Genomic DNA, 409067 nt, shown 5'->3' with positions numbered 1-409067 from the left:
GCTGTTCCTGCCGACGATCATGGACCCGGTCTACGGCTACCAGGTCGCCAACGTCGAGGCCTCCATGAGCAGCCCCTCCAGCCTGCTCCACTGGACCCGGCGCATGATCGAGATCCGCAAGCAGAACAAGGCGTTCGGCCTCGGCTCCTACACCGAACTGCCCTCCACCAACCCCGCCGTCATCGCGTTCCTGCGGGAGTACAAGGACGACCTCGTCCTGTGCGTCCACAACTTCTCCCGCTTCGCCCAGCCGACCGAGCTGGACCTGCGGGAATTCGACGGACGGCACCCGGTGGAGCTGATCGGCGGAGTGCGCTTCCCGGCCATCGGCGAGCTGCCGTACCTGCTGACGCTGGCCGGTCACGGCTTCTACTGGTTCCGGCTCCGTGCCCTCTCCTCCCGCGTCATCCGGCGTTCTTGACCGTGTACATCTGAAAGGACGCGTCGCCATGCCGAAGATCGCACTGCAAAGACCGAGCAGCCTCGATCGCGCCCCGCTGCTCAGCTCGCTCGCCGAGCTGCTGCACGCATGGCTGCCGCGGCAGCGCTGGTTCGCGGGGAAGGGCCGGACCATCACGGACCTGACGCTGTTGTCGGTGACGGAGCTGCACCCGGGCTGTCTGCATCTTCTGGTACGGGCCGAGCACGAGGCCCCGCCGGCCGGACGCGGGCCCGTCACCACTCCCCCGCCCGACGACTGCTACCAGCTGCTGCTGGGTGTGCGGGAGTTCCTGCCGCCCAGACTGGCGCCCGCCGTCATCGGCCGTGCCGACGAGGGCCCGCTGGCCGGCCTCATGGTGTACGACGCCCTTCAGGACTCCGAGGCGGCGGGGCTGCTGCTGGAGCGGCTGCGCCACCCGGGAACCGCCGGGCCGCTGCGGTTCGAGCGCGACACCCGGGTTCCGCTGCCCGCCGGGCTCGCCCCGCGCCTGCTCGACACCGAACAGTCCAACTCCTCGCTGGTGTACGGCGACTCCTTCATCCTGAAGGTCTTCCGCCGTATCCAGCCCGGCGTCAATCCGGATCTCGAGGTACCCGCGTCGCTGGCCCGGCAGGGCTGCACGCGGGTACCCGCGCCGGCCGCCTGGTTCCACACCTCGCACCCCGAGCGGGCGACCCTCGGCGTGCTCCAGCCGTACCTGCGCGACGCCACCGACGGCTGGGCGCTGGCGCTCGACACGCTCACCTCGGAGCGGGACTTCACCGAGGAGGCGTACGCGCTGGGCGGGGCCACCGCCGAGGTGCACCTGGCCCTCGCCGAGGCCTTCCCCCTCGACACCCCGAGCCGGCGTCACAACAGGCGGCTGGCGGAGGCGATGACCGAGCGTCTCCACACCACCGCCCGGTCCGTCCCCGCGCTGCTGCCGTACGTGACCGGGCTGCAGAGCGCCTACGACGCGCTCGCGCGGCTCGACAAGGTCCGTCCCGCCCAGCGGATCCACGGCGACCTGCACCTCGGTCAGGTGCTGCGCGCGGGCCGGCGCTGGTTCGTCATCGACTTCGAGGGTGAACCGGCCCGCCCGCTGACCGAGCGCCGACGCGCCCAGTCCCCCGCCCGCGACGTCGCCGGCATGCTGCGGTCCTTCGACTACGCGGCCCGCTCCCGTCACCCGTGGCGCCCGGAGTGGGCGCAGCGCAGCCGCGAGGCCTACTGCGCCGGCTACGCCGCCGAAGCGCGGTGGGACCCCCGGGAGGAGCCGGAGGTGCTGCGCGCGTACGAGACGGACCGAGCCGTCTACGAGGTGCTGTACGAGGCCCGGCACCGGCCCGACTGGCTGCCCGTGCCAATGGCGGCGATCACCCGGCTCGCCGAGACGGCGTTGAATCCGCGCCGGCAGTAGCCCGCCGGCCCACCCCGTCCTTCTCCCTTTCCCTGCCCAAGGAGGCTCCAGAGCCGTGGCACCCCACACCACAGTCGTTCCCGATCCGTCGGCCCCCGCCCCGCCGTCCGGCACGCCGGAACCCGCCCCCATGACCTCCCGGGCGGGACCGCCGCAGTCCGTCCGGGACGCCCGCGGCGTACGGCAGGCCGCCGCGATGGACGCGACGGACCGCGCGCGTCTGCTGTCGGGTGCCCACCACGACCCGCATTCCCTGCTCGGCGCCCACCCGGTCCCGGGCGGTGTCCGGTTCCGCGTCCTGCGGCCCTACGCGCGGACCGTGAGCGTCCGGGTCGACGGGAAGCGAACACCGCTGCACGACGAGGGCGACGGGCTGTTCTCCGGCGTCCTGCCGCTCGACGCCGTCCCCGCCTACACGCTGCTCGTGGCGTACGACGGCGACGAGTCCGAGGTGGCGGATCCGTACCGCTTCCTGCCCGCCCTCGGCGACCTCGACCTGCATCTGATCGCCGAGGGGCGGCACGAGGAGCTGTGGCGGGCGCTCGGCGCCCGGCCGATGGTCCACGACGGCGTCACCGGAACCCGTTTCACGGTGTGGGCGCCCAACGCCCGCGGCGTCAGGGTCTGCGGCGACTTCTGCCACTGGGACGGCACCGCCTACCCGATGCGCTCGCTCGGCTCCACAGGTGTGTGGGAGCTGTTCCTCCCCGGCCTCGGCGCGGGCGCGACGTACAAGTTCGACATCACCCGTCCGGACGGGACGCACACCCTGCGCGCCGACCCGATGGCCCGGCGTGCCGAGGTGCCGCCGGCGACCGCCTCGATCGTGACGGAGTCGTCCTACGAGTGGGGCGACGCGGACTGGATGGCGCACCGGGCGGACGTGCCGCTGCACGAGGCTCCGTTCTCGGTGTACGAGGTCCACCTGGCGTCCTGGCGGCCCGGCCTGACGTACCGCGAGCTGGCCGAGCAGCTGCCCGCCTACGTCGCCGGGCTCGGCTTCACCCACGTCGAGCTGATGCCGGTGGCCGAGCACCCCTTCGGCGGCTCCTGGGGCTACCAGATCACCGGCTTCTACGCGCCGACGTCCCGGCTGGGTGCCCCGGACGACTTCAGGTACCTGGTCGACGCCCTGCACCGGGCCGGGATCGGTGTGCTCATGGACTGGGTGCCGGCGCACTTCCCGCGCGACGACTGGGCGCTGGCCCAGTTCGACGGGACCCCGCTGTACGAGCACGGAGACCCGCACCGCGCCGCCCACCCCGACTGGGGAACGCTGGAGTTCGACTACGGGCGCCGCGAGGTGCGCAACTTCCTGGTCGCCAACGCCGTGTACTGGTGCGAGGAGTTCCACATCGACGGCCTGCGCGTGGACGCCGTCGCCTCCATGCTCTACCTCGACTACTCCCGCGAGCCCGGCCAGTGGACACCCAACGTGTACGGGGGCAACGAGGATCTCCACGCCGTCTCCTTCCTCCAGGAGATGAACGCCACCGTGTACCGGCGCAACCCGGGCGTCGTCACCATCGCCGAGGAGTCGACCGCCTGGAACGGCGTCACCCGCCCGACCTCCGACGGCGGCCTGGGCTTCGGGCTGAAGTGGAACATGGGCTGGATGCACGACTCGCTGGTCTACATCTCCAAGGACCCGGTGCACCGCAAGTACCACCACAACGAGATGACCTTCTCGATGGTGTACGCGTACAGCGAGAACTACGTGCTGCCCGTCTCCCACGACGAAGTCGTCCACGGCAAGCAGGCGCTGGTGGCCAAGATGCCCGGCGACTGGTGGCAGCAGCGCGCCAACGAACGCGCCTATCTGGGTTACATGTGGGCCCACCCCGGCAAGCAACTCCTGTTCATGGGCCAGGAGTTCGCGCAGGGCGGCGAATGGTCCGAGGCGAACGGGCCCGACTGGTGGCTGCTCGACCCCGGCTACGCCGCCGAGCCGGACCATCGCGGTGTCCGGGACCTGGTCCGCGATCTCAACGCCGTCTACCGGGACGCGCCCGCCCTGTGGCAGCGCGACACGGACCCCGCGGGCTTCTCCTGGGTGGTGGGCGACGCGGCCGAGGACAACGTGTTCGCATTCCTCCGCCACGCCGCCGACGGCACGCCGTTGCTCGCCGTCAGCAACTTCTCCCCGGTCGTCCGGCACGACTACCGGCTCGGGGTCCCGGACGCCGTGCCCGCCTGGCACGAGGTCCTCAACACCGACCTCGCCCGCTACGGCGGCAGCGACATCGCGAACCCCGGTCCGCTGAAGCCCGAACCGGAGCCGAGCCACGGCCGTCCCGCCTCGCTGCGCCTGACCCTGCCGCCGCTGACGACGCTCTGGCTGCGGCCGGCCTGACGGGACGGCTCCGGTCACTCGGCGCGCGTCACGCCGCGGGCGGTTTGCCCGCGGTGCCGATCCAGGTGTGGAACAGCGCGCCGAGGTCCTTGCCGGACAGCCGCTCCGCGAGACGGACGAACTGCGCCGTGGTGCCGTGGCCGCCGCGGTGGCCGGTGGCCCAGGCGCGCAGGACGCGGAAGAAGACCGGGTCGCCGACGGCGGTGCGCAGCTTGTGCAGGGCCATGGCCCCGCGGGCGTACACGGGGGTCGCGAAGATGTGCGCGCCGTCGCCGGGGTCGGCGGGCGCGAACTCCCACAGGTCGTCGCCGGCCGGGCGCGCGTACAGGCCGTCGAAGGTCTTCTGCGCGCTGTCGCCGCCGTGCTGCTCGGCGTAGAGCCACTCGGCGTAGGTCGCGAAGCCCTCGTTGAGCCAGATGTCCTTCCAGCTGGTCAGGGAGACGGAGTCGCCGAACCACTGGTGGGCGCTCTCGTGCACGAGGGTGCTCAGGTCCGGCGCGCGGTCGTAGACGGGGCGGGTCTGGGTCTCCAGTGCGTAGCCGACCCGCGGGGCGTGGTCGACGATCGAGCCGGCGGCCCGGAAGGGGTACGGGCCGAACAGCCCGCTCTCCCAGGCGAGCACCGAGGGCAGCTTCTTGAGGACGGGGGCAGCCTCGGCCGCCTCGCGCGGATCCACCGCGTTGTACACCTCGAGCCCGTCCGGGGTGGTGTACCGCTCGACCTCGAACGTGCCCACCGTCGCCGTGGCGAGGTACGCGGCCATCGGCTCGGACTGCCGCCAGCGGAAGGTGGTGCGGCCGTGTGCGGTCCGCTGCCCGAGCAGGACGCCGTTGGACACCGCGGTGCGTCCCTCGGGGACGGTGAGGGTGATGTCGAAGGTGGCCTTGTCCGTGGGGTGGTTGTCGGCCGGGAACCAGGTCATGGCGCCCTGCGGTTCACCGGCCACGAACGCGCCGTCGTCCGTGGGGATCCAGCCGTCGGGGGAGCCGTCCGGATCGGTGACCGGTCCGGGTGTGCCCCCGTAGGTGACGGTGACGCGGAACTCCCGGTGCTTGCGCAGGGGGTGCCGGGGCGTGACCACGAGTTCCTGGCCGTCCCTGCGGAAGGACGCCTTCTCGTGGCCGACCGTGACGCCGGTGACCTTCAGGCCCTTGAGGTCGAGGTCGAAGCGGGTGAGCCGCTGGGTGGCCCGGGCGGTGACGACCGCCTTGCCGTCGAGGTGGCGGCCGGCCGGGTCGTAGCCGAGGGTCAGGGCGTAGTGGCGGACGTCGTAGCCGCCGTTGCCGGCGAGGGGGAAGTACGGGTCCCCCACGCCGGGGGTTCCGCCCGCCCCGGCCGCCGCGGGTGAGGCGGCCGCCAGCAGGGCGGCGACGGCGACGGGGACGACCGCGGCGACGGCTTCCCGGCGAAGGACGGCCGGGCGCCCGGAGGCCTGCTGACGGGGCAGAGTCACGTTCGCTCCAGGGGAGGTGGCGGTGATCAACGCCGCACAGCCTAGGCTCAGGACCGGCCGGAGAAACCCTCGATCAGGTCAAGTTCCTCCGGCGGGGCGCGGGTCCGTCGTGTCCCGCCGGCCTGCGGCCGCTCACATCCAGGGCGGCGGACCTTCGGGGATGAGCTGATGGACGTCGAAGAGGACCGCGGCCTCGACGCCGAGCGCCCGCCCCGCCATGCGGCCCACCCAGGTCAGGAACGGGCCCGGCTCGAAACCCTGGTCGCCCAGTCCCCTGGTGTACTCGGCGTGCGCCGCCAGTGAGGCGATGCCCCGCTCCAGCGGCTCTCCCGTCACGTCCACGCCGTGGGTGGGCTGTTCGGCGCCGGCGACGCACACCATGCGGACGCCGTTCCAGGGCCGCAGTCCCTCGTTCTCCAGCTCCGGGAAGATCCAGCGGTTGCCGGCGTCCCGGGCCGCGTCGAGGGCGGCCAGGCCGACGGCGCGGTGGTCCGCCTGGTTCGTCATGCCGCCGATCATGCGTACGGTGAACGCGCCGGTGACCACGACCTCGGGGCGGTGGCGCCGCAGCGCCCGCACGATGTCCCGTCGCAGGTCCGGTCCGTACTCGACGACACCGTCGCGGTGGTCGAGGAACTCGACCGTGTCGACGCCGACTTCGAGGGCCCCGGCCCGCTCCTCGGCCTCGCGCAACGGCTTCGCCCGGTCCGGGTGCACACCGTCGATGCCGGCTTCGCCGCGCGTCGCGAGGAGATACGCGACCTGTTTGCCCTGGGCCGTCCAGCGGGCGACCGCGCAGGCGGGACCGTACTCCAGGTCGTCGGGGTGCGCCGCCACCGCGAGACACCGCTGCCAGTCCTCGGGCAGTGCGGGCAGGGAAGGGCCGTCCGCGATGCCGTCATCGTCGTGTGTGGGATCCATGACCGAATGATGGCGCTGCGCACCGGTTGTACGGCAGAGGCGCGAGGCGCGGATCCCCGGCGTGCGCGGTCCCGGGGACGGACACCGCTTCGGACCTGGTCAGGACCCACCCGTTCGTGATGGAGTTCCGGCATCCCGGGCGTCCACGGCGCCCGGCAGACGACAGACGACAGAACGGACTTCCGTGAACGGCACTCCGTCGGCCTGGTCCTCTCCCCCGGTCGAAGTCGGGCTCGTCGGTGCGGGTCCCTGGGCGCGGGCCGTACACGCGCGCGTGCTCGCCGCCGGTCCCGAGACGCGGCTGACGGCCGTATGGGCGCGGCGCGCCGAGGCGGCGCGGGAGACCGCCGCGCCGTACGGAGCCGGCGTCGCCGCGAGCTTCGAGGAACTGCTCGACCGCTGCGAGGCGGTGGCCTTCGCCGTGCCCCCGGCCGTGCAGGCGGACCTGGCACCCCGGGCGGCGCGGGCGGGCCGCGCGCTGCTGCTGGAGAAGCCGCTCGGCGACGATCTGCCGTCGGCGCGGCGGCTCGCGGACGCCGTCGAGGAGGCCGGGGTCGTCTCCCAGATCGTGCTGAGCAACCGGTATCACCCGGTGGTGCGGACGTTCCTCGACACCGCTCGCCGGCTCGACGTCCTCGGGGCCCGCTCCTGTCTGGTGCACGGCGCCTTCCTGGGCGGCGACTTCGCGACCTCCTGGCGACTCGAACACGGCGCGCTGCTGGACCTGGGGCCCCACCTGCTGGACCTGCTGGACGCGGCCGTCGGGCCCGTCGTGGACATCCGGGGCACCGGCGACCCGCGCCGCTGGATCGAGCTGACCTGCGAGCACGCGAACGGCGCCGTCAGCCAGGCCTCCCTCTCCGGCTCCGTCAACGTCCCGCAGGGCCTCACCCGCGTCGAACTGTTCAGCGCCCGGCCCCCGCTCGTGTTCGACAGCACCGGGCTCGACGGCGAGCAGGGCTGGCCCGTGCTGCGCCGGGAGTTCGCCACCGCCGTACGCACCGGGGTGCCGGGCGAGCTGGACGTCCGCCGCGGTCTGCGCCTGCAGACCCTGATGGCGCAGGCGCTGGAGCGCTGACCGGCGGCCCCGTTCAGGGGAAAACCGGTGCGGGGCGAGTGGAGTCGGCCCTGACCGGTCGACAACTGAGTTGTGACACTCCCGCGCATCGCCCCCATGCTCGCCACGCCCGGTGTGCTGCCCCCCACCGCACAGGACCCGCGGTGGGCCTACGAGACCAAACAGGACGGCCAGCGCGTGGTGGTCTATCTGCCCGGCGACGGCAGCGTGGTGCTGCGCGCCCGCTCCGGGGAGGACATCACGGCCGCGTACCCCGAACTGCTGCCCCTGGCTGAGGCGCTCGGGAGCACACCGGCGGTCCTGGACGGGGAGATCCTGGTTCTCGACGAGCTGGGGCGGGGCGACTTCCAGCGGCTTCAGGCGCGGATGGGCCTCGCGCACGCCCCGGCCAGGGCGGCTCGCCGGGCGGCCGAGGAGCCCGCCCACCTGATGCTGTTCGACGTGATGCATCTGCGGGAGGACCTGACGAAGCTCACCTACGCGCGCCGGCGCGCCGAGCTGGAGGCGCTCGGTCTCGACGGGCCCGCCTGGTCCACGCCGTCGGCGATCGTCGGGCACGGCGAGGCGGCGCTCCAGCTCACCCGCGACAACGGCCTGGAGGGTCTGGTCTGCAAGCGGCTGGACTCCTTGTACGAGCCCGGAGTGCGCTCCCGCGCCTGGATCAAGATCCGGAACATGCGGATCGCGGACGTCGTCATCGGCGGCTGGTCGCCCGGCCGGGGACGGCTCACCGGGCTGCCCGGCGCCGTGCTCGTGGGACAGCGCGAGGCGGGACGGCTGCGCTACGTCGGCAGCGTGGGCACCGGCTGGAGCGAGGACGAACGACTGGCGCTCGCCAGGCTCCTGGACGCCGCCGGGAGCGCCGGCTGCCCCTTCGACCCGGCGCCGCCCGTGCCGGGAGCGCACTGGGTGCTGCCGATCCTGGTCGGCGAGGTGCGCTACAGCACCCGGACGCGCGCCGGGATGCTGAGGCAGCCTTCGTGGCACCGGCTGCGTCCGGATCTGGCGCCGGAGGACTCCGCGGCCGATCTGCCCTGACGGGGCTGTCCCCGTACGGCCGCCCCTCGGACCTCGCCAAGGCGCAAGGCCGGTGCCGGCTTCGGCTCCTGATGGCCTCAGACCTCGTAGCGGCGCAAGGCCGGTGTCGCGAGGGCCAGGACCAGCGTGCCGGCCACCACCAGCAGCCCGCCGGCCACGACGGCCGTACGCGCACCGAACAGCGAGCCGGCCGTCCCGTGCAGGACGTCGGCCAGACGGGGGCCGCCCGCGACCACCACCGTGAAGACGCCCTGCATGCGTCCGCGCATCTCGTCCGTGGCGGCCGAGAGCAGGATGGCGCCGCGGAAGACCATGGAGACCATGTCGGCGACGCCCGCGGCGGCGAGGAACGCCACGGCCACCCACAGGCCCGTGCTCAGGCCGAAGCCCGTGATCGCCGCTCCCCAGGCCATGACGGCGACGAGGACCATGAGGCCGTGCCGGCGGGCCCGGGAGAACGTGCCGGACAGCAGGCCGCCGGCCATCGCGCCGACGGGGATCGCCGCGAACAGCAGTCCGAGCGCCAGCCCTTCCCCGTAGGGTCCGTACGTCTGGGAGGCGAGCTGCGGGAACAGGGCCCTGGGCATGCCGAAGACCATGGCGATGATGTCGGCGAGGAAGGAGAGCAGCAGCACCTTGTGCAGCGAGATGTAGCGGAAACCCGCGACGACCTCGCGCAGTCCCGCTCGCCGGGACGCCGCGGCGGTCAGGGGCGGCAGCGCGGGGAGCCGGTGGACGGCCCACACGGTGACGCACAGGGCGAGTCGGCCAGACCGATCACCGGGATCAGGGCGCCGGCGAGCAGCGGACCGGCGATGAGTCCCGTCTGCATGACGGTCGAGCCGAGGGCGTTCGCGGCTGCCAGTTCCTCCGTGGGGACCAGCCGGGCGATGGACGCGGTGCGGGCCGGGGCGTTGAGGCCGAAGAACGCCTGCTGGAGGGCGAGCAGCACCATCAGTACGAGCACCGAACCGAGTCCGGTGACGGCCTGTATCCAGAACAGCAGCGAGGTGACGGCGACCCCGGTGTTGGTGACGAGGAGCAGTTTGCGGCGGTCCACGCTGTCGGCGACGGCGCCGCCCCACAGGGCGAAGACCACGAGCGGCAGGAGGTTGGCGAGGCTCGCGTAGCCGACCCAGGCCGAGGAGCCGGTGATGTCGTAGATCTGCTTGGGCACCGCGACGGCGGTGAGCTGACTGCCCACGGCGGTGACGACGGTCGACGACCAGAGCCGGCGGTAGGCGGGCCGGCGCAGCGGCCGGGTGTCCATGCCCCAGCGGCGCCAGCCGCTGCGGGGCATGGTCGCCTCCGCGGGCTCCGGCGTCGCGTCGTGGGGCTCCGCGTCGTTGTCGGTGGTGTTGCTGGTGGTGTCCACGGCCGTCCTGGATGCTCGATACATATTTCGGTGACAGCATTCACTGTCGTCGACCCGGGCAACCACCCGCATCGGTGTCTCGTCTCCGGCCGGCGTCCGGGGACCGGCCCGCCGCGTACCGGCGGGTCCCACCCCTGCGGAGGACCGGACTCACACGGGTGCCGCACCCAGGTGGCGAGGTGGTTGGCGGCCCCATAGAAGTGGTCAGCATCAGCTTGCGTATCGCTTCGGGGAGCGATGGCAGCCGCACCCTCTTCATGGAGCCGACCATGACCACCCGCTCTTTCTCCTTCTCTCCCAGCCCGGACCAGCCGGAGATACCTGCGGACAGCGCGGCCCGTCCGCCGGCACCGACCCTGCCCCCCATGCCGCCCGCCGGCGCGGAACCGGCCGCTGAGGCGCCGACCGTGCGCCCGGCACAGGAGGGGCCCGTGCGGGCCGGGCCCGCGACTCAGGACCAGTACGCCGATCCTGTGCGCGGACTGGTGCACGCCGCCGTCGCCGACCGGCCGCTGGAAGAGGTGGTGCAGCTCATCACGCTCCTGGAGCAGTCACCGGAGTACGCACGGGCCACCGTCGACGCGCTGCGGGCCGTCGGTGTGGACCGGTCCGTCGAGGACGTCACGCGGCTCGTCGCGCTGCTGACTCGCCCGCCCCGGAGTCCCGACTGCGCCGACGAGGCGATCCGCGCCGCAGTGGAGTCCCGTCCCGTGGAGGACGTCACCCGGCTGATGGCACTGCTGAACCGCTCGCCACTGGAGCAGCACTGCGGCGAGGAGGCCGTACGGGCCGCCGCGGGCCGGCCCGTCGAGGAACTCGTGCAGCTGATCGGCCGACTGGTCCAGGAGCGGGAGCGCGAGCGGGACCTGCCCACGCACGGGACGGGTCTGCCGGCGGGACTCTCCATCGTCCCTTCGTCGACGTCCGCGGCAGACCTGCCGCCGGACGACCGCTGGGCGCCGGAGGGTCACGGCCCTGCGCCGCTTCAGCGGCGCCCCCGTCCGCCGCGCAGAAAAGGCGCTTCCCCGGCCTGGCCGAGCCGGCTGGCTGCCGCGGCCCTCCTGTTGTGCGCGCTGGCCTACTTCCCGTTGCACCGGGGCAACGCGTCCTCGAACGCCCACGGCTTCGCCCTGGGCGCCTCGGCGCTGTGTCTGCTGATGGCGCTGGTGCTGGTCCTGAAGAACGCCCTGCCGGTCCTCGCGACCGCCGTGGTGGTGCCGACGGCACTGGCCGTCATGCAGCTGTTCGAAGGCAGGCTCCGGTCGCCGGGCCTGTCCCAGGCCCTGGAGATCACTGTCGCGCCGCCGTGGGCCGCCGGTCTCGTGTCGGTGATCGCCGCGCTCGCGGCCGTCACGGCCCTACTGGCGCTCCTCGCGTCCGAGAGGCTCGGCGGGCGTCCCGGATTCCGGCCGCTGGCGGAGGCCCAGCGCACACCGGAGTGACAGCGGTGGCCGCCGCGAGCCGGCCACCCCTTCCGCGTCGACTGCGCGGGCCTGCGATCCGCAGGCCCGCGCACGTCTGTCCGGCCCTGCCCTCAGCCCGGAGTGGACGACCTGCCCTCGACGTGAGGGGCGACCGGGCGCGCCGTCACCGAAGGCGCGTCCCGGCTCCGTGTCCCGCCAGGGCGGTCCGTACCCGGTCCGGGGTCAGGGGCAGTTCGCGCAGGCGGACGCCGGTCGCGTGGTGGACGGCGTTGCCGATGGCGGCCGCCGTCCCGACGATGCCGATCTCGCCGATCCCCTTGCTGCCCATGGGGTTGAGGTGGGGGTCGTCCTCGTCGATCCAGTGGGCCTCGACGGCGGGAACGTCCGCGTGGGCGGGCACGTGGTACGACGCCAGGTCGGACTCCGCGAAGTCACCGAACGCGGCGTCCATCGTGCTTCCCTCGGTCAGTGCCATGCCGAGCCCCATCGTCATGCCGCCGATGAACTGGGAACGTGCCGTACGAGGGTTGAGAATGCGTCCGGCGGCGTACACACCCAGCAGGCGGCGCACCCGCACCTCGCCGGTGACGGTGTCGACGGTGACCTCCGCGAAGTGGGCGCCGAAGGCGTGCCGGGCGTAGTCGCTCTCGGCGTCCGCGCTGCCGGTGGTGTCCGCACGCGCCTCGATCCCGGCGTCCGGCAGCGGTCCCGCGTGTCCGGCCAGGCGGGCCTTGAGGCGGGTGCACGCCTCGTGCACGGCCCAGCCCCAGGACGCGGTGCCCGACGAACCGCCGGCCAGCGGAGCGGAGGGCAGGTCACTGCTTCCCACCTCGGTGCGGACGCGTCCGAGCGGCACGTCGAGGGCGTCGGCGGCGACCTGGGCGAGGACCGTGCGGGCCCCGGTGCCGATGTCCGTGGCGTTGATGCGCACCAGGAAGTCACCGTCGGGCAGGGCGCGGGCGGCCGCGGTGGAGGGCGACACCATGACCGGGTAGGTCGCGGCCGCAACGCCCGACCCCACCAGCAGGGGGCCCTCGGACCGTGACCGCGGACGGGGATCGCGGCGGGCCCAGTCGAACCGCCGTGCCCCCTCCCGCAGACACTCCACCAGGTGCCGGCTGCTGAAGGGCTTGCGGCTGTCGGGTTCGGTGTCCGGCTCGTTGGCGATGCGCAGGTCCACGGGGTCCATGCCGAGTTCGACGGCCAGTTCGTCCATGGCCGACTCGAGCGCGTACATGCCCGGGGCCTCGCCCGGCGCCCGCATCCAGGACGGGCTGGGGACGTCCAGCGGCACCACCCGGTGGGTGGTGAGACTGTGCGGCGAGGCGTACATGACCCGGGTGGGCACCGCGGCCTGCTCCACGAACTCCTTGATGCGCGACGTGTACGTGGTGACCTCGTGGATGACCGAGGTGAGGGTGCCGTCCGCGGCGGCGCCGAGCCGGACGCGCTGGAGCGTGGGCGCGCGGTGCCCGACTACGGCGGGCAGGTGGCGCCGGGGCAGGTTGACCGTGACGGGGCGGCCCGTCACCCGCGCCGCCATCGCCGCGAGCACCACGTGCGGGCGGGGTGTGCCCTTGGAGCCGAAGCCGCCGCCGACGTGTTCGGACACGACGGTGACCCGCTCCTCCGGGATCTCGAACATCTGGGCCAGCACGGTGCGTACCGTGGTGGCGCCCTGACTGGAGTCGTGCACCACGAGCCGGTCGCCCTCCCAGCGCGCGGTCGCGGCGTGCGGCTCCATGGGGTGGTTGTGCAGCGGTGGCACCCGGTAGTCGGTGTCGACACGGACCGCCGCCGAGTCATAAGCGCCCTCGGGGTCGCCGAGTTCGCGGTGGGCGGGGTAGCCGCCGTTGGCCTTTTCGGGGACGTACGCCGCGGGATGGCCCTCGGTGAGCGTCACGTCGTGGTCCCGGACGGCGTAGTCCACACGCACGGCGGCGGCGCCGGCCCGGGCCGCCTCCAGCGTCTCGGCGACGACCAGCGCCACGAACCAGCCCCGGTGGGGGACCCGGTCGTTCTGCAGGACGGCGAGCGTGGCGTCGTCGGGTTCGGCGATCCGGGGCGCGTTCTCGTGCGTGAGCACCGACAGCACGCCGGGCACCTCGAGCGCGGCCGCGGTGTCGATCGCGCGGACGGATCCGGCGGCGACCGACGCGGGCACGGGCCACGCGTGCGCCCGGCCCGGCAGGGGGCGTTCGGCGGCGTAGCGGGCGGCGCCGGTGACCTTGTCCCGGCCCTCCCGGCGCTCGGCGGGCGCGCCCAGCGCGGTACCGGTGTCGGCCATGGGGTCCTCCTGGTGCGTGCGGGGTTCCGGTCGTGCCGGGTGCCGGTCCGGGTGCTGGGTTCAGGTGACGGCGGGCGGCGCGAGCCGGCTCAGGACGTCGACGGCGAGATCGCGGGCCAGGCCCACCTTGTAGGCGTTGTCGCGCGACGGCCGGGCCTCTTCGAGTTCGAGGCCGACGGCGTGCTCGAAGGCGGCGGTGGTGGGGGCCGCCCCCAGCAGTGCCGCTTCGGCGCGACGGGCCCGCCAGGGCCGGTGCGCCAGCCCGCCGAAGGCGATCCCGGCGTACCGGACCACGCCGTCGCCCACCTGGAGCACGGCTGCCACCGAGGCGAGGGCGAAGGCGTACGACGCGCGGTCGCGGGCCTTGCGGTAGGCGCAGGGCAGGCCGGACGTGGCGGCGGGGAGCACCACTCCGGTGATGAGTTCCCCGGGTGCGATCTCGGTGTCCACGTCCGGGCGGTCCCCCGGCAGCCGGTGGAACTCGGCCACCGGAACGGTGCGTTCGCCGTCAACGCCGTACAACTCGACGTGTGCGTCGAGCGCGGCGAGCGCGACGGCCATGTCGGAGGGGTGCGTGGCGATGCACTGCTCGGAGTGGCCGAGCACCGCGTGGTCGCGGTGGACGCCGTCCCGGGCGCCGCAACCCGAGCCCGGTTCGCGCTTGTTGCAGGGCTTGGTGACGTCCTGGAAGTAGGAGCAGCGGGTGCGCTGGAGGAGGTTGCCGCCGGTGGTGGCGACGTTGCGCAGCTGCCCCGAGGCGCCCGCGAGGATCGCCTGGGAGAGCACCGGGTAGCGGTCCCGGACCGTCGGGTGGGCGGCGAGGTCGCTGTTGCGGACGGTCGCCCCGACCCGTACGGAACCGTCGGGCAGTTCCTCCACGGTGTCCAGGGGCAGCCGGCTGACGTCGACGAGGGCGGCGGGCCGTTCCACGCCGAGCTTCATCAGGTCCATGAGGTTGGTGCCGCCGCCGAGGTAGCGGGCGCCGGGTCGCGCGGCGTGCGCGGCGGCCGCCTCCTCGACGCTGCCGGCCCGGACGTACGCGAAGGGCTTCACCGGACCACGTCCTCGACGGCCTCGACGATGTGCGGGTAGGCGCCGCAGCGGCAGAGGTTGCCGCTGAGCCGCTCGCGGATCTCGTCCGCGTCCAGCGGCACGGGCCTGCCGGAGGGGGTGGCCGGATCGGTCACGTGCGAGGGGTGGCCCGCCGCCGCCTCGGCCACCGCGCCGACGGCGCTGCAGATCTGTCCCGGCGTGCAGTAGCCGCACTGGAACGCGTCGCGGTCCAGGAACGCCTGCTGCATCGGATGGAGGGCCTCGCCGTCGCCGCCGGCGAGGCCCTCGACGGTCGTGATGTCGCTGCCGTCGAGGGCGACCGCCGGCAGGAGACAGCTGTTGACGCGCCGGCCGCCCACCAGGACGGTGCAGGCACCGCACTGGCCGTGGTCACAGCCCTTCTTGGCGCCCGTGAGGCCGAGGTCCTCGCGCAGCACGTCCAGCAGGACGGAGCGGTGGTCGACGGTCAGGGTGTGCGGCTTGCCGTTCACCCCGAGGGTCACCTCGGAGTGGTGACGGTCGGGTGCGGCGGTGCCGTGCGCGGAGTCGGGATCCACGGATGACCTCCAGGTGGGGGTGGGCCGGCGCGGGGTCGGTGGCTGCGGGCCGCCGGGGCCTGTCCGGCACTTCCCGTCGCCGCCCGGGAGGCGGCCTCGCACATGTCAGTGCGTGGCGTCGCGGGGCGGACGGGAATTGGTGGACAGGTCCTAGAGGGAGTCGGTCTCGTCGTCCGGGATGAGGTGGACGGCCGCCTCCTCGGCGGAGGCGGTGCCCCCGTCGATGCCCATGTCCTCGGCAAGCATGTCCTTCTCGGCCGCCTCGTGGGCGCCCTCGTCGGGAGCGACCAGGCGTCCGGCGCTGTCCTGCCCGACCTCGTCGTCCACGGGTTCCCCCTCGCCGCCGGGGAGGTCACCCACTCCGTCACCGGCGTCGGGCTCCGCGAGGGCGGGGTCCGGACGCTCCTCGGACAGCCGCTGGTCGAGGCTCTCGCCCTCCCGCTGCTCCCGCGCGGTCGTCCCCTCGTGCTCCACCGCCAGTGGGCGCTCGGGCGGCGACCAGCCCTCCTCGTAGGGGTCGGACTCGCGGTCGTTCAGGGTGTCCTCCGGATCGAGGATGCCGTCGTCCCCGCGGCCCTCGGCGCCGTCGGGCTGGTAGACCTCGTCGCCCATGACTTCTTCGTTGTCCTGACTGCTCATGGTGTCTGTGTCCTCCGGACGGACGGAATTGTTGTCTTGCAGCCCGCGTATCCAGGCTGCGGCAGACCACACGTTCCGGCACTCCAGGGACAGGTGATGAACACGGTGAGTGACGGCGGCCGGGGCGCCGGTGGTGTGGGGGATCGGAGTGGACGCGGAGCCACTCGGATGAACCCATGCCTGATGAGGAATCGATGAATTCGGAAAGGGAACTTATGAGCTGACACAGGCGATCAAGGGATTGAGATGGCACTTGCTGTCACGTTCAAAAGCACGGAAACAATTGCTGGCACGACGGCATACAAGGTTTGGTCCTATCAGACCTCGGGCACTGCGGGAGAACTCCAGGTAGGGCAGCGGATCGCCCTCGGGCTGCCCGCTGATATCGACGTGCGGGATCCTAGCGAATACCCGGGCGCCAGCCAGTTGGCGGGAACGTTCATCGAGCGAGAGGACGGTTCCACGCGCAAGTATGTGGGGCGGACCGTCACCACTGCAGGTTCCGCAGTCATCTCGTTCGTTGCCCCGGCTGCGGGAGCCACCTGCGAGGCACTCCTGGTGAAGGCTCAGGCGGGTCCGAATCAGGCTTGGGTGTCTGTGCCGTTCACTACTGCCGGCGCCTCGCCAAGCCATGTGCAGACCCTGCCGGCACCGCGGAAGGGTTCAGTCGCGTACGTTGGCCGTCCTCTGTCCGACTTCAGGGGCACGCTGCCGTATGCCAGCGAAGTGGTGGGCGTCTATCAACCGCTCAAGGGTTGGCTGGGCGCGCTGAGTACCATGCGGGCCCTGGAGAATTCGGGTGAGACCACGCGGCTGAGTTTGAAGACGTTCTCGGAAGATGACGCGCGCGAGCTCGACGACGAGACCCTGGCGGAAGTGGCCGAGCGTGCCGACGGTACACCAGGAGCCGTGACGCCGGTAGGAATGGTGAATCTCTTCCGACAGTACTTCTTTGAATTCGACAGCTTCCTTGGGCCCCCTACTGGGCATCTCTGGCTCAGCCCGGGCGGCACAGTGGAATTGGTTGAGACCAACACGCGCCGCACCCTCGTTGAGAAGACTGCTGAGCAGTCGGAGGAGACTTCACGCAAGGTCGAGGAAAGCCTGAGTGAGCAGGAAGACGTCGCCGATGCGGTCAAGGAGTCCAACGCCAACGACACCAAGCTGGGAGTTAGTGCAACCGGTGGCGTGAATACCCCGGTCTATCATGCCGAGGCGAGTGCCAACTTCAGTACACAGAACACGGTCAACAAGTCCTCCGAGACGACACACAAGCGCTCCCGCACGCAGAGCGCGAAGGTCACCAGCGAGATCAAGCGGAACTTCAAGACCACGTTCAAAACAGTGACCGAAACCACTGACACCTCCAGCCGCCGCTACGTGGTGCAGAACAACACCCTGGAGCTCGTCAACTACGAATTGCGGCGCAAGATGCGCAGGGTTGGTGTCCAGATGCAGCACATCGGCACGCGGCTGTGTTGGCAGGTCTATCTTCCCAGGGAAGATCTCCACCTCGGCATGGGGGACCTGGTTCACACCGTGGAAGCCCCTGACCTCACCTCGGTCAAAAAACCGGTGCCGCCAGAAAAGCTGCAGCCCAAGACGACGGAGTTCACCGGTCCGTTCCCTGTGTTCAAATACCCTGGCACGGTAGATCCTCCTGACGAGAAAAATGCCGACTTCGTCTTCTTCGAGCCCCCGCCAGGTCCAGACCCGGCAGGCGCCGGACGGCCGGGCCTCATGTCGTACGACGGAGCGCATCACATCATCGCGGACGCCCCGTTCATTGCGGATCCGCCGGCGGCGGGATACAAGTTGGTCAGCGCGTCGGTGAAGTCCGCTAAATCGGGGGAGAAGCCTAGTAAGTTCATCGCAAAGGAAGTTCGCATCGAAGACGCCGCTACCGGGCGTTTCCGGGTGGACGCTGCTTACTTGAACGCCGGTGACTTCAATACGATTCAGGTGACCTTCTCTCTCACTTGGGAACCGCCGAAACCCGACCCCAACGACCCGAATGCACCGGATTACAATCCTGCCCAAACCCAGTACTTGGCCGACCTGGCCGCCTACGAGAAGCAAGTCTCAGCCGTCCAGCGCAGTGCGTATACCAAAGCCGTGCGCGAGCGGCTGAAGCTGGTCAGTGCCATGCGCCCACGGCCGTCGGACGACCTGAGGAGCGAGGAACGCCACAGCGTCTACGGTGGCTTGATCAACCTGCTCAGCCCGATCTTCCCGGACCCGTATTTCAACGCGGAAATGCTTCGGCAGACGTTCGAAGTGGACGAGATGCTCTACTTCGTGGCCCCGAACTACTGGCGCCCGAGTGAAACTGGGACGACGGTCAGCCGGAACACAGTGGGAAGGTATCCGGTGCCCAGGCCCCCGTGGTCACCGGCCGCGCCCGCGGTCGACGACTGCTGGGTGAACCAGCTTCCCGGCCAGACTGTGGCGGGCTGGTACACCCACACCGAAAAGGTCCCCGATCCCGAGAGGCTTCCGGTACCGAACCCCGCCCACGGCGCGAGCGCGGAGCCCTCTCCCGAGCCGTGCACTGTCGAACACGAGTGGTGGGCGAACTACCTCATCACAGAAGAAACCCAGCCCGCACCCATGGGCAGCTCGTTGGGCTGGCGCATTCAGATCGACGGCGACGAGCGGCGCAACGAGTTCCTCAACGCGGCATGGGTCAAGGCAGTGCTTCCGGTGCGGCCAGGTCACGAAGTAGAGGCAGTCGCATGGTTGGAGAAGACCGTCGAAGGCCATGCGGCGCTGGGTCGGCCCTACCCTTACGACCCGAACATCGACCCGATCGAGTACAAGACCATGAAGGTCGGACAGGTCCTGAACGAAGTCGCAAAAGCGCTGCAAGCATCGAACACTGATATCTCGAAGGCTGTTGCTGCGGAGAAAGTCTTCGAGACGGGATTCGACCCGCTTGCCGGCGGCTTCCGCCCAGCCGAGCCCTATCAGGTGTTCGACCAGTGGATCGAAGTACTTCCCACGGACCAGATCGCAGCCGTGCCGGTCAGTTACGACCCCAAGACTGGCCAGCAGCTGTGACGGTAGGAGCCGGGTCCCTGGCAGCTTCCCAGACTGCCCGCGTGGTCCCTGGCACCGCGTCCGGGTCACCCCACGGCAACGGTCGCGTCCTTGAAGGACGGACCGGTGCAAGTCCAGGAGCCTGCCGTGGGTGACCCTGCACGACCAGCGATCGCACCTCCTGCACGCCCAGCACCGCCTGCGCGCCCGGCACCTCCTGCACCCGCAGCGCCGCCCGCGCCTGTAGTCCTCCCCACGCGAGTTTTCGCCACATGCACCAGCGACGACGAAGCGATGGTGCGAGTGCCTGCTCGCAGCGCCCCGTATTCGGGTGTATATCCGGGTGTTCGGAAGCCCACCGATTGGTTTCCCAGGAACAGCCGTCCAAGCGTCGGGAACAAGGTGGTCGGGTACCACTACGGCTCCTGCGCCTTCAGCGATATGGCTGACGCGATTCAAACAGCTTCCGACCCCGAACACCGTATCTACATCGCGGGATGGTCAACCAACAAGGACGTGGTACTCAAGACGGGTGTCAGCACGACCTTGGAGGGGTACCTGAAGCAAACAAAGGCACAGGTCCGTGGACTCTTCTATGAGCCTGCCCCCGTAATCAAGCAGGCGACCGGCGTCGAGAACAGATGGATCGTCGACGCCATCAATGCCCTACCCCACGGCGCGGCCGTGCTCGACGGCAAGCTCCCCCCGCTTGGGATCCATCACCAGAAGCTCCTCGTAGTGCAGGGCCAGTCCGGGCTCATCGCGTTCCTCGGAGGTATGGACTTTGACTTTTCACGTATCGACGTGAACCCGGCCGCCGGCCTCCCCTATCACGACACGCAATTACGGATTACCGGACCTGCCGCTCTCGAGTGCCGGAAGGTTTTCGAGGACCGCTGGCTCGACAATCACAGCACTCCCGTCTTGGACCAGAAGCTCGGCGCCACAGCGACTGCGACCACTGAGCAGCGCCGCGCCCTGGCCTTCCCGACTCCTGTAACACTGCCCCCTCACGGCATTCCCAGCAGTACGTATGTCAACGGAAGTAAACGTGCGAAACAGCTCGGACTGCGCGTAGCGGTGGGGCGTACCTTCGCAAGCAGCAAGAAAATGGGTGGTACCGCCGGATACGGCTTCGCTCCCTCTGGTGACTACTCAGCCTGGGCGCTGATCGAACAAGGGATCATCCAAGCCGCCAAATGGATCTATCTTGAGGACCAGTACATGGTCAGCAGGATGGCTAGAAAGTCGTTGCTCGCAAAGCTCGCGCAGCCAGGATTTGAATTTCTCCTGATTCTCATGAACGAATCCAATACTGCGGCACGCGATTTCAGGTTCCTTCGCACCGCTCGCAACGAGTTCCGCCGGGACCTGATGGCGGTCGATCCCAAGAAGACCCGGTGGGGCATGTACGCGCTCCGGAACCCGACAGACCCGGAGCGGCAACAGTGGTGTGGAGCGTACGTCCACAGCAAGACGTGGATCTTCGACGACGGATATGCCGTAATCGGTTCCGCCAACTCTGACAACCGTGGGTACACGTATGACTCCGAGGTCGTCGCCGGGATCGCCGAAGAGACCACTCTTCCAGTGCACCTGGGCGAAAGCTTCGCCACGGATCTACGGACAAGACTGTGGCACAAGCACCTCGGCCTTCCCCACGCGCAGCTTCGAGATTGGGAAAAGGCCATCAAATTCTGGAAGCGACCGCCTCCGACGGCCATGGTCTCAGACGCCAGTGCCTTCGAACCCGACAGTGACCTCGTCCCACCATCGAACTTCCCCTCGCCGGCGGACGCCGCCAACGTCGAATTTCTGTGGACGACACTCATCGATCCAGACGCTAGGTGATCCGCGGCAACCGCCTCCCAAGAGCGTGGCGTCGCGCGCATGCAGGCGTGTCGGCGTTTGAATCCTAGCTCTGGATCAGCCTCAACTCAGGTGAGCACCACCGCGCCGATCTCGCACCTCACCCACCAGCTCGGTGCAGGCTGCTCGGCGGCCAGGTCGTGGGCCGCGCGCTCACCCTCACCCTGCGCTACGCCGACCACACCAATTCGGGTGGGAATTCCTCCCGTATTACCCCTCGCCGAAGCCATGGATGGTCAGGGCACGGGGGTGTAGTCACCGTCCTCGTCCATCTCAAAGCTGCCCGTGGTGTGCCCGTCGATAGCGGTGTGCTTGAGCCACTTGCGGGACAGGCGGTGCAGATGCGCGGCCGCCGGCTCCTCCCACTGGAGCTGGTGGCCGGAGCAAGCCACCTTGAACATGAGCTTCCGCATGCCCGGAACGGCCTTGTAGAGCTCCGGGACCGAAAGGAACGGCACAGTTCCCGGTGCGCTGTTCACCGTCTTGTCGTGCTCCCCGTACATGATGAGCACCGGCACCTTGTCTCCGAGGATATTTTTCACCTTCACTCCGGTCTTGTTCCAGCCCCACCAGAAGGCGTTCCGGAAGCGGAGCACTCCCTGGGGCACCCCGTATTTCTTGACTCCCCAGTTGCTGCCGAACATGTCGCTGTCCATGATCGCTTCCCAGACGGTGTCGACCATGCCCTCCTCCCGTTGCTCCGGGCAGCCCAGCTCCCTGTTCCAGGCCCTCTCGAAGCCTTCCCGGCTGGTGAGATTCATGGGAAAGCCCCACCTGGGGTCCGTGCTGGCCGACAGAGGTAGCGGGAAGGGCGGGTCCCAGTCGGTGCCCGGGGCGCTGGCCTGGTAGTTGGCGCCGAAGACCGGCGCCAGTAGGAACAGGCTGCTCACGTTCCCCGGGTGCTCGATGGCGTACGGACCGAGTGCGAGGGCCGCTGCGGACCAGCCCATGAGCGCGACCTTCGAGACGCCGTGCCGCTTCTTGATGAACTTGACGACGGTGTCCACCTCGGACCAGTCGCTGCGGGAATCACCGAGCTGACTGTCGTGGTCTGGGGCACAGATTGACGTCAGCGGGTTGCCACCCAACAGCACCTGCTGCTGGGGCTGAGAGGTGTTGCAGGGCTGCCGCATCACATCCGGCCGGGACGAGCGGCCGTTGCCCTGAAGGTCCATGGCGAACACGTCGAAGCCCGCTCTGGCCAGCGACTGCATCCAGTTGTACTTTCCCGTGCCCAGGTCGGCGCTGGGCAGCACCGGGATGCTGCGGCCGTGCAGCATGAGCACGGCCGTCCGGTCGCCGTCCGGACGGGTGCCGTCGCGCTCACGCACGAAGAGGTCAACGGTCTGGCCACTGTTGAGGGGGAGCTGGGAGACGTGGGGTACCGCGTGGTCAGTGGTGGTGATCGGCATGCGTCGATGTCCGCTCGGTAGGCCGGCCCGGGCGGGGACGCCCGGGACCCGGACAGCATGGGCGAGCGGCCACCCGGGGCTCGTGAAGCGCGGCCGCCGTACGTCCGCACCGCCCCCATCGGGTGCTCGCGACACGCCCGATCAGCCCGCATGCTGCGTTTGGAGCGCCGTGCAGTACGCGCTTCCGGCACTCCCGTCACAGGACCCGTTTCATTACTCGTGGAGTCCGTCGACTCCGCTCTCGGCGAGTGGCTGCCGGACCAGTTCTGCACCTCGGTCCTGTGCCGGCTCGATCCGGCCGGCGGACTGCTGCGGTGGATCAACTGTGGTCATCCGCCCCCGCTGCTCATCCGTGACGAGCGGGTCATCGACGGTGCGATGGACCGCGACGCGGAGCCGCCGACGGGTTTGCCCTCGCTCCTCTCCCCGATGGCCAGGCACGTGCACGAGATCACCCTCGAACCGGGTGACCGGGTGCTGATGTACACCGACGGGGTCACCGAGGCGCGGACCCCGGAGGGCGGCCTGTTCGGTCCGGAGCGGTTCACCGACTCCGTCATCCGTGCCACAGAAGGCGGTGAACTGGCCCCGGAGACTGCGGCGTCTGATCCATTTCCTCCTGGAGTCCCAGAGCGAGCGTCTGCAGGACGACGCCGTGATCATCCTGTTCGAGTGGCGTCCGCCGCCCGGGTGACCTGGCGCGTCACCCGGTGCGGACGGGGGTCTTCCGGGGCCGACGGAAGCGCTGCACTCGGTCATGTCCGCTTCACCCACGCCGGCCGGCCCGCTGTCGGACGACGGAACGGGAGGCCGTGACCGAGGACGGAAACCGGAGGTCATGACCAGGGAGCCGATCGCACGTCTAGGCTCACCGCATGGAACAGACGGAGATCATCCTGCGAGCCATCGGCGTCCTCACCGAGACCAACGCGATGGTCCGCAGGATCGCTCAGGACGAGGACGCCGAGGTCGACTCGACCGAGAGCCAGCTCGGCGCACTCGTGACGGAGGTGTTCCCGAGTGTCGAGGTGCCCGCGGACGCCGGTCCCGCCGAGGCCGGACAGGCCGTCGCGGACGCCTACCTCCCCGCCACCATCTCGCTCGTGGGCGCCTTCGCGTTCCTCTTCTCCGAGCTCGCCGACGTGCACGACTCCGGGCGGACCGACGTCACGTCGGCCGATCTCCTGCAGGAACTGGCGCTGCGCATGTCGCGGGCGGGTGAGCAGAGCTGACGGCGGGAATTGTCTGACTGGCCCTAGAAGTCGTCCGCTCCGTCGCGGAGTTCGGGGGTCCAGTAGCCGGTCAGGGCCTTGGCGGGGTCGACGGCGATGCCACCGCTGCCGGGCGCGGTGACGGCGATGACAGTGGAGTCGCCCTCCAGGGTGAGGGAGAACGCCGACACGGGCTCGTTGTCCTCGTCGACCCCGCCGTCGGACAGCTTCACCAAGGCATAGGCCGGAGCCCCCGCCGCGAGCACGACCGGCGTGGCCGGCTTGCTCTTGGCGACCGCAGGGACGTCCTGCTTGTGGCTCTCCAGGAACTGCACGTGCGGATGGCCCGTCAGCCGGCACGAGTGGCGGGAGGTGTTCTTCGCCGTAAGGACGAGGTGGGTGTAGGGCGGGCCGCCCTGCGTGTCGGCGGTGACGGCCACGTCCCGCGCGGTGCAGACCGGGGCGGAGGCCGTCACCTGCTCGCCGGTCGAACCGGTCGAACCCGCGGCGCCGGGGGCGTCGGAACCGACGGTCCCCGCCGAACCCTTCGGCCCCGCCGAGCCCTTGGAGGATGACGAGTCCGTCGCGCCGGACGTGCCAGTGCCCTTGCCGTCCGCCGCCTCTCCGGTGGAAGAAGAGGCTGCGGCGGGCGCCGAGTCGGTGTCCGCGTCGCTCTGGCAGCCGGTGAGCGACAGAGCGAGGGCGGTGCCCACGGCGACGAGCAGCAGGGAGCGGTGACGATGAGTTTTCATGGAGAGTTCCCCCGTGAGTGGTGCGGGGCCGCGGCTCGGTGCCGTCGGCCTGGGCCGTCGTGCTGTCGTCGTGCTGGTGTTCCGCGGTCTCAGTTGCTCTTGCCGGGCCGGTAGTCGGACGGCAGGGTGTACACGAACTCGCGGGGATCCGCGTGCGCGGCCTCCAGCAGGTCGGGGACGCTGTGATAGCCGAGCGCGTACAGGTTCCGGCTCGGGTCCCAGGTGTTGTAGGCGTACATCGCGTTGCGCTTGGTCTTCATGTGGGCGCCGGGAATGTTCAGCACGTACGCCGCGCCGTCCGCGCGCTGCTCGCGCGGGCGCCCGTAGGCGTAGACGTAGTTGAACCTCGCGTCGGAGATGGTGCCGTCGTCCATCAGGCGGTAGGCGACGTCGCTGCACGCCTTGTGCGTCTCGGTGCCCTCCAGCCAGCCGGCGGTGAACTTGTGCGAGGCGCCGGGGTACTGCGCGGCCAGCGCCCTGACCTTCGCCTCGATGCGGCCGACGAGTCTGTTGTACGCGGACGTGCTGTCGAACCCGTCGTCCACGATCTTGAAGTTGATGACCTTGTCGACGCCCAGCGCCTTCGCGGAGGCCTGGAACTCCGCGGTCCGGGCGGCGACGATCTTGTCGGTCCCGTCGGTCGGCCAGGACAGGCCGTGCCTGCCGCCCGCAGCGCAGGGGTGCGGGCTGGACCACGTGGTCAGGGGGCAGGGGTCGGCGTTCATGAGCCGGGCCAGATCCGGGTTCCTGCCATTGCTCACGAGTACGAGGTAGACGGGCCGGCCCGCCGCCTTGTGCTCAAGGATCGACCCGGCCAGGCCGATCGCGTCGTCGTCCTGGTGGGGGGCGTAGAAGATGGCGGGCTTGGCGGCGGCGGACGCCGCGGGTGCCCGGCCCGACTGGTAGGCCACGGCAGCGGCGCTCAGCGCGCCGGCTGCCAGAACGCTCCGCCGGGACACCCCGGCGGTTCGGCCCTTGCTGCTGTTCATTGTGGGATCTCCCCGTTCAATGCCCAATGGCATGTGTGCGACGGACGTTGGACGGCGGGTGGTCCGCGCCGCTCCCGGGCCCGCCCGGGCTTCGGCCCCGGCGGATTCGTTCACCGGGGTACGTCGTCCGGACCGCGCGTGCCTGGGAGGGCGTCCCGCGTCTGACCTCAGTCGATCAGTTCCGGGCGCTCACTCCCAGGCGGTTCTCCCGGCGGAAGTACCGTCCGCCTACTTCTGCCGGGGGCTCGCGTCCGCACGCGCCGGACGATCGGGGACATCGACGGTGCGCGGTGGCTCGCCTCCCACAGAGGACTTCGGGCAGCGGTTGCGCCGCTGCGGGCCGGTGCCGGACTGAGCCAGGAGGCTCTTTCCCGCCGCCGCCGCGCTCGCGGCGGCCCGCGTCTGTGGGGACGGGCTTCAGGAAGGGTGGGCACTCGGGTGCGGCGCGGGCGCACTCCACCGCTCGGGCCGGACGGAGGAGGCCCACGACCGTCTGCGCGAGGCGGCCCGTTGCCTCGCCTCGCAGGACTCCCCGCAGGCACGGCGGCCGAGCTGACGATTCCCAACAGCCTGGGCACCCTGCTGCGCCAGACCGGCCGGGCGGCGGAGGCTCTGGACATCCACCGCCGCGCCGAGCGGATCTGCGAGCGGGAACTCCGGGCCGGACGGACGAACAGACCGCGTTGTACGAGGCGGCCATCCGGCAGCAGATCGGCAACGACCTGGCGGCCCTGGACCGCCCTGCCGAGCGGAACCCCGCTGCGGCAGGCGCTCGCGCCTTCGAAGCCGCGCAGATGCCGGCATGGGCCGCGCCGGGCTCAGCTCGACGTGGGACAGGTGGGCCCGCACTCCCCCGGCGGCGGACCGACGACGGCACCGGACGGAAGGGAACACAGCCGCGAAAGGGGCCCTGCCGCCTGCGGCCACGCACACCGGTCCGGCAGGCACCCTTGACACATGCGTACTGTTTCGCGACGTTTGAGCCCCGCCGAACGGTTCGGATCTCGGTCGTCGACCGCGGGACGAGGGCGCACCGGCGTGGATCGGGGAACACCGAGGACATGACCGACCGGAGAAGGTGTCACGACGCGGCCGGCGCGTGGTGGGGGGAGCAGTCGTCCGTGCGGTCCATGAGCAGTGACCCACCTGCCGTACCGGCCCGTGCGGTGGGCGGGGCATCCGTCGCGGAGCCCGTGGAAGGGCGGTTGATCTGAGGTGGGCATCACGGTCCACAGGCTCGACGGGCTGAGCGCCTCGCTCGGCCGGGCCTGGCATCAGGCGATGGACGAGTCGCCCGAGTACGCCAACCCCTTCCTGTCACCGGAGTTCGCGACGGGCGTCGCCCGGTACCGGGGCGGGGCCCTGGTGGCGGTCCTGCACGAGGACGGGGAACCGGTCGGCTTCCTCCCGTACGAACGCAACTCCTTCGGCGTCGGCCGGGCCATCGGTCTGGGCCTGTCCGACTGCCAGGCCCTGGTGCACCGCCCCGGGGTCACCTGGGACACCGGGCAACTGCTGCGGACGTGCGGTCTCTCCGTCTTCGAGTTCGACCATCTCGTCGAGGAACAGAAGCCGTTCGGCAGGCACGTGACGGGGAGGTTCGCCTCCCCGGTGATCGACCTGGACCACGGTGGTGACAGCTACGCGGAGTGGCTGCGTGGTGCCTACCCCAAGCTGGCCAAGACGACGCTGAAGAAGGAACGCCGGCTGGGGCGCGACCTGGGTGAGCTGAGGTTCGTCTACGACGAGCGCGACCCGGGGGCGCTGCGCACGCTCATGGAGTGGAAGTCCGCCCAGTACCGCAGGACGGGACGGATGGACCGCTTCGCGCGGCCGTGGATCGTCGGCCTGGTGAACCATCTCTTCCGGGTCCGCGAGGAGCACTTCACCGGCGTGCTGTCCGTGGTGTACGCCGGGGACCGGCCGGTGGCCGCGCACTTCGGGCCGACGTCGCGCTCGGTGTTCGCGGCCTGGTTCACCGCGTACGACCCGGAGCTGCGCTACTACTCGCCCGGGCTGATCATGCATCTGAGGATGGCCGAGGCCGCGGGGCGTGACGGCGTGCGGCTCATGGACATGGGGCGCGGCGACAAGGAGTACAAGGACTGGCTGAAGACCCGCGAGCTGCGGGTGGGCGAGGGGTTCGCGACCCGCCCGCATCCGGTGGCGGCGGCGCACCGGCTGTGGCGCCGGCCGGTGCGCGGCCTGCGGAACACGGTCCTGGCCCATCCCACGCTGCGGGACCCCGCCGACCGGCTGCTGAAGACGGTCGGCACCCTGCGGGCGTCGGGCCGGCCGGACTCCGCCAGGGCGGGCACCCGCGCCCGCTGACGCGCTCCCCCGCTCCCGTTCCGGGACGGTGACGTGTCGCCGGCCCCTGCCCCGCCGGCCGTGCGGTGACGACGACGGTGGCCAGCGCAGGCGGAGGCCCGCTCGACTCCGACCGGCGACGTCTGCGAGCACGCGCACCTCCCGGCCTGTGACGTCCGGGAGGGCGCTCCGAGTCCCTTCGACGAAAGAGGTGACGATGCCGTACGGATCGCGGCTCGCCGCGGTGATGGCCAGGCGGCTCGGGCGCGAATGCGTCTACACGCCGTCGGCGCGGCTGGCCCTCTACCTCGCACTGCGGCACTGGTGCCGGCCGGGGGCCCGGGTCCTGATGTCGCCGGTGACCGACGACGTGATCCTCTTCGTGGTCCTCGCGGCCGGACTGCGCCCGGTGCAGGCGCCGGTGTCCGTGTGGGACGGCAACATCGATCCGGCCGCCGTCCCGGAGTCGGCCTGGCGAAACGTGGACGCCGTCCTGACCTCGAATCTGTACGGGGTGCCGGACCGGGTGGTGGAACTGCGGCGCCGCTGCGCGGAGTTGGGCATCCCGCTGTTCGAGGACGCGGCGCACGCGATCGGCACGCACGTGGACGGACGGCCGGTCGGCACGTTCGGGACGGCGGCGGTCTTCAGCCTGTCCAAGCACGTGGCGGGCATGGCCGGTGGCTTCCTCGCCGTCGACGACGCGCGCACGCGCCGGGAGGTGGAACGGCTGCGCGACGAACTCCTGGTGCCGGGCCGCCTCAGCGGGGACCTGGCCACGACCCTGCGGCCCCTGGCGCGTTCGTCCGTGCGCGGCCTCAACCTGGTGCGTCCCGTGTGGCGCACGATGGAGCGCCTCGGGATGCTCGAACGCGACGCGTTCCGCATGGCGTTGGAGGGACCGCGCCTTGCCGACTGTGCCCGCCGGGCACCGAGTCTGGAGGCCTACGAACCCTGGGTCCGCGTCGATCTGCACGGCTTCAGGTCCCGTCACGGGGCACTGGTGAGAGGGCAGTTGGCGCTGCGGATGGCCCGGCTGGACGCCGACCTGGACCGGCGCCGGATCGGTGTCTCGCTGCTGTCCGGGACCAGCTGGGCCGCGCCGGCCCTCCGCGTCCGGCCCGCGGACGGTGTCCCTCTTCCCCTCTTCCGGGTCCCCCTCCTGGTCGAGGACCGCGACGCCCTGCTGCACCGCCTGGTCGGACACGGGCTGGTCTGCGGATACGTCTACGATCCCCCGCTCGACGACTACGCGGGCGCGGAGTTCGTCGAACCGTCACCCGACCCGTCGGCCGCCCGCTGGTTCGCCTCCCACACGCTTCCGGCCGATCCCCTCCTGGCCCGGAAGGTGATCAACGCGCTGACGAAGGAGCAGGCGACCGCCGCCCGTCCCGCGCTCCCCGAGCCCCGCCCGGACAGCGCACCGCGGCCCCCCGGCAGGTGAGCCGGGCCGGCGACCCGCGGTCCGGCCACCGGTCCGCTCAGTGGAGTGCTCCCGGCCCGGCCGTGTCGCGCCGGCGCCGGGCGAGGGTGCGGGCGAGGTCGCGGGTCGCCGGACACAGGCCGGTGACGTCGAGACGGTCCCGGCCTCGTCGACCAGTACGCCCTTGCTGCTGGAGCTCCCGATGTCGACCCCGGGCACGGTCATGCGGCGGAGCGCAGGCGGTCGCGCCGGTGTTGTCCATGCGGACGGACACCGGCCGCGGGACGGTCCGCCTGTCCTGCGGTCGCAGGCCGGGGCTCGTGCGGCCGCCCCTCCCCCGCCGCAGCGGGTCAGGACAGGGCCGCGAGGGCGGCGGCACCGCGCTCGAACAGCCTGCCGACCACAGGGCGTCGGCATGCCACGCGCCGCCAGGGGCAGGCGGCGCTGCTGCGTCATCGCCACCTTCGTGCGCGGCAGGACATGTCCGTCGTCGGCACGTGTCCGCACCGGCGGCGGGCGGCCGAGCGGCCGGCCGCCGGTCTTCTCAGTTCGGGGCCGAGGTGATGAAGGACCGGATCGCGGTGGCCGCGGCTCCGCGTGCCCACTCCTCGAAGGGCAGGGGGCGCGTCCGCACGTCGCACCGTGCGGCCGAGCCGAAGGCGGCGGCGGCGAAGGCGACCCGGATCTGCTCGGCGAAGAGGGCGTAGGCGGCCAGGCCCTCGCCGGAGATGATCACGCGTTCGGGGCCCAGCAGGTTGGCGACCGTGGCGATGCCCCGGCCGATCGCCTCGCCCGCCCGCGCGTACACCGCACGGGCGTCGGGGTGACCGTCGTGGGCCGGGTGCAGGGCCTCGGCGGCGTCGGCGACGTGCACGCCGGTCACCTCCCTGACCCTGTCGACGATCGCCGAGTCGGAGGCGATGGCCTCCGTCGCAGGATCTTCCCTCGGCGGTGCAGTACACGGCCGTCGACGGCGCACAGGCATTGCTGCTGGCCTGGCGGCGCACCGCCCGCCACGGCAGCCCGGAGCTGCCGGTGCGGCTGCGGGGTCTCACACCGGCGGCCCGCTACCGCGACACCCGCAGCGGCACCGTCCACCACGCCACCGTGCTGAGCGAGTACGGCCTGAACCTCGAACTGCCGCCGGGCGACTGGTCCAGCACAGCGGTGCACCTGGTGCGGGAACCGGAGGTGGGCCGCGGGCGGTGAGCGCTCCCCGCGGCGCGGGTCAGTAGCGCTGGGCCTTCGCCAGGTACGGGGTCAGCCTCGGCTCGGCGGGCTCCCGGCTGATGACGACCGGCTGGGCCTTCTTCCCCGGGGCGAGGTCCTGCGCTCCCACGTACCTGGTCTCCACGACCTCGTCGTCGGCGTTCCTGAAGTCGACCCGCACCGCGTACGAGGCCTGCCCGCCGCTCTTGTTGGTGATGGCGACGAGTACGGCGAGCAGTCCGCCGGTCTCCGACTTCGGGAGCCCGCTCATCGCGACCTCGGACAGGGCGTTGCCGCGGCCCCGCACCTTCTTGAGTTCCGCCTCCGCCGCGGCGGAGGCACGGGCCGTGTCGGCCTCGACGGACGCCCCGAACGAGGACGCGGCGGCGGACGCCGAGGAGGCGGCCGCCGACGCGGAGGCCCGGGCGGAGTTGATGGCGGACGCCGCGGACGAGGCCAGCGCGGACGGCGGGGTCCCGGTGAACGAGGACTTGTCGGGTGTGCTCGGCCGTGAGCTCACCGAGGCCCCGCCCTCGTCGCCGCCGCTGTCCGTGGCACACGAGACGAGCACGGCACCGCCGAGGAGCGCGGACACCAGAGCGACGGTCCGGCGACCGCGCGCCGCACCGGCCGCCCGGCGGCCGGTCCTGCGGGGCCGGGTCCGGTGGCGGTCGGCGGCGGCGCTCCGACGCGCTCGGCGCGGTCGGTCCCCGTCTTCTGCGATTCGTGTGCTCATGGCCGTTCGTCCTCTTCCCGCCGGTTCGGCGCCCGTCGTACGCACGCGTACGCCCCATGCTCCGCGCGGACTCCGGACGCCGCGAACCGCGCCGGGCCATTGGGGTGGGCACACCGCTCAGGTACCGCGGTGTCCGTGGCCCGCTCCGCTCTCCCGGTCGAGATGGGCCCCGGTGATCGCCAGAGCCGCCGCCATGATGCTCAGCTGGGGGTTGACCTCGGGGCAGCCGGGAAGCACGGAACCGTCCGCGACGAGGACTCCGCGGACACCGCGCAGCCGTCCCTCGAAGTCGGCCGGCGACCGCCGCGGATCGCCGCCCGCCGCCACGGTGCCGGTCGGGTGGAAGGCCGAGAGGTGCAGGTCGCGCGGTCCCACGCCGGTGAGCAGCTCGTCCAGTTCACCGAGCGAGCGGGCGCGCGGTGCGGCAGGCAGCCCGGTGAGGACCTCCTCGGCGCCCGCCGCGAAGAGCAGTCGCCCCATGGCGCGTACGGCCGTCATCAGCCGCGCGCCGTCGCGGCGGTCCAGGTCGTAGCGGACCACGGTGTGCCGCCGTCCCCGGACCCGCCCGGAGGGACGGTCGGCGATCATCGCCCCGAGGGTGGCGAGCTGCTCGGCGCCCTCCAGCTCGCGCCGCAGCTCGCGTCCCAGGCCGGGCAGGACGAAACTACTCATGCCGGGCGGGCTCGCGGTCGCCTCGATGAGGATCCCCCGGTCGTGCAGCTCCTCCACGCCCACGCTCTGCAGCACACCCCGCCAGGCGGTGACGGGCTCGGCGAAGCGTCCGGCCACGCTGGTGGCCGGGTGGACGCTGAGGTTGCGCCCAAGCCGGGGATGTCCGCCAAGGCCCGACCGGCGCAGCAGAGCCGGGGTGTGCAGGGTGCCGGCCGCCGTCACGACGAGCGGGGCGAGGATCTCCAGTTCGCTGCCGTCCGGGCGGGTGGCCTGTACTCCCGCGGCCCGGGGCAGGCCGGGCCCGTCGCGGTCCAGCAGGACGCGGTGTGCGCGGGCCCGCGTGACGATCCGGGCGCCGGCGGCGCACGCGTCGGGCAGCACGGACAGCTGCACGCTCTGTTTGGCTCCGGTGGGGCAGCCGACCACGCACTGGCACGAGCCCCTGCATCCGGGGGCGTTGCGACGCAGGGGTCCGGCCCGCCAGCCGAGCCGTTCGGCGCCGGCGAGGGCCAGCAGGCCGTTGTTGCCGAGGACGTCGAGCGGCTGGGTGGCCACGTGAAGGGTGCGTTCCATCTCGTCGAGCAGGGGACCGAAGCGTTCGGCGAGTGTGAAACCGTACCGGCCGCGCCAGCGGTCGAGGACGTGGTCCGGAGTCCGGTAGCAGGTGCCGGAGTTGACGACCGTGGTGCCGCCGACGGCGCGACCGACCGGCAGCAGCAGCGGCGGGTTGCCGAGCGCCACCGTGGCGCCGCCGTCCCGGTACAGCTCGGCGAACCGGTCGAGGGGCGCCCGGCGCCCGAACGACGCCGTCGAGTGGTGCTCCCCCTCCTCCAGGACGACGACCCGCAGCCCGGCGCGAGCGAGCGTCCGGGCGGCGACGGCGCCGCCCGCGCCGGATCCGACGACCACCGCGTCGGCGATGGTCCGCGCGGGCCACTCCTCGGCGGGGGTGCAGTCCAGGGGCGGATCCTCCGGAGCGTGCGGGGCGTCGCGTGCGGCGGGCCGCCGCGTCGCCGCCAGCCGCTCCGTACCGGCGGCGAGCAGCACGGGCACCTTGAGGACGTCGAGCAGCGGGACGAGCGAAGGGCGTGCGGCCAGCGAGACGAGCACGGTCTCGCGCTCGTCGCGGTCGAGTGCCGCCAGGGGTCTGCCGGTGCGCAGGACCGCGTACGTCTCCACCGCCGCGACGGCGGCGTGAACACCGGCGCGGGCGGGCCGGGGCATGGCGCGGAGCACCGTGTCGAGCCGGCGGGGCACCCGCGCGGCCCAGTCGTCCTCACCTGCCTCCGCGAGCAGTGCGGCGACGAGTCCGGCGGCGGTCATCGCCCGCCCACCTCGGCGTGCGCGGTGCCGTCCAGGGACCACTGTGCCTCGGTGCGCCAGCGGCCCCACCAGCGTTCCAGCACCACCCGGGCGTCGGCGGACTCGCTGTTGCGGCAGACCGCGCGGGTGCCGTCCGGGTCGCGGTACTCCAGTTCCAGGGTGCGGACGTCCGGCTGGACGACGTCGACCCTGATGCGGCGCAGCGCGGTGCGCCCGGTCACGCTCCACTCGGGCAGGCCGATCCGGGCCCGGAAGCGTCCGGGGCCGCACAGGCCCAGCGCGGTGCGTTCGGCGCGGCGCGGCCAGGTGCGGCCCCGGTGTCGCAGCCGCAGGAAGACCAGCGGCGGCAGCCGGCGCAGGCCCGGCCGGGTGGACGCGGCCGCTACGATCTCCAGGACGTCGCCGTCCCCGAGGTCCGCGTGGAGCCAGGCCCAGCGCCGGGCGTTGCCGTGCCCGTAGATGCGTGCTGATGCGCCGGGCGCCCTGCGCAGCGTCAGCGCCGTCCCGTGGTACGAGAACTCCCCCTCGTACGTGGCCCGCGCGGCCGGGAGCATCTGGGCGGCCGGCAGCAGCGGCCGACGCCAGGACCAGCGGGGGAAGGTGAACAGCGGTGGCCCGTCCGGATGTTCGGTGATGTTCCACTCGAAAGCCCCCGCCCTTCCGTTGAGTTGACCGGGGCGGGCCGTGACGCCGTCGCCCGTGAAGCCGTCCGTGGGCGCGGTCCACGGGACGGGCCCGAAGCGGGCGTGCTCGACGGGTCCTTGCCGCGGGAAGGCCGCGACCCAGCCGTGGGCGACCGGCGCGGATCCGTCGGCGGATGCCGTCAGTTCGTGGTGCAGCCAGACGCCGGTTCCGCTCCCGGGGTCGGTCAGGGTGGTGTACCAGACCTCGGTGCGGCCGGGCGTGCCGTCCCAGCGCGGTGCCAGGTGCCCCGCTGCCGTCCCGCTGTTCGCCGGTCCGGCGTGTTCGTCCTCACCCCGCGGGAAGCGGAGGCCGAGCAGGAAGGGAACCAGGCCGGTGGCGAGCGGGAATCGCAGGACCCCTTGGCCCACCCGCGCCCCGTGCTCGTACAGCGTGCAGGGGAGGACCGTCATCGACCGCACCGGACGGCGTGGGGTCACCGACTTCCAGCCGTCGAGGACGAGACGACGGTCCCCGGCCGTGAACGACAGCCGGTAGCGGATGCGGCGCCGTGCCAGCGGTGACACCTCCAGCTCGCCCTCGGCACGGTCGTCGTCCGCGAGGCCGCTGACGCGGACCCGGCCGGTCAGGCGTGCCTCGGTCGTCCGGTGCGGGACCAGGACCGTGCCGGCCCGGGCCCGCAGGTCCAGGCGTATGCGGCGCACCTCGTTCTCGGCGTCGAGCCGGAGGGTGCCGAGCATCGTCTCCGTGAACTCGGTGCCCCTCACGCGAGTCCCTTCAGCATGATCCGCTCGGTGGTCGTCAGGTAGGCGTCGGCCGCCGCGTGCGCCCGGCGGCCGTCACCGGCCAGTACCGCCTCCACCACGGGTGCCAGGCGTTCGTGGGCCGTCCCGGGGTCGGTGAAGGGCCCGGTCAGTACGGTCCGGACGGGCAGGTAGGCGTTGAACAGCGTGTTGGTCAGCAGGACGTAGACGCGGTTGCCGGTCGCCCTCGCCAGGGCCCGGTGCACCTCGACGTCGGCCAGCTGCACGGCGTCCGCACCGGCTGCCTCCCGCACGGCGGCCAGGCGCGCGCGGAGTTCGTCGTGCTGCGCGCGGCCCGCCTTCTCCGCGGCCCGCTCGGCGATCAACGCGCCGGTGCTGCGCCGCACTTCGAAGACCTCGTGGACCCACTTGGCGTCGTGGCGCACGAGCATCGGCAGCAGGTCGGCGCCGCCCAGGCGCACATAGTCGCGAACCCTGGTGCCGACACCGTGCCGGGTCTCCAGCAGGCCCGCCTGGACCAGCCGGCCGAAGGCGTGTTTGAGGGTGGTGCGGGTGACCCCGTAGCCGTCGGCCAGTTCCCGCTCCGGCGGGAGGTAGCCGCCGGTCGGATGGCGGCCGTCGAGGATGTCCTCACGCAGCCGGTGCTCCAGGACGTCCACGATCGTCTCGCGGGGCAGTGCCTCCACGGGGTCTCCTCTGCGGGCAGCACGTCCGGCGCTCGAGCCGGACGGGGGCGGATGATGAGCGGGGCGGAAAATGGAGTGGCTCAGTGGATGAGCCACTCAACCAACAAAGCGCCGCGCGGTCAATGGGCCCCGCAGCAAGACTCGTTGTGCAGTGTCCCGTGCGCAAGTAGTTGACATGTACGCGACCTGGCGCGACATTGAGAGCGCTCTCACAGCATCCGGACGGCTTCCGTCCGTAGGAGATACACCTCGTGAGGAGGCTGAGAGTGTCCAGACAACTCAGACTGCGAACCCTGATGGCGGCCGCGGCCACGATCGCCGCGGCCCTGCTGACGTTCGGGACCCCGACCCCTGCCGAGGCAGCCGTCCCGGCCACCATTCCGCTCCAGGTCACGAACAACTCCGGGCGCAGCGACCCGGTCTACATCTACGACCTCGGCACCCAGCTGTCGACGGGCCGGCAGGGCTGGGCCGACGAGAGCGGCACCTTCCACCCGTGGCCCGCGGGCGGAAATCCGCCGACTCCCGCGCCCGACGCGTCGATCGCGGGACCGGCCAACGGACAGTCGAAGACGATCCGGATCCCGAAGTTCTCCGGGCGGATCTACTTCTCCTACGGCAGGAAGCTCGACTTCCGGCTGACCACCGGCGGTCTCGTGCAGCCGGCCGTACAGAACCCGAGCGATCCCAACCGCAACATCCTCTTCAACTGGTCCGAGTACACGCTCAACGACAGCGGCCTGTGGATCAACAGCACGCAGGTCGACATGTTCTCGGCGCCGTACGCCGTCGGGGTGCAGCTCGCCGACGGCACCACGAAGAACACCGGACACCTCACGCCCGGCGGGTACAACGGGTTCTTCAACGCCCTCAGGGGACAGCCGGGCGGGTGGGCCAACCTGATCCAGACCGCTCCCGACGGCACCGTCCTGCGGGCCCTCGCCCCCGGCCACGGCATCGAGAGCGGCGCGCTGCCGGCCACCGTGATGGACGACTACGTCAACCGAGTGTGGCAGAAGTACAGTTCCTCGACGCTGACGGTGACACCGTTCGCGAACCAGCCGAACACCAGGTACTACGGCCGGGTCTCCGGGAACGTCATGAACTTCACCAACGGCTCGGGCGCCGTCGTCACCAGCTTCCAGAAGCCGGACTCGGACAGCGTCTTCGGCTGCTACAAGCGCCTGGACGCCCCGAACGACCTGGTGCGCGGCCCTATCTCCCGCACCCTGTGCGCGGGGTTCAACCGCTCCACGCTGCTGGTCAATCCCAACCAGCCCGACACCGGCTCAGCGGGCTTCTACCAGGACGGGGTGACCAACCACTACGCCCGGAAGATCCACGCGCAGATGGCCGACGGCAAGGCCTACGCGTTCGCCTTCGACGACGTCGGCAACCAGGAGTCACTGGTCCACGACGGCAACCCGCGGCAGGCGTACCTCACGCTGGATCCCTTCAGCTGACCGCGCACGTCGATCCGGAGCGACCGGTGCGGCCTTCGTCCGGACCGGTGCTCCGGACCGTGCTCCGAAGGAGTGATCCCCTCTGGTCCCGCAGCGGACGCCCGGCCGCTGAGCTCGCTCGAAAGGATCAAACGAACACGAGGCGATCGTGCCGCGAGGGGATCACGAGCATGCGGGAACCGGGCGATGTCAGGCGGCAGCCCCGATCCTCGCGGTCGTGGAGTCCCGAGGGGCCGTAGAGGTGACCGAGCTGGCCGCCGAGCTGGAGGTCTCAATAATCACCGTCCGGCGGGACGCCGAGGAGCCGGCCCGGTCCGGCAGGCTGCGCCGCGGCCACGGGGTGGCCCGCCCGGTCACCGCCGCGCCGGAGCCCGCCGTCGCCCCGTCCGCGGGCCGGAGCGGCAGGGCGCCCGGTGGCGCTGGTGATACCGGAGCGGCACACCTACCTGTACGGGGCGATGGACGGCGCACGGGCCGTCCTGGAGGCGGCCGGGACACGCGTCGCCCTGCACATCACCCCGCAGGCGCCCGGCACTGAGCGTCCCATCGTCGAGCGGGCGCCGGCCGATGCACTCAGTCGATCAGGATGCCCGTGGGCGATTACGCCAGGCTCAGCAGCGCCGCTCGGGCGGACAACGCCCCGGACGTGGCCTCCATCGAGTACCCCCAGGTGCCCGGCTTCGCCATCGACGGCGTCGCCCGCGGCATCACCTCCCTCGTGAGCGACCGGCTGCGCGGGAAGCTGCTCCCCCAGCCGACGGGCCATCCAGTTGGCAACGCACGCACAACGGGAGCACCATGCACACCTCCTCTGGCGGCAACACCCTTCCGCGGACCGCTCTCGCCATGGGGCCGGACGCGGCGGCGGCCGTGTTCACCCCCGATGCCGTGGAGGCACTCGGGCGGGTCTGCGACCTCGTACCGTCGCCCGCCCTGCACGACTTCGGCACCGAACGGGCCCGCGCCGTCCTGCGGGACGTGGAGGTCCTGGTCACCGGCTGGGGCTGTCCCGTCCTGGACGCGTCCGTACTGGACGGCGCCCCCGGCTGCGGGCCGTGGTCCACTCCGCCGGGTCCGTGCGCCACCATGTCACCCGGGCCTGCTGGGACCGGGCGTCGCGGTGTCCTCCGCCGCCGCGACCAACGCCCTGCCCGTTGCGGAGTACACGGTCGCCATGATCCTCCTCACCGGCAAGCACATCCTCGAACGCGCCCGGGACTACCGCGCGGCGCGCCACCGCGACGCCTGGCTCGACACCCCGCAGGACGTCGGCAACTTCCGCCGCACGGTGGGCATCCTGTCCGCCTCCCTGATCGGACGCCGGGTCATCGAACTGCTGCGTCCGCACGATCTGCGGGTGCTGCTGCACGACCCCTACGTCACCGCCAAGGAGGCCGCCGCGCTCGGTGTCAAGGCCGTGGGACTCGACGAGTTGTTCGCCCGGTGCGATGTCGTCAGTGTCCACACCCCCTGCTTCCCGCCACCCGGGGGGCCGGCGGCTCATCGCGGCGATGCGGCCGGAGGCCGTCCTCGTCAACACGGCCCGCGGCGCCGTGCTCGACCAGGACGCCCTCACCGAGGCGGTCACCGGGGGCCGGATCCGGGCGGTCCTCGACGTCACCGACCTCGAGGTCCTGCCGCCGGACCACCCCCTGTGGGACTGCGACAACGCCCTGATCACCCCCCACCTCGCCGGGTCCCAGGGCAACGAATGGGCGCGCCTGGCGGAGCTCGCCGTCGGCGAGGTCGCCCGGTGGTCCGCAGGAGACGGCTTCGCCCATCCCGTACGACACGAAAGGCTGGCCCACCTCGCATGACCATGCCCGGGCTTCTCGCCGACGACCGCGAGTCGAGCCCCGTCACCGGTTACTCCCGCGCCCACTGGGAGAGGGCAGCCGACCTGCTGCTGCGCGCCGCCTGGCGCTGGGCCACCCCGCGCGGGGCCCTGCTCGGCCTGCCGGACCGCCCGTCGGTCTCCGGTGTCCGCTCCGACGTGCGCGTAAGCGGCCTGCTCAGCGCGGGCCGGCACGGTCCGCACGCGGCGACGCTCCAGCGCTACTCGCCCCGCCTCCCCTACTGGGCGTCCAAGGCCTTCGTCGGACTGCTCGCGCCCGCCGACCACCCGCTGTGGAGGGCCCGTGAGGAGCCGGCGCCCAGCGAGAGGTCCGACCGGGTCCTGGCGCTGCCGGGGCCGGGACTCCTGGTACAGAGCACGCGCTCGGACGGCATCGTCCGGCTGCACAACCACGGCAGCGACCATGTCCGCCCGCACGAGGGCGAGTCGGCCGCCGAGGACGATCCGCCCTACGGCCGGCAGGCGTACTCCACCCGTACCGGCCCGACGGCCGCCGGGAACGTCGCGGACAACCACCTGGGCCTGGTCGTCGGCGGGGTGCGCAGTGTGCGGCGCCGGATACACCCGCTGGGGGCGGGCGTGCGGGCGCCGCGCGGCACGGCCTTCACGGCGTGGGCCCGGGTCCCACGGCTCACGGCCGAGGCCGCACGGCGGTGTACGCCTGCCTGGCGACGCTCACCGGCGAACCCGAACCCGCCTCTCCCGCCGAGGCGGTCGGCGACGTCATCGCGCGCCCGGACGCCGTCGAGGTGCGGTGGGCGGACGACGGCTCGGTGACACGGGTCGCCTTCGAGCCGTTCGGCCTGGAACACCGCACGGACGGTTGCGGCTCAGCCGGCATGACGTCAGCACTGCGTCCGCCGACGGCGGTTGCTCCCCTTCGCCGCGTCAGGCGCAGGAGGGACACAGCCCGCGGTAGGTGACCGCGACCTCGGACACCGTGAAGCCGAACCGCTCCGCCTCCGGGAGGTCGGCCAGCGGGCTGCCGGTCGGGTGGACGTCGCGGATGGTGCCACAGCCCGAGCACACCAAGTGGTGGTGCGGGTGACGCGCGTTGGGGTCGTAGCGCTTGGCGCGGCCATCGGTGGAGACCTCGACGACCTCACCGAGGGAGACCAGTTCTCCCAGGGCGTTGTAGACGGTGGCCCGGGAGATCTCGGGCAGCCGCAGGGCCGCGCGGGCGTGCACCTCGTCGGCCGTGAGGTGCACGTGGTCGCCGTCGAGGACCTCCGCAACGACACGCCGCTGGGAGGTCATCCGCCAGCCGCGCCCGCGCAGCCGCTCCAGCAGGTCGCTCATATCGGTCACCTCTTCGGGTTGGGTGGGATGTGCGTGTACGGAGGTGGACGTCCGGGTTCTGATTCTCTATGGATTTGGCATCCTTATTGACTTGGACTCTGTCCATTGTAGGATCAGTTCCGGCAATAGCCAAGGGACAGGAAGACCCAGTACGGGCCCCGTGCCTCAACTGTTCCGCCCCCCGCAGTTCTTGAGCACCGCGATCCGCCTGGTCGGAAGGATTCCCATGTCTGAGAATCACGATGCAATCGTCACAGACCCGAAGACGGAGGACGGCGGTGGCTGCCCGGTCGCACACGGGCGCGCCCCGCACCCGACCCAGGGCGGCGGAAACCGCCAGTGGTGGCCGGAGCGGCTCAACCTGAAGATCCTCGCCAAGAACCCCGCCGTGGCGAACCCCCTCGGTGAGGACTTCGACTACGCCGCGGCCTTCACGTCCCTCGACCTGGCGGCGGTGAAGCAGGACATCGCCGAGGTCCTCACGACCTCGCAGGACTGGTGGCCCGCGGACTTCGGCCACTACGGCCCGCTCATGGTCCGCATGGCGTGGCACAGCGCCGGCACCTACCGGATCAGTGACGGCCGCGGCGGCGCCGGGGCCGGCCAGCAGCGCTTCGCCCCGCTCAACAGCTGGCCGGACAACGTGAACCTCGACAAGGCCCGCCGACTGCTGTGGCCGGTCAAGAAGAAGTACGGGCAGAGCCTGTCCTGGGCCGACCTCCTGATCCTCACCGGCAATGTCGCCCTGGAAACGATGGGCTTCGAGACCTTCGGCTTCGCCGGCGGACGCGCGGACGTCTGGGAGCCCGACGAGGACGTGTACTGGGGCCCCGAGACCACGTGGCTCGGCGACGAGCGCTACACCGGTGACCGCGAGCTGGAGAGCCCCCTCGGCGCGGTCCAGATGGGCCTCATCTACGTCAACCCGGAGGGCCCGAACGGCAACCCGGACCCGCTGGCCGCGGCCCGCGACATCCGCGAGACGTTCCGCCGGATGGCGATGAACGATGAAGAGACCGTCGCCCTCATCGCGGGCGGCCACACCTTCGGCAAGACCCATGGCGCGGGCCCGTCGGACCACGTCGGCGACGACCCCGAGGCCGCCTCGATGGAGGAGCAGGGCTTCGGCTGGAACAACACCTTCGGCACCGGCAAGGGCGCCGACACGATCACCAGCGGCCTCGAGGTCACCTGGACCAGCGCGCCCACGCAGTGGAGCAACGGCTTCTTCCAGAACCTGTTCGGCTTCGAGTGGGAGCTGACGACGAGCCCCGCCGGCGCGCACCAGTGGGTGGCGAAGGACGGTGCGGGCGCAGGCACCATCCCGCACGCCCACGACGCGTCGAAGCGCCTGGCTCCGACGATGCTGACGACCGACCTCGCGCTCCGCTTCGACCCGGCCTACGAGCAGATATCGCGCCACTTCCTGGAGAACCCCGACGAGTTCGCGGACGCCTTCGCCCGTGCCTGGTTCAAGCTGACCCACCGTGACATGGGCCCCGTCGTGCGCTACCTCGGCCCGGAGGTCCCGGACGAGGTGCTGTCGTGGCAGGACCCGCTGCCCGCCCTCACGCACGAACTCGTCGACGCCGCGGACGTCGCCGCCCTCAAGGAGCAGGTCCTCGGCTCCGGCCTGACCGTGTCCCAGCTCGTGTCCACCGCGTGGGCCTCGGCCTCGTCCTTCCGCGGCAGCGACAAGCGCGGCGGCGCCAACGGCGCGCGCCTGCGCCTCCAGCCGCAGAACGGCTGGGAGGTCAACGACCCGGACCAGCTGGCGGGCGTGCTGCGGACCCTGGAGGGCATCCAGGAATCCTTCAACGCCGCCCAGGCGAGCGGCAAGCGGATCTCGCTCGCCGACCTGATCGTGCTCGCGGGCGCCGCGGCCGTAGAGCGCGCGGCCAAGGAGGCCGGCTTCGAGATCCAGGTCCCGTTCACGCCGGGCCGTGTGGACGCGTCGCAGGAACAGACCGACGTGGAGTCGTTCGCCGCGCTCGAGCCGACGGCCGACGGGTTCCGCAACTACCTCGGCAAGGGCAGCCGGCTGCCGGCCGAGTTCCTGCTCGTCGACCGGGCGAACCTGCTGACCCTGAGCGCTCCGGAGCTGACCGTCCTGGTCGGCGGTCTCCGTGTCCTCGGCGCGAACCACCAGCAGTCGCAGCTCGGCGTCCTCACCGCCACCCCCGGCGTGCTGACGAACGACTTCTTCGTCAACCTGCTCGACCTGGGCACGACGTGGAAGGCGACCTCCGAGGACCAGACCGCCTTCGAGGGACGCGACACCGCCACGGGCGAGCTCAAGTGGGCCGGCAGCCGCGCCGACCTCGTATTCGGCTCGAACTCCGAGCTCCGCGCCCTCGCGGAGGTCTACGCGAGCGACGACGCGAAGGAGAAGTTCGTGAAGGACTTCGTCGCGGCGTGGGACAAGGTCATGAACCTGGACCGGTTCGACCTCGTCTGAGCGCACACCTGACGTCCGGGCCGGCACGCACCATCGCCGGCCCGGACGTTCTCTTTCCGGGCTCACCCGTCCGCCGAAGTCACCTGTCCTTCCGGGCTCACCCGTCTTCCGGGCGCACCGGCGTCCTGTCAGCCGGGCGGGGCGGGCCTGGGCGGCATGGCGAGGTGGGCGAGGTCCGGGGGCGGCGGGGAGGTCTGCGGCCACAGCGGGGCGGCGTCCCCGTCCGCGACGGCGGCCGGGGCGTCGGTGAGGTTCATCCGCTCACGCAGCCGGCCGTAGAAGTCGGTCGGCCCGAGCCGGACGGCCCGCAGCCGCCGGGGAGACGCGTAGACGCCGATCCAGTCGCCCGGTTCGAGAACGCCGCGCACCTGGCCGTCGATGCTGACGGCGGCCTGCCCGGAACGCTCGAGCAGCCGCAGGGCGACGGGCTCGTCGGGCGCGGCCACGACCGACCGGTTGAAGGTCATGTGCGGGGCGACCGGGGTGAACACCAGCGCGTCCGCACGGGGAGAGACGACAGGACCGCCGGCGGCGAAGCTGTAGGCCGTGGACCCGGTGGGCGTGGCCACCAGGAGCGCGTCGGCGGAGTAGGACGCGAGGAGCCTCCCGGCGAGGTAGACGCCGGCGGACACCTGCCGGTCCCGTGACAGCTTCTCCAGGACGATGTCGTTCAGGGCGGTGACGTTCAGGGCGACCCCCCATTCGTCACCGGTCTCGCAGTCGGCGCGCACGCGGGGCGGCGGCAGGAGCGGGCCGCGGCCGTAGCTCATCAGTGCGGCCATGTCCGCCGGTACCTCCAGCGGGCGGGAGGCGCGCAGCGTGAGCAGCATGCGCTCCTCGACGGTCAGGCGGTCCTCGCGCACCGCGTCCAGCGCCGAGCGCACCGCCGTGGCCGACACCTCCGTCAGGAATCCCACCCGGCCGAGGTCGATGCCGAGGACCAGCGCGTCGTTGTCGGCGGCCAGGCGGGCTCCGCGCAGGAAGGTGCCGTCACCGCCGAGGGTGACGACGAGATCGGGGTTGCCGGCCGCCTCGTTCTCCGCGTCGGCGCTGTGCCGGCCGCCCTCGTGCCACACGTCGATGTCCGTGCACTGCACGGCGTGCTCGGCGCACCAGGCGCGGACACGGTCGGCTGCGTCCACGGCTTCCCGGCGGCCTCCGTGGACGACCAGGCCGATACGGCGAACGGTCATGTGTGCCTCCATGCCCAGCGTACGGAAGCACCCGCGCCGCCGCCTCGGGAGCGGGACCCGGGCGGGCAGTTGGTCCGGGACGCTGAGCGATCTTGGCGGAACCGATGGCTCCGGGACAAGATGACCCGCATGAAGGGTGACCTCTTTTCCAGTGACCACATGGTGCAGCCGGCCGTAGCGCCGGGCATGACCGTGCAGAACGCCAAATCCATCAAGTACGCCGTCAACGGTGAGATGTTCGCGCGGCAGGGGGCGATGATCGCCTGGCGTGGGGCGCTGCAGTTCGAACGCAAGGGCCAGGGCGTGGGCGGCATGCTCAAGCGGGCGGTCACCGGTGAGGGGCTGGCGCTGATGTCGGTGCGCGGGCAGGGCGAGGCCTGGTTCGCGCACGAGGCGCAGAACTGCTTCATCGTGGACGTCGAGCCGGGCGACGTGTTCACGGTCAACGGGCGCAACGTGCTCTGCTTCGACGCCTCGTTGTCGTACGAGATAAAGACCGTGAAGGGTGCGGGCATCTCCGGCGGCGGCCTGTTCAACAGTGTGTTCACCGGGCAGGGCAGGCTGGGGCTGATCTGCGAGGGCAACCCGTTGGTCATCCCGGTGTCGCCGCAGCAGCCGGTGTACGTGGACACCGACGCGGTGGTCGGCTGGAGCGCGCATCTGACCACTTCGCTGCACCGGTCGCAGTCGTTCGGGTCCATGATCCGGGGCGGCTCGGGCGAGGCGGTGCAGCTGAAGCTGGAGGGTGACGGTTTCGTCGTCGTGCGGCCCAGTGAGGTGACGCCGCAGAAGGCGCAGCAGCACTGATCCCGCGTGCCCCCGGCCCGTGGGCGCCGGGGGCACGGCGGACGTCAGAGCGTGCGGTCGGTGAGGGCGGACAGCAGGGTCCGCAACTCCGCGCGCGGGCGCGGCGCGAGCGGGGCCGACTGAAGGAGTGCGTCGGCCGCCGCGAGATGACTCCGGGCCTGCGTCAGCGCCGCCGCGCGGCCACCGCACCGCTCGATCAGGAGTGCCGCCCGGTGTACTGCGGAGTTGTCGAGGGCGGTGGGCGAGGTGAGCAGCCGGGCCAGTTCGGCGCGGCCCGGCGCGTTCAGGGCGGCGAGCAGCGGAAAGGTCTTCTTCCCCTGCCGGAGATCGCCGTGGACCGGCTTGCCGGTGACCGCCGGGTCGCCCCAGATGTCCAGCAGGTCGTCGACGATCTGGAAGGCCACGCCCAGGTGCCGGCCGGCCCGGTCGAGCGCCGTCACCGTTTCCCTGTGGGCGCCGGCGAGTTGGGCCCCCAGCGCCAGCGCGCAGCCGAGCAGGGCACCCGTCTTGCGCTCGGCCATGGTCTCGTACTCCCCCGTACTGACCGCCTCGGGCCCGTCCCAGGGGCGTCGGGCGAACAGCAGGTCGTCCGCCTGGCCGTGGACGAGGTCGCTCAGGGCGGCGGTCAGGTGCCGTACGGCCGCCGGGACGTGCGCGGACGGCGGCCCGGTGTCCCGCGGGTCCGCGGCCGGGGGGCCGACCGGTGCGGGGGCGGCCGTCAGGGTCTCGACGGCCAGGGCGAAGAGGGCATCACCTGCCAGGACGGCCGGCCCGGTGCCGTACGCCTGCCACACCGCGGGACGGCCCCGGCGCATCGGGTCTCCGTCCATGATGTCGTCGTGCAACAGCGAGAAGGTGTGCACGAGTTCGACGCAGACCGCGGCCGGGACGCCGGTCCCGGCGGGCGCTCCGGCCGCCTCGGCTCCGAGGACGGCCAGCGCCTGTCGTACGCCCTTGCCCGGGCGCGGCGCGGCGGCCGCACCGCCGGCCCCGGGGCGGCCCAGTGCGTAGCCCGCCATCTCGCCGATCCACGGGTGCAGGGTGCCGACCGCTGCCGCGAGCGCCGGGGCGACCAGTTCACGGCAGCGCCGCAGCAGGTGCGAGGCGTCGGCGGGCGCCGTCCGCTTCCCCGCGTAGGGGGGTGTCGTCAGGGCCGTCACCGGCGGGCCTCCGCCTCGGCGCGCACGACGCTGTCCGTACCGCCTTCTGGACGGCGGCCCCCGTCCCCGCCGTCCGCCGGGTCCGGGACGACGCCGCCGGCCTCCGCTTCGCCTGCGTCGTCCGCCGGGGCGGGGACGCCGCCGCCGTCCGCCGCGGGGCGGACCGCGTCGCCTGCTCCCCGCTCGGCGGGCACCGCGTCGCCGGCTCCGCGCTGGGCGGGGAGCGCGCCCACCGCGCACCCGGTGCTTCCGGAGGGCGCCGTCTCGGCCAACGGCGGCTCGGTGAGCCCCAATTCCGCGCGGGCGCGGTCGATCATCGTGCGGCCGTGCCGCAGGCCTATGTGCTCGAGTACACGGCTCAGCCCGGCCAGGTCCGCGGCCGTGGCGGCGCGGTCCCGTCCCAGCCGGGCCCGGGACTTGACCAGGCCCAGCAGGGCCAGCGCCCGGCCGCGGGGTTCGCTCATCCCCTCGAACTCGGTGAGCGCCTGAGCGTAGACGTCCCGGGCCTCCGCGTAGCGCCCGGCCCGGTAGAGGACGTTGCCGCGCATCTTGTGGTTGTAGGCGAGCGCGCTGACCAGGTTCATCTCGCGGCAGGAGAGCTCGGCCTCGGTGAGCAGTTCCAGCGCGCGGCGCGTGTCCCCGTCGCGCGCGGAGACGATGTCGGCCAGTCCGCGCAGCGCCCAGGCGTGGCCGCGCCGGTCCTCGGCGCCTGCGGCGATCTCAGCGGCTTCCGTGAACATCGCGTACGCGGTGTCGAGGGAGCCGGTGTTGCGGTGCATCTGGGCGATGCCTTCCAGGGCCCACACGGTGTGGCGGGCCTCGCCACGCTTGCGGGCCTCGGCCAGGAGTTGCTCGTGCAGGGCGGCCACCGCCTCGTAGTCACCCTGGATCCGTCCGGTCTCGGCCAGGCCGGCGAGGGAGTAGCCGCGGACCACCACGTCCCCGGCCGATCCGCCCAGGTCGGCGGCCAGCCGCAGCAGGCGCCGGGCGAGGGGGAACGCGCCGCGCTGCCGGGCCAGGGTGCCGCCGCTCCACAGCGCCCACGCCATGGCACCGGCGTCCCCGGCCTCGCGGGCGGTCCGGTAGCTCGCCTTCCACGCCCGGTCGGCGTCCGTCACCTGGCCGAGCCTGCGGTGTGCCTCGGCGACCGCCAGTCCTGAGCGTGCCGCCTCGCGCCGTGCTCCGGCGCGTTCGGCGGCGCGCAGCTGCTCGGTGCCCGCCGCCAGGACGTCGGTCAGTGAGGAGTTCACCGACAGGGTGGTCAAAGCGCCCTGGTACTCCGGGGCGAAGGCCTTGTCGTACATGCGTGCCTTTCGGTCTGCCGTCGGTGGGGCCCACTGGTGCCCGACGGCCGGTCTGGGACGTCACGGGACGGGCAGCCGCGCGCGGAACCAGCGCCTTCTCTTCGTACGCGCACCGGTATGTCCCGCATCTATGCACAATGCGTATACACCGAGCGCATAGTGACCCGGACGTCAGCCCGGAACACCCCTGGTCCACCGTCGCGGGCCACCGGCCCGTTGCCGATCAAGACGGCGGCGACGCCCGCGGGGTTGCCTCGCGGAGGCGACTCCTCCGATCCGCTCGCCATATTGAACACATTTTCGAATAGCGAGGTATTCTGAAGCCATGTCCATGCACCTCCAGGGCTCGCTGTTCGACCAGACCGACGACGTGGGCCTGAACTCCCTCAGCGGACTGCGCCGGACCGTGCTCGGCGGCGGGGCCTGGATCGATCTGCTGCCCGGCTGGCTCCGCGGCGCGGACGCGCTGTTCGAACAGCTCGCCGCCGACGTCCCCTGGCGCGCCGAGCGCCGGCAGATGTACGAACAGGTCGTCGACGTACCCCGGCTGCTCTGCCACTACCGGGCCGGCGCCCCGCTCCCCCACCCCGTCCTCGACGAGGCACGCGACGCACTCGGCGCGCGGTACGCCACCGAACTCGGGGAGCCGTTCGCGACGGCCGGGCTCTGCTACTACCGCGACGGCCGCGACAGCGTGGCGTGGCACGGCGACCGCATCGGCCGGGGCGCGCGCGAGGACACCATGGTCGCCATCCTGTCCGTGGGCGCGGCACGCGACCTGGCGCTGCGCCCCCGCGACGGCGGCGAGACCCTCCGCTACCCCCTCGGGCACGGCGATCTGATCGTGATGGGCGGCTCCTGCCAGCGCACGTGGGAGCACGCCGTCCCCAAGACGGCGCGCGCCACCGGCCCCCGCATCAGCGTCCAGTTCCGCCCGCAGGGCGTGAACTAGTTGCCCTGTCCCGGGCCTGAAGCTGCTGTAGTGCGCGGGCGAACACGCCTCGCAGGCCGGCCGCCGGTGGTGGCCGTGGGCAGGTGGGGGTGCGGGGCGCGGCGCGCGGGCGGTGGGGTGGTGAGCGGGTCGCCGCCGAGCTGGGCGGGCGGCGGCGGCGGCCCTGGCTGCGGGAGGTGAAGGTTGCCTGGGCAGGTCCGTTGTCGGGGGGGCGCAGGCCGTGGCCCGTGCCCGCAGCCGGCCGGCCGGCCGGCCGGTGGATTCTGCTCCCGGACCGGCGCACTGGGGGGTGTGGTGGGTGCGCAGCGTGCACCGTCCCGTCGAGGTCGGGCCGGGTCTGACCGTGTCCTACGTGGGGAAACTGCTGCTTGCCACAGGCGCTGCGCCTTTCCCCGTGCTGGGATCTCTTGAGCGCGGGGACGTTGTCAGTGGGCGAGGGCACACTGACGTGCATGATCACCTCTTCTTCATCCACCGCAGACGATGCCTCCGGCCCCTCCCTTGTCTGGGTGGAGTCAATGGGCGGTGGTCTGGTTCGTCCGGGATGACAGGACTTACAAGGAGCCCAGGGCCTGGCCCACCTCGACACCGGCCAGGTCACCTGCTGGACCTCCTGGCACCGCTGGAGCCTGATGAGCCTGCTCGCCTACGCACTCCTGGCCGTCGGCGCCCTCCACGAGCGGCAACGCACCAACCCAGCCGAGCCCGAGGACCACCTGGTCATGGTGCCCGTCAGCCCACGCGAACTCCTCGCCCTGCTCCGGTCTTCGTCCTGCCCCGCCCCTGCCAGGACACCGATCCCGCCCACGCGCTCCGCTGGTCACACCAGCGCCGCCGACACCAGCACCGCGCAGCCGACTGCCACCGCCGCTGGAACAACATCACAGCAGTGGCCACCACATGACAGGAACCTCAGGAGTCACGAACTACAGCTGCCGTGTCTGAGCGCGGCGTACGCCGCCGCGCTCAGACCGCTTCGGGCGCGGGACCGGACATGACCCGGGTCGGCACGCTGGGAATTGACGGGCAGGGCCGCAGCTCGGATCAGTTTGCGGAATCCTCTTCGGGCCGAAGCATCGCCGAGATTGCCGCGGCCACTTCCTCGGGATGTGACAGTGGCGAGAGGTGGCTGCTGGGGAGCTCGGTGACGACGGCTCCGGCGCGTGCGGCGAACCATCGCTGCAGTTGCGGATCGAGGATCCGGTCGTGGGCGCTGAGCACGTAGCCGCAGGGGAGGTCGTGCCAGGCGCCCGCAGAGGCCGGGGCCGTCAGGCAGGCTGCATGGGTCGGCTTCTGCATGGCGGCCAGGCTCCGGGCAAGGCGGGGCGGCAGGTCGTGGGCGAGTGCGTCACCGAACAGTTCCGGGTCCACGTCCGACCAGCCGTCCGCAGCGAACCGCAAGGCCGCGCGGCCTGGCATCTCGGCACCCTTGTCGCTCAGCATGCCGATGGTCTCCCCCTCGCCAGGCACGTAGCCGGCCACGAAGACCAAGGAGTTGACCTGGGGGTGCTCAAGTGCCGCGCCGGAGATGACGGTGCCGCCGTAGGAGTGTCCGACGAGGGTGACCGGTCCTTCCAGCGCGTCGATGTGCCGACGGGTCCAGGCGATGTCGTCCGCGAGTGAGGTCATCGGCAACTGGACGGCCAGTGCTTGCTGGCCCTGTTCGTGCAGGTGGCCTATGACCTCCTGCCAGATCGAGCCGTCACTCCAAGCACCGTGGACCAGCACTACGTTTCCCATTTCGCACTTCCTTTTGTCATGACTGCCTTGAGTGATTCCTGCCGGCCCGGCGGAGGTTTGAGTTCCTCCGACATGAGACCGGGACACGGCGCGATCACGTACGAGACGGTGGTGTTCTTTCAATTTCTCGACGTTGAACGGGTGAGGTGACGAAGATCGACTCACGGCGCAACGTGTGAGTACGCCAGACGACTTCGCGCAGCGCATCCGTGGCCTTTTCGCCGTGGCGTCAGCCCGTCGCCGGAGCCCGGCAGCTCGCGGGCGGCGACCGCGCCCTGTTCGCCGTCCTGTCCCCCACCAGTTCCGGAGCCGTGGGCCGCGCCCTCGTTCCCGCCGGTCCCGGCGTTGGCGTCACGTCCGCGCAGGGGTGGATACCTTGACTGCGGCCTCGGAGGTACGGCCGGAGCCGGGTGCCGTACGGACCAGGAGCAGTACGGCCACGACGCCGACGACCGCGGCCAGGGCCGAGAGGAGGAAGACGCGGTCAAGACCAGCGGCGAAAGCCTGGTGGGCGAGGTCCGCCGCCGCCTCGCGGTGCCCGGCCGGTGCGGAGACGATCACCTCGTTCGCCCGGCCCGAGGCCAGGGCGTCGGCGGCGTCGGCGGCGTGCGGCAGCTCGCCGTCTGTCAGCGTGGAGGCGGCATTGCTCGCGAAGACGGCGCCGAGGACCGCGATGGCCAGGGTCATGCCCAGTTGGCGCGCCGTGTTGATGGCTCCGCCCGCCATGCCGGCGCGCTGCCGCGGCACGGCGGAGGTGGCGGCGGAGACAAGGACGGGCGTGGCCAGGCCCACCCCGAGACCGGTGACGACCAGCCCCCAGGTGAGCGACGTCGCGCTCGCGCCCTCCGACATACCGGCGCGCAGCAGGAGCATGCCCGCCGCCACCAGCAGCAGACCCAGCCCGATGGGCAGGCGCGGGGAGAGCCGCTGGATGTGCCGGCCGGTCACAGCCGAGACGAGGAACGACGCGGCCGCGAGCGGGGTCAGAGCGAGTCCCGCCCCGATGGGAGCGAGTCCGGCCAGGGACTGCAGCCACAGCGACACGAGCGCTAGGCAGCCGAAGGCGCTGGCCTGCAGGAGAAGCGCGCCGGTCAACAGCCCGGCGAAGGAGGCGTTGCGCAGCAGCGCCAGGTCCAGCATCGGGGTTTCGCCGCGGTGGGCCGTGCGGTGTTCCACCACCACGAAGGCCACGAGGGCGAGCGCGGCGACAGCGTAGGAGACAAGGGTGCCAGGCGAGCCCCAGCCGTCGTCGGACCCGCGGATGAGTCCGTAAACGAGGGCGCCGGCGGCCACGCTGAAGGTCGCGGCCCCGGGGAGGTCGATGCGGTTCTTCCGGCCGACCGCGGCCGGCCGGTCGGCAGCCATGAAGCGCCGGGTCAGAACGATGGCTACGACCGCGACGGGCAGGTTGATCCAGAAGATCACGGGCCAGCTGATGCGCTGCGTCAGGACGCCGCCCAGCAGCGGACCCGCCGCCGCTGCGGCCCCGTTGGTCGCACCCCACAGCCCGAAGGCCGTACCGCGGTCCCGCCCCTGGTAAGAGGCGAGCAGCAGAGCGGGAGCGGTGGCGAACATGGCGGCTCCGCCGATGCCCTGCACAGCCCGGGCCGCGATGAGCACGCCGGCATCGGGAGCGAAGCCGCACACGAGCGAGGCCACGGCGAACAGTGCGAGCCCGCCCACATAGGCTCGCCGGTGCCCATAGCGGTCGGCGAAAGCGCCGGCAGCGAGCAGCAGCGCCGCCAGAGCTAGCGCGTAGGCGTCGATGACCCACTGCAGCGACGCGAAGGACGCGCCGAGGTCACGGGCCATGCTGGGCAGCGCCACGTTCACGATGGTGACGTCCACCAGCAGGATGCACGCGCCGAGACAGACCGCTATGAGCGGTCCCCACTTACGCATGTCGTCATCTCCATTCAGGGATCGGGGAACGGACCGAAGCCTCGGTCCTCGACAACTGTTGACGGCATGCACGCGATCAGATAACTCGCACGGCCAAATTTGCACGTATTCCCTAGAATCGATGTCGTGAAGACGTATCTCGACAGTCCCGACCGTGTGGGGCATCACCTCACCGATGAAGACCTGGCCCTGGCGCACGCCCTCCAGCTCAACGGCCGCGCCTCCTTCACCGAGATCGCAGCCGTGCTGGGCGTCTCCGACCAGACCGCGGCTCGCCGCTTTACCCGCCTGCGCACCACCGGGAAACTGCGCGTGCTCGGTCTGACCGACCCGTTCCGGCTGGGAGACCTGTCATGGTTCGTGCGCGTGCGGTGCACTCCGGACGCATCCGCCTCCATCGGCTCGGCACTGGCCCGGCGCACGGACACCACCTGGGTCAACCTCACCTCGGGGGGAACGGAGACGATGGCCGCGGTTCGCGCCCGCGGGCCCGGCCTGGAGGAGCCCTTCCTGGTGCAGCAGCTGCCCCGCACCCCCCGAGTGGTCGACGTATCCGCGCACTGCGTCCTGCATGTGTTCTTCGGCCAGGACCTCGGCTTCATCAACAAGAGCGGACCGCTGACCGACGCACAGGTCGCCGCACTGACCCCGCGGCCAACGGACGGGGGGTGGACAGCCGGCTCGGAACCCGTCGTGCTGGACGACCGCGACCGACTACTGCTCGACCTGCTGGCCCGCGACGGAAGGGCCCCGGTGGGCGAACTGGCCGCGGCCACCAAGCTGTCCGAGTCCACAGTGCGCCGCCGCATCCACGATCTACGCGCCGAAGGCGTGCTGTACTTCGACGTGGACTACCACCCCGACGTCCTGCACCGAAAGCTCAGGATCGCGCTCTGGCTGGAGATCGACCCCGCGCGGCTGGCCGAGGCAGGCGAGGCCCTGGCGGCGCATCCCGAGGTGTCCTTCGCCGCGGCGGTGACCGGCGCGACGAACCTGTACGCGAGCATCCAGGTGGAGTCGGCGCAACTCCTGTACCGCTACCTGACCCAGACTCTGTCCGGACTGCCCGGACTGCGGCACACAGTGACCACGCCCATCCACCGAACCCTCAAGGGCCCGGGCCCATACCCGCTGCCACCGGAACTACAACTGAGCGTGTTGTGATGCTATGGGTCTGATGTTCGGCAGTTGCTCCGAAGCCCAGCAGCGCTACAACCACAGCGCCGCTTGGCCCTATGGCCGGGCCGCCATCGTCTACCGCGAATCGATGGCCAGCCCGCTCATCGCCGACTACGGCGCCGTGACCCACATCGACAGCTGCCGCGTGTAGCCCCTCTGCAACTGTCAAGGTGTCCCTCGTGTTCTGGGCAGGGCAGGAGACGCGGGGGTACTTGGGGAGCGTCTACGCATCCTCGCCTGCGCTGCCGCCGGCGGAGCACGTCAGCCGTCCTCACCCCTGGCCTCGCGCCGGGCAGCGGCATGGGATGAAGTGAAATCAATCTTCAGATCACAGTCCAGAGCTGACGCGATGCGGTTCAAGAGCGCCAGGGTGGGCAAGTCGCGGCTGGACTCGATGCGAGAGATGGCGGCCTGGCCGGTTCCTGCACGTTCCGCAAGCTGCGTCTGGGACAGGCCGCGCCGTACGCGCCACGCCTTGACCAGGCCACCGGTGTCGATCATTGCCCTTCCCCGTTGTAACGCGGCAGACCCGCGGTGTCGATCTTCCAGTTCCCGATGATGATCGTCTCGCCGAAGGTGTAGTGCTGCCGGTTGTCGTAGGCGGGGGTACCGGTGCGGCGGACCGGGGCCCAATGGTGCACAGCACTGCCGTCTCGGGGATCCACGATCAGATAGTGCGGAACTCCCATGGCGGGATAGTCCCGCAGCTTGCCTTCGTAGTCATTGGTCGGGTTCGACTTCGAGACGATCTCGATGACGAGATGGGAACGGTGAGGGTCAATGGCGTCACCAGCGGCGGTAGCTTCTTCCTCATCGATCACCACAAGGTCCGGTACCCGCAGCACGCCTAGCGCGGCATCCTCCATATCGGTTTCGATCATGAGGAGCAGGTCACCGCCCAACTGGGGTTCCAACTGGGTGCGCAGTCGATGAGCCACAAGCTGGTGCTGCTTCTTCGGGCTCATCATCATCATCAACTGGCCGTGACTGATTTCCGGCCAAGCAAGCGGCTCAGGCTTGTCGAAGGCATCACGAAACTCACGCAAGTGTCGGTAGACGCTCTGTTCCGTCATGCACTCACGGTACATGCCGAAATCGTCATATGCGTGGTGCGCTGACGCTCAGCACACGCTCCTCTGTCCTGGTCGGCGGACCCCGCCCTGAACCACCCCAAAAGCACCAGGTCAGGCCGTGTCCTTTGGCGCCGTGTATGCCATCAGCCCCATCACGTCCAAGAGCATCCCTCTGCCGCGAGGAACTGCTCACCCAAGGCGTCGACGACGCTAGCGAGAGTGGCCGCAGCGGTCACCGTGCTGGTCACCGCATGGACAGAACAACCTCACTTCACCCGAGAGCTCCGCCCCCCTCCGTCCTCACCATCAGGCACACTGCCACCCTGACCAGACCTCCACGAAGCGTTCCGCAAACTCGCCTGCTGCCTCATCTTCCTGCCTGGCCCGCCGGCCAACTGCTCCGTCGGCAGGGCTGCCGCAGACAAGGCATGTGATCCGCAGCGACTGGTGAGGACGTCCGCAGCCTTCCGCTCCCGCACACGCGGGGATAGTGCCAGGTGGGCGATCACGTAACCCTCGCTCCCCGCATGCGCGGGGATGGCCCCGTCTGCAGCGCGGCGCGGAACTACTCGCCGTCCTGCTTCCCACACGCACGCACGGGATGGTTCCCGCCTGGCTTGCGGAGCTCGAGGACTCCCCGGTCTGCTCCCCGCACGGGCACCCGACGGAGGAGGACCGGCTGGGTGATAGGTGCAGGCTTGTCAGGCGCCGAGGTGTTCGCTGAGGCAGGCGTAGATGGGGGCTTGCTGGTCGCCAAGGCTGCTGCAGTCCAGGACGGCTGGGTAGGTCTGGCGCGTCGCCGGGTACAGAGGTGTGCAGTCCTGCTCGGTGTCGTAGAAGACCGCGTACTACCCCGGTGCATCTCCGCTGCCGGCGGGAATCACCAGGTCGGCGCCGCACTGGACGCCAGAGGCGTTCATCAGCAGCACGGCATCACGGGAGGTGTCGCTGGAGCTGATGTTGACCTTCTGCAGGGTCGGCGGGCCGCCGCACAGACGGTTGATGTCCTCGATGTAGTACGGGGCTCCGATGGCGCAGATGTCCTTCTTGGACTCGCAGGTCGCCGGGCCCGTGGGCAGCTTGTAGGTGACCGGCAGGCACGTGGCGGACTGGGTCGCCGGGATCTTCTTCTCCGGCTTTGCTTGCGGAGGGTTGCCGCCGGGGAGGTGGTCACCGCACCGGATCGTTGGCTGGGGGAGGCCGTCGGGCCCGCCTCTGCTCTCGTGCTGGACCGCTGCTCGTGCCGGTTCTGATCGACGATCAGGTACGTGCCGGCGGCGGCCACGGCGAACGCGGTGACGGCGGCCGCAGCAAGACGCCAGGTGCGACGGCGGACGATCCGGCGCCGGGCCTGGCCGGGTCGTCCTCGGGGTCGGCAGCCCCTCCCATCCGGCCGCCACCAGGTCACCCGCCAGGGTCGGCGCCTGGGCCCCCGGCCGCAGGACCCGGGCGGCCTGGGCGGCCAGCAGCTCTGTGCACTGACCGGCCAGCGCGGCGGCCGTGGGCCGCTCTTCGGGGGTCTTGGCCAGTGCGGACGTCACCAGGGCCGAGAGGCCGTCCGGGATCCCGGCGCGATCGGGGTCGGCGGACATCACCCGGGCCGCGACCGCATCCGGTGGACCGCTGCCGAACGGGAGGCGTCCGGTGGCGGCGTAGGCGATCAGAGCCGCCCAGGCGAAGACGTCCCCGGCCGGTCCCGCGACGCCGGTGCGGTAGCCCTCGGGGCTGATCCACCCCGCGGTGCCGGTCATCACGCCGGTCCGAGTGACCGACGTGCCGTCCAGGGCGTGGGCGATACCGAAGTCCAGCACCCGGGGCCCGTCGAGAGCCAAAAAATCGTTCCCCGGCTTCACATCCCGGTGCACCACCCCGGCCGCGTGGAGCGCCGCCAGCGCGGCCGCGGTCCCAACCGCCAGCGCGTACAACCGGGCCCCGGACAGCGGTCCGTGCGCGGCAACGTGCTCGCCGAGCGTGAGGCGGGCACGTACGGGGTGGCCAGCCAGGGAACGTCCGCACCGCAGTCGGCGGCCAGCAGCGGCACCAGACGGGGTCCCGTGACCCGCCGGGACAGCTCGACCTCCCGGAACCGGGCACGAAACTCCTGCCGACGCCCGTGTTCTGGCCGTCGGTTTCGGCGAGCTTGATGAGGTAGGCGGCCAGGGCGTGGGGTCCTCCGCCGCCGTAACCGATGCGGTACCCATGGCCCTCACACTGCGGGAGGATCGACAGGTCCCCCGTGAACCCGGCTTCCCGCATGAGGCCGTGCAGTTCCCCTGTGGACCGGGTCGTCAATGATCCGCCTGAGTTTCCCATGGTCAGCAAGCTGGCGGAGGCCTCTGACAAGCCAGCTCGTGCCGCTCAGGCGCCAGCACGGGAAGCCGCGATGGCAGACCCTAGTGACCCTTGTCGGTCGAGTTCCTGGGCCGCTCGTTGGGCGGCAGCTGCGCCCGTTCATGATCACCTGGTGGCTGGTGTTGATGAGCCGGTCCAGGAGCGACTCGGCGACGACGGACTTGGGGAAGAGGGGATACTAGTCGCTGGGCGCCCGATTGCTCGTGATGATCAGAGACCTGCCCTGGCGTTCGCTGACCAGCTCGTAGAGGTCATCCGCATGGGCCGCGAACAACGGGCGCATCGCGAAGTCGTCGAGGACGAGGACATCGGGTCGGATGAGTCGCGGATGATCTCGCCGCGCTTCTCCAGCTGCGCAGCTGGTAGACCAACCGACGACGTGCTGGACAGACCGACAGTGCGGGCAGTCTCCCGCACCGTGGGTGCCTCACCGCGCTCTATGGATGGCGAAAGCCGTGTCATCGTCGGCGGCCGCGACCTCCACGACCCCAAGGCCCGGCTCTGCCACGTGTGCATCAAGGATGGGTCTCATGCCCGGCACGACGCGGCGGCTCTGCTCTCGGTTCTCCGACTGAGGAACGTCACCCGACCGGGTATGTCCGGGCAGCATGTGGGGGCGCTTCCCCATGGGGGCGACGGTCACCGGCCGCGCGGTGCAGGTGCCAAAGGCTCCGGTCCGAGCTTGGCCCAAACGAAGGGAAGGGCGGCCGGCCACGCGGTACTCGGACTCCGCGTACCGCGTGGCCGGCCACCCCGTTGCCGTTCGGCAGGCTCACCGACACTTCTGAACCCTGTGAAAAGACTCGAGCGACTGACAGGGGGTGCAGCTCACGCCGCGTGCGTCTCAGCTCGTGCAGGTGTAGTACTTCCACGCGCCGTACGTCGTGGATGGCCTGTCAGAAAGCGAGAGAGGGGGAGGGGCAGGGGGTCAGCCGCCGAGCGTGTGGCCGAACTTGGCGTCCTTCTCGGGGGCGCCGAGCTTCACGGGGCTGAGCGTGCCGGCGCCCGTCGTGGTCAGGCCGCTCGCGGAGCCGTAGAGGTTCCACAGGGCGCCCGAGTCGGCAAAGGCACCGTCCTCGCCGGGAGCCGTCGCGGTCAGGTCCGCCTTGCCGTCATTGTTCAGGTCGGAGAGGCTCACCTGGCGGCCGAAGTCGTCGCCCGACTCGGCGACGCCGGGCACGCCCGCAGTGGACTGGTTGTAGGCGATCGCGCCCTTGCCGGTCATGCCGCCAGCGGCCTTGGACGCGCCCTTGAGCAGGATCACCGCGCCGGTACCGGTGGCGGCGTCGAGGCTCTCGCCGGGAACGCCGACCGCGACCTCCGCATTGCCGTCGCCGTTCACGTCACCGGCGCTGAGGGACGCGCCGAAGGCGTCGTTCGCCTCGCTCGCCCCGGGAACACCCGCGGTGGCTTGGGTGATGACCTTCTTGCGCGTGTTGCTCGGCCCGGTGGAGCCGCCGTACTGGATGGTGATGCTGCCCGGGGCGGAGTCGATGACTTCGGTGACGGAGCCGATGTCGCGGGTGATCAGGTCACCGTAGCCGTCGCCGTCGACATCGCCGACGGTGCCGCTGTACGCGGTGCCGAGGGCCTTGGAGGTGTGGCCGACGCCGGTCCTCGACCCCTTCCAGAAGCGGGCCTCGTGCTGCATCTCCTCGAAGCCGTGCGTGGTGACGATGTCGTCCACACCGTCGCCCGTGAGGTCACCGGTGATGAAGGAGCGCAGACCCGAGGGGCCGTCGTCCGTGGTGATGCTGTCCTGGGTGCGCGTCTTGCCGTCGCGGGTGAACGGGCCGTACTGGATCGTCATCCCGGAGACGTCCGGGTCGTCGCTCGGGTCGGAGTTCACGACGAGGTCGCGCTTGCCGTCGCCATTGAAGTCACCGAGGGCGAACTCGGAGTACCGGTACGGCAGAACGGTGTTCTGGCCGGTAAGGCCGTCCTTGGAGCCCCAGAGCACGGTCGGCTCGCCGTCGTCGGCGCCGCTCGCCACGAGCAGGTCGGTGTATGAGTCGCCGTCGAGGTCACCGGGGAGCGTCTGGACGCCGAAGGCGAAGGTGCCCTGGAGGTCGCCGGGGACGCCGGGCGTGGCCCGGCTGATCATCTGGTGGCGCGCCGTTCCGGGCCCGGAGGCGGTGCCGTACACAACCGAGATGTAACCGGCGTTCTCCACACCGCCGACGGTGCCGAAGGGCGCCGCGACCGCGAGGTCGGCTTGTCCGTCGTGGTTGAAGTCGGTCATCGGCGTGCGGGGCGGCACGGGCGCGGCCGACGCCGTGCCGGAGGTGGCGAAGAACGCAAGGGAAGTCGCGAGCACGGTGACGGCGATCGCGGCGGTGAGAGTGCGGCGGGGCACTGTGCCTCCTGTGCGGAACGTGAGTGACGTAACGGGAGACGGACCACTTCGAGTGAAGGTTGTACACCGCAGGAACTCCGTTGCGAGATGCGGACGTTCCAACCCCGCTTGGGTGCGCCGGGTTGATGGTCGTGACGGTTATATGTGCAGTGCCGTCCGTATTGCGTTCAGGGCCTGTCGCTGGTGAGCATGGGGGCCGCCACGGCGTACGCCTCGTTCGCCGCAGCGGGCGTGCGTTCGCGCAGTGCGGTGACAATCGCCCCGTCCATCAGCAGTACAAACCGCCGTGCGAGTTCCTCGGGTGCCGCATGGCCGTTCTCGGCGAGCAGGTCCGCGACGTACGTCGTGACGCGTTCCTTGTGCTCCGCTGCGACCCGGTAGGCACCGCTTTCCGTGTCGGCGGTCTCGGCCATGGTGTTGATGAAGGCGCAGCCGCGGAAGTCGGCGCGTGCGAATCGTTCTGCCAGCGCCGTGAACACATCCAGTGGTTGTCCGCCGAGCGCGTCCACCCTCTCCGCCAGCCAGGCCCGCCAAGCCTGGTCACGTCGTTGGAGTACGGCCACGACCAGGTCGTCCTTGCTTGCGAAGTGGCGGTAGAAGGAGGCGCGGCCGACCCCGGACTCGGCAAGGATGCGCTCCACTCCGACAGCTCGGATGCCTTCGGCGTAGAAGAGTTCCTCAGCGGTGTCGAGGAGGCGTTCGCGGGCTTTGGTGGCCATGACTGCAGCTTATCCCGACCTTGACGAATGTGGAACCGATCGGTACCGTTTTGCGAGACGGAACCGATCGGTTCCATTTGGAGGTCGACCATGCCCCGTATCCCGCAGCTCACCGAAGACTCCGCAGGACTACTCGGTAAGACCCGCCAGCAGCTCGGCCGCGTGCCCAACCTCTATGCAGCGCTTGCCAACGGCCCGGCCGCGCTGGCTGGTTACCTGGCGATGCGTGACCAGCTCACCCGCGGCGTCCTGCGCGTCCGTCTCCGTGAACAGTTGGCACTTTTGGTGGCCCAGGAGAACCACTGCACCTACTGCGTCAGTGCCCACACCATGCGAGGACTGAAGCTCGGTATGACCGACGCCGAGCTGGTCCGCACCCGTGAGGCGTCCGACGACGGTGACCCGCACGCTGACGCCGTGCTGCACCTGGCTCGCGAGATCATCCGCACTTCAGGGCGGGTCGAGGACACGGTGCTGGCCGCTGCTCGAGAGGCCGGGGTGACCGACGCCGAGCTGGCCGAGATCGTCGCCCACATTGCACTCAACACGCTCTCGAACCTCTTCAACCACCTGGCTCAGCCCGATCTGGACTTCCCGGAGGTCTCCGCATGAACGTGAACCCCAACTGGCGCACAGGCTCCATCGAGCTCATGGCCGGCTACACCCTTACCGATGCAGACGGCCGACGTATCGACCGCGCCGATGACATCCACTTCGCGATCGAGGGAGGCTTCATCAATGTGCAGCTCCCCGACGTCCCGCACATCCAAATCGTCTCGGCCCCCGCCCTGCGTCTGCTGACTTGCACCGCAACGATCCTCGGGTAGCCCTCGCCGGGCTGATCCCAGACACGGGGGCCGAGCACCGGGCGGTTGAAAGACCGAAAGCGGACGGCCGGGGCACAGCGGGCCGCGGTGACCGGGCCGGCAAAGGGATCAGACCCGGCCGGAGCTGCCCTTGGTCAATGACGTAGGCCGAGACGCGCTCCCTGGTCGGACATTCTGTGGCGAAACCTGACGGACTTCACCGAAGAGCAGACCCAGATGCTGATCTTCCTTGAGCATCAGCAGCACGCCCCCTTCCTCAACCAACAGGCTCTGGACATCACACAGGAAGTCGAAGACTCCGCCCACAGCTCGTTCGTGCGGGCCAGCGTCCTGGGCTTTCCCCCCTGTGGACCCACAGCTCCTGCGGCTCTTGGTTCGGCTCCCACCCAGATCTGAGCAAGGGGCGCGGCGCGACGGACTACTCACCGTCTCGCGAAGAAAATGATCATCGCCCGCGATGCGCTCTAGGCAGTGCTCACACACAGCAGCCATTACTCCGGCACGTGACCCGACTACAGCCACTCGCGGAGCGGACGTCTCTTGGAGGCACATATGCATTGGTGGGAAGTCAGCGTTCCGCTGGTTCCTGACGATGGCGCAACAGGTGTGCACATCTTCACCTACGTAGACACCACGCCGCACGAAGCCCGCAGCCGAGCTCACAGAGATGCAGGCAGTCCCTCGGCTATCCGCCATCGTCGAGGGGCCAAGGTCGACCTGTCGCACATGACGCTCATGTGCCATACGCCAGATCTGCGATCGTGGCATTCGGCATCCGCGCAGATACCACGCCAGCGCACAAGGTCTTGACCTGCTATTTGGCTTTCATTTGGGTTCCGCCGGGGTCGTCGCAGCTGCGACGGAGACCTGCTCGGGGCCGGACCGTGCCCTCCCTTCGCGGGAGACTGCGAGGGCCGCCAGCGCGCAGGATCATGGCGGAGTGGCTGGACTGCCGCCGTCGGTGGCCCAGCACCGCGAGCCGCCGAGGGCGGCGGCCGTGACAACACCCGTCATCAATCCGCCGTGGCTGGCGGCCGGACCCCACGCAAATCCCGAACGATAGCCAGCGTCCACGACATCCTCCAGACCCGGACGAGCACGTCCGCTTCGCGGTCTACCTCGACAGGCTGGGGCATGGCCCGGACGAGGTCGACCTGCTCAGTCGCGTGATCACTGGGCAGGATCAGACAATGGCTCACCCGGCTGTGCTGCGGCACTTGGACCGTCGAGCCGCCGGCCTCCACTCCGGTCACGCCTGCGCGGGGTGGGCGCATTCGATGGGCGGGACCGCGATCGGCCATCCCCTCTTCAGCGCATGCGGAAATGGTCATTCTTCCGCATGCGCATGCTGGCCGTCGATGGCTTCACGCGGGGTGAGCGACCACCATCCATCGAGCTTGTCCTGCACTGGCCCTACTGGCGCCGCAGACGACAGCAGCAAGCCCGCGTCAGCCATCACAAACGCCGCGGCCACACACCACCAGAAACTGCCCAACCATCAGGCCAAAGACCGTTGCAGTACTAAAGCGTGTGGCAGAAGGTCTTGTCCGGGCAGGTCAGGACCGCTCTGGGAGTGGTTTGATCACGCTGCGAGTGCGAGGTTGTGCATGTGGGCGATGGCTTGCACTGCGTGGTGGAGGCCGTTGCCGCGCTGGCGGCAGTCGCGGAGGATCTTGTAGTGCTTCATGCGGGCGAAGGCGTGCTCAACTCGGGCTCGGACTTTGCGGTGCTCTGCGTTGTCCTCCTCTTCGCCGGGCAGCAGGACCCGTCCGGGGCGTTTGCGGTGCGGGACGACGAGCCCGGTGTTGATATACGCGCCGTCGCCGAGGACGGTCACGCCGTCGCAGTGCCTGGCCAGGCCGGAGTCGCGCCAGGCCTTCGCGTCAGCGGTGTTGCCGGGCACCGGGCGACCCGCAGCGACGACCAGCTTGATGACCTGCACGTTCGCCGGTCAGATCGGCGAATGCCTGGGACGTTCCCGGGGCGGGTTCACCACCAAAATCCATCTCGTCGCCGACGGGCGATGTCGGCCACTCGCCTTCGTCCTGACACCCGGACACCACGGTGACGGCCCTCAACTCGAGCACGTGCCACGGCAGATTTCTGTGCCCCGTCGCGGAGTCGGACGGCCTCGCTCCCGGCCCGACCATGTCCTGGCGGACAAGGCCTACACGTCCCGCAGCAACCGCCTTGGAACCGTCCCCCTCGCGACCCTCATGACCTGGCTCCGCACATGATCCAAGAAACAGCACCCAAGAGTCTTCACCACCCGTGGCCACTATCGTCCCGATGTGGCGTGGAGGTTGGGGCCGTCTGGTCACTGCGTCTGTGCTGTGGGCAGGGCGGGCTCAGCCCGCGTACAGACTTCGGCACGGATCCGGTCGTGCCGATCTTCAGAATTCGGCCGACTCGGAACCGCCGCCGCGCGCTGGAACGGACCAGTCACGCAGCAAGCGAAGTGCGTCGCGTGACGAGGTGTTCGGCTAGGTCGCGTGCGTGATCAGTGCCTGGTCCAAATCGTCGGCGGCACGCAGGGTGTCGTAGGACAGTTCCAGTTCGCCGACCATCGGATGCTGCAAAGCATTCAGGCCCGACCTCTTTTCCTGTACCGGCCGGGCCACTGGCCGTTCCTCGAAGGGACGGTGAGGGGCTGGGGTGACACGGCTGAGGGCGCACCTCTTTCCATCCGTGAGCTGCCTTTTGATCAGGAGTTGCGTCGGCCGGCGGCCATCGCCGTAGAGGCCGCAAGCGCGAGGCACAGGGGCGAGTAGGCGAGGCGGTCCAAGCGACGGAAGCGAGCCGAGGTCGATCCGGGGGAGAGCAAATCGGTATGCCCCGAGAGCCCTGCCATGCCCCGCACACTGAGCACGCCCGCCACGCCTGCGGCGCCGAGCCGGGACAGAGCGGGGCTCCGCTTGGGCCGTCCCGCGACAACGAGCGCCGCGGCCCCCAGTGCGCACGCCACCGCGTAGCACGCTGTTGGGCCCGGCGGATTCGGGCGGCCGACCACGGCGTCCGAGAAGGTCTCCCGGTCGGGCAGCGGCCAGGACGAACCCAACCCCCAAGCGATATGGATACCGGAAAGCGCCGTCAGCGCTGTGACAGAGAAGCGACGTGCAAGGCGTTCGATCTTCATGTCGTTAACGCTACTGCCCACGACCGGATGCCACTACATACCCCGGTGAACGCATCGGCGGCTCGTCATAGCGCAGTACTGAACCTCTGCGGCGTCACGCGTGCAACCGTCGCGGTCGACACCTCGGTGATCACTAGCCGGGCTGTCGTCTTCGCTCAGCCGTATGTGGTGGGGTCGGCCGGGCCGCTGTCGCGGCCCAGCACCATCTGCGGGGTGTGGCGGTCGAGGCGACGCCGGTTCGCGTTTACCTACCGCAGCACCCGTGCCGGCCGGTCAGCCGCAATCTGCCGTGCCTCCGCTGCCGTCTTCAGGACGGACGTCTCGATTTGCTCAGAACTTGATTGAACTCCGGGACTGACGCGTGCGCGATGTCTTCGTCCTCGTCGAGTTACTCGCCCAGCCACCACACCAGCTCATCCATGCGACGCCTCTTTCGCCTTCTTCGTGCGGTCCTTCCGACCCTGGACAGACCGCCGTGCGGTCTTCAGTCATCGATGGCGACACACTCTCAGGCAGATCTTTCGTACGGAGGCGCGCTAGGGCTTCAGGTGTTGGAGCACCGCCTACTGCCAGCCACCGCGGTGATCCCGTGAACGGCTGCGTCACTCCGACCGCTGTCACGGTTCAGCCCACCAGAGGAACCATGCGCCATGCCGGGTGTTGCACCTCAGTCCTCTCGATGTTGCGCGTAGAGCAGGACCGGGATGCATCGACACGGGCGAAGACGAATCCCGCAGAGGGAGGAGCGCCCCTCGCCTTCCCTCGCCTCAAGACGACAAGACCGTGTTTCCGCTCCTCTCCCGTTCGTCCGGCGGTGCTTCACCCCGTTGCAGTTCGAGAGGGAGGACGCAGGATCAGTGGCCAGGCGGAGCGATGGGCGACGCACCTGCTAGTCAACCGGCGTTGCGGGACAAGTCCAAGCTACGTGGCTGCGGAGCGGTCACAACGAGGCCGCGGAAGGGTACGTAGGTGAGCAAACCGTCGCGCTTGAGCGGTCGCAGGGCGCTGGATACGACGGAGGCAGAAACCGAGCTGCGAACCCCCTCAACCCAACCAAGCGCGTCGTGCTGATCGGTGGTTAATCAACCTATGGCACCGTGGCCGCAGCTCGGTGGCTGGCCGAGAACGGCGCCAGCCGTTCTCTGACCGCCGATGCCGCCGTGCTCGTAGAAGCCTCGGTTCTTCGAGATGGCCACGTGTCCACACCTCGCGTCCTGCGCCAGGCAAGCCTCAGCAGGTGAACCAGCGTTGGAAGACGACCCCAACGCGCCCACCGCGGAGGCAGGCCCGCCCCCGGGGACGGCCGGCCCTGTCGCGTGGTCAGCGGCCGGAGCGGGCCTGCACCGTGCGTGCCAGCCGGGGTCCGAGCCAGCGCTTCAGGCGGCGCAGGGCCTCCGACTGCCCGGCCGCCCGGTCGAGCCGGTAGTAGAGCTGCGGCGGGACGTACGGCAGCAGCGGGGAGTGCCGCTGGCCCAGCAGAGCGAACATCTGCGCGGGTGGGAGGCCGATGTAGCGCGGAAGGTTCTCGTACCACTGGGCGCTGTGCCGGGCCGCGCTCTGGACCGGCAGGAGGGCGGCCCTGCGCTCCCGTTCGTACCGGGCCAGGGCGGTCGGCAGGTCCGTGCGGGCACCCAGGGCGTCGGCCAGGGACATCGCGTCCTCCAGGGCGAGGGTGGTGCCGGCGCCGATGGAGTAGTGGGTGGTGTGGGCGGCGTCGCCGAGCAGGACGAGGTTGTCCCAATACCACGTCCGGTTGGTCAGGGTGCGGAAGTTGAGCCACTGGGCGCTGCCGTCGGACTGCACCCGGCCGATCAGCCCGTGTCCGTCCAGCAGGTCGGCGAACAGCTTCTCCAGCAGCGCCAGCCCGTCCGCTTCGCTCACCCGGTCGAGACCGAGGCCGGTCCAGGTCTCCGGGGAGCACTCGACGACGCAGGTGCTGCGGTCCCCGCTGAACCCGTAGGCGTAGCACCAGATCCAGCCGTGCGCCGTCTCGACGAAGGCGAAGGTGAAGGCGTCGAAGACCTTGGAGGTGCCGAGCCAGATGTAGCGGTTGCGCCCGAGTGTGATGTCGCTGCCGAAGTGACCGGCGTGCCGGGTGCGCAGTCCGCTGTTGACGCCGTCCCCGGCGACCACCAGGTCGGCCTCCGGGACCGGGTCGCCGGCTGCGATCTCATGCTCGAACTCGATCCGCACTCCCAGTGACGAGGCCCGCCGGGCGAGGAGGTCGAGCAGCCGGTGCCGGCCGATCCCGAACCCCTCGTCGCCGTGGTGCACCGTCGTACGGTCGCCTACGTGGGCGACGCCGTCGCTCCAGCGCACCGATCCGTCGGCGACGGCGAGCGCCGACTCCGGGTCTCCCTCGCGCAGCCTCTCCAGCAGGCCGCCCCAGTAGGTCACACCCCAGCCGTACGTCGATCCGGCCGGGTTCCGCTCGTGGACGGTGATGTCGTGGGACGGGTCCTGGCGCTTCATCAGGATCGCGAAATACAGGCTCGCGGGTCCGCCACCGACGCACGTGATCTTCACGCGCACTCCCCTTGTGGTTACGCAAATGTGGTCAATTGACCACGAAGAGTAGCAGTGCGGAGCCGACGGCCCGGCGGTAGGCGAACGGGATCAGGCGTACGAGTGCACACTTTCCGGCACCGACGCCTCCGCCCGCCGCCGATATCTCCGCGCCTCCGCCGGCCGCCGGTGCCTCCGCGCGTCCGCCGCCGGAGGGGGCGACCGCATCTCAGCGCCCGGGCGTACGATCGCGCCCTCGCCCGCAGCCCACAGCCGGAGGCACCACCATGCGCTCGCCCGCCATCCCCGTCCTGGCCGCACTCGACGACCTGGCCCGCGGCGCCGCCGAGCGGCGCGGCACCGTCTGGCGGTTGGACGCCCCGGAGTCGGTTCTGGAGGTCGCGGCCGTCCGGTACCCGCCGGGCGCCCCGGTCGAGTTCCCGGACGACTCCGAAGCGCTCCTGGTCGTGCTGGACGGCCAGGGGTACGTGCAATCACCGAGCGGCCGGGAGGATTTGACGGCACACACCGCCGCCTGGCTTCCCCGCGGCGCGGAGGTCCGCGTGCACGCGGGAGACACCGGCATGCACTGCCTCACGGTCCGGCCGCCCCGGCCCAGCCTCCCCGCCCCGCTCCCGAGGGCCGCCTCGGCGTCCGCGGGCGGTGAGCCCGCCTGCCTGCTCCAGCAGGTCTGCGCCGAGTGCGGGCGCATGGCGACGGAGAGCGACGCCCGCTACTGCAACCGGTGCGGCACACCCCTGCCAGCCTGAGCCGGCCCCGAGGCGCGCAACGGCCGACCAAACGGGCGCGGCACTCCCGCCGACCAGCCCGCCCGGCCCACCTTTCCCGCCAGTCTGCGCGAGTGAGCCACGCCACTGCGCACCTCTCGCCTCCGCAAGATCATCGCGGCACGGGTCGCCATCCGGAGGAATTCCCCTTTCCGGTCTTCCCGGGCACCCGCCACAGCAAGATCATCTTCGTTCAAACTTGTACGACATTTGGTTAATTGTCCGGATCATGGCCAACCGGGTCGCAGCGATTTCTTCCGCTCTCCGACAGACCGATAAGCATGCCGGGTCAGCACAGAGAGCCGTCCCAGGAGGACTTCGCATGCCTGAACTCACCCGCCGCCGTGCCCTCGGCGCCGCGGCCGCCATCGCAGCGGCGGCCACATCACAGACCGTCACCGCGCCCACCGCGTCCGCGGCCGCCGGACGCCCCACCGGACCGGAAGCGTTCGACGAGGTCTACCGGGGCCGCCGCATAGAGGGCCGCCCGACCGGCGGCGGACACCATCACGGCTCGGGATACGGGGTGTTCGTCGACGGGGTGGAACTGCACGTGATGCAGAACGCGGACGGCAGCTGGATCAGCGTCGTCAGCCACTACGACCCCGTGCCCACGCCGCGCGCAGCCGCCCGCGCCGCCGTCGTGGAACTCCAGGGGGCACCACTCGTCCCCCTCGGCCCCGCCGCCCACTGACCCGCACCGCGAACAGACCGGAAAAGACCCGCACATGACCGTACGCAAGAACCAGGCCGTCCTGACCGCCGACGAGAAGCGGCGCTTCGTCGACGCCGTCCTCCAGCTGAAGCGCAGTGGACGCTACGACGCGTTCGTCACGACCCACAACGCCTTCGTCCTCGGGGACACGGACAACGGCGAGCGAACGGGGCACCGTTCACCGTCGTTCCTCCCCTGGCACCGCAGATTCCTCCTGGAGTTCGAGCGGGCGCTGCAGTCCGTCGACGCCGGCGTCGCGCTGCCGTACTGGGACTGGAGCACGGACCGCTCGCCCCGCTCCTCGCTGTGGGCTCCCGACTTCCTCGGCGGCACCGGCCGCAGCCTGGACGGCCGGGTGACGGACGGTCCCTTCGCCGCGTCCGCCGGCAACTGGCCGGTCAACGTACGTGTGGACAGCCGCACTTACCTGCGGCGCGCCCTGGGCGCCGGCACGAGGGAACTGCCGACGCGGGCCGAGGTCGACTCGGTGCTCGCGATGGCGACGTACGACATGGCCCCGTGGAACAGTTCCGCCGACGGTTTCCGCAACCACCTCGAGGGCTGGCGGGGCGTCAACCTCCACAACCGGGTCCATGTCTGGGTCGGCGGCCAGATGGCCACCGGCGTCTCCCCCAACGACCCGGTCTTCTGGCTGCACCACGCCTACATCGACAAGCTGTGGGCGGACTGGCAGCGCCTGCACCCCGGTTCCCGCTATCTCCCCGCCGGCTCGACGCCGAACGTGGTCGACCTCAACGAGACGATGAAGCCGTGGAACGACGTGCGTCCGGCCGAACTGCTGGACCACACGGCGCACTACACCTTCGACACCGCCTGAATCCCGGGACCGCGTTCCCCGCGAGCGCGTGAGCGGGACGAGGGGGTTCGTCACCGAGCGACCGGCGCGGCACCGTAGCCCGAGCCACACCCCCACCGCGGCCTTCGGTGCCGCCCCGACCTGGTGCCTGCGACGTACTCAGGCGTCGGCCGCGGTCGTACGGCACTCCGGGTGACCCCAGCCCTGCGCGTTCTTCGCGATGGGCTCCCCCGCCGCGTAGGAGCGTCCGCAGACACAGCGGCCGGGGAACTTCGCCTTGATCGTCCGCGCCGGTCCGCCCGTACGGGAGCCTGTGGCACCCGTACGGGCGGACTTGCTCGCCGGGCGGCGCTGCGTGCCCGACGCGGGTGTGTCCGGCGACGGGGGCGGCTGCGGGGACCCGAGGTCACTGCCCGCGGGTTCCTGGGCGATGGCCGCCTGGCTCGCGGCGCGGTCCGCGAAGTCGTTCAGGCGGTCGCCGTCCACCTGGTGCGCGGGCACGTAGCGGAACTCGACCGAGCGGCCGCCGAGCAGCTCGTCGATCCGGGCGACCAGCTCCTGGTTGGCGACGGGCTTGCCCGCGGCCGTCTTCCAGCCCTTGCGCTTCCAGCCGGGAAGCCAGGTCGTCACGGCCTTCATCGCGTACTGGGAGTCCATCCGGATCTCCAGCGGGACGTCCGGCGCCACCGCCGTCAACAGCCTTTCGAGCGCGGTGAGTTCGGCGACGTTGTTGGTGGCCGTGCCCAGCGGGCCGGCCTCCCAGCGGGCGGGGGTCTCCGTGTCGTCGGCGACGACCCAGGCCCAGCCGGCGGGTCCGGGGTTTCCCTTCGACGCCCCGTCACAGGCGGCCACAACGCGTTCAGGCATGCCCCCGATCATGCCACGGACCGACACCCGCTCCGGGCCCGGGGCCGGTCGCTCCGCCGCCGCTCCCGATGATCAGTCGCTGCCCCAGCGGCGTCGCCGAGTGCAGGACGTACTTGCCGTCGCGGTGGCTGGCCACCAGTCCCCCGTCACGCAGCACACCGATCTGGTAGCTGACGCTCGGCAGCGAGATGCCCACGGCGAGGGCGACCTCGGAGCTGGTCCGGGCTTTCGGACCCGCCACCGCGCTCAGCACCGTGGCACGGGTCCGCCCGAGGAGCCGTTCGAGTCCGTCGTCCGCGGTGCGGGCGATGTCCAGGGGCGGCTTGGCGACGGGATAGACGAGTACCGGCTCCAGTCCCGGGTCGGCGAGCGCGGTCGGCCGGCGCCAGCAGAAGTAGGACGGGACGAGGAGCAGTCCGCGTCCTTCCAGACGGAGATCGCGCCGGACGGGATAGTCCACTTCGAGCACCGGGGCGCGCCAGCGGGCGAGCGGGCGGAGGCTGTCCAGCAGCGCCTGGGTGCCGCCGTCGAGCAGGGCGCGCGTACGCAGTCCGACGTCGCTCGCGATCGCGGTGCGGATGTGCGGCCAGTACGGCTCCAGGAGAGTCCGGAAGGAGCGGCCCAGGGCGCCGGTCAGCAGGTGGAGGCCGTCCGAGCCGGGTCTGCCGAGGGTGTCGGCCCAGTCGGGGACCGGGCGGGTCCCGGCCAGCAGGGACAGCTCGCGCACCAGCCGGTCGCGGGGCGTGGCGCGCACCCGTTCGAGGCCCGCCGGAAGGCCTTCACCGGTGACCGGCGGCGTGAGGAAGTCCGGGATGTATCCAGCGGCGGGAATCAGCTGCCGCACGAGGCGCAGGGCGCGTGCCGCGGTCGGGTCGACGGCCAGCCGGGCGCGCACCGACCGGCGCCAGTGACCGAATTCGAGTGGCCCTTGCCCGGTTTCCAGCCGGCAGATGCTGCACACGAGTTCCCAGAGCGGATCCGGCTGCCGGGCGAGGCGGACGTTCTGCAGGTCGTGCGGGGTGAAGTGAATGCGGAGCATGCGGTCTCTTCCACTCCCAGTCCCTGTGGGGGGTGAGCCGCCCGCGAGTGGGCGCGGCTACCGGAAGAGACCGATAGGTACTCCGCATGGTTGCCGTGGCGAGACGAATCCGGACGCCTTTCGGAAAATTCCGCATTCCGTTCGTGCGTCAGGTGTGAAGTCACTGATCAGACCGGCGAGCGTGCGGATGACCGGAAATCGCTGTGCCCCGCTCCGGCGGAATTCCGCATTCGGCGGAGTGGAATTCGGCGACGGGGGCGATTGTCCGAGTCGTATGGCCCCGGGTGCACGGCGGCCCGCCGTTCAGCCGTTCAGGAGACGTCGGTGAGTTCGGGCATCTCGCCCTGCGTCGTGCTGATGTCGATCACGGTGAAGGACGCGCCCTGGGGGTCGCTCAGCGCGGCGAAGCGGCCGAACGGACTGTCCATGGGCCCGAAGCGCAGTACTCCGCCCCGGCCGGTCGCCTTCGCCACCGCCGCGTCGCAGTCCTCGACGGTGAAATACACGTTGATGTACGGGGGCACCTCCGGCGGGAAGTCGTCCGTCATCCGCATCCGGCCCAGCACCGGCCCCTCGCCCAGCCGGTAGATCCGGAAGTCCATGTGCTCGTCCGCCACCTGCTGGGCCCGGTAGGGGAAGACAGCCGGGAAGAACGCGTCCGACTTCTCCGGCTCGCGGGTGAACACCTCGGCCCAGCAGTACGCGCCCGGCACCGCGGTCGCCTCGAAGCCCTCGTGGACGCCGCCCTGCCACACGCCGAAGACGACACCGCCCGGATCACGGGCCAGCACCATGGTGCCGAAGTCGCCTACCTGCATCGGCCCCATCACCACCTCGCCGCCGTTGTCGCGGATCTTCTGCGCGGTGGCCGCGGCATCCGGCGAGGCGAGGTACAGGCACCAGGCGGACTGGCCGTCCTGGCCGTCCTGGCCGGGCATCGGCGGCACGACGGCGGCCACCGCCTTGCCGTTCGCGTACGCCTGCGTGTAGTTGCCGTACTCGGTCGACGACTCGCCGAACGTCCAGCCGAGTACGTCTCCGTAGAAACTCTTGGCCATCTCGACATCGCCGAACATCGCGTCGGCCCAGCACGGTGTTCCTTCGGGTTGTACGGCCATGACGTCGACCTTCTTCTCTTCGCCGGAGCGGACGGTTTCGTTCCTCACGCTAGCCAGCCCGGGCCAGTGCCGCGCGCCGAGCGCGGCGACCTGCACGAGACTGGGCACAGCACGGGAGATGTCAGGGGCGGTCGCCGACGGGACGGAACACGGATGATGCACGCGTGGGAGGTGGCCCGGCCCGGGCCGATCGAGCAGGAGCCGCTGCGCTTCGTCGAGAAACCGGTCCCGGTGCCCGGGGCCGACGAGCTCCTCGTGCACGTCCGTGCCTGCGGGGTGTGCCGGACCGACCTGCATGTCAGCGAGGGCGACCTGCCGGCGCGCCGGCCCGGGGTGACACCGGGGCACGAGGTGGTCGGCGTCGTGGCGGCCACCGGGTCGGCCGTGAGCGGGTTCGCGAAGGGCGACCGGGTCGGCGTGGCCTGGCTGCGCTCCACCGACGGCACCTGCGCGTACTGCGTCCGCGGGGCGGAGAACCTGTGCCCCGGTTCCACGTACACCGGGTGGGACGCCGACGGCGGCTACGCCGAGTACACGACCGTGCCGGCCGGCTTCGCCCACCGCCTTCCCCGGGACGTCGACGACGTCGCCCTCGCGCCGCTGCTGTGCGCGGGCATCATCGGCTACCGCGCGCTGCTGCGCGCGTCGCTCCCGCCGGGCGGACGTCTGGGGCTGTACGGCTTCGGGGGCAGCGCCCACCTGTGCGCGCAGGTGGCGCTCGCCCAGGGCGCCACCGTGCACGTCCTGACGCGTGACGCGGCCTCGCGGCGGCTCGCACTCGAACTGGGGGCGGCCTCGGCGCGTGACACCTACGACGCTCCTCCGGAACCCCTGGACAGCGCGATCCTCTTCGCACCGGCGGGGGACCTGGTCCCGGTCGCGCTGCGCGCGCTCGACCGCGGCGGTGTCCTTGCGGTGGCGGGGATCCATCTGAGCGACATCCCGCCGCTGCGCTACGAGCAGGAGCTGTTCTACGAGAAGGAGTTGCGCAGCGTCACGTCCAGCACACGCGCGGACGGGCGCGAGTTCCTCACCCTGGCCGCGCGGTACGGCGTCGAGGCCACCACGCACGCGTACCCGCTCTCGCGTGCGCAGGAGGCCCTTCAGGACCTCAAGGCCGGCCGCTTCGACGGAGCTGCCGTGCTGGTGAACGATCTGCCGGCCCGGCACTGACCGCGCGCGCCGGGCCGGGACCGGCGCGGTGGCCGACGTACGCCTTCCCCCTTCCCGGTGGCTGTGCTTGCCTGGGAGGTCCTTTCGGCGGGCGGGGCGGGAGTGGCCGGATGCGAAGGCCGTGGATCGCGGGGATGGTGCTGGCGGGGCTGTTGCTCGGGGCGTGCGGGGATCCCGAGTCGGGTCCGCGGGCGCCCGCTCCGGTGCCTGTCGAAGGCGGATCCGCGTCCCCCTCCCCGACCGTGCACCGGCCGGCCGCCGCCGCCCCCACCGGGGCGCCGGCGAAGGCGCCCACGGTGCTCTATCTCGGGGACTCGCTGGCCATGGAGAACCAGCGGGCGCTCGGCACGGCGCTCCGGGACGGGGTACGCGCCCGGTACACGAGCGCGCCCTACTCCGGCACCACCCTGTGCGACTACCTGGAGGGCACCTCGGAGAAGTCGCTGGTGCCGGCTGCCGACAAGGCCGCCGCGCTGGTGCGGTCGGTGCGGCCGGACTACGTGGTGCTCCAGTTCTGGGGCAACTCCTGGGGCTACACGCCCTGCATGGACGGGATCACCTACGGCAAGGCGCGCGGCACGTACTTCTCGCGGTACGCGGCGGACGCGGACCGGCTCGCCGACCAGATCGCGGGGGCGGGCGGGTCACGGCGGCCGAGGATCGTGTGGGTGCTGCAGGGACCGGACCCCGTCACCCCCGACCGGGTGAGGAGGGTCAACGCCCTCTACGAGCGGCGGGCCCGTGCCTCGCACGAGCTGGTCGCCGACGCCGGGAAGGCCGTCAGTCCGGCGTCCGCCCGCTACACGTGGGCCCAGTACCTGCCGTGCACCGCCTACGAGCGTGCGCACGCGGCGTACTGCACCCATCCGGGCGCGGGTCGTACCGCACTGCACCGGGACGACGACCACCTGCACTTCTGTCTCGCGCCCACCACGTCCAGACCGAGGCCGTGCCCGGTCCGGTCGCCGGGGATCGTCCGGATGACGCGGGAGATCGCCCGGGTCGTCGCCGGAGACGTCCGCTGACAAGGGTGGGCGCCCGGTCTCAGCCGGGCGGGCCCTCGCGGGTGTCCCGCTCCCGTGCCGCGACGCCGGGGACCGAGTCCTCGGGGACGTCTCCGGCCGGCACACCGGGGACGGCCGCGCCGCCCTGGAGCCGCTTCAGGTCGTCCGGGCGCACCTGGATGACGATCACGGCGATCAGCGCGGCCACGACGGCGAGGACGGCCGCCGCGACGAACGCGCTGGAGATGCCCGAGGTCAGCACCTGGTCGCTCCACGGCGGCGGGAGCTGTCCGGTTTTGCGGAACTCGAGCCGTTGGGCCGGGGTGGCCTGAGACATGAACTGCCGGATCTGGTCGGTGGCCTCGTTGCGGCTGGCCGTGCCGAAGACGGTGACCAGCACGCTCAGGCCGAGCGAACCGCCCACCTGCTGGGTGGCGTTCAGGATGCCGGACGCGGCGCCCGACTCCTGCGGCGAGACACCCGAGACCGCCATCAGGGTCAGCGACACGAACTGCATGCCCATGCCGAAGCCGAAGACGAGCATCGGGCCGAGGATGCTGCCGAGATACGTGCTGTCGACGTCGGTCAGCGTCAGCCAGCCGAGCCCGATGGCGGCCAGGACCGAGCCTCCCGCCATGAACGGCTTGGGGCCCCACCGGGGCAGCATCTGCGAGGCGAAGCCCGCACCCACGGCGATGATCGCGCTCACCGGCAGGAACGCCAGCCCCGCGCGCAGCGGACTGAAGTGCAGGACGTTCTGCACGAAGAGGGTCAGGAAGAAGAACATGCCGAACATCGCCGCGGCCAGCGTCAGCATCATTCCGTAGACACCCGCGCGGTTGCGGTCACGGAACATCCACAGCGGCGTGATGGGCTGCTTCGAGCGGCGCTCGACGACGATGAACGCGGCCAGCAGCAGCACCGCGGCCGCGAAGGACGCGAGGGTCACGCTGTCGCTCCAGCCCTCCTCGGAAGCGCGGATGAAGCCGTAGACGAGCAGCACCATGCCCAGGGTGGAGGTGAGCGCGCCCAGGAGGTCGAAGTGGCCCGGGTGCCGCTCGGACTCGCGGATGTAGCGGGGCGTCGCGAGGACGATCAGCAGGCCGATGGGCACGTTGACGAAGAGGACCCAGCGCCAGTCGAGCCACTCCACGAGCAGTCCGCCCGCGAGGAGTCCGATCGCGCTGCCGCCTGCCGAGACGGCAGCGAACACGCCGAACGCCCGGTTGCGCTCGGGGCCTTCACGGAACGTGGTGGTGATCAGCGCGAGGGCGGTGGGTGACGCGATGGCGCCGCCGACGCCCTGGAGCGAGCGGGCCGCGAGCAGGTGCCAGGCTTCCTGGGAGAGTCCGCCGAGCAGTGAGGCGAACACGAAGAGCAGGACGCCGAAGACGAAGACTCTGCGCCGGCCGAGGATGTCGCCCAGCCGTCCGCCGAGCAGGAGCAGGCCGCCGAAGGTCAGCGTGTACGCGTTGACCACCCAGGAGAGGCTCTCGGTCGAGAAGCCGAGCGAGGTCTGGATGTGCGGCAGCGCGATGTTCACGATGGTGATGTCGAGAACCACCATGAGCTGGCACGAGGCGATGACGAGGAGTGCGATACCGCTGCCGTGGCCCCGCTCCGGGGCTTCGGCAGACTTCGGGGGTGTCGAGTGAGCGGCCGTCATCGTGGGTCCGTGCGTCGTCGCAGGCCGGCGCTGGCGCCGGCAGTCACTTGACCAACGTAAGCCGGGGTGTCCCGCTCCACCAGTCGATCAACGACCGCGCACGTGCCCATACGGGGCGGCGGGGTGGCGCGCGGGCGGCGGGGTGGGAGACCCCGCCGCCCGCGCGGCTGTCCGGCCGTCGGCACGCGGTGCGCGCTACGGCAGCCGGTTGATCTTGAACGTGGACGTCGTGTTCCTCACGTCCTGCGCGTTGTCGCTCATCTTGAGGTTGTGGAAGGTGACTTCACCGACGGCGGGGCCCTGGCCGGCCTCCGGCATCTCGTTGGCCCACAGGCCGAAGCCGGACTTCGCGTCGTACGCGTCGCCGCTCCTGTGCGCCCCGGTGATCGTCACGTCCGTGAGGACGGTGTCCTTGATCGGGAACTGTGGCTGTCCTCCCACGTAGTTGGTCTGGAACATGATGCCGCTGTAGGTCGGATCGACGATGTCGACGTTGTTGACGCGGATTCCCTGGAAGACCTTCGAGGCGGAGAACATCCAGATCCCCGGGAAGGTCTGGGAACCCCAGAAGTGGCCTCCCGCCCGGACGACCGAGATGTTCTCCAGGGTCGTCGGAGCGGTGCCGAAGCCGTTCATCGGGTAGCCGAAGTCCAGCGAGCTGACCGTGATGCCCGAGTAGACCAGCGTGTCGGCGATGTGGATGTTGCGGAAGGTGTTGTCGTACCCGCCGTAGACGGCGACGCCCGCCGCGCGCCAGGTCAGGATCGACGTGAGGTTCTCGTACAGGTTGTTCTTCTCGTCGGCCCCGCCCGCGTCGATCGCGGAGAACAGCGCGAAGCTGTCGTCGCCGGTCGCCCGCGCCTCGTTGTTGACGACGTGGTTGTCCGTACTGCCGTTGGTCATGTTGATGCCGTCGGCGAACATGTCGCGGATCCGGGAGTTCTTGATGGTGATGCCGTCGGTGTTGGCGCCCCAGTAGAGGCACACCATGTGTTCGTTCCAGATGTTGTCGATGGTGATGTCGGAGACGTTGGAGAAGTCGAAGACCTTGCCTGGGCCGTCGATGCGCGAGGTGTAGTTGCCGAAGTACGCGAAGTTCGCGAACGACGACCCCTTGGCACTGGCCTCGGCCCGGAAGCCGATGTCCGTGTTCTCCTGCGACGACGGGGCGTGGAAGCGTGTGTACCAGGGGCCGGCGCCGACGACCTTGACCGCCTTTCCGTACACCTGGAACTTGCTCGACGTCTCGTAGTCACCGGCCGGCAGGTAGACGCCGGCGAGCTTGCCGGTGGTGTCCATGCGTACCTTGTCGAGCGCGTTCTGCACGTCCTGGTGGGAGAAGCCGGCCGGCACGGTGTAGGCGGCCGGGTCCGGGTTCGGGACCGCCGAGGCCTGCTCCAGGCTCACGAAGTCGATCGCGTACCTGGAGTCGTTGGCGGCGTCCTTCTGGAGCCGTATCCTGCTGCCGGCCGGGACGGTCTGGCCGAGCATCAGGTTCGCCTCGTCGTAGATGTGCCGCGGTGACCCCGAGCCGGGCGAGTTGCCGGGGCCCGTCTCCGCCCCGTACAACCAGGCGTACTTGGACGTCAGGTCGACGGCCTTGAGGAACTTGCCGTCGACGTAGACGTTCAGGGTGGAGTTCGTGCCGCCGCCTCCGGCGGAGTCCGGGATGGAGAAGCGGGTCACCAGGGTGTTGGCGGCGGCCTTGGTGGTCCATTCCACGTAGTTGCCGGTGTTGCTGAGGGTGACGGCCCTGCGGCCCGACGCCTCGCCCGCGATGTCGCCGACCGTGCGGTTGGGTCCTACGGTCTGTGCGCCGCCGCCCGCGGTGCCGTCCTCGGCCTCGTACATGTCGTACGGCATGTTGGCGCCCCGGCCGACGAACAGCGGCTGGCTGGTCGTGTTGTTGTCCCGCTTGACCGGCAGTTCGTTGGCATCGGCCGTGATCACGGTCCGCACGGTGAACTTGCCCTTGCCGGCGGTCCAGGTTCCGAGCTTGACCGGGGCGGCGGTGTCACCGGCCGCGATCCCCCCTTCGTAGGAACCGGTGAGTGTCCTGACGGTCGTGCCTGCGGAGTCGAGGACGGTGAGAGTGATGCCGTGGCCGCCGCTCGCGGAGGCCACCGTGCCCTGGTTCTTCAGGGTGACGGAGAAGGTGACCGTGTTGCCCTCGGCCGGTGCGCCGGGCGACCAGCCGACGGAGGCGGCCACCAGGTCGGAGCTGGGGACGGGCTTGACGACGAGGAGGGTCGGGCTGGTGTGGGAGTTGTTCCCCTCGTTCTGCTCGATGACCTTGTCGGCCGGGTCCGCGACGGCACTGATCCGGTAGGTCCCGGCGTCACGGGCGCCGATGTCGGCGGTGACGGTCGTGGACGCGCCCGCGGCGAGCGCGCCGACGGCGGCGGTGCCCGCCTTGCTGCCGCCGAGGCGGAACTCCACGTCGGTGGCCTCGGATGCCTCCGTACCGGTGTTGCGCACGGTCGCGGTCAGCTTCACCGCGTCGGACTCCACGGGACTCGCCGGTGCCGAGGTGATGCCGGTGACCTGGAGGTCGGGGTGGGGCGCCGGGGTGCCCAGGACCTGGAACTCGGCGACCTGTCCGGCCGAGGAGCCGGAGTTCGCGGTGAACACCAGCTGGACGTCCGCGATGCGGCCGGTGACGGGGATGCGCACCGTGTTCCCGCTCGCCGGGTCGAACGTGTAGTCCTTGGCGGCGGCCAGGCTCGTGAACGAGGTGGCCCTCTGCTCCCGGCCGAGGACCTGGATCCGCTGGGTCCTGGCGGCCCACGCCGCGTCGGGACTGAGCTTGAGGACCACGGTGCCGACGTCGGCGTTGGCACCGAGCTTCACCGTCAGGCTGTTCGGGTACGTGCCGGGACCGCCCTCCCAGTAGCTGCTGGTCCTGTCGTCGTTGGCGTTCTCGGCGACGAAGGTGAAGACGCTGGACGAGGCGGTGACCGGCTTGCCCACGGCGAGGTTCGCGTCGTCGCTCGTGGAACCGTTGCGGGTGACGGTGTTGCTGTCGGCGGACTGGTTGCCCGCCGCGTCCTTGGCGCGCACGTAGTAGACGACGGTCACCGAGGCGGGCTGGGTGTCCGTGTACGTCGTGACGTCACCGGCGACGCTCTTGCGCAGGGTTCCGTTCGCGTAGAGGTCGTAGCCGGTCACCTTCACGTTGTCCGTGGACGCCCGCCAGGTGAGTTCGACCTGTCCGCCGGCGGTCTCGGTGAAGGCCAGGTCGGCGGGGGCGGTCGGGGCCTGGGTGTCCCCCGAATCACCCTTGCGGGTGACGGTGTTGCTGTCGGCGGACTGGTTGCCCGCCGCGTCCTTGGCGCGCACGTAGTAGACGACGGTCACCGAGGCGGGCTGAGTGTCCGTGTACGTCGTGACGTCACCGGCGACGGAGGTACGCAGCTCCCCGTTGGCGTAGATGTCGTACCCGGTGACCCTGACGTTGTCGGTGGCGGCCTTCCAGGTCAGCTCGATCCGGCCGGTGGCGGGTTCTGTGTAGGCCAGGTCGGCGGGCGCGGCCGGCGCCTGGGTGTCGCCCGTGGTGGGCCCGTACACCTCCAGTTCCGACAACTGGCCGGCCGGCCGGCCCGTGTTGGCCGAGACGAGCACCCGGACGAAGCGGGTCGTGGTGGCGTTGAAGGCCACGCTCTGCGTGAGGTCGTTCGCCTCGTCGAAGTCGTAGCCCTTCGAGGCGGTCAGGTCATGGAAGTCCGAACCGTTCGTGCCTGCCTGGAGCTTGAGCGTCTGGGTCCTGGCGCCCCAGCCGGACGGCAGTCGCAGCACCACGCGGTCGACGCGCACGGACGCGCCGAGGTCCACCTGGACCCACTGCGGAAGTTCGCCGTTCCTGCTCTCCCAGTAGCTGGCGCGGTTCCCGTCGCCGGCGTTCGCGGCCACGTATGTCTGCGTGGTGCTGCTGGCCGTGAACTGCTTGCCCGCGGCCAGGTTCGCGGAGGAGTCGCCCGCGCCGTGCACCTCCAGCTCCGAGAGCTGCGCGGCGGCCCAGCCGGTGTTCGCGGTGATCGTGATCCGCACGTGGCGGGCCTGGGTGGCCGGGAACGCGATGGTCACGGTGTTGCCCGCGCCCGGCGTGAAGGCGTACGACGCCGAGGACTTGATCGTGTCGAAGCTCGTGCCGTCACCACTGCCCTGTACCGCGAGCGTCTGGTTCCGGCTCTCCCAGGAGGCGGGCAGCTTGAGGACCACCTCGTCGATCCGGGCGGCCGATCCTAGGTCGGCCTGCACCCACTGGGGGAAACCGGAGCCCGAGCTCTCCCAGTACGTGGACGCGTTTGCGTCGGTGGTCCGGGACGCGCCGTACTCGGCCTTGGAGCTGCTCGCCGTGGCGCTCCTGCCCGCGGCGAGGTTGGGGCCGCCGGCCGCCGTGGCCGTGGTCGTGGTCAGTGCGGGGAGCCCGATGAGGGCGAGCGCTGTGGTCAGCAGAGCGGCCAGCAAGCGGCCTCTCCAACGGTGTCTGGTCATCCTTCTCCTGCCCTGGAGGGGTTTCACGGGGGACGCGGAAGAGCCGCAAGGGAGCAAGGGTCGCTTTTTTGCATTCAGTTGTTGGAGAGTTGCACGGTGATGTTGCTGAGTCCACAGTCCTCACAGAGAAAGTTGCCCTTCGCTGTGCGGCAGGACACAAGAGCGAACGGCGGCACGGAGCGGGGGACCGGCCGCGGTTTTCCCGGTCCGCTACTCGCCGGCGTAGGCCTTCTCCAGGGCCGCCAGGTCGAGCTTGCTCATGGCGTACATGGCCTGGGTCGTGCGTGCCGCCTTCACCGGGTCCGGGTCTGCGATCATGTCGATGAGCCGGGCCGGGAAGACCTGCCAGGACAGCCCGAACCTGTCCTTCAGCCAGCCGCAGGGACCGCCCTCGCCGCCGTCCTCGGTGAGCCGGTTCCAGTAGTAGTCCACCTCCTCCTGGTCCGCGCAGGGGATCTGGAAGGAGACGGCCTCACTGAACGTGAACTGCGGGCCTCCGTTCAGGGCGACGAACTTCTGGCCATTGGCCTCGAACTCGACGACCATCACGGAACCGGCGGGTCCCGGCCCCGCGTCGGTGTAGCGGCCGACCCTGCCGAGCCGGGAGTTCTTGAAGACCGAGACGTAGAAGTCGGCGGCCTCCTCGGCCTGGCCGTCGAACCACAGACATGTGGTGAATCCGTCGGTGGACATGCGGTACCTCCTCGGGCGGGAACCTCTTCACCTGTTTCGACCGATCCTCGTCCGAAAACTCATCGGTGGCGCGGGCAGCGCTGTACGCGGCAGGGGGCCGTACGGATCACCCGGCCGCTGGGCCCGGGGGGGCACGCCAAGGATCCGGCACGCGGTGAACGACGGGCAGTCCTCGGTGACGCTCGTCGCCACGGGCGGATGCCGCGCGTACCGCGCTCGGCCAGGCGGCCCCGCGCCCCATGAGAACGCGCACGGGCATCGGACCGCGTGCCGCTAGCATCCGCGGACATGAGCACGCCGAAGGACACCACGCCTCTCGTCCGTCCCTTCCGCATCGACATTCCCGAAAGCGATCTGGACGATCTGCGGCAACGCCTCGACCGTACGCGCTGGCCTGACCAACTCCCCGGTGTGGGATGGGAGTACGGAATCCCGCGTGACTACCTGCGGGAACTCGTGCGGTACTGGCGGCACGACTACGACTGGCGTGCTGCGGAGACGCGGCTCAACCAATGGCCGCAGTTCCTCACGGAGATCGACGGAGCCACGGTCCATTTCGCGCACATCAGGTCCCCGGAACCCGACGCGACTCCGCTGATCGTCACCCACGGATGGCCCGGTTCGATCGTCGAGTTCCTCGGCATCGTGGGCCCCCTGACCGATCCGCGGGCCCACGGCGGCGACCCCGCCGACGCCTTCCACCTCGTGCTGCCGAGCATTCCCGGATTCGGCTTCTCCGGGCCCACACGGGACACCGGCTGGGAATTCAGGCGTGTGGCCCTCGCGTTCGCCGAGCTGATGCGGCGCCTCGGTTATGAGCGGTACGGGGCACAGGGCGGCGACTGGGGCGCGGCCATCTCCCGTGAACTGGGCCGGATCCGCCCCCAGGACGTCGTCGGCGTCCATCTGAACCTGCTGCCCGCGGGGTCCGCGACCTGCGAACCGTCCGCGGAGGAACTGGCCGGGCTATCCCCCGGGGAACGCGAGCGGACCCTCGCCTCCTGGGCACGCGGACAGCGGTGGGCCCGTGAGGAACAGGGCTACGCGGACATCCAGGCCACCCGCCCGCAGACACTCGCCTACGCGCTGACGGATTCACCGGTCGGCCAACTCGCCTGGATAGCCGAGAAGTTCAAGCAGTGGACGGATTCCCGCGAGCGTCCCGAGGACGCCGTCGACCGCGATCAGCTCCTGACCAACGTGATGCTGTACTGGCTGACCGGAACCGCCGGTTCGTCCGCCCGCCTCTATTACGAGCGCGCGCACGCGGACTACTGGGGTTCGCCCCCGGACCCGTCGGCCGCGCCGACCGCGCTCGCCGTCTTCCCCCACGACAATTTCGTCCCGCTGCGGCACGTCGCTGACCGGACGAACAGGATCGTACGGTGGACGGAATTCGACCGCGGCGGGCATTTCGCCGCGATGGAGGAACCCGATCTGCTGGTCGCGGACGTGCGGGCGTTCTTCCGCCGGTTGCGCGAGAAGCGGTCCGGCTGAGCGAATCCCCGAAGTCATCTGCTCCTGGCGAATCTGCTGCGGGCAGAGAAAGTCGATGCGGTGGCGCGGGCGGGCCGACAGTGGAGTGCGCGGCGACGGCAGCCGCCCACGACAAGGAGGACCCATGACGCCACTCATCACCGGCTGGGACCCGGCCCTGAGGCCGCGGGGCGAGGACGGAGACACCCCCGCGACGCGCTTCGACGACCATCTCGCCGCGCAACTGCTCGGGCAGCGGATCGTCTTCCTCGGCACCCAGGTGGACGAGGTCTCCGCGAACCGGGTCTGCGCGCAGCTGCTCCTGCTCTCAGCGGAGGACGCGCGCACCGACATCAGCCTGTACATCAACAGCCCCGGCGGTTCCGTCACCGCCGGTCTCGCGATCTACGACACCATGCGGCTGATCCCGAACGACGTCTCCACGCTCGCCATGGGGTTCGCGGCGAGCATGGGCCAGTTCCTGCTCAGCGTCGGCACGCGCGGCAAGCGGTTCGCGCTGCCGAACGCGCGGATCATGATGCACCAGCCCTCCGCAGGCATCGGCGGTACCGCGGCCGACATCGAGATCCAGGCGCAGAACCTGGAGTTCACGAAGAAGGCCATCGAGCGGATCACCGCGGAGCACACCGGGCAGAGCGAGGAGACGATCTCCCGGGACGGCGACCGCGACCGCTGGTTCACGGCCCAACAGGCACTGGAGTACGGGATGGTCGACCGGGTCGTGGAGTCCCTCGACGACGTCCGGCCGGCCGCGTCACGTCCACGGATGGGGCTGTGACATGGGTTCCTACACGATTCCGAACGTCGTCGAGCGGACGCCGCAGGGTGAACGGTCCTACGACGTCTTCAGCCGGCTGCTCTCCGAGCGGATCATCTTCCTCGGTACGGAGATCGACGACGGCGTCGCCAACGTGGTCATCGCGCAACTCCTCCATCTGGAGTCGGCGGGCCCGGAGAACGAGATCGCGATCTACCTCAACTCGCCCGGGGGTTCCTTCACCTCGCTCATGGCGATCTACGACACGATGACGTTCGTGCAGGCACCGATCTCCACGTTCTGCGTCGGGCAGGCGGCGTCGACGGCCGCCGTGCTGCTGGCCGGCGGAGATCCCGGCCGGCGGTTCGTACTGGAGCACGCGCGGGTCCTGCTGGGCCAGCCCGCGAGCGGCGGACGCCAGGGAACGGTCTCGGACCTCAGCCTCCAGGCGAAGGAGATGCTGAGGATCCGTTCCCAGGTGGAGGACGTGCTCTCCCGGCACACGCACCACGACGTGGCGAGCCTGCGCGCGGACATGGACCGCGACAAGGTCTTCACCGCGCAGGAGGCGGTGGCCTACGGGCTGGCGGACGAGGTGCTGAGCCGTCGGCTCGCGCGGGTCTGACACCGCACCTCCGTGCCGGCCGCGCGGCAACCCGCGAGCCGTGTCCGGCGGGGCGGCGCAGCGGCGGCCCGCTCCGGCGGGCTCGTACAGCGAACCCGCCGGAGCGTCGGCCGTCGGCTCGTCAGGCCGCCAGGCACATGCCGTTGTACGGCGACGCGGACGGCGTGCGCCTGCCGTGGCCGCGGGTGCCGGCCGGCCCGGCCTGGGCGAGGCGGACGAGTTCGCCCTGGGCCCGGGACAGCAGATCGGCGAGGCCGAGTCCGAGGGCTTGGGCGGCGGCCGCGAGGACCTCGGAGGAGGCTTCCTTGCGGCCGCGCTCCAGCTCGGAGAGGTAGGGCATCGAGATCCGGGCCGCGTGGGCGACGTCCTTGAGCGTCCGCTCCTGGGCGAGGCGCTCGCGCCGCAGCACATCACCGACGAGGTCGCGCCACAAGGGCTCCTTGACCGTCGGCCTGCGGCCGGTCGGGTTGTGGGGCGTACGGACGGGCTGCGGCCCCTGCGGTGCGCGCGCCGGGGCCGCGGCCGGCGACGGTCCCGCCGCCGGGCGCAGTTGGAGGACGCGGGCTTCGTTCGACATGTGGTTGCTCACCGCCTCAGGGTAGGAGCGCCGGGCGGGCGAGGACCGGGGGTTCCGCTGTCGGTGGAACCGCGTCGTACCACGTGGCCGGCGGCAGCAGCAGCGCCTTCTTCGTCCGGGCCCTGGGCCGTTACGGGCGCCGGGACCCGCCCGCCCCGCCGGTGCCGGGCCGAAGGGCCGGCGGCGACCGGGCCCTTCGGCCCGGCGTACGGCGGCGAAAGCCGGGTAGGCGCCGTCGAGAGCGATCGCCGGTGACGGTCGATCACCGTCACCGACCTACCCCACGGAGAACACAGTGCTGATGGCCCACCCCGCGGTCCTGACCAACCTCGTCGAGCAGTACGACACGCTGCGGGTGCTGCACGCCGAGGGCGGCAGTGCGGAGGTCCGGCAGCGCATGGACGATCTGGCCTACACCCTGTGCGTCGCGACCGGCACCAAGCACGTGGACGCGGCCCTCATCGCCGCCCGCTACCGGCTGCCCGGAGCCCGCACCGCCGACGACTCCGTCCTCACGAGCTGACGATGCGTCAGAAAGTTCTCCGGAAAAGACAGACATGCGCCGGGACTTACGGGGTAGCCGCGGAACACGATGCCTGGAAGGGCGACTAGTTTCGTGGGAGAGGTAATGGACACCGTCACCGCCGTGAGCCGGTCGAAGGTCAGCCAGGAGTCCGCCCGGGCCGGAACTGGTCGGGAGGAACTGCCGGTCATCGAGGATCCGCGTGCCGTGGCCCCGCGCGATGCGAGGGAGCTGTCCCGTCAGTTCTTCCAGCGCCTGACGGAACTCGAAGAGGGCACGCAGGAGTACCAGTACGCGCGCAACACCCTGATCGAGATGAACATGTCGCTGGTCCGCTTCGCGGCGGGCCGCTTCCGCCACCGCGGCGACGACCTGGAGGACATCGCCCAGGTCGGGATGATCGGCCTGATCAAGGCCATCGACCGCTTCGAGATCTCGCGTGAGGTCGAGTTCACCTCGTTCGCGCTGCCGTACATCGTCGGCGAGATCAAGCGCTTCTTCCGTGACACGACGTGGGCGGTGCACGTGCCGCGCCGTCTCCAGGAGCTGCGGGTGGAGCTGGCCAAGGCGCGGGAGGAACTCTCCAGCCGGCTGGACCGGGACCCGAGCGTCGCCGAGCTGGCCACCCTCATGAACCTGCCCGAGAACGAGGTCGTCGAGGCCCAGATCGCCTCCAACGGCTACAACTCCTCCTCCCTGGACGCCGCGCTCACGGGCGAGGGCAACCAGGACGGCGAGGCCGTCCTCGCCGACTTCATCGGTGTCGAGGACGACGGAATGCGCCTCGTCGAGGACTTCCACACGCTGGCGCCGCTGGTGGCGGAGCTCAGCGAGCGCGACCGGCAGATCATCCACCTGCGGTTCGTGGAGGAAGCCACCCAGGCGGAAATAGGAGAGCGTCTCGGCTGCTCCCAGATGCACGTCTCGCGGCTGATCAAGCGGATCATCGCCCAGCTGCGCACCGGCATGCTGAGCGACCTGAACCGCGTCGAGCGGGCCTGACACCCCGTATCCCCGCCGCAGCGTCCGAACGGCCGGTGGCGCCACCCCCGCGATGTCCCGGGGTGGCGCCACCGGCCGTTCGGCGCGAACACGCCCGTCTCACTCACGCACGTCTCAGCGCAGCCACTGGTCCTTGTCGGCGGGCCGGTACAGGGTCACGGCGCGCGTCACCTTGTCGAGGACCAGCCGGGGCCCCGCAGCGCTGGTCACCTCTCCGTCGTAGGAGAACCGCGGGTCGCCGTGCAGCACTTCGAGCCGCAGGCTGCGGACCTGTGCCGTGGTGAGGACCCGGCTGTTGTGCAGGGTGCCGGTGAGCACGGCGATCAGCAGCCGCGTCCGGGCCAGCGGGGTGCCGCCGTCGACGGCGCGTACGTCCAGCAGTCCGTCGTCCAGTTGGGTCCGGTACGTGGGGGCGAAGCCGGCCGGGTGGTAGATGCCGTTGCCCGCGAACAGGAGCCACAGGCGCTTGGGCCGGCCGTTGACCGACACGCTGACCGGGCTGCCCGTGGCCAGGACCTTGGCCAGACCGGCCACCAGAGCGGGCCACTTGCCGATCCGCTGCTCCAGGAGCTCCCGGGCGCTGACCAGATCGGAGTAGACGCCCAGGCTGAAGGTGTTGACGAACACCTGCTCCGGGCCGCCCGGCGTCCTGGCGCGTCCGATGTCCGCGACGACCGCGTCGCCGTCCTGCACGGCACGTGCGACGTCCTCTGCGGTCTGGTTGCCGAGGTCCACGGCGAAGTGGTTGAAGGTCCCGCCCGGGAACACCGCGAGCGGCACGCCCACCCGGGCCGCCACCTCCGTCGCGGCGTTGATCGTCCCGTCGCCGCCGCAGGCGCCCAGGGCGCCGCCCTGCTCCTTGGCCCGGCGTGCGGCCTGCTCCAGGAGGCCGGGCAGGGGCTCCCCCGGCTGGGGCACCGTGACCTCGGCCTTGGGCAGCAGGGAGCGTACGCGTTCGGCCACGTCGGGGGTGTCGCCGCTCCGCGAGAGGCCCGACGACGGGTTGACGACCACGTGGAGTCCGGCGCCGTCGGGCAGCGCGGGCGCGGGCCGGCGCGGGGGTGCCGCCGCGGCTGCCGCGTCCGGCTTGACCGGCCACCAGCGCGCGCTGAGCGCGGCGGCACCGACGCCGATCGCGACGCCGACGGCCACGTCACCGGGGTGCCGGACCCGGGACCGTATGCGGGCCGTGGTCAGTGCGACGGCGCCGGGAACGACGAGCAGACCGTAGCGAGGTGCCTCGAGGACGACCCCCGCCGCGAACGCGGCGGCGGACGCGGCGTGCCCGGCCGCCTCGAGCGGCTGGACCTTGCGCGCCGCCGGGCGGGCGAGGGCACGGGTCGCGGCCGAGGCGAGAGCGACGGTACCGAGCCCCCGCAGCGCAGCACGGCGCGCGGTGCGGTCACCGGACGCGCCGAGCGCCGCGGCCGCGGCGGCCCACAGCAGCCCGCCCGCCGCGACCCGGCGCCCCTTGGGTACGCCGGTGCTCCCGAGGCCCGCCCGCATCACCGTTCCGCTGCCCGGCAGGCCCCGGATGCCGCCGCCCGCCCGCAGCCACGCCTTACGCCTTGTCATGGTCGGCCCACCCTTGCGTCTCGACAACGGATCTCCTGGCCGGCAAGGACGTGCCGCCCCTCTCACTGTGCCCCGGCTCGCGGCATTCATGGACGGCCGTCGCGTCGTAAGTCACCGGCGAGGAGGGAGCGGAGCCCACTCGGCGAGGTCTGCCCGGTGCGTCACGTGGTCCTGGGCAGCTTCACCACGGTCACGAAGAAGTCGTCGATCCGCCGGACGGCCGCGATGAACTGGTCCAGGTCGACCGGTTTCGTCACGTACGCGTTGGCGTGCAGCCGAGCTGCGCAGGATGTCCTCCTCCGCGGAGGACGTGGTCAGCACGACGACTGGGATGAGTGCGAGGTCGTCCTCCGGCTTGATGCGCTCCAGCACCTGCCGGCCGTCGTACTTGGGCAGGTTGAGGTCCAGCAGGATCAGATCGGGCCGTGGCGCGTCCGCGTGCTTGTTCCGGCGGTAGAGGAAGTCGAGCGCCTCCTCGCCGTCCCGGACGACGTGCAGGGTGTTGCGGATCCTGTTGTCCTGGAACGCCTCACGGGTCATCAGCTCGTCGCCCGGATCGTCCTCGACGAGCAGGACCTGGATGGGTTCCGCGGGGGAAGTCAGTACGTGCTCCCCCAGGCGAGGCATGACACCGCGTCCACTGATCCCCAGCGGGCGATCCGCCACGCTCATCCCCTCGAATCACCTGCGTCGGCCGTCGGCCGCAGTGAGCCTGCTGCGGCGGCACACCGCGCCGTGCCACGGCCGGCTTACCGGGCGAGGAGGCCGTCGGGTGCCGCCGTGTGCCGCCGAGGTCGTGGTCGCACCCTGCGTGTCCGGTTCAGGGGCGCAGGTCGAGGACGGCTCTGACGCACTTGCCGACCGGGACCCGGGCGACCGAGACCTCGGTGGCGAGGGCGTGGACGATCTCGAGTCCGTGCCGGCCGATCCGCTGGGGGTCGCGCGGAAAGCGCCGGGGCAGGGCCACGCTGCTGTCGTAGACCGTGACGGTCACGGAGCTGTCGGTTCCTTCGAGTTCCAGGATGTACGGTCCCTGGCTGTGCCGGTCCGCGTTGGTGACCAGCTCGCTGACGATCAGCAGGAGGTCGCCGCCGGCCCGCGGGTCGGCCTCGGCGCACCACTCCGAGCGGAGCTGCTCGAGAAACAGCTCGGCGAAGGCCCGTGCTTCGGCGATGCACCCCGGCTCGCCCGTGTAGTGCGCCGTCCGCCGAAGCGGTTCCACGGGCACGTCGAAGCCAGTCGGTATCACTGCTCCGCCCAAGTGCTCGATCATGCGTGTCTCTCTCGGAAGCCGGGACGTCCTGAAGCTGCTGCAGGGCGCTCCTACCCCGGGAAGTCGTTCTCAGTCATCCCGGTTTTCCCCGGAGCCCCGGTGGGCCCGTCAGGGGTCGTACGGGGACTGCCTGCGACTTTCGTCACAGGGCTGTCACAGGGGGACGGTGTCGTCCCGGGGCGGCCGGGCAGGGCCCCCAGCCGGAGAGCGAACGGTCACCGGGTGCGGTGCGAGTACAGAGGTCGCCGACCGAACTGTGGTCGCTCGGCCCGTCCCTGGCCCGTACGTATGCGGAGCCGGGACGGGGGCCGTCCTGAGGGACGGGGCGGCGCCGCGGGGCTCACCCCTGCGGGGCGTCATCCTCCAACGCCTCGGCCACCGTGCCGTACACGGGCAGCGCGTCCGAGACGCCGGTGATGCCGAGGAGCCGGTCCATGTACGGCGAGAGAGCCGCCAGCCGCAGGCGTGCGCCGAGGGCGCCGTAGGCCCGGAGGATGACGTTGACCGTGGTCGAGTCCGCGAAGTCGACCTCGGCCAGGTCGAGGACCACCGGGCCCGGACGGGCGGGGGCCGCCGAGGTGATCGCCTCGGCGAGCTGCCCCGCGTTGTCCAGGTCCACCTCCCCGCGGACGGCGATCACGGTCGACCGGCGGGCCTCACGCACCGACAGTGACATGGCCGCCTGACCTGGACTCCGACCTGAATGCACGGCGATCCTTCGACTTCGGGGACAGGGACGCCTGCGGGGGCATGGGGGTGGTCGCAGGGGGACGGCGCCCGTACGGCGCCGTCGTGGAGCGGTGTCTCGCCCCACCGTAGCCGGTCGTTGACCTCGGGCAACAATTGCCTGCCGTAACGATCCGGTACACCTGTCGCGGCTGAAATCCCGCGCTGTTCCGGCCGGTGCCGTCCCCGGGACGGGGGTGCATCCTCCGGTCCGCCCGGGGCAGACGGACAGAGCCGGATCCGGCCGACTGCGGCCGGTGGGCCTCAATGACCGGAGGTGGACGGTGGCCTGGTGGGTATGGCTCGTCGTCGTTGTCGCTGTGCTGGCGCTGATCGCCGTGACAGCCGTGTGGGTGCAGACGAGCAGGCGGTCGGGGACCGTCATCGCGGTGCAGCGCGGACGCGGGTTCGGGAAGAGCGGCAGGAGGGGGACGCGGTGAGCGAGCTGATGGCCGCCCGCGGTCTCACCAAACGTCCTGTGGTCACCCTGGGCGGTGATGTGGTCGCGCAGGTCAAGGACACCGTCTTCGACGGCCCGGCCGGCCGGGTCACGGGCTTCACGCTCAGTGGCCGGGGGCTGCTCGCGGGTCCGCTGAAGCAGAGCCTTCCCTGGAACGCGGTGCACTCGCTCGGCCGGCACGCCGTCATGATCCGCGGTCTCGACGCACTCGCCGAGCCGACGGCGGTGGTGGCAAGGGACGAGGCGGCACACGGCCAGGTGCTGGGTGCCAAGGTGCTGACGGACGCGGGCGCGGAGGTCGGCACGGTGCTGGACATCGTGGTCGAGGGCGGCACCAGCGGGCGCGTGGTCGGTTTCCGGATCGCCGCGCGGGAGTCGCTGGAGCCGGGTTCGAAACGGCGTCGGCACAAGGTCTTCGTCCCGCGGGGCGAGACGCTCGCCGTCTCGGGGCAGGCCCTGGTCATCCCCGGCGACGCCACCCGCTTCGTCGCCGACGACCTCGCCGGTTTCGTCAGCCAGGTCGAGGCGTTCCAGCTCCGCAGCGCCGCGGCCGGGCGCGCGGAGGCCGAGGACAGCGCGCACGGCGGGACTCGGGACGGGTCCGACGGAACCACACCCGACGGGATTCGGGACGGGTTCGACGCGGGCACACCCGACGGGACACCGGCCGGGTTCGGACAGGGCGCGCGCAGCGGGGTTCAGGACGGGTTCGAGAAGGGGACGACGGCGTGATGATGTTCTCCCAGGCCCGCGGGCTGCCGGTCGTGACGCTCGGCGAGGCGAACGAGATCGGCGTCGTCGAGTCGCTGGTCCTGGACGCCGGGTCCGGGACGGTCAGCCACGCGCGGATCTCCGGCGCGCGGGGCCGCAAGGAGACGGCGATCCCCTGGAGCGCCTTCCACGCGTTCGGTCCCGATGCCGTGCTCGTCCGCTCGGACCCCTCCCTCGACTCCGCCCTGCCGGCGCCCCCGGCCCCGCACGACGCCCTGCGCGCCAGGGTGCTGACCGAGGACGGCGACGAGCGGGGCACCGTGAAGGACATCTCCTTCGACCCCGCCACGGGACGCGTCGAGAAGATCTACTCGGCGCTCGGTGAGATTCCCGGCGACCGGCTGCTCGGCCTCGGGGACTACGCGCTGGTCGTCCGGACCGGCTGACCGGGCGGCGGCAGCGCACCTGATTCCTCCGTGCCGGCACCGGCCCCCGTTCAGATGACCCGGGGGCCGGTGCCGGACCGCGGCGCACCGAGCGAGGAGGCCGACTCCGGAATGCTGGAGGTGGAGCCCGACTCCGTCGTCGTCCCGCCGGAGGCCGACGAGGAGTCGGGGGGCGGTTCCGGAGCCGAGGACGTCGGAGGCGACGGGGGCGGCGGCGGTGAACTCGGCCGCGACGAGGGCGCCGACGGGGACGAGGAGGACGACCCGGGCGACGTCGTCTCGCATCCCGACGGGGCGGGCACGTCGTGCGGCGACACGCACGGCGACGCGGAGCCGGAGCCCGGGGAGCTGACCGACGCGGACGGCCGCTCGGTCGGCGGCTCGGTCTTCTTGTCCTTCTTGCCGGTGTCGCCCTTCTCGCGCCGGAACCAGTCGTGGTGCTCCGGGTCGAAGAGGACGAAGACCTCGACGACCGTCGGTGCCGGCGTGACGACCACGACGTTCTGCGGCCGGTACGACGGCCAGGAGTCGCCCGTCGTCCTGGGTGTCGTCTTCTGCGGGACCGGCGGTGTCAGCGGATTGCCGCAGGCACAGCGCACCTGCGGCACACCGCGGTCGTTCACCAGCACGGCCGTGCCCGCCTGCAGAACCGCCTGGTAGCTGGTGGCGGCACCGTCGCGGTAGCCGTGGTTGGTGACCCGCGTGTCCATGCGCAGCTGGACGGGGGTGAGCGAGCGCAGACGGGCCGGGACCTCCGAGGGCTGGACCCCCGCCACGGAGGCGAACGCCCTGTTCTTCGGCGGATCCTCCTGGAGCGCGGAGATCTGCTTCTCCACGTCGCAGCTGGCGACCTTGCGGGTGCCGCCGTAGAGACCGGGTGCCGAGCCGTCCACGGCCCGCGTCACGTTCGCGGGCTCCGACGTGCCGGTCGGCGGCGCGGGGGTCTCGGGCGTGGTGGAGCTGTCCTTCGCCGTCGACTCCGTGAACGGGTCGGGGCCCGTCTTCGCGGCGGCCTGTAGGAAGACCTCGCCATCGCCGCCGTCCGCGGAACCCCCGGACGTGCCGTCCGGCCGGGTGAGGACGACGGCCAGGATCACCGCCGCCACGACCGCGGTGGCGATCAGCGCCACCCGGGGGGCCGATTTCCACCAGGGGCGGTCCGGGCCGCCGCCTCGGCTCGCGCCGCCGGGCCGGTGCGGTCCGGACGGTCCCCCCGGCCCGCCGCCTCCGCCGGTGCCTCCCGCGCCCGAGTCACCGCCGCGCCCCTGCGGGGGCCGGGGGGTGGGCTGGGTGGGGCCCGGCTGGGACGCACCCGGCTGCGAGGGGCCCGACAGCGGGCCCGAGGGGGGGCCTGTGGGACGGCCGGACGACGGCGGTTCGACGCTCACGAGCTCTTCTTCCCTGCGTAGGGACTCCGCGGCACTTCATCCTTTTTGCGCCGCTTCCTTCCACGACGAGGCCATTGTGTGCTCCGGTCCCGTGTCCCCCGCAAGCGGACGCGGTCGGCCCTTCCCGGCGGGCGGACCTCCCCCGCCCTGCTTAGCGTGACCACGTGAGTCCTCAGACAGCGTCCGACCGGACCGTCGCCCGCCACGGCTGGGTCCAGGCCGTCACGACGGTCCTGGCCGGGCTGATCGTGATGGGTGCGATCGCCGCCCTCGGTCTGTGGGCGGCCGGTGCGGCCGACCTGCCCGACACCGCGTTCCCGCGGGTCGTGGCGGCGACCGTGGTGACCGCCGTCGGCGGAGGCATCGAGCTGTCCGGGGACGCCGGAGCCCTCGCCGACACGCAGGCGGCCCTCACCGTGATGCCGTTGTCGGTCACGCTCGCCGGGACTCTGGTGATCGCCGCCGGCTTCCTTCGCCCGCTGCGGCACCGGGCCGTGGCCGGTGCGCCGGAGCTGGGCGGCTGGGCCGCCCGGATCGGCGTCGTCTGGCTGGCGGGACTGACCGTGCTCGCGCTCGCGGCCCGGCAGGACTTCGAGATCTCCCTGGGGGACGGAGCCGTCTCCGAACTCGGCGATCTGCTCGGCGCCTCCCCGAAGGTCGGTTTCAAGGCGGATCTGCCCGTCACCCTGCTGTTCGGGCTGCTGTGGCTGGCCGGTGTCCTGGTGCTGGCCCTGCTCGTCTCGCCCCGGGCCCCGCTTCCGGCCCGGCTGGTGCGCTTGCAGGAGTCGGTGCGTCCGGCCGCCTTCGCCATGGTCGCCCTGCTGTTGTCCTCCGTGGCCCTCGGGGTGCTCGTCGCGCTGGTGGTCGCCGCGACCCGCGGCCACGTCGCGGAGACCTTCGCCGTGATCCTGCTCGGCCTTCCGAACCTGGTGTGGCTCGCCCTCACGATCGGGCTGGGTGCCACCTGGGAAGGGCGGGTCGACGGACCCTTCGGTCTTCCCGTGCCGCACGTTCTCGACGAGGTGCTGCGCACCCGGGACATCTCCACGCTCAACCTGCGCACGCTCTCCGAGTACGACGGCCGGGTGTGGTGGCTGGTGGCCGTCGACGCCGTACTGCTGCTGGGCGCCGCGTTCCTGATGGCCACCCGCTCCCCCGCCCGGGTGCGGGTCCGGCAGCACGCGGTGCACCTGGCGGCGGCGCTGGCCCTGACGGTACTGACGATCTGTCTCCTCGCCCGTCTCTCGGCGCGTTTCGGACTGTCGGTGCTCGGCATCGGAGACCTCGGCGGCGGCCTCTCCGGACAGCTCCTGCTGCGGCCCAGGCTCTGGACGGCGCTCGGGTTCGCCGTGCTCTGGGGCCTTCTCGCCGGTTTCCTCGGCGCCCTCCTGGCGACGAGGGTGCGCCGGCGGGGTGAGGTGCCGGTCCACCGGGCGGAGCCGGGCAGCGGCTGAAGTACGGGGGTGGCGGCCGAGCTGCCGGGAGGCGGTGCGCGTCCGGGGGTGGCGGCCGAGCTGCCGCGGGGCGGTGACCTGCCGGAGGGCGGGTGAGCGTCCGGGGGTGCGGCTGAGGACCGTCCGGATGGCCCGGGTCGCGGGTCAGCGGCGGAAGGCCGGGCGGGCCCAGTCCGGCGGCTCTGGCGGCGCGCCGGGATCGCCGGACGCCGAGACGTGGTCCACCCGCGTCGGCGGTCGACCGCCGTCCACCCGTCCCGTCACGGCGGCCCGCAGCGCCGCCGTGAACGCGAGGCAGGAGTCGTACCGGTCGTCGGGGCTCTTCGCCAGCGCCCTCGCCAGGACGGCGTCGGCGCCGGAGGTCAGGTCCGGCCGCTTCTCGGTGAGCGGTGGCGGCTCGTCGTACTGGTGGGCCCACAGCAGGGCCATGTCGTCGTCCCGCTGGAAGGGCGGCTTGCCTGCCAGGGTCTCGTAGACGACACACGCGAAGCCGTAGACGTCGCAGCGCCCGTCGACCGGGCGCCCGGAGATCTGCTCGGGCGCCACGTAGTCGAGGGTGCCGACGAACTGCCCGACGGTCGTGAAACCGGTCAGCGACAGCGACTTCTTGGTCAGGCCGAAGTCCGTGAGGTACACGTGCTCGGGGTGGTCGCTGTCCGTGCCGCGCGCCACCAGGATGTTGCCGGGTTTGACGTCCCTGTGCACGAGGCCGTGCTCGTGCGCGGCGTCGAGCGCGGACGCCACCTGCGCGGCGATGCGGACGGCCGTCCCGGTGGGCAACGGCCCCTCGCGGTCCAGCAGATGGCGCAGGTCCTGCCCGGCGACGTAGCGCATCGCGATGTAGAGGACGCCGTCCGTCTCGCCCGCCTCGAAGACCGGCACGATGTGCGGATGGTCGATGGCGGCGGCCACCCGGGACTCGTGGGTGAAGCGGCGGCGGAAGGTGTCGTTGCGCGCGAGTTCCGGCGCGAGCAGCTTCAGGGCGACGGTCCGGTCGAGGCGGAGGTCCTTCGCGCGGTAGACGACGGCCATGCCACCGCGGCCGATCTCGCGTTCGATCAGGTAGCCGGCGATCTGCTTGCCCACCAGGCCCGAGGGCCGTCCCGCGTAGACGCTCGCGTCGTCGGGCGTGCCGCGCATCAGCGGCCCTCCCGGCGCGTGTCACGCCGCCGCGCGCCGTCGGGCGCGTCCGCGGCGCGTGGCACGACACGCGTCGGTTCGTGTCCCCCGTCGGCGGCGGGCTGCCCTACGGGCCGGGCCGGCTCCCCCGGCTCCCCCGGCTCCGGGGCATCCGGCTGCCGGGACGGAGCGGTGTCCGCTCGCGCCACCAGCCGGGTCGGCTCGTGGGACCGCGCCCCGTGCGCGCTGCTGACCGGCCCGGCCTGGTCCGCGGGCTCCGTCGGCGCGGGGCCGTCCGCACGGGGGGCCCGCGCGTCGGCGCTCGGCGGCCCGGCGAACGGGGGCGGCTGGGCCCCGGGCTCCGGTTCCCGTACGACCCGGGTGGCCTCGCGGTGCGGCCGGGCGGGCTCCGGCGCCGCGGCCGACGGCTCCCCCGGTACGGCGTACGTGGCCATCCGCGTGCCGTCGGTGTACACCCACCGCTCGTGGTCGGCGTCGTACAGCCACACCGACTCGCCGTCGACGACCACCCCGGCCCGCAGTCCCCGCGTACGGCCGCGGAAGGACTCCCCGTCGAGCCGGCCGGCGGTCAGATCCTCCGTCGCGCTGCGGAAGCGGGCGAGCGACTCCTGGACGCGGGTGAGGAGCGGGCGCGGATCCGCCGTGCGGGTGAGCGCGCTGCCGGCGGCGGGCGGCGCCTGCGGTACTGCGACCAGCAGCCGGCCGTCGACCCAGGCGGACCAGCCGTTGGCGCAGACGACCCGGCCCCAGTCCCCGCGCCGGTCGACCAGCTGGACGGGCAGCAGCGCGTCGAGCGGCACCGTGGGCCGGGAGGGATCGGGACCCTCCCAGGCGGACATCCCGTCCTGGGGGACGATATGGGTGGGGCGGAAGTCGGGAGCCGTCATCGCACCTACTTCCGCATGACCGCGGGCTCGTGGCGGCGCAGCAGACGGGCCACCAGATAGCCGAAGACGACGGAGAGCACGACGAGCATCCCGATGTTCAGCAGCCACACGCCCGCCGCGTGCTTGAACAGGGGGTCCCCCGTGAGTTCCCCGGGGACGATGCGGGCGAGACCGATCGTGCCCGCCATCGCGCCCAGCGCCCACCGGGACGGCACCAGCCAGGCCAGCTGCTCGATGCCGGGCACCCCGTCGAGCTTCAGCAGCGCGCCGCAGAAGACCACCTGCACGATCGCCAGCAGCACGAGCAGCGGCATGGTGACCTCCTCCTTGCGCACCACCGCGGAGACGAGCAGGCCGAGCATCATCGCCGTGAAGGCGAGCATGGCCACGGCCACCGTGATCTCCGCCAGGGGCGGCAGGAGGACGCCCTTGCCGCCGGGCGCGTCGAGGTCGACGCCGAGCAGGGCGACCAGCGTGAGGACAACCGCCTGGAGGACCGTGATGGTCCCAAGGACGACGACCTTGGACATCAGGTACGCGGATCTGGACAGGCCGACGGCGCGTTCGCGCTGGTAGATGACGCGTTCCTTGACCAGTTCGCGCACGGCGTTGGCCGCTCCGGTGAGCACGCCGCCGACGCAGAGGATGAGCAGCGCGTTCATCGCCGTCTCCTGGGTGAGCCGGCTGCCCGCCAGTGCCCGGGCCATCGCGCCCATCACGAACGGCAGCGCGATCATGATGACGAGGAAGGTCCTGTCGGCGCTGAGCGCCGCGGCGTAGCGCCTGACCAGGGTGCCGAGCTGGGCGCCCCAGCTCTGCGCCTTGGGCGGCGGGCCGAAGGTACGGGCCGTCTCCCCCTCGGGCAGCAGGGGCTGCGCGGTCGCGTGGGCGATGTACCGGCGGTTGAGCGTCGAGTCCCGGTACTCCCCCGCCCAGTCCCGGGCGTGGTCGCGCTCGAAGGCCTCGAACGCCTCGGGCCACTCCTGGAAACCGAAGAACGCGAGGGCCTCCTCGGGCGGCCCGTAGTACGCGACCTTGCCTCCGGGCGCGAGGACCAGCAGGCGGTCGCAGACGTCGAGGCTGAGCACGCTGTGGGTGACCACGATGACCGTACGGCCGTCGTCGGCGAGTCCGCGCAGCATGTGCATCACCGAGCGGTCCATGCCGGGGTCAAGGCCGGAGGTCGGCTCGTCCAGGAAGAGCAGGGACGGTTTGGTCAGCAGTTCGAGAGCCACGCTGACCCGCTTGCGCTGGCCGCCCGACAGGCTGTGGATGGCCTGTCCTGCCCGCTCCTCCAGACCCAGCTCGCGGATCACCTCGTCGACCCGGGCGCGGCGTTCCGCCTTCGCCGTGTCCTGCGGGAACCGCAGCTCGGCCGCGTAGGTGAGGGCCCTGCGCACGGTGAGCTGTGCGTGCAGGATGTCGTCCTGCGGGACGAGTCCGATGCGCTGGCGCAGCTCGGCGTAGTCCCGGTAGAGGTCGCGTCCGTCGTACAGGACGGTGCCCCGGTCGGCGGGTCGCTGTCCGGTCAGGGCGTTCAGCAGGGTGGACTTGCCCGCGCCGCTGGGGCCGACGACGGCGAGCAGGCATTTCTCGCCGACGGGAAAGGACACCCGGTCCAGGAGGGTCTTGCGTCCGCGGTCGACGGCGACCTCGAGGTCCTGGACGTCGAGGGAGACCTCGCCGGTGTCGACGTACTCCTGGAGCTGGTCGCCGACGAGGCAGAACGCGGAGTGGCCGATGCCGACGATGTCGCCGGCGGTGATGACGGCCTGCTCGACGGGCTGTCCGTTGAGAAAGGTGCCGTTGTGGCTGCCGAGGTCGACGATCTCGTACCTGCCGTCCGGCAGGGCGCGCAGTTCCGCGTGCCGGCGCGAGACCACGAGGTCGTCGACGATCAGGTCGTTGTCGCCGCCGCGGCCGATGCGCACGGTGCGGGCGGGCAGCGGCCGGACGGTGGTCGGCTGCCGGAAGGTCCCGGTCGCGGAGGGTGTCAGAACGGCTGAGGGCCGCTCCGGGGCGGGCGGCGGGCGGTCGACGAGGACGACGCGGGGGCCGTCGGAGGGGTTGCCGAAGCGGATCACGCTGCCCGGCCCGACCCCCCACTCGTGGACGCGGCGGCCGTCGGCGAAGGTGCCGTTGGTGCTGTCCTCGTCCTCGATCGTCCAGTGGTCGTCCTCGGGCCGCAGCACCGCGTGGTGCCACGAGACCCGGATGTCGTCCATCACGACGTCGCTCAGCGGGTCCCGCCCGACGTGGTAGTCGCGGCTGGGACTGATCACCGTGGAGCCCGCCTCCGTTTCGAGGACGAGTTCGGGCGCTGTCGGCGCGACCGGCCGCTCTCCCATGTATGAATTCTAGCGATTCATCCCGATGTACGCCTGGGCGGGGATCCCATGTCGGGAGCAGTCGGGAGCAGTCGGGAACCGGGGCGGGCGGGGGTCAGGCCGCGGGTGTGGCGAGGACCGGGACGAAGCGCTGCATCCGCAGCGCGTCCACGGACTCGGCGAGCAGTTCGTACTCGGTGGTGTCGTCGTTCGTCGTGATGCGGACCAGCTTTCCGGCAGCCAACTCCTCGGCGACGACCTCCTGTTGAGCGGTGTCGCCGCACCAGGCGCGCAGCACGGCCGGCACGTCGGGGACGCCGGGGCCGACCGGCGCGATGGAGTTCGGGGGGAAGTTCGGGTTGTCCGGGTGCGGATCGAGGCGCTCGGCGATCCAGGAGGCGCGGTCCCGCATCCACCACAGGGCCAGCGCCAGGGTGGGTGCGCGGTAGGTCCCCAGCGGGACCCCGACGCGCTGACCGCCGCATATTCCGTACGCGGTCACATGGCACAGGAATTCGTCATGCACGATCGCTCCCCCATTACGGCGCTCGCTGCCGGCCCGGCCTCTCTTTCCTTGCGGCTCGTGTGCTGCGCACCGCGGTGCGCAAATGCCCATCGGTGCGAGGGTGTTCGGCGGGCGTGGCTGAATCACCCTGGTAATCGAGTATCGCCACTACTGACACTCTGTCACCATGCCATTCCAGCCAGTCTCTTGGCATATTCGGCGCTGCGGGTGGCCGAAACGGTTCGGGCCCTCTTACCCCGGAGGTAATCGACGGCCCCGGCAGCCGCCCGGCATGGTTGCGGTACCGGATCCCGGCGGGTGACCGCACCGCGGAATCCGGCCCTGACCAGCACGTACACCTCGATGGAGGCTGACCGACCATGTCCGCAGGAAATGAGCGTCACGAATCCGCAGTGGCCCGCTACTTCGAGGCCTGGAACGCCCCGGACCCGGAGAGCCGGGCGAAGGCGGTGGCCGCCGCCTGGGCGTCCGACGGGACCTACACCGATCCCCTGGCCGAGGTCCGCGGCCACGACCAGGTGGCGGCGGTGATCGCGGCGGCGCGGGAGCAGTTCCCGGGTTTCTCCTTCCGGCTCACGGGTCCGGTCGACGGGCACCACGACATCGCCCGTTTCGGCTGGGAGCTGGTCAGCGAGGCCGACGGCTCGGCGCCCGTCGCCGGTTTCGACGTGATCACCCTCGACGGCGAGGACCGCATCCGGAGCGTGTCCGGGTTCCTGGACCGGGTGCCAGCGGGGGCCGCCTGACTCCCCACGATGAGTTGTGCCGCTCCCGGTGGTCTCCTGATGAGGAGAACCACTGGGAGCGGAGGAACCCATGAACACGGCGAACGCGCTGGACGAGCACTTCACGGCGGTGCTGCGGAAGAGCCCGCAGAAGGGTGGCTGGACCTACCTCGTGTGGCCGGAGTCCGTCGGCTTCTTCGGGACGCGCGGACTGGTCAAGGTGCGCGGCACGGTCGACGGCCACCCCTTCCGCAGCTCCTTCATGGCCCTGGGCGACGGGACGCACAAACTGCCCGTCAGGGCCGACGTCCGCAGGGCGATCGGCAAGGAGGCGGGAGACACGGTGGCCGTCCACCTGGTGGAGCGTCTCGACGCGCCGGACGGCTGACGGAGGACGCCCGCCGTCTCAGCGACCACCCACGCCGATGATCCGGTCGATCCGGGACAGCTCCTCCGGGGAGAAGTCCAGCGTGTTCGTCGCCGCCACGCTGTCCTCCAGCTGCTGCGGGCTGCTCGCGCCGATCAGGGCGGAGGTCACCCGGCCGCCGCGCAGCACCCAGGCCAGGGCCAGCTGGGCCAGGGACTGACCGCGGGACCGCGCGACCTCGTCGAGCTCGCGCAGCTGCCGCACCAGATCCTCGGTGACCTTGTCGGCACTCAGGAACGGGCTGTCGCTCGCCGCCCGCGACCCCTCGGGGATCCCGTCGAGGTAGCGGCTGGTGAGCAGGCCCTGCTCCAGGGGCGAGTAGGCGATGGAGCCGACCTGGAGTTCGTCCAGCGCGTCCAGGAGCCCTTCCTCCTCGGGCCGGCGGTCGAGCATCGAGTAGCGCGGCTGGTGGATGAGCAGCGGGGTGCCCAGTTCGCCCAGGATGCGAGCGGCCTCCCGGGTCTGGTCCGGCGAGTAGTTGGAGACGCCGACGTACAGCGCCTTGCCCTGGACGACCGCCGAGTGCAGGGCACCCATCGTCTCCTCCAGGGGAGTCTCCGGGTCGGGGCGGTGCGAGTAGAAGACGTCCACGTAATCCAGGCCCATCCGGGACAGGCTCTGGTCGAGCGAGGACAGCAGGTACTTGCGCGATCCCCACTCGCCGTACGGGCCCGGCCACATCAGGTATCCGGCCTTGGTCGAGATGACCAGTTCGTCGCGGTAGGGGGTGAAGTCCGCCTTCAGCGCGGCACCGAGCGCCGACTCGGCGGCGCCGGGGGGCGGGCCGTAGTTGTTGGCCAGGTCGAAGTGGGTGACGCCCAGGTCGAAGGCGCGGCGCAGGATCTGCCGCTGGGTGTCCACGGGGCGGTCGGGGCCGAAGTTGTGCCACAGGCCGAGCGACAGCGCCGGGAGTTTCAGACCGCTGCGTCCGGTGCGGCGGTAGGGCATGGCCTCGTAACGGTCGGTGTGCGCCGTGTACAACGTGGGCTCCAGGAAGAAAGAGTTCCGGATGAGACGTCCTTTACTCTCGCCCGCCCACCGGCCAGTGGTCCAACAGGAGAATCGGATGGGATTCAGCGTCTAGGCTTCTCAATCATGGAACTGCGCCATCTCCAGCATTTCGTGGCCGTCGCCGAGGACCAGCACTTCACCCGTGCGGCGGAGCGGCTGCTGGTGTCGCAGTCGGGCCTGTCCGCCTCCATCCGCGCACTGGAACGGGAGCTTCAGGCGCCGTTGTTCGTGCGCACCACCCGCCGCGTGACGCTGACGGAGGCCGGCCGTGCCCTGCTGGGCGAGGCGGAAAGGATCCTCGCCCAGGTGCGGGCCGCCCACGACGCGGTGGCGGCGGTGCAGGGCGTCCTGCGCGGCACGCTCTCCCTGGGCACCGAGCAGTGCGTCGCCGGGGTGGGGGTGGCAGGCCTGCTGGCCGCGTTCCGGCGGCAGCACCCCGATGTGGAGATCCGGCTGCGCCAGGCGGGTTCGGGGGCGCTGGCAGAGGAGGTCGCCGCCGGACGCCTGGACCTGGCGTTCGCCGTCAGGACCCGGGCGGACACCGACCAGCTGCGTTCCGTACCGCTGACGGGTGAACCGATGACCGTCCTGTGCCACCCCGCGCACCGTCTGGCCGCCGGCGGCCCGGTCGCGCCCGGGGATCTGGGCGGTGAGGACTTCGTCGACTTCCATCCCGACTGGGGGCCCCGGCGGGTCACCGACGCCGCGTTCGCCGCGGCGGGCGTCGAGCGGACGGTGGCTCTGGAGGTGAACGACGTGCACAGCCTCCTCGAACTGATCCAGCAGGGGCTCGGGATAGCCGTCGTGCCGCGCCACTTCGGGCACAAGCCGGAGGCGGTCACCCTCACCTCACTTCCGCTGGAGGGCACCGAGGACGTGTCGTACGAGACCGTCGCGATGCTCCCGCCCGAGGACGCCACGAGTCCCGCGGCCCGGGCGCTGATGGCTCTGCTCGCCGACCTGCCGCGGGCCCCGGAGCCGGACCGTCAGGACACCGCTCGCGCGTGACGGACCGGCGCACTCCCGCGGGTGCCGCCGGCCGAGGGCGCTGCCGCCAACCGGTGACGACGGTCCGCGGCAGCGCCCGGCCGGCTCACTCGGCGGACTGGGTGAAGTCGGCGTGCAGCCGCCGGGTGTGGTCCACGTACCTCCCGGGCCCGGTCAGCGTGACCGTCGCCGTCAGTCGCGGGTCGGTGCTGGACGCGGCCAGACGCAGTTCCAGTGCGCCCGGCTCCACCACGCGCCGCCCGTCGCGGCCGGTGAACGCGGCGAGGTCCGCCGGCACGCTCACCCTGACCCGGCGCGCCTCGCCCGGCCCGAGCGGCACCCGGGTGTACCCGATGAGCCGCTGCACCGGCTGGACGACCGAGGCGACGGGGTCGTGGAGGTAGAGCTGGACGACCTCGGTGCCCGCCCGGTCCCCGGTGTTGCGCACCGTGAAGGCCAGCGCGAACGCGCCGTCCGTGGGACTCTGCGCGTCGCCCACGGCGGGGTCGCTCCAGGTGAACGAGGTGTACGAGAGGCCGTGTCCGAACCCGAAGGCCGGGGTCGGGTCGATGTTCGACACCTCGCTGGCCTGGGCGAGCCGCGCGCCGAGATAGGTGGCGGGCTGCGCGCCCGGACCGCGCGGCACGCTGACCGGCAGCCGCCCGGAGGGGTTGGTACGGCCGCTGAGAACGCCCGCGATGGCCGCGGTGCCCTCGGCTCCGGGGAAGAAGGACTGCACGATCGCGGCGGCCCGGTCCGCGGCGCGGCCCAGTGCGTAGGGCCGCCCGGCGACCAGGACGGCGACGACCGGCGTTCCCGAGTCGAGGACGGCGTCCAGCAGTTCCTGCTGGGCGCCGGGCAGCGCCAGGGAGTCGGCGTCGCAGCCCTCGCCGCTCGTCCCGCGCCCGAACAGTCCGGCCCGGTCGCCCAGGGCCGCGACGACGAGGTCGGCCCGCCCGGCGAGCTCCGCCGCCCCGGCGATGCCGGAGGTGTCGCCGTCGTCGATCCCGGTACCGCGCGCCACGGTGATCTCCGCGTCCGGGAACTCCCGCTCCAGGGCGTCCCGCAGCGTGGGCAGGTCGATGCCCGCCGGGACCTGCGGATGGTGCACGCCGACGTGCAGCGGGAAGGAGTAGCAGCCCAGTACGGCGGTCGGCTCCTGGGCGTTGGGGCCGACCAGGGCGATGCGGCGCGGCTCGGCGAGCGGCAGCGTCCCGTCGTTGCGCAGCAGCACCACGGCCCGGTCGGCGATCTCCCGGGCCAGCTCGCGGTTGGCCGGGGTGTCCAGGTCCACGGTGCCGCGCAGGGTCCCCGGGTCGTCCGTGTCGGCGCCGGCGAGGGCGGCGGGAACCGGGTTCCAGTGGGCGTCCAGCAGACCGAGCCGCGCCTTCTGTGTGAGCACCCGGCGCAGGGCGCGGTCCACGAGCGCTTCGGGTACCCGCCCGGAGGTGACGGCCTCCAGCAGAGGTGCGCCGAAGGTCTTGACGGTGGGCAGTTCGACGTCGACGCCGGCGTGGAGCGCGGCTCCGGCGGCGTCGGCCCAGCTGTCCGCGACACCGTGCAGGATCTTGAGGAAGGCGATGCCGAAGTAGTCGGCGACCACCGTGCCCTCGAAGCCCCAGGTGTCGCGCAGCAGCCCGGTCAGCAGCTCCTCGTCGGCCGCGGAGGGCAGGCCGTCGGTGTCGGTGTAGGCGTGCATCACCGACTGGGCCCCGCCCTCGCGCAGCGCCATCTCGAAGGGCGGCAGCAGGACGTCGGCGCGCTCCCGCGGGCCGACGGCGACGGGGGCGAGGTTGCGTCCGGCGCGTGAGGCCGAGTAGCCGACGAAGTGCTTGAGGGTGGCGACGACTCCGGCCGACTCCAGGCCCTGCGCGTAGGCGGTGCCGATGGTGCCGACGAGGTAGGGGTCCTCGCCGATGGTTTCCTCGACGCGGCCCCAGCGGGCGTCCCGGACCACGTCGAGCACGGGCGCCAGGCCCTGGTGGACGCCGACGGAGCGCATGTCGCGGCCGATGGCGGCGGCCATGCGCCGGATCAGGTCCGGGTCGAAGGTGGCTCCCCAGGACAGGGGGGCCGGGTAGGCGGTGGCGCCCCAGGTGGCGAAGCCGGTGAGGCACTCCTCGTGGGCCATGGCCGGGATGCCGAAGCGGTTCGCCGAGGCGATGCGCTGCTGGGTGCGCATGAGGGAGAGCGCGCCGAGCGCCGGGTCGACGGGAGCCGTGCCGAAGGGGCGGGTCAGCTGTCCCAGGCCGGCCGGCAGGAGCGCCTCGATGTCGACGGCCTCCTCCATGTCGTGCTGGTGGGGCGCCACTTCGCCGCCCTCGTCGGACGCGCCGACCCACACGCCGAAGAGCTGCGCGAGCTTCTCCTCGGGGGTCATGGCGGCGATCAGGGCGGAGACCCGGGTGTCGGTGTCCTGGTCGGGGTCGTTCCAGACGTGCGGGACGGAAACGGGGGTTGTCTCAACTGCCACGTTGGCGGTCACTTTCCTCCGACGCCCATGAGGCCCTGGACCAGGGCGCGACGGGCGAACAGGTAGACGAGCAGGACGGGCATCATGGACAGCACCACGGCGGCCAGCAGGCCCGGGATGTCGATGCCGTGCTCGGTTTGGAAGTTGTACAGGCCCAGCGTGATCAACTTGGTCGAGTCGGACTGGGTCAGGACGAGGGGGAACAGGAAGCCGTTCCACGCCTGGAGCGCGGAGAACACCACGATCGTGGACAGCCCGCTCCTGGAGAGCGGGAGCACGAGCTGGAAGAACACCCGCCGGGTGGACGCGCCGTCCATGGCCATCGCCTCGAACAGCTCCTGGGGGATGTCGCGCATGGTGCCGCTGAGGATCAGCGCGGTGATGGGCATGCAGAACGCCGCGGTCGGCAGGATGACGCCGATCAGGTTGTCGTAGAGCCCGGCCTTGCTGATCAGGTAGAACATCGGGACGATCACGGCCTGGGCCGGGATGGCGAGGCCCAGCAGGAACAGCCGGAAGACTCCCGAGGTGACCCTGCCGCGGGCACGCACGATCGCGTAGGCCAGCGGCGGTACGAGCAGGAGCACCAGGCCGACGACGCACACGGTGACGATCACGGTGTTGAGGAAGTAGCGCCCGAAGCCGTTGGAGAAGGCTCCCGTGTAGTTGTCGAGGGTGAAGCTGTCCGGGAAGGACAGGGGGCCGTTCTGTGCGTACTCGGAGCGGGACTGCACCGTCGCGGCGAGCATGACGTACAGCGGCAGGCCGACGAGCAGCAGCCAGCCCACGGAGGCCGCGCCGGCCACGTAGTTGGGGCGTCTTTTCATGACAGACCCTCCGCGGAGCCGCGCATCTTGTCGTAGCCCGAGACGCGCACCACGATCAGTGAGATGACCGTGGCGGCGATCACCAGGACGAGTGCGATGGCCGAGGCGGCGCCGAAGTCGAAGCCCTTGAAGGCCTTTTGGTACATGTAGTAGGCGCTGATGGTGGTGTCGGTACCGGGTCCGCCCTGGGTCAGGATGAGCACGGTCTCGAAGGTGGTGAGGCCGCCGACCACCATCAGGATCATCGAGGTGATGATCGAGTTGCGCAGCTGCGGCAGGGTGATGTGGAAGAACTGCCGGTAGCGTCCGGCCCCGTCGATCTCCGCTGCCTGATAGAGGACTTGGGGTATGGCGCGGGCGGCTCCCTGGTAGATCAGCGTGTGGAACGGCGTGAACTGCCAGGTGCTGACGAAGGCGAGGACGCCGATCGCGGTGGACTGGCCGCCGAACAGATTGCCGTCGCCGAACAGCCACTTCGCCTGGGACGGAACCCCGAAGTTCGGGTCGAGCAGCGCCCGCCACAGCACGGAGACGGCGGTGGAGGACAGCAGCAGCGGGACGAAGTAGACCGCCGACAGGACGGCACGGTTGCGTTGTCCTCCGGCGGCCCAGACGCCGAGCAGGATGCTCAGCGGCGTCTGGAGGGCCACGCCGAGGGCGGTGATCAGCAGGCTCAGCCAGATGCTCTCGACCATGACCGGGTCGGCGAAGACCCGGCTCCAGTTGTCCATGCCGACGAACTCCGGTGATCCGAGGCCGTTCCAGCTGGTGAAGGACAGGACTCCCACCATGATCAGTGGGGCGATCGCGAAGAGGCAGAAGAACACCGTGGCCGGGAGTGCCCAGGCGAATCCCGGGTGTCCCATGCCGGAGACACCGGCGCTCCTGTTCCGGCGGCGGGTGGCCGGCTCGTCCGCCCGGGTGGGCGGACGGACTCGTGTCATCTGTGTGGTCATCGGGGACTCAGGTGGTGGGAAGGGCCTGCATGGCCTTGATGAAGCCGTCCGCGTCGAGCTGGCCGTTGAAGAACTGCTGAACGGCCTGGTGGATCGGGGTGATGGCCGCGGGCGGGTAGGCCTGGTCCCACGACAGCTGGAAGGACGGGGCCTTCTTCACCAGGTCGAACTGGTAGCGCGAGTACTCGGGGCTGGCCGAGGTGTCGAGGAATTTCTCGGTGTTCGTCGTGGTCGGCAGGTTGCCGATGGACAGCTGCTTCTTCACGAAGCTGTCGGCGTACATGAGCTTCAGGAACTCGGCCACGGCCTCGGGGTGCTCGGTCTTCTTCAGCACGGAGTAGAAGTTGTTGGTGTTGCCGACCAGGTTGCCGGGGTCGCCCTTGGCGCCCTCGACACTGGGGAAGGCGCTGTAGCCGAGGTTGTTCTCGGCGAACTTCTTGTTGGCGTCCTGCTGGGTGGAGTACTCCCACGAACCCATCAGCTCGAAGCCGGCCTTGCCCGCGGCCAGCAGAGCGGGTGACCCGCCGTCGGTGAACTTCACCGAGTCGAAGTTGGTGCCGAAGGCGCCGGCGTCGATCAGTTGCTTGAGCATGCCCAGCGCCTTCTTGCTGTCCGCACTCGCCCAGGCGTCCTTGTCCCCGTCGAGCGCCTTCTGGAAGAGCCCGGGGCCCGCGACACGGTCGTAGAGGTACTCGAACCACATCAGCGTCGGCCACTGGTCGCCGCCGCCGAGGGCGATCGGCGTGACGTCGGCCGCCTTGAGCTTCTTGACCGCTGCGAGCAACTCGTCCCAGGTCTTGGGCTGTTCGACGCCCGCGTCGGCGAGCACCTTCTTGTTGCTGAACAGCAGGACGGGCTGGGTGCCGCGCATCGGGATGCCGTACGGCTTGCCGTCGACCTTGGCGGTGTTGAAGACCGAGGGCAGGAACTGGGCCACCAGAGAGGGGTTGTCCTTGATCATGCCGTCCAGCGGCAGGAGCAGATCCGCCTTCACGAACGGCTGGATGCTGCCGCCGCCCCAGTTGAAGAAGACGTCCGGGGCCTGCGGCGTGCTGATGACCGTCTGCAGCTTCTGTTGGTAGTCGGCGCCGGGGATGGTGTCCAGCACCGCCTTGATCTGCGACGTCTTGTTGAACTCGGCGACGAGCTGCTTCTCGACCTTGTTGGTGGCGTCCCCGTAGACGAGGACGTGGATCTTCCCCCCGTCGGAGGACGACGTGCTGTCCCCGTCCCCACAGGCCGCGAGGCTCAGGGCCAGGGCCATCGTCACGCCTCCGGCGACCATCCGGGGGAACCGCGCACGTGTCTTCATGGCGAACCTTTCGAAAGTTTCGGCGGCATTGCCGAAAGTCACTGCGATTCCTGGACCGTAAGGGAGGTCTCTCCGGGGGTCAACGGGGGTGCAAGCGCGCGATCAAACCGTTATCGAGGAGATCACCTCACCTTCGCGCCTGCACACTCTCGGCCAGAGTGCGGGGAGTTGAGCGCGAGTGGTTGACCGACCGGACCCTTGCCCATAAGTTCTGCGCAGTCATTCGGAAACATGCTCGCAACTTTCGAATGCAGCGCCTCGCACTCTCATCCACCCCGCCCTCCCGCACACCGCCGGACCACTCCGGCACCCGTAGAAGGGGATGACATGCACATGATCTTCAGGTCGGTCGACCGTGGCCCCGCGCCGCCGCCCCGGCGGCGTTCCCGCGCCCGTAAGGCACTCGTCCTGGCCACGGCGGGCCTCCTGGCCGCCGGGGGCGTCGGAGCCCTCTCGGACACGGCCCACGCCGCCACCACCCTCGGCTCGGCGGCGGCCGCCCAGGGCCGCTACTTCGGCACCGCCGTCGCGGCGGGCCACCTCGGCGAATCGGCGTACGTGTCCACGCTCGACCGGGAGTTCACCTCGGTGACCCCCGAGAACGAGATGAAGTGGGACGCCGTCGAGCCGTCCAGGAACTCGTTCAGCTTCGGGTCGGCCGACCAGATCGTCAGCCACGCCCAGAGCAAGGGCATGAAGGTCCGCGGCCACACACTGGTGTGGCACTCCCAGCTGCCCGGCTGGGTGGCCGGTCTGGGCACCGCCGACCTCAGAACGGCGATGAACAACCACATCACCCAGGTCATGCAGCACTACAAGGGGAAGATCCACTCCTGGGACGTCGTCAACGAGGCGTTCCAGGACGGCAACAGCGGCGCACGACGCAGCTCGCCGTTCCAGGACAAGCTCGGCAGCGGCTTCATCGAGGAGGCGTTCCGCACCGCCCGCAGCGCCGATCCGGCCGCCAAGCTCTGTTACAACGACTACAACACCGACGGCGTCAACGCGAAGAGCACCGCCGTGTACAACATGGTGAAGGACTTCAAGTCCCGCGGTGTGCCGATCGATTGCGTCGGCTTCCAGTCCCACTTCAACAGCGCCTCGCCGGTACCCGCCGACTACCGGGCCAACCTGCAGCGCTTCGCCGACCTCGGCGTCGACGTGCAGATCACCGAGCTGGACATCGAGGGCTCCGGCGCGTCCCAGGCCACGAGTTACGGCAACGTCGTCAAGGCGTGCCTGGGCGTCTCGCGCTGCACCGGCATCACCGTCTGGGGCGTCACCGACAAGTACTCCTGGCGCAGCAGCGGCACCCCCCTGCTCTTCGACGGCAACTACGCCGCCAAGCCGGCCTACGACGCCGTGATCTCGGCGTTCGGCGGCACCGGCGGCGGCAATGCCACCTGCTCCGTCTCCTACAGCAGGACCGCGTCGTGGAACGGCGGCTTCAACGGCAAGGTGACCGTGACCGCGGGCACCACCGCGATCAGTGGCTGGACCGTGGCGGTCACGGTGACGCCGCCGCAGAAGGTCTCCGCCACCTGGAACGGCTCACCCACCTGGGACAGCAGCGGCAACGTGATGACGATGCGGCCCAACGGCAACGGCAACCTGGCCGCGGGCGCGTCGACGAGCTTCGGCTTCACGGTCATGACGAACGGCAACACCTCGGCACCGGCGATCGGGAACTGCACCGCGTCCTGACCACCTCCGCCCCGGGCCGCTCGGGCCCGCCCCGCGGACAGGCACGCACCTCCGCGGGCGGTGCCCGGGCGGCCCTCCCAGGTACAGCAGTCAGTACAGGAAGGACGCGCACATGACCGAGATGTCCCCACGGGGACCGGCCGCCGGCCGGCGGCCGGCGAGAGCACGGCTCACGGTGAGAGCTCGGCTGACGGCTCTCCTGGCAGGGATCCTGCCCCTGCTGTCGACGCTCCTCCTCGTCGTCGCCGCGCCTCCGGCGTCGGCTGCCACGCTGACGGAGGTGACCGGCTTCGGCAGCAACCCGAGCGGTCTGCGGATGCACCTGTACGTGCCGGACAGCGTCCGTGCCAGGCCCGCCGTGCTGGTGGCGGTGCACTACTGCACCGGTTCGGGTCCCGCCTTCCACGCGGGCACGGACTTCGCCTCGCTCGCGGACCGGTACGGCTTCGTCGTCGTCTATCCGTCGGCGACCCGGAGCGGCAACTGCTTCGACGTCTCCTCCCCCCAGGCCCTCAAGCGGGACGGCGGCAGCGACCCGGTCGGCATCAGGTCGATGGTCCGTTACGCCGAGGAGCACCTGAACGCCGACCCCGGCCGGGTCTACGTCACCGGGGCCTCCTCCGGCGCGATGATGACCAACGTCCTGCTGGGCAACTACCCCGACGTGTTCAAGGCCGGCGCCGCCTTCATGGGCGTACCGCACTCGTGCTTCGCCACGACCGACGGCTCGGGCTGGAACAGCGCCTGCGCGAACGGGACGGTCGACAGGACACCGCAGCAGTGGGGCGATCTGGTCCGGTCCGCCCACCCCGGCTACGGCGGCGCCCGCCCGAGGATGCAGATCTGGCACGGCACCGAGGACACCACGCTGCGCTACCCGAACTTCGGCGAGCAGATCGACCAGTGGACGAACGTGCACGGGGTGAGCCGGACAGCCGCCTTCACCGATCACCCGCAGTCCGACTGGACCCGCACCCGCTACGGCGGCACCGGCACACAGCCGCCGGTGGAGGCCATCAGCGTGCAGGGCACCGGCCACACCCTGCCGGCGGCCGGCATGGCGGCGCGGGCGATCGCGTTCTTCGGTCTGGACGCGTCCGGCCCCGGCCCCGGCCCCGAGCCCGCCCCGGGGACCTGCCGGGTGGGCTACACGGTCAGCGCCTGGAACAGCGGTCTGACCGCGACGATCACCCTCACCAACACCGGTACGGCCCCCATCGCCGCCTGGTCCCTCGCCTTCACCCTGCCCGCGGGACAGAGCATCGTCTCCGGCTGGGGGGCGACCTACAGCCCGGGCAGCGGCTCGCTGACCGCCAAGGGCCTCTCGTACAATTCCACGCTCGCGGTCGGGGCCAGTACGCAGATCGGCTTCCAGGCGAGCCACACGGGCAACACCGGGAAACCGGCGTCGTTCACGCTCAACGGGGCTCCCTGCACCACCGCCTGACGGCCGTGGTCCCGGCAGGTCCTGCCGGGACCACGGACTTCTGCCTGATCCTTTGGGAGCGCCTTTTCCGCGACCGGCCGGGTGACCCCCGCAACTGTCCCTCGCATGCTTTCCGTTCCCCGGGACGGCCGGGTCCCGATCGCGAATCGGGCACTGCCGGGAGAGAGTGGGAGTCATGCATGCCAAGGACGTTCTCGCCGAAGCGTACGGACGGATCCAGGAGGAGGTGCACGCGGCCGTCGACGGACTCTCCGCCGAGGAGCTGAACGCCCCGCCCCGGATCGGGTCCAACTCGATCGCCTGGCTGATCTGGCATCTGTCACGTGTGCAGGACGACCACGTCGCGGACGTGGCCGGCCACGAGCAGGTCTGGGTGTCCGCGGGCTGGGCCGGCCGCTTCGCGCTCGGGCTGCCCGAGCGCGACACCGGGTACGGCCACACGTCGAAGAAGGCCGCCCAGGTCCGGGTGGACTCGGGCGACCTCCTGACCGGCTACTACGACGCCGTGCACGAGCGGACCCTCGGCTTCGTCCGCGGACTGGCCGACAAGGACCTGGAGCGCGTCGTGGACGAGCAGTGGGACCCGCCGGTCACCCTGGGCGTGCGCCTGGTCAGTGTCCTGGCCGACGATCTCCAGCATGTCGGCCAGGCGGCGTACGCCCGGGGGCTGCTGCGCTGAGCGGTCAGACCGCCGTGCGGCCCAAGGCCCCGGCGTCCGCGTAACCGGGCAGCACGACGTCCCGGATGAGCGCGGTCCGCTCGTCGAACGGGAGGAACGCGCTCTTGAGGGCGTTCACGGTGACCGTGCGCAGATCCTCGACGGTCCAGCCGGCCTCCTCGACCAGCAGCGACATCTCGCGGGTCATCGTCGTACCGGACACCAGGCGGTTGTCGGTGTTCAGGGTGACGCGGAAGCCGAGGTCGCGCAGGGCCGTGATGGGGTGCTCGGCGATCGAGGTGGCCGCACCGGTCTGCAGGTTGGACGTCGGGCACATCTCCAGGGCGATGCGGCGGTCGCGCACCCAGCCCGCGAGACGGCCGAGCTTGCCGTCCACGATGTCCTCCGTGATGCGCACACCATGGCCGATGCGCTGGGCGCCGCAGACCTGGAGCGCCTGGTGGATGCTGGGCAGGCCGTGCGCCTCACCGGCGTGGATGGTGAAGGGCACGCTCTCACGGCGCAGGTGCTCGAAGGCCGCGAGGTGGTCGGCCGGCGGGAACCCGTCCTCGGCGCCGGCGATGTCGAATCCGACGACACCGGCGTCCCGGAACGCCACCGCCAGCTCCGCGATCTCACGGGTCCTGTCGAACATGCGCATGCCGCACAGCAGGGTGCCCACCCGGACCGGGGTGCCCGCGGCCGACGCCTTGGCCATACCGGCCGCGAGGCCCTCCTGCACGGTCCGGACGACCTCGGGCAGGGTCAGCCCGCCGTTCAGCATCAGCTCGGGGGCATAGCGCACCTCGCCGTAGACCACTCCGTCGGCGGCCAGGTCGAGGACGTACTCCTCGGCGGTGCGCAGCAGGCCCTCGCGGGTCTGCATGACGGCGAGGGTGTGCTCGAAGGTGGCTATGTACCGCACGAGGTCACCGGAGTTGGCGGCCTCGTAGTACCAGGCGGCGAGCTCCGTCGGGTCGGTGGTGGGCAGCGTGTGGCCGATCGCGGCGGCGAGTTCCACCAGGGTGGCGGGGCGCAGTCCGCCGTCGAGGTGGTCGTGCAGCACCGCCTTCGGCAGGCGGCGGATGGTGTCGATGTCGATGCGGTGCGCGGTCATGCGTTCTTTTCCTCGGCAGGTGGTGCGGTGGCGGGCGATGGGTTCCGCGGACGCGTGGTGCGCGGGTCGTGCGGGGGTCAGGCGCCGGTGGCGGGCTGGAGCAGGTCCCAGCGGTTTCCGTACAGGTCCTGGAAGACGGCGACGGTGCCGTAGGGCTCGTGGCGCGGCTCCTCCAGAAAGGTCACCCCGGCGGCGCGCATCCGGGCGTGGTCCCGGGTGAAGTCGTCGGTGTGCAGGAAGAAGCCCACGCGGCCGCCGGTCTGGTCGCCGACCCGGCCGCGCTGCGGCTCGTCCTTGGCGCGGGCCAGCAGCAGCCCCGTACCCGCGCCCTCCGCGCCCGGCTCGACGACGACCCAGCGGGAGCCGTCGGGCCGCGGGGCGTCCTCGGCGAGGCGGAACCCGAGGGCGTCGGTGTAGAAGCGGATCGCCTCGTCGTAGTCGTCGACGACGAGGGTGACCAGGGCGATGCGTCTCATCAGGACCTCTCCGGAAGTTATACGTAACACGGTAGGGTACGGCATCCCGCGAGCGGTTCGTCCTGGCGACCCCGGCGGCTCGGCTCGTGGGCCCACGCGAGGCCGGGGCGCGGGCGGCTCGGCCTCGCGTGGGCCCGCGGCGCGGGGCGTACCCGCCCCTGGCCGGCCTCACCTGCGGCGACCGGGTGACCCCTCGGCCTGCTCGCCCGGCCGTCCCCCACCGCCCTGGTTGCCGTCCCGGGCCGCCCCGCGGGCCGGTGCCCGGCGACGGACCCGTTCATGACATCGTGGAGATCGACTCGGGACCCAGTCCCCCGCCCAGCGCTGCCCCTCACAGGAGTTGAGAGCATGACCGAGAAGCCGAAGGCGACCGGAGCCCCCGCCCGCCAGAACGTCACCTTCCCCAGTGCCGGGTCCACCGCGCACGGCTATCTGGCGCTGCCGTCGTCCGGGCAGGGGCCCGGCGTGATCGTCATCCAGGAGTGGTGGGGTCTGACCAACCACATCGCCGACGTCGCGGACCGGCTCGCGCAGGAGGGTTTCGTGGCGCTCGCTCCCGACCTGTACGGCGGCAATGTGGCCCACGAGAGCGATGAGGCCCTGCGGATGATGCAGGATCTGCCGGTCGCCAAGGGTGTCGAACTGCTCTCCGGAGCTGTCGACCATCTGCTCGGCCTGCCCGAGGTCACCTCGGACACGGTCGGCGCGGTCGGTTTCTGCATGGGCGGCGGCTTCGTGATCTACCTGGCCGCGGCCGACCGACGCATCGGTGCGGCGGTGCCGTTCTACGGGGTCATCCAGGGGAACCTCCCCGACTTCTCCGCCCTGGCGGCGCAGGTCCAGGGCCACTACGGCGAGCTGGACACGAGCATCCCGCTCGAGAAGCTGGACGAGCTGCGGGCCGCCGTGCAGCAGCAGTCCGGCATCACCCCGGACCTCCGCGTCTATCCGGCCCAGCACGCCTTCTTCAACGACGGCCGGCCCGAGGTCCACGACCCGAAGGCCTCTGCGCAGGCCTGGCAGAGCACGGTGGCCTTCCTTCACGACCAGCTGGGCTGAACGCCGCCGACCGTAGCCGCATCCACCTGTCGGACCACGATCCGCAGCGTGCGCTGCCGTCGGGCTGACGGTGGTGTGGCGCGTGCCGGCGAGGGCCTGCCCGCGGGCCTACGTCACTCGCCGTGCCGGTGGGACGTGTCGAGGCGGGCCGTCTCCACGTCGGTGAGGCGGAGCGCGCCCGCGGCCACGTTCTCGGCGAGGTGCCCGGGGTTGCCGGTGCCGGGGATCGCAAGCACCTGCGGGGCCTGCGCAGCGTCCACGCCAGGCGGACCTGGGCGGGCGTCGCACCGTGCGGACGCGCGACGGCGTTCACGGCGTCGTTGTCGGCGCCGCTCGGGCCCCGGGAGCCGCTCTGGCCCGCGATCACGAAGAACGGGACGAAGGCGATGCCCTGTTCCTCGCACATCCGGAGCACGGCGTCGGTCCCGGGGTCCGGGGAGCCGAGAGCGCAGGGACGAGAAGTAGAAGGCGGCGGTGCCGATGTGGTCGGCGCCCGGTTCGACCGCGCGCCGCAGCACGGCGATCGAGCGGTTCCGGTCGCTCGGCGTGCCCTGGTGGAGGGCGGCGCTGCCCGTTTGGGGGTTCGCACAGGGCCTGCCCGCACGGCTCGCAAACCCCGAGGGTCCGGTCCCTGCCGCCGCCGGGTCACGTGCTCGGAGGTCCGGGCCGGTACGCCGGGTCTCCCTGCGCGAACCCGTGTGCCGCAGGCGTGCGCTTGGATGACCGGGTGACCGTTCATGATGTTGCTCGAAAGTTGCCCGAGACGGGCGTTCTGCGTGACCACTGCCGTTCCCTGGCCGTCGCGGAGGCGGTTCTGAGACCCGGGGACGGGTGGGTCGACCGCCACCACTCCTTCCACGACCACTGGACCGGGAAGGAGTCCCTGGCCTCGATGCGGGACGGGTCGGGCGACGAGTACTCGATCGTCTTCTCCGCGGCCGGCGTGTACATCCGTGGGTTCGATCACGAATCCCCCATGAGCCCCTATGCGGAGGACGGGCCGTGGCCGGGAGTGCTCGACGAGGTTCCCGAGGTGTTCCGGTCCTACGTCGAGGAGCCTGCGTTCTCGGACGAGGACGGGATGCCTGTCGTCACCGCGTGCCTGTGGCGGGAAACGGGGGACGACGGCTGGCGGACTGGGACGATCGACTTCCCCGAGCGTGCGACGGAGGATCCGGACGGCGCCGGGTACCTCTTCCAGCTGCTGGTGGACCGGTCGCCACAGGCGTTTCAGCGGTGGGCCGAGGACTACTACGCGGTCCCGGTCGACCTGGACGCCGTTCGTCACGTCTTCGCGTCACGCCCGCTGACGGAGGAGGTGGTCCGGGCGTTGAATCCGGCGACGAGCCTGGCAGGCGTGGCGACGGACATCGCGGGGACCGGTTACCCGGGGGACTGAGTCGCCGCCCTCACGGATACACGTACGTGTTCAGGGTGTCGACCGCGGCCGTGGGGCTGCCCAGGTCGTAGCGGTCCACCGCGAGGAAGTTGGGCTTCTTGCGGGCGGCGGGACGGCAGAACCGCTGGGCGCGGTCGGCGAGTTTGCCGTTGTCCGCCGAGGCGGTGGAGGCGACCGTGGCGTCGCGGAAGTGGTTCATGACGAACAGCGGGCGGAAAGCGCCCTCGGTGCGGGTGAGCGGGATGTTGGTGGTGGCGTCGTACCAGCGGCTGTAGCAGGACCAGTCGGAGGAGCCGAGTCCCGATCCCATGGACCAGTGATTCTCCACCGTCCACTCGCGCTGGTACATGACGCCGAAGCTGTCGCGCGTCAGCCCGGCGGCCTCGTCGGAGGAGCGGCTGTGGTCGGTGAAGATCAGCAGGCGGTCGTCCGCGGCCAGCAGGTCCGCCAGCCGGGGCCAGCCGTGCTCACGGACGCCGGTCCGGTCGGGCCGGTAGAGGACGTCGGACAGGCCGTCGACGCGGGCGAGTTCGCCGCGCAGGACGCCCGGGTCGACGTAGTCCTCGAGGAAGACGGTGACGAACTGGTCGGGGTGCTGTTTCAGGAAGTTCACCATGCGCTGGAGGTCGACCCACAGGGCGACCGGCCTGCTGACGAGGGTGCAGCTGTTGTGGCAGAGGATGGCCCCGTCGGAAGTCTGGTGGACGTCGAGCATGAACCCGCGTACGCCGTCGGACAGTTGCCGGTCGATGCCGCGAGTCTGGTTCGGGAACATGTTGACGAAGGGCGGTGCGAAGCCGCCGTCGACTCCGTTGGCGTAGGCGTTGTGCGTGGTGAGGAAGGTGACCTGGTCCAGGGTGCGGCGGTCCTGGGGCGGCATCGGGCCGGTCTGCGGGTCGACGGGGGTGAGGTACCAGGCGGCGAGCTCTCCCGCGGCGCCGACCGCCAGCTGCTCCGGGTGGTTGGCACCGGCCGGTCTGGCGCCCACGGTCAGATACCGGTCCGTGCCGGGGGTCCGGAGCGTGTACCGGTCGGCCCCGGCCGGCGTCACCTCCCACGCGGCGTCACCGGCGTCGCACGCGACCGTTCTGGCCTGGTCTCCGGAACGGCCGAGGCAACGGTTGGCCGCGTCCGCGCTCTCCAGCACGTACGAGGATCCGCGTGACCGCAGGATCCACTGCTGATGGTCCTCGTTGCCCCGGGGACGGTGCTGGACGACCGCTCCCCCGCTGTCGGCCGCGTTGAGTCCCGTGGTCGCGCTCTGGACGTAGTAGGAGCCGGGGCCGGGCACGTCCGCGGCGCTCACCGGGCCGGGCGCGAGGAGGACCGAGGCGAGCGCCGCGGCGGTGACGGCGAGCAGGGTGCGAGGGGGCGGCATCACTGTGACGGTGTCCTTCCGTGCCGGACGACGAGGACGGGCGGAGCGAACGCGGACACAGGATGCCGCACCATGCCATGCACCTGACAGTGCAGAACCGGCAGGACCTCCTCAGCAGTAGAGGTTGCCGCCCGCGGACGTGCCGAGGATCTGCACGAACCGCTGGTACGCGTCCACCCTGCTCTGCACCTGGGCCGGGTTCCTGCCGTCGCATTCCAGCGAGCCGTTGATGCTGCGGATCGTCTGGCCGAATCCCGCGCTGTTGACCATCGCGTTGTGCGGCGTCATCGTGCCGGGTCCGCTCTGGGTGTTCCAGTACCAGAGCCCGGTCTTCCAGGCCACGGACGCGTCGGTCTGCACCAGGTTGGGATTGCGGAGGAGGTCGATGCCGAGCGCGTCGCCCGCGGCCTTGTAGTTGAAGTTCCAGCTGAGCTGGATGGGGCCGCGGCCGTAGTACGCAGACTGGCCGGCCGGGCATCCGTACGGCTGGCTCCAGTCGCAGTAGTGGGGGTAGTTGGCGGTGTTCTGCTCCACCACGTGCACCAGGCCACCGGTCTCGTGGTTGACGTTGGCGAGGAAGGCGGCGGCCTCCTGCTTCTTCACCGTGTCGCTGCCGGTCTTGGCGAAGCCCGGGTAGGAACTGAGTGCGGCCTTCAGGCCGTTGTAGGTGTAGAAGGAGTTCCGGTTCGGGAACATCTGGTTGAACTGGGCCTCGCTCACGACGAAGCCGTCGGACGGCGTGGTGGAGCCGTCGCAGGCGTAAGGCTCCCAGTACCAGGTGCTGATGGTCGGGTCGTAGCCCGGGTTGTCGTGCTCGGCGACGTAGGCCCTGCCGTCGGTGTACCGCACGACGTTGCCGGTGACGTAGGACTTTCCGGCGACCCAGCTCGGGTAGCTCGAACAGGACGCGGCGGACGCGCCCGCGGCCGGCAGGAGTACCGGTGCGGCCGTGCCGACGATGAGTGCGGCCATGACGGCGGAGATTCGGCGCCTCGACACAGGATCGACTCCTTTGCGAACACGGCCGCGCCCGGCGCAGGGCGGAGCGGAGCTGGACCCAGCACGCACGCGCCGGCGAGCACCGGCACGGCGTCGGGGGCGGCCGCGGTGGGGGGTTGTGGAGGCACACTCAACCGCGTTGGTCTGTACCAGTCAAGGGTGTAGACCAGTCGAATCCGACAACGTTGGCAGAGGCGTCAGCTTCCCCGCCGGAAAGGCCCCTTCGCGTACGGTGCGCCTGCGGCCACGCCCCGGCCGGGCATGCCGATGGCCCGGGCCGTCCGTGCGGACCCGGGCCACAGCGTCGTTCACTCAGCCGAGCGGCTTCTCCAGTACGGCCTTGCGGTGGCTGAACGTCTCGATCGAGTAGCGGCCGTGGTAGCTGCCCATGCCGCTCTCGCCGACGCCGCCGAACGGCAGGTCGGAGACGGTCAGATGGGCCAGCGGCAGGCCGAAGCCGAGGCCTCCCGAGGACGTCTCGGCGGCCAGCCTGCGGCGCGTGTCGTCCGACTCGGTGAAGACGTACAGTGCCAGCGGCTTGTCGCGGTCGTTGATGAAGCCGATGGCCTCGTCGAGGTCCGCCACCGTGACGATCGGCAGGATCGGGCCGAAGATCTCCTCCTGCATGACGGGCGCCCCGGGATCGACGTCGGCGAGGACGGTCGGCGCGATGTACTTGGCGGCTCGGTCGGCGCCGCCGCCGGTGACCGCTCGCCCGGAGTCGAGCAGCGCGCCGAGCCGGTCGAAGTGCCGCTCGTTGACGATGCGCCCGTACTCGGGGGAGGTTCGCGGGTCCGTACCGAAGAGCCGCTCGACGGCGCGGGCCAGCTCGGGTTCGAGGGCGCGGGCGGTGGCGGGGTCCGTCAGGACGTAGTCGGGTGCGACGCAGGTCTGCCCCGCGTTCAGGAACTTGCCGCGCACGAGACGGTCCGCGACGACGGCCGGGTCGGCGTCGCCGTCGACGAACGCCGGGGACTTGCCGCCCAGTTCGAGGACCACGGGCGTGAGGTGCTCCGCGGCGGCCCGCATCACGATGCGGCCGACCGTGCCGTTGCCGGTGTAGAAGATGTGGTCGAAGCGCTCGGCCAGCAGCGCCGTGGTCTCCGGGACGCCGCCCTCGACGACGGCTACGGCGTCGGTGTCGAGGTACTGCGGCAGCAGCCGCGCCAGCGCGGCGGAGGTGGCGGGGGCCAGCTCGCTGGGCTTGGCGACCACCGCGTTGCCCGCGGCCAGCGCGCCGAGCAACGGCGTGAGCAGCAACTGGAGCGGATAGTTCCACGGCGCGATGACCAGGGCGACGCCGAGCGGGTCGTACTGCGTCCACGCCGTGGCGTCGGCGCCGAGGTGGGCGGGGACGGGCGCGGGCTCGGGGCGCAGCCAGCCGTCGAGGTGGTCCAGGGTGTGGTCGATCTCGCGCACGGTGAAGTCGATCTCGGTGCGGAAGGCCTCGGTGGAACTCTTGCCGAGATCCTCGTGGAGAGCGGCGGCGAGGTCCTCACCGTGCGTGATCAGCAGCTCGCGCAGGCGGTTCAGCTGGCTCGTGCGCCACTCGACGGGCTTGGTCCGGCCGGAGCGGAAGGTGGCGCGCAGCCGGGAAACGATGTCGGCGGGCTGCTCGGGAGTGGGGGTGTGGTTCACGGTGCCTCGCTGGTCGGGCGCGGCCGGGGGGCCGCGCGGGGTGCTCGTGAGCTGGTCAACAGCTGGATGTATATGCCAACCATTCGGGTGCCCCCAGAAATTCCTGGCTGAGGGAACGGGTGTCGTGGGCGGACCGGCATCGTCTCGTGAGGAGTGTGGGATCCGTGGCTCCGGTGACCGCACGGCACGGCGCCGGGGCCCCGTCCGCCCGCGGCTCGGCGTGAAGGACGCCGGGACTGCGCATGATCTCCTTCAGGACTCCGGCGCGGGAGGCTCCCCCCACCGGCGGCGGCACGCACGGGAGGCCGCCGGACCGGCACCGGACCCCACGACACCGGGAGATTCTTTCCATGACCACCGCACCGCACCCCCTCGTCGCCCGCGCGCGGCGGCTCGCGGACGACGTGCTGGCACCTCGTGCGCAGCGGGTGGACCAGGAGTGCGTACCCCTGAGCAGCCTCGACGCGATCAAGCGCGCGGGGCTGCTCGGGGTGAGTGCTCCGGTCGAGTACGGCGGGTCGGCCGCGCCGCCCGCGGTGGTGCGGGAGATCGCCGAGATCCTCGCCGGAGCTTGCTGCTCGACGTGGTTCGTGCAGACCCAGCACCACACCCCCGTGCAGACGCTGGTGAAGGGCGAGCCGTCGGCCCGGGAGCGGCTGTTGGGGCCGCTGGCGAGGGGGGAGCTCCTGTCGGGGGTCGCGTATGCCCAGCTGCGCGCCCACCCGCGTGTTCCGGTCCGGGTCACCCGGGAGCGCCGTGGCCGCCGCTTCGACGGCCACGTCCCCTACTACACGGGCTGGGGGCTGAACGACGTGATGCTGCTGGCCGGGGTGACCGACGCCGGCGAGGCGCTGTTCGCGTTCACCGAGGCACGCGAGCAGCCCGGCCTGCGCCCGTCTCCGCCGATGCGGCCGGCCGCGCTCGGCGCCTCCCGTACGGTCTCGCTGGAGCTGGACGGGCTGTGGCTCCCGGAGGACGCCGTGGCGCTGCGCGTCCCGTACGAGACGTGGGCGGCCGGTGACCGTCCGAAGAACACCAACGCGTCCCCCGCCGTCTTCGGGATCACCGAGGCGGCGCTCGGGCTCCTGACCGGCGACCCGGCCGCCGAGGAGACCGCGCACAACCTGCGGGCCCGGCTCGGCCGGGTGCGGAGACAGGCGTACGCGCTGGCCGACCACCCGGTACCGCACGAGCACCTCGACGAGCGGCTGGCGTGCAAGACACAGGCGTACGACCTGATGCGCGCGGCCACGACCGCGGCGATCGTGGCCGGCGGCGGGCGGGCCATGGACCTGGGCAGTCCGGCCCAGCGGTTGGCCCGCGAGGGGATGTTCCTGCTGGTGCAGGGGCAGACGGCCGAGGTACGCGGGGCACACCTCGCTGCGCTCACGGCCCGCTAGTGCCGGGGCCGGAGAGGTTTGCCGGGTCGCGGCGTCCGGTGCGGTGCATCGCAAGGCAGAGGGCCGCGGCTCGTACTGGACGTACTCGCGCGGTCCGACAACGCGGCGAGGTGGGCTTGACGTGGCCCCGTAGAGCTTGCCCTCGGCCCGGTCGTAGGCGGCGAACAGGTACCGGACCCCGTGCGGGCGGGTGCAGGTCGCCCGCCGGCGGGGCCTCGGTTCCCGGGCGGGGTCTTTGTGGCGGCCGCCGCGTTCGGTCCACTGCCGCCCGGGTGCACACGGCGCGAACGACATTCCGCTCGGCCCGGACCAGGTCACGGCGAGCATCCGTCAACGCCGCGCGGGTGCGTCGAGGAGATCGACGTCGCGCCCGCCGGCCGGGAGAGGGTGACGCTCGCCGCGGGCGTGGAGTGCTGCCGGTGATCACCCAGGACTGGCGGATATATTTCGTTGCTCGATATATACTCGATGCATGACCAGACAGAATCCGCCCTTGACGGAACCGCAGTACTTCATCCTTGCTGCACTCATGGATGGTCCGTTGCACGGTTACGGCATCATCAAGGCTGCCGAGCAGGCCACCGACGGGCGGCTCCGGATCGCTGTCGGCACTCTCTACGGCGCGCTGGAGCGGATGGAGCGGGCCGGGCTGGTGGCCGCCGACCATGAGGAGATCGTGGACGGGCGGGCGCGGCGCTACTACCGGCTCACCGAGGACGGCACCGAGGCGCTCGGCCGGGAGGCGCTGCGGATGCAGCAGGCGGCGGCCGTCGTCATCGGACGCTCGCGGGATGCCGGAGCGGCCCCGGCATGAATCGTCTGCTGCTTGCGGCCTATCCCGAGCCCTACCGTTCCCGGCAGGGAGAGGAGGTGCTGGCCTGCCTGTCCGAGGCGTATCCCGGCCGCTCCTGGCCCCCGCCGCGGGAAGTTGCCGCCCTGGTGCGCGCCGGGGTGCAGGCCCGCGCCCGTGCCGTCGTCGACGACACGGCCCGGCCTTGGTGGCTGGACGGCATCCATCTGGCCGCCCTGGCCCTCGCCGCGCTGGCGCTGGTTCCGTACTTGCAGGATGTGTGGCACTGGGCACTGCACATCGACCCCGGACAGCACGCCATCGCCTTCCACTTCTCCGGCTGGTACCCGTGGGCCGAAGGTCCCACGCGGATACGGCTGCTGCCCTACGGGCTGCTCCCGCTGGGCTGCCTGATCGCCCTGCTGCGCGGCAGACCGTGGATCGCGCTGCCGGCCGCGGCAGCCATGATCTGGGCCGGCGCCACGGTCCACGGCCGCACCCTCTTCGGCGACGAGGGCAAGGCGGGCCTGGGCTACTACGGTCTTGGCGCCCCGATAACGGCCCGTGACCTGGTGCTCTCGGGGGCACTGTGCGCCGCGTGCGCCGTGCTGGCGCTCTGCCGTCCCAGCCGTCTGCGACGCCGCTCGTACCGCTGGCTGGCCCCCGTCGTGCTCGCCATGTTCGTGGCCGGGGGCCTGCACATCATCTCCGTCAGTCCGGCTTTCCAGCGCGGTTTGTTCGTGCTCGAAGTCGCCGCGCTGATCGCCGCGTGGGTGGCGACGGCCGCCACCGGCGACCACCGGTGGCTGATCCCCGTCGCGGCGGTCGCGATCGTCCGCACACAGGCGATCGTCGTCCGTCCGGACGCGTTCATGCAGTCCTTTCCGGACCTGGTCGTCCTCATCCTGCTGATCGCACCCCTCCCTGCCCTGGCGATCGCCGCCCAGCGCCGTCAGGAGCAGGCACTCGCCGAATAGAGGCGGACCTCTGGTGGGCCGGCCGAGCCCGGCGGCCCCCGTCGTGCCGGAAGACGTGCGTGACCGAACTCCCCCCCCCAAAGGAAGAAACGAGCGATGACTCAGCACGGTTCTCAGTCCCTGCCCGCGCACCGTCCGGGTGCCTCAAGGCAGGCCCCCGAGGCCCCCGACGACCTCAGTCCGTCGCGTACGACACGGCCGTGGATGCCGGCTCTGCTGTACACCCTGGGGTTCCTGACGGTCTACCTGCTCGCCATCTGCACCCCGTGGGGGCAACGAGCTGAGAACGCCCTGTTTGATCTCGGTGAACAGGGCGGCGAAGAAGCATGGATCTACCCCCTGTCAGGATCGGCCTACGGCTCGACGCCCCTGCCGCCGCTGGAATTGAGCGCCAAGCCCACCCTGATGGTGGGCCTGGCCGTCATCGTGGTCCTCACCCTGGTGCGGCGGTGCTGGCGGCAGGGATGCGCGGCGCTCGGGGTCGTCATTCTCACGACCGGAGGCAAGGAGGTGCTCAAATCGACGCTGCCCCGCCCCGATCTGGTGGGCGCGCCGGAGAATCTCCTTGATCAGGGTTTCCCCAGCGGGCACACGGCCATCCCCGCCGCGCTGACCCTCGCCGCCGTCCTCGTGGTTTCTCCCCGCATCCGCCCCTACGCCGCCACGGCCGGTGTGCTGTGGCTCGCCTGCATCGCCGCCGCCAGCGCGACCATGGGCGGCCACCGGCCCAGCGAAGTGCTGGGAGCCACACTGTTCGCCTGTGCCTGTTACGGCCTCGCGACCTGGCTGCTGCCGCCAGCCGCCGCGCCAGGCGATACGCGGAGCCCCCGTGCGCTGCCCGTCGTCACCCTGACGTCGGCACTGGCCGTCGCCCTCGTTTCCGGCGCACGGAACGACACCCTCACAAGGTCACTGACCTCCGCGGCGACGGCCGTCGTATGTGCGGCCCTGGTCTGGTACGCCGCAGCCGGGCGGCCCGCCCGCACCGCACGCCGCACACGCCCCTCACTGGACTGACCACCCGGCCGGCTCCGGGCGGGAGTCGGCGCATCCTGGCGAAGCGGGCCCAGTTCACCGCCCTGCGCACCTCACCCTCGACGGCACCGACCACGCCACCCACGAGGAGCAGGGCAGCATGATCCGCCGCTAATCATCTGGCGAAACCGGCCTGTCGACGACCGGCACCTACGCGCCGTCGTCGACAGGGCGAACGTTGCCTGATGCGGCATTAGCTCGCGAACGGGACCTGTGCCGATGGCGCCGGTGTCGGGGCGAAGGGGTGCTTCCACAGGCCCCGGGCCGCCAGCCGGGGCAGGACGCCCTCGCCGAACCAGTACACCTCTTCCAGGTGCGGGTAGCCCGACAGGACGAACTCGTCGATGCCGAGGCGGTGGTACTCGGCGATGCGCTCGGCGACCTCGTCGTGGCTGCCGACGAGCGCGGTGCCCGCACCGCCCCTGACCAGGCCGATCCCGGCCCACAGGTTGGGGTGGATCTCCAGGCCGTCCCGGCTGCCGCCGTGCAGGGCGAGCATCCGCTGCTGGCCCTCGGACTCGCTGCGGGCGAGCCCTGCCTGCACGGACTTCACCGTCTCCGGGTCGAACCCGTCGAGCAGCTTGTGGGCCTCTGCCCACGCCTGCTCGGAGGTGTCGCGGGTGATCACGTGCAGCCGGATGCCGAACCGGACGCGGCGCCCCTCCTTCTCGGCCAGGCCGCGGACCCACTCGATCTTCTCGGCGACCTGGGCCGGCGGCTCGCCCCAGGTGAGATAGACGTCCACGTGCCGCGCGGCGACCTCGCCCGCCACGGGCGAGGAGCCCCCGAAATAGATCTCCGGCACGGGATCCGGCACCCGGGCGAGGCGGGCATCCTCGACCTGGAGGTGCTCGCCGGACAGGTCGACGGTCCTGCCCTCCCACAGGTCCCGCACGATCTGCAGGAACTCGCCGGTACGGCGGTAGCGGGCGTCCTTGTCGAGGAAGTCGCCGTACGCCCGCTGCTCGTGGCTCTCGCCGCCGGTCACGACGTTGAGCAGGAGCCGACCGCCGGTCTGCCGCTGGAAGGTGGACGCCATCTGTGCGGCGAGGGTCGGGGAGACGAACCCCGGCCGGAAGGCGACCAGGAACTTCAGCCGTTCCGTGTGCTGGCTGACCATCGCGGTGGTCAGCCAGGCGTCCTCGCACCAGGCACCGGTCGGGGTGAGTGCGCCGACGAACCCCAGATCCTCGGCGGCGCGGGCGATCTGGCTCAGGTAGGCGACCGTCGGCGGCCGGTCCCGGCCGGAGGCGGTGGCGGGGGTTCCGTGGCCGCCGCCCACGACATGCCGGCTGTCGCCGTTGGTGGGCAGGAACCAGTGGAAGGCGAGGGACACGGGAGGATCTCCGATCATGGCGGACTCAGAGGAGTCCGTGGCGCGGGGGCAGGGTTCCGTTCAGCACGTAGCGGCCGATGTGCTGGATCTTCCAGCGGACCGGGTCGTGCAGGGTGTGGGTGCGGGCGTCCCGTCAGTGCCGGTGCAGATTCAGGGAGTTGAGCGCGGAGCGGGTGCCGGACACCTCGAAGAGGGCCCCCGCCACCTCCACGGCGGTGGCGGCCGCGTGCGCCTTCGCGGCGGCCACCGCGATCGAGGCCTCGGCGGCGGAGCCCTCGGTGAGCGCGCCCGCCGCCAGGTCGACCGCGCGGGCCCCTGCGGCCAGGAGCGCCTCGGACGCCCGCACCTGGACGGCCAGTTCACCGAACCGCTGGATCAGCAGCGGGTCCTCGGCGGCGCTGTCGACCCCGCTCTCGAACCAAGGGCGGCTCTTGGTGCGGACGAACGCGGCCGCCTCGGACAGGGCGCCCGCGGCGATGCCGGTGTCGATGGCGGCGTGCAGCAACTGCGCGATGGCGCCGTGGAGTTGCGGACCCCGGAAGGTGAGGTGGTGCGGCACGACCCGGTCGGCGGGCACCGGTACGGCGTCCAGGCGGACGGTGCCACTGGCCGTCGTACGCTGCCCCATGCCGTCCCAGTCGTCCACGACCGTGACCCCCGGCGCCTCACGGGGGACGTAGGCGACGTGCAGGTCGCCGTCCTCGGCGCGGGCGAGCACGGGGATCCAGTCGGCGAAGAGCGCGCCGGTGGAGTAGTGCTTGACGCCGGTGAGGACGTACGAGCCGTCGGCTGCGGCGTCCAGCCGGGTGCGGATGTCCTGGACGTGCCGGGTGCCCGCCTCCGACTGGGCGTTGCCGAAGCGGCGCCCCGCCAGCACCTCGGCGAAGAAGAACTTCCGCTGCTCGTCCGTACCCTGACGACGGATCACGTTGACGTAGACGAAGTGGCTCTGCGGGATCTGCGCCAGGCTGGCGTCCGCCGATGCCAGCAGCCGGAAGATCTCCGCGAGGGTCTCCTGACGGACGTCCGCCCCACCGTGTTCCGCGGGCACGCTCACGGCGAGCAGTCCCGAGGCGGAGAGCCGGTCCAACTCCCGGCGGGGCAGTCGTCGTTCGGAGTCCCGCGCCGAGGCACCGGTGCGGAACTCCTCGGCGAGCGCGGCGGCCACCGCCAGGGCCTCGGCGTCGTCGGCGAGTACGGGGACGGACACGGCGTCAGCCCGCCGCAGCCAGCAAGGGCGTACGGCCGAGCGCCGCCGCGAACTGGTCCACCACCTGGGAAAGGGACGCCGCGGCGGCGGGCGCCACGGAGATACCGCCGTCCTCGCCGGCGGTGATGTCCTTGTCGAGGGTGAACCAGCCCTGGACGATGTGCGCGGCGCCCATGGAGCTGAGCACCGGGCGCAGTGCGTAGTCGAGGGCCAGTACGTGTGCCGTGCTGCCGCCGGTGGCGAGCGGCAGGACCGTTTTGCCGGCGAGCGCGTACTGCGGCAGCAGGTCGAGCAGGGCCTTGAGCACGCCGGAGTACGCCGCCTTGTAGACGGGGGTGCCGACGACGACGCCGTCGGCGCGTGCGAAGAGTGCGGTCGCCTCGACGATGGCCGGGTGCCGGAAGTCCGCACCGAGCAGTGCCTCGGCGGGGATGGTGCGGACGTCGAGCGGGATCACCTCGTGTCCCTGGGCGGCCAGCCGGGCGTCGAGGTGGCGCAGCAGTTTCGCGGTGCGGGAGGAGGCGGAGGGGCTGCCGGAGACGGAAAGGACGGTGGCCATGGGGCCCTCTTTCGTGAGCGGAGGTCGGTGGGTTCAGGCGGGCGAGGGGACGGACCGGGCCTCGCGCTCGGGGAACCGCGCCTCCAGCTCGCGTACGAGGGGCAGCACCCGGCGGCCGAAGTACTCGACCTCCTCGTGGTAGTGCAGGAAGCCGAGGAGGAAGAGGTCCACGCCGAGCCGCCGGTAGGCGACGATCCGCTCGGCGATCTGCTCCGGGGTGCCGATGAGGCCGGTCCGGAAACCGTCGTTGTACTGCACGAGGTCCTCGAACGTGGAGTCCTGCCACATGCCCTTGCCGTCGGCGGTGGAGCGTCCGGCCTGCTTCACCGCGTCACCGAAGCCCTCGACGGCGTCGGTGTCCGCCCGGGCGACGATCTCGCGGAGCGTCTCGCGGGCCTCCGCCTCGGTGTCGCGGGCGATCAGGAAGGCGTTGAGGCCGAACTTCGGCGGCGTGCGCCCCACTTCGGTCGCGGCTTTGTGCACGTCCGCGATCTGTTCGGTGACCCCGTCGAAGTCCTTGCCGTTGGAGAAGTACCAGTCGGAGACGCGGCCCGCCATGGCGCGGGCGGCGGTGGAGTTGCCGCCCTGGAAGATCTCGGGGTGCGGGCGTTCGGGGGTGTTGAGCGGTTTGGGCTTGAGCGAGAAGTCCCGCAGGCGGTAGAAGTCACCGGCGAGTTCGGCGTGGTCCTCGGTCCAGATGGACCGCAGGGCGCGGATGAACTCCTCGGAGCGGCGGTAGCGTTCGTCGTGCTCCAGCCAGGGCTCGCCGAGGGCGGTGAACTCGCCCTTGAACCAGCCGCTGACGACGTTGACCGCGAAGCGGCCGTTCGAGAGGTGGTCGGCGGTGGCGCCCAGTTTCGCTAGGACGCCGGGATGCCACAGGCCCGGGTGGACGGCGGCGATGACCTTGAGGCGTTGGGTGGCGAGCAGCAGGGCGAGGCTGAAGCTGGTCGACTCGTGCTGGAACTCGGCGCCGTAGCTGGCCATGTAGCGGACTTGGCTGAGCGCGTAGTCGAAGCCGTTGTTCTCGGCGAGGACGGCGAGTTCGCGGTTGTAGTCGTATCCCCAGTCGGTGCGTTGTTCGATCTTGCTGGTGACGAGACCGCCGCTGACGTTCGGGACCCAGTAGGCGAAGCGGACGGGTTCTGTTGCGGACACGGAGAAGCTCCCGGCGTGCTGGAGGAAGGCATGACGAAAGGGACCGGCCATTTCAGGGGGAAAGGCGGGCGACGGCACTGGAGAACAGGTGCGGTGCGATCGGCGGGTGCCCTTGGGGAACAGCGCGCGGATGAGCACGGGACTGCGCGCTGTGCGGGGAACGCGCCGGGGCGGCCGCCGGTGGGAAAGGGGCGGACCGCCGGTGCGAAGGGGACCCTACCGGCGGGAAATCGTCAGGCTTCGCGGCAACAGAAGGAGCTGGAGACACGCGCGAGGTCGACATGGCGTCGCCGCGTGAGGTCCAGTCGTGTCTTCATGTCGTCGATCGTCGCAGCCGCTCGTCGAGGACGTCAAGGAACAGCGGCCCGGTCTCGTATCCCGGACCACGGGATCTCACGAACTCGGCAAACCTCGCTTTCCCGGCCGCCGCCGCTACTGCCTGGGCGGCACCTCGGCAGCAGATCCGCTGCTCCGCCAGGCACGCCACGCCGCTGCTGGGTGCGCGACCGGCCGACGTCGAAGTGTCCGGGCGGCCCGCCCACGACCCTCGATACGGGTGACGGGGCTTCGCACCTCGCTCATGACGTCCTGCTGCACCGGGGGTTCGGCGGCGCCGGTCTCTCGCGCCTGCGGGTGCCCGTGGCCGGCCACGCGGCCCTGGCCGGCCTCGTCGAGCCGCGGCGCGGTGACTTCGTGACCGCCGTGGACGCCGTGGCCACCAACGCCGTGCTGCACGGCGGCGGGGACGGAACGCTGGTCCTGCTCCACCGGGGCGGGGAACCGGAGTGCCGGATCGGCACCCGGGGCCCCGGCTGCACCGAGGCCGTGCTCGCGGACCTCGCACCCCGCCCGGGCGGCGCTCCCGGACGCGGCGTGCTGTGGCTCACCCGGCTCGTCGCCGAAAGGCTCTCCATCGTGCCCGGCACCCCGGGGACGACCGTCAGCCTCGCGATGCGCCCCGGCTGACGATCGCGCCACCGCGGGTGCCCGGCCAGGGGGTGCCGTCCGCATCACGCCGGCGGGTGCCCCACCGGGCGCCGCGGCCCGGCGGGAGGCGCACAACGCCCCCGGGGGCACAGGCTCAGTCGTCCTCCCGCGCCGGAACCACCACGAGGAAGGCGTCCGACTTGAGGTCCATCACCACTGTGGCGGGCTCGCCCTCGGCACGGCGTCGGGCGGCGTACTCCTCCGCCGGCCACGATCCGCGCGGAGACCCCGCTGGAAACCGCTCCAACACCTTCGCACCCATACCGGCAGACACCTCCACCATCGACCCGACTGGTACCTCCGTGCCTGAGCGACTGCCCGCGTTCCGCCGGGGCATGTCATGTTTGTGCACCGCCTTCGCCGCCGCGGCTGAGCGGGCCGGGCCACCAGGCCACGGGGCCCAGATCCCGGACCAGCGCCGGAACCAGCAGCGACCGGACCACCAGCGTGTCGAGCAGCACGCCGAAGGCGACGATGAAGGCGATCTGGACGAGAAAAGCCAGTGGGATGACACCGAGGGCGGCGAAGGTGGCCGCCAGCACCACACCGGCCGAGGTGATCACGCCGCCCGTCGCGACCAGGCCGCGCCGTACGCCCTCCCGCACACCGTGACGCAGCGACTCCTCCCGGACGCGGGACATGAGGAAGATGTTGTAGTCCACGCCGAGGGCCACCAGGAACACGAAGCCGTACAGGGGGACGGACGCGTCGGTGCCCGTGAAGCCGAAGCCGTGCCGGAAGACGAGCGCGGAGACGCCCAGGGTGGCGAGGAAGTTGAGGGCGACGGTGGCCACGAGCAGTACCGGCATCAGCAGTGAGCGGAGCAGGCCGGTCAGGATGACCAGGATCACGGCGAGGACGACCGGGACGATGAGCGTGCGGTCGCGCTCAGCGGTGTTCCGTGTGTCGTACTGCTGCGCCGTGTAGCCGCCGACGAGTGCGCCCGCTCCCGGCACGGCGTGGACGGCCGTGCGCAGGCGCGCGACGGTGTCCTTGGCCGCGTCACTGTCCGCGGCGGCCCGCAGGGTGACGTCGAGACGCGCCCTGCCGTCGACGACCTGCGGGTCTCCCGCACCGGGGCGTCCTGGGCCCGTCACCGCCACGGCCGAGACGACACCCGCGGTGGCGCGTGCCGCGGCCGTGACCCGGGGGAGCCGGTCCGCGTCGGTCATGATCACGACCGGGTTGCCTGAACCGCCCGGGAAGTGCCGTCCGAGTGTCTCCTGGGCGGTGACGGAGGGCGCGTCGTCGACGAAGGTCTCGTCGAGCGGGACGCCCTTCGCGGTGAGCGCCGGGGCGAACGCGGCGCACACGAGCAGCGCGGCCAGGGCGGACGCCCACACCCTGCGCGGTGCCCGGTCCACCAGGCCGGCGACCCCGCGCCAGATGCCGTGGCCGCCTCCTCCTGCCTCGGCGGTCCGCGGCCTGGCCGGCCAGTAGGCGGCGGGGCCGAGCAGGACCAGCACGGCGGGCAGGAAGGTCAGCGTGCTCAGTACGGCGCAGCCGATGCCGATGGCGCCCACGGGACCGAGGGCCCGGTTGTTCGTGAGGTCGCTGAGCAGCAGGGCGAGCAGGCTGAGCGCCACCGTGCCGGCGCTCGCGACGATCGCCCCGCAGGACCGGCGGAGTGCTGCCCGGGCGGCCGCGAACCGGTCGTCGTGCGCGGCGAGTTCCTCCCGGTAGCGCGCGGTCAGCAGCAGGGCGTAGTCGGTGGCCGCACCGATCACCAGGATGGACAGGATGCCCTGCACCTGGCCGTCGACCCGCACGACGTCGTGGTCGGCGAGGACGTAGACGACGGCGCAGGCCAGACCGAGGGCGAAGACGGCGCCGGCCATGATGACGAGGGGCAGCAGGAGACTGCGGTAGACGAGCAGCAGAATCACCAGCACGGTCAGCAGGGCCACGCCGAGCAGCAGTCCGTCGATCCCGGCGAACGCGTCGGACAGGTCCGCCTGGCCGGCGGCGGGGCCCGCGATCCGGGCGGTCGTCCCGGGGACCCGTTCCGCTGCCTCGCGGATCCGGTCGAGCGCGCCGGGCAGTTCGTCGCCGAGGCCGGGCCGGAGCTGGACGACGCCCTGCAGGGCCTTCCCGTCCCTGGCGGGGAGCGCGGGCGACGGCGTGCCGACGACACCCGGTTCATTGGGGAGGGTTGCCAGGGCGCGGGTGGCGGCGGCGCGCTGTCCCGTCGTCATCCGTGCGCCGTCGGCGGTCCAGACGACGATCGCCGGCAGGGTCTCGTTCTGGCGGAACGCGCGCTGTTCCTCGATGACCCGGGTGGACTCGGCGTTGCGGGGCAGGAAGGCGGCCTGGTCGTTGGTGGCGACCTCGCCGAGCTTCCCGGCGTAGGGCCCGAGGGTGCCGCCGATGCCGAGCCAGGCGACGAGCAGGACCAGGGGCAGCAGCCGGGCGGCTCGCCGCGCGGTGAGGGACATCGCTCTCCAGGAATGGCGGAAGGAATGACGGGGCACGTATCTCAATGGAAAACAATCTTAATCATTGAGAGATAGTGGGCGGATCGTAGCCCACACCCCACCTCTTTCCGGACGAGGCGCCCGCCCGGATGCACCGGGCGGGAAAGTCAGCGGCCCGGCGCGCGGACGGTGGAGAGCTCCTCGTTGAGCGCCGTGAGAAAGCGCAGTGCCACCGACAGCTCCTCCTCGCTGAAGCGGGAGCGCACGGTGTCGGTCGCCTGTGCGAGGGGACGGAAATGCGTCCGGGCGGCGGACCTGGCGTCGGGCACGTAGTGGACGTGGACGACTCGGCGGTCGGTGCTCTCCCGGACCCGGCGGATGTGACCGGCCCGCTCCAGCCGGTCGAGGCAGGCGGTGACCGCCCCGGACGTCAGGCCGAGATGGTCGCGCAGCCGTCCCGGCGTGAGCGGCTCCTCGGAGTCCAGGACCGCGGCCAGGGCCTGGATGTCGGTGGCGTGCAGGCCGTGCTCACCGGCGAACCCGTGCACCAGCCGGTTGATCTCACCGTTCATCCGGCGCAGCTGCACCGCGAAGGCCTGGAGGTCCGGCGCCGCCGAGCGGCTCCGCGCCGCGCCGCCGTCACGCGCGCGGTCGCCCGCGGGGTCCTCACCGTCGTCTCTTCCAGCCACGCGAGCAGCCTATAGAAGCCCGCGCCCCCGCCCGGACACGACGGCCCGAGCCCCGGAAGGAGTACACGCGCATCCGTAGCGCCGCTCCGCGTGGAAGAGATCGGGAAGGGGGCCGACGGAACGGACGACACGGTGAGCGGAGAAACGATGAGCGGTGACGAGACCGGCCCCGGTCTGAACTGTCTGGTGACCGGAGCCACCGGCTACATCGGCGGGCGGCTCGTCCCGGAGCTGCTGGCCGCGGGCCACCGGGTCCGCTGCCTGGCCCGCTCCCCCGCCAAACTGCGCGACTACCCCTGGGCGGGCGACGCGGAGGTGGTGCGCGGCGACGTCACGGACGCCGACTCGCTCGCCGAGGCGATGCGCGGCATGGACGTCGCCTACTACCTGGTCCACGCGCTGGGCACGGGCAAGGGCTTCGAGCAGACCGACCGCCTGGCGGCCCGGCTCTTCGGGGAGCAGGCCCGCGCCGCCGGCATCCGGCGCATCGTCTATCTGGGCGGTCTCGTCCCGGCCGGCGTGCCCGAGGAGGAACTGTCCCCCCACCTGAGGTCCCGCACCGAGGTCGGCCGCATCCTGCTCGCCTCGGGCGTGCCCACCACGGTGCTGCGCGCCGCCGTCATCATCGGCTCCGGCTCGGCGTCGTTCGAGATGCTGCGCTACCTCACCGAACGGCTGCCGGTCATGGTCACCCCCAGCTGGGTGCGCACCCGGATCCAGCCGATAGGAGTGGGGGACGTGCTGCGCACGCTCGTAGGCAGCGCCCGGATGCCCGCCGACGTCAGCCGGGCCTTCGACCTCGGCGGCCCCGACGTGCTGACGTACCTGGAGATGATGCGCCGCTACGCCGTGATCGCCGGCCTTCCGCGCCGCCTGATCGTGCCCGTGCCCGTCCTGACCCCCCGGCTCTCCAGTCACTGGGTCGGACTCGTCACACCGGTGCCGCGGTCGATCGCCCGCCCGCTCACCGAGTCGCTGCGCCACGAGGTGGTGTGCCACGAACACGACATCGCCCGGTACGTCCCCAACCCACCGGGACGGCCGATCGGCTTCGACGAGGCGGTGTCCCTGGCCCTGCAGCGGGTGCGGGACGCCCAGGTGACGACGCGGTGGTCGTCGGCGTCCGTGCCCGGCGCCCCCAGCGACCCGCTGCCCACCGACCCGGACTGGGCGGGCGGCAGTCTCTACACGGACCGGCGTGAGCTGACCGTGGCCACCTCCCCCGCCGCCCTGTGGCGGGTCGTCGAGGGCATCGGCGGCGACAACGGCTGGTACTCCTTCCCGCTGGCCTGGGCGGTCCGCGGCTGGCTGGACCGGCTGGTGGGCGGGGTCGGACTGCGCCGGGGACGCCGCGACGCCGCGCGGCTGCGGGTCGGTGACTCGCTGGACTTCTGGCGGGTCGAGGAGATCGAGCCCGGCCGTCTGCTGCGCCTGCGGGCCGAGATGCGGCTTCCGGGACTGGCCTGGCTCGAGATGTACGCCGACGTGGACGACGACGGACGCACCCGCTACCGGCAGCGGGCGCTGTTCCACCCGCACGGGTTCCTCGGGCACGCCTACTGGTGGAGCGTCTCGCCCTTCCACGCCGTCGTCTTCGGCGGCATGGCCCGCAACATCGCCAAGGCCGCGGCCAGGGAGGCGCCCGCCCAGGCGCGGGAGCCCTCGGCCTCCCCCGCCCCGTGACGGGCCCCCGCCGTCACCCCCGCGCCCGCATCCGCCGGGACCGCCGCGCCCGAATCAGTTGGTCACCCCCTCTCCCCGCCGCCCGCCCCGGAGCCGCACCATGAACGTCTCGGTCGTCCTGTTCACCTCGGACCTGCGCCTGCACGACCATCCGCCGCTGCGGGCGGCGCTCGACGGCACGGCCGAGATCGTGCCGCTCTTCGTGCGCGACGCGGGCATCGACGCCGCCGGGTTCGCCGCGCCGAACCGGCTGGCGTTCCTCGCCGACTGCCTGACGGATCTCGACGCCGGGCTGCGCGAGCGCGGCGGCCGGCTCGTCATGCGCTCGGGCGACGTCGTCGGCCAGGTGTGCAGGGTGGTCGCCGAAGCGGAGGCCGACGAGGTCCACATGGCGGCCGGGGTCAGCGCCTACGCCCACCGCAGGGAGGAGCGGCTGCGGACCGCCCTGGAGGCGGAGGGCTGCCGCCTCCACGTGCACGACACCGTGATCACCGCGGTGGCGCCGGGCGCCGTCACCCCGCTCTCCGCCGATCACTTCTCCGTCTTCACCCCCTACTTCCGGCGGTGGTCCGGGCAGCGCCTGCGGGAGGTGCTCGGCCCGCCCCGGCAGATCCGGGTGCCGGACGGTGTCCGCTCCGAGCCCCTGCCCGCGCGCGGCGCCACCCGGGGGATCTCCGCGGGCCTGGCTCCGGGCGGCGAGACGGAGGCGAGGAAGCGGCTGGCCGCCTGGCTGAGCGTCGGGCTCGCCACGTACGAGGACCGCCACGACGACCTGGCCGGCGACGCCACGTCGCGGCTCTCACCCCACCTGCACTTCGGCACGCTCTCCCCCGTCGAGCTGGTCCACCGCACCCGCCGGGCGGGCGGCCCCGGCTCCGAGGCGTTCGTACGGCAGCTCGCCTGGCGGGACTTCCACCACCAGGTGCTGGCCGCCCGGCCGGACGCGTCCACCGCCGACTACCGCACCCGGCACGACCGGTGGCGGTCCGCGACGTCGGCGCACGAGGACGTGACCGCCTGGAAGGAGGGACGCACCGGTTACCCCGTGGTCGACGCGGCGATGCGCCAGCTGCGGCACGAGGGCTGGATGCACAACCGCGGCCGCCTGCTGACCGCGAGCTTCCTGACCAAGACCCTGTACGTGGACTGGCGGGTCGGGGCCCGGCACTTCCTGGATCTCCTGGTGGACGGCGACCTCGTCAACAACCAGCTCAACTGGCAGTGGGTGGCGGGCACCGGCACGGACACCCGCCCCAACCGGGTCCTGAACCCGGTGATCCAGGCCAAGCGCTACGACCCCAACGGGGCGTACGTCCGGCGCTGGGTGCCCGAGCTCGCGGGACTGGACGCCTCCGCCGTGCACGAGCCGTGGAAGCTCCGGGGTCCCGAACGTGCGGCTCTCGACTATCCCGGCCCCGTCGTCGAACTGGCCGAGGGGCTCGCCCGGTTCAAGCGGGCGCGGGGCCGGGAGTGAGCGGGGCCGCCCCGGGTGACGGAGCTACCGTCCGAGGTCGCGCAGCACCTCACGCGCGGCCCTGGCCCCCGAGGCCAGCGCCCCCTGGACGGAGCCGGTGGCCCGGTGGTCGCCGCACACGTACCGTCCGGGAGCCACGAGGGCCCGGCGGCTGAGCGGCTGCGGGGGCGGCATCGCGGGCAGCGCGTCGGGCACGGTACGGACAGTCAGGAGCTGCCAGCCGCCCGTCTCCGTCCCGTAGGCCTCCGCCAGAGCCTCGCGTACGCCCGTCTCCCGGCCTTCGCCGTTCTCGCCGAGGACGGAGGTGGCCACCAGGGAGGAGCCCGGCGGCGCGTGGCCCGGGACCACCTCGCTGAGCACGCACGTGTTGAGGAACCGGCGCCGGGTGTCGGTGAGCAGCGTCGGCTCGGTGAGCGGTGCGCGCTCGGCCGCGTGGTAGTACGTCGTGACGGTCCGGTACGAAGGCACCTCCAGCTCGGGCAGCAGTCCCACGGCCGGGCCCGGGCCGGTGGCGACCACCACGGCCCGCGCGGCGAGTTCGCCGCCCGCGCTCAGCTCGACTCCGTCGTCGGTGAGACGGTTCACGGGGCTCTCCAGGCGGACCGTGCCGGAGGGCAGCGCGTCCGCGAGCTGCGCCGGTACGGCGCCGATGCCCTCGGCGGGCAGGCAGAGGGTGCCGCGCAGCATGCTGCGCCAGACGAGGTGGAAGACGCGGCTGGAGGTCTCGAGTTCGTCCTCCAGGAAGACGCCGGACAGGAAGGGGCGGAAGAAGCGCTCCACGAAGTCCTCGGAGAACCCGGCGGCCGCCAGCGCGGTCCGGGTGGTGCGGTCCTCCCCGCGCTTCAGCAGCCGCACGGGCGCCAGCATGTCCCGGGCCGACAGCGCGCCCAGTGCGAGCAGGTCGCGGGTCCCGGCGAGCCGGCCGGGCAGCAGATCCTTCGCCCGCCGCGGGGTACGGGTCGGGTCGCTGAAGCGGAGTTCGCCCTCCTCGGTGTGGATGAGGACGCCCGGGGTGAAGGGCCGCAGGCGCAGGTCGCGCAGCAACAGCCGCCGCCGGGCCTGCGGGTAGGAGGTGTTGAAGACCTGGAAGCCGCGGTCGACGACGAACCCGTCGACGCGGTCGGTGCGCATACGTCCGCCGACCGCGTCGGACGCCTCCAGGACCCGGACGTGCAGGCCCGCGTCGGCGAGGTCCCGCGCGCAGGCGAGGCCGGCGAGGCCCGCCCCGACGACCAGCACGTCGGCCGCTCCGCGGGTTCGGGTCATGACTACCACCTTCGCATTGTGGCGGGTGCTCGGGCGGAGCGCCCGGCGGACGTCCGGTACGCGGTCGACGCCCGGCGGACGCCTGACACGCCGTCGCCGCCCGGCGGGCGTCCGCCGACGCGGTCGCGTACGTCCTGTCCGTCCTTCCCGCTGCCCCGGTTCCGCGGATGCATGAATGCGTGAATGCGTGAATGCCGGAGTGTTCCCGGCCGGGGCAGCGGGGCGGCTCCCGCGGAACGGTCAGGTGCGCACCTCGGGGGCGCCGGTCTCGTACGTGCCGGCCAGCGCGGCGAGCGCGTCCCGCAGGCCCGGCGGCCGCAGCATTCCCTGCGCCCGCTGTCCGGCCCAGCCGGGGCCCCCGAGCAGGACGGCGGGCCGGCGGCGCGCCCCCGTGACGCCCCACCGGGTGGCCGCGACGTGCCGCGCGAGCGGAAGGCTCGCCGTGGAACGCGCCTGCGACCAGAGGACGACGGCCGAGGGGCCGAGCCGCCGTACGGCCGCGGTCAGGGCCTCGACGGGGACGGCCGAGCCGAACATCCGCGTCGGCAGACCGGCTTCGGCGAGCCCTGCGTTGAGTGCCTCCAGGGGCAGGGTGTGCTGTTCGCCGGGGACGCAGGCGAGGACCACGGGTCCCGTTCCGGTGTCCGACTCCGCGTGGCCGGCCGGCCAGGTCGCGCGGCGCAGGGCCGTGGAGATGTGCCAGGACAGCAGGTGCTCCACCTCGACGTACCGGTCCCCGGACGACTCCCACTTGCGCCCGGCGGCGTGCAGGGTCGGGACCATCACCTCCTCCCAGGCGGCGACCACGCCGTGCAGTTCCACCAGGGAGGCCAGCTGCCGTTCGACGGCGGGCGCGTCGAGCCGGACGGCTGCGCGGGCGAGGCCGCGGCACTCCTGGCGGGCGTCCCCCAGGGGCAGCGCGCCGGGCGCCCGCGAGCGACCGCGCGGTCCCGGCCCGGGCGACGGCGGGCCGGCCTCCGGCGGGACCGCGCCGGAGGCCTCTTTGGCGGCGCGGGCCGCTTCGGCGGGGGGCACGCCGGACGACGTCAGGCGGCACATCGTCTCCAGCATCGCCACGTCCTGGGGCGTCCAGCGGCGGTGCCGTCCGTCGGCGCGGACCGCGGGGCCCAGGCCGTACCGCCGGTCCCAGGAGCGCAGGGTCGTGGGCGACACCCCGAGCCGACGCGCCAGGGCTCCCGTGGTGACGCCCGCCTCCACAGCGGGATGCCCGGGGCCGGCTTCCGGGGCGGACTGTTCCCCGCCGCCCTCCAGGACCGCCCGGGCGACGTCCGCGTCCGGGGCCGCCTGCGCCGCGTCCGTGTCCGGGGCCCGTCGCTGCGGGTCCGGTGGCGCCGGAGGGTGTCGCTCGGACGCGTCCGGATCCGGTGGCGCAGGAACGTGCCGCTCCGACGGACGGTTCTCACTCATGCCGCGACTATACGACGCAGAAACGATGCGACTTGTACCCGCGGCGGCGCGCTCCTGAGCATGGGGTCACCGGAAAGCGGATCGAGCCCCACCGTGAGGAGTCGAGGTCATGACCGCACTGACGTTGCCCCCGAGGGCCCCCGCAGCGGAGGCCCCCGTCGACGCGGACCTCGTCGACGCGGACCTGGTCGAGGGCTTCATGGCGGGCGACGAGGCATCCCTGACAGGCGTCTACCGGCACTGGGGAGCGCTGGTGCACACCCTGGCCTGGCGTTCCCTGGGCGACACACGGGAGGCCGAGGACGTCACGCAGCAGGTGTTCCTGGCCGCCTGGCGGGGCCGCGACGGGTATCGCCCCGAGCGCGGTGTCTTCGCCGGCTGGCTGGTGGGCATCACCCGGCGCAAGGTCGCGGACGCCCTGTCGGCCCGGACCCGGCGCGGCGACCTGGTCACCGCCGCCGGCTCGGCCCTCGTGGTCGCCGACCACTCGGCGCAGCACCCGGAGTCGGCGCTCGACAGGGTCCTGGTGCGGCACGAGCTGGCGCGACTGCCCGCACCTCAGCGCCGGGTCCTCCACCTCGCGTTCTACGAGGACCTGACCCAGACGCAGATCGCGCAACGCACCGGGTGGCCGCTGGGCACGGTCAAGAGCCACTCCCGTCGGGGACTGCTCCAGCTGCGCCGCTGCCTCCAGCAGGAGGTGACGGCCCGGCGGTGAGGGGCCGATGAGCAGGAGTGACGAGTACTCGATGCACGAACGTCGCAACAGCGCCGTCCTCGCCGGGTGCCGTCGTGTCCACCCGGCACTTTCGGTTCTGCGGCCTGACGCCAATCCGCCGCGGCACCGGCTCCGGATCACTTACGTACCTGTCGCACGTCCTGGAGGACCTTTCCGTGAAAGAAGCCGTGGGGATCGAGAGAAGCCCGTACGCGGAACCGAGTCTGCAGGACCTGATGGGAGAGGTCGCCCGTGGCGACCAGGAGGCCTTCGCGTCCCTCTACGACGCCGTGGCGAGCCCGGTGCTCGGGATCGTGCGCAGGGTGCTGCGCGACCAGGCGCAGTCCGAGGAGGTCACACAGGAGGTGCTGGTCGAGGTGTGGCGGACGGCCGCCCGGTACCGGCCCGAGCGCGGCTCGGTCATGAACTGGGTGCTCACCCTCGCCCACCAGCGTGCCGTGGACCGGGTGCGGTCGGTCGAGGCCGCCGCCGCGCGTGACCAAAGGGCGGCTCTCCTGGACCGCACGCCCGAGTTCGACGAGGTGACCGAGCAGGTGGAGGCCCGTCTGGAACGCGAGCAGGTCCGGCGCTGTCTGCGCACGCTGACGGAACTGCAGCGCCAGTCCGTGACGCTGGCGTACTACCGGGGGCTGACCTACCGCGAGGTGGCGGAGTTGCTGGCCCTGCCGCTCGGCACGGTGAAGACGAGGCTGCGCGACGGTCTCATCCGGCTCCGCGACTGTCTGGGGGTGACGGCGTGACCACCGTCGACCTGCACACACTGACCGGGGCCTACGCGCTGCACGCCCTCTCCGACGACGAACGCGGCGCGTTCGAACGGCATGCCGCGGACTGCGAGGCCTGCACGGACGAGGTCCGTGAGCTGTCCGAGACGGCGGCGCGGCTCGGTCTCGCGGTCTCAGCGCGTCCGCGCCCCGAGCTCAAGGGCCGGGTCCTGCAGCACATCACCACGGTTCGTCAGGAAGCTCCCCGTACCGCACCGCCGCGGAGGCCCGGCCGGCGGACCGCGGCGCGGGCGACCACCCTGTCCCGCTGGGCCCTCGCGGCGTGTCTCGCCGCCGCGGCCGCTCTCGGCGGTACGACGGCCTGGCAGCACGAGCGCGCCCAGGACGCCAGGGAACAGGCGCGGCAGACCGAGCGGCGGACGGACGCGGTCGCCTCGGTGCTGGCCGCCCCCGACGCGAAGACGCGTACCACCGCGCTCGCGGACGGCGCAAGGGGCACGGTCGTCGTCTCGCGGAGCCGCGACGCGGCCGTGTTCATCGCCTCCGGGATGGCGAGACCGCCCGGCGGCAAGGTCTACCAGCTGTGGTTCGACGACGGCGGGACGATGCGTTCGGCCGGGCTGATGGATCCCGGCCGGAGCACGGAGGCCGTCCTCATGGCCGGTTCCGTCGACGGGGCGTCCGGCATGGGCATCACCGTCGAACCGGCCGGCGGATCCGCCGAGCCGACCTCGCGCCCGGTCGCCCTGCTGGGGCTTCCCGCCTGAGACCCGACCGCCCGGCCCGTCAGCGGCGGCTCCGGGCCGGGCGGTCCTCCGAAGCGTCGCCCGCCGGTCCCCCGACCGGCGGGCGACGATGCCGCGCCTCGGCCGGCCCTGCTCCCCGCACGCCGCTTTCCAAGGACCTCATCTCTACACATGGAGACCTCTACACATAAGGAAAAAATAAGAGCAAACTGGACTTCATGTGGCGCTTGCCGCACACACTCCCGGAGGCGGTCGGGCCACAAGAGAACGAAGGAGACGAGTCATGGCCAACGTCTCGCACACCCGAGGTGACATCACCAGTCACCCCGATGCCCCGGAGATGCGGGCCCGCTACGACCGCATGATGGGCGGTCGCGATGTGGCGCTCGTGGACGGACCGATGTTCCTGCTCGGCCTGTACTGCGCCGCCTCCCCGTGGATCCTCCACTACACGTCGAGCCAGCCGTCTCTGGTGGTGCACAACCTGATCATGGGCATCGCGATCGGCGTGCTGGCTCTCGGCTTCACCAACTCGCCGGAGCGGATGTACGGCCTGAGCGGAGCCCTGTGCGCGCTGGGCACGTGGATGATCATCTCGCCGTGGATCGTCGGCTCGAGCCCCGACACCGGCGTCGTGCTCAACAGCATCATCATCGGAGCGCTGGCGGTGGTGCTGGGCATGGTCTGCATCGTCACCGCGACGAGGAGCACGTCACGGAGGTGACAGCGGACGAGGAGCACGCCCCGGGGCGGAACGCGCCGGGGACGGCCGGACCGGCCCCGTCGGTCCGGCCCCTGCGGTGCGGCCGGGCCGGGCAACGTGCCGTGTGTCCGCGTGGCGGGCGCACACGGCGAGATCAACCCATGGAGATACGACCGGTGTCCGCCGCCCCCGAGCCGTTGTCGCACGGACGGCGTTCCGCCCCTGGGGTGACCGGCCAGTGACCGGCCGCGCCGCCGACCCGGCCGGTCACTGCTGCGCGAGCCATTCCCGGTACCAGGCGAGGGTCGCGTCCAGCGCCTCGCCGAGCGGCGTCGGCCGCACGCCGAAGGCCTCCTCGAAGGCGGACGAGTCCACGATCTGCGGTTCCGTGTGCTGGTAGAACATCTCCGCGTACTCGGCCATGAACCGCTCGTCGAAGGGGCCGAAGGGCGCCGGCTCCTTCAGGACCAGGGCACGTACCGGCCGGCCGAGCCGCCGCTCGATCAGGGCGTGGACCTCGCGGGTGGGGAGCGCGGGCGCCGTCGGCAGGTGCCACACCCGCCCGTCGCCCTCGGGGTGTTCACCGAGGGTGGCGAGGCCTGTGGCGACGTCCCCGATGTACGTGTAGCTGTGCGGCAGGTCGATGTCACCGAGACCCAGGACCTCCCCGCCGGTCAGCGCACCGGGGAACACCGTGGCACCGAGGGAGGAGTTGAGCACGCCCGGGCCGACGAAGTCCGCGGACCGGCCGATGACCACGCGGGCGCGGCCCTCCCGGTGGGCGGCGAGGTACTTCTCGTCCAGCTCGGCGCGCATCCGGCCCTTGCGGCTCGTGGCGTTCCACGGGGAGTCCTCGGTCATCACCGCTCCCCCGGTCTCGCCGTACGGGTAGAGCGTGTCGAGGACGACCAGGCGCGCACCGGTGGCCCGCACGGCGCCGAGGAGGGCGTCCTGGATCCCCGGCATGACCTCGACCTGGAGGTGATAGGCGACGTTCACGCAGTGATAGACGACCTCGGCCCCGGCCACGGCGGCGAGCGCCCCCTCAGCCGTACCGACGTCGGCGGCGAGTCGCTCGACCCCCGCGGCGACGGGGCCGGTTCCCTTCCGGTCGACGAGCCGGACGGCGCGGCCGCGGCGGACGAGTTCCCGGGCGAGCGCGGTGCCGGCCGGGCCGGAGCCCAGGACGACGTGCGGGGCGCGGGCCGTGTTCGGGGTGGTGGACATGCGGGATTCCTTCTCTCGGTGTCGCGCTTGCGGGCCTCCGGACCGAAGGCCACAGCATGCGAAGGCGGCGTTGCGTGACTTCCCATCGCTTTAGTTAGAGACTGTAACTCTTGCGAGTACCCCTAGCAATAGTGGCTGACCGACGTCGTTCGTTAGGGTGTGTAGCGAGACCTACAGAGGGAGCCGTACGTGGTCGGCAATCCACAGGGCCCGCGGGCCCGGTACCGCGAACAGACGCGCGCGGAGATCAAGGAGATCGCGCTGCGCCAGGTGGCCGAGGGTGGCACCGCCGCCGTGGCCCTGACGCGCATCGCCAAGGAAGTGGGCCTGTCGGGGCCGGCCCTGTACCGGTACTTCGACAGCCGGGACGCGCTGCTGACCGACCTGATCCGGGACGCCTACGCCGATCTGGCCGCAGCCGTGTCGGCGGCCTCGGCCGTTCTGCAGCCGGACGTTCCGGCGCGTGCGCGGGTCCGGGCGCTGGCGGCCGCGTGCCGGGAGTGGGCGGTCGGGCAGCCCCATCGGTACCTGCTGGTCCAGGGAACGCCGGTTCCCGGCTACAGCGCGCCGCCGGACACACTGGACAGTGCCCGGGCGGTGCTCGGCCCCTTCCTGACCGCGTTCCGCCGGGCGCGGCCGGGCCCGGCGGCACGGCCCGTGGTGCTTCAGATGACGGCGTGGGTGCGCGAGGACGCCACGGTCGCCGACTGGGTGGCGCTCCGCACGCCTGCGGGCGACAAGGACGCGTCGTGCGCGGATGCGGGCGCAGGCGGACCCGCCGCCCCGCACGACGCGGAGGCGGCCGGGGTCGCGCTCGCCGGCGCCGTCCTGGCCTGGTCGCACCTGCACGGGGCGGTCGGCCTGGAGGTGTCCGGCCAGTTCGAGGGCATGGGCCACGACGGCGGCACACTGCTCGCGGCACAGATCGAGTCGCTGGCGGACGCCTTCGGCCTCGCCTGACGGCAGGGATGAACGCCGGCGCGGCGGTGGCGGTGGCGGGACGCTGACACCGCCACCGCCACCGCCTCGTCCCAGGAGCGGACCGAGACCCGGACACCGCCGCGACGAGGCCCGGAAGACGGCGACCGCCGTGCCTGCCACCCGGACGGGGACGGGACTCCGCCGCCCACGTGCCTCGTCGCCGGTGGCGTGTCCGCGGCAGGCAGGGCTACGCCGACGAGCCCCCGCCGGACGCGTACACGTACGGCGTCGTCGTGGTCAGCGGGACGAAGCCGAGGCGGGCGAGGATCGGGCGGCTCTGGCTGGAGGCGTCCACCTGGACGTAGCGGTAGCCGCGGTCGGCGGCGACCCGGGCACGGTGGGCGACGAGGGCGCGGTAGATGCCCCGGCCCCGCCAGCCCTCGACGGTCCCGCCGCCCCACAAACCAGCGAATCTGGCCCCGGGCACGAGTTCCATCCGGGCCGCGCTGACCGGCAGGTCACCGGCGAGGGCCACCACGGCGACGACGTTGTCCGCGTCACCGGTGAGCTGGGCGAGCAGCTGGTTGCGCAGGCGTGAGCTGTCCGTGCCGAAGGCCTGCCGGTGGACGTCCGCCACGAGGTCGACCCCGGCGCTGTCGGTGACGGGCAGCAGCCGGACACCGTCCGGCGGCTCCGCGTCGAGGGCCAGGTCGCCCAGCTCCGCGACCATCAGCGTCTCCTCCGGCTCGGGGGCGAACCCGGCCGCCCGGAGCCGCTGTCCGAGGTCGTCCGGCCCGTCGTGGCCGTACAGCTTCCACTCGAACCCGCGCCCCAGACCGGCGAAGTACCGGATCTGCCCGGCTATCGCGGCGTCGGCACCCGCCTCGTCCAGATCCGACCAGACCACTCCGCTCCAGCCCTGGTCGGCACCGACCTGACGCACCACCTTGCCGACGCGCTCCACCCGGGCTCCGGGGCCGTCGGGCCGCGCGCCCTCCCGCATGTCCCGGTCGAACAGGGCCAGTACCCCTACGTGATCCATGAGCTCACTCCAGCATCCGCCGGGTGTCGCTGCAATGGGATTACGCGGCCGTTTTCCGGCGGGCCGGAATCCGGCCGCGTCCTGACCGTCCTGCGCGGCCGCCGCGGCGGCCCCCTCTGCGGCGGGGTCCGGGGGCCGGGGGCCGACGTGCTGCCGCCCTCCGGCGGTGGACGTGAGGAGGAGGCCCCGGCCTGCTCGTACCGCGACTTCAGCAGCCGGAAGTGTCGGCAGCGAGAACGGACGCCCGTCCACCCACGTCGGCCGGACATCCGCCCCACGGCCGCGGCGCCCGCCCTCACCGCCCCGCTCTGCACGCGGCGGGACGGCGCCGCCGCCTTCCTGGCGGGTACTTGACCGAATCCGGTCACCACCCGTGGCGGGGGACGGCGACCCTTCCGGTTCCCGGCCGGCTGCCGCCCCGTCGGACGTGCGCCCCGGCCCGCCCGCGACACCGCCCGACACGGGCGTCCCTCGACGGCAGTTCGGAGCCGGTGTCGTCCACCATGGACTCAGTCCCAGACCGGAGAACCCGATGGCCACCACCCTGGACCGGTACACGAACACCCGCCCGCGCACCGCCGACAGGGCGACAGCCCTGCTGCTGTTCGCCTGCTCTCTCGTCGGGAGTCCGATCACCACACCCGGCTCCCGCCACCCGGACGGACTCCGGCCCGCCTCGCTCCTGGCAGCGGTCTCCTGCGCCGCCCTGCTGTGGCGGCGCAGCCTCCCCCGCGTCACCGTGGCGGTGACCGCCTGCCGCACCACGGCCGTCGGCGCCCTGGGCCACCTGCTCACCCCGCGGGTCCTGGGGCCGGCCATGGCCGGCCCCTACTGGACGGCGGCCGGCACCGACCGGAGAACCACCCGCGGCTGCGCGCTCGGCACCCCAGCCCTGCTCGTCGCCGCCGCGGTGACGGCGCGGGTACGGCTCGGCCACGCCGACGACCGGCTGACCATCACGGTCACCGACGACGGCACGGCCCCGGCGGTCCCCGTCCCGCCCGCGCCGGGCCACGGCCCCGGCGTCATCGGCATGCGCGAACACGCGGAGTCCGTCGGCGGCGCCCTCAGCGCCGGCCACCGCCCCGGCGGCGGCTTCGAAGTCACCACGCGCCTACCGCTGCACCCCCACCCGCACCCGCACCCGCACCCCACGGAACCGGAAGAAGAGCGAACCCGATGACCATCCGCGTCCTGCTCGCCGACGACCAGGCCCTGCTCCGGGCCACCTTCCGCATCCTGATCGAGTCCTGCCCCGACATGGACGTGGTCGCCGAGGCCACCGACGGCAGGGAGGCGGTCGATCTCGCCCGCGCCCACCACCCCGACGTCGTCCTCATGGACATCCGCATGCCCGGTACCGACGGGCTGACCGCCACCACCGCCATCTGCGCCGACCCGGAGCTGGCGACGACCCGTGTTCTCATCCTGACCACCTTCGAGATCGACGAGTACGTCGCCCAGGCGCTGCGGGCCGGCGCCAGCGGTTTCCTCGGCAAGGACGTGGGCGCCGACGCGCTGCTGAGTGCCCTGCGCACCGTGGCCGCGGGTGACGCCCTCCTCTCGCCGCTGGCCACCCGTGCGCTCATCACCCGTTACCTCGCCGCGCCGGTGCCCGGGAGCCCCCTCGCGCCTCCCGAGGCCCTCGCAGCGCTCACGGCCCGCGAGCGGGAGGTGATGGCGCTGGCCGCCGAGGGGCTCTCCAACCCCGAGATCGCCGATCAGCTCGTCGTCAGCCCGCTGACCGTACGCACCCACGTCCATCGTGCGATGACCAAGCTCAACGCCCGTGACCGCGCCCAACTGGTCGTCATGGCCTACCAGTCCGGCCTCGTGCAGCCCGCGCCGCCGGCCGCGTACTGAAGGTCGCCCGCGGCAGGGCCCGTGCCCGCTGGGTGCGGCCGTGGCGGCGCCGCGTGCCGCGATAGCTTCGCCCTGACACGGCCGGGCCGGCCGTGCGAGACCCCGACCGCGGGAGAGTTCATGCGCGAGGACGCGATCGTCCAGGTGGCAGCCGGAGTTCATCTGGTGCACGGCAGCGACACGAACTGGGTCGTCCTGTCCGACGGCGACACGGTCGCCCTGGTCGACACGGGCTACCCCGGTGACCGCGAGCAGGTTCTCGCCTCGCTGCGGGCGCTCGGCCACCCGCCGGAGGCGCTGACCGCCGTACTGATCACCCACGCGCACAACGACCACCTCGGCTCCGCCGAGTACCTCAGCCGCGCCTTCGGTGTCCCCGTCCATCTGCACGAGGCCGAGATGCCGCACGCGCGGCGCGAGTTCCTGCACCAGGTGTCCGTCGGGCAGGTCATGCGCCGGGCGTGGCGGCCGGGGGTGCTGCCCTGGGCGGTACGGGCCCTGCGCGCGGGCGGCACCGCGGACGTCCGCATGACGGAGCCCCGGCCGTTCCCCGCGCCGGGCGCGCTCGACCTGCCCGGGCGTCCCGTCCCGGTCCACACGCCCGGCCACACGGCCGGTCACTGCGTCTTCCATCTCCCCGACGCGGGCGTCGTCATCTCCGGTGACGCGCTGGTCAGCGGGCACCCCACGTCCCGTGTCCGCGGCCCGCAACTGCTGCCCGCGATGTTCGACGCCGAGCGCGAGCGGAGCCTCGCGGCGCTGCACCGTATCGAGGGCCTCGCGGCGGACGTCCTGCTCCCCGGTCACGGGCCCGTGCACCGCGGCCCGGTTCGGGCTGCCGCGGAACGGGCGCGGGAGCTCGGCTGAGCCGCGTCCCGCCGCGCGTCACGGGTTTGTACGGCCCGTGGCGCACCGTCGGCGTGGACACCCCCGCGCCACCGATCCCCACCGCCAAGAGCGCGCGCCGCCGGCATGGACACCGCCGCCCGCGGCCCCGCGGGCCGTGCTCGCGCCTGTCCCGGCAGCGTGGTCGTACACCCCGATCATCGGCACCATCACCTCGTCGGCTCGGCTCCCGCCGCAACGTTGCGGCGGGATGAACATCGCACGGCGCCGCCGAGCCTCGCCCCGGCCCCCGGCGCCTCCCTCGCCCCACCCGCGTACCGTCTGCGAACCCGCAGGTCAGCGGGTACACCTCGACATCGAACCGGGGTTTCCACCGCGCCGATCACGCCCCTGGCCTGCGGCGGCGGGCGGGCGGACCGTCCTTGACGGGCGTTCGCGGGAATTGCGACGCTCCTCGCCACCCCACCTCCCCGCCCCGCGTCCTCCCCGCGCCGCATGTGTCTCCCCGCACCCGAAGGGAACCCCAGCCGATGACCTCCGCACCCGCTGTCGCCGTCTCGCCCGGCCGGCGGCTCACCGTCCAGCAGCTCGGCGGCCGGCTCGGCGCCGTGATCTCCGGGATCCGCCTCGGCGGCGACCTCGCACCGGACACCGTGGCCGCCGTACGCGCCGCGCTGCTGCGGCACAAGGTGGTCTTCCTCCGCGGCCAGGACCACCTCGACGAGGCGAGCCACGAGGCTTTCGGACGGCTGCTCGGGGACCCGGTCGCCCACCCCACCGTGCCGTCCGCGGACGGGCGGTACGCGCTGGGCATCGACTCCGACCACGGGGGCCGTGCCAACCAGTGGCACACCGACGTGACGTTCGTGCCCGCGTACCCCGCGTTCTCGATCCTGCGCGCCGTCGTCGTCCCGCCCTACGGCGGCGACACCCTGTGGGCCAACACCGCGACGGCGTACGAGAACCTGCCCGAGCCGCTGCGCACGCTCGCCGACTCCCTGCGCGCGCTGCACACCAACGACTACGACTACGCGGCGCTGCGTCCCGATGCCGTGCCGGAGCAACTGGAGCACTACCAGAAGGTGTTCACCTCGACGACGTTCCGCACCGAGCACCCGGTGGTGCGCGTCCACCCGGAGACGGGTGAACGCACGCTGCTGCTCGGCAGCTTCGTGCAGCGCGTCGTCGGCCTGCCCGCCGCCGACTCGCGGACGCTCCTCCAACTGTTCCAGTCGCACATCGAGCGCCCGGAGAACACCGTGCGCTGGCGGTGGCAGCCGGGCGACGTGGCGATCTGGGACAACCGGGCGACGCAGCACTACGGCGTGGACGACTCCGACGACCACGAGCGGCGGCTGCGGCGCGTCACCGTCGACGGCGACGTACCGGTCGGCGTGGACGGCCGCCCCTCCGTGCCGGTGGAGCCCGAGGCGGCGTCCGTCCCCGCGTCCCTCCCCTCGTCCGGCACCTCGGCCGCGGCCTGAGCACGGCCTGCGGATGCCCGGGCGACGGTCCGTCCGGGCGGCGGTCCGTCCAGGCATTCGCAGGCCACCGAGGAGACCCGCCCTAGCCGAGTTCCAGTGTCGTGACGCCGAAGACGCGCTCCGCGGCGAAGGGCCGCACCGGGCCGGTGTACATGCGGGCCGTCTCGAAGGAGGGGGCGAGACCCAGTTCCTCGGCGAGGGCGACGGCGGGCGCGTTGTCCTCGGGGACGTCGAGCGCCACCTCGCTGCCTGCGATCCCGGCGGTCAGTCCGGCGAACAGCGCCCGGGCGTCCTCGGCGGTGTCGGCGAACAGCGGGCCGACGCGCCAGGCGTCCCGGCCCGGACGGATCACCCCGTAGCCGGTGAGCCGCCCGCCGGTGACGCGGGCCAGGGCACGGTGCCCGTCCTCGGCGAGCCAGCGCTCCACGAAGCGCGGCCGGTCCGCGGGGAAGCAGGCGCTGTCGTACGCGGTGACGGCGCCGAGGTCCTCGACGGGACGCACACCCCGCGGAACCGCCGTCTCCGGCGCGACACCACTGTGGCGGACGGTGCGGTGGGCGGGGTGGAACCCGGACCTGCGGTAGTTGTCCTGCTGCGCCACCACCCCGTCCAGGCCGACGGTCCGGGTGCCGGCGTGGGCCAGCGCCGTCTTCCAGGTGGTGATCCCGTGACCGTGCCCGCGCAGGTCGGGGCGTACCAGGTAGAAGCCGAGGAAGGCGTAGTCGGCGCCGTAGTTGACGACCGAGACGGCCGAGACCGGCTCCCCGTCGATCCTCCCGACGAAGAAGCCGTCGGGGTCCTGGGCGAAGAAGCTCGGGGCGTCCGACAGCCCCGGATTCCATCCTTCGGCCGCCGCCCATCCGGTGATCACTGTCCAGTCGTCCTGCGAGGCCTGGCTGACGACGAGGTCGTGGGAGACCGGAGAGGTCATCGGTGCGCTCCACTTCGTGGGGGTCGTGTGGTGTGCGGTGGTCGGCCGCACACCAGCATCCTCGCCGATCCCGGCGGTACGGACCATGCCGGGCCGGATCACTGCGGGCGTCAATCAGCCATCGGGCGCGCCCTGTTGACCGCACGGGGCACCGCGGGGCGCTCGCCCGCGCCCGCGCTGTCCACGGCCTCGCGCCCGCATCGCCATCCCTGGAACGGAGCGGCCGGACGCCGTCCGGAATCGCGCGTGCCGCCGCGGCGCGCAAGGGTAGGGCACACCGGCCCGGGCCGCTCGCCGGGAGGCGTGGCCACGGGGGCCCGCCTATCGTGATCGAGGGGTGCCCCGGCACGCGGTGCACGGGGCCCCCGGTCCGCAGCCGGGCGTCCCAGGAGGCTTGCATGCTGTCCGTGCACCAACGCCGCGTCCTCGCCGGAGCCGCAACAGCGGCACTGGCCCTGCTGGCGGCGGAGCTGCCGTCCGTGGCGACGGCCGCCGAGGGCCCCGACCTCTCGCGCTTCTACGACCAGAAGATCAAGTGGACCGCCTGCGTGGACGAGGAAGCACCCGAGGACCTCCAGTGCGGGAAGGTCACCGTCCCGCTGGACTACGCGCGCCCCGGCGCGGGGACCCTCGAACTGGCGGTGGCCCGCTACCGCGCGACCGGCCCGTCGCGCGGTTCCCTCCTGCTGAACTTCGGCGGTCCCGGCGGGTCGGGTGTCAGCGAACTCGCCACCGGCGGCAAGGACTTCATGGGTCTCACGAACGGCTACGACGTGGTGACCTTCGACCCCCGCGGCGTCGGCCGGTCCTCCCCCGTCAGCTGCGGCGAGGGCGCGGCCGAGGCCGAGGCTGACAGCACGCGGGAGACCGATCCCCGCAGGACGTTGGAGGACCTGCGGAAGACGGCGGACGAGTGCGTGAAGCACTCCGGGCCCGTACTGGCGCACATAGGCACGGTGAACGCCTCGCGCGACCTGGACGTCATGCGGGACGCGCTGGGCGACGACAAGCTCAACTACCTCGGTTTCTCGTACGGGACGCGGCTGGGCGCGGTGTACTCGGCGCAGTTCCCGAAGAAGGTCGGCCGGATGGTGCTCGACGGAGTGGACACGCTCACCGAGCCTCTGGCCGAGCAGGGCGTGGTGGGGGCGGAGGGGCAGCAGACCGCCCTGGAGGACTTCGTCGGCTGGTGCACCGCGCACATGACCTGCCCCTTCGGAGAGGACGCGCGTTCGGCGCGGGAGGACGTCGTCGCGCTCGTCGAGTCGCTGGACCAGGACCCGGTGCCGACGGACTTCGGTCAGGCCTTCTCCGGACAGGACCTGGTCGGGGCGATCAGTCAGGCGCTGTACAGCAGGCAGCTGTGGCCGACCCTCGAACACGCCCTGTCCTCTCTCGTGCAGGACGGGGACAGCCAGGGGCTCATGCAGCTGTCGGGCGGCGCCGCCCTGCCCAACACCCGCCGGGAGGACCGCGCGGCGGCCGCCGGCCACGACGGGGGTCTCGTCGATGCGATGGAGGTCCCCTTCGACAACCTTCCGGCCGCGCTCGTCGCGATCAACTGCGCGGACGACCCGGACCGGCCGACCGCCGACCAGGTCACCAGGGACATGGGCAGACTCCGCGCCGAGTACGAGAGGGCGTCGCCGGTCTTCGGCCGTTACCGGCTGACCCAGGTGCTGATGTGCTACGGCCGCCCCCGGGGCACCGACTTCATCCGTGACGAGGTCCGTGACGTCGGCGCCGCGAAGATGCTGCTCGTCGGCACCCGGGGCGACCCGGCGACCCCGTACCGCTGGACCCAGGAGACCGCCGAGCGGCTCGGGTCCTCGGCCGTCGTCCTCGACAACAAGGGCGAGGGGCACACGGGGTACGCGTCCTCGAAGTGCGTGCACCAGAAGGTCGACGACTTCCTGCTGTACGGCTCCCTGCCGGACGACGGCAGCTCCTGCGGGCCCGACGCGCACGACTGAACGTCCGTGCACGGCGCGTGAAAGCCCTGGGGAAGACGTGTCGAGCGTGCTCCCTGTACGGCCGGGCGAGCCCGCGTGACGTAGGGATGACCGGCACATGCGTCCTTCGGTGCCTACGCGGAACTCGACGCGCCGCCGACGGTCGTGGGACACCGGCACCACCGTCGCGCGTGCCGGGGCCGCCTGGCCCTCGGAGTACGGCCCTCGGAGTACGTGTGACGTTCGTGCAGGCCGGGCGTCCCCTCGCGGAGGCCACGTTCACCGGCGTCAGTACTGCGTCGCGGGGGCAGTAACCGCCGCGGCGCAGTACGGCTGGGCTGTGGGCCCCCTGGTGGAAACGGAGGGGCCCACAGCCGTACCGCGCCCGGTTCACATCCGGGCCTACGCCTCCTGGCCCGCCCCGGTGCCGTCCAGGTTCCGGTCGCGGACCATGGTGACCAGCAGAGCGCCACGGCCGCGGACCGCGCGGCCCGCTCCCCCGGACGCCCCGCCGGGTCGCCCTCACCGTCCGCCCCCAGGGGAGGCCGCCCGCAACCGGCCGCGGGGCGGGGACCGGAGCACCGCCGCCCGGCCCGTTCCGCCCCAAATGCCCGACCGGTGAATCGGTCCTATCGTGCAGGTATGGAGCATGCCCTGAGTCCCGCGACCCTCGCCGAGCTGCGCCGGCCCCGGCCCTACCCGGCCGTGTCCGTGCTGACGCCGACCCACCGCCGCAAACCCGACAACGCCCAGGACGCCGTCCGGCTGCGCAATGTGGTCGCCGAGGCGAAGAAGCGGCTGGAGGCCGATCCCGCCGTCACCCGAGAGCGTCGTACGGACGTCGTCGAACAGCTCGACCAGGCCCTCGCCGAGGTCGACCTCGCGCACACGGAGGACGGCCTGGCGATCTTCGCGGCCCCCGGCGAGCACCAGGTCTGGACGCTGGCCCGGACGGTGCCGGAGCGGGTGGTGGTCTCGGACACCTTCCTGACCCGCAATCTCGTGGCCGCCCAGGCCTCCGAGCGGCCGTTCTGGGTGCTGTCGGTCTCCGCCGACCGGATCACGCTGTGGAACGGCGGCCCCGAACGCGTCGTCGAGAGCCACGTCGGCGGCTTCCCGATGACCCGCAGCCTGGACGACCCCGACCCGGAACGGCAGGAACGGGTCGGCGACCTCCCCAGCACCTTCCGCGACGAACAGACCCGGCACTTCCTGCGCGACGCGGACACCGCGGTGAGCGCCCTCCTGCGCGAGCATCCGCGCACGCTGTACGTCACCGGGGAGACCGCCGCGCTGTCCCTGGTCGACGAGATCGGCACCGTCACCAGGAGCGCCGAACATCTCTCTCACGGCGGCCTGGCCCACGCCTCCCCCGACGCCGTGTGGCAGGCGGTCCGCCCCCTCGTCGCCGCCCACGACCGGAAGGTCGCCGACGGCGTGGCCGCGGAACTCGAAAACGCCCGCGGACGGAAGGACTTCGCCGCCGGCCTCGACGAACTGTGGCGCAGCGCGACCGAGGGCCGCGTGCGGATGCTGGCCGTCGAGGAGAACTACCGTGCCACGGTGCGCGACGACGGCGACCATCTCGTCCCGGCCGACAGCGGCGATCTCGACGCCCGCGAGGACATCGTCGACGAGATCGTCGAACAGTGTCTGGAGACCGGCGCCGAGGTGCGCTTCGTCACCGACGGCGCGCTCGCCGACAGCGAGCGGATCGCCGGGGTGCTGCGCTACTGACATACGGCCGACAATCCGACGAAGGATCGGGGCGTCGGTGTGAGGGGTGCGGAGCACATGAGTGGACTACTGGGTGTGGCAATTCTGGGTGCGGGCCACATGGGAGCCGACCACATACGGCGGCTCGACCGTGTGGTGAGCGGCGCCCGGGTCGCCGCGGTGGCGGACCCGGAGACCGGGCGGGCCAAGGACGCGGTGGCGGGCATCGACGGCGTCTTGGTGCACGCGGACGTCACCGCCGCGCTCGACGCGCCCGGTGTCGAGGCGGTACTGATCGCGTCGCCCGGCCCCGCGCACGAGGAGGCGCTGCTCGCGGCCTTCGAACGCGGACTGCCGGTGCTGTGCGAGAAGCCGCTGACGCCGGAGCCGGCCGGGGCGCTGCGGGTGGTGGAGGCCGAGGCCCGGCTCGGCCGGCGGCTGGCGCAGGTCGGTTTCATGCGCCGCTTCGACGCCGAGTACCGGCGCCTCAAGTCCCTGCTGGACAGCGGGCGGCTGGGGCGGCCGCTCATGCTGCACTGCGCCCACCGCAACGTCGCGTCGCCGCCCGGTTTCACCACCGCGATGCTGATCGACAGCTCCGTCTCGCACGAGATCGACGCGGCGCGCTGGCTGCTGGGGCAGGAGCTCACGGCTGTGACCGTGCTGCGGCCGTGGTCGTCCTCGCACGCTCCCGGCGGGCTCGCCGACCCTCAGTTCGTCCTGTTCGAGACCTCGCGTGGGGCGCTGGTGGACGTGGAGATCTTCGTCAACTGCGGCTTCGGCTACCAGGTGCGGTGCGAAGCGGTCTGCGAGGCAGGCAGCGCGCGGATCGGCGACGACCACACGATGGTCGTGACCGGCGCGGGCGGTGCGTACGAGGATGTGGCGCAGGACTATCTCGTGCGGTTCGCCGGTGCCTACGACCGTGAGGTCCAGGCCTGGGTGGACGCCGTCCGGGAGGGCCGGGTGGCCGGCCCCAGCGCCTGGGACGGCTACGCGGCGGCGGCCGTCGCCGAGGCGGGCGTCCGCGCGCAGGAGAGCGGCACCAGGGTGGCCGTCGATCTGGCCCCCCGTCCCGGTTTCTACGGCTGACGGGGCAGCCGTGGAGGGCCGGTGCCGAGGCGGTCCCTGAACGTCGGCCCTGGGCGTGGCCCCGCCCGGACGCTCTCGCACAGATGACTCTCGAACAGGCGACTGAGCGAGGTGTTCGCGCACCTCACGCGACCGTCAAATCACGTATCGTGCCTACGACTTGGGTCCAGGGAGAGGTATGCCATCAGGTGCAGGGGAAGCGGCCGTGAGGACGGCGGCATATGCCTGCTGCACGACCGCGCCGCGTGTTGCCGAATCCCTTACAGGGCGTCGCGCGCTGTGCGACAGTCGTGATGGTCCTGCCGTCGCCCTTGGTCGTACCGTCCCCCCATCGGAGTGCGTCATGCCCCCCCATCTCTCTGCGGACAGCCCCGCCCAGCCGCCCCCGAGCGGCACGGTCGACGCGCTCATCTCGCAGACGCGGCGGCTGCGCGGCGAGATGGACGCCGTCCGGCGTGACGCACCCGTCGACGGCACCGATCCCCACGGCCGCTGGCAGCGTGCCCTGTGCGACCTGGCGATGCACCAACTGGACGATCTCGACGAGCACTTGGCGCAACTGCGCGAGGGGCCGCCACCCGTCCCCGCCGAGCCGCAGACCACCCCGGCCGCGCCCACCACACCGCGGCGCGGTTCCCTGCTCAGCCGGGTGGGCAGCGCCGAATGGAATCTGCTGACGGACGAGGCGAGCTGGTCCGGTGAGCTGTACCAGATCCTCGGCCGCGACCCCGAGGCTCCCCCGCTCACTCTCGACGAACTCCCGGCCCTCGTGCACGACGAGGACCGGTCGATGCTGACGTCGCTGGTGACCGACTGCCTCATCGACGCGAAACCCATCGACGGGGAGTTCCGCATCCGGCGCCCCGACGGCGCTGTGCGGACCGTGCACATGATGGGCGAGCCCGTGCTCCACACCGACGGGAGCACCGCCTCGATGTGGGCCGTGCTGCGGGACGTCAGCGAACTGCGCAGAAGCCAGCGCACGGTGAGCGACACCCGGGAATCGCTGCAGCGCCAGCGGCACTTCGCCCAGACCGAGCGCCGGCTCGCGGCCGAACTGCAGGAGGCCGTGCTGCCGCCGTGGCGCGGTTGCCTGCGGCTGCCGAACCAGGGACCCGAAACGCTCGACCTCGCCGCACGGCATCTGCCGTCTGCCACGAGAACCCTGACCGGCGGCGACTGGTACGACGCGCTGGAACTGCCCTGCGGCGAGCATCTGCTGAGCGTCGGCGACCTCACCGGACACGGAGTAGCCGCGGCCTCGGGCACGGCAACCCTGCTCGGCGCCCTGCGCGGCATGGCGATGGCCGGCACCCGGCCCGGGCAACTCCTCTCCTGGCTCAGTCAGTTGCTCGACGTCACCGTCCAACCCGCACTCGGCAGCGCGGTCTGCTGCCGCTACCGGCCCGAGACGCGCACCCTGACGTGGGCGCAGGCAGGACACCCCGCCCCGCTGCTGTTCCGCAACGGAACGGGGTGCGTCCTCACGGCACCCGAAGGCGTGCTGCTCGGTGCGACCCCGGGCGCCGTCTACGGGCAGGCCGAGGAGACCCTCGAAGAGGGCGACCTGCTGCTCCTGCACACCGACGGACTGGTACCGGGGCACAGCGGAACGGCCGCCGTGCGAAGACTGCTCGACCTGGCCCCACGCCTGTGCGGAGCCCGCACGGCCCAGGACTGCCTCCGGGCGATCGTCGAGGAGTGCGGCGAGGCCGAACGCGAGGACGACGCCTGCGTGCTCGTCGCCAGAGTGGTGTCCTGACCCCGGCAGGTCACGCCCGGGAGCTGCCCCCCCGCGGCTTCAAGGTGCCCTTGGGCATGGACAGTTTGATCTCCTCGCGCAGGTCGTGGATCTTCGGGTAGCTGGAGTACTGCCCGGTGAGCCGGTACATCTCGCGCAGTCGGTCCCAGGTGCGCTGGGAGGAGTTGGCCCCCATCGACGTCAGAGCCAGCCGTGCGTAGCGGTCGGCCTGCTCCGGGTCGTCCGCGATGAAGCAGGCGGACGCCAGGGAGATGTGGTCGAAGATCTTCGAGCGCTCGCGGCCCGTCCCGCGCAGTTCGAGCGCCTCCTTCGCGTGCCGCTGCGCGGTGGCGGCGGCGGCGGGCTCGTGCTCCGCGAGGGTGCGGTAGGCGAGAGCCTGCATCCCGTGCATGTCCGCCTCGTCGAACATCTGCATCCAGCTCGGGGGCGGCACGTCCCCGCGGTCGGAGACGAAGAGGTCCTCCGCCTCGCCCAGGGTGCGCCGCATGGCCTGGCCCTTGCCCATCGAGGCCTGCGCCCAGGCCTCGATGGTGTGGAGCATGGCCCGGGTGCGCGGCAGCACCTCGTCACCCGACCCGGACTTGGCGAGCTTCATGAGGTCGAGTGCGTCGTCGGGGCGGCCCAGGTGCACCATCTGGCGGGCCGCCCGGGAGAGCGCCTCGCCGGCCCGGGGCCGGTCGCCGCCCTCGCGGGCCGCGTGGGCGGCGATGATGAAGTACTTCTGCGCCGTGGGCTCCAGGCCGACGTCGTGCGACATCCAGCCCGCGAGGACGGCGAGGTTGGCGGCGACGCCCCACAGGCGCCGCTGCAGATGGTCGGGGTGCCGGTAGGAGAGCATGCCTCCCACTTCGTTGAGCTGGCCCACCACGGCCTTGCGCTGCAGCCCGCCGCCGCGGGCCGCGTCCCAGGCCCGGAACACCTCGACCGAGCGCTCCAGTTCCTCGATCTCCTGGGACCCGATGGGGGCGGCCTCGTAGCGGTCGAACCCGGCGGGGTCGGCGTGCAGGGGGTGGTCGAGTTCCGGTGCGTCGGCGGAGAGGGCCGGATCGGTGTGCAGCCAGTCATGCATGGCACTGCTGAGTGCGGATCCCGCGGCGAGCGCGGCACCCGCGCCCACCAAGCCGCGTCGGTTGAGCATGAGGTCCATTCCCGTGAATTCGGTGAGGACCGCAGCCGTTCGGTCGGGCGCCCACGGCACTCCGTCGGGACCTTCCACGCTCCCGTCGCCCTGCCGTTTCCCTGCGCGCCCGTGCCGGACCAGGCCAAGGTCCTCGATGGTCACGACACGGCCGAGCCGCTCGGTGAACAGCGCCGCCAGCACCCGCGGCACCGGATCGCGCGGGATCTCTCCCATGTCGATCCAACGCCGCACCCGCGAGGTGTCGGTCGCCAGTTGGGGGTGGCCCATGGCCGCCGCCTGCCGGTTGACCAGCCTCGCGAGTTCGCCCTTGGACCAGCCGGCGAGGCCGAACAGGTCCGACAGGCGGGTGTTGGGTTGTCCGTTCACGTCAAGCCCCCAGGTTCTCGGCTGAAATCGACAGTAACCGCCTGTCAGTTGCTGAGCGACTATTCGCCAGGGTTCGCCAGGGTGCGCCAGATGGTGTGCCAGTGACCCCCGGGTGTCAGGTAGGAACGCGCCACCCCGACCCGGTTGCCGCTGGGGCACTCCCCAGGGTGCACCAGGGCCGCCGGGCGGGCAGCGCGGCAATTCGCAGGCACACGAAGGGATCTGTTTCGCCCATGTACACAGCATCGTCCTCCGTGTCCGCTCCGCCCCGGTCGCTTCACTCCCGCCCGGCGGGCAGCGGCCCCTACCTCGACCCGGCGCGCCAGGCGGCGGCTCCCGTGCTCGGCGCCGGCAGGACGCGGCGCGCACCGGGGCTCGGCCCCCAACCGCTCAGCGGACGACTCGACCTGTCCGGCCCCCAGGGCGCGCAGCTGCGCACGGCGATCGCGTCGGTGCACCGGATCTGTCCGGAGTTCGCGCCGGTGCAGGTGCTGCGTCGCAGCGGGCGTTCCGTGCTCCTGGTCGGTACGACCGGTCGCAGCACCGCCGTCGCCAAGTGCTTACTGGACCACTCCCCGATCTGGACGGAGCGGTTCCAGCACGAAATAGCTGCTTACCGCTCGTTCGTCCGGCACCGGCCGCCGGTCCGGGTGCCCCGGCTGATCGCGGCGGACCCCGACAACTGCACGCTGGTCATCGAGCGGATGCCCGGACGGGTCGCCGCGCTCCAGCGGCACCCGGTCGAGACCCCGCCCCGCGCGGACATCCGGGCGGCGCTGAGCGCGATCTGCCGGCTGAACGCGTGGCGGCCGCCGGCGGGCACCTTCCATGCCCCGCTGGACTACGCGGAGCAGATCTCCCGCTTCCATGAGCTGGGTCTGCTCACCGACCGGGACATGGGGGACCTGCAGAAGCTCCTGCACGGCATCGCGCACTCCACGGGACGCCACGGCATGGGCCAGTTCTGCCACGGCGACGCCCTCCTGTCGAACATGCTGCTCTCGCCGGCCGGTCCGGTGCTGGTGGACTGGGAGCACGCGGGCTGGTATCTGCCGGGGTACGACCTGGCGACGCTGTGGGCGGTCCTCGGTGACGCTCCCATGGCCCGGCGGCAGATCAGCCAGCTCGCGCAGTCGGCGGGGCCCGCGGCGCGCGACGCCTTCCTGGTCAACCTGATGCTGGTGCTGACCCGCGAGATCCGCACCTATGAGACGGCCGTGCAGCGTTCGATGCACGACACGACCCCGGCGGCACCGGGACCGGCCCATTCGGGTGCTGCGCCGTCCGGCGAGGAACAGCGGCTGCTGCTGAGGCGGCTGCACGACGACTGTCAGATGGCCCGCAAGGCCGTTCGAGCGGCGGTCGGCACTCGCTGACGGGGATGGCGGTCCGCGGTGCGCCCGGGACATCGGCGCACCGCGGGCCTTCGTCATGTCCGGGGCCGTATGCGCGGGCCATTGGTCCATTCCACTGACGCCCCGCAGGCCGCCCCACCGCCGCCACGAAACCCCCTTCGACCGCCGCTGACATGGGAAATGCCGTCCACCTGGGCATGATTGACGGATCGTCGAGGAGCGGGTACCACTGACGCACGTCGGGCCCGCCCCACCCACCGCGCCCGACCGTCCCAGGAGGCCGCTTTGCGAGGAACCGCCACCGAACCCGACGCCCCTGGCGTATCAGGACGCGCGCGCAGGACGGCGGTCGCGGTCGCCTCGGCCGCCCTGCTGCTGCCCCTGCTCGGCGCCGCCCCGTCCGGCACCCCGGCACCTGCGTCCCCCGGGAACCTGCGGAGCGCCTTCGCCGCCGCGGCGGCCGAGTACCGGGTGCCGCAGAGCGTGCTGCTCGGCGTCTCCTACCTCCAGTCCCGCTGGGACACGCACGACGGAGCACCGAGCGTCTCGGGCGGCTACGGCCCGATGCACCTCACGGATGCCCGTACCGCGCTCGCCGAGACCGCGCGGCGGCACCACTCCGAGGGCACGGAGGACGCCCGCGGCGACAGTTCACGCGCGCCCCGGCTGCCCGGCACGAAGGTGCCCGCGAGCACCGAACTGCCCGCCCGCCTCAAGACGCTGGCCAAGGCGTCCGAGCTGACCGGCCTCCCGGCCGAGCGGCTCCGGACGGACGCGGCCGCCAACGTGGCGGGCGGCGCCGCGCTGCTCGCCGCCGCCCAGCGGCAGCTGGGTGAGCCGCTGAGCGCCGACCCGGCCGACTGGTACGGCGCGGTCGCCCGCTTCTCGGCCGCGGACGACACCGCGACCGCCGCGGCCTACGCCGACGACGTGTACGACGTCATCCACGAGGGCGCGCGGCGCACCACCGACACCGGGGAGAGCGTGACGCTGGCCGCCGACCCGGCGCTGCGGCCCGACACCGCACAGTTACGGGCCGCCGGCCTGCGCACCGTCTCCGCGGACGGCACGGAATGCCCGTCCACGGTGTCCTGCGAGTGGATCCCGGCGCCGTACGAGGAGTTCGGCGACGGCGACTACGGCAATCACGATCTGGGGGACCGGCCGGCGTCCCAGCGCATCGAGTACATCGTCGTCCACGACACGGAAGGCGCCTGGGACGGCGTCCTCACCATGGTCCAGGACCCCACCTACGTGTCCTGGAACTACACGCTGCGCTCGACCGACGGTCACATCGCCCAGCACGTCAAGGCCGAGGACGTCGCCTGGCACGCGGGCAACTGGTTCGTGAACGCCGAGTCGATCGGCCTGGAGCACGAGGGGTTCCTCGCCTCGCCGGACGCCTGGTACACGGAGGCGATGTACCGCGCGTCGGCGCGGCTGGTGACGTATCTCGCCAGGAAGTACGACATCCCGCTGGACCGCCAGCACATCCTCGGGCACGACAACGTGCCCGGTCCCACGGCGTCGACCGTCCCTGGCATGCACACGGACCCCGGCCCCTACTGGGACTGGCAGCACTACTTCGCGCTGATGGGCCGGCCCTTCCACCGCACGGCCAAGGCCGACGCCAAACTGGTGACCGTGCTGCCGAAGTACGACAGGAACCAGCCGGTGTACACGGGCTGCGTCACGAAGGGCGAGCCCTGCGCGGCCCACGGCTCCAGCGAGGTACGCCTCCACAGCCTGCCGGACGACACCTCACCCCTGATCAAGGACATCGGTCTGCGTCCCGGTGGAGGCGACTCGACGACCGACGTGAACGACATCGGCTCACGGGTCTCCACCGGCCAGCGGTACGCGGTGGCCGGCCGTGACGGTGACTGGACGGCGATCTGGTACCTGGGGCAGAAGGCCTGGTTCAGGAACCCGAAGAAGCAGCCCACGGCCGTTCCGGCCGCGGGCCGGGTGGCCACGCCCAGGGCCGGGCTCACGGAGGTTCCCGTCTACGGGCGCGCGTACCCGGAGAAGGAGGCCTATCCGGCGGGCGTGCCCGTCCAGGCCGTCTCCCCGCTGCCGTACAAGCTCCTCGCGGGCCAGCGCTACGCGGTCGGCGGCAGGGTGGCCGGGGAGTACTTCTACGCGCCGACCTTCGACACGGCCCCGCACCGCGTCGTGATCGGCAAGGACATGTACTACGAGATCCAGTTCGGCCACCGGGTGGCGTTCGTCCGGGCGGCGGACGTGGAGGTGTTGGGCTCGGCCTCGTAGCGGCGCCGTGCGCGAGTGGGGCCGATGGCGGAAGACCGCCCCGCGGGGCTCAGCCCTGCTGGAAGAGTTCCGCGGGGAGCGGCTTCAGCAGCGCGTACAGGTCGTCGGTGATGGGCCGGTCCCAGGCGGCGATGGTCACCAGGACCTTGTCGCTGCGGTCGAACTGGACGCAGGAGATGCGGCTCTCGGACAGCTTGAGGCGGCGCACGATCAGCAGGTTGTCCCCCTGCATCACCGGCATGTCCTCGGTCCCGACGACGGTGACCTCCTCCTCGTTCTCCAGCGCGAGGAGGAGCTGGGCGACCTCGAAGGGGATCTCGTCCTCGGCGATGTCACGGGCCGGGGAGCCCTCCGGCAGATTGCCGATGATCATCGCGGGGCCGCGCCCGCCGAACAGGTCGTAGCGCAGGAAGACGCCCTGGCAGCTGCCGTCGGGGGCGGGAAGCAGGCCCGCGCCGAGATTGCCCGGCCAGTCGCCCGGGTCCATGGCCAGAACATCGAAGTCGGGCCCGGCGGGTGTGGCGCTGCGGCGGCGGAGGAAGGACATGCCGCCATGGTACGTGCCCGGGCGGGTGCCGGGCCCTGCGGGCGCCGGCACCGGGCGGTCCCGGAGGGCTCTCAGGATCGGCGGCTTCCTGTGCCGCCCCGCCTGTCACCGCGCGCAGCCTCCGCGTCGCGTGGCCCGCGGCCGGCTCGGCTTGTGCTCAGGAGCACCCTCGCCGGGCCGGGGCCCCCTCCCGGGCGGCAGGAGGGGGCGGCTCGCCAACCCCGCGGGCAGCCCGTACTCAGGTGAGGTCGAACTCCCCTTCACGGGCTCCGGAGACGAAGGCGCCCCACTCCGCGGGCGTGAAGATCAGTGAAGGGCTCCGCGGGCGGCCGCTGTTGCGCATCGCGATGAAGCCTTCGACGAAAGCGATCTGGACGTCTCCCCGTCCTCGGCTGCTGGACTGCCACTCCGCCTTGCTGAGATCCAGCTCCGGCTTGTCCCAGCCCGCGAGCGGGTGCTGCTCGATGGTGCTTTCGGCCACGTCCGTGCTCCTCCCGGTTCGTCGTCCGCCGCCAGCCTAGCGAGCGGTTCCGGCGGCGGACAGGCCACGTCGCAGGGACGGCGTCAGGAGAGAGGGGGCGCGGACCCGACCAGCCACATCGAGAAGAACTGGGATCCGCCTCCGTAGGCGTGCCCCAGCACCCGGCGGGCCCCCTCCACCTGGTGCTCTCCCGCCTGCCCGCGCACCTGGAGTGCCGCCTCCGCGAAACGGATCATGCCGGAGGCGCCGATCGGATTGGTGGAGAGCACCCCGCCCGACATGTTGACGGGCAGGTCGCCGTCCAGTTCCGTCACGCCGGACTCGGTGAGCTTCCAGCCCTCCCCCTCGGCGGCGAACCCGAGGTTCTCCAGCCACATCGGTTCGTACCAGGAGAAGGGGACGTACATCTCGACGGCGTCGATCTCCCGGCGCGGGTCCGCGATGCCCGCCTGCCGGTAGACGTCGGCCGCGCAGTCCTTGCCCGCCCGCGGGGACACGAAGTCCTTGCCGGCGAAGAGAGTCGGTTCGCTGCGCATCGCACCGCCGTGCAGCCAGGCCGGCGGACGGGGCGAACGGGCCGCGCCCGCACGGTCGGTGAGGACCATCGCGCATGCCCCGTCGGAGGACGGGCAGGTCTCCGAGTAGCGGATCGGGTCCCACAGCATGGGCGAGGCCTGGACCTTCTCCAGGGTGATGTCGTGCTCGTGCAGGTGCGCGTACGGGTTCTTCAGCGCGTTTCGGCGGTCCTTGTAGGCGACGAGCGAGCCGACGGTGTCGGGGGCGCCCGTGCGCCGCATGTACGCGCGGATGTGCGGGGCGAAGAAGCCGCCCGCCCCGGCCAGCAGCGGCTGCTGGAAGGGGATCGGCAGCGACAGGCCCCACATGGCGTTCGACTCGGACTGCTTCTCGTAGGCCAGGGTCAGGACGGTGCCGTGGACCCGGCCGGCGACGAGGTTCGTGGCGACGAGTGCTGTCGATCCGCCCACGGAGCCCGCCGTGTGCACCCGCAGCATCGGCTTGCCGACGGCGCCGAGCGCGTCGGCGAGGTACAGCTCGGGCATCATCACGCCCTCGAAGAAGTCGGGCGCCTTGCCGATCACGACGGCGTCGATGTCGGCCCAGGTCAGCTCGGCGTCGTCGAGCGCCCGCCGCGCGGCCTCCCGGACCAGGCCGGCCTGGGACACGTCCCGCCGGGCGGCCACGTGCTTGGTCTGGCCGATGCCTACGACGGCCACGGGCTCCTTGCTCATCGGGGATCCCCTTCGAGGACGGCGACCAGGTTCTGCTGGAGGCAGGGCCCGGACGTGGCGTGGGCGAGCGCCCGGCCGGACTCCCCGCGGTGGACGCGGGCGGCGGCCTCGCCGATGCGGATGAGCCCGGCCGCCATGACGGGATTGGCGGCGAGTGCGCCCCCGGACGGGTTCACCGTGACGTCCTCGCCGAGCCGCAGCGCCTTGCGCAGGACCACCTCCTGGGAGGTGAACGGAGCGTGCAACTCAGCTGTGTCGACGGGCCGTTCGAAGGCTCCGGCCCGCTCGGCGGCGAGCCGCGCCGACGGCGAGTCGGTCAGGTCGCGCACCCCGAGTGCGTGGGCCTCGATGCGGTGGTCGATGCCGCGGATCCAGGCGGGCCGCTCGCAGAGCTCGCGGGCCCGCTCCCCGGCGGCGAGGATCACGGCCGCGGCTCCGTCACCGACGGGCGGGCAGTCGCCGGTCCGCAGCGGCCGTACAACGTAGTCGCCGTGCGGCACCGAACCCCTCAGCTGCGCATGGGAGTTGGCGGTCGCCGACGCGCGGCTGCGGGACGCGACGCCGGCGAGCGCGGCTTCGTCGGTCTCCCCAGCGTCGATGAGCGCCCGCGCCTGGAGCGCGGCGAGCGCGACCGAGTCCGGCCACAGGGGCGCCACGTAGTACGGGTCGAGCTGCCGGGTCAGGACGTCGCGGACGGAGCCGGGTGACGACTTCCCGAACCCGTACACGAGCGCGGTGTCGGCGTCGCCGGTCAGCAGCTTGGTCCATGCCTCGTACAGCGCCCACGCGCCGTCCATCTCCACGTGCGACTCGGAGATCGGCGGCCAGGCGCCCACCCCGTCGAGCGCCATGGTGAAGGAGAAGGCGCGGCCCGCGAGGTAGTCCGAGGAGCCGGAGCAGGTGAAGTCGATGTCGCCGGTCCTCAGTCCGGTGCGGTCGAGGACGTCGTGGAGGACCGGGATGAGCATTTCGACCTCGGAGAGCTCCTCGCTGGTGCGCCGGTGGACGGTCTGCCCGAAGGCGACGACGGCGATCTCCCGCATCACAGCAGCTCCTTGTACGCCTCGTAGTCCGCGTCGGGCTCGCCGGTGGGCCGGTAGTGGTCGGGGTAGCGGCCGCCCTCCGTCCACACCGGTTCGACCCGCAGCCCCATGCGCACCTGGTCGTAGGGGATGCCGCCGATGCGCCCGTGCAGCGCGAGGTCGGCGCCGTCGAGGGCGATGTGCCCGTAGACGTAGGGGACTTCGATGTCGAGGTTCTTCGCCTTGATGTTGACGATGCAGTACGTGGTGAGCGTGCCGCGGGGGCCCGTCTCGACCTGTTCCGACGTGGCGACTCCGCAGGTGGGGCACGCGCCCCTGGGCGGGACGTACACCTTGCGGCAGGAGGGGCAGCGCTCGCCGACCGTCCGCCGCCCGGCGAGGGCGTTGATGTGGGCGGACTGGGCGCGGCCGGGCGAGTAGACGTAGTCGAGGCGGGCGGGGGCGACGATGCCGGTCACCATGTCGTCGAAGCGGCCGTCGTGGGCGCGGAGTCCGGACGGCTCGCCGGGGCCGTCGGCGGCGTCCGTCCCGTCGTGCGGTTCGAAGCAGGCGATGTCCGTGATGGCGCCGGAGCGTTCCCCGGCCCAGCGGACGCGGACGCGCATGCCGGTGTGCACGGCGTCGGGGCCCGGGGCGTCGAGCGCGTGCAGGAGGGCGGTGTCCGCGCCGTCGAGCCGGACCAGCACCCAGGCGAACGGTGTGTCCAGGGGCTGGCCGCGGCGTGGCGCGTGGTTCCAGGCCCAGGTGGTGACGGTGCCGGTGGGGGCGACCTCCACGAGGTCGCGTATCTCCTCGGCCGTCACGGGGTCGTACTCGACGGGCGGGACGAGGGTCCTGCCGTCCGCGGTGCGCACACCGAGCACGACACGCTCGCGCAGGCCGGTGAGGAAGGCGCTCTGGACGGGACCGAGCGAGCGGGTGAAGGGGAATTCGAGGACCAGGGGGGCTTTGAGGACTTCGGGCATCCGCAGGGCTCCTTCCGGGGGTCGGGCGCGCCGCGTTCTCCTGCCGGAGGTCAGGCGCGCCGGTAGACGGGCGGGCGCTTCTCGGTGAAGGCCCGGGAGCCCTCCTTGGCGTCGGCGGTGCCGAAGACCGGTCGGCCGCGGGCGAGTTCGGCCGCGAGACCGTCGGTCTCGCTCAGGTCGCCGCACTCGTACACGGACGCCTTCACGGCCTCGACGGCCAGCGGACCGCAGGCGTTGATCCGCTCGGCGATCTCCAGGGCCCGCGCCAGCGCGGTCCCGTCGGGCACGACGTGGCCGATCAGGCCGATGCCGGCGGCCTCCGGGGCCGTGTACGGGCGTCCCGTGAGCAGCATCTCCAGGGCGTGGGTGCGCGGGATCTGGCGCGGCAGACGGACGGTGGACCCGCCGATCGGGAACAGGCCGCGCCTGACCTCGAAGAGCCCGAAGGTCGCCGACTCGCCGGCCACCCGGATGTCGGTTCCCTGGAGGATCTCCGTGCCGCCCGCGACGCAGTGCCCCTCGACGGCGGCGATCACCGGTTTGCGGGGGCGGTGGTGGCGCAGCATCGCCTTCCAGTGCAGGTCCGGGTCCTCCGTCAGCCGGTCCCGGTACTGCTGCCCGTCCATCCCCTTGCCCGCCAGTGCCTTGAGGTCCATTCCGGCGCAGAACGCGCCGCCCGCCCCGGTGAGGACGATCGAGCGGACCGCGTCGTCCTCGTCGGCCTCCAGCCAGCCGTCGTACAGGCCGACCAGCATCGGCAGCGAGAGCGCGTTCTTGGCCTCGGGCCTGTTGAGCGTGAGCACCAGTGTGGCGCCCTCGCGCCGCACGGTGAGGTGTTCCGTCCCGCCCATTGCCGTCCTCCCGTCTCAGGAACGAGAACAGGTTGCAGGAGGCGCCGGGCCAGTACAAGGGTTTTCTGACAGTCAGTCAGATTCTTTCCGCCCCGGCCCTTCCCAGTCGGGTCCCCCTTTGCTCTGATGACCGTCGAGCCGATGGATACCGGTCGCGCCCGGGGTCAGGAGGAGCGGTGGAGTACAACCTTGCCGACCTGTTCGAGTCGGTCGTCGACGTGGTCCCCGACCGCGAGGCCCTCGTGTACATCGACCACCCCGGCACCGGTGCGGAGCGCCGTCTGACCTACGCGGAGCTGGACGCCGCCGCGAACCGCGTCGCCCACCACCTGATGGACAGCGGCGTCCGCCCCGGGGAACACCTCGGGCTCCACCTGTACAACGGGGTCGAGTACGTCCAGACCGTGCTGGCCTGCCTCAAGGCACGGATCGTGCCGGTGAATGTCAACTACCGTTATGTAGAAGATGAGTTGGTGTACCTCTACCGGGACGCGGATCTCGTGTCCCTGGTCTACGACGCGGAGTTCACCGACCGGGTGGCCGCGGCACTGCCCCGCACGCCGGCGCTGCGGCACCTCGTCCGGGTGGGCGGGACGGGCCCCGGCGCCGCCGCGTCCCCAGGGGTGGACTTCACGGATGCCGAGGCCGCCGGCTCCCCGGAGCGGGGATTCCCGCCGCGCTCGGCGGACGACCAGTTCATCATCTACACGGGCGGCACGACCGGCATGCCCAAGGGGGTGATGTGGCGGCAGGAGGACCTGTTCTTCTCCGGTCTCGGCGGCGGCGCCCCGACGGGAGAACCGGTCTCGGCACCGGAGGAACTCGCCGAGCGGGTCGCGGCGGGCGGCGAGGGCATCACGTTCTTCCCCACTCCCCCGCTGATGCACGGCACGTCCACCCTCACCGCGTTCATCGGGTTCAACTTCGGCCAACGCGTCGTCATCCACCGCAAGTTCGCGCCCGAGGAGGTCCTGCGCACCATCGAGAAGGAACGGGTCACCAGCGTGTCGCTGGTCGGCGACGCGATGCTGCGTCCGCTGATCGACGCGCTCGGCGGGCACATGAAGGGCACCGACTGCTCGTCCCTGTTCACCGTGTCCTCGTCCGGGGCGATCATGTCGGAGACGGTCCGCGAGCAGTTCCAGGCGCTCGTCCCGACCGTGCTGCTGCTGAACAACTTCGGGTCGTCGGAGTCCGGGTTCAACGGCACGGCGACACCCGACTCGGGCCCGGAGAAGGGCTTCCGGGTGCGCGTCAACTCGCGTACCCAGGTGGTGGATCCGGCCACGCACGAACCGGTCGCCGCCGGTGAGCCCGGACGCGTCGCGCAGCGCGGCCACGTGCCGCTCGGCTACTACAACGACCCGGAGAAGACCGCCGAGACGTTCTTCCGGAAGGACGGCGAGCGGTGGGTGCTCCTCGGCGACATGGCGACCGTCGACGAGGAGGGCGTCGTCACCGTCCTCGGCCGGGGCTCCCAGTGCATCAACACCGGCGGCGAGAAGGTCTACCCGGAAGAGGTCGAGCAGGCCCTCAAGTCCCACCCGGACGTCTACGACGCGCTGGTCGCCGGGGTGCCCGACGCGACGTGGGGGAATCACGTGGCCGCCGTGGTCCAGTTGCGCCGGGGTGCGGAGCGACCGTCCCTTGAGGACATCCAGACGCACTGCCGCTCCCGGCTCGCGGGGTACAAGGTGCCGCGGCAGCTGGTGATCGCGGAGGCCATCCAGCGGTCGCCGAGCGGCAAGGCCGACTACCGGTGGGCGCGTGCCGTCGCGGTGCGGGCGGACCGCTAGCGCTGGACGGGTCGCGCGAAGCAGCTGACAGGGAGCCCGGCGCAATCTTTGCGCGGGGTTGACCGTGCGTGTTGAACTGCGGGTGAAGGGCGGCCGTACGAAGGGTGGCGGTCCCGGCCCACGGGGCGGATCCGCCGCGTCATCACGGGCTTCGTACGGAAGGACCATCGCGTGTCGCACATCACGCGCTCGCCGCAGCAGCCGGACCCCGGCACGGAGGCGGCTGCCGCCGGGCCGAGGGCGGCGGACGACACCGCCGCCGGGCCGGACGCCGGCACAGCCGTCCCCGAGCCTACGGCCGCGGGTGCCGGCACGCCCGAGAAGCCCGCCGAGGGCACCGACGGTGCACGGGCGGAGGCGGAACCCCCGGCAGGGGCGGGCGCATCCGACGGACGGGATCCCTCCGCGGGCGAGGATGCCGAAGACCGCCCGGTCGGCGGAGATCGTCCCACGCCCGACCGCACGGAGGCGGCTCCGGGCGACGGCACCCCGGACGCAGAGGACCCCGCCGCGCGCGACACGGCCGCCCCCTCCGCCGCCGGCGACGACGCCCCCGACGCCGGGGAACCCGCCCCGGGCGGGGCGACCGACCGGCCCTCGGAGGCCGCCCCGGGCGACACCGCCCCCGACGCCGGGGAACGCACTGCGGATGAAGGGGGCGGCCGGGCCTCGGACGGTGACGCTCAGGGACCCCCCGCTGCCGCCCCCCGCGTCCGCGCCGGCTGGTGGGGCTGGCGACTCACGTACCCGCGGGCAGCCCGCGCCGTGACCATCGCCACCACGGTCCTGTCCGTCGCGCTCGTGCTCTTCGCCCTCCTCGTACCGAACCACCTCGACCGCCTCACCGCCGGCGCCTTCCTCCGGATCCCGGCCGAGGGAATCCTCCTCGCCGGGCTGCTGCTGGTGCTGCCGCCGCGGGCGAGACGGATCGTCGCCGTGATCGCGGGCGCGGGCCTCGGCCTGCTGACCGTCCTCAAGTTCGTCGACATGGGCTTCTACTCGGTGCTCGACCGGCCCTTCGACCTGGTTCTCGACTGGATCCTGTTCGACGACGCCGCACAGTTCCTGAAGGAGTCGGTCGGGCGGACCGGCGCGCTGCTCGCCGTGATCGCGGTCGTCGCCCTCGTCCTGGCCCTGCTCGTCCTGGTGGCCCTCGCGGTCGTGCGGCTGAGCACTCTGCTGGCCGGGCACCGGCAGGCCGCCGCCCGGACCACCCTCGTCCTCGGCACCGCCTGGATCACCTGCGTGACGCTCGGCGTGCAGGTCACGGAGGTGCCGGTCGCCGCCAAGCTCGACGCCAACCTGCTCCAGAACCGCGCGCACCAGGTCCGCGCCGGTATCAGGGACGGCCGGGTGTTCGCCCGGCAGGCGAGCGTCGACGCCTTCGCCGACACCCCGCCCGACCAGCTGCTGACCGGGCTGCGCGGCAAGGACGTCCTGTTCACGTTCATCGAGAGTTACGGGCGGTCGGCGATCGAGGACCCGGCGATGGCCGAGCAGGTCGACGCCGTGCTGAAGGACGGCAGCAGCTCGCTGAAGGCGGCCGGGTTCTCGTCGCGCAGCGGCTGGCTGAAGTCGCCGATCGCCGGTGCGGGCAGCTGGCTGGCCCACTCCACGTTCCTGTCCGGCCTGTGGATCAAGAACCAGCAGCGCTACCGGAGCCTCACCTCCAGCGACCGTGGGACCCTGACCAGCTATTTCCAGAAGACCGGCGCCTGGCGCACGGTCGGCATCGTGCCGGGTGTCCGCCGCGCCTGGCCGGAGGGCAAGTTCTTCGGCCTCGACCACATCTACGACTCCGAGCACCTCGGCTACGAAGGCCCGTACTTCAGCTGGACGCCCGTACCGGACCAGTTCAGCCTGGAGGCCTTCGAGCGGCTGGAGCACGGCAGGAAGGACCGCGAGCCGATGATGGCGGAGATCATCCTGGCCTCCAGCCACAACCCCTGGGCGCCCGTCGCCCGCATGGTCGACTGGAACGACCTCGGCGACGGGTCGCTCTTCGAGCAGATCAAGAAGGAGGGCAAGGACCCGAAGGAGGTCTGGAAGAACCCGGACGACGTGCGCACCGAGTACCGGAAGGCCATCGAGTACTCGCTGCACAGCCTCATCGGGTACGTGGAGCGGTACGGCGACGAGAACACGGTGCTCGTCTTCCTCGGCGACCACCAGCCCAACCCCACGGTGACCGGCAGCGGTGCGGGCAAGGACGTGCCCGTCACCGTCGTCGCGCACGATCCGAAGGTGCTGGAGAAGATTTCCGGCTGGAACTGGACGGAGGGACTGAAGCCCGCCGAGGACGCACCGCGGTGGGGCATGGACAAGTTCCGCGACCGGTTCATGACGGCGTACGGCCCCCACCCCGACGCGGCCCCGGCCCCCTGACCCGGCCGCCTGTCCCCGCGCGTGCCCTCGGGGACAGGCACCGCAGACACCTTGACGACCCGCCCGGCCCCTGAATTACTGATCCGGAACAGCTCGACCGAATGATCGGTCGCCCGGAATGATGCGGTTGTCGAGGGAGAAGTCCCATGGCGGATTCCACGGACTCCAGGGTCCCCACGGACACGAACCACCTGGACACGGGTGAGCGGCTCGACACGGAGGCGCTGCAGGCCCTGCAGACGGAGCGGCTGCGGGCCTCGCTGCGGCACGCGTACGAGAACGTGCCCTTCTACCGTGCGTCCTTCGACCGGGCGGGGCTGCGTCCCGACGACTGCCGCTCCCTCGCCGATCTGGCCCGGTTCCCGTTCACCACGAAGGCGGATCTGCGCGAGAACTACCCGTACGGGATGTTCGCCGTGCCGCAGGACCGCGTCCGGCGCCTCCACGCGTCGAGCGGCACGACCGGGCGGCCCACGGTCGTCGGGTACACGGAGAACGACCTGTCCATGTGGTCCGACATGGTGGCGCGTTCGCTGCGGGCCGCGGGTGCCCGTCCCGGTGACATCGTGCATGTGGCGTACGGGTACGGTTTGTTCACCGGTGGCCTCGGCGCGCACTACGGCGCCGAGCGGCTCGGCTGTACGGTGATCCCCGCGTCCGGTGGGGTGACGGCACGTCAGGTCCAGCTGATCCAGGACCTGAAGCCGCGGATCATCATGGTGACCCCCTCGTACATGCTGACTCTCCTGGACGAGTTCGAACGGCAGGGAGTGGATCCGCGGGGCACCTCGCTCCGGGTGGGCGTATTCGGCGCCGAGCCGTGGACCGAGGAGATGCGGCGCGAGATCGAGGAGCGGTTCGCCATCGACGCGGTCGACATCTACGGCCTGTCGGAGGTGATCGGTCCCGGGGTCGCGCAGGAGTGCGTGGAGACCAAGGACGGCCTGCACGTCTGGGAGGACCACTTCTATCCCGAGGTCGTCGACCCCGTCACGGGCGAGGTGCTGCCGGACGGCGCGGAGGGGGAGCTGGTGTTCACCTCGCTCACCAAGGAGGCGATGCCGGTGATCCGTTACCGGACAAGGGACTTGACGCGTCTGCTGCCCGGTACGGCGCGGGTGTTCCGCCGGATGGAGAAGGTCACCGGCCGCAGCGACGACATGGTCATCCTGCGCGGCGTCAACCTCTTCCCCACGCAGATCGAGGAGATCGTGCTGCGCACGCCGGGCGTCGCACCGCACTTCCAGCTGCGCCTGACCCGGGAGGGCCGCCTCGACGCGCTCACGGTACGCGCCGAGGCCCGGTCCGGCGTCTCCCCCGAGACCCGCGAGGCGGCGGCACGGGCGATCGCGGCGGCCGTGAAGGACGGCATCGGGGTGACGGTGACCGTGGAGATCGTCGAACCGGAGTCGCTGGAGCGGTCGGTGGGGAAGATCAAGCGGATCGTCGACCTGCGTCCCCGGTAGGGGGCACCTGCCAGGGACGCCCGCCAGGAGGGAGTCGGCTTCGCCACCGGCGCCCCGGGTCCCACCGGTCCCGCGGTCACACTGGTCCCGCGTCCCGCCGGTCACGAGGCCGCAATGGACGCGACCGCGGGGCGGGGGTTGCGAACGTCGGCGGGCGCCGGTGCGTCACAGAGGTGGCTGCGGGTGTCACCCTTCACCGGTCAGCCTCCGCTCGCACCGTCACCCTGGGGGATCCATGCGTGAGAACACCCGGCGCACCGTCGATCTGCTGCTCGTGCTCGCCCTGTGCACCGTCACAGCCGGTGCCGCAACCGGCTGCGGGAGTGAGCGGGCGGGTGGCTCCGGCCGGGCGCACGAGTCGCCGGTCCGCGCCCGCAAGGTCGCCGAGGCCTGGGACGGTTCCGAGGCGGCCGAGGCGTGGCGGAAGGGCTTTCACCCGGTGGGGGACCTCGTCCAACTGCCTGAAGGCGCCTTCCGCAGCGACGCCGACAAGCGCGCGTACGCCACCGGGAACTTCGTCCTGAACGGCGACCTCCCCGACGCGCCGCGGAAGGAGGGACGGGTGGAATGGAAGAGCGGGGGCTCGTCCACCCTGCCGCTGTTGGACGCCCGGAAGGCGTACGCGCAGGTGGCGCTCGGGAGCTACGACGGGCCGCACCTCAGCGTGACCGGGGCGGAGCTGGGCGAGATGACGCTGGCCACCAGCCGGGGCCCGGCGACCGTCCCGGCCTGGCTGTTCGCCGTGCAGGGCTACGACACGCCGCTCAGGCAGGCGGCGCTCGGCGGCGGCTCCGCGAAGGTGCCCGAGTCCCCGATCGGGCCCGCGGGAGAGACGCCCACCGACGAACTGACAGCGCTCGGCGGCCTGGTCGGGGTGGCCCGGGACGGGCGGTCGGTCACGGTGACCGCCACTCACGGGTCCTGCGACGACGGGCCCGCGGTGGCCGTGCTGGAGACGAAGGGCAGCGTGGTGCTGTCCGCGTCCGTCGTGGGCGCGAAGGAGGGTCCCTGCACGGCCGATCTGCACTCCGAGGAGCTGACGGTCAGCCTCGGCCGGCCCCTGGGCGACCGGATCCTGCTGGACGCGTTCACGGGCCGGCCGGTGACCGACGACGAGCGCCAGGGCGGTGCCGGGAGCGGGAGCTGAGGTCAGGCGCCGGAGAACCGGTCGCGCAGTTCCCGTTTCAGGATCTTGCCGCTGGCGTTGCGCGGCAGCTCGTCCACGAACAGGACGCGCTTGGGCGCCTTGAAGTGGGCGAGCCGCTCCCGGGCGTGGGCGAGCAGTTCGTCCTCGGTGACCTCGCCGCGCGGGACGACGACCGCGGTGACGGCCTCGATCCAGCGCTCGTCCGGCAGGCCGATCACCGCCACCTCCGCGACCCGCTCGTGCGTGTACAGCGCGTCCTCGACCTGACGCGAGGCGATGAGGACGCCACCGGAGTTGATGACGTCCTTGACCCGGTCGACGACGGTGAAGTACCCGGCGGCGTCCCGCACCGCGAGGTCCCCCGAGTGGAACCAGCCGTCCCGGAAGGCGTCCGCCGTCTCCTCCGGCTTGTCCCAGTAGCCCTCGCACAACTGCGGGGAGCGGTAGACGACTTCGCCCGGTTCACCGTCGGGCGCGTCCTTGCCCGACTCGTCGACGACGCGTGCCTCGACGAAGAGCACCGGACGCCCGCAGGAGTCCATCCTTCCCTCGTGCTCGCCGGGACCCAGGACCATGGCGAGCGGCCCGATCTCGCTCTGTCCGAAGCAGTTGTAGAACGCCAGCTTCGGCAACCGCTTCCGCAGGCGCTCCAGGACGGGCACCGGCATGATCGACGCGCCGTAGTAGGCCTTGCGCAGACCGCTCAGATCGCGGGTGGCGAAGTCGGGACGGTTCGACAGGCCGATCCACACCGTGGGCGGCGCGAACAGGCTGTCCGCGCGGCCCGCCTCGACCAGGTCGAGGATCTGCCCGGGGTCGGGCGCGTCGAGGACGACGTTCTCGGCGCCGACCGCGAGGTACGGCAGCAGGAACACATGCATCTGCGCCGAGTGGTAGAGCGGCAGCGAGTGCACGGGCCGGTCCCCGGCCTGCAGGTCGAGAGCGGTGATCGCGCTCAGGTACTCGTGCACCAGCGCCCGGTGGGTCATCATCGCGCCCTTGGGCAGCGCGGTCGTGCCCGAGGTGTACAGCAGCTGCGTCAGGTCCTCGCCGCGCGGCTCGGGACCGTCGTACGGGGCGGCCGTGGCGAGCCGGGCGAGCAGCGAGTCGTCCGTGTCGCGCAGGGGCAGGATCCGGGTGCCGGCGGGCAGGTTCGCGGCGAGGTCCCGGTCGGCCAGCACGAGGCCGCAGCCGGCCTGGCCGACGATGTACGCCAGGTCGTCACCGGTCAGGTTCTGGTTGACCGGTACGTGCACGAGTCCGGAGCGGGCGCAGGCCAGGAAGCCGATCAGATAGGCGTCGGAGTTGTGGCCGTAGGCGCCGACCCGGTCGCCGCGCTCCAGGCCGGCGTCGAGCAGGACGCTCGCGGCGCGGGAGACGGCCTCGTCGAGTTCCGCGTAGGTCCAGGACCGGTCGCGGTAGTGGACCGCGACCCGTGCGGGAGTGCGGCGGGCGCTGCGCCGCAGCACCCCGTCGACCGTGGCGCTTCGTCCCGCCGTCATGACCTGCTCCTTCGTCCGCGGTGCCCTGGCGTGATCCTCGTCGGGCCGTGCGACCGGGGTCAAGCATCCGGCGCCGTCCGCGGGCCGGAACCGCCCGGCGGGAAGTCCCGGCCGACCCGGGCCGCGGCCCGGGCGACTGTCCGCGGACGGCACGGAGCAGTCCCGGTGCGATGCCGGCGAGCGGTGGTGTGCGCTCAGTTGTTGCGGCCCCGCTCCCGGCGTTCGACACTGGTGGTAAACACGGCCGCGTGACTCGAAATGCGAGATGTTCGCACCGAGGAGTGATCGCCATGGCCGAGCCTCAAGCACCTCCGCTCACCGTCGTACGACCTGGGGAGGGGACCGAGGTCGACATCGGGCCGATCGGGGTGGTCTTCAAACTCTGGGGTGCCGACACCGGCGGCGCGCTGTCGGTCGTGGAACACCCGTTTCCCGTCGGCGCGCTCGTGCCGGCCCATCTGCACACGCGGGAGGACGAGTACTCCATCGTGACCGAGGGCGAGATCGGTTTTCGTTCCGGCGACCGCGAGGCCGTCCTCGGCCCCGGCGGGTACATCACGAAGCCGCGCGGCGAGCTGCACACCATGTGGAACGCCGGATCGGTCCCGGCCCGCATGATCGAGGTCATCTCCCCCGCCGGCTTCGAGCACTTCTTCCGCGAACTGGGCGAATTGGTGTCCTCCGGGCCACCCGAGCCCGACGCCCTCGCCGGGCTCGCCAGGAACTACGGCCTGGAGTTCGGCCGGCCGGCATGGCTGCCGGGCATCGTCGAGCGGTTCGGGCTCACTCCGCCGCCGGGCACGGAGCAGCACTGAGCCGTACCCGCGGCTGCGACGGCTGCGCAGGGGACCGGGCCACGGCCGCCGCGTCCCGGGTCACACGGCCCGGATGCGCCCTTCCCAGTAGGGGTCGCGCAGCCGCCGCTTGTACAGCTTCCCGTTGGGGTCGCGCGGCATCGTCGCGATGAAGTCGACGCTCTTGGGACGCTTGTATCCGGCGAGCCGGCGCGTGCAGTGCGCCAGGATGTCGGCGGCGAGGGTCTCGGTCGGTTCGTGGCCGGGGGCGGGCTCGACCACGGCCTTGACCTCCTCGCCCCAGTCGTCGTGCGGGATCCCGAAGGCGGCGGCGTCCGCGACGGCGGGATGGGCGAGCAGTTCGGACTCGATCTCGGCGGGGTAGATGTTGACGCCCCCCGAGATGATCATGTCGATCTTGCGGTCCCGTAGGAAGAGGTAGCCGTCCTCGTCGAGACATCCCAGGTCGCCGACGGTGAAGAAGTCGCCGATGCGGTTCGCCCTCGTCTTGGTCTCGTCCTTGTGGTACGAGAACCCGCCGGTGCTCATCTTCATGTAGACGGTGCCGAGTTCACCCGCGGGCAGCCGGTTGCCGTCGTCGTCGAAGATCGCCAGTTCGCTGATGGGCCACGCCCTGCCGACCGTGCCGGGCTTCTTGAGCCAGTCCTCGGCGGTGGCGAACGCACCCCCTCCCTCACTGGCCGCGTAGTACTCCTCGACGCTGTGGCCCCACCACTCGATCATGGCCCGTTTCACGTGGTCGGGGCAGGGGGCCGCGCCATGGATGGCGTGCCGCATCGACGAGACGTCGTAGCGCGCCCGGACGTCTTCGGGCAGGGCCAGCAGCCGGTGGAACTGGGTGGGGACCATGTGGGTGTGCGTGCACCCGCAAGTGTCGATGAGGCGGAGCATCTCCTCGGGCGTCCACTTGTCCATCAGCACCAGGCGGTGGCCGATGTGCAGCGAGGCGCCCGCGAACTGGAGCACCGCCGTGTGGTAGAGCGGCGAGCAGACCAGGTGCACGTTGTCGTCGAACGGCTTGATGCCGAAGATGCCGAGGAAGCCGCCGAGGTAGGTCTCCTCGGGCAGCTTGCCAGGGAGGGGGCGGCGGATGCCGCGGGGGCGGCCCGTGGTGCCCGACGTGTAGTTCATGACCCAGCCGAGGGTGCGGCCGTCGGGGGACGACTCGGGTTGCGCTTCGAGGAGTTGGGCGTAGGGCCGGAAGCCGCGGACGTCCCCGACCGCGTACCGGTGGGTCGCCGGCAGCGCCGCCTCGTCGGCGGCGTGACGCGCGGCGTCGGCGAACCGCTCGTGCGCGATGAGCACCTTGGCGCCGGAGTCGGAGACGATCCAGGCGATCTCGGGCCCGACGAGGTGGTGGTTGACGGGGACGAGGTAGAAGCCGGCCTGTGAGGCGGCCAGGTACGCGGTGAGGAACTCGACGCCGTTGGGCAGGACGACGGCGAAGGAGTCGCCTCGTTCGAGTCCCGCGGCGCGCAGCCCGTGGACCAGTCGGTTGACGCAGGCGTGCAGGCGTCCGGCGGTCCACTCCTCGCCGCCGGGAGCGACCAGGACGGTGCGCCGCGGGTCTGCGGCCGCCTGGGCCCAGAAGCCGTTGGGGGGCGGGTTCATGGCCTCGCTCACGACTGGGTGCTCCTTCCCGCGATGCGGTTGACGCGGTCGACGGCCTGCTCGAAGCCGCGGGTGAGGTCGTCGAAGACGGCCTGGACACTGCGTTCGCTGTTCATCCGCCCGACGATCTGTCCGACGGGGGTGCCGAGGAGCGGTTCCACCTCGTACCTCTGGATCCGGGAGAGCGCCTCGGCGACCAGCAGGCCCTGGAGGGGCATGGGGAGGGTGCCCGGACCGTTCGGGTCGTCCCAGGCGTCCGTCCACTCCGTGCGCAACTGCCGCGCGGGCTTGCCGGTCAGGGCGCGGGAGCGGACCGTGTCACCGGACCCGGCGGCGAGCAGCTTCCGCGTCACCGCACGGGAGTGCATGTCGGCCTCCGTGGTGGTCAGCCAGAGGGAGCCCAGCCACGCGCCCTGGGCGCCGAGCGCGAACGCGGCCGCCACCTGCTGCCCGCTGCCGATGCCGCCGGCGGCGAGGACGGGCAACGGGTCCACGGCGTCGACGACTTCGGGGGTGAGCACCATCGAGGCGATCTCCCCGGTGTGGCCGCCCGCCTCGTAGCCCTGCGCGACGACGATGTCGATGCCCAGCTCGGCGTGCTTGCGCGCGTGCCGGGCACTGCCCGCGAGAGCGGCGACGAGTACGCCCCGGTCGTGGGCGCGCTCGACGACGTCGGCGGGCGGTGAGCCGAGGGCGTTGGCGAGCAGTTTGATCGGGTGGCGGAAGGCGACGTCGAGCTGGTCGCGGGCGACCTGCTCCATCCACCCGGTGATGCGCCAGCCGGACGCCTCCCCCTCGGCGAGTTCCGGCACGCCGTACTTGGCCAGGGTGTCGTTGACGTACTGCCGGTGCCCCTCGGGGATCATCGCCTCGACCTCGGCCTCGGTGACGCCCTCGACCTTCTTGGCGGGCATGACGACGTCGAGGCCGTAGGGCTTCCCGTCGACGTGGGCGTCGAGCCAGTCGAGGTCTCTTTCGAGGTCGTCGGGGGCGGTGTAGCGGACCGCGCCGAGCACACCGAAACCGCCGGCTCTGCTGATCGCGGCGGCGACGGCGGGGAACGGCGTGAAGCCGAAGATGGCGTGCTCGACTCCCAGTGTGTTGCTCAGCTCCGTCTGCATGGCCGCAGGATGCCGCAGCCGCGTGGACAGGGGAAGGACTTTTCTGATGCTCCGTCAGATTTCTGGATGTGCTTCCGACACTCCCCGGCAGGGTTGACACACCCCACCGGCTGACAGGAAAGTTTCACCGCGCGGGGCGGGACCGGAAAGATTCTTTCAGGCGGCGCGGGCAGGAGGCTCTCGGTGACCGAAGACGCAGCGAGCGACGGGCACGGCGGACTGACCCGTCGTCAACTCGGCCGACGTGCGATGGCCCTGGGCGGCGCCCTGGCCATCGCCCCCTTCCCCGCCGGACCGGCGGCGGCCGGTGCGAACGGGCGGCAGCCGACCCTGCACCACGGCTCCGCCGAGCGGGCTGGCCTGCTCGCGGGGCATCTGCGTCAACTCGTCACCGACGCCGAGGCGTTCCTCGGTCCCTCCCCCAAGCACCCCTGGTACGCGGGGGCCGTGCTCCTCGCCGGCCGCGGCGGCACGGTGGCCCTGCACCGGCCGATCGGCCAGGCGGTGCGCTACTCGGCGTACGACGAGAAGACGGACACCGGGATCGAGTTCCCGGCCGACCGGCAGATCCCGATGGCCGAGGACACCGTCTTCGACCTCGCCTCCGTCTCGAAACTGTTCACCTCGATCCTCGCCGTGCAGCAGATCGAACGCGGCACACTCGCACTCGAGGCCGAGGTCGCCTCGTACCTCCCGGACTTCGCGGGCGGGGGCAAGCAGGACATCACGATCCGTCAGCTGCTCACCCACACGTCCGGCTTCCGTGCCTGGATCCCGCTCTACAAGGCGCCCACCCGCGAGGCCAGACTCCAGCTCATCTGGGACGAGCCACCCCTCAACGCGCCGGGCACCAAGTACCTCTACTCCGACCTCAACCTGATCTCGCTCCAGCTCGTCCTGGAGAGGCTCACCGGCCGCACGCTCGACACGCTCCTGCGCGACGAGATCACCGCCCCGCTCGGCATGCACCGCACCCGCTACAACCCGCCCGCCGCATGGAAGCCGCGGATCGCCGCCACCGAGGACGCGCGCCCGCCCTGGTCCGGCCTCGACCGCGGCCTCGTCTGGGGCGAGGTGCACGACGAGAACGCGTACTCCCTGGGCGGGGTCGCCGGGCACGCCGGGGTCTTCTCGTGCGCCTGGGACCTCGCGGTACTCGGCCGCACGCTGCTCAACGGCGGCGCGTACGGCACTGCGCGCATCCTGGAGCCGGAGTCGGTGGAGCTGATGTTCACCGACTTCAACACCGCCTTCCCCGGCGACGAGCACGGCCTCGGCTTCGAGCTCTACCAGCACTGGTACATGGGCGCGATGGCCACACCCCGTACCGCGGGGCACACCGGCTTCACGGGCACCTCGCTCGTCCTCGACCCGACGACGGACTCCTTCCTCGTCCTGCTGGGCAACTCCGTGCACCCGGTGCGCAGTTGGCGCTCCGGCTCCGCTCCCCGGGTGGCCGCCGCCGACCGGCTGGCGCGTGCCGTGCCGGTCCGCCCGGCACGCGGCCGCACCTCCTGGTTCTCCGGCATGGCGAACGCGACGTCGGCGACGCTGACGCTGCCCGCGCTCGACACCACGACCGCGCACCCGCGGCTGCGCTGCGCCGTGTGGTGGGACACCGAACCCGGATCCGACGCCCTCTTCCTCGAAACCTCCCCGGACGGCGGCACGACCTGGTCGCCGGTCCCCTTCACGACGGTGCGGCGCGGCGAGGACCCCCGGGAGCACCCGGCCGGCTCGGTCACCGGCTGGTCGGGCCGCGTCCGGCACCGGCTCGACGCGGACCTGCCACCAGCGCGACAGCTGACGCTGCGCTGGCGGTACACCACCGACCGCTCGTACGTCGGCCGCGGGGTGTACGTCGACGCGCTGCGGGTCGAGGCAGCCGGCCGGACCGTCTTCGACGAGGCGCGGCCGGCTGACGCCGCGCGGATCGAGGCGTCGGGCTGGTCACCGTCCGCGGACTGAGGCCGCGCCCTTCCGGCCCGGACCATGTGGACCCGGCGGACCCGGCGGACCCGGCGGACCCGGCGGAGCGAGGGCTACCGCGTCCCGGCCTCGAGCACGGCCATCGCCGCGTTGTGCCCGGGCACCCCGCTCACCCCGCCGCCGCGGACGGCCCCGGCCCCGCACAGCACGACGTTGGCGTGCCGGGTCTCCACGCCCCAGCGGCCCGTGCCGTCCTGGGCGTGGGGGAAGGCCAGGTCGCCGTGGAAGATGTTGCCGCCGGGCAGCCGCAGGTCGCGCTCCAGGTCGAGCGGGGTCCTGGCCTCGATGCACGGGCGGCCCTCGGCATCGGTCGCCAGACAGTCCGCGAGCGGTTCCGCGAGGTGCGCGTCCAGCTCCGCGAGCGTGGACTTCAGCAGCTCGGCACGTACGGCGTCGTTGTCCCGCGCGAAGAGCCGGGCGGGCGTGTGCAGCCCGAACAGCGTGAGGGTCTGGTAACCCTCCTCGGCCAGGGCGGGGGCCAGGATCGTGGGATCGGTCAGCGAGTGGCAGTAGATCTCGGAGGGCGGCGCGGCGGGCAGCGAGCCCGCCGCGGCCTGGGCGTGGGCCGCCGCCAGCTGCTCGTACCCCTCGGCGATGTGGAAGGTCCCGGCGAACGCCTCGCGCGGGTCCACGGAGGTGTCGCGCAACCGCGGCAGCCGCTTGAGCAGCATGTTCACCTTGAGCTGGGCGCCCTCGGCTGGGGCCGGCGGTGTGTCGCCGACCAGCGCGGCCAGTTCCTGCGGCGACGCGTTGACCAGGACGTGCCGGGCCGCGACGGTGCCTTCCTCGCCGTCCGTACCGCGGTACGTGACCTCGGCGGCCCGCCCGTCCGTCTCGATCCGCACCACCTCCCGGCCGGTGGCGAGGACGGCGCCCGCGGCGCGTGCCGTGGCGGCGATCGCGTCCGTGAGCGCGCCCATACCGCCCACGGGCACGTCCCAGGCGCCGGTGCCGCCGCCGATCACGTGGTAGAGGAAGCACCGGTTCTGCCGCAGCGAGGGATCGTGGGCGTCCGCGAACGTGCCGATGAGGCCGTCGGTGAGGACGACACCCCGCACCAGGTCGTCGGCGAAGTACTCCTCGATGGCGGTGCCGACGGGCTCCTCGAACAGCATCCGCCACGCGTCCTCGTCGTCGACACGCAGGCGCAGCTCGTCGCGCGTGGGCAGCGGCTCGGTGAGGGTGGGGAAGACGCGCTGGGCGACGCGGCCGGTCATGCCGTAGAAGCGCCGCCAGGCCGCGTACTCGCGGTCGGCGCCGGTCAGCCGCGCGAAGGCCTCCCGGGTGCGCCGCTCGCCACCGCCGACGAGCAGTCCGGTGGGCCGGCCGTCGCGCTCCACGGGCGTGTACGAGGAGACGGTGCGTCCGCGGACCCGGAAGTCGAGGCCGAGATCCCGCACGATCTTCCGGGGCAGCAGACTGACGAGGTACGAGTACCGCGACAGGCGTGCGTCGACGCCCTTGAACGGCCGGCTCGACACGGCGGCGCCGCCGGTGGTCCCGAGACGTTCGAGGACGAGCACGGACTGCCCGGCGCGGGCCAGGTAGGCGGCGGCGACCAGACCGTTGTGACCGCCGCCGACGACGACGGCGTCATATCCCTCGTGTGCAGGCATGGTTCTTGGTAGCACGCGATGATCCGGGCGGACCAGAGGCGTGCGGACGAGCCGCCGGACGGCGGACGCCCCGCACCGCGCAGCGCAGCGGCCGGCCGCTGGCGGCCGGCGCGGTGGGCGCGGGGCGGGCCAAAGGGCCGCCTCCGCCGTGACCAGCGGCCCCCCGGTACGGGTCGGTGGCCCCGGTTTGTCCAGGCAGCGGGCCTCGTCGTGGGGACCGCCGCGGACGTTCGCGGGCCGCAGCGGCGCGCGGACACCCCGGGGAACGCGTCAACCGGGGCCGGCGGCGACCGCGCGGCGGCTCACCGGCGCAGTCCGGGCGCCTACGGCAGGCAGACCCGTCCGGCCCGTCAGGCCGGGGCCTGTGGGTCGACCTTGTTCGGTGCCGGACGGGAGCCGGGCCCGAGCCGTGCCATGGCGCGGGGAATGTGTCCGGGCGGCAGCTGCCAGCGCACACGTGCGGGAACACCGCGCAGCAGGGTGCCGGTGACGCGCAGGTGCCGGGTCACGGTGGCGGCCGGCGGGGCCGTTCTGCCGTACAACTCGTGGGCGTACGGCGGCAGGGACGCGTAGGCCAGTTGGGCCACGTGCCGCCACAGCAGTGCGCGTGCCGGGACGAGCAGCGGATGCGTCGGCGGGCGGCGCAGGAAGGCGTCCACCTCCCGCGCCTCGGCTCCCGCGGCCAGCTCCGGGCGCACCTTCTCGAAGTACGCGGCCAGCTGGGCCCGGTCGCCGGGCACGGCGGCGGGGTCCAGGCCCACCAGGCGGGCGCCGACACGGTGTTCGCCGACGTAGCGGTCGGCCTGCGCGTCCGTCAGCCGGAAGCCCGAGCGGCGCAGGACGTGCAGATAGGAGTCGATCTCGGCGCAGTGCACCCACAGCAGCAGCCCGCCTTCGTCGAGGCGGTAGCGCTCCCCCGTGTCCGGGTCCGTCGCCCGGAGCCTGGTGTGGATGCCGCGCACCCGGGCGCCCGCCCGCTCGGCCGCCTCCGTGGTGCCGTACGTCGTCGTCCCCACGAAGTCCGCCGTGCGCATCAGCCTGCCCCAGGCGTCGCGCCGGAAGTCGGAGTTCTGCATGACGCCGCGCACCGCGCGCGGATGGAGCGCCTGGAGATACAGCGCGCGGATCCCGGCGATCCACATCATGGGGTCTCCGTGCATCTGCCAGGTCACGGACGCGGGGGTGAAGAGCCCCGGGTCCGCGGGCGCGGTGCGTTCGGCGTCCATGCGGCCAGTCTGGCCGGGCCCGGCCACGGCCGACAAGGGGTGCGCGGCCCCTGCCGCCCCTGCGCGGCCGGACGTCGGCTCGGCGGGACCGGGCCGCAAAGCAGGTCCCCCACGGTGGGAGCGCGCGGCGAAAACCGTTGTCCGGGCGGCAACGCGTACTTGTAGCCTCGCCGCGTGAACCCAGCAGACCTCGCCGCCCTCATCTCCGGCAGCGTCCGGGAAGCAGTCGACTCCGGAAGGCTCGTCGCGGAGGTGCCCGCGACCGTTCAGGTCGAGCGGCCGCGTCTGCGTGGCCACGGGGACTACTCGAGCAACGTGGCCCTGCTGCTCGCCAGGTCCGCGGGGATGCCGGCGCGCGCCGTGGCCGACGTGCTGGCGCCGACGGTGAGTGCCGCGCCCGGCGTCCGGGCCGTGGAGGTGGCGGGCCCCGGCTTCCTGAACATCACGCTCGACACCGCCGCCAAGGGCGCGCTCGCCCGGGACATCGTGCTGGCCGACGCCGCCTACGGCCGGACCCAACACCTCGCGGGGCTGCGGCTGAACCTGGAGTTCGTCTCCGCCAACCCGACCGGTCCGGTGCACATCGGCGGCGCCCGGTGGGCGGTCGTGGCCTCACCCCGGTGACGTCGTCCGCCGACGCCCCTTTCAAGGGTGCCAACACGGCCGCCGTACAGGACGGCTTCAACGGTGACGGCTACCGCGACATGGCCGTCGCAGCGCCCGGGGCCGCCAACGGCACGGTGGAGGAGGCCGGTGCGGTCGTCGTGCTCTACGGCTCCGCGGCCTCAGTGGACACCACCCGCCGCACGCTCATCACCCAGGCGACCTCCGGAGTCCCCGGAACCCCCGAGGAATCCGACCGCTTCGGCAGGACGGTGACCAGCGCCGACCTGAACCGGGACGGTTATGCCGACCTGCTCGTCGGCGCCCCGGGTGAAGACGTCGACGGTGTTGAGTCGCGGGGTTCCGTGACCGTGGTGTGGGGCGGGGCGAACGGACTGGCAGGCGGCGGCGCGACCATCGCCCCTCCGGCCGGGTTCGGTGACGGCAGGACCTACTGCCGGTTCGGCATGTCCATCGCCACCGGCGACATGAACGGCGACGGTGCTCCGGAGGTCGGCGTCGGCTCGGCCTGCAACCCCGCCTCCTACAGCGGCCCCTTCACGAGCACCGGCCAGGCCGCCACCCGCTACCTCGAGCGGCGGGAGAACGCCCGGGGCGTGGTGATGGGTGACGTGAACGGCGACGGCAGGGCGGAGCGCTTCTACCTGGCCGGCCCCACCGACGGCGACATCCGCGGACCGGTAACCCTCGACGCGGGCGCCCCCGATCCCGAGGACCCGTTCGTCAACCGGGGCATCGAGCTGCCGTACGCCGACGGCCACGCTGGACAGATCGGCGACATCAACGGCGACGGCTACGGCGACCTCGTCACCGGCATCGCAGGCGACGACTCCCACTTCAACGCGCCCACCCCCGCGGCCCACCGCGGCGGCGAGATCCAGGTCCTGTACGGCGGCGCACAGGGCATCACCGCCGGGCAGCAGCCGGAGGTCTTCCACCAGGACACGGCGGGCGTCCCCGGCACCGCGGAATGGGGCGACTGGTTCGGCCAGTCCCTGAGCGTCGGGGATGTCGACGCCGACGGGTATGCCGACGTCCTGGTCGGCGCCCCCGAGGAGGCCGTCGGGACGCTCGCCTCCGCAGGCACCGCCGTCCTCCTGCGGGGCTCCGCCTCCGGCCTGACGACGGCCCAGGCGGCCGGCTACACCCAGAACACCGCGGGCATCCCCCACACCGCGGAGACCGGCGACGGGTTCGGCGCCGCCGTCCACCTCGCCGACCTCAACAAGGACGGCAAGGCCGAAGCGGTCGTAGGCGCCCCCACCGAGAACGACGACGGCTGCCTCTGGGTTGCCCTCGGCTCGGCGTCCGGCCCCGTACTGAACGGCTCGGTCAACGTGTGCGGCAAGAACGCCGGCATCGCCGTACGTGGAATGCAGGGCTACTTCGGCGCCGCCTTCAGCAGCCCCCACGTGGAGAACTGACGCGGACAGGCTCGACCGACCGGAGCCCAAGCACGACCACTGGACGTCGTCGCCGCGGCCATGGGTGTGCACCGCATTCCTCGGGCACCCGTCAGCGGGTGAGCGCGGCCGACAGGGTGTGCGGGTCGCATCTGGTCTTCATCGCAGCGACGCGGGCCAGGTCCCCGTAGTGCTCGGACAGCGCCGCGTCCGACGCGGCGCTGTCGGTGGGCGCCGCGGCACGAGGGATCCGCTCCGGGTACTGGCACGAGGCGTTCCGGAACGCCGGTGAGAGCGGCGCGGTCGCGGGCGGGCCGACCGCGGCGGTCAACTGCAGCAGGCACTCGGGGGCCTCACTTCCCGGCCCATGGACCCGCCGCAGTTTGGCGGACGGCCTCCCGACTGCGCAGCCACGATGCCTGCCGAGAGGAGCCCGTGGGTGATTCGGGTATCTCGTGAGCTTGCATGATTGGGCTGGTCGGCGTGTCTGCACTCCCTCACCCAGCACCGCGACCGACAGCGCAAGGATGCGCTCGCAACCGCCCCGTAGGCGTACTGCAGCAGCACGGCGAGAACACGCATTTCTCGCCCCGCCGGTCCCCGCGGAGTTTGTCAGCTGTCGGACTGGACCACGTCGTAGAGTGCCGGATCGCGGTACAGAAGGTTGGTGGCTTCCACGTGCTCGGCTTCCGTGTCGGGGCTGGTCACATGAGGCTTCGCAGTCCGACCTCCAGGGCGAGCACATCGCACAGTTTCCTCGGTCCATCTTTCCCTGGGTGTGCTGATGTTCGTCCTGAGTGTGCTGGCGCTGGGTGCGGCGCTGAGGTCCACAACGGGATCTCGTCGGTGCTAGCGCCGAGCGCCGGGCGCCGGGCGCCGAGGTGAGCGCGCCGGGCCGGTCTCTGGTCCTGTGGTGCGGGCGGCGTGGGCGTAGCGGGCGGCGAGGTCCCCGAACGCGGTGGCCAGTTGGGGTGGGCCGATGACTTCGATATCGGTGTCGAAGCGGCCGATGGCGGCGGCGAGTCCGGTCCATGACCAGGAGCCGAGGATGAGCCGGCAGTGACGGGAGCCGAGTTCCTCGACGATTCCGTCCTGGGCGAAGGGCGCGACATCGGCGGCCGGGAGGCGGAGGATGACTTCGCCTTGGCAGGGCCAGTCGGTGGTGGTGCCGTCGTTGCCGCGGAACCGGCTGGTGATGAAGGTGGAGACGGTGCCGCCGGGGAGGTCACGAGGGGTGTAGCGGGGGCCGGTGGGTGTGCGGGGCCGGATGCGGTCGACGCGGAAGGTACGCCAGTCCTCGCGGTGGAGGTCCCAGGCCACGAGGTACCAGCGCTGACGCCAGGTGACCAGGTGGTGGGGTTCTGTGCGGCGGACGTCATCGGCCGAGGTGCTTGGAGTCGGGGCGTATGCGAAGCGCAGTTCCTCGCGGGCGTGGATGGCGCGGCTCAGGTCCATCAGGACCTGGGCGTCGACCTGGGGGGTGTCGTCGGCCGCCGCGGGCGGTTGGACGGCGGTGATGTGCAACAGGTCGATGCGGTGGCGCAGGCGGGGTGGCATGACCTGGCGGAGGGTGGCCAGCGCGCGGGTGGCGTCTTCGGCGACGGTGGTGCCGGCGGCCGCGGTCTGCAGCGCGACGGCCAGGGCGACGGCCTGATCGTCGTCGAACAACATGGGCGGCAGATGAGTGCCGGCCTCCAGGCGGTAGCCGCCGGCCGGCCCTTTGAGGGTCCTGATCGGGTAGTCGAGTTCGCGCAGGCGGTCGATGTCACGGCGCACCGTCCGCGACGTGATGCCGAGACGCTCGGCGAGATCATCACCGGACCAGTCACGGGGTGTCTGAAGGAGCGAGAGCAGCGCGAGCAGCCGGGCAGATGTCTTATGCACGGCACCCATACTCCCTGGAGTACCGGACACACCCTGTCCTCTACCTCTGCCATCGTGGCATACGAGCCGTTCGGGAGGCATCGCTCCTGGTCACGGCAGCCGCCGCTGGAGCTGGGACGGTCGGCGGCGAATTCATGGCATCGAGCAAGGAGCAGGTCATGTCCGTCACGACCACCACTCACCTGAACTTCCGGGGCACCGCACGTGAGGCGCTGGACTTCTACCGGTCCGTCTTCGGCGGACGTACTGTCGCGGTCACCTACAAGGACGCGGGCGCCGTGCAGGACGAGAGCGAGGCGGACTGGGTGATGTGGGGCGAGGTGGCCGGCGACAGCGGCTTCCACGTGATGGCCTACGACGTGCCCTCGCAGCTGCCCTGGAACCAGGGCGAGAACCCGTTCTTCGTCTCCGTGCGTGGCGACGACGCCGAAGAGATCAGCGCCCTGTGGGGCAAGCTCGCAGAGACCTCGACCATCGTGCGTCCGCTGGAGCCCGCGCAGTGGGCACCGCTGTACGGCATGCTCACCGACCGCTTCGGCATCAGCTGGGTCCTGGACGTCACCGCTCCGTACAACGGCTGAACCAGCCGGCCGACCTGACATGCCTGCGCCGTCCGGGCCGCGGCCGCACGGGCGGCCCGGACGGCGCAGGCACCGAACACGTACGGCAGCGGAAGGAAGCGGGACACCACCGCACCGCCTGCGAACCGAGCAGCCCACCTACTCCATCCTCAAATGCGACATCGAGCGGGAGATCCTGCCCACCTGCCGCCGCGTGGGAATGCCATGACTCGTTCTTGACGCCCGTGCCCTCAATCGCGCCGCCCTCGCCCGCCAGCACCTGCTCGAGCGCAGCGACACATCCGTGTCGGAGGCAGTGGCCCATCTGTGCGGCCTGCAGGCGCAGGCTCCTCAGGAACCCTTCACCGGGCTGTGGTCCCGCCTGTCCGGCTTCAAGCCCAGCCACTGGACGATGCGCTGACCGGTCGCGTGGCACCTAGCGCCGCACCCGAGGCATCCCCAGGCCGATCCAGGAGATGATCTCTCGCTGGATCTCGTTGTTGCCGCCGCCGAAGGTGAAGATCACCGCCGAGCGGTAGCCGCGCTCCAGCTCGCCTTGGAGGACGGCGCCCGCCGAGCCCTCCTTCAGGGCACCGGGGGCGGCGACGATCTCCATCAGCCAGGCGTACGCGTCCCGGCGCGCCTCGGAGCCGTACACCTTGACGGCGGAGGCGTCCTGGGGAGTGAGCGTGCCTTCCTGGACGGCGTTCACCATCTGCCAGTTGAGGAGTTTCATCGCGTCGAGCCTGGTGTGGATCTGCGCGAGGCGTCGGCGCACCCAGGGGAGGTCGACGACGCGGCGGCCGTCGGCGAGTTCGGTGTCCATCGCCCAGCGCTGCACGTCGTGCAGGGCACGGATCGCCATGGTCCCGTGGGCGGCGAGCGTGACCCGCTCGTGGTTGAGCTGGTTGGTGATCAGCCGCCAGCCCTTGTTCTCCTCGCCGACCCGGCGCGAGGCGGGGACGCGGATGTTCTCGTAGTAGCTCGCCGTGGTGTCGTGCGAGGCGAGGGTGTTGATGAGGGTGCAGGAGTAACCCGGGTCGGACGTCGGTACGAGCAGCATGGTGATGCCCTTGTGCGGCGGCGCGTCCGGGTCGGTGCGTACGGCGAGCCAGATCCAGTCGGCGGTGTCGCCGTTGGTCGTCCAGATCTTCTGGCCGTCGACGGTGTAGTGGCCGGTGCTCTCGTCGCCCTCCCGTACGGCTCTCGTCCTGAGCGCGGCGAGGTCCGTGCCCGCGTCGGGCTCGCTGTAGCCGATGGCGAAGTCGATCTCCCCGGAGAGGATCTTCGGCAGGAAGTACGCCTTCTGCTCGTCCGTGCCGAACCGCATGAGGGTCGGGCCGACCGTGTTGAGCGCCATCAACGGCAGGGGGGCGCCCGCCTGGGCTGCCTCGTCGAAGAAGATGAACTGCTCCATGGGGCTCAGCCCGCGTCCGCCGTACTCCTTCGGCCAGCCCACGCCGAGCCAGCCGTCCGCGCCGAGCCTGCGGATGGTCTCGCGGTAGAAGCGCTTCCGCGTCGCCGGTTCGCCGTGGCGCGCGTAGGCGTTGTCCGGTACCAACCGGGCGAAGTAGTCACGCAGTTCGGTCCGCAACCGCTGCTGCTCGGGCGTGTATTGGAGATGCACGGCGCCTCCCGGCTCCCAGTGGATCGACTGGTCCCACCCGGACTTGACGGCGCACACAGTAGAACGCGTTCCAGAAATTGGGAATGCCGGGGACACGCCGGAGAACCCGCGGCCGCGCACACCCCCGGTGTTGCTGCCGAACCCCCCGCCGCCCGCGCCCCGGTCGCTGCCGCCGCCCTACGGCAGATGTCCTGGACGACCCGCCGGACGTAGCATGCGGAGAGACCCCGAAACCGGCTGGCCCGCCGGTTTTCCCGGAAGTGCAGGAAACGGCCCGAACACGAACCTGGACCGGCGCACCATGAAGACCGACAGACACGAAGCGGAGGACGGACCGTCGGCCCCCTCCACCAGACCGGCGCTGAATCGTGCCCGCATCGCCGCGGCTGCGCTGGCACTGATCGACGTGAACGGGCTGCGCGCCTTCTCGATGCGCAAGCTCGGTGCGGGACTAGGCGTGGACCCGATGACCGCGTACCGCTACTTCGAGGACCAGGACGCGCTCTTCGACGGCGTCGCCGAACTCCTCCTGGAGGAGGTGGACTTCGACTCGCTGCCCTGGGGCGGCTCCTGGCGGGCGGTGGCCGAGCAGTACTGTCGGCGGCTGCGGCGCACGCTGCTCGCCCATCCGCACGCCGTCGCCGTGTTCGCGACGCATCCGGTGCGCTCGCCCGCCGCGACGGACGCCTGCGCGCGGCTCGTCGACCATGTCGGCGCCGCGGGCTTCGGCCCCGCCCGGGCGGGCCGCATCGCCCGCTGCCTGCGGGAGTTCACCGTGGGACACGCGCTGAGCCTGGCGGTGCTGCGCCCCGGCGCGGAGGACTGCGCCGGCGACCCCGCCGAGCAGTTCGACACCGGGCTCACCGCGATGCTGGACGGCTTCGAACGACTCGCCCGGCCCTCGCGCGCTCGAGCCCCGGGAACGGCGGACGGCTCCGGCCGCCCGGGCTGATGCCCGGGCACGAGCGGGCGGGCCCCGGCCGGGGCCCGCCCGTGATCTGCGAACGCTCAGGGAGCGACCGGTGCCGCGGTCACCGGCTTCTCCTCCCTGCCCTGAGCAGGGGCGGTCCCGGGCACCGTCAGCCGCTGGGCCAGTGCGCCGAAGACGAGCCCGAAGGAGGTCCACAGCGTCAGCTGGATCGCCAGTGCCGCGAGCCGGAACTGCCACAGCAGGGTGCCCGAGAAGTCCCTCGGCACCTCGTCGACCGCCGGGAGGAACGCGTACGCAAGAGCGACGGCGACGACGAAGAACGCCCCGGCGGCCAGCGTCGCGTTCCAGTTGCCCAGCCGCGGTGCGAGGCGCTTGCCCAGGATCACGGTCGCGACGGCAAGCAGCACGCTGAGCAGGACCATGAGGAAGTACAGCGTCGTCCGCTTGCCGATGGTGTCGGCGTCGCCGACGGACGGCGGGTTGGCCGGGTACTTGAGGAACGGCACGACGTAGACCGCGACCAGGCCCGCCGTCGACAGCAGCAGCGCACTCGCCCGGGGCCCGAAGCGGCCGATCCGTCCGAGGGCGAAGCAGTACGCGAGAGCGGCGATGCCGCCGAAGGCGATGCCGTAGACGAGGACGCCGGTGGCCAGGCCACCGGTGGACTGCATGGTGCGGGTCACCGTCTCCACGCCGTGTTCGTGGTGGTGCGCGTGCGATTCCTCGTACGCGATCGCCGCGTCCACGCGGGACTCACCGAGGAAGTACGCGACGGCGAGGGCGAGCAGGCCGGCGGCGAGACCCGCCAGCATGCCGCGCACCAGGAGGTTTCTGACTGTTGCTGAGTTCATCGGCTCGTACGCTTCCTCGTCGCCGTCAGTGGCAGGGGAAGCCGAGCAGATGGCGGGCGTCGTGCACCCACTCGTGCACGTTCTCGCCCGAGACGAGCGCGGTGGCGCCCTGTTCGGCGCCGACGAAGTAGAGCAGGACCAGCATCAGGATGCCGAAGAAGACCGCCCAGGGAGCGATCGCGCCGATCGGCAGCTTGGCGGGAACGGCGGTGGGAGTGGCGGTCGGCTGAGCGACGGACTGCGCCATGTGGCAGGACCTCCTGGGGAACTCGCGTCCCATCGTGGTGGTGCACAGGACGACGGCTGCGGGTCTGACTTGCCCTGCCTTCACCACCCCTGGCGGGAGCGGCTGTTGCGGGGCTTACAGTGGCGCGACCGTGCCGGATTCTCACCGGGCTTCCGCCGTACCGTCGTCAATATCGTCGAGACCGTACCGCGAAGCGGAGGCCCGGCCAAGGGCGCACGGGAGGCACAGCGTGCGCCCCGGGGTTCAGGACCACGGCCAACTCCCGCTCTGCACACGGCGTTCGGCTGCGGGCGCGGCGGCATTTCGATCACGAGAGCGGATCCATGACGACCCGAGTGACCTTGATCTCAGCAGCGTCGAGCGCGGCGCTCCGCGAGGCCCGCTTCGACGACGGCTGTCCCGCGGACACCGGCGGACTGCGGCTCGCCCGGACTGCCGCGGACATGTTCACGGCCGCGGGTGAGCGGTGGGTCTCCCCCAGCGTGCGCTGCCGGGACACCGCCGGCGCGCTCGGTCTTGACGCGGTCGAGGTGGCGGAGCTCGCCGGTCTCGACGTGGGCCGCTGGCGCGGCGCGACGCTGGACGAGGTGGGCGCGAAGGAACCGGACGCGGTCGCGCGCTGGCTGGCGGACCCGGGGTCCGCTCCGCACGGCGGGGAGTCGGTGCGGGACTTCTGCGACCGGGTCGCCCGTCGGCTGGACAGGGCCGCGGAGCACGCGGGGCGCGTCGTCGCCGTCGTGGAGCCGGAGGTCGTACGGGCCGCGCTGGTACGGGCTCTCGGGGCGCCGGAGTCCGCGTTCTGGCGGATCGACGTACCGCCGCTGACCGCCACGGAGCTCAGCGGGCGCTCGAACCGCTGGAACGTGCGCGCCGGACGCCCGCTGCCGGACCGGGACGCGGACCGGTGTGGCGCGGACCGGGAAGCGCACCGGTAGACGCGGACCGAAGACCAGCGCCCGCGTGACGCGGACCGGCACCCGCGCCCGCCTGACGCGGACCGGGACCCGCACCGATGTGGTGCCCGGCGGCAGGCCGCCGGTACCGTCGGCGCCCGGGCACCCCGGGCCGCCCGGGGTGCCCCCGGTGCCGGCGGCGTGCCGACGGGGTGGCGGCCCGCCTCAGCGGAGCGTGGCCATGAAGTCCATGCAGGCCTGGGCGCACTCACGGCAGGCCTTCGCACTGCCCTGCGCACCGGGGTGGTCGTCGAAGACGTCGGCGCACTCCAGGCAGACGTCCCGGCACCACTCCAGCTGGACGCGCATGCCCGCCTCGTCCAGGCCCGACTGCTCGGACAGCATGCGGCACGTCGCGTCGCACACCTCCGCGCACATGACGCCCTTGCGGCGTACCAGTTCCTGCTCCTTCGGCCCGTCCGGGTCCACGAGGCTCGCACGCAGAGCACATGTCCGAGCACACTCCGCACACGACTGCGCGCACGCGAAGCGGTCCTCCAGGAACCGGAAGAGCTCCTGCTCAGATGTCGTCGAGGTCACCCGCCCCGAGTAGCCGCGGTCGCCCTTGTCAAACGCTGCACTCGTGGACTCCGGCCGGCGTAACCCGCCCGATTCACGCGAGGGGCGAGGGGTACTCGCGGACATAAACCCCACAAGGGACGGATGCACCCATGAACCTACTGGTGAACGACATGGCGGCGAGCGCGAACCGCGGTCTCGTGGCCGGCTTCGCGCCGCTGGTGATCGGTCTGGCCGTCGTGGCGCTGCTGGGCGGTGCCATGTGGATGGGCAGCCGGGTCCGCCGCGAGGAGCCGCCGCGCCCGCGGGTCGACGAACAGCCGAAGCCGCCCGCGAACGGTCCGGTGTTCGAGGTCCGCGAGAACCGCGAGCCCGACGAGGTGCCCCGGAGCAGTCAGCGTCTGACCCCGTACCAACTGGCGGCGCACGGCAACATCGCCTCGAAACCGAGCGGGGACACCACACGGCGCCGGTGGAGCGCGGGCTCCAGCGGCTCCTTCGGCAGTGGCGGCTCCGGCTCCCACTGACCGCCGCCCGCTCTTGCCTCCCCGGCCCTGCGCGGGCCGCGGGGAGAGCCGTCGCCCGGTGACCGGCCAGCGCGGGCCGGTCACCGTCACGCCTTCACGAACGCGCTGTTTCCGTTCTGCGAACAACGGGCCGAGGGGGAGGACAGGCGCACTCGGCCGGGGTGACCATGCAGGTCCACGGGGCCCGCGCCCCGCGCCCCGCGCCCTCCTCCTGCTGGGAAGCACCATGAGCCTGCCGTCCGCCACCCTCCGGTGGGAGTCCGAGAGCTGGAACGCCGCCGCCGCGGTCCGGCTGCGCGAGCTGATGTCCGCCGAACTGGCCCCCCGTTACGCCCCTGTCGAGCACCGTCGGGTCCGTGCGCCCCAGCCGTCGGCGGACGAGATCGTCGTCACCTGGGTCGCGTACGCGGACGACGTCCCCGTGGCGACCGCCTCACTGCGCAGGCTGCCGGACCGCCACGAGGTCAAGCGGGTGTTCGTCCATGCCGGTCACCGCGGCCGGGGACTGGCCAGGGCGGCACTGCGGGCGGTGGAGTCTACGGCGCTCGGACTCGGCATCGAGCGGTTGTGGCTGCAGACGGGTGCGCTGCAACCGGAGGCCCGGACGCTCTACGCGCGGGAGGGATGGCTCCGGGTACCGCCCTACCCTCCGTACGACCGCAACCCGTACAGCGTCTGCTTCAGCAAAGTCCTTACGCCGGTCCCCGGCTCCTCCACCGATGCCTCCTGAGCGCTCCGGGACGGCGCAGCCCGCCCCGCCCCTCATCCCACGTGCCGTGCCCGCCGCGCCCGACGGACCGTGGCGGCCCGGACGCGCGACCGTGCTCGTGAGCCGGCGCCACGTCGACCACATGCGTGTCACCACCACGGCCTGTCTCCCTTCGGGTGCCTCCGCCGCCTGACCGCCCCTCCTCCCCCACCGCATCCGTGCTGCCCGCCGCCCGGCGCAGCACGCAGCCCCGCGGTGCCTCCACGCACGTTCGCACTCGTACACCGCGCGTGTCTCCGCACGCCGCACAAGGGAGAACCATGAGCCAGCCGATCGACTCCGTCACCGCAGGTCACACCCCCGAGGAGGAACCCGCGGGACCCGACACCTCGGCCTGGTCGTTCGAGACGAAGCAGGTCCACGCCGGTGCCGTGCCGGACCCGACGACCGGGGCGCGGGCGGTGCCGATCTACCAGACCAGCTCGTTCGTCTTCCGCGACACCCGGCACGCCGCGGACCTGTTCTCGCTCGCCGAGCCCGGCAACATCTACACGCGCATCCACAACCCCACGCAGGACGTCTTCGAGCAGCGCATCGCCGCGCTGGAGGGCGGGGTCGCCGCCGTGGCCCTCGCCTCCGGGCAGGCCGCCGAGACCCTGGCGATCCTGACGCTGGCGGGCGCCGGTGACCACATCGTCGCCAGTACGTCCCTCTACGGCGGCACCTACAACCTGTTCCGCCACACCCTGCCGAAGTTCGGCGTCGAGGTGTCCTTCGTCGACGACCCGGACGACGCCGAGGCCTGGCGGGCGGCGATCCGGCCGACCACCAAGGCGCTGTTCGCCGAGACGCTCGGCAATCCGCGCGGCAACGTCCTCGACGTCCGGGCCGTCGCGGACGTCGCCCACGAGGCCGGTGTCCCGCTGATCGTGGACAACACGGTGCCCACCCCGTACCTGCTGCGGCCCATCGAGCACGGCGCCGACATCGTCGTGCACTCGGCCACCAAGTTCCTCGGCGGGCACGGCACCACGATCGCCGGTGTCGTCGTGGACGGCGGCACCTTCGACTTCGGTGCGCACGCCGAGCGCTTCCCCGACTTCACCGAGCCGGACCCCAGCTACCACGGGCTGCGGTACTGGCCCGCGCTCGGTCCGGGCGCCTTCGCGATCAAGCTGCGGGTGCAGCTGCTGCGCGACCTCGGGCCCGCGCTGTCGCCGCACTCCGCCTTCCTGCTGCTCCAAGGGGTGGAGACGCTCAGCCTGCGCATCGAGCGGCACTCCGCCAACGCCCAGGCCCTGGCCGAATGGCTGGAGCAGCGCGACGAGGTCGCCGCCGTCCACTATCCGGGGCTCGAGTCCAACCGGTGGTACGAGGTTGGGCAGCGCTACCTGCCCCGCGGCGCGGGCGCGGTGCTGGCGTTCGAGCTGCGGGACGGTGTCGAGGCCGGGAAGCGGTTCGTGGACGCGGTCGAGCTGTTCAGCCATCTCGCCAACATCGGTGACGTACGCAGCCTGATCATCCATCCGGCGTCCACGACGCACAGCCAGCTCGACGAGGACGGCCTGGCGGCGACCGGGACCTCACCGGGGCTGGTGCGCCTGTCGGTCGGCATCGAGAACCTCGCCGATCTCAAGGCGGACCTGGAGGCCGGCTTCCGCGCCGCGAAGGGCGCGTCCTGAACACCGTGCCTGCGACCTCCCGGGGCTCCCTCCCGCCGGCCTCCGGGGCGTGGCGGGAGGGGGACCCGGCCGGACGGCGCCAGTGGCACGTCCGCGGGAAGCCGCTGTCCCTGGAGGCGGGCGGTGAACTTCCTGGCGTGCGGCTGGCGTTCGAGACCTGGGGGCGGCTCGCGCCGGACGGGTCCAACGCCGTGCTGGTGCTGCACGCGCTCACCGGCGACAGTCACGTCGCCGGACCCGCCGGGCCGGGGCATCCCACTCCGGGCTGGTGGGACGGGTTGGTGGGACCGGGCCGGGCACTCGACACGGACCGCTGGTTCGTCGTCGCCCCGAACGTGCTGGGCGGCTGCCAGGGCAGCACGGGACCGTCCTCCCGGCGTCCCGGCGGACGGTGCTGGGGCGGTGACTTCCCGTTTCTGACACAGCGTGACCAGGTGGCGGCCGAGGCCGGCCTGGCCGACGCGCTCGGCATCAGCCGGTGGGCGCTGGTGCTGGGCGGGTCGATGGGCGGGATGCGTGCCCTGGAGTGGGCCGTGTCGTACCCCGAGCGCACGGACTCGCTGCTGCTGCTGGCGACGACCGCCGCTGCGAGCGCCGAGCAGATCGCCTGGGCCTCGGCGCAGGTCCACGCGATCCGCGCCGACCCCCACTGGCGCGGCGGCGACTACCACGACGCCGGGCGTGGCCGCGGACCGCACGCGGGACTCGGCCTGGCCCGGCGCCTCGCCCATGTCACCTATCGCAGCGAGCCGGAGCTGCGGACCCGCTTCGGCCGCGGGTACCAGGGCACGGAGGAGCCGTGGAACGGCGGCCGGTACCAGGTCGAGTCGTACCTGGACCACCATGCCGCCAAGCTGGTGCGCCGCTTCGACGCGGGCAGCTACGTCGCGCTGGCGGAGGCCATGAACAGCCACGACATCGGGCGGGGCCGCGGGGGTGTCCGGGCGGCGCTCAGCCGCGTCACGGCCCGGACCCTGGTGGCCGCGGTCGACTCCGACCGGCTCTACCCTCCCTATCAGCAGGCGGAGTTGGCCGCCGGGATCGGCACGGCGGACCGTCTCCGTACGGTCGTGTCCCCGTACGGCCACGACGGTTTCCTCATCGAGGCGGAGCAAGTGGCCGCGCTGGTGCGGGAACTGCTCGAACCGGTTCCGGGCAGCGTCCCTCCCCCGGCACCCGGGCGGGCCGCCCCGACCACGTCGTGAGACTTCGCGCGGGCCTTCTTGACGCTCCCACGGAGCGCGACGACACTGACCGGGACGGTCACGATTGTCAGCGCCCCGCGGGCAGGCTCCCTGCTCGTACGGTCATCGGCCCCGGCCCGCTGGCAGGCAACCCTTCCACCGCGACGGGGTGCCCCGGGTGACGACCGGGTTCCGCCGGCGCGGCGGGACAAGCGTGGTCTCGCATCTCGCGAGCCCCGAGCAAGGACCGGTGGGAATGCCCAGGAACGATTTGACGAGGCGCCTGCACATCGATCTGTCGCGTGTCTCCAGCGCGTACTAGCCCGACGATCCGGACCGGCACGAGAGCGCAGTCACTCCGTTTCGTCGCGGCGCCCAGCGGGCGGCCGGACTTCCTCACCCGTGGAGAGTCATGCCCGAGACCATGTCGCACGCCTCCAGCACCAGCGCACCCTGCACCACGTCCGACGCCGGACGTCCCGACGGCACCTCCGGCCCGGTTCGCGGTTCCCGCGTCACGGGGTCGCCGAGCCCGCGCCGCCTCAACAGCCGTATCGGCGTCGGCCTGGCAGGCGGCTTCTACCCGGCACCGCACCGCTACCGGCTGTACCTGTGCACCGACTGTCCCCGTTCGCTGCGCGTCTCGATCACGTTGGATCTGCTGGGCCTCGGGGACTTCGTCGCCACCACGCCCCTGGCGCACACCGGCGAGAGGTCCGACGGGTTCGCGGCCCTGCGCCGGGCCTACGAGGCCACCTGGCACCACTACGAGGGCCCGCTCACCGCGCCCGCCCTCTGCGACCGCTGGACCGGACGCGTCGTCAGCAACCACACACCCGACATCCTGCGCGACCTCGCGGGTCTGGCCGTCCGCACCGGCACCGGGCTTCCCGCGCTCCGCCCGCCGGCCCGCGCCGCGGACATCGACGCCCTGAGCGAACTCCTGGACGCCGACGTCGTACCGGCCGCAGCGCCGCACAGGCGGTCCGCCGCACTCGGGCGGCTGAACCGGCGGCTGGCCTCGGCGCCCTACGCCTCGGGCCGCGACCTGACCGCCGCGGACGTGGACCTCTGGGTCGCCCTCGTCCACCTCGAAGACCCGGACGAGCTCGCCCCGTACGGACACCTCCGGGACTACGTACGTCGGCTGGCCGCGCTCCCGGCGTTCCGCGGACGGACGAGCCGTGCCGGTGCCGTGCAGCCGCAGGCCGCACGACCGAGGTAGACCATGGCGGCGGGGGTTCCGCCTCCGCCGCTCCCCATCCGTCCGCCGTCCGTCCGCGCGCTCGACTATCCGTCCGCGCGCTCGACCGCTTCCCGCGAGATCTGCTCGAACTGCGCGGCCATCGCCTCCTGGAGCGCCTGGGCCGCCGACAGCGGGCGGACCATCACCGTGAGGTCGTCGATCTTGCCGTCCTCGTCGAGGTGCAGGAAGTCGCAGCCCTCGATCTCCTTGTCGCCCACCTTCGCCCGGAAGATCAGCGCGTGGTCGCCGCCGTCGGCGCCGGCGATCTCCCGGACGTAGTGGAAGTCCGTGAAGACGCGGGAGACACCGCGCACGATGGCCGCGGTGATCGCCCGGCCGGTGTACGGCTTGAAGACGACAGGGCTGGTGAACACGACGTCCTCGGCCAGCAGCGCCTCGATCGCGGCGTGGTCGTTCGCCTCCACCGCCTTGCGGAACGGATGCATCGCGCCCACCTCTCATAGTCAACTAATTGATTAGGTGTGGAGGATATTACTCACGGAGGCGGGTGGACACCTAGCCTTGGGCGCATGGCATTGCGCAACGCGGTCCTGGCCGCGCTTCTCGAGGGCGAGGCGTCGGGGTACGACCTGGCCAAGGGGTTCGACGCGGCGATCGCCAACTTCTGGATGGCGACTCCCCAGCAGCTGTACCGGGAACTCGACCGCATGGCGGGCGAGGGGCTCATCGCGGCCCGGCTGGTGCGGCAGGAGCGCAGACCCGACAAGCGGATGTTCTCGCTCACCGACGCCGGCCGCCGCGCGCTGCGTGACTTCACGGCCGCCCCGCCGAAACCCACGGCCATCCGCGACGAACTCCTGGTCAAGGTCCACGCCGTCGACGAGGGGGACCTCGATGCCGTGCGCGCGGCGATCAGCGAGCGGCTGGAGTGGGCCCGCGCGAAACTGGCCCGCTACGACCGGCTGTGCGCCCGCCTCCTCGACGGCCGCACCGAGGAGGAGTACCTGTCCGGCGCCGAGCGGATCGGCCCGTACCTCACGCTGACGCGGGGCCGCGCGTTCGAACGGGAGAACATCACGTGGGCGGAGCGGTCCTTGCGCATCCTGGAACGACGGGCCGCCGCGCGCGGCTGATCCCCGGGCCGGGCCGGGGCCGGTCGAGGGTCCCACCGCGGGGGACGGCGTATTCCCTCCGACGCATCGGATCTCCTATGGCTCCGAGTGTCAGGCCTATTGGTCACTTATGGCCTTGTGCGTCTACGTTCGTCGTATGTCGAAGATTCTTTTTGTGATGACCGCCGCCGACCACTGGACGCTCGCGGACGGCAGCAAGCACCCGACCGGCTTCTGGGCCGAGGAAGCGGTCGCCCCGTACGAGGCCTTCACGGCCGCCGGCCACGAGATCGTGGTCGCCACGCCCGGCGGCGTCGTACCGACCGTGGACCGGGCGAGCCTCGCGCCCGAGGTGAACGGGGGCCAGGAGGGCGCCGACCGTATCGACGGAGTCCTGGCGTCGATCAGCGAGTTCCGGCAGCCGATCCGGCTGGAGGACGTACGCCTCGACGACTACGCGGCCGTCTACTACCCCGGGGGCCACGGTCCGATGGAGGACCTCTCGGTCGACACCGTCTCCGGCCGGCTGCTCGTCGACGCCCTGGCATCGGGCAGGCCCCTCGGCGTGGTCTGCCACGCCCCGGCCGCGCTGCTCGCCGCGCGACAGGAGGACGGCGGCAACGCCTTCGCGGGGTACCGCCTGACCGGGTTCACCAACGCGGAGGAAACCCAGGCCGGCTTCGCCGACAAGGCGAAGTGGCTGCTCCAGGACCGGCTCGTCGAGGCGGGCGCGGACTTCCAGGAGGGTGAGCCGTGGGCCCCGCACGTGGTCGTCGACCGCAACCTGGTCACCGGCCAGAACCCGTCCTCCTCCGCTCCGCTCGCCGCCGAGCTGCTGAAGAAGCTGGCCTGAGCGTCCCGACCCACCCCCGCGCCCCGGCGGACCGGGACCGCGCCTCCCTCCGGGGCGCCGGTACCCGGCCCGCCGGGGCGTTCTTTCGCACGTCACCGGCCCACCGTCCGCCCCGCACCGCCCCGTCTGCTCCACCCGGAGACCCGCAGCACGTGACCACCGCCTCCGGAACGCCGATACTGCAAGAGGCGGATCTCATCAGGAGGTACCCATGAAGATGCTCATCAACGTGGCGGAGACAGTGGTCGCGGACGCCCTGCGGGGCATGGCGGCCGCCCATCCGGAGCTGACGGTCGACGTCGAGAACCGGCTGGTCGTCCGGCGCGACGCCCCGGTGGCCGGAAAGGTCGGGCTCATCTCCGGTGGTGGTTCCGGGCACGAACCGCTGCACGGCGGATTCGTGGGTCCCGGCATGCTGTCGGCGGCCTGTCCGGGCGAGGTCTTCACCTCCCCGGTGCCGGACCAGATGGCACGGGCCGCGGCCGCTGTGGACAGTGGCGCGGGCGTGCTGTTCATCGTGAAGAACTACACGGGTGACGTGCTCAACTTCGACATGGCGGCGGAGCTCGCCGAGGACGAGGGCATCCGCGTCGCCAAGGTCCTCGTGAACGACGACGTCGCCGTCACCGACAGTCTGTACACGGCGGGCCGGCGCGGCACCGGCGCGACGCTGTTCGTGGAGAAGATCGCCGGGGCGGCCGCCGAGGAGGGCGCGCCGCTGGAGCGGGTCGAGGCGCTCGCCCGGCAGGTCAACGAGAACTCCCGCAGTTTCGGGGTGGCGCTCTCCGCGTGCACCACTCCGGCCAAGGGCAGCCCCACCTTCGACCTGCCGCCCGGGGAGCTGGAGCTGGGCGTCGGAATCCACGGCGAGCCCGGCCGGGAGCGGCGCGCGATGATGACCTCGCGGGAGATCGCCGACTTCACGCTGCACGCGATCCTCGAGGACCTCGACCCGCGTGATCCGGTCCTGGTCCTGGTCAACGGCATGGGGGCGACTCCTCTGCTGGAGCTGTACGGGTTCAATGCCGAGGTGCAGCGGGTGCTGACCGAGCGCGGTGTCGCCGTGGCGCGCACACTCGTCGGCAACTACGTCACCTCGCTGGACATGGCGGGCGCCTCGGTGACCCTGTGCCAGGTGGACGAGGAGCTGCTGCGGCTGTGGGACGCCCCGGTGGAGACCCCGGGCCTGCGCTGGGGCAGGTGAATCCCGCCGACGTCCGGTCCCGACGTCCGGTCAACGTTCGTACCACGCAAGGAGATTCCGTGCTCGACGCCGAATTCTTCCGACGTTGGATGGCGGCGACCGCCGCGTCCGTGGACCGCGAGGCCGAACGGCTCACCGCGCTGGACTCGCCCATCGGCGACGCCGACCACGGCAGCAACCTCCAGCGTGGTTTCACCGCCGTGGTGGCCACGCTGGACAAGGAGGCGCCGGACACGCCCGGTGCCGTTCTGACGCTCGCCGGCCGGCAGCTGATCTCGACGGTGGGCGGCGCATCGGGGCCGCTGTACGGCACCCTGCTGCGCCGTACGGGCAAGGCCCTCGGGGACGCTCCCGAGGTCAGCGGGGAGCAGCTCGCGCAGGCACTGCGCGAGGGCGTGGACGCGGTGATGGCGCTGGGCGGGGCCGCGCCCGGCGACAAGACCATGATCGACGCGCTGGTGCCCGCCGTGGACGCGCTCGGCCAGTCGTTCGCGGCGGCCCGTGCCGCGGCCGAGGAAGGTGCCGCGGCGACGACTCCGTTGCAGGCGCGCAAGGGCCGTGCCAGCTATCTGGGCGAGCGCAGCATCGGGCACCAGGACCCGGGTGCGACGTCCGCGTCCTTGCTGATCGCGGCTCTCGTGGAGGCGTCCGGTGAGTGACGGCGAGCTGGTCGGGATCGTGCTCGTGTCGCACAGTGCGGCCGTCGCCGCCTCGGTCGCCGAGCTGGCGGTGGGACTGTCGGGCGGCGGCGCGACGGCTCCGGTGGCGCCCGCGGGCGGCACCGTGGACGGCGGCCTGGGGACGAGTGCGGAGCTGATCTCCGCCGCGGCAGCCTCCGTGGACCGGGGCGCCGGGGTCGCCGTCCTCATGGACCTGGGCAGTGCGGTCCTCACCGTGAAGGCGCTCCTCGCGGAGGGTGACGAACTGCCGGAGAACACGTGGCTGGTCGACGCGCCCTTCGTGGAGGGTGCGGTCGCCGCGGTCGTGACGGCTTCGGCGGGCGCGGACCTAGCGGCCGTGGAGGCCGCCGCGGCGGAGGCGTACGCGTACCGGAAGGAGTGACACGGCGGTACGGGGCGTGCGTGCGCCGCGTACCGCGAGCCCTTGCCCCTGGTGGGCGGGGGCTCGGTCGTGTCCGGTCCTGCCCGGACACGACCGTGATCGGTCGGGCGGGCGCTCAGTTCCGGTTCTCGGCGAGGAACTTCCGCGCCAGCGTCCTGCCCCGGGCCGCCGTGGCCCGGTGGTCCCCGATCGGGGACCCGCCGGAGTTCTCGAACACGATGTATGTGACACCGGAGGGCACACCGCCGCCGCGCGGGTCGGTCCGGATGCCGAGGCCCCGGGCGGCCGCGTACGACGCCTCGCCGATGATGTCGCGCGGTCCGACGTCGCCGACGACGGCGTACTGGACGCGGCCGCGGTGGATGAGGGCGGCGACGGACCCTCCGGTGATGCCGTGGTCGCGGTGGTTCCAGACGGTGCCGGGGGACGGCACGACGATGTACGGCAGGGTCTCGGCGCTCAAGTGGCGCCCGTCGGACTGCTGAAAGGCCGTCATGGACGAGAAGAGCGGGTCGGTGCGCCGGTTGCAGCGGGGGCCGGGCCTGCCGTCGCAGTCGATGTCCAGGTCCGCCTTCCAGAACACGGCCCCGCGGCCGCCGCACACGGGGATGTCGGCGGGGCGTCGTCGTCGCTGCGGTAGCGGCCGCCGGAGACCGGAGCGCAGTGGCGGACCGCGGCGAGAAGCTCGGCCGCGCTGACGTCTCCTTCGCGCACCCGGGGCCGTTCCGTTGCACGCACCGGGGGCCGTTGCGGTCCGGCGGCGGGGGCGGGGGGCGGCGGTTTCGCGGGCAGCGTGGTGGGGGCGAGCAGGGCGGCGCAGGCCGCGGCCAACGTCAGCGACTGGACACGCACGATGAGGAACCCTTTTTCCTGGGCGACACTGACGGGCACTCAACCAGATCTGGGCCGGGTCGCGCAGGCCGTCCACCGGTGAGCGTCCGGATGGCGCACGACCTCGGTCCGGCCCAGGTCACGGTCGGTGGACCGGCGTTGTCGCGGAGGGTCGGCCGGGCGAGCGGGGTTGATGCGGGCCCGGGCCCGCTCCGCCGGCCTGGGCGCGGCATCGGCGACGACGTCGGTCCGCACCGATGGGCGTGAACTCCCGCGGAGAGAGCACGAGTTCACGCCGCGTCAGGAATCGGCACACGGAGCACCCGGCGGATGTGGCGACCGGCTCCTCTCCTCTTCCCGCCACCTCTTGATGTGTTCGCGCCGACATGGCATACAGGTACAGACCAATCCGGTCGAGGGAAGGCGGGGCCGTGCGACGCACTCGCATATCGGTGATCTGCGGCTCGCTGCTCCTGGTGGCGTCCTGCGGCTGGGGCGGCGGCCAGGACGACGGGCGGAGCGGCCGGCTGCCGTCGGCCCCGGTGGGCGTCACCGCCGCGGCCGGCAGCGCGACCAGCGTGCACGTGATGTGGAACCTCGCCACGGGCGACCCCCAGATCGCCGGTTACGAGGTGTACCGGGGCGGCAGGAAGGTGAAGGACGTGCCGGGGACGGAGCACATGGTGGACGTCACCCGGCTCGCGCCGGCCACCACCTACGCCTTCACGGTCCGGGCGCGGGCCGCCGGCGGGGACGTCGGGCCGCCCAGCAGACGGGTGCGCGCCACCACCCCCGCGGCGACCGCGGCCGACCACCGCGCACCGACCCGCCCTGGGCACCCCGGTGGCAGAGTGCTCGGGGCCCGGGCGGTCCAGCTGTCCTGGGGCCGCTCCACGGACGACAGGCGCGTCGCCTCGTACGACATCCACCAGGGCGGCTCGAAGATCCACAGCGTGGGCGGCGGACAGACGGCCGCCGTGATCACCGGGCTGCGGCCCGGCACCCGCTACTCCTTCACCGTGCGGGCGCGTGACGCGGCGGACAACGTGTCGCCGCCCGGCGGGCCGGTCCGGCTCACCACCGCGCCGGGTCCGGGTGACGGCCGGGACACGGCACCGGCCGGCTTCCGGGCCACCACGCACACGTCCGACGGCGCCTACTCCCTCGACCTGTCCTGGGTCCCGCCGAAGACGGACGGCGTGATCACGGAGTACCAGATCCGGCTGGACGGGCGGGCGGCGACCTCCCTGGTGTGGGGCGGCACTCCCCCGGCCGGCCGGGCCTCCTACAGCTTCTACATCGGCCGCGAGGCCGGCATCACCCACCGGGTGCGGATCCGGGCGAAGCTGCCGGACGGCACCTGGGGCGGCTTCTCGGCAGAGCGGACCGTGACGACGGGAGCGAGCGATAGGCGGGGCTAGGGTTGATCACATGGCCCATAGGGATTCACATACCGCTCCGCTGGACCTGACGCAGCTGCGCACCTTCCTCGCCGTCCACCGCGCCGGGTCGTTCACGGCGGCGGCGCGCCTGCTCGGTCTCTCCCAGCCGACGGTGACGACGCAGATGCGGGCGCTGGAGGAGCAGCTGGGCCGTGAGCTGTTCGAGCGGCAGCCGCGCGGGGTGACGCCCACGGCGGTGGCGGACGAGCTGGCCGCGCAGGTGGCGGCGCCGCTGGACGCGCTCACCGCCGTCGCGGAGCGCGGCGGGCCGGGCGCCGACCAGGTACCCGAACCCGTCCACGTGGCGGGGCCGGCCGAGCTGCTGTGCACCCGCGCCCTGCCCGCGCTCGCGCCGCTGACGGCCCGGGGCGTCCGGCTGCGGGTCGGCACGGGCCTGACGGACGAGCTGCTCGACGGGCTGCGCGGCGGCCGGTACGACCTGGTGATCGCGACGCGCAGGCCGCGCGGGCGCGCGCTGACGTCCGTGCCGCTGGGCGACGAGGAGTTCGTGCTGGTGGCGTCGCCCGCGTGGGCCGACCGCATCGGCCCCGAGCGGGTGGCCGCCGAGGGGGCAGGCGCACTGCGCGGGGTGCCCCTCGTGTCGTACGCCGAGGATCTGCCCATCGCACGGCGCTACTGGCGGCACGTCTTCGGTGTGCGGCTCACCGGGCAGGCCGCGATCACGGTGCCCGATCTGCGCGGGGTACGGGCGGCGGTCGCCGCCGGTGCCGGGGTCAGCGTGCTCCCGCGCTACCTGTGCTCGGAGGAGCTGGCCTCGGGAGCGCTGATGCCCCTGCTGTCGCCCGAGGACCCGCCGATCAACACCGCGTACCTGGCGCAGCGTCCCGGGGCACCGGACAATCCCCATGTCTCGCTTGTCCGGGAGCGGCTGCTCCAGGCCGGGCGCACGTGGTGACCCGGTCCTCCTGAGCGGCGGCCCGCGCCCGCCGTTCGACGGAGTCCGTCACCTGCCCGGCCCCCCTCCGCATGCGGTCCCGTTCCGGGGCGCGTTGGCTCTCCCTGAGGCAGCACGGCCGCTTCCCCATCCAAGGCGGCTCATGGGATGTACCGCCAACCGTGCCTCTGGAGGGCAAGTCCTATGCGTACCACTCAGATATTCCTTCGCTCCGGCCTGACCGTGGCCGCCGCCGCGCTTCCCTTCACCCTGGCCGCCGGGTCGGCCACCGCGTGGGGTGCGGGGATCTCGGTGAGCACCAGCGGGTCGACGGTCTCGGTCACCACCAGTGCCTGCACGGGCAGCGGTGCCCGCTTCGGCAACGCGTCGCTGCTCACCAGCGGCCAGTCGAGTTTCGCCCAGGGCCGCCAGGCGGCGCTGACGGGGACCAGCAACAGTCAGATGGCCACCTGGTCGGGCGTGGGCTCGGGCACCTACACGGTCATCGTGGTGTGCCAGAACGGGACCACGGCGGGCACCCAGTCGATCGTCGTCTCCGCTCCCACGATCTCCGCGACGGCATCCCCGTCGCGCGGTGTCATGGGTGGTGTGGGCGGCGCCGCGAAGGACTACGGCACGCTCACCCTGGCGGGCGGCGGCGCGCTCGTGGCCGCGGGCACCGTGGCGGCCGCCTGGTTCCTGCGCCGGCGCGCGAAGCCGCACCGGCTCTGACCGCGGGGCCGACGCCCGTCACCCGGGCGGCCGTCCGTCGGCTCCGGCCGGCCGGGCGGCCTCCCGCCCGTCGGCGACTCCCTGCTCGTGGGCGGGCAACCGGTCGCGCACCTGCTCGAACTCCGAGAGCGCATGGGTCAGCCACCGGGTCCAGAACGTCTCCAGGTCGATCCCGGCCCGCAGCACGAGGTGCTGCAGGCGCTGCTGGGGGTTGTCGTTGCCGGGCGGGAAGTCCCGCTCCTGGATCTCCTCGTACTCCGCCAACTGCCGCCGGTGCAGGTCCAGATGGCGGCGCAGGTCCGCTTCGATGCCGTCGGTGCCGACCACCGCGCAGGCACGCAGGCGCAGCAGCATGGTGTCGCGCATCGGCTTGGGATCCTGTGCGGCGGCGGTCCAGCGGGCCAGTTCGGCGCGGCCCGCCGCGAGCACCTCGTAGCTCTTCTTCTGGCCCCGGGCGGGCTGCTCGGCCGGCAGGGCGCGGATGAGACCCGCGGCCTCCAGTTTTCCCAGCTCGCGGTAGATCTGCTGGTGCGTCGCCGACCAGAAGTAGCCGATGGACTTGTCGAACCGCCGGGTCAGCTCCAGCCCCGACGACGGCTTCTCCAGCAGGGCGGTGAGGATCGCGTGCGGCAGTGACATGGGCTCATCCTAGGGAGGGCCGCCCACCGGGCCGCTCTCCCGCTCTCGTGCCGTGACCTGCGCGGCAGGTCCTCATGGCCGTCCTGCCGTTCCCGTCCGTCTCGCGACGGGAACGGCAGGGCAGGCCCTCAGAGCGCCGCCGCGAGTTCCGTGCCCTGCTTGATCGCGCGCTTGGCGTCCAGTTCGGCGGCGACGTCGGCGCCGCCGATGAGGTGGACGCTGCGGCCGGCGGCGAGCAGTTCCTCGTACAGGTCGCGGCGCGGCTCCTGGCCGGTGCACAGCACGACCGTGTCCACCTCCAGGACCTGGCTGACGCCGTCCACCGTCAGGTGCAGTCCGGCGTCGTCGATCCGGTCGTACCGGACGCCCGGGACCATGGTCACGCCGCGGTGCTTCAGTTCGGTGCGGTGGATCCAGCCGGTGGTCTTGCCGAGTCCGGCGCCGACCTTGGACGTCTTGCGCTGGAGGAGGTGGACGGTGCGCGGCGGGGCGGGCCGCTCGGGTGCCGTGAGACCGCCGGGGGCCCGGTAGTCCATGTCGACGCCCCAGTGCCGGAAGTACGTGGCCGGGTCCTCGCTCGCCTTGTCGCCGCTGTCGGTCAGGTACTCGGCGACGTCGAAACCGATGCCGCCCGCGCCGAGGATCGCGACCCGGTCGCCGACGGGGGCGCCGTCGCGCAGGACGTCGAGGTAGCCGACGACGCTGGGGTGGTCGACGCCCGGGATGTCGGGGGTGCGCGGGCCGACGCCCGTGGCGACGACGACCTCGTCGTACGCGGAGACGTCCTCGGCGGCGATCCGGGTGTTCAACCGGACGTCGACGCCGTGCAGTTCGAGCTGGGTACGGAAGTAGCGGATCGTCTCGTCGAACTCCTGCTTGCCGGGGACCCTGCGGGCCACGTTGAGCTGGCCGCCGACTTCGCCCGCGGCGTCGTAGAGGGTGACGTCGTGGCCGCGCTCGGCGGCGGAGACCGCGCAGGCGAGTCCGGCGGGACCGGCGCCCACCACGGCGACGCGCTTGCGCAGGCGGGTCGGCGTGAGGACCAGCTCCGTCTCGTGGCAGGCGCGCGGGTTGACCAGGCAGGAGGTGATCTTGCCGCCGAAGGTGTGGTCGAGGCAGGCCTGGTTGCAGCCGATGCAGGTGTTGATGGTCTCGGGCCGTCCCGCCTCCGCCTTGGCGACGAAGTCGGGGTCCGCGAGCATCGGACGCGCCAGGGACACCATGTCGGCGTGCCCGTCGGCGAGCAACCGCTCGGCGATCTCCGGGGTGTTGATGCGGTTGGTGGTCACCAGGGGGACCGAGACGGCGCCCATCACCTTCTTGGTCACCCAGGCGTACGCGCCGCGCGGCACCGAGGTCGCGATGGTCGGGATGCGCGCCTCGTGCCAGCCGATGCCGGTGTTGATGATCGTCGCCCCGGCGGCCTCCACGGCCCTGGCCAGGGTGATGACCTCGTCCAGCGAGGACCCCCCGGGCACCAGGTCGAGCATCGAGAGCCGGTAGATGATGATGAAGTCGTCACCGACCGCCTCGCGGACCCGCTTGACGATCTCCACGGGGAAGCGCATCCGGTTCTCGTACGAGCCGCCCCAGCGGTCCTCGCGGCGGTTGGTCTGTGCGGCGATGAACTCGTTGATCAGGTAGCCCTCGGAGCCCATGATCTCGACGCCGTCGTACCCGGCCCGCCGGGCCAGCCGGGCGGCGCGCGCGTAGTCGTCGATGGTCTGCTCGACCTCGGCGTCGGTGAGCGCGTGCGGCGGGAAGGGGCTGATCGGCGCCTGGAGAGCACTCGGCGCGACGAGGTCCTGGTGGTAGGCGTACCGCCCGAAGTGCAGGATCTGCATGGCGATCCTGCCGCCCTCGCGGTGCACCGCGGCGGTGATCCCGCTGTGCTGCTCGGCCTCCGCCTCGGTGGTCAGCTTCGCCCCGCCCTCGTAGGGGCGTCCCGCGTCGTTGGGGGCGATGCCACCGGTGACGATGAGCCCGACGCCGCCGCGGGCCCGGGTGGCGTAGAACTCCGCCATGCGCTCGAAGCCGCGCTCGGCCTCCTCGAGGCCCACGTGCATGGAGCCCATGATCACGCGGTTGGGCAGCGTGGTGAAGCCCAGGTCGAGCGGGTTCAGCAGGTGCGGGTAACGACTCATCGGGCCCTCCGTGCGCGGTGTGGTGTGTCTGTTCTAGACGACCGCAGGATGGTTATGCAACTAGTTGCACAAGCGGAGGGACCGAGGTCACACGGGGGCCGGGGGTGGAGGCGCACGGCAGCCGGGGACGGGCCGGACACCGCAGAGGACCCGGGCGCGCAGCCACGGCACGGGGTGCGCCTGGGAGCATGCGCATGGCCGGTAGCGTGATCGTCTGCCGCATGGAAGGTCCATGTGCCCGGCCGGCCCGTGCGAGGGATCCCGGTGGCGAGCGAGGAGGTCGCGATGAGCGAACTGACAAAGCCGAGCATCGAGGTTCCCGAGGGTGACGCGCCCTCCGAGCTGACGATCCGGGACCTGGTGGTCGGGGACGGACCCGAAGCGCTGCCGGGCAGGGTCGTCCAGGTTCACTACGTAGGGGTCACCTTCGCATCCGGAAAGGAGTTCGACTCCTCCTGGGAACTGGGCCGGCCGTTCAAGTTCGCCGTGGGCGGCGGCAGGGCCATCAAGGGCTGGGACCGGGGAGTGAGGGGAATGAAGGTCGGCGGCCGCCGCGAGATCATCGTTCCTCCGCGTCTCGGCTACGGCAGGCAGTCCCCGTCTCCGCTGATCCCGGCGGGCTCGACACTGATCTTCGTCGTGGACCTTCTCACGGTCGTGGGCGGGCCCGCGGGGGCGGCGCCCGGCTTCACGGGCTCGGCCTGAGCGTGGCGCTCCTGATGGGCCGGGGACACCAGGGCGGTGCCACGTGGGGACGTCTGCGGTCATTGACAGACACCTGGTCACCCCGTGGCGCGCGAGGTGACGGTCCGTCAAGGCAGTTTCTGCCGCGGTGATCCGATGGTTGATGGTCACGCGGATGGGCCGGCGCCCGGCATGGCCGCGGGCCTGAGCGCAAGTCCGCAGGCGCGCGTCCGTTCGGCCTGCGGCGACCGTCCGCCGATCCCGAACTGTCCACCACCGGTGGGTGGTTCGGTCACGTGGTACGCGGTCGACCCCACTGTTTTCCGGACCTTTCGGGCCGGCTCCTGCTGCGGGCAACCAAACGGCCCCTTCGCTGATCTAGACGGGTGATCGGACTCACCGACGGCCGGCGTGACCACCCGGCCGCCCCAGCGAAAGCGGACCATGAGATATCGCTCCAGAGTGACGGCCCCCGCGGCCGCGTTGTTCGGCACAGCGACCGCACTGACCTTGGGCACTGCCGCCCACGCTTCCCCCAACCCCGACGGGCCGGGGACCCCGGGCTCCGAGACTCTCGGCGACCCGGTCTTCCCGAGCCTCGGCAACGAGGGCTTTTCCGTGTCCTCGTACGACCTCGACTTCGCTTACGACACCGCTACCGGGCTCGTCCAGGCCACTGCGACGCTGAGCGTCCACGCGGACCGAGTGCTCAGCCGGCTCGCGCTCGACGCCCTGGGGCTCGACATCCGTGCGGTGGACGTCGACCGCCGCTCCGCCACCTGGGAGCAGGCCGACGAAAAGCTGCGCATCACTCCGGCCAGGCCCTTGCCGCCGAAGAAGGCCGTGACCCTTCGCATCGAATACTCCGCCGATCCGCGCCGCGCCCTGTCCCACACCGCCTGGGTGCCCACAGCGGACGGCTTCGCGATCTGCCCCCAGCCGAACTCCGCGCACACCGTCTTCCCCTGCAACGACCACCCCTCGGACAAGGCCGACTTCTCCTTCCGCCTGACGGTCCCCAACGGGCTGCGCGCGGTCGCGAACGGCCGGCTCACCTGCACCGAGAAACTCTCCGACGGCCGTACCGCGTACTCGTACCGATCGGCCTCCCCGATCGCCACCGAACTCGTCCAGATCACCGTTGGCGATTACGTGATCAAGGAGCGGCAGGGGCCGCACGGACTGCCGCTGCGCGACGTCGTCCCGACCGCCCGCGCCGAGGCCCTTGAGCCGGCCCTCTCCCTGACGCCGGGTCTGGTGGCCTGGCTGGAGGACCGCTTGGGGGCCTACCCGTTCGAGACGTACGGGCTGCTGCCGTGCAACTCCGACGACCCGGCGGCTTTCGACTTCACCGGACTGGAGACCCAGACACTCACCCTCTACAAGCCGAACTTCCTGCTCCAGGAGGAGAAGAAGATCGGCTCGCACATGATGCACGAACTGGTCCACTCGTACTTCGGCAACCTCGTCAGCCCGGCCACCTGGGCGGACCTGTGGCTGAACGAGGGGCACGCCGACTACTACGGCCTCCTGTACCGGTACGAGCGCGGCTGGACCGACTCCCTCGGGCTGACCAGCATGGAAGCCCGGATGAAGGACACCTACGCCAGGGGCGACCAGTGGCGCCGTGACTCCGGCCCGGTCGCCGCCCCCAACGCGGTCAACCTCTTCGACAGCCAGCGCTACCTCGGCGGCGTCCTCGTCCTGTACGCCTTCCGCGAGCTGGTCGGAGAGGAGGTCTTCAACCGCGTCGAGCGGGCGTTCCTCGATCGCTTCCGCAACTCCGCGGCCACGACGGATGACTACATAGCCGTGGCCTCGACGGTCTCGGGCCAGGACCAGTCCGGCTTCCTGCGGGACTGGCTCTACGGCACGAAGACTCCGCGCATGCCCGGCCACCCCGACTGGACGGTGAACGCAGCGGCTCCGTCCCTCGCCGCACCGCACAGCCTGCGTCAGGGGCACTGGCACGAGAACTCCGCGACGCTCTGAGCGACGCGACCAGGGGCGGGGCCCACTGAGGCCCCCGCCCCTGGTCCCGTGGCTCTCCGGCGAGTCTGAGATCAGGGGATGCCCTGACGGCATGCGAGCGGCTCGGAGATCCGACCTCCTTCGGGTCCGGCCGGCGGCGCAGGCTGTCACGATTCAGAGCGGAGTCCCGCCGAGGTCCGCCGGTCGTGGTCGTGGTGCGCTCCTCGGTTCATCCCCCCGCACGGGATCACTTCAGGGCACCGCCGGCGCCGTCGTCGTCCTGTACGGGTCGGCGTCATCGGTGGGCACCACGCGGCGCACGGTCATCACACAGGCGACCTCCGGTATCCCCGGCGACCCGGAGGAATGGGACGCATTCGGCACGACGGTCACCAGCGCCGACCTGGATCGGGACGGCTACGCGGATCCGATCGTCGGCACCCCGAGGGAAAAGGTCGGCGACAAAGAGTCCCGGGGTTCCGCGACCGTCGTATGGGGCGGGCCCCGATCCAAACGCGACTGCCTAGCCGGGCCGGACTCCGATGACGACGTGGGCGTACATCTCCTCGGAGACCGCGAGGCGCGGGACGAGACCGCTGCGGGCGAGGACGTCGAGGGCCGCCGGTGACTGGAGTTCGCTCGTCTCCACGAGCAGGCAGCCGCCGGGTGCCAGCCAGTGCGGAGCGTCGGCGGCGACGCGGCGCAGCACGTCCAGGCCGTCGGCACCCCCGTCGAGGGCCATCAGCGGTTCGTGGTCGCGCGCCTCCGGAGGCAGCAGGCCGACCTCCCCGGTGGGGACGTAGGGCACGTTCGCGGCCAGGACGTCGACGCGCCCGCGCAGGGTGCCGGGCAGCGCGTCGAACAGGTCGCCCTCGTACACCCGGCCTCCGAAGGCGGCGACGTTGCGGCGGGCGCAGCGCACCGCCGCCGGGTCGATGTCGGCGGCGTGCAGCTCGGACCCGTCGAGGGAGTCGGCGAGTGCCGCGCCCACCGCGCCCGAGCCGCAGCACAGGTCCACGACGACGGCCGCCCGCCGGGCCTGCGCGACGGCCTGGCCGACGAGGAACTCGGTGCGGCGGCGGGGCACGAAGACGCCCGTGTCCACGGTGATGCGCAGTCCGTGGAACTCGGCCCAGCCGACGACATGTTCCAGGGGCAGACCCGCGACACGGCGGTCGACCATGGCGGCGGCCTCGGCCCGGTCACGGGCGGTTGCGAGGATCAACTCCGCTTCGTCCTCGGCGAACACACAGCCTGCGGTGCGAAGTGCTGCGACGACGGCGGAAAGTGAGAGGGAGGGCATGGAAGCCGAGAGCCTTTCGATGAACCGAAGGGCGCTCTCGCGGGCACCTAGAACAGGCGACCCGTGTTGCCTAGGGGTGAGAGCACCCGGCCTGACACAGCGGTAATGGGTCTCACCTCCTGACAACTCCTGGCCGGGGACGTCCACGGCCGCGACCACATTACAGGAACGATCAGACGGCGACCGACTCCTCCAGCTCCTCCTCGGTCTCCTCCTCCTCGGCCCGGACGGAGGCCGAAGTCGCCCCGGGGGACGCCGCTTCGGTGGCCGGCTCCGCCTGCGCGGCGGGGGCGGCGCGACGTGCGCGCGCCCGCTCGGCCGCGCCGGCCGCCGCGGTCACCAGCAGGCCCAGGGCGAGCCAGGCGAGAAGCGTTCCCACATTGCCGGACAGCCCGTCACGGTCGAAGTAGAGGAGGGCGCGGACGCCCTCGACGAATCCCGCCCCGTTCCAGAAGGCGTGCAGGGTGCCGAAGAAGCCGTTCTGCAGTTCGGGCCGGAACAGACCGCCGGAGCTGGTGAAGTTGAGCATCACGAACAGCACCATCATGGCGAGGGTGGTCCACCGCCCGAGGAACGTGTGGAGTCCGACGCCCACGAACAGGATGCCCGCGGAGTAGAGCCAGCTCATCCCCCACACGCCCGCGAGGTCGTGGTGCGCGAGGTGGAAGACCGGCCCGGCGAGCAGCGCGCCGATGACACTCACGACACCGGAGACCGCGACGGCCAGCAGGCCCCGTATCCGCATCGGCAGGGCTGCGCCGGCGGCGCCGAGTGCGGCGACGGAGGCGTACGAGCCGATGCTCAGCGCGACGAGCAGGAAGAACAGGCCCTGCCCCGTGGGGTCGTCGGCGACCGTCGGGGTGACGTCGGTGACCTTCAGCGGCCGGCCCTGCCGGGCGGCGACCGGGGTGAAGACCTTCTCCACGGACAGGGCGCCCATGTCGGACGCGGCGGTGGCCACGAGCAGTTCGGGCGTCCTGCCGTTCGCCGCGTAGGCACCGGTGATGTCACGGGACTCCAGGAGGTCGACCGCCTCGGCGCGGGTCGCGACGGTTCGGACGTCGAGCGCGTCACCCGCCCGGTCCTTGACGGTCTGCGCGAAGACCTTCGTCTCGGCCCCGGAGCCGACGACGGCGACGGGCAGGTGGTTCGGCTCCGGAGTGGCGAAGGCTCCCAGGTAGGCGAGCCCCATACCGACGCACATCAGCAGTGGGGTGATCAGGTGCGTCAGCACGTGGCGCAGGGCCGGGGAGCGCAGGCCGGTGAGCACGGAACCTCCATTGGTTGGCTTATACAACTCACGCTTCAGTTGTACTATACAACCAGGAGAGAGGGAGGTGTTCCGTGACCGTGTCAGGCGAGTCCGGAGAGACTGCCGCGCGGGACGAGGGGACCGGCCGGTCCCCCGACCGGGCGGTCGAGACCATCCAGCGTGAGATGACGGCCTTCGCCCGGCGCGCCCGGGCGTCGGCCGGACGCATGCATCCCGAGCTCTCGCTCGTCTCGTACACCCTGCTGGGGCATCTCGAGGAGCGGGGCGGCTGCCGGGCCACCGACCTCGCCGCGCACTACGCGCTGGACAAGTCCACGGTGAGCCGGCAGGTCGCCGCCCTGGAGCGCGCCGGCCTCGTCGAGCGGCGCCTGGACCCCGAGGACCACCGGGTGCAGGTGCTGCATCTGACACAGGCCGGCACGGCGATCCTCGTCCAGGTGACCGAGAGCCGCAGGACCGCGTTCCGCGAGCGGCTCGACGGCTGGTCCGAGGAGGACCTGACGCGGTTCGCGGGGTACCTGCTGCGGTACAACGGGGCGGGTTCCGACACCCCGGCCGACAACCCTTCCACGGGCTGACCGCGGGGCTTGCGTCCGGCGGACCCCCGTGGTCCGGCGCAACCCGCGGGGCCGCCGGTCGCCCGGGACGATCGGCGCGCTCGCTCCGCCCCGACGGCGGTGGCCCTCGTCTCCTCAGGCGACCGCCGGGGCCGGTGCGTCCGTCGCGTGCTCCGGTACCCGTGCGGCCATGAAGCGGGTGGTGCGCCGCAGCCGGAAGCCCAGGGCCTCGTAGAGCCGGACGGCGTCGGTGTTGCCCGCGCCGGTGTGCAGGAACGGGGTCTCGCCGCGGTCGCGGATGCCGTGCGCGACGGCCAGGACCAGCCGGCCCGCCAGCCCCTGCCCCCGGAAGTCCGGGTCGGTGCAGACGGCGCTGATCTCGGTCCAGCCCGGCGGGTGCAGCCGCTCCCCCGCCATCGCCACGAGAGCGCCGCCGCGGCGGATCCCCAGGTAGGTGCCGAGTTCCACCGTGCGCGGCAGGAACGGGCCGGGCCTGGTGCGCCGGACCAGGTCCAGCATCTCCGGTACGTCGCCGGGACCCAGCCGCACCGCTTCCGGGTCCGGCGCCGCGGCGAGTCCGTCGTCGACGAGCTGGACGCCTTCCACGCTGAAGGTCACCTCCCACCCGGGCGGGAGGTGCCCGCGGAAGCCGGCCAGCGGCGCCTCCCCGCCGGGGCCGACGAGTGCCGCCAGATCCGCCCAGTCGCGGGCGTCGGGTTCCTCCGGGAGCGCCAGCCAAGGGGACACGTCGGCCGGATAGCGCAGCACGCGGCCCCGGCGCTCGGCGAAGCGGGCGTGCGGGCCGGTCAGCGAGGCGAGGGCCGGGTTGTCGAGGACGTGCCGGGCGGCGCTCCCCCGCGGCACCTCGGGACCGGCCGCATGCCGCTCCGTGCGCGCCCCGGTGCTCATGCGGCGACCTCGATCACGATCTTGCCGCGCGCATGGCCGTCCTCGACGAGGCGCAGCGCCTCGCCGGCCCGGTCGAGGGGGAACGTCCGCGTGACGTACGGGCTGAGGCTGCCGTCGGTGACCAGCCGTGCCACCTCGTCGAGCACGGCGGCGGTGCGGGCGCGTGCGACAGCCGCACCGCCGAGCCGCGCCACCGTCTCCCGGTCGGCGCCCGTGACCAGCTTCGAGGTGTCGGGCAGCAAGGTCGCCGCCGCTTCGAGGACCTCGCCTCCTACGAGGTCGAGGACGGCGTCGATCCCGCCCGGAGCGGCGGCCCGTACCCGCTCGGCCAGACGGGGCCCGGACGGGACGTGGACGGCTCCCAGCGACTCGACGAAGTCCTTCTTGCCGTCGCTCGCGACGCCGACGACCCGCACGCCGTACGCCCGGGCGAGCTGGGTGGCCGCGACACCGACACCACCGCCCGCGCCGGTGATCAGCAGGGTCTCGCCGGTCTGCGGCCCGAGCTGGCGCACCGCGTCGTACGCGGTCGCCGCGGCCACCGGCAGCGCGGCGGCGTCCGTGAAGGACAGGGCCGCCGGTTTGTGGGCGGTCACCGTCACCGGCAGGACCGCGTACTCGGCGTATCCGCCGGCCGACGGGTTGCCGAAGACCTCGTCCCCGACCGCGAAGCCGGTCACCTCCGCGCCGACCTCCTCGACGACGCCTGCGACCTCGTTGCCGAAGACCGCGGGCAGCTCACGCGGGGGTCCGCCCGGACGGCGGTAGCCGGTGCGCTGCTTCCAGTCGACGGGATTCACGCCCGCCGCCCGCACCGCGACCAGGATCTCGCGGGGCCCGGGGACCGGCCGCTCCCGGTCGACGAGGGCCTCGGTCTCCGGACCGCCGTACCGGGTGAAAACGTACGCCTTGGGCATGGGCTGCCTCACTCTCCCTTCGCTGCCGCCGGCCGGGCGCCACCGGCGTCGGCACCTACGGCAAGGGACATCACGACACCGCTATTCCCGGGGCCGCGGAGAGTTCATACGGCCGCAACGATCGGGGCCGTCGTCCCCGGGGCGCCGGGCCGGACCCGGGTCCGCGTACGGTTGAATGCGTACGCCGGGACCGCGCGAGCACCTGTCCGCGCGGGTGTCCCGCACCTGCCCGCACTCCGACCGAGACCGACCCCGCGCCGTCCCGAAGGCGGCCTGGAGGCACCACCCCATGAACGTCACCCGAGGCTTCACCGGGCGCACCCGAGTCCCGAACGCCGGCCTGCCGCCCGGTCAGTACGACGCGGGCGACGACTGGCCCGTCCTGTCCGCCGAGGTCACGCCCGAACTGGCGTCGGTCGACTGGACCTTCCGGATCGACGGCCTGGTCGCGGAGCCGCGCACCTGGGACTGGGACGAGGCTCACGCGCTGCCTCCGTCGGCGTACGAGGGCGACATCCACTGCGTGACGAGCTGGTCGAAGTTCGGCGTGCGCTTCGGCGGCGTGTCCCTGGACGCCTTCCTGGGTCTCGTGCGCCCGGACACCGCCGCCACCCACGCCGTCGCCTACTCGCACACCGGGTACACGGCGAGCCTCCCGCTGGCGGACCTGACGGGCTCACGCGCCTGGATCGTGTGGGAGTACGACGGGAAGCCGCTCCCCGCCGAGCACGGCGGCCCGGCACGACTCTTCGTACCGCACCTGTACTTCTGGAAGAGCGCCAAGTGGATCGCGGGCATCAGGCTCCTGGACCACGAGGAGCCCGGCTTCTGGGAGCAGAACGGCTATCACGCACGCGGCAACCCCTGGGAAGAGCAGCGCTACTCCGGTGACTGAGACATTCGTGCCCCCGACCCCGTTCGCCGTGCCCGGCCGGATCGCCGTGGGCGAGCAGGCCGCCGCGCACTGGCAGGCCGCCACGCTCACCGCGATCCGCCGCGAGACGGCACACGCCTCGACGTTCCGTTTCGCGGTGCCCGGCTGGACGGGCCATCTGCCCGGGCAGCACCTGATGCTGCGGCTGACCGCTCGGGACGGCTACACGGCCCAGCGCCACTACTCCCTGGCGTCCGCGCCCGACGACAGCGGACACATCGAACTCACCCTGGACCACGTCGACAGCGGTGAGGTGTCCGGCTGGTTCCACACGGTGGCCAGGCCCGGGGACGAGGTGCAGGTGCGCGGCCCGGTCAGCGGCTTCTTCGCCTGGCCCGGCGACCGGCCCGCCCTGCTGCTCGGCGCGGGCTCCGGTGTCGTACCGCTGATGTCGATGGTGCGGCACCGTCGCGCGCGCGGGCTCACGGTCCCGCTGCGGCTGCTCGTCTCCGCCCGCTCCCCCGAAGAGCTGATCTACGCGCGGGAGTACGGCGAGGAGACCACTCCGGTCTTCACGCGCAGGGCGCCGGAGGGTGTGCCGGTCGGCCGTCTGTCGGCGGCACATGTGGCGCCACTCCTGGCCGCCGGGCAGCCGCCGGGCGGGTGGGAAGCCTATGTGTGCGGCTCCAACGGATTCGCGGAGCACGCGTCACGGCTGCTGGTCCGGGCGGGTCAGCCGGTGGACCGTATCCGCATCGAACGCTTCGGCTGAGCCCGACGCGCCGCCCCTGGCGTCCCGTCGGGGCCTGCGAGCGGCGCGGGCTGCGCGGAGGCATCCGCCGCGGGACACCGGGAGCGGTGACCGGCGGCGGCCCCGCGTCAACGGCACTCGTCGAGCAGGATGCGCGCCAGCTCGTGCGGCTGGGAGAACATGGGCCAGTGGCCGGTGTCCATCTCCACCAGCCGCCACCGCTCACTCCTCAGCGCGTCGGCCACGTCGTCGTTCGGCTCGGGGCCGTCCAGCAGGCACTTGACGTACGTCGCGGGCAACTCGTCGAGGGGGCGCGGCAGGACGGCGGGTTCGGTCAGCGAGGCGCCCGGGTGCGGTGTCGCTCCCGCCGCGATCCGCGCGATCTGCTCACTCGTGAGGCCCTGGCCGTCGTAGCCGTCCGCGGTCAGCGGCTCCCAGAAGCCGCCGTTCTCCGCGAGCGAGGCCTCGAACCTCTCCTGGCCCTGCCACCAGTTGGCGGCGAACGAGACACCGTCGACGGGGATCTCGGAGTCGACGAAGACGACGCGGGCCAGCCGGCCGCCGATCCGCAGGGCGGCCTGGCCGACCGGAATGCCCGCGTAACTGTGTCCCACCAGGACGACGTCGCGCAGGTCGAGGCGTTCCACCTCGGCGACGATGTCGTCCACGTGGGTCCGCTGCCCGGCCGGCGTCGCCTGCCTCTCGGCGAGACCGGACAACGTCACGGCGTGCGCGCCGCACCCCGCCGCATGCAGCTCCGGCACCACCTCGTCCCACGCCCACGATCCCAGCCACGCGCCTGCAACCAGTACGAATTCCGTCATGGAGGAAACGTAGCGGCGAGGTCGGACATCGCACCGCCCGCTCCACGCTCCGGCGCGTCCTGCCCGTCGTTGGCCGTTGACCGCCTGTCGCTGATCGCGGGTCTGTGGTCGCTGGTCGCTGGTCGGCGCAAGAGGGCCTGGCGGGCGCGCGTGCCGCGCCCGTACGGTGTGATCATCCGCATCCGACGTCAAAGGTGGTCCTTCATGGCCCTGTTCGACCTCCCCCTCGAAGAGCTCCGCGGCTACCGCAGCGCGTCGGCCGAGCCCGAGGACTTCGACGCCTTCTGGGCCAAGACCCTCCAGGAAGCCCGCGAGCACGAGCTGGACGCCCGCTTCGAACCGGTCCTGACGCCTCTTCGGACGGTCGAGCAGTTCGACGTGACGTTCGCCGGCTACGGCGGTCACCCGGTCAAGGGGTGGCTGACCCTGCCGGCCGGTACGGACGCGCCGGTTCCCACGGTCGTCGAGTTCGTCGGCTACGGCGGCGGACGCGGTCTGCCGCACACGCATCTGCTGTGGGCCTCGGCGGGCTTCGCGCACTTCGTGATGGACACCCGCGGTCAGGGCAGCGCCTGGGGCGGCGGCGAGACCCCCGACCCGGTGGGCAGCGCGCCCGCGTTCCCCGGGTTCATGACCCGCGGGGTCGAAAACCCGGAGAGTTACTACTACCGGCGGGTGTACACGGACGCGGTGCGCGCCGTGGAGGCGGCCCGCGCGCATCCCCTGACGGACGCGGCCCGCACCGCCGTCGTCGGTGCGAGCCAGGGCGGCGGCATCAGCATCGCGGTCGGCGGTCTGGTGCCCGACCTGGCGGCGGTCGCGCCGGACGTGCCGTTCCTGTGCGACTTCCCGCGTGCGACGACGCTGACGGACCGCGACCCCTACCGCGAGATCGGCAAGTACCTCAAGACCCACCGCGGCCGTACCGACCGGGTGATGACCACGCTGGCGTACTTCGACGGGGTGCACTTCGCCGCGCGCGGCCGGGCGCCCGCCCTGTTCTCGGTGGCGCTGGAGGACCAGACGTGCCCGCCGTCGACCGTCTACGCCGCCTTCAACGCGTGGACGCACGACGACAAGACGATGGAGGTCTACGACTTCAACGACCACGAGGGCGGCGGCCCCTACCAGGAGGCGGCGAAGCTCCGCTGGCTGCCGCGGCACCTCTGAGGCGTCCCGGCGGGTGCCGGGACGCCCTGGCGTCACCCGCCGGATCCGGGGGAACTCACCCCGCCGTCCCGCGCGGTACGACCGTGGACAGGACGGCCGGCAGCGGGTACCAGTCCGCCGACACCACGCTGGCGTGCCGTCCGGCCAGCAAAGCCACCCGGTCCAGGGCCTGACTCTGCGTCGGACTGGTGCCGTCGATGGCCGGGGCCACGCCGTGGGCGTCGGTCATGACGACCAGGTAGTGCCGCTCGTCGTACCAGGCGGTGTCGACCGAACCGTTGGTGTAGGCGGTGGCGTCGCCGTCGAAGACCACGAACCAGGGGCGGATCGTCGGGTCCGTGTACCGGGTGCGCGGGTCGCCCGCGGCCGCACCGTGCACGGCGGGGAAGGCGGCGGCCTCGCTCAGGCGCCCGGCGGCGGCGAGGTCGCGCAGGTGGGTGGCGTACTCGCGGTCCGTCCACAGCGTGTCGGCGGGGTTGCCCTCCTCGACCGTGCCGGGGATCAGCTCGACGACGAACTTGCCCGCGAGCGCGGAGCGTGCGGGCCAGCCGCCGGCGCGGACCGCCGAGTCGAGGTCCGGGTGGGAGGCGACGACGTCGGCGGGGCGCAGCAGGGCGTCGCCGAGCCTGGAGGTGAGCAGGGCGTCCAACTGGGCGGGCCCGCGGCCGTTCCTGCCCTGGAAACCGTCCTTCATCTCCACCTTGAGCTGGATCGGCCGGTGGCCGGGGTGGGCGTCGTGCCAGGCCCTGATGTCGGCCAGGCAGCCGCCGAGGTCGCGGTTGCGCGTCCTGGTGCGCAGTTCAAAGGCCCGGGCCGCGTTCTCGCAGTTGTTGTCGTTGCCGAGCGGGTTGCTGTGCGAGACCCGCCAGGAGGAGCCGAAGACGTTGGTCCACACGTCGAGTTCCAGCATCCCGGCGCCGGAGTCCAACGCGTCGGCGAAGTAGGGGAATTTGGCCTTCTCGTAGGCGTTGTGGACGCCCACCCAGGTGGTGGCCGAGTACGCCGGGTCCGCGGCCTTGGACGCCGGGTCCGCGGCCGTGGACGGCGGCGCGGCGGCCAGGGCGAGCACGGCTGCCGCCGTCACCGTGAACCCGGTACGCGTCAACGCCTGCGCATGTCTGGGCATGTTCCCCCTGTCTTCGGAGCTTGTGGTGGTCAACCGCAGTGCAGCGTAGGGGCGTTGGGTGACATGCGGAAGATCGTGGCGTGAAGGACGGGGCGATGCGATCCGGCGGGTTCCCCCCAGTCCGACCAGTCGGTACGTTCGTGAGCGCGGAGCGCCGGCCGGCGCTCCGCGCTCACGACGGACGACGGAGGTCCCATGTCCCCGCAAGTACCTCATCAGGTGCACGGTCACTGCGACGCGCGCTTCTCGGCGGTGCGCACGGCGTTCGAGGAGAACTTCCGCGCGCGCGAGGAGCTCGGCGCGGCGGTGGCCGTCGTCCTCGGCGGGGAGACCGTGGTGGACCTGTGGGGCGGCTGGGCCGACGCCGCCCGCACCCGCCCCTGGGAGAGCGAGACGCTGGTGAACGTGTGGTCGACGTCGAAGGGCCCGACCGCGCTGTGCGCGCACATCCTCGCCGACCGGGGACTGCTCGACTTCGACGCGCCCGTGGCCGCGTACTGGCCGGAGTTCGCGGCGGCGGGCAAGGAGTCCGTGCTCGTGCGGCATCTGCTGTCGCACCGGGCGGGACTGTCGGGGCTGCGGGAGCCGCACACCCTGGAGCAGCTCTGCGACTGGGAGCTGACGGTCGCGCGGCTCGCGGCGCAGGAGCCGTGGTGGGAGCCGGGGACGCGGTCCGGGTATCACGCGCTGACCTACGGGTTCCTGGTCGGAGAGGTGGTGCGGAGGGTCTCCGGGCTGCTGCCGGGGGCGTTCCTGGAACGGGAGGTGACGGGGCCGCTCGGGATCGACTTCACGATCGGACTGCCCGAGAAGGAAGCCGGCCGGGCGGCCGAGCTGGTACATCCGCGGGCCGCGACGACGAGCGGACAGGCGGCGGTCTTCGCCGGGTTGGCGCCCGCGGCGCTGGCGGCGCTCGCCAACCCGCCCGTCGGTGCCGCCGAGGCCGGCACCGCGCAGTGGCGGGCGGCCGAGATTCCCGCGGCCAACGGTCACGGCACGGCGCGCGCGATCGCCGCGCTGTACGGGATCTTCGCCGGGCGGGGCTCGTACGGATCCCGGCAGGTGCTGTCGGCCGGAGCGGCCGAACGGGTGCGCGAGGGACAGGGCAGCTGCCGCGACCTGGTGCTGGGGGCCGGCTTCGCACACGAGACGGAACTCGGTCTCGGGCTGTGGCTCAGTGGGCCCAACGGCTCGTACGGGCCCAACCCCAGGGCTTTCGGACACGACGGCTTCGGGGGCTCCTGCGGTCTCGCGGACCCGGAGGCGGGTGTCTCCCTGGGGTACGTGATGAACCGCATGGGCCCGCACATCGCCGACGACCCGCGCAGGACGGCGCTGGTGGACGCTCTGTACGGCGCGCTCTGAGGACGTCCGCGTCACGAGGGGTGCGGGCGTAAATCGGCCGAACCGGCGGGCCGCCCTTCCCTAGTGGTTTAGACCAATGCTAATTGTGGTCGCGCAACGAGCCCGTACGGCTACACCTTGTCACCAACAGGAGGCGCGGACATGTCCCGCACCGTCCCCACGACCGACCACGAGCCCCGCTACCGGCGTATCGCGACGCAACTGCTCGACGAGCTGCGGGAGGGAAACATCCCGCCGGGCGAACGCCTGCCCGGGGAACGGGATCTGGCCGCGCGTTTCGGCGTCAGCCGCGAGACCGTCCGCCAGGCCCTGCAGATGCTGCGCGGCAGCGGACTGGTCTCCACGGACCGGCGCGGCAGTCATGCCACGCTGCCCGGCACCACCGTCGAGCACGTGCCCTCCCTGGACTTCCCCGTCGGAGCGCAGACCACCGAACCGTGCGCCGTGCACCGGACCAGCGTCGCCTGGGAGGCTCCCCCGCCGGAGCACGCCCGGGCGCTGGGTCTCGCCCCGCAGCGGCCGACGCTGGTCCACCGCTACGAGTCGGCGGCCGCGGACGGGACCGGCCTGCGGACGGCCGTGACGTCCTTCTCCGCGGTCGCCCTCGCCGAGGTCGAGGAGCTGGCCCGCTACCGCGACCGCGCGGACGGCAGCGGGTCGGCGCACCTGCGGCGGGCCTACGACTGGATGCGCAGGGCGGGCCTGACCCTGCACCACCGGGACTCCATCTCGCAGCTGCCCCGGTCGGTGCGGGTCACCCGGCGGGTGCACGACCAGTACGACCGGCCGCTGGAGATCACGGACCTGGTCGTGGAGACCCAGCAGGACGCGCTCGTGTACGAGTTCACCCTGCCCGCGGCCGGGTGACATCCCCGCCTCCCGGGGCCGGGACGTACACGGACACCACCGTGGTGAGCGCCGCGGTCGCGGGTCCCGTGGACCGCGTGGCGGAGGCCGTCCGGACGGCGCCCGGCTTTCCGGCCGCACGGGAGAGCCGCCGCTCGTGACGTCACGAGCGGCGGACGAGGGTCGCACCCCGTGCCGGTCGGCGGCGACATGCAGTCATCTGACAGATCCCTTGACGGCCTCGAACGCCTAACGTGCTGGATATGGACGCGTTCCACGCCCGGCCCGGTCCGGCGCCCGACGGGCCCCGTCCGCGCCCTGACCGACCACGTCGCCGTCCCTGCGCCGAGTCGCCCGGCCCGGCGCACGGCCACCGGCCTCACCCGACCGGACGCACCGCGTCCCACCTCCGAAAGGCAACACCATGAGCACGTTCACCACCTCCGACGGCACCGACATCTTCTACAAGGACTGGGGCAGCGGGCAGCCGGTCGTCTTCAGCCACGGCTGGCCGCTCAACGCGGACACCTGGGACGGACAGCTGCGCCTGGTGGCCGAGAACGGCTTCCGGGCCATCGCCCACGACCGCCGCGGGCACGGCCGCTCCGCGCAGTCGTGGCAGGGCAACCACATGGACCAGTACGCCGACGACCTGGCCGAGCTCATCGAGAAGCTCGACCTCACCGACGTCGTCCTGGTCGGTCACTCGACCGGCGGCGGCGAGGTGGCCCGCTACATCGGCCGGCACGGAACCGGCCGGGTCGCCAAGGCGGTGCTGCTGGGTGCCGTGCCTCCGCTGATGCTGAGGACGGACGCGAACCCCGAGGGCACGCCCCTCGAGGTCTTCGACGGGATCCGCGCCGGGGTCGAGGCGGACCGCTCGCAGTTCTACTGGGACCTGAGCGAGTCGTTCTTCGGCTTCAACCGCCCCGGCGCCGCGGTCTCCGAGGGCATGCGCCGCGCGTTCTGGCTGTGGAGCATGCAGGTCGGCGTGAAGGCCGCCTACGACTGCATCAAGCAGTTCTCGGAGACCGACTTCACCGAGGACCTGGCGCGCATCGACGTACCGACGCTCGTCGCGCACGGCGGCGACGACCAGATCGTGCCGATCGGCGCCGCCGGCCACAAGACGGCCAAGCTCGTCAAGGACGCCACCCTCAAGGTCTACCCGGGCGCCCCGCACGGCCTGGTGGGCGAGTACGAGAAGGCGTTCAACGCCGACCTGCTGGACTTCATCAAGAGCTGACGCGGGCCCGGTGACGTCCTTCGCGGAGGGTGTCACCGGGGCAGGTCACGCGGCCGCCCGGAACCCTCCAGGGCCCCGGGCGGCCGTCCGTCTCCTCGGCCCGCACCCGTGCCCGGCCGCGGCCTCACGGGCTGGACGGCGTGCTCGGCACCGGGGGCGTGCCCGGCCGACGGGCGTGCTCAGCCGGGTGTCGCCGCGTCCGTGCGCGTGGCGACGACCATGCGGCAACGCGGGCTGCCGTCCCGCCTGCGTCCGAACTCGGGCAGGGCGTGCAGTTCGACCGCGAAGCCCGCCCGCTCCAGCTCCCGCCGCACGTCACCCAGGCTGAAGGCCCGGTAGTACATCACGAACGGCGGGCGCCGGACGGCGTTGCGCACCCGCATCGCCGCGTCGAAGCCGAGCAGGGCCCAGTACCAGGGCGAGCTCGGCGGGGCCGGGGCGGCTACGGGGAACGCGAAGCGACCGCCGGGCCGCAGGACGGCGTGCACCCCGCGGAAGAGGCCGGGCAGCTCCCGCGGCAGGAAGTGCCCGAAGGCCCCGAAGCTGACGACGAGATCGAAGACCGGTCCGAAGGGGAGGGCGCGGGCGTCGCCGCGCACCCAGGAGAAGCGCGGAGCACCGGCCCTCGCGGGGCGCGGATGCCGGTCCCGCGCCACCGCCAGCATTCCCGCACTGATGTCGACACCGGTGGCGCTCCGGCCGCACAGCTCGCCCAGCACCGCAAGGCCGGCGCCGGTGCCGCAGCACAGGTCGAGCCCGTCGCCGAAGGGTCCGAGCCGGCCGAGCGCCCGGGCCACGGCGTCGAGGATCGCGTCAGGTGTCCGGAACGGGGTGTGGTCGAACTTCGGCGCGAGCAGGTCGTAGCCGTGCTCGACGGACGAGAGGGCCTGAACGGCCAGTTCGCGCAGGGTCGGACCCTCGGGAGTGAACATCGCGTGCAGCTTACGACGTTCGGAGGGCGCCGGCACCGCGCGCGCCGAAGCACTCAGAGGCGTACGGGCAGTTCACGCACGCTGTTGCCGACGAAACTGGAGGACCGCGGGAGTTGCCGTTCGGGCACGGCGAGGTCGAGGTCCGGGAAGCGGGCGAACAGCCGTTCCAGGGCGATGGTCGCCTCCATCCGGGCCAGCGGGGCGCCGAGACAGTAGTGCGCCCCGTGCCCGAGGGAGAGATTCCGTACGGCATCGAGCCTGCGCGGCCGGGTCACGTCGAACCGGCCGGCGTCCGCCCCGTGCGCGGCCGGGTCGCGCCCGGCGGCGGAGTAACCGGCAAGCACCGGCGTGCCCTTGGGGATGAGCGTGCCGTCGACCGTCAGGTCCCGCACCGGATAGCGGAACGGGAAGTAGCTGACCGGCGCGTCCCAGCGCAGCGTCTCGTCGACCACGTCCGGCCAGCCCGCCGCACCGTCCCTGACCGCCTCCAGCTGGTCCCGGTGACCGCACAGCGCGCGTACGGCGTTCGTGATGAGGTTCAGCGTGGTCTCGTGCCCGGCGATGATCATCAGTAGCAGGGTGCCGATGAGTTCCGGCCGGCTGAGCCGCCCGCCGTCCTCGTCCCGGGCGGCTGTCAGCGCGCTCGTCAGGTCGTCACCCGGCTGCTCGGCCCGGGCCGCCGCCACGGCGCTCAGCACGTCCACCAGTTCACGGTTCGCGGCGACGGCCTCCTCGGGCCCGATGTCCGTGGCCACCACCTTGTTCGACAGCTGGTGCAGCGTGTCGCGGAACTCGGCGTCGACGCCGAGGAGTTCGCCGATGACTCCCATCGGCAGCGGCAGCGCGAAGTGCCGCCGCAGATCGGCGACTCCGCCTCCAGCGTTCGCCGCCGCTTGCAGGTCGTCGAGCAGCCGGGCGGTCAACTCCTCGATGCGCGGCCGCAGTTCCTCGACCCTCCGGGGCGTGAACGCCTTGCTCACCAGCGCCCGGAGCCGCCGGTGGTCCTCGCCGTCGGCGGTCGTCATTCCCTGGACGGTGGCGAAGGTGAGCAGGGGCCAGCCGGCGGTGATCCGTCCCTCCTGGAGCGCGGTGAAGTGCCGGGCGCTCTTGGCCACGTCGGGATGAGCGAGGAACTCCTTCAGCACGTCGTGCCCGAGCACGGCCATGCCCTCGACCCCGCCGGGCAGGACGACGTGCGCGACCGTGCCTCGCGCCAGCAGTCGCGCGTTGGCCGCGTGCGGGCAGCCGCCGGCCGGGTCCATGGTGTGCGGCACTCCGGGCGTGGTCTCCACCGGTTTCTCCTGACGGGCATGGGGAGTTGGGCCGTACGGGCGCCGATTCTGCCCGCTCGTGGAGTGGCGCACCAGGTCGGTGAGGAACCGGGACGGACCACCCTCGTGCGGCCGCCCGACTCGTCGCCGCCCGACCCGTCGCCGCCCGCACCGGACCGAGCCGCTCCCCCGCCCGCGCCGCACTGTGTGGTACCGTTCCATCAGCACTTGTGTACGCCCCTTCTCGGGGTGCCGGTGCGGAATCCCTCTCCTCCAGCTGTAGCGCCCGTCCTTGGCGGACCGGCGGTCCCGGCTTCTCGGCAGCACCTCCCGCGCACGGCCCACGGACATCTTCGTCGTCCTCCGTCCGCCGCACCTGTGGTGACGCCTTCCTGCCGCACGAGGCGTGAACAACGCCGCCTCTCCGGCCCTCCCCCTCCCACTCTCGTGACCTGATGAATCCGTCCCGGAAAGGACCTCGCATGACCACCACACTCGAACACCCCCCGGTGCAGAAGCAGCTCCCGGCGCAGGCCTCCGGCATCCTCGACATCGCGCACAACGGGCAGGGGCACCTGCGCCGCGCGAGCTGCGAGGCCACCCCGTCCGACGTGCAGGTCCCCGCCGCGCTCATCCGCCGGCACGGACTGCGCACGGGCGACACCCTCGAAGGCGTACGCGGCGGAGCCCGCGCTCTCGCCGAGGTGCGGTCGGTCAACGGCCGCGATCCCCAGGAACTGCGCCACCGCCCGCACTTCCGTGACCTCACCCCACTGCACCCCCGCGAGCGCCTCCGCCTGGAACACCCGGCGAGCGGCCTGGCCGGACGCGTCGTCGACCTCCTGGCGCCCGTCGGCAAGGGCCAGCGCGGCCTGATCGTGGCACCGCCCAAGACCGGCAAGACGGTGCTGCTCCAGCAGATCGCCGCGGCCGTCGCCGGCAACCACCCGGAGTGCCATCTCATGGTGGTGCTGCTCGACGAGCGGCCCGAGGAGGTCACCGACATGCGGCGCTCGGTACGCGGCGAGGTGTTCGCCTCGACCTTCGACCGGACGCCCAAGCAGCACATCGCGCTCGCCGAACTCGTCGTCGAGCGGGCGAAGCGGCTCGTCGAGGCGGGACAGGACGTCGTCATCCTCCTGGACTCCCTCACCCGGCTGTGCCGGGCCCACAACAACGCGGCCGCCGCCGGTGGCCGCACCCTCAGCGGCGGCGTCGACGCGTCCGCGCTCCAGCGCCCCAAGCAGCTCTTCGGCGCCGCGCGCCTGGCCGAGGAGGGCGGTTCCCTCACGATCCTCGCCACGGCCCTGGTCGAGACCGGTTCCCGCGCCGACGACTTCTTCTTCGAGGAACTCAAGGGCACCGGCAACATGGAACTCCGCCTGGACAGGACACTCGCCTCCCGGCGCGTCTTCCCGGCCGTCGACATCGTCCCCTCCGGCACCCGGCGCGAGGAACTCCTGCTGCCCGCACCCGAGTTGGCAGCCGTACGGGGACTGCGCCGCGCCCTGCAGACGCGGGACGGCCAGGCGAACCTCGAAACCCTTCTGGAGCGGCTGCGCGCCACCCCGGGCAACGCGGCCTTCCTGCGCCAGATCCAGCCGACACTGCCCGGGGCCTGACACCCGCCCACATGCGGCATCCGGGTACTGGAACCCGGCGGCCCGGCCCTGGCACCCCGGCGGACGGCGCAACCATTCCTACGTTGATCAAATGACCATCGGATTCTCAACCCGCGTTGCCGTCTCGTGCTCCGTCGCCTGCGCGGTCGGCGTGCTCGCCCTCGCCCCGGGCCCGGCCGTCGCCCGCGCCGGGACGGACCCGGGGGCGGCGGGACCCGCGGCCTCGCCGTCGTCGTCGCTGTACCGCTCCGGAACCCAGGTCCTGCCCCTCGTCGGGGCCCCGGCGCTCCCCCAGGTCTCCGCGCTCTCGTGGGTGGTGGCGGACGCCCGCACGGGTGAGGTGCTCGCCGGGCACGACGCGCACCGCCCGCTGCCGCCCGCCAGCACCCTCAAGACCCTCTTCGCCCTCACCGTGCTGCCGGTCCTGCCCGGCGGCGTCGAACACACCGTCACGGAGGCCGAGCTGACGGGGATCGGCGACGGCAGCAGCCGGGTCGGGGTCGCCGAGGGACGCACCTACCGCGTCGCCGACCTGTGGCGCGGCGTCTTCCTGAACTCGGGCAACGACGCCGTGCACGTCCTGGCCTCCTTGAACGGCGGCTGGCGTGCCACCGCGGCCCAGATGCAGGCCAGGGCACGCGCCCTCGGCGCGCTCGACACCCGGGTCGTCTCCCCCGACGGTTACGACGCCCCCGGCCAGGTCTCGTCGGCGTACGACCTCGCCGTGTTCGGCCGGGCCGGGCTGCGCAACCCGGAGTTCGCCCAATACTGCGCCACCGTGCGGGCCAGCTTTCCCGCGGGCGAATGGGCGTACGACATCCAGAACACCAACCGGCTCCTCACCGGCGCGGACGGCGTCGCACCGTACCCGGGCCTGATCGGGGTGAAGAACGGCTACACCAGCAACGCGGGCAGCACGCTCGTGGCCGCCGCGCGACAGGGCGGGCGTACGCTCGTCGTCACCGTGATGAACCCTCAGGCGGGCGGCTCCCTCGCCGTGTACGAGGAGGCCAGGTCGCTGCTCGACTGGGGCTTCGCCGCGAGCGGCCGGGTCACCCCGGTCGGTTCCCTCGTGCCGTCACGGACCGCCGCGGCCGTCGCGTCACCGCCCGCCGCCCCGGCGACAGCGCAGGCCGGTCCCGCCGCGCCGCCTCCCCACCCCTCCACCCGGGGCGGCACCGGCTGGCCGGAGACGGGAGTGATCGCGGGCGCGGCCGCCGCGGGCGCGGGCGCGGTGGTCCTCGCCCTGCGGCTGCTGGGCGGCCGGCTCACACGCGGCTGACCCCGGCGCGGGTGGCGGACTCTAGAACACGGACAGTCCCGTCAGCGTGGTGAAGCGGTCGAGGGCCGCGACCCCCGCCACCGAGTTGCCCCGTTCGTCGAGTCCCGGGCTCCACACGCACAGCGTGCACCGGCCCGGTACGACCGCGATGATGCCGCCGCCGACGCCGCTCTTGCCGGGCAGCCCGACACGGTAGGCGAAGTCCCCCGCCGCGTCGTACGTGCCGCAGGTCAGCATGACCGCGTTGACCTGCTTGGCCTGGCTGCGGGTCAGCAGCCGGGAGCCGTCGGCGCGCACCCCGTGGCGGGCCAGGAAACCGGTGGCCAGCGCGAGATCGGCGCAGGAGGCCTCGACCGAGCACTGCCGGAAGTACTGCTCCAGCAGGACGGGCACCGCGTTGCCGATGTTCCCGTACGCCGCCATGAAGTGGCCGAGGGCCGCGTTGCGGTCGCCGTGCGCGGCCTCGGAGGCGGCGACCTCCGAGTCGCAGGTGAGGTCCCGGTTGCCGCTCTCGGCCCGCAGGAACTCCAGCAGCGTGCCCGCCGCGTCACCGGTCTGGGTCTGAAGGCGGTCGGTGACGACGAGCGCGCCCGCGTTGATGAACGGATTGCGCGGGATGCCGTTCTCGTACTCCAGCTGCACCAGGGAGTTGAAGGGGTTGCCGGACGGTTCGCGGCCCACGTGCTCCCAGAGTTCGTCGCCCTCCCGGGCCAGGTCGAGCGCCAGCGTGAACACCTTGGTGATCGACTGCGCGGAGAACGGCTGCCGCCAGTCCCCCACGCCGTACACCGTGCCGTCCAGTTCCGCGACGGCCATGCCGAACCGGCGCGGGTCGCAGGCGGCCAGCGCCGGGATGTAGTCGGCGGGCCGCCCGCGGCCGGGCCGCTGCGCGATCTCGGTGGCGATGCGTTCGAGCACCGGCTGGAAGGTGAGGGCGGACGAGGACACGGACATGATCGCCATTGTGCCGCGCGCCCCGCCCGGGGGCTCGCCCCGGACGTCCCCGCACCGGGCCCGGGCGGGGCACCGGGCAGGCGCTCTCAGAGCAGGCCCGCTCCCAGCAGGGTGAACAGCAGCAGCCCGACGGCGATCCGGTAGATCACGAAGGCGTTGAAGGAGTGTTTGGCGACGTACTTCAGGAGCCAGGCGATGGAGCCGTACGCCACGACGAAGGAGACGGTCGTCCCGGCCGCCAGCGGTGCGGCGCCGACCCCCGTGCCCAGCGCGTCCTTGAGCTCGTACAGGCCGGCGCCGGTCAGGGCCGGGATGCCGAGGAAGAAGGAGAGCCGGGTGGCGGCGACCCGGTCGAGGTCCAGGAAGAGCGCGGTCGACATGGTGGCGCCGGAGCGCGAGAACCCGGGGAAGAGCAGGGCGAGGATCTGCGAGCTGCCGACCAGCATGGTGTCCTTGAACGAGGTGTCGTCCTCGCCGCGCTTGTGCCGGCCCGTCCGGTCCGCGGCCCACATGACACCGCTGCCTGCGATCAGGGAGGCCGCGACCACCCACAGCGAGGCGAGCGGTCCCTCGATGAGCGGTTTGGCGGCCAGACCCACGATCACGATCGGCACGGTCGCGCAGATGACCCACCAGGCGAACTTGTAGTCGTGGGAGTGGCGCTTCTCGGGGTCGCGCAGGCCGCGGCCCCAGGCGGAGACGATCCGGACGATGTCCTTGAAGAAGTACACGAGCACGGCGGCGATCGCGCCCACCTGGATGACCGCCGAGAACCCGACGACGGCGTCGTCGTCGACGGGAATCCCCATCAGCCCCTCGGTGATCTTGAGGTGGCCGGTCGAGGAGACGGGCAGGAATTCGGTCACCCCCTCGACGGCTCCGAGGACGACGGCCTGACCGACGCTGATGACACTCATGGCACCCGTTCTTCTCAGGGAGGCAGTGCGACGGCCACAGTCTTACTACACCGACGTATGCCTCCCCGGCCAGGACCCCGCGCGCATGCCTCCCCGGGCCAGGGGCGGACACCCCGCGGTCTAGGACCACCAGGTCTCGGCCAGGGCGGCCCCGGCGAACGCGGCGCCCAGTCCCGCCCCCACGCTCGCGACGACGTTGGCGGCCGCGTGCAGCCGGGCACCGTCCTCGGCCAGCCGCAGCGTCTCGTAGGAGAACGTGGAGTACGTGGTGAGCGCGCCGCACAGGCCGGTGCCGAGAAGCAGCTGGAGGTGCGACGTCGCGGCGCCCGCGGCGGTGGCGCCGGTCAGCAGACCGAGGATCAGACAGCCGATGGTGTTCACCGTGAAGGTGCCCCAGGGGAAGACCGTGTCGTGCCGGGACTGCACCGCTCGGTCGGTCAGGTAGCGCAGCGGGGCGCCGACCACGGCGCCGGCGACGACGAACAGCCAGTTCACAACGACTTCTCACCTTTCCCGCCCGGTTCGTCCCCGCGACCCGCGTACCGGATGACCTCGCAGTCGTCGAGGATCACCAGCCCCTCGGTGACCAGTTCGTCCAGCTGCGGCAGGAACTCGCGTACCCGGTCCCCGGTGTCCACGATCACGACCGCCACCGGCAGGTCCTCGCTCAGGGAGAGCAGGCGCGAGGTGTGGATCAGCGAGGAGGCGCCGTAGCCCTCGATGCCCCGGAAGACGCTCGCACCCGCCAGGCCGGCGGCGCGGGCGCGGTGCACGATCTCCGTGTACAGCGGCTTGCGGTGCCAGGTGTCGTTCTCGCCGATGAGGATCGTCACCCGCAGGGCGCTGCCCGTCAGCCTCGTCATCGCCGCCTCCCCACCAGGGCGAGGCGCGTCGCCGTCACCGCGAGCCACACCGCCGCGAGCGACGCGCAGGCAGTCGCGCCGAGGTAGGCGAACGCCGTCCGTGCGTGGCCCGCGTCGACCAGCCTCTGGAAGTCGACCGCGTAGGTCGAGAAGGTCGTGAAGCCACCCAGCACCCCGGTCCCGAAGAAGGGACGCGCCAGGCGGTGAGCCGCCCACACGTCGGTGATCACCACCATGAAGACGCCGATCACGGCACAGCCGGCCACATTGACGCCGAACGTGGTCCAGGGGAAGCCGCCACTCCTCGTGGGCCACAGCAGCGACGCCCCGTACCGGGCGGTGGCGCCGATGCCGCCACCGAGGGCGACCATCGCCACCACCGGGGCCTGCTTCCGCCAGGCGCGGCGCGAGCGGGTGGGGCGGGGCAGGACGATGTCCGCAGCGGCGGCCCCTGCGGGAGCCTGATGCGCTGGCGCGTCCACCCGGTCGGGGTGCGGCGGTGTCATGGACGTACAACTCCTACTCGCCGGGGCCCGGGGCGTCGGGCGCGCGCCGCCGCGCTGCAGGGACCGTCGGCGGCACCTGTGTCGCGGTTCGGTACGGCGGGCCCCACCACCGCGCCGCGGACAGGATCGCGGCCGGTGACCAGCGTAGCTCCGGCGGCGTTGCCCCCGCACTCGGGTCAGTCCGCGGCGGCGGGCGGTTCGCAGACGGCGAGGCCCTTCTCCCACAGGCTTCCCAGGACGAGCAGGCCGTCGGCCTCGCACACGCTGGTGACCATGCGGAAGCCTGCGTGGCGGCGCTCCAGGCGGTGCACGGTCCGGCCCTGGTCGTCGAAGGCAAGGACACCGGCGAACCCGGTCGGACGGAAGGGGACGCGTACCGCCGCCCGGGCCGCGGCGCGGCGCACGGCGGGGCCGCGCCGGTGACGCGGGGGCCGGCCAGCGCCACCCAGATGAGGCCGCCGGGCGCGCGCCAGATGTTGTCCGGCTGCCCGGGGAGGTCGTCGGCGAAGGTCTCGCTCCGCCCGGCCCGCGGTCCGGTGAGCCGGTGGCGGGTGAGGCGGGCGGCCCCGGTCTCCGCGACGACCAGGAACGACTCGTCGGCCGCGGCCGACAGGCCGTTGGCGAACTGGAGCCCCTCAAGGACGACTTCGGGTTCCGTGTCACCCGGCGCGAGGCGCAGCAGGCGTCCGGTTCCCGTGTGCTCGACGAGGTCGCCGATCCAGTGTTCGAGGGGGTGGTGGCGGCTGGAGACGGTGAAGTAGACGGTTCCGTCGGAGAGCGCGATCACGTTGCTGCAGAAGCGGAGGGTCTCGCCGGCCACCGAGTCGGCGAGGACGCGCACGGTCCCGTCGTCGAGGCGGACCCGCAGCAGTCCTCGGCGCGCGTCGCACACCAACAGGTCCCCGTTTGGGAGCAGTTCGAGACCCAGGGGTCTGCCGCCGGTCTCCGCGAGCACCTCGACGCGGGCGGGACCGGGGCCGGTGAGGCCGTCCACGCGCAGGATGCGCCCGTCCTCGTCACCGGTCAGCACCCGGCCCCGGGCGTCGGCGACCACGTCCTCGGGGCCCCGGCCGCCGATCCCGACGTACCGTCGGGGCGTGAGCGCGGCGGGGCGGCCGGTGCCGGGCGGGCGAGCCATGTACCTGTCCTTTTCGTCGTGGGGGCGGTTCCCGCGGCGGTGCGCGGCTACCAGCCTTTCTCGAAGAGGTGCTTGACCTCGGCGATGCGGTACTCGTCGCGACGGTAGACGGTGCGTCCCCCGGTGCGCTCGGCGCGCAGCAGCCCGAGCCGGGCGAGGAGGTCCAGGTGCGCGCTCGCGACGGGAAGGCTCATGCCGAGCGCGGCGGCGACCGAGGTGGAGCTGACGCCGTCCGTGTCCCGGTCGCGCGGCGTCGCGGATCCGGCGGGATTCCTCATCCACTCCAGGATCTCCAGGCGGTCTTCACCGGCGGGCACCTTCAGCATCTCGTCCCCCTCCGTCGCTGGCTTCTCGGTCCACTGTCCCGCGTCCGGAGGTGACGTGCAGGGCCCTTGCGTCCTTTGCCGAGGGCCCGACGGGCAGAAACAGCCAACGGGGCGTCGCGGCGGGCCCGGCACCTCGCGGGCCCGGCTGCCCCGGCAGCCGGGCCCTCACACGCTCAGCGGTGACTGAACCACGACATCGCCGGGAGTGCCTTGTCGTCGTAGTCGAACAGCGCCTGGTTCTCCCATCCGTTGCCGGAGGCCGCGTCCGTGGGGTCCCAGCCGTTGCCGGTGACCGCGGTCCAGGTGGCCTCCCAGTAGAAGACACCGAGTCCGCGGCCGTTCGGGACGGCCTCCACGATGCTCGTCACGTCCCGCATCCAGGCGGTCTGCCCGGCCGGCGAGGCGGCGTAGCCGGGGACCAGCTCACCGGTGGTGTCGATGATGTTGGTGAGCGAGTCGTCGCTGTCCAGGCGGAACGGGTAGGCCGTCTCTGCGACGAAGACGGGCTTGCCGTAACGGGCCGCGGCGTCGTCCAGAGTGGTCTGGAAATCGGCGAACGAACCGTGCCAGTAGCCGTAGTACGACAGGCCGACGGCGTCGAAACGCACGCCGTTCGCGACCGCGCTGTCGAACCACCAGCGGGTGCCCGCCAGGTCGCCGCCCTTGGCGAGGTGCAGGGCCACGACGGTCGACGAGGAGACCGCCTTGGCGGCGCTGTAACCGGAGTTGAGCAGCCCGGCGAGCTGGGGCCAGTTGTCCGTCGAGCCCTCGGACCAGAGCATGCCGGCGTTGGTCTCGTTGCCGATCTGCACCATGTCGGCGGTGGTGCCCTGCGCCTTCAGGGCGTTGAGGACGTCGTACGTGTGGTTGTACACGTCCGTCTTGAGCCGGCTGTACGAGTGGCCGGACCACGCCGCCGGCTTGGTCTGGGCGCCGGGGTCGGCCCAGGTGTCCGAGTAGTGGAAGTCGACCAGGAGCTTCATGCCCTGGGCCTTGACGCGCTTGGCGAGGGCGAGGACGCGCGTCTTGTTGTTGTAGCCGTCGGCCGGGTTCACCCAGACCTTGAGGCGGGCGTAGTTCATGCCGGCCGACTTGAGGAGGGCGAGCGCGTCGCCCTTCGTGCCGGAACCGCTCCTGTAGGCACCGCCGAGGGCCTCGCTCTTGGCGAGTGAGGAGATGTCGGCGCCCTTGACCGGGACCGCGGTGGCGCCGGAGGTGAAGGTCAGGTCGTCGACGTTGATCCAGTTGCCCGCGCCGGCGTCGGAGTTGACGCTGATCGTGCACTGGTTGTTCGTCACGGCGACGGAGGTGACGATCCGGATCCAGCCGCTGCTGGAGACGGGCAGGTCGGTGCGCTGCTCCGCGCTGCCGCAGCCCTTCAGCGCGAGGTGGGCCGAATTCTGGCCGCCGCCGGAGCGCACCCAGGCGGTGAGGGTGTACTTCCCGTTGGTGAGGCCGGACAGGTACTGGTGGGTCTCGACCTTGTAGGCGGAGGACGACCAGTGGGTGAGGCGGTAACCGCCGCTGTGGCCGCCGGACTCGGTGAAGGAGGCGGCGTTCTGGCCGGCCGCGGAGTACGTCGACCAGCCGGTGGGTGTCGCCGTCCCGCTGCCGTTGGACTCGAAGCCGCCGTTGGTGAGGGTGGCGGCGGCGTGGGCCGGGGCGGCGGGGAGGGTGGTGAGGGCCAGACCCGCGAAGAGCGGTATCAGCAGGGTCCGTAGGGCGCGTCTCGCGTGGAACATCGTCGTCCCTTCGACGAAGGCGGGGAGACAGGGGGAGAGCGGTGCCGTGCCCGAAGGCCCGGACACGGCACCGCCGTGACCGGCCGGATGTCCCCCCGGAGTCCGGCCGGTGTCTGAGGGGGCGAGCCGTCGACGCGCGGCAAGGCCGTCGTCGGGTGGGTCGGCCCGCCCGGGGATGCGGTGCGTCTGTGGGCCGCGCCGCACCGGGGGGTCAGCCGTCGAGTCGTACGACCCGGACCGCGCCCGCGGGAACCGCGAGGCGGCCGGCGGCGCGCTCGCCCGTCAGCAGCTCGGTGCCGTGGGCGTCCAGCGGGACCTTGGCGTCCGACGCGGTGTGGTTGACGGCGAAGACGTAGGTGCCCGACTCGCCGCTGCGGCGCACCAGTTCGACGTCGCGCGGCAGGTCGGCGCGCGGTGCGATCCCGGCGTCGTCGGCCGCCCAGCCCAGCAGGGCGTCGATCCCCTGGGCGGCCAGGCGGGTGGACACGTACCAGGCCGAACCCCCGCCCAGGCGGTGCCGGGTGACGGCCGGCCGGCCCGCGGTGAGGCCGTCGGCGTACGTGCACACGGTCTCGGCGCCGCGGGGCACGACGAACTCGGTCCAGACGTCGCCGGTGAGTTCGCGGCCGTCGGGTGTAGTGACGCGCACCCGGTCGTCGGCGAGCAGCGGCGAGAACTCCTCGACGGTCAGGCCGAGTACGTCACGCAGCGCCCCCGGGTACGCGCCGTCGTGCACGGCGTCGTGCTCGTCGACGATGCCGGAGAAGTACGAGACGACGAGGGTGCCGCCGTTCTCGACGTACGCGCGCACGTTCCTGCCGGCGGCCTCCGTCATCAGGTACAGGGCGGGTACGACGACAAGGGGATAGGACGACAAGTCGGCTTCCGGGTGCGCGAAATCGACGGTGAGGTGCCGGTCGTAGAGCGCCTCGTAGAACGCGTCGGCGCGCTCGCGGGCGTCGTGGTCCTCGCTGGGCCGCCACTGGAGGCCCTGCGCCCACCAGGACTGCCAGTCCCAGAGCATCGCGGCGTCGGCGACCGTGCGTGTGCCCTTGAGAGGGGCCAAGAACTCTAGACCGGAGCCGAGTTCGACGACCTCGCGCCACACCCGTGAGTCCGTGCCGGCGTGCGGCAGCATCGCCGAGTGGAACTTCTCGGCACCGCGGCGTGACTGCCGCCACTGGAAGAACATCGCGCCCTCGGAACCGCGGGCCACGTGTGCCAGGGAGTTGCGGGCCATCTGGCCGGGGGCCTTCGCGGGGTTGCGCGGCTGCCAGTTGACCCCCGACGTGGAGTGTTCGAGCAGCAGCCAGGGCGCGCCGCCGCCCACCGAGCGGGTGAGGTCGGCGGCCATGGCGAGGTTCACGTGGGTGCGGCGGCCGTCGGTGATCAGGTAGTGGTCGTTGGTGACGAGGTCGACCTCGCGGCCCCAGGCCCAGTAGTCGATGGAGTCGCACTGGCTCAGGGCGGTCATGAAGTTGGTGGTGACGGGGATGCCGGGCGCGTGGCGGTGCAGGATGTCGCGCTCGGCGACGAAGTTCTCGCGCAGGGTGGCGTCCGCGAACCGCTTGTAGTCCAGGGCTTGGGCCGGATTGCCGACCGTGGGGGTCGCGCGGGGCGGGTTGACCTCGTCGATCGTGGCGTAGCGCTGGCCCCAGAAGGCGGTGCCCCAGGCTTCGTTGAGTGCGTCCACGGTCCCGTACGCGCGGGTGAGCCAGCGGCGGAAGTGTGCGGCGCAGCTCTCGCAGTAGCAGGCGGAGACCGGCACGCCGTATTCGTTGTGGACGTGCCACAGGGCGAGCGCCGGGTGGTCGGCGTACCTCGTGGCGAGCTGGGTGGTGACGGCTGCGGCGGCCCTGCGGTAGTCGGAGTTGCTGTGGCAGATGGCGCCGCGCGAGCCGAACTCGTAGCGGGTGCCGTCGGGGGTCACCGGCAGCGCTTCGGGGTGTGCGCGGTAGAACCAGGCGGGCGGAGCCACGGTCGGCGTGCCGAGGTCGGCCCGGATGCCGTTCTCGTGGAGCAGGTCGAGGACACGGTCGAGCCAGCCGAACTCGTAGGTCCCCGGTGAGGGTTCGAGGAGCGCCCAGGAGAAGATCCCGACGCTCGCCATCGTGACGCCGGCCTCCCGCATCAGCCGGACGTCCTCCCGCCAGACGGACTCCGGCCACTGCTCGGGGTTGTAGTCCCCACCGAAGGCGAGCCCGGTGAGGCCCTTCGGGGTGGTCTCCGGCATGGATCTCTCCCGTTTAATCGATCATTTGGGAACGTGCACAGACATCGCCGACGGCGAGAGCTCAACATAACCGCACAGCAACAACCATTGACAAGTGTCCGGGATGTTTCTCTACTGTGAACGCTCACAGAAGCATGGCAGGTCGTCCGCAGCAGGCGGGGACCCAGGTCAGGGGAGAACATTCCATGCCGAACAAGAAGCTCCACCGCCTCGCCGCCGGGACGGTCGCCGTCGCGCTCGGCGCCACCGCACTCGCCGGCTGCGGCTCGTCGGACGACGACACGGCCGGGTCGGGGCCGGTCTCGCTGACGTACTGGACCTGGACCCCGGGCATGGACAAGGTCGTCGACCTGTGGAACGAGGGGCCGGGCAAGAAGCAGCAGATCGAGGTCACGGTCAAGAAGCAGGCGTCCGGTGACACGCTCGTCACCAAGATCCTCACCGCGCACAAGGCGAAGAAGGCCCCCGACCTGGTGCAGGCCGAGTACCAGGCCCTGCCGACCCTGGTCAGCAACGACGCCCTCGCCGACATATCCGGTGACGTGGACGGGGTGAAGGACAAGTTCGCCGAGGGCGTCTGGCAGCAGACCACCCTGGGCTCGGACGCGGTCTACGCGATCCCGCAGGACTCCGGGCCGATGATGTTCTACTACCGCGAGGACCTCTTCAAGAAGTACGGACTGACGGTCCCGACGACCTGGGACGAGTTCGCCGAGACCGCCCGGACGCTGAAGAAGAAGGCCCCGGAGAAGGACCTCACCACCTTCTCCGCCAACGACTCCGGGCTCTTCGCCGGTCTCGCGCAGCAGGCCAGCGCCAAGTGGTGGACGACCTCGGGCGACAAGTGGAAGGTCGCCATCGACGACGGGGCGACGCGGAAGGTCGCCGACTTCTGGGGCGGGCTGGTGAAGGAGGGCGCGATCGACAACCAGCCCATGTACACGCCGGCCTGGAACAAGGCGCTCAACACCGGCAAGCAGATCGCCTGGGTGAGCGCGGTGTGGGCGCCGGGCACACTCACCACCGCCGCCCCCGACACCAAGGGCAAGTGGGCGATGGCCCCGCTGCCGCAGTGGTCCGCCTCCGAGGACGTCACCGGAAGCTGGGGCGGCTCGTCGACCGCCGTCACCACCGACTCAGGCCACCGCGAGGCCGCCGCGAAGTTCGCCGCCTGGCTGAACACGGACCGGGACGCGCTGACCGCCCTGGCGAAGGAAGGCGGCATCTACCCGGCCGCCACGACCGCGCAGACCAGCGAGGCGTTCCTGAAGCCGCCGGCCTTCTTCTCCAACCAGCCGGACTTCTACCCGCAGGCATCGAAGATCGCCGACACGACCGCGCCCGCCGCCTGGGGCCCGAACGTGAACGTGGCGTACACGTCCTTCAAGGACGCCTTCGCCGCCGCCGCCAAGAACAGGTCGGACTTCGGTGCCGCTCTGAGGACGATGCAGGACGACACGGTCGCCGACCTGAAGAAGCAGGGCTTCGAGGTCGCTCGGTGACGACAGCACACCGGAGGCCGCACGGGGCCGAGCGGGCCCCGTGCGCCGCCCCCGTCAAGCGGACGCGCAGCGCCCCCTACGTCTTCCTCCTCCCCGCCGGCGTCCTGTTCGCCCTGTTCTTCGCCCTGCCCATCGGCTACGCGATCTGGCTCAGCCTGCACAAGGTCCAGGTCAAGGGCCTGGGCCTGGGCGCGGGCGCCCGCGAGGAGGTCTGGGCGGGACTGGAGAACTACACCGACGCGTTCACCGACTCCGAGCTGCTCGGCGGCGCGCTGCGCGTCCTTGGCTACGGCGCCATCGTCGTCCCCGTCATGCTCGGCCTCGCGCTGGTCTTCGCGCTGATGCTCGACACCGAGCGGGTCCGCCTCGCGCCGGTCACCCGGCTCGCGATCTTCCTGCCGTACGCCATTCCCGGCGTGGTCGCCGCCCTGCTGTGGGGTTTCCTCTACCTGCCCGACGTCAGCCCCTTCTACTTCGTGCTCGACAGACTGGGCCTGCCCCAGCCGGACCTGCTGGACGGCGGTCCGCTGTACCTGGCCCTCTCCAACATCGCGATCTGGGGAGGCACCGGCTTCAACATGATCGTCATCTACACCTCGCTCAGGGCGATCCCGGCCGAGGTGTACGAGGCGGCGAAGCTGGACGGCGCCACGCCGCTGCAGACCGCATTGCGGATCAAGATCCCGATGGTGGCGCCCTCGCTGGTGCTCACCTTCTTCTTCTCGATCATCGCGACCCTCCAGGTGTTCAGCGAGCCGACCACCCTCAAACCGCTCACCAACTCCGTCTCCACGACCTGGAGTCCGCTGATGAAGGTGTACCAGGACGCCTTCGGCAAGGGCGACATCCACTCGGCGGCCGCGTCCGCCGTGCTCATCGCCGTCGCCACCCTCCTGCTGTCCTTCGCCTTCCTGCGGGCCGCGAACTCCCGTAACAAGCAGGAGGAAGCACGATGAGTTCCCTTGCCGTACGCAAGTCGGTCCCGGCCGCCGGCACGACGCCCGGGACCGCGCAGGGGCCGCCGCTCCGCCGCCGGATCGCCCTCGTCCCGACGCTCACGCTGGCGCTCGGCGCCCTCTACTGCCTGCTGCCGGTCGCCTGGGTGGTGATCGCGGCCACCAAGTCCGGCCGCGAGCTGTTCTCCACGTTCACCTTCCTGCCCGGCACCGGCTTCACCCAGAACCTCAAGGACCTCCACGCCTACCGCGACGGCATCTACTGGCGGTGGATGGGCAACTCCGCCCTGTACGCCGGTCTCGGCGCGCTCCTGTCGACCGCGGTCTCCGCACTGAGCGGCTACGCGCTCGCCGTCTACCGCTTCCGGGGCCGCGAAAGCGTGTTCAACGTGCTGCTCGCCGGCGTGCTTATGCCCCCGGTGATCCTCGCCGTCCCCCAGTACCTGCTGCTGGCCAAGGCCGACCTCACGGACTCCTACGCGTCCGTGCTCCTCCCCCTCGTGCTGTCCCCGTACGGCGTGTATCTCGCGCGGATCTACGCCGCCGCGGCCGTGCCCGCCGACGTGGTGGAGGCGGGGCGGATGGACGGAGCGAGCGAGTGGCGCATCTTCACCCGGATCGCGCTGCCGATGATGGTGCCGGGACTGGTGACGGTGTTCCTGTTCCAGTTCGTCGCGGTGTGGAACAACTTCCTGCTGCCGTACATCATGCTCAGCGACGACGAGAAGTTCCCGATCACACTCGGCCTGTTCACCCTGCTCGAACAGGGAGCCAACACCCCGGCGCTCTACACCCTCGTCATCACCGGAGCCCTGCTGGCGGTCGTTCCGCTGATCGCCCTGTTCCTTGTCATCCAGCGGTTCTGGAGCCTTGATCTGCTGTCCGGAGCCGTAAAGTCGTGACCATGAACAACACGGGGGGCAGACGCAGGCCGCCGACGATCCACGACGTGGCGCGCGAGGCCGGTGTCTCGCGCGGGACGGTGTCGCGTGTCCTCAACGGCGGCCACTACGTCAGTCCGGCCGCGCAGGAAGCCGTCAACGCCGCCATCCGCAGAACGGGTTACGTCGTCAACCGGCACGCCCGCTCGCTCATCACGGGACGCTCCGACTCGATCGGCTTCCTGCTGACGGAACCCCAGGAGCGGTTCTTCGAGGACCCCAACTTCAATGTGCTGCTGCGTGGTTGCACGCAGGCCCTGGCCGCGCACGACGTCCCGTTGCTGCTGATGCTCGCGGGCACGCGGGACGAACGGCGGCGCATCACGCGGTACATCACCGCCGGCCATGTCGACGGCGTGCTGCTGGTGTCCAGCCACTCCGGCGACCCGGTCGCCGAGGAGCTGCGCGAGGCGGGCGTGCCGCTCGTCGCGTGCGGCAAGCCGATCGGCCTCGGTTCCAAGGTGAGTTACGTCGCCGCGGACGACCGGGACGGCGCCCGTGACATGGTGCGCCACCTGCTGTCGCTCGGACGCCGCCGCATCGGGATGGTCACCGGCCCGCTGGACACCCCGGGTGGTGTCGAGCGGCTCGCCGGGTATCGCGAGGTGCTCGCGGAGGCCGGCATGGAGGCCGACGAGCGTCTCGTCGTGTCCGGCGACTACAGCCGGGCCAGCGGCGAGGCCGGGGCGCAGCGGCTGCTGGCGGCTGTGCCCGACATGGACGGCGTCTTCGTCGCCTCCGACCTGATGGCGCAGGGAGTGCTCGCCGCCCTGCACAAGGCGGGACGGCGGGTCCCCGAGGACGTGGCGGTCGGCGGCTTCGACGACTCCCCCGCCGCCACCTCGGCCACTCCCGCCCTCACCACCATCCGCCAGCCCTGGGACCGGATCAGCTCCGAGATGGTGCGGGTCCTGCTCGCACAGATCGGGGGCCAGGACGCGGCCGCGGTGATCCTGCCGACGGAGCTGGTGCGGCGCCAGTCGACGTGAGGACGGGCCGGGAGGCACCGGTCAGGATCGGAGAAGCGGTCCACCGCTCCCCGCCCTAGGTTGGAGGAGCCGGCGCGAGGACGCCGGCTCCCACGAGCACGGAGGAGTGCGCCATGACCAGTGGCCTCAAGACCATCGTCTACCCCGTCAAGGACCTCGCCCGGGCGAAGGCCGTCTTCGGCGCCCTGCTGGGCGTCGACCCGTACGCGGACGAGCCGTACTACGTAGGCTTCAGGACGGCCGGCCAGGACACCGGACTGGACCCCAACGGTCACGCCAAGGGCATGACGGGTCCGGTCCCCTACTGGACCGTCGAGGACATCAGGGCCGCGCTGTCCGCCCTGCTCGCCGCCGGGGCGGAGACGCTCCAGGACGTCCAGGACGTCGGTGGCGGCAGGCTGATCGCCTCGGTGAAGGACGCGGACGGGAATCCGATCGGCCTGGTCCAGGACTCCGCCGGGTCCTAGCCGGCCCGAGCTGCATGCGTCTGCACTAGTTGCATGCTCAATGAATGACGGCATTCTGTTACCGTGCATGTATGGCAGCCAAGACGACCGGCGCCCGCCTCGAAGAGCGGTGGCGGGACATCCTGTCGGTGCACGCGCGCACGATGTGCGAGATCGACCGTGCACTGCATCCGCACGGCCTCGGTGCCAGCGACTTCGAGGTGCTGGACATCCTCGCCACCAGCTCCGCGGCGGACGCCGGCGAGCACTGCCGCGTGCAGAACCTCGCCGGGCGGGTCCATCTCAGCCAGAGCGCGCTGTCGCGTCTCATCGGCCGGCTGGAGAAGGAGGGGCTGGTCGAGCGGACGGTCTGCCAGGAGGACCGGCGCGGAGTCTGGGTCGCCCTCACCGCCAAGGGCCGCGACCTGCACGCCGAGGTGCTTCCGCTGCAACGGGACGCCCTCGCCCGCATGCTGGACGGCTGACGGACACCGGTCGCGCCGGGCCATCGCGGGGAGCCCGGCCCTGCGGGCCCGGCCGCTCCCCTCCTCGACGGCGACCGGGCCCGTACGGCGCGCGGCTGTTACGCCCGCGGCCGGGCCAGGAGGGTGCGGACGCCCTCGGACGTGAGGGTCAGACCGCGCGGCGAACTGGGGTCGATGGTGAGCGACAGATCACCGGCGGGCCACTGCGCTGCCAGCGCTCCGAGCGGCACGAGACGGTAGCGCGACACGGAGGGCAGCAGCCCGGCCATCTCCACCTCGGAGGTGAACACCGGTACCACCTGCACGCCGCCCGGCTGCTCCAGCACGGGCAACGCCACGGCCGAGGGGTCGGCCGCGTCCTCCTCGGCGTCGTCGGGCACGGGGACGAGGATGTCGCTCCCGGCCAGCGTGTCCAGCGCCACCACGTCCTGGGTGTCGCGGGCGAGGGTGTCCAGCGCCTCCTGCGCCGGATTCGCGGGCACGGGCACCGCGGCGTCGTCGGGCGCGGGGGCGGTGTGGTCGTTCGAGGGTGTCTCCATGACTGATTCCCAGGTAGTTCGGACGGGCCACCCGGGACAAGATCGGCCCGGGGCGCAGCCACCGTCGCCTACCCGGCCGCAGCCGGGGCATTCCCGCCGGGTCACGGACCCGGGCACGGCCGGTGTCCTCGGCGGCAAGCCGTCCGGGGCGACCGTCCCCGGCTCCGTACCCCGGCTCAGTGGAGCTTGTTGACCGCGGTGACGGTCGTCGCCTTGAAGCCGGCGACCTCGGCGTGCTGGAAGGTGCCCATCTGCGCCCACCGCACGACTGTCACGGCGGTGCCGTCCCTGCCGACCGAGAACAGACCGATGTCGGAGGCGCCCCAGGAGGTCTCGGTGTGGATGCCGTAGACGTGGGCCCCCTCCTCCACGTCGAGCCTGCCGTAGTACTTCTGCGTCGCGGTCACCTCCGGGTCCTGCTCCATCAGCTTCGCCGCGCAGCCGGCGAGGTCCTTGCGCAGCAGGGCCGCGAAGTCCTTGGCCCGCTGCACGCTCCGCTCCTCGACCGTGACCTGGAGCGCGTTGGTGTCGTAGTCGGTCCAGTACGCGCGGTGGCTGGAGATCGACGGCAGGGCCTCCCCGACACACATCGGCAGCGGATCCGGCTGACCGGCGGTCACTTCGCCCGCGTACCAGGCGGACGACGAGTGCGCGGGCAGCTCGGACGGTTCCAGGAACCGGGGCGAGCCGGATCCGGCGGCGCTCGCCGGGACGGCGGTCGCCGTCACCGCCGCACCGACCGCCACAGCCGCCAGGACGAGCCGCGTGCCACGCGTACGGATGTTCATGTTTCCCCCTGTTGATGGTCCGTCGTACAGATGCTCGTCGGCCACGCCGGAGAACGCCCATGGCCGACCGTCACGCCACCTATGACCCACGACAGTCCCCGTTCGTTGCCCCCTGTCACTGCTACGGACCTGTCCCCTTCGTCACCGGACGGCAACAGACGTCGGACGCGCCCCGCTCGGGCGGGAACCGCGGCACCGCCGGTGGCCTCCCTCTCAGGCCGCCGGGGCGGTCAGCGCCGCGAGCAGCCAGTCGTGCGCGGCACCGGGGGTGGGTTCCGCCCGGGCGCCCGGCGGGGTGATGACCTCGGCCACCAGCTCCCAGTACCGGTCGATCCGCGGGTCCGCCGCGAGCTGACGTGCCAGCAGGCGGCGGAAGTCCGGGGTGTCGCGGATGCCGTACGCGCTCGCGTACGCGTCGACGAAGCTGTCCAGTGCCTCGCCCCGGTGCGGCTCCCGGTCCCGTCGCAGGTGTACGGCCGCCAGCTCGTACGCCTCGGCCAGACCCGCGTACAGCACCGCCGCCCCGCGGGCTCCCGCCGTCCGGTGCGCCTCGGGCTGGGGCTGTCCGGCGGCGGCCGGGCACGGCGCGAGCGTGAGCGCGTTCAGCCGGGCGAAGGCGAGGACCTGCGCCGGTCGCGGATCGTCGGGCGGCTGCGGCACCGCCACGTCCAGGAACGCGGCGGTCGACCGGGCCGGCATCCGCGCGGGCAGCCAGGCGCGCCAGAACCGGGCGAGCGGGGCCGTACTCGGCGGGGCGGTGAGGGCGCCGACCAGGAGCAGCCGGTCGGCCCGCTCACCGGGCGGACACTCCTGCACCAGCCGCAGAGCGGCCTCCCGCCAGCGCAACTCCCGTAGGCGGGAACCGAGTTCGCGGAGCTGTCCGGCGACGGCGTCCTCCAGGACCCCGCCCGGCCCGCAGCCCTCGTCCTCGTCGAGGACGCGCCGCACCTCGGGCAGCGGCAGGTCGAAGGCGCGCAGGGAGCGGATCAGGCGCAGCCGCTCCAGCGCGCCCGGGCCGTACCGACGGTGGCCGCCGGCGCTTCTGGACGCCTCGGGCAGCAGGCCGCGTTCCGAGTAGAAGCGGACGGTCTTGACGGTGACGCCCGCCGCTTCGGCGAGCTCTCCGATGCCGCACAGACCGTCGTGGGACGTGACCACTTGAACCTCCCTCAGGGGGAGTTCCTACCGTACCGGCGAGCGCGGACGGGTGATCGGGACGTCCGCGGAGGACGACGTGTCGAGGAGAAGGCCATGACTGTGTTCATCCTGGTGCCGGGCGTGTTCACCGGCGCACACGTGTGGGAGGAGACGGCGGCGCGACTGGCCGCCGAGGGCGCCGAGGTGCACGCCGTCGCCCTCACCGGGCCGGGCGGCCCCCACGCCGCTGCGACTCCGGTCGTCGACCTGGACACGCATGTCGCGGATGTGCTCGCGGTGATCGACTCGGTCGATGCGGCGGCCGGCCGGGAGATCGTGCTGGTCGGCCACGACTACGGGATCCATCCGGTGCGGGGCGCCGCCGACCGGCGCGCCGAGCGCATCGCCCGGATCGTCCACCTGGACGCGGGGATGCCGCAGGACGGCGTCCCGGCCCTCGCGGCGGTACCCGACCAGGCACTGCGCGAGCGGCTGGCCGCATGCGCCGCCGCGGGCGCGGTGGGGGCAGGTGCGGGCACGGGCGCGGTGGGTGCCGGGGCCGATGCGAGCGCGTGTGGGGCCCGTTCGGGCACGGACGGGGTCGGTGCGGGCGCAGGTGGGGTCGCGGGCGTCACCGGCGAGCTGGCGCCGCCTGCGCGCGACGAGTGGCCGCGCTGGGGCAGCACCGCGGGCGTACCCGACGCGGCGCTGGACCGGCTCACCGCCCTCGCCGCTCCGCAGCCGCTCGGCACGCTGCTCCAGCCCCTTCGGCTGACCGGCGCTGTGGACGCCGTGCCCAGTACGGGGGTGCTGTGCACCGGCAACGGCGGGAGCATCGAACTGGTGCAGATGCAGGTGGACTTCGGCGATCCCGCGCTGCAAGCCCTCACCGGCCCCGGGGTCACCTTCTTCGAACTCCCCACCGGGCACTGGCCGATGCTGTCCTGTCCCGCCGAGCTGGCCGGGGTCCTGCTGCGCGCCGCGGCCGGTGAGGGGCACCGGCTGAAGGCGTCCGGCGCCGCCGAAGCGCCCGCGCATCTGCGGCCGTTCCTGCTGGACGTGCCCGAAGTCCCCCGTGAGCGGGCCGGGAACATCGACCTGTACCTGCCCGACGCCGAGGGTCCGCGGCCCGCGGTGGTGTTCGTGCACGGCGGCCCGGTGCCCGCCGGGGCCCGGCCGACGCCCCGGGACTGGCCGACCCTGGTGGGCTATGCCAGGTATGCCGCCGGGCAGGGGGTGGTGGGTGTGACCCTCGATCACCGGCTGCACGGGGTGGAGGACTACGGGCGGGCCGCGGCGGACGTCGCCGCCGCGGTGGAACGGGTCCGGGCGGATCCGCGGGTGGACGCGGACCGGGTCGCGCTGTGGTTCTTCTCGGGCAGCGGCCCGATCACGGCGGACTGGCTGGGGGCGCCACCGGCGTGGCTGCGCTGCCTGGCGGCCACGTACCCGATCATGGCGCCGCTGCCGAACTGGGGGATGTCCGGCGGCCGGTTCCGTCCGGCGGACGCGGTGGCCCACGCCGGCGCCCTGCCCGTGGTGCTGACCCGGGCGGGCCTCGAGGTTCCCCAAATCGCCGCCACCGTCGAGGAGTTCCTGGCCGCGGCCGAGGACTGCGGGGCGGCCGTCGATGTCGTCGACGTGCCGCACGGCCACCACGGCTTCGAGACCCTCGACCCGACGGACGAGTGGCGCGAGGCCGTGCACCGCGCGATGCGCGAGGTGCTGGCGCACGTCACGTCCTGAGCGTCCCGGACCGCGGTGTCAGGACCGCGCGCCACCCGCCGCAGCGCCCGACGCCGTGGCACGCCGGGCGGGCACCACCCGCAACGGCGCTGAAAAGGCTTGAGGCTCTCCGCGCCTTCGGCGGCGGAGAGCCCAACGGGGCTGCCCTTCCGAACCCCGTGCCGTTCGAGTCCCCCTCGTCGCCGCATTAGGCGACGAGAGCCGTCAGGTGCGGCCAGGGCCGCCGCTGCCGAAACCACCGGAGCCGGAGTCCCACCGGGGCCGCGGCTGGTTCTCGCCGTCGGTGGTGCTGCCGGACTGGCGGACCTGCTGCGGGTTGAGCCGCTTTCCGTCCGTGGCCCGGGGGACCTCGTTCGGCTCCGGCGTCTCCCGGGTCTCGTGAACGGCGCCGGTCTCCGGCAGCGTGGGCTGCTCATGGGGCTTCGGGGGCTCCGGCTCCCGGCGCCGCACCTTGATGCCGAGCCGCACGGCCCAGATCAGGGCAGCGACGACGAGGAGACCGCCCACGAAGGCTCCCATCACGCCGAATGCCGCGTCCTTGAAAACAGCCAGTTCGTATCCCGTCGCTTTCATGGCTGCCGGGTACCCCGCAGAAGGCAACTAATCCACCCTGCGCCCCTCGGTCACCCCCGCTGACCTCTGCCTCTTCGGCCCGCGGGGCGGCCCGTCCTCAGATGTCGCGCCGCTCCAGCGGCTTGGTGGCGGGTCCCTGGACGATCTCGCCGTCCGTGCCGAAGCGAGAACCGTGGCAGGGGCACTCCCACGCGCGCTCCGCCCGGTTGAAGGCGACCAGGCACCCCATATGCGTGCAGCGCGCGGAGACGGCGTGCACCTCTCCGCCGTCGTCGCGGAAGACCGCGCACCGCTGTCCCCCGACGCGTACCACCGCTCCGTCGCCCGGAGCGATGTCGTCCACGGAGTGCTCGGGTCCGGGCGAGGACAGCCGGTCGCCGACGAAGTGGCGCGCCACCTTCGCCTGGTTCTTCAGGAAGGCCGGCGCCTCCCGCACGGCCGAGAGCACCCGCCGCGGGTCGTACAGACCGCTCCACGGCGACTTCTCCCCGCTGATCAGCGCCGACAGGAGCTGTCCCGCCATGATGCCGCCGCTCAGACCCCAGCCGCCGAAGCCGGTGGCCACGTACGCGTGACGGGTGCCCGCGTGCAGCGGTCCGACGAGCGGCACCGAGTCGCTGGAGTCGTTGTCCTGCGTGGCCCAGCGGTGCGTGAAGGCGAGCTCCCCGAAGTGCCCGGTGGCCCAGTGGGCGAGCCGCCCGAACCGCTCCTCGACGTCAGCGGTACCGGGCGTGAAGTGCTCCCCGGTGACGATCAGCAGCCGCCGGCCGTCCTCGTAGGGGGCCGTGCGCAGCGAGCGGGTGCTCTGCTCCTGGGTGATGAACATGCCGTGCGGATCGAGGTCGGCCGGGATGGGCGCGGTCAGGACGAGTTCACGGCGCGGGGAGAGCCGGGTGAACAGGAGCGCCCGGTCGAAGACCGGGTAGTGCGTGGCGACCACGACGTCCGTCGCCGTCACCGTCGACCCGCTCTCGGTGGTGAGCCGGCAGGGCTCGCCCTCCCTGAGTCCGACGACCCTGGTCCTCTCGTGGATCACCGCGCCCAGCCTGCGCAGGTCGTCGGCGAGCGCGAGGAGGTACTTGCGCGGATGGAACTGGACCTGCTCCGTGACCCGGACGGCGCCCGCGACGGGAAAGGGCAGGCCCGTCTCGGTCACGTACTCGGCCGGGAGTCCGGCCTCCCGGGCGGCCTCCGCCTCCGCCTTCAGATCGCCGACGCCCGAGGGGTCCTGCGCGAAGGTGTAGGCGGCCGTGTCCTCCCAGTCGCAGTCGATGCCCAGTTCGTCCACGACCGCCGCCGCGTGCCGGATGGCCTCCGTCTGGGAGCGGGCGTACAGCTTGGCGCCCTCGGGCCCCCGGGTGTGCCGCAGCCGTGCGTAGATCATGGTGTGCAGCGCGCTGAGCTTGGCCGTGGTGTGACCGGTGACGCCCGCGGCGATCCGGTCGGCCTCCAGCACCGCCACGCTGCGCCCCCGGCACGCCAGCTCCCAGGCCGTGCTGAGCCCCGCGATTCCCGCGCCGATCACGGCGACGTCGACCGTGATGTCCGCGTTCAGAGGCGGCAGGTCTCCCGCGGGCGCCGAATCGATCCAGTACGACTTCTGCTGGGCCGCGTGCGTGTTCATGCGCCCCGGGTTCCCCGGCCGTCCCGACCGAAGCGCGTCGTCGCCCGGATGGCTCAGCGCCCCGCGGGCTGCTCCGTACGGGCCTGCCGGGCGCCCTGCGCCTCACAGGCCGCGTCGGGATCGGCGATGCGCACGAGAGCCGACAGGAGCCGCCGTGTGTCGGCCAGGACACCGCCAATCGCGGGGGCGAGCACCCGCGGCCCCTGCGCGCACGCGGAGGTGAGACGACGGTGGGCGGTGGAGGCCCTGGCCAGCGCCCGTCGGCACTCACGCGTCCGGTCCTCGTCCCGGCGTCCGTCCTCCTGGAGGTGGTCGTCGAGCAGGCACACGTCGCCCGCCGCCCGCAGCAGTTCCGCCAGGGCGGTCCGCGCGTCCGCCGGGAGCTGGGGCCTCGGGGCGGCCTCGGTCAGCGCGCGCGTGGTCCTCATGATGTGCTCGGTGACCTGGTCCCAGACGAAGTCGCGGGCGGCCGGCGGTTCGGGCGGGATGCGGCGCAGCCGCCGGGCCGGGTTGACCCGGTAGCTCTCGTCCGCCCACCGGCGTGCCTCGCGCAGGTCCGTCACCACGTCCGTGAGCCGCTGGGCGCTCTCGTACCACCGGCGCGCCTGCTCCTGGCCGCGGTCCGCCGGCAGTCCGTCGGCGACCTGGTGCAGCAGTTCGCCGCAGGACCGCGGGAGTTCCTCGCGCAGCTGGGTCACCCGGAGCACATGCACCGGCGGGAGGATCAACGCGTTGACGCCGATGCCGATGGCCGCGCCGAGCAGCGTCTCCAGGAGCCGGTGCAGGATGTCCGCGCCGGCGTAGGAGCCGTAGACGAGGACGAACAGCGCGGCGGTCGGCGCGTACAGGCCGTTGGAGCCGAAGCGGGCGTAGTTGCCGAGGAGCACGGTGATCGGCAGCGCGAGCGCCATCGCGGCCATCTCGTTGTGCGTCAGCGCTCCCGCTCCGGCGGCCAGCAGCGTGCCGACCAGCACCACGACGAACTGCTGGAGCGCGGACAGCAGGGAGCGGTAGACGGTGTGGTGCATGAGGAACAGCGCGGTCCAGGGCGCCAGCAGCGCCATGGGCGCTTCCCACCACCACCCGGCCACCGCCCACGCCAGCAGCGCCGCCCCCGCCGCCTTGAGGGACTGCACCGCGGTGTTGCGTTCCGAGCCCGCCACCGTGAAGGCCCGCCACACGGAGCGCCGGATCCCCTCCAGCTCCCAGCCCAGGGTGTGCAGAACGATGTGGCGTTCCCTGCCCGTCGCCCGTTCCGTGGCCCGCTGTTCCACCGTCCTCCTGTCGTCGTCCATGTCGTGCGCGGGCGTTCCGCGTGCGCCGTCGAGTCGTCGCCCGGCTACGGCAGGGGCGTCCCGCCGGTGGCGTTCATGATCTCCGCGGTGATGAAACTCGCGTGCTGCGAGGCCAGGAAGACGTACGCGGGAGCCATCTCGGCGGGCTGCGCGGGCCGGCCCATGGGGGACTGCTTCCCGAACTCGGTCGTGTCGGGCATCGTCGCGGGGATCAGCGGCGTCCAGACGGGTCCCGGTGCCACCGCGTTCACGCGGATGCCGTCACCGGCGACCATCTGCGCCAGTCCCTGGGTGAAGGTGACGATCGCGCCCTTGGTCATGGCGTAGTCGAGGAGGTGCGGACTCGGCTTGTAGGCCTGCACGGACGTCGAGTTGATGATCGAGCCGCCCGCGGGCATGTGCGGCAGGGCCATCTTGGACAGCCAGAACATGCCGTACAGGTTGGTGCGCACCACCCGGTCGAACTGCTCGGTCGAGATGGCGGAGATCCCGTCCGGCTGGGACATCTGGTACGCGGCGTTGTTGACCAGGATGTCGATGCGGCCGAACTCCGCGACGGCGCGCTCGACCAGCCGACGGCACTGCTCCTCCTCGCGGATGTCGCAGGGCACCGCGACGGCCTTGCGCCCGGCGTCCTCCACCAGACGCGCGGTCTCGCGGGCGTCCTCCGCCTCCTCGGGCAGGTAGGTGAACAGGACGTCCGCGCCCTCCCGGGCATAGGCGAGTGCCACCGCCCGCCCGATGCCCGAGTCGCCGCCGGTCAGAAGGGCCTTGCGGTCCGTCAGCAGGCCGCTGCCCCGGTAGGACTCCTCCCCGTGGTCCGGCGGCGGGTCCATGGGCCCGGTCCAGCCGGGGTGCTGCTGCTCCTGCTGCGGGAAGTCGGGCTGCGGGTGCTTGGCTACGGGGTTCTGCTGCCCGTGGTCGTTCATGGGTGGGGCCTTTCTTCTCGCTCGTGGGGGGAAGCGCGGCGCTCGCTCGTGGGGAAGCCTGGCGCCCGCTGGTCGAGAGTGCCCACGAGCCCGTGCTCCACACCTCAGCCCACGGCACGGCCCCGCAGCGGTGCGGTGTCCGCTCCCGAACCTCGGCGCATTCCTTCCAGCAGTTCCTCCAAGGCTTCGACGGCGGTGCGCCGGGGCTGCCAGCCCAGTTCGGTGCGGGCGCGCGTGCAGTCCATCAGGGGCAGCCGCAGGACGGCGTCGAACAGCTGCGGCGACGCCGGCAGGAGGTGCAGCGCCCAGGCGGCCGCGAGTCCGGAGCGGGCCACCGGGCTCGGCACGCGCACGGGCCTGGCGTGGAACAGCTCGCCGAGGACACCGGCGTCGAGCGGCGGATCGGCGGCGATGTTGAAGGCTCCCCGCACCCCGCGCAGCACCGCGAGGCGGTAGGCCTCGGCGGCGTCGTCCGTGTGCAGGGCCTGGAAGCGGAGGCCGGGGATGTCCGGGACGACCGGCAGCGCCTCGGGCCTGAGCAGCGGTCCCGGCAGGAGGCGGCCGCCGAAGATGCGCCGCTGTTCGCTGGCCGACTCCCGCTTGAACAGGAACGCCGGCCGCATGCGTACGACGCGTGTGCCGGGGTGCTCCCGTTCGAAGGTGTCGAGGACGCGCTCCAGGTAGGCCTTCTCCCGGGTGTACGCGGCGCCGGGCCAGCCGTGGGTGGGCCAGGACTCGTCGACGGCGCGGTCGTCGGGGCCGGGCGAGTAGGCACCGACGGACGAGGCGTGGACCAGCGCGGGGACGCCCGCCTGCGCGACGGCCTCGAAGACGCGCACGCTGCCCAGGACGTTGGTGCGCCAGGTGACCGCGGGGTCCCGGGCGGGCTGGAACTTCCAGGCGAGGTGGACGACGGCGTCCGCGCCGCGGAACAGCTCGACCAGGCCGGTGTCCTTCTCCAGGTCCACCGCCTTCCACGTGGTGCGGGGCGGCGACCAGTGCGGGGTCCGGCGCGCCAGACCCACGACGGATGCGACCGCCGGATCCTCGCTCAGCAGGCGCACCACGCTGGTGCCGACGTTGCCGGTGGCTCCGGTGACGACGATCTTCTTACCGGGTGAGTCCGTCACGTCGTGAGTCCTCTCGTGAGAGCCCGGAGCGCCACGGCTCCGGCGACGGTGCCTCCGTTCACCGGAGGGTCCGCGAGCCTCGGTCTCCGTCGGAGCGGCTGTCCGGGTTCCCCTGTGCCCCTCCCCCACACGGGCCCGACGCCCCTCGGACGGACGCGCGCGGCACAGGGGCCGGAGAGACGATGCGCCTCTCCGGCCCCTGGTTCTTTCCCCTGCCTGCCCTCGCGGGTCCTTCGCCGGCACGCGACGCCGGTCAGTCCTCGCCCCTGACGATGTTCCAGTCGGAGCCCGCCTGCGCCTGCCGGCTGTCTCTCTCGGCCCGGGCGGCCACGCAGGTGCGTATGGCGCTTGCGCGCCCACGTCGTGCCTCGGCCCAGCCCGTCTCGGGCCGGCGCATGCTGTTGTCATTACGGACGTCCGCGGTCACGGCACTCCAACTTCCTTCTGCCTCCGGGCCCCGCGCGCGCGGGACTGCCAATGCTGCACGCTCGTACCTGTCTGTCCGGCCGGGTCCCCCTCCTCGCCGCCGCGAAACCCGGCGGCGGCGGTCCGCGGGCGGGACGGCCCGGGGCCGAGTACCCGTTTGGCCCGGGCCCACCGGGTACTCGGCCGGCAGAACCGGCGGAGTCGTGGTGTCGGGCATCTCACCTCGCGCACCCGCCACCGCTGGACTTCTCGCCGGGGTGGTGCGCACCGTCGCTGCCGTGCGGTTCGCCCTCCGCCCCGCCGGCAGCGGCTCGACGGCCGGTGAACCTGCGTCGACGGGCGGTTCGACGAGCGGGGCCCGGGTACCCAGGCGGGACCTCCGACCCCTTGGAAGTGTGATGAGCGAGAAGAACCCCCTGAAGGCGAAGGCCGAGCAGGTCGTCGACGCGATCCGTGAGGCCGGCGCGCCCGACTCCGTGCCGGGCAGGCCGGCCGTGCAGCCGCCGCGGGTCGCCGAGCCCACCGAGCCGCGTGAGCCGCTCCCGCCCAAGGCCGATCAGGGGTCCCCCGAGACGGTCAGCCCCACCGGTCTGCCGACCGGCGCCGCCCCGGCCGACATGGCTCAGGGGGGCGGCTACCTGACCACGGCCCAGGGGACCCGTCTCCACGACACGGACCACTCCCTGAAGGCCGGTGCCCGCGGGCCCGTCCTCCTCCAGGACCACCATCTGCGCGAGAAGATCACCCACTTCGACCACGAGCGCATCCCGGAGCGCGTGGTGCACGCCCGCGGCGCGGCCGCTCATGGCGTCTTCCAGGGCTACGGGACCGCCGCCAACGTCACCAGGGCGGCCTTCCTCGCGAAGGACGCCGAGACGCCGGTGTTCGTACGGTTCTCCACCGTGCTCGGGTCCCGCGGCTCGTCGGACACCGTGCGTGACACCCGGGGCTTCGCGACGAAGTTCTACACCAGTGAGGGCACCTTCGACCTGGTCGGCAACAACATCCCGGTCTTCTTCATCCAGGACGCCATCAAGTTCCCGGACGTCATCCACGCCGGGAAGCCGCATCCCGACCGGGAGATCCCCCAGGCGCAGAGCGCACACGACACATTCTGGGACTTCGTCACCCTGCACACCGAGGCCACCCACCACACCCTGTGGAACATGTCCGACCGGGGCCTGCCGAGGTCGTACCGCATGATGGAGGGCTTCGGCGTCCACACCTTCCGGCTGGTGAACGCCGAGGGCGCGACCACCCTGGTGAAGTTCCACTGGAAGCCCAAACTCGGCGTCCACTCGCTCGTGTGGGAAGAGGCCCAGCTCATCAACGGCACGGACCCGGACTTCCACCGGCGGGACCTGGCCGACGCGATCGAGGCCGGCGCGTACCCGCAGTGGGAGCTGGGCATCCAGGCGTTCCCGGACACCCCGGACCAGACCTTCGAGGGCATCGACCTGCTCGACCCGACCAACATCGTGCCCGAAGAGCTTGCGCCGGTGCAGCCGATCGGCATGCTGACGCTGAACGCCAACCCGTCCAACTACTTCGCGGAGACCGAGCAGGTGGCCTTCCACCCGGGGCACCTCGTCCCCGGCATCGACGTCACCGACGACCCGCTGCTGGCCGGACGGCTCTTCTCCTACCTGGACACGCAGATCAGCCGGCTGGGCGGCCCGAACTTCGGCCAGCTCCCGATCAACCGCACCCACGCCCCCGTCAACGACATGCTGCGCGACGGAATGCACCAGACGGCGGTGCACACCGGAGTGGCCCCCTACAAGCCCAACTCCCTCGACGGCGGCTGCCCGTTCCTGGCCGGTGCGGACACCGGCGCGTACATCGAGACCCCGGTAGAGGTGCCCGCGGCCCGCAAGGTCCGGCAGGCGCCCGTGTCGTTCTCGGACCACTTCGGCCAGGCCCGCCTGTTCTGGCTCAGCATGACCCCGACGGAGCGCGAGCACATCGTCGGCGCGTACACGTTCGAGCTGGGCAAGTGCTACGAGCAGGCGATCAAGGAGCGGGCGCTCCAGGTGCTCGCCAACATCGACCCCGAGCTGTGCGGGCAGGTCGCCGCCGGGCTCGGGCTGCCGGCCCCGGAGGCCAGCGAACCCCTGGTGACGCCGGAACCGAGCCCGGCCCTCTCCCAGCTGGGCAAGGTCTGGCCGCTGGAAGGGCGCGTCATCGGCATCGTGACGGACGAGCAGGGCGACCTGGACGGTGTGCGCGCCGTGCAGAAGGCCGTCCTGGAGGCGGGCATGGTGCCGCTGGTCATCGCCCCGGCCGGCGGGAAGCTGGACGCGGAGGGCGAGCCGGTCACGGTGCAGCGCTCCTTCGCCACGGCCAGGTCCGTGGAGTGCGACGCGCTGCTTCTGGCAGGCGTTCCGGGTCCCGCAAAGGACGCCTTCGGGGCGCGTGACGCGAAGGCGGGCGACGGCGCCGTCGGCGCGACCGCGGACCCGCGGGTGACACTGATGCTGGCGGAGGCCTTCCGGCACGGCAAGGCCATCGGTGGCTGGGCCGGCGCGGACGCCGTCCTGACGGCCGCGGGCATCCCGGTGGACGCTCCGGGCGTGGTGACCGCCGAAACCGGCACGGGCGTGTTGGAACAGGTCACCGGCCTGCTCGGCCAGCATCGTGTGTGGGAGCGCTTCGGCACCCGGCTCTGAACTCAGGGGCCGGCCACAAGAACAGAACGGCAGTGCGACGACCATGAACAGCGACAGAACGCTTCGCAGCCAGGTCTACTTCAGCCAGTCGGTCTTCGGGGCCCCGTGCTGGGTCAGCCTGACCGCACGCGACCTGCGGGCCACCCAGGACTTCTACGCGGCGGTGCTGGGCTGGGAGTGGCGTTCGGTGAAGCTGGGCGACCAGTTCAAGGTCGCGCACGTGAACGGAGTCCCGGTGGCGGGAGTGGCCGCGGTGGCGTCCATGTGGCAGATCGCCGCCGCCTGGACTCCGTACTTCGCCGTGCCGAGCGCGGACGAGGCCGTGTCGCGCAGTCAGGAACGCGGCGGTACGACGGCAGTGGGGCCGATCGCCTTCCCTCCGGGGCGGGCGGCCCTGCTGGCCGACCGCGACGGGGCGGTCTTCGGGATCTGGGAGGGCAAGCTCGTCACCGGCTGGGAGGACTGGCGCCGGGTGGCTCCCACCTTCGTGCGGCTGCACACGCGGGACGCCTTCGACGCGGCGATCTTCTACGGCGAGGTCCTCGACTGGGCCTCCGACCGCGCCGGCTGCTGCGACGTCGACTACGAGGAGAACGAGGTCGTGCTGCGCAGCCGCGGCGACGTGGTCGCCCGGATCCACTCCGGCGCCCTCGGAGCCGCCCCCGAGCCCACCCTGCGGCCCCACTGGCAGATCCATTTCGCGGTCGACGACGTGGAGGCCTGCGCCCGAGCCGCCCGCGCCCACGGCGGATCCGCGCGGCAGGGCGGCACCGGGTCCACCGAGGCGGTCCTCTCGGACCCCGACGGGGCGCACTTCACCGTGACGCGCACCGTCTGAGGCGAGGCCGCGCCACCGGAGCGGCGCGCCTGACCCGCTCCGTCCCCGCTCGCCGGCCGAACTCCTCCCGCTCCGTGGCGTGGTCCAGCGCCAGTTGGCAGGCGCCGGTCATCACGCCGAGCGCCTGCCAGGGGACCCCGCTGAGGGTGGCGCGCAGGATCTCCGCCACGTCGCGGAAGGACTCGGTGTTCTGCAGCCGGTCGGTCTCGGCCGGTCGACGGCGGGAGCGCGGTCAGTACGCTCGCGGGCGCAGCCTCACGTCCTCCGCCGTTCGAGAAAGGACCACGCATGCCGGTCTTCACCGCCCCCGATGGCGTCAGCCTCTCCTACGAGGTGTGGCCGGGCACCTCGGACCTGCCATTGGTGCTGCTGCAGCACGGCTTCATCGCGGACGGGAAGTCCAACTGGGTCGCTCCCGGTATCGTCGCCGCGCTGACGGCCGCCGGCCGCCGGGTCGCCACCATCGACGCCCGCGGGCACGGCAGGTCGGACAAGCCGCACGATCCGGCCCGCTACGGCGAGGCCCGCATGGCCGAGGACGTCCGCGCGCTCGTCGACCTGCTCGGGGAGGCGTCCTACGACCTGGTGGGCTACTCGATGGGAGCGATCGTCTCCCTGCTCACGGCGGTACGCGATCCACGCGTCCGCCGCCTGGTGGTCGGCGGGGTGGGCGCCGCCGTGGTCGAACTCGGCGGTGTCGACACGCGGGCCGTCGGGCGCCCGGCGCTGCTGCACGCGCTCGGCACCGACGATCCTGCCACGGTCACCGATCCGGCGGCCGCCGGTTTCCGCGCCTTCGTCGACGCCGTCGGGGGTGACCGGAAGGCGCTGGCCGCGCAGGTCACCGCCGCGCACGACCGGCCGATACCGCTGGACGCGGTCAAGGCCCCGACGCTCGTCCTCGCCGGCCGGGACGACCCTCTCGCCGCCCGGCCGCAGACTCTCGCGGACGCCCTCCCGGACGGGAGGCTGCGCCTGGTGCCCGGCGACCACATGCAGGCGGTGCGCGATCCCGCCTTCCGTGACGAACTGGTGCGCTTCCTCGGCACCGGCTGACATCACGTGCGCGCGGGACCGTCGGCCGCGGGCTCCGCCGGCCGACGGGGACGCTCTCGTGTGCGGTACTCCTCAGCCGCCGAGGATGCCCGTGGGGAGGATCGACTGGGCGGAGGTCACCGGGCAGGGCGGCGCCCTGAGCGCTGGCGGCCGATCTGCGGGCCACGCGCTGCCTGGCGGCGGTGGCCCGCCTTCACCCCGAAGGTGCGTACGAGGTCCTGCGGTGTTGGAATTGAGGCGGCGACGAGCGCGTCCATCGAGGCACGGCTGACGCGCCGTCGGAGGCAGAAGGCCGCCAGGCGAGGAGTCCGTATGAGCGTCGACGCATTCTCGGAAATGGGACCTGTCGATTACCTGATCCTGGAATTTCCCGGTAATCGCATGACCGGGGAGGGCATGCCCCTCCTGCTCGACCTCGTCGACCGGCACATCATCCGCATCCTCGACCTGTCCTTCGTCCGCAAGGACGAAGACGGCTCGGTCAGAGCGCTCGAGCTCACCGACATGGACGGCGACGGGGAACTCGATCTGGCCGTGTTCGAGGGCGCCTCCTCCGGCCTGCTCGGCGAGGACGACCTCCGGGAGGCCGCCGCGGTCCTCGAACCCGGCAACTCCGCGGGCGTCATCGTGTACGAGAACGTGTGGGCCGCACCGCTGGCGGCGGCCCTGCGGCGCAGCGGAGCCCGGATGGTCGCCAACGGGAGGATCCCGGCCGAGAACCTCCTGGCGACTCTGGAATCCGTCGAGGCCGGATCCCCCTCCTAGGCCGACGCCCGCCCCACGACAAGGACACCTGCCATGCCCGGTCTGCTCCGCGGGGTCGCCCGCACCGCAGTCATCTCCGGTACCGCCACCGCCGTTTCCAACCGCGTCTCGCGCCGCCAGGCCGGCCGGTGGGCGCAGCAGGACTACGAACAGACCCCCGCGGCGCCGCCCCAGCAGGCCTACGGCGCTCCGGCACCCGCTCCGGCGCCCGAGCCGGCGGCCGAGCCGGCGGCCGCAGCGTCGATGGACACCAAGATCGCGCAGTTGAAGGAGCTCGCTGAGCTCAAGGAACAAGGGGTGCTCTCCGAGGCGGAGTTCGCGGCACAGAAGGCCCGCATCCTGGAACTCTGAACGCGGCACCCGTCACCGCCGCCGGGTCACCGCGGGGATCGGCTCGGAGTGCTCGGGCCACCGGTTCCGGTCACCTCCCCGCGGCGTCCTCACGCGGCCGCTTGTGGCGATCGACGAACCGGCCCACCGTGCCGGGCCGCAGGCCGGCCTGACGCTTGAGCAGATCCGACGGGATGACATCCGGCGGTGCTTCCACGGTGGAATCCATGATGCCTGCCTCCTCGCTGCGCGGCTTGGTCCGCCCGGCTGCGGAGGTCACGCAATCAGGGCCGCGGCGCGCGGGTTGTCCGGCACACCACCCTCCGGGGAGCGGACCGGGCGGGTTCGTCCGATCGGACCAGCGGCCCGGGCCCCCGATGAGCCGGCCGCGAGATGGCCGCCGGCCCGCAGACAGGGCGACGGCCGCACCGGAGCGAGCGCGGCCACCGGGTGCGGCGGGAAGGGGGTCGCGGTATGACTGTCTGTGGGGGACAGCACTCGAACGGAGCGGGCCCATGGACGACTATCCGCTGCTCGACGTCTTCCTGACGATGATGTGGTTCTTCCTGTGGACGATGTGGTTCTTCCTGCTCTTCAAGGTGGTCACCGACATCTTCCGGGACCACTCGCTGAGCGGAGGGGCGAAAACCCTGTGGCTGATCGTCGTCCTCGTCCTCCCGTACCTCGGCGTGTTCGTCTATCTCATCGTCCGCGGCCGCACCATGGGCAAGCGGGACGCCGAGGAGGCCAGGGAGCGGGAGGCGGCGTTCCGGAAGTATGTGCAGGAGGCGTCCGCGGACTCCGGCAGCGGCCGCGGCAGCCACGTGGACGGCCTGACGCGGCTGGCCGAGATGAAGAGCAGGGGCGACATCAGCGCGGAGGAGTACGACCGGGCCAAGGCGAAACTCCTCGCCTGAGTGAGGCGGCCGGGAGACCCGGAACACGGCTCCACCTGCCGCGGCATTCCCTCACTTCCGGCGTTCAGCGTGCGATCCGCCGGTGTGGGCGAAGCACTCCCCGGTGTTGTTCAATGAGGTGTGCGGTCAGGGATCTCGGGGCCCCGTCGCACGGGTCCGAGTACGGCCCCGGCGCTGCGCCGGGGATTGCCGAGAGAGCCGCATGGACTCCACACCGTCCCCCTCGTCCTCTTCGCCGTTCGAGCAGGTCAGCAGCGCCCTGGGACGCTACATCCCGCGCGGCGCGGAGGAAGCGGCCGAAGGTCCCGCCGACGCGCGGGGCGACCGCGGCACCCGCCGGCGCGTACCCGACGACCCACCGTCCGACCGTCACGACCAGATCCTCGGCGTGGTCAATCTGGACGGGGATCTGAGAATCACCCGCTGCAATCTGGACGCCCCCGTCTTCGCGGGCCTGGTCGCCGCGGCCGGGATTCCGTTCGCCGATCTCCTGCCCCCCGGGGACGTACCGACGGTCACGCGGCGGTTGCGGCAGGTCCTGGAGATCGGTGAGGCGCACGTCGCCAGGATCCAGCGCCTGCGGCGCGGCGACGGGTCGGAGCTGGTGGTCTCGATGAGCATCCTGCCCGCCGCGGCGCCCCATGAGGGCCTGACCGTCTCGGTGATCGCCATGGCCAGGCGGCTGCACCTGTACGCCGCCGAGACCGCGATCGGCACCTCGCTCGACATCGCCGAGACCGCGCAGTCACTGGCGGAGTCCCTGCTGGCCTGGGGAGACGTGGCCGCCGTCGACCTGGACTTCGCCGTATGGACGGGCGAGGGAGTCACCGAGCAGGCGCAGGGCCGCATCCGGCTACGGCGGGCGGCCCTGGTGCCGGACCGGGCCTGGCCCGAGGGGTACGTGCTTCCGGGCGACGATCTTCCGAGCGACGCGAGTCGCCTGCTGGCGCAGGCGGTACGGCGGGACGACGCCCCGCAGGCCATCGTCATACCCGACCGGGAGGCGGTCGAGCGGGTGCTCGGCAGTGCGCGGGTGATACGGGCCCTGGTGCCCGGTGACCGGTCGGCGAGTGTGGCGTGCATACCGCTGGTCCTGGTCGGCGCGCCGACCGTCGTGCTGGGCGTGGCGGAGGTCTGGCGGCGGGCGGACCGCCCCTTCCGCGACAGCGAGCTCTTCGACCTTCAGGAACTGGTGGCCAGGACCGCCCATCACGTCGACCTGGCCCGTCAGCACCAGCGGGAGCACACGCAGGTGCTGGCGTTGCAGCGCCGCCTGCTGCCCCGGACCGGCGGCGCCACCATCGAGATCGCCAGCGTCTACCAACCCGCCACCCCCGACAGCGCGGGCGTCGGCGGCGACTGGGTGAACAGCTTTCCGCTGCCGGACGGCCGTACCGCGCTGGTGGTCGGAGACGTCGTCGGACACGGCCTGGGAGCAGCGGCGACCATGGGCCAGCTGAGCATGGAGGCCCGCGCGCTGCTGTCCGCGGGTCTGGCACCCGACGAGGTGCTGGAGCACCTGGACGAAACCGTGACGCTGCTGGACGACGCGGAGTCCGGGCTGGCGGCCGGCTACAGCGCTCTCGGATCGACCTGCTGCATCGCCCTCTACGACCCGGTCAGCCACGACGTGACGCTCTCCAGCGCCGGTCACCTGCCCCCGGTCCTGGTGCTTCCGAACGGGCACGCGGGCCCACTCGCGGTCCGCCCTCACCCCGGCCTGGGCGCCGAGTTCGCGCTGCGGGAGCCGTTCGACGTGCACACGTTCGGCGCGCCCCCGGGCTCCCTGCTCGCGCTCTACACCGACGGCCTGGTGGAGGATCCGGCGCTGTTGATCGACGAGGGCATCAGCAGGCTGGCGGATGCCGTGTCCACGGTGCACCCCTGGGACGCCCTGCAGCACGCCGCACGGCACGTCGTCTCCACGCTGGCGCCCGCGCGCCAGCGCGACGACGTGACCCTGCTGCTCGCCCGCATGATCGGCTACCGCAAGGGGGACACCGCGACCTGGCGGCTGCCCGCCCGCGACGACGCGCCCGCCCGTGCCCGCGCGCACGTCTCCGCGCTGCTGCGGCAGTGGCGCACCAGGGACGACATCAGGGACGACGCGACGCTGCTGGTCAGCGAGCTGGTCACGAACGCGGTGCGCTGTGCCCGCGGTCCCATCACGGTACGACTGATCAGGGGCGGTCACGGCCTGCTGTGCGAGGTGGGCGACACCGGTAACGGCAGGCCGCGTCTGAGCCGGGGCGGACTTCTCGACGACGGCGGGCGGGGCCTGCACATCGTGCACAAGCTCACCACCCGGTGGGGGGTGCGGTGGACGGACACCGGCAAGGTGGTCTGGGCGCAGGTCGCGAGGTGACGCCGCCGCGCCTGCGGGACCGGTGGCGTGCCCGATGATGCGGGCGTCCCGTCCGCCGGCGGGGTTCGCCTGGGCTCGTCCTACAGCCATTCCCCTTCAAGCGCGGTGGCGGTGAGGCCCGGAGCCGCCGCGTACAGGACGGCGCGGCTGCCCGGCTTCTGCCCGGCGTCGTGCGCCCGCCGCAGGATGTCGAACACGGCCGCGCCTCCGCGGTTGCCGCTGGTGTAGCTGTCCCGGCTGTGGTCCAGCAGCCCCGACGGCCACGCGTCGGGCATCGTCTGCTCCATGTACTCCAGCACCCTGGTACCGCCGGGGTGCGCGAGCAGCACGTCGGGGTGCCAGGAGTCGGGGTCGTCCTGGTAACGGAGGCGCAGCCACTCCCACATCGCGGTGACCGTCTCCTGCACGGCGCGCGGCCCGCGGCGGTCCATCACGAAGTGGGTGCCGTCCGCCCGCGTGTCCAGGCGGTGCAGGTCCTGGGTGCCGGGCAGGGTGTGGTGCCAGGCGGCATCCAGCCGCACGGCCGACTCCCGCCTCGGGCGGCCCGTCACCACCGCGGCTACCGCGGTGTCCGCGAACAGCAACCGGACGATCAGGGACTCGAGGGTGTCGTCGGCGGGCTGGTAGGTCGTGCTCAGCGCCTCCGCGATCACGACGAGGACCACCCGGTCGGGGTCCGCGGCCACGAGGTCCGCCGCCAGGGCCAGGGAGCGGGTCCCGGCGACACAGGCCCACTGCGTGGCCGGCAGCAGCAGCACGTCGTTGCGGAGCGGAAGCCTGTTGGCCAGGGCGATGTCCAGACCCGGGAGCGCCGGGGTGGTGGAGTGACTGGTGATCAGGCAGTCGACGTCCGCGGCGTCCAGCCCGGCGATCTGCAGGGCCCCGCGCGCCGCCCGCTCCCCGTAGGACTGCACGGCCTCCCAGGCCGGCGCGGTGCGCTCCTCGACGGTCTGCGGCGCGGGTATCGCCTCGAGCGCGGCGATCACGCGGTCCACGTCCTGCTGGGTGAACCCGTCACGGACCAGCGCCTCTTGGGCGGGCCCGGCGCCGACAGCCCCCAGGCCGCCGCCGTTGCCGGGCGCGAGTACGGTCTCCAGCGGCAGCATCCACCCGCGGGTCTCGATGCCCGTACTGGCCGCGATGCCGTCGATCCGCGGCGCCCACGGCGCGTGCGGGTGCCGGTCGCGCACCTCCGCCACGATCCGGCTGGTCTCCACGGTGTGCTCGCCGTGTATGACGGCAGGAGGACAGAGGTATGCGGTCATGATGGGCACCTTTCCAGGGGAACGCGGAGGAACGTCACGAGGGCTGCGCCATGGGCCACTTCGGGCTTCGTGCCCATGAGGAGGGGTCCGCTTCGGGAGTCGCTGTCCTGGCAAGCATGGACGCTAAAGGGACATTTCCGCTGTGACGCAGACAACTTGGGCGCCTACTGGAAGGGGTGATTCGGCACACATCGCCGAAAGAGGATCTCTCGGGGCGGTTCCGTGGCGCACGGCTGACTGACCGTCAGTCCGTGCGGCGGCATGCGCCTCCTGCGGGCGGCCGGAGCCTTGAGCCAGGATCTCGGAGAGAGCCGAGCGTTGACAGACCGGAGGCCGGGCTCTAGCGGCCCGGCCTCCGGTGATGTGCACTGCGCGTCTACGGGGCCATCTCGTACGTGCCGGACAGCGCCTCGACCTGCTGCCAGACCCGCCCCGTGCGGGCCTCGTCGACGACCGGTCGCCGCACGGCGCCCAGCGCCCACTCCTGCTGCGCCTCGGTCGCCGAGTCCTTGCCGTGCAGTTCGACGGCGTGGGCGGAGAAGTCCCGCACGAGCACGGCGAAGAGTTCGTCGAGCACGTCCTCGTCGAGTCCGGTGAGGGCCGCCTGTTCCAGGACGAGCTGCCCGTGCACGACGAGGGCGAAGAGCTGGCCGACCGCGAGGGCGAGGTCGAGATCGCGGCTCTGTTCCGCGTCGGGGGCGGCGGTGGTGACGAACGCGCAGAGCGCGTCGGCCTGTTCGCGCAGACGGGTCACGTTGGGCAGGTGCGCGTATGCCTCGAAGGCGGGCCGCCAGTCGTGGAAGCGCACCGAACCGAGGCCGCGGGCCGGCCCCTGCCGGAACAGGAAGTCGTCGTCGGTGGCGTCGAGGCGGGTGCGGACGCCGGGATACTCGACCGGGTCGAGGAGGTGGTTGCGCATGAACTTCAGGATCAGCGCCAGGTTGACGTGGACCGTGCCCTCCAGCTTCGGCAGACCGCGGATCTCGACCGCCGCCTGGGCGAAGTAGTTGTCCTTCTCGAACCCCTTGGCGGCGATCACGTCCCACATCAGGTCGATGACCTTCTCGCCCTCCGTGGTCACCTTCATCTTCGTCATCGGGTTGAAGAGCAGGTAACGGCGGTCGTCCGGGCCCGCGGAGCGGAAGTAGTCGACGGCGCGGCCACTGAACAGCTTCATGCCGACGAGCCTGACGTAGGCGTCGGTCAACTCGCGCCGCACGTGCGGGAAGGCGGTGACGGGACGGCCGTACAGGATGCGGTTGTGGGCGTGGGTGACGGCCTCGTACATCGCGTGCTCGCAGATGCCGATCGAGGCTGTGCACAGGTTGAACTTGCCGACGTTGACGGTGTTGAGGGCGGCGTCGAAGGCCGCGCGGCCGGTGTGCAGGACGTCCGCGGCCGCTACGGGATAGTCCTCCAGACGGAACTCGCTGACGAACTTCGAGGAGTCGACGACGTTCTTGACCAGGTGGTAGGCCGGGTGTCGGCTGTCGGCGGCGAAGAACACGTAGCCGTCGGGGCCCTCGACGTCGTTGCGGCGGCCGAAGACGGAGACGAGTCCGGCCGCGTTGCCGTTGCCGATGTAGTACTTGGAGCCGGTGGCGCGGAAGCCCCCGTCGCCGTCGGGTTCGAGCAACATGTCGGTGGAGTAGATGTCGGCGCCGTGGACCTTCTCGGACAGACCGAACGCGAACACCTCCCCCTGGGCGAGGAGTTCCGCGGCGCGGGTGCGGGCGGCGGCGTTGTCGCTCTGCCAGACCGGACCGAGGCCGAGGATCGTCACCTGCCAGGCGTACCAGTAGTCCAGGCCGTAGAAGCCGAGGATCTCGTTGAGCGCGGCGATCCGGGCGGTGTCCCACCGCTTGTCCGGCTCCCCCTCCCCCGCGGCGGACGACGGCGTCAGGAAGGTGGCGAACAGGTTCTCCTTCGCGGCGAAGGCCAGGAAGTCACCGAGCCACGCACGGGTCCGGTAGTCCTCCAGCAGCCGCCGCTTCCCGCGCTCCTCGAACCAGTCGACGGTGGCACGCAGCAGGCGGCGCGTCTCGGGGTCGAAGTGCGCGGGGTCGTAGCCGCGCGGGTTGAACAGTAGCTGGTCAGCCATGGTGGGGCCTTTCGGCAGTGGTGAGGGCGGACATCGGGTTGGACGGCTGGGCGGTGCGGCCCGGGAGGCGCTGCGGAGGGGGCGGCGGACCGGCCCGGGAGCGGCGGAGGGCACGGGTCGCACCGGGAGCTGCGGAGGGTGCGGGCCGGCCCGGGAGGAGCGGCAGGCCGCAGGGCGTCTGGGACGCGGCGCCGATCAGCGGCCCGGACCGAACCGGGCCAGCGTGACGAGTACGTCGTCCAGCCAGTCGATCATCATCCGTTCATACGCGATACCGCCGCGCAGGACGACGTGCTGGAGTTCTCGTTGCGCGTCGAGCGGCGCCCGCGTACCGGCTGCCTCCGCCTCTGGCCCCGTGAAGTCCCTTGCCTCGCCCGCGAGATAGTGCGCCAGCCGGCCCCGGTGTGCCTGCCGGTGTCGCTCCACCTCGCGGATCAGGCCGGCGGGGTCGTCGAAGGCGGCGCCTCGGATCTTCACCGCCAGGTCGTGGCGGACGCTCTCCGGCTCGATCGGATCGCGCAGCCAGGAGGACAGCGCCGCCCGTCCGAGGTCGGCGACGGAGTACTCCTTCTTGTCCGGCCGCCCCTGCTGCGGGACGTCCCGGACGTCGACCCAGCCGTCGTTCTCCATGCGCTTGAGCACGCGATAGATCTGCTGGTGCGTCGCGGTCCAGAAATAGCCGATGGACCGCTCGAAACGCCGGGCCAGTTCATAGCCGGATCCCGGCTTTTCCAGGAGCGACACCAGGATCGCCTGTTCGAGCGCCATGACGCCGATCCTGCTATGCAACTCGTTGCATAGCAAGCCTCGCCCGCCCCGATGCGACGAGGCTCACCCCACGGATGTCCCCTGCCCCGGCGACTGGGACCAAGACTGCGCGGGGAACCACGAGGCGCCGACGTGAGGAGCCACACCTTGGGGCGGCCCCTCGCGAGGCAGAGCAGTCCTGAAACGGGATGCAAGCGGTATCGAACGACGTAGCTCTCGATGTGGTCGATGACCGTCGATACGGCATGCCGGTATGCGGTGCTCGACCGGCGGACCTGGGACAGCAGCATGCCGCCTTGGACGGCGGCCAGCAGGGTGGTGGCCAAGGCGGCGACGTCGGCGCGCTCGCTCAGCTCCCCGCGAGCCTGCATGCGGGCGAGCCCCGACCTGATGGGTGCTTCCCAGCGCTCGAAGGAGCCGGCGCCCCCAGATCGACGCCCTGCTCGGGAAGTTGGCCGAAGGAGGCGAACCGGCACCGGAGAGCCGAACGGTGAGGCAGAACCGCGACCTCGCGAGCAACCTCTCCGTCCTCGCGGGCGACCTTGAGCCGGTCGGCGGCGTGTACGACGCCGTGGCCTCCGCCGTCGGCCTCGAGGTCCCCGTCCGTATCTACACCCCCGCCACCGTCCCGCGCTCCGGGCCGCTCCCCGTGACGGTCTTCTTCCACGGCGGTGGATGGGTCCTCGGAGACCTGGACAGCCAGGACCACATCGCCCGCATCACGGCCAACCGCTCCGGCACGATCGTGGTCTCCGTCGACTACCGGCTCGCGCCCGAACACCGCTTCCCGGCGGGGATCGAAGACGCCTACGCGGCCCTGACATGGGTCGCGGCCAACGCCGGAAGCTTCGGAGGCGACGGGCAGAACATCGCGGTGTTCGGCGAGAGCGCCGGCGGCAACCTCGCCGCGGTCCTCGTGCAGGAGGCGCAGCGGCGCGGGGGACCCCGGATCGCCATTCAGGTGCTGGCGTACCCGGCGGTCGACCGGTTCGACGACAGCCCCTCCATGTACGAGAACATGGCTGGACCGCTGCTGAGCCGCAGCTGGCTCGAGTGGTTCTGGGGTCTCTACCTCAACACGCCGGACGAAGGTGCCGACCCGCGCGTCTCCCCGGCCCGCTCCGACGACCTGGCCGGGCTTCCTCCCGCCGTCGTCGTCACCGCCGAACACGATCCCCTGCGGGACCAGGGCGAGGGCTACGCGCGGAAGCTCGCCGACGCCGGCGTGCCGGTCAAGCACCTTCCGGTCAAGGGCGCCACCCACGCGTTCTTCTCGTTCACCGGGTCGGTGCAGCTCTCCAGGGACGTCTTGGCTCAGCTCGGAGATGCCGTGGCCGCCGCGTTCACGCCTTCCTCGGCGACCTGACCGACGCCATCACCGGGACCCCCGCACCGCAGACATGGGGAGCGTGCGCACTCTCACGCGCAGAACTATGGTGTCCCACCACATACGCCTCTGCCCTGCGCGTTTCTACGGTGTGGCGACACGCAATCGTCCCCGTCGAACGCCAGGAAGTGGTGCCGATGTCCTCCCCCGCGACCGCTCCGCCAGCCCCGTCCAGCCTCAAGCGCATCGTCGCCGCGAGTCTCATCGGCACCACCATCGAGTGGTACGACTTCTTCCTCTACGGATCGGCCGCCGCGCTCGTCTTCAACGAGCTCTTCTTCCCCAACTCCGAACCGCTCGTGGGAACCCTGCTCTCGTTCCTGACCTACGCCGTCGGGTTCGCGGCCCGCCCGGTGGGCGCCCTCGTCTTCGGACACTACGGCGACCGCCTGGGCCGCAAGAAGCTGCTGGTGCTGAGCCTGTTGCTGATGGGCGGAGCGACCTTCGCGATAGGCCTGCTTCCCACGTACGGCACCGTCGGCGTCGCTGCCCCGGTGCTGTTGACCACCCTGCGCCTGGTCCAGGGCTTCGCGCTCGGCGGCGAATGGGGCGGCGCCGTACTGCTGGTGTCGGAGCACGGGGACGCGAAACGGCGCGGTTTCTGGGCCTCCTGGCCGCAGACGGGAGCGCCTGCCGGACAGCTGCTGGCGACCGGAGTGCTCTCGCTGCTGACCGCCACGCTGTCGGACGACGCCTTCGGCTCCTGGGGCTGGCGCATCCCGTTCCTGCTCTCCGGCGTGCTGGTCGTCGTCGGTCTGTGGATTCGTCTGTCCGTCGACGAATCCCCCGTGTTCAAGGAGGCGTTGGCGCAGGCGCAGGCCCGCAAGGCGGCGGAGGCCGCCGGCGCCCCGGCCGCGGAACCGGAGAAGATGCCGCTGGTCTCCGTCCTGCGGTACCACTGGCGCGACGTGCTGGTGGCGATGGGCGCGCGCATGGCGGAGAACATCAGCTACTACGTGATCACCGCCTTCATCCTGGTGTACGCCACCACGTCCGCCGGTGTCTCCAAGCAGACGGCGCTCAACGCGGTGCTCATCGCGTCCGCCGTGCACTTCGCCGTCATCCCCGCCTGGGGTGCCCTCTCCGACCGCGTCGGCCGCCGCCCCGTCTACCTGCTGGGCGCGGCCGGAGTCGGGCTGTGGATGTTCCCGTTCTTCCGCCTGATCGACACCGGCGGCTTCGGCAGCCTCATCCTCGCCGTGACCGTCGGCCTGGTGCTGCACGGAGCGATGTACGCGCCCCAGGCGGCCTTCTTCTCGGAGATGTTCGCGACCCGGATGCGGTACTCGGGCGCGTCCATCGGTGCCCAGTTCGCCTCCGTCGCGGCCGGCGCGCCCGCCCCGCTCATCGCGACCGCCCTGCTGGCCGAGTACGACGACTCGACTCCGATCGCGCTGTACGTGATCGCGGCGGTCGTCCTCACGCTGATCGCGGTGGGCGTCGCCAAGGAGACCCGGCACCGGGACCTGACCGACGTGGACACCCCGTCCGACGTGGACACCCCGTCCGACGCGGAGCCCGCCCCGGCGGCGCCGTCGGCGGACGTACGGCCCGTCTGACCCGGGAACGTGCCACCGACCCTCGTACGCCGACGCGTACGAGGGTCAGCGCTGTGCCGCAGCCGACAACCGGTGCAGGCGCAGGGCGAGTTGGATCTCCAGCGCCCGTGCCGGGCGCTGCCAGTCGTCCCCGAGCAGCCGCCCCACGCGCTCCAGTCGCTGCGCCACCGTGTTCACGTGGACGTGCAGCTCGTCCTTGGTGCGCGCCGGGCTCATGCCGCACGCGAAGTACGCGTCGACGGTCCGCACCAGGTCGGTGCCGCGGCGCTCGTCGTACGCCACGACCTTCCCGATGGTGCGCTCGACGAACCCGGTGATGTCGCGGTCCCCGGCGAGCAGCAGTCCCAGGAACCCGAAGTCCTCGGCGGCCGCACCGTCCCCGGCGCGGCCGAGCAGCCGGAGGGCTTCGAGGGACCGCAGCGCCTCCGCGTACGCCGCGGCCACGGCGTCGGGACGGGTCGCGAGGTCCTCCACGGGGGGCGAGGCGCCCACGGTGACGGCCTCGTGGACGGCCGTGCCGAGGTGTCCGGCGGTGCGACGGGCCAGGTCCGTCGCAGCGTCGCCGGGGTCGAGGGGCAGCAGCAGGACGGTGCCGCCGTCCCGCGCGGCGGCCAGCCCGCGCCGGGTGCCTGCCAGATGCGACGCGGCGGACCACAGGCGCCGGCGGGCGGCGGCTTCCTGGTCGGCGTCGGCCGCCGGGCCGTCGAGCCGGGCGGCGAGCACCACGTGGCGGGCGTCGAGGTCGGCGTGGAGCCGGGCGGCGCGCTCGCGCAGCAGACGGGGGTCCCGGTCGCGGGAGTCGAGCAGGTCGTCCAGCAGCTCGCCCCGCACGCGCTGTTCGGCCTCGGCGGCCGAGCGTCTGGCGAGGAGCAGCAGGGAGGTGACCATCGCGGCGCGCTCCAGGGTGCGCTGGTCGACGGGGTCGAGGCGGGGCTGGCCGCGCAGCACCAGGGCGCCCAGGAGCTCTCCCCCGGCCGTCACGGCGGCGATCCAGTCGCCGCCGCGGCGCACCGCGTGCCCCTCCGCACGCGACGCTTCCAGGGCCGCGTCGGTGGTGGTGCCGTCCTCGGTGAACTCCACGGTGCCTTCGAGGACTTCGGACACCGCGGCGGCCACGTCATGGACCCCGCCGCCGCGCAGCACGAGCTCGGCGAGGCGGTCATGGACGTCCGAGGCGCGCTCGATCACCGCGCTGCGGTCCTGGATGATCTCGTTGGCCCGGCCCAGCCTGTCGAGGGCCGAGCGGGTCTCGGTGAGCAGGTTCGCGGTGTCGATGGCGGCCGCGGCCAGGGCGGCGAAGGAACCGAGCAGGGCGATCTGCTCGCGCTCGAAGACACGCGCGCGCCGGTCGGCGGCGAACAGCACCCCGATGACGTGGTGCCCGATCATCAGCGGCACGCCGAGGATCGCGACCAGCCCCTCGTCCCGCACCCCCGTGTCGATGGTGTGCGTGTGCTGGAAGCGGCCGTCCGCGAAGTAGTCGTCGGTGACGTACGGGCGGGCGGTCTGCGCGACGAGTCCGCCGAGTCCCTCCCCCATGCCGAGCCGCAACTGCTGGAAGCGCGCGGCCACCGAACCCTCGGTGACCCGCATGTAGGTGTCGCCCCTGACCGGGTCGTTCAGGCTGAGGTACGCCACGTCCGTGCCCAGCAGCGACCGGGCGCGCTGGACGATCGCCTTCAGCACGGCGTCGAGGTCGCGCAGTCCCGCCAGGTCGTGCGCGGTCGCGAAGAGCGCGGAGAGCTCCGCCTCGCGGCGGCGCCGCCCTTCCATCTCCGAGCGCACGCGCAGCGCCAGCAGCTTCGCCTGCTCGAGCGCGGCGACGCGCTCGGCGGGCCGGCCCTCGGCGCGGGCCAGCAGGACCGGCTGCTCGTACGCCTCGGCGGACGCGCCGCGGGCCAGCAGCTCCAGGAAGGGCGCCTCGGCGCCGGCTGCGGAGCGCTCGGCGGACTGCACGTGATCGCGGGACATGCTCACAGGATTACCTGTCGGCGGGCCGGCGCCGCCAGCCCTGTGGACAACTCTGCCGCGGGTCCATCAGTGGGCGGTCCAGCCGCCGTCCAGCGCGAGGGAGGTGCCGGTGACACAGGACGCATGCGGGCTGCACAGGTACGCGACGGCCTCGGCGACCTCCTCGGGTTCGATGAGCCGCTTGACGGCGCTGTCCCGCAGCAGGATCTCGGTGAGCACCCGTTCCTCGGGGATCCCGTGCGCCCGCGACTGGTCGGCGAGCTGCTTCTCGACCAGTGGGGTGCGCACATAGGCGGGGCTCACACAGTTGGAGGTGACTCCATGGGGGGCGCCTTCCAGGGCGGCGGTCTTCGAGAGTCCTTCGAGGCCGTGCTTGGCGGACACGTACGCCGACTTGTAGGCCGAGGCCCGCAGGCCGTGCACCGAGGACACGTTGACGATCCGGCCCCACCCCTGTCCGTACATGTGCGGCAGTGCTCCGCGGATGAGCCGGAACGGGGCCTCCAGCATCACGGTCAGCACGGTGTGGAAGACGTCCGGCGGGAACTCCTCCAGGGGACGGACGAGTTGCAGTCCCGCGTTGTTCACCAGGACGTCGGTGCCCGCGGCGACGAGTTCCGCCGCGTCCAGGTCGGTCAGGTCGAGGACGTGCGACTCGACGGTGCCGGGCAGTCCCCGCCCCTGTTCGGTGAGGGAGTCCAGGCCCGCGGCGTCCCGGTCGACCGCTCTCACCTTGGCGCCCGCGCCGGCGAGCCGCAGCGCGCAGGCACGGCCGATGCCGCTCGCGGCACCGGTGACGAGGGCGGTGCGGCCGCCGAGGTCGAGAGGCGGGGCGGGGAGACCCGGAAGGGCACTGGGCGCGGTCATGTCTCGACCCTAGGCAGCCCCCGCACCCGTCCCGATATGGTCACCACCCATACTTCGCGCTCAGTTCATGGGGTCGAACCACGTGGGTGCATCGGACAGTGCCTGCTTGATCCGGAACCGTCCGAACTCGTTGAGCTCCGGCAGGGCGTCCATGCCGAACCAGCCGACCTCGAGCGACTCGTCGTCGTTGACCCTGGCCTCGCCGCCGACGGCCCGGCACCGGAACGTGATGTCCATGTACTGGCAGGTGTCGCCGTTGGCGTACGTGACCGGTTCCAGGGCCTGGACGAGCACGACGCGTTCGACGACGCAGCGCACCGCCGTCTCCTCGAAGACCTCCCGCACGGCACAGGCCGCGGGCTGCTCACCCGGATCCGGGATGCCACCGATCACCGACCACTTGCGGGTGTCGGTACGACGCCCCAGCAGCACTCTGCCGTCGTCGTCGAGGACGATGGCGGTGACCCCGGGGAGCCAGAGCAGCTGGTGGCCCGCGGAGGCGCGGATCGTGCGGATGAAGTCAGGAGTGGCCATGCAGCGACCCTAACGGCCCCGTTCCACAGCTCCGGCCGCGGCAGCGGGCCCCTTCACGCATCGCGCAGGGTTGGGCTGCTTTCATGGGCTGTCGTTCATGGCGGTGGACCAGTGGTGGTTTAGTGCTGCAGTTTCATCCGACGGGTCGGGCGCGCGTCCGGGCGAGCACCGCTTCGGCGCTGTTCAGCAACGTTTCGAGGAGTACGGGGTACGCACTGTGTGTCATCCGCCCGGCGAGGAGCCGGGCCGTGGCCGCGATGTGCGGATGGGTGTCGGCGGACAGTTCGGCGTAGGTGGAGTTCCACATCTGCTCGTCCGCCGCGCGGGCCTCGTCGCTCAGCGTCAGGGATCCGGCGTCCAGGGCAGAGAAGGCCAGGGCGAGGTCGATGAACGCGTGATAGACGACGACCGCGTTCGCGTCCGGGAAGCCTGCCGTGCGCAGGATGCGGAGGATGGTCTCGTCCGCCGCGATCTCACGGGGGCGGCCGGTGACTCGGCTTGCGGTCAGGACCGCCGCTTGAGGGTGGGCGAGGTAGGTGGCGTGGATGGCCCGGCCGAGGGACCGCAGGTCGGTCTGCCACTCTCCGGTGGCCGTCCAAGCGTCCAGGGCCTGCCCCATCAGCTCCTCGCCGATGGCTCTGGTCAGGTCGTCCAGGCCGGCGAAGTACCGGTAGAGGGTGCTGGGGTCGGCACCCAGCGCTGCGCCCAGTCTGCGTGCCGTCAGTCCCGTGCTGCCGTGCTCGCGCAGCATCCGCAGCGCGGTGTGCACGATCACCTTCTCGGACAGCACCGTGCCCTGTCTCGTCGGCCGACGCCTGCGTCGCGCCGCCTCCGGTACCACTGGTTTCGCCACGCCCGGTCCTCCTGTCCCACACTCGCCGCTCTTATGCCAACACCGTTGACCTTAACTGTGGCGTTCCCGTTGTATCTCGTCCAACCCCGGGGCGTCCGTCCCCGGCAACCGAAAGGTGTGGGGCATGCGTGTACTTCTCGTGGGCGCGGGTGGCGTGGGCACGGCCATCACCCGGATCGCGGCCCGTCGCGACTTCCTGACCCACATGGTCGTCGCGGACTACGACCTCGCACGCGCCGAGGCGGCCGTCGCGACGCTACAGGGACACGGGGACCGGTTCAGCGCCATGCGCCTGGACGCCTCCGACGAGGACGCAGTACGTCAGGCGCTCGTCGAGGAGGAGTGCGACGCCTTGCTCAACGCGACCGACCCACGCTTCGTGATGCCGTTGTTCGGCGCCGCCCGCGCGGCGGGCACGCACTACCTCGACATGGCGATGTCCCTGTCCACGCCACACGTCGCCCACCCGTACGAGCAGTGCGGCGTGAAGCTCGGTGACGCGCAGTTCGAACAAGCCACTGCCTGGGAGCGTTCCGGACGGCTCGCCCTGGTCGGCATGGGGGTGGAGCCGGGCCTGTCGGACGTCTTCGCGCGGTACGCGGCGGACGAACTCTTCGACGAGATAGAGGAGATCGGCGTCCGCGACGGAGCCAATCTGGTGGTCGAGGGCTACGACTTCGCGCCGTCCTTCAGCATCTGGACGACCATCGAGGAGTGCCTCAACCCGCCAGTGGTCTGGGAGAAGGACCGCGGCTGGTTCACCACGGCTCCCTTCAGCGAGCCGGAGGTCTTCGACTTCCCCGAGGGCATCGGCCCGGTGGAGTGCGTCAACGTCGAGCACGAAGAAGTCCTGCTCATGCCCCGCTGGATCGACGCTCGCCGGGTGACGTTCAAGTACGGCCTCGGTGACGACTTCATCGCCAAGCTGAAGACTCTCCACGAACTGGGTCTGGACGCCACCGGGAAGGTCACCGTTCCCTCGGAGAACGGACCCGTGGAAGTCTCCCCGCGGGACGTGGTCGCCGCCTGCCTGCCCGACCCGGCCACCCTGGGCGACCGCATGACCGGCAAGACCTGCGCGGGCACGTGGGTCAAGGGGACCAAAGACGGCTCACCACGCGAGGTATACCTGTATCACGTGGTCGACAACGAGTGGTCGATGCGCGAGTACGGGTCCCAGGCGGTGGTGTGGCAGACCGCCGTCAATCCCGTGATCGCACTCGAACTCGTCGCCCGCGGAACCTGGTCCGCCGCCGGCGTGCTGGGCCCGGAAGCGTTGCCGCCCCGTCCCTTCCTCGACCTGCTCAACGAGTACGGCTCGCCGTGGGGCCGGCGCGAGGAGAGCTGACCCCCCGAGGACGGTCACGAACCGAGCGCTACTGGCCCCGGGCGTCGTCGCCGCGCCGGGCACGGACCGCCGAGGCGCCCGCCCAGCCGAGTCCGCCGAACGCGAGCGCCACGAGGACCGTCTCGGGGAGGATCCCGAGGCGGGTCGCGGGGGTCTCGGAGGAGCGCAGCGGCACCTTCTGGACCAGGGAGTCGGCGACGAACATCCCGGTCCGCCGGGTGATGTGCCCGTCCGGCATGATCACGGCGCTGACTCCGCTGGTCACGGGCACCGTGACGGTGCGGCTGTGCTCCACCGCGCGCACGCGGGACATGGCCAGCTGCTGGTAGGTCATCTCGCTGCGGTCGAAGGTGGCGTTGTTGCTGGGCACCGAGATCATCCGGGCGCCGTGGGTGACCGTGTCGCGCACCGCCCAGTCGAAGGCGGCCTCGTAGCAGGTGGCGAGACCGACCCGGGTGCCCGCCATGGTGAACACGCCCGGTTCGCTGCCGCGGCTGAAGTCCTGGCGCACCATGGACGTCCAGTTCTCGTTGACGGCACCGAGGAGGGAGCGCATCGGGAGGTACTCGCCGAAGGGCTGCACCTGTCGCTTGTCGTACCGGTCGACGGGGCCCTCGTCCGGGTCCCAGAGGATCTGCTCGTTGTAGAGCCTGCCGTCGCGCTCCACGACGCCGCCCACCGAGATCGGGGCGCCGATCGCCCGGGCCGCGCCGTTGATCACGTCGCGCGCGTCCGGGTTGGTGAACGGGTCGATGTCCGAGGAGTTCTCCGGCCACAGCACGAAGTCGGGCCGGGCGGCCCTGCCCGCCTTCACCTCGGCGGCCAGGCGCTCGGTCTCCTTGACGTGGTGGTCGAGAACGGCGCGCCGCTGGGCGTTGAAGTCGAGTCCCGCCCGCGGCACGTTGCCCTGGATCACCGCCACGGTCGCCGTGCCGTCCTCCGCCCCGTCGCTCACCAGGGAACGCGCGGCGAGCGCGCTCACGAGGGGCACGGCCACGCTCAACAGGGCCACCGCGGCGGCCCCGCGCCGCACGGCACCGGTGCGGCGTCCCTCGACGACCAGGCGGACGACGTCGTAGAGGCCGAAGCCGCACAGCACGACAGCGAAACCGAGTACGGGAGTCCCGCCCACGGCGGCCAGGGGAAGGAAGACACCGTCCGCCTGGCCGAAGGCGATCTTGCCCCAGGGGAAGCCGCCGAACGGCGCACGCGCGCGCGCCGCCTCACCCGCCGTCCACAGGGCCGCCGCCCACAGGGGCCACGCGGGCAGCCGGGAGAGCGCCGCGATGCCCGCGCCGACGAGCGCGACGAACACCGCCTCGACGACGACGAGCGCCACCCACGGGCCGGGGCCGACCTCCACGCCGGTCCACACCAGCAGCGGGAGCAGGAATCCGAGGCCGAAGAGGTAGCCGAGGCCGAGAGCCGCCTTCCAGGTGCGCCCGCGCAGGGACCAGGCGAAGACGGCGAAGGCCGGCAGCGCGAGCCACCACAGCGTGCGGGGCGGAAAACTGACGTAGAGCAGGAGGCCGGAGAGCGCCGCGGCGGCGCACGGAACGAGCCGCCGTACCCGTCCGGCACCGCGGGAGACGGACGGGGCCTGGGGTCCGAGCTGCTCCGGCTCGTCCACGGAGGTTGCGGTCGCGGTCACCCGGCGAGTCTACGGCGCGTGACCTGGGCGCCGACAGCGCGGTCGGCCCCGCCCGCCCGGGACGGACCCGGCCCGCCCGTACGGCGAGGAAGCACCCCCGGAAGGGGCCGGGTGTCAGGGCGGTCCCGCCCGCGTCCGCGGCTCGCCCCGCCTACCCGGGCGGCCGCCACCGGCACGGCGACCCGCGCCCGGGTGTCCCGTCAGGGGGCCGCGGGTTTCCCCGTACCCGGACGCAGGTGGTCGCGGATGATCCGTACCGCCGCCTCCGCGTTGTCGACCGTGATCGTGAACGTGTGACCGTCGCCGAGGCGCAGGACCACGCCCTCGCCGCGCCGGACGATCACTCCCGTCCCCTTCTCGGGCCGCCAGCGGTAGCCCCAGCCGCCCCACTGGCGCGGGGTGACCTGGGGCGCGAAGTCCGCCCCGACCACGTGCGCCAACGGGATGCGGCGGCGCGGCAGACCGATGTGGCCGCAGCGCACTTCCAGGCAGTCCTTGTCGACGGTCACGGCCACGTGCACGAAGGCCAGCGTGCCGAAGAGGATCAGCAGTCCCGTCGCGATGCATCCGACGACGGACATCACGAGCGGCGCGCTGCCCGAGGTCCATGCGGAGTCGACGGCCAGCTCGATGCCGAGCGCCATGCAGGCGGCACCGCCGAGGGCCGGCAGCCACTGGACGCGGTTCCTCGCGCGTCCCGTCCAGACCTTGGGGTGGGGGGCGTTCTCGCCGTGGGGGTGGTCCCTCATGCCTATGAGACTACCCAGGTTTCGCAGCGCGGGTACCCGGTGGCGGACTGTGACTGCTCCGGCCCTGGCGGCCTGCTCCGCGCGGTGCCGCCGGGGGTTTCCGGTCAGCGGGCGGGGCTGACCGTCCCCAGGAGGCGGCCTTCCGCGTACGCGAGGGCGGCCTCGGGCAGGGCGCCCTCGCGTCCGCCGAGCAGCACCGTGAGGGAGCCGGTGGCGGGTGCGTCCGGCGCGGGGGACGCGCCGATCCTGCGCAGTGCCTGGGCGGCCACCGCCCCGGCCGAACCGTGCAGCACGAGCGGCGGAAGGCCGGGCTGCTGTACGGCCTCCCGGATCCGCTCGGCGACCAGCTCGTAGTGGGTGCAGCCCAGGACGACGGTGGTCACGTCGTCGGGGGTGCGGGCCGCGGCCGCCGCGATCGCCGCGTCGACGGCCGCCTGGTCCGCGTGCTCCACGGCGTCGGCCAGCCCGGGGCAGGGCACCTCGGTGACCCGCACCCCGGCGGCGAACGCGCGGATGAGGTCGCGCTGGTAGGGGCTGCCGGTGGTGGCGGGCGTGGCCCAGATCGCCACGGGTCCGCCACCCGCCGCCGCCGGCTTGATCGCCGGGACCGTGCCGATCACGGGCACCTCGGGCTCCAGGCGGGCACGCAGGGCGGGCAGGGCACGCACGGAGGCGGTGTTGCAGGCGACGATCAGCGCGGCGGGCTCGAGCCGGGCGGCCGCTTCGGCGACGGCGAGCGCGCGCGCGGTCACGTCCTCCGGCGTCCGGGGCCCCCAGGGCATGCTGCCGGGGTCCGAGGAGAGGACGAGATCGGCGTCGGGCCGCAGACGGCGTACCGCGGTGGCCGCGGCGAGCAGACCGATTCCGGAGTCCATGAGCGCGATCTTCACCCGGTCACCATAGACGATGGGCCTCGACGGGCCTGCGGGGTGGGGCAGACTTCGCCGGGTGAGCGCCGTTGCGTGGACTGCCGTGGGATCACTCGCCGCCTGGCTGTGGCTGCTGCTCTGCCAGGGCTTCTTCTGGCGCACGGACGTACGGCTCCCGCCGCGCCGGGAGCCGGACGACTGGCCGTCCGTGTGCGTCGTCGTCCCCGCGCGGGACGAGGCCGCGGTGCTGCCGGACAGCCTCCCGTCGCTGCTGGCGCAGGACTACCCGGGGCGGGCCGAGATCTTCCTGGTGGACGACGGAAGTACGGACGGCACAGGGGAGCTGGCCCGGGAGCTGTCCCGTCGTCACGGAGGGCTGCCGCTCACCGTGGACTCCCCCGGCGAGCCCCCCTCCGGCTGGACGGGCAAGCTGTGGGCCGTACGGCACGGCATCGGCCTCGCACGCGCGCGTACCCCCACGTATCTGCTGCTGACGGACGCCGACATCGCGCACGCGCCGGACAGCCTCAGGGAGCTGGTGGCGGCGGCGCGCACGGGCGGCTTCGACCTCGTCTCCCTGATGGCCCGCCTGCGCGTGGACAGCAGGTGGGAGCGGCTCGTGGTGCCCGCCTTCGTCTACTTCTTCACCCAGCTCTACCCGTTCCGACGGATCGGGGTGCGCGGGTCGCGGACGGCGGCAGCGGCGGGCGGCTGCGTCCTGCTGCGCACCGACGCCGCCGAGCGCGCGCGGATCCCCGAGGCGATCCGGCACGCCGTCATCGACGACGTGGCGCTGGCGAGAGCGGTCAAGAACAGCGGGGGCCACATCTGGCTGGGGCTCGCCGAGCGGGTGGACAGCGTGCGCCCCTACCCACGGCTGCACGACCTGTGGCGCATGGTCTCCCGCAGCGCGTACGCCCAGCTGCGGCACAGCCCGCCGCTGCTGCTGGGCACGGTCCTGGGTCTGGCCCTGGTGTACCTGGCGCCGCCCGTCACGCTCGTGGCCGGACTGGCCGGACGGAGTGCGGGAGCGGCGATCGCGGGCGGTCTCGCCTGGCTGGTGATGACGGCGACGTACCTGCCGATGCTGCGCTACTACCGCCGGCCGCTGTGGCTCGCTCCGCTGCTGCCGGCGACCGCGTTCCTCTATCTCCTCATGACGGTCGACTCCGCCGTGCAGCACTACCGGGGGCGCGGTGCGGCCTGGAAGGGCCGCACCTACGCACGTCCGGACACCGCGGCCCTCGACGAGAGCTGACGGCTCACTTCCTGCCGGGGGTCCAGTTCATGCCCCACCCGTAGGCGTGGTCGACGGTGCGCTGCGGGCTGACGCCGCGCTCGGGGATCAGGTAGCGGGCCTCGCGCTGGACGACCAGGTCGCCGCGGTCGCTGGTGATCAGCGCGAGGGCGCAGACGGTCGAGGGCACCGTGCACTCGCCGAGCGAGAAGTCGATCGGCGCGCCGTTCAGCGGCTGGAGCGTGACCGTGGCGTGCAGGTCGGCGAAGGAGCGCGCCCCCTCGTAGATGGTGACGAAGATGAGGATGCGCCGGATGCTCTGCTTGTGGTCGAGGTTGATGGAGAGGTTCTCGCCGCTCGTCGCGGCACCGGTGCGGTCGTCGCCGTCGAGATGGATGTACGGGGGCTGGTGCAGCGACCCGAAGGCGTTGCCGAGCGCCTGCACGACGCCCTTGCGGCCGTCCGTCAGTTCGTACAGGGCGCACAGGTCGAGGTCGAGGTCCGCGTGCATCGCGACGGCCCGGCCGAGCTTGCCGGCCCACCCCGAGAACTGCTTGCGCACCTCCCAGTTGAGGTTCACCCGCATGGCACCGGACGTGCCGCCCTGCTTGCTGAGCGAGACCGAGGGGGATTCCTTGGTGAGCGTGACCTTGGTGAGCCGGACCGGCACCGCGGGCGGTGCGGGCGGCGGAGTCGTTGCGGGCGGTGGCACGGTGACGGGCGGCGCGACGGGCGGGGGCCCGGCCGGCGGGCGCACGGGGACGGGCGGTGCCGTCGGGGGCGGGCCGCCGGCTCGGCCGGGCGCGGCCGGGGGCGCCGCCTGCCGGGGTTCGTCCACGGTGATGCCGTAGTCCGTGGCGAGCCCTTCGAGTCCGCTCTCGTAGCCCTGGCCGACGGCACGGAACTTCCAGGCGCCCTGGCGGCGGTAGAACTCGCCGAGCACGAACGCGGTCTCGACGGTGGCGGCACTGTCGAAACGGGCGATCTCGGTGCCCTGCCGGGCGTCGAGCACACGGATGTACAGGCCCGGGATCTGTCCGAACGTGCCGCCGTCGGTGGAAGCGGCCAGGACGATGGTCTCGATGGCGGGCTCCACGCGCGCGAGGTCGACGAGGAGCGTGTCGGTCGCCTGACCGCCCGCCTCGCCCCTGCCCTCGTGGCGGACCGCACCGGAGGCGTGCTGCGGCTGGTTGTAGAAGACGAAGTCGTCGTCCGAGCGGACCTTCCCGGACACCAGCAGCAGTGCCGACGCGTCGGCGTCGGGCACGCCGGGGCCGGAACGCCGGCCCAGTTCGACACGCAGCGCGGCCGTCGGCACGGCCACGTTCGACCCCTTGGACATTGACATGTACGCCCCCATCGACGTCTTCGCACCGCGCCACCCGGGACGGTGCGGTAGACCCGGCCGACTCCGGATCCGTCGGGGGCCAACCTAATCCCCCCGGCCGCGAACGCCCATGATCTCGGCCGGAAGCCCCGCGGCCGACCGCCGGTAACCCCCCAGGAACTGGACCTTTACACGATCTCAACCCCGTTTGGCGTCCTTTTTCGCCGAGTTCGCTCGCATTGGGGATCCCACGTCACCGCCGACACGGAAAACAACCCTCTTATCGGTCTCCCCAACCAGCACATCGTGGGCTTAACTTATGTGCCATGACCTCCCCCCGCTCCACCTATGGCGGCGGTTACTACTCCGCGCCGTCCTTCCCGGACACCCCGATCTACGACTCCCTCGTCGCCGAACGGGGCACCCCTCAGATCGCCCCCATCCGGGTCCCCTCCGCGTACGACACGAGCAGCCACCTGCCCGCGCTGCCGTCAGCTCTTCCCGCGCTGCCCGCCGGGCCCTCCCAGCAGGCCTACGGCTACCCGCAGGCCCAGCAGCCCGCACCGCTCCACCAGGCTCCGACCGGCTACATCCCGCAGCAGGCCGCGGGACCCCGTGGCTACCCGGGCCCGCAGCAACAGCAGCCTCGCCCCATGGCGGCCGGCACCGGCTACGAGGCCATGCGCCCCGCGGCTCCCCGCCCCGCCCCCGTGCCGTACCAGGACCCGTACAACAACGGGCAGCAGTACCGCGGTTACTGACCGGCCTTCGACCCGTCGGGGCCGAGACCGGTGCCTGCTGGCACCATGGCCCCATGTCGAACAATCCGGCGCTGCACGCGATTCACGTCCACCCGGTCAAGGCACTGCGGGCCCACGCGCCCGGTGCGGCCGTGGTGGAGCCCTGGGGGCTGGCCGGAGACCGGCGCTGGGCACTGATCGACGACGCGGGGAAGGTCGTCACGCAACGCCAGCAGCCGCGCCTCGCGTTGGCCGCCGCCGAGCCCCTGCCCGGTGGCGGCATCCGGCTGTCCGGGCCCGGTCTCGACCCGCTGACCGTGGCGGTGCCCGATCCCCTCGCCACGACCTCGGCGGCGTTCCCGCGCCAGAAGATCGAGACGGTCGTCGCCGACGCCTCCGCGAGCGCGTGGTTCAGCACCTACCTGGGCACGGACGTGACCCTCGTCCACCTCGACGACCCCGCCACGCGCCGGCCCATCGACGACGCCCCGCACTCCCACCCCGGCGAGACCGTCAGCCTCGCCGACGCCTACCCGCTGCTGCTCACCACACTCTCCTCACTGGACGCCCTCAACGCCCTGATCGCCCAGGGCGACCACCCCGACGAGGGCCCCCTGCCCATGAACCGTTTCCGGCCGAACCTCGTCGTGGCCGGCACCCCGGCGTGGGCCGAGGACGACTGGGCGCGCATCGCCATCGGCGAGGTCACCTTCCGGGTCGCCAAGATGTGCGGCCGCTGCGTCGTGACCACCACCGACCAGGGCACCGCCGAGCGCGGCAAGGAACCGCTGCGCACCCTCGGCCGTCACCGCCGCGTCGGTGACAAGCTCGCCTTCGGCCAGAACCTGGTGCCGGAGTCCCCCGGCACGGTGCGGGTCGGGGACCCCGTGAGGATTCTCGGCTGACCGCCGCCCGGACCCTCGACGCGGCGGACCCGCTCCTCCCGGACCCGCTCCTCCCGGACCCGCTCGTCCCGGACCGGTGAGGGAACTCCCGGGCGGGAACTGGTGGGCCCGGCACCGGCGTTGGGACAGCATGAGCAGTCCATGAGAGGCCGCGGGGAGGGGCGGGTGATTTCGCTCTCTCTTCCCCGGGGCTCACGGGTGAACGGCCTCGCGGAGGGTTATCACGGAGGCGGAAGGGGGTGCGGGACGGTGCGAGCACTCGGCGGACTCTGGCGGTGGCGGCGCAATCCGCTGCGCCGGACGACCGATCTCATCGAGGCCTGGCTGGCGTTGGCGGCCGTCCTGCTGGTGCTCCTCGCCGCTCCGCTCGCCGGAATCACCGTCGGAGGCGCCGCGCAGCGGGCACTCCAGCAGTCCGTCCGTGACCAGCGCGAGACACGCCATCAGGTCGTGGCCACCGTGGTCAGGCGGCTGGACCGCTCCCCCCTCGACCCGGACCCCGAGACCTCCTCGACGCGCGACGCGCACAGCCGGGTGCTCGCCCGCTGGACCGGTCCGGACCGCGCCGCGCGGCACGGCACGGTCATGGCCGACCTCAGGACCCCCCACCGCGGTGACCGCTTCGTCGTGTGGACCGACCGGCACGGCCGAATAGCCGGCCGCCCCCTGGACTCCGCCACGGCGACGACGCACGCCTTCCTGGCCGGATTCGGAGCGGCGGCGGTGACCGCCGGGCTCGTCGAGGGCGGCAGGCGGCTGATCGTCTGGCGCATGGTCCTTCGCAGGTACGCCCGTTGGGACCGGGCCTGGGACCGGGCGGGCCCGGACTGGGGAAGGACCGGCACCGGCAGCTGACGGCCTTCCCGCTCCGGTCAACCCGCCGTGCCCGCGCACGCTACGGTGGACCGGCCGAACGGTTCGGCACCTTCGTGAGAGGTTGTCCGCGGTCTTCGACATGATCGGATCTCCTCGGGGGATCCGTTCCTCGACATGACGCGGCCGGCCACTCAGGGACCCGCGTACGACTAGGTGGGGGCACAGCAGCGCCATGGCACAGGGCACGGTCCAGGTGACGCACACCGGCACGTCGCGGTGGCGGCGCCGCACGGGTGAGTACGCATCGCTGGCCGCCGCCCTGGAGGCCGCGGCCGACGGCGACGTCCTCACCATCGCTCCCGGCACCTACCGGGAGAACCTCGTCGTCCAGCGGGCGGTGACCCTGCGGGGCCCGGACGGCACACCCGGCTCGGTCCGCATCGCCCCGGTGGACGGGGTGCCGCTCACCGTGCGCGCCTCCGCCGTGGTCCAGGACCTGTACGTGGAGGGCCAGGACGCGGCGGCCCCAGCGGTACTCGTCGAGGAGGGCACGCCGGAACTCATGGACCTCAGGATCGTCACGCGGTCCGCGGCGGGGATCGAGGTGCGCGGCGGCGCCCGCCCGACGGTGCGGCGGTGCACGGTCGACAATCCGGCGGGCGTCGGCATCGCGGTGCTCGACGGCGGAGGCGGCGTCTTCGAGGAGTGCGAGGTCGTCGCGGCCGGCCAGTCGGGCGTCGCGGTGCGCGGTGGCGCCCGCCCCCGCCTGGAGCGCTGCCGGATCCACCACGCCTCGGGCGCGGGTCTCTCGGCCACGGGCGAGAACTCGTCCCTGGAGGCGGTCGGCTGCGAGGTGTACGAGGTCAAGGGATCCGGGGTGCAGATCACCGGCCGGGCCACCGCGCACCTCACCGACTGCGACGTGCACCGTACGACCGCGGACGGTGTCACCCTCGACACCGACGCCGTCCTCACGCTCGCCGACTGCCGCATCCACGACATCCCGGAGAACGCGGTCGACCTGCGCTCCCGCTCGGTGCTCACCCTGACGCGCACCACAGTGCGGCAGTTCGGCCGCAACGGCCTGTCCGTGTGGGACCCGGGCACGCGCGTCGACGCCAACCAGTGCGAGATCTTCGACAGCACCGGCGACTACCCCGCGGTGTGGGTCAGCGACGGCGCGGCCGTCGTCCTCGAGTCGTGCCGGGTGCACGACGTGCCGGACGCCCTCTTCGTCCTCGACCGCGGCTCCCGGGCCGATGTCGTCGACAGCGACCTCTCACAGGTGCGCAACACGGCGGTGTCGGTCAGCGACGGCGCCACCGCGCAGCTCGACGACTGCCGGATCCGGGACGCCGCGACCGGCGCCTGGTTCCGCGACCACGGCAGCGGCGGCACCCTGTCCGGCTGCACGGTGGACGGCACCCAGACCGGCGTGATCGTCACCAAGGGCGCCGACCCCACGATCGAGCGCTGCACGGTCGACTCGCCCGCGGAGGCCGGCTTCTACGTGTCGGCCGGCGGCCGCGGCAGCTTCCACAACTGCCGGGTCACGGGCAGCGGCGGCTACGGCTTCCACGTGATCGACGGCTGCCGCACGACGCTGAAGAAGTGCCGCACGGAGCGGTGCGCGCGCGGGGGCTACGAGTTCGCGGAGGCCGCCACCGGCGCGGCGCCCGGCGGAGGGCCGCTGGTCGAGGACTGCACCAGCGACGAGAGCGCCCACCCCCGGCCCCCGGCGCCGGAGACGGCCGTACAGACCGCGAGTCACTCCCCCGGCCTGCTGGGCGCCGTCCCGGGCCAGCGCACCGGCGGGCAGGAGCCGCTCGCCGCGCCCGCTCCGGAGCCGGAACGGCCCGCGCGCCCGTCGAAGGCCGTCCTCGGTGAGCTCGACGCGCTCGTCGGCCTGGAGAGCGTCAAGCGCGAGGTGCGCGCCCTGACCGACATGATCGAGGTCGGCCGTCGCCGGCAACTGGCGGGCCTGAAGGCGGCATCCGCGCGCCGCCACCTGGTCTTCACGGGCTCCCCCGGCACCGGCAAGACGACCGTCGCCCGTCTCTACGGCGAGATTCTGGCCTCGCTCGGCGTGCTGGAGAAGGGGCACCTCGTCGAGGTCTCCCGGGTCGACCTGGTGGGCGAGCACATCGGATCGACGGCGATCCGCACCCAGGAGGCCTTCGACCGGGCGCGCGGCGGTGTGCTGTTCATCGACGAGGCGTACGCGCTGTCCCCGGAGGACTCGGGACGCGACTTCGGCCGCGAGGCGATCGACACGCTCGTCAAGCTGATGGAGGACCACCGGGAGGCGGTGGTGGTGATCGTCGCGGGTTACACCGCCGAGATGGAGCGGTTCCTCTCCGTCAACCCCGGTGTGGCGTCCCGTTTCTCACGCACCATCACCTTCAGCGACTACGTGCCGGAGGAGCTGCTGCGGATCGTGGAACAGCAGGCGGAGGAGCACGAGTACCGGCTCGCTCCGGGCGCCAGTGAGGCTCTCCTGAAGTACTTCACGGCGATCCCGAAGGGCCCCGCCTTCGGCAACGGCCGCACGGCGCGCCAGACGTTCGAGGCGATGGTGGAGCGGCACGCGGGGCGCGTCGCCCAGCTGCACGAACCGAGCACGGACGACCTCACCCTGCTCTACGCGGAGGACCTGCCGGAGGTGCCCTGAGAACCGTCGCCGTCCGGCGGACGCGGCCCCTCGTCGTCGCACGTGGCACGCGGGCCCGGCACGTCCGGCGTGAGCCGTGCGAGCAGCCGCTCCCGCTCCTCCGCGAACGCCGGATCCGCCTGGTAGTCGCTGTGTCCGAGGATCGGCGCGGGCAGCGGGTGGCGCTCGGTGCGGCCGTAGGCGAGGGGGTCCTTCAGTGCCTCGCGGTCGACCTGCGGCCCGCAGTCGCCGGGCAGCCGGACGGGGCCGCCGATGGGGTCCGTGGGGCGGTACAGGTTGCGCCAGCAGTCGACCTCGCGGTGCAGGGAGGTCAGCGCGGCCGGCCCGAACTGCGCGGGGAACCAGCGGCCGTACAGGCGCGCCAGCGGTGATCCGTACGTGAGCAGTGCGACCCGCCTGCGGACGGAGGGCTTCAGCTGCCAGGCCGCAGCGGCCGCGAGCACGCTGCCCTGGGAGTGGCCGGAGATGACGAGCCGTCCGCCGGTGGCGCGGGTCCAGGAGGCCATGCGCCAGGTCAGGTCGGGTACGGCGCGCTCCGCGTAGCAGGGAGGAGCGAAGGGGTGGGCAGCCCGGGGCCAGAAGGTGCCGACGTCCCAGAGGATGCCCATGGTGCGGCGCGCGGAGGCGTCCTTGTAGGCGCGGCGCCCCCAGGTCACGAACAGGATGAAGCCGAGCCCGATCAGCCAGGATCCCAGGGCCTGCGCGGTCTCGGCGGCGCCCTGCACGAAGGCGGACGAACCGCGGGCCGCCTCGCCGGGCGCCTTCTCGGTCGTCGCGGCTCCGACCAGGGCTGCTGCGCCCAGGAACAGGGTCGCCGCCGAGACGATGCCGACGATGCGGGGCGCGCGGTCGGTGAGGGAGGCGTGCGCGCGCGTGGACGCGATGCGACGGGTACGGACGGTGTCCTTCGCCTCGCCGGGGTATTCAAGCTCCACCCGCTCCATCTCGACGCGCCGCAGCAGCCGGGTGCGCCCGGCCAGCCATCCGGCGAGCGCCAGCAGGACCAGCAGCAGGGGCGGGATCGCGGACGCCTGCCACGTCAGCAGCACCGGGGGGCTCACCAGGGTGTCCCGGGTGCCGTCCAGCCAGTCGGCGACGCGCTGGGCCACTCCCCCGGACATCACGCCGCCCAGCGCACAGGCCAGCATCGCGACGGCGGGACCGGCCAGACCGCGCATCGCGGTGCGCCGGTCGGGACGGGTGCGGTACAGGACACGGGCGACCACGCCGAGCGCGACGACGAGCAGCCCCTGTCCCAGGCAGATGGCACCGAACGTCGTGTCACCCGACAGCCGTCCCGTCGACTCCCAGCCGGGGCGCGACCAGCCGGCGTACAGCATGGTGAGCCCGAGAAGGACGATCGCGCCCTGCGGCAGCCGGCGGACGAGTGTCTCGTCGAGTTTCCGGTCGAGGCGGTGCTCACTGCGGCCCCGGCGGCAGACCACCCACACCACGACGGCCGCGCCCACGAGGAGCGTCGCGTCGAGAAGCCGCCCGAGCGCCTCCAGGAGGGCGGGGCCGCCGGACCCCCGGTCGTGGCGGGCGGCCGAGGTGCCGACCGCCGCGGCCACGGTCAGGAAGCCCGCGGCGGTGTGGGCGGCGCGCAGCCGGGCCACCAGGCGTCGCCCGTACCAGAACCCGGGGCGGCCGAGACCGGTGCGCCCGGTCTCCTCGTCGGGCTCGGCGACGCGCGACATCGGCTGCTGCGACTCGTACGCGCTCCAGGTGCGGTGGGAGAGGTACCAGAGCAGTCCGGTGAGCGCGGCAGGCACCACTGCGGCCAGCGCCAGTCTGCGCCCCGGCAGGCTCCACCAGCCGCCGTCGGACACGGCGGGCGAGAGGAAGCCGAGCCAGGAGTGCTTCGCGGCGCACGCGCGCGTGCCCGCGCACTGCCAGGCGGTCAGGTCGAGGGCCACCTCGCAGGCGGCGGCCACCAGGAGCACGGTCAGGCTGAGTCCGGCGAGCCGCACGATCAGCCCGTACAGCCGCACGGTCCGGGTCCTGCCCTGGGCGGTGGGGCGCATCCAGTGGGCGAGGTTGACCACCATGAACGGCAGCAGCAACAGCCACAGGGCCCGGGCGCCGTTGCCCGAGGTCAGGTTGCACCAGACGTACGCCTCGGGCACCGGTGTCGCGCGGCACCCGCCGGGGCGCTGTTCGGCGTCCGCGTCGTCGATGCGCCGGTAGACGGCCGCTGTCTCGTCGCCCGTGATCCGCACCGTGCGCGGGTCGTCGAGCATGTCCTGGGGTGTGGCACCGCCGACTCCGTGGACCAGGAGTTCGAGGGCCGTCTCGTCCTCCGCGGGCCGCCCGGGAGCGCCGGCGTGCTCTCCCGTCGAGTGCTGGAGGGAGTCGCCGCGCTCCCCGGTCGAGGCCTGTTCCCGTGCACGCTCCACTGTTCTGCACTTCCCCCGTGCTGCCCGATGGCGTGTCATGTGCAGGCACAGGATCTCCATTCGGGGACCGGCTCACACCTCTCGGCACGGAATCTCCCCTGTACGTGTGACGATGACGGCCGGAACCGTGCACAGGCAGTGGCGCGACCGTCGGCGAGCCGTGCGAGGATGGGTCGTCCTCCGGACCCCCGGCGCGGAGAATGTCCCTCGTCGGAGCGGGTCCGGGCGGCGTGTCGGGCGGGCTGAGGCGAAAGGAACCGGAGCGGACGTGAGCGAGAATCAGAACCTCCTCGCGGAGCAGCGGCGCGCTCTCATCCTCGACGAGGTACGGCGCCGCGGCGGGGTCCGGGTCAACGAGCTGACGCGCAGGCTCGGCGTCTCCGACATGACGGTCCGCCGCGATCTCGACGCCCTCGCCCGCCAGGGCGTGGTGGAGAAGGTGCACGGCGGAGCGGTCCCGCTGGCCGAGGCGAGCACGCACGAGCCGGGTTTCGAGGCCAAGTCCGGTCTGGAGCTGACGGCCAAGGAGGACATCGCCCGGGCCGCGGCCGAGCTGGTCGTTCCCGGGACGGCGATCGCGCTCTCCGGCGGCACGACGACGTACGCGCTCGCCCATCAGCTCGTCGACGTGCCGGACCTGACCGTGGTCACCAACTCGGTGCGGGTGGCGGACGTCTTCCACTCGGCGCAGCGCGTCTCGGGCCAGCGGCAGGGAGCCGCCACGGTCGTCCTGACCGGTGGAGTGCGCACGCCCTCCGACTCGCTCGTCGGACCCGTGGCCGACCAGGCGATCGCCGCGCTCCACTTCGACCTGCTGTTCCTCGGGGTGCACGGCATATCGGCGGAGGCCGGTCTGTCCACGCCGAATCTGGCGGAGGCTGAGACGAACCGGCGGCTGGTGCAGTCAGCGCGGCGGGTCGTCGTGGTCGCGGACCACACCAAGTGGGGCACGGTGGGTCTGAGTTCGTTCGCCGCGCTGGAGCAGGTCGACACGTGGGTGACCGACGCGGGGCTGTCGGCCGAGGTGCGCACGGAGATCGCGGAGCACCTCACGCGCCTCATGGTGGCGGGCGAACCGGAAGACGGTACGGACATCTGACGGTCCGCCGGACACGGTGTCGTCGCCCGCGGCGCGGTGCGCCGCGGGACCGGACTTGCGCGTCACCGCCCCGCCAGGTCGATCCCGGACCTCGCCGAGCCCGGCGTGCCCCCACCCCCGGCCGGCTCTTCGCGCCGGTTCAGTCCCGCCACACTCCCGTCAGCAGCAGCGACTCGATCGCCGCCGTGTAGGGCGCGATGTCCAGCCCCTGCTGCTCGAGCCAGGCGTCCGAGTAGTACTTGTCCAGGTAGCGGTCACCGGGGTCGCACAGCAGGGTCACCACGCTTCCCGTGCGGCTCTCCGCGACCATCTCGGCGATGATCTTCAGCGCGCTCCACAGGCCGGTACCGGTCGACCCGCCCGCCTTGCGTCCGATGACGCGCTCCAGTGCGCGGACGGCGGCCACGCTGGCGGCGTCGGGGACCTTCATCATCCGGTCGACGGCGCCGGGCACGAAGCTGGGTTCCATCCGCGGCCGGCCGATCCCCTCGATGCGGGATCCGCAGTCGGTGGTGACGGCCGGATCACCCGTCGTCCATCCCTCGAAGAAACACGAGTTCTCCGGATCGGCGACACAGATGCGGGTGTCGTGCTGCATGTAGTGCACGTACCGCGCGATCGTCGCCGAGGTGCCGCCCGTGCCGGCCGTGGCGACGACCCACGCCGGCTCAGGGAACCGCTCCCGCTCCAGCTGGCGGAAGATGGACTCCGCGATGTTGTTGTTCCCGCGCCAGTCCGTGGCCCGCTCGGCGTAGGTGAACTGGTCCATGTAGTGGCCGCCGGTCTCGACGGCGAGGGCCGCGGATTCCTCGTACATCCGGCGCGGGTCGTCCACGAAGTGGCACCGCCCGCCGTGGAACTCGATCAGCCGGCACTTCTCGGCGCTCGTCGTACGCGGCATCACCGCGACGAAGGGGACCCCGATGAGCTTCGCGAAGTACGCCTCCGAGACGGCCGTCGACCCGCTGGACGCCTCGATGACGGGGCGTCCGGGCCGGATCCAGCCATTGCAGAGGCCGTAGAGGAAGAGCGATCGGGCGAGCCGGTGCTTGAGACTGCCGGTCGGGTGGGTCGACTCGTCCTTCAGATACAGGTCGATGCCCCACTGCTCGGGCAGCGGGAAGCGCAGCAGATGCGTGTCGGCCGAACGGTTGGCGTCGGCCTGGACCTTGCGGACGGCCTCTTTGAGCCAGGCGCGATACGCGGTGTCGCTGTGGTCGACGTCGAGGGTCTGGCCGGTTCTGGCCGGAGGGGTGGTGGTCACGGCGGGGCTCCTTACGCATTGCGCCGACGCCGGTCGACATGGTCGGACACCTCGATCATAAGCACCTTCCTCACGCTTCTCACCTGCATAAACGCATCTTTGAGCAACCCAAAGGAGGCCCTGGGGCACGGGGTGTCGCGGTTCGGGGGCGCATCGGGGTGAGTGCTTCCGCCGCCCCGCGGGACCTCGTCGCGCGTACTGGTGCTCGTCGCCGGAGGCGGGCAGACTGCACGGCACGGGGATGCTTCACTGGACCAGGAACCACGCTGGAGCACGACGGAGCGGGAGCCGACCGCACGAGGGGGCGGGGCGTCATGGCGGAGCCGGAGTTCACGGCCACGGGGGTGCGGATCGAAAAGAGGCTGCGCTCACTCACCCGGGCCGGACAGGTCCGGATCAGCGACGGCAGGCTCGAGTTGCTCACCAGCTACGGCAGCGAGATCGACAGCGCGCCGGTACAGGCGGTGCGGGCGTCGAAGCCGTGGTTCGCCCATGACGACCGCGCGTCGGCCGACATCAACGGCACGCGCTACCAGCTCACTCTCGGAGAGCACGATCCGGCGCCGGGAAAGCCGGGCCCGCCCTCGGCACGGCGGTTCATCGAAGCGGTGCGCAGGGCGGCGGGGCGCAACGGTTGAATGCGCCGCGAGTTGCGGGACGGCCTCCCCTGGGTGACGCTGATCTCACGTCACTCTGGGTCTACCGGCGATAACGCTGCGAACCAGCCCGCCGGACATCACAGCAGGCGGTCGTTCCACGCAGCCATCTGCTGGATCCGATCTCCGTCTTCTTCCGGACCTCAATTCGGGGAGTCGCAGCCGTGATCAGCCAGCCAAGCAGGCATTGCACGGTGGGGCTCCAAGCCCTGCCGGCGCGGATCGGCCAGGTCCGCAGAATCGTATCTGCGCAGTTGCGCTACTGGCATCTGGACTCGTTGATAGACCGCGCAGCGCTCGGCGTGACCGAGCTTCTGACCAACGTTCACCGGCACGCCCAGCCCGACAAGATGTGCACCGTGGAGATCGAGTTCCTGCTCGACCGGCTCACGGTCTCGGTGCACGACAACGACCCGCGCCTGCCCGTCGTGGAGGACGCGGAACCCTTCGCCACCTGCGGCCGCGGCCTCGCCATGGTCGCCGCCATGAGCGAGAGCTGGGGTGTGCGGCCGAACGGGGACTCGGGCAAGGCCGTGTGGTTCACGTTGCCGGCGCACTCCGCCGCGCTCGCCGCACCGCCCCGACCGCCGTACGGCACCGCCCTGGAGACGCCTGCGCACGGGTTCGGCCCCGAGGGACGCAGGCCCGAGCACGCTCCCGCCCGGTCCGCCGTTGCCGGCTGACCGGGCGGTGACCTCCGCGCCGTGGGGCTGCGTCATTCGGCGGCGAGGGCGCGAAGCGCGTCCGGCCGCGCCACACGCCGGGCCGGACGCAGCCCAGCGAGGGCGACCGGCGCGACCGCCGCGACCGCCATGAGTGCGCGGGCGGTACCGCAGAGGCGAGGGCGCCCCGACCGGCCGTGGACCGAACGGACGGTGCAGGCCGATCGCGGTGAAGCCTCCGGCCGGGAACCCGACGCTCACCGTGACAGGTCCGCACGGCCGACTCACCGAAGCCGCACACCTCGACGGCCTCGGTGACCGGTGCGGGACGGCGGACGGTGGCCGTCACGGTGACGGCTGGTCCCGTGCTCAGGCCGCGTCTCCCCTGCCCGTGCGCCCGAACTGCTCGTCCAGGACGGAGAGCCGACGCCAGTACTCGTCCTCGTCGATCTCGCCGGAGGCGAAGCGGCGGCCGAGCACGGCGATCGGCGAGTCACCGGCCGGGCGGCCTCCGCCGGCTGTCCGCCACGGACCGCCTCCGCCGCGCCGGGCGGTGCGGCGCAGGACGGTCACGACACCGATCACGACGGCCGCCCAGATCAGCGGGAAGAACAGGATCCACGGGCCGGGGCCGCCGTCCCAGTTCGCCAGGGTCTGCATCTCGGTTCATCTCCTCGGTCGTTGCCTCGTGATGCTCCGAGCCTCTCCCCGGGGAGGGCGCCGGGTCGTCGTACGGACAGCGGCAGTGTGCGTACCTCCCCGGGAGTACGCGGGGGTTCATGGATTGCTCCCGTGGTTCACGAACCCTCTCGACTTCTGTACCTACTAGTATGTACAGTGCGGTCATGAGCACCTCGGAGCGACTGATCGAGTCCACCCGCGCACTGCTGTGGGAGCGCGGCTACGTGGGCACCAGTCCCAAGGCGATCCAGCAGCACGCGGGCGCCGGCCAGGGCAGCATGTACCACCACTTCAAGGGCAAGCCCGAGCTGGCCCTGGCGGCCATCACCCGGACCGCCGGGGAGTTGCGGGCCACCGCCGAGGGCGTACTGAGCGCTTCCGGCACGCCGTACGAGCGCATCGAGGCGTATCTGCGGCGCGAGCGCGACGTGCTGCGCGGCTGCCCCGTCGGGCGGCTGACGATGGATCCGGACGTCATCGCGAGTGAGGAACTGCGCGCTCCCGTCGACGCGACACTCGACTGGCTGCGTGAGCGCCTCGCCCACATCGTCGAAGAGGGCAAGGAACAGGGGCAGTTCGCTCCCTCCCTCGACGCGGAGGAGATCGCCGCGACGATCGTCGCCACCGTCCAGGGCGGCTACGTCCTCGCCCGCGCGTCCGGCTCGCCCGCCGCGTTCGACACGGGCGTGCGCGGACTGCTCGCCCTTCTCTCCCCTTCGCGCTGAGCACGGCTTCCCGGCCGGCACCCGGCCCGATCAGCCCTTTCGGAGGCACGATGCACGCCATGCAGTACGAGTTGACCCTGCCGGCCGACTACGACATGAGCGTCGTCCGCGACCGGGTCGCCCGGCTCGGACACCGGCTCGACGACTGGGACGGTCTCGGCTTCAAGACCTATCTGATACGCGAGCGGGGCGTGCACGGCTCCCCGGTCAACCAGTACGCCCCGTTCTACCTGTGGAACACGGTGGAGGGCATGAACGCCTTCCTCTGGACCGGCCCGTTCCAGGGGATCGTCGATGACTTCGGACGGCCCGTGGTGCAGCAGTGGACCGGACTCGCGTACGAGGAAGGGGGCACCGCCGGTTCGCCCGGCGCGGTCGCGTTGCGGCGCCGCCTGTCCCTCCCGGAGGGGGTGCCGCTGTCGGAGGCGGCGCAGGATGCGGCGCGCGAGGCCGGGCGGCTGGCCGCACTGGACGGTGCCGTCTGCGCGGCGACCGCCGTCGACACCCGGAACTGGGAGGTGGTGCACTTCTCGGTGTGGGCCCACGACGACCCCGGGACGGCCGGTGAGGTGTTCGAGGTCCTGCACATGTCGCAGCCCGGGCGAGGCCTGCTGCCACGGGGGCCGCAGTGGTGAGCACGGTCCGCACCGTCCTCGGGGATGTGCTCCCCGGACAACTGGGCGTGTGCGACGCGCACGACCACCTCTTCTTCGGCAGCCCCCGCCTCCCCGGCCAGGAACTGTGCGACGCCGCCTCCGCGCGGGCCGAACTGGCCGCGTTCCGGGAGCAGGGCGGTGCGAGCGTGGTGCAGTGGACGCCGTACGGACTCGGCCGGCGGGCCGCGGATCTGCCGCTCCTCTCCCGCGACACGGGAGTGCACGTGGTCGCCGCGACGGGCCTGCACCAAGCCGAGCACTACGCACCGGAGTTGCTCAGCAAGCTGCGCGGCAGGCTGGCGGAGGTGTTCGTCGCGGAACTGACGCGGGGCATCGGCACGACACGGGTCCGGGCGGGGCTGATCAAGGTCGCCGGTGGCTTCCACACCCTGGACGCACACGCCCGCTGGACCATGACCGCGGCGGCCGAGGCCCACCACGCCACGGGTGCACCCGTCGCCGTCCACCTGGAGCTGGGCACGGGTGCGCTCGACGTACTCGACCTGCTGTGCGGGGAGTTGAGCGTTCCGCCGCACCGGGTGATCCTCGGCCACCTCAACCGGTCGCCCGACCCGGTGGTGCAGCGCCGCGCCGCCGAGGCGGGTGCCTACCTCGCCTTCGACGGGCCCTCGCGCGCCCACCACGCCACGGACTGGCGCATGCCGGACGCCGTACGGGCGCTCGCCGAGGCCGGTTTCGGCCATCGGCTCCTCCTGGGCGGCGACACGACGACCGCCGGTGCCCGCTCGGTCAACGGCGGCCCCGGGATGCCGTATCTGCTGCGCCGGGTCCGGCCGCGGCTCGAACTCGCCCTCGGCAGGGAGCTGGTGGAACGCGTCCTCGTCGAGAACCCTGGCCGCGCCTTCGCGGTCGAGTGGCTCTAGGCGGTCCGCGCCGGGCCGGGGTGTCAGAGGACGGCGAGCGCCCCCAGCGGGTCGTCGAGGACCGGCTGCCACGCCAACTCGGCAGCGCCCACCAGGCTGTTGTGGTCCAGCGTGCAGGGAAGGATCGGCACACCGCCGCTCTGCCCCCACAGGCTGCGGTCGGCGACCACGGCCCGCAGGCGGTCCGGGTCGGCGTCCAGGAGCGTGCGGTGGAGTCCGCCGAGGATGATGCGGTCCGGATTGAGGATGTTGACCAGCCCCGCGAGCCCGAGCCCGAGCCGGTCGATCAGTGCCTCGGTGGCCGTACGGACGGCAGGGTCGGCGTACTGGCCGCGGATCAGGTCGTTGGACTGCTGGAGCAGCGAGACCTCGGGCCCCGGCGTACGTCCTGAAGCGTCCAGGAAGGCCAGCGGGTCCGCCTCGACGTCGAGGCATCCCCGGCTCCCGCAGTGGCAGGGCCGCCCCTCGGGATTGACGGTGAGGTGCCCGACTTCCAGCGCGAGGCCCGAACTGCCCGTGTGCAGCCGCCCGTCGAGCACGAGCGCGCCGCCCACACCCCGGTGGCCGGTGGCTACGCACAGCAGGTCACGGGCGCCGCGGCCCGCGCCGTGGCGGTGCTCGGCGAGCGCGGCGAGGTTGACGTCGTTGGCCGCGAAGGCCGGTCCGAGGATGCCGGCGGCGCGCACCCGCTCGGCGAAGATCTGCCGGACCGGCGCACCGGCGGGCCAGGCGAGGTGGAGCGGGTTGAGGGCGAGGCCGTCCGGTTCCGCGACCGCCGACGGCACGGCCAGTCCGGCGCCGACGCAGCGCCGCCCGGTCGCCGCCAGCAGGTCGGCGCCCGCCTCGACCACCGAGCCGAGGACCTTCGCCGGGTCGGCGTCGACCGTCTCACAGCCGGGCGCGGTGGCGACGATCCGGCCGCCCAGGCCGACCAGCGCCGCGCGGAACCCGTCGGCGTGGACCTGCGCGGCCAGCGCGACGGGGCCGTCCTCGGCGACCCCGAGGCGGTGCGAGGGGCGGCCCTGTGATCCGGCGGCCGCTCCGGGCCGCGCGTCCACGCGGATCAGGCCCAGCGCCTCCAGCTCCGCGGCCACCGCGCCGGCCGTCGCCCGGGTGACCCCCAGTTCGGCGGTGAGCACGGCACGGGTCGGCGCACGTCCGGTGTGCACGAGCTCCAGCGCGGGTCCGAGCGCACCACGCCCCCGGTCCAGCCGCGTCCGCGTGTTCCCTTCCCCCGCCGCCCGGGGGGCCGCCTTGCCGTTCATGAGGGCGAGTCTCCCATGATCCGGACAGGCGCTAGGACGCGTCCGGGAAGCCGCCCACCCGCAGAGTGACGTTCAGCCTGCCGGTGAGACCCAGCTCGGGGGGCGCCGTGCCCGCGTGCACCCGCGGGACGCCGTGGTACGCGAGCCGGGAGGCGCCGCCGAAGACGAAGAGGTCCCCGCTGCGCAGCTCGACGTCCGTGTACGGCCGTGTCCGCGCCTCGGTGTTCCCGAACCGGAAGACGCAGGTGTCGCCGAGGCTCAGGGACACCACCGGCGCGTCCGACTTCTCGTCGCTGTCGCGGTGCATGCCCATCCGGGCGTCGGCGTCGTAGAAGTTGATCAGTGCGATGTCGTGGGCGGGGTGACCCGCGGCCGCCCGGCCGAGAGCATCCGTCACCGCGCGGCGGCCGAGGTCCGCCAGCCAGTCCGGGAAGGGTTTCACCGGCGAGCCGTCGCCGTCCACCACGGTGCGCGCGTACCCGTAGGGATACCAGTGCAGGCCCAGGCAGACCTGCCGGGAGGTCATGGTGCCGCCGCCGGGGGTGCGGACCGTGCGCAGCCCCGCGGGCGGTGCGGCCCACGCGCGGCAGGCCGCCAGCAGCTCCCGCTGGCCCACGGGGTCGAGCCAGTCCGGCAGGTGCACCGCGCCCGGCGCGACCTCCGTCCGTCCGCGCGGAAACAGCTCGCTGTCCATGACTCCATCATCACTCAGGCGCCGACGGGGCCGGGTCACCCGCGGGGTCAGGGCCGGGACCGCGGCCCGGCATCGCGGGGCCCGCGCGGCCCGGCGCGCCCTGTGTGCACCGCCCGCACCCACCCTGACCGGTGCTGAGCCGCGCCTCGGATAGCCTGGGGCACGATGAACGACCGGATGGCCACACCCTGGGGCGAGTACACGCTGGCCCGCTTCCCCGAGGACCCCCGCGACCGGCTGCGTGCCTGGGACGCGTCCGACGCCTATGTCCTGCGCCACCTCGCGGCGAGCGACACCTCCCTGTCCGGGTCGGTGGTCGTAACCGGCGACCGGTGGGGCGCGCTGACCACGGCACTGGCGGCGCACCGGCCGGTGCAGATCACCGACTCCCACCTCGCGCGGGAGGCGACCCGGGCGAATCTGCGGCACAACGGCGTCGACGAGGACTCCGTACGCCTCCTCACCACGCGGGACACCCCGCCCGACCGCGTCGACGTCCTGATCGTGCGGGTCCCCCGGAGCCTCGCGCTGCTGGAGGACCAGCTGCACCGGCTCGCACCGGCCCTGCACGAGGGGACGGTCGTCGTCGGCACCGGCATGGTGAAGGAGATCCACACCTCGACGCTGCGCCTGTTCGAGCGGATCGTCGGCCCGACCCGCACGTCCCTCGCCGAGCAGAAGGCCCGGCTCATCTTCAGCACCCCCTCGCCGGGGCTCGTACGGCCGACGAACCCGTGGCCGTACCGCTACGAACTCCCCGACGGCGTCGGCGTGGTGTCGGGACGGACCGTCACCAATCATGCGGGGGTCTTCTGCGCCGACCGCCTCGACATCGGCACCCGCTTCCTCCTCCAGCACCTGCCGGAGAGCCGTGGCGCCGAGCGCGTCGTGGACCTCGGCTGCGGCAACGGGGTCGTCGGTACGGCGGTCGCGCTGGCCAATCCGCGGGCGAGTGTGCTGTTCGTGGACGAGTCCTACCAGGCGGTCGCGTCCGCCGAGGCGACGTACCGGGCGAACGTGGAGCAGCCGGCAGCGGCGGACGGCCCGGCGGACATGGCGGGCTCGGCGGAGTTCCTCGTCGGGGACGGGCTGACCGACGTACCGAGCGGGAGTGTCGACGTCGTGCTGAACAATCCGCCCTTCCACTCCCACCAGGCCACGACCGACGCGACGGCGTGGCGGATGTTCAGCGGAGCACGCCGTGCGCTGCGGCCGGGCGGCGAGCTGTGGGTCATCGGCAACCGGCATCTCGGCTACCACCTCAAGCTGCGCCGTCTGTTCGGCAACAGTGAACTGGTCGCGAGCGACGCGAAGTTCGTGCTTCTCAGGGCGGTCAAGAAGTAGCCGCGCCCCGAGCTGCGCCCCGCTGCGGTGCCGGCTCACCGGGCCGGCGCCCGGTGCGCGCAGGTCCTTGAGCCGATGCGCACCGGACGCGACTCGGCGCACCGGGTGCGTCTCAGTCGCTCACCGGCGTCTCGGGCGCTCACCGGGTGCGCCTCAGCCGCGCAGCACCGTGATGAGGCGCGCCACCGTCCGCGCCATGGCCTCCCGCCCCACGCCGAGGTACGCGCGGGAGTCCGCCGCCTCGGGGTGGGCGGCGAGGAACTCCCTGATGGCATCGGTCATGGCGAGGTTCAGCGCCGTTCCGATGTTGACCTTGGCAATGCCGCCCGCGACGGCCGCCGTCAGTTCGTCGTCCGGTACGCCCGAGGAACCGTGCAGGACGAGCGGCACGTCCAGCGCGGCGGCCAGCCGTTTGAGCAGCTCGTGGTCGAGGGCGGCGGTGCGGGTGGTCATCGCGTGCGAACTGCCGATCGCGACCGCCAGGGCGTCCACGCCCGAGTCCGCCACGAAGGCGCGGGCCTCGGTGGGGTCGGTGCGGGCGCCGGGCGCGTGCGCGTCGAGCGCCGGTTCACCCTTCTTGCCGCCCACCTTGCCCAACTCGGCCTCGATCCAGAGCCCTTGGGCATGCGCCCAGTCGGTGGCCGCCCGGGTGACGGCGAGATTCTCCTCGTACGGCAGGCGGGCCGCGTCGTACATCACGGAGCTGAACCCGGCGTCGGCGGCCTGGCGCAGGAGCGCGTCGCTGCGCACGTGGTCGAGGTGGAGCGCGACGGGGACCGCGGCGCGCTCCGCCGCCGCGGCCGCGGCACGGGCCAGCGGGAGCAGGCGTCCGTGACGGAACCGCACGGCGTTCTCGCTGACCTGGAGGACGACGGGCGCGTTCACGGCCTCGGCTCCGGTGACGACCGCCTCGATGTGCTCCAGCGTGATGATGTTGAACGCGGGGACGGCGGTCCGCGTCCCGACGGCGGTGGCGATCAGGTCACCGGTTGCGGCGAGTGGCACAACTCCTCCTTCTGTAATGGCGGTTGAGCCGACTCACTGTGCGTTCTGCCGGAGGATGACCGACCGGGTGAGGTGACGCGGCCGGTCCGGGTCGAGCCCACGGGCGGCGGCGACCGCGACCGCGAGCCGTTGGACGCGGACGAGTTCCGCCAGCGGGTCGAGCACGCCGGCCACCCACAGGGCGCCGGTCGCCCGCACCTGCTCGGCCAGCCCGTCAGGGGCTTGTCCGAGCATCCAGGTAGCCGTGCCGCGGGTGGAGATGCTGATCGGACCGTGCCGGTACTCCATCGCCGGGTAGGCCTCGGTCCACGCCAGCGACGCCTCGCGCATCTTGAGCGCGGCCTCGCAGGCCAGCCCGACGGTCCAGCCGCGGCCGAGGAAGGTGAACTGCGTGCCGTCGACGAGCCCTTCGGGCAGCGGAGTCCGAAGTGCGATGGCCGCGTCGGCCACGACGGCGTCGGAGTGCAGACCGAGGTGTGCGCGCAGCAGGGTGAGGGCGGTGGTCGCGAACCGCGTCTGCACGACGGACCGCTCGTCCGCGAAGTCGAGGACCACGACGTCGTCGGCGCAGTCCATGACGGGCGTGCGCGGGTCGGCGGTGACGGCCGTCGTCCGCGTACGCCCCCGGAGCCGGCCGAGGAGCTCCAGCACCTCGGTGGTGGTGCCGGAGCGGGTGAGGGCGACCACCCGGTCGTACGTCCGGCCGTGCGGGAACTCGGATGCGGCGAAGGCGTCGGTCTCGCCCTGCCCCGACTGTTCGCGCAGCGCGGCGGCGGCCTGGGCCATGAAGAGCGAGGTGCCGCATCCCACGACGGCGACCCGCTCCCCCGGTGTCGGCAGCGCGGCACCGTGCCCCTCGGCCTGTTCGGTGGCTCGGGCCCAGCACTCGGGCTGACTCATCAGCTCGTTCTCGACATGGGTCATGCCGTATCCCTTCCACTCCACGAATGGCGTCGCTGCTTGTTCGTGCAAGATATTGCCACCTTTCGAGCACAATCAAGCATTCGGACGGGGGAACGGTGCGCTAGGGTCGCGGAAGATCGAGGAACGGAGAGTGCGCATGTCGCGCGACGCCCGCTGGAAGGCGCTGCTGGAGCTGCTCGTGGAGCGGGGCCGGCTGGACGTCGAGCAGGCCGCGGCGGAGCTGGAGGTGTCCGCCGCGACGATCCGGCGCGACCTGGACCAGCTCGCCGAGCAGCAGATGCTGGTCCGCACCCGCGGCGGCGCGGTGGTCCACGGGGTCTCGTACGAACTGCCGCTGCGCTACAAGACCGCCCGCCGGGCCTCGGAGAAGCAGCGGATCGCCAAGGCGGTGGCCGGTCTCGTCACGCCGGGCGAGGCGGTGGGCCTGACCGGCGGCACGACCACCACGGAGGTGGCCCGTGCGCTGTCCGTACGCCCCGACCTGGCGTCCGGCTCACCCGCGCTGACGGTGGTGACCAACGCGCTCAACATCGCCAACGAACTGGCCGTGCGGCCCCAGTTCAAGATCGTGGTGACCGGCGGGGTGGCGCGCCCGTCGTCGTACGAGCTCATCGGGCCGCTCGCGGACGGCGTGCTGGGGCAGATCACCATCGACGTGGCCGTGCTCGGCGTGGTCGCCTTCGACGCCGAGCACGGGGCCGCTGCGCACGACGAGGCGGAGGCCGCGATCAACCGCCTGCTGTGCGAGCGCGCCGCGCGGGTGATCGTCGCGGCCGACTCCAGCAAGCTGGGACAGCGCGCGTTCGCGCGGATCTGCGCGGCCGACGCGGTCGACACCCTCGTCACGGACACCGCGGTCGCCGAAGAGACGGTGCGGCGGTTCGAGGAGGCGGGAGTGGAGGTCCTGGCGGTCTGATCCGCCCGTCCGAGAACTCCGCGCGCAGCCCCTGAGCCGCATCCGCCACTCCAGGCGCAGCAGGGTGCGGCTCACGACGGCTGTCACCAGCAGTCCGATCACGGTGAGGCCGAGCAGATGCTGTGCGGGGGAGAGCGCGCCGGCGACAAGTCCGCCGAGCCCGGCGCCGATCATGCCAGCCGCCGGCGCCCGCGGCCCGCACGCAGCCCCGGGAGAGCGACAGCACGCCACGAAGTCGGGACGCGCGGACTCGGGGCCTCGTCGTCGTCCTCGGCCTGATCGCCCTCTGCACCGCTTACGGGGAGGGCGCCCTGGCGGACTGGGGCGCCCTGCACCTGGAACAGGACCTGGACGCCCACCCCGGCGTCGCCGCGGCGGGCTATGCGTGCTTCGCACTCGGCATGACGATCGGCCGGGTCGGCGGCACGACCCTCCTGGAACGGGCCGGGCGGACGCGGACACTGGTGGCGGGCGGCGCTCTGGCATGCGCGGGCATGCTGCTCGGCGCGCTGGCACCCGCGGCCTGGGCGGCACTGCTGGGTTTCGCGGTCACGGGACTCGGCCTCGCCAACATCTTCCCGGTCGCCGTCGAACGTGCGGGCGCGCTGGCAGGGCCGGGCGGCGTCGCGACCGCGTCCACCCCTCGGCTACGGCGGCATGCTCCTCGGACCGCCGGCGATCGGATTCATGGCGGACTGGTTCTCACTGCCCGCGGCCCTCACGAGCGTGGCGGCACTGTCGGCCGTGGCGGCCGTCATCGGCTTCGCGACCCGCCGCTCGGCGGTGGGCTGACGGCCTGCCTCGGGGAGCGGGGCGGCACGTGGCAGGCCTGCTCGGCCGAAACCCGCGCGGGGAGCGCGCAGTTCGCGTTCCCGCAGCGCGATCCGGTCCGCGGGAAGGGACGTGCGGGGCTGTCTCCTGGCGGTTGAGTCGCTCTGCCCCGACCTCGGTCCATCCGCCACACTTGCGCAGTGAAGATCACAGAGTTCCTGGAAACCTTGGACCGCGAAGGCCAGTTGCTTGCCTCGGCCGCCGCGGAGGCCGGAGTCGAGGCCGCAGTGCCGACCTGCCCGGGATGGCAGGTGCGCGACCTGCTGCGGCACACGGGCATGGTGCACCGCTGGGCAACGGCGTTCGTCGCCGACGGGCACACCTCGTACCAGCCCGACGGCGGCCTGCCCGACCTGGACGGCGGAGAACTCCTGGCATGGTTCAGGGAGGGCCACCGCCGGCTCGTCGACACGTTGGCCGCGGCACCGTCCGGCATACAGTGCTGGAGTTTCCTGCCCGCGCCCTCACCGCTGGCCTTCTGGGCACGACGGCAGGCCCACGAGACGACCGTGCACCGGGTCGACGCCGAGTCGGCACTCGGAGGTGAGCCGACCGCGATCGCCACGGCCTTCGCGGTGGACGGTGTCGACGAGCTGCTGCGCGGGTTCCACACCCGCCCGAAGAGCAGGGTGCGTTCGGAGGTACCCCGCGTGCTGCGCGTGCGAGCCACCGGCACCGCGGACCTCGCGCACGCCACGGGAGCCGTGGACGCCGTGGACGCCGTGTGGACCGTACGGCTGTCGGCTGAGCCGCCCGTGGGCGAGCCGGGCGAGGAAGGGGACGCCGACTGCGAACTGGCCGGACCGGCAGACCAGTTGTACCTGGCGCTGTGGAACCGCCGGCCCTTCCCGAGCGTGGCGGGCGACACCGGACTCGCCGACCTGTGGCGGGAGAAGTCGGCCGTCACCTGGAACTGATCGGACCGATGAGGCGCACGTGCGACGGACCCGGCGCTGCGGCAGCGCCAGGTTCTCGGTCACCGTGAGGTGCGGGAGGATCTTCTACGAGCGCCCCGTCGGCGCCCGCGGCGAGTTGACCGATCCGAGGGCGGGTGGTTCGCAGCCGGGCGGCCCGACCTGACCGGGGGCCGTTCAGGTCAGCGGCCTGTGGCCGGGCGGTCCGCCAGCATCCGGTGCAGCACCGCCCGCTGCACCGGCAGCACCTCGCCGTGCAGTTCGCGCCCATTCGGCGTGAGCGTTACACGGACGCCCCGGCGGTCCGTCGGGCACACACAGCGCGAGACGTGCCCGTCCTTCTCCAGGCGGCCGATCAGCCGGGACAGCGCGCTCTGGCTCAGGTGCACCCGCTCGGAGATCTCCTGCACGCGGTACGAGGGGCCGCCGTCCGACGCCGCACCTTGCGCCAGTACGTCGAGGACCTCGAAGTCGCTCGCGCCCAGGCCGTACGGGTGCAGTGCTCGGTCGAGTTCACACAGCGTGCGCGCATGCACCGCGAGGATGTCCCGCCACTCGCCCACGAGTACCTGCTCGGCCTTCTTCGCCGCCATGGGCGCACCGTAGCAAAGAATCCATTTTGTTGCATCGGAATTAAATGCACTTGCATTGGATGCGCATGCATGTACTGTCTTCGTCATGACTTCTCCGCTCACCGCCCCCGCGTCCCAGAGCACTTGGACGCCTCGGCTGTGGGGCACCCTGCTGGTGCTCTGCGCCGCGATGTTCCTGGACGCGCTGGACGTGTCGATGGTCGGCGTCGCCCTGCCGTCCATCGGTTCCGAACTCGACCTCTCCACGTCGACGCTCCAATGGATCGTCAGCGGCTACATCCTGGGTTACGGCGGGCTCCTCCTCCTCGGCGGACGCACCGCCGACCTGCTGGGCCGCCGCGAGGTCTTCCTGGTGGCCCTCGGCGTCTTCGCACTCGCCTCGCTGCTCGGCGGACTCGTCGACTCGGGACCGCTGCTGATCGCCAGCCGCTTCATCAAGGGTCTGAGCGCCGCTTTCACCGCGCCGGCCGGCCTGTCCATCATCACCACGACCTTCGCCGAGGGCCCGCTGCGCAACCGCGCGCTCTCGATCTACACCACCTGCGCGGCCACCGGCTTCTCCATGGGGCTCGTGCTGTCCGGCCTGCTGACCGAGGCCAGCTGGCGGCTGACCATGCTGCTGCCCGCCCCGATCGCCGTCGTCGCACTGGTCACGGGCCTGAAGCTGATCCCGCGCAGCGAGCGCGAGAAGGACCACCGCGGCTACGACATCCCGGGCGCCGTCATCGGCACCGCCTCGATGCTGCTGCTCGTCTTCACCGTCGTCCAGGCGCCCGAGGTGGGCTGGGGGACGGCCCGTACCCTGCTCTCCTTCGCCGCCGTCGCGCTCCTGCTCACGGTCTTCGTCGCCGTCGAACGGCGCAGCCCGAGCCCGCTGATCCGGCTCGGGGTACTCCGCTCGGGCAGTCAGGTCCGCGCCCAGCTCGGCGCGATGGCGTTCTTCGGCTCGTACGTCGGTTTCCAGTTCATGGTGACGCTGTACATGCAGTCGCTGCTCGGCTGGTCGGCGCTGCACACCGCCCTCGCCTTCCTGCCCGCGGGCGCGCTGGTCGCGCTGTCCTCCACGAAGGTGGGCTCGGTCGTCGACCGGTTCGGCACCCCGCGTCTCATCGCCGTGGGCTTCGCCCTGATGGTCGTCGGCTACGCCCTGTTCCTCCGCGTCGACCTCGACCCCGTCTACGCGGCGGTCATCCTGCCGACGATGCTGCTGATCGGCGCGGCCTGCGCCCTGGTCTTCCCGTCCCTCAACATCCAGGCGACGAACGGCGTGGAGGACCACGAGCAGGGCATGGTCTCCGGCCTGCTGAACACCTCGGTCCAGGTGGGCGGCGCGATCTTCCTCGCCGTCGTGACCGCGGTCGTGACCGCGAACTCCTCCGGGAGTTCCTCCCCGCAGGCCGTCCTCGACAGCTACCGGTCGGGCCTGGTCGTCGTGACCGGCATCGCCCTCGCGGGGCTGCTCGTCACCCTCACCGGCCTGCGGACTCCGCGGACGCGGGAGACGATCGTGGTCGCCCGCTCGCCGCACGAGGAGCCGGGCACGGCGCACGAGGAGACGGAGGAGGCGCGGGTGGCGGTCGTCGACTGACCGGCCCGCCTGTCCACGCGCATCAACCGGCTCGTCGCCCCGCTCTCGCGCCCGGGCCGGTCCAACACCCGCAGCACGGAACGCCCGGCGGACACTTGCTTGCCCGCCGGGCGTTGGCCTGTTTGACTCGGTGCATGGGGAGACGTACGCAGGCGGAGCGGGACGCGATGACGGTCGAGATCGGCTACGCGCTGTTCGCGGGCGCGGTGCTGGCCGGAGCGGCGTGCCTGGGCGTGCTCTTCGCCGTCCCCGCCCTCTTCGGGGCTCCGGGCGGGACGAGCGACACGCTGAAGCAGGCCGCGGCCGGTCTCGCGGCCGTCACCTTCTTCGCGACCGTGGTGACGGTGCTGATCCGCTTCCAGCACGTCCGTCAGCCCAGCCAGCCCGGCCGCACCAGTCCCGACTCGTAGGCCAGCACGACGAGTTGGGCCCGGTCGCGCGCTCCGAGCTTCACCATGGTCCGGCTGACATGGGTCTTCGCGGTCAGTGGGCTGACGACCAGGCGGCGGGCGATCTCGTCGTTCGACAGACCGATGCCGACCAGGGCCATCACCTCCCGTTCCCGCTCGGTGAGTGCGGACAGCGACCGGACGGCCGCCGGCTCCTTGGAGCGGGCCGCGAACTCGGCGATCAGCCGCCGGGTCACCCCCGGCGACAACAGCGCGTCCCCTTCCACCACCGCCCGCACCGCGCGCAGGAGTTCCTCCGGTTCGGTGTCCTTCACGAGGAAGCCCGACGCTCCGCAGCGGATCGCCTCGAAGACGTACTCGTCCAGCTCGAAGGTGGTGAGCATGACCACCTTGACGCCCTCCAGGTCCGGTTCGCCGGTGATGCGGCGGGTGGCGGCGAGACCGTCGAGGCGGGGCATGCGGATGTCCATCAGGACGACGTCCGGCCGCAGTTCGCGAACCCTGCCCAGCGCCTCCTCGCCGTCCGCGGCCTCCCCGGCCACCTCGATGTCCGGCTGCGCGTCGAGCAACGCCTTGAAGCCCGCTCTCACCAGCGACTGGTCGTCGGCGAGCAGTACGCGGATCACCGGTCCTCCCCGAGTCCGAGTGGCAGCAGCGCCAGCACGCGGAAACCTCCGTCGGCGCGCGGTCCGGCCTCGATCGTGCCACCCAGCGCCGCGGCCCGCTCCCGCATCCCGGCGAGCCCGTTGCCGCTGCCGCCGGCGTCCGCGCCGGTCGCGGGGCCCTCGTCGTCGACCCGCAGCCGCAACGCGCCCTCCGTACGGTCGATCCGCACCCGCGCGTGCCGCGATCCCGAGTGCCGTACGACATTGGTCAGCGCCTCCTGCACGATACGGAACGCGGCGAGGTCGGTGCCGGGCGCGAGCCCCGTGACCTCACCCAGCACCTCGACCGTCAGTCCGGCGCTCGCCGCCTGCTCGACCAGTTCGGGGAGCCGGCCGAGGCCCGGCGCCGGGGCCCGCGGCGCCTCCCCGTGTGCCCGCAGCGTGTCGAGAACCTGCCGGACCTCCCCCAGCGCCTCCTTGCTGGCGGCCTTGATGGTGATGAGAGCCGTACGCGCCTGCTCCGGGTCGGAGTCGAGGAGCGCGAGACCGGCACCCGCCTGGACGTTGATCACGGAGATGCTGTGCGCGAGCACGTCGTGCAGTTCGCGGGCGATCCGCAGCCGCTCCTCGTCGGCGCGGCGCGCCGCGGCCAGCGCCCGCTCGGTCCGGTCGCGCGCCCACTGCTCGCGCCGCACGCGGACCAACTCCGACATCGCCACGATCGCCACCACCCAGGCGGCCGTCACGATCTCCTGGCTCCAGGCGGCGGCGCCGTCCCCCGTCGGAGGCAGCCGGCGGTAGAGCCAGTGCGCCACCAGCAGATGGCCGGCCCACAGCAACCCGACCGCCGTCCAGGCGGCCCTGCGGTGCCCGGCGACGACAGCGCCGAAGCAGCCGACCGCCACGGTGAGGAACACCGGACCGTACGGATACCCGGCGCTCAGGTAGACCATCGCCGCCGCGGCCGTGGCGAAGGCGACGAACACCGGGTACCGCTGCCGCCACAGCAGCACGCCGCAGCCCGCGAGGAGCAGCACGCGGGCGAAGGTGTCCAGAGGGGCGCGCTCACCCGCCTGGGCGTGAGCCGCGAACTGCGAACCGGCGAGCACGAGGACGGTGAGCAGGAGGGTGGAACGCCACGGCCGGCCGACGCCCCGGTCCTCGTCGTCCCGGCGGTTGCGCCCCGGCGGCCCGTACCGCCACCACCGGGACGGCCAGGCCCAGGCCGGGGGCCTGCGGGCGTGCTGCTCTTCCATGACCGTCACGCTAGACGCCGTCCGGTGTTCCCGGCGTCAGCCGGGCGTGGTGATCAGGCGTACTCCCCGCGGAGTACGCGGTGGGCCTGCGCACCCGCCGGCCCACGGACGGCCGCTCTCACGCGTCAGTCGGTCGGCGGAGCGGGCTGCCGGTCGAGAGCGGTCAGGGCGCGCCCCGCCATGGGGTGGCTGCGCACCATCTCGCCGAGCGAGGTCGAGCCACGGGTGATCCCCGTGAACGCCTTCCACGCGGGCCAAAAACCGGTGAGCGCGGCGTGGAACAGACCCGGACGGCGCCCGAAGGCCGCGAGCAGACGCTTGCCCACGCTCATCTCCACGCCCAGGCCCGCCTTGATCGCGAAGGCGTAGTTCAGGGCCTGGCGCCGGGTGTCAACGGCGTCGTGCGCCTCGGCGATCCGTACCGCCCACTCCCCCGCCAGCCGTCCCGAGCGCAGCGCGAAGGAGATGCCCTCGCGGGTCCACGGCTCCAGCAGTCCCGCCGCGTCGCCGCACACCAGCACCCGGCCGCGCGACAGCGGTGAGTCGTCGGCCCGGCAGCGCGTCAAGTGCCCGGAGGAGATGCTCGGTTCGAAGCCGGCGAGCCCCAGCCGGGCGACGAAGTCCTCCAAGTACCGCTTGGTGGCGGCGCCTTCACCGCGGGCCGAGATCACGCCGACCGTGAGGGTGTCCCCCTTGGGGAAGACCCAGCCGTAACTGCCGGGCATCGGGCCCCAGTCGATGAGGACGCGGCCCTTCCAGTCCTCGGCGACGGTGTCGGGCACCGGGATCTCCACCTCCAGGCCGAGGTCGACCTGGTCGAGTTTCACACCGACGTGTGCTCCTATCCGGCTGGCGCTGCCGTCCGCTCCGACGACGGCACGCGCGAGCACCGACTCGCCGCCCTGCAGTACGACGGCGACGGTGCGCCGGTCCGGTACCGCCGAGCCGTGCTGTTCGACCCGCGAGACGGTCACACCCGTACGGAGCTCGGCACCTGCCTTCTCGGCGTGCTCGACGAGCTGCTGGTCGAACTCGGGGCGGTTGATCAGCCCGAACAGCATCTGCCTGGAGCGCCGGGTGCGCGCGAACTTGCCGTCCAGGGAGAACGTGACCGCGTGCACCCGGTCCCGGAACGGCAGCTCGAAGCCGGGCGGCAGCGAGTCACGGGACGGGCCGATGATGCCACCCCCGCACGTCTTGTAGCGGGGCAGCTCCGCCTTTTCCAGCAGCAGGACGCTGCGTCCCGCGACCGCTGCCGCATAGGCGGCCGAGGCCCCCGCGGGTCCCGCGCCCACCACGACGACGTCCCATACCCGCTGCGCGTCGTCCGCCGTCGAAGAGTTCTCGCTGCTCACGATGGTCCAGTGCTCCCGATCCAGCCGCCTGCCGCACCTTTCCCCCGCATCCTACGGCGGGTATCGCCGCAGGCCACTGTGGGAGGATCGGCAGCGTATGCGCCCTGCACACCGGTACGCGCGTACGCACCAGGAAAACATCGTGGAACAACCCCACGAGGTCCACACCTCGCACACCCCGTGCACCCCGCACCGCCCGTACTCGTACACCGAAGTACCACGTCGCACCCACAAGGAGCGTGCCCATGTCGTCGAATCCGGTCGCCGAGACCGTCGCCTCGCTGATGCCCCGGGCGAAGGCGGAGCTCACCGAGCTGGTGGCCTTCAAGTCGGTGGCGGACTTCGGCCAATACCCCCGGAGCGAGAGCGAGGGCGCCGCGGGCTGGGTCGCGGACGCGCTGCGGGCCGAGGGTTTCCAGGACGTGGCACTGCTCGACACCCCGGACGGCACGCAGTCGGTGTACGGCTTCCTGCCGGGGCCCGAGGGCGCGAAGACGGTCCTGCTGTACGCGCACTACGACGTGCAGCCGCCCCTGGACGAGGCGGCCTGGGCGTCTCCGCCGTTCGAGCTGACGGAACGCGACGGCCGTTGGTACGGACGAGGGAGCGCCGACTGCAAGGGCGGTCTGATCATGCACCTCCTGGCCCTGCGTGCGCTGAAGGCGAACGGCGGTGTGCCCGTGCACGTCAAGGTGATCGCGGAGGGGTCCGAGGAGCAGGGCACGGGCGGTCTGGAGCGGTACGCCGAGGCGCACCCGGAGCTGCTGGCCGCCGACACCATCGTCATCGGCGACTCGGGCAACTTCCGGGCGGGCCTGCCGACGGTCACCTCGACGCTCCGGGGCATGACGCTGGTACGCGTGCAGGTCGACACGCTCGAAGGGAACCTGCACTCAGGGCAGTTCGGCGGCGCCGCGCCCGACGCGCTCGGCGCGCTGATCCGCGTACTGGACTCGCTGCGCGCCGAGGACGGTTCGACGACCGTCGACGGCCTCACCGGCGACACGCGGTGGGACGGGCTTCAGTACGACGAGGAGAGCTTCCGCAGGGACGCGAAGGTGCTCGACGGCGTGCAGCTGATCGGGTCCGGTACGGTCGCCGACCGCATCTGGGCACGTCCGGCCGTCACGGTGCTCGGCATCGACTGCCCGCCGGTGGTGGGGGCGACGCCCTCCGTGCAGGCCGGGGCCCGTGCCCTGATCAGCCTGCGGGTGCCGCCGGGCACCGACGCGGCCGAGGCGACCAAGCTGCTCCAGAATCATCTGGAGGCGCACACGCCGTGGGGGGCGCGCGTGCGGACGGAGCAGATCGGCCAGGGCCAGGCGTTCCAGGCGGACACCTCCAGCCCGGCGTACGCGGCGATGGCCGAGGCCATGGCGGTCGCCTATCCGGGTGAGGAGATGCAGTACGCCGGCCAGGGCGGCTCCATCCCGCTGTGCAGCACCCTCGCCTCGCTGTACCCGCAGGCGGAGATCCTGCTGATCGGGCTCAGCGAGCCGGAGGCCCAGATCCACGCGGTGAACGAGAGCGTGTCTCCCGAGGAGCTGGAGCGCCTGTCCGTGGCGGAGACGCTCTTCCTGCGCAACTACGCGGCGAGCTGATCCGGCGGGCCCGGCCCCCGCCGGCCCGGCCCCCTGGCCCCTCTGCCCTCAGCAGAGGGGCCCCGCTCTCGGCGTAGGACGCCCGGCAGGCCTCCTCCGCAGGCGAACGGACTCGTACGCTCCGTAGGCCCCGCGGCTCGCGAACGGACTGCTCTCAACCGCCGGAGTCGACTCCTCGTACGCCCGTCGTCCTCAGCCCATCGGGACACCGGCCTCCAAGTAGAGTGCCGCCGCTCGTTCCCGGGCCCGCAGCGCCCAGCGCAGCCGTTCGTAGCGAACCGGTGGCAGCAGTGTGGCCGCCTCCTTCTCGGTGACGAAACGCCATTCGCGCAGTTCGGGGCCCGGAAGCAGCAGGCGCCGGGCCTTATCGGCGGGCAGGCGCCCGCCGTCGAAGAGGAGGCGCAGGCCGCCGTAGCCCGGCGGTGCGGGCGGCTCCCAGTCGACGACGAGGAGCCGGGGCACCTCGTCGAGGACGATGCCGGTCTCCTCGGCGACCTCGCGCATCCCCGCGCGCGCGGGAGCCTCGCCCGGCTCGACGACACCCCCCGGGAACTCCCAGCCCGGCTTGTAGGTCGGGTCGACGAGCAGCACCCGGTCCTGCTCGTCGAAGAGGAGCACGCCGGCCGCCAGGGTCTCGGCGGTCGGTTCGGGCGTCTGCACGATGTCGCTGACGGCCGCGTCCCCGCTGCGCACGGCCTCGGCGATGCGCAGGGCGGCGTCGTGCGGGGTGAGCGTGCTGGTGTCCACGAGGTGCGCGTCGGCGGTGAGCCAGGAGGCGAGCGCGGCGCGGTAGGGCTCGATGTGGTCGAAGGACCACCTGCGCACCCGCAATTCGCCGTCGGGCAGGTCCGGTGGCACCTCACGCCCGGCTATTCGCTCCCGCAGGATCGTTTCCGCCGGGGCGAGGAGCACATGGCGTACGGAGATGCGGCGCGAGGCGAGGCCGCCGAAGATCTCGTCGCGGTACTCCTGGCGCAGCAGGGTCATCGGGACCACGAGGACGCCGCCGAGGTCGGCGAGCATGGCGGCCGCGGTGTCGACCACGAGGCGTCGCCAGATCGGCAGGTCCTGGAAGTCGCCGACCTCGGCGAGGCGCTTGGCCGGCAGCAGATGCGTGAGTGCTCCGCCCATGACCTCGGGGTCGAAGAGCGTGCTGTTCGGGATCAGGTCGATCAGTTCCCGTGCGGTCGTCGTCTTCCCCGCACCGAACGCACCGTTGATCCAGACGATCACGGTTCCCCCTCTTCTGTTGGCCCCCTGGGGCTTGCCCGCTCCACCCTGCCACGGAAACCAGGCGCTGTTGAGGGAGCCTCCCGAAGGGCGGCACGCGTCGGCGCCGGCACCCCGGCCGACCTCCGGGATGCCGGCGCCGCGAAGGTGCCGGTCAGCCGTCCTGGTCCAGGACGCCTTCCTCCATGGCCAGGCTGTCGCTGCTGACCGTGTGGTCCACGGTGCTGAGCGTGCTCTCGAGATTCAGGTCGCCCAGCGCGTCCCCTCCGAGGGCGTGGGAGGGAGTGACCGCCGCGACGACGAAACCGGTGGCGAGGGAGGCTACGGCGAGCATGGTTCGCTTCTTCATGCCCGGATCAACTACGGACCCGGGGATGAGTCACGGGTACTCCCCCGCCGGACCCACCGCCCGCCCGCTCCGCTCACACCTCTCGCCATCGGGCTCACGGGCCCCCGGCAGCAGCATGCCCCGCCCTCCCGGTGCTGTCCCTGACGGGGCGGAAGGACGGGGCACAGCAGTAACCCGACTTGTTCGTAGTTACATTGCCGCCAGCGTAGCGACGGGCACTGACACCGGCATGGTGCGCGGGTTCCGGTGCGGACCGGGTAGGCCTCGCCCCGCTCAAAACCGCCGCTGACCGTCCTCCCACCGGGGTCGCCGCTCGCTCCCCGCCCGGGACACTCACACGCCGGCGGTCGTGCTCGGCCTCCCGTTGAGCGCGGCCGCCGCCGCACCCACCAGACCGGCGTCCGTACCCATCAGCGCGGGCGTCACGGTCAGCCGCTCGACGAACGACAGCGTCGCGTACGTGCTCAGTGCCCTGCGCAGCGGGGTGAAGAGGACGTCCCCCGCCTTGCCCACACCCCCGCCGATGACGGCGACATCGATCTCGACGAGGGTGGCGGTCGCCGCGATGCCGGCGGCGAGCGCCTGGGCCGCACGCGCGAAGGACGCGACGGCCACCGGGTCGCCCGCCCGCGCCGCGGCGGCCACCGCGGCTGCCGAGGTGTCACCGTCGGGGCCGGGCCGCCAGCCGCCCTCGATCGCACGCCGGGCGATGTTCGGGCCGCTCGCGATGCGCTCGACGCAGCCGCGGGAGCCGCAAGGGCACGGCTCACCGTCGAGGTCCACGCTGATGTGTCCGATGTGACCTGCGTTGCCGGTGGGGCCCGGGTGCAACTGCCCGTTCAGCACCAGACCGCCGCCGACGCCGGTGGACACGACCATGCACAGGGCGTTGTCGTGACCGCGGGCGGCGCCCTGCCAGTGCTCGGCCGCCGTGATCGCCACGCCGTCACCGATCAGTTCGACCGGCAGCCCCGCCGTGGCCGTACGGACCCGCTCGACCAGCGGGTAGCCGCGCCAGCCGGGCACGTTCACGGGACTCACCGTGCCGGCGGAGGCGTCCACCGGGCCCGCGCTGCCGATGCCGACGGCCCTCACCCCGCCCCACAGCGGGGAGAGCGCCAGCTCGGCGAGGACGCTCTCGACGGCCCGCATGACGGTGTCGCCGTCCTCCCGCGCGGGCGTCGCGCGCTGCGCGCGCAGGAGGATCCGGCCCTGGCCGTCCACCAGCGCTCCGGCGATCTTGGTGCCGCCGATGTCGAGCGCGGCCACGAGGTCGGTGTGCATCAGAGTCAGGTCTCCCGCTGCTGTGTCATGCCGGTCCCGGCGCGCGGCGGCTGCCGCGGCGGGCCCGGATCCCCGGCCGGAACCGGCAGAACGACGCTCCCCCTGGTGGGGAGCGGGACCGGAGATTGCGGTGGACAGTGTCTCCCGCATCTGACAACGTTGTCCAGGCTCTATGCTCGACGCCACATCCTCATACAACCCCATGGACCTACGCATCCCCGTGGACGACAGGACAGGACAGCACATCGTGGCCGAGACCGCCCGCCGATCCGAGACCCGTTACGGCAATCGTCCCACCATGAAGGACGTGGCGGCACGGGCCGGTGTGGGCCTGAAGACGGTCTCGCGCGTGGTGAACGGCGAGCCGGGGGTCACCCCGGACACCGAGCGCCGCGTCCAGGAGGCGATCGACGCGCTGGGGTTCCGCCGCAACGACAGTGCGCGGGTGCTGCGCAAGGGGCGCACCGCGAGCATCGGTCTCGTCCTGGAGGACCTCGCCGACCCGTTCTACGGCCCTCTCAGCCGCGCCGTCGAGGAGGTCGCCCGCGCCCACGGCGCCCTGCTGATCAACGGGTCCAGTGCGGAGGACCCGGAGCGCGAGCAGGAGCTGGTGCTCGCCCTGTGCGCCCGCCGCGTGGACGGGCTCGTCGTCATCCCGGCCGGCGACGACCACCGGTATCTGGAGCCGGAGATGAAGGCGGGCGTCGCCACGGTCTTCGTGGACCGCCCCGCGGGCAGGGTCGACGCCGACGTCGTGCTGTCGGACAGCTTCGGGGGTGCCCGCGACGGCGTCGCCCACCTCATCGCGCACGGTCACCGGCGGATCGGCTTCATCGGGGACATGCCGCGCATCCACACCGCCGCCGAGCGTCTGCGCGGCTACCGGGCCGCCGTGCAGGACGCGGGCATACCGGTGGAGGACGCCTGGATGTCCCTCGGTGTCACGGACCCCCAGCGGGTGCGCCGCGCGGCCGAGGACATGCTGTCCGGCTCCTCCCCCGTCACCGCCGTCTTCGCGGGCAACAACCGCGTGACCGTCACCGTCGTCCGTGTCATCGCCGAGCGCGGCAGGCCCGTCGCCCTGGTCGGCTTCGACGACCTCGAGCTGGCCGACCTCCTTCAGCCCGGCGTCACCGTCGTCGCCCAGGACGCCGCAGCCCTCGGCCGCACCGCCGCCGAGCGTCTCTTCCGCCAGCTGGACGGCAGCCTCGTCACCCCGGAACGCATCGAGCTGCCGACCCGCCTGATCACCCGGGGCTCGGGCGAACTGCCCCCGTCGGGCTGACGGCCGGAGTCCGGACCCCGCCGCGCTCGCCCGCACCGGAAAACCGGGCCCACGCTCCTGGTCCCCCGCATCGCGGCGTCGCGCCTCGTCGCGGCCCAGCCCAGGGCCGCTGCCGGGCCCGGAGCGCACGGCAGCTTCACGTAGGTGCGGCGCACACCTCCGTCGTCGATGCGACCACCGAGCTTCCCGCGGAGCAGACACGCGGTGAGGGCGAGGCCCGCCGGACAGGACGGGTGGAGGACGGGATCAGCCCGAGCCCGAACGCCTGGAGCATGTACCCCAGCGGACGGACCGAGGCGGCGTCCGCTGCTCCATTTCCGCGGCAGCGTAAAGGGCCCGCTCCTGGCCCTCGGTGCGGTTCAGTGGCGTGTCAGCGGGACTCCTGCGCGCTGAGCAGAGTGAGGGCGTTGCGGATGCCCTCTTCGAGGAGTTCGTCGGAGAGTCGGCGGTCGGCCAGGGCGCGGGAGAGCTGCAGTGTCCCAACCATCATGGCGTAGACGCTGAGGGTCTTCGTGTGCACCGAGTGCGGATCGGCAGGCGCCAGGCGAGCGGCGATACCGTCGATGACGGCTAGCACGCCGTCGGTGTACGCCTGCCTGGTCTCGTCCGCGCAGCGCCCGATCTCATCGAGGAGTGCGGCAGAGGGGCAGCCGTCATCGGGACTGTCGCGGTGCTGGGGCGACAGATACCACCGTACGATCTGCTCGAGTCCGGCGATCCCGGGGGCCGCCTGCTCGATGACGTTCGCGTACTGCGCGCGCAACTGCTCCGCGACCGCGGCGGCCACGAGATCGTCCTTGGATTCGAAGTGGGCGTAGAAGGCGCCGTTGGTCAGTCCGGCGTCCGCCATCAGCGTCGAGATGCCCGAGCCGTCGATACCGTCCTGCTTGAACCGGCGGCCGGCGGTCTCGATGATCCGCTGCCTCGTCGCCTGCTTGTGCTCTTTCCCGTAACGCGCCACGCGCTCGCTCCTTTGTGCGCGGGAAGGGACACGCGCCCTCCGTCGGCTTCGTCATCATATTGGATTACGAGCGCACTCCAATGTGGGCGAATGGCCTCTTGGAGCACCGCCACGCCTCTCTCTGCCGCCCGCCCGGTTCAGTCGTTGCCGGGCGCCATCGAGATCACGACCTTTCCGGCCGTGGTACGCCCCTGCTCGACGTACGCCATCGCCTCGAGCGTCCGGTCGAAGGGAAAAGTCCGGTCGATGACCGGGCGGAGCTGTCCGTTGTCGTACAGGGCGCCGAGTTCACGGAGCTGGGCGCCGCTGGCCTGCATGAAGAAGAACTGATAGCGCACACCCAGGGCCTTGGCCCGCTTGCGCACCTTGCGGCTGAGCGCGGCCATGACCACGCCCATGAACGACGGGGCGTCGAGTTGCCTGGCGAACCCGGCGTCCGGTGGGCCGACGACACCGATGGCCAGGCCGCCCGGCTTCAGCACAGTCAGTGACTTCTCGAGGTTCGCCCCGCCAACGGAGTCCAGCACCAGGTCGTAGCCGGACAGCACCTGCGAGAAGTCCTCCTTGGTGTAGTCGACGACGATGTCGGCGCCGAGGCTCCTGACCAGCTTCTCGGTGCGGGAGTTCGTGGTCGTCGCCACCGTGGCACCGAGGTGCTTGGCGAGCTGGATGGCCGTCGATCCGAGGCCGCCGGCACCGGCATGGATGAGCACCTTGTGACCCGGCATCACGTGGGCGCGGTCGACGAGGATCTGCCAGGCGGCCAGGGCCACCAGCGGCACCGCGGCCGCCTCGCGGAGGGTGAGTGACTCCGGCTTGGGCGAGACGTCGTCCTGGTCGATCGCGATGAACTCGGCGAAGCCTCCGATCCGCAGGTCGCGGGGACGTGCGTAGACCTCGTCGCCGACCGCCAAGTCGCGCACGGCCGACCCGACCTGCGTCACGACCCCGGCGACATCGTGGCCGAGCACGAACGGAAGCCTGTACTTCAGGAGTCGTTTGAACTCCCCGTTGCGGACCATCTTGTCCAGCGGGTTGATGCTGGTGGCGCTCACTCGGACCAGGACGTCGCCGTCCCCGACGGTGGGCTCGGGAACGTCTGCGGCGCGCAGGCCGTCCTTGCCGTACTTCTCGACGACGAATGCCTTCATGTCGGTCATCCCTTTGCGTGATCTTCTCGGTTGCCTTCTCGGCGGACGATGCGCATGTCAGGCAGCTTCCACGTCAGCTGCCCGAGGTGCCGGCGAAGCCACTGACCCGTCTACTCGATCGCCCGCCGGCCCGTGAGAAGACGGGCGAGCAGCCAGCTGTAGCGGTCTCGGCGTCGTCGATCTCTGCCGGTGGGGGGCGGTCGGGCGCCAGACGGAAGCCCACGACGAGTGAGCGGGGTCAGGAATTGCGCGAACTGCTGTGCTTCCGTGCTGATTCCCATGGTGATGCTCGTCGTCAGGTCAGAACTGAAACGCGCCCTCACGCGCACTGCAGGTCGATGGCCCGGGTGCGACGTCAGCCGGGCATCCGGTTGAACCTGCGGATCTGCTTGTCGAAGATCCCGGCGGGGACGAGGCGTCGCGCGGTGGTGACGCGTGAGGCGAGCGGTCCGGCGGTGTAGCGCAGCTTCGGCTTCGGGGCGGTGGCTGCCCTGACGATCTCCTTGGCGACGACGCCGGGGTCGTCGCCGGTCTTCATCGCCGCAGCGACCACCTCGTCGAAGACACGCCGCCGCTCCGCATACAGCGGCAGCGGGGTGTCGGGCTGCGCGGCATTGGCGTCGAAGGCGGTCCGGGTGTAGCCGGGCTCGACGAGCAGGACGCGGACGCCGTGCTCGCGGACCTCGTGGTCAAGGGACTCGGAATAGCCCTCGATGGCGTGCTTCGCGGCGACGTAGAGGGCCATGTAGGGCTGCGGGACGACGCCGAGGACGGACGAGAGGTTGATGATGCGCCCACGGCCCTGATCGCGCATGGGCGGCAGGACGGCCTTCGTCACGCGGACGAGACCGAAGAAGTTGAGGTTGAAGAGGCTCTGGGCCTGGGCGACGGAGTTCTCCTCGGCGGCGCCGGCCGAGCCCAGGCCGGCGTTGTTGACGAGGACGTCGATCCGTCCGAACCGTCCGATCACTTCCTGGACGGCGGCGGTGACGGATTCGTCACTGGTCACGTCGAGGTCGAGGAAGGTCACACCGGCGGGCGGGGCGAGTCCCGAGGTGCTCCGTCCGGTTCCGATCGCCTCGAACCCGGCTGTGGCGAAGGCGCGAGCGGTTGCGTCACCGATCCCCGATGACGCCCCCGTCACGAGTGCTACCGGCCGTTGTCTCGCCATGACGGACTCCCTGAGTAATTGAATTACGATCGTTTGGCTTACGCTCGTAATGCTATTACACCGCGGGGCGGCCGGCAAGGAGCGGCCCCGGTGGCCGCATGGTGATGCCGCCCCCTCGTTCTGGGGCCGGTTCAAAGAGGTCGCCCGGCTCGCCAAGCTGCTGCGGGTGCCGACCCCGGTCGACTGCGCTCCAAGCCGAAGGCCCCGGCCGGTCACCCCGAGCCAGATGTCACTTCGCTGGAGCTTGGGGAGGACAGTGCCTGGCGGATCAGCCCGGCCGCCCGTGAGACCACCGTGCCGACGGCCATCAGCAAGGACGAACGAGCCGCCCCGCCCGGGCTCTTGCCGATGTTCCGCCGGTCGGCAGGCCGCCCGCTTGCCTCATGCTCCCGCGGCACGGCCTGCGACACCGCGGAGTTCGCCCCCTGCTCCATGCCGTCAACCCATGCCCACGGGGTCCCGCGGCTGCAACCGCCCGCACGGGGCAGCCGGACTTGAAGAACCAGGCCACGTCGTGTCCCGTGCCGGTGACGAGATCGCTGCCCATAGGCCGACGCCGGAGGAAGCTTCCGTGCTGGGCCTACCGCCAGGCGCCCCTGTCCTCGAAGTCCTCCACACGAGCCTGGCTCAGGACTTCGTCGGGGCCGTACCTCAACGCGATCCCGCCGCGTACCTCGTCGCCTTCGACGATCCAGCTGTACACGCACCGCACCCGGCTACTCGGCCGACGCGGTCAGGTTGCCGCGCCGGGGGGACGTGAACGCCTCCAGGTCGGCGCGGGTCAGGCCGCTGAACCGGGCCACCTCGGCGACGTCGAGGGCACCGCAGTCGAGGCCGCGCAGCAGGTAGCCGCTGAGCGCCTTCGCGGTGGCGGGCTCGTCCATGACGTCGCCGCCGGCCTGGTTGGCGTAGCGGGCGAGGCGGGCGGCGGCCTGCTCGAAGCCCTCACGGTAGAAGGCGAACACGGCCGCGTACCGGGTGGGGATGTGCCCGGGGTGCATGTCCCAGCCCTGGTAGTAGGCGCGGGCGAGGGCGCGGCGGGTGAGCCCGTAGTGCAGGCGCCAGGCGTCGTGGACCTTGGCGGTCGGGCCGACCGGCAGGACGTTGGTCGAGCCGTCCGAGACGCGGACGCCGGTGCCCGCCGCGGCGACCTGCATGACCGCCTTGGCGTGGTCGGCGGCCGGGTGGTCGCCGGCCTGGTAAGCGGCGCTCACACCAAGGCAGGCGCTGTAGTCGAAGGTGCCGTAGTGCAGCCCCGTGGCGCGGCCGTCGGCGGCCTGGATCATGCGGGCGACGGTGGCGGTGCCGTCGGTGGCGAGGATGGACTGGCTGGTCTCGATCTGGATCTCGAAGCCGATCCGGCCGGGCTCGAGGCCGCGCGCCTTCTCGAACTCCTCCAGGAGCCGGACCATCGCGGTGACCTGCTCCGGGTACGTCACCTTCGGCAGTGTCAGGACGAGTCCCCCGGGCAGGCCGCCGGCCTCCATCAGGCCGGTGAGGAAGATGTCGAGGGTGCGGATGCCGCGGTCGCGGACCGGGGCCTCCAGGCACTTCATGCGGATGCCCATGTACGGGGCCGCCGTGCCGTTCGCGTACGCCTCGGCGATCAGTCGTGCCGCGCGCGCCGCGGCCGCGTCCTCCTCGGCATCGGGGCGCGGGCCGTAGCCGTCCTCGAAGTCGACGCGCAGGTCCTCGACGGGCTCACGCTCCAGCTTGGCCCGCACGCGGTCGTACACGGGTCCCGCAAGGTCGTCGGCGAGGCCGAGGACTGCGGCGAAGGAGGCGGCGTCGGGGGCGTGCTCGTCGAGGGCAGCCAGGGCCCGGTCGCCCCAGGAGCGGATGGTGTCGGCGGCGAAGGCGTCACCGGGGACGTACACCGTGTGGACGGGCTGCCGGGTGCCGGGGTCTCCCGGATAGCGGCGCTCCAGCTCCGTGTCGACCGGGGCGAGGGAGGCGCTGATCTCCTCGCTGACGGCGCCCGCGAGGCTCGTTGCCACCTTCTCCTGCTGACCCTGACCCATCCCACACCCTCCTGTTTTCCGCTGTACGGAATCAACAATCCGTATAGCGAAGTTATAGGCGGTCGCGATCTGCGTCAATGGTCCCCCGGAACCGCTCGGGGCCGCGCGGTGACGAACACCGCGCGGCCCCGGCAGGAGCGGGAGACGTGGCCCTGGCGGACCGGTCTCCCGTGAGAGGGATCAGCCCTTGCGGGTGTTGATCTCCTCGGTGAGCTGCGGGACCACCTCGAAGAGGTCGCCGACCACGCCGTAGTCGACCAGGTCGAAGATCGGGGCCTCGGCGTCCTTGTTGATGGCCACGATGGTCTTCGAGGTCTGCATACCGGCGCGGTGCTGGATGGCACCGGAGATGCCGGAGGCGATGTACAGCTGCGGCGAGACGGACTTGCCGGTCTGGCCGACCTGGTTGGAGTGCGGGTACCAGCCGGCGTCGACCGCGGCACGCGAGGCACCGACGGCCGCACCGAGGGAGTCGGCGAGGGTCTCGATGATCGAGAAGTTCTCGGCGCCGTTGACGCCACGGCCGCCGGAGACCACGATCGCGGCCTCGGTCAGCTCGGGGCGGCCGGTCGACTCGCGCTGGGTGCGCGAGGTGACCTTGGTGCCGGTGGCCTTCTCGGAGAAGGAGACCGTCAGGGCCTCGACGGTGCCCGCGGCCGGCGCGGCCTCCACGGGAGCCGAGTTCGGCTTGACCGTGATGACCGGAGTGCCCTTGGAGACACGGGACTTGGTGGTGAAGGAGGCGGCGAACGCGGACTGCGTGGCCACCGGGCCCTCGTCGCCGGCCTCGATGTCGACGGCGTCGGTGATGATGCCGGAGCCGATGCGGACGGCGAGACGGGCCGCGATCTCCTTGGCCTCGGCGGAGGACGGCAGCAGCACGGCGGCCGGGGAGACGGCCTCGTACGCGGCCTGGAGCGCGTCCACCTTCGGTACGACCAGGTAGTCGGCGAACTCGGAGGCGTCGGCGGTGAGGACCTTGACCGCGCCGTGCTGGGCGAGCACGGCCGCGGTGTCGCCGGCACCGGCGCCGAGGGCGAGAGCGACGGGCTCGCCGATACGCCGGGCCAGCGTCAGCAGCTCCAGCGTGGGCTTGCGGACGGCGCCGTCCGCGTGGTCGACGTAGACGAGAACTTCAGCCATGGGACTTCTTCTCTCCTGCTTACGAAGTGTGAGGGGGCAGTGGGGTCCGACGGGCCGGACCCCGGGCGAATCTGCGGGCCTAGATGAACTTCTGGCCCGCGAGGAACTCGGCCAGCTGCTTGCCGCCCTCGCCCTCGTCCTTGACGATCGTGCCGGCGGTGCGCGCCGGACGCTCGGCAGCGGAGTCGACCTTGGTCCAGGAACCCGCGAGGCCGACCTCGTCCGCCTCGATCTCCAGGTCCGACAGGTCCCAGGACTCCACCGGCTTCTTCTTGGCGGCCATGATGCCCTTGAAGGACGGGTAACGCGCCTCGCCCGACTGGTCGGTGACCGAGACGACCGCGGGGAGCGAGGCCTCCAGCTGCTCGGAGGCGGCGTCGCCGTCACGGCGGCCCTTGACGACGCCGTCCTCGACGGAGACCTCGGAGAGCAGGGTCACCTGCGGCACGCCCAGACGCTCGGCCAGCAGGGCGGGAACCACACCCATGGTGCCGTCGGTGGAGGCCATGCCGGAGACGACGAGGTCGAAGCCGGCCTTCTCGATCGCCTTCGCCAGCACCAGCGAGGTGCCGATGGCGTCGGTGCCGTGCAGGTCGTCGTCCTCGACGTGGATGGCCTTGTCGGCGCCCATCGACAGCGCCTTGCGCAGCGCGTCCTTGGCGTCCTCGGGGCCGATGGTCAGCACGGTGATCTCGGCGTCGTCGGCGTTCTCGGCGATCTGCAGCGCCTGCTCCACCGCGTACTCGTCGAGCTCCGAGAGCAGACCGTCCACGTCGTCGCGGTCCACCGTCAGGTCATCGGCGAAGTGCCGGTCGCCGGTGGCGTCGGGCACGTACTTCACAGTGACAACGATCCTCAAGCTCACGCCGGCTCTCCTACTGCATCGTCATTTCTGGGCTGCCTTCTTGCAGGCAGCATAGGCGCCTGAAGCGGCCGGTCCCGGTCGGGGCGACCCGCGCTCCGAACGAAATATTACTCGTCAGTACACCTACCGGATGCCCACTAAGCAAGCGCTTTGAACTGTGACCTTGACAACGCTGCGTAATCAACCGCGGGCGCCTGTGGCATCGGCCACACCTGGTCCGGAATCACGTCCGCCAGTCACGCAGTCCGTTGAACCGCCCCTGGTGGTAGAGCAGCGGGCGGCCCGCGCCGGAGGGGTCGCCCTGGGAGACCTCGGCCAGGACGATGCGGTGATCCCCGGCCGGCACGCGCGCGACGACCCGGCACACCAGCCAGGCGAGGACGTCGTCCAGCAGGGGGACGCCCTCGGGGCCCTCGCGCCAGCGGGTGGGCGCCCCGAAGCGGTCGGCGCCGCTCCGCGCGAAGGTGGCGGCGAGATCCTGCTGGTGCTCGCCGAGGATGTGCACGCCGACATGGTCCGCCTCGGCCACCGCGGGCCAGCTGGACGCGCCGGTGCCGATGCCGAAGGAGACGAGCGGGGGCTCGGCGGAGACCGAGGTGAGCGAGGTGGCGGTGAAGCCGGCCGGGCCCGCGGCCCCCTGGGCGGTGATCACGGCGACTCCCGCCGCGTGCTGCCGGAAAACGGCGCGCAGGAGGTCGGGAGAGGCGAACTGCGCGGTGCCGAGGCCGGGCGTGGCCGTCATCTGGTGGTCCTTCTTCGCGAGGCGGCGTGGCGGTCCCCCCACTCGGCCGAGGCCGCGGTCGGGGGCGGGTCCGTAGGTGCTCAACGGCCCGGACAGCACGCACTCGCGGTGCGGGCCAGGTCCACATGGACACGCTCGAAGAGAAGGAGTTCCCGGGGCATACGGTCAGGCTGACGATAGGTGGCGGGCACAGTCAAGGGCGTCCCGTGTTCTGCGAGATGCCTCACGAAGATCACCACGGGTCAGACGGCCTCGCCGAGCGCGGCGATCACGTCCGCCTTGCGCGGCTGCCCGGTCGCCCGGCGCACGATCCGGCCGTCCGCGTCGAGGACGAACACCGTGGGCGTCTTGAGGACGCCGAGTTCCCGCACGAGGTCCAGGTGGTCCTCGGCGTCGATCTCGACGTGGGACACGCCGGGGACCAGGCCGGCCACCTCGGCGAGTACGCGACGGGTGGCCCGGCAGGGAGCGCAGAAGGCGCTGGAGAACTGGACGAGCGTGGCCCGTTCACCGAGCCGGGCCCCCAGCTCGGCCGCGCCGATTCGCCTACCGCCGTCACGCCCGCGCACTGCGACTCTCCCGCTCCGCCGCCGATGCAGCACTCCGTAGGCGCTCGCGACCACGAGCACCGCCACGCACACCACGAGTCCGGTCATCCCCCGGAGCAGCGTTCACGAGACCGCAAAGATTCCCGTCCCACGGATCCCGCCCCATACGGAATGCTTGATTCATGGACATCGACGTGAGGGGGCCGCGGTTCGGTGCGGCCGTGACGGCCGTGGTGCTCGCGACCGTGCTGATCACCGGCAGCGTCTGGCTGCTGGCCTGGCAGACCCTGGCCTTCGCCCTGGGTGCGGCGGGCGGCGTGGGGTGCTCGCCGTACGGGTGGCTGTTCCGCACGCTCGTACGGCCGCGGATCGGGCCGCCGACGGAGTTCGAGCCGCCCGAGCCCCCGCGGTTCGCGCAGGCGGTCGGACTCGCCTTCGCCGTCGTGGGCCTGGCGGGTTACGCGGTGGGTCCGCAGTGGCTGGGGATGGCGGCGACCGCGGCGGCGCTCGCCGCGGCGTTCCTCAACGCCGTTTTCGGGTACTGCCTGGGGTGTGAGATGTATCTGGTCGTGCGCCGCCTGTCGGTGCGCGCGGAGTAAAGCCGGGGGAAAACGCCGAGGTCGATCAAGGGGCGACGTGACGAGGATCTCGCCACACTCCGGCACCAGGACTGGCCCCCGGTCCGTTCTTGGGGCACGATCTGCGCAATGCCGTAAACCTACGGCTGCGTAACTTACCGCCGGGAGCCCCTTTCCCAGGCAGAGAGAAGGGTCCACCCCGTCCATGGCAGAGCTTGTCTACCGTCCCGTCGTCGGTCTCGCCCTCACGCTGTTCAAGGCCTGGGACCTCAAAATCGACTGCAAGGGATCGGAGAACATTCCGCGCTCGGGCGGCGCCGTGCTGGTGAGCAATCACATCAGCTATCTCGACTTCATCTTCGACGGCATGGCCGCACTCCCCCAGAAACGTCTGGTCCGCTTCATGGCGAAGGAGTCGGTGTTCCGCCACAAGGTCTCCGGCCCCCTGATGCGCGGCATGAAGCACATCCCGGTGGACCGCAAGCAGGGCGAGCAGGCCTACGCGCACGCGCTGGACTCGCTGCGTTCCGGTGAGATCGTGGGCGTCTTCCCCGAGGCCACCATCTCCCCGTCGTTCACGCTGAAGAGCTTCAAGTCGGGTGCCGCGCGCATGGCCCAGGAGGCCGGCGTCCCGCTGATCCCGATGGCTCTGTGGGGCACCCAGCGCCTGTGGACCAAGGGGCACCCGCGCAACTTCAAGCGGAGCCACATCCCGGTCACGATCCGCGTCGGTGAGCCGGTCGAGGCTCCCCGCGACCAGTACGCGGGTGCGATCACGCGCCGGCTGCGCGACCGGGTCCAGGAACTCCTCGAAGCCGCGCAGCACGCCTATCCCGGACGCCCGCAGGGCCCGGAAGACGCCTGGTGGATGCCCGCGCACCTGGGCGGCACGGCGCCGACCCCCGAAGAGGTGCGTGCCGCCGAGGCGCGCTGACAGCCGTCAGGCCGGGGCGTGGACGGTGATCCGCGCCCCGGGGCTGAACTTCTCGAGCAGCTCGGCGAGTTCGGCACCGGCACGTTCGACGTCGGCGACCGGCATCGGGGCGAGGCTCTCCAGCAGGAAGATCGCGGAGGTCGACTTCTCCGTGAGCCGCGTCCGCGGCCCCTGGCGCCAGTTCCACCGCCGGCAGGTCACGCCCGCGTCGTCGCGCCACACCACCTCGCCCGCGTCCGGGTGCTCGACCACCTCTTCGCCGCCCGCGACGGTCACGAAGTCCTCGTCGCCCGTCGCGCGCACGAGCCGCATCCCGCCCTCGACGAGGGCGGCGTCCTCGCCGCCGACCGGGATCAGGTGGGCGACGCTGACGGCGTTGTAGACGTCGACGAGCAGGTTGATCCGGGGCAGCCCGGCGTCCGACAGCGCCCTCTTCGCCAGCGCCTCGGCCGAGTTGCGGGTGCGGGACGGCTTCGAGCCGAACGCCGTGTAGGTCTCGCGCCAGGCCGCCATGTGCGCTTCCTCGTGCGGGGCGCGGCCGTCGAGTCGTACGGCGAGACGGCGGGCCGCGTCGTCGAGCAGCGCGGAAGTCCCCTCCGTGCTGGGCCCGTTGACGAGGCCGTCCGTCTCGATCGCCACGTGCGTGAAACCGGGCGCGAGCGCGCGGAGCTCGTCGGACACGGTGAGCGTGAGAGTCATCGTCTGCCTTGCCTCAGAGTGCGGTGGGAAGTGTCTTCCACAGCTGCGGGCGGTCCTGAGCGGCCTTGAGTGCCGCCAGTACCGTCGACTGAGGTTCAGCGTACAGCACCGGATAGTCCACCTCATTGGACTTCGGGTCGGGCACCCAGGCCAGCCGCTCACCGTCGAGTGAGAACTGCGCGTCGACTCCCGGCTTGTTGCCACGGCAGTCCTGGCGGTGCCAGGCCCCGGCGAACCGCACGGCGACCAGGCCGTGCACGGCGTATCCGTCACCGTCGTCGTGCCGCAGTCTCTGATAGCACAGCGCCGTGGGGACGCCCTCCGCCCGCAGGAGCGCGGCCAGTGCGTGCGCCTTGGCGTGACAGATGCCGGTGCGCTGTTCCAGCACGTCGGAGGCGCGCCAGGTGACGCGGGGGTCTTCCGCGTCCTGCGAGTGCGGGATGGCGTCACGGACGAATTCGTAGGCGGCTCGCGCATAGGCATACGAGTCCGTCGCGTCCCGGGCAAGCGCGGCGGCGGCCTTCCGCACCGCGGGGTGATGGTGGTCGATGGCGTCGTCGGCGGCCAAGTACGCCGACAGGTCAGGGGTTTCCTGGATCAGCTCCATGACCGCAGAGCATAGAAACACGGCCGACCGGCAGTCAATGACTTTTCGATCGACCGTATATCTATGCAGCGTGTTGTCTTCGGGTCAGGGGCAGCTAGCGGGCCATCTCCTCCTTGAGCGCCGCCACGAACCCGTCCACGTCCTCTTCCGTCGTGTCGAAGGCACACATCCAGCGGACGTCGCCCGCGGCCTCGTTCCAGAAGTAGAAGCGGTAGCGCTTCTGGAGCCGCTCGCTGACGTCGTGCGGCAGCCGCGCGAAGACCGCGTTCGCCTGCACGGGGTGGAGGATCTCCACTCCGTGGACGGCGCGGACACCCTCGGCGAGCCGCTGCGCCATCTCGTTGGCGTGCCGGGCGTTGCGCAGCCACAGGTCCTTGGTGAGCAGGGCCTCCAACTGCACCGAGACGAAGCGCATCTTGGAGGCCAGCTGCATGGACAGCTTGCGCAGGTGCTTCATGCGGCGGACGGCGTCGTGGTTGAGGACGACGACCGCCTCGCCGAACAGCGCGCCGTTCTTCGTCCCGCCCAGCGTGAGGATGTCCACGCCGACCGCGTTGGTGAACGCCCGCATCGGGACGTCCAGGGCGGCGGCCGCGTTGGCTATCCGGGCACCGTCGAGATGGACCCGCATGCCGTGGGCGTGGGCGTGCTCGCAGATCGCGCGGATCTCGTCGGGCGTGTAGAGGGTGCCGAGTTCGGTGTTCTGGGTGATGGAGACGACCTGCGGCATCGCGCGGTGCTCGTCGTCCCAGCCGTACGCCTGCCGGTCGATCAGCTCGGGGGTGAGCTTGCCGTCGGGCGTGGGCACCGTGAGCAGTTTGAGGCCGCCCATGCGCTCGGGGGCACCGCCCTCGTCCACGTTGATGTGCGCGCTCTCCGCACAGATCACCGCACCCCAGCGGTCGGTGACCGCCTGGAGCGCCACCACGTTGGCACCCGTGCCGTTGAAGACCGGGAAGGCCTCGGCGCCGGCCCCGAAGTGGCTGCGGATGATCCGCTGGAGATTGGCCGTGTAGTCGTCCTCGCCGTACGCGACCTGGTGCCCGCCGTTGGCCAGGGCCAGGGCGGCGAGCACCTCGGGGTGGGCCCCCGCGTAGTTGTCGCTGGCGAAGCCGCGGACGTCCGGGTCGTGGTGACGCCGGGCATCGGTCTTCGGAGGGTTCACGGCTTCTCGGTCAGCCACAGACGGTTTCCGTTCACTTCACGGGCGGGCTTCTCCCAGACGCCGGCGATGGCCTCGGCCAGTTCCGTGACGTCCGTGAAGCCCGCGAACTTCGCGTTGGGGCGCTCGGCGCGCATCGCGTCGTGCACCAGTGCCTTCACCACCAGGATCGCAGCCGCGGAACGCGGCCCGTCCTCGCCCCCCGCCTTGCGGAAGGCGTCGGCCATGGCCAGCGTCCACGCCTCGGCGGCGGCCTTGGACGCGGAGTACGCCGCGTTGCCCGCGGTGGGCTGGGAGGCACCGGCGGCACTGATCAGCAGGTACCGCCCGCGGTCGCTGCGCTGGAGCCCGTCGAAGAAGGCGAGCGAGGTGTGCTGGACCGTGCGGATCAGCAGCTTCTCCAGGAGCTCCCAGTCCGCGAGGTCGGTCTGCGCGAAGGAGGCGCTGCCGCGCCAGCCGCCGACCAGGTGGACCAGACCGTCCACGCGGCCGAAGTCCTTCTCGATGCGGCCGGCCCAGTCACGGGCCGCCTGCGGGTCGAGCAGGTCGACCGTGTCGCCCACGACGGTGGCACCGCCGTGCGCGTAGCGTGCCGCGTCCACGGCCTCGGCGAGTCGCTGGGGGTCGGCGTCCGAGCCGACGACGACCGCGCCCGCCTCGGCGAGCCGCATCAGCGCGGCGCGTCCGGCCGGTCCTCCGGCGCCCGCCACCGCGATCACCGCGCCGCCGAGTGCTCCGTTGCCGTTCCCCTGGGCCATCGTCTTCGCCTCCTGGGCGTCCTCGGCGCGGGCGCTCACGCGGCGATCCGCTCGGCGTTCTCCGCCGTGATGCCCCTGGTCGCGGCGATCACGTTCTTCAGCTTCTTCGCGAGCGCCTCGTAGAACATGCTCAGCGGAAACTCGTCGGGAAGCACGTCGTCGACGAGCTTGCGCGGGGGCAGGCTCAGGTCGAGGGCGTCGGGGCCCTTGGCCCAGCGCGAGCCGGGGTGCGGGGCGAGGTACTGGGAGACCATGTCGTACGCGGCGAACCAGTGCACCAGCTTGGGGCGGTCGATGCCCGCCCGGTAGAGGTCCTCGATCTCGGCGCAGAGCTGGTTGGTGACCTGCGGGGCGCGCTGCCAGTCGATGTGCAGCTTGTTGTCGGTCCAGCGGACGACGTCGTGCTTGTGCAGGTAGGCGAAGAGCAGCTGGCCGCCGAGGCCGTCGTAGTTGCGCACGCGCTCACCGGTCACCGGGAAGCGGAACATGCGGTCGAAGAGGACCGCGTACTGCACGTCACGGGCCTGCGGGACCCCGTCGGCCTCCAGCTTCACGGCCTCCTTGAAGGCGGTGAGGTCGCAGCGCAGCTCCTCCAGGCCGTACATCCAGAACGGCTGCCGCTGCTTGATCATGAAGGGGTCGAAGGGCAGGTCGCCGTGGCTGTGGGTGCGGTCGTGGACCATGTCCCACAGGACGAAGGCCTCCTCGCAGCGCTTCTGGTCGTGCACCATGGCGGCGATGTCCTCGGGCAGGTCGAGGCCCAGGATGTCGACCGCGGCGTCGGTGACGGCGCGGAAGCGGGCCGCCTCGCGGTCGCAGAAGATGCCGCCCCAGGTGAAGCGCTCGGGGGCCTCGCGCACGGCGATGGTCTCCGGGAAGAGGACCGCGGAGTTCGTGTCGTAGCCCGCGGTGAAGTCCTCGAAGGTGATGCCGCAGAACAACGGGTTGTCGTAGCGGGTGCGCTCGAGCTCGGCCAGCCAGTCCGGCCAGACCATGCGCAGGACGACCGCTTCGAAGTTGCGGTCCGGGTTGCCGTTCTGCGTGTACATGGGGAACAGGACGAGGTGCTGGAGGCCGTCCTCGCGGCGCGCGGCGGGCTGGAAGGCCAGCAGCGAGTCGAGGAAGTCGGGCACCTCGAAGCCGCCGTCGGCCCAGCGCCGCAGGTCCTTGACGAGCGCCTCGTGGTAGGCCGCGTCGTGCGGCAGCAGCGGGGCGAGCTGCTCCACGGCGTCTATGGCACGGCGCACGGCCAGCTCGACGTCGGAGGCGTCCGGGGCATCCTCGGCCTCGAAGTCGATCGAGCCGTCCTTGGCCTGCCACGGCCGTATCTCCTCCACGGCATCCTTGAGCACGGGCCAAGCCGGGTGCTCCACCACCCTGACCGAGGGAGGAATCCGTTCCTCCGTAGCCGTCTGCACAAGAATTTCCGTCATGACCCATCCTCCACCAGAGAACCTCGCGTATCGACACCGTATGCATTCGAGGTTCCTTCCCACAAGTGGAGCCTCGGCAAATTATCCTGCGCGACCCCCGTCTTCGCCGCGCTTTTTCCTGTCGGACACCGTCGATGCGACGACTTCCACCATCCGTTGCCGGGATCGGGGCGAGGGCGGGGACGGCGGTCAACCGGCGTGGGACTCGCCCACCCCGGGGTGACGCACCCTCCGTGCCGCGGCACGGGTCCGCCCTGCGGAGCGCCCCCATTGCCCGGCGCAGGAGCGGGTACACCGCACGGCGGGGGCCGTTAGGCTGCGGCCTTGCCGCGTGGACGCCCCGTCGGACCCCACGCCGGAGCCGAGCCGCCGTCGACGGAAGCGAGACGAACCTTGAACTTCCTCACCATCGGTCATCGCGGGGTGATGGGTGTCGAACCCGAGAACACCCTGCGCTCCTTCGTCGCCGCCCAGCAAGCGGGCCTCGACCTGATCGAACTGGACCTGCATCTGAGCAAGGACGGCGCCCTGGTCGTCATGCACGACCCCGACGTGGACCGCACGACCGACGGCACGGGCCCGATCGCCGAGAAGACGCTCGCCGAGCTGCGCGTACTGGATGCGGGGCGGGGCGAGCGCGTCCCCGTCTTCGAGGAGGTCCTCGACGCCGTCAGCGCGCCGCTCCAAGCGGAGATCAAGGACGTGGCGGCGGCGCGGGCACTGGCGGAGGTCATGCACCGGCGGGACCTCGTCGCACGCGTCGAGGTCCTCTCCTTCCACGACGAGGCCATCGCCGAGATCGCCCGTCTCGTGCCGGGCGTGCGCACGGCCCTGGTCGCCAGCCGCTACGGCGTCGACGTCGTGGACCGCGCCACCGCCGTCGGCGCCGCCTGTCTGGTCCTGAACATCCGGCGGCTGACCCTGGAGATCGTCGAGCACGCGCGCAAGGCGGACCTGCGGATCATCGGCTGGGTGGTGAACACCCAGGACCAGCTGCGGCTGGTGCGGGCTCTCGGGCTGGACGGCGCGACGACCGACTACCCGGAGATCAAACGCACCGGCCGCTTCACCGCATGAGCGTCACACCAGGGGCTTGACCAGCAGCTCGAACTGCAGGTCGGCTCGGCGCGGGACGCCGAAGCGCTCGTCGCCGTACGGGAAGGGCGTCATCCTGCCCGTACGGCGGTAGCCGCGCCGCTCGTACCAGGCGATCAGGTCGTCGCGTACCGAGATCACGGTCATGTGCATCTCGCCGGCACCCCAGACGTCACGCGCGTACCGCTCCGCCTCTGTCATGATCACCTTGCCGAGGCCGGCGCCCTGAAGTGCCGGGCTCACCGCGAACATTCCGAAGTAGGCGTGATCGCCACGGTGTTCGAGCTGGCAGCAGGCGACGACCGCGCCGTCCCGCTCGACCGTCAGCAGGCGGCTGTCGGGCGACTTGATCACCGCGAGCACGCCCTCCGGGTCGGTTCGCTGCCCGTCCAGGATGTCCGCCTCGGTGGTCCACCCGGTCCTGCTGGTCTCTCCGCGGTAGGCGGACTCGATCAGCCCGACCAGGGCATCGACGTCGGCGTCGGTGGCGTCGCGGAAGGTCGGTCCGGCGGCAGGGGTGTCCATGGGGCGGCTCTCCGATGTGTGGCGCGGCTCGGGCACCGCCGAGCCTAACCCTCGCCTAGGCTCCGGGTGCATGGTGCATGTACTGAGCAGCCGGACCCTGCTGCGTCCGACCGATCCCGAGCGCTCCCGCCGCTTCTACGGCGAGCAGCTGGGCCTCGCCGTCCACCGCGAGTTCGGCACGGGCGCCGAGCGGGGCACGGTCTACTTCCTCGGCGGCGGCTTCCTGGAGGTCGCGGGCCGCTCCGACACCCCGGCCTCCCCCACGCTCAAGCTGTGGCTCCAAGTCCCCGACGCGGCGGCGGCGCACGAGGAGCTGACGGCCGCGGGCGTCGGCATCGTGCGTCCGCCGGTCAAGGAACCCTGGGGACTGATCGAGATGTGGATCGCCGACCCCGACGGGACACAGATCGTGCTGGTCGAGATCCCGGCGGACCATCCCCTGCGGTACCGCCCGGGCATCTGACCTCGCCGTCAGACGCGCGGCCTGCCGAGGCTCCCCTCCAGCCGTCCCAGCAACTCGCCGAGCAGTACGGCGAGTTCGCGCTGTCGGCCGGGGTCGATGCCGGACAGGACGGCCGCCTCGTAGGCGAGCTGGTCGGGCAGGACGCCGTCGACGAGGTTGCGGCCCTCGTCGGTCAGCCGGACGTGCGCGACCCTGCGGTCGCGGGTGTCGCCGCGCCGCTCGACGAGGCCGCGCCCGGTGAGCTGCTTGAGCCGCTTGGTGACGGCCGCACCGGACGAGAAGGTCTCGCGGGCGATCTCGCTCGGGGTCAGCTCGTGGCCGGTGCGCCGCAGCGTGCCGAGGACGTCGAATTCGGGGCGGGTCAGTCCGGCCCGGCGCAGCGGAGCGTCCTCCGCCTGCTGAAGGAGCGCCGCGCTGCGGTTGATACGGCCGATGATCTCCATGGGACCGGTGTCGATACCGGGGTGCACGGACTGCCACTGCCGTACGACGACACCCATGGTGTCCACGGGTGCCGCCGCTCCCGCCCCGGTCACGGGCTCCGCGGCCCCCGGACCGCTCCGGGGCGTCCCGCCCGGGGTCTCCCCCGCGGGCGCCCGCCGGGCCGTGTCCCGCCCGGCCGCCGCCTTCGCCGCCCGCCCGTGTGCTGCCGTCATGCCTGTGCGTCCTCCAAGGAGTGGGGTCCGTGACGTCGTACCGTCGCCGCGAGCGTACGGTGTGCGGCCTGCTCGGCCCGCATCACCCGTTCCTCGGGCAGGGCGCGCTGCCACCACTCGCCGGCCGCGGCGTCGCAAGCGGCGCGCAGTTCGACGACGGCCGCGGCGAGGTGGCGGCGAGCGGATTCGAGGGCCCCGGGCGCGGGGTGCCGGCCGGACAGTACTCGGGCCCGGGCGGCGTACGGGCGGTTGTGGGCGTACAGCGCGCACAGGGATCCGGCCATCGAGTACATCGCCAGGTCAAGGCGGTCGGACGCGAGCAGCGTGAGGTTGGGCGGGGCGACCGCGGCGACGACGCTCAGGGCGGGCTTGAACCAGATGTCGGAGGGTCTGCCCAGCCGCAGCACCCCGGCGAGCGGCGGCGTACGCGGACGAGGGGTGACAGGGGGGACGCACTGCTCATGGTGACGAACTTTAACAGGTGTTTTACTTGTAAAGTGTTGCCCGTGGAGTTCATCCTCCTCGGGCTGACTCTCGGCAGGCCGCCGCGCGTCGTGCGCCGTGCACCGTGGAGGACGCGCTGTCCGCCGTGTGCCGTCGAGGCGATGGCCCGCGGTGCACCCCGCACGCTCCCCCGCGTACACCCTTGCGCTCGCTTGCGCACCGGGCGGCACGGGCATGCCCTGACCGACTGTCCGACACCGTCGAAGGGGGAGGTGCGCGGTGCACGGACCGGTTTCGTCCGGCTGGCTGCTCGTCGCGCTGTGCACGGCGACCGGCGCGTACTGCCTGCTGCGGATGCGCAGCCCGGTCGACGAGCAGCGCCGCGCGGCGGGCGGCGAGGCCCTCATGGGTTTCGGCATGGCGGCGATGGCCGTCCCGGCGGCCGTGGCCTCTGTGCCGCGCTGGGCCTGGCTGGTGTACGCGGGCGTCTTCGGCACGGCCGCGGTCCGCGCGCTGTGGGCCGCCCGGGAAGGCACCCACCATCTGCACCACCTGGTGGGAGCCCTCGCGATGGCCTACATGGGCGGGGTGATGGCCGCGTCCCCCTCGGTACAGGAGCACGGCGGGCACGGCGGGTCCGGAGCCCCGCTGGTGACCGGGGCGCTCCTGCTGTACTTCGCCGGATACGTGCTGTGGTCCGGCACCGGACTGCTGCCGGTCACCGGCACGGCCGGGGCGCCGCCGGGGACGAGCACCGCGTCCCCGGCCCGGCGCGGCACCGCCGGCTGGGGCGACCGGCCCGAGCTGGCGCGGGCGTGCCGGCTGTCGATGGGGATCGCCATGGTGGCCATGCTGCTGACGCTCTGAACCCCACGCCGCCCGCGCGTCGGCGCCGCCGGACCGACGGACATGTGCGGGCCCGTGGCATACGGGCGGACCCGTCCAGCGGGCCGTACTCCCCCGTGGTGTGCGTCACTTGGCGCGGCAGCCCGTATCCTCCGGCGGTTCCCGCTCATAGGCTTCGCCCCATGATGGTCCCCGTGGCACTGCTGCTGCTCGGCGCCCTCGCCGCCGTCGCCGCTCCTCGGCTGCTCGCCCGGGCCGACTGGACCGACCGGGAACCGGTGGTCGCCCTGTGGGTGTGGCAGTGCGTGGTGGCCGCCGTCCTGCTGTGCTGCGTGCTGTCGATGACTTTGAGCGCCGCCGCCGCCTGGGCGGCCGTGCGGGGCCATGTGTTCGCCCCCGCACCGCATTCCGTCGTGGACGCCTACGCCCTGGGCACGGGCGGTCCCTGGGCCGCGACGACCGCGCTGGTGCTCGCGGGCGGAGGTGTGTGGACCGCGGCGATGCTGACCCGTGAGATCGCTCGGGCCGCCGCGCACCGTCGGCGCAGCCGCGCCGAACTCCTCGACCGCGCGCCGCTGTTGCCCGGCGAGACGACCGGCGGTGAGCGCCTGGTGGTCCTGGAGGGCGAGCGCCCGGACGCCTGGTGGCTGCCCGGCGCTGCGCCCCGGCTCGTCATCACGACGGCCGCGTTGCAGCGCCTCCAGGGACGCCGGCTGGACGCCGTACTCGCCCACGAGCAGGGGCACGCGCGGGCACGCCACGACTGGCTGCTGCACTGTTCGGCCGCGCTGGCCAACGGGTTCCCGCAGGTACCGGTCTTCGCCGCGTTCCGTGACGAGATGCACCGTCTGGTCGAACTCGCCGCCGACGACATGGCGTCCCGCCGCTTCGGCCGCCTCAGCATCGCGCTCGCACTGGTCGAACTCAACGAGGACCGCGGCGTGTTCGGTCCCGGTCCCGCTCCGCACGCCCAGGTCCCGCAGCGCGTGCACCGGCTCCTCACCCCTGCGGCCCGGCTCACGGCGGCGCGCCGGCTGCGGCTGACGGCGGCCGGAGCACTGGTGCCGGTGATCCCCGTACTGATCGCGTTCATACCGGGCCTGCGGGCGCTCGGACAGTGAGACCGGGGACCAGGGCACCGCCGGTCCGTGGATCCGCCTGACGCCCGCGGGTGCCGCACGCCCGCCGGTCCGCCGGCCCCTCGCCGCGCCCGCCGGATCACACCGGGTCGCACCACCCTCCGCCGGCATGCGTGGGCGTGCGTGGGCGTGCGTCGCCCCCCTCCATCGCTTCGCCCGCGGGTGGATACGGGACCACATGCCGGATATCGGCGAGGATCGGCGTATGCACAACCCGCCCGCCGGCTCCACCGCCCGTACGCCCGCCCCGCGCGCGGCGGTCCTGGCCGCGGTCCCGCTCGCCGTCGCCTCCCTGGTGCTCCTGCTGCTGGTCGCGTCCTCCTGGCATCCGCTGCTCGACCTCGACGGCGACATCTCACGCACCACACATCGCCGGGCGGTCGAGGACGCGGGCACCACTCGGGCCTTCCGCGTGCTGACCGACTGGGTGTGGGATCCGACGACGATGCGCATCCTGTGCGTGGCTGTGATCCTCTGGCTGGTGCTGAGGCACTCCGCCTGGCGGACGGCCCTGTGGCTGGCGGCCACCTGCGCGGCGGGCACCGTGCTGCAACAGAGCCTCAAGGCGGCCGTGGACCGCCGCCGGCCGGTGTGGCCCGACCCCGTGGACTCCGCCCACTACTCCGCCTTCCCCTCCGGGCACGTCCTCACGGCCACCTTGGTGTGCGGGCTGCTGCTGTGGCTGCTGCACCGGTACGGTGCCGGGCGCGCCCTGTGGTGGGCCGGGTTCGTCCTCGCGGTGATCTCCGTCGCGGGCGTCGGGCTCACGCGCGTCTGGCTGGGCGTCCACTGGCCCTCGGACGTCCTGGGCGGCTGGCTCCTCGGGGGGCTCCTGGTCGCGCTCGGGGTGCTCGCGCACCACCGCTGGGTCGAGCCGGCCGGACCCGAACCCCTCGGCCCGCCCCCGGGTCCGACGGCCGGGCGGTCCTGACCCCGTCGAACGGCGTGGACGGTCTTGACCCCCGCGACGCGGACCCGAAAGATCGACTCCCATGGCGATCAAAGGTGCGCTCTTCGACTTCTCCGGAACCCTCTTCCGCATCGAGTCCACCGAGTCCTGGCTGCGGGCCGTGCTGGCGGACGCGGAGATCACCCTGCCCGACGCCGAGGTGGCCGGCACGGCACGGGAGCTCGAGTCGGTGGGCGCGCTGCCGGGCGGGGGCTCCGCGACCCGGCCGGTCCCGGACGACCTCGCCGGGGTGTGGGCGGACCGGGACCGCAGCGCCGAACTGCACCGGGCCGCGTACACCGGCGTCTGCCGTCAGGTTCCGCTGCCCGATCCCCGGTTGTACGACGCCCTGTACGACCGGCACCGCACGCCGGGGGCCTGGACCGCCTACCCCGACGCCCGTGAGGTGCTGGCGAGGCTGCGTGAGCGGCGCGTCGCCGTGGGCGTGGTCAGCAACATCGGCTGGGACCTGCGGCCGGTCTTCCGCAAGCACGGCCTGGACGCGTACGTCGACGCGTACGTGCTGTCGTACGAGCACGGCATCCAGAAGCCGGACGCGCGGCTGTTCGCGACGGCGTGCGGGGTGCTCGGGATCGCCCCGCGGGACACCGTGATGGTCGGGGACGACCGACGGGCCGACGGCGGCGCCGCGGCGCTGGGCTGCCGGGTGCACTTCGTGGACCACCTGCCGGCGGCGCACCGCCCGGCGGGACTGCGTCCGGTGCTCGACCTGCTCGACTGACCGGCAGCGCGGGCGACCCGACCGGCTGACCGGCGCGCGGACGGCTCAGTTCTGATAGCCCTCGACCTGCGAGGAAGGACGCACCTGCGCGTCGTCCGGGTTCTCTCCGAACTCGGTCTTCGCGCGGCGCTGGCGCAGCAGGTCCCAGCAGCGGTCGAGTTCGCGCTCCAGCTGTCCCAGCCGCTGGTTCTCCGTGGCGCTGTCGATCTGTCCCGAGGCGAGGGCGTCACGCAGGCGCCGCTCGTCGTCCACCATCGTCGTGATCCTGGCCAGGATCTCTTCCTGATCCATGTCCGCATCGCCTCCTCGGCCCCCGTGCCCACTGTAGGGACGGTTCGCCGGCGCTGCGACAGGTGGCCGCGCGCGTCCGCCCTGGACGATCCCCCGCGTCGCCCAGGGCGGACGGCAGCCCGGACGGGACCCGCGAGGGGTCTTGGCCGGACGCGTTGAGTATAGTTGGCTGGCAGCCAGTCAACGCAGGAGTTACAGCATGTCCCCGCGCAGCGCCTCGGTCAATGAAGAGTTGCGGCGGCGTTCCCGGGAGCGGCTTCTGCAGGCGGCCGTGGAACTGGTCCGCGAGCGTGGCTACGACGCGACGACGCTCGGCGACATCGCGGATCGCGCGGGTTCGGCACGGGGCCTGGTGTCGTACTACTTCCCGGGCAAGAGACAGCTCCTCCAGTCGGCGGTGCACCGGCTGATGCACCGCACGCTGGAGGAGGCGCTGGAGCGGGAACCTCGCACCGAGGACGGGCGGGAGCGGATGGCCCGGGCGATCGACGCCGTCCTCGGCCTCACCCGGGACCACCCCGTCCTCATGCGGCAGCACATGGCGGGGATCCTGCAGGCCGAGGGTTTCGTGCAGTGCCCGGAGCAGCAGCGTCTCGCCGAGCTGCTGCGGGAGACGGTCGCCCGTCACGGCTCGCCGGACGCCGCCTCCGACTATCCGATGCTGCGGGCGCTGCTGATGGGCGCGGTGTTCGCGGCCCTGGTGCCGGGTGTTCCGATGCCGGTGCCTGTCCTGCGGGCCGAGCTGTTCAAGCGCTACGGCCTGGACCGGACGATGGGCATCCCGCCGGAAGCCGAGGCGTCCGGCGGGATCGGCGACGAGGACCTGTCACGGTTCTTCGCGACGGAGAGCCGCGACTCGTCCGGGCCGTCAGGTCAGTCGAAGTAGTCCGGCTGCGTCTGGACGTTGAGCTGGTCGAGCCGGATCCGCCTCGCCGGGTCCGTACGCCGGTCGCTGAGCTTCAGCACGTCGAAGCCCTTGGCGATGTCGTTCGAGTAGATGTAGCCGTTGTAGTAGTACGCCGACCAGGAACCGCCGGTCGCGAGGGTGGTGGTGGACAGCGGGCCGCGCTCGAAGTAGGCGATCTCCTTCGGGTTCGCGGAGTCCGTGAAGTCCCAGACGGAGACGCCGCCCTGGTACCAGGCCTGGACCATGAGGTCCTTGCCCTTGACCGGGATGAGCGAGCCGTTGTGGGCCACGCAGTTCTCGGTGTCGGCCTGGTGGCGCGGGATCTTGTAGTAGCCCTTGAAGACGAGCTTGCGGTGGTCGCCCCGGCCGACGATGTCGTAGATGCCGTCGGCACCCCGGTTCGGACCGATGGCCGCGTTGCAGGTGGCCGCGCCGCCGCCGCCCAGCTCGTCGGTGAAGACGACCTTGTCGGCCTTCTGGTTGAAGGTGGCCGAGTGCCAGAACGCGAAGTTCACGTTGTCCTGGACCTGGTCGATGACCTTCGGGTTCTCCGGGTCCTCGATGGAGAAGAGGATGCCGTCGCCCATGCAGGCGCCTGCCGCGAGGTCCTTGGAGGGCAGCACGGTGATGTCGTGGCAGCCGGTGGTCTTCGAGACACCCGGGTTGGTGGGCGCGCCCGGGTTGCCGCCGCCGTCGGGTCCCTCACCGGGGAACAGGACGGGGAAGTTGACCACGGCGGCCTTCTCGGGGGCCCTGCGCGGCACCTTGATCACCGTGATGCCGTCGTGCGGGGGCTGGCAGTCGGGGAAGGCCGCGTTCGGCGAATACGAGGAGACGTAGATGTAGACGTTCCTGCGCTCGGGCACCAGCGTGTGGGTGTGCGAGCCGCAGGCGGTCTCGACGGCGGCGACGTACTTCGGGTTGGCCTTGTCGCTGATGTCGAAGACCTTCATGCCCTCCCACGAGGACTTCTCGGTCGCCGGCTGCGTGGTGCTGTTGCAGGAGTTGTCGCTGCGCGAGGAGTCCGTCGACAGGAACAGCAGGTCCCCTGAGACGGTGATGTCGTTCTGCGAGCCGGGGCAGAGCACCTGCGCGACCGTCCTGGGCGCCCTCGGGTTCCGGATGTCGAAGATGCGGAAGCCGTCGTAGTTGCCGGCGAATGCGTAGTGGCCCTGGAACGCCAGGTCCGAGTTGGTTCCGGCGAGGGTTTCCTTGGGGATGTTGACGAGATGCTCGATGTTGTCGGAGTGGACGATCTCGTCCTGTCCGGGTATCTCACCGGCTGCGATGTCCGCCTTGACCTCGGCGGCCTCGCTGCTGGAGACCTTCTTCTGCGCGGCGGGGCCGTCCCCGGGGTCGGGGGTCGCGGCCGCCGGGCCGGCCGTGAGCAGCGCGGCCAGGAGTCCGGCCGCGGACGCCGCAACTCCGAGGCGTCTGCGCCGCGTTCGGGGATTGTTCAACAGGGTCACTGTGCCCTCCCTAGTCGCCGTTCGGGTTCGAACGGCACGGACCCCCGCAGTATCGTCTTTATCATGCACAGATCAACAGATGGCAACGGACCCTTAACAAAAGTTCCTGATCACTCAGCTGCCGAAGCATGCTAGGACGGACCTCGGCACCCGAGGGGTGTCCGTCAATGCCCGGGCCACAGGAGGTCGTTGTGCTCGTTCGCCGTAGGTCCCGCACCTACCTGGTCACGGCGTCGCTGGCGACTGCCGTACTCGTCCTCGCGGGCTGCGACGCGGACTCACCGGATTCCGCCGCCAAGTCCCCTGCGGGGACGGGCCCTTCGGTGATCGCCCCCGGAAAACCCGGGGAGGCCGCCGAAACCCTCTCCGCCGAGGACGCGCGCAAGCAGAACTCCGGCGACGGCGCCCCCAACTCGGCGGACATCTCCTACGCGCGCATGATGATCGAGCACCACACCCAGGCCCTGGAGATGACGGAACTCGCGCCCGGGCGGGCGGCGTCGGGCAAGGTGCGCCGGCTCGCCGAGCGGATCACGGCGGCGCAGCAGCCGGAGATCGCCGTGATGAAGAGCTGGCTGAAGAAGCACGGCGGGGCGCGCAGGAGCCCGGAGCACCAGCACGGGGCCATGCCGGGCATGGCGACCGGGGCGCAGCTGAAGAAGTTGCGGGCGGCACGCGGGAAGACGTTCGACGAACTCTTCCTCAAGCTGATGATCACCCATCACGACGGGGCGGTCACGATGGCCACCGACGTGAAGGCGCAGGGCAACAGCGTCCAGATCGAGGAGATGGCGGACGACGTGATCGCGCAGCAGACGAGCGAGATCAGCCGGATGCGCGACATGTGAGTCGGCACCGGCCGTGCCGGGCGGCGCCGGTCACCCGGGCGGCGCCGACGGGACGGCTCGGCGGCGTGCGTGACGCGGCGTCAGGAATCCCGCGTCACGCGCGGCGGCGATCAGCCGGAGTGCGCGTCGGCGGCTGTGCCCGGTCGCGCACATGACCGCGAGAACCGGGTCCGCGCCGGCCTCCTGGGCCGCGCGGTACTCCTCCGCGACCAGACGCCGCCCCTCCGTGCCCCGCGGCCAGGGGGGCCGGGCGCGGCGCGGGGACCGCGGGCAACCGTCGGACGCCCCGGCACCGCACGCCTCGTAGAGCGGACCCTCGATCCACTCGGCGAGCACCGCCAGATCGTCGAGGGACAGTGGCGGGCAGGCCTGCACGTCCTCCACGAAGACGCCCTCCTCGGACACCACCGCGAGGACGTCGATCCGGGCGCCGTCGCCGAAGCCGAGGCGCACGTCGAACCACGACGTCCGGCTCTCGTTTTCCCGCACTTCCCACGCGGGCCGCACGGACACCGCACCATCCGGTCGATCACGATCAGAAAGATTAAGAAAGGATGCTTCCAGCACATACGCAACGTAACAGCATGATCACATTCAATGCGCACAGGCACGCATGCGGACAGTGGGCTCCGTACCCCGACGGCGCAGCCCGGCCCGCGGCACCCGGGCCGCCCCCTCCCGCCGGACGCCGCCCGGTGCCATGCTGGAGCCACCAGCGATCTCCTCGGACCGTTCGACGTCGCAAGGGAGTTCCGCCGTGCTGAATGTCGCCGTCGTCGGCTCGGGGCCCAGCGGGGTCTACACCGCCCAGAGTCTCGTCCAGCAGAGCGTGCTGCCGGACGTCCGCGTGGACGTCCTCGACCGGCTGCCCTGCCCCTACGGCCTGGTGCGCTACGGGGTGGCACCCGACCACGAGAAGATCAAGTCCCTGCAGAACAATCTGCGCACGGTCCTGGAGGACGAGCGCGTCCGGTTCCTCGGCGGGGTCCAGGTCGGACCGGGCGGACTGCCCGCCGACCGGTTGCGCGAGCTCTACCACGCGGTCGTCTACTGCGTCGGCGCCGCCACCGACCGACACCTCGGCATCCCGGGTGAGGACCTGCCCGGCAGCTGGTCGGCCACCGAGTTCGTGTCCTGGTACAGCGCCCATCCCGACGCCGCAGCCGGCGACTTCGTGACCGGCGCGCGCCGGGCCGTCGTCATCGGCGTCGGGAACGTCGCCGTCGACGTGACGCGGATACTGGCCCGCGGCACCGCCGAGCTGAGCACCACGGACATACCCCACGCGGCGCTCAGTGCCCTGGCCGCCAGCGAGATCACGGAGATCGACATGGTGGGCCGGCGCGGCCCCTCCCAGGCCCGTTTCACCACCAAGGAGCTGCGCGAGCTGGGCGCGCTGCCCGACGTGGACGTACTCGTCGATCCGCAGGAACTGGCCCTGGACCCCGGTTACGCCGACCCCTCGGGGCTGCCTGCCGCGAACCGCCGCAACGTCGAGGTGATGCGGGGCTGGGCCGCCGCGCCACCCGCGACCCGCTCGCGGAGGATCCGGCTGCGGTTCTTCCTGCGCCCGGTGGAACTGCTCGCCGTCGGCGGGCGAGTGGGCGCCGTCCGGTTCGAGCGGACGGCGCCGGACGGGCAGGGCGGGGTGACGGGCACGGGCCGGTACGAGGACGTCGAGGCGCAGTTGGTGCTGCGCTCGGTGGGCTATCGCGGAGTACCGCTGGAGGGGCTGCCGTTCGACGCAGCGCGCGGCACGGTGCCGCACCTGGCGGGCCGGGTCCTGCGGGACGGCGCCGTCGCTCCCGGCGAGTACGTGGCGGGGTGGATCAAGCGGGGCCCGACCGGTGTCATCGGCACCAACCGTCCCTGCGCCAAGGAGACGGCGACCTCGCTGCTGGAGGACGCGCCGCTGCTCGTACGGCGGAACGTGCCCGGGGATCCGCTCGCGGCGCTGCGAGCGGCCGGGACGGCCCCGGTGGAGTGGACCGGGTGGCAGGCGATCGAGCGCGCCGAGGCGGAACTGGGCGCGTCCCTCGGGCGGGGTGTCGTCAAGCTCCCCGACTGGGCGTCGCTGCTGGCGGCCGCCCGGGCGGCGGGTTCCTAGGGCCTGTCTGGCAATCCGTCGTCGCCCGGAGGGCGGCCTCGCGGCGCCCCGGGCCCGCCGGGACGACCGGGGCGCTGCCGTCCCGGCGGGCCCCGGGGTGCCTCGGCGCAGTCCTCAGCCGCTGCCCGGCCGGTCCGCCTGCCGGGCGGCCGCGGCGAGGACACTGTCCAGGAGGCCGGGGAACAGCGCGTCCAGATCGTCCTGGCGCAGCTCGTTCATCTTGGCCGTGCCCCGGTAGACCTGGCGGATCACTCCGCTCTCACGCAGCACCCGGAAGTGGTGGGTGGTCGTGGACTTGGTGACCGGCAGGTCGAAGCGCGAACAGGAGAGCTCGCCGCCGTCGGCGGCGAGCTCGCGCACGACCCGGAGCCGCATCGGGTCGGACAGCGCGTGCAGCACGCTCTCCAGCCGGATCTCCTCGTTCGCGGGGTGCGGGAGATCGCGGCTGCTGCCTGCGGGGGCGGCGGTGGTCACGGCTGCTCCAGTTCTTCGGGGCGGGGCGCACGTCCGGCGACGTCCGCGGAGTGGGACCCACCGGCCCCATAGTACGACACCTCTCGTAGTTTGACATCTCCCGTACTACGATGCTTATCGTACGAGCTGTATCTGCCTCCGCGACGAATGGAGTCCGCCGTGAGCGCGCTCTTCGAGCCCTTCACCCTGCGCGATCTGACCATCCCGAACCGGGTGTGGATGCCCCCGATGTGCCAGTACTCGGCCGCACCCGACGGTCCCGACGCGGGCGCCCCGAACGACTGGCACTTCTCCCACTACGCCGCTCGCGCGGCCGGCGCCACGGGCCTGATCGTCGTCGAGGCGACGGCCGTCTCCCCCGAGGGCCGGATCAGCCCGTACGACCTCGGCATCTGGAACGACACGCAGGCCGAGGCCTTCCGCCGGCTCACGCGGTTCCTCACCGCGCAGGGCACCGTGCCCGGGATCCAGCTCGCGCACAGCGGCCGCAAGGCGTCCACCGACCGCCCCTGGAAGGGCGGCGCGCCGGTCGGCGCCGACGCCCACGGCTGGCAGCCTCTCGCGCCGAGCGCGCTCGCCTTCGACGAGAAGCACCCCGTTCCCACCGAGCTGACCGTCCCCCAGATCCACGCGGTCGTCGGGCAGTTCGCCGACGCGGCCCGGCGCGCCCTCGCCGCGGGCTTCGAGATCGCCGAGATCCACGGCGCCCACGGCTATCTGATCAACGAGTTCCTCTCCCCGCACTCCAACCACCGCACCGACGCCTACGGCGGCTCGTACGAGAACCGCATCCGGTTCGCGCTGGAGGTCGTGGACGCCGTGCGCGGAGTGTGGCCGGACGACAAGCCGCTGTTCTTCCGCATCTCCGCGACGGACTGGCTCGAGGACGGCGGCTGGACCGCGGACGACACCGTGCGCTTCGCCAGGCAGTTGCACGAGCACGGCGTGGACCTCCTCGACGTGTCGACCGGCGGCAACGCCTCCGGCGTGCGCATTCCGGTCGGCCCGGGCTACCAGGTGCCCTTCGCCGCCCGGGTGAGGGCGCAAACGCCGATGCCCGTCGCCGCCGTCGGTCTCATCACCGGCACCGAGCAGGCCGAGAAGATCGTCGCCAACGGCGAGGCCGACGCGGTACTGCTGGGCCGTGAGCTGCTGCGCAATCCGTCCTTCGCCCGCCTCGCGGCCCGCGAACTCGGCGCCGAGGTGCACGTGCCCGACCAGTACCACCGCTCCGTCTAGCCACGCCGGCGGGCGGTCAGGGCACGCTCCGGTGGCCTCGATGGCCCGCCTCGGTGGCCACGACGTCCTTGCGGACGAGCGGTTTCTGCGGGGACGGGTTTGCGGCGGGCGGTGGCGGGGCGCGGGCCTGGTGGTGAGGGGGCTGCGGGCGGGGGCGCGGGTCAGCTCGTCTTGCGGCCCCACAGGGGGCCGAACCGCTGCCACTCCACGTCCCACTGCTCCATGCGCCGCCGCTCCAGCCGCCCGCGGACCAGACGGCCGGCCGCGAAGGGCACGCTCGCCGCCCCCGCCCCGACGAGGAAGCCGACCAACGAGGCCCGCAGCCGCGCCTGGGACGCGGAGACGGGCTGGGCGACCAGCCGGCCGGCGCGGTCCGTCCACACGGTGACCGCGGTGCCGGCCGCGCTGCCGGACTCGACCCGCGCCTGTCCGGTGTGCGAGGCGCCGTCGGGCGCCGTCCAGCGCACCTTCCCCCACACCCGGTCGGCGCCGTAGGAGGTGGCGGCGGACCTCAGCCGTGGGGCGTCCTCCGTGACCGTCGCCGTGACCGGACGCCATTCGACGCGTTCCCGGGCCAGGCCGCTCTCGACGGACCGCGCCGTCGCCAGCCCCGTGAACACCCCGCACAGCACGGTGAGGGTCCAGGCGACGAGCAGGACCCATGCATCGAGGACGTCGCCGGGACGTCGCAACGAGTTGCTTCGCCAGCGCCACAGCCACACCTTCGAACCACGGAATGCCGTCACCGGGGCATCCTCCTCATGGGCTTCGGGACGTGCCGGACCGCCCACCCGTACGGGAGCCGACTCGTCGATGCTCATACAGATGCTCCGAGTCGGCGCCCTCATGCCGTCCTCGCCCCCCTCCTCGGGACGGCGGAGGCCCGGGAGGGGCCACCGTGCGCCCGGGCAGCCGGCACGGACCCCGACACCACGCTCTGACCTGCGAGGACGCCGGTCCGGGGGTGACTGTCAGTGCCGGGGTGCAGACTGACCGGTGCTGGGACAACGACGTCGCGGAGGTGGTCGGCATGGCCGACGTACTGCTCACCGTAGGTACACGCAAGGGACTCTTCGTAGGCCGCCGCCGGGGCGGCACCTGGCAGTTCGACGAGAGTCCGTACTTCAACGCGCAGGCCGTCTACTCGGTCGCCATCGACACCCGCGGCGAGACGCCCAGGCTGCTCGCCGGAGGGGACAGCGCGCACTGGGGCCCGTCCGTGTTCCACTCGGACGACCTCGGCCGCACCTGGACCGAACCGGCCCGGCCGGCCGTCAAGTTCCCCAAGGACACCGGGGCTTCGCTGGAGCGGGTCTGGCAGCTGCACCCGGCGGCCGCCGAGCCGGACGTGGTGTACGCGGGCACGGAGCCGGCCGCGCTGTACCGTTCCGAGGACCGGGGCGAGACCTTCGAACTCGTACGTCCGCTGTGGGAGCACCCCACCCGCTCGAAGTGGGTGCCGGGCGGCGGCGGCGAAGGGCTGCACACCATCCTCACCGACGGGCGCGACCCGCAGGCCGTGACGGTCGCCGTGTCCACCGCCGGAGTGTTCCGCACCGGCGACGGCGGCGCGAGCTGGGCGCCGTCCAACTCCGGTGTCTCCGCGGTGTTCCTGCCGGATCCCGACCCGGAGTTCGGCCAGTGCGTGCACAAGGTCGCGCGGGACGCGGTGGACCCGGACCGGCTGTACCTCCAGAACCACTGGGGTGTTTACAGAAGCGACGACTCGGGGGCGCACTGGACGGACATCGGCGCGGGGCTGCCGTCCACGTTCGGGTTCGCGGTGGCCGCTCATCCCCGCCGCGGGGACACGGCGTACGTCTTCCCGATCAACGCCGACGCGGACCGGGTCCCGGCCGACCGGCGGTGCCGGGTCTTCCGGACCGCGGACGCGGGCACGAACTGGGAGCCCCTCACGGCCGGCCTCCCGGACGGCGACCACTACGGGACCGTGCTGCGCGACGCCCTGTGCACCGACGACGCGGACCCGGCCGGTGTGTACTTCGGCAATCGCAACGGCGAAGTGTTCGCCTCCTCCGACGACGGCGACAGCTGGCGGCAGTTGGCCTCGCACCTGCCGGACGTGCTGTGCGTACGGGCGGCGGTGGTGGACTGACCGGCCGCGGTCCGCGAGTCACGGACGGCGACGTGGCAGGGGCGGTCACCCCCCGGAGTGAGGGCCCGTCATGCCAGCGGGTGCGGGGCCCGGCACGCGGAGGCGGGACGGGCCGAGCAGGCGATCCCGTGCGGCAGGCAGGCCGCGGGCCGTCCCCCCGGTCTCGTCGCCCCGGAGCCCTCGCCGGTCGTCTCCGGTCACCCTTCGGCCACCGGTTGATCAGCGCTGCCCGTACGGCAGTAGGGTGACGCCCGTGGCACCACGACCGTTGCACGAAATCGTCGAAGCGGGCTGGGCGAAGGCCCTGGAACCCGTCGCCGGGCGGATCGCCGAGATGGGTGACTTCCTGCGCGCGGAGATCGCCTCGGGACGCACCTACCTCCCGGCCGGACCGAACGTCCTGCGCGCCTTCCAGCAGCCCTTCGACGAGGTCCGCGTCCTCGTCGTCGGGCAGGATCCCTATCCCACCCCGGGGCACGCGGTGGGGCTGTCGTTCTCGGTCGCGCCCGAGGTGCGGCCGCTGCCCGGCAGCCTGATCAACATCTTCCGTGAACTCACCACCGACCTGGGGCTTCCGCAGCCTTCCAACGGTGACCTCACGCCCTGGACACAGCAGGGCGTCCTGCTGCTCAACAGGGCGCTCACGACGGCGCCGCGCAGCCCCGCCGCCCACCGCGGCAAGGGCTGGGAAGAGGTCACCGAACAGGCGATACGGGCGCTGGCGGCCCGCGGACGGCCGCTGGTGTCGATCCTGTGGGGCCGCGACGCCCGCAATCTGCGTCCACTCCTCGGGGACCTGCCGTCGATCGAGTCCGCGCACCCCTCCCCCATGTCGGCGGACCGGGGCTTCTTCGGCTCCCGCCCCTTCAGCCGCGCGAACGACCTGTTGATCAAGCAGGGCGCCCAGCCGGTGGACTGGCGCCTGCCGTGACGCGGCCCGGCCCGGTGTCCGGCGTCCTCGCCGTGGACTCGGGAGGCTCCGGGGTGCGGGCCGCGCTCGGTGTCCCCGCCGGCCGCGGCACCGCCCGCCCCGCGCCGCTGACGTGCGAGGAGCCGGTACGCACGGGCCCCCGTGGCATCGACGCGGGACACCTGCTGGAGCGACTGCTGCCGATGGCACGGCGGCTGATGGCCGACGCCGGTGTCGGTGAACTCGGGGCCGTCGCTCTCGGCGCCGCCGGTTTCGCCACCCTCGGTGCCGATCTGCGCGCCGTGCTGCCCTCCGCCCTGCACCGTGAACTGGGCGTACCACGCGTGGTGTTGGCCGCCGACGCCGTCACGGCGTACACGGGCGCTCTCGGCCGGCAGCCGGGCGCGGTGATCGCCGCGGGCACGGGCATGATCGCCATCGGTACGGACCTGACGAGCTGGCGCAGGGCCGACGGCTGGGGTCATCTGCTCGGCGACTGCGGCGGCGGGGCCTGGATCGGGCGCACCGGCCTGGAGTCGGCGGTCCGGGCCTTCGACGGGCGGCCCGGGGGTTCGGCGGCGCTGCTGGCCCGCGCAGAGGAGATGTTCGGGCCGGTGCCGGAGCTGCCGGGCCGGCTGTACGCGCGGGCCGACCGGGCCGCGGTGCTGGCGTCGTTCGCTCCCGAGGTCGCCGCCTGCGCGGGCGCCGACCCGGTGGCGGCGGGGATCCTGCGGACGGCGGCCCGGTACATGGCCGAGTCCGCTGCGGCCGTCTGTCCGGACGGCCGCAGGGCGCAGGTCGCCCTCACCGGTGGCCTGTTCAAGATGGGCGAACCGCTCCTCGTACCGCTGCGCGCGGAGCTGGCGGAGCAACTGCCGCACGCCCGCGCCGTACCGGCCGCCGGCGACCCCCTGCACGGCGCCATGCTCATCGCCGTCGACCTGGCCCGCGGTGAACTCGCGCTCGCGCGCGACGAACGCATGCTGCACGTGGTGACCGAGAAGACCGGTTGACCGGTTTCACCCGGGTGTGCGAGAACTTTCCACCGGACGAAACCGGACAGTCACGGCAGGCGCGTCAAGTCGCACACCAGTCATCATTTCTGATCCGTACGCAACTCATGCGACAAAAGCGGACGGATACCGCTCACCTGCACCCTCCCCGAACAGGGGAACCCAGGAAACCAGTAACATGCGGCGCCATGAGCTCCCCCACTGGGCCCGCGTCCGGCCTGCCCGTACGAATGCCGCGACCCCGCCAGCCAGGGCGGCACCGCCGCCCGGAACCCCTGGCGGCTCCCGAGGGCGCGCCCGCGCTCGTCCTCGCGCTGCCGGGCACTCCCAGTGCCGCCACGCGCAGCCTCGCCGAGGAGGTCGTGAGCATCGCCCGCTCCGAGCTCCCCGGCCTCGACGCCCGCATCGGGTACCTGGACGGCGACGACGCCGAGTTCCCCACCCTTCAGTCCGTGCTCGGCCGTGCCGCCGGCGAGCGCACCGCCCGCTTCGAGCAGGCGCGCGCCGCCGGGGCGGACGCGGCCGAGCCCGACGGCCCCGTGGCCGTCGTGGTGCCGCTGCTCGCCGGTCCGGACAACGCCCTGCTGCGCCGGATCCGCCAGGCCGTCATGGAGAGCCGGGTCGCGGCCGATCTGACCGACGTGCTCGGACCGCACCCGCTGCTCGCCGAGGCGCTGCACGTGCGGCTGTCCGAGGCGGGTCTGGCGCGCGCCGACCGGGCCCGGCTGTTCACCGTGGCGACCGCCGCGGACGGCATCATCCTCGCGTCGGTGGGCGGCGAGGAGGCCGTGCAGGCGGCCGGGATCACCGGCATGCTGCTGGCCGCGCGGCTGGCGGTGCCGGTGATGGCGGCGGCGCTCGACGAGGAGGGCTCGATCGCGGCCATCGCCGATCAGCTGCGTTCCTCCGGTTCCCAGCAGCTGGCGCTCGCGCCGTACCTGATCGGTCCCGAGCTGGACCCGGGGCTGCTCGAGGAGGCCGCCAGGGAAGCGGGCTGCTCCGCCGCCGAGGCGCTCGGCCCGTACCCGGCGATCGGCAAGCTCGCGCTCGCAAAGTACACGACGGCGCTGGGCATCGCCCCGCAGCAGCCGCAGGGCGCGCCGGTCCGCTAGAGCTGTCCGGCCGGCGCGCTCGCGGAAGCCACCGGCAGGGCGCACACCGCACTTCGGACGCCGAAAGGGCCCGTTTCCACGGAAACGGGCCCTTCGCCGTGCGGGAGGTCCGGGGGCGCCGGAGAGCGGTTCCGCGGTTCAGCCGAACACCACGCAGGACGCCGCGGGCGCCTGGATCGAGCCGCCCTTGCGCAGCATCCCCGTGACGGGGTCCACCGCGAACCAGGTCACGTCCCCGGAGCGTTCGTTGGCGACGTGGAGGAAGCGCCCCGAGGGGTGGAGGGCGAGGGCGCGCGGCCAGGTGCCGCCGCACGGGACCGTCGCGACGAGTCGCAGTTCCTCTCCATCCAGCGCGAGCACCGAGATCACGTCCTCGCCCCGGACGGCGGTCCACACGAACCGGCCGTCGGGCGAGACCACGATGCCCGACGGGAAGGCGTCGCCGTCCGGGGAGCCCGGCAGCACGGAGGTCTCGCCGAGGGGCCGCAGCGCCCCTTCGGCGGCGTCCCAACGGCAGACGGTCACGGTGGGCGCGAGTTCGTTCGCGAGGTACGCGTGCTCGCCGTGCGGATGGAACGCCAGGTGGCGGGGGCCGCAGCCGGGCCGCAGCGCCGTCTCGCGGTGCAGCGCGAGCGTTCCGCCGTCCAGCGTGCACACCCGCACCGAGTCCGTGCCGAGGTCCACGCTCACGGCCCAGCGGCCACTCGGGTCGGGCTGCACCTGGTGGGCGTGCGGGCCCTGCTGGCGGGGGGCGTGCGGGCCCGAGCCCGTGTGTGTGAACACGTGGGAGGGTGCGTCGGCGAGCCTCCCGTCGGCGCGGACGGGCACCGCGGTGACACTGCCGGAGTCGTAGTTGGCGGTCAGGACGTGGCCGGCGAAGAGGCTGAGGTGGGTGGGCCCGCTGCCACCGACCGGCACGGGCGGCCCGGCCTCGACCAGCTTGTCGCCGGCCACGCGGTAGGCGGCCACTGCCCCGTCGGCCGTCTCGCTGACCGTGTAGAGCGTGCCGCCGTCGGGCGACAGCGCCAGGTACGAGGGGTCGGGCACGCCGTCCGCGGCGCTCAGCACCGTCAGGGTGCCGCTCTCCGCGTCCACGTCCGCGGTGAGGACGCCGAGGCCTCCCGCCGCCGTGAACGAGCCGATGAACGCCCGTGGTTGCCGCATGACGCCGTCTGTCACTGCCGTCCCCTCTCGCTCCTGCGCTGTCCGGGGCGACGGTAGCAGCCGGGGTTCATCGGTCCGGACCAAGTCGCTGCGGCGCACGGCGCGTTCGGCCTGCGCAGAACCGCACCGCCGACCCCGCGGCCTCACGCCCCCAGCAGGCGCGAGCCTCCCAGCGGTGCGGCGAGGGCGGCGAGCGCCCGCTCCAGGCCGTGGAGGTGGGCGAGGGCCTGCTCGGCGCCGGGGTGGTGGCCGGGCACGGCCGCGTGCGCCGGCAGGGCACGTTCCGGTACGGCGCCGACGAGCGTCTCCATCGCCGCCTCTACGCGTCCGCACGCGGCGGTCAGACGCGCGTCGTGCGAGGCGTCCGGGTCGGCGGCCACGGCGGCGAGTCCACGGGCCTCGCGGGCGCACTCGTCGAGCAGGGCGAGGACCTGACGGGCCCGTGCCTTGCGGGCCCGCAGCGGGTTGAGCGGATGGACCAGGGGCGCGAGGGCCAGGCGGACCCGCCCGAGGAGTGCTTCGAGTTCCGCCACGCGGGGCGCGGGATCGGCGAGGGCGTCACCTGCCAGCCGTCGGGCCGCGGCGGCGGTGCAGCCGTGGACCGCGTGCAGCGCCCGCTCGACCCAGCGGTCGGTCACCGCGTGCGTGGTGACCGGCAGGATCAGCGTGACGGCGAGCGCGGCACCGAGGGCGCCGACGCCGGTCTCGGCGAACCGCAGCGCCAGCAGCCCCGGATGCAGCACGCCGAGGAGCCCGTAGAGCAGGCCCGCCATGACGGTGACGAAGAACATCATCCAGCTGTACGAGGGCGCCGCCGTGTAGAAGATGCCGAAGACGCACACGGCGACGAGCGCGGCGGTGGGCGCCGGGGCACCGTGCAGGGGGACGGCGACGAGCAGCCCGGCACCGATGCCGGTGACCGTGCCGACGACGCGCCGGAAGCCGCGGACCAGGGTCTCGCCGCGCGACGCGGTGTTCACGAAGATCCACCATGCGGTGCCGACGGCCCAGTACCAGCGCTCGTGTGAGAGGACCGGGCCCGCGGCGACGGCGAAGGCGCAGGCGGCGGTCGCCTGGAAGGCCTGGCGGGTGGCCGGGCGGTCGAGCCCGCGTCCGTCCAGCGGGGCGGGCGCGGCGGGCAGTGGAGTGCGCCGCTCGATGCACCATGCGCCGAAGCGGACCGCGGAGGTGGCGGCCAGGGACAGCGCGACGGCCTCGTACAGCTCCGGCAGCTGGCCGGTCTCGGCGTGCAGGAACTGGGTGGTGAAGAACATCATGAACGCGAAGATCCCGAGGGCGTGGCCGCGCGGTCCCCAGCGGCGGGCGTACACCCCGCAGAAGATCACCGCGAGCCAGGTCGCGTCCCGCAGGGCCGGCACCCCGTGCAGCGCGGTGGCGACCGCGAGGACGGGGAAGCCGACGACCGGCAGCAGCGCGGTGGTGACCGCCTGGCCGCGCACCGTCGGGTCGCCCACGGTGAAGAGCGCGAGGAGCGCCGCGAGCCCGCCCGTGATCGAGGCGGGCAACGACAGTCCGGCCAGTTCCGACAGGGTCACGGCGAGGCCGATGCCGAGCACCGCCCGCGCCGAGACCCGCAGCCGGAACAGTCCCGGATCCGGAGCCTTGAACATCTTCTTCACCGCCGGCAGCCCGCCCCCATCTCGCGTCGACACAGCCTTTCGAGGACACCCTCAGGACATGGGAATGGCGCCGCGGGCACGGATCCGGCTTCGTTGCCTGTCCTGCGCTGCGCGGCGCCATCAATGGGCACTAGGTAAGCATCAGCTCGGCGATGGCTCAACCGGCTCACATTTCACTGGGCCATTGGTACAGTCACGTCTGATCGCTCATGACGGCAGGGAGGCCAACGGACCATGGCCGTGGACGGACTCGACACCCGCATCCTGCGGCTCCTCCTGGAGCAGCCGCGCACCAGCGTGCGGGAGTACGCGCGGATCCTCGGCGTCGCGCGCGGCACGCTGCAGGCCCGCCTGGACCGGCTGGAGCGCGACGGCGTGATCACCGGCACGGCGCCCTCCCTGTCCCCCGCCGCACTCGGCCACCCCGTGCTCGCCTTCGTGCACGTCGAGGTCACCCAGGGCAACCTCGACGACGTGGGGGACGCGCTCGCCGGCGTGCCGGAGATCGTCGAGGCCTTCTCGATCACGGGCGGCGGCGATCTGCTGACCCGGGTGGTGGCGCGCGACAACGCGCATCTGGAGGACGTCATCCAGTCCCTGATCAGTCTGCCGGGCGTCGTCCGGACCCGCACCGAGGTGGTGCTGCGCGAGCGCGTTCCGTACCGGCTGCTGCCGCTGGTCGAGTCGATGCGCCGCGCGGCCGAAAGCTGACCGGGAGGCCCCTCCGGAGCCCTGGGGCCGGTACCGGTACCGGTGATCCCGGACCGGACCCCTTCGTCGCCCCGCCCGTGTGCTACCGCCGGGATTGCGGGGCACACGCACCCGTACGGGTGGCGATCGGAGGGCACCTGGAGCGCACGGCAGCCCGGTACGGGAGGCCTGGGGAGAACCGTCCGGGCCGTTCGCCCGGCCCGGACGAGCACGGACGTGCAGGAGAGCGCCGGTAGTCGTGGCTCGCCGCACCGGGGCCGGATGGAGGTGCGATGTCCACACAGACCCACCGTCTGACCATCACCGAGATCACCAGTTGCGACGAGTGCGCGGTCCTGCGGGTCAGCGGCGAACTCGACCACAGCTGCGAGGGGCTCTTCCTCGGCACGCTCGGCGCCAGCGTGGACGCCGGTCACCGGCACCTGGTGCTGGATGTCACGGCCCTCGTCTTCTGCGACTCACGGGGACTCAACAGCCTGCTGGCCGTCCGGTGGCTGCTGGAACGCCGCCAGGGAAAGCTCATGCTGGCCGGAGCGGGCCGCCGCCTCACGGAACTGCTGGCGCAGACGGGGAGTTCGGAGCTGCTGCCCACCCGGCTCACGGTCGGGCAGGCCCTGCTGGACCTGCCCGCGGAGCACCGTCCGGTGTGGCCCCCGGTGGCATCCCGCCCGGGGGGCCGCTCGGTCCACGGGTCCCCGCAGCCGCCGCACCGTCCGTCACCGCATCAGCGCCCGCAGGGCAGCGGGGGCGAGTGACCGGGCGCACGTCACGCCCGTCCCGGTCGGGACTCACAGTCCGTCGAGCCGTCCCGTCGCGCGCCCGAGGTAGGTGACCGGGCCGGGGTCGGGCACATCGATCTCGTGGAAGCCCAGACGGTCGTAGAACGCCCTGGCCGGGCGATTGGACGTCACCATCGCCAGGTGGACGGCCGGCACCCCCCTGTCCCGCAGGGCCAGCAGCAGGGTCCGCATCAGCGCACGGCCGTGGCCCCGCCCCTGCCACTGGGGGAGCAGGTCGATGTGCAGATGAGCCGGATACGCGGTGACTTCCGGGACGACCATGCGCTCGGGACGGTGCAGCAGCAGGATCATCTCCTCGTCGGCCGTGCCCGCCGGTTCGGGCGGCTGCGGATAGCGGTCCGCGACCAGGGGCAGCCACCGGTCGCGGAAGGCCGCGGCGAAGCGGACGGTGTCCGCGGTGCCGAGGATGTAGCCGACCGCCTCCCCCCGCCCGTCGTCCAGCACGAACGCCAGCTCCGGTTCCAGCTCCACGTACGGGACGGCGAAGATCGTGGGAAAGATCCCGGGATCCTTGTAACAAGGCCTGCTGTCACCGCCGTTGTGGGCGGTGCGGACGCAGATGTCCTCAATGGCCACTCGGTCCTCGCTGCGGTACGGACGTATGGCGGGAGACGAAGTCACCGCAGCATCCTGCACAGAGGGGAGCGCCCCCACAACTCCCCTTTCCGGGGCGGGGAATCAAACTCCCGTCCCCCGCCCGTCAGGAGCGGGGCTCCCGCGGGGTGCACAGCCCTGGGAACGCTGCCGATCACTGGATCCTGGCGGCAATCGACGGCCACGAGGACGCCGGCCCACGGGAGGGCCGGGGGTTCGTCGACACGTGGTGAGCCGGGTCGGCGGGGGCGGCGGGGTGGCCGACGCCGGGTCAGCCCTGCGGACGGAAGCGGGGCAGCGGGCCTGGCCGGGCGGGTGTGAGCTGGTGGTTGCCGGGTGAGCCGGGCGGGCGTCATGAGCGCGGGGCGCCGGGGGCCGGTCGGTCGGACGTGAGCCGGTCCTCGTGAGCCCTGCGGGGCCGGATGGGCGCGGGGCGGGGGCCTTCCACGTGCGGCGGCGAGTCCGGGGCGGCGGGCGACGGCTCGCCCCCGGGAGGTGGGCGACGGCTCCCCCGGGCGGTCGCCCGGAACGTGCCGGTGGGCAGGCGGCACCGAGCGTGCCGGTGTCCCGTCGCCGGTCGTCGAGGTGCCCGGCTGCCGACCGCATGCACGGGGGCCGCGTGGCCAGTCTCAGACGGACGCCCCGGGGACCACGGGCGGTCCGTCGACTGCACCGAGGCGCGCCGCGTGCGGCCCGCGGGTCCACGCCGGGGGCGGCCGGACGCGGGGTCGGCGTTCGGTGTGGCCGGCGATGATCCGCCGGGGGTTACGAGCGGCGGCGTGGCTTGCCGCGCTTGGCGCCCTTGGACGCGCCGCCGGCACCGCCCCGCGGACCCTTGCCGGGCTGCTTGCCGCCTTCGGGCTTCTGCCGGGAGTCGCCCTTCCCGGGCTGCTTCCGCCTCGGCTGTGCCGGCGTGGCCGCCGGGGCCGCTGACCGTCCGCGTGAGCTGTTGACGGTGCGCCCCCGGACGATCCCGATGAAGTCCTCGACCAGGTCGGTGGTCTTCTCCTCCGGCCACGACAGCGCGACCCGCGACTCGGGGGCGTCCGAGACCGGGCGGTACGTGAGGTCCTTGCGGTGGTGAAGCCGGGCGAGCGACTGCGGGACGACGAGGACCCCCACGCCCGCCGCCACCAGCTCCACGGCGTCCTCGGTCGTGGCGGGGCGTTCGATCGCGGGCCGCCCGGGCAGGCGCTCCCAGTCGAGGACGTCGTCGAGGGGATGCAGCACGATCTCGTCGGCCAGATCCTCGGCGGACACCTCGTCGACCGCCGCCACTATGTGGTCCTTGGGGACCACGACGACCGGCGTCTCGGCGTAGAGGGGGATCGCGCTGAGGTCCGTGCCGTCGACCGGGAGCCGGACGAAACCGGCGTCCGCGCCGCCTCCGCGCAACAGGGCACTCGCCTCGGTGGCGGACACGGCGACGAGGGTGAGCGGGACGTCGGGCAGGCGCTCGTTCCAGATCCGCACCCACTTGGTGGGTGTCACTCCCGGGACATACGCGAGCCGGAACGAGGGGGATGCTTCCGAGCCTGTCACCTGGCCAGGCTACCGGGCGTGGTCAGAGGGGGCGCACATGCTCGATACCCTTGACACCATGACGTCGCAGCAGACCACCCAGACCATGAAGCCCGCCACCGCGGCGAAGAAGCTGGGTGTGTACCTCCAGGCCACGCCCGCCGAGTTCCAGGAGGGTGTCGTCTCACGCACCGAGCTGAGCGCGCTGCAGACCGATCCGCCGGAGTGGCTGGTGGAGCTGCGGCGCAACGGCCCGCATCCCCGACCGGTGGTCGCGGCGAAGCTCGGCGTCTCGATCGCGGGGCTCGCCCGCGGCGGAGTCACCGAGGCCCTCACCACGGAACAGATCGAAGCGCTGAAGAAGGAGAGCCCCTCCTGGCTGCGGCGGGAGCGCGCCACGCAGGCCGAGGTCCGCAAGGAGTCCGTGCGCCTGAAGGAGAAGAAGGCGGAGCGTGCGGACGAGTCCGGCGACTCCCGCTCCTGATTCCTCTCTCCCGGCCGGCCGGGCGGCCCTCGTCGCCCCGGTCGGTCGGCGCCTGAGCGGGAGGGCGTGCGCGGCGGCCGGTGACCCCGCCATCCCGGCCACCCCGGTAGCCGTAGATCGCGTCCCCCAGCCGTAGATCCCGTTCCCCGGCCGTAGATCCCGTCCCCGAGGCTGTCGAGCCGTTGTTCGCCCCGGCCGACGAGGAGCGGGACGACGGCCAGGCGCCATTCGTCGGTCAGTCCGGCGTGGCGGGTCCGCCGTCGGGCGGAACGGGTTGCTCCGTGCGAGTGGTGCATCCCCCGGCGGAGCCGTAGCGTCGGGACCAAGGACGACGGCCGGCGACGAGTCACGCGGTCGACGGCCGCCCGCCACCCCGGCCTGCCCGGCCGGGTGGACAGGCGCGGGGCCCGAGGTCCCGCAGAGCAGGCCGGGAGCGGACATGCCCACAAGAACAGTCAGGGCGGCCATCGTGTTCTGCGCCGCCGCGTCGCTGGCGACCGCCACGGCCGCCGCCTCCCCCGCGGCGTCGCCCACGTCCACGCAAACCGTCGACCGGCAGGCGCGCACGCCGGTGATCGTCGACTGCTTCTCGCACGCACAGGTGCGTCCCGCCCGCTTCATCCTGGCCTGCGGCGACGGCAACAGCCGCCTCTCCTCGCTGCACTGGTCGCGGTGGGACGGCAACCGCGCGGTGGCCACGGGCTTCAACGTCGTGAACGACTGCAAGCCGTACTGCGCCGCGGGGAAGTTCCACGCGTACCCCGTCACCGTGCGCCTCGACCGCACCCAGACGTGGAAGAAGCAACCCCAGCTGTCCCACTACACGCGGATGAGCCTGGTCTACACCGGCAGCAGGCCGGACGGCGTCGGGCGAACGGTGATCCAGCCCCTGTGGAACTGAGCGCTGTCCCCTCATCCGGATCATCCGAAGGGGAGCCCACGCCACCTCTCCGAACCGTGACGTGGGCCCCGGCCCTGTCTCCTTGCTGCTCCGTCAGCTGGGCGTGAGCACCATCCGGTAGCGGGCCGCGCCGGCCAGCATCTTGTGATACGCCTCGTCTGCCCGGTCCAGGGGCACGGACTCGATGGTCGGGCGGATCCCGTGCAGCGCGCTGAACTCCATGGTGTCCTGCACGTCCTGCGCGGTGCCGGAGGGGTGGCCGCGGACGACACGGCCGCTCATGAGCAGCTGGAGCGGGCTGATCCCGAGCGGCTCGGGGCTGGCCCCGATGGCCACCAGCTCGCCGCGGTGCGACAGCCCGTCCACGGTCGCCGTGATGGCGTCGGAACTGCCTGCGGTGGCGAGGACGACCTTGGCGCCGCCGAGTGACTGCAGTGCGTCCGCGACGGGGGTCCCGCCCGTGCTGTCGATGTAGTGGTGGGCGCCGAGCCGCAGGGCGAAGTCCGCCTTGTCGGGCCCCCTGGCGATGGCCACGGTCTCGAAGCCCATGGCGACCGCGTACTGCACCCCGAGGTGCCCGAGACCGCCGATGCCGAGGACGGCGACCAGGTCCCCCGGCCGCGCCGAGCTGCGCCGCAGCCCGTTGTACGTGGTGACACCGGCGCAGGCCATGGGTCCCGCGTCGCTCGCCGTCAGCGCGTCGGGGATACGGGCCAGGGCGTCGACCGGCGCGACCATCGCCTCCGCGAAGCCGCCGTCGTACGCCCACCCGGGGACCTTGAGGTTCTCGCACACGACGAAGTCGCCCTGCCGGCAGGGCTCGCAGTGGCCGCAACTGCCGCCGAACCAGCCGACGGTGACCCGGTCGCCGACCTGCCAGCCGCTGTCCCGCGCGCCCTCACCGAGCTCGTCGACGCGCCCGGCGATCTCGTGCCCGGGAACCAGTGGAAAGCGGATGCCGGGCATACCTGCCGACACGAAGAACGCGTCACTGTGGCAGATCCCGCAGGCCTCCACGGCGACCCGCACGTGGCCCGGGCCCGGTCGCGCAAGATCGCGCTCGACGATCTCGAACGGGCCGTTCGCGGCAGCCACCTGCGCTACTCGGTAGGTACTCATGCTGTCTCTCCGGAACAGATGCGACGGCCCCCACGACCAGCAGACCAGCTCCCCGCCCGCCGCGCGCGCCGACGCGGAGCCGGGTTCCCGAAGCGGACCCTTTCCCGACCCGAGGCGGACCCTTTCCCGATCCGAGTTCCCGCACTCACCGCACCCCGACACGGACGTCACCCGGCGGACGCGGCCGTCTCCGGTTCGCGGGCGCCGAGGATGGCGAGGCAGTTCCGCCACAGGACGCCGAGCCGCTGCGTGTCGTTGTAGAGCTTGGCGAAGAGCACCTGGCCCTCGAGCTGGGCCACGACGGACCGGGCGGCCTCGCGGGGGTCGCCCACCGTGACCTCCCCCCGCTCGCGTGCGTCGGCGACGACCTCTTCCACCATGGCGACCTGCGCGTCGAAGATCTCCTGCAGACGCGCGCGGATGGCTTCGGTCTGGTTGCTCATCTCCAGGGTGAGGTTCCCGAACATGCACCCCGAGACCGTGCCGCAGCTCTGCTGTCCCGCGCGCTGTCCGGCTTCCGTCTCCTCGAAGAGCTGCCGCAGCCTCTGGAGAGGATCGGCGTCGCCTCGCAGGACGCGGGTCCAGTCGCCGCGCTGGGTGGCCCACTGTTCGTCGAGCACGGCGAGTGCGAGGGCCTCCTTCGACTCGAAGAAGTAGTAGAAACTGCCCTTGGGCACACCGGCGGCCTTGCAGATCTCGGCGGTGCCGAGGGCCGAGTAGCCCCGCTGCTCGATGAGCGACCGGGCGGCGGTGAGGATCTTCTCCCTGGCATTGCTGGTACGTCCCATACGCCCAGTATACGACCGACCGACTATAAGAGAGTCGAGCGGTCGAGTGCCGGGCGGAGGGCGAGCCCGGGCCGGCGCCCGAGTTCGGCGTCGGCCCGACTCGCGTCACACACTGCCGCGCCAGACGTTGTCGAAGGCCGCTTCCTCGACGGCCCGGCGCTGCCGTACGGCCTCCAGCTCCATCACGGCGTCGTTGACCGCGGCCAGGACCGTCGCCACCGTGTCGTCGGGGATGTCCGGGTCGTTCTCACCGGATTCGCCGGACGGTTCGTCGTACAGGCCGGCGGCCGTCGCGAGAGCGACGAGGACCGGCTCGCGGGCCGCCCAGCGGGCTTCCGCCCGGCTCCGGGCCGGTGAGTCGACGAGGGTCGCGGGGCCCGCCGTCCGGAAGGACGCGAGACGGCGGTGCGGCCGCGTGAGCTGGCCCTCCGCCTCGAAAGCGGCCTGATACGCCGAGGACAGGTCGCGGCCCCTGCGCCACAGCCAGTCCTCCACCGGCTCGTGCGGCTCCTGCCCGACGAGTGAGGCGGCGGCCTCCCGCAGCAGGGGGTCGTCCTGCTGCGAGTGATCGCCCGGCACGATGCGGACGCCGTCCAGCCGGAGCACTCCCCCGTCGAGGAGATCGAGGACCTCGGCGCCGGCGAGCGTGAGCGACAGGGCGCCGGGGTCCACGGAGCGGTCCGGCTCCAAGTCGATCGCGACGATCAGCAGGTCCCGCGCTGTGGTCATGTCGGCATCCTCTCGGAGGTGGGAACCACGGTACGACGCGACGGTGGTGCGGCGCCTGCCGTACGGCCGGACCCGAAGCGGGCCAAACGCCCCCGGCGTGCGCCCTCCTGTGGGCCGCCCGCGGAACGGGTGGTCACGCGGCGGCGCCGGCCCCGCCCGGGTCGTTCGGGTGGGAGACGAGCGGGGTGACGGTCGCCCTCATCCAAGGGCGCAGCGGGAGCGTGCCGAGCACCTCCCGGTGGAGCTCCGCCTCGTCCGCGGCCTTCCATATGCCGACGCTGCGCAGCTCGCCGAGGGGCCGCCACAGGCGCACCAGCCGGCCCGCGCTCGCCAGTTCCCGCGCCCGGACCGCCTCGGCGGCGCGGCGCCGGTCGACCTCGGCGGGGTCGGTGCCCTCGGGGACGGTGGTGACGAGTTCGACCAGGAACTCACGCATGGCGCTTCTCCGTTCTGTGACGCGTCCGCGGGGAAACGCCCGCGGCGACTGGCCTTGAGAATAGTAGACCGGTCGCTTATATTCCATGCACGGCCGGTCGGGCAGTCGCCGGGCCGGCCGTGTCCCGTCAGTCGCGCCGTATCCCGTCAGGAGAAACCGTCATGATCTCTCAGGGTCAGAAGGTCGCCGTCGTCACCGGTGCTTCGCAGGGCATCGGCGCGGGCCTGGTCGCCGGCTTCCGGAAGCTCGGCCACGCCGTCGTGGCCACGTCGCGGAGCATCGCCGAGTCACCGGACGCCGACGTCCTCACCGTCCGGGGCGACATCGCCGACCCCGCCACGGCCGAGCGCGTCATAGCCGCGGGCCTGGAGCGGTTCGGCCGGATCGACACCCTGGTCAACAACGCCGGGATCTTCGTCGCCAAGCCGTTCACGGAGTACACGCGGAAGGACTACGACGCGGTCCTCGGCGTGAACCTGTCCGGCTTCTTCCGGATCACCCAGCTCGCCGTCGCGAACATGCTGGAGCACGGCGGCGGCCACGTCGTGCAGATCACGACCAGCCTCGTGGAACACCCCAACTCCGCCGTGCCGTCCGTGCTCGCCTCGCTGACCAAGGGCGGACTCCAGGCGGCCACCAGAGCCCTGGCCATCGAGTACGCCGACCGGGGCGTCCGCAGCAACGCCGTCGCACTGGGCACGATCAAGACCCCGATGCACCCCGAGGAGAACCACGCGGCCCTCGCCGCGCTCCACCCCGTCGGCCGCATGGGCGAGGTGAGCGACATCGTCGACGCGGTGCTGTACCTGGAGAACGCCCCGTTCGTCACCGGCGAGGTCCTGGCCGTCGACGGAGGTCAGAGCGCCGGCCACTGAGCCGCCGGGGACGGGCTCAGGACGTGTCGGCCGTGGAGATCACCAGCATCTTCGTCACCGAACCGTCGTCGCCGACCACGTCGCGCACGTGCCGGAAGCCGATACGGTCGGCCATCGCCAGACTGGCGGTGTTCCCGGCGCCCACCATGCCGTAGGCCTCCTTGAGGCCCAGGTTGCCGGCGGCGTGGCGCAGCAGGCCGCGGACCACTTCGGTGCCCAGCCCCTGGCCCCAGTACTGCGGAGCGAGGGCGGTGATCAGCTCGTACCCGTCCACGTTGCCGGTCTTCTTCACCTCCGCGTGGCCGGCGTACGCGCCCTCGAACCACAGGCCCCAGACGTCGAACATCCGCTTGGGGTACACGTCGGTCAGGATCGTGCGGAACAGGGTCCGGAGGTCGGCCTCCGGGACCAGCTCCTGGCCCATCCAGCGGCAGACCTCCTCGTCGCGCAGGAGCGCCACGAAGGGGTCCTCGTCCTGGGGCCGGTAGGGGATGAACTCCAGTCGCTCGGTGCGCAGCGTGGGCGTCATCGGCGTACTCCTCTGGGTGATGCGGGGCGGGACGGGCGTCGCGGAGGGGCGCGGCGCGAAGACGTGGTGGGGGGAGGGCCGTGCGCCGGGCGCCGGGGCGGCGGTGTCGCCGCCCCGGCGCCGCGAGTCCGGGCAACGGGTGCTCACCGGCCCGGGGTCCGGGCCGGGACGGGCGGGCTAGGAGCCCGCCTTCTCCATGCGCTCGCGCAGGCTGCGGGGACGCATGTCGGTCCAAACCTCGTCGACGTAGGCGGAGCACTCGGCCTCGCTGCCCTCCTTGCCGACGGGCTGCCAGCCGGCGGGCACGTCGACGTCGACCGGCCACAGCGAGTACTGGTCCTCGTCGTTGCGCAGCACCTGGTAGCGGGTGTTCTCGTCCATGTCACGCTCTTTCGTCGTCGGTACGGTGGTGGCGGCCGGCCGGGAACCGGCCGGTCCTGTTCCCGGCGGACCGGGCGGCTGCGGTGGGCGCGCGGGGCGGTGGCGCCCGGCGCCCGCGGCACCTCCGGCCGCTCGCGGCGTCACTGCGGCGGGGGATCGTCACCGGCCGCCCCGCGCGTGCCGGGCGATGTGGCGCAGTGCGTCGGCGAACTCCTCGGCGACGCCGCGCACGGTCTCCGTGTCGTGCAGACCGGTCCGGTGGTGCCACGTGAAGGCGAGGCGTCCGTGCTGCACCGCGCCCACCACTTCGAGGGGGTGCGATCCGCTGTCCCGCGGGTCGTGGTCCCGGCCGAAGGAACCGTGCTCGGCGCGGACGAGGCCGGTGCCCGGGGCGGCCGGGCGGGCGTCCCACTGGCCGAGGTAGTTGAACACCACCTGTCCGTGCGCCGCCGAGCCGAGCCGCTCGCGGACCTCCGGCGAGCCGTACGTGCGCAGCGCGCCGTAGCCGAGCCCGTTCCCCGGCACCGTACGCAGCTGACGGCGCACCGACTTCACCAGGGCGCGCCAGTCGCGGGCGGGACCGAGGTCGTCCGGGTCGGGTACCTGGAGGGCCACCGGGTGGACGGTGGTGAACCAGCCGACCGTGCGGGAGAGGTCGACCCCGTCGAGCACGTCCTCGCGACCGTGCCCCTCGAGGTCCAGGCGGACGCGGTCGCGTCCGCTCCAGCGGGCGAGCGCCAGGGCCAGCGCGGAGAGCAGGACGTCGTTGACGCGGGTGCGGTAGGCGGTGGGTGCGGAGCGCAGCAGCGCCGCGGTGTCCTCCTCGTCGAGTTCCACGGTGAGCACGCGTGCTTCGCCGGCGTCCGCTCCGGGGGCTGCGGCGGCCGGCAGTTGCTCGACGGTCACCGCCTCCTCCCAGTAGGGGAGTTCGTGGTCGAGGCCGCCTTCGGCGACGTGCGCGGCGAGGGCCCGGACCCAGTCGCGGAAGGAGGTGCTGCGCTCCCCCAGCGTCACGGTCTCGCCCCGCGTCGCCTGCCGGTAGGCCGCTTCCAGGTCGTCGCTCAGGATCCGCCAGGACACGGCGTCCACGACGAGGTGGTGGGCGACCAGGAGCAGGAACGCGGGCCGGTCCGCCCCGCCGGTGAACAGCCCCGCCCGCAGCAGCGGACCGTGGGCGAGGTCGAAACCGGCGTGCAGGTCGTCGGCGGCCCGCTCCATGGCGTCGTCGGCCTGCGCCGGCGACAGTCCCGTCAGGTCGTACCGGGCGAGGACACGGTCGCCGTCGCCGTCGGCGGGCGGCGGGTTGAACTGGTGCCAGCCGTCGTTCTCCCGGGTGAAGCGCATGCGGACGGCGTCGTGGTGTTCCAGCAGCGCGTCCAGGGCCGTGGCGAGGGCCACCGGGTCGGGCGGGCCGTCGAGTTCCAGCAGCACGGACTGGTTGAAGTGGTGGTGGCTGTGGCGCGGGGTGGTGAGGAACCACTCCTGGATGGGGGTGAGCGGCACCTCCCCGGTCGCCGGGCCGTCCCCGGCGCGCTCGGGCGCGGCGCCGACGACGGTGGCGAGTTCGGCCACCGTCTGGTGGGTGAACAGGTCGCGGGTGGCCAGGTGCAGGCCGTCGCGCCGCAGCCGCGACACGACCTGCATGCTCAGGATCGAGTCGCCGCCGAGGTGGAAGAAGTTGTCGTCGGCGCCGACGCCGTCCACGCCGAGCACGTCCTCCCAGATGCGGGCGATGTGGCGTTCGGTGTCGGTGCGCGGTGCGGTGCGCGGGCCGCCGGCCGCGTGCGCCGGACCGGGTGCGGGCAGGGCACGGCGGTCGGTCTTGCCGTTCGGGGTGAGCGGCAGCCGCTCCAGGGGTACGAAGGCCGCCGGGATCATGTGGGGAGGCAGCAGCCCGGCGAGATGCTCGCGCAGTTCGGCGAGGGGCAGTTGAGCGGGAGCGCCCTGCTCGGGGACGACGTACGCCACCAGTCGTCCGTGACCCTTGGCGGTCCCGTCGCCCGAGTCCTCGGCGCGGACGACGGCCACCGCGTCGCGCACCAGGGAGCTGCGGCGCAGCGCGCTCTCGATCTCTCCCGGTTCGATCCGGAATCCGCGCAGCTTGATCTGGTCGTCGGCGCGTCCGGCGAAGCGGAGCCGGCCGTCGGTTCCCCAGCGCACCAGGTCGCCGGTGCGGTACATCCGCTCCCCCGGTTCGCCGAACGGGTCGGCGGTGAACCGCTGGGCGGTCAGGCCGGGGCGGTTCAGGTAGCCGCGGGCCAGTCCGGGGCCCGCCACGTACAGTTCGCCGGTCACGCCGGGCGGGACGGGGCGGCGGGCCGCGTCGAGGACGTACACGCGGGTGGCGCCGGCCGGGCGGCCGATCGGCGGGGCGCCCGCCTCCGGAGTCAGGGGGCCGGTCCAGGTGGCGACGACGGTGGCCTCCGTGGGCCCGTAGGAGTTGATCATGCGCCGGCCGGGGGCCCAGCGCTGGACCAGGTCGGCCGGGCACGCCTCTGCGCCGACGATCAGGGTGCGCAGGTGGGGCAGGGCGCCGGCCGCCTCGGGCGGCACGGTGGCCAGCGCGGCCGGGGGGATCAGGGTGTGTGTGACGGCCCGGTCCGCGAGGATCTGGGCCAGCCGCTCGCCGACCAGAGGGCCCTCCTCGCCGGTCACCAGGGCGGCACCGGTGAGCAGGGAGACGCACAGCTCCAGGACGGAGGCGTCGAAGCTGGGCGAGGCGAACTGCAGGACCCGGTCACCGGGGCCCGCGGCGTAGCGGTCGGCGGCGGCCGCGGCGAAGGCGGCCAGTCCGCTGTGCGTGACCACGACGCCCTTGGGCGTTCCGGTGGACCCGGAGGTGTAGATCACGTAGGCCGGGTGGTGAGGGGTGAGCGCGGTGGTGCGGTCCGCGTCGGTGGGCGCGGTGTCGGGCCCCGCCTCGACCCACACGTCGGCCGGGTCGTCCAGGGCCAGCGCGGCGCCCGCGTCGCGCACCATGAACTCCCGTCGCTGCTCGGGGTAGGCGGGGTCCACGGGCAGGAAGGCCGCGCCGGTCTTGGCGACGGCGAGCTGGGCCACCACCGTCTCCGCCGCGCGGGGCAGGGCCAGGGCGACGATCCGCTCGGGTCCGGCGCCGCGGCCGATGAGCCGGTGGGCCAGCCGGTTGGCGGCGCGTTCCAGCTCCGCGTAGGTCAGCTGCCGGCTGCCGTCCGCGAGGGCCACCGCGTCGGGGGTGCGGGATGCCTGTCGCTGGAACAGTTCCGGCAGGGTCGCTGCCGGCACCGGCCGGGCGGTGTCCCGGCCCTGGTCCAGGAGGGCCTTCAGTTCCTCGTCGGTCGCCAGCGGGAGCGCGCCGAGGGGCCGGTGCGGGTCGTCGGCGACGGCGGTGAGGAGGGTGCCGAGCTGGTCGGCCATGCGTTCGGCGGTGGCCGCGTCGAACAGGTCCGTGTTGTAGGTGAGCAGGCCGTGCAGGGCACCGGAGTCCGTCTCGGCGAACTCCAGGGTGAGGTCGAACGCCGCCTGCTGGAGGTCCGGTTCGATGTCGGAGACGTCGAGGCCGGGCAGGTCGAGATCGGCCGCCGGCGTGTTCTGCAGGACGACCATGACCTGGAAGAGCGGGGTCCGGCTCGTGTCGCGGACCGGCTGCACCTCGTCCACCACCTGCTCGAACGGCACCTCCTGGTGGGCGAAGGCGTCCAGCACCGTGCGCCGTACGTCGGCGAGGAACTCCGGGAAGGGGCGGTCGGTGTCCACCCGGGAGCGCAGGACCAGGGTGTTGACGAAGAAACCGATCAGGTTCTGGGTCTCCGGCCGGTCGCGGCCCGAGGTGACGGTGCCGACGGCGACGTCCCGCTCGCCGGACAGCCGGGCGAGGAACGTCTGCGCGGCGGCGACGAGTGTGGTGAACAGGGTGGCGCCGCGGTCCCGGCCGACCTGGGTGAGGCGGCGGGCCGTACGGGGCGGCAGGACCAGGCGGGCGGTCGCGCCGTTGCTGGTGCGCACCGCCGGGCGCGGCCGGTCGGTGGGCAGGTCCAGCGGTTCGGTGCCGGCCAGCTGTTCCTTCCAGTAGGCGAGGTGTTCGGCGGCACCGCTTGCGCCCGAGGTGCGCTGCCAGTGGGCGTAGTCGGCGTACTGGACGGGCAGCGGCGGCAGTTGGCCGGTGGTGGCGTCGAGTTCGGCCCGGTAGAAGTGGGCGAGGTCATCGGCCAGCACGGACGTCGACCAGCCGTCGGTGACGATGTGATGCAGGGTCAGGTTCAGCACGTGGTCGTCGTCGGCCAGCCTGAGGAGTGCGGCGCGCATGAGCGGGCCCTGGCGCAGGTCGAAGGGGCGGGTGCGCTCGGCCGCCGGCAACTGGTGCAGCCGGTCCGCGCGTTCGTCCTCCGGCAGCCGCGAAAGGTCGTGCAGCGGCAGCGCGACGTCCTTGGGCGGGTGGACGATCTGCACGCCGTGGCCGTCCAGCGAGTCGAAGGTGGTCCGCAGCGACTCGTGCCGGGCGACCAGTGCGCGCAGGGCCTCGGCGAGTGCGCCGGCGTCGAGCGCGCCGCGCAGACGCAGCGCGAGCGCCGTGACGTACTCGGCGCCGCCGGGTGCGAACTCCTCAAGGAACCACAGGCGTTGCTGGGCGTATGACATCGGCGGCGCCGCGTCGCGGGCGACCGGGACGATGGCGGGCACGTCGGCCTCACCGGTCCGCCGCCGCGTGAGCAGGACGGCGAGCGCGGCCGGGGTGGGGTGGGCGAACACCGCGCGGGGCGACAGATCCGTCCCGAACGTCTCGGCCAGCCGCGAGGCGAGCCGGATGCTGAGGATCGAGTCACCGCCCAGCTGGAAGAAGTCGTCCTCCATACCGGGCCTTTCGACGCCGAGGACCTCGGCGAAGACCTCCGCCGTGCGGCGTTCCGCTTCGGTGCGGGCCTCGACGTGCCTGCCGTGCCCGGCGCCGGCGTCCGGCGCCGGGAGCGACGCCCGGTCCACCTTGCCGTTGCGGCTGAGCGGGAGGGCCGGCAGCGGGACGAACGCGGAAGGCACGAGGTAGTCGGGCAGGGTGCGTCCGGCGAACGCCCTGAGGTCCATTGCGTCCTCGCCCGCGGGCCCGACGACGTAGGCCACCAGGCGCTTGCCGCCGGGCCGGTCCTCCCGTGCCACGACGGCCACGTCGCTGACGCCGGGGTGCGTCGCGAGCGCCGCCTCCACCTCGCCGGGTTCGACCCGGAAGCCGCGGATCTTCACCTGGTCGTCGGCGCGGCCCAGGAACTCGATCGTGCCGTCGAGGTGGCGGCGGGCCAGGTCTCCGGTGCGGTACATGCGGGCGCCGGGCGGCCCGTAGGGGTCCGCCGGGAACCGGGCCGCGGTGTCACCGGGGCGGCCGAGGTAGCCGCGCGCCACGCCTTCGCCGGACACGAACAGCTCGCCGGCGCAGCCCGGCGGGACGGGCCGCATGCGGGTGTCCAGGAGGTGGATCCGCAGATCGTCGAGCGGGTGGCCGATCGGCACGGTGCCGGGCACCCGCTCCGGGTCGGTGAGGGCGAAGGACGTGGCGAACGTCGTGGTCTCGGTCGGTCCGTAGCCGTCCACCACGGTCAGGCCGGGGCAGGCGGCCAGTACCCGGCGTACGGCCGCGGCGGGGACCACGTCACCGCCGGTCCACACCTGGCGCAGCCCCGCGAAGCAGTCCGGCGCGTCCTGGGACAGCAGCCGGAACACGCCTGCCGTCAGCCACACCGCCGTCAGCCCGCCGTCCGCGGCCCGGCGACGCAGCAGGGCCGCGTCCACGGTCCCCTCGGGGGCCACCACCACGCAGCCGCCGTTGAGCAGGGGCGCCCACACCTCGAACGTGGCGGCGTCGAAGGCCACCGGCGAGTGCAGCAGCACGCGGTCGCACACGCCGCCGGTGAAGCGGCTGTCGGTGGCCAGCGACGCCACGTCGCGGTGCCGGACCGCCACGGCCTTGGGCCGGCCGGTGGATCCGGAGGTGAACATGACGTACGCCAGGCGGTCGGGGTCGGCGGACGGCAGCACGGCTTGTGCCGGTGGCGCGGTACGCGCCGCGGCGACTTCCTCGGCGGTCAGCCGGACCGTGACGCCCGCCTCGGCGAGGAGGGCGCGCCGCCGGTCCTCGGGAGCGCGGGTGTCCACCGGCAGGTAGGCGCAGCCCGCCTTGAGGACCGCGAGCTGGGCGGCGACGAGTTCGGCGGAGCGGTCCATGAGCAGGGCGATCCGGTCCTCGGGCGCCGGACGTCCGGCCAGCAGCGACGCGGCCAGGGCGTCCGACCAGTCGGCGAGCTGCCGGTAGGTCACCCGGCGGTCGCCGTCGGACAGCGCCGGTGCGTCCGGGGTGCGCCGGACCTGCTCGGCGAACAGGTCGACGGGGCTGCGGGGCGGTGCCTGCCGGGCGGTGGTGTTCCACCGCTCCAGCAGTTCGCGGTCGGCGGCGCTGAGGATGTCCAGGCCGTCCACGTCGCCCTCGGCGCCGTCGACGAAGCGGGTGAGCAGGGCGGCCAGGCGGGACGCGGCGCGCTCGACGGTGGTCCGGTCGAACAGCGTGGAGTCGTAGGCCAGGTCGAAGCCGAGCCGGTCGGTGAGGTGGGCGCGCAGGCAGAGCGGGAAGGTGGTGGCGTCCTCGGCGTGCACCTCCTCGACGTTCACCCCCGTCCTGGCGGTCGCGGCCTCGTCGACGGGGTAGTTCTCGAAGACCACCATGCTGTCGAACAGGGCTTCGCCCGCCGGGACTTCGCTCAGCGCCTGGATGCGGGGCAGTGCGAGGAAGTCGAATCGCCGGGCGTCGCTCTGCTCCTCCTGCAGCCCGCGCAGCCAGGGCAGGACGCCGTCCGCGGGGATGCGGACGCGGGTGGGCACGGTGTTGATGAACATGCCGACCATGGAGTCCACACCCGGCAGTTCGGCCGGGCGGCCGGAGGCGGTGGTGCCGAAGACGACGTCGCGGCGCCCGCTGTAGCGGGCCAGCAGCAGCGCCCACATGCCCTGTACCACGGTGTTGACGGTCAGTCCGTTGCGGGCGGCCGTCTCCCGCAGCCGCCGGGAGAGCCGTTCGTCGAGTTCGTGGTGCACGGCGTCGGCGGCGCGGGCCCGGTGCGCCTCGGCGGGTGTGCGGTCGTACGGCAGCGGGGTGCGTGCCGTGAACCCGGCGAGGGCGTCGGTCCAGTGGCGGTCGGCCGCTGCCTCGTCCTGGTCGCGCAGCCAGCCGAGGAAGTCGGCGAAGGGCCTCCGCAGCGGCGGGGCGAGGTCCGTGCCCGTGGTGAGCGCGGCGTACCGCTCGCACACCTCGGTGAGCAGTTGCCCGGTGCTCCAGCCGTCGAGGATCAGATGGTGCGAGGACCACAGCAGCAGCACCTCGTCGCCGGGGAGGGCGGCCAGGGTGATGCGGGTGAGCGGCGCGCGGGTCAGCTCCATGCCCGCTGCCCGGTCCTCGGTGAGCAACCGTTGCGTGGCTTCCGCTCGTTGACCGGGTGTCAGGTCACGCCAGTCCAGGTGGGTGACGGGCAGTTCGACGCGCTGGTGGACCACTTGTACGGGGTGCGGCAGGCCCTGCCAGTGGACGCTCGTGCGCAGGGCCGGTGTGTGGTCGGCGAGCTGCCGCCAGGCGGCGGCGAACGCCCGCGGGTCGGCCACGCCCGACAGACGCACGGCCGTCCGGTCGAAGTAGGCGCCCGCCGTGTCGACCAGCCCGTGGAAGAGCATGCCGGACTGCAGGGGCGTGAGTGGCAGGACGTCCGCCACGTGCCGTCCGTCGCCGACCAGCCGGTCCAGCTGGTCCTGGGTGAGTCCGGCGAGCGGGAAGTCGGACGGGGTGCGGCCGCCGGCGTCCGGGGAGGCGCAGTGCGCCACGATGGCGCGCAGGGCAGCGCACATCTCCTCGGCCAGGCGCCGCACGGTCGTCTCGTCGTAGACGGCGGTCGGGTAGGTCCAGCCGAGTTCGAGCCTGCCGTCCTGGACGACGCCCGTGACGTCCAGGAGGTAGGGGCGGGGTTCGTCCGGGTGGGTGTCGCGGCCGGCCGGCGGGAGCGCGGCCCGGTAGAGGCCGGTGCCGTGGGCACCGCCGGCGTCCCACTGGCCGTGGTAGTTGAAGCCGACCCGCGGCGCGCGGGCGCCGGCCAGCGGGCTGTCGGGCAGCAGGTGGCGCAGCGCGCCGTGGCTCAGACCGCGCAGCGGCACGGCGCGCAGCGTCTCCTTCACGGACCGCAGGACATCGCCCCAGCCGGTGCCGGCCGGGACGGTCAGGGCCAGGGGGAACTCGGCGGTGAACCAGCCGACGGTCCGCGACAGGTCCACGTCTTCGAAAAGGTCCTCGCGGCCGTGTCCCTCGACGCCGACCAGGACGGTGTCGCGTCCGCACCAGTCGGCCAGCGTGCGGCCGAGAGCACTGAGCAGGACGTCGTTGACCTGGGTGCGGTACACCTCGGGGACCTGGCGCAGCAGCGCGTCGGTCTCCGCCGCCTCCAGGGTGACGGTGACGGTGGCGGCGGTGCCGTAGGTGTTGGGGCCGGTGCGGCCGGCGGGCAGGTCGGCGGGGGCGGCGCAGGTCCTGGTCCAGTGGGCCAGGTCTGCGTCGAGGGCACCGGAGCGGGTGTGCCGCTCCAGGCGGGCCGCCCACTGTCCGTAGGTGGTCCCCTCGGCGGGCAGGTCGAGGGGGCGCCCGGCTGCCGCGGCGCGCTGGGCGCTCTCCAGGTCCGCGAGCAGGATGCGCCAGGAGACGCCGTCCACGACCAGGTGATGGGCGGTGATCAGCAGGTGCGCGGGGCGGTCCGGGCCGCGGTCCAGGAGCAGGACCCGGACGACCCGGCCCTCGGCGGGGTCGAGCGAGGCCTGTGCGGCCTCCGCCGCCCGCTGCGTCTCCGCCTCCAGCGCAGGCCCGTCGAGACGGGCCACGTCGTGGTGGGTGCAGACGCCTTCGGGTGCCTCCGGCAGCACTTCCTGGTACCAGCCGTCGCCGTTGCGCAGGAACCGGGTGCGCAGGGCGGGGTGGTGGCGTACGAGGGCGCCCACTGCCTGACGAACCGCCAGCAGGTTGGTACCGACGGGCAGTTCCAGGCGCTGGGTCATGGTGAAGCGCAGCGGGTCGCCGGGATCGCGGCCGTCGAGGTACCAGCGCTGGATCGGGGCCAGGGGGGCTTCGGCGGGCGCGGCTTCGTCGGCCGCCGCCGGGCGCGGGTCGGTGTCGGCGACGCGCAGGGCGAGTTCGGCGACGGTCTGGTGGCGGAAGACGTCCTTGGTGGTGAGGGCGAGGCCGGCCTGGCGGGCCCGGGAGACGATCTGGATGCTGAGGATCGAGTCGCCGCCGAGCGAGAAGAAGTTGTCCCGCGCGCCCACCCGCTCGACGCCGAGGACCTCCGCCCAGATCGCGGCGAGGCGCTCCTCGGTGCCGGGCCGGGGTGCCACGTACGGCGTCGTGGTGTCGGGCTGGGCCGGCGGGGCGGGCAGGGCGCGCCGGTCGGTCTTGCCGCTGGTGGTGCGCGGTATCCGCGTCAGCGGGACGAACGCCGCGGGCACCATGTGGTCCGGCAGTGTCCGGCGCAGCCGGACCCGCAGTTCGTCGGCGGGCGGGGTGTGCTCACCGGCGGGCACCAGGTACGCCACCAGCATGAGACGGCCGCCGTGCTCGCGGGCGGTCACCACGGCCTCGGCGACGTCCGGGTGGGCCAGGAGTGCGGCCTCCACCTCGCCGGGTTCGATGCGAAAGCCCCTGATCTTGACCTGTTCGTCGGTCCGGCCGAGGAACTCCAGCCGCCCGCCGGTGTCCCAGCGAGCCCGGTCACCGGTGCGGTACATCCGCTCCCCCGGCTCCCCGAAGGGGTCGGCCAGGAAGCGTGCGGCGGTCAGGCCGGGCCGGTTCAGGTAGCCGCGGGCCACCTGCGCCCCGGCGAGGTACAGCTCACCGGGGGTGCCGGGCGGCACCGGCCGCAGGGCGCCGTCGAGGACGTAGGCGCGCAGGTTGCGGCCGGGGCGGCCGATGACGGGACGCCCGGGGTGTTCGGCGCAGCGCCCGTAGACGGCGTCGACGGTGCATTCGGTGGGGCCGTACATGTTGTACGCGGTGACGCCGAGGTCGCTGTCCGCCGCGCACAGCTCCTGCCAGGCGGTGCTGCCGACGGCCTCGCCGCCCACGAGCAGCAGGCGCGGGTGGTGGCGGCCGGGGGCGAGGAGTCCGGCCGCGGTCAGTTCGCGCAGGAAGGACGGGGTCACGTTGACCAGGTCCAGCCGCCGGTCGTCGACGAGGGCGCAGAAAGCGTCGGGGTCCAGGCGGACGTCCTCGTCGACGAGGTGCACCTCCTGGCCGAGGGCGAGGAGGAGAGGGCCTTCCCAGGACGTGTCGAAGGAGAACGACGCGCTCAGCGCGGCCCGCAGCCGGCGCCCGTCCGCGGTGTGCGGCGCGACGAGGCCTTCGCGGTGGTCGTGGCAGAGGTTGACCAGGTGGCGGTGTTCCACGGCGACGCCCTTGGGGCGGCCGGTGGAGCCGGAGGTGTAGACGAGGTAGGCGGCGTTCTCCGGCCGCAGCGGCAGGCGCCGGTCGGCGTCGGTGGGGGCGTGCGCGGGCAGCCGGTCCCAGGGCACCTCGCGCAGGGTGCCGGCCGTCACGACGGTGTGCGGCGCGGCGTCCGCGAGGAGGAACGCGACGCGCTCCTCGGGCAGTTCGGGGTCCAGGCAGAGCAGGGTCCCGCCGGACTTGAGGACGGCGAAGAGTGCCACCAGCAGGTCGGAGGTGCGCGGCAGGCGGACGGCGATCACGCGTTCCGGGCCGGCGCCCAGCGCGATCAGGTGGTGGGCGAGCCGGTTGGCGCGGTCGTCGAGGGCCGCGAAGTCCAGCGTGGCGTCCCGGGCCACCAGGGCGGTGGCGTGGGGGGACCGTGCGGCCTGCGCCTCGAACAGGGCGGGGAAGGTGGTGTCCGCGGCCGGGAGTCGCGCCCCCTGCCAGCTGTCGAGCACCTGGCGTCGTTCGCTGCCGGTCATCAGCGGCAGCGCGCCGGTCTCCCGTCCGGGGTCCTCGGCGACGGCGTCCAGCAGCATCCGCAGCCGGCCGGCCAGGCGCTCGGCGGTGGCCGCCGTGAACAGGCCGGTGTTGTACTCCAGATAGCCGGTGATGCCCCCGTCGCGTTCCACGAAGTCGAAGGCGAGGTCGAAGGTGGCGTTGCGGACCGGCGGCGTGAGCGGTTCGACGTCCAGCCCCGGGAGTCCGGGGACTTCGGCACCCAGGTTGTGCAGCGCGACCATGACCTGGAACAGCGGGGTGCGGCTGGTGTCCCGTTCGGGCTGGAGGGCGTCCACCAGCCGTTCGAAGGGGACCTCCTGATGGGCGAACGCCTCCAGGACGGTGGTGCGCACCTGTTCCAGCAGGGCGCGGAAGGACTGTCCGGGGCGCACCCGGTTGCGGAGCACCAGCGTGTTGACGAACATGCCGACCACGTCGTGGAGTTCGGGCCGGTCGCGGCCCGCGGTCACGGTGCCGACGGCGACGTCCTCCTGGTCGGCCCAGCGGGACAGCAGCACGGTGCAGGCCGTCACGAGGGTCATGTAGAGGGTGGCGTCGGCCTCGTGGCCCCTCTCGCGCAGCCGCTCCGTCAGGGCGGCGGGGAGTGCGAAGGTCACCAGGGCCCCGTCGCGGGTGCGCACGGCGGGGCGAGGCCGGTCGGTGGGCAGCTCCAGCGGTGCCAGGCCGTCCAGCGTCTCGCGCCAGTGGGCGAGTTGGTCGTCGGCCTGCTCGGTGCGGGCGCGCTGCCAGGCCGCGTAGTCCGCGTACCGCACGGGCAGGTCGGGCAGGTCGGCGCGGCGGCCCTCCAGCGCCGCCGCGTACAGCTCGCTCAGGTCCCGCCCGAGGACGGCGACGGACCAGCCGTCGGTGGCGATGTGGTGGACGGCGAGGACGAGCGCGTGGTCGTCGTCGGCCAGGCGTGCCAGCCGGGCCCGCAGCAGGGGCCCGGTGGCGAGGTCGAAGGGGGTGGCCGCCTCGCGCTCGACGAGCGCGTCCAGGGCCGGGCGGGTCCGGTCGGCGGGTGTGCCGGTGAGGTCGTCCAGTGTCAGTCGCGCCGGGTGCGGCGGGTGCACGATCTGCCGGGCCCGGCCGTCCTGTTCGGCGAACGTGGTGCGCAGTGCCTCGTGCCGGGCGACCAGGCCGTCCAGGGCGGCGCGCAGCGCGGCCTCGTCCAGCCGGCCGCGCAGCCGCAGCACGGACAGGGTCGTGTACTCGGTGCTGCCCGGCTCGAAGCGGTCGAGGAACCACAGCCGCTGCTGCGCGTACGACAGTGGCGGCGGGGTGTCCGGGTCCGCGACGGGTATCGCGCCCGCGGGTGTCGATCCGTCCGTGACCGGGTCACCGAGGGCGGCGGCCAGGGTGGCGAGCGTCGGGTGGGTGAACAGCAGCCGGGGCGAGACGTCCGCGCCGAACGCCGCACGCAGCCGGGAGGTCACGCGGACGGCGAGGATCGAGTCGCCGCCGAGCGCGAAGAAGTCGTCCTCCACGCCCGCCCCTTGCGCGTCCAGTACGTCCGCCCAGGCGGCGGCGACCAGGCGTTCGGCCGGGGTGCGCGGCGGAGTGCGGTCGGTGCCGGTGGCGAATCCGCCGGGTCCCGGGGCGGGCAGGGCGCGCCGGTCGAGCTTGCCGTTGGCGGTCAGCGGCAGCGCCGCCATGGGGACGTAGGCGGCCGGAACCATGTGTGCGGGCAGCAGCCGCTCCAGGTGGGCGCGGAGTTCGGCCGCGGACGGTGCGGCGGTGTGCTCCCCGTTGCCGGTGCCGACGACGTGCGCGACGAGCCGGCGCGTCCCCGAGGTGTCCTCGTGCACGCCGACGGCGGCGGCGCCGACGCCGGGGTGGGTGTGCAGGGCGGCCTCGATCTCACCGGGTTCGATGCGGTAGCCGCGGATCTTCACCTGCTGGTCGGCGCGGCCCAGGTACTCCAGCGTGCCGTCCGTCCGCCGGCGGGCCCGGTCGCCGGTGCGGTACATGCGGCTGCCGGGCTCGCCGAACGGGTCGGCGGGGAAGCGGGCGGCGGTCAGGCCGGGCCGTCCCAGATAGCCGCGGGCCAGGCCCTCCCCCGCCACGTACATCTCGCCGACGGCGCCGGGCGCCACGAGGGCCAGGTCGTCGTCGAGCACGTACACCCGCAGGTCGGGTATGCCCGTGCCGATGGGTCCCGCGGCGGCGGAACCGGCCGTCGTGCGGTCCAGGGGGGCGTACGTGACGTGCACGGTGGTCTCGGTGATGCCGTACATGTTGACCAGCCGCGGGGCGGTGTCCGGGTGGCGGGCGTACCAGCCGGACAGCCGCTCCACGTCCAGTGCCTCGCCGCCGAAGACAACCGTGCGCAGGGCCAGGCGTGCGCTGAGCCCGGGGTGTTCGGCGTCGGCCCGGACCAGCGGATAGAAGGCGGACGGGGTCTGGTTGAGGACGGTGACCCGCTCGTCCGCCAGCAGGCGCAGGAAGTCCTCCGGGGACCGGGCGGTGTCGTCGGGGACGACGACGAGCCGGCCGCCGTGCAGCAGGGCGCCCCACAGCTCCCAGACGGAGAAGTCGAAGGCGTAGGAGTGGAAGAGGGTCCACACGTCGTGCTCGTCGAAGCCGAACCAGTGACGGGTGCGGGTGAACAGGCGCACCACGTTGGCGTGCGGGACGACCACACCCTTGGGCCGGCCGGTGGAGCCGGAGGTGTAGATGGCGTAGGCGGGCGTCTCCGGCAGCGGGCGGCGGGCGGGGTCCGGCCCGGTGGCGGGACGCCCTTCGAGGTCGGCCTTGACCGCCGGGTCGTCCAGCAGGAGGGCGGGCACGCCGGTGCCCTGTGCCCGTCCGGCCGTCTCCGCGGTGGTCACCAGCGTGACGGCGTCGGCGTCCCGGAGCAGGTGGGCGATGCGTTCGGCGGGCAGCCGGGGGTCGATGGGCAGATAGGCGGCGCCCGTCTTGAGGACGGCGAGGACCGCCACGACCAGGTCGGTGGAGCGGGGCAGGGCGAGCGCCACGAACCGCTCGGGACCCGCGCCCGCCTCGGCGAGCCGGTGGGCGAGGCGGCCGGCCGCCGCGTCGAGCGCGCCGTAGGCGAGGCTGTCGCCCTCGTGGGTGACGGCGGGGGCGTCGGGGGTGCGGGCGGCCTGCGCCTCGAAGAGGTCCACCAGGGTCGAGTCGGGGCGGCCGTGCTCGGTGCCGTTGAAGTCGGTCAGCATCCGCCGCCGTTCCTCGGCGGTGGTCCACGGCAGGTCGCGCAGCGGCCGGTCGGGGTCCTCGGCGATCGCGGCCAGCAGCAGGCACAGGCGGTCGGCGAGCGCGCGGACGGTCGCGGCGTCGAAGAGGTCCGGGTCGTAGGCCAGGTCGAAGCCGAGCCGCTCGCCCTGGTAGGCGCGCAGCACGAGCGGGTAGTTGGTGGCGTCCCGGGAGGCGACGTCCACCAGGCGCACCCCCGAGGTGGCCGAACGGGCCTCGTCGAAGGGGTAGTTCTCGAAGGCGACCATGCTGTGGAAGAGCGGGGCGCCGGACGGCACGTCGCTCAGCGCGGTCAGTTCGGCCAGGGACACCGCCGCGAAGCGCCTCGACTCGGCCTGGGTGTCCTGGAGATCACGCAGCCAGGCGGTGGCCGTGCGGTGCCCTTCGACCCGGACGCGGGTGGGCAGGGTGTTGATGAACATGCCGACCATGGACTCCACGCCGGGCAGGTCGTCGGGGCGTCCGGAGACGGTGGTGCCGAACACCACGTCCCGTTCCGCGCCGTACCGGGCCAGCAGCAGCGCCCACGCGCCCTGCACCACCGTGTTCACGGTGAGCCCGGCGTCGCGGGCGGTCCGCGCGAGGCGTGCGGAGGCCGGTCCGGGGAGTCCGGCCGTGTGGACGCCCGCCGAGCGCGCCCCGTGCGCCTCGCGCAGCGGGCGGTCGGCGGGCAGTGGCGTCGGGGTGGCGAATCCGCGCAGGACCTCGCGCCAGTGCGCGCGTGCCGCGTCGGTGTCCTGGTCGGCCAGATGGCGGACGTAGTCGCTGAACGGCCGGCGCACGGGCGGGTGGGGCTCGCTTCCGGCGGTGAGTGCCGCGTACTCCTCGAACACCTCGGTGAGCACCTGGGCCAGGCTCCAGCCGTCCAGGATGAGGTGGTGCGAGGTCCACAGCAGGTGGAGCCGCGCGTCGGGCAGCCGGACCAGGGTCAGGCGCATCAGCGGCGCCGAGCCGAGGTCGATGCCGCGCGCCAGGTCCTCGGAGCGGAGCCGGGCGAACCGGTCCTCGCGCTCGCGCGGGTCCAGGTCGCGCCAGTCGTGGTGGGTCACGGGCACGCGGACGTCCCGGTGCACGATCTGGAGCGGTCGGGGCACGTCCTCCCAGACCACCGAGGTGCGCAGGGCGGGGGTGCGGTCGGTCACCCGCTGCCAGGCGACGGCAAGGGCGTGCGGGTCCGCGACGCCCTCCAGCAGGAGCGCGGCCTGGTCCACGTACACGTCGTCGGCGCCGCCGACCAGGCGGTGGAAGAGCATGCCCTCCTGGAGGGGGGTGAGCGGCAGCAGGTCCTCCACGCCGCGGCCGTCCCCGGCCAGCCGGTCCACGGCGGCCTGGTCGAGGTCCGCCAGCGGGAAGTCGGAGGGGGTGCGGCCGCCCGCGTCCGGGCGGGCGCAGTGCTCGGTGACGGCGGCCAGCGCGCGGACCATGCCGTCCGCCAGGTCGCGGACGGTGGCCGCCTCGTGCACCTGGTCGCTGTAGTGCCAGGTGATCTCCAGTTCCCCGTCGGCGACGACGGCCGAGACGTCCAGCAGGTGGTCCAGGGGCCGGTCGGGTGCGATGTCCCGGCCGGGCACCTCGGCTGCGGCCGGGGCGAAGTCGCGCCCGGCGTCGGCCTCCCACTGGCCGTGGTAGTTGAAGCAGACCTGGGGAAGCGGCAGTTCGCGCAGCGCACCGGCGGCGGGGTCGGGTGAGCCGAGGCGGGCCAGTGCCTCGAAGCCGAGGCCGCGCCGGGGTACGGCGCGCAGCCGCTCCTTCACCGACTTCAGCGTGGCGGCCCAGTCCGGCGCGGCCGGGGTTCCGGCCGGGGTGAGGGTGACCGGGTACTGGCTGGTGAACCAGCCGACCGTCCGCGACACGTCGAGCGCGTCGCCGAGGTCCTCGCGGCCGTGCCCCTCCAGAGCCACGGTCACGCGCTCGGTGCCCGCCCAGTCGGCGAGAACCCGGCCGAGGGCGCTGAGCAGCACGTCGTTGACCTGGGTGCGGTAGACACCGGGCACCCGGCGCAGCAGGGCCTCGGTGGTGGCGGCGTCGACCCGGGTGCGGACGGTGCGCACCGAGCCGGCGAGCGGGGTCGCGGGGTGGTCGACGGGCAGCGGGACGCGCGGTTCCCGTGCCTCGGCCGTCCAGTACGGCAGGTCGTCGTCGAGGTCGCCGGCCCGTACCCGCCGGGACAGCTGCGCCGCCCATGCGATGAACGGCGTGCCGACGGGCTCCAGTTGGAGGGGCTCGCCCGCGGCTGCCTGCCGGTAGGCCTGCTCCAGGTCGGCGAGGAGGATGCGCCAGGAGACGCTGTCCACGCCGAGGTGATGGGCCGTCAGGAAGAGTTGGGGCCGTTCACCTGACGGGGGCAGCAGCAGGGCCGCGCGCAGCAGGGCGCCGGTCTCCGGGTCCAGGGCCGCGCGGGCCGCGTCGGCCGCCTCGGCCCGGCCGGCGGCGAGGTCCGCGCCGCCGAGTGCGGTGAGGTCGTGGCGGGTGAGCAGCCCGGCCGCCGGACCGGCGCCGGGGTGCTGTCGCCAGGTGTCCCCGGTACGGACGAACCGGGTGCGCAGCGCCGCATGCTGGGCGGTCACGGCTTCCACGGCCCGGGTCAGGGCAGCCTCGTCGAGGTCGTGCGGCAGGTCGAGCAGCATCGACATGCTGAAGTGCCGCAGCGGCCCGTGGGTGGCGAAGAACCACTCCTGGACGGGGGTCAGCGGAGCGGGGCCCTCGTCCTGCGGCGAACGCGGGGCGGGCACCGCGGCGGCCTCCCGGCCGGACGCGGCGGCGGCCAGGTCGGCGACGGTCTGGTGGCGGAAGATGTCGCGCGAGGTGAGGTGCACTCCGGCGGCGCGGGCGCGGGAGACGACCTGGATGCTGAGGATGGAGTCCCCGCCGAGCTCGAAGAAGTTGTCGTCCGCGCCCACTTCGGCCACGCCCAGCACGTCCGACCAGATGCCGGCGAGCGTCTGCTCGGCGGGGGTGCGCGGGGCGGTGAACTGCCGCTCGCGGGGGGCGGTGTCGAGGTCGGGGGCGGGCAGCGCACGGCGGTCCAGCTTGCCGCTGGTGGTCAGCGGCAGTGCGTCCAGCGCGGTGAAGGAGGACGGCACCATGTGGTCGGGCAGGACGCGGCGGCAGGACGCCCGCAGTGCGGAGGCGGCGGGCCGGGCGGCGCCGGGGGCCGGTACGACGTAGGCGGCGAGCCGGGTGTGGCCGTGCGGGTCGGTCACCGCGACGACCGCGGCCGCGGTGAGGTCCGGCAGGTCCAGCAGCGCCGCCTCGACCTCGCCGGGTTCGATGCGGTGCCCGCGCACCTTGACCTGGTCGTCGGCGCGCCCGAGGTAGTCGAGACGTCCGTCGGCGGTCCAGCGGGCCAGGTCCCCGGTGCGGTACATCCGGCCGCCGGACGGTCCGAACGGGTCGGCCAGGAAGCGCGCGGCGGTCAGACCGGGGCGGCCGGCGTAACCGCGGGCCACCTGCTCCCCCGCCAGGTACAGTTCCCCGCCGACGCCGGGCGGCACGGGCCGCAGCCGGTCGTCGAGGACGTAGGCCCGCACGTTGGGCAGCGGGCGGCCCACCAGCGGACGGTCGTCGCCGTCGATGCGGCACGCCAGGGCGTCGACCGTGCACTCGGTGGGCCCGTAGAAGTTGTACGCGCTGACGTCCCGGTGGGCGGCGAGTTCCCGCCACAGGCCGGGGCCGAGGGCCTCGCCGCCCAGCATCAGCACCCGCGGGCGGTGCCGCGGGTCGGTGAGCAGTCCGGCGGGCAGCAGCTGCCGCAGGTAGGACGGCGTCAGGTCCAGGAAGTCGACGCGGTGCTCGACGACGTACTCGACGAGGGCGGCGGGGTCGAGCCGGGTCGCCTCGTCGACCAGGTGCAGCGGGTGGCCGTCGGCCATCAGCAGCACACCCTCCAGCGAGGTGTCGAAGGAGAACGACGCGGTCAGGGCCACCCGCAGCGGGCCGCCCCCGGCCTCGGCGACGAAGCCCTCCCGGTGACCTGCCAGCAGGTTCGTCAGGGACCGGTGCGACACGGCGACACCCTTGGGGCGCCCGGTGGATCCGGAGGTGTAGATGACGTACGCGGTGTGGTCCGGGTCGAGCGGAGCGAGCCGGTCGGTGTCGGCGGGGTCGGTGTCGGGGGCGGTGCCGGGCACCGAGCGCAGCATGGTCTCGTCCAGCACCAGGGCCGGCCGCGCGTCCTCGAGCAGGAAGCGGACGCGGTCGTCGGGCAGGTCGAGGTCGAGGGGCAGATAGCCGGCGCCGGACTTCCACACGGCGAGGATCGCCGTGATCATGTCGGCGGTGCGCGGCAGACGCAGCGCGACCAGCCGTTCCGGCCCGGCGCCCTGGGCGATGAGGTGATGGGCGAGGCGGTTGGCGCGGGCGTTGAGGGCCGCGTAGTCGAGCCGGGTGTCCCCGGCGACCAGGGCCGTGGCGTGCGGGATGCGGGCCGCCTGCCGCTGGAACAGCGCCGGGTAGGTGGTGGCGGGGACCGGCAGGCCGGTGGCGTTCCAGTCCTCGGTCACCCGCCGTGTCTCGCGCGGGGAGAGCAGGGAGACCGTGCCCAGGGGCCGGTCCGGTTCGGCGGCGGCACCGGTCAGCGTGCGCAGCAGCTGGTCCGCCATCCGCTCGGCGGTGGCCGCGTCGAACAGGTCGGTGCGGTATTCGAGCAGAGCGCTCAGGCCGTCCCCGTCGGGTATGAACTCCACGCTCAGGTCGAAGGTGGCGGCCCGCCGCTCCACGGTGACGGGTGAGATGGCCAGGCCGTGCGGCGCGGGTGCCTCGGGCGGGGACGGGTGCAGCAGGACCATCACGTCGAAGAGCGGGTTGCGGCCCGCCTCGCGGGTCGCGCCCACCGCCTCCACCAGCCGCTCGAACGGCGTGTCGCCGTGCGCGAACGCGTCGTTGACGGTCCGGGCCGCGGCGGCCAGCAGGTCGCGGAAGGATCCGGCGGTGTCCACGGGGGTGCGCAGGGCGATGGTGTTGGCGAAGAAGCCGACCGTCCGTTCCAGGTCGGTGCGGGAGCGTCCGGGCGTCAGGGAGCCGACGGTGATGTCGTCCTGGCCCGACCAGCGGGCCAGCAGCGCCTGGCAGGCGGCGGTCAGGGCGGTGAACAGGGTGGTGTGCCGCTCGGCCGCGAGCTGCCGCAGCCGGGCCGTGACGTCCGCGGGGACGGCGAAGGAGTGCACCGCGCCCGCTCCGGACTCCTCGCCGTGGCGCGAGCGGTCCAGCGGCAGCTCGGGCGCCACCGCGCCGGACAACTGGTCCTTCCAGTAATTTAGTTGGCGCTCCAGGGTGGGACCGGACAGCTGCTCTCGCTGCCATGCGGCGAAGTCCGGGTACTGCGTCGCCACCGGCGGCAGTGCCACCGCCGCACCGCGGGCCAGGGCGTCGTAGGCGGTGCACAGTTCCTGGAGCAGGACGCCCATCGACCAGCCGTCGGTGACGATGTGGTGGGCGGTCAGCAGCAGCACGTGCGAGGCATCCGACTCCCGGAGCAGCAGGGCGCGCAGCAGCGGGCCGGTGCTCAGGTCGAACGGGCGGGAGTACTCGTCCCGCAGCGCCGCCTCCAGGGCGTCCGCCCCGGCGGGCCGTTCACCCGTCCCGGTCCCGTCGGCCTCGCCGTCCCCGCCCGCGGCGTCCGGCACCGGCAGGTCGCGGACCGGCAGCGGTACGGGGCCCGCCGGGTGCACGGACTGTGCCGGGCGTCCGTCGACCTCATCGAACGTGGTGCGCAGCGCCTCGTGCCGCCCCACGACGGTGTCCAGGGCGCGGGAGAGCGCGGCCCGGTCCAGCGGTCCGGTGAACCGCAGCGCGACGGCGCTGTTGTAGCGGGCGTCGCCGGGCCGCAGCCGGTCCAGGAACCACAGCCGCTGCTGGGCGAAGGACAGCGGCAGCGGCCGGGTGCGGTCGGCGTGCGGGATGGCCTGCCGGGCGGGTGCGCCCGGCGCGCCGCCGGCCCGTCCGGCCAGCCGGCGGCGCAGCGCCTCCCGGAGGTCCTGGGGCAGTGCCTCGGCGCGGTTTCGCTTCGAAGACGTCATGGTCGTCCGGTCCTCACCGTTCTTCGTCGTGGTCGCTGTCGCCGCGCAGGGCGTCCTCGAGTTCGCTCAGCACCTGCTCCTCCACCAGATCCGCCAGCCCGGCGACGGTGCGGGTGACCAGCACGTCGCGGGGGGTGAGAGCCACCCCGAAGGCGTCGTTGGCGCGGGAGGCGATGAGCAGGGCGCGCAGGGAGTCGCCGCCCAGGGAGAAGTAGTCGTCCTCCGCGCCCACGGCCGTGTGCAGGGCTTCCTCCCAGATCGCGGCGAGTGCCTCCTCGGTGGGGGTGCGGGGGGCGACGTGCCCGGGTGCCTCCTCCGCGCCGGGTGCGGGGGCGGGCAGGGCGGCCCGGTCGGTCTTGCCGTTCTCGGTGAGCGGGAAGCGCTCCATCACCACGAACGCCGAGGGGACCATGTGGCCGGGCAGGATGCGGGCGGCGGACGCCCGCAGTTCGGCGGACGCGGGCGGCTCACAGCCGGGTGCGGCGAGCAGGTGGGCCACCAGGCGCGGCAGCCCCGGCTCGTCCTCCCGTACGGTCACCACGGCGTCCAGCACGGCCGGGTGCCGCACCAGGACCTGCTCGACCTCGCCCGCCTCGATGCGGTGGCCGCGCAGCTTGAGCTGGTGGTCGGTGCGGCCCAGGTAGTGCAGCTCGCCGCGGGCGTCGCGCCGTACCAGGTCCCCGGTGCGGTACATCCGGGTGCCCGGCGGCCCGAACGGGTCGGCGGTGAAGCGGGTCGCGGTCAGGCCTGGCCGGTTCAGGTAGCCCCGGGCCAGGGAGTGGCCGCTCAGCCACAGTTCGCCCGCGACGCCGTCGGGGACCGGCCGCAGCCGCGCGTCGAGGACGTATGCCCGGGTCGCCGGCAGCGGGCGGCCGACGGGGGGCGCGGTGCCGTCCGGCTCCAGTGGGGCCGACCAGGTGGCGACGACCGTGGCCTCGGTGGGCCCGTAGGAGTTGATCATGCGATGGTGAGGTGCCCAGCGGGCGACGAGGTCCGCGCCGCACGCGTCGGCGCCGACCGTGAGGGTACGCAGGTCCGGCAGGGTGCCGGGGGTGTCCGGCGGCAGGGTGGCCAGGGCGGCCGGGGGCAGCAGCGTGTGGGTGATCCGTGCGTCGCGCAGGACGCCGGCGAGTTCGGCGCCGAGCAGCGGGCCGGGCGGCGGTACGACCAGGCGGGCGCCGTTCGGCAGCGACATGCACAGTTCCAGGACCGAGGCGTCGAAGCTGGGGGTGGCGAAGGCGAGCACGCGGTCCCCCGGACCCACCTGGTAGTGCTCGGCCTCGGCGGCGGCGAAGTCGGCGAGGCCGCGGTGGGTGACGACGACGCCCTTGGGCGTCCCGGTGGAGCCCGAGGTGTAGATGACGTAGGCGGGGTCGTCGAGGTCGAGCGGTCGGGTGCGTTCTGCGTCGGTGGGCCGGTGCCCGGGTACGCCGTCCGGTGCCGCGGCGAGCAGGGCGGTGACCTCCCCGGCGTCGAGGGTGAGGGCGGGCTCGGCGTCGCGCAGCATCAGCGCGACCCTTTCGGCCGGGTAGCCGGGGTCGACCGGCAGGAACGCCGCGCCGGTCTTGGCCACCGCGAGCTGGGCGAGGACCATCTCCGCGGAGCGCGGCAGGACCAGGGCGACGAGGGTTCCCGGGCCCGCGCCGCGGGCGATGAGCCGGTGCGCCAGGCGGTTCGCCCGCTCCTCCGTCTCCGCGAAGGACAGCAGCAGCCCCGGCGCGCCGAGGGCCGGCGCGGTCGGGCTGCGGTCCACCGCGGCTTCGATCAGGTCGGGCAGCGTCGCCGGGGTCACCGGCCGGGACCGCGGTCGGGCGGGCAGGTCGAGCAGTTGGGCCCGCTCCTCCGGCGGCAGCACGTCCACCGCGGCGAGGGGCGCGGTGTCCGCGGACCCGGCCAGGGCGCGCAGCGTGTGCAGCAGCCGGGCGGCCAGGGACCGCGCGGTGGTCTCCTCGAAGTACCGCGGGTCGTAGCCGAGTTCGACGCCCAGCCGGTCACCGGGCGAGATGACCACGGTGAGCGGGTAGTTGGTGGCCTCCCGGGCGTCCAGGTCCCGCACCCGCACTCCGTGGGCGCCCGCCGTCGTGTCGCCCACGGGGTAGTTCTCGAAGACCAGCAGGCTGTCGAACAGCGCCGTTCCCGCGGGCACCGCGCTGAAGTCGTGCAGGTCCGTCAGCGGGGTGTGGTCGAACCGGCGGTCCTCGGCGCGGGCGGTCTGCATCTCGCGCAGCCAGGCGTCGCACGGCGCGTCGTCGTCGACGGTGACCCGTGCGGGCAGGGTGGTGATGAACAGCCCGGTGATGGTGTCGGCGCCGGGCAGGTCGGCGGGCCGTCCGGAGACGGTGGTGCCGAAGCACACCTCCCGTTCGCCGCCGCAGCGCGCCAGCAGCAGCGCCCAGGCGCCCTGGACCAGGGTGTTGAGGGTGAGGCGGTGGCGGCGGGCGAAGTCCTGCAGCCGCCGTGTGTCGGCCGGTTCGAGATGCTGCGACAGCCAGGTGCCGGAGCGGGCCGCCGCGCCCTGGGCGGGCCGGCGGTCGTACGGCAGCGGCGTCGGGGCGGTGAGGTCCGCGAGGGCCTTCCGCCAGTGGTTCTCGGCCCCGGCGGCATCCCGGCCGGCGAGCCAGGCGGCGTAGTCCGCGAAGGGCCGGCGCTCCGGCAGCCGGAGCGCCTCGCCCCGGGCGAGCGCGGCGTGGCACGCGACGACGTCCGCCAGGACGTGGAAGACGCTCCACCCGTCCAGCAGCACGTGGTGGAAGGTCCACACCACCCGTACCTCGTCCGGGCCCAGCCGGATCAGTGCGACGCGCAGCAGCGGCGCACTGTCCAGGTCGAGGCCGCGCGCCTTGTCCTCGGCCAGCAGCCGTTCCAGCTCCGCCTCGCGCCGCTCGGGTGCCAGGTCGCTCCAGTCGTGCTCGGCGACGGGCAGGACGACTTCGCGGTGCACGGTCTGGAGCGGTACGGGGGCCGCGTCCAGGACCACGGCGCTGCGCAGTACGGGGGTGCGGTCGACGACCTGCTGCCAGGCGGCGGCCAGCACCCCCAGGTCGCGCACGCCGTCCATCACGAACGTGATCTGCTCGACGTACAGCCCCTCGCCCGGTTCGTCCATGGCGTGGACGACCATGCCGGTCTGGGTGGGTGTGAGCGGGTAGATGTCGACGACGTCGCGGCCGGTGCCGGCCAGCCGGTCGACGGCCGCCTGGTCCAGCGGGGCCAGCGGGAAGTCGGCGGGGGTGCGGCCCCCCGCGCCGGGCCCGGCGCAGTGCCGCACGATCGCGCGCAGTTCGTCGGCCAGTTCGGCGGCCAGGCGGGCGACGGTGTCACGCCGGTGCACCTCACGCGAGTACGACCAGGTGAACTCCAGGCGCTTGTCGGTGACCCGGCCCAGCACGTCGAGGAGGTGGGGCCGGTCCGCCGAGGGGTCCATGCCGCCCGCGAGTCCGTCCCACGGCGCGTGCAGCAGGCCGCCCGGGGACACGTCCCGGTCCTGCCGGCCCAGGTAGTTGAAGCCGACCTGCGGCAGGGCCGGCAGCTGTCCGGCCGCCGTGGGGTGCAGGTGCCGCAGGGCGCCGTAGCCCAGTCCGCGGCGCGGGACGGCCCGCAGGGTCTCCTTGACGGACTTGAGCGCCGTCCCGGGGTCCGCGTCCCTGGGGACCTCCAGCGCGACGGGGAACATGGTGGTGAACCAGCCGACGGTCCGGGACAGGTCGACGTCGTCGAACAGTTCCTCCCGGCCGTGGCCCTCCAGCGCCACCGTCACCCGGTCCCGGCCCGTCCAGCGGGTCAGGACCCGGCCGAGGGCGCACAGCAGGACGTCGTTGACGCGGGTGCGGTAGACGTCGGGCACGTCCTGGAGCAGGCGGCGGGTCTCCTCGGTGTCCAGTTTGACCGTCAGCGTCTCCTCGCAGGCGACGGTGTTGCCGCCCGAGAGGTCGGCGGGCAGGGCCGCGTCGCCCTCCAGGTCCCGCCAGTGGGCGAGTTCGTCGTCGAAGCCGCCGCCTGCGGTGTGCGCCGCGAGCCGCTCGGCCCACGAGCGGTAGGAGGTGGTCTTCGGGCCGAAGTCCGGTCGGTCGCCGGTGCGCAGCGCCCGGTACGCGCTCTCCAGGTCCTCCAGGATCACCCGCCACGAGACCGCGTCCACCACGAGGTGGTGGGCGGCCAGCAGCAGGACCGGCCGCCGCCCTGCGCCGGGGCGGCACAGGGCGCCCCGGAGCAGTGGTCCGGCGCCCAGGTCGAACCCGGCGCCCAGCAGGGCGGCCCGCTCGCGCAGTGCCGCCCCGGTGTCGGCGCCCGCGCTCTCGGGGAGGTCGTGCACCTCCAGGTGCGCCGGGTCGCCGGGCGCGGCGCCGTACTGGCGCCACCGCCCGTCGCCGGCCCGCTCGAACCGCAGGCGCAGGGCGTCGTGGTGCTCGACGACCGCGGTCAGGGCGGCGCGCAGGAGCGTCTCGTCGGTGTCGTCGGCGAGGTGGAAGGAGACGGTCTGGGTGAAGTGCGCCGGGTCGCCGGTGAGCGTGTCGAGCAGCCAGTGCTGGACCGGGGTGAGCGGCGCCTCGCCCACCACGGGACCCTGCTCGGCCGTGGTCGCCGTGGCCGGCAGGTCCTCGGCGGCGGCGGCCAGTTCGGCGACGGTCTGGTGGAGGAACAGGTGCCGCGGGGTCAGCACGAGGCCGGCCCGGCGGGCGGCGGAGACGATCTGGATGCCGAGGATGGAGTCGCCGCCGAGGGCGAAGTAGTTGTCCAGCGCGCCGACTTCCGGCACGCCCAGCACCTCGGACCAGATCGCTGCGAGGGTCCGCTCGGTGCCGGTGCCCGGCGGGCGGGCGTCGACGGAGGCCGGCGCGGCCCACACGGGTTCGGGCAGCGCCCTGCGGTCCAGCTTGCCGGTGGCCCCGAGCGGCAGCCGCTCCAGCGGCAGCACGGTCGCCGGGACCAGGTGGCCCGGGAGCGTGCGGGCGAGGAAGTCCCGCAGCGCGGCGGCCTCGGGGACCTCGGCACCGGCGGGGACGACGTACCCCACGAGCCGCCGGTGGCCGTCCTGTTCGACCACCCGGGCGGCGGCCGCGGACACCAGCGGGTGCCGGGCCAGCGCGGCCTCGACCTCGCCCAGTTCGATGCGGAAGCCCCGCACCTTCACCTGGTCGTCGCTCCGGCCGAGGTACACCAGGTCGCCGTGCGCGGTCCAGCGCACCAGGTCCCCGGTGCGGTACATGCGACTGCCGGGCGGCCCGTACGGGTCGGGGAGGAAGCGGGACGCGGTCAGGCCGGGGCGGCCCAGGTAGCCGCGGGCCACGCCGGTCCCGGCGAGGTACAGCTCGCCGGGCGCTCCGGCGGGCACCGGCCGCAGCCGGGCGTCCAGGACGTAGGCGCGGGCGCCGCCCACCGGCCGGCCGATCGCCGGAACACGGTCGGGTTCCGCCGGGTCGCAGGTCCAGGCCGTGGCGTACACGGTGGCCTCGGTGGGCCCGTAGATGTTCATCACCCGGCAGCCGGGCACCGCCTCCCGGACCTGCTGGACGGTACGGACGGGCAGCGCCTCGCCGGCCAGGACGACGGTGTCCGCCGTGACGTCGACGGTGTCCTCGGCGAGCAGCCGCCCGAGGGCCGAGGGGACGGCGCTGAGCAGTCCCGCGGTCCACGGCCGGTCGCGTTCGGCGAGGGCCAGCAGGTCGCGGACCACCTCGACACAGCCTCCGGCCAGCAGCGGGGAGAGGATCTCGAACACCGACACGTCGAAGTTGAGCGAGGTGGAGGCCACGACGTGGGCGAGGCCCCGGCCGGTGAACTCGGCGCCGGCCCAGTCGGTCAGCGCCACCACGGATTCGTGGGCGACCACGACGCCCTTGGGGCGGCCGGTCGAACCGGAGGTGTGGATGACGTACGCGGGGTGCCCGGGCAGCAGGGTCCCGTGCCGTTCGGCGTCCCCGACGTCGGCCGCGGACCGGGCGCCCAGCCGTGCGGCGCACGCGGGATCGTCCAGTGCGATGCGCGCGAACGGGCCGTCGGGCAGCCGCCCGGACGTCTGCGCGCAGGTCACCACGGCGTCGGGGCGCACGTCCTCGAAGAGGAACGCGATCCGCTCGGCCGGGTAGCCGGGGTCGACCGGCAGGTAGGCGGCGCCGCTCTTCAGCACCGCGAGGAGGGCCACGATCAGGTCGGCCGTGCGGGGCAGCGCCAACGCGACGAACCGCTCGGGTCCGGCGCCCGCGTCGACCAGCAGCCGGGCCAGCCGGTTGGCGCGCTCGTTGAGCTGCCGGTAGCTGAGGCACTCGGCGCCGGCCAGGACGGCCGGGGCGTCCGGGGTGCGTGCGGCCTGCTCCTGGAACGCCTCGGGCAGGGTCCGCCGCGGTGCCCGGATCACCGGGCCGCCCAGCCGGTCGACGAGGCGGCGGCCCTGCTCCGGTGCGACCAGCGGCAGGTCGTCCAGGCAGCGCTCGGGGTCGGTGGCCATCTCGGTGAGAAGGGTGCGCAGGCTCGCGCCGAGCCCCTCGACCGTCGCGGGGTCGAAGGCCTCCGGGTCGTAGTCGAGGGCGACCGCGAGGGTGTCACCCGGCGCGACCACCACGCTGAGCGGGTAGTTGGTCGGCTCCAGGTCGCGTTCCTGCTCCATGGCCAGTCCGTGCCGGGCCAGGGCGTTGGCGTCGAACGGATAGTTCTCGAAGACGACGATGCTGTCGAACAGCGTGGTGCCGCCCGGCACGTCGCTCCACGTCTGGAGCTGGGCGAGGGAGACGAAGTCGTGGCGCCGGGACTCCGACTGGGCGGCCTGGAGCTCGCGCAGCCACTCCAGCAGTTGACGCCGTCCGTCGATCCGCGCCCGGGTGGGCAGCGTGTTGATGAACACGCCGACCATGGAAGTCACTCCCGGCAGTTCGGCGGGGCGCCCGGACACGGTCGTGCCGAACACCACGTCGTCACCGCCGCCGTACCGGGACAGCAGCAGGGCCCAGGCACCCTGGAGCACCGTGTTGACGGTGAGCCCGGCGCGCTGCGCGGTCTCCCGCAGCCGCGCCGACACTCCGGCGTCGAGCGTCACCCGGACCGACCCCGACGAGGACGTGCCGTGGACCTCGGCGGGCCGCCGGTCGCGCGGCAGCCCGGTGGGGACGGAGAAACCTGCCAGCGCCTCGCGCCAGTACCGTTCCGCGCGCCCGGTGTCCTGCCGGGCCAGCCAGCCCAGATAGTCGCTGAAGGGTGAGCGGTCCGGGACCTGCGGCCGGCGCCCCGAGGTCAGGGCCGCGTACCGCTCGCACACCTCGTCGAACACCTGAGCGGCGCTCCACCCGTCGAGCAGGACGTGGTGGAAGGTCCACACCATCCGCACCCGCTCGGGTGACAGCCGGATCAGGGTCAGCCGCATCAGTGGCGCGGCGGACAGGTCGACGCCCGCCCGGCGGTCCTCGTCGAGCATCCGGTCGAGTTCCCGTTCGCGGCGCTCGGCCGGCCACTGGGACCAGTCGTGGTGCGTGACGGGCACCTCGGCCCGGTGCTGCACGACCTGGAGGGGCTCGGCCGTCTCCTGCCACACCAGCCGGGTGCGCAGCATCGGGTTGGCGTCCGCGGTGCGCTGCCACGCCTCGGCGAGGGCGTGCGCGTCCCGGACCCCGGAGAGCACCAGCTGCACCTGGTTGAGGTAGGTGCCGGCGTCCGTGTCCATCAGGCTGTGGAACAGCATGCCGGCCTGCATCGGCGTCAGCGGGTACAGGTCGGCGACCGCCTGACCGTCGCCCACGACCCGGTCCACGGCCGCCTGGTCGACGCGCGCCAGCGGGAAGTCCGAGGGCGTGCGGCCGCCGGCGTCCGGGCGCGAGCAGTGGGCGACCAGGTTCCCGAGCGCCGCCACCATGCCCTCGGCGAGCCCGGCCACCGTCTCCTCGCGGTGCAGTCCGGCGCTGTAGTACCAGGTGACCTCGAGGCGGCCGTCCTCCACCCGGGCCACCACGTCGAGCAAGTGCGGGCGCTCCTGCCCGGGTGCCTCGGCGCCGTCCAGGCCGTCGGGCACGGAACGGACGAGTACGCCGTCGGCGGCTGACCAGTCGAACCGGCCCAGGTAGTTGAAGCTGACGCCCGGCGTCGGCGCTTCGGCGAGTCCGCCGTCCCCGGCGAGGTACCGCAGCGCGCCGTGGCCGAGGCCGCGCTCCGGTACGGCCCGCAGCTGCTCCTTGACGGACTTCAGGGCGGTGCCCCAGTCCCCCTCCCCCGCGTCGAGGGCGACCGGGAACAGGGTCGTGAACCAGCCGACCGTACGGGACAGGTCGACGTCGTCGAAGAGCTGGTCCTCGCGGCCGTGCCCCTCCAGGTCCACGGCGACGGTGCGCCGGCCGGTCCAGTCGGCGAGCGTCCGGGCGAGCGCGGTCAGCAGAACGTCGTCGATGCGGGTGCGGTAGACGCCGGGCACCTTGCGCAGCAGGTCGTCGGTGCGCTCCTCGTCGAGCCGGACGGTCACCGCGCGCACGTCGGCCATGGTGTTGCCGCCGTCGAGTTCCACCGGGAGCGGGGCCGCGCAGTGCCGGGCCACCGCGTCCCAGTGGGCGCGTTCCGCCGCGAAGCCGCCTTCGCCGGTGTGGGCGCGCAGTCGCCGCGCCCACTCCTGGACGGAGGTGGTGCGGGCCGGCAGGCGGACCGGTTCCCCGGCGAGGGCCTGCCGGTAGGCGGTCTCCAGGTCCTCCAGGAGGACGCGCCAGGAGACACCGTCGACGACCAGGTGGTGCACGGCCAGGAGCAGCCGGGCGGGGCGGGTGCCGGAGTCCGCGGGAGCCTCGGGATCGCCGGTGAAGAGCCGGGCGGTGAGCAGCGGGCCGGTGTCGAGCCGGAAGGCGGTGTGCGCCTCGGCCGTGACACGGGCCTCGGTCTCCCGCGCCGCCGCCGCGGTGCCCGCACCGCTCAGGTCGCAGACCCGCAGCAGCTCCGGTGCCGCCGCGTCAGCGGAGACGCAGGTCTGGCTCCAGGACCCGTCGTCCCGGCGGGCGAAGCGGGAGCGCAGGGCGTCGTGGTGCGCCCACAGCGCGGCGAGCGCGCGGCGCAGGGCGGCCGGGTCGACGTCGGCCGTCTCCACGACGACGGACTGGTTGAAGAACTCCGGGCGGTGCGGGCCGGCGTCCAGGAACCAGTGCTGGATGGGCGTGAGGGCGACCTCGCCGCTCACCGGGCCGGTCCCGGCGACGGGCGCGGCGGTGCCGGTGGCGGCGGCCAGCGCGGCGACGGTGGGGTGCCGGAACAGGTCCCGGGGCGTCAGGGCGAGGCCTGCGGCGCGGGCGCGGGAGACGACCTGGATGCTGAGGATGGAGTCGCCGCCCAGCATGAAGAAGTTGTCGTCGGCGCCGACCCGTTCGACGCCGAGCAGCTCGGCCCAGATCTCGCCGAGGATTCGCTCGGTCCCGGTGCGGGGCGCACGGTACGCGGTGTCGCCGGCCGCCGACCAGTCGGGGGCCGGGAGGCGCCGCCGGTCCACCTTGCCGTTGCCCGTCAGGGGCAGCTCCGCCACGGTGACGAACGCGGCGGGCAGCATGTAGTCGGGCAGGTCGGCCGACAGGTGGGTGCGCAGTTCGGCGGCCGGCGGTACGGCGGCGGCGGGGGCGGGCACGAGGTGGGCGGCCAGCCGCTTGCGCCCGCCCTCCTCGTACACGGAGACGACCGCCTCCACGACGGCCGGGTGGGCGGTGAGCCTGGCCTCGATCTCGGCGGGTTCCACCCGGAAGCCGCGGATCTTGATCTGGTCGTCCGCGCGTCCCACGAAATGCAGTTCGCCGTCGCCGCTCCAGCGCACGATGTCGCCGGTGCGGTACATGCGGGTGCCGGGCGGTCCGAACGGGTCGGCGAGGTAGCGGGCGGCGGTCGCGCCGGGGCGTCCGGCGTAGCCGCGGGCAACCCCGGCACCGGCGACGAACAGCTCGCCGGGGATGCCCGGCGGTTGGGGCTGGAGCGCGTCGTCCAGGACGTACACCCGCGTGTTGTCCAGCGGGCGGCCGATGGGCAGCACCGGGGGCAGCGGATCACCGGCGCGGAAGACGCGCCGGGTGGCGAAGGTGGTGGTCTCGGTCGGGCCGTAGCCGTCGACGAGGGTCAGGCCGGGGCAGGCGTCCAGGACACGGCGGACCACCGCGCCCGGCACGGCCTCGCCTCCGGTCCACACCTCCAGGGCGCCGCGCAGGCACGTGGGGTCCTCCTGCGCGAGGAGGCGGAACAGTCCCGCGGTCAGCCACAGGCACCGCACGCCCTGCTCGGTGATCGCGCGCCGGACGACGGCGGCGTCCAGGTCCGCAGGCGGGGCCAGCACGGCGGTCCCGCCGCGCAGCAGCGGGACCCACAGCTCGTAGGTGGAGGCGTCGAAGGCGTGCGGGGAGTGCACGAGGACGCGGTCGTGGCCGGTGAAGGCGCGGTCGAGCGCGAGCGCGGCGACGTCCCGCTGGCGCACGGCGACGCCCTTGGGGATACCGGTGGAGCCGGAGGTGAACATGAGGTACTGGACGTTGTCCGGGTGCACCGCGGCACCGGCCGGGCGCCGGGAACCGGACGCGTCACCGCCGGCGCCGGCGGCTCCGTCCGGCGGTACGGCTCCAGCAGCGTCCGCGTTTCCGTCCAGCGGTACCGGCCCACCGTAGGCGGCTCCGTCCAGCGGTGCGGTCTCCGCACCCGTGCCCGCGGCTCCGTCCAGCCGTACGACCTCCCCCTCGGGATGCACGGCGCGGGCCGTCTCCTCGCAGGCCGCGTCGGTGAGCAGCAGGTGCGCGCCGGCCTCCGTGAGCATCCGGCGCAGCCGCTCGCCCGGTGCCCGGCCGTCCAGCGGGACGTAGATCCCTCCGGTACGGGCGAGGGCGAGCTGAGCGACGACGAGGGTGACCGAGCGGTCCATCAGCACGCCGACCGGGACCTCGGCCCGTACACCGAGCGCGGTCAGCCGGGCGGCGAGCCCCGCCGCCCTGGTGTCCAGCTCCCGGTAGGTGAGGTGCTCGGTGCCGGCCTCCAGGGCGACGGCGTCCGGGGTGCGCCGCACCTGGGCGGCGAACAGGTCCGCGACCGTGGCGTCCGGCGTGTCGGTGGCCGTGTCGTTCCAGCCGCACAGGACCTGGTCCCGGCGGGCGGTGGTCAGCAACGGGAGTCGCGCGGCGGGACGTTGCGGTGCCGCGGCCATGCCCTCCAGCAGGACGGTGAGGTACTCGGCCATCCGCGCGACGGTGGCGGTGTCGAACAGCTCGGGGTCGTAGCCGAGGCGCAGCCCGAGTTCGGGGCCGGGGTAGGCCACCAGGCTCAGGGGGTAGTTGGTGGTCTCGATGCCGTCCAGGTCGCTCAGGCGCAGCCCGTGCGCGGCGGCGAGACCGTCGTCGACCGGGTAGTTCTCGAAGACCACGATGCTGTCGAACAGGGCGATGCCGTCCGCGAGTTCGGTGAACCCCTTCATGCGGGTGAGCGGCATGTGGTCGAACCGCCGGTCCTCGCTCTGGTCCTGCTGGAGCCGGCTCAGCCAGGCTTGGAGGGTCTCGTCGCGCGGTGCGGCGACGCGGGTCGGCAGTGTCGTGATGAACAGGCCGGTCATGGCCTCGGCACCGGGCAGCTCGGGGGGACGCCCGGAGACGGTGGTGCCGAACACCACGTCGTCGCGGCCCGCCTGACGGCTCAGCAGGAGCGCCCAGGCGCCCTGGACGAGGGTGTTGAGGGTCAGGCCCGCCGTTCTGGCCAGCTCTTCCAGCGCCCGGCTGGCGGCGGCGGGAACCGTGACCCGGACGGCCTGGGTGGACTCGGCCCGGTGGGTCTCGCGCGGTTCACGGTCGTAGGGCAGCGGGGTGGACTCGGTGAGGCCGGACAGGCGGTCCCGCCAGTGCCGTTCGGCCTGTTCGCCGTCGCGGTCGCGCAGCCAGGCCACGTAGTCGCGGAACGGCCGGCGGTCGGGCAGGGCGTCGTCGGCCGCCGTGCCCGGCTCCCCGGCGGGCAGCGCATGGCAGGTGAAGACGTCCGACAGCACCTGGAACAGGCTCCAGCCGTCGAGGATCAGGTGGTGGAAGGACCACACCACCCGCACACTGTCGTCGGAGAGCCGGGCGATCACCAGGCGTTGCAGCGGGGCCTGTCCGAGGTCGATGCCGCGTTCCCGGTCACGGTCGAGCAACTCCCGCAGCCGGGCTTCCCGTTCGGGTGCCGGCACCTCCCGCCAGTCCGCGTGCGTGACCGGCACGGACGCGTGGCGCCGGACCACCAGCAGCGGTTCGGGCATGTCCTGCCACGCGACGTGGCCGCGCAGCACGGGGGTGCGGTCGGTGACCCGCTGCCAGGCGGCCTCCAGCGCCGCGGGGTCGGGTATCCCGTCCAGGACGAAGGTCAGCTGCTGGAAGTAGGCGCTGCGGTCGTCCTGGGAGAGCCCGTGGAAGAGCATGCCGGCCTGGGTGGGCGTGAGGGCGTGGACGTCCTCGACCGCGGCGGGGTCGTCCCCGACGATCCGGTCCACGGCCCGCTGGTCCAGCCGCGCCAGCGGGAAGTCCGAGGGGGTGCGTCCCGCGGCGCCCGGCCGGGCGGCGTGCCGGGCGAGGCCTGCCAGCGCGTCGGCGTACCGTCCGGCGAGTTCCGCGACGGTCGCCTCCCGGTGCAGCTCCCCGGAATAGAACCAGGTGAACTCCAGCGCGTCGCCGTCCAGTTGCCCCACGACCTCCAGGGCGTGCGGGCGCTCGGCCAGCGGGTCGGCGTCCAGCTCCAGGGGGCGGCCCGGGGCCTGGTAGAGGCTGTCCGGCCGGCCGTCCGCGAGCCCGAACCGGCCCAGGTAGTTGAAGCTGATGTGTGCGGTCGGCGCCGAGGGCAGCGAACCGGGCCGGGCCAGGTAGCGCAGGGCGTCGTGGCCCAGACCGTGCCGGGGCACCGCGCGGAGCTGTTCCTTGACCCGCTTGAGCACCGTGTCCCAGTCCGCGTCCATAGGGACGGTCAGGGCGACGGGGTGGCGGGTGGTGAACCAGCCGACGGTACGGCTGGTGTCGACGTCGGCGAACAGTTCCTCCCGGCCGTGCCCTTCGACGTCCACCACGACGCGGTCGTGTCCGGTCCAGCCGCACAGGGTCCGGCCCAGCGCGCCGAGCAGTACGTCGTTGGCCTGGGTGCGGTAGGTCTCCGGCAGGGTGCGCAGCAGGACGGCGGTGTCCTCGGGAGTGAGGCGTACGGTCACCGAGCGCGCCGTGGCGTAGGTGTTGGCGCCCTTCAGGTCCGTGGGGAGCGCGGTGTCGGCATCCGTGACCGGCTGCGACCAGTACGCCGTCTCGTCGTCGAAGCCGCCGTCGGCGGCGAGGGCGGCCAGGCGCCCGGCCCAGTCCCGCAGCGCCGACGACTTCGCCGGCAGGGCCGCCGTCCCGTCGCGGCCCTCGCGGCGGGCGGCGTAGGCCCGGTCCAGGTCTTCCAGCAGGACGCGCCAGGAGATCCCGTCGACGACCAGGTGGTGGACGGCCAGGTGCAGGACGGGGCGGCGGCCGGGCTCCCGGTCGTGGAGCACGGCGCGCAGCAGCGGGCCGCGGGACAGGTCGAAGGGGCCCGTGTGCGGGGCGTCGGCGTCGGGGCCGGTGTGGCGTGCCAGGTGCAGCCGGGGTGCCGCGTCGTCGATGTGCCACTGGACGCCCGCGTCGCCGTGACCGGTGACGAAGCGGGAGCGCAGGGCGTCGTGATGGGTGACCAGGTCGTTCAGGGCGTCCTCGAGGGCCGCGGCGTCGACGGTGTCGGGCAGTTCCACGGACAGCGTCTGGGCGAAGTGGCCCGCGCGTTCGGCGGCGCTGTCGAAGAGCCAGTGCTGAATGGGTGTCAGCGGCGCGGTGCCGGTGGCCGCGACGGGGGCGGGCGCGGCGGTCCTGCGGCTTCCGGCGGCGTCCGCGCACCGGGCGAGGGCGGCGACCGTCTGGTGCCGGTAGACGTCGCGCGAGGTCACCGTCAGGCCGGCCCGCCGGGCCTGCGCCACCACCTGGATGCTGAGGATGGAGTCGCCGCCGAGCGCGAAGAAGTTGTCGTCCGCCCCGACCCGCTCCACGTGCAGGACGTCCGCCCAGACCGCGGCGAGGGTCCGCTCGGTGGGAGTGCGGGGCGCGACGTGGCGCGTGGTGTGCGTGGCGGGTCCCGGGTCAGGGAGCGCGGCGCGGTCCAGTTTGCCGTTGGGGTTGAGCGGCAGGGCGCTCAGCACCACGACGGCCGCGGGCACCATGTAGTCGGGCAGCGACGCGCCGAGTGTCCGGCGCACCGATTCCGGTTCGACGCGCGCTCCCGCGGCGGGTACGACATACCCGACCAGGCGCCGGTGCCCGTCGCTCTCCCGGGCGGTGGCGGCCGCCTCGGCCACGCCCTCGCACGTGCGCAGGGCCTCCTCCACCTCGCCGAGCTCGATGCGGAATCCCCGTACCTTGACCTGCTGGTCGGTCCGCCCGAGGTACTCCAGCTCGCCGTCGGCGGTCCAGCGCACCAGGTCACCGGTGCGGTACATGCGGTCGCCGGGCGCGCCGTAGGGGTCGGCGACGAACCGGGCGGCGGTCAGGCCGGGGCGCCGCAGGTAGCCGCGGGCCAGGCCGCCGCCCCCGAGGTGGAGTTCTCCCGTGACTCCCGGAGGCTGCGGGCGCAGCAGGCGGTCCAGGACGTAGGCCCGGGTGCGGGCCACCGGTCTGCCGATGGGCGGGGCCTGGTCGGGCACGGCGTCCCCGGCGAACCACGCGGTGGCGTAGACGGTCGCCTCGGTCGGCCCGTAGATGTTGGCCACCTCACCACCGGGTGTCGCGCGCCGCAGGTCCCGCACGGTCTGCGCGGGCAGCGCCTCGCCGGCCAGGACGACGGTGTCGGCCTCGACCGCGGTGGCGTCGCCCGTGAGCATCCGGGAGACCACCGACGGCACGCCGCTGACCAGCCCGGCCCGCCGTGTCCCCGGCGCGTCGGCGAGCGCGGGCAGGTCGTCGACCAGCTCGACCCCGCCGCCTGCCAGCAGGGGGCACAGCATCTCGAACACCGAGACGTCGAAGTTGAGCGAGGTGGAGGCGACGACGTGCGCCAGCCGGTCGGTGCCGAACTCCTCCTCCGCCCAGGTGGCCAGTGCGGCCACGCTGCGCTGGGCGACCACGACCCCCTTGGGGCGGCCGGTCGAGCCCGAGGTGTAGATGACGTACGCGGGATGGGCGGGGTCCAGCGGCTGCCGGCGCTCGGCGTCGGTCACGTTCGTGTCGGACCGGTCGGGGGCCCCGGCGCCGTCGACGGCGCAGTCCTCCAGGATCAGCGGTTCGCACCCCTCGGGCAGTACGCCGGCCGTGCCGCGGGCGGCTACGACCAGCGCGGGAGCCGCGTCGTCGAGCATGAAGCGGATGCGGTCGGCCGGGTAGCCGGGATCCACCGGCAGGTATCCGGCTCCCGACTTCAGGACGGCCCACAGCACCGGCAGCAGGTCGGCGGTGCGCGGCAGGCAGAGGGCGACCAGCGTCTCGGGGCCCGCGCCGCGCCCGATCAGCAGCCGGGCGAGGCGGTTGGCGCGCCGGTTCACCTCGGCGTAGTCGAGCCGTACGGGGCCGCAGACCACGGCGGTCCGGTCGGGGGTCCTGGCCACCTGCGCCTCGAACAGCGCGGCCAGCGTGCTGTCCCCGGTGTCCTGCCCGTCGTGCGGCGGCGGGTTCCAGGCGTCGAGCAGGGTGCGCCGCTCGTCGTCCGACAGCAGCGGCAGTTCGGCGACCGTCCGGTGCGGGCCGTCCGCCATGCCCTCCAGCAGGCGGTGCAGGTGACGGCTCATCCGGGCCACGGTGCGTGCCTCGAAGAGGTCCGTGTTGTACTCGACCGTCAGCTCGGATCCGCCGTCGGGACGCGGCGCGAACTCCAGGACCAGGTCGAAGCGGGCCGCAGGCCGGGGCAGTGGATGGTCCTCGATGCGCAGCCCGCCGGCCCGCGGCGGGTACGCCGGGGCGGTCTGCTGCACCACGAGCGCCTGCACCAGCGGGGTGCGGCTGGGGTCCCGGGGCGGGGCCAGCTCCTCCACCACTCGGTCGAAGGGCACCCCGTCGTGTGCGAAGGCGTCCAGCACGGTCGCGCGCATGCTCTCCACGAACCGGTCGACCGTGGCCTTGTCGTCCACCTCGCCGCGCAGCACCACGGTGTTGGCGAAGAACCCGGTGACGTCCTCCAGGTCGCCGCGGCCCCGCCCGTTGGTGACGGTGCCGAACGCCACGTCCCGCTGCCCGGAGTACCGGGAGAACAGCACGGCGGCGGCGCCCGCGAAGAGGGTGAACAGGGTCGTGCCCCGGCCGCTCGCCAGGTGCCGCAGCCGGGCTACGAGTTCGGCGGGCAGCTCGTGGCGGTGCGCCGCTCCGGCGGTGGTGCGCACGGCGGGCCTGGGCCGGTCCGTGGGCAGTTCCAGCTGCTGCATGCCGGTCAGGTGCCGCTTCCAGTACGCGAGGCTCTCGGCGTCGCCGTCCGTGGACCGCCGCTGCCGTTCCCACACGGCGAAGTCCGGGTACTGCACGCCCGGCTCGGACAGTCCGTCAGGGGTACCGGACACCTCCGCGTGGTAGAGCGCGGCCAGGTCGCGGGTCAGGACGCCGACGGACCAGCCGTCGGTGACGATGTGGTGCTGGGCCAGCAGGAGCAGGTGGTCGTCGTCGGTGCGGCGGACGAGCAGGGCGCGGGTGAGCGGTCCCGTCGCCAGGTCGTAGGGGCGGCCCAGTTCCTCGGTCAGCAGGCGCTCGGTGGCCTCGGCGCGGCCGTCGGCGGGGAGACGGCCGAGATCCGCCGTCCGCAGCGGCACCGCGGCGGCGTCGCTCACGTGCTGCGCGTCCTGCCCGTCCACGGTGGTGAAGGTGGTGCGCAGGGAGTCGTGGCGGGCGGCGAGCCGGTCCAGGGCGCGGCGCAGCGCGCCGTCGTCGAGTGGTCCGCGCAGGCGCAGCGCGACACCGGTGTTGTACTCGGTGCCGCCCGCGGTGAGGTCGTCGAGGAACCACAGCCGTCGCTGGGCACTGGACAGCGGAAGCGGCCGGTCCCGCGGGGCCGGCGGGATCGGGTCCGGCGGCGCGGTGGCGGCCGGGTCGCCGAGCAGCGGGGCCAGGGCGGCGACGGTCCGCGCGGTGAACACGTCCCGGACCGACAGGCGTACGCCGAGTTCGTCGCGTATCCGGGACAGCATGCGGGCGGCGAGGATCGAGTCGCCGCCCAGGTCGAAGAAGTCGTCCTCCACGCCGATGCCGTCGGCGCCCAGCACGTCCGCCCAGACGGCGGCCAGTGACCGCTCCTCGGGGGTGCGCGGCGGGACCCGGCCGGCGGTGGACGCGGGGCCGGGCGCGGGCAGGGCACGCCGGTCGACCTTGTGCTGGGGGGTGAGCGGCAGGGCGTCCAGGACGACGATCGCGGACGGGACCAGGTGCGCCGGCAGGGAGGCGGTGAGCGCCGCGCGCAACGCGGCCGGCTGTGGGGCGTGCCGGGGGTCGGCGGGCGTGACGTAGCCGACGAGCCGCTGCCGGCCCGGCTCGTCCTCGCGTACCACGACGACGGCTTCACGGACCTGGTTCTCGCGCGCGAGGGCCGCCTCGATCTCGCCGGGTTCGATGCGGAAGCCGCGCACCTTCACCTGCCGGTCGAGCCTGCCCAGGAACTCCAGCTCGCCGTCCGCCGTCCAGCGTGTCCGGTCGCCGGTGCGGTACAGCCGGGCGCCGGGCGGGCCGAAGGGGCTGGCGACGAAGCGGGCGGCGGTCAGGCCGGCCCGGCCGAGGTAGCCGCGGGCCAGTCCGTCGCCCCCCACGAACAGTTCGCCGTCGGCGCCGGGCGGCACGGGCCGCATCGCCTCGTCCAGTACGTGGGCCCGCAGGCCGGGCAGCGGGGCGCCGATCGTCGGAGTGCCGCCGCCGGCCGCGAGGGGGCCGGTCCACGAGGTGACGATCGTGGCCTCGGTCGGCCCGTACGAGTTGATCATGCGGCGTCCGGGCGCCCAGCGGTCGACGAGGGCCGCAGGACAGGCTTCGGCTCCCACGATCAGCGTGCGCAGATGGCGTGCGCCGCCGTTCGACGCCGGGTCGGGCAGCGTGGCGAGCGCGGCCGGCGGGATGAGGGCGTGGGTGATGCGGTGCTCGTCCAGCACGGTGGCGAGTTCGTCGCCAAGCCACGGCCCGTCGGGCGGCACCACCAATGTCGCGCCCGTCAGGAGCGAGATGAACAGCTCCAGGACGGAGGCGTCGAAGCTCGGCGAGGAGAACTGCAGCACGCGGTCGCCCGGGCCCACGGCGTACCGGTCCGCGGCGGCCGCCGCGAAGCCGCCGATGCCCCGGTGGGTGACCGTCACGCCCTTGGGGGTCCCGGTGGAGCCGGAGGTGAAGATGACGTAGGCCGCGTGGTCGGCGTCAGCCGCCGGGAGCCGGACCGGGGCACCCTGGGCGGTGTTCTCTGCCATGACGGCACGGACCAGGTCCAGGTCGTCGAGGACCGCGGCGGGCCGGGCGTCGGCCAGCATCAGGGCGCGCCGTTCGGCCGGGTAGTCGGGGTCCACCGGCAGGAAGGCGGCGCCCGCCCGGGCCACGGCCAGCTCCGCGGCGACCAGTTCCATCGAGCGGGGCAGGACCAGCGCGACGGACCGGTCCGGGCCGGCCCCGTTCCGCACGAGGTGGCCGGCCAGCCGGTCGGCGCGTGCCGCCAGGTCGCGGTAGGACCAGGTCCGCCGCGCGTCGGTCAGCGCGGGCGCCGACGGGGTGCGGGCGGCCTGGGCGGCGAACAGCTCACCGAGCGCCGCGTACGCCGGGGTAGGGGCGGTGACGCCGTCGGCGGGCGCGGGCGCGTGGTCGGCCTGCGGGGAGCGGGGCGCAGGGGTGGCCATGTCGTGCGGGTCCGTCATGGGGAGTCCTTATGGGCGAAGAACGGAGCGGTGCGCGCGGACCCGGACCGCCGGGGAGGCAGCCCGAAGGCCCGCCGGGGCGGTGGGGACGGCTGTCCGCGCGTGCGGGGCGAGGACGGGGACGGCGCCCGGACGTCAGGGGGTGCCGGTGCGGCGGGCCGTGCGTCCGGATATCTGCACGCGGTCGATCACGCCGGTGGCGGGGTCGCGGTGGAACCGCCCGCCGGGCTCGCGCCGGCCGGTGTCCGGGTCGATCAGGTCGCAGGCGAGGTCCGGATAGCAGGCCAGCGGTATGGGGCAGTCGCCGTCCACGGAGAGCGTCGGCACGCCGTCCCCGTCGAGCTTGATGCGGTACTCGGTCCCGCCGTTGCGGTAGGTGCCGGCGGACTCGGGCAGCGGGACGGGCCGGTCGTGGCGCACGCGGGCCGGGGCGGCCGGCACGCGCATGCCGGTGATCCGGGTCAGATCAGCGGCCAGGTCCTGCCACATCGCCGTGGCGCCCTTGGCGTTGCCGGTGAAGGCGATCACCACGCCGCTCTCGGGTTCGGCGCGCAGGTGGCACGAGGTGCCCTGGGCGTTTCCGTCGTGCCCGCACCACCAGCGTCCGTCCTGCCGGAACAGCGCGGGGCCGAGGCCCCAGCCGCTCGCCAGGACTCCCGGGTCGGCCGCGGCCTCCCGGCGGCGCATCTGTGCGGCGGCGGCCGGCGGCAGCACGGCGGACCGGCCGACGAGCGCCTTGCCGAGCGCCGCCAGGTCCAGTGCACTCGCCTGCACGGCGCCGGCGGGTGCCTCCAGCGGGGCCAGGTTCTGGTGCGCCGCGCGCACCCGGCCCGAAGCCGTGTTGAGGGCGTGTCCCGCGGCGGCCGGGCGGTCGGAGTAAGTGTCGCCGAGGAAGCAGGGTTCTATGCCCAGGGGGTCCAGGAGAAGCGCCCGGACGGCTTCCTGCCAGCTCATCCCCGTCACGGCTTCCACCAGCCGTCCGGCGGCGACGTAGCCGGCGTTGGAGTACGAGAACCCGGTCCCGGGCGCGAACAGCGCGTCCTCGGCCGTGCACACCGCCGACAGATAGCGCGCGGCGGTGGTGCCGGCGGCGGTGTCCGAGTCGGGTCCGGTGGGCAGGCCTGCGGTGTGACTGAGCAGGTGACGTACGGTCACCTCCGGTAAAGCGCGTAGCTCCGGGAGGAGCGTGGCGACTTCGTCGTCCGGGGAGAGGTCGCCGTCGTCGGCCAGGAGCATCACGGCGGTGGCGGTGCAGACCTTGGTGACCGAGCCTATCGGGACGGCGGTCTCGGCGGTGAACGGGGCGCCCGTGCCGGCGTCGGCCGTGCCGGTGTGCAGGCTCAGGACGTGCGTCCCGAAGTCGACGACGAGCTGGGCGCCCGGTACCCGGTGCGTGCGGGCGAGGTGTTCCAGGCGGTGTTGCAGTGCTTCGCGCACGGGGGACGGTCGGCGGTCGGTGACCAGAGCGGTGGTGGGGTACGGCATGAGAAAGAGACTCCTGATGACTGCGGCCAGGGCGGGATGACGGACCGGTCCGCGGGGTGAGCGGTGCGGGCCGGGCCGGGGGACGTCGGCGTTTCGGCTACGGGCGGCTGACTTCGACCGGCAGGTGGCGTACGCCGACGATGACGGCCGGGTTCTGGAAGACGACGTCGCCGTACGACGGGACATCCAGGGCGCGGAAACGTTCAAGCAGCATGCGCAGCGCGATCCGCGCTTCCAGCCGGGCCAGCGGGGCGCCGAAGCAGAAGTGGATGCCGTGACCGAACGTCAGATGGGGATTGGGACTTCGGCCGAGGTCGAGGACGTCCGGCGAGGCGAACCGGGCGGGGTCGCGGTTCGCCGCGCCGAGGTTCACCATCACCAGCGAGTCGGCGGGGATGTCGTGGCCGCCGAGCACCACGGGCCTGGTGACGCGGCGTCCGAGCTCGGGGAAGGGCGGAAGCCAGCGCAGCACCTCCTCGATGGCGTCCGGGAGCCGGCCGGGATCGGCGCGCAGCGCGGCGAGCGAACCGGGATGCCGGTCGAAGGTGCCGACGGCGTTGCCCAGCAGGGCCGTTGTGGTGATGTGTCCGGCGACCAGCAGTAGGGCGACGAACCCGACGATCTCCTGGTCCTCCAGGCGGACGCCGTCGACCTCGGCGGTGATGAGCTTGCTGGTGAGGTCCTCACCGGGCTGGGCACGGCGGTTGCGGATGTGCTCCAGGATGTAGCCGTTCATCTCCCGCACGGTGGGGGCGATGGCTTCCAGCGCGCGTTCCAGGTCGGCCATGTCGAGGCTCTCGCCGAGCTGGTCCCCGCTGAACAGGGTGCTCGCCCAGTCCTGGAAGAGCGTGTGGTCCTCGGGGGGTACGCCGAGCAGTTCGGCGATCACGATGATGGGGAGGGGGTAGGCCAGCGTGTCGACCAGATCGAACCGGTCACGGCCGTCCACCGTGTCCAGTAACCGGGTGCAGACGGCCTCGATGCGCGGTTCGAGTCCCTGCACGACCCGCGGGGTGAAGGCCTGGCTCACCAGGGCGCGGAGCTTGCGGTGCTCCGGCGGGTCCATGCCGACGAAGTTGCCCTGCCGGAAGGTGTCGAAGTCCTGCTGGGTGGGGGCGATCGGGGACATGTCCGAGGAGTACGTGGCCTGGTCGGCCAGCACGGCGGCGACCCCCTGGTGGTCGGTGACCTGCCACAGGCCCTGACCCTCGTCGTACCGGACGGGACCGGCCTCCCGTAAGGTCCGCCACCGGTCGGTCACGACGTCCCAGACTAAAGGGGCCTCCGTCACTAGCTTGCTGGTCACCTTTTCTCCCTTGGGTGTGGGCGTGCAGGCGCGGCGGGGGTCACCGTGGAGCGTTGGCCGGCCGGCGGCGCGCCCGACTCGTCGGTGCGCGGACCGGCACGCGGTCGTGGCGGACACGCCGACCGCGCGAGGGTGGGACGAAAGCGCTGTGGCATGCGCTCCGCTCATCGGCCGTGCGGCCGAACTCCCCCCGGTGGTCGGCCCGTTGCTCTGTCCGTCACGGACGGCGCGGCCGAAACCCCCGTTGCCCGGCAGTCTGACTGCCGAGCCGTACGGATGTCCTCCGTACGGTCAAAAAAGCCGGTCGGGCAGGGTCAACACGCCCTCCGCACCAGACGTCGTCCCTGTGCCTGTGCGTGAACGGACGATGGCACCTGCCTTGCGGACCTTGCCGACATCACAGCTCCCCCAGTGCATCTTCCCGCGCAGCTACTGCGCGGGCCCTTCTCAGCCCACACGAACACATGGCAGGCCCGCAGACACCGGTCGCCCGGGGCGGGATGAGTGGATGCGCACACCGACGGATTCTGTCCGCGCCGGACACGGTGCGTACCCCGGAACATCCCTGTCCCGGTCGAACTCGGCCCACAGTCTTCATGGCGAGTCATGTGATAGCAACCCCCAGAAGTTGAACGGAGAGTGCTGGTGACGGCCCGCCCGATGTGACCGCCGAGTAGGTTCACGGGGCCTCATCCACATGCACGACGGTCCGGCCGGATCGCCGCTTCCGGCGGGTGCCCAGCCGTCCCGATGTCAAACGTCCGACGGCCCGCGACGCCCCTGCCTTTCCCGCGGGGCGTACGCGCGGGGACGCTCCCACCAGCGGCGCAACCCCCATGACGTTGCGTCGAGTTGGGGATCGATGCGACCCGACGACGACGGCGGCCGTCCGCCCGGACCACCCCGGCGGGCACGTCGGACACCGCCGCGGGGCCGTGAGGTGATCACCGGAAGCAGTCGAGGACAGCGGACGCGGCGCTTCCACGTCCCGGCGCACGGGGGCGCACGGTCACACGGTGTGCGCGGGCTCGTGCATCCGCCGGTGGCACGTGCTTCTCGCGCCCGACGCCGTGCGGCGGGGACCCCTTGGCACCCGACTCGCCGTCGTGGCTTCCCTCAACGCCCGCGCACCCGCGACGAGTCCGGCAGGATCCGTCCGGGATCCGTCTGCCGCACCGGCCGGATCAGCCGTTGCTCCCCGACCCGCCCTGTGTTGTCATACGCCGGTCTCCCGGCCGCGGGACCGCTGTGCGGACCGGGCGCAGTCGGCGACCAGCCGGGCCACGGCCTGCCGGTGGTCCGCCAGGAAGAAGTGGCCTCCGGGGAAGGACATCTGCCGGAAGTCCTGTGACGTGTGCCGCTTCCAGGCGGCGGCGTCCTCCCGCGGAACGAGCCGGTCCTGCTCGCCGGTGAGACACAGGACCGGCAGGTCCACCACGGTGTGCGCGGCGGGCCGGTACAGGGCGACGGCGCGGTAGTCGTTGCGGATGACCGGAAGCAGCAGCTCCATGAGGTCCGGGCTGTCCGCGATGCCGGAGTCGGTTCCGCCGAGCGCGGCGAGGTGGTCCAGGATCTCCTGGTCCGTGCCGCGGTGCACGTCGTCCCTCAGGCGCACGGACGGGGCGGCGCGCCCGGAGACGACCAGCCGGAGCGGCGCGGCCGGCTGCTCGGCGGCCAGCCGGACGGCGGCCTCGAAGGCCACGGTCGCGCCCATGCTGTGGCCGAAGAAGACCAGGGGCACGGGGTCGGCGGCGTACCGCCGGAGAGAGGGCACCACCCGGTCCGCGAGTTCCTCGATGGTGCGGACGAAGGGCTCGCCCATGCGTTCCTGCCGCCCGGGATACTGGACGGACGAGAGGTCGAACTCGTCGGGGAAGTGCGGCGCGAACGGCACGAAGAAGGTGGCGGCACCTCCGGCGTGCGGGAAGAACACCACGTGCGCCGCGGGCCGTTCGCCCCTCCGCACCTCCCGGACCCAGGGATCCCTGCCCGTCCTCACCGCGGCCCACCCCTCACTCGACCGACCACCACTTCGCCGACGGCGGCCCCGGCAGCACCGCTTGACCACCCGTCACCATCAGCCTACGACGCCCCGAAGTCACCGCACCCGGCCCGGGACAGGTGGGGCTGCCCGCTGTCCGGTGAAGGGGTCTTCGGCCGGGGCATGCGGGCGGGGACCCGGACGGGAACGCACGGAGACAGCGACACCTCCGTGTGCGACACGACCACCCCCCGAGCGAGCCCGACCCGGAAGCGGATGAACGGCCCAGCAGTCCTCCACCGGCGATCCGGCAGCTACGGCCCGCCCCCTCCCCTACCGCTGGCGGCACGGCGCCGTGCTGGCCCGCACGACCAGCTCGGTCGGCACGAGCGTGGTGCCGTGCTCCGTCCCCTCGTGGCGCATCCGACGCAGGACTCCCTCGACGCACAGGCGTCCCACTTCCGCGAAGTCCTGGTGGACGGTGGTCAGGGGAGGCAGGAAGGAGCTCGCCTCGGGGATGTCGTCGAAACCGATGACGCTGACCTCGTCAGGGATCTTCCGGCCGCGCTCGTGCAGGGCACGCAACAGCCCGAGTGCCATCTGGTCGTTGGCGGCGAACACCGCCGTACAGGTTTCCTCGTCGGCGAGCGCGAGCCCGGCCCGGTAGCCGGACTCCGCCGACCAGTCACCCCGTACGACGGGTGGCACGAAGCGGCCGGCCTCGGTGAGTTCGGCACGCCAGGCGTCGGCACGGCGCTGGGCCGCGTAGGACTCCTCGGGCCCCGCGAGGTGCCAGACCGAGCGATGCCCGAGGTCCAGCAGGTGCCGGACGGCCGCCCGCGCTCCCCCGGCCTGGTCGGTGTCGACCACGCAGTAGCGGTCACCGGCGTCCGAGTCGGCGACGACGACCTGCACATGGGGCGGCAGGGAGATGGTCGCCGTGTCGAGCAGGTGCACCTCCATGATGGCGATGACCGCGTCGACGGCCAGCTCACCGAGGCGGGAGAAGGCGCCGCGCACCTCGTCCTGGGTGGGGACGGCGACGGGCAGCAGGGTGACGGCGTACCCCTTCTGCGCCGCGGAGGTGGCGATCGCCTCCAGCGTGCGCATGTTGCCGGTGGTGGAGAGGTTGAAGGTGATGACACCGATGGTGCGGAACTCGCCGCGTTTGAGGGCGCGGGCGGCACTGTTGGGCCGGTAGCCCAGCTCCTTCATGGCCGACAGCACCTGCCGCCGCGTCTCCTCGTTGACGCCCGCGTAGCCGTTGGACACCCGGGAGACGGTCTGGGAGGAGACGCCTGCAAGCCGGGCGACGTCCGCCATGGAGGCGCTCTGGGAACGGCGTGCGGCCCGTTTCCCGCTGCGCTCGCGAGCCCGCTCCACAGGTGCCGAGGCGCTGTCCGCCGTGTCCACTCGTCTCCCTTGCTGCCCGGGCCGCCGTTTGTGAGGCGACCCTTGACCACCGACCTGGGGGCAGTGTAGACATTCCGCCATCAGATGTTTACGTAAACATAACAGCCCGGAACTCCTTGCGGCGCCTTATGTTTGCGCAAACATCGCGGCGGTCCACGACGCCGGTTCCAGATGGACGAGCGAGGAACGACATGACGACGCTGCAACCTCCCGCGACCGTGCGCAGGCACCCGGAGCGGCCTCCGGCGAAACAGGACCGGCGCTCCTGGGCGGGGTGGGGGTTCATCGGCCCCTTCTCGGTGGTCTTCGCCTTCGTCTTCCTCGCGCCGATCGGTTACTCCATTTACCTGAGCCTCTTCCGGGACCAGCTCATCGGCGGCACGACCTTCGTGGGCCTGGACAACTACCAACAGGCCCTGCAGGACGACCAGTTCTGGTCCTCGCTGGCGCGGGTGTCGCTGTTCCTGCTGGTCCAGGTGCCGATCATGCTGGGTATCGCCCTGTTCGTGGCGCTGGCCCTGGACAGCGGGCGGCTCTACGGCAAGGACTTCTTCCGCATCTCGATCTTCCTGCCGTACGCGGTGCCCGCCGTCGTCGCCACCCTCATGTGGGGCTTCATGTACGGCACCCAGTACGGACTGGTGGGTGACATCGACGAGGCGTTCGGCGTCACCCTGCCCGACCCGCTCTCCAGCGGCCTGGTCCTGGCGTCCATCGGCAACATCGTCACCTGGGAGTTCGTCGGCTACAACATGCTGATCTTCTACTCCGCGCTGCGGGTCGTCCCGGACTCGCTCTACGAGGCGGCGGAGATCGACGGCGCCGGACAGATCCGCGTCATCACCGCCATCAAGCTCCCCGCGATCCGCGGCGCCCTCGTCATCGCCACGATCTTCTCGATCATCGGCAGCTTCCAGCTCTTCAACGAGCCGAACATCCTGCGGCCGCTGGCGCGCAACGCGATCACGACGGACTACACCCCGAACTTCTTCACGTACTCGCTGTCCTTCAACGGCCAGCAGCACAACTACTCCGCGGCGGTCGCCATCATCATGGGCCTGATCACGATGGTCATCGCCTATGTCGTGCAGCTTCGCGGCATGCGCAAGGGAGCGTGACCTCGATGAGCAGCACGAGCAGCCCAGCCACCAGCGTCTCCCCCGCCGCGTCCGCCCCGTCGACCGGCGCGGCCAGGAGCGTGCCCCGTCTGCGCAGGCGCGCAGCCCACGTCCCCGGGCGCCCCAGGCGCAGCCTCCTGCTGACCGGCCTCACCGGCCTGGTCCTCGTCTACACCGTGGTACCGCTGGTGTGGCTGCTGATCAGCGCCACCAAGACGCAGGAGGGCCTCGCCGACTCGTCAGGGCTGTGGTTCGCCGACGACTTCGCACTCTGGGACAACATCGGCCAGACGTTCACGTACCACGACGGCATCTTCGGGCGCTGGCTCCTCAACACCCTGCTGTACGTCGTGCTCGGGGCCGGCGGTGCCACCTTCCTGGCGATCCTCGGCGGCTACGCGCTGGCCAAGTTCGACTTCCCCGGCAAGCGAGGCGTCTTCGCCGTGGTCATCGGCGCCGTGGCCGTCCCGGGCACCGCCCTGGCGGTGCCGACCTTCCTGATGTTCAGCAGGATCGGCCTGACCGACACCCCGTGGGCGGTGATCATCCCCTCCCTGATCTCGCCCTTCGGCCTGTACCTGATGTGGGTGTTCGCCACCGAGGCCATCCCCGTCGAACTGCTGGAAGCGGCCCGCATCGACGGGGCTGGCGAGGTGCGCACCTTCTTCCGGGTCGCCCTGCCGCTGCTCGCCCCCGGCATCGTGACCGTGCTGCTGTTCACCACGGTCGCGACCTGGAACAACTACTTCCTCCCGCTGATCATGCTCAAGGATCCCGAGTGGTATCCCCTCACCCTCGGTCTGAGCGCCTGGAACGCGCAGGCCGAGACCATCGGCGGCGACGTGATCCGCAATCTCGTGATCACCGGCTCGCTGCTCACCATCGTGCCGCTGATCGCGGCGTTCCTGCTGCTGCAGAAGTACTGGCAGTCCGGCCTCGCCGCCGGAAGCGTCAAGGAATGACCCGCTCCCGGACCGCAACCCCCCTCAGCCCTGCCTCCCCTGTGTCCCGCCCGTCCCGCCCACGAAGAAGTGGAAGCACCTCCATGCGCAGAACGACCGGCCGCCTGATGCGCGGCCTCGCCGTCCTCTCCGTCCTCGCCCTCGGCGCGACCGCCTGCGGCGGCTCCGACGAAGACGGCGCCGGCCAGAAGCCGGTCTCCGCCGACGACGTCCGGGCCGCCCTCAAGAAGGGCGGCACGGTCACGGTCTGGGCCTGGGAGCCCACGCTGAAGACGGTCGCCGCCGACTTCCAGAAGAAGTACCCCAAGGTCAAGATCAACCTGGTTGGCGAACGGTCGGGCGACAAGCACTACACCGCCCTGTCGAACGTGATCTCGGCCGAGAAGGGCGTCCCGGACGTCGCCCAGGTCGAGTACTTCGCGCTGGGCCAGTACTCCCTCACCAAGGGCCTGACCGATCTCGCCCCCTTCGGCGCCGACAAGCTCGCCGACAAGTACACCCCAGGCCCGTGGAACGCCGTGAGCGACGGTAACAAGGTCTACGGGCTGCCCATGGACTCCGGACCCATGGCGCTCTACTACAACAAGAAGCTCTTCGACAAGTACCAGATCGAGGTGCCGACCACCTGGGACGAGTACCTCGAGGCGGCCCGCAAGCTGCACAAGGCCGACCCGAAGGTCTACATCGCCAACGACGCCGGTGACGCGGGCTTCACCACCAGCATGCTGTGGCAGGCCGGTTCGCGCCCCTACAAGGTCGACGGCACCAAGGTGAAGGTCGACTTCTCCGACGCGGGCGCCAAGAAGTACACCGACACCTGGCAGAAGCTGATCGACGAGAAGCTCCTCGCGCCGATCAACGGCTGGACCGACGACTGGTACAAGGGCCTGGGCAACGGCACCATCGCCACCCTCGCCAGCGGTGCCTGGATGCCCGCCAACTTCGTCACCGGCGTCCCGAAGGCCTCCGGTGACTGGCGCGCCGCGCCCCTGCCGGCCTGGACCAAGGGTGACAAGGCGAGCGCGGAGAACGGCGGCAGCTCCCTGGCCCTGCCCGCCCTGGGCAAGAACAAGGAACTCGCGTACGCCTTCGTCGAGTACGCGAACTCCGGTGCCGGTGTGCAGAGCCGTGTCAAGGAGGGCGCCTTCCCTGCGACCGAGGCCGAGCTGCGGTCCGAGGAGTTCCGCAACACCGAGTTCGCGTACTTCGGCGGCCAGAAGGCCAACCAGGTCTTTGCGGACTCCGCCGCCAACGTCGCGGACGACTGGTCGTACCTGCCGTTCCAGCAGTACGCCAACTCGATCTTCAACGACACCGTCGGCAAGGCCTATCTCGGCAGCACCGAGCTCGCCGACGGCCTGAAGTCCTGGCAGGACGCCTCCGTCAAGTACGGCAAGGAGCAGGGCTTCACCGTCGAGTAGCCGACGCGAGCCCCCCACTCCGCTCCCTGTGAAACACCGGAAGGACCACCATGATCTCCACCCTCCTGTCCCGGCTTCAGCACGGGCCGGACGGTGACCCCACCCCACGCCTCGCGTACGGCGCCGACTACAACCCCGAGCAGTGGCCGCGCGAGGTGTGGGAGGACGACATCCGGCTGATGCGCGAGGCCGGCGTCAACCTCGTCTCCGTGGGGATCTTCTCCTGGGCCCGCATCCAGCCGGCCCAGGACGAGTGGGACTTCGCCTGGCTCGACGAGATCATGGACCTGCTGCACGCGGGCGGCATCGGGGTCGACCTCGCCACCGCCACCGCCTCCCCGCC

334 protein-coding genes, 22 pseudogenes and 2 riboswitches (1 of these 358 only partly in view) are annotated in these 409067 nt (G+C 72.4%); of the genes and pseudogenes, 169 read left to right on the top strand and 187 right to left on the bottom strand.

Annotated elements, in window-relative coordinates; genetic code table 11:
* From AC0ZLC_RS08105 to glgB, 3 genes are all read left to right on the top strand, one after another.
* Nucleotides 1-421 (top strand): alpha-glucosidase C-terminal domain-containing protein (locus AC0ZLC_RS08105; RefSeq protein ID WP_476751182.1); only part of this gene is annotated, 421 nt, incomplete at its 5' end.
* Nucleotides 422-449: 28 nt separating this feature from the next.
* Complete coding sequence (locus AC0ZLC_RS08100; protein WP_476751181.1) at nucleotides 450-1841, top strand: maltokinase N-terminal cap-like domain-containing protein; 1392 nt, start codon at nucleotides 450-452, stop codon at nucleotides 1839-1841.
* Between the two features lie 55 nt (nucleotides 1842-1896).
* Nucleotides 1897-4194, top strand: a complete 2298-nt coding sequence (gene glgB / locus AC0ZLC_RS08095) for a 1,4-alpha-glucan branching enzyme (protein WP_476751180.1) — start codon at nucleotides 1897-1899, stop codon at nucleotides 4192-4194.
* A gap of 28 nt (nucleotides 4195-4222) precedes the next feature.
* On the opposite strand, the gene AC0ZLC_RS08090 is transcribed toward glgB, so the two are convergent.
* Together AC0ZLC_RS08090 and AC0ZLC_RS08085 are read right to left on the bottom strand one after the other, a co-directional pair.
* Complete coding sequence (locus AC0ZLC_RS08090) at nucleotides 4223-5647, bottom strand: M1 family metallopeptidase (RefSeq protein ID WP_476751179.1); 1425 nt, start codon at nucleotides 5645-5647, stop codon at nucleotides 4223-4225.
* Nucleotides 5648-5779: 132 nt separating this feature from the next.
* A complete protein-coding gene (locus AC0ZLC_RS08085; RefSeq protein ID WP_476751178.1) occupies nucleotides 5780-6568 on the bottom strand; it encodes a PIG-L deacetylase family protein in 789 nt (262 codons plus the stop codon).
* Between the two features lie 184 nt (nucleotides 6569-6752).
* Between AC0ZLC_RS08085 and AC0ZLC_RS08080 the strand changes: the two genes are divergently transcribed.
* On the top strand, nucleotides 6753-7646 hold the full coding sequence (locus AC0ZLC_RS08080) for a Gfo/Idh/MocA family protein (protein WP_476751177.1): 894 nt from the start codon (nucleotides 6753-6755) through the stop codon (nucleotides 7644-7646).
* A 72-nt stretch (nucleotides 7647-7718) separates the two neighbouring features.
* The gene (locus tag AC0ZLC_RS08075; protein ID WP_476751176.1) at nucleotides 7719-8684 is read left to right on the top strand and encodes an ATP-dependent DNA ligase; all 966 of its coding nucleotides are present in this window, start codon (nucleotides 7719-7721) and stop codon (nucleotides 8682-8684) included.
* A gap of 77 nt (nucleotides 8685-8761) precedes the next feature.
* Here AC0ZLC_RS08075 and AC0ZLC_RS08070 read toward each other — a convergent pair.
* Nucleotides 8762-10083: pseudogene (locus AC0ZLC_RS08070) on the bottom strand (MFS transporter).
* 245 nt (nucleotides 10084-10328) lie between these two features.
* Between AC0ZLC_RS08070 and AC0ZLC_RS08065 the strand changes: the two are divergent.
* Nucleotides 10329-11501 (top strand): hypothetical protein, encoded by a 1173-nt coding sequence (locus AC0ZLC_RS08065; protein WP_476751175.1) that lies wholly within the window; start codon nucleotides 10329-10331, stop codon nucleotides 11499-11501.
* A gap of 145 nt (nucleotides 11502-11646) precedes the next feature.
* Here the strand turns inward: AC0ZLC_RS08065 and AC0ZLC_RS08060 are convergent, their stop codons facing one another.
* The 4 genes from AC0ZLC_RS08060 to AC0ZLC_RS08045 form a co-directional block, all read right to left on the bottom strand.
* Complete coding sequence (locus AC0ZLC_RS08060; protein ID WP_476751174.1) at nucleotides 11647-13770, bottom strand: xanthine dehydrogenase family protein molybdopterin-binding subunit; 2124 nt, start codon at nucleotides 13768-13770, stop codon at nucleotides 11647-11649.
* A gap of 60 nt (nucleotides 13771-13830) precedes the next feature.
* Nucleotides 13831-14823, bottom strand: a complete 993-nt coding sequence (locus tag AC0ZLC_RS08055) for an FAD binding domain-containing protein (RefSeq protein WP_476751173.1) — start codon at nucleotides 14821-14823, stop codon at nucleotides 13831-13833.
* Nucleotides 14820-15380, bottom strand: a complete 561-nt coding sequence (locus AC0ZLC_RS08050) for a (2Fe-2S)-binding protein (RefSeq protein ID WP_476751172.1) — start codon at nucleotides 15378-15380, stop codon at nucleotides 14820-14822. The genes AC0ZLC_RS08055 and AC0ZLC_RS08050 overlap by 4 nt, the downstream gene beginning before the upstream one ends.
* 150 nt (nucleotides 15381-15530) lie before the next feature.
* A complete protein-coding gene (locus AC0ZLC_RS08045) occupies nucleotides 15531-16019 on the bottom strand; it encodes a DUF5709 domain-containing protein (protein WP_476751171.1) in 489 nt (162 codons plus the stop codon).
* A gap of 246 nt (nucleotides 16020-16265) precedes the next feature.
* On the opposite strand from AC0ZLC_RS08045, the gene AC0ZLC_RS08040 reads away from it, so the two are divergent.
* Nucleotides 16266-19079 (top strand): hypothetical protein, encoded by a 2814-nt coding sequence (locus AC0ZLC_RS08040; protein WP_476751170.1) that lies wholly within the window; start codon nucleotides 16266-16268, stop codon nucleotides 19077-19079.
* Between the two features lie 420 nt (nucleotides 19080-19499).
* Nucleotides 19500-20909, top strand: coding sequence for a hypothetical protein (locus AC0ZLC_RS08035; RefSeq protein WP_476751169.1), 1410 nt, complete (start codon nucleotides 19500-19502; stop codon nucleotides 20907-20909).
* Nucleotides 20910-21163: 254 nt separating this feature from the next.
* Here AC0ZLC_RS08035 and AC0ZLC_RS08030 read toward each other — a convergent pair whose 3' ends face one another.
* Nucleotides 21164-22339 (bottom strand): alpha/beta fold hydrolase, encoded by a 1176-nt coding sequence (locus AC0ZLC_RS08030; RefSeq protein ID WP_476751168.1) that lies wholly within the window; start codon nucleotides 22337-22339, stop codon nucleotides 21164-21166.
* Between the two features lie 57 nt (nucleotides 22340-22396).
* Here AC0ZLC_RS08030 and AC0ZLC_RS08025 point away from each other — a divergent pair.
* The 3 genes and pseudogenes from AC0ZLC_RS08025 to AC0ZLC_RS08015 all read left to right on the top strand — a co-directional run.
* Nucleotides 22397-22846 (top strand): annotated as a pseudogene (locus tag AC0ZLC_RS08025) (PP2C family protein-serine/threonine phosphatase); the annotation flags it as partial.
* A 55-nt stretch (nucleotides 22847-22901) separates the two neighbouring features.
* Complete coding sequence (locus tag AC0ZLC_RS08020; RefSeq protein WP_476751214.1) at nucleotides 22902-23033, top strand: hypothetical protein; 132 nt, start codon at nucleotides 22902-22904, stop codon at nucleotides 23031-23033.
* A gap of 181 nt (nucleotides 23034-23214) precedes the next feature.
* On the top strand, nucleotides 23215-23571 hold the full coding sequence (locus AC0ZLC_RS08015; RefSeq protein ID WP_358853381.1) for a hypothetical protein: 357 nt from the start codon (nucleotides 23215-23217) through the stop codon (nucleotides 23569-23571).
* 23 nt (nucleotides 23572-23594) lie between these two features.
* On the opposite strand, the gene AC0ZLC_RS08010 is transcribed toward AC0ZLC_RS08015, so the two are convergent.
* Together AC0ZLC_RS08010 and AC0ZLC_RS08005 are read right to left on the bottom strand one after the other, a co-directional pair.
* Nucleotides 23595-24302, bottom strand: coding sequence for a DUF4232 domain-containing protein (locus AC0ZLC_RS08010; RefSeq protein ID WP_476751167.1), 708 nt, complete (start codon nucleotides 24300-24302; stop codon nucleotides 23595-23597).
* 89 nt (nucleotides 24303-24391) lie between these two features.
* A complete protein-coding gene (locus AC0ZLC_RS08005) occupies nucleotides 24392-25291 on the bottom strand; it encodes a PIG-L deacetylase family protein (RefSeq protein ID WP_476751166.1) in 900 nt (299 codons plus the stop codon).
* Nucleotides 25292-26506: 1215 nt separating this feature from the next.
* Between AC0ZLC_RS08005 and AC0ZLC_RS08000 the strand changes: the two genes are divergently transcribed.
* Together AC0ZLC_RS08000 and AC0ZLC_RS07995 are read left to right on the top strand one after the other, a co-directional pair.
* On the top strand, nucleotides 26507-27622 hold the full coding sequence (locus tag AC0ZLC_RS08000) for a GNAT family N-acetyltransferase (RefSeq protein ID WP_476751165.1): 1116 nt from the start codon (nucleotides 26507-26509) through the stop codon (nucleotides 27620-27622).
* A 196-nt stretch (nucleotides 27623-27818) separates the two neighbouring features.
* Nucleotides 27819-29045: a DegT/DnrJ/EryC1/StrS family aminotransferase gene (locus AC0ZLC_RS07995; RefSeq protein ID WP_476751164.1), complete on the top strand. Its 1227-nt coding sequence runs from the start codon at nucleotides 27819-27821 to the stop codon at nucleotides 29043-29045.
* Nucleotides 29046-29568: 523 nt separating this feature from the next.
* On the opposite strand, the pseudogene AC0ZLC_RS07990 reads toward AC0ZLC_RS07995, so the two are convergent.
* Nucleotides 29569-29952: pseudogene (locus AC0ZLC_RS07990) on the bottom strand (ROK family protein); the annotation flags it as partial.
* Nucleotides 29953-29975: 23 nt separating this feature from the next.
* Here AC0ZLC_RS07990 and AC0ZLC_RS07985 point away from each other — a divergent pair.
* Nucleotides 29976-30233 (top strand): GH36 C-terminal domain-containing protein, encoded by a 258-nt coding sequence (locus AC0ZLC_RS07985; RefSeq protein ID WP_476751163.1) that lies wholly within the window; start codon nucleotides 29976-29978, stop codon nucleotides 30231-30233.
* A 19-nt stretch (nucleotides 30234-30252) separates the two neighbouring features.
* Here the strand turns inward: AC0ZLC_RS07985 and AC0ZLC_RS07980 are convergent, their stop codons facing one another.
* The 4 genes from AC0ZLC_RS07980 to AC0ZLC_RS07965 all read right to left on the bottom strand — a co-directional run bounded on the left by AC0ZLC_RS07980 (nucleotide 30253) and on the right by AC0ZLC_RS07965 (nucleotide 35056).
* The gene (locus tag AC0ZLC_RS07980; RefSeq protein ID WP_476751211.1) at nucleotides 30253-30831 is read right to left on the bottom strand and encodes a hypothetical protein; all 579 of its coding nucleotides are present in this window, start codon (nucleotides 30829-30831) and stop codon (nucleotides 30253-30255) included.
* Nucleotides 30832-31086: 255 nt separating this feature from the next.
* Nucleotides 31087-32964 (bottom strand): GMC family oxidoreductase, encoded by a 1878-nt coding sequence (locus tag AC0ZLC_RS07975; protein ID WP_476751162.1) that lies wholly within the window; start codon nucleotides 32962-32964, stop codon nucleotides 31087-31089.
* A complete protein-coding gene (locus AC0ZLC_RS07970; RefSeq protein WP_476751161.1) occupies nucleotides 32961-34373 on the bottom strand; it encodes a hypothetical protein in 1413 nt (470 codons plus the stop codon). Before AC0ZLC_RS07970 ends, AC0ZLC_RS07975 begins: the two co-directional genes overlap by 4 nt.
* On the bottom strand, nucleotides 34370-35056 hold the full coding sequence (locus AC0ZLC_RS07965) for a FadR/GntR family transcriptional regulator (RefSeq protein ID WP_476751160.1): 687 nt from the start codon (nucleotides 35054-35056) through the stop codon (nucleotides 34370-34372). Before AC0ZLC_RS07965 ends, AC0ZLC_RS07970 begins: the two co-directional genes overlap by 4 nt.
* Before the next feature lie 296 nt (nucleotides 35057-35352).
* Between AC0ZLC_RS07965 and AC0ZLC_RS07960 the strand changes: the two genes are divergently transcribed.
* The 4 genes and pseudogenes from AC0ZLC_RS07960 to AC0ZLC_RS07945 form a co-directional block, all read left to right on the top strand.
* Nucleotides 35353-36519: a glycoside hydrolase family 64 protein gene (locus AC0ZLC_RS07960; protein ID WP_476751210.1), complete on the top strand. Its 1167-nt coding sequence runs from the start codon at nucleotides 35353-35355 to the stop codon at nucleotides 36517-36519.
* A gap of 148 nt (nucleotides 36520-36667) precedes the next feature.
* On the top strand, nucleotides 36668-37057 hold the full coding sequence (locus AC0ZLC_RS07955) for a DeoR family transcriptional regulator (protein WP_476751159.1): 390 nt from the start codon (nucleotides 36668-36670) through the stop codon (nucleotides 37055-37057).
* A gap of 260 nt (nucleotides 37058-37317) precedes the next feature.
* A pseudogene (locus tag AC0ZLC_RS07950) lies at nucleotides 37318-38336 on the top strand (hydroxyacid dehydrogenase).
* Between the two features lie 167 nt (nucleotides 38337-38503).
* A pseudogene (locus AC0ZLC_RS07945) lies at nucleotides 38504-39297 on the top strand (DUF2264 domain-containing protein); the annotation flags it as partial.
* On the opposite strand, the gene AC0ZLC_RS07940 reads toward AC0ZLC_RS07945, so the two are convergent.
* Nucleotides 39263-39673 (bottom strand): Fur family transcriptional regulator, encoded by a 411-nt coding sequence (locus AC0ZLC_RS07940; protein ID WP_476751158.1) that lies wholly within the window; start codon nucleotides 39671-39673, stop codon nucleotides 39263-39265. The pseudogene AC0ZLC_RS07945 and the gene AC0ZLC_RS07940 sit on opposite strands and share 35 nt — an antisense overlap.
* 226 nt (nucleotides 39674-39899) lie before the next feature.
* Between AC0ZLC_RS07940 and katG the strand changes: the two genes are divergently transcribed.
* A complete protein-coding gene (gene katG, locus AC0ZLC_RS07935) occupies nucleotides 39900-42131 on the top strand; it encodes a catalase/peroxidase HPI (protein WP_476751157.1) in 2232 nt (743 codons plus the stop codon).
* Nucleotides 42132-42259: 128 nt separating this feature from the next.
* Here the strand turns inward: katG and AC0ZLC_RS07930 are convergent, their stop codons facing one another.
* Nucleotides 42260-43324 (bottom strand): NAD(+)/NADH kinase, encoded by a 1065-nt coding sequence (locus tag AC0ZLC_RS07930; protein ID WP_476751156.1) that lies wholly within the window; start codon nucleotides 43322-43324, stop codon nucleotides 42260-42262.
* 129 nt (nucleotides 43325-43453) lie between these two features.
* Here AC0ZLC_RS07930 and AC0ZLC_RS07925 point away from each other — a divergent pair, with 129 nt between their 5' ends.
* Complete coding sequence (locus tag AC0ZLC_RS07925; protein WP_476751155.1) at nucleotides 43454-44131, top strand: AIM24 family protein; 678 nt, start codon at nucleotides 43454-43456, stop codon at nucleotides 44129-44131.
* Nucleotides 44132-44175: 44 nt separating this feature from the next.
* Here AC0ZLC_RS07925 and AC0ZLC_RS07920 read toward each other — a convergent pair whose 3' ends face one another.
* Both AC0ZLC_RS07920 and AC0ZLC_RS07915 read right to left on the bottom strand, forming a co-directional pair.
* On the bottom strand, nucleotides 44176-45282 hold the full coding sequence (locus AC0ZLC_RS07920) for a polyprenyl synthetase family protein (protein WP_476751209.1): 1107 nt from the start codon (nucleotides 45280-45282) through the stop codon (nucleotides 44176-44178).
* Nucleotides 45283-45572: 290 nt separating this feature from the next.
* Nucleotides 45573-46595 (bottom strand): annotated as a pseudogene (locus tag AC0ZLC_RS07915) (tetratricopeptide repeat protein); the annotation flags it as partial.
* 325 nt (nucleotides 46596-46920) lie between these two features.
* Between AC0ZLC_RS07915 and AC0ZLC_RS07910 the strand changes: the two are divergent.
* On the top strand, nucleotides 46921-47547 hold the full coding sequence (locus AC0ZLC_RS07910) for an alpha-ketoglutarate-dependent dioxygenase AlkB (RefSeq protein ID WP_476751154.1): 627 nt from the start codon (nucleotides 46921-46923) through the stop codon (nucleotides 47545-47547).
* A gap of 1044 nt (nucleotides 47548-48591) precedes the next feature.
* On the opposite strand, the gene AC0ZLC_RS07905 is transcribed toward AC0ZLC_RS07910, so the two are convergent.
* Together AC0ZLC_RS07905 and AC0ZLC_RS07900 are read right to left on the bottom strand one after the other, a co-directional pair.
* Entirely contained in the window at nucleotides 48592-49287 is a 696-nt protein-coding gene (locus tag AC0ZLC_RS07905; RefSeq protein ID WP_476751153.1) for an alpha/beta fold hydrolase, read from the bottom strand.
* A 351-nt stretch (nucleotides 49288-49638) separates the two neighbouring features.
* Nucleotides 49639-51189: an MFS transporter gene (locus AC0ZLC_RS07900; protein ID WP_476751152.1), complete on the bottom strand. Its 1551-nt coding sequence runs from the start codon at nucleotides 51187-51189 to the stop codon at nucleotides 49639-49641.
* Nucleotides 51190-51315: 126 nt separating this feature from the next.
* On the opposite strand from AC0ZLC_RS07900, the gene AC0ZLC_RS07895 reads away from it, so the two are divergent.
* On the top strand, nucleotides 51316-52353 hold the full coding sequence (locus AC0ZLC_RS07895) for an Lrp/AsnC family transcriptional regulator (RefSeq protein WP_476751151.1): 1038 nt from the start codon (nucleotides 51316-51318) through the stop codon (nucleotides 52351-52353).
* Nucleotides 52354-52357: 4 nt separating this feature from the next.
* On the top strand, nucleotides 52358-52519 hold the full coding sequence (locus AC0ZLC_RS07890) for a hypothetical protein (RefSeq protein WP_476751150.1): 162 nt from the start codon (nucleotides 52358-52360) through the stop codon (nucleotides 52517-52519).
* 110 nt (nucleotides 52520-52629) lie between these two features.
* On the opposite strand, the gene AC0ZLC_RS07885 is transcribed toward AC0ZLC_RS07890, so the two are convergent.
* The 8 genes and pseudogenes from AC0ZLC_RS07885 to AC0ZLC_RS07850 form a co-directional block, all read right to left on the bottom strand.
* Complete coding sequence (locus AC0ZLC_RS07885; RefSeq protein ID WP_476751149.1) at nucleotides 52630-52869, bottom strand: helix-turn-helix domain-containing protein; 240 nt, start codon at nucleotides 52867-52869, stop codon at nucleotides 52630-52632.
* Nucleotides 52866-53441, bottom strand: a complete 576-nt coding sequence (locus tag AC0ZLC_RS07880) for a Uma2 family endonuclease (RefSeq protein WP_476751148.1) — start codon at nucleotides 53439-53441, stop codon at nucleotides 52866-52868. The genes AC0ZLC_RS07885 and AC0ZLC_RS07880 overlap by 4 nt, the downstream gene beginning before the upstream one ends.
* Before the next feature lie 848 nt (nucleotides 53442-54289).
* Nucleotides 54290-55642 carry a serine/threonine protein kinase gene (locus AC0ZLC_RS07875; RefSeq protein ID WP_476751147.1) on the bottom strand — a complete coding sequence of 451 codons (1353 nt, stop codon included), beginning with the start codon at nucleotides 55640-55642 and terminating at the stop codon, nucleotides 54290-54292.
* A gap of 329 nt (nucleotides 55643-55971) precedes the next feature.
* Nucleotides 55972-56112, bottom strand: coding sequence for an ATP-binding protein (locus AC0ZLC_RS07870; protein WP_476751208.1), 141 nt, complete (start codon nucleotides 56110-56112; stop codon nucleotides 55972-55974).
* A 53-nt stretch (nucleotides 56113-56165) separates the two neighbouring features.
* A pseudogene (locus AC0ZLC_RS07865) lies at nucleotides 56166-56255 on the bottom strand (hypothetical protein); the annotation flags it as partial.
* Nucleotides 56221-56325, bottom strand: a complete 105-nt coding sequence (locus tag AC0ZLC_RS07860) for a DUF6207 family protein (RefSeq protein WP_476751207.1) — start codon at nucleotides 56323-56325, stop codon at nucleotides 56221-56223. The gene AC0ZLC_RS07860 and the pseudogene AC0ZLC_RS07865, both read right to left, overlap by 35 nt.
* A 396-nt stretch (nucleotides 56326-56721) precedes the next feature.
* A complete protein-coding gene (locus AC0ZLC_RS07855) occupies nucleotides 56722-58149 on the bottom strand; it encodes an FG-GAP and VCBS repeat-containing protein (protein ID WP_476751146.1) in 1428 nt (475 codons plus the stop codon).
* Between the two features lie 167 nt (nucleotides 58150-58316).
* A complete protein-coding gene (locus AC0ZLC_RS07850; protein ID WP_476751145.1) occupies nucleotides 58317-58868 on the bottom strand; it encodes a TetR/AcrR family transcriptional regulator in 552 nt (183 codons plus the stop codon).
* Nucleotides 58869-58958: 90 nt separating this feature from the next.
* Between AC0ZLC_RS07850 and AC0ZLC_RS07845 the strand changes: the two genes are divergently transcribed.
* Nucleotides 58959-59480: a carboxymuconolactone decarboxylase family protein gene (locus AC0ZLC_RS07845; RefSeq protein ID WP_476751144.1), complete on the top strand. Its 522-nt coding sequence runs from the start codon at nucleotides 58959-58961 to the stop codon at nucleotides 59478-59480.
* Nucleotides 59477-59695 carry a hypothetical protein gene (locus AC0ZLC_RS07840; protein WP_476751143.1) on the top strand — a complete coding sequence of 73 codons (219 nt, stop codon included), beginning with the start codon at nucleotides 59477-59479 and terminating at the stop codon, nucleotides 59693-59695. Before AC0ZLC_RS07845 ends, AC0ZLC_RS07840 begins: the two co-directional genes overlap by 4 nt.
* Nucleotides 59696-61277: 1582 nt before the next feature.
* Here AC0ZLC_RS07840 and AC0ZLC_RS07835 read toward each other — a convergent pair.
* Nucleotides 61278-61643 (bottom strand): annotated as a pseudogene (locus AC0ZLC_RS07835) (transposase family protein); the annotation flags it as partial.
* 13 nt (nucleotides 61644-61656) lie between these two features.
* Between AC0ZLC_RS07835 and AC0ZLC_RS07830 the strand changes: the two are divergent.
* Nucleotides 61657-61884, top strand: a pseudogene (locus AC0ZLC_RS07830) (transposase); the annotation flags it as partial.
* A gap of 515 nt (nucleotides 61885-62399) precedes the next feature.
* Here the strand turns inward: AC0ZLC_RS07830 and AC0ZLC_RS07825 are convergent.
* Both AC0ZLC_RS07825 and AC0ZLC_RS07820 read right to left on the bottom strand, forming a co-directional pair.
* Nucleotides 62400-62831 carry a DUF3995 domain-containing protein gene (locus tag AC0ZLC_RS07825; RefSeq protein ID WP_476751142.1) on the bottom strand — a complete coding sequence of 144 codons (432 nt, stop codon included), beginning with the start codon at nucleotides 62829-62831 and terminating at the stop codon, nucleotides 62400-62402.
* A gap of 1320 nt (nucleotides 62832-64151) precedes the next feature.
* Nucleotides 64152-65357: an FAD-dependent monooxygenase gene (locus tag AC0ZLC_RS07820; RefSeq protein ID WP_476751141.1), complete on the bottom strand. Its 1206-nt coding sequence runs from the start codon at nucleotides 65355-65357 to the stop codon at nucleotides 64152-64154.
* Nucleotides 65358-65623: 266 nt separating this feature from the next.
* Between AC0ZLC_RS07820 and AC0ZLC_RS07815 the strand changes: the two genes are divergently transcribed.
* From AC0ZLC_RS07815 to melC2, 3 genes are all read left to right on the top strand, one after another.
* A complete protein-coding gene (locus tag AC0ZLC_RS07815; RefSeq protein WP_476751140.1) occupies nucleotides 65624-66106 on the top strand; it encodes a hypothetical protein in 483 nt (160 codons plus the stop codon).
* Between the two features lie 340 nt (nucleotides 66107-66446).
* Nucleotides 66447-66818, top strand: a complete 372-nt coding sequence (melC1, locus tag AC0ZLC_RS07810) for an apotyrosinase chaperone MelC1 (protein WP_476751139.1) — start codon at nucleotides 66447-66449, stop codon at nucleotides 66816-66818.
* A gap of 34 nt (nucleotides 66819-66852) precedes the next feature.
* Nucleotides 66853-67677, top strand: coding sequence for a tyrosinase MelC2 (melC2, locus tag AC0ZLC_RS07805; protein ID WP_476751138.1), 825 nt, complete (start codon nucleotides 66853-66855; stop codon nucleotides 67675-67677).
* Nucleotides 67678-67815: 138 nt separating this feature from the next.
* On the opposite strand, the gene AC0ZLC_RS07800 is transcribed toward melC2, so the two are convergent.
* From AC0ZLC_RS07800 to AC0ZLC_RS07790, 3 genes are all read right to left on the bottom strand, one after another.
* Entirely contained in the window at nucleotides 67816-68535 is a 720-nt protein-coding gene (locus AC0ZLC_RS07800) for a ribonuclease H family protein (protein WP_476751137.1), read from the bottom strand.
* On the bottom strand, nucleotides 68516-69562 hold the full coding sequence (locus tag AC0ZLC_RS07795; RefSeq protein WP_476751136.1) for an ArsR/SmtB family transcription factor: 1047 nt from the start codon (nucleotides 69560-69562) through the stop codon (nucleotides 68516-68518). Before AC0ZLC_RS07795 ends, AC0ZLC_RS07800 begins: the two co-directional genes overlap by 20 nt.
* A gap of 311 nt (nucleotides 69563-69873) precedes the next feature.
* Nucleotides 69874-70680, bottom strand: coding sequence for a VOC family protein (locus AC0ZLC_RS07790; RefSeq protein WP_476751206.1), 807 nt, complete (start codon nucleotides 70678-70680; stop codon nucleotides 69874-69876).
* Nucleotides 70681-70836: 156 nt separating this feature from the next.
* Here AC0ZLC_RS07790 and AC0ZLC_RS07785 point away from each other — a divergent pair, with 156 nt between their 5' ends.
* Entirely contained in the window at nucleotides 70837-71853 is a 1017-nt protein-coding gene (locus AC0ZLC_RS07785) for a zinc-binding alcohol dehydrogenase family protein (protein ID WP_476751205.1), read from the top strand.
* A 110-nt stretch (nucleotides 71854-71963) separates the two neighbouring features.
* The gene (locus AC0ZLC_RS07780; protein ID WP_476751135.1) at nucleotides 71964-72878 is read left to right on the top strand and encodes an SGNH hydrolase domain-containing protein; all 915 of its coding nucleotides are present in this window, start codon (nucleotides 71964-71966) and stop codon (nucleotides 72876-72878) included.
* A 19-nt stretch (nucleotides 72879-72897) separates the two neighbouring features.
* On the opposite strand, the gene AC0ZLC_RS07775 is transcribed toward AC0ZLC_RS07780, so the two are convergent.
* The 3 genes from AC0ZLC_RS07775 to AC0ZLC_RS07765 all read right to left on the bottom strand — a co-directional run bounded on the left by AC0ZLC_RS07775 (nucleotide 72898) and on the right by AC0ZLC_RS07765 (nucleotide 79710).
* Nucleotides 72898-74523 (bottom strand): MFS transporter, encoded by a 1626-nt coding sequence (locus tag AC0ZLC_RS07775; RefSeq protein WP_476751134.1) that lies wholly within the window; start codon nucleotides 74521-74523, stop codon nucleotides 72898-72900.
* Between the two features lie 195 nt (nucleotides 74524-74718).
* Complete coding sequence (locus AC0ZLC_RS07770; RefSeq protein WP_476751133.1) at nucleotides 74719-79017, bottom strand: discoidin domain-containing protein; 4299 nt, start codon at nucleotides 79015-79017, stop codon at nucleotides 74719-74721.
* A gap of 210 nt (nucleotides 79018-79227) precedes the next feature.
* On the bottom strand, nucleotides 79228-79710 hold the full coding sequence (locus AC0ZLC_RS07765) for a VOC family protein (RefSeq protein WP_476751132.1): 483 nt from the start codon (nucleotides 79708-79710) through the stop codon (nucleotides 79228-79230).
* Between the two features lie 288 nt (nucleotides 79711-79998).
* Between AC0ZLC_RS07765 and AC0ZLC_RS07760 the strand changes: the two genes are divergently transcribed.
* The 3 genes from AC0ZLC_RS07760 to AC0ZLC_RS07750 all read left to right on the top strand — a co-directional run bounded on the left by AC0ZLC_RS07760 (nucleotide 79999) and on the right by AC0ZLC_RS07750 (nucleotide 82589).
* The gene (locus tag AC0ZLC_RS07760; RefSeq protein WP_476751131.1) at nucleotides 79999-81207 is read left to right on the top strand and encodes an epoxide hydrolase family protein; all 1209 of its coding nucleotides are present in this window, start codon (nucleotides 79999-80001) and stop codon (nucleotides 81205-81207) included.
* 124 nt (nucleotides 81208-81331) lie between these two features.
* A complete protein-coding gene (locus tag AC0ZLC_RS07755; RefSeq protein ID WP_358856002.1) occupies nucleotides 81332-81985 on the top strand; it encodes an ATP-dependent Clp protease proteolytic subunit in 654 nt (217 codons plus the stop codon).
* Between the two features lies 1 nt (nucleotide 81986).
* Nucleotides 81987-82589 carry a ClpP family protease gene (locus AC0ZLC_RS07750; RefSeq protein ID WP_476751130.1) on the top strand — a complete coding sequence of 201 codons (603 nt, stop codon included), beginning with the start codon at nucleotides 81987-81989 and terminating at the stop codon, nucleotides 82587-82589.
* A 121-nt stretch (nucleotides 82590-82710) separates the two neighbouring features.
* Here AC0ZLC_RS07750 and AC0ZLC_RS07745 read toward each other — a convergent pair whose 3' ends face one another.
* The gene (locus AC0ZLC_RS07745) at nucleotides 82711-83178 is read right to left on the bottom strand and encodes a helix-turn-helix domain-containing protein (RefSeq protein WP_476751129.1); all 468 of its coding nucleotides are present in this window, start codon (nucleotides 83176-83178) and stop codon (nucleotides 82711-82713) included.
* Nucleotides 83179-83461: 283 nt separating this feature from the next.
* Here AC0ZLC_RS07745 and AC0ZLC_RS07740 point away from each other — a divergent pair, with 283 nt between their 5' ends.
* Both AC0ZLC_RS07740 and AC0ZLC_RS07735 read left to right on the top strand, forming a co-directional pair.
* The gene (locus tag AC0ZLC_RS07740) at nucleotides 83462-83689 is read left to right on the top strand and encodes a DUF5133 domain-containing protein (RefSeq protein WP_476751128.1); all 228 of its coding nucleotides are present in this window, start codon (nucleotides 83462-83464) and stop codon (nucleotides 83687-83689) included.
* A gap of 105 nt (nucleotides 83690-83794) precedes the next feature.
* On the top strand, nucleotides 83795-84691 hold the full coding sequence (locus AC0ZLC_RS07735) for a SigB/SigF/SigG family RNA polymerase sigma factor (protein ID WP_476751127.1): 897 nt from the start codon (nucleotides 83795-83797) through the stop codon (nucleotides 84689-84691).
* A gap of 114 nt (nucleotides 84692-84805) precedes the next feature.
* Here AC0ZLC_RS07735 and AC0ZLC_RS07730 read toward each other — a convergent pair whose 3' ends face one another.
* From AC0ZLC_RS07730 to AC0ZLC_RS07715, 4 genes and pseudogenes are all read right to left on the bottom strand, one after another.
* Nucleotides 84806-86266 carry a diacylglycerol/lipid kinase family protein gene (locus tag AC0ZLC_RS07730; protein ID WP_476751126.1) on the bottom strand — a complete coding sequence of 487 codons (1461 nt, stop codon included), beginning with the start codon at nucleotides 86264-86266 and terminating at the stop codon, nucleotides 84806-84808.
* Between the two features lie 161 nt (nucleotides 86267-86427).
* Nucleotides 86428-86869 (bottom strand): annotated as a pseudogene (locus tag AC0ZLC_RS07725) (response regulator).
* Between the two features lie 217 nt (nucleotides 86870-87086).
* The gene (locus tag AC0ZLC_RS07720; RefSeq protein ID WP_476751125.1) at nucleotides 87087-87539 is read right to left on the bottom strand and encodes an ATP-binding protein; all 453 of its coding nucleotides are present in this window, start codon (nucleotides 87537-87539) and stop codon (nucleotides 87087-87089) included.
* 340 nt (nucleotides 87540-87879) lie between these two features.
* Nucleotides 87880-88215: an STAS domain-containing protein gene (locus tag AC0ZLC_RS07715; protein ID WP_476751124.1), complete on the bottom strand. Its 336-nt coding sequence runs from the start codon at nucleotides 88213-88215 to the stop codon at nucleotides 87880-87882.
* A gap of 486 nt (nucleotides 88216-88701) precedes the next feature.
* Here AC0ZLC_RS07715 and AC0ZLC_RS07710 point away from each other — a divergent pair, with 486 nt between their 5' ends.
* Both AC0ZLC_RS07710 and AC0ZLC_RS07705 read left to right on the top strand, forming a co-directional pair.
* Complete coding sequence (locus AC0ZLC_RS07710; RefSeq protein ID WP_476751123.1) at nucleotides 88702-89457, top strand: PRC-barrel domain-containing protein; 756 nt, start codon at nucleotides 88702-88704, stop codon at nucleotides 89455-89457.
* Nucleotides 89457-89882, top strand: a complete 426-nt coding sequence (locus AC0ZLC_RS07705) for a PRC-barrel domain-containing protein (RefSeq protein WP_476751204.1) — start codon at nucleotides 89457-89459, stop codon at nucleotides 89880-89882. The genes AC0ZLC_RS07710 and AC0ZLC_RS07705 overlap by 1 nt, the downstream gene beginning before the upstream one ends.
* Before the next feature lie 50 nt (nucleotides 89883-89932).
* Here AC0ZLC_RS07705 and AC0ZLC_RS07700 read toward each other — a convergent pair whose 3' ends face one another.
* Nucleotides 89933-91270 carry a DUF6777 domain-containing protein gene (locus AC0ZLC_RS07700; protein ID WP_476751122.1) on the bottom strand — a complete coding sequence of 446 codons (1338 nt, stop codon included), beginning with the start codon at nucleotides 91268-91270 and terminating at the stop codon, nucleotides 89933-89935.
* Nucleotides 91271-91434: 164 nt separating this feature from the next.
* On the opposite strand from AC0ZLC_RS07700, the gene AC0ZLC_RS07695 reads away from it, so the two are divergent.
* On the top strand, nucleotides 91435-92724 hold the full coding sequence (locus AC0ZLC_RS07695) for a streptophobe family protein (protein ID WP_476751121.1): 1290 nt from the start codon (nucleotides 91435-91437) through the stop codon (nucleotides 92722-92724).
* 144 nt (nucleotides 92725-92868) lie between these two features.
* On the opposite strand, the gene AC0ZLC_RS07690 is transcribed toward AC0ZLC_RS07695, so the two are convergent.
* From AC0ZLC_RS07690 to AC0ZLC_RS07675, 4 genes are all read right to left on the bottom strand, one after another.
* Entirely contained in the window at nucleotides 92869-93864 is a 996-nt protein-coding gene (locus AC0ZLC_RS07690) for a serine/threonine-protein kinase (protein ID WP_476751120.1), read from the bottom strand.
* Nucleotides 93864-94751: an SH3 domain-containing protein gene (locus tag AC0ZLC_RS07685; protein ID WP_476751119.1), complete on the bottom strand. Its 888-nt coding sequence runs from the start codon at nucleotides 94749-94751 to the stop codon at nucleotides 93864-93866. Before AC0ZLC_RS07685 ends, AC0ZLC_RS07690 begins: the two co-directional genes overlap by 1 nt.
* 5 nt (nucleotides 94752-94756) lie before the next feature.
* Nucleotides 94757-97099 carry an ABC transporter ATP-binding protein/permease gene (locus tag AC0ZLC_RS07680; RefSeq protein WP_476751118.1) on the bottom strand — a complete coding sequence of 781 codons (2343 nt, stop codon included), beginning with the start codon at nucleotides 97097-97099 and terminating at the stop codon, nucleotides 94757-94759.
* A gap of 94 nt (nucleotides 97100-97193) precedes the next feature.
* Nucleotides 97194-97604: a hypothetical protein gene (locus AC0ZLC_RS07675; protein ID WP_476751117.1), complete on the bottom strand. Its 411-nt coding sequence runs from the start codon at nucleotides 97602-97604 to the stop codon at nucleotides 97194-97196.
* Nucleotides 97605-97963: 359 nt separating this feature from the next.
* On the opposite strand from AC0ZLC_RS07675, the gene AC0ZLC_RS07670 reads away from it, so the two are divergent.
* Complete coding sequence (locus tag AC0ZLC_RS07670) at nucleotides 97964-98350, top strand: nuclear transport factor 2 family protein (RefSeq protein ID WP_476751116.1); 387 nt, start codon at nucleotides 97964-97966, stop codon at nucleotides 98348-98350.
* A gap of 70 nt (nucleotides 98351-98420) precedes the next feature.
* Nucleotides 98421-98717, top strand: a complete 297-nt coding sequence (locus AC0ZLC_RS07665) for a DUF1905 domain-containing protein (RefSeq protein WP_476751115.1) — start codon at nucleotides 98421-98423, stop codon at nucleotides 98715-98717.
* 18 nt (nucleotides 98718-98735) lie between these two features.
* Here AC0ZLC_RS07665 and mgrA read toward each other — a convergent pair whose 3' ends face one another.
* Nucleotides 98736-99737, bottom strand: a complete 1002-nt coding sequence (gene mgrA / locus AC0ZLC_RS07660) for an L-glyceraldehyde 3-phosphate reductase (protein WP_476751114.1) — start codon at nucleotides 99735-99737, stop codon at nucleotides 98736-98738.
* 114 nt (nucleotides 99738-99851) lie between these two features.
* Between mgrA and AC0ZLC_RS07655 the strand changes: the two genes are divergently transcribed.
* On the top strand, nucleotides 99852-100775 hold the full coding sequence (locus AC0ZLC_RS07655; protein ID WP_476751113.1) for a LysR family transcriptional regulator: 924 nt from the start codon (nucleotides 99852-99854) through the stop codon (nucleotides 100773-100775).
* A gap of 85 nt (nucleotides 100776-100860) precedes the next feature.
* Here the strand turns inward: AC0ZLC_RS07655 and AC0ZLC_RS07650 are convergent, their stop codons facing one another.
* The 4 genes from AC0ZLC_RS07650 to AC0ZLC_RS07635 all read right to left on the bottom strand — a co-directional run bounded on the left by AC0ZLC_RS07650 (nucleotide 100861) and on the right by AC0ZLC_RS07635 (nucleotide 106322).
* A complete protein-coding gene (locus tag AC0ZLC_RS07650) occupies nucleotides 100861-103239 on the bottom strand; it encodes a beta-xylosidase/alpha-l-arabinosidase (protein WP_476751112.1) in 2379 nt (792 codons plus the stop codon).
* Nucleotides 103236-104054, bottom strand: a complete 819-nt coding sequence (locus tag AC0ZLC_RS07645) for a carbohydrate ABC transporter permease (protein ID WP_476751111.1) — start codon at nucleotides 104052-104054, stop codon at nucleotides 103236-103238. The genes AC0ZLC_RS07650 and AC0ZLC_RS07645 overlap by 4 nt, the downstream gene beginning before the upstream one ends.
* Nucleotides 104051-104920, bottom strand: a complete 870-nt coding sequence (locus AC0ZLC_RS07640) for a carbohydrate ABC transporter permease (protein ID WP_476751203.1) — start codon at nucleotides 104918-104920, stop codon at nucleotides 104051-104053. The genes AC0ZLC_RS07645 and AC0ZLC_RS07640 overlap by 4 nt, the downstream gene beginning before the upstream one ends.
* 97 nt (nucleotides 104921-105017) lie before the next feature.
* A complete protein-coding gene (locus AC0ZLC_RS07635; protein WP_476751110.1) occupies nucleotides 105018-106322 on the bottom strand; it encodes an ABC transporter substrate-binding protein in 1305 nt (434 codons plus the stop codon).
* Nucleotides 106323-106649: 327 nt separating this feature from the next.
* On the opposite strand from AC0ZLC_RS07635, the gene AC0ZLC_RS07630 reads away from it, so the two are divergent.
* The 3 genes from AC0ZLC_RS07630 (at nucleotide 106650) to AC0ZLC_RS07620 (ending at nucleotide 110152) form a co-directional block, all read left to right on the top strand.
* Nucleotides 106650-108026: a glycoside hydrolase family 10 protein gene (locus tag AC0ZLC_RS07630; protein ID WP_476751109.1), complete on the top strand. Its 1377-nt coding sequence runs from the start codon at nucleotides 106650-106652 to the stop codon at nucleotides 108024-108026.
* Between the two features lie 112 nt (nucleotides 108027-108138).
* Entirely contained in the window at nucleotides 108139-109473 is a 1335-nt protein-coding gene (locus AC0ZLC_RS07625; RefSeq protein WP_476751108.1) for an extracellular catalytic domain type 1 short-chain-length polyhydroxyalkanoate depolymerase, read from the top strand.
* Nucleotides 109474-109648: 175 nt separating this feature from the next.
* Entirely contained in the window at nucleotides 109649-110152 is a 504-nt protein-coding gene (locus tag AC0ZLC_RS07620) for a mycothiol transferase (RefSeq protein WP_476751107.1), read from the top strand.
* A 4-nt stretch (nucleotides 110153-110156) separates the two neighbouring features.
* Here the strand turns inward: AC0ZLC_RS07620 and AC0ZLC_RS07615 are convergent, their stop codons facing one another.
* Together AC0ZLC_RS07615 and AC0ZLC_RS07610 are read right to left on the bottom strand one after the other, a co-directional pair.
* Nucleotides 110157-111248 carry an adenosine deaminase gene (locus tag AC0ZLC_RS07615; protein ID WP_476751106.1) on the bottom strand — a complete coding sequence of 364 codons (1092 nt, stop codon included), beginning with the start codon at nucleotides 111246-111248 and terminating at the stop codon, nucleotides 110157-110159.
* Between the two features lie 77 nt (nucleotides 111249-111325).
* The gene (locus AC0ZLC_RS07610) at nucleotides 111326-111724 is read right to left on the bottom strand and encodes a VOC family protein (RefSeq protein ID WP_358855166.1); all 399 of its coding nucleotides are present in this window, start codon (nucleotides 111722-111724) and stop codon (nucleotides 111326-111328) included.
* A gap of 348 nt (nucleotides 111725-112072) precedes the next feature.
* Here AC0ZLC_RS07610 and AC0ZLC_RS07605 point away from each other — a divergent pair, with 348 nt between their 5' ends.
* Nucleotides 112073-112783: a dienelactone hydrolase family protein gene (locus AC0ZLC_RS07605; RefSeq protein ID WP_476751105.1), complete on the top strand. Its 711-nt coding sequence runs from the start codon at nucleotides 112073-112075 to the stop codon at nucleotides 112781-112783.
* A 113-nt stretch (nucleotides 112784-112896) separates the two neighbouring features.
* On the opposite strand, the pseudogene AC0ZLC_RS07600 reads toward AC0ZLC_RS07605, so the two are convergent.
* Nucleotides 112897-113490: pseudogene (locus AC0ZLC_RS07600) on the bottom strand (aldo/keto reductase).
* Between the two features lie 20 nt (nucleotides 113491-113510).
* Here AC0ZLC_RS07600 and AC0ZLC_RS07595 point away from each other — a divergent pair.
* Nucleotides 113511-114182 (top strand): hypothetical protein, encoded by a 672-nt coding sequence (locus AC0ZLC_RS07595; RefSeq protein ID WP_476751104.1) that lies wholly within the window; start codon nucleotides 113511-113513, stop codon nucleotides 114180-114182.
* 10 nt (nucleotides 114183-114192) lie between these two features.
* Here AC0ZLC_RS07595 and AC0ZLC_RS07590 read toward each other — a convergent pair whose 3' ends face one another.
* The 3 genes from AC0ZLC_RS07590 to AC0ZLC_RS07580 all read right to left on the bottom strand — a co-directional run bounded on the left by AC0ZLC_RS07590 (nucleotide 114193) and on the right by AC0ZLC_RS07580 (nucleotide 118197).
* The gene (locus AC0ZLC_RS07590) at nucleotides 114193-115560 is read right to left on the bottom strand and encodes a phosphoinositide-specific phospholipase C-related protein (protein WP_476751103.1); all 1368 of its coding nucleotides are present in this window, start codon (nucleotides 115558-115560) and stop codon (nucleotides 114193-114195) included.
* Between the two features lie 111 nt (nucleotides 115561-115671).
* A complete protein-coding gene (locus tag AC0ZLC_RS07585) occupies nucleotides 115672-116559 on the bottom strand; it encodes a glycoside hydrolase family 19 protein (protein ID WP_476751102.1) in 888 nt (295 codons plus the stop codon).
* A 312-nt stretch (nucleotides 116560-116871) separates the two neighbouring features.
* A complete protein-coding gene (locus AC0ZLC_RS07580) occupies nucleotides 116872-118197 on the bottom strand; it encodes an aldehyde dehydrogenase family protein (protein WP_476751101.1) in 1326 nt (441 codons plus the stop codon).
* Nucleotides 118198-118547: 350 nt separating this feature from the next.
* On the opposite strand from AC0ZLC_RS07580, the gene AC0ZLC_RS07575 reads away from it, so the two are divergent.
* Entirely contained in the window at nucleotides 118548-119597 is a 1050-nt protein-coding gene (locus AC0ZLC_RS07575) for an acyl-CoA dehydrogenase family protein (protein WP_476751100.1), read from the top strand.
* Nucleotides 119598-119697: 100 nt separating this feature from the next.
* Here the strand turns inward: AC0ZLC_RS07575 and AC0ZLC_RS07570 are convergent.
* A pseudogene (locus AC0ZLC_RS07570) lies at nucleotides 119698-119870 on the bottom strand (IS630 family transposase); the annotation flags it as partial.
* Nucleotides 119871-120069: 199 nt separating this feature from the next.
* Here AC0ZLC_RS07570 and AC0ZLC_RS07565 point away from each other — a divergent pair.
* From AC0ZLC_RS07565 to AC0ZLC_RS07550, 4 genes and pseudogenes are all read left to right on the top strand, one after another.
* Nucleotides 120070-120411, top strand: coding sequence for a PadR family transcriptional regulator (locus tag AC0ZLC_RS07565; protein ID WP_476751099.1), 342 nt, complete (start codon nucleotides 120070-120072; stop codon nucleotides 120409-120411).
* A complete protein-coding gene (locus AC0ZLC_RS07560; protein ID WP_476751098.1) occupies nucleotides 120408-121364 on the top strand; it encodes a hypothetical protein in 957 nt (318 codons plus the stop codon). Before AC0ZLC_RS07565 ends, AC0ZLC_RS07560 begins: the two co-directional genes overlap by 4 nt.
* 96 nt (nucleotides 121365-121460) lie before the next feature.
* Nucleotides 121461-122381 carry a phosphatase PAP2 family protein gene (locus AC0ZLC_RS07555; RefSeq protein WP_476751097.1) on the top strand — a complete coding sequence of 307 codons (921 nt, stop codon included), beginning with the start codon at nucleotides 121461-121463 and terminating at the stop codon, nucleotides 122379-122381.
* A gap of 44 nt (nucleotides 122382-122425) precedes the next feature.
* Nucleotides 122426-122585, top strand: a pseudogene (locus tag AC0ZLC_RS07550) (IS630 family transposase); the annotation flags it as partial.
* A 7-nt stretch (nucleotides 122586-122592) separates the two neighbouring features.
* Here the strand turns inward: AC0ZLC_RS07550 and AC0ZLC_RS07545 are convergent.
* From AC0ZLC_RS07545 to AC0ZLC_RS07525, 5 genes and pseudogenes are all read right to left on the bottom strand, one after another.
* Entirely contained in the window at nucleotides 122593-123735 is a 1143-nt protein-coding gene (locus AC0ZLC_RS07545) for an LLM class flavin-dependent oxidoreductase (RefSeq protein ID WP_476751202.1), read from the bottom strand.
* A 25-nt stretch (nucleotides 123736-123760) separates the two neighbouring features.
* A pseudogene (locus AC0ZLC_RS07540) lies at nucleotides 123761-124945 on the bottom strand (SfnB family sulfur acquisition oxidoreductase).
* Between the two features lie 4 nt (nucleotides 124946-124949).
* The gene (gene ssuE / locus AC0ZLC_RS07535; RefSeq protein WP_476751096.1) at nucleotides 124950-125504 is read right to left on the bottom strand and encodes an NADPH-dependent FMN reductase; all 555 of its coding nucleotides are present in this window, start codon (nucleotides 125502-125504) and stop codon (nucleotides 124950-124952) included.
* A 33-nt stretch (nucleotides 125505-125537) separates the two neighbouring features.
* Nucleotides 125538-126662 (bottom strand): dimethylsulfone monooxygenase SfnG, encoded by a 1125-nt coding sequence (sfnG, locus tag AC0ZLC_RS07530; RefSeq protein WP_476751095.1) that lies wholly within the window; start codon nucleotides 126660-126662, stop codon nucleotides 125538-125540.
* 233 nt (nucleotides 126663-126895) lie between these two features.
* Nucleotides 126896-126979, bottom strand: coding sequence for a putative leader peptide (locus AC0ZLC_RS07525; protein WP_369265308.1), 84 nt, complete (start codon nucleotides 126977-126979; stop codon nucleotides 126896-126898).
* 322 nt (nucleotides 126980-127301) lie between these two features.
* Between AC0ZLC_RS07525 and AC0ZLC_RS07520 the strand changes: the two genes are divergently transcribed.
* Nucleotides 127302-127628, top strand: a complete 327-nt coding sequence (locus tag AC0ZLC_RS07520) for an ATP-binding protein (RefSeq protein ID WP_476751094.1) — start codon at nucleotides 127302-127304, stop codon at nucleotides 127626-127628.
* Between the two features lie 115 nt (nucleotides 127629-127743).
* On the opposite strand, the gene AC0ZLC_RS07515 is transcribed toward AC0ZLC_RS07520, so the two are convergent.
* From AC0ZLC_RS07515 to AC0ZLC_RS07505, 3 genes are all read right to left on the bottom strand, one after another.
* Entirely contained in the window at nucleotides 127744-127932 is a 189-nt protein-coding gene (locus AC0ZLC_RS07515) for a hypothetical protein (RefSeq protein ID WP_358855156.1), read from the bottom strand.
* Nucleotides 127933-127987: 55 nt separating this feature from the next.
* Nucleotides 127988-130084: an MMPL family transporter gene (locus tag AC0ZLC_RS07510; protein ID WP_476751093.1), complete on the bottom strand. Its 2097-nt coding sequence runs from the start codon at nucleotides 130082-130084 to the stop codon at nucleotides 127988-127990.
* A 146-nt stretch (nucleotides 130085-130230) separates the two neighbouring features.
* A complete protein-coding gene (locus tag AC0ZLC_RS07505; RefSeq protein WP_476751092.1) occupies nucleotides 130231-130752 on the bottom strand; it encodes a MarR family winged helix-turn-helix transcriptional regulator in 522 nt (173 codons plus the stop codon).
* A gap of 147 nt (nucleotides 130753-130899) precedes the next feature.
* Here AC0ZLC_RS07505 and AC0ZLC_RS07500 point away from each other — a divergent pair, with 147 nt between their 5' ends.
* Complete coding sequence (locus tag AC0ZLC_RS07500; RefSeq protein WP_476751091.1) at nucleotides 130900-132435, top strand: SDR family oxidoreductase; 1536 nt, start codon at nucleotides 130900-130902, stop codon at nucleotides 132433-132435.
* Nucleotides 132436-132535: 100 nt separating this feature from the next.
* Nucleotides 132536-133909, top strand: a complete 1374-nt coding sequence (locus AC0ZLC_RS07495; RefSeq protein WP_476751090.1) for a cryptochrome/photolyase family protein — start codon at nucleotides 132536-132538, stop codon at nucleotides 133907-133909.
* 24 nt (nucleotides 133910-133933) lie between these two features.
* Here the strand turns inward: AC0ZLC_RS07495 and AC0ZLC_RS07490 are convergent, their stop codons facing one another.
* Both AC0ZLC_RS07490 and AC0ZLC_RS07485 read right to left on the bottom strand, forming a co-directional pair.
* A complete protein-coding gene (locus AC0ZLC_RS07490) occupies nucleotides 133934-135175 on the bottom strand; it encodes an NAD(P)/FAD-dependent oxidoreductase (RefSeq protein ID WP_476751089.1) in 1242 nt (413 codons plus the stop codon).
* A 240-nt stretch (nucleotides 135176-135415) separates the two neighbouring features.
* Nucleotides 135416-136603 (bottom strand): MerR family transcriptional regulator, encoded by a 1188-nt coding sequence (locus tag AC0ZLC_RS07485; protein ID WP_476751088.1) that lies wholly within the window; start codon nucleotides 136601-136603, stop codon nucleotides 135416-135418.
* Nucleotides 136604-136712: 109 nt separating this feature from the next.
* Between AC0ZLC_RS07485 and AC0ZLC_RS07480 the strand changes: the two genes are divergently transcribed.
* The 4 genes from AC0ZLC_RS07480 to AC0ZLC_RS07465 all read left to right on the top strand — a co-directional run bounded on the left by AC0ZLC_RS07480 (nucleotide 136713) and on the right by AC0ZLC_RS07465 (nucleotide 139537).
* Nucleotides 136713-137321: a sigma-70 family RNA polymerase sigma factor gene (locus tag AC0ZLC_RS07480; protein WP_476751087.1), complete on the top strand. Its 609-nt coding sequence runs from the start codon at nucleotides 136713-136715 to the stop codon at nucleotides 137319-137321.
* Between the two features lie 176 nt (nucleotides 137322-137497).
* The gene (locus tag AC0ZLC_RS07475; protein ID WP_476751086.1) at nucleotides 137498-138082 is read left to right on the top strand and encodes a sigma-70 family RNA polymerase sigma factor; all 585 of its coding nucleotides are present in this window, start codon (nucleotides 137498-137500) and stop codon (nucleotides 138080-138082) included.
* Nucleotides 138079-138834 (top strand): anti-sigma factor, encoded by a 756-nt coding sequence (locus tag AC0ZLC_RS07470; RefSeq protein WP_476751085.1) that lies wholly within the window; start codon nucleotides 138079-138081, stop codon nucleotides 138832-138834. Before AC0ZLC_RS07475 ends, AC0ZLC_RS07470 begins: the two co-directional genes overlap by 4 nt.
* 262 nt (nucleotides 138835-139096) lie before the next feature.
* Nucleotides 139097-139537, top strand: a complete 441-nt coding sequence (locus AC0ZLC_RS07465) for an SPW repeat protein (protein ID WP_476751084.1) — start codon at nucleotides 139097-139099, stop codon at nucleotides 139535-139537.
* Nucleotides 139538-139783: 246 nt separating this feature from the next.
* Here AC0ZLC_RS07465 and AC0ZLC_RS07460 read toward each other — a convergent pair whose 3' ends face one another.
* Nucleotides 139784-140743, bottom strand: a complete 960-nt coding sequence (locus AC0ZLC_RS07460) for an NAD-dependent epimerase/dehydratase family protein (protein ID WP_476751083.1) — start codon at nucleotides 140741-140743, stop codon at nucleotides 139784-139786.
* 189 nt (nucleotides 140744-140932) lie between these two features.
* On the opposite strand from AC0ZLC_RS07460, the gene AC0ZLC_RS07455 reads away from it, so the two are divergent.
* Nucleotides 140933-141703, top strand: a complete 771-nt coding sequence (locus tag AC0ZLC_RS07455; RefSeq protein ID WP_476751082.1) for a TetR/AcrR family transcriptional regulator — start codon at nucleotides 140933-140935, stop codon at nucleotides 141701-141703.
* A 208-nt stretch (nucleotides 141704-141911) separates the two neighbouring features.
* Here AC0ZLC_RS07455 and AC0ZLC_RS07450 read toward each other — a convergent pair whose 3' ends face one another.
* On the bottom strand, nucleotides 141912-142706 hold the full coding sequence (locus AC0ZLC_RS07450) for a GNAT family N-acetyltransferase (protein WP_476751081.1): 795 nt from the start codon (nucleotides 142704-142706) through the stop codon (nucleotides 141912-141914).
* Nucleotides 142707-143238: 532 nt separating this feature from the next.
* Here AC0ZLC_RS07450 and AC0ZLC_RS07445 point away from each other — a divergent pair.
* The 4 genes from AC0ZLC_RS07445 to AC0ZLC_RS07430 all read left to right on the top strand — a co-directional run bounded on the left by AC0ZLC_RS07445 (nucleotide 143239) and on the right by AC0ZLC_RS07430 (nucleotide 146899).
* Complete coding sequence (locus tag AC0ZLC_RS07445; protein ID WP_476751080.1) at nucleotides 143239-143889, top strand: ATP-binding protein; 651 nt, start codon at nucleotides 143239-143241, stop codon at nucleotides 143887-143889.
* Nucleotides 143886-144569: a response regulator transcription factor gene (locus tag AC0ZLC_RS07440; protein ID WP_476751079.1), complete on the top strand. Its 684-nt coding sequence runs from the start codon at nucleotides 143886-143888 to the stop codon at nucleotides 144567-144569. The genes AC0ZLC_RS07445 and AC0ZLC_RS07440 overlap by 4 nt, the downstream gene beginning before the upstream one ends.
* A 120-nt stretch (nucleotides 144570-144689) precedes the next feature.
* Nucleotides 144690-145436: an MBL fold metallo-hydrolase gene (locus tag AC0ZLC_RS07435; protein WP_476751078.1), complete on the top strand. Its 747-nt coding sequence runs from the start codon at nucleotides 144690-144692 to the stop codon at nucleotides 145434-145436.
* A 509-nt stretch (nucleotides 145437-145945) separates the two neighbouring features.
* Entirely contained in the window at nucleotides 145946-146899 is a 954-nt protein-coding gene (locus AC0ZLC_RS07430; protein WP_476751077.1) for a TauD/TfdA dioxygenase family protein, read from the top strand.
* 82 nt (nucleotides 146900-146981) lie between these two features.
* Here the strand turns inward: AC0ZLC_RS07430 and AC0ZLC_RS07425 are convergent, their stop codons facing one another.
* Nucleotides 146982-147830 (bottom strand): GNAT family N-acetyltransferase, encoded by an 849-nt coding sequence (locus AC0ZLC_RS07425; protein ID WP_476751076.1) that lies wholly within the window; start codon nucleotides 147828-147830, stop codon nucleotides 146982-146984.
* A 398-nt stretch (nucleotides 147831-148228) separates the two neighbouring features.
* Here AC0ZLC_RS07425 and AC0ZLC_RS07420 point away from each other — a divergent pair, with 398 nt between their 5' ends.
* The 4 genes from AC0ZLC_RS07420 (at nucleotide 148229) to AC0ZLC_RS07405 (ending at nucleotide 154352) form a co-directional block, all read left to right on the top strand.
* Nucleotides 148229-149803, top strand: coding sequence for an alpha/beta hydrolase (locus tag AC0ZLC_RS07420; RefSeq protein ID WP_476751075.1), 1575 nt, complete (start codon nucleotides 148229-148231; stop codon nucleotides 149801-149803).
* Between the two features lie 621 nt (nucleotides 149804-150424).
* Nucleotides 150425-151519, top strand: a complete 1095-nt coding sequence (locus AC0ZLC_RS07415; protein ID WP_476751074.1) for a baeRF3 domain-containing protein — start codon at nucleotides 150425-150427, stop codon at nucleotides 151517-151519.
* Between the two features lie 57 nt (nucleotides 151520-151576).
* Nucleotides 151577-152590 (top strand): Gfo/Idh/MocA family protein, encoded by a 1014-nt coding sequence (locus tag AC0ZLC_RS07410; RefSeq protein WP_476751073.1) that lies wholly within the window; start codon nucleotides 151577-151579, stop codon nucleotides 152588-152590.
* Nucleotides 152591-152933: 343 nt separating this feature from the next.
* Nucleotides 152934-154352: a PP2C family protein-serine/threonine phosphatase gene (locus tag AC0ZLC_RS07405; RefSeq protein ID WP_476751072.1), complete on the top strand. Its 1419-nt coding sequence runs from the start codon at nucleotides 152934-152936 to the stop codon at nucleotides 154350-154352.
* A 10-nt stretch (nucleotides 154353-154362) separates the two neighbouring features.
* Here AC0ZLC_RS07405 and AC0ZLC_RS07400 read toward each other — a convergent pair whose 3' ends face one another.
* A complete protein-coding gene (locus AC0ZLC_RS07400) occupies nucleotides 154363-155859 on the bottom strand; it encodes a DNA-binding protein NsdB (protein WP_476751071.1) in 1497 nt (498 codons plus the stop codon).
* Nucleotides 155860-156092: 233 nt separating this feature from the next.
* Here AC0ZLC_RS07400 and AC0ZLC_RS07395 point away from each other — a divergent pair, with 233 nt between their 5' ends.
* Nucleotides 156093-157235, top strand: a complete 1143-nt coding sequence (locus AC0ZLC_RS07395) for an aminoglycoside phosphotransferase family protein (RefSeq protein WP_476751070.1) — start codon at nucleotides 156093-156095, stop codon at nucleotides 157233-157235.
* Nucleotides 157236-157499: 264 nt separating this feature from the next.
* Nucleotides 157500-159485 carry an N-acetylmuramoyl-L-alanine amidase gene (locus tag AC0ZLC_RS07390; protein WP_476751069.1) on the top strand — a complete coding sequence of 662 codons (1986 nt, stop codon included), beginning with the start codon at nucleotides 157500-157502 and terminating at the stop codon, nucleotides 159483-159485.
* Between the two features lie 49 nt (nucleotides 159486-159534).
* On the opposite strand, the gene AC0ZLC_RS07385 is transcribed toward AC0ZLC_RS07390, so the two are convergent.
* From AC0ZLC_RS07385 to AC0ZLC_RS07360, 6 genes are all read right to left on the bottom strand, one after another.
* Nucleotides 159535-160032 (bottom strand): hypothetical protein, encoded by a 498-nt coding sequence (locus AC0ZLC_RS07385; RefSeq protein ID WP_476751068.1) that lies wholly within the window; start codon nucleotides 160030-160032, stop codon nucleotides 159535-159537.
* Nucleotides 160033-160270: 238 nt separating this feature from the next.
* Nucleotides 160271-160513, bottom strand: coding sequence for a DUF397 domain-containing protein (locus tag AC0ZLC_RS07380; protein WP_352201341.1), 243 nt, complete (start codon nucleotides 160511-160513; stop codon nucleotides 160271-160273).
* 83 nt (nucleotides 160514-160596) lie between these two features.
* On the bottom strand, nucleotides 160597-161763 hold the full coding sequence (locus tag AC0ZLC_RS07375) for a thiolase domain-containing protein (RefSeq protein ID WP_476751067.1): 1167 nt from the start codon (nucleotides 161761-161763) through the stop codon (nucleotides 160597-160599).
* A complete protein-coding gene (locus tag AC0ZLC_RS07370) occupies nucleotides 161760-162806 on the bottom strand; it encodes a thiolase domain-containing protein (protein WP_476751066.1) in 1047 nt (348 codons plus the stop codon). Before AC0ZLC_RS07370 ends, AC0ZLC_RS07375 begins: the two co-directional genes overlap by 4 nt.
* Nucleotides 162806-163771 (bottom strand): Zn-ribbon domain-containing OB-fold protein, encoded by a 966-nt coding sequence (locus AC0ZLC_RS07365; RefSeq protein ID WP_476751065.1) that lies wholly within the window; start codon nucleotides 163769-163771, stop codon nucleotides 162806-162808. Before AC0ZLC_RS07365 ends, AC0ZLC_RS07370 begins: the two co-directional genes overlap by 1 nt.
* Nucleotides 163772-163821: 50 nt before the next feature.
* Nucleotides 163822-164622 (bottom strand): crotonase/enoyl-CoA hydratase family protein, encoded by an 801-nt coding sequence (locus AC0ZLC_RS07360; RefSeq protein ID WP_476751064.1) that lies wholly within the window; start codon nucleotides 164620-164622, stop codon nucleotides 163822-163824.
* Between the two features lie 176 nt (nucleotides 164623-164798).
* Here AC0ZLC_RS07360 and AC0ZLC_RS07355 point away from each other — a divergent pair, with 176 nt between their 5' ends.
* From AC0ZLC_RS07355 to AC0ZLC_RS07340, 4 genes are all read left to right on the top strand, one after another.
* Nucleotides 164799-166418, top strand: coding sequence for an acyl-CoA synthetase (locus AC0ZLC_RS07355; RefSeq protein WP_476751063.1), 1620 nt, complete (start codon nucleotides 164799-164801; stop codon nucleotides 166416-166418).
* A gap of 171 nt (nucleotides 166419-166589) precedes the next feature.
* Nucleotides 166590-168803 carry a sulfatase gene (locus AC0ZLC_RS07350; protein ID WP_476751062.1) on the top strand — a complete coding sequence of 738 codons (2214 nt, stop codon included), beginning with the start codon at nucleotides 166590-166592 and terminating at the stop codon, nucleotides 168801-168803.
* Nucleotides 168804-168949: 146 nt separating this feature from the next.
* A complete protein-coding gene (gene paaK / locus AC0ZLC_RS07345; RefSeq protein ID WP_476751061.1) occupies nucleotides 168950-170269 on the top strand; it encodes a phenylacetate--CoA ligase PaaK in 1320 nt (439 codons plus the stop codon).
* A 235-nt stretch (nucleotides 170270-170504) separates the two neighbouring features.
* The gene (locus tag AC0ZLC_RS07340; RefSeq protein WP_476751060.1) at nucleotides 170505-171416 is read left to right on the top strand and encodes a hypothetical protein; all 912 of its coding nucleotides are present in this window, start codon (nucleotides 170505-170507) and stop codon (nucleotides 171414-171416) included.
* 2 nt (nucleotides 171417-171418) lie between these two features.
* On the opposite strand, the gene AC0ZLC_RS07335 is transcribed toward AC0ZLC_RS07340, so the two are convergent.
* Nucleotides 171419-172918, bottom strand: a complete 1500-nt coding sequence (locus tag AC0ZLC_RS07335; protein WP_476751059.1) for an acyl-CoA synthetase — start codon at nucleotides 172916-172918, stop codon at nucleotides 171419-171421.
* 290 nt (nucleotides 172919-173208) lie between these two features.
* Here AC0ZLC_RS07335 and AC0ZLC_RS07330 point away from each other — a divergent pair, with 290 nt between their 5' ends.
* Nucleotides 173209-173733 carry a cupin domain-containing protein gene (locus AC0ZLC_RS07330; protein WP_476751058.1) on the top strand — a complete coding sequence of 175 codons (525 nt, stop codon included), beginning with the start codon at nucleotides 173209-173211 and terminating at the stop codon, nucleotides 173731-173733.
* Between the two features lie 60 nt (nucleotides 173734-173793).
* Here AC0ZLC_RS07330 and AC0ZLC_RS07325 read toward each other — a convergent pair whose 3' ends face one another.
* On the bottom strand, nucleotides 173794-175344 hold the full coding sequence (locus AC0ZLC_RS07325; protein ID WP_476751201.1) for an acyl-CoA synthetase: 1551 nt from the start codon (nucleotides 175342-175344) through the stop codon (nucleotides 173794-173796).
* An 8-nt stretch (nucleotides 175345-175352) separates the two neighbouring features.
* Nucleotides 175353-176465, bottom strand: a complete 1113-nt coding sequence (locus tag AC0ZLC_RS07320; protein WP_476751057.1) for a nitronate monooxygenase — start codon at nucleotides 176463-176465, stop codon at nucleotides 175353-175355.
* Between the two features lie 249 nt (nucleotides 176466-176714).
* Between AC0ZLC_RS07320 and AC0ZLC_RS07315 the strand changes: the two genes are divergently transcribed.
* A complete protein-coding gene (locus AC0ZLC_RS07315; RefSeq protein ID WP_476751200.1) occupies nucleotides 176715-178433 on the top strand; it encodes a serine hydrolase domain-containing protein in 1719 nt (572 codons plus the stop codon).
* A gap of 74 nt (nucleotides 178434-178507) precedes the next feature.
* Here AC0ZLC_RS07315 and AC0ZLC_RS07310 read toward each other — a convergent pair whose 3' ends face one another.
* Together AC0ZLC_RS07310 and AC0ZLC_RS07305 are read right to left on the bottom strand one after the other, a co-directional pair.
* Complete coding sequence (locus tag AC0ZLC_RS07310) at nucleotides 178508-180070, bottom strand: phytoene desaturase family protein (RefSeq protein ID WP_476751056.1); 1563 nt, start codon at nucleotides 180068-180070, stop codon at nucleotides 178508-178510.
* Between the two features lie 350 nt (nucleotides 180071-180420).
* Entirely contained in the window at nucleotides 180421-181296 is an 876-nt protein-coding gene (locus tag AC0ZLC_RS07305) for an oxygenase MpaB family protein (RefSeq protein ID WP_476751055.1), read from the bottom strand.
* A gap of 174 nt (nucleotides 181297-181470) precedes the next feature.
* On the opposite strand from AC0ZLC_RS07305, the gene AC0ZLC_RS07300 reads away from it, so the two are divergent.
* Both AC0ZLC_RS07300 and AC0ZLC_RS07295 read left to right on the top strand, forming a co-directional pair.
* On the top strand, nucleotides 181471-181920 hold the full coding sequence (locus tag AC0ZLC_RS07300) for a hypothetical protein (RefSeq protein ID WP_476751054.1): 450 nt from the start codon (nucleotides 181471-181473) through the stop codon (nucleotides 181918-181920).
* Complete coding sequence (locus AC0ZLC_RS07295; RefSeq protein WP_476751053.1) at nucleotides 181917-183344, top strand: hypothetical protein; 1428 nt, start codon at nucleotides 181917-181919, stop codon at nucleotides 183342-183344. The genes AC0ZLC_RS07300 and AC0ZLC_RS07295 overlap by 4 nt, the downstream gene beginning before the upstream one ends.
* 91 nt (nucleotides 183345-183435) lie before the next feature.
* Here AC0ZLC_RS07295 and AC0ZLC_RS07290 read toward each other — a convergent pair whose 3' ends face one another.
* Both AC0ZLC_RS07290 and AC0ZLC_RS07285 read right to left on the bottom strand, forming a co-directional pair.
* Nucleotides 183436-183654, bottom strand: coding sequence for a hypothetical protein (locus tag AC0ZLC_RS07290; protein ID WP_476751052.1), 219 nt, complete (start codon nucleotides 183652-183654; stop codon nucleotides 183436-183438).
* A 518-nt stretch (nucleotides 183655-184172) separates the two neighbouring features.
* On the bottom strand, nucleotides 184173-185207 hold the full coding sequence (locus AC0ZLC_RS07285) for a helix-turn-helix transcriptional regulator (protein ID WP_476751051.1): 1035 nt from the start codon (nucleotides 185205-185207) through the stop codon (nucleotides 184173-184175).
* Between the two features lie 158 nt (nucleotides 185208-185365).
* On the opposite strand from AC0ZLC_RS07285, the gene AC0ZLC_RS07280 reads away from it, so the two are divergent.
* Both AC0ZLC_RS07280 and AC0ZLC_RS07275 read left to right on the top strand, forming a co-directional pair.
* Nucleotides 185366-185788, top strand: a complete 423-nt coding sequence (locus tag AC0ZLC_RS07280) for a VOC family protein (protein WP_476751050.1) — start codon at nucleotides 185366-185368, stop codon at nucleotides 185786-185788.
* A 259-nt stretch (nucleotides 185789-186047) separates the two neighbouring features.
* A pseudogene (locus tag AC0ZLC_RS07275) lies at nucleotides 186048-186170 on the top strand (winged helix DNA-binding domain-containing protein); the annotation flags it as partial.
* A 33-nt stretch (nucleotides 186171-186203) separates the two neighbouring features.
* Here AC0ZLC_RS07275 and AC0ZLC_RS07270 read toward each other — a convergent pair.
* Nucleotides 186204-187394, bottom strand: a complete 1191-nt coding sequence (locus AC0ZLC_RS07270) for an acyl-CoA dehydrogenase family protein (RefSeq protein ID WP_476751049.1) — start codon at nucleotides 187392-187394, stop codon at nucleotides 186204-186206.
* A 301-nt stretch (nucleotides 187395-187695) separates the two neighbouring features.
* Between AC0ZLC_RS07270 and AC0ZLC_RS07265 the strand changes: the two genes are divergently transcribed.
* Nucleotides 187696-188346 carry a TetR/AcrR family transcriptional regulator gene (locus AC0ZLC_RS07265; RefSeq protein ID WP_476751048.1) on the top strand — a complete coding sequence of 217 codons (651 nt, stop codon included), beginning with the start codon at nucleotides 187696-187698 and terminating at the stop codon, nucleotides 188344-188346.
* A 56-nt stretch (nucleotides 188347-188402) separates the two neighbouring features.
* Here AC0ZLC_RS07265 and AC0ZLC_RS07260 read toward each other — a convergent pair whose 3' ends face one another.
* Nucleotides 188403-189176 carry a CbtA family protein gene (locus AC0ZLC_RS07260; RefSeq protein ID WP_476751047.1) on the bottom strand — a complete coding sequence of 258 codons (774 nt, stop codon included), beginning with the start codon at nucleotides 189174-189176 and terminating at the stop codon, nucleotides 188403-188405.
* 25 nt (nucleotides 189177-189201) lie between these two features.
* A complete protein-coding gene (locus AC0ZLC_RS07255) occupies nucleotides 189202-189423 on the bottom strand; it encodes a CbtB domain-containing protein (RefSeq protein ID WP_358855656.1) in 222 nt (73 codons plus the stop codon).
* Nucleotides 189424-189460: 37 nt separating this feature from the next.
* Nucleotides 189461-189621: riboswitch (cobalamin riboswitch) on the bottom strand.
* Between the two features lie 125 nt (nucleotides 189622-189746).
* Between AC0ZLC_RS07255 and AC0ZLC_RS07250 the strand changes: the two genes are divergently transcribed.
* Nucleotides 189747-190358 carry a histidine phosphatase family protein gene (locus tag AC0ZLC_RS07250; RefSeq protein ID WP_476751046.1) on the top strand — a complete coding sequence of 204 codons (612 nt, stop codon included), beginning with the start codon at nucleotides 189747-189749 and terminating at the stop codon, nucleotides 190356-190358.
* 183 nt (nucleotides 190359-190541) lie between these two features.
* Here AC0ZLC_RS07250 and AC0ZLC_RS07245 read toward each other — a convergent pair whose 3' ends face one another.
* Nucleotides 190542-190916: a four-helix bundle copper-binding protein gene (locus AC0ZLC_RS07245; RefSeq protein WP_476751045.1), complete on the bottom strand. Its 375-nt coding sequence runs from the start codon at nucleotides 190914-190916 to the stop codon at nucleotides 190542-190544.
* 131 nt (nucleotides 190917-191047) lie between these two features.
* On the opposite strand from AC0ZLC_RS07245, the gene AC0ZLC_RS07240 reads away from it, so the two are divergent.
* From AC0ZLC_RS07240 to AC0ZLC_RS07220, 5 genes are all read left to right on the top strand, one after another.
* A complete protein-coding gene (locus AC0ZLC_RS07240) occupies nucleotides 191048-191422 on the top strand; it encodes a DUF6479 family protein (RefSeq protein WP_476751044.1) in 375 nt (124 codons plus the stop codon).
* Nucleotides 191423-191648: 226 nt separating this feature from the next.
* Nucleotides 191649-192152: a GNAT family N-acetyltransferase gene (locus AC0ZLC_RS07235; RefSeq protein WP_476751043.1), complete on the top strand. Its 504-nt coding sequence runs from the start codon at nucleotides 191649-191651 to the stop codon at nucleotides 192150-192152.
* Nucleotides 192153-192451: 299 nt separating this feature from the next.
* The gene (locus AC0ZLC_RS07230) at nucleotides 192452-193813 is read left to right on the top strand and encodes a bifunctional o-acetylhomoserine/o-acetylserine sulfhydrylase (RefSeq protein WP_476751042.1); all 1362 of its coding nucleotides are present in this window, start codon (nucleotides 192452-192454) and stop codon (nucleotides 193811-193813) included.
* 5 nt (nucleotides 193814-193818) lie between these two features.
* On the top strand, nucleotides 193819-195018 hold the full coding sequence (metX, locus tag AC0ZLC_RS07225) for a homoserine O-acetyltransferase MetX (RefSeq protein WP_476751041.1): 1200 nt from the start codon (nucleotides 193819-193821) through the stop codon (nucleotides 195016-195018).
* Between the two features lie 56 nt (nucleotides 195019-195074).
* A riboswitch (SAM riboswitch) is annotated at nucleotides 195075-195218 on the top strand.
* Nucleotides 195219-195409: 191 nt separating this feature from the next.
* Nucleotides 195410-196222: a glutathione S-transferase family protein gene (locus AC0ZLC_RS07220; protein ID WP_476751040.1), complete on the top strand. Its 813-nt coding sequence runs from the start codon at nucleotides 195410-195412 to the stop codon at nucleotides 196220-196222.
* A 65-nt stretch (nucleotides 196223-196287) separates the two neighbouring features.
* On the opposite strand, the gene AC0ZLC_RS07215 is transcribed toward AC0ZLC_RS07220, so the two are convergent.
* Nucleotides 196288-196689, bottom strand: a complete 402-nt coding sequence (locus tag AC0ZLC_RS07215) for a nuclear transport factor 2 family protein (RefSeq protein WP_476751039.1) — start codon at nucleotides 196687-196689, stop codon at nucleotides 196288-196290.
* An 84-nt stretch (nucleotides 196690-196773) separates the two neighbouring features.
* Between AC0ZLC_RS07215 and AC0ZLC_RS07210 the strand changes: the two genes are divergently transcribed.
* The 5 genes from AC0ZLC_RS07210 (at nucleotide 196774) to AC0ZLC_RS07190 (ending at nucleotide 200435) form a co-directional block, all read left to right on the top strand.
* The gene (locus tag AC0ZLC_RS07210) at nucleotides 196774-197337 is read left to right on the top strand and encodes a PadR family transcriptional regulator (RefSeq protein ID WP_476751038.1); all 564 of its coding nucleotides are present in this window, start codon (nucleotides 196774-196776) and stop codon (nucleotides 197335-197337) included.
* Nucleotides 197338-197473: 136 nt separating this feature from the next.
* Entirely contained in the window at nucleotides 197474-198169 is a 696-nt protein-coding gene (locus AC0ZLC_RS07205; protein ID WP_476751037.1) for a type 1 glutamine amidotransferase domain-containing protein, read from the top strand.
* Between the two features lie 211 nt (nucleotides 198170-198380).
* Nucleotides 198381-199373 (top strand): dihydroxyacetone kinase subunit DhaK, encoded by a 993-nt coding sequence (dhaK, locus tag AC0ZLC_RS07200; protein ID WP_358855646.1) that lies wholly within the window; start codon nucleotides 198381-198383, stop codon nucleotides 199371-199373.
* A gap of 59 nt (nucleotides 199374-199432) precedes the next feature.
* Nucleotides 199433-200032, top strand: a complete 600-nt coding sequence (gene dhaL, locus AC0ZLC_RS07195) for a dihydroxyacetone kinase subunit DhaL (protein WP_476751036.1) — start codon at nucleotides 199433-199435, stop codon at nucleotides 200030-200032.
* Nucleotides 200025-200435 carry a PTS-dependent dihydroxyacetone kinase phosphotransferase subunit DhaM gene (locus AC0ZLC_RS07190; protein WP_476751035.1) on the top strand — a complete coding sequence of 137 codons (411 nt, stop codon included), beginning with the start codon at nucleotides 200025-200027 and terminating at the stop codon, nucleotides 200433-200435. The genes dhaL and AC0ZLC_RS07190 overlap by 8 nt, the downstream gene beginning before the upstream one ends.
* A gap of 115 nt (nucleotides 200436-200550) precedes the next feature.
* Here AC0ZLC_RS07190 and AC0ZLC_RS07185 read toward each other — a convergent pair.
* Nucleotides 200551-201287, bottom strand: a pseudogene (locus AC0ZLC_RS07185) (glycoside hydrolase family 75 protein).
* Between the two features lie 365 nt (nucleotides 201288-201652).
* Between AC0ZLC_RS07185 and AC0ZLC_RS07180 the strand changes: the two are divergent.
* The 3 genes from AC0ZLC_RS07180 (at nucleotide 201653) to AC0ZLC_RS07170 (ending at nucleotide 204335) form a co-directional block, all read left to right on the top strand.
* Nucleotides 201653-202687 carry a fibronectin type III domain-containing protein gene (locus tag AC0ZLC_RS07180; RefSeq protein ID WP_476751034.1) on the top strand — a complete coding sequence of 345 codons (1035 nt, stop codon included), beginning with the start codon at nucleotides 201653-201655 and terminating at the stop codon, nucleotides 202685-202687.
* A gap of 10 nt (nucleotides 202688-202697) precedes the next feature.
* Nucleotides 202698-203624, top strand: a complete 927-nt coding sequence (locus AC0ZLC_RS07175) for a LysR family transcriptional regulator (RefSeq protein ID WP_476751033.1) — start codon at nucleotides 202698-202700, stop codon at nucleotides 203622-203624.
* Nucleotides 203625-203807: 183 nt separating this feature from the next.
* Nucleotides 203808-204335, top strand: a complete 528-nt coding sequence (locus AC0ZLC_RS07170; RefSeq protein ID WP_476751032.1) for a hypothetical protein — start codon at nucleotides 203808-203810, stop codon at nucleotides 204333-204335.
* Between the two features lie 18 nt (nucleotides 204336-204353).
* On the opposite strand, the gene AC0ZLC_RS07165 is transcribed toward AC0ZLC_RS07170, so the two are convergent.
* Complete coding sequence (locus tag AC0ZLC_RS07165; protein WP_476751031.1) at nucleotides 204354-204974, bottom strand: PadR family transcriptional regulator; 621 nt, start codon at nucleotides 204972-204974, stop codon at nucleotides 204354-204356.
* 128 nt (nucleotides 204975-205102) lie between these two features.
* The gene (locus AC0ZLC_RS07160; RefSeq protein ID WP_476751030.1) at nucleotides 205103-207118 is read right to left on the bottom strand and encodes an oxidoreductase; all 2016 of its coding nucleotides are present in this window, start codon (nucleotides 207116-207118) and stop codon (nucleotides 205103-205105) included.
* A 285-nt stretch (nucleotides 207119-207403) separates the two neighbouring features.
* Between AC0ZLC_RS07160 and AC0ZLC_RS07155 the strand changes: the two genes are divergently transcribed.
* The 3 genes from AC0ZLC_RS07155 (at nucleotide 207404) to AC0ZLC_RS07145 (ending at nucleotide 210401) form a co-directional block, all read left to right on the top strand.
* Nucleotides 207404-207823: an FKBP-type peptidyl-prolyl cis-trans isomerase gene (locus tag AC0ZLC_RS07155; protein ID WP_476751029.1), complete on the top strand. Its 420-nt coding sequence runs from the start codon at nucleotides 207404-207406 to the stop codon at nucleotides 207821-207823.
* Nucleotides 207824-208246: 423 nt separating this feature from the next.
* Nucleotides 208247-209794, top strand: a complete 1548-nt coding sequence (locus AC0ZLC_RS07150) for a M1 family metallopeptidase (protein WP_476751028.1) — start codon at nucleotides 208247-208249, stop codon at nucleotides 209792-209794.
* Nucleotides 209795-209885: 91 nt separating this feature from the next.
* Nucleotides 209886-210401: an FG-GAP repeat protein gene (locus AC0ZLC_RS07145; RefSeq protein ID WP_476751027.1), complete on the top strand. Its 516-nt coding sequence runs from the start codon at nucleotides 209886-209888 to the stop codon at nucleotides 210399-210401.
* On the opposite strand, the gene AC0ZLC_RS07140 is transcribed toward AC0ZLC_RS07145, so the two are convergent.
* Together AC0ZLC_RS07140 and AC0ZLC_RS07135 are read right to left on the bottom strand one after the other, a co-directional pair.
* Complete coding sequence (locus AC0ZLC_RS07140) at nucleotides 210297-211076, bottom strand: putative protein N(5)-glutamine methyltransferase (RefSeq protein ID WP_476751026.1); 780 nt, start codon at nucleotides 211074-211076, stop codon at nucleotides 210297-210299. The two genes, AC0ZLC_RS07145 and AC0ZLC_RS07140, sit on opposite strands and share 105 nt — an antisense overlap.
* 172 nt (nucleotides 211077-211248) lie before the next feature.
* On the bottom strand, nucleotides 211249-212334 hold the full coding sequence (locus AC0ZLC_RS07135) for an ABC-2 transporter permease (RefSeq protein ID WP_476751199.1): 1086 nt from the start codon (nucleotides 212332-212334) through the stop codon (nucleotides 211249-211251).
* A 179-nt stretch (nucleotides 212335-212513) separates the two neighbouring features.
* Here AC0ZLC_RS07135 and AC0ZLC_RS07130 point away from each other — a divergent pair, with 179 nt between their 5' ends.
* Nucleotides 212514-212927: a MarR family winged helix-turn-helix transcriptional regulator gene (locus tag AC0ZLC_RS07130; RefSeq protein WP_476751198.1), complete on the top strand. Its 414-nt coding sequence runs from the start codon at nucleotides 212514-212516 to the stop codon at nucleotides 212925-212927.
* A 114-nt stretch (nucleotides 212928-213041) separates the two neighbouring features.
* Here the strand turns inward: AC0ZLC_RS07130 and AC0ZLC_RS07125 are convergent, their stop codons facing one another.
* Both AC0ZLC_RS07125 and AC0ZLC_RS07120 read right to left on the bottom strand, forming a co-directional pair.
* Nucleotides 213042-213815, bottom strand: a complete 774-nt coding sequence (locus tag AC0ZLC_RS07125) for a GNAT family N-acetyltransferase (protein WP_476751025.1) — start codon at nucleotides 213813-213815, stop codon at nucleotides 213042-213044.
* Nucleotides 213812-214732, bottom strand: coding sequence for an NADP-dependent oxidoreductase (locus tag AC0ZLC_RS07120; RefSeq protein WP_476751024.1), 921 nt, complete (start codon nucleotides 214730-214732; stop codon nucleotides 213812-213814). The genes AC0ZLC_RS07125 and AC0ZLC_RS07120 overlap by 4 nt, the downstream gene beginning before the upstream one ends.
* A gap of 289 nt (nucleotides 214733-215021) precedes the next feature.
* Here AC0ZLC_RS07120 and AC0ZLC_RS07115 point away from each other — a divergent pair, with 289 nt between their 5' ends.
* Complete coding sequence (locus AC0ZLC_RS07115; protein WP_476751023.1) at nucleotides 215022-215627, top strand: sulfite oxidase-like oxidoreductase; 606 nt, start codon at nucleotides 215022-215024, stop codon at nucleotides 215625-215627.
* Nucleotides 215620-216378: a ferredoxin reductase gene (locus tag AC0ZLC_RS07110; RefSeq protein ID WP_476751022.1), complete on the top strand. Its 759-nt coding sequence runs from the start codon at nucleotides 215620-215622 to the stop codon at nucleotides 216376-216378. The genes AC0ZLC_RS07115 and AC0ZLC_RS07110 overlap by 8 nt, the downstream gene beginning before the upstream one ends.
* A 107-nt stretch (nucleotides 216379-216485) precedes the next feature.
* Here the strand turns inward: AC0ZLC_RS07110 and AC0ZLC_RS07105 are convergent, their stop codons facing one another.
* The gene (locus AC0ZLC_RS07105; RefSeq protein WP_476751021.1) at nucleotides 216486-217181 is read right to left on the bottom strand and encodes an alpha/beta fold hydrolase; all 696 of its coding nucleotides are present in this window, start codon (nucleotides 217179-217181) and stop codon (nucleotides 216486-216488) included.
* A gap of 204 nt (nucleotides 217182-217385) precedes the next feature.
* Between AC0ZLC_RS07105 and AC0ZLC_RS07100 the strand changes: the two genes are divergently transcribed.
* Entirely contained in the window at nucleotides 217386-218351 is a 966-nt protein-coding gene (locus AC0ZLC_RS07100) for an acetylxylan esterase (protein ID WP_476751020.1), read from the top strand.
* 55 nt (nucleotides 218352-218406) lie between these two features.
* Here the strand turns inward: AC0ZLC_RS07100 and AC0ZLC_RS07095 are convergent, their stop codons facing one another.
* Nucleotides 218407-219477 (bottom strand): phosphatidylinositol-specific phospholipase C domain-containing protein, encoded by a 1071-nt coding sequence (locus tag AC0ZLC_RS07095; RefSeq protein WP_476751019.1) that lies wholly within the window; start codon nucleotides 219475-219477, stop codon nucleotides 218407-218409.
* Nucleotides 219478-219672: 195 nt separating this feature from the next.
* Between AC0ZLC_RS07095 and AC0ZLC_RS07090 the strand changes: the two genes are divergently transcribed.
* The 3 genes from AC0ZLC_RS07090 to AC0ZLC_RS07080 all read left to right on the top strand — a co-directional run bounded on the left by AC0ZLC_RS07090 (nucleotide 219673) and on the right by AC0ZLC_RS07080 (nucleotide 222934).
* Nucleotides 219673-220842: a serine hydrolase domain-containing protein gene (locus tag AC0ZLC_RS07090; RefSeq protein WP_476751018.1), complete on the top strand. Its 1170-nt coding sequence runs from the start codon at nucleotides 219673-219675 to the stop codon at nucleotides 220840-220842.
* A gap of 141 nt (nucleotides 220843-220983) precedes the next feature.
* Nucleotides 220984-221709, top strand: a complete 726-nt coding sequence (locus AC0ZLC_RS07085) for a GntR family transcriptional regulator (RefSeq protein ID WP_476751017.1) — start codon at nucleotides 220984-220986, stop codon at nucleotides 221707-221709.
* A 403-nt stretch (nucleotides 221710-222112) separates the two neighbouring features.
* The gene (locus AC0ZLC_RS07080) at nucleotides 222113-222934 is read left to right on the top strand and encodes an alpha/beta fold hydrolase (RefSeq protein WP_476751016.1); all 822 of its coding nucleotides are present in this window, start codon (nucleotides 222113-222115) and stop codon (nucleotides 222932-222934) included.
* A gap of 179 nt (nucleotides 222935-223113) precedes the next feature.
* On the opposite strand, the gene AC0ZLC_RS07075 is transcribed toward AC0ZLC_RS07080, so the two are convergent.
* Together AC0ZLC_RS07075 and AC0ZLC_RS07070 are read right to left on the bottom strand one after the other, a co-directional pair.
* Nucleotides 223114-223866 carry a class I SAM-dependent methyltransferase gene (locus tag AC0ZLC_RS07075; RefSeq protein ID WP_476751015.1) on the bottom strand — a complete coding sequence of 251 codons (753 nt, stop codon included), beginning with the start codon at nucleotides 223864-223866 and terminating at the stop codon, nucleotides 223114-223116.
* Between the two features lie 53 nt (nucleotides 223867-223919).
* Complete coding sequence (locus tag AC0ZLC_RS07070) at nucleotides 223920-225128, bottom strand: cytochrome P450 family protein (RefSeq protein WP_476751197.1); 1209 nt, start codon at nucleotides 225126-225128, stop codon at nucleotides 223920-223922.
* A gap of 491 nt (nucleotides 225129-225619) precedes the next feature.
* Here AC0ZLC_RS07070 and rho point away from each other — a divergent pair, with 491 nt between their 5' ends.
* A complete protein-coding gene (gene rho, locus AC0ZLC_RS07065) occupies nucleotides 225620-226759 on the top strand; it encodes a transcription termination factor Rho (RefSeq protein WP_476751014.1) in 1140 nt (379 codons plus the stop codon).
* Nucleotides 226760-226850: 91 nt separating this feature from the next.
* Nucleotides 226851-228041, top strand: coding sequence for a D-alanyl-D-alanine carboxypeptidase family protein (locus AC0ZLC_RS07060; protein WP_476751013.1), 1191 nt, complete (start codon nucleotides 226851-226853; stop codon nucleotides 228039-228041).
* 21 nt (nucleotides 228042-228062) lie between these two features.
* Here AC0ZLC_RS07060 and AC0ZLC_RS07055 read toward each other — a convergent pair whose 3' ends face one another.
* The 9 genes and pseudogenes from AC0ZLC_RS07055 to AC0ZLC_RS07015 all read right to left on the bottom strand — a co-directional run bounded on the left by AC0ZLC_RS07055 (nucleotide 228063) and on the right by AC0ZLC_RS07015 (nucleotide 236720).
* Nucleotides 228063-229004, bottom strand: a complete 942-nt coding sequence (locus AC0ZLC_RS07055) for a glutaminase (RefSeq protein WP_476751012.1) — start codon at nucleotides 229002-229004, stop codon at nucleotides 228063-228065.
* A gap of 77 nt (nucleotides 229005-229081) precedes the next feature.
* On the bottom strand, nucleotides 229082-229912 hold the full coding sequence (locus tag AC0ZLC_RS07050; RefSeq protein ID WP_476751011.1) for an undecaprenyl-diphosphate phosphatase: 831 nt from the start codon (nucleotides 229910-229912) through the stop codon (nucleotides 229082-229084).
* 120 nt (nucleotides 229913-230032) lie between these two features.
* Complete coding sequence (gene crcB, locus AC0ZLC_RS07045; RefSeq protein ID WP_476751010.1) at nucleotides 230033-230407, bottom strand: fluoride efflux transporter CrcB; 375 nt, start codon at nucleotides 230405-230407, stop codon at nucleotides 230033-230035.
* Complete coding sequence (locus AC0ZLC_RS07040) at nucleotides 230404-230775, bottom strand: DUF190 domain-containing protein (RefSeq protein ID WP_476751009.1); 372 nt, start codon at nucleotides 230773-230775, stop codon at nucleotides 230404-230406. Before AC0ZLC_RS07040 ends, crcB begins: the two co-directional genes overlap by 4 nt.
* A complete protein-coding gene (locus AC0ZLC_RS07035) occupies nucleotides 230772-231281 on the bottom strand; it encodes a fluoride efflux transporter FluC (protein ID WP_476751008.1) in 510 nt (169 codons plus the stop codon). Before AC0ZLC_RS07035 ends, AC0ZLC_RS07040 begins: the two co-directional genes overlap by 4 nt.
* Before the next feature lie 176 nt (nucleotides 231282-231457).
* Nucleotides 231458-232419, bottom strand: a pseudogene (locus AC0ZLC_RS07030) (SMP-30/gluconolactonase/LRE family protein).
* A 47-nt stretch (nucleotides 232420-232466) separates the two neighbouring features.
* Nucleotides 232467-232745: an ArsR family transcriptional regulator gene (locus AC0ZLC_RS07025; protein WP_476751007.1), complete on the bottom strand. Its 279-nt coding sequence runs from the start codon at nucleotides 232743-232745 to the stop codon at nucleotides 232467-232469.
* Nucleotides 232746-232918: 173 nt separating this feature from the next.
* Entirely contained in the window at nucleotides 232919-234487 is a 1569-nt protein-coding gene (locus tag AC0ZLC_RS07020) for a glycoside hydrolase family 53 protein (protein WP_476751006.1), read from the bottom strand.
* 211 nt (nucleotides 234488-234698) lie between these two features.
* Complete coding sequence (locus AC0ZLC_RS07015) at nucleotides 234699-236720, bottom strand: beta-galactosidase (RefSeq protein ID WP_476751005.1); 2022 nt, start codon at nucleotides 236718-236720, stop codon at nucleotides 234699-234701.
* A gap of 185 nt (nucleotides 236721-236905) precedes the next feature.
* Here AC0ZLC_RS07015 and AC0ZLC_RS07010 point away from each other — a divergent pair, with 185 nt between their 5' ends.
* The 6 genes from AC0ZLC_RS07010 to AC0ZLC_RS06985 all read left to right on the top strand — a co-directional run bounded on the left by AC0ZLC_RS07010 (nucleotide 236906) and on the right by AC0ZLC_RS06985 (nucleotide 242039).
* Nucleotides 236906-238222, top strand: a complete 1317-nt coding sequence (locus AC0ZLC_RS07010) for an ABC transporter substrate-binding protein (RefSeq protein ID WP_476751004.1) — start codon at nucleotides 236906-236908, stop codon at nucleotides 238220-238222.
* Nucleotides 238219-239178 carry a carbohydrate ABC transporter permease gene (locus AC0ZLC_RS07005; protein WP_476751003.1) on the top strand — a complete coding sequence of 320 codons (960 nt, stop codon included), beginning with the start codon at nucleotides 238219-238221 and terminating at the stop codon, nucleotides 239176-239178. The genes AC0ZLC_RS07010 and AC0ZLC_RS07005 overlap by 4 nt, the downstream gene beginning before the upstream one ends.
* On the top strand, nucleotides 239175-240080 hold the full coding sequence (locus AC0ZLC_RS07000; RefSeq protein ID WP_476751002.1) for a carbohydrate ABC transporter permease: 906 nt from the start codon (nucleotides 239175-239177) through the stop codon (nucleotides 240078-240080). Before AC0ZLC_RS07005 ends, AC0ZLC_RS07000 begins: the two co-directional genes overlap by 4 nt.
* A complete protein-coding gene (locus AC0ZLC_RS06995; protein WP_476751001.1) occupies nucleotides 240077-241108 on the top strand; it encodes a LacI family DNA-binding transcriptional regulator in 1032 nt (343 codons plus the stop codon). The genes AC0ZLC_RS07000 and AC0ZLC_RS06995 overlap by 4 nt, the downstream gene beginning before the upstream one ends.
* 113 nt (nucleotides 241109-241221) lie before the next feature.
* Entirely contained in the window at nucleotides 241222-241575 is a 354-nt protein-coding gene (locus AC0ZLC_RS06990; protein ID WP_476751000.1) for a VOC family protein, read from the top strand.
* A 71-nt stretch (nucleotides 241576-241646) separates the two neighbouring features.
* The gene (locus tag AC0ZLC_RS06985) at nucleotides 241647-242039 is read left to right on the top strand and encodes a MarR family winged helix-turn-helix transcriptional regulator (RefSeq protein ID WP_476750999.1); all 393 of its coding nucleotides are present in this window, start codon (nucleotides 241647-241649) and stop codon (nucleotides 242037-242039) included.
* A gap of 98 nt (nucleotides 242040-242137) precedes the next feature.
* Here AC0ZLC_RS06985 and AC0ZLC_RS06980 read toward each other — a convergent pair whose 3' ends face one another.
* From AC0ZLC_RS06980 to AC0ZLC_RS06970, 3 genes are all read right to left on the bottom strand, one after another.
* Nucleotides 242138-242578 (bottom strand): SseB family protein, encoded by a 441-nt coding sequence (locus AC0ZLC_RS06980; protein WP_476750998.1) that lies wholly within the window; start codon nucleotides 242576-242578, stop codon nucleotides 242138-242140.
* Nucleotides 242579-242754: 176 nt separating this feature from the next.
* The gene (locus AC0ZLC_RS06975; protein ID WP_476750997.1) at nucleotides 242755-243366 is read right to left on the bottom strand and encodes a hypothetical protein; all 612 of its coding nucleotides are present in this window, start codon (nucleotides 243364-243366) and stop codon (nucleotides 242755-242757) included.
* A 213-nt stretch (nucleotides 243367-243579) separates the two neighbouring features.
* A complete protein-coding gene (locus AC0ZLC_RS06970; protein ID WP_476750996.1) occupies nucleotides 243580-244524 on the bottom strand; it encodes a MerR family transcriptional regulator in 945 nt (314 codons plus the stop codon).
* A 93-nt stretch (nucleotides 244525-244617) separates the two neighbouring features.
* Here AC0ZLC_RS06970 and AC0ZLC_RS06965 point away from each other — a divergent pair, with 93 nt between their 5' ends.
* A complete protein-coding gene (locus tag AC0ZLC_RS06965; protein ID WP_476750995.1) occupies nucleotides 244618-246249 on the top strand; it encodes an alpha/beta hydrolase in 1632 nt (543 codons plus the stop codon).
* Nucleotides 246250-246453: 204 nt separating this feature from the next.
* Here the strand turns inward: AC0ZLC_RS06965 and AC0ZLC_RS06960 are convergent, their stop codons facing one another.
* The 5 genes from AC0ZLC_RS06960 to AC0ZLC_RS06940 all read right to left on the bottom strand — a co-directional run bounded on the left by AC0ZLC_RS06960 (nucleotide 246454) and on the right by AC0ZLC_RS06940 (nucleotide 251800).
* Nucleotides 246454-246822: a DUF6479 family protein gene (locus AC0ZLC_RS06960; protein ID WP_476750994.1), complete on the bottom strand. Its 369-nt coding sequence runs from the start codon at nucleotides 246820-246822 to the stop codon at nucleotides 246454-246456.
* Between the two features lie 97 nt (nucleotides 246823-246919).
* On the bottom strand, nucleotides 246920-248446 hold the full coding sequence (locus tag AC0ZLC_RS06955) for an FAD-dependent oxidoreductase (RefSeq protein WP_476750993.1): 1527 nt from the start codon (nucleotides 248444-248446) through the stop codon (nucleotides 246920-246922).
* A 53-nt stretch (nucleotides 248447-248499) separates the two neighbouring features.
* Nucleotides 248500-249741, bottom strand: a complete 1242-nt coding sequence (locus AC0ZLC_RS06950) for an FUSC family protein (protein ID WP_476750992.1) — start codon at nucleotides 249739-249741, stop codon at nucleotides 248500-248502.
* A gap of 44 nt (nucleotides 249742-249785) precedes the next feature.
* Nucleotides 249786-250670, bottom strand: a complete 885-nt coding sequence (locus AC0ZLC_RS06945) for an SDR family oxidoreductase (protein ID WP_476750991.1) — start codon at nucleotides 250668-250670, stop codon at nucleotides 249786-249788.
* A 104-nt stretch (nucleotides 250671-250774) separates the two neighbouring features.
* Complete coding sequence (locus AC0ZLC_RS06940) at nucleotides 250775-251800, bottom strand: SDR family oxidoreductase (RefSeq protein WP_476750990.1); 1026 nt, start codon at nucleotides 251798-251800, stop codon at nucleotides 250775-250777.
* An 824-nt stretch (nucleotides 251801-252624) separates the two neighbouring features.
* On the opposite strand from AC0ZLC_RS06940, the gene AC0ZLC_RS06935 reads away from it, so the two are divergent.
* From AC0ZLC_RS06935 to AC0ZLC_RS06915, 5 genes are all read left to right on the top strand, one after another.
* Nucleotides 252625-254895 carry a catalase gene (locus AC0ZLC_RS06935; protein WP_476750989.1) on the top strand — a complete coding sequence of 757 codons (2271 nt, stop codon included), beginning with the start codon at nucleotides 252625-252627 and terminating at the stop codon, nucleotides 254893-254895.
* 43 nt (nucleotides 254896-254938) lie between these two features.
* Nucleotides 254939-255733 carry a VOC family protein gene (locus AC0ZLC_RS06930; RefSeq protein WP_476750988.1) on the top strand — a complete coding sequence of 265 codons (795 nt, stop codon included), beginning with the start codon at nucleotides 254939-254941 and terminating at the stop codon, nucleotides 255731-255733.
* Nucleotides 255734-256021: 288 nt separating this feature from the next.
* The gene (locus tag AC0ZLC_RS06925; protein ID WP_476750987.1) at nucleotides 256022-256789 is read left to right on the top strand and encodes an alpha/beta fold hydrolase; all 768 of its coding nucleotides are present in this window, start codon (nucleotides 256022-256024) and stop codon (nucleotides 256787-256789) included.
* Nucleotides 256790-257101: 312 nt separating this feature from the next.
* Entirely contained in the window at nucleotides 257102-257554 is a 453-nt protein-coding gene (locus AC0ZLC_RS06920) for a DUF6325 family protein (protein WP_476750986.1), read from the top strand.
* Nucleotides 257555-257587: 33 nt separating this feature from the next.
* The gene (locus tag AC0ZLC_RS06915) at nucleotides 257588-257905 is read left to right on the top strand and encodes an SHOCT domain-containing protein (RefSeq protein ID WP_476750985.1); all 318 of its coding nucleotides are present in this window, start codon (nucleotides 257588-257590) and stop codon (nucleotides 257903-257905) included.
* Between the two features lie 70 nt (nucleotides 257906-257975).
* Here AC0ZLC_RS06915 and AC0ZLC_RS06910 read toward each other — a convergent pair whose 3' ends face one another.
* Nucleotides 257976-258113: a hypothetical protein gene (locus tag AC0ZLC_RS06910; protein WP_476750984.1), complete on the bottom strand. Its 138-nt coding sequence runs from the start codon at nucleotides 258111-258113 to the stop codon at nucleotides 257976-257978.
* A gap of 286 nt (nucleotides 258114-258399) precedes the next feature.
* Here AC0ZLC_RS06910 and AC0ZLC_RS06905 point away from each other — a divergent pair, with 286 nt between their 5' ends.
* Complete coding sequence (locus AC0ZLC_RS06905) at nucleotides 258400-258801, top strand: SHOCT domain-containing protein (RefSeq protein WP_476750983.1); 402 nt, start codon at nucleotides 258400-258402, stop codon at nucleotides 258799-258801.
* 202 nt (nucleotides 258802-259003) lie between these two features.
* Entirely contained in the window at nucleotides 259004-261166 is a 2163-nt protein-coding gene (locus tag AC0ZLC_RS06900; protein WP_476750982.1) for an ATP-binding SpoIIE family protein phosphatase, read from the top strand.
* Nucleotides 261167-261246: 80 nt separating this feature from the next.
* Here AC0ZLC_RS06900 and AC0ZLC_RS06895 read toward each other — a convergent pair whose 3' ends face one another.
* From AC0ZLC_RS06895 to AC0ZLC_RS06880, 4 genes and pseudogenes are all read right to left on the bottom strand, one after another.
* Nucleotides 261247-262431 (bottom strand): type III polyketide synthase, encoded by a 1185-nt coding sequence (locus tag AC0ZLC_RS06895; RefSeq protein WP_476750981.1) that lies wholly within the window; start codon nucleotides 262429-262431, stop codon nucleotides 261247-261249.
* 376 nt (nucleotides 262432-262807) lie between these two features.
* On the bottom strand, nucleotides 262808-264532 hold the full coding sequence (locus AC0ZLC_RS06890; protein WP_476750980.1) for an acyl-CoA dehydrogenase family protein: 1725 nt from the start codon (nucleotides 264530-264532) through the stop codon (nucleotides 262808-262810).
* 195 nt (nucleotides 264533-264727) lie between these two features.
* On the bottom strand, nucleotides 264728-265300 hold the full coding sequence (locus AC0ZLC_RS06885; protein WP_476750979.1) for a PadR family transcriptional regulator: 573 nt from the start codon (nucleotides 265298-265300) through the stop codon (nucleotides 264728-264730).
* Nucleotides 265301-265545: 245 nt separating this feature from the next.
* Nucleotides 265546-265776: pseudogene (locus AC0ZLC_RS06880) on the bottom strand (TetR family transcriptional regulator C-terminal domain-containing protein); the annotation flags it as partial.
* Between the two features lie 14 nt (nucleotides 265777-265790).
* Here AC0ZLC_RS06880 and AC0ZLC_RS06875 point away from each other — a divergent pair.
* Together AC0ZLC_RS06875 and AC0ZLC_RS06870 are read left to right on the top strand one after the other, a co-directional pair.
* Entirely contained in the window at nucleotides 265791-266666 is an 876-nt protein-coding gene (locus tag AC0ZLC_RS06875; RefSeq protein WP_476750978.1) for an alpha/beta hydrolase, read from the top strand.
* Nucleotides 266667-266824: 158 nt separating this feature from the next.
* A complete protein-coding gene (locus AC0ZLC_RS06870; RefSeq protein ID WP_476750977.1) occupies nucleotides 266825-268246 on the top strand; it encodes an MFS transporter in 1422 nt (473 codons plus the stop codon).
* A 45-nt stretch (nucleotides 268247-268291) separates the two neighbouring features.
* Here AC0ZLC_RS06870 and AC0ZLC_RS06865 read toward each other — a convergent pair whose 3' ends face one another.
* The 4 genes from AC0ZLC_RS06865 to AC0ZLC_RS06850 form a co-directional block, all read right to left on the bottom strand.
* Nucleotides 268292-270217 (bottom strand): helix-turn-helix domain-containing protein, encoded by a 1926-nt coding sequence (locus AC0ZLC_RS06865; protein WP_476750976.1) that lies wholly within the window; start codon nucleotides 270215-270217, stop codon nucleotides 268292-268294.
* Nucleotides 270218-270283: 66 nt separating this feature from the next.
* A complete protein-coding gene (locus AC0ZLC_RS06860; RefSeq protein WP_358852172.1) occupies nucleotides 270284-271084 on the bottom strand; it encodes a 3-hydroxybutyrate dehydrogenase in 801 nt (266 codons plus the stop codon).
* A 60-nt stretch (nucleotides 271085-271144) separates the two neighbouring features.
* A complete protein-coding gene (locus tag AC0ZLC_RS06855; RefSeq protein WP_358852173.1) occupies nucleotides 271145-271618 on the bottom strand; it encodes an NUDIX hydrolase in 474 nt (157 codons plus the stop codon).
* Nucleotides 271619-271751: 133 nt separating this feature from the next.
* A complete protein-coding gene (locus AC0ZLC_RS06850; RefSeq protein WP_476750975.1) occupies nucleotides 271752-272471 on the bottom strand; it encodes a TetR/AcrR family transcriptional regulator in 720 nt (239 codons plus the stop codon).
* 124 nt (nucleotides 272472-272595) lie between these two features.
* Between AC0ZLC_RS06850 and AC0ZLC_RS06845 the strand changes: the two genes are divergently transcribed.
* A complete protein-coding gene (locus AC0ZLC_RS06845) occupies nucleotides 272596-273819 on the top strand; it encodes a saccharopine dehydrogenase family protein (protein WP_476750974.1) in 1224 nt (407 codons plus the stop codon).
* A gap of 28 nt (nucleotides 273820-273847) precedes the next feature.
* Here the strand turns inward: AC0ZLC_RS06845 and lnt are convergent, their stop codons facing one another.
* The 3 genes from lnt to AC0ZLC_RS06830 form a co-directional block, all read right to left on the bottom strand.
* Nucleotides 273848-275470, bottom strand: coding sequence for an apolipoprotein N-acyltransferase (gene lnt / locus AC0ZLC_RS06840; RefSeq protein WP_476750973.1), 1623 nt, complete (start codon nucleotides 275468-275470; stop codon nucleotides 273848-273850).
* A 200-nt stretch (nucleotides 275471-275670) separates the two neighbouring features.
* A complete protein-coding gene (locus tag AC0ZLC_RS06835; protein ID WP_476750972.1) occupies nucleotides 275671-276219 on the bottom strand; it encodes a hypothetical protein in 549 nt (182 codons plus the stop codon).
* Nucleotides 276220-276323: 104 nt separating this feature from the next.
* Nucleotides 276324-277109 carry a glutamate racemase gene (locus AC0ZLC_RS06830; RefSeq protein ID WP_476750971.1) on the bottom strand — a complete coding sequence of 262 codons (786 nt, stop codon included), beginning with the start codon at nucleotides 277107-277109 and terminating at the stop codon, nucleotides 276324-276326.
* A gap of 16 nt (nucleotides 277110-277125) precedes the next feature.
* On the opposite strand from AC0ZLC_RS06830, the gene AC0ZLC_RS06825 reads away from it, so the two are divergent.
* Nucleotides 277126-278346, top strand: coding sequence for a glycosyltransferase (locus AC0ZLC_RS06825; protein WP_476750970.1), 1221 nt, complete (start codon nucleotides 277126-277128; stop codon nucleotides 278344-278346).
* 4 nt (nucleotides 278347-278350) lie between these two features.
* Here the strand turns inward: AC0ZLC_RS06825 and AC0ZLC_RS06820 are convergent, their stop codons facing one another.
* The gene (locus tag AC0ZLC_RS06820; RefSeq protein ID WP_476750969.1) at nucleotides 278351-279673 is read right to left on the bottom strand and encodes a TerD family protein; all 1323 of its coding nucleotides are present in this window, start codon (nucleotides 279671-279673) and stop codon (nucleotides 278351-278353) included.
* A gap of 305 nt (nucleotides 279674-279978) precedes the next feature.
* Here AC0ZLC_RS06820 and AC0ZLC_RS06815 point away from each other — a divergent pair, with 305 nt between their 5' ends.
* The 4 genes from AC0ZLC_RS06815 (at nucleotide 279979) to AC0ZLC_RS06800 (ending at nucleotide 284784) form a co-directional block, all read left to right on the top strand.
* Nucleotides 279979-280413, top strand: a complete 435-nt coding sequence (locus AC0ZLC_RS06815; protein ID WP_476750968.1) for a DUF6643 family protein — start codon at nucleotides 279979-279981, stop codon at nucleotides 280411-280413.
* 53 nt (nucleotides 280414-280466) lie between these two features.
* Nucleotides 280467-281297, top strand: a complete 831-nt coding sequence (locus tag AC0ZLC_RS06810; RefSeq protein WP_476750967.1) for an MOSC domain-containing protein — start codon at nucleotides 280467-280469, stop codon at nucleotides 281295-281297.
* A gap of 249 nt (nucleotides 281298-281546) precedes the next feature.
* Nucleotides 281547-282152 (top strand): Rv1733c family protein, encoded by a 606-nt coding sequence (locus AC0ZLC_RS06805; RefSeq protein ID WP_476750966.1) that lies wholly within the window; start codon nucleotides 281547-281549, stop codon nucleotides 282150-282152.
* 193 nt (nucleotides 282153-282345) lie between these two features.
* Entirely contained in the window at nucleotides 282346-284784 is a 2439-nt protein-coding gene (locus AC0ZLC_RS06800) for a right-handed parallel beta-helix repeat-containing protein (RefSeq protein WP_476750965.1), read from the top strand.
* Here the strand turns inward: AC0ZLC_RS06800 and AC0ZLC_RS06795 are convergent.
* Entirely contained in the window at nucleotides 284754-287180 is a 2427-nt protein-coding gene (locus AC0ZLC_RS06795) for a hypothetical protein (RefSeq protein WP_476750964.1), read from the bottom strand. The genes AC0ZLC_RS06800 and AC0ZLC_RS06795 overlap by 31 nt on opposite strands.
* A gap of 268 nt (nucleotides 287181-287448) precedes the next feature.
* Between AC0ZLC_RS06795 and AC0ZLC_RS06790 the strand changes: the two genes are divergently transcribed.
* Entirely contained in the window at nucleotides 287449-288279 is an 831-nt protein-coding gene (locus AC0ZLC_RS06790) for a DeoR/GlpR family DNA-binding transcription regulator (protein WP_476750963.1), read from the top strand.
* 139 nt (nucleotides 288280-288418) lie between these two features.
* On the opposite strand, the gene cds1 is transcribed toward AC0ZLC_RS06790, so the two are convergent.
* On the bottom strand, nucleotides 288419-289543 hold the full coding sequence (gene cds1, locus AC0ZLC_RS06785; protein WP_476750962.1) for an L-cysteine desulfhydrase Cds1: 1125 nt from the start codon (nucleotides 289541-289543) through the stop codon (nucleotides 288419-288421).
* A 314-nt stretch (nucleotides 289544-289857) separates the two neighbouring features.
* On the opposite strand from cds1, the gene AC0ZLC_RS06780 reads away from it, so the two are divergent.
* Nucleotides 289858-290181 carry a hypothetical protein gene (locus AC0ZLC_RS06780; RefSeq protein ID WP_358852187.1) on the top strand — a complete coding sequence of 108 codons (324 nt, stop codon included), beginning with the start codon at nucleotides 289858-289860 and terminating at the stop codon, nucleotides 290179-290181.
* A 182-nt stretch (nucleotides 290182-290363) separates the two neighbouring features.
* Nucleotides 290364-290882, top strand: a complete 519-nt coding sequence (locus tag AC0ZLC_RS06775) for an ATP-binding protein (protein WP_476750961.1) — start codon at nucleotides 290364-290366, stop codon at nucleotides 290880-290882.
* Nucleotides 290883-291230: 348 nt separating this feature from the next.
* Here the strand turns inward: AC0ZLC_RS06775 and AC0ZLC_RS06770 are convergent, their stop codons facing one another.
* Nucleotides 291231-291521, bottom strand: coding sequence for an SHOCT domain-containing protein (locus tag AC0ZLC_RS06770; protein ID WP_476750960.1), 291 nt, complete (start codon nucleotides 291519-291521; stop codon nucleotides 291231-291233).
* A 185-nt stretch (nucleotides 291522-291706) separates the two neighbouring features.
* Between AC0ZLC_RS06770 and AC0ZLC_RS06765 the strand changes: the two genes are divergently transcribed.
* From AC0ZLC_RS06765 to AC0ZLC_RS06755, 3 genes are read left to right on the top strand one after another with little or no spacing between them, the layout of a single operon-like run.
* Nucleotides 291707-292267 carry a TetR/AcrR family transcriptional regulator gene (locus AC0ZLC_RS06765; RefSeq protein ID WP_476750959.1) on the top strand — a complete coding sequence of 187 codons (561 nt, stop codon included), beginning with the start codon at nucleotides 291707-291709 and terminating at the stop codon, nucleotides 292265-292267.
* A gap of 50 nt (nucleotides 292268-292317) precedes the next feature.
* Entirely contained in the window at nucleotides 292318-292902 is a 585-nt protein-coding gene (locus AC0ZLC_RS06760; protein WP_476750958.1) for a DUF4865 family protein, read from the top strand.
* Nucleotides 292899-293807: a phosphotriesterase family protein gene (locus AC0ZLC_RS06755; RefSeq protein WP_476751196.1), complete on the top strand. Its 909-nt coding sequence runs from the start codon at nucleotides 292899-292901 to the stop codon at nucleotides 293805-293807. The genes AC0ZLC_RS06760 and AC0ZLC_RS06755 overlap by 4 nt, the downstream gene beginning before the upstream one ends.
* A gap of 23 nt (nucleotides 293808-293830) precedes the next feature.
* Here AC0ZLC_RS06755 and AC0ZLC_RS06750 read toward each other — a convergent pair whose 3' ends face one another.
* Nucleotides 293831-295072, bottom strand: a complete 1242-nt coding sequence (locus tag AC0ZLC_RS06750; RefSeq protein ID WP_476750957.1) for an ROK family protein — start codon at nucleotides 295070-295072, stop codon at nucleotides 293831-293833.
* 31 nt (nucleotides 295073-295103) lie between these two features.
* Nucleotides 295104-295766 carry an alpha-ketoglutarate-dependent dioxygenase AlkB family protein gene (locus AC0ZLC_RS06745; RefSeq protein ID WP_476750956.1) on the bottom strand — a complete coding sequence of 221 codons (663 nt, stop codon included), beginning with the start codon at nucleotides 295764-295766 and terminating at the stop codon, nucleotides 295104-295106.
* Nucleotides 295767-295931: 165 nt separating this feature from the next.
* Between AC0ZLC_RS06745 and AC0ZLC_RS06740 the strand changes: the two genes are divergently transcribed.
* The gene (locus AC0ZLC_RS06740; protein WP_476750955.1) at nucleotides 295932-297110 is read left to right on the top strand and encodes a methyltransferase; all 1179 of its coding nucleotides are present in this window, start codon (nucleotides 295932-295934) and stop codon (nucleotides 297108-297110) included.
* A gap of 153 nt (nucleotides 297111-297263) precedes the next feature.
* On the opposite strand, the gene AC0ZLC_RS06735 is transcribed toward AC0ZLC_RS06740, so the two are convergent.
* Entirely contained in the window at nucleotides 297264-298115 is an 852-nt protein-coding gene (locus tag AC0ZLC_RS06735) for a class II fructose-bisphosphate aldolase (RefSeq protein WP_476750954.1), read from the bottom strand.
* A 33-nt stretch (nucleotides 298116-298148) separates the two neighbouring features.
* Nucleotides 298149-299039, bottom strand: coding sequence for an SIS domain-containing protein (locus AC0ZLC_RS06730; protein ID WP_476750953.1), 891 nt, complete (start codon nucleotides 299037-299039; stop codon nucleotides 298149-298151).
* A 136-nt stretch (nucleotides 299040-299175) separates the two neighbouring features.
* Here AC0ZLC_RS06730 and AC0ZLC_RS06725 point away from each other — a divergent pair, with 136 nt between their 5' ends.
* The gene (locus tag AC0ZLC_RS06725; protein ID WP_476750952.1) at nucleotides 299176-299955 is read left to right on the top strand and encodes a DeoR/GlpR family DNA-binding transcription regulator; all 780 of its coding nucleotides are present in this window, start codon (nucleotides 299176-299178) and stop codon (nucleotides 299953-299955) included.
* A gap of 48 nt (nucleotides 299956-300003) precedes the next feature.
* On the opposite strand, the pseudogene AC0ZLC_RS06720 reads toward AC0ZLC_RS06725, so the two are convergent.
* Nucleotides 300004-300132, bottom strand: a pseudogene (locus AC0ZLC_RS06720) (MFS transporter); the annotation flags it as partial.
* A 2-nt stretch (nucleotides 300133-300134) separates the two neighbouring features.
* Between AC0ZLC_RS06720 and AC0ZLC_RS06715 the strand changes: the two are divergent.
* Together AC0ZLC_RS06715 and AC0ZLC_RS06710 are read left to right on the top strand one after the other, a co-directional pair.
* Nucleotides 300135-300747 (top strand): annotated as a pseudogene (locus tag AC0ZLC_RS06715) (MFS transporter); the annotation flags it as partial.
* 179 nt (nucleotides 300748-300926) lie between these two features.
* Complete coding sequence (locus AC0ZLC_RS06710; protein WP_476750951.1) at nucleotides 300927-301703, top strand: maleylpyruvate isomerase family mycothiol-dependent enzyme; 777 nt, start codon at nucleotides 300927-300929, stop codon at nucleotides 301701-301703.
* A gap of 179 nt (nucleotides 301704-301882) precedes the next feature.
* Here the strand turns inward: AC0ZLC_RS06710 and AC0ZLC_RS06705 are convergent, their stop codons facing one another.
* Nucleotides 301883-302293 carry a MarR family winged helix-turn-helix transcriptional regulator gene (locus tag AC0ZLC_RS06705; RefSeq protein ID WP_476750950.1) on the bottom strand — a complete coding sequence of 137 codons (411 nt, stop codon included), beginning with the start codon at nucleotides 302291-302293 and terminating at the stop codon, nucleotides 301883-301885.
* Nucleotides 302294-302378: 85 nt separating this feature from the next.
* Between AC0ZLC_RS06705 and AC0ZLC_RS06700 the strand changes: the two genes are divergently transcribed.
* Both AC0ZLC_RS06700 and AC0ZLC_RS06695 read left to right on the top strand, forming a co-directional pair.
* The gene (locus AC0ZLC_RS06700; RefSeq protein ID WP_476750949.1) at nucleotides 302379-303881 is read left to right on the top strand and encodes an MFS transporter; all 1503 of its coding nucleotides are present in this window, start codon (nucleotides 302379-302381) and stop codon (nucleotides 303879-303881) included.
* 134 nt (nucleotides 303882-304015) lie between these two features.
* A complete protein-coding gene (locus tag AC0ZLC_RS06695; protein WP_476750948.1) occupies nucleotides 304016-304291 on the top strand; it encodes a DUF6332 family protein in 276 nt (91 codons plus the stop codon).
* Here AC0ZLC_RS06695 and AC0ZLC_RS06690 read toward each other — a convergent pair.
* From AC0ZLC_RS06690 to AC0ZLC_RS06680, 3 genes are all read right to left on the bottom strand, one after another.
* Entirely contained in the window at nucleotides 304252-304917 is a 666-nt protein-coding gene (locus AC0ZLC_RS06690; RefSeq protein ID WP_476750947.1) for a response regulator, read from the bottom strand. The genes AC0ZLC_RS06695 and AC0ZLC_RS06690 overlap by 40 nt on opposite strands.
* Nucleotides 304914-306152 (bottom strand): sensor histidine kinase, encoded by a 1239-nt coding sequence (locus tag AC0ZLC_RS06685; protein WP_476750946.1) that lies wholly within the window; start codon nucleotides 306150-306152, stop codon nucleotides 304914-304916. Before AC0ZLC_RS06685 ends, AC0ZLC_RS06690 begins: the two co-directional genes overlap by 4 nt.
* 125 nt (nucleotides 306153-306277) lie before the next feature.
* A complete protein-coding gene (locus AC0ZLC_RS06680; protein ID WP_476750945.1) occupies nucleotides 306278-307507 on the bottom strand; it encodes a geranylgeranyl reductase family protein in 1230 nt (409 codons plus the stop codon).
* Between the two features lie 245 nt (nucleotides 307508-307752).
* On the opposite strand from AC0ZLC_RS06680, the gene AC0ZLC_RS06675 reads away from it, so the two are divergent.
* The gene (locus AC0ZLC_RS06675; RefSeq protein WP_476750944.1) at nucleotides 307753-309108 is read left to right on the top strand and encodes a M20/M25/M40 family metallo-hydrolase; all 1356 of its coding nucleotides are present in this window, start codon (nucleotides 307753-307755) and stop codon (nucleotides 309106-309108) included.
* Between the two features lie 192 nt (nucleotides 309109-309300).
* On the opposite strand, the gene AC0ZLC_RS06670 is transcribed toward AC0ZLC_RS06675, so the two are convergent.
* From AC0ZLC_RS06670 to AC0ZLC_RS06660, 3 genes are all read right to left on the bottom strand, one after another.
* Entirely contained in the window at nucleotides 309301-310341 is a 1041-nt protein-coding gene (locus tag AC0ZLC_RS06670; protein ID WP_476750943.1) for an NUDIX hydrolase, read from the bottom strand.
* Between the two features lie 151 nt (nucleotides 310342-310492).
* Entirely contained in the window at nucleotides 310493-310687 is a 195-nt protein-coding gene (locus tag AC0ZLC_RS06665) for a hypothetical protein (protein WP_476750942.1), read from the bottom strand.
* A gap of 333 nt (nucleotides 310688-311020) precedes the next feature.
* Entirely contained in the window at nucleotides 311021-311971 is a 951-nt protein-coding gene (locus AC0ZLC_RS06660) for an ROK family protein (RefSeq protein ID WP_476750941.1), read from the bottom strand.
* A gap of 202 nt (nucleotides 311972-312173) precedes the next feature.
* Here AC0ZLC_RS06660 and AC0ZLC_RS06655 point away from each other — a divergent pair, with 202 nt between their 5' ends.
* Nucleotides 312174-313256, top strand: a complete 1083-nt coding sequence (locus AC0ZLC_RS06655) for a LacI family DNA-binding transcriptional regulator (RefSeq protein ID WP_476750940.1) — start codon at nucleotides 312174-312176, stop codon at nucleotides 313254-313256.
* Nucleotides 313257-313626: 370 nt separating this feature from the next.
* Here AC0ZLC_RS06655 and AC0ZLC_RS06650 read toward each other — a convergent pair whose 3' ends face one another.
* The 3 genes from AC0ZLC_RS06650 to AC0ZLC_RS06640 all read right to left on the bottom strand — a co-directional run bounded on the left by AC0ZLC_RS06650 (nucleotide 313627) and on the right by AC0ZLC_RS06640 (nucleotide 316539).
* Complete coding sequence (locus AC0ZLC_RS06650; protein WP_476750939.1) at nucleotides 313627-314217, bottom strand: TetR family transcriptional regulator; 591 nt, start codon at nucleotides 314215-314217, stop codon at nucleotides 313627-313629.
* 137 nt (nucleotides 314218-314354) lie between these two features.
* Nucleotides 314355-315368: an NADP-dependent oxidoreductase gene (locus tag AC0ZLC_RS06645; RefSeq protein ID WP_476750938.1), complete on the bottom strand. Its 1014-nt coding sequence runs from the start codon at nucleotides 315366-315368 to the stop codon at nucleotides 314355-314357.
* A gap of 355 nt (nucleotides 315369-315723) precedes the next feature.
* Complete coding sequence (locus tag AC0ZLC_RS06640) at nucleotides 315724-316539, bottom strand: oxidoreductase (RefSeq protein ID WP_476750937.1); 816 nt, start codon at nucleotides 316537-316539, stop codon at nucleotides 315724-315726.
* Nucleotides 316540-316588: 49 nt separating this feature from the next.
* On the opposite strand from AC0ZLC_RS06640, the pseudogene AC0ZLC_RS06635 reads away from it, so the two are divergent.
* Nucleotides 316589-317113 (top strand): annotated as a pseudogene (locus AC0ZLC_RS06635) (hypothetical protein); the annotation flags it as partial.
* Nucleotides 317114-317119: 6 nt separating this feature from the next.
* Here the strand turns inward: AC0ZLC_RS06635 and AC0ZLC_RS06630 are convergent.
* The 7 genes from AC0ZLC_RS06630 to AC0ZLC_RS06600 form a co-directional block, all read right to left on the bottom strand.
* Nucleotides 317120-317242 carry a hypothetical protein gene (locus AC0ZLC_RS06630; RefSeq protein WP_476751213.1) on the bottom strand — a complete coding sequence of 41 codons (123 nt, stop codon included), beginning with the start codon at nucleotides 317240-317242 and terminating at the stop codon, nucleotides 317120-317122.
* A 13-nt stretch (nucleotides 317243-317255) separates the two neighbouring features.
* A complete protein-coding gene (locus AC0ZLC_RS06625; RefSeq protein WP_476750936.1) occupies nucleotides 317256-318560 on the bottom strand; it encodes a DUF6986 family protein in 1305 nt (434 codons plus the stop codon).
* 180 nt (nucleotides 318561-318740) lie between these two features.
* Nucleotides 318741-319703 (bottom strand): electron transfer flavoprotein subunit alpha/FixB family protein, encoded by a 963-nt coding sequence (locus tag AC0ZLC_RS06620; RefSeq protein WP_476750935.1) that lies wholly within the window; start codon nucleotides 319701-319703, stop codon nucleotides 318741-318743.
* A gap of 79 nt (nucleotides 319704-319782) precedes the next feature.
* Nucleotides 319783-320568, bottom strand: coding sequence for an electron transfer flavoprotein subunit beta/FixA family protein (locus AC0ZLC_RS06615; protein WP_476750934.1), 786 nt, complete (start codon nucleotides 320566-320568; stop codon nucleotides 319783-319785).
* Nucleotides 320569-320791: 223 nt separating this feature from the next.
* Nucleotides 320792-321310: a flavin reductase family protein gene (locus tag AC0ZLC_RS06610; RefSeq protein WP_476750933.1), complete on the bottom strand. Its 519-nt coding sequence runs from the start codon at nucleotides 321308-321310 to the stop codon at nucleotides 320792-320794.
* An 80-nt stretch (nucleotides 321311-321390) separates the two neighbouring features.
* Nucleotides 321391-321471, bottom strand: a complete 81-nt coding sequence (locus AC0ZLC_RS06605) for a putative leader peptide (protein WP_476751195.1) — start codon at nucleotides 321469-321471, stop codon at nucleotides 321391-321393.
* Nucleotides 321472-321552: 81 nt separating this feature from the next.
* Nucleotides 321553-321966 carry a TlpA family protein disulfide reductase gene (locus tag AC0ZLC_RS06600; RefSeq protein ID WP_476750932.1) on the bottom strand — a complete coding sequence of 138 codons (414 nt, stop codon included), beginning with the start codon at nucleotides 321964-321966 and terminating at the stop codon, nucleotides 321553-321555.
* A 74-nt stretch (nucleotides 321967-322040) separates the two neighbouring features.
* Here AC0ZLC_RS06600 and AC0ZLC_RS06595 point away from each other — a divergent pair, with 74 nt between their 5' ends.
* Entirely contained in the window at nucleotides 322041-322457 is a 417-nt protein-coding gene (locus AC0ZLC_RS06595) for a DUF4395 domain-containing protein (RefSeq protein WP_476750931.1), read from the top strand.
* Between the two features lie 184 nt (nucleotides 322458-322641).
* Nucleotides 322642-323370 carry a lysophospholipid acyltransferase family protein gene (locus AC0ZLC_RS06590; protein WP_358851265.1) on the top strand — a complete coding sequence of 243 codons (729 nt, stop codon included), beginning with the start codon at nucleotides 322642-322644 and terminating at the stop codon, nucleotides 323368-323370.
* A 6-nt stretch (nucleotides 323371-323376) separates the two neighbouring features.
* Here AC0ZLC_RS06590 and AC0ZLC_RS06585 read toward each other — a convergent pair whose 3' ends face one another.
* The 5 genes from AC0ZLC_RS06585 to AC0ZLC_RS06565 form a co-directional block, all read right to left on the bottom strand.
* Nucleotides 323377-324069: a B3/B4 domain-containing protein gene (locus AC0ZLC_RS06585; protein ID WP_476750930.1), complete on the bottom strand. Its 693-nt coding sequence runs from the start codon at nucleotides 324067-324069 to the stop codon at nucleotides 323377-323379.
* Nucleotides 324070-324082: 13 nt separating this feature from the next.
* On the bottom strand, nucleotides 324083-324676 hold the full coding sequence (locus AC0ZLC_RS06580) for a transglutaminase domain-containing protein (RefSeq protein WP_476750929.1): 594 nt from the start codon (nucleotides 324674-324676) through the stop codon (nucleotides 324083-324085).
* A gap of 94 nt (nucleotides 324677-324770) precedes the next feature.
* Nucleotides 324771-325841, bottom strand: a complete 1071-nt coding sequence (locus AC0ZLC_RS06575; RefSeq protein ID WP_476750928.1) for a threonine aldolase family protein — start codon at nucleotides 325839-325841, stop codon at nucleotides 324771-324773.
* The gene (locus AC0ZLC_RS06570) at nucleotides 325838-326596 is read right to left on the bottom strand and encodes an SDR family NAD(P)-dependent oxidoreductase (RefSeq protein ID WP_476751194.1); all 759 of its coding nucleotides are present in this window, start codon (nucleotides 326594-326596) and stop codon (nucleotides 325838-325840) included. Before AC0ZLC_RS06570 ends, AC0ZLC_RS06575 begins: the two co-directional genes overlap by 4 nt.
* A 35-nt stretch (nucleotides 326597-326631) precedes the next feature.
* The gene (locus tag AC0ZLC_RS06565) at nucleotides 326632-328029 is read right to left on the bottom strand and encodes a DUF6421 family protein (protein ID WP_476750927.1); all 1398 of its coding nucleotides are present in this window, start codon (nucleotides 328027-328029) and stop codon (nucleotides 326632-326634) included.
* Between the two features lie 393 nt (nucleotides 328030-328422).
* On the opposite strand from AC0ZLC_RS06565, the gene AC0ZLC_RS06560 reads away from it, so the two are divergent.
* A complete protein-coding gene (locus AC0ZLC_RS06560) occupies nucleotides 328423-329106 on the top strand; it encodes a glycerophosphodiester phosphodiesterase (protein ID WP_358851260.1) in 684 nt (227 codons plus the stop codon).
* Between the two features lie 3 nt (nucleotides 329107-329109).
* Here the strand turns inward: AC0ZLC_RS06560 and AC0ZLC_RS06555 are convergent, their stop codons facing one another.
* Nucleotides 329110-329649, bottom strand: coding sequence for a GNAT family N-acetyltransferase (locus tag AC0ZLC_RS06555; protein WP_476750926.1), 540 nt, complete (start codon nucleotides 329647-329649; stop codon nucleotides 329110-329112).
* Between the two features lie 70 nt (nucleotides 329650-329719).
* On the opposite strand from AC0ZLC_RS06555, the gene AC0ZLC_RS06550 reads away from it, so the two are divergent.
* Nucleotides 329720-330112: a VOC family protein gene (locus AC0ZLC_RS06550; protein WP_476750925.1), complete on the top strand. Its 393-nt coding sequence runs from the start codon at nucleotides 329720-329722 to the stop codon at nucleotides 330110-330112.
* Between the two features lie 8 nt (nucleotides 330113-330120).
* On the opposite strand, the gene AC0ZLC_RS06545 is transcribed toward AC0ZLC_RS06550, so the two are convergent.
* Together AC0ZLC_RS06545 and AC0ZLC_RS06540 are read right to left on the bottom strand one after the other, a co-directional pair.
* A complete protein-coding gene (locus tag AC0ZLC_RS06545) occupies nucleotides 330121-330768 on the bottom strand; it encodes a MarR family winged helix-turn-helix transcriptional regulator (protein ID WP_476750924.1) in 648 nt (215 codons plus the stop codon).
* 215 nt (nucleotides 330769-330983) lie between these two features.
* A pseudogene (locus AC0ZLC_RS06540) lies at nucleotides 330984-331175 on the bottom strand (FUSC family protein); the annotation flags it as partial.
* Between the two features lie 316 nt (nucleotides 331176-331491).
* Here AC0ZLC_RS06540 and AC0ZLC_RS06535 point away from each other — a divergent pair.
* The 4 genes from AC0ZLC_RS06535 to AC0ZLC_RS06520 all read left to right on the top strand — a co-directional run bounded on the left by AC0ZLC_RS06535 (nucleotide 331492) and on the right by AC0ZLC_RS06520 (nucleotide 334888).
* The gene (locus AC0ZLC_RS06535; protein WP_476750923.1) at nucleotides 331492-332079 is read left to right on the top strand and encodes a DUF5134 domain-containing protein; all 588 of its coding nucleotides are present in this window, start codon (nucleotides 331492-331494) and stop codon (nucleotides 332077-332079) included.
* 161 nt (nucleotides 332080-332240) lie between these two features.
* Nucleotides 332241-333179, top strand: a complete 939-nt coding sequence (locus tag AC0ZLC_RS06530) for a M56 family metallopeptidase (protein WP_476750922.1) — start codon at nucleotides 332241-332243, stop codon at nucleotides 333177-333179.
* A gap of 223 nt (nucleotides 333180-333402) precedes the next feature.
* Entirely contained in the window at nucleotides 333403-334128 is a 726-nt protein-coding gene (locus AC0ZLC_RS06525; RefSeq protein ID WP_476750921.1) for a phosphatase PAP2 family protein, read from the top strand.
* A 67-nt stretch (nucleotides 334129-334195) separates the two neighbouring features.
* Nucleotides 334196-334888 (top strand): HAD family hydrolase, encoded by a 693-nt coding sequence (locus tag AC0ZLC_RS06520; RefSeq protein WP_476751193.1) that lies wholly within the window; start codon nucleotides 334196-334198, stop codon nucleotides 334886-334888.
* 45 nt (nucleotides 334889-334933) lie between these two features.
* On the opposite strand, the gene AC0ZLC_RS06515 is transcribed toward AC0ZLC_RS06520, so the two are convergent.
* Nucleotides 334934-335179 carry a DUF2630 family protein gene (locus AC0ZLC_RS06515; protein ID WP_476750920.1) on the bottom strand — a complete coding sequence of 82 codons (246 nt, stop codon included), beginning with the start codon at nucleotides 335177-335179 and terminating at the stop codon, nucleotides 334934-334936.
* Between the two features lie 199 nt (nucleotides 335180-335378).
* On the opposite strand from AC0ZLC_RS06515, the gene AC0ZLC_RS06510 reads away from it, so the two are divergent.
* On the top strand, nucleotides 335379-336065 hold the full coding sequence (locus tag AC0ZLC_RS06510) for a TetR/AcrR family transcriptional regulator (protein ID WP_476750919.1): 687 nt from the start codon (nucleotides 335379-335381) through the stop codon (nucleotides 336063-336065).
* Here the strand turns inward: AC0ZLC_RS06510 and AC0ZLC_RS06505 are convergent.
* Entirely contained in the window at nucleotides 336053-337555 is a 1503-nt protein-coding gene (locus AC0ZLC_RS06505) for an LVIVD repeat-containing protein (RefSeq protein ID WP_476750918.1), read from the bottom strand. The genes AC0ZLC_RS06510 and AC0ZLC_RS06505 overlap by 13 nt on opposite strands.
* 191 nt (nucleotides 337556-337746) lie before the next feature.
* Between AC0ZLC_RS06505 and AC0ZLC_RS06500 the strand changes: the two genes are divergently transcribed.
* The gene (locus AC0ZLC_RS06500; RefSeq protein WP_476750917.1) at nucleotides 337747-338403 is read left to right on the top strand and encodes a DUF305 domain-containing protein; all 657 of its coding nucleotides are present in this window, start codon (nucleotides 337747-337749) and stop codon (nucleotides 338401-338403) included.
* A gap of 30 nt (nucleotides 338404-338433) precedes the next feature.
* On the opposite strand, the gene AC0ZLC_RS06495 is transcribed toward AC0ZLC_RS06500, so the two are convergent.
* A complete protein-coding gene (locus AC0ZLC_RS06495; protein ID WP_476750916.1) occupies nucleotides 338434-338916 on the bottom strand; it encodes a DUF6214 family protein in 483 nt (160 codons plus the stop codon).
* A gap of 244 nt (nucleotides 338917-339160) precedes the next feature.
* Between AC0ZLC_RS06495 and AC0ZLC_RS06490 the strand changes: the two genes are divergently transcribed.
* On the top strand, nucleotides 339161-340510 hold the full coding sequence (locus AC0ZLC_RS06490; protein ID WP_476750915.1) for an FAD-dependent oxidoreductase: 1350 nt from the start codon (nucleotides 339161-339163) through the stop codon (nucleotides 340508-340510).
* A 114-nt stretch (nucleotides 340511-340624) separates the two neighbouring features.
* Here the strand turns inward: AC0ZLC_RS06490 and AC0ZLC_RS06485 are convergent, their stop codons facing one another.
* Nucleotides 340625-340984: an ArsR/SmtB family transcription factor gene (locus AC0ZLC_RS06485; protein WP_476750914.1), complete on the bottom strand. Its 360-nt coding sequence runs from the start codon at nucleotides 340982-340984 to the stop codon at nucleotides 340625-340627.
* Between the two features lie 159 nt (nucleotides 340985-341143).
* On the opposite strand from AC0ZLC_RS06485, the gene AC0ZLC_RS06480 reads away from it, so the two are divergent.
* Complete coding sequence (locus tag AC0ZLC_RS06480; RefSeq protein WP_476750913.1) at nucleotides 341144-342223, top strand: NADH:flavin oxidoreductase/NADH oxidase; 1080 nt, start codon at nucleotides 341144-341146, stop codon at nucleotides 342221-342223.
* A gap of 161 nt (nucleotides 342224-342384) precedes the next feature.
* Here AC0ZLC_RS06480 and AC0ZLC_RS06475 read toward each other — a convergent pair whose 3' ends face one another.
* Nucleotides 342385-342969, bottom strand: a complete 585-nt coding sequence (locus tag AC0ZLC_RS06475; RefSeq protein WP_476750912.1) for an Rv1733c family protein — start codon at nucleotides 342967-342969, stop codon at nucleotides 342385-342387.
* A 284-nt stretch (nucleotides 342970-343253) separates the two neighbouring features.
* On the opposite strand from AC0ZLC_RS06475, the gene AC0ZLC_RS06470 reads away from it, so the two are divergent.
* The 4 genes from AC0ZLC_RS06470 to AC0ZLC_RS06455 all read left to right on the top strand — a co-directional run bounded on the left by AC0ZLC_RS06470 (nucleotide 343254) and on the right by AC0ZLC_RS06455 (nucleotide 347374).
* Entirely contained in the window at nucleotides 343254-344339 is a 1086-nt protein-coding gene (locus AC0ZLC_RS06470; RefSeq protein ID WP_476751192.1) for a WD40/YVTN/BNR-like repeat-containing protein, read from the top strand.
* Nucleotides 344340-344592: 253 nt separating this feature from the next.
* Nucleotides 344593-345270, top strand: coding sequence for a uracil-DNA glycosylase (locus tag AC0ZLC_RS06465; protein WP_476750911.1), 678 nt, complete (start codon nucleotides 344593-344595; stop codon nucleotides 345268-345270).
* The gene (locus tag AC0ZLC_RS06460; RefSeq protein WP_476750910.1) at nucleotides 345267-346262 is read left to right on the top strand and encodes an N-acetylglucosamine kinase; all 996 of its coding nucleotides are present in this window, start codon (nucleotides 345267-345269) and stop codon (nucleotides 346260-346262) included. The genes AC0ZLC_RS06465 and AC0ZLC_RS06460 overlap by 4 nt, the downstream gene beginning before the upstream one ends.
* Before the next feature lie 188 nt (nucleotides 346263-346450).
* The gene (locus tag AC0ZLC_RS06455; RefSeq protein WP_476750909.1) at nucleotides 346451-347374 is read left to right on the top strand and encodes a sirohydrochlorin chelatase; all 924 of its coding nucleotides are present in this window, start codon (nucleotides 346451-346453) and stop codon (nucleotides 347372-347374) included.
* A 138-nt stretch (nucleotides 347375-347512) separates the two neighbouring features.
* Here AC0ZLC_RS06455 and AC0ZLC_RS06450 read toward each other — a convergent pair whose 3' ends face one another.
* A complete protein-coding gene (locus tag AC0ZLC_RS06450) occupies nucleotides 347513-348553 on the bottom strand; it encodes a lactonase family protein (protein WP_476750908.1) in 1041 nt (346 codons plus the stop codon).
* 128 nt (nucleotides 348554-348681) lie between these two features.
* Nucleotides 348682-350169 (bottom strand): FUSC family protein, encoded by a 1488-nt coding sequence (locus tag AC0ZLC_RS06445; RefSeq protein ID WP_476751191.1) that lies wholly within the window; start codon nucleotides 350167-350169, stop codon nucleotides 348682-348684.
* Between the two features lie 243 nt (nucleotides 350170-350412).
* Between AC0ZLC_RS06445 and AC0ZLC_RS06440 the strand changes: the two genes are divergently transcribed.
* A complete protein-coding gene (locus AC0ZLC_RS06440) occupies nucleotides 350413-350889 on the top strand; it encodes an Lrp/AsnC family transcriptional regulator (RefSeq protein ID WP_476750907.1) in 477 nt (158 codons plus the stop codon).
* A gap of 272 nt (nucleotides 350890-351161) precedes the next feature.
* On the top strand, nucleotides 351162-351644 hold the full coding sequence (locus AC0ZLC_RS06435; RefSeq protein WP_476750906.1) for an STAS domain-containing protein: 483 nt from the start codon (nucleotides 351162-351164) through the stop codon (nucleotides 351642-351644).
* 33 nt (nucleotides 351645-351677) lie between these two features.
* Here the strand turns inward: AC0ZLC_RS06435 and AC0ZLC_RS06430 are convergent, their stop codons facing one another.
* Entirely contained in the window at nucleotides 351678-352310 is a 633-nt protein-coding gene (locus AC0ZLC_RS06430; protein ID WP_476750905.1) for a GNAT family N-acetyltransferase, read from the bottom strand.
* 738 nt (nucleotides 352311-353048) lie between these two features.
* Nucleotides 353049-353825 (bottom strand): LysR substrate-binding domain-containing protein, encoded by a 777-nt coding sequence (locus tag AC0ZLC_RS06425; RefSeq protein WP_476750904.1) that lies wholly within the window; start codon nucleotides 353823-353825, stop codon nucleotides 353049-353051.
* Between the two features lie 58 nt (nucleotides 353826-353883).
* Between AC0ZLC_RS06425 and AC0ZLC_RS06420 the strand changes: the two genes are divergently transcribed.
* On the top strand, nucleotides 353884-354288 hold the full coding sequence (locus tag AC0ZLC_RS06420; protein ID WP_476750903.1) for a DUF5997 family protein: 405 nt from the start codon (nucleotides 353884-353886) through the stop codon (nucleotides 354286-354288).
* 439 nt (nucleotides 354289-354727) lie between these two features.
* Nucleotides 354728-355189, top strand: coding sequence for a hypothetical protein (locus AC0ZLC_RS06415; RefSeq protein ID WP_476750902.1), 462 nt, complete (start codon nucleotides 354728-354730; stop codon nucleotides 355187-355189).
* 93 nt (nucleotides 355190-355282) lie between these two features.
* Here the strand turns inward: AC0ZLC_RS06415 and AC0ZLC_RS06410 are convergent, their stop codons facing one another.
* From AC0ZLC_RS06410 to AC0ZLC_RS06395, 4 genes are all read right to left on the bottom strand, one after another.
* Complete coding sequence (locus AC0ZLC_RS06410; RefSeq protein ID WP_476750901.1) at nucleotides 355283-356308, bottom strand: alcohol dehydrogenase; 1026 nt, start codon at nucleotides 356306-356308, stop codon at nucleotides 355283-355285.
* Nucleotides 356309-356475: 167 nt separating this feature from the next.
* Nucleotides 356476-357096, bottom strand: a complete 621-nt coding sequence (locus tag AC0ZLC_RS06405) for a TetR family transcriptional regulator (protein WP_476750900.1) — start codon at nucleotides 357094-357096, stop codon at nucleotides 356476-356478.
* 105 nt (nucleotides 357097-357201) lie between these two features.
* The gene (locus AC0ZLC_RS06400) at nucleotides 357202-357825 is read right to left on the bottom strand and encodes a GOLPH3/VPS74 family protein (protein WP_476750899.1); all 624 of its coding nucleotides are present in this window, start codon (nucleotides 357823-357825) and stop codon (nucleotides 357202-357204) included.
* A gap of 133 nt (nucleotides 357826-357958) precedes the next feature.
* Nucleotides 357959-358261, bottom strand: coding sequence for a muconolactone Delta-isomerase family protein (locus AC0ZLC_RS06395; RefSeq protein WP_476750898.1), 303 nt, complete (start codon nucleotides 358259-358261; stop codon nucleotides 357959-357961).
* Nucleotides 358262-358422: 161 nt separating this feature from the next.
* On the opposite strand from AC0ZLC_RS06395, the gene AC0ZLC_RS06390 reads away from it, so the two are divergent.
* Complete coding sequence (locus AC0ZLC_RS06390; RefSeq protein WP_476750897.1) at nucleotides 358423-359136, top strand: SDR family NAD(P)-dependent oxidoreductase; 714 nt, start codon at nucleotides 358423-358425, stop codon at nucleotides 359134-359136.
* A 16-nt stretch (nucleotides 359137-359152) separates the two neighbouring features.
* On the opposite strand, the gene AC0ZLC_RS06385 is transcribed toward AC0ZLC_RS06390, so the two are convergent.
* From AC0ZLC_RS06385 to AC0ZLC_RS06350, 8 genes are all read right to left on the bottom strand, one after another.
* A complete protein-coding gene (locus AC0ZLC_RS06385; protein WP_476750896.1) occupies nucleotides 359153-359665 on the bottom strand; it encodes a GNAT family N-acetyltransferase in 513 nt (170 codons plus the stop codon).
* A gap of 177 nt (nucleotides 359666-359842) precedes the next feature.
* Nucleotides 359843-360046, bottom strand: a complete 204-nt coding sequence (locus AC0ZLC_RS06380) for an MbtH family protein (RefSeq protein ID WP_476750895.1) — start codon at nucleotides 360044-360046, stop codon at nucleotides 359843-359845.
* A gap of 159 nt (nucleotides 360047-360205) precedes the next feature.
* Nucleotides 360206-380248, bottom strand: a complete 20043-nt coding sequence (locus AC0ZLC_RS06375; RefSeq protein WP_476750894.1) for a non-ribosomal peptide synthase/polyketide synthase — start codon at nucleotides 380246-380248, stop codon at nucleotides 360206-360208.
* Between the two features lie 13 nt (nucleotides 380249-380261).
* A complete protein-coding gene (locus AC0ZLC_RS06370) occupies nucleotides 380262-399038 on the bottom strand; it encodes a non-ribosomal peptide synthetase (protein ID WP_476750893.1) in 18777 nt (6258 codons plus the stop codon).
* Nucleotides 399039-399173: 135 nt separating this feature from the next.
* The gene (locus AC0ZLC_RS06365) at nucleotides 399174-400523 is read right to left on the bottom strand and encodes a serine hydrolase domain-containing protein (protein WP_476750892.1); all 1350 of its coding nucleotides are present in this window, start codon (nucleotides 400521-400523) and stop codon (nucleotides 399174-399176) included.
* A gap of 97 nt (nucleotides 400524-400620) precedes the next feature.
* Complete coding sequence (locus AC0ZLC_RS06360) at nucleotides 400621-401784, bottom strand: cytochrome P450 (protein WP_476750891.1); 1164 nt, start codon at nucleotides 401782-401784, stop codon at nucleotides 400621-400623.
* A 1261-nt stretch (nucleotides 401785-403045) separates the two neighbouring features.
* Complete coding sequence (locus tag AC0ZLC_RS06355; RefSeq protein ID WP_476750890.1) at nucleotides 403046-403828, bottom strand: thioesterase II family protein; 783 nt, start codon at nucleotides 403826-403828, stop codon at nucleotides 403046-403048.
* A 315-nt stretch (nucleotides 403829-404143) separates the two neighbouring features.
* On the bottom strand, nucleotides 404144-405133 hold the full coding sequence (locus tag AC0ZLC_RS06350) for a LacI family DNA-binding transcriptional regulator (RefSeq protein WP_476750889.1): 990 nt from the start codon (nucleotides 405131-405133) through the stop codon (nucleotides 404144-404146).
* Nucleotides 405134-405414: 281 nt separating this feature from the next.
* Between AC0ZLC_RS06350 and AC0ZLC_RS06345 the strand changes: the two genes are divergently transcribed.
* The 4 genes from AC0ZLC_RS06345 to AC0ZLC_RS06330 all read left to right on the top strand — a co-directional run.
* A complete protein-coding gene (locus AC0ZLC_RS06345) occupies nucleotides 405415-406341 on the top strand; it encodes a carbohydrate ABC transporter permease (protein ID WP_476750888.1) in 927 nt (308 codons plus the stop codon).
* 5 nt (nucleotides 406342-406346) lie between these two features.
* Nucleotides 406347-407303 carry a carbohydrate ABC transporter permease gene (locus AC0ZLC_RS06340; RefSeq protein ID WP_476750887.1) on the top strand — a complete coding sequence of 319 codons (957 nt, stop codon included), beginning with the start codon at nucleotides 406347-406349 and terminating at the stop codon, nucleotides 407301-407303.
* Between the two features lie 83 nt (nucleotides 407304-407386).
* Entirely contained in the window at nucleotides 407387-408724 is a 1338-nt protein-coding gene (locus AC0ZLC_RS06335; RefSeq protein WP_476750886.1) for an ABC transporter substrate-binding protein, read from the top strand.
* Between the two features lie 50 nt (nucleotides 408725-408774).
* Nucleotides 408775-409067, top strand: partial view of a beta-galactosidase gene (locus tag AC0ZLC_RS06330; RefSeq protein WP_476750885.1) — the 5' portion only. 1768 nt of this gene lie beyond the right edge of the window; only the first 293 of its 2061 coding nucleotides appear in the window; the start codon lies at nucleotides 408775-408777; its stop codon lies off the right edge, out of view.

This window comes from Streptomyces sp. GLSS-08, from assembly GCF_056387915.1.
This window is presented reverse-complemented; position numbering and strand designations above follow the sequence as displayed.

Excerpts from the sequence above, each read along its gene's own strand:
- AC0ZLC_RS07905 (WP_476751153.1), bottom strand. The coding sequence starts at position 49,287 with ATGGGAAACGTAGTGCTGGTCCACGGTGCTTGGAGTGACGGCTCGATC.
- AC0ZLC_RS07240 (WP_476751044.1), top strand. The coding sequence starts at position 191,048 with ATGAACCTACTGGTGAACGACATGGCGGCGAGCGCGAACCGCGGTCTC.
- AC0ZLC_RS06780 (WP_358852187.1), top strand. The coding sequence starts at position 289,858 with ATGGCGGAGCCGGAGTTCACGGCCACGGGGGTGCGGATCGAAAAGAGG.
- ssuE (WP_476751096.1), bottom strand. The coding sequence starts at position 125,504 with ATGGCCACCGTCCTTTCCGTCTCCGGCAGCCCCTCCGCCTCCTCCCGC.
- AC0ZLC_RS06470 (WP_476751192.1), top strand. The coding sequence starts at position 343,254 with ATGGCCGACGTACTGCTCACCGTAGGTACACGCAAGGGACTCTTCGTA.
- AC0ZLC_RS06340 (WP_476750887.1), top strand. The coding sequence starts at position 406,347 with ATGAGCAGCACGAGCAGCCCAGCCACCAGCGTCTCCCCCGCCGCGTCC.
- AC0ZLC_RS07795 (WP_476751136.1), bottom strand. The coding sequence starts at position 69,562 with ATGCTCCGCATTCACTTCACCCCGCACGACCTGCAGAACGTCCGCCTC.
- AC0ZLC_RS06890 (WP_476750980.1), bottom strand. The coding sequence starts at position 264,532 with ATGGCTGACCAGCTACTGTTCAACCCGCGCGGCTACGACCCCGCGCAC.
- AC0ZLC_RS07960 (WP_476751210.1), top strand. The coding sequence starts at position 35,353 with ATGGCGGCCGCGGCCACGATCGCCGCGGCCCTGCTGACGTTCGGGACC.
- AC0ZLC_RS07555 (WP_476751097.1), top strand. The coding sequence starts at position 121,461 with ATGACTCAGCACGGTTCTCAGTCCCTGCCCGCGCACCGTCCGGGTGCC.
- AC0ZLC_RS06660 (WP_476750941.1), bottom strand. The coding sequence starts at position 311,971 with ATGCACACCGACCTCGTGGCCGCGCTCGACATCGGCGGCACCAAGATC.
- AC0ZLC_RS07220 (WP_476751040.1), top strand. The coding sequence starts at position 195,410 with ATGCCCGAGACCATGTCGCACGCCTCCAGCACCAGCGCACCCTGCACC.
- AC0ZLC_RS06530 (WP_476750922.1), top strand. The coding sequence starts at position 332,241 with ATGATGGTCCCCGTGGCACTGCTGCTGCTCGGCGCCCTCGCCGCCGTC.
- AC0ZLC_RS07445 (WP_476751080.1), top strand. The coding sequence starts at position 143,239 with ATGGCCACCACCCTGGACCGGTACACGAACACCCGCCCGCGCACCGCC.
- AC0ZLC_RS08040 (WP_476751170.1), top strand. The coding sequence starts at position 16,266 with ATGGCACTTGCTGTCACGTTCAAAAGCACGGAAACAATTGCTGGCACG.
- AC0ZLC_RS06820 (WP_476750969.1), bottom strand. The coding sequence starts at position 279,673 with ATGTCAATGTCCAAGGGGTCGAACGTGGCCGTGCCGACGGCCGCGCTG.
- AC0ZLC_RS07385 (WP_476751068.1), bottom strand. The coding sequence starts at position 160,032 with ATGTCCTTCCTCCGCCGCCGCAGCGCCACACCCGCCGGGCCCGACTTC.
- AC0ZLC_RS07705 (WP_476751204.1), top strand. The coding sequence starts at position 89,457 with ATGATGTTCTCCCAGGCCCGCGGGCTGCCGGTCGTGACGCTCGGCGAG.
- AC0ZLC_RS07755 (WP_358856002.1), top strand. The coding sequence starts at position 81,332 with ATGACGCCACTCATCACCGGCTGGGACCCGGCCCTGAGGCCGCGGGGC.
- AC0ZLC_RS07230 (WP_476751042.1), top strand. The coding sequence starts at position 192,452 with ATGAGCCAGCCGATCGACTCCGTCACCGCAGGTCACACCCCCGAGGAG.
- AC0ZLC_RS07625 (WP_476751108.1), top strand. The coding sequence starts at position 108,139 with ATGACCGAGATGTCCCCACGGGGACCGGCCGCCGGCCGGCGGCCGGCG.
- AC0ZLC_RS06760 (WP_476750958.1), top strand. The coding sequence starts at position 292,318 with ATGCACGCCATGCAGTACGAGTTGACCCTGCCGGCCGACTACGACATG.
- AC0ZLC_RS06365 (WP_476750892.1), bottom strand. The coding sequence starts at position 400,523 with ATGCCGTACCCCACCACCGCTCTGGTCACCGACCGCCGACCGTCCCCC.
- AC0ZLC_RS06545 (WP_476750924.1), bottom strand. The coding sequence starts at position 330,768 with ATGACGGCAGCACACGGGCGGGCGGCGAAGGCGGCGGCCGGGCGGGAC.
- AC0ZLC_RS07785 (WP_476751205.1), top strand. The coding sequence starts at position 70,837 with ATGCACGCGTGGGAGGTGGCCCGGCCCGGGCCGATCGAGCAGGAGCCG.
- AC0ZLC_RS07800 (WP_476751137.1), bottom strand. The coding sequence starts at position 68,535 with ATGATCGGGGGCATGCCTGAACGCGTTGTGGCCGCCTGTGACGGGGCG.
- AC0ZLC_RS08015 (WP_358853381.1), top strand. The coding sequence starts at position 23,215 with ATGGAACAGACGGAGATCATCCTGCGAGCCATCGGCGTCCTCACCGAG.
- AC0ZLC_RS06985 (WP_476750999.1), top strand. The coding sequence starts at position 241,647 with ATGGCAGCCAAGACGACCGGCGCCCGCCTCGAAGAGCGGTGGCGGGAC.
- AC0ZLC_RS06705 (WP_476750950.1), bottom strand. The coding sequence starts at position 302,293 with ATGGCGGCGAAGAAGGCCGAGCAGGTACTCGTGGGCGAGTGGCGGGAC.
- AC0ZLC_RS07375 (WP_476751067.1), bottom strand. The coding sequence starts at position 161,763 with ATGAGCAAGGAGCCCGTGGCCGTCGTAGGCATCGGCCAGACCAAGCAC.
- AC0ZLC_RS07310 (WP_476751056.1), bottom strand. The coding sequence starts at position 180,070 with ATGCCTGCACACGAGGGATATGACGCCGTCGTCGTCGGCGGCGGTCAC.
- AC0ZLC_RS07655 (WP_476751113.1), top strand. The coding sequence starts at position 99,852 with ATGGAACTGCGCCATCTCCAGCATTTCGTGGCCGTCGCCGAGGACCAG.
- AC0ZLC_RS06895 (WP_476750981.1), bottom strand. The coding sequence starts at position 262,431 with ATGACCGCATACCTCTGTCCTCCTGCCGTCATACACGGCGAGCACACC.
- AC0ZLC_RS07095 (WP_476751019.1), bottom strand. The coding sequence starts at position 219,477 with ATGCCCAGACATGCGCAGGCGTTGACGCGTACCGGGTTCACGGTGACG.
- AC0ZLC_RS07410 (WP_476751073.1), top strand. The coding sequence starts at position 151,577 with ATGAGTGGACTACTGGGTGTGGCAATTCTGGGTGCGGGCCACATGGGA.
- AC0ZLC_RS06745 (WP_476750956.1), bottom strand. The coding sequence starts at position 295,766 with ATGGACAGCGAGCTGTTTCCGCGCGGACGGACGGAGGTCGCGCCGGGC.
- AC0ZLC_RS07075 (WP_476751015.1), bottom strand. The coding sequence starts at position 223,866 with ATGTTCACTCCCGAGGGTCCGACCCTGCGCGAACTGGCCGTTCAGGCC.
- AC0ZLC_RS07560 (WP_476751098.1), top strand. The coding sequence starts at position 120,408 with ATGAATCGTCTGCTGCTTGCGGCCTATCCCGAGCCCTACCGTTCCCGG.
- AC0ZLC_RS06860 (WP_358852172.1), bottom strand. The coding sequence starts at position 271,084 with ATGACCGCGCCCAGTGCCCTTCCGGGTCTCCCCGCCCCGCCTCTCGAC.
- AC0ZLC_RS07210 (WP_476751038.1), top strand. The coding sequence starts at position 196,774 with ATGGCATTGCGCAACGCGGTCCTGGCCGCGCTTCTCGAGGGCGAGGCG.
- AC0ZLC_RS07035 (WP_476751008.1), bottom strand. The coding sequence starts at position 231,281 with ATGACACCGCCGCACCCCGACCGGGTGGACGCGCCAGCGCATCAGGCT.
- AC0ZLC_RS07500 (WP_476751091.1), top strand. The coding sequence starts at position 130,900 with ATGAGCGGTGACGAGACCGGCCCCGGTCTGAACTGTCTGGTGACCGGA.
- AC0ZLC_RS07640 (WP_476751203.1), bottom strand. The coding sequence starts at position 104,920 with ATGGGACACCCGGGATTCGCCTGGGCACTCCCGGCCACGGTGTTCTTC.
- AC0ZLC_RS07590 (WP_476751103.1), bottom strand. The coding sequence starts at position 115,560 with ATGCCGCCCCCTCGCACCCTGCTCGCCGTCACCGCCGCGGCGCTCGCC.
- AC0ZLC_RS07850 (WP_476751145.1), bottom strand. The coding sequence starts at position 58,868 with ATGGCCACCAAAGCCCGCGAACGCCTCCTCGACACCGCTGAGGAACTC.
- AC0ZLC_RS06800 (WP_476750965.1), top strand. The coding sequence starts at position 282,346 with ATGGCACAGGGCACGGTCCAGGTGACGCACACCGGCACGTCGCGGTGG.
- AC0ZLC_RS07115 (WP_476751023.1), top strand. The coding sequence starts at position 215,022 with ATGAACGTCACCCGAGGCTTCACCGGGCGCACCCGAGTCCCGAACGCC.
- AC0ZLC_RS07090 (WP_476751018.1), top strand. The coding sequence starts at position 219,673 with ATGTCCCCGCAAGTACCTCATCAGGTGCACGGTCACTGCGACGCGCGC.
- AC0ZLC_RS07610 (WP_358855166.1), bottom strand. The coding sequence starts at position 111,724 with ATGAGACGCATCGCCCTGGTCACCCTCGTCGTCGACGACTACGACGAG.
- AC0ZLC_RS06960 (WP_476750994.1), bottom strand. The coding sequence starts at position 246,822 with ATGAAAGCGACGGGATACGAACTGGCTGTTTTCAAGGACGCGGCATTC.
- AC0ZLC_RS07205 (WP_476751037.1), top strand. The coding sequence starts at position 197,474 with ATGTCGAAGATTCTTTTTGTGATGACCGCCGCCGACCACTGGACGCTC.
- AC0ZLC_RS07565 (WP_476751099.1), top strand. The coding sequence starts at position 120,070 with ATGACCAGACAGAATCCGCCCTTGACGGAACCGCAGTACTTCATCCTT.
- AC0ZLC_RS08045 (WP_476751171.1), bottom strand. The coding sequence starts at position 16,019 with ATGAGCAGTCAGGACAACGAAGAAGTCATGGGCGACGAGGTCTACCAG.
- AC0ZLC_RS07480 (WP_476751087.1), top strand. The coding sequence starts at position 136,713 with ATGACCGCACTGACGTTGCCCCCGAGGGCCCCCGCAGCGGAGGCCCCC.
- AC0ZLC_RS07070 (WP_476751197.1), bottom strand. The coding sequence starts at position 225,128 with ATGGACCCGGCCGGCGGCTGCCCGCACGCGGCCAACGCGCGACTGCTG.
- AC0ZLC_RS07010 (WP_476751004.1), top strand. The coding sequence starts at position 236,906 with ATGCCGAACAAGAAGCTCCACCGCCTCGCCGCCGGGACGGTCGCCGTC.
- AC0ZLC_RS07635 (WP_476751110.1), bottom strand. The coding sequence starts at position 106,322 with ATGAAGACACGTGCGCGGTTCCCCCGGATGGTCGCCGGAGGCGTGACG.
- AC0ZLC_RS06825 (WP_476750970.1), top strand. The coding sequence starts at position 277,126 with ATGGGCCTCGACGGGCCTGCGGGGTGGGGCAGACTTCGCCGGGTGAGC.
- AC0ZLC_RS06770 (WP_476750960.1), bottom strand. The coding sequence starts at position 291,521 with ATGCAGACCCTGGCGAACTGGGACGGCGGCCCCGGCCCGTGGATCCTG.
- AC0ZLC_RS08010 (WP_476751167.1), bottom strand. The coding sequence starts at position 24,302 with ATGAAAACTCATCGTCACCGCTCCCTGCTGCTCGTCGCCGTGGGCACC.
- AC0ZLC_RS06405 (WP_476750900.1), bottom strand. The coding sequence starts at position 357,096 with ATGGGACGTACCAGCAATGCCAGGGAGAAGATCCTCACCGCCGCCCGG.
- AC0ZLC_RS07910 (WP_476751154.1), top strand. The coding sequence starts at position 46,921 with ATGTCCATGCACCTCCAGGGCTCGCTGTTCGACCAGACCGACGACGTG.
- AC0ZLC_RS06900 (WP_476750982.1), top strand. The coding sequence starts at position 259,004 with ATGGACTCCACACCGTCCCCCTCGTCCTCTTCGCCGTTCGAGCAGGTC.
- dhaK (WP_358855646.1), top strand. The coding sequence starts at position 198,381 with ATGAAGATGCTCATCAACGTGGCGGAGACAGTGGTCGCGGACGCCCTG.
- AC0ZLC_RS06975 (WP_476750997.1), bottom strand. The coding sequence starts at position 243,366 with ATGAACATCCGTACGCGTGGCACGCGGCTCGTCCTGGCGGCTGTGGCG.
- AC0ZLC_RS06555 (WP_476750926.1), bottom strand. The coding sequence starts at position 329,649 with ATGGACACCCCTGCCGCCGGACCGACCTTCCGCGACGCCACCGACGCC.
- AC0ZLC_RS07435 (WP_476751078.1), top strand. The coding sequence starts at position 144,690 with ATGCGCGAGGACGCGATCGTCCAGGTGGCAGCCGGAGTTCATCTGGTG.
- AC0ZLC_RS08065 (WP_476751175.1), top strand. The coding sequence starts at position 10,329 with ATGACCACCCGCTCTTTCTCCTTCTCTCCCAGCCCGGACCAGCCGGAG.
- AC0ZLC_RS06550 (WP_476750925.1), top strand. The coding sequence starts at position 329,720 with ATGGTGCATGTACTGAGCAGCCGGACCCTGCTGCGTCCGACCGATCCC.
- AC0ZLC_RS06915 (WP_476750985.1), top strand. The coding sequence starts at position 257,588 with ATGCCCGGTCTGCTCCGCGGGGTCGCCCGCACCGCAGTCATCTCCGGT.
- AC0ZLC_RS06845 (WP_476750974.1), top strand. The coding sequence starts at position 272,596 with ATGCGTGTACTTCTCGTGGGCGCGGGTGGCGTGGGCACGGCCATCACC.
- katG (WP_476751157.1), top strand. The coding sequence starts at position 39,900 with ATGTCTGAGAATCACGATGCAATCGTCACAGACCCGAAGACGGAGGAC.
- AC0ZLC_RS06925 (WP_476750987.1), top strand. The coding sequence starts at position 256,022 with ATGCCGGTCTTCACCGCCCCCGATGGCGTCAGCCTCTCCTACGAGGTG.
- AC0ZLC_RS07340 (WP_476751060.1), top strand. The coding sequence starts at position 170,505 with ATGCGTGAGAACACCCGGCGCACCGTCGATCTGCTGCTCGTGCTCGCC.
- AC0ZLC_RS06370 (WP_476750893.1), bottom strand. The coding sequence starts at position 399,038 with ATGACGGACCCGCACGACATGGCCACCCCTGCGCCCCGCTCCCCGCAG.
- AC0ZLC_RS07450 (WP_476751081.1), bottom strand. The coding sequence starts at position 142,706 with ATGGATCACGTAGGGGTACTGGCCCTGTTCGACCGGGACATGCGGGAG.
- AC0ZLC_RS07885 (WP_476751149.1), bottom strand. The coding sequence starts at position 52,869 with ATGATCGACACCGGTGGCCTGGTCAAGGCGTGGCGCGTACGGCGCGGC.
- AC0ZLC_RS06765 (WP_476750959.1), top strand. The coding sequence starts at position 291,707 with ATGAGCACCTCGGAGCGACTGATCGAGTCCACCCGCGCACTGCTGTGG.
- AC0ZLC_RS07780 (WP_476751135.1), top strand. The coding sequence starts at position 71,964 with ATGCGAAGGCCGTGGATCGCGGGGATGGTGCTGGCGGGGCTGTTGCTC.
- AC0ZLC_RS07975 (WP_476751162.1), bottom strand. The coding sequence starts at position 32,964 with ATGACCGCCGCCGGACTCGTCGCCGCACTGCTCGCGGAGGCAGGTGAG.
- paaK (WP_476751061.1), top strand. The coding sequence starts at position 168,950 with ATGGCGGATTCCACGGACTCCAGGGTCCCCACGGACACGAACCACCTG.
- AC0ZLC_RS07940 (WP_476751158.1), bottom strand. The coding sequence starts at position 39,673 with ATGAGCGACCTGCTGGAGCGGCTGCGCGGGCGCGGCTGGCGGATGACC.
- AC0ZLC_RS07670 (WP_476751116.1), top strand. The coding sequence starts at position 97,964 with ATGTCCGCAGGAAATGAGCGTCACGAATCCGCAGTGGCCCGCTACTTC.
- AC0ZLC_RS06905 (WP_476750983.1), top strand. The coding sequence starts at position 258,400 with ATGGACGACTATCCGCTGCTCGACGTCTTCCTGACGATGATGTGGTTC.
- AC0ZLC_RS06345 (WP_476750888.1), top strand. The coding sequence starts at position 405,415 with ATGACGACGCTGCAACCTCCCGCGACCGTGCGCAGGCACCCGGAGCGG.
- AC0ZLC_RS06440 (WP_476750907.1), top strand. The coding sequence starts at position 350,413 with ATGGCCGTGGACGGACTCGACACCCGCATCCTGCGGCTCCTCCTGGAG.
- AC0ZLC_RS07995 (WP_476751164.1), top strand. The coding sequence starts at position 27,819 with ATGCCGTACGGATCGCGGCTCGCCGCGGTGATGGCCAGGCGGCTCGGG.
- AC0ZLC_RS07420 (WP_476751075.1), top strand. The coding sequence starts at position 148,229 with ATGCTGTCCGTGCACCAACGCCGCGTCCTCGCCGGAGCCGCAACAGCG.
- AC0ZLC_RS06675 (WP_476750944.1), top strand. The coding sequence starts at position 307,753 with ATGTCGTCGAATCCGGTCGCCGAGACCGTCGCCTCGCTGATGCCCCGG.
- AC0ZLC_RS06350 (WP_476750889.1), bottom strand. The coding sequence starts at position 405,133 with ATGGCGGACGTCGCCCGGCTTGCAGGCGTCTCCTCCCAGACCGTCTCC.
- AC0ZLC_RS07260 (WP_476751047.1), bottom strand. The coding sequence starts at position 189,176 with ATGAACTCAGCAACAGTCAGAAACCTCCTGGTGCGCGGCATGCTGGCG.
- AC0ZLC_RS07170 (WP_476751032.1), top strand. The coding sequence starts at position 203,808 with ATGCGTACCACTCAGATATTCCTTCGCTCCGGCCTGACCGTGGCCGCC.
- AC0ZLC_RS07510 (WP_476751093.1), bottom strand. The coding sequence starts at position 130,084 with ATGTCCCTCACCGCGCGGCGAGCCGCCCGGCTGCTGCCCCTGGTCCTG.
- AC0ZLC_RS06730 (WP_476750953.1), bottom strand. The coding sequence starts at position 299,039 with ATGACCCATGTCGAGAACGAGCTGATGAGTCAGCCCGAGTGCTGGGCC.
- AC0ZLC_RS07880 (WP_476751148.1), bottom strand. The coding sequence starts at position 53,441 with ATGACGGAACAGAGCGTCTACCGACACTTGCGTGAGTTTCGTGATGCC.
- AC0ZLC_RS07120 (WP_476751024.1), bottom strand. The coding sequence starts at position 214,732 with ATGCCCAAGGCGTACGTTTTCACCCGGTACGGCGGTCCGGAGACCGAG.
- AC0ZLC_RS07305 (WP_476751055.1), bottom strand. The coding sequence starts at position 181,296 with ATGGACGCCGAACGCACCGCGCCCGCGGACCCGGGGCTCTTCACCCCC.
- AC0ZLC_RS08030 (WP_476751168.1), bottom strand. The coding sequence starts at position 22,339 with ATGCCGATCACCACCACTGACCACGCGGTACCCCACGTCTCCCAGCTC.
- AC0ZLC_RS07765 (WP_476751132.1), bottom strand. The coding sequence starts at position 79,710 with ATGTCCACCGACGGATTCACCACATGTCTGTGGTTCGACGGCCAGGCC.
- AC0ZLC_RS06700 (WP_476750949.1), top strand. The coding sequence starts at position 302,379 with ATGACTTCTCCGCTCACCGCCCCCGCGTCCCAGAGCACTTGGACGCCT.
- AC0ZLC_RS06665 (WP_476750942.1), bottom strand. The coding sequence starts at position 310,687 with ATGAAGAAGCGAACCATGCTCGCCGTAGCCTCCCTCGCCACCGGTTTC.
- AC0ZLC_RS07735 (WP_476751127.1), top strand. The coding sequence starts at position 83,795 with ATGGACACCGTCACCGCCGTGAGCCGGTCGAAGGTCAGCCAGGAGTCC.
- AC0ZLC_RS07040 (WP_476751009.1), bottom strand. The coding sequence starts at position 230,775 with ATGACGAGGCTGACGGGCAGCGCCCTGCGGGTGACGATCCTCATCGGC.
- AC0ZLC_RS07215 (WP_476751039.1), bottom strand. The coding sequence starts at position 196,689 with ATGCATCCGTTCCGCAAGGCGGTGGAGGCGAACGACCACGCCGCGATC.
- AC0ZLC_RS06910 (WP_476750984.1), bottom strand. The coding sequence starts at position 258,113 with ATGGATTCCACCGTGGAAGCACCGCCGGATGTCATCCCGTCGGATCTG.
- AC0ZLC_RS07100 (WP_476751020.1), top strand. The coding sequence starts at position 217,386 with ATGGCCCTGTTCGACCTCCCCCTCGAAGAGCTCCGCGGCTACCGCAGC.
- AC0ZLC_RS06945 (WP_476750991.1), bottom strand. The coding sequence starts at position 250,670 with ATGAACGACCACGGGCAGCAGAACCCCGTAGCCAAGCACCCGCAGCCC.
- AC0ZLC_RS07925 (WP_476751155.1), top strand. The coding sequence starts at position 43,454 with ATGAAGGGTGACCTCTTTTCCAGTGACCACATGGTGCAGCCGGCCGTA.
- AC0ZLC_RS06570 (WP_476751194.1), bottom strand. The coding sequence starts at position 326,596 with ATGGCCCAGGGGAACGGCAACGGAGCACTCGGCGGCGCGGTGATCGCG.
- AC0ZLC_RS08005 (WP_476751166.1), bottom strand. The coding sequence starts at position 25,291 with ATGAACAGCAGCAAGGGCCGAACCGCCGGGGTGTCCCGGCGGAGCGTT.
- AC0ZLC_RS06695 (WP_476750948.1), top strand. The coding sequence starts at position 304,016 with ATGGGGAGACGTACGCAGGCGGAGCGGGACGCGATGACGGTCGAGATC.
- AC0ZLC_RS07720 (WP_476751125.1), bottom strand. The coding sequence starts at position 87,539 with ATGATCGAGCACTTGGGCGGAGCAGTGATACCGACTGGCTTCGACGTG.
- AC0ZLC_RS07490 (WP_476751089.1), bottom strand. The coding sequence starts at position 135,175 with ATGACCCGAACCCGCGGAGCGGCCGACGTGCTGGTCGTCGGGGCGGGC.
- AC0ZLC_RS07265 (WP_476751048.1), top strand. The coding sequence starts at position 187,696 with ATGAAGACCGACAGACACGAAGCGGAGGACGGACCGTCGGCCCCCTCC.
- AC0ZLC_RS06415 (WP_476750902.1), top strand. The coding sequence starts at position 354,728 with ATGCCCACAAGAACAGTCAGGGCGGCCATCGTGTTCTGCGCCGCCGCG.
- AC0ZLC_RS06955 (WP_476750993.1), bottom strand. The coding sequence starts at position 248,446 with ATGAACACGCACGCGGCCCAGCAGAAGTCGTACTGGATCGATTCGGCG.
- AC0ZLC_RS07255 (WP_358855656.1), bottom strand. The coding sequence starts at position 189,423 with ATGGCGCAGTCCGTCGCTCAGCCGACCGCCACTCCCACCGCCGTTCCC.
- AC0ZLC_RS06990 (WP_476751000.1), top strand. The coding sequence starts at position 241,222 with ATGACCAGTGGCCTCAAGACCATCGTCTACCCCGTCAAGGACCTCGCC.
- AC0ZLC_RS07685 (WP_476751119.1), bottom strand. The coding sequence starts at position 94,751 with ATGACGGCTCCCGACTTCCGCCCCACCCATATCGTCCCCCAGGACGGG.
- AC0ZLC_RS07730 (WP_476751126.1), bottom strand. The coding sequence starts at position 86,266 with ATGACAAGGCGTAAGGCGTGGCTGCGGGCGGGCGGCGGCATCCGGGGC.
- AC0ZLC_RS07415 (WP_476751074.1), top strand. The coding sequence starts at position 150,425 with ATGGAGCATGCCCTGAGTCCCGCGACCCTCGCCGAGCTGCGCCGGCCC.
- AC0ZLC_RS06855 (WP_358852173.1), bottom strand. The coding sequence starts at position 271,618 with ATGGCCACTCCTGACTTCATCCGCACGATCCGCGCCTCCGCGGGCCAC.
- AC0ZLC_RS07105 (WP_476751021.1), bottom strand. The coding sequence starts at position 217,181 with ATGACGGAATTCGTACTGGTTGCAGGCGCGTGGCTGGGATCGTGGGCG.
- AC0ZLC_RS07125 (WP_476751025.1), bottom strand. The coding sequence starts at position 213,815 with ATGAGCACCGGGGCGCGCACGGAGCGGCATGCGGCCGGTCCCGAGGTG.
- AC0ZLC_RS07440 (WP_476751079.1), top strand. The coding sequence starts at position 143,886 with ATGACCATCCGCGTCCTGCTCGCCGACGACCAGGCCCTGCTCCGGGCC.
- AC0ZLC_RS06810 (WP_476750967.1), top strand. The coding sequence starts at position 280,467 with ATGTCGAACAATCCGGCGCTGCACGCGATTCACGTCCACCCGGTCAAG.
- AC0ZLC_RS06335 (WP_476750886.1), top strand. The coding sequence starts at position 407,387 with ATGCGCAGAACGACCGGCCGCCTGATGCGCGGCCTCGCCGTCCTCTCC.
- AC0ZLC_RS06920 (WP_476750986.1), top strand. The coding sequence starts at position 257,102 with ATGAGCGTCGACGCATTCTCGGAAATGGGACCTGTCGATTACCTGATC.
- AC0ZLC_RS07770 (WP_476751133.1), bottom strand. The coding sequence starts at position 79,017 with ATGACCAGACACCGTTGGAGAGGCCGCTTGCTGGCCGCTCTGCTGACC.
- AC0ZLC_RS07085 (WP_476751017.1), top strand. The coding sequence starts at position 220,984 with ATGTCCCGCACCGTCCCCACGACCGACCACGAGCCCCGCTACCGGCGT.
- AC0ZLC_RS07360 (WP_476751064.1), bottom strand. The coding sequence starts at position 164,622 with ATGGGCGGGACGGAACACCTCACCGTGCGGCGCGAGGGCGCCACACTG.
- AC0ZLC_RS06400 (WP_476750899.1), bottom strand. The coding sequence starts at position 357,825 with ATGACCACAGCGCGGGACCTGCTGATCGTCGCGATCGACTTGGAGCCG.
- AC0ZLC_RS08035 (WP_476751169.1), top strand. The coding sequence starts at position 19,500 with ATGGCTGACGCGATTCAAACAGCTTCCGACCCCGAACACCGTATCTAC.
- AC0ZLC_RS06515 (WP_476750920.1), bottom strand. The coding sequence starts at position 335,179 with ATGGATCAGGAAGAGATCCTGGCCAGGATCACGACGATGGTGGACGAC.
- AC0ZLC_RS07055 (WP_476751012.1), bottom strand. The coding sequence starts at position 229,004 with ATGGCGATCATGTCCGTGTCCTCGTCCGCCCTCACCTTCCAGCCGGTG.
- AC0ZLC_RS07280 (WP_476751050.1), top strand. The coding sequence starts at position 185,366 with ATGTCCGTCACGACCACCACTCACCTGAACTTCCGGGGCACCGCACGT.
- AC0ZLC_RS07025 (WP_476751007.1), bottom strand. The coding sequence starts at position 232,745 with ATGCTGAAGGTGCCCGCCGGTGAAGACCGCCTGGAGATCCTGGAGTGG.
- melC2 (WP_476751138.1), top strand. The coding sequence starts at position 66,853 with ATGACCGTACGCAAGAACCAGGCCGTCCTGACCGCCGACGAGAAGCGG.
- AC0ZLC_RS07080 (WP_476751016.1), top strand. The coding sequence starts at position 222,113 with ATGAGCACGTTCACCACCTCCGACGGCACCGACATCTTCTACAAGGAC.
- AC0ZLC_RS07750 (WP_476751130.1), top strand. The coding sequence starts at position 81,987 with ATGGGTTCCTACACGATTCCGAACGTCGTCGAGCGGACGCCGCAGGGT.
- AC0ZLC_RS06625 (WP_476750936.1), bottom strand. The coding sequence starts at position 318,560 with ATGGGTCAGGGTCAGCAGGAGAAGGTGGCAACGAGCCTCGCGGGCGCC.
- AC0ZLC_RS07060 (WP_476751013.1), top strand. The coding sequence starts at position 226,851 with ATGACCATCGGATTCTCAACCCGCGTTGCCGTCTCGTGCTCCGTCGCC.
- AC0ZLC_RS07930 (WP_476751156.1), bottom strand. The coding sequence starts at position 43,324 with ATGACCGTTCGCCGTATCGGCCTGGTCGTCCACGGAGGCCGCCGGGAA.
- melC1 (WP_476751139.1), top strand. The coding sequence starts at position 66,447 with ATGCCTGAACTCACCCGCCGCCGTGCCCTCGGCGCCGCGGCCGCCATC.
- AC0ZLC_RS07150 (WP_476751028.1), top strand. The coding sequence starts at position 208,247 with ATGAGATATCGCTCCAGAGTGACGGCCCCCGCGGCCGCGTTGTTCGGC.
- AC0ZLC_RS06870 (WP_476750977.1), top strand. The coding sequence starts at position 266,825 with ATGTCCTCCCCCGCGACCGCTCCGCCAGCCCCGTCCAGCCTCAAGCGC.
- AC0ZLC_RS07165 (WP_476751031.1), bottom strand. The coding sequence starts at position 204,974 with ATGTCACTGCCGCACGCGATCCTCACCGCCCTGCTGGAGAAGCCGTCG.
- AC0ZLC_RS06610 (WP_476750933.1), bottom strand. The coding sequence starts at position 321,310 with ATGACGGCCACGCCCGGCCTCGGCACCGCGCAGTTCGCCTCTCCCGAC.
- AC0ZLC_RS06620 (WP_476750935.1), bottom strand. The coding sequence starts at position 319,703 with ATGGCTGAAGTTCTCGTCTACGTCGACCACGCGGACGGCGCCGTCCGC.
- AC0ZLC_RS06740 (WP_476750955.1), top strand. The coding sequence starts at position 295,932 with ATGAACGACCGGATGGCCACACCCTGGGGCGAGTACACGCTGGCCCGC.
- AC0ZLC_RS07630 (WP_476751109.1), top strand. The coding sequence starts at position 106,650 with ATGCACATGATCTTCAGGTCGGTCGACCGTGGCCCCGCGCCGCCGCCC.
- AC0ZLC_RS06510 (WP_476750919.1), top strand. The coding sequence starts at position 335,379 with ATGTCCCCGCGCAGCGCCTCGGTCAATGAAGAGTTGCGGCGGCGTTCC.
- AC0ZLC_RS06410 (WP_476750901.1), bottom strand. The coding sequence starts at position 356,308 with ATGAGTACCTACCGAGTAGCGCAGGTGGCTGCCGCGAACGGCCCGTTC.
- AC0ZLC_RS06980 (WP_476750998.1), bottom strand. The coding sequence starts at position 242,578 with ATGGAGACACCCTCGAACGACCACACCGCCCCCGCGCCCGACGACGCC.
- rho (WP_476751014.1), top strand. The coding sequence starts at position 225,620 with ATGACCACCACACTCGAACACCCCCCGGTGCAGAAGCAGCTCCCGGCG.
- AC0ZLC_RS06590 (WP_358851265.1), top strand. The coding sequence starts at position 322,642 with ATGGCAGAGCTTGTCTACCGTCCCGTCGTCGGTCTCGCCCTCACGCTG.
- AC0ZLC_RS06950 (WP_476750992.1), bottom strand. The coding sequence starts at position 249,741 with ATGGACGACGACAGGAGGACGGTGGAACAGCGGGCCACGGAACGGGCG.
- AC0ZLC_RS07140 (WP_476751026.1), bottom strand. The coding sequence starts at position 211,076 with ATGCCCTCCCTCTCACTTTCCGCCGTCGTCGCAGCACTTCGCACCGCA.
- AC0ZLC_RS07575 (WP_476751100.1), top strand. The coding sequence starts at position 118,548 with ATGACCACCGCACCGCACCCCCTCGTCGCCCGCGCGCGGCGGCTCGCG.
- AC0ZLC_RS07485 (WP_476751088.1), bottom strand. The coding sequence starts at position 136,603 with ATGAGTGAGAACCGTCCGTCGGAGCGGCACGTTCCTGCGCCACCGGAT.
- AC0ZLC_RS07840 (WP_476751143.1), top strand. The coding sequence starts at position 59,477 with ATGAACGTGAACCCCAACTGGCGCACAGGCTCCATCGAGCTCATGGCC.
- AC0ZLC_RS07425 (WP_476751076.1), bottom strand. The coding sequence starts at position 147,830 with ATGACCTCTCCGGTCTCCCACGACCTCGTCGTCAGCCAGGCCTCGCAG.
- AC0ZLC_RS06930 (WP_476750988.1), top strand. The coding sequence starts at position 254,939 with ATGAACAGCGACAGAACGCTTCGCAGCCAGGTCTACTTCAGCCAGTCG.
- AC0ZLC_RS07525 (WP_369265308.1), bottom strand. The coding sequence starts at position 126,979 with ATGAAGACACGACTGGACCTCACGCGGCGACGCCATGTCGACCTCGCG.
- AC0ZLC_RS07890 (WP_476751150.1), top strand. The coding sequence starts at position 52,358 with ATGGGTCTGATGTTCGGCAGTTGCTCCGAAGCCCAGCAGCGCTACAAC.
- AC0ZLC_RS06455 (WP_476750909.1), top strand. The coding sequence starts at position 346,451 with ATGAGCTCCCCCACTGGGCCCGCGTCCGGCCTGCCCGTACGAATGCCG.
- AC0ZLC_RS07690 (WP_476751120.1), bottom strand. The coding sequence starts at position 93,864 with ATGCGCGGCACGCCCGACGACGCGAGCGTCTACGCGGGACGGCCCTCG.
- AC0ZLC_RS06525 (WP_476750921.1), top strand. The coding sequence starts at position 333,403 with ATGCACAACCCGCCCGCCGGCTCCACCGCCCGTACGCCCGCCCCGCGC.
- AC0ZLC_RS06835 (WP_476750972.1), bottom strand. The coding sequence starts at position 276,219 with ATGAGGGACCACCCCCACGGCGAGAACGCCCCCCACCCCAAGGTCTGG.
- AC0ZLC_RS07000 (WP_476751002.1), top strand. The coding sequence starts at position 239,175 with ATGAGTTCCCTTGCCGTACGCAAGTCGGTCCCGGCCGCCGGCACGACG.
- AC0ZLC_RS07330 (WP_476751058.1), top strand. The coding sequence starts at position 173,209 with ATGGCCGAGCCTCAAGCACCTCCGCTCACCGTCGTACGACCTGGGGAG.
- AC0ZLC_RS07015 (WP_476751005.1), bottom strand. The coding sequence starts at position 236,720 with ATGCCGGAGACCACCCCGAAGGGCCTCACCGGGCTCGCCTTCGGTGGG.
- AC0ZLC_RS07495 (WP_476751090.1), top strand. The coding sequence starts at position 132,536 with ATGAACGTCTCGGTCGTCCTGTTCACCTCGGACCTGCGCCTGCACGAC.
- AC0ZLC_RS06865 (WP_476750976.1), bottom strand. The coding sequence starts at position 270,217 with ATGTCCCGCGATCACGTGCAGTCCGCCGAGCGCTCCGCAGCCGGCGCC.
- AC0ZLC_RS07645 (WP_476751111.1), bottom strand. The coding sequence starts at position 104,054 with ATGAAAAGACGCCCCAACTACGTGGCCGGCGCGGCCTCCGTGGGCTGG.
- AC0ZLC_RS07180 (WP_476751034.1), top strand. The coding sequence starts at position 201,653 with ATGGCATACAGGTACAGACCAATCCGGTCGAGGGAAGGCGGGGCCGTG.
- AC0ZLC_RS07900 (WP_476751152.1), bottom strand. The coding sequence starts at position 51,189 with ATGCGTAAGTGGGGACCGCTCATAGCGGTCTGTCTCGGCGCGTGCATC.
- AC0ZLC_RS06655 (WP_476750940.1), top strand. The coding sequence starts at position 312,174 with ATGGACCTACGCATCCCCGTGGACGACAGGACAGGACAGCACATCGTG.
- AC0ZLC_RS07325 (WP_476751201.1), bottom strand. The coding sequence starts at position 175,344 with ATGAACCCGCCCCCCAACGGCTTCTGGGCCCAGGCGGCCGCAGACCCG.
- AC0ZLC_RS07620 (WP_476751107.1), top strand. The coding sequence starts at position 109,649 with ATGCATGCCAAGGACGTTCTCGCCGAAGCGTACGGACGGATCCAGGAG.
- AC0ZLC_RS07160 (WP_476751030.1), bottom strand. The coding sequence starts at position 207,118 with ATGAGTCGTTACCCGCACCTGCTGAACCCGCTCGACCTGGGCTTCACC.
- AC0ZLC_RS07250 (WP_476751046.1), top strand. The coding sequence starts at position 189,747 with ATGACGACCCGAGTGACCTTGATCTCAGCAGCGTCGAGCGCGGCGCTC.
- AC0ZLC_RS06600 (WP_476750932.1), bottom strand. The coding sequence starts at position 321,966 with ATGACCGGACTCGTGGTGTGCGTGGCGGTGCTCGTGGTCGCGAGCGCC.
- AC0ZLC_RS07175 (WP_476751033.1), top strand. The coding sequence starts at position 202,698 with ATGGCCCATAGGGATTCACATACCGCTCCGCTGGACCTGACGCAGCTG.
- AC0ZLC_RS08085 (WP_476751178.1), bottom strand. The coding sequence starts at position 6,568 with ATGGATCCCACACACGACGATGACGGCATCGCGGACGGCCCTTCCCTG.
- AC0ZLC_RS07395 (WP_476751070.1), top strand. The coding sequence starts at position 156,093 with ATGTACACAGCATCGTCCTCCGTGTCCGCTCCGCCCCGGTCGCTTCAC.
- AC0ZLC_RS07460 (WP_476751083.1), bottom strand. The coding sequence starts at position 140,743 with ATGTCCACCACCCCGAACACGGCCCGCGCCCCGCACGTCGTCCTGGGC.
- AC0ZLC_RS06395 (WP_476750898.1), bottom strand. The coding sequence starts at position 358,261 with ATGCGTGAGTTCCTGGTCGAACTCGTCACCACCGTCCCCGAGGGCACC.
- AC0ZLC_RS06685 (WP_476750946.1), bottom strand. The coding sequence starts at position 306,152 with ATGGAAGAGCAGCACGCCCGCAGGCCCCCGGCCTGGGCCTGGCCGTCC.
- AC0ZLC_RS07860 (WP_476751207.1), bottom strand. The coding sequence starts at position 56,325 with ATGAGACCCATCCTTGATGCACACGTGGCAGAGCCGGGCCTTGGGGTC.
- AC0ZLC_RS07680 (WP_476751118.1), bottom strand. The coding sequence starts at position 97,099 with ATGGGAGAGCGGCCGGTCGCGCCGACAGCGCCCGAACTCGTCCTCGAA.
- AC0ZLC_RS06750 (WP_476750957.1), bottom strand. The coding sequence starts at position 295,072 with ATGAACGGCAAGGCGGCCCCCCGGGCGGCGGGGGAAGGGAACACGCGG.
- AC0ZLC_RS07815 (WP_476751140.1), top strand. The coding sequence starts at position 65,624 with ATGCGCTCGCCCGCCATCCCCGTCCTGGCCGCACTCGACGACCTGGCC.
- AC0ZLC_RS07465 (WP_476751084.1), top strand. The coding sequence starts at position 139,097 with ATGGCCAACGTCTCGCACACCCGAGGTGACATCACCAGTCACCCCGAT.
- AC0ZLC_RS06445 (WP_476751191.1), bottom strand. The coding sequence starts at position 350,169 with ATGTTCAAGGCTCCGGATCCGGGACTGTTCCGGCTGCGGGTCTCGGCG.
- AC0ZLC_RS07405 (WP_476751072.1), top strand. The coding sequence starts at position 152,934 with ATGCCCCCCCATCTCTCTGCGGACAGCCCCGCCCAGCCGCCCCCGAGC.
- AC0ZLC_RS07315 (WP_476751200.1), top strand. The coding sequence starts at position 176,715 with ATGGCCCTGGGCGGCGCCCTGGCCATCGCCCCCTTCCCCGCCGGACCG.
- AC0ZLC_RS06645 (WP_476750938.1), bottom strand. The coding sequence starts at position 315,368 with ATGAAGGCATTCGTCGTCGAGAAGTACGGCAAGGACGGCCTGCGCGCC.
- AC0ZLC_RS07665 (WP_476751115.1), top strand. The coding sequence starts at position 98,421 with ATGAACACGGCGAACGCGCTGGACGAGCACTTCACGGCGGTGCTGCGG.
- AC0ZLC_RS07235 (WP_476751043.1), top strand. The coding sequence starts at position 191,649 with ATGAGCCTGCCGTCCGCCACCCTCCGGTGGGAGTCCGAGAGCTGGAAC.
- AC0ZLC_RS07430 (WP_476751077.1), top strand. The coding sequence starts at position 145,946 with ATGACCTCCGCACCCGCTGTCGCCGTCTCGCCCGGCCGGCGGCTCACC.
- AC0ZLC_RS08100 (WP_476751181.1), top strand. The coding sequence starts at position 450 with ATGCCGAAGATCGCACTGCAAAGACCGAGCAGCCTCGATCGCGCCCCG.
- AC0ZLC_RS06565 (WP_476750927.1), bottom strand. The coding sequence starts at position 328,029 with ATGACGGAAATTCTTGTGCAGACGGCTACGGAGGAACGGATTCCTCCC.
- AC0ZLC_RS06935 (WP_476750989.1), top strand. The coding sequence starts at position 252,625 with ATGAGCGAGAAGAACCCCCTGAAGGCGAAGGCCGAGCAGGTCGTCGAC.
- AC0ZLC_RS06390 (WP_476750897.1), top strand. The coding sequence starts at position 358,423 with ATGATCTCTCAGGGTCAGAAGGTCGCCGTCGTCACCGGTGCTTCGCAG.
- AC0ZLC_RS06725 (WP_476750952.1), top strand. The coding sequence starts at position 299,176 with ATGTCGCGCGACGCCCGCTGGAAGGCGCTGCTGGAGCTGCTCGTGGAG.
- AC0ZLC_RS06605 (WP_476751195.1), bottom strand. The coding sequence starts at position 321,471 with ATGCCCCGGGAACTCCTTCTCTTCGAGCGTGTCCATGTGGACCTGGCC.
- AC0ZLC_RS07320 (WP_476751057.1), bottom strand. The coding sequence starts at position 176,465 with ATGCAGACGGAGCTGAGCAACACACTGGGAGTCGAGCACGCCATCTTC.
- AC0ZLC_RS07615 (WP_476751106.1), bottom strand. The coding sequence starts at position 111,248 with ATGACCGCGCACCGCATCGACATCGACACCATCCGCCGCCTGCCGAAG.
- AC0ZLC_RS07515 (WP_358855156.1), bottom strand. The coding sequence starts at position 127,932 with ATGGTGGAGGTGTCTGCCGGTATGGGTGCGAAGGTGTTGGAGCGGTTT.
- AC0ZLC_RS08060 (WP_476751174.1), bottom strand. The coding sequence starts at position 13,770 with ATGGCCGACACCGGTACCGCGCTGGGCGCGCCCGCCGAGCGCCGGGAG.
- AC0ZLC_RS06580 (WP_476750929.1), bottom strand. The coding sequence starts at position 324,676 with ATGGAGCTGATCCAGGAAACCCCTGACCTGTCGGCGTACTTGGCCGCC.
- AC0ZLC_RS06885 (WP_476750979.1), bottom strand. The coding sequence starts at position 265,300 with ATGGCGCTCGAACAGGCGATCCTGGTGTCGCTCCTGGAAAAGCCGGGA.
- AC0ZLC_RS06585 (WP_476750930.1), bottom strand. The coding sequence starts at position 324,069 with ATGACTCTCACGCTCACCGTGTCCGACGAGCTCCGCGCGCTCGCGCCC.
- AC0ZLC_RS06815 (WP_476750968.1), top strand. The coding sequence starts at position 279,979 with ATGACCTCCCCCCGCTCCACCTATGGCGGCGGTTACTACTCCGCGCCG.
- AC0ZLC_RS06385 (WP_476750896.1), bottom strand. The coding sequence starts at position 359,665 with ATGACGCCCACGCTGCGCACCGAGCGACTGGAGTTCATCCCCTACCGG.
- AC0ZLC_RS07760 (WP_476751131.1), top strand. The coding sequence starts at position 79,999 with ATGAGCACGCCGAAGGACACCACGCCTCTCGTCCGTCCCTTCCGCATC.
- AC0ZLC_RS07875 (WP_476751147.1), bottom strand. The coding sequence starts at position 55,642 with ATGGGTACCGCATCGGTTACGGCGGCGGAGGACCCCACGCCCTGGCCG.
- AC0ZLC_RS06965 (WP_476750995.1), top strand. The coding sequence starts at position 244,618 with ATGACTGTGTTCATCCTGGTGCCGGGCGTGTTCACCGGCGCACACGTG.
- AC0ZLC_RS07050 (WP_476751011.1), bottom strand. The coding sequence starts at position 229,912 with ATGAGTGTCATCAGCGTCGGTCAGGCCGTCGTCCTCGGAGCCGTCGAG.
- AC0ZLC_RS07365 (WP_476751065.1), bottom strand. The coding sequence starts at position 163,771 with ATGCCCGAAGTCCTCAAAGCCCCCCTGGTCCTCGAATTCCCCTTCACC.
- AC0ZLC_RS07825 (WP_476751142.1), bottom strand. The coding sequence starts at position 62,831 with ATGAAGATCGAACGCCTTGCACGTCGCTTCTCTGTCACAGCGCTGACG.
- AC0ZLC_RS07845 (WP_476751144.1), top strand. The coding sequence starts at position 58,959 with ATGCCCCGTATCCCGCAGCTCACCGAAGACTCCGCAGGACTACTCGGT.
- AC0ZLC_RS07790 (WP_476751206.1), bottom strand. The coding sequence starts at position 70,680 with ATGGCCGTACAACCCGAAGGAACACCGTGCTGGGCCGACGCGATGTTC.
- AC0ZLC_RS07155 (WP_476751029.1), top strand. The coding sequence starts at position 207,404 with ATGAGCGAACTGACAAAGCCGAGCATCGAGGTTCCCGAGGGTGACGCG.
- AC0ZLC_RS06595 (WP_476750931.1), top strand. The coding sequence starts at position 322,041 with ATGGACATCGACGTGAGGGGGCCGCGGTTCGGTGCGGCCGTGACGGCC.
- AC0ZLC_RS07775 (WP_476751134.1), bottom strand. The coding sequence starts at position 74,523 with ATGACGGCCGCTCACTCGACACCCCCGAAGTCTGCCGAAGCCCCGGAG.
- AC0ZLC_RS06420 (WP_476750903.1), top strand. The coding sequence starts at position 353,884 with ATGACGTCGCAGCAGACCACCCAGACCATGAAGCCCGCCACCGCGGCG.
- AC0ZLC_RS07145 (WP_476751027.1), top strand. The coding sequence starts at position 209,886 with ATGCGAGCGGCTCGGAGATCCGACCTCCTTCGGGTCCGGCCGGCGGCG.
- AC0ZLC_RS06435 (WP_476750906.1), top strand. The coding sequence starts at position 351,162 with ATGTCCACACAGACCCACCGTCTGACCATCACCGAGATCACCAGTTGC.
- AC0ZLC_RS06375 (WP_476750894.1), bottom strand. The coding sequence starts at position 380,248 with ATGACGTCTTCGAAGCGAAACCGCGCCGAGGCACTGCCCCAGGACCTC.
- AC0ZLC_RS06640 (WP_476750937.1), bottom strand. The coding sequence starts at position 316,539 with ATGGCGAGACAACGGCCGGTAGCACTCGTGACGGGGGCGTCATCGGGG.
- AC0ZLC_RS07335 (WP_476751059.1), bottom strand. The coding sequence starts at position 172,918 with ATGACGGCGGGACGAAGCGCCACGGTCGACGGGGTGCTGCGGCGCAGC.
- AC0ZLC_RS07605 (WP_476751105.1), top strand. The coding sequence starts at position 112,073 with ATGACCGAGAAGCCGAAGGCGACCGGAGCCCCCGCCCGCCAGAACGTC.
- AC0ZLC_RS07715 (WP_476751124.1), bottom strand. The coding sequence starts at position 88,215 with ATGTCACTGTCGGTGCGTGAGGCCCGCCGGTCGACCGTGATCGCCGTC.
- AC0ZLC_RS07020 (WP_476751006.1), bottom strand. The coding sequence starts at position 234,487 with ATGTTCCACGCGAGACGCGCCCTACGGACCCTGCTGATACCGCTCTTC.
- AC0ZLC_RS07370 (WP_476751066.1), bottom strand. The coding sequence starts at position 162,806 with ATGCGGGAGATCGCCGTCGTCGCCTTCGGGCAGACCGTCCACCGGCGC.
- AC0ZLC_RS07130 (WP_476751198.1), top strand. The coding sequence starts at position 212,514 with ATGACGGCCTTCGCCCGGCGCGCCCGGGCGTCGGCCGGACGCATGCAT.
- AC0ZLC_RS06380 (WP_476750895.1), bottom strand. The coding sequence starts at position 360,046 with ATGGACGAGAACACCCGCTACCAGGTGCTGCGCAACGACGAGGACCAG.